This window comes from Chryseobacterium sp. WLY505, assembly GCF_030846215.1.
In the GTDB taxonomy this organism is placed as follows: Bacteria; Bacteroidota; Bacteroidia; order Flavobacteriales; family Weeksellaceae; genus Chryseobacterium.
Map to the genome: position 1 here is coordinate 403,063 of NZ_JAVCWI010000001.1, position 461,373 is coordinate 864,435.

The 461,373-nt window shown below is 36.1% G+C and carries 425 protein-coding genes, 3 tRNA genes, 1 other RNA gene, 1 pseudogene and 1 riboswitch (1 of these 431 only partly in view); of the genes and pseudogenes, 201 read left to right on the forward strand and 229 right to left on the reverse strand.

Annotated elements, in window-relative coordinates; translation table 11 throughout:
- Positions 1-124: 124 nt before the first annotated feature.
- Entirely contained in the window at positions 125-967 is an 843-nt protein-coding gene (locus tag RAH34_RS01790) for a methylated-DNA--[protein]-cysteine S-methyltransferase (protein WP_306595411.1), read from the reverse strand.
- 70 nt (positions 968-1,037) lie between these two features.
- Entirely contained in the window at positions 1,038-1,895 is an 858-nt protein-coding gene (speB, locus tag RAH34_RS01795) for an agmatinase (protein WP_114820281.1), read from the reverse strand.
- A gap of 211 nt (positions 1,896-2,106) precedes the next feature.
- Here speB and RAH34_RS01800 point away from each other — a divergent pair, with 211 nt between their 5' ends.
- Entirely contained in the window at positions 2,107-2,766 is a 660-nt protein-coding gene (locus RAH34_RS01800) for an HAD family phosphatase (RefSeq protein WP_306594965.1), read from the forward strand.
- Between the two features lie 193 nt (positions 2,767-2,959).
- Here RAH34_RS01800 and RAH34_RS01805 read toward each other — a convergent pair whose 3' ends face one another.
- From RAH34_RS01805 to RAH34_RS01830, 6 genes are all read right to left on the reverse strand, one after another.
- A complete protein-coding gene (locus RAH34_RS01805; protein WP_306594966.1) occupies positions 2,960-4,354 on the reverse strand; it encodes an arginine decarboxylase in 1,395 nt (464 codons plus the stop codon).
- A 122-nt stretch (positions 4,355-4,476) separates the two neighbouring features.
- Positions 4,477-5,352, reverse strand: coding sequence for a tyrosine-protein phosphatase (locus tag RAH34_RS01810; RefSeq protein WP_306594967.1), 876 nt, complete (start codon positions 5,350-5,352; stop codon positions 4,477-4,479).
- A gap of 207 nt (positions 5,353-5,559) precedes the next feature.
- Positions 5,560-6,207 carry a thiamine diphosphokinase gene (locus tag RAH34_RS01815; protein ID WP_306594968.1) on the reverse strand — a complete coding sequence of 216 codons (648 nt, stop codon included), beginning with the start codon at positions 6,205-6,207 and terminating at the stop codon, positions 5,560-5,562.
- Positions 6,197-6,766 carry a cob(I)yrinic acid a,c-diamide adenosyltransferase gene (locus RAH34_RS01820; RefSeq protein ID WP_306594969.1) on the reverse strand — a complete coding sequence of 190 codons (570 nt, stop codon included), beginning with the start codon at positions 6,764-6,766 and terminating at the stop codon, positions 6,197-6,199. Before RAH34_RS01820 ends, RAH34_RS01815 begins: the two co-directional genes overlap by 11 nt.
- A 190-nt stretch (positions 6,767-6,956) precedes the next feature.
- On the reverse strand, positions 6,957-9,377 hold the full coding sequence (locus RAH34_RS01825; protein ID WP_306594970.1) for a TonB-dependent siderophore receptor: 2,421 nt from the start codon (positions 9,375-9,377) through the stop codon (positions 6,957-6,959).
- A gap of 347 nt (positions 9,378-9,724) precedes the next feature.
- Complete coding sequence (locus RAH34_RS01830) at positions 9,725-10,309, reverse strand: hypothetical protein (protein ID WP_306594971.1); 585 nt, start codon at positions 10,307-10,309, stop codon at positions 9,725-9,727.
- A gap of 173 nt (positions 10,310-10,482) precedes the next feature.
- On the opposite strand from RAH34_RS01830, the gene RAH34_RS01835 reads away from it, so the two are divergent.
- Positions 10,483-10,974 (forward strand): DinB family protein, encoded by a 492-nt coding sequence (locus RAH34_RS01835; protein ID WP_306594972.1) that lies wholly within the window; start codon positions 10,483-10,485, stop codon positions 10,972-10,974.
- Positions 10,975-11,137: 163 nt separating this feature from the next.
- On the opposite strand, the gene RAH34_RS01840 is transcribed toward RAH34_RS01835, so the two are convergent.
- The 4 genes and pseudogenes from RAH34_RS01840 to lptB form a co-directional block, all read right to left on the reverse strand.
- A complete protein-coding gene (locus RAH34_RS01840; protein ID WP_306594973.1) occupies positions 11,138-12,091 on the reverse strand; it encodes a YafY family protein in 954 nt (317 codons plus the stop codon).
- A gap of 68 nt (positions 12,092-12,159) precedes the next feature.
- A complete protein-coding gene (locus RAH34_RS01845) occupies positions 12,160-13,881 on the reverse strand; it encodes an ABC transporter ATP-binding protein (protein ID WP_306595412.1) in 1,722 nt (573 codons plus the stop codon).
- 162 nt (positions 13,882-14,043) lie between these two features.
- On the reverse strand, positions 14,044-14,295 hold the full coding sequence (locus tag RAH34_RS01850) for a hypothetical protein (protein WP_114820290.1): 252 nt from the start codon (positions 14,293-14,295) through the stop codon (positions 14,044-14,046).
- Between the two features lie 336 nt (positions 14,296-14,631).
- Positions 14,632-15,357 (reverse strand): annotated as a pseudogene (gene lptB, locus RAH34_RS01855) (LPS export ABC transporter ATP-binding protein); the annotation flags it as partial.
- A 152-nt stretch (positions 15,358-15,509) separates the two neighbouring features.
- Here lptB and RAH34_RS01860 point away from each other — a divergent pair.
- The gene (locus RAH34_RS01860) at positions 15,510-15,803 is read left to right on the forward strand and encodes a TM2 domain-containing protein (RefSeq protein WP_114820292.1); all 294 of its coding nucleotides are present in this window, start codon (positions 15,510-15,512) and stop codon (positions 15,801-15,803) included.
- Between the two features lie 80 nt (positions 15,804-15,883).
- Here RAH34_RS01860 and hemB read toward each other — a convergent pair whose 3' ends face one another.
- A complete protein-coding gene (hemB, locus tag RAH34_RS01865; RefSeq protein ID WP_114820293.1) occupies positions 15,884-16,873 on the reverse strand; it encodes a porphobilinogen synthase in 990 nt (329 codons plus the stop codon).
- Positions 16,874-16,991: 118 nt separating this feature from the next.
- Between hemB and RAH34_RS01870 the strand changes: the two genes are divergently transcribed.
- The 3 genes from RAH34_RS01870 to RAH34_RS01880 all read left to right on the forward strand — a co-directional run bounded on the left by RAH34_RS01870 (position 16,992) and on the right by RAH34_RS01880 (position 19,678).
- Complete coding sequence (locus tag RAH34_RS01870) at positions 16,992-17,342, forward strand: T9SS type A sorting domain-containing protein (protein WP_034699180.1); 351 nt, start codon at positions 16,992-16,994, stop codon at positions 17,340-17,342.
- A gap of 109 nt (positions 17,343-17,451) precedes the next feature.
- Positions 17,452-18,363, forward strand: coding sequence for an ABC transporter ATP-binding protein (locus RAH34_RS01875; protein WP_034699178.1), 912 nt, complete (start codon positions 17,452-17,454; stop codon positions 18,361-18,363).
- Between the two features lie 4 nt (positions 18,364-18,367).
- Positions 18,368-19,678 carry an ABC transporter permease gene (locus tag RAH34_RS01880; protein ID WP_114820294.1) on the forward strand — a complete coding sequence of 437 codons (1,311 nt, stop codon included), beginning with the start codon at positions 18,368-18,370 and terminating at the stop codon, positions 19,676-19,678.
- A gap of 90 nt (positions 19,679-19,768) precedes the next feature.
- Here RAH34_RS01880 and RAH34_RS01885 read toward each other — a convergent pair whose 3' ends face one another.
- The 9 genes from RAH34_RS01885 to RAH34_RS01925 form a co-directional block, all read right to left on the reverse strand.
- A complete protein-coding gene (locus RAH34_RS01885; RefSeq protein WP_114820295.1) occupies positions 19,769-20,440 on the reverse strand; it encodes a porin family protein in 672 nt (223 codons plus the stop codon).
- Between the two features lie 15 nt (positions 20,441-20,455).
- Positions 20,456-21,328, reverse strand: a complete 873-nt coding sequence (gene sucD, locus RAH34_RS01890) for a succinate--CoA ligase subunit alpha (RefSeq protein WP_002977143.1) — start codon at positions 21,326-21,328, stop codon at positions 20,456-20,458.
- Positions 21,329-21,418: 90 nt separating this feature from the next.
- Positions 21,419-22,321, reverse strand: coding sequence for an LpxD N-terminal domain-containing protein (locus RAH34_RS01895; protein ID WP_306594974.1), 903 nt, complete (start codon positions 22,319-22,321; stop codon positions 21,419-21,421).
- A 67-nt stretch (positions 22,322-22,388) separates the two neighbouring features.
- Positions 22,389-22,955: an elongation factor P gene (gene efp, locus RAH34_RS01900; RefSeq protein WP_076596574.1), complete on the reverse strand. Its 567-nt coding sequence runs from the start codon at positions 22,953-22,955 to the stop codon at positions 22,389-22,391.
- 18 nt (positions 22,956-22,973) lie between these two features.
- The gene (locus RAH34_RS01905; RefSeq protein ID WP_114820296.1) at positions 22,974-23,645 is read right to left on the reverse strand and encodes a hypothetical protein; all 672 of its coding nucleotides are present in this window, start codon (positions 23,643-23,645) and stop codon (positions 22,974-22,976) included.
- Positions 23,645-24,439: an acyl-ACP--UDP-N-acetylglucosamine O-acyltransferase gene (gene lpxA, locus RAH34_RS01910; RefSeq protein WP_114820297.1), complete on the reverse strand. Its 795-nt coding sequence runs from the start codon at positions 24,437-24,439 to the stop codon at positions 23,645-23,647. The genes RAH34_RS01905 and lpxA overlap by 1 nt, the downstream gene beginning before the upstream one ends.
- A complete protein-coding gene (locus tag RAH34_RS01915; protein WP_114820298.1) occupies positions 24,440-25,837 on the reverse strand; it encodes a bifunctional UDP-3-O-[3-hydroxymyristoyl] N-acetylglucosamine deacetylase/3-hydroxyacyl-ACP dehydratase in 1,398 nt (465 codons plus the stop codon).
- Positions 25,830-26,861 carry a UDP-3-O-(3-hydroxymyristoyl)glucosamine N-acyltransferase gene (lpxD, locus tag RAH34_RS01920; protein WP_110010004.1) on the reverse strand — a complete coding sequence of 344 codons (1,032 nt, stop codon included), beginning with the start codon at positions 26,859-26,861 and terminating at the stop codon, positions 25,830-25,832. Before lpxD ends, RAH34_RS01915 begins: the two co-directional genes overlap by 8 nt.
- Positions 26,862-26,932: 71 nt before the next feature.
- Positions 26,933-28,159 carry an HD domain-containing protein gene (locus tag RAH34_RS01925; protein WP_114820299.1) on the reverse strand — a complete coding sequence of 409 codons (1,227 nt, stop codon included), beginning with the start codon at positions 28,157-28,159 and terminating at the stop codon, positions 26,933-26,935.
- Between the two features lie 238 nt (positions 28,160-28,397).
- Between RAH34_RS01925 and RAH34_RS01930 the strand changes: the two genes are divergently transcribed.
- The 4 genes from RAH34_RS01930 (at position 28,398) to RAH34_RS01945 (ending at position 33,067) form a co-directional block, all read left to right on the forward strand.
- A complete protein-coding gene (locus tag RAH34_RS01930) occupies positions 28,398-30,038 on the forward strand; it encodes a S41 family peptidase (protein WP_306594975.1) in 1,641 nt (546 codons plus the stop codon).
- Positions 30,039-30,170: 132 nt separating this feature from the next.
- Entirely contained in the window at positions 30,171-31,715 is a 1,545-nt protein-coding gene (locus RAH34_RS01935) for a bifunctional response regulator/alkaline phosphatase family protein (RefSeq protein WP_306594976.1), read from the forward strand.
- Positions 31,716-31,837: 122 nt separating this feature from the next.
- Positions 31,838-32,215, forward strand: coding sequence for an MliC family protein (locus RAH34_RS01940; protein WP_114820302.1), 378 nt, complete (start codon positions 31,838-31,840; stop codon positions 32,213-32,215).
- An 87-nt stretch (positions 32,216-32,302) separates the two neighbouring features.
- Entirely contained in the window at positions 32,303-33,067 is a 765-nt protein-coding gene (locus RAH34_RS01945) for an exodeoxyribonuclease III (RefSeq protein ID WP_306594977.1), read from the forward strand.
- Positions 33,068-33,136: 69 nt separating this feature from the next.
- On the opposite strand, the gene RAH34_RS01950 is transcribed toward RAH34_RS01945, so the two are convergent.
- The 49 genes from RAH34_RS01950 to RAH34_RS02190 form a co-directional block, all read right to left on the reverse strand.
- Positions 33,137-33,508 carry a septal ring lytic transglycosylase RlpA family protein gene (locus RAH34_RS01950; RefSeq protein ID WP_306594978.1) on the reverse strand — a complete coding sequence of 124 codons (372 nt, stop codon included), beginning with the start codon at positions 33,506-33,508 and terminating at the stop codon, positions 33,137-33,139.
- Positions 33,509-34,069: 561 nt separating this feature from the next.
- The gene (locus RAH34_RS01955; RefSeq protein ID WP_114820305.1) at positions 34,070-34,783 is read right to left on the reverse strand and encodes a hypothetical protein; all 714 of its coding nucleotides are present in this window, start codon (positions 34,781-34,783) and stop codon (positions 34,070-34,072) included.
- A 15-nt stretch (positions 34,784-34,798) separates the two neighbouring features.
- On the reverse strand, positions 34,799-35,356 hold the full coding sequence (locus RAH34_RS01960; protein ID WP_162800887.1) for a hypothetical protein: 558 nt from the start codon (positions 35,354-35,356) through the stop codon (positions 34,799-34,801).
- Positions 35,357-35,796: 440 nt separating this feature from the next.
- Positions 35,797-37,098: a 30S ribosomal protein S12 methylthiotransferase RimO gene (gene rimO, locus RAH34_RS01965; protein ID WP_114820307.1), complete on the reverse strand. Its 1,302-nt coding sequence runs from the start codon at positions 37,096-37,098 to the stop codon at positions 35,797-35,799.
- 95 nt (positions 37,099-37,193) lie between these two features.
- Positions 37,194-37,739, reverse strand: a complete 546-nt coding sequence (gene rfbC / locus RAH34_RS01970; RefSeq protein WP_114820308.1) for a dTDP-4-dehydrorhamnose 3,5-epimerase — start codon at positions 37,737-37,739, stop codon at positions 37,194-37,196.
- Positions 37,740-37,753: 14 nt separating this feature from the next.
- The gene (locus tag RAH34_RS01975; RefSeq protein ID WP_306594979.1) at positions 37,754-38,323 is read right to left on the reverse strand and encodes a sugar transferase; all 570 of its coding nucleotides are present in this window, start codon (positions 38,321-38,323) and stop codon (positions 37,754-37,756) included.
- A gap of 14 nt (positions 38,324-38,337) precedes the next feature.
- Positions 38,338-39,474, reverse strand: coding sequence for an aminotransferase class I/II-fold pyridoxal phosphate-dependent enzyme (locus RAH34_RS01980; protein ID WP_306594980.1), 1,137 nt, complete (start codon positions 39,472-39,474; stop codon positions 38,338-38,340).
- Between the two features lie 20 nt (positions 39,475-39,494).
- Entirely contained in the window at positions 39,495-40,088 is a 594-nt protein-coding gene (locus tag RAH34_RS01985; protein ID WP_306594981.1) for an acetyltransferase, read from the reverse strand.
- A gap of 9 nt (positions 40,089-40,097) precedes the next feature.
- Positions 40,098-40,700, reverse strand: coding sequence for a sugar transferase (locus RAH34_RS01990; protein WP_114820312.1), 603 nt, complete (start codon positions 40,698-40,700; stop codon positions 40,098-40,100).
- A gap of 18 nt (positions 40,701-40,718) precedes the next feature.
- Positions 40,719-41,924, reverse strand: coding sequence for a glycosyltransferase family 4 protein (locus tag RAH34_RS01995; RefSeq protein WP_306594982.1), 1,206 nt, complete (start codon positions 41,922-41,924; stop codon positions 40,719-40,721).
- On the reverse strand, positions 41,921-43,057 hold the full coding sequence (wecB, locus tag RAH34_RS02000; RefSeq protein WP_306595413.1) for a non-hydrolyzing UDP-N-acetylglucosamine 2-epimerase: 1,137 nt from the start codon (positions 43,055-43,057) through the stop codon (positions 41,921-41,923). Before wecB ends, RAH34_RS01995 begins: the two co-directional genes overlap by 4 nt.
- A complete protein-coding gene (locus RAH34_RS02005; protein ID WP_306594983.1) occupies positions 43,005-44,219 on the reverse strand; it encodes an O-antigen ligase in 1,215 nt (404 codons plus the stop codon). Before RAH34_RS02005 ends, wecB begins: the two co-directional genes overlap by 53 nt.
- Position 44,220: 1 nt before the next feature.
- Positions 44,221-45,339: an NAD-dependent epimerase/dehydratase family protein gene (locus RAH34_RS02010; RefSeq protein ID WP_306594984.1), complete on the reverse strand. Its 1,119-nt coding sequence runs from the start codon at positions 45,337-45,339 to the stop codon at positions 44,221-44,223.
- A gap of 2 nt (positions 45,340-45,341) precedes the next feature.
- Complete coding sequence (locus tag RAH34_RS02015; protein WP_114820316.1) at positions 45,342-45,764, reverse strand: WxcM-like domain-containing protein; 423 nt, start codon at positions 45,762-45,764, stop codon at positions 45,342-45,344.
- A gap of 4 nt (positions 45,765-45,768) precedes the next feature.
- The gene (locus tag RAH34_RS02020) at positions 45,769-46,803 is read right to left on the reverse strand and encodes a polysaccharide biosynthesis protein (RefSeq protein ID WP_114820317.1); all 1,035 of its coding nucleotides are present in this window, start codon (positions 46,801-46,803) and stop codon (positions 45,769-45,771) included.
- Positions 46,804-46,850: 47 nt separating this feature from the next.
- Complete coding sequence (locus RAH34_RS02025; RefSeq protein WP_114820318.1) at positions 46,851-47,612, reverse strand: AglZ/HisF2 family acetamidino modification protein; 762 nt, start codon at positions 47,610-47,612, stop codon at positions 46,851-46,853.
- A gap of 6 nt (positions 47,613-47,618) precedes the next feature.
- Positions 47,619-48,233 (reverse strand): imidazole glycerol phosphate synthase subunit HisH, encoded by a 615-nt coding sequence (gene hisH, locus RAH34_RS02030; RefSeq protein ID WP_306594986.1) that lies wholly within the window; start codon positions 48,231-48,233, stop codon positions 47,619-47,621.
- On the reverse strand, positions 48,230-49,375 hold the full coding sequence (locus RAH34_RS02035; protein ID WP_306594987.1) for an N-acetyl sugar amidotransferase: 1,146 nt from the start codon (positions 49,373-49,375) through the stop codon (positions 48,230-48,232). Before RAH34_RS02035 ends, hisH begins: the two co-directional genes overlap by 4 nt.
- A gap of 4 nt (positions 49,376-49,379) precedes the next feature.
- Positions 49,380-50,318 carry a hypothetical protein gene (locus tag RAH34_RS02040; protein WP_306594988.1) on the reverse strand — a complete coding sequence of 313 codons (939 nt, stop codon included), beginning with the start codon at positions 50,316-50,318 and terminating at the stop codon, positions 49,380-49,382.
- Positions 50,299-51,489 (reverse strand): glycosyltransferase family 4 protein, encoded by a 1,191-nt coding sequence (locus RAH34_RS02045; protein ID WP_306594989.1) that lies wholly within the window; start codon positions 51,487-51,489, stop codon positions 50,299-50,301. The genes RAH34_RS02040 and RAH34_RS02045 overlap by 20 nt, the downstream gene beginning before the upstream one ends.
- 118 nt (positions 51,490-51,607) lie before the next feature.
- Positions 51,608-52,528, reverse strand: a complete 921-nt coding sequence (locus tag RAH34_RS02050; RefSeq protein ID WP_162800889.1) for an O-antigen ligase — start codon at positions 52,526-52,528, stop codon at positions 51,608-51,610.
- 288 nt (positions 52,529-52,816) lie between these two features.
- Positions 52,817-54,136: a polysaccharide deacetylase family protein gene (locus RAH34_RS02055; protein ID WP_306594990.1), complete on the reverse strand. Its 1,320-nt coding sequence runs from the start codon at positions 54,134-54,136 to the stop codon at positions 52,817-52,819.
- Positions 54,126-54,752, reverse strand: coding sequence for an MBL fold metallo-hydrolase (locus RAH34_RS02060; protein WP_306594991.1), 627 nt, complete (start codon positions 54,750-54,752; stop codon positions 54,126-54,128). Before RAH34_RS02060 ends, RAH34_RS02055 begins: the two co-directional genes overlap by 11 nt.
- A gap of 2 nt (positions 54,753-54,754) precedes the next feature.
- A complete protein-coding gene (locus RAH34_RS02065) occupies positions 54,755-55,498 on the reverse strand; it encodes an SDR family NAD(P)-dependent oxidoreductase (protein ID WP_114820326.1) in 744 nt (247 codons plus the stop codon).
- Positions 55,499-55,501: 3 nt separating this feature from the next.
- Positions 55,502-56,269, reverse strand: coding sequence for an SDR family NAD(P)-dependent oxidoreductase (locus RAH34_RS02070; RefSeq protein WP_114820327.1), 768 nt, complete (start codon positions 56,267-56,269; stop codon positions 55,502-55,504).
- Complete coding sequence (locus RAH34_RS02075) at positions 56,262-56,462, reverse strand: acyl carrier protein (RefSeq protein WP_227944283.1); 201 nt, start codon at positions 56,460-56,462, stop codon at positions 56,262-56,264. Before RAH34_RS02075 ends, RAH34_RS02070 begins: the two co-directional genes overlap by 8 nt.
- Before the next feature lie 36 nt (positions 56,463-56,498).
- Complete coding sequence (locus RAH34_RS02080) at positions 56,499-57,566, reverse strand: 3-oxoacyl-ACP synthase III family protein (protein ID WP_114820328.1); 1,068 nt, start codon at positions 57,564-57,566, stop codon at positions 56,499-56,501.
- A gap of 2 nt (positions 57,567-57,568) precedes the next feature.
- The gene (locus RAH34_RS02085; RefSeq protein ID WP_306594992.1) at positions 57,569-57,799 is read right to left on the reverse strand and encodes an acyl carrier protein; all 231 of its coding nucleotides are present in this window, start codon (positions 57,797-57,799) and stop codon (positions 57,569-57,571) included.
- Complete coding sequence (locus RAH34_RS02090) at positions 57,789-58,616, reverse strand: GNAT family N-acetyltransferase (RefSeq protein ID WP_306594993.1); 828 nt, start codon at positions 58,614-58,616, stop codon at positions 57,789-57,791. Before RAH34_RS02090 ends, RAH34_RS02085 begins: the two co-directional genes overlap by 11 nt.
- Complete coding sequence (locus RAH34_RS02095; RefSeq protein WP_306594994.1) at positions 58,617-60,155, reverse strand: amino acid adenylation domain-containing protein; 1,539 nt, start codon at positions 60,153-60,155, stop codon at positions 58,617-58,619. It lies immediately after the preceding gene.
- A gap of 9 nt (positions 60,156-60,164) precedes the next feature.
- Positions 60,165-61,067, reverse strand: a complete 903-nt coding sequence (locus tag RAH34_RS02100; protein ID WP_114820331.1) for an AAC(3) family N-acetyltransferase — start codon at positions 61,065-61,067, stop codon at positions 60,165-60,167.
- Positions 61,068-61,073: 6 nt separating this feature from the next.
- Positions 61,074-62,366 carry a lipopolysaccharide biosynthesis protein gene (locus RAH34_RS02105; protein ID WP_306594995.1) on the reverse strand — a complete coding sequence of 431 codons (1,293 nt, stop codon included), beginning with the start codon at positions 62,364-62,366 and terminating at the stop codon, positions 61,074-61,076.
- The gene (locus tag RAH34_RS02110; RefSeq protein WP_114820471.1) at positions 62,353-63,363 is read right to left on the reverse strand and encodes a Gfo/Idh/MocA family protein; all 1,011 of its coding nucleotides are present in this window, start codon (positions 63,361-63,363) and stop codon (positions 62,353-62,355) included. Before RAH34_RS02110 ends, RAH34_RS02105 begins: the two co-directional genes overlap by 14 nt.
- A gap of 8 nt (positions 63,364-63,371) precedes the next feature.
- Positions 63,372-63,944: an acyltransferase gene (locus tag RAH34_RS02115; protein WP_306594996.1), complete on the reverse strand. Its 573-nt coding sequence runs from the start codon at positions 63,942-63,944 to the stop codon at positions 63,372-63,374.
- A gap of 12 nt (positions 63,945-63,956) precedes the next feature.
- Positions 63,957-65,081 (reverse strand): DegT/DnrJ/EryC1/StrS aminotransferase family protein, encoded by a 1,125-nt coding sequence (locus tag RAH34_RS02120; RefSeq protein ID WP_306594997.1) that lies wholly within the window; start codon positions 65,079-65,081, stop codon positions 63,957-63,959.
- 34 nt (positions 65,082-65,115) lie between these two features.
- Positions 65,116-66,306 (reverse strand): L-2-hydroxyglutarate oxidase, encoded by a 1,191-nt coding sequence (gene lhgO / locus RAH34_RS02125; RefSeq protein ID WP_306594998.1) that lies wholly within the window; start codon positions 66,304-66,306, stop codon positions 65,116-65,118.
- 6 nt (positions 66,307-66,312) lie between these two features.
- A complete protein-coding gene (locus RAH34_RS02130) occupies positions 66,313-67,608 on the reverse strand; it encodes a nucleotide sugar dehydrogenase (RefSeq protein WP_114820336.1) in 1,296 nt (431 codons plus the stop codon).
- Positions 67,608-69,998, reverse strand: coding sequence for a polysaccharide biosynthesis tyrosine autokinase (locus RAH34_RS02135; protein ID WP_306594999.1), 2,391 nt, complete (start codon positions 69,996-69,998; stop codon positions 67,608-67,610). Before RAH34_RS02135 ends, RAH34_RS02130 begins: the two co-directional genes overlap by 1 nt.
- 8 nt (positions 69,999-70,006) lie before the next feature.
- Entirely contained in the window at positions 70,007-70,828 is an 822-nt protein-coding gene (locus RAH34_RS02140) for a polysaccharide biosynthesis/export family protein (protein WP_306595000.1), read from the reverse strand.
- 39 nt (positions 70,829-70,867) lie between these two features.
- Positions 70,868-72,796, reverse strand: a complete 1,929-nt coding sequence (locus RAH34_RS02145; protein WP_114820339.1) for a nucleoside-diphosphate sugar epimerase/dehydratase — start codon at positions 72,794-72,796, stop codon at positions 70,868-70,870.
- A 356-nt stretch (positions 72,797-73,152) separates the two neighbouring features.
- Positions 73,153-73,611, reverse strand: a complete 459-nt coding sequence (locus RAH34_RS02150) for a regulatory protein RecX (RefSeq protein WP_114820340.1) — start codon at positions 73,609-73,611, stop codon at positions 73,153-73,155.
- 57 nt (positions 73,612-73,668) lie between these two features.
- A complete protein-coding gene (glyA, locus tag RAH34_RS02155) occupies positions 73,669-74,934 on the reverse strand; it encodes a serine hydroxymethyltransferase (RefSeq protein WP_034699074.1) in 1,266 nt (421 codons plus the stop codon).
- A 150-nt stretch (positions 74,935-75,084) separates the two neighbouring features.
- A complete protein-coding gene (locus RAH34_RS02160) occupies positions 75,085-75,990 on the reverse strand; it encodes an NAD(P)/FAD-dependent oxidoreductase (RefSeq protein ID WP_306595001.1) in 906 nt (301 codons plus the stop codon).
- A 179-nt stretch (positions 75,991-76,169) separates the two neighbouring features.
- Positions 76,170-77,696: a glycosyltransferase family 39 protein gene (locus tag RAH34_RS02165; RefSeq protein WP_306595002.1), complete on the reverse strand. Its 1,527-nt coding sequence runs from the start codon at positions 77,694-77,696 to the stop codon at positions 76,170-76,172.
- 57 nt (positions 77,697-77,753) lie between these two features.
- Positions 77,754-78,320: a hypothetical protein gene (locus RAH34_RS02170; protein WP_306595003.1), complete on the reverse strand. Its 567-nt coding sequence runs from the start codon at positions 78,318-78,320 to the stop codon at positions 77,754-77,756.
- A 123-nt stretch (positions 78,321-78,443) separates the two neighbouring features.
- Positions 78,444-79,655: an efflux RND transporter periplasmic adaptor subunit gene (locus tag RAH34_RS02175; protein ID WP_306595004.1), complete on the reverse strand. Its 1,212-nt coding sequence runs from the start codon at positions 79,653-79,655 to the stop codon at positions 78,444-78,446.
- A gap of 100 nt (positions 79,656-79,755) precedes the next feature.
- Complete coding sequence (locus RAH34_RS02180; protein WP_306595005.1) at positions 79,756-81,027, reverse strand: ABC transporter permease; 1,272 nt, start codon at positions 81,025-81,027, stop codon at positions 79,756-79,758.
- Between the two features lie 80 nt (positions 81,028-81,107).
- Positions 81,108-82,337, reverse strand: a complete 1,230-nt coding sequence (locus RAH34_RS02185) for an ABC transporter permease (protein ID WP_306595006.1) — start codon at positions 82,335-82,337, stop codon at positions 81,108-81,110.
- A 130-nt stretch (positions 82,338-82,467) separates the two neighbouring features.
- A complete protein-coding gene (locus RAH34_RS02190; RefSeq protein WP_034699055.1) occupies positions 82,468-83,157 on the reverse strand; it encodes an ABC transporter ATP-binding protein in 690 nt (229 codons plus the stop codon).
- Positions 83,158-83,581: 424 nt separating this feature from the next.
- On the opposite strand from RAH34_RS02190, the gene RAH34_RS02195 reads away from it, so the two are divergent.
- From RAH34_RS02195 to RAH34_RS02205, 3 genes are all read left to right on the forward strand, one after another.
- Positions 83,582-84,556: a ribonucleotide-diphosphate reductase subunit beta gene (locus tag RAH34_RS02195; protein ID WP_041461620.1), complete on the forward strand. Its 975-nt coding sequence runs from the start codon at positions 83,582-83,584 to the stop codon at positions 84,554-84,556.
- A 107-nt stretch (positions 84,557-84,663) separates the two neighbouring features.
- The gene (locus RAH34_RS02200) at positions 84,664-84,954 is read left to right on the forward strand and encodes a hypothetical protein (protein ID WP_306595007.1); all 291 of its coding nucleotides are present in this window, start codon (positions 84,664-84,666) and stop codon (positions 84,952-84,954) included.
- 55 nt (positions 84,955-85,009) lie between these two features.
- Positions 85,010-86,668 (forward strand): ribonucleoside-diphosphate reductase subunit alpha, encoded by a 1,659-nt coding sequence (locus RAH34_RS02205; RefSeq protein ID WP_079242943.1) that lies wholly within the window; start codon positions 85,010-85,012, stop codon positions 86,666-86,668.
- 391 nt (positions 86,669-87,059) lie between these two features.
- On the opposite strand, the gene RAH34_RS02210 is transcribed toward RAH34_RS02205, so the two are convergent.
- Entirely contained in the window at positions 87,060-90,245 is a 3,186-nt protein-coding gene (locus tag RAH34_RS02210; protein ID WP_306595008.1) for a TonB-dependent receptor, read from the reverse strand.
- A gap of 318 nt (positions 90,246-90,563) precedes the next feature.
- On the opposite strand from RAH34_RS02210, the gene RAH34_RS02215 reads away from it, so the two are divergent.
- Positions 90,564-91,454, forward strand: coding sequence for a DUF72 domain-containing protein (locus RAH34_RS02215; RefSeq protein ID WP_114820472.1), 891 nt, complete (start codon positions 90,564-90,566; stop codon positions 91,452-91,454).
- 142 nt (positions 91,455-91,596) lie between these two features.
- Positions 91,597-91,827, forward strand: coding sequence for a hypothetical protein (locus RAH34_RS02220; RefSeq protein WP_114820348.1), 231 nt, complete (start codon positions 91,597-91,599; stop codon positions 91,825-91,827).
- 44 nt (positions 91,828-91,871) lie between these two features.
- Here the strand turns inward: RAH34_RS02220 and RAH34_RS02225 are convergent, their stop codons facing one another.
- The 6 genes from RAH34_RS02225 to RAH34_RS02250 all read right to left on the reverse strand — a co-directional run bounded on the left by RAH34_RS02225 (position 91,872) and on the right by RAH34_RS02250 (position 98,550).
- A complete protein-coding gene (locus tag RAH34_RS02225; protein WP_306595009.1) occupies positions 91,872-92,465 on the reverse strand; it encodes a hypothetical protein in 594 nt (197 codons plus the stop codon).
- Between the two features lie 211 nt (positions 92,466-92,676).
- Positions 92,677-93,321: an HD domain-containing protein gene (locus RAH34_RS02230; RefSeq protein ID WP_114820350.1), complete on the reverse strand. Its 645-nt coding sequence runs from the start codon at positions 93,319-93,321 to the stop codon at positions 92,677-92,679.
- Positions 93,318-94,163 (reverse strand): alpha/beta fold hydrolase, encoded by an 846-nt coding sequence (locus tag RAH34_RS02235; protein WP_114820351.1) that lies wholly within the window; start codon positions 94,161-94,163, stop codon positions 93,318-93,320. Before RAH34_RS02235 ends, RAH34_RS02230 begins: the two co-directional genes overlap by 4 nt.
- Positions 94,164-94,254: 91 nt before the next feature.
- Positions 94,255-95,145, reverse strand: a complete 891-nt coding sequence (locus tag RAH34_RS02240; RefSeq protein WP_114820352.1) for a ribokinase — start codon at positions 95,143-95,145, stop codon at positions 94,255-94,257.
- Positions 95,146-95,212: 67 nt separating this feature from the next.
- Positions 95,213-95,848 (reverse strand): DUF4241 domain-containing protein, encoded by a 636-nt coding sequence (locus RAH34_RS02245; RefSeq protein WP_114820353.1) that lies wholly within the window; start codon positions 95,846-95,848, stop codon positions 95,213-95,215.
- Positions 95,849-95,934: 86 nt separating this feature from the next.
- Positions 95,935-98,550 (reverse strand): valine--tRNA ligase, encoded by a 2,616-nt coding sequence (locus RAH34_RS02250; RefSeq protein WP_306595010.1) that lies wholly within the window; start codon positions 98,548-98,550, stop codon positions 95,935-95,937.
- A 128-nt stretch (positions 98,551-98,678) separates the two neighbouring features.
- On the opposite strand from RAH34_RS02250, the gene RAH34_RS02255 reads away from it, so the two are divergent.
- Together RAH34_RS02255 and RAH34_RS02260 are read left to right on the forward strand one after the other, a co-directional pair.
- On the forward strand, positions 98,679-99,143 hold the full coding sequence (locus RAH34_RS02255; RefSeq protein ID WP_034699021.1) for a DUF1573 domain-containing protein: 465 nt from the start codon (positions 98,679-98,681) through the stop codon (positions 99,141-99,143).
- A 255-nt stretch (positions 99,144-99,398) separates the two neighbouring features.
- Positions 99,399-100,268 carry a polyphosphate kinase 2 family protein gene (locus RAH34_RS02260; RefSeq protein ID WP_114820355.1) on the forward strand — a complete coding sequence of 290 codons (870 nt, stop codon included), beginning with the start codon at positions 99,399-99,401 and terminating at the stop codon, positions 100,266-100,268.
- Between the two features lie 79 nt (positions 100,269-100,347).
- On the opposite strand, the gene rnpB is transcribed toward RAH34_RS02260, so the two are convergent.
- An RNA gene (rnpB, locus tag RAH34_RS02265) (RNase P RNA component class A) lies at positions 100,348-100,671 on the reverse strand.
- Between the two features lie 178 nt (positions 100,672-100,849).
- Between rnpB and RAH34_RS02270 the strand changes: the two genes are divergently transcribed.
- From RAH34_RS02270 to RAH34_RS02280, 3 genes are read left to right on the forward strand one after another with little or no spacing between them, the layout of a single operon-like run.
- Positions 100,850-101,341, forward strand: a complete 492-nt coding sequence (locus RAH34_RS02270) for an RNA polymerase sigma factor (RefSeq protein ID WP_062673949.1) — start codon at positions 100,850-100,852, stop codon at positions 101,339-101,341.
- The gene (locus tag RAH34_RS02275; RefSeq protein WP_114820357.1) at positions 101,334-102,008 is read left to right on the forward strand and encodes a beta-carotene 15,15'-monooxygenase; all 675 of its coding nucleotides are present in this window, start codon (positions 101,334-101,336) and stop codon (positions 102,006-102,008) included. Before RAH34_RS02270 ends, RAH34_RS02275 begins: the two co-directional genes overlap by 8 nt.
- A 58-nt stretch (positions 102,009-102,066) precedes the next feature.
- Positions 102,067-103,692 carry an AMP-binding protein gene (locus tag RAH34_RS02280; protein WP_114820358.1) on the forward strand — a complete coding sequence of 542 codons (1,626 nt, stop codon included), beginning with the start codon at positions 102,067-102,069 and terminating at the stop codon, positions 103,690-103,692.
- A 92-nt stretch (positions 103,693-103,784) separates the two neighbouring features.
- Here the strand turns inward: RAH34_RS02280 and rpoN are convergent, their stop codons facing one another.
- From rpoN to RAH34_RS02295, 3 genes are all read right to left on the reverse strand, one after another.
- Positions 103,785-105,248: an RNA polymerase factor sigma-54 gene (rpoN, locus tag RAH34_RS02285; protein ID WP_114820359.1), complete on the reverse strand. Its 1,464-nt coding sequence runs from the start codon at positions 105,246-105,248 to the stop codon at positions 103,785-103,787.
- 159 nt (positions 105,249-105,407) lie between these two features.
- Positions 105,408-106,856, reverse strand: coding sequence for an asparagine--tRNA ligase (gene asnS / locus RAH34_RS02290; RefSeq protein ID WP_114820360.1), 1,449 nt, complete (start codon positions 106,854-106,856; stop codon positions 105,408-105,410).
- A 724-nt stretch (positions 106,857-107,580) separates the two neighbouring features.
- Complete coding sequence (locus RAH34_RS02295; protein WP_306595011.1) at positions 107,581-109,323, reverse strand: helix-turn-helix domain-containing protein; 1,743 nt, start codon at positions 109,321-109,323, stop codon at positions 107,581-107,583.
- A 255-nt stretch (positions 109,324-109,578) separates the two neighbouring features.
- On the opposite strand from RAH34_RS02295, the gene RAH34_RS02300 reads away from it, so the two are divergent.
- The 3 genes from RAH34_RS02300 to RAH34_RS02310 all read left to right on the forward strand — a co-directional run bounded on the left by RAH34_RS02300 (position 109,579) and on the right by RAH34_RS02310 (position 111,877).
- Positions 109,579-109,761: a helix-turn-helix domain-containing protein gene (locus tag RAH34_RS02300; protein WP_306595414.1), complete on the forward strand. Its 183-nt coding sequence runs from the start codon at positions 109,579-109,581 to the stop codon at positions 109,759-109,761.
- Positions 109,762-109,955: 194 nt separating this feature from the next.
- A complete protein-coding gene (locus tag RAH34_RS02305; protein ID WP_306595012.1) occupies positions 109,956-110,795 on the forward strand; it encodes an SDR family NAD(P)-dependent oxidoreductase in 840 nt (279 codons plus the stop codon).
- 167 nt (positions 110,796-110,962) lie between these two features.
- On the forward strand, positions 110,963-111,877 hold the full coding sequence (locus RAH34_RS02310; RefSeq protein WP_306595013.1) for an AraC family transcriptional regulator: 915 nt from the start codon (positions 110,963-110,965) through the stop codon (positions 111,875-111,877).
- A gap of 95 nt (positions 111,878-111,972) precedes the next feature.
- Here RAH34_RS02310 and rimM read toward each other — a convergent pair whose 3' ends face one another.
- From rimM to RAH34_RS02340, 6 genes are all read right to left on the reverse strand, one after another.
- Positions 111,973-112,515: a ribosome maturation factor RimM gene (gene rimM, locus RAH34_RS02315; RefSeq protein ID WP_062673923.1), complete on the reverse strand. Its 543-nt coding sequence runs from the start codon at positions 112,513-112,515 to the stop codon at positions 111,973-111,975.
- Positions 112,516-112,529: 14 nt separating this feature from the next.
- Positions 112,530-113,096, reverse strand: coding sequence for a 30S ribosomal protein S16 (locus RAH34_RS02320; RefSeq protein WP_114820369.1), 567 nt, complete (start codon positions 113,094-113,096; stop codon positions 112,530-112,532).
- 117 nt (positions 113,097-113,213) lie between these two features.
- The gene (locus tag RAH34_RS02325) at positions 113,214-113,798 is read right to left on the reverse strand and encodes a hypothetical protein (RefSeq protein WP_306595014.1); all 585 of its coding nucleotides are present in this window, start codon (positions 113,796-113,798) and stop codon (positions 113,214-113,216) included.
- Positions 113,799-114,308, reverse strand: a complete 510-nt coding sequence (locus RAH34_RS02330) for a nitroreductase (protein WP_306595015.1) — start codon at positions 114,306-114,308, stop codon at positions 113,799-113,801.
- Positions 114,309-114,434: 126 nt separating this feature from the next.
- Complete coding sequence (locus RAH34_RS02335) at positions 114,435-114,884, reverse strand: hypothetical protein (protein ID WP_034698989.1); 450 nt, start codon at positions 114,882-114,884, stop codon at positions 114,435-114,437.
- Between the two features lie 149 nt (positions 114,885-115,033).
- The gene (locus tag RAH34_RS02340) at positions 115,034-115,564 is read right to left on the reverse strand and encodes an SRPBCC family protein (protein ID WP_114820372.1); all 531 of its coding nucleotides are present in this window, start codon (positions 115,562-115,564) and stop codon (positions 115,034-115,036) included.
- A 211-nt stretch (positions 115,565-115,775) separates the two neighbouring features.
- Between RAH34_RS02340 and RAH34_RS02345 the strand changes: the two genes are divergently transcribed.
- From RAH34_RS02345 to RAH34_RS02385, 9 genes are all read left to right on the forward strand, one after another.
- Positions 115,776-117,812 (forward strand): M3 family metallopeptidase, encoded by a 2,037-nt coding sequence (locus RAH34_RS02345; RefSeq protein WP_306595016.1) that lies wholly within the window; start codon positions 115,776-115,778, stop codon positions 117,810-117,812.
- Positions 117,805-118,242 (forward strand): hypothetical protein, encoded by a 438-nt coding sequence (locus RAH34_RS02350; RefSeq protein WP_306595017.1) that lies wholly within the window; start codon positions 117,805-117,807, stop codon positions 118,240-118,242. Before RAH34_RS02345 ends, RAH34_RS02350 begins: the two co-directional genes overlap by 8 nt.
- Positions 118,243-118,333: 91 nt before the next feature.
- Positions 118,334-118,753 (forward strand): DUF1801 domain-containing protein, encoded by a 420-nt coding sequence (locus tag RAH34_RS02355; RefSeq protein WP_306595018.1) that lies wholly within the window; start codon positions 118,334-118,336, stop codon positions 118,751-118,753.
- A 51-nt stretch (positions 118,754-118,804) separates the two neighbouring features.
- Positions 118,805-119,188: a tetratricopeptide repeat protein gene (locus RAH34_RS02360; protein ID WP_306595019.1), complete on the forward strand. Its 384-nt coding sequence runs from the start codon at positions 118,805-118,807 to the stop codon at positions 119,186-119,188.
- A 27-nt stretch (positions 119,189-119,215) separates the two neighbouring features.
- Positions 119,216-119,416 (forward strand): YqaE/Pmp3 family membrane protein, encoded by a 201-nt coding sequence (locus RAH34_RS02365; protein WP_306595020.1) that lies wholly within the window; start codon positions 119,216-119,218, stop codon positions 119,414-119,416.
- 162 nt (positions 119,417-119,578) lie between these two features.
- Positions 119,579-119,899, forward strand: coding sequence for a helix-turn-helix transcriptional regulator (locus tag RAH34_RS02370; RefSeq protein WP_114820376.1), 321 nt, complete (start codon positions 119,579-119,581; stop codon positions 119,897-119,899).
- A gap of 35 nt (positions 119,900-119,934) precedes the next feature.
- On the forward strand, positions 119,935-120,438 hold the full coding sequence (locus RAH34_RS02375; protein ID WP_306595021.1) for an SRPBCC domain-containing protein: 504 nt from the start codon (positions 119,935-119,937) through the stop codon (positions 120,436-120,438).
- A gap of 3 nt (positions 120,439-120,441) precedes the next feature.
- Positions 120,442-120,855 carry an SRPBCC family protein gene (locus RAH34_RS02380; protein ID WP_306595022.1) on the forward strand — a complete coding sequence of 138 codons (414 nt, stop codon included), beginning with the start codon at positions 120,442-120,444 and terminating at the stop codon, positions 120,853-120,855.
- Between the two features lie 218 nt (positions 120,856-121,073).
- A complete protein-coding gene (locus RAH34_RS02385; RefSeq protein WP_306595023.1) occupies positions 121,074-121,805 on the forward strand; it encodes a bifunctional 2-polyprenyl-6-hydroxyphenol methylase/3-demethylubiquinol 3-O-methyltransferase UbiG in 732 nt (243 codons plus the stop codon).
- A 67-nt stretch (positions 121,806-121,872) separates the two neighbouring features.
- Here the strand turns inward: RAH34_RS02385 and RAH34_RS02390 are convergent, their stop codons facing one another.
- Together RAH34_RS02390 and RAH34_RS02395 are read right to left on the reverse strand one after the other, a co-directional pair.
- A complete protein-coding gene (locus RAH34_RS02390; protein ID WP_306595024.1) occupies positions 121,873-123,279 on the reverse strand; it encodes an MFS transporter in 1,407 nt (468 codons plus the stop codon).
- Between the two features lie 39 nt (positions 123,280-123,318).
- A complete protein-coding gene (locus RAH34_RS02395; protein WP_306595025.1) occupies positions 123,319-123,882 on the reverse strand; it encodes a TetR/AcrR family transcriptional regulator in 564 nt (187 codons plus the stop codon).
- 115 nt (positions 123,883-123,997) lie between these two features.
- Between RAH34_RS02395 and RAH34_RS02400 the strand changes: the two genes are divergently transcribed.
- Positions 123,998-124,465, forward strand: a complete 468-nt coding sequence (locus RAH34_RS02400) for a VOC family protein (RefSeq protein ID WP_306595026.1) — start codon at positions 123,998-124,000, stop codon at positions 124,463-124,465.
- A gap of 94 nt (positions 124,466-124,559) precedes the next feature.
- Positions 124,560-125,183, forward strand: coding sequence for a hypothetical protein (locus RAH34_RS02405; protein WP_306595027.1), 624 nt, complete (start codon positions 124,560-124,562; stop codon positions 125,181-125,183).
- A 137-nt stretch (positions 125,184-125,320) separates the two neighbouring features.
- Here the strand turns inward: RAH34_RS02405 and RAH34_RS02410 are convergent, their stop codons facing one another.
- Positions 125,321-125,695, reverse strand: a complete 375-nt coding sequence (locus RAH34_RS02410; protein WP_306595028.1) for a hypothetical protein — start codon at positions 125,693-125,695, stop codon at positions 125,321-125,323.
- A complete protein-coding gene (locus RAH34_RS02415) occupies positions 125,695-125,829 on the reverse strand; it encodes a hypothetical protein (RefSeq protein ID WP_306595029.1) in 135 nt (44 codons plus the stop codon). The genes RAH34_RS02410 and RAH34_RS02415 overlap by 1 nt, the downstream gene beginning before the upstream one ends.
- A 99-nt stretch (positions 125,830-125,928) precedes the next feature.
- Here RAH34_RS02415 and RAH34_RS02420 point away from each other — a divergent pair, with 99 nt between their 5' ends.
- The 7 genes from RAH34_RS02420 to RAH34_RS02450 all read left to right on the forward strand — a co-directional run bounded on the left by RAH34_RS02420 (position 125,929) and on the right by RAH34_RS02450 (position 131,532).
- On the forward strand, positions 125,929-126,549 hold the full coding sequence (locus RAH34_RS02420) for a TetR/AcrR family transcriptional regulator (RefSeq protein WP_114820385.1): 621 nt from the start codon (positions 125,929-125,931) through the stop codon (positions 126,547-126,549).
- A complete protein-coding gene (locus tag RAH34_RS02425; protein ID WP_306595030.1) occupies positions 126,527-127,021 on the forward strand; it encodes a GNAT family N-acetyltransferase in 495 nt (164 codons plus the stop codon). The genes RAH34_RS02420 and RAH34_RS02425 overlap by 23 nt, the downstream gene beginning before the upstream one ends.
- Positions 127,022-127,032: 11 nt before the next feature.
- Positions 127,033-127,851: an AraC family transcriptional regulator gene (locus tag RAH34_RS02430; protein ID WP_306595031.1), complete on the forward strand. Its 819-nt coding sequence runs from the start codon at positions 127,033-127,035 to the stop codon at positions 127,849-127,851.
- A 75-nt stretch (positions 127,852-127,926) separates the two neighbouring features.
- Positions 127,927-128,514 carry an NAD(P)H-dependent oxidoreductase gene (locus RAH34_RS02435; protein WP_306595032.1) on the forward strand — a complete coding sequence of 196 codons (588 nt, stop codon included), beginning with the start codon at positions 127,927-127,929 and terminating at the stop codon, positions 128,512-128,514.
- A 632-nt stretch (positions 128,515-129,146) separates the two neighbouring features.
- Entirely contained in the window at positions 129,147-130,346 is a 1,200-nt protein-coding gene (gene tyrS / locus RAH34_RS02440; protein WP_306595033.1) for a tyrosine--tRNA ligase, read from the forward strand.
- 205 nt (positions 130,347-130,551) lie between these two features.
- A complete protein-coding gene (locus tag RAH34_RS02445) occupies positions 130,552-131,073 on the forward strand; it encodes a 3'-5' exoribonuclease domain-containing protein (RefSeq protein ID WP_306595034.1) in 522 nt (173 codons plus the stop codon).
- An 18-nt stretch (positions 131,074-131,091) separates the two neighbouring features.
- On the forward strand, positions 131,092-131,532 hold the full coding sequence (locus RAH34_RS02450) for an N-acetyltransferase (RefSeq protein WP_306595035.1): 441 nt from the start codon (positions 131,092-131,094) through the stop codon (positions 131,530-131,532).
- A 167-nt stretch (positions 131,533-131,699) separates the two neighbouring features.
- On the opposite strand, the gene RAH34_RS02455 is transcribed toward RAH34_RS02450, so the two are convergent.
- From RAH34_RS02455 to panD, 8 genes are all read right to left on the reverse strand, one after another.
- Positions 131,700-133,211 (reverse strand): helix-hairpin-helix domain-containing protein, encoded by a 1,512-nt coding sequence (locus RAH34_RS02455; RefSeq protein ID WP_306595036.1) that lies wholly within the window; start codon positions 133,209-133,211, stop codon positions 131,700-131,702.
- Positions 133,212-133,215: 4 nt separating this feature from the next.
- Positions 133,216-134,493 carry a PP2C family serine/threonine-protein phosphatase gene (locus RAH34_RS02460; protein WP_306595038.1) on the reverse strand — a complete coding sequence of 426 codons (1,278 nt, stop codon included), beginning with the start codon at positions 134,491-134,493 and terminating at the stop codon, positions 133,216-133,218.
- Complete coding sequence (locus RAH34_RS02465) at positions 134,493-135,536, reverse strand: TerY-C metal binding domain-containing protein (protein ID WP_306595039.1); 1,044 nt, start codon at positions 135,534-135,536, stop codon at positions 134,493-134,495. The genes RAH34_RS02460 and RAH34_RS02465 overlap by 1 nt, the downstream gene beginning before the upstream one ends.
- 17 nt (positions 135,537-135,553) lie before the next feature.
- Positions 135,554-136,192 (reverse strand): VWA domain-containing protein, encoded by a 639-nt coding sequence (locus RAH34_RS02470; protein ID WP_306595040.1) that lies wholly within the window; start codon positions 136,190-136,192, stop codon positions 135,554-135,556.
- A gap of 86 nt (positions 136,193-136,278) precedes the next feature.
- Complete coding sequence (locus RAH34_RS02475; RefSeq protein WP_306595041.1) at positions 136,279-136,956, reverse strand: TerD family protein; 678 nt, start codon at positions 136,954-136,956, stop codon at positions 136,279-136,281.
- A gap of 30 nt (positions 136,957-136,986) precedes the next feature.
- On the reverse strand, positions 136,987-137,562 hold the full coding sequence (locus RAH34_RS02480) for a TerD family protein (protein ID WP_034698933.1): 576 nt from the start codon (positions 137,560-137,562) through the stop codon (positions 136,987-136,989).
- A gap of 178 nt (positions 137,563-137,740) precedes the next feature.
- Positions 137,741-138,769, reverse strand: coding sequence for a lysylphosphatidylglycerol synthase transmembrane domain-containing protein (locus tag RAH34_RS02485; protein WP_306595042.1), 1,029 nt, complete (start codon positions 138,767-138,769; stop codon positions 137,741-137,743).
- A gap of 3 nt (positions 138,770-138,772) precedes the next feature.
- Positions 138,773-139,123 (reverse strand): aspartate 1-decarboxylase, encoded by a 351-nt coding sequence (gene panD / locus RAH34_RS02490; RefSeq protein WP_002976902.1) that lies wholly within the window; start codon positions 139,121-139,123, stop codon positions 138,773-138,775.
- 399 nt (positions 139,124-139,522) lie between these two features.
- Between panD and RAH34_RS02495 the strand changes: the two genes are divergently transcribed.
- Positions 139,523-139,813, forward strand: a complete 291-nt coding sequence (locus tag RAH34_RS02495) for an HU family DNA-binding protein (protein WP_002976900.1) — start codon at positions 139,523-139,525, stop codon at positions 139,811-139,813.
- A 469-nt stretch (positions 139,814-140,282) separates the two neighbouring features.
- On the opposite strand, the gene pdxH is transcribed toward RAH34_RS02495, so the two are convergent.
- On the reverse strand, positions 140,283-140,924 hold the full coding sequence (pdxH, locus tag RAH34_RS02500) for a pyridoxamine 5'-phosphate oxidase (protein WP_306595043.1): 642 nt from the start codon (positions 140,922-140,924) through the stop codon (positions 140,283-140,285).
- A 24-nt stretch (positions 140,925-140,948) separates the two neighbouring features.
- Here pdxH and RAH34_RS02505 point away from each other — a divergent pair, with 24 nt between their 5' ends.
- Positions 140,949-141,497 carry a YqgE/AlgH family protein gene (locus RAH34_RS02505; RefSeq protein WP_114820398.1) on the forward strand — a complete coding sequence of 183 codons (549 nt, stop codon included), beginning with the start codon at positions 140,949-140,951 and terminating at the stop codon, positions 141,495-141,497.
- A gap of 103 nt (positions 141,498-141,600) precedes the next feature.
- Entirely contained in the window at positions 141,601-142,182 is a 582-nt protein-coding gene (locus RAH34_RS02510) for an N-acetylmuramoyl-L-alanine amidase (protein WP_306595044.1), read from the forward strand.
- Positions 142,183-142,267: 85 nt separating this feature from the next.
- Here RAH34_RS02510 and RAH34_RS02515 read toward each other — a convergent pair whose 3' ends face one another.
- From RAH34_RS02515 to RAH34_RS02555, 9 genes are all read right to left on the reverse strand, one after another.
- A complete protein-coding gene (locus RAH34_RS02515; RefSeq protein ID WP_306595045.1) occupies positions 142,268-143,083 on the reverse strand; it encodes an aminotransferase class IV in 816 nt (271 codons plus the stop codon).
- 78 nt (positions 143,084-143,161) lie between these two features.
- Positions 143,162-143,548, reverse strand: coding sequence for an START-like domain-containing protein (locus RAH34_RS02520; RefSeq protein ID WP_034696870.1), 387 nt, complete (start codon positions 143,546-143,548; stop codon positions 143,162-143,164).
- 188 nt (positions 143,549-143,736) lie between these two features.
- Positions 143,737-144,912 carry an aspartate aminotransferase family protein gene (locus RAH34_RS02525; RefSeq protein ID WP_306595415.1) on the reverse strand — a complete coding sequence of 392 codons (1,176 nt, stop codon included), beginning with the start codon at positions 144,910-144,912 and terminating at the stop codon, positions 143,737-143,739.
- A gap of 97 nt (positions 144,913-145,009) precedes the next feature.
- Complete coding sequence (locus RAH34_RS02530; RefSeq protein WP_306595046.1) at positions 145,010-146,749, reverse strand: OstA-like protein; 1,740 nt, start codon at positions 146,747-146,749, stop codon at positions 145,010-145,012.
- 3 nt (positions 146,750-146,752) lie between these two features.
- A complete protein-coding gene (locus tag RAH34_RS02535; RefSeq protein ID WP_002976876.1) occupies positions 146,753-147,226 on the reverse strand; it encodes a Fur family transcriptional regulator in 474 nt (157 codons plus the stop codon).
- 65 nt (positions 147,227-147,291) lie between these two features.
- Complete coding sequence (locus RAH34_RS02540; RefSeq protein ID WP_114820402.1) at positions 147,292-149,286, reverse strand: KUP/HAK/KT family potassium transporter; 1,995 nt, start codon at positions 149,284-149,286, stop codon at positions 147,292-147,294.
- A gap of 114 nt (positions 149,287-149,400) precedes the next feature.
- Positions 149,401-150,381 carry a pyruvate dehydrogenase complex E1 component subunit beta gene (locus RAH34_RS02545; RefSeq protein ID WP_306595047.1) on the reverse strand — a complete coding sequence of 327 codons (981 nt, stop codon included), beginning with the start codon at positions 150,379-150,381 and terminating at the stop codon, positions 149,401-149,403.
- A gap of 240 nt (positions 150,382-150,621) precedes the next feature.
- The gene (locus RAH34_RS02550; RefSeq protein ID WP_114820405.1) at positions 150,622-151,041 is read right to left on the reverse strand and encodes a DUF2147 domain-containing protein; all 420 of its coding nucleotides are present in this window, start codon (positions 151,039-151,041) and stop codon (positions 150,622-150,624) included.
- A 152-nt stretch (positions 151,042-151,193) separates the two neighbouring features.
- The gene (locus RAH34_RS02555) at positions 151,194-153,122 is read right to left on the reverse strand and encodes an LTA synthase family protein (RefSeq protein WP_306595048.1); all 1,929 of its coding nucleotides are present in this window, start codon (positions 153,120-153,122) and stop codon (positions 151,194-151,196) included.
- A gap of 89 nt (positions 153,123-153,211) precedes the next feature.
- Between RAH34_RS02555 and RAH34_RS02560 the strand changes: the two genes are divergently transcribed.
- The 6 genes from RAH34_RS02560 to RAH34_RS02585 are packed head-to-tail and all read left to right on the forward strand — an operon-like array spanning position 153,212 to position 156,809.
- Positions 153,212-153,925 (forward strand): phosphatidylcholine/phosphatidylserine synthase, encoded by a 714-nt coding sequence (locus RAH34_RS02560; protein WP_306595049.1) that lies wholly within the window; start codon positions 153,212-153,214, stop codon positions 153,923-153,925.
- 42 nt (positions 153,926-153,967) lie between these two features.
- Complete coding sequence (locus tag RAH34_RS02565) at positions 153,968-154,732, forward strand: 3'-5' exonuclease (RefSeq protein WP_114820408.1); 765 nt, start codon at positions 153,968-153,970, stop codon at positions 154,730-154,732.
- Positions 154,733-154,734: 2 nt separating this feature from the next.
- Positions 154,735-155,133, forward strand: a complete 399-nt coding sequence (locus RAH34_RS02570; RefSeq protein WP_306595050.1) for a DUF2007 domain-containing protein — start codon at positions 154,735-154,737, stop codon at positions 155,131-155,133.
- Between the two features lie 5 nt (positions 155,134-155,138).
- On the forward strand, positions 155,139-155,699 hold the full coding sequence (locus RAH34_RS02575; RefSeq protein WP_306595051.1) for a hypothetical protein: 561 nt from the start codon (positions 155,139-155,141) through the stop codon (positions 155,697-155,699).
- Between the two features lie 7 nt (positions 155,700-155,706).
- A complete protein-coding gene (locus RAH34_RS02580) occupies positions 155,707-156,312 on the forward strand; it encodes a fumarylacetoacetate hydrolase family protein (protein WP_306595052.1) in 606 nt (201 codons plus the stop codon).
- A 59-nt stretch (positions 156,313-156,371) separates the two neighbouring features.
- Positions 156,372-156,809, forward strand: coding sequence for a universal stress protein (locus tag RAH34_RS02585; RefSeq protein ID WP_047434768.1), 438 nt, complete (start codon positions 156,372-156,374; stop codon positions 156,807-156,809).
- 83 nt (positions 156,810-156,892) lie between these two features.
- Here RAH34_RS02585 and RAH34_RS02590 read toward each other — a convergent pair whose 3' ends face one another.
- Complete coding sequence (locus tag RAH34_RS02590; protein WP_047434770.1) at positions 156,893-157,126, reverse strand: hypothetical protein; 234 nt, start codon at positions 157,124-157,126, stop codon at positions 156,893-156,895.
- Between the two features lie 42 nt (positions 157,127-157,168).
- Here RAH34_RS02590 and RAH34_RS02595 point away from each other — a divergent pair, with 42 nt between their 5' ends.
- Together RAH34_RS02595 and RAH34_RS02600 are read left to right on the forward strand one after the other, a co-directional pair.
- The gene (locus RAH34_RS02595) at positions 157,169-158,074 is read left to right on the forward strand and encodes a DUF6427 family protein (protein WP_306595053.1); all 906 of its coding nucleotides are present in this window, start codon (positions 157,169-157,171) and stop codon (positions 158,072-158,074) included.
- A 6-nt stretch (positions 158,075-158,080) separates the two neighbouring features.
- Positions 158,081-158,665: a DUF3109 family protein gene (locus RAH34_RS02600; protein ID WP_114820413.1), complete on the forward strand. Its 585-nt coding sequence runs from the start codon at positions 158,081-158,083 to the stop codon at positions 158,663-158,665.
- Positions 158,666-158,746: 81 nt separating this feature from the next.
- Here the strand turns inward: RAH34_RS02600 and RAH34_RS02605 are convergent, their stop codons facing one another.
- The 13 genes from RAH34_RS02605 to RAH34_RS02665 form a co-directional block, all read right to left on the reverse strand.
- Positions 158,747-161,590, reverse strand: coding sequence for a pitrilysin family protein (locus RAH34_RS02605; RefSeq protein ID WP_306595054.1), 2,844 nt, complete (start codon positions 161,588-161,590; stop codon positions 158,747-158,749).
- Positions 161,591-162,021: 431 nt separating this feature from the next.
- Positions 162,022-162,708 (reverse strand): hypothetical protein, encoded by a 687-nt coding sequence (locus RAH34_RS02610; protein ID WP_306595055.1) that lies wholly within the window; start codon positions 162,706-162,708, stop codon positions 162,022-162,024.
- Between the two features lie 300 nt (positions 162,709-163,008).
- Positions 163,009-164,343, reverse strand: coding sequence for a trigger factor (locus tag RAH34_RS02615; RefSeq protein WP_114820416.1), 1,335 nt, complete (start codon positions 164,341-164,343; stop codon positions 163,009-163,011).
- Between the two features lie 136 nt (positions 164,344-164,479).
- Positions 164,480-165,052 carry a hypothetical protein gene (locus RAH34_RS02620; protein WP_114820417.1) on the reverse strand — a complete coding sequence of 191 codons (573 nt, stop codon included), beginning with the start codon at positions 165,050-165,052 and terminating at the stop codon, positions 164,480-164,482.
- Positions 165,053-165,105: 53 nt separating this feature from the next.
- The gene (locus tag RAH34_RS02625; protein ID WP_306595056.1) at positions 165,106-167,490 is read right to left on the reverse strand and encodes a TonB-dependent receptor; all 2,385 of its coding nucleotides are present in this window, start codon (positions 167,488-167,490) and stop codon (positions 165,106-165,108) included.
- Between the two features lie 263 nt (positions 167,491-167,753).
- Positions 167,754-168,110 carry a hypothetical protein gene (locus RAH34_RS02630; RefSeq protein WP_228411947.1) on the reverse strand — a complete coding sequence of 119 codons (357 nt, stop codon included), beginning with the start codon at positions 168,108-168,110 and terminating at the stop codon, positions 167,754-167,756.
- Between the two features lie 149 nt (positions 168,111-168,259).
- Positions 168,260-170,188 carry an ABC-F family ATP-binding cassette domain-containing protein gene (locus RAH34_RS02635; protein WP_114820419.1) on the reverse strand — a complete coding sequence of 643 codons (1,929 nt, stop codon included), beginning with the start codon at positions 170,186-170,188 and terminating at the stop codon, positions 168,260-168,262.
- Positions 170,189-170,384: 196 nt separating this feature from the next.
- Positions 170,385-171,731: a DUF2235 domain-containing protein gene (locus RAH34_RS02640; RefSeq protein WP_306595057.1), complete on the reverse strand. Its 1,347-nt coding sequence runs from the start codon at positions 171,729-171,731 to the stop codon at positions 170,385-170,387.
- A gap of 150 nt (positions 171,732-171,881) precedes the next feature.
- Complete coding sequence (locus tag RAH34_RS02645) at positions 171,882-172,559, reverse strand: response regulator (protein WP_114820421.1); 678 nt, start codon at positions 172,557-172,559, stop codon at positions 171,882-171,884.
- A complete protein-coding gene (locus RAH34_RS02650) occupies positions 172,528-173,160 on the reverse strand; it encodes a sensor histidine kinase (RefSeq protein ID WP_306595058.1) in 633 nt (210 codons plus the stop codon). Before RAH34_RS02650 ends, RAH34_RS02645 begins: the two co-directional genes overlap by 32 nt.
- A gap of 149 nt (positions 173,161-173,309) precedes the next feature.
- Complete coding sequence (locus tag RAH34_RS02655) at positions 173,310-173,933, reverse strand: hypothetical protein (protein ID WP_306595059.1); 624 nt, start codon at positions 173,931-173,933, stop codon at positions 173,310-173,312.
- 17 nt (positions 173,934-173,950) lie between these two features.
- Entirely contained in the window at positions 173,951-174,730 is a 780-nt protein-coding gene (locus RAH34_RS02660; RefSeq protein WP_228411949.1) for a hypothetical protein, read from the reverse strand.
- A 62-nt stretch (positions 174,731-174,792) separates the two neighbouring features.
- Complete coding sequence (locus RAH34_RS02665) at positions 174,793-175,413, reverse strand: DUF5715 family protein (protein ID WP_162800892.1); 621 nt, start codon at positions 175,411-175,413, stop codon at positions 174,793-174,795.
- Between the two features lie 218 nt (positions 175,414-175,631).
- Here RAH34_RS02665 and aqpZ point away from each other — a divergent pair, with 218 nt between their 5' ends.
- The gene (gene aqpZ / locus RAH34_RS02670; protein WP_306595416.1) at positions 175,632-176,348 is read left to right on the forward strand and encodes an aquaporin Z; all 717 of its coding nucleotides are present in this window, start codon (positions 175,632-175,634) and stop codon (positions 176,346-176,348) included.
- A gap of 272 nt (positions 176,349-176,620) precedes the next feature.
- Here the strand turns inward: aqpZ and RAH34_RS02675 are convergent, their stop codons facing one another.
- The 11 genes from RAH34_RS02675 to aceB all read right to left on the reverse strand — a co-directional run bounded on the left by RAH34_RS02675 (position 176,621) and on the right by aceB (position 186,421).
- A complete protein-coding gene (locus RAH34_RS02675) occupies positions 176,621-177,166 on the reverse strand; it encodes a hypothetical protein (RefSeq protein WP_114820426.1) in 546 nt (181 codons plus the stop codon).
- Positions 177,167-177,334: 168 nt separating this feature from the next.
- Positions 177,335-178,327, reverse strand: a complete 993-nt coding sequence (locus tag RAH34_RS02680) for an acyl transferase (protein ID WP_306595060.1) — start codon at positions 178,325-178,327, stop codon at positions 177,335-177,337.
- A 195-nt stretch (positions 178,328-178,522) separates the two neighbouring features.
- The gene (locus tag RAH34_RS02685; RefSeq protein ID WP_114820427.1) at positions 178,523-179,293 is read right to left on the reverse strand and encodes a UDP-2,3-diacylglucosamine diphosphatase; all 771 of its coding nucleotides are present in this window, start codon (positions 179,291-179,293) and stop codon (positions 178,523-178,525) included.
- 20 nt (positions 179,294-179,313) lie between these two features.
- The gene (locus RAH34_RS02690; protein WP_034696824.1) at positions 179,314-179,760 is read right to left on the reverse strand and encodes a 6-carboxytetrahydropterin synthase; all 447 of its coding nucleotides are present in this window, start codon (positions 179,758-179,760) and stop codon (positions 179,314-179,316) included.
- A 189-nt stretch (positions 179,761-179,949) separates the two neighbouring features.
- A complete protein-coding gene (locus RAH34_RS02695; protein ID WP_306595061.1) occupies positions 179,950-180,342 on the reverse strand; it encodes a hypothetical protein in 393 nt (130 codons plus the stop codon).
- 20 nt (positions 180,343-180,362) lie between these two features.
- On the reverse strand, positions 180,363-181,529 hold the full coding sequence (locus RAH34_RS02700) for a hypothetical protein (RefSeq protein WP_306595062.1): 1,167 nt from the start codon (positions 181,527-181,529) through the stop codon (positions 180,363-180,365).
- An 88-nt stretch (positions 181,530-181,617) separates the two neighbouring features.
- Positions 181,618-182,139 (reverse strand): hypothetical protein, encoded by a 522-nt coding sequence (locus RAH34_RS02705; protein ID WP_306595063.1) that lies wholly within the window; start codon positions 182,137-182,139, stop codon positions 181,618-181,620.
- Between the two features lie 41 nt (positions 182,140-182,180).
- Complete coding sequence (locus RAH34_RS02710) at positions 182,181-182,567, reverse strand: thioesterase family protein (protein ID WP_306595064.1); 387 nt, start codon at positions 182,565-182,567, stop codon at positions 182,181-182,183.
- 130 nt (positions 182,568-182,697) lie between these two features.
- A complete protein-coding gene (locus tag RAH34_RS02715) occupies positions 182,698-183,270 on the reverse strand; it encodes an OmpH family outer membrane protein (protein WP_114820431.1) in 573 nt (190 codons plus the stop codon).
- 180 nt (positions 183,271-183,450) lie between these two features.
- Complete coding sequence (aceA, locus tag RAH34_RS02720) at positions 183,451-184,734, reverse strand: isocitrate lyase (protein ID WP_373427979.1); 1,284 nt, start codon at positions 184,732-184,734, stop codon at positions 183,451-183,453.
- Between the two features lie 112 nt (positions 184,735-184,846).
- Positions 184,847-186,421, reverse strand: a complete 1,575-nt coding sequence (aceB, locus tag RAH34_RS02725) for a malate synthase A (RefSeq protein WP_306595065.1) — start codon at positions 186,419-186,421, stop codon at positions 184,847-184,849.
- Between the two features lie 126 nt (positions 186,422-186,547).
- On the opposite strand from aceB, the gene RAH34_RS02730 reads away from it, so the two are divergent.
- The 3 genes from RAH34_RS02730 to RAH34_RS02740 all read left to right on the forward strand — a co-directional run bounded on the left by RAH34_RS02730 (position 186,548) and on the right by RAH34_RS02740 (position 189,946).
- Positions 186,548-188,029 (forward strand): helix-turn-helix domain-containing protein, encoded by a 1,482-nt coding sequence (locus tag RAH34_RS02730; RefSeq protein ID WP_306595066.1) that lies wholly within the window; start codon positions 186,548-186,550, stop codon positions 188,027-188,029.
- 348 nt (positions 188,030-188,377) lie between these two features.
- A complete protein-coding gene (locus RAH34_RS02735; RefSeq protein ID WP_306595067.1) occupies positions 188,378-189,031 on the forward strand; it encodes a ComF family protein in 654 nt (217 codons plus the stop codon).
- Positions 189,032-189,259: 228 nt separating this feature from the next.
- A complete protein-coding gene (locus RAH34_RS02740) occupies positions 189,260-189,946 on the forward strand; it encodes an alpha/beta fold hydrolase (protein ID WP_306595068.1) in 687 nt (228 codons plus the stop codon).
- Position 189,947: 1 nt separating this feature from the next.
- Here the strand turns inward: RAH34_RS02740 and upp are convergent, their stop codons facing one another.
- Together upp and der are read right to left on the reverse strand one after the other, a co-directional pair.
- Complete coding sequence (gene upp, locus RAH34_RS02745) at positions 189,948-190,598, reverse strand: uracil phosphoribosyltransferase (RefSeq protein WP_062676151.1); 651 nt, start codon at positions 190,596-190,598, stop codon at positions 189,948-189,950.
- 161 nt (positions 190,599-190,759) lie between these two features.
- Positions 190,760-192,070: a ribosome biogenesis GTPase Der gene (der, locus tag RAH34_RS02750; protein WP_306595069.1), complete on the reverse strand. Its 1,311-nt coding sequence runs from the start codon at positions 192,068-192,070 to the stop codon at positions 190,760-190,762.
- A gap of 363 nt (positions 192,071-192,433) precedes the next feature.
- Between der and RAH34_RS02755 the strand changes: the two genes are divergently transcribed.
- Positions 192,434-192,504: transfer RNA gene (locus tag RAH34_RS02755), tRNA-Gln, on the forward strand.
- A gap of 422 nt (positions 192,505-192,926) precedes the next feature.
- Here the strand turns inward: RAH34_RS02755 and RAH34_RS02760 are convergent.
- Together RAH34_RS02760 and katG are read right to left on the reverse strand one after the other, a co-directional pair.
- Positions 192,927-193,106: a hypothetical protein gene (locus RAH34_RS02760; protein WP_306595070.1), complete on the reverse strand. Its 180-nt coding sequence runs from the start codon at positions 193,104-193,106 to the stop codon at positions 192,927-192,929.
- Positions 193,107-193,352: 246 nt separating this feature from the next.
- Positions 193,353-195,632, reverse strand: coding sequence for a catalase/peroxidase HPI (gene katG, locus RAH34_RS02765; RefSeq protein WP_306595071.1), 2,280 nt, complete (start codon positions 195,630-195,632; stop codon positions 193,353-193,355).
- A 452-nt stretch (positions 195,633-196,084) separates the two neighbouring features.
- Between katG and RAH34_RS02770 the strand changes: the two genes are divergently transcribed.
- Both RAH34_RS02770 and RAH34_RS02775 read left to right on the forward strand, forming a co-directional pair.
- Positions 196,085-196,552, forward strand: coding sequence for a heme-binding domain-containing protein (locus tag RAH34_RS02770; RefSeq protein WP_306595072.1), 468 nt, complete (start codon positions 196,085-196,087; stop codon positions 196,550-196,552).
- Positions 196,553-196,556: 4 nt separating this feature from the next.
- Complete coding sequence (locus RAH34_RS02775; RefSeq protein WP_114820443.1) at positions 196,557-196,967, forward strand: thiol-disulfide oxidoreductase DCC family protein; 411 nt, start codon at positions 196,557-196,559, stop codon at positions 196,965-196,967.
- A gap of 218 nt (positions 196,968-197,185) precedes the next feature.
- On the opposite strand, the gene RAH34_RS02780 is transcribed toward RAH34_RS02775, so the two are convergent.
- The gene (locus RAH34_RS02780) at positions 197,186-198,625 is read right to left on the reverse strand and encodes an alpha-amylase (protein WP_306595073.1); all 1,440 of its coding nucleotides are present in this window, start codon (positions 198,623-198,625) and stop codon (positions 197,186-197,188) included.
- Between the two features lie 188 nt (positions 198,626-198,813).
- On the opposite strand from RAH34_RS02780, the gene RAH34_RS02785 reads away from it, so the two are divergent.
- The gene (locus RAH34_RS02785; protein WP_034695011.1) at positions 198,814-199,482 is read left to right on the forward strand and encodes a DUF4290 domain-containing protein; all 669 of its coding nucleotides are present in this window, start codon (positions 198,814-198,816) and stop codon (positions 199,480-199,482) included.
- On the forward strand, positions 199,482-200,789 hold the full coding sequence (gene murA, locus RAH34_RS02790) for a UDP-N-acetylglucosamine 1-carboxyvinyltransferase (RefSeq protein WP_034695010.1): 1,308 nt from the start codon (positions 199,482-199,484) through the stop codon (positions 200,787-200,789). Before RAH34_RS02785 ends, murA begins: the two co-directional genes overlap by 1 nt.
- A 247-nt stretch (positions 200,790-201,036) precedes the next feature.
- On the opposite strand, the gene RAH34_RS02795 is transcribed toward murA, so the two are convergent.
- Both RAH34_RS02795 and RAH34_RS02800 read right to left on the reverse strand, forming a co-directional pair.
- The gene (locus tag RAH34_RS02795; protein WP_034695009.1) at positions 201,037-201,348 is read right to left on the reverse strand and encodes an NIL domain-containing protein; all 312 of its coding nucleotides are present in this window, start codon (positions 201,346-201,348) and stop codon (positions 201,037-201,039) included.
- Positions 201,349-201,507: 159 nt separating this feature from the next.
- Complete coding sequence (locus RAH34_RS02800; RefSeq protein ID WP_306595074.1) at positions 201,508-202,182, reverse strand: YiiX/YebB-like N1pC/P60 family cysteine hydrolase; 675 nt, start codon at positions 202,180-202,182, stop codon at positions 201,508-201,510.
- A gap of 102 nt (positions 202,183-202,284) precedes the next feature.
- Here RAH34_RS02800 and RAH34_RS02805 point away from each other — a divergent pair, with 102 nt between their 5' ends.
- Together RAH34_RS02805 and RAH34_RS02810 are read left to right on the forward strand one after the other, a co-directional pair.
- Positions 202,285-202,989 carry a response regulator transcription factor gene (locus tag RAH34_RS02805; protein ID WP_306595075.1) on the forward strand — a complete coding sequence of 235 codons (705 nt, stop codon included), beginning with the start codon at positions 202,285-202,287 and terminating at the stop codon, positions 202,987-202,989.
- 27 nt (positions 202,990-203,016) lie between these two features.
- On the forward strand, positions 203,017-204,378 hold the full coding sequence (locus RAH34_RS02810; RefSeq protein ID WP_306595076.1) for an ATP-binding protein: 1,362 nt from the start codon (positions 203,017-203,019) through the stop codon (positions 204,376-204,378).
- Between the two features lie 80 nt (positions 204,379-204,458).
- Here the strand turns inward: RAH34_RS02810 and RAH34_RS02815 are convergent, their stop codons facing one another.
- Complete coding sequence (locus tag RAH34_RS02815) at positions 204,459-205,310, reverse strand: DMT family transporter (protein ID WP_114820449.1); 852 nt, start codon at positions 205,308-205,310, stop codon at positions 204,459-204,461.
- A gap of 404 nt (positions 205,311-205,714) precedes the next feature.
- On the opposite strand from RAH34_RS02815, the gene RAH34_RS02820 reads away from it, so the two are divergent.
- From RAH34_RS02820 to RAH34_RS02845, 6 genes are read left to right on the forward strand one after another with little or no spacing between them, the layout of a single operon-like run.
- On the forward strand, positions 205,715-206,413 hold the full coding sequence (locus RAH34_RS02820) for an MgtC/SapB family protein (protein WP_306595077.1): 699 nt from the start codon (positions 205,715-205,717) through the stop codon (positions 206,411-206,413).
- Between the two features lie 23 nt (positions 206,414-206,436).
- Entirely contained in the window at positions 206,437-208,278 is a 1,842-nt protein-coding gene (gene mgtA, locus RAH34_RS02825; protein ID WP_306595078.1) for a magnesium-translocating P-type ATPase, read from the forward strand.
- A gap of 12 nt (positions 208,279-208,290) precedes the next feature.
- On the forward strand, positions 208,291-209,109 hold the full coding sequence (locus tag RAH34_RS02830) for an HAD-IC family P-type ATPase (RefSeq protein ID WP_306595417.1): 819 nt from the start codon (positions 208,291-208,293) through the stop codon (positions 209,107-209,109).
- A 56-nt stretch (positions 209,110-209,165) separates the two neighbouring features.
- Positions 209,166-210,269: an efflux RND transporter periplasmic adaptor subunit gene (locus RAH34_RS02835; protein ID WP_306595079.1), complete on the forward strand. Its 1,104-nt coding sequence runs from the start codon at positions 209,166-209,168 to the stop codon at positions 210,267-210,269.
- Positions 210,270-210,284: 15 nt separating this feature from the next.
- Positions 210,285-213,380: an efflux RND transporter permease subunit gene (locus tag RAH34_RS02840; RefSeq protein WP_306595080.1), complete on the forward strand. Its 3,096-nt coding sequence runs from the start codon at positions 210,285-210,287 to the stop codon at positions 213,378-213,380.
- Complete coding sequence (locus RAH34_RS02845; RefSeq protein ID WP_306595081.1) at positions 213,370-214,635, forward strand: TolC family protein; 1,266 nt, start codon at positions 213,370-213,372, stop codon at positions 214,633-214,635. Before RAH34_RS02840 ends, RAH34_RS02845 begins: the two co-directional genes overlap by 11 nt.
- A gap of 345 nt (positions 214,636-214,980) precedes the next feature.
- Here the strand turns inward: RAH34_RS02845 and RAH34_RS02850 are convergent, their stop codons facing one another.
- From RAH34_RS02850 to RAH34_RS02860, 3 genes are all read right to left on the reverse strand, one after another.
- A complete protein-coding gene (locus RAH34_RS02850; RefSeq protein WP_306595082.1) occupies positions 214,981-215,436 on the reverse strand; it encodes a DUF1801 domain-containing protein in 456 nt (151 codons plus the stop codon).
- Positions 215,437-215,535: 99 nt separating this feature from the next.
- Positions 215,536-216,501: a T9SS type A sorting domain-containing protein gene (locus tag RAH34_RS02855; RefSeq protein ID WP_306595083.1), complete on the reverse strand. Its 966-nt coding sequence runs from the start codon at positions 216,499-216,501 to the stop codon at positions 215,536-215,538.
- A gap of 306 nt (positions 216,502-216,807) precedes the next feature.
- The gene (locus RAH34_RS02860) at positions 216,808-219,300 is read right to left on the reverse strand and encodes a GEVED domain-containing protein (protein ID WP_306595084.1); all 2,493 of its coding nucleotides are present in this window, start codon (positions 219,298-219,300) and stop codon (positions 216,808-216,810) included.
- Positions 219,301-219,527: 227 nt separating this feature from the next.
- Between RAH34_RS02860 and RAH34_RS02865 the strand changes: the two genes are divergently transcribed.
- The 4 genes from RAH34_RS02865 to proC all read left to right on the forward strand — a co-directional run bounded on the left by RAH34_RS02865 (position 219,528) and on the right by proC (position 223,569).
- Positions 219,528-220,733: a pyridoxal phosphate-dependent aminotransferase gene (locus tag RAH34_RS02865; RefSeq protein WP_306595085.1), complete on the forward strand. Its 1,206-nt coding sequence runs from the start codon at positions 219,528-219,530 to the stop codon at positions 220,731-220,733.
- Between the two features lie 10 nt (positions 220,734-220,743).
- The gene (locus RAH34_RS02870; RefSeq protein WP_306595086.1) at positions 220,744-221,229 is read left to right on the forward strand and encodes a hypothetical protein; all 486 of its coding nucleotides are present in this window, start codon (positions 220,744-220,746) and stop codon (positions 221,227-221,229) included.
- 3 nt (positions 221,230-221,232) lie between these two features.
- Positions 221,233-222,246, forward strand: coding sequence for a UDP-N-acetylmuramate dehydrogenase (murB, locus tag RAH34_RS02875; RefSeq protein ID WP_306595087.1), 1,014 nt, complete (start codon positions 221,233-221,235; stop codon positions 222,244-222,246).
- Positions 222,247-222,765: 519 nt separating this feature from the next.
- The gene (gene proC, locus RAH34_RS02880) at positions 222,766-223,569 is read left to right on the forward strand and encodes a pyrroline-5-carboxylate reductase (RefSeq protein ID WP_306595088.1); all 804 of its coding nucleotides are present in this window, start codon (positions 222,766-222,768) and stop codon (positions 223,567-223,569) included.
- Here the strand turns inward: proC and RAH34_RS02885 are convergent.
- A complete protein-coding gene (locus RAH34_RS02885) occupies positions 223,559-223,972 on the reverse strand; it encodes a VanZ family protein (RefSeq protein ID WP_306595089.1) in 414 nt (137 codons plus the stop codon). The two genes, proC and RAH34_RS02885, sit on opposite strands and share 11 nt — an antisense overlap.
- Positions 223,973-224,028: 56 nt before the next feature.
- On the opposite strand from RAH34_RS02885, the gene lnt reads away from it, so the two are divergent.
- A complete protein-coding gene (gene lnt / locus RAH34_RS02890) occupies positions 224,029-225,663 on the forward strand; it encodes an apolipoprotein N-acyltransferase (protein ID WP_306595090.1) in 1,635 nt (544 codons plus the stop codon).
- Between the two features lie 223 nt (positions 225,664-225,886).
- On the opposite strand, the gene RAH34_RS02895 is transcribed toward lnt, so the two are convergent.
- Positions 225,887-227,596: a T9SS type A sorting domain-containing protein gene (locus RAH34_RS02895; protein WP_306595091.1), complete on the reverse strand. Its 1,710-nt coding sequence runs from the start codon at positions 227,594-227,596 to the stop codon at positions 225,887-225,889.
- 243 nt (positions 227,597-227,839) lie between these two features.
- On the opposite strand from RAH34_RS02895, the gene rpmB reads away from it, so the two are divergent.
- The 7 genes from rpmB to RAH34_RS02930 all read left to right on the forward strand — a co-directional run bounded on the left by rpmB (position 227,840) and on the right by RAH34_RS02930 (position 231,412).
- Complete coding sequence (gene rpmB, locus RAH34_RS02900; RefSeq protein WP_002976757.1) at positions 227,840-228,082, forward strand: 50S ribosomal protein L28; 243 nt, start codon at positions 227,840-227,842, stop codon at positions 228,080-228,082.
- A gap of 6 nt (positions 228,083-228,088) precedes the next feature.
- Positions 228,089-228,271: a 50S ribosomal protein L33 gene (gene rpmG / locus RAH34_RS02905; protein WP_027373683.1), complete on the forward strand. Its 183-nt coding sequence runs from the start codon at positions 228,089-228,091 to the stop codon at positions 228,269-228,271.
- Positions 228,272-228,291: 20 nt separating this feature from the next.
- The gene (locus RAH34_RS02910; protein WP_002976755.1) at positions 228,292-228,444 is read left to right on the forward strand and encodes a DUF4295 domain-containing protein; all 153 of its coding nucleotides are present in this window, start codon (positions 228,292-228,294) and stop codon (positions 228,442-228,444) included.
- 84 nt (positions 228,445-228,528) lie between these two features.
- A complete protein-coding gene (locus RAH34_RS02915) occupies positions 228,529-229,485 on the forward strand; it encodes an MBL fold metallo-hydrolase (RefSeq protein WP_306595092.1) in 957 nt (318 codons plus the stop codon).
- Between the two features lie 157 nt (positions 229,486-229,642).
- Positions 229,643-230,110, forward strand: a complete 468-nt coding sequence (locus tag RAH34_RS02920; protein WP_114820464.1) for a RidA family protein — start codon at positions 229,643-229,645, stop codon at positions 230,108-230,110.
- Positions 230,111-230,125: 15 nt separating this feature from the next.
- Positions 230,126-231,079: a signal recognition particle-docking protein FtsY gene (gene ftsY, locus RAH34_RS02925; RefSeq protein ID WP_306595093.1), complete on the forward strand. Its 954-nt coding sequence runs from the start codon at positions 230,126-230,128 to the stop codon at positions 231,077-231,079.
- A 72-nt stretch (positions 231,080-231,151) separates the two neighbouring features.
- Positions 231,152-231,412, forward strand: a complete 261-nt coding sequence (locus RAH34_RS02930) for a GlsB/YeaQ/YmgE family stress response membrane protein (RefSeq protein ID WP_089689819.1) — start codon at positions 231,152-231,154, stop codon at positions 231,410-231,412.
- 78 nt (positions 231,413-231,490) lie between these two features.
- On the opposite strand, the gene sppA is transcribed toward RAH34_RS02930, so the two are convergent.
- Positions 231,491-233,248 (reverse strand): signal peptide peptidase SppA, encoded by a 1,758-nt coding sequence (gene sppA / locus RAH34_RS02935; RefSeq protein ID WP_306595094.1) that lies wholly within the window; start codon positions 233,246-233,248, stop codon positions 231,491-231,493.
- Positions 233,249-233,268: 20 nt separating this feature from the next.
- Here sppA and folK point away from each other — a divergent pair, with 20 nt between their 5' ends.
- The 6 genes from folK to fmt all read left to right on the forward strand — a co-directional run bounded on the left by folK (position 233,269) and on the right by fmt (position 241,183).
- Positions 233,269-233,685 carry a 2-amino-4-hydroxy-6-hydroxymethyldihydropteridine diphosphokinase gene (folK, locus tag RAH34_RS02940; protein ID WP_306595095.1) on the forward strand — a complete coding sequence of 139 codons (417 nt, stop codon included), beginning with the start codon at positions 233,269-233,271 and terminating at the stop codon, positions 233,683-233,685.
- A gap of 17 nt (positions 233,686-233,702) precedes the next feature.
- A complete protein-coding gene (locus RAH34_RS02945; protein WP_306595096.1) occupies positions 233,703-234,818 on the forward strand; it encodes an OmpA family protein in 1,116 nt (371 codons plus the stop codon).
- A gap of 52 nt (positions 234,819-234,870) precedes the next feature.
- The gene (locus RAH34_RS02950; protein WP_306595097.1) at positions 234,871-236,397 is read left to right on the forward strand and encodes an OmpA family protein; all 1,527 of its coding nucleotides are present in this window, start codon (positions 234,871-234,873) and stop codon (positions 236,395-236,397) included.
- A 211-nt stretch (positions 236,398-236,608) separates the two neighbouring features.
- A complete protein-coding gene (locus RAH34_RS02955) occupies positions 236,609-238,048 on the forward strand; it encodes an OmpA family protein (protein ID WP_114819255.1) in 1,440 nt (479 codons plus the stop codon).
- 78 nt (positions 238,049-238,126) lie between these two features.
- Complete coding sequence (locus tag RAH34_RS02960; RefSeq protein WP_114819256.1) at positions 238,127-240,034, forward strand: ATP-dependent DNA helicase RecQ; 1,908 nt, start codon at positions 238,127-238,129, stop codon at positions 240,032-240,034.
- Positions 240,035-240,235: 201 nt separating this feature from the next.
- Positions 240,236-241,183: a methionyl-tRNA formyltransferase gene (fmt, locus tag RAH34_RS02965; protein WP_306595098.1), complete on the forward strand. Its 948-nt coding sequence runs from the start codon at positions 240,236-240,238 to the stop codon at positions 241,181-241,183.
- A gap of 78 nt (positions 241,184-241,261) precedes the next feature.
- Here the strand turns inward: fmt and RAH34_RS02970 are convergent, their stop codons facing one another.
- The 3 genes from RAH34_RS02970 to RAH34_RS02980 all read right to left on the reverse strand — a co-directional run bounded on the left by RAH34_RS02970 (position 241,262) and on the right by RAH34_RS02980 (position 244,139).
- Positions 241,262-241,843 (reverse strand): Crp/Fnr family transcriptional regulator, encoded by a 582-nt coding sequence (locus RAH34_RS02970; protein WP_114819258.1) that lies wholly within the window; start codon positions 241,841-241,843, stop codon positions 241,262-241,264.
- A gap of 101 nt (positions 241,844-241,944) precedes the next feature.
- Entirely contained in the window at positions 241,945-243,066 is a 1,122-nt protein-coding gene (gene ribB, locus RAH34_RS02975) for a 3,4-dihydroxy-2-butanone-4-phosphate synthase (RefSeq protein WP_034694964.1), read from the reverse strand.
- Positions 243,067-243,134: 68 nt separating this feature from the next.
- Positions 243,135-244,139 carry an LLM class flavin-dependent oxidoreductase gene (locus RAH34_RS02980; RefSeq protein WP_114819259.1) on the reverse strand — a complete coding sequence of 335 codons (1,005 nt, stop codon included), beginning with the start codon at positions 244,137-244,139 and terminating at the stop codon, positions 243,135-243,137.
- Between the two features lie 262 nt (positions 244,140-244,401).
- On the opposite strand from RAH34_RS02980, the gene RAH34_RS02985 reads away from it, so the two are divergent.
- Entirely contained in the window at positions 244,402-245,250 is an 849-nt protein-coding gene (locus tag RAH34_RS02985) for a M12 family metallopeptidase (RefSeq protein ID WP_306595099.1), read from the forward strand.
- Between the two features lie 36 nt (positions 245,251-245,286).
- Here the strand turns inward: RAH34_RS02985 and RAH34_RS02990 are convergent, their stop codons facing one another.
- Positions 245,287-247,413 carry a helix-turn-helix domain-containing protein gene (locus tag RAH34_RS02990; RefSeq protein ID WP_306595100.1) on the reverse strand — a complete coding sequence of 709 codons (2,127 nt, stop codon included), beginning with the start codon at positions 247,411-247,413 and terminating at the stop codon, positions 245,287-245,289.
- Between the two features lie 82 nt (positions 247,414-247,495).
- Between RAH34_RS02990 and RAH34_RS02995 the strand changes: the two genes are divergently transcribed.
- Positions 247,496-247,948 (forward strand): hypothetical protein, encoded by a 453-nt coding sequence (locus RAH34_RS02995; protein WP_114819262.1) that lies wholly within the window; start codon positions 247,496-247,498, stop codon positions 247,946-247,948.
- 167 nt (positions 247,949-248,115) lie between these two features.
- Here the strand turns inward: RAH34_RS02995 and RAH34_RS03000 are convergent, their stop codons facing one another.
- Positions 248,116-248,652 (reverse strand): gamma carbonic anhydrase family protein, encoded by a 537-nt coding sequence (locus RAH34_RS03000; RefSeq protein ID WP_034694954.1) that lies wholly within the window; start codon positions 248,650-248,652, stop codon positions 248,116-248,118.
- Positions 248,653-248,814: 162 nt separating this feature from the next.
- Here RAH34_RS03000 and RAH34_RS03005 point away from each other — a divergent pair, with 162 nt between their 5' ends.
- From RAH34_RS03005 to hemH, 3 genes are read left to right on the forward strand one after another with little or no spacing between them, the layout of a single operon-like run.
- Positions 248,815-249,693 carry an iron-sulfur cluster biogenesis protein NfuA gene (locus RAH34_RS03005; protein ID WP_047434954.1) on the forward strand — a complete coding sequence of 293 codons (879 nt, stop codon included), beginning with the start codon at positions 248,815-248,817 and terminating at the stop codon, positions 249,691-249,693.
- A gap of 10 nt (positions 249,694-249,703) precedes the next feature.
- Positions 249,704-250,231, forward strand: a complete 528-nt coding sequence (locus RAH34_RS03010) for an NADPH-dependent FMN reductase (protein ID WP_114819264.1) — start codon at positions 249,704-249,706, stop codon at positions 250,229-250,231.
- A gap of 15 nt (positions 250,232-250,246) precedes the next feature.
- Positions 250,247-251,275, forward strand: coding sequence for a ferrochelatase (gene hemH, locus RAH34_RS03015; protein WP_114819265.1), 1,029 nt, complete (start codon positions 250,247-250,249; stop codon positions 251,273-251,275).
- Positions 251,276-251,356: 81 nt separating this feature from the next.
- On the opposite strand, the gene RAH34_RS03020 is transcribed toward hemH, so the two are convergent.
- Positions 251,357-253,309 carry a M4 family metallopeptidase gene (locus tag RAH34_RS03020; protein ID WP_306595101.1) on the reverse strand — a complete coding sequence of 651 codons (1,953 nt, stop codon included), beginning with the start codon at positions 253,307-253,309 and terminating at the stop codon, positions 251,357-251,359.
- A gap of 353 nt (positions 253,310-253,662) precedes the next feature.
- A complete protein-coding gene (locus tag RAH34_RS03025; protein ID WP_306595102.1) occupies positions 253,663-254,883 on the reverse strand; it encodes a DUF5103 domain-containing protein in 1,221 nt (406 codons plus the stop codon).
- Positions 254,884-254,953: 70 nt separating this feature from the next.
- On the opposite strand from RAH34_RS03025, the gene RAH34_RS03030 reads away from it, so the two are divergent.
- The gene (locus RAH34_RS03030) at positions 254,954-255,592 is read left to right on the forward strand and encodes an MBL fold metallo-hydrolase (protein WP_114819507.1); all 639 of its coding nucleotides are present in this window, start codon (positions 254,954-254,956) and stop codon (positions 255,590-255,592) included.
- A gap of 381 nt (positions 255,593-255,973) precedes the next feature.
- On the opposite strand, the gene RAH34_RS03035 is transcribed toward RAH34_RS03030, so the two are convergent.
- From RAH34_RS03035 to RAH34_RS03045, 3 genes are read right to left on the reverse strand one after another with little or no spacing between them, the layout of a single operon-like run.
- On the reverse strand, positions 255,974-258,403 hold the full coding sequence (locus tag RAH34_RS03035) for a TonB-dependent receptor (protein WP_306595103.1): 2,430 nt from the start codon (positions 258,401-258,403) through the stop codon (positions 255,974-255,976).
- A 23-nt stretch (positions 258,404-258,426) separates the two neighbouring features.
- Entirely contained in the window at positions 258,427-259,908 is a 1,482-nt protein-coding gene (locus tag RAH34_RS03040) for a trehalase family glycosidase (protein ID WP_306595104.1), read from the reverse strand.
- Between the two features lie 2 nt (positions 259,909-259,910).
- Positions 259,911-261,140 (reverse strand): sugar MFS transporter, encoded by a 1,230-nt coding sequence (locus RAH34_RS03045; RefSeq protein WP_306595105.1) that lies wholly within the window; start codon positions 261,138-261,140, stop codon positions 259,911-259,913.
- Between the two features lie 123 nt (positions 261,141-261,263).
- On the opposite strand from RAH34_RS03045, the gene RAH34_RS03050 reads away from it, so the two are divergent.
- Positions 261,264-262,169 (forward strand): AraC family transcriptional regulator, encoded by a 906-nt coding sequence (locus tag RAH34_RS03050; RefSeq protein ID WP_306595106.1) that lies wholly within the window; start codon positions 261,264-261,266, stop codon positions 262,167-262,169.
- 301 nt (positions 262,170-262,470) lie between these two features.
- On the opposite strand, the gene RAH34_RS03055 is transcribed toward RAH34_RS03050, so the two are convergent.
- Complete coding sequence (locus tag RAH34_RS03055) at positions 262,471-263,025, reverse strand: thioredoxin family protein (protein WP_002976725.1); 555 nt, start codon at positions 263,023-263,025, stop codon at positions 262,471-262,473.
- Positions 263,026-263,337: 312 nt separating this feature from the next.
- Here RAH34_RS03055 and RAH34_RS03060 point away from each other — a divergent pair, with 312 nt between their 5' ends.
- From RAH34_RS03060 to RAH34_RS03075, 4 genes are all read left to right on the forward strand, one after another.
- Positions 263,338-263,934 (forward strand): TetR/AcrR family transcriptional regulator, encoded by a 597-nt coding sequence (locus RAH34_RS03060; RefSeq protein WP_034694942.1) that lies wholly within the window; start codon positions 263,338-263,340, stop codon positions 263,932-263,934.
- A 364-nt stretch (positions 263,935-264,298) separates the two neighbouring features.
- Positions 264,299-265,459: an efflux RND transporter periplasmic adaptor subunit gene (locus RAH34_RS03065; protein WP_306595107.1), complete on the forward strand. Its 1,161-nt coding sequence runs from the start codon at positions 264,299-264,301 to the stop codon at positions 265,457-265,459.
- 40 nt (positions 265,460-265,499) lie between these two features.
- Positions 265,500-268,682, forward strand: a complete 3,183-nt coding sequence (locus RAH34_RS03070) for an efflux RND transporter permease subunit (RefSeq protein ID WP_306595108.1) — start codon at positions 265,500-265,502, stop codon at positions 268,680-268,682.
- A gap of 169 nt (positions 268,683-268,851) precedes the next feature.
- Positions 268,852-270,264, forward strand: a complete 1,413-nt coding sequence (locus RAH34_RS03075; RefSeq protein WP_306595109.1) for an efflux transporter outer membrane subunit — start codon at positions 268,852-268,854, stop codon at positions 270,262-270,264.
- Between the two features lie 349 nt (positions 270,265-270,613).
- Here RAH34_RS03075 and miaA read toward each other — a convergent pair whose 3' ends face one another.
- On the reverse strand, positions 270,614-271,534 hold the full coding sequence (gene miaA, locus RAH34_RS03080) for a tRNA (adenosine(37)-N6)-dimethylallyltransferase MiaA (RefSeq protein ID WP_306595110.1): 921 nt from the start codon (positions 271,532-271,534) through the stop codon (positions 270,614-270,616).
- 300 nt (positions 271,535-271,834) lie between these two features.
- Between miaA and RAH34_RS03085 the strand changes: the two genes are divergently transcribed.
- The 3 genes from RAH34_RS03085 to nadA all read left to right on the forward strand — a co-directional run bounded on the left by RAH34_RS03085 (position 271,835) and on the right by nadA (position 274,467).
- Entirely contained in the window at positions 271,835-272,692 is an 858-nt protein-coding gene (locus RAH34_RS03085; protein WP_114819275.1) for a YicC family protein, read from the forward strand.
- Between the two features lie 87 nt (positions 272,693-272,779).
- Positions 272,780-273,343, forward strand: coding sequence for a guanylate kinase (gene gmk / locus RAH34_RS03090; protein WP_306595111.1), 564 nt, complete (start codon positions 272,780-272,782; stop codon positions 273,341-273,343).
- A gap of 104 nt (positions 273,344-273,447) precedes the next feature.
- A complete protein-coding gene (nadA, locus tag RAH34_RS03095) occupies positions 273,448-274,467 on the forward strand; it encodes a quinolinate synthase NadA (RefSeq protein WP_114819277.1) in 1,020 nt (339 codons plus the stop codon).
- A gap of 55 nt (positions 274,468-274,522) precedes the next feature.
- Here nadA and RAH34_RS03100 read toward each other — a convergent pair whose 3' ends face one another.
- The 4 genes from RAH34_RS03100 to RAH34_RS03115 form a co-directional block, all read right to left on the reverse strand.
- Positions 274,523-274,726: a hypothetical protein gene (locus tag RAH34_RS03100; protein WP_114819278.1), complete on the reverse strand. Its 204-nt coding sequence runs from the start codon at positions 274,724-274,726 to the stop codon at positions 274,523-274,525.
- Positions 274,727-274,794: 68 nt separating this feature from the next.
- Positions 274,795-274,992: a hypothetical protein gene (locus tag RAH34_RS03105; RefSeq protein ID WP_306595112.1), complete on the reverse strand. Its 198-nt coding sequence runs from the start codon at positions 274,990-274,992 to the stop codon at positions 274,795-274,797.
- A 41-nt stretch (positions 274,993-275,033) separates the two neighbouring features.
- Positions 275,034-275,204 carry a hypothetical protein gene (locus RAH34_RS03110; RefSeq protein WP_156106417.1) on the reverse strand — a complete coding sequence of 57 codons (171 nt, stop codon included), beginning with the start codon at positions 275,202-275,204 and terminating at the stop codon, positions 275,034-275,036.
- Positions 275,205-275,253: 49 nt separating this feature from the next.
- Positions 275,254-275,448: a hypothetical protein gene (locus tag RAH34_RS03115; RefSeq protein WP_114819280.1), complete on the reverse strand. Its 195-nt coding sequence runs from the start codon at positions 275,446-275,448 to the stop codon at positions 275,254-275,256.
- Positions 275,449-275,781: 333 nt separating this feature from the next.
- Here RAH34_RS03115 and thrA point away from each other — a divergent pair, with 333 nt between their 5' ends.
- The 9 genes from thrA (at position 275,782) to RAH34_RS03160 (ending at position 285,271) form a co-directional block, all read left to right on the forward strand.
- Complete coding sequence (gene thrA, locus RAH34_RS03120; protein WP_306595113.1) at positions 275,782-278,229, forward strand: bifunctional aspartate kinase/homoserine dehydrogenase I; 2,448 nt, start codon at positions 275,782-275,784, stop codon at positions 278,227-278,229.
- Between the two features lie 10 nt (positions 278,230-278,239).
- Positions 278,240-279,166, forward strand: coding sequence for a homoserine kinase (locus RAH34_RS03125; protein WP_306595114.1), 927 nt, complete (start codon positions 278,240-278,242; stop codon positions 279,164-279,166).
- Positions 279,167-279,181: 15 nt separating this feature from the next.
- Positions 279,182-280,486: a threonine synthase gene (thrC, locus tag RAH34_RS03130; RefSeq protein WP_114819284.1), complete on the forward strand. Its 1,305-nt coding sequence runs from the start codon at positions 279,182-279,184 to the stop codon at positions 280,484-280,486.
- A gap of 4 nt (positions 280,487-280,490) precedes the next feature.
- The gene (gene folB / locus RAH34_RS03135; protein ID WP_114819285.1) at positions 280,491-280,859 is read left to right on the forward strand and encodes a dihydroneopterin aldolase; all 369 of its coding nucleotides are present in this window, start codon (positions 280,491-280,493) and stop codon (positions 280,857-280,859) included.
- Positions 280,860-280,895: 36 nt separating this feature from the next.
- On the forward strand, positions 280,896-282,260 hold the full coding sequence (locus tag RAH34_RS03140; protein ID WP_114819286.1) for a DUF4403 family protein: 1,365 nt from the start codon (positions 280,896-280,898) through the stop codon (positions 282,258-282,260).
- Positions 282,261-282,302: 42 nt separating this feature from the next.
- The gene (locus RAH34_RS03145; RefSeq protein ID WP_114819287.1) at positions 282,303-282,812 is read left to right on the forward strand and encodes an RDD family protein; all 510 of its coding nucleotides are present in this window, start codon (positions 282,303-282,305) and stop codon (positions 282,810-282,812) included.
- A gap of 58 nt (positions 282,813-282,870) precedes the next feature.
- Positions 282,871-282,941, forward strand: a tRNA-Cys gene (locus RAH34_RS03150).
- Between the two features lie 91 nt (positions 282,942-283,032).
- Positions 283,033-283,476, forward strand: coding sequence for a CPBP family intramembrane glutamic endopeptidase (locus RAH34_RS03155; protein WP_306595115.1), 444 nt, complete (start codon positions 283,033-283,035; stop codon positions 283,474-283,476).
- Positions 283,477-284,437: 961 nt separating this feature from the next.
- The gene (locus RAH34_RS03160) at positions 284,438-285,271 is read left to right on the forward strand and encodes a glycosyltransferase family 2 protein (protein WP_306595116.1); all 834 of its coding nucleotides are present in this window, start codon (positions 284,438-284,440) and stop codon (positions 285,269-285,271) included.
- Positions 285,272-285,688: 417 nt separating this feature from the next.
- On the opposite strand, the gene RAH34_RS03165 is transcribed toward RAH34_RS03160, so the two are convergent.
- Entirely contained in the window at positions 285,689-286,129 is a 441-nt protein-coding gene (locus RAH34_RS03165; RefSeq protein WP_114819290.1) for a hypothetical protein, read from the reverse strand.
- A 357-nt stretch (positions 286,130-286,486) separates the two neighbouring features.
- Between RAH34_RS03165 and RAH34_RS03170 the strand changes: the two genes are divergently transcribed.
- From RAH34_RS03170 to RAH34_RS03205, 8 genes are all read left to right on the forward strand, one after another.
- Positions 286,487-287,038: a YMGG-like glycine zipper-containing protein gene (locus RAH34_RS03170; protein ID WP_114819291.1), complete on the forward strand. Its 552-nt coding sequence runs from the start codon at positions 286,487-286,489 to the stop codon at positions 287,036-287,038.
- A 57-nt stretch (positions 287,039-287,095) separates the two neighbouring features.
- Positions 287,096-288,730 carry a hypothetical protein gene (locus RAH34_RS03175; protein ID WP_306595117.1) on the forward strand — a complete coding sequence of 545 codons (1,635 nt, stop codon included), beginning with the start codon at positions 287,096-287,098 and terminating at the stop codon, positions 288,728-288,730.
- Between the two features lie 50 nt (positions 288,731-288,780).
- Positions 288,781-289,851, forward strand: coding sequence for a chorismate synthase (gene aroC, locus RAH34_RS03180; RefSeq protein WP_089689769.1), 1,071 nt, complete (start codon positions 288,781-288,783; stop codon positions 289,849-289,851).
- A 17-nt stretch (positions 289,852-289,868) separates the two neighbouring features.
- Positions 289,869-290,432 carry a thioredoxin family protein gene (locus RAH34_RS03185; RefSeq protein ID WP_079243120.1) on the forward strand — a complete coding sequence of 188 codons (564 nt, stop codon included), beginning with the start codon at positions 289,869-289,871 and terminating at the stop codon, positions 290,430-290,432.
- Between the two features lie 8 nt (positions 290,433-290,440).
- Positions 290,441-290,980 (forward strand): TlpA disulfide reductase family protein, encoded by a 540-nt coding sequence (locus RAH34_RS03190; RefSeq protein ID WP_114819293.1) that lies wholly within the window; start codon positions 290,441-290,443, stop codon positions 290,978-290,980.
- A gap of 83 nt (positions 290,981-291,063) precedes the next feature.
- On the forward strand, positions 291,064-291,405 hold the full coding sequence (locus RAH34_RS03195) for a YkvA family protein (protein ID WP_114819294.1): 342 nt from the start codon (positions 291,064-291,066) through the stop codon (positions 291,403-291,405).
- 121 nt (positions 291,406-291,526) lie between these two features.
- On the forward strand, positions 291,527-292,906 hold the full coding sequence (gene pyrF, locus RAH34_RS03200; RefSeq protein WP_306595118.1) for an orotidine-5'-phosphate decarboxylase: 1,380 nt from the start codon (positions 291,527-291,529) through the stop codon (positions 292,904-292,906).
- A gap of 53 nt (positions 292,907-292,959) precedes the next feature.
- The gene (locus RAH34_RS03205; RefSeq protein WP_228411907.1) at positions 292,960-295,782 is read left to right on the forward strand and encodes an aminopeptidase; all 2,823 of its coding nucleotides are present in this window, start codon (positions 292,960-292,962) and stop codon (positions 295,780-295,782) included.
- A 59-nt stretch (positions 295,783-295,841) separates the two neighbouring features.
- Here RAH34_RS03205 and RAH34_RS03210 read toward each other — a convergent pair whose 3' ends face one another.
- Together RAH34_RS03210 and RAH34_RS03215 are read right to left on the reverse strand one after the other, a co-directional pair.
- Positions 295,842-296,651: a T9SS type A sorting domain-containing protein gene (locus RAH34_RS03210; protein WP_114819509.1), complete on the reverse strand. Its 810-nt coding sequence runs from the start codon at positions 296,649-296,651 to the stop codon at positions 295,842-295,844.
- A 154-nt stretch (positions 296,652-296,805) separates the two neighbouring features.
- Positions 296,806-297,675 carry a T9SS type A sorting domain-containing protein gene (locus tag RAH34_RS03215; RefSeq protein ID WP_306595119.1) on the reverse strand — a complete coding sequence of 290 codons (870 nt, stop codon included), beginning with the start codon at positions 297,673-297,675 and terminating at the stop codon, positions 296,806-296,808.
- Between the two features lie 155 nt (positions 297,676-297,830).
- On the opposite strand from RAH34_RS03215, the gene RAH34_RS03220 reads away from it, so the two are divergent.
- Positions 297,831-301,058, forward strand: a complete 3,228-nt coding sequence (locus RAH34_RS03220) for a hypothetical protein (protein WP_306595120.1) — start codon at positions 297,831-297,833, stop codon at positions 301,056-301,058.
- A 79-nt stretch (positions 301,059-301,137) separates the two neighbouring features.
- On the opposite strand, the gene RAH34_RS03225 is transcribed toward RAH34_RS03220, so the two are convergent.
- Positions 301,138-303,108, reverse strand: coding sequence for a T9SS type A sorting domain-containing protein (locus tag RAH34_RS03225; protein WP_306595121.1), 1,971 nt, complete (start codon positions 303,106-303,108; stop codon positions 301,138-301,140).
- Between the two features lie 197 nt (positions 303,109-303,305).
- Between RAH34_RS03225 and dusB the strand changes: the two genes are divergently transcribed.
- Complete coding sequence (gene dusB, locus RAH34_RS03230; RefSeq protein ID WP_114819300.1) at positions 303,306-304,301, forward strand: tRNA dihydrouridine synthase DusB; 996 nt, start codon at positions 303,306-303,308, stop codon at positions 304,299-304,301.
- A gap of 50 nt (positions 304,302-304,351) precedes the next feature.
- Here the strand turns inward: dusB and deoC are convergent, their stop codons facing one another.
- The 5 genes from deoC to RAH34_RS03255 form a co-directional block, all read right to left on the reverse strand.
- The gene (deoC, locus tag RAH34_RS03235) at positions 304,352-305,095 is read right to left on the reverse strand and encodes a deoxyribose-phosphate aldolase (RefSeq protein ID WP_306595122.1); all 744 of its coding nucleotides are present in this window, start codon (positions 305,093-305,095) and stop codon (positions 304,352-304,354) included.
- A 4-nt stretch (positions 305,096-305,099) separates the two neighbouring features.
- Complete coding sequence (locus RAH34_RS03240) at positions 305,100-305,570, reverse strand: Lrp/AsnC ligand binding domain-containing protein (protein ID WP_002976659.1); 471 nt, start codon at positions 305,568-305,570, stop codon at positions 305,100-305,102.
- A gap of 28 nt (positions 305,571-305,598) precedes the next feature.
- A complete protein-coding gene (locus RAH34_RS03245) occupies positions 305,599-306,534 on the reverse strand; it encodes an endonuclease/exonuclease/phosphatase family protein (RefSeq protein ID WP_306595123.1) in 936 nt (311 codons plus the stop codon).
- A gap of 382 nt (positions 306,535-306,916) precedes the next feature.
- The gene (trmD, locus tag RAH34_RS03250; protein ID WP_034694892.1) at positions 306,917-307,588 is read right to left on the reverse strand and encodes a tRNA (guanosine(37)-N1)-methyltransferase TrmD; all 672 of its coding nucleotides are present in this window, start codon (positions 307,586-307,588) and stop codon (positions 306,917-306,919) included.
- Positions 307,585-308,847 (reverse strand): NAD(P)/FAD-dependent oxidoreductase, encoded by a 1,263-nt coding sequence (locus RAH34_RS03255; RefSeq protein WP_114819303.1) that lies wholly within the window; start codon positions 308,845-308,847, stop codon positions 307,585-307,587. Before RAH34_RS03255 ends, trmD begins: the two co-directional genes overlap by 4 nt.
- Positions 308,848-308,913: 66 nt before the next feature.
- On the opposite strand from RAH34_RS03255, the gene RAH34_RS03260 reads away from it, so the two are divergent.
- Positions 308,914-309,777, forward strand: coding sequence for a glycoside hydrolase family 25 protein (locus RAH34_RS03260; protein WP_114819304.1), 864 nt, complete (start codon positions 308,914-308,916; stop codon positions 309,775-309,777).
- A 114-nt stretch (positions 309,778-309,891) separates the two neighbouring features.
- Here the strand turns inward: RAH34_RS03260 and RAH34_RS03265 are convergent, their stop codons facing one another.
- Together RAH34_RS03265 and RAH34_RS03270 are read right to left on the reverse strand one after the other, a co-directional pair.
- Complete coding sequence (locus RAH34_RS03265) at positions 309,892-311,547, reverse strand: alpha/beta fold hydrolase (RefSeq protein WP_306595124.1); 1,656 nt, start codon at positions 311,545-311,547, stop codon at positions 309,892-309,894.
- A 121-nt stretch (positions 311,548-311,668) separates the two neighbouring features.
- Complete coding sequence (locus tag RAH34_RS03270; RefSeq protein ID WP_306595125.1) at positions 311,669-312,181, reverse strand: 5'(3')-deoxyribonucleotidase; 513 nt, start codon at positions 312,179-312,181, stop codon at positions 311,669-311,671.
- Between the two features lie 214 nt (positions 312,182-312,395).
- Here RAH34_RS03270 and RAH34_RS03275 point away from each other — a divergent pair, with 214 nt between their 5' ends.
- Positions 312,396-314,288: an ABC-F family ATP-binding cassette domain-containing protein gene (locus RAH34_RS03275; protein WP_306595126.1), complete on the forward strand. Its 1,893-nt coding sequence runs from the start codon at positions 312,396-312,398 to the stop codon at positions 314,286-314,288.
- A 158-nt stretch (positions 314,289-314,446) separates the two neighbouring features.
- On the opposite strand, the gene RAH34_RS03280 is transcribed toward RAH34_RS03275, so the two are convergent.
- Positions 314,447-315,502 carry a Gfo/Idh/MocA family oxidoreductase gene (locus RAH34_RS03280; RefSeq protein WP_306595127.1) on the reverse strand — a complete coding sequence of 352 codons (1,056 nt, stop codon included), beginning with the start codon at positions 315,500-315,502 and terminating at the stop codon, positions 314,447-314,449.
- Positions 315,503-315,683: 181 nt separating this feature from the next.
- Between RAH34_RS03280 and RAH34_RS03285 the strand changes: the two genes are divergently transcribed.
- The 3 genes from RAH34_RS03285 (at position 315,684) to RAH34_RS03295 (ending at position 319,436) form a co-directional block, all read left to right on the forward strand.
- Positions 315,684-317,969: a TonB-dependent siderophore receptor gene (locus tag RAH34_RS03285; protein WP_306595128.1), complete on the forward strand. Its 2,286-nt coding sequence runs from the start codon at positions 315,684-315,686 to the stop codon at positions 317,967-317,969.
- Positions 317,970-318,062: 93 nt separating this feature from the next.
- Positions 318,063-318,578, forward strand: a complete 516-nt coding sequence (locus tag RAH34_RS03290; RefSeq protein ID WP_062676266.1) for a hypothetical protein — start codon at positions 318,063-318,065, stop codon at positions 318,576-318,578.
- Positions 318,579-318,845: 267 nt separating this feature from the next.
- Positions 318,846-319,436: a hypothetical protein gene (locus tag RAH34_RS03295; protein WP_034694879.1), complete on the forward strand. Its 591-nt coding sequence runs from the start codon at positions 318,846-318,848 to the stop codon at positions 319,434-319,436.
- Positions 319,437-319,532: 96 nt separating this feature from the next.
- Here RAH34_RS03295 and RAH34_RS03300 read toward each other — a convergent pair whose 3' ends face one another.
- Positions 319,533-320,168: a peroxiredoxin gene (locus RAH34_RS03300; protein ID WP_114819310.1), complete on the reverse strand. Its 636-nt coding sequence runs from the start codon at positions 320,166-320,168 to the stop codon at positions 319,533-319,535.
- A 94-nt stretch (positions 320,169-320,262) separates the two neighbouring features.
- Between RAH34_RS03300 and RAH34_RS03305 the strand changes: the two genes are divergently transcribed.
- Positions 320,263-321,150: a mechanosensitive ion channel family protein gene (locus tag RAH34_RS03305; RefSeq protein WP_114819311.1), complete on the forward strand. Its 888-nt coding sequence runs from the start codon at positions 320,263-320,265 to the stop codon at positions 321,148-321,150.
- Between the two features lie 232 nt (positions 321,151-321,382).
- Here RAH34_RS03305 and sucC read toward each other — a convergent pair whose 3' ends face one another.
- The 5 genes from sucC to RAH34_RS03330 form a co-directional block, all read right to left on the reverse strand.
- Positions 321,383-322,573, reverse strand: coding sequence for an ADP-forming succinate--CoA ligase subunit beta (gene sucC / locus RAH34_RS03310; protein ID WP_114819312.1), 1,191 nt, complete (start codon positions 322,571-322,573; stop codon positions 321,383-321,385).
- 131 nt (positions 322,574-322,704) lie between these two features.
- Entirely contained in the window at positions 322,705-323,982 is a 1,278-nt protein-coding gene (locus RAH34_RS03315; RefSeq protein ID WP_306595129.1) for a chloride channel protein, read from the reverse strand.
- Between the two features lie 2 nt (positions 323,983-323,984).
- A complete protein-coding gene (locus tag RAH34_RS03320) occupies positions 323,985-324,371 on the reverse strand; it encodes a DUF423 domain-containing protein (protein WP_114819314.1) in 387 nt (128 codons plus the stop codon).
- Between the two features lies 1 nt (position 324,372).
- Positions 324,373-325,443 carry a hypothetical protein gene (locus RAH34_RS03325; protein ID WP_306595130.1) on the reverse strand — a complete coding sequence of 357 codons (1,071 nt, stop codon included), beginning with the start codon at positions 325,441-325,443 and terminating at the stop codon, positions 324,373-324,375.
- Between the two features lie 166 nt (positions 325,444-325,609).
- Positions 325,610-326,938: a hydroxymethylglutaryl-CoA reductase, degradative gene (locus RAH34_RS03330; RefSeq protein WP_306595131.1), complete on the reverse strand. Its 1,329-nt coding sequence runs from the start codon at positions 326,936-326,938 to the stop codon at positions 325,610-325,612.
- A gap of 156 nt (positions 326,939-327,094) precedes the next feature.
- On the opposite strand from RAH34_RS03330, the gene RAH34_RS03335 reads away from it, so the two are divergent.
- Positions 327,095-328,354, forward strand: coding sequence for a putative DNA modification/repair radical SAM protein (locus RAH34_RS03335; protein WP_306595132.1), 1,260 nt, complete (start codon positions 327,095-327,097; stop codon positions 328,352-328,354).
- Between the two features lie 193 nt (positions 328,355-328,547).
- Positions 328,548-329,306 (forward strand): TIGR03915 family putative DNA repair protein, encoded by a 759-nt coding sequence (locus tag RAH34_RS03340; RefSeq protein ID WP_306595133.1) that lies wholly within the window; start codon positions 328,548-328,550, stop codon positions 329,304-329,306.
- Between the two features lie 424 nt (positions 329,307-329,730).
- Here the strand turns inward: RAH34_RS03340 and RAH34_RS03345 are convergent, their stop codons facing one another.
- Positions 329,731-330,531: a DNA alkylation repair protein gene (locus RAH34_RS03345; protein ID WP_306595134.1), complete on the reverse strand. Its 801-nt coding sequence runs from the start codon at positions 330,529-330,531 to the stop codon at positions 329,731-329,733.
- A 94-nt stretch (positions 330,532-330,625) separates the two neighbouring features.
- On the opposite strand from RAH34_RS03345, the gene RAH34_RS03350 reads away from it, so the two are divergent.
- From RAH34_RS03350 to recA, 7 genes are all read left to right on the forward strand, one after another.
- The gene (locus tag RAH34_RS03350; protein WP_114819320.1) at positions 330,626-330,976 is read left to right on the forward strand and encodes a helix-turn-helix domain-containing protein; all 351 of its coding nucleotides are present in this window, start codon (positions 330,626-330,628) and stop codon (positions 330,974-330,976) included.
- A 62-nt stretch (positions 330,977-331,038) separates the two neighbouring features.
- Positions 331,039-331,917 (forward strand): DUF4846 domain-containing protein, encoded by an 879-nt coding sequence (locus tag RAH34_RS03355; protein ID WP_306595135.1) that lies wholly within the window; start codon positions 331,039-331,041, stop codon positions 331,915-331,917.
- A gap of 83 nt (positions 331,918-332,000) precedes the next feature.
- Entirely contained in the window at positions 332,001-332,987 is a 987-nt protein-coding gene (pfkA, locus tag RAH34_RS03360; protein WP_062676282.1) for a 6-phosphofructokinase, read from the forward strand.
- A 32-nt stretch (positions 332,988-333,019) separates the two neighbouring features.
- Positions 333,020-334,024 carry a type I glyceraldehyde-3-phosphate dehydrogenase gene (gene gap / locus RAH34_RS03365; protein WP_047096698.1) on the forward strand — a complete coding sequence of 335 codons (1,005 nt, stop codon included), beginning with the start codon at positions 333,020-333,022 and terminating at the stop codon, positions 334,022-334,024.
- Between the two features lie 87 nt (positions 334,025-334,111).
- Positions 334,112-334,738: a hypothetical protein gene (locus RAH34_RS03370; RefSeq protein WP_306595136.1), complete on the forward strand. Its 627-nt coding sequence runs from the start codon at positions 334,112-334,114 to the stop codon at positions 334,736-334,738.
- A 103-nt stretch (positions 334,739-334,841) separates the two neighbouring features.
- Positions 334,842-336,032, forward strand: coding sequence for an oxygenase MpaB family protein (locus tag RAH34_RS03375; protein ID WP_306595137.1), 1,191 nt, complete (start codon positions 334,842-334,844; stop codon positions 336,030-336,032).
- A 442-nt stretch (positions 336,033-336,474) separates the two neighbouring features.
- Positions 336,475-337,476: a recombinase RecA gene (gene recA, locus RAH34_RS03380; protein WP_034694853.1), complete on the forward strand. Its 1,002-nt coding sequence runs from the start codon at positions 336,475-336,477 to the stop codon at positions 337,474-337,476.
- Positions 337,477-337,728: 252 nt separating this feature from the next.
- On the opposite strand, the gene RAH34_RS03385 is transcribed toward recA, so the two are convergent.
- Positions 337,729-339,162, reverse strand: coding sequence for a hypothetical protein (locus tag RAH34_RS03385; protein ID WP_306595138.1), 1,434 nt, complete (start codon positions 339,160-339,162; stop codon positions 337,729-337,731).
- Positions 339,163-339,303: 141 nt separating this feature from the next.
- Positions 339,304-342,198: a S9 family peptidase gene (locus tag RAH34_RS03390; RefSeq protein WP_306595139.1), complete on the reverse strand. Its 2,895-nt coding sequence runs from the start codon at positions 342,196-342,198 to the stop codon at positions 339,304-339,306.
- Between the two features lie 151 nt (positions 342,199-342,349).
- Here RAH34_RS03390 and htpG point away from each other — a divergent pair, with 151 nt between their 5' ends.
- Positions 342,350-344,242, forward strand: a complete 1,893-nt coding sequence (gene htpG, locus RAH34_RS03395; RefSeq protein WP_306595418.1) for a molecular chaperone HtpG — start codon at positions 342,350-342,352, stop codon at positions 344,240-344,242.
- A 514-nt stretch (positions 344,243-344,756) separates the two neighbouring features.
- A complete protein-coding gene (locus RAH34_RS03400) occupies positions 344,757-345,149 on the forward strand; it encodes a helix-turn-helix transcriptional regulator (RefSeq protein WP_306595140.1) in 393 nt (130 codons plus the stop codon).
- 298 nt (positions 345,150-345,447) lie between these two features.
- On the opposite strand, the gene RAH34_RS03405 is transcribed toward RAH34_RS03400, so the two are convergent.
- Positions 345,448-345,744, reverse strand: coding sequence for an MGMT family protein (locus RAH34_RS03405; protein WP_034697384.1), 297 nt, complete (start codon positions 345,742-345,744; stop codon positions 345,448-345,450).
- Positions 345,745-345,817: 73 nt separating this feature from the next.
- On the opposite strand from RAH34_RS03405, the gene RAH34_RS03410 reads away from it, so the two are divergent.
- Complete coding sequence (locus RAH34_RS03410; RefSeq protein WP_185144304.1) at positions 345,818-345,964, forward strand: hypothetical protein; 147 nt, start codon at positions 345,818-345,820, stop codon at positions 345,962-345,964.
- A 381-nt stretch (positions 345,965-346,345) separates the two neighbouring features.
- On the opposite strand, the gene RAH34_RS03415 is transcribed toward RAH34_RS03410, so the two are convergent.
- From RAH34_RS03415 to RAH34_RS03435, 5 genes are all read right to left on the reverse strand, one after another.
- Positions 346,346-347,317 (reverse strand): deoxyhypusine synthase family protein, encoded by a 972-nt coding sequence (locus RAH34_RS03415; protein ID WP_034673009.1) that lies wholly within the window; start codon positions 347,315-347,317, stop codon positions 346,346-346,348.
- Positions 347,318-347,744: 427 nt separating this feature from the next.
- Complete coding sequence (locus tag RAH34_RS03420; protein ID WP_306595141.1) at positions 347,745-348,125, reverse strand: GreA/GreB family elongation factor; 381 nt, start codon at positions 348,123-348,125, stop codon at positions 347,745-347,747.
- Between the two features lie 296 nt (positions 348,126-348,421).
- Positions 348,422-349,063, reverse strand: coding sequence for an outer membrane beta-barrel protein (locus RAH34_RS03425; RefSeq protein WP_162800850.1), 642 nt, complete (start codon positions 349,061-349,063; stop codon positions 348,422-348,424).
- 48 nt (positions 349,064-349,111) lie between these two features.
- Positions 349,112-349,504, reverse strand: coding sequence for an alternative ribosome rescue aminoacyl-tRNA hydrolase ArfB (gene arfB / locus RAH34_RS03430; RefSeq protein ID WP_306595142.1), 393 nt, complete (start codon positions 349,502-349,504; stop codon positions 349,112-349,114).
- Positions 349,505-349,542: 38 nt separating this feature from the next.
- A complete protein-coding gene (locus RAH34_RS03435; RefSeq protein WP_306595143.1) occupies positions 349,543-350,571 on the reverse strand; it encodes an AMP-binding protein in 1,029 nt (342 codons plus the stop codon).
- 98 nt (positions 350,572-350,669) lie between these two features.
- Between RAH34_RS03435 and RAH34_RS03440 the strand changes: the two genes are divergently transcribed.
- A tRNA-Gln gene (locus RAH34_RS03440) sits at positions 350,670-350,740 on the forward strand.
- 89 nt (positions 350,741-350,829) lie between these two features.
- A complete protein-coding gene (locus RAH34_RS03445) occupies positions 350,830-352,368 on the forward strand; it encodes a T9SS type A sorting domain-containing protein (RefSeq protein ID WP_306595144.1) in 1,539 nt (512 codons plus the stop codon).
- A 75-nt stretch (positions 352,369-352,443) separates the two neighbouring features.
- Here RAH34_RS03445 and RAH34_RS03450 read toward each other — a convergent pair whose 3' ends face one another.
- The 7 genes from RAH34_RS03450 to RAH34_RS03480 form a co-directional block, all read right to left on the reverse strand.
- Positions 352,444-353,076: an HdeD family acid-resistance protein gene (locus tag RAH34_RS03450; protein ID WP_306595145.1), complete on the reverse strand. Its 633-nt coding sequence runs from the start codon at positions 353,074-353,076 to the stop codon at positions 352,444-352,446.
- A 235-nt stretch (positions 353,077-353,311) separates the two neighbouring features.
- Positions 353,312-354,418 carry an agmatine/peptidylarginine deiminase gene (locus RAH34_RS03455; RefSeq protein WP_306595146.1) on the reverse strand — a complete coding sequence of 369 codons (1,107 nt, stop codon included), beginning with the start codon at positions 354,416-354,418 and terminating at the stop codon, positions 353,312-353,314.
- 469 nt (positions 354,419-354,887) lie between these two features.
- Positions 354,888-356,306: an amino acid permease gene (locus tag RAH34_RS03460; RefSeq protein ID WP_114819340.1), complete on the reverse strand. Its 1,419-nt coding sequence runs from the start codon at positions 356,304-356,306 to the stop codon at positions 354,888-354,890.
- 189 nt (positions 356,307-356,495) lie between these two features.
- Entirely contained in the window at positions 356,496-357,320 is an 825-nt protein-coding gene (locus RAH34_RS03465) for a hypothetical protein (protein WP_114819341.1), read from the reverse strand.
- Positions 357,321-357,513: 193 nt separating this feature from the next.
- Complete coding sequence (locus RAH34_RS03470; protein WP_306595147.1) at positions 357,514-358,128, reverse strand: response regulator transcription factor; 615 nt, start codon at positions 358,126-358,128, stop codon at positions 357,514-357,516.
- Positions 358,125-361,091, reverse strand: coding sequence for a HAMP domain-containing sensor histidine kinase (locus tag RAH34_RS03475; protein WP_306595148.1), 2,967 nt, complete (start codon positions 361,089-361,091; stop codon positions 358,125-358,127). Before RAH34_RS03475 ends, RAH34_RS03470 begins: the two co-directional genes overlap by 4 nt.
- Before the next feature lie 287 nt (positions 361,092-361,378).
- Entirely contained in the window at positions 361,379-361,672 is a 294-nt protein-coding gene (locus RAH34_RS03480; RefSeq protein WP_114819344.1) for a helix-turn-helix domain-containing protein, read from the reverse strand.
- A 184-nt stretch (positions 361,673-361,856) separates the two neighbouring features.
- Here RAH34_RS03480 and ccoN point away from each other — a divergent pair, with 184 nt between their 5' ends.
- The 5 genes from ccoN to RAH34_RS03505 all read left to right on the forward strand — a co-directional run bounded on the left by ccoN (position 361,857) and on the right by RAH34_RS03505 (position 373,631).
- A complete protein-coding gene (gene ccoN / locus RAH34_RS03485; RefSeq protein ID WP_306595149.1) occupies positions 361,857-364,136 on the forward strand; it encodes a cytochrome-c oxidase, cbb3-type subunit I in 2,280 nt (759 codons plus the stop codon).
- A 19-nt stretch (positions 364,137-364,155) separates the two neighbouring features.
- The gene (locus RAH34_RS03490) at positions 364,156-365,043 is read left to right on the forward strand and encodes a cbb3-type cytochrome c oxidase N-terminal domain-containing protein (RefSeq protein WP_062672552.1); all 888 of its coding nucleotides are present in this window, start codon (positions 364,156-364,158) and stop codon (positions 365,041-365,043) included.
- A gap of 290 nt (positions 365,044-365,333) precedes the next feature.
- Positions 365,334-370,361 (forward strand): translocation/assembly module TamB, encoded by a 5,028-nt coding sequence (locus RAH34_RS03495; protein ID WP_306595150.1) that lies wholly within the window; start codon positions 365,334-365,336, stop codon positions 370,359-370,361.
- Positions 370,361-372,688, forward strand: coding sequence for a BamA/TamA family outer membrane protein (locus tag RAH34_RS03500; RefSeq protein WP_114819347.1), 2,328 nt, complete (start codon positions 370,361-370,363; stop codon positions 372,686-372,688). Before RAH34_RS03495 ends, RAH34_RS03500 begins: the two co-directional genes overlap by 1 nt.
- 1 nt (position 372,689) lies before the next feature.
- The gene (locus RAH34_RS03505; RefSeq protein WP_114819348.1) at positions 372,690-373,631 is read left to right on the forward strand and encodes a YihY/virulence factor BrkB family protein; all 942 of its coding nucleotides are present in this window, start codon (positions 372,690-372,692) and stop codon (positions 373,629-373,631) included.
- A 115-nt stretch (positions 373,632-373,746) separates the two neighbouring features.
- On the opposite strand, the gene argS is transcribed toward RAH34_RS03505, so the two are convergent.
- The 7 genes from argS to RAH34_RS03540 form a co-directional block, all read right to left on the reverse strand.
- Entirely contained in the window at positions 373,747-375,507 is a 1,761-nt protein-coding gene (gene argS / locus RAH34_RS03510) for an arginine--tRNA ligase (RefSeq protein ID WP_306595151.1), read from the reverse strand.
- A 156-nt stretch (positions 375,508-375,663) separates the two neighbouring features.
- On the reverse strand, positions 375,664-375,813 hold the full coding sequence (locus RAH34_RS03515; RefSeq protein WP_306595152.1) for a hypothetical protein: 150 nt from the start codon (positions 375,811-375,813) through the stop codon (positions 375,664-375,666).
- Positions 375,814-375,994: 181 nt separating this feature from the next.
- Positions 375,995-376,447 carry a lipocalin family protein gene (locus RAH34_RS03520; protein ID WP_306595153.1) on the reverse strand — a complete coding sequence of 151 codons (453 nt, stop codon included), beginning with the start codon at positions 376,445-376,447 and terminating at the stop codon, positions 375,995-375,997.
- A 33-nt stretch (positions 376,448-376,480) separates the two neighbouring features.
- Complete coding sequence (locus RAH34_RS03525) at positions 376,481-377,908, reverse strand: SusD/RagB family nutrient-binding outer membrane lipoprotein (protein WP_114819514.1); 1,428 nt, start codon at positions 377,906-377,908, stop codon at positions 376,481-376,483.
- Between the two features lie 10 nt (positions 377,909-377,918).
- Positions 377,919-380,915: a SusC/RagA family TonB-linked outer membrane protein gene (locus RAH34_RS03530; RefSeq protein WP_114819351.1), complete on the reverse strand. Its 2,997-nt coding sequence runs from the start codon at positions 380,913-380,915 to the stop codon at positions 377,919-377,921.
- 405 nt (positions 380,916-381,320) lie between these two features.
- Positions 381,321-382,934: a SusD/RagB family nutrient-binding outer membrane lipoprotein gene (locus RAH34_RS03535; RefSeq protein ID WP_114819352.1), complete on the reverse strand. Its 1,614-nt coding sequence runs from the start codon at positions 382,932-382,934 to the stop codon at positions 381,321-381,323.
- A gap of 13 nt (positions 382,935-382,947) precedes the next feature.
- Complete coding sequence (locus tag RAH34_RS03540) at positions 382,948-385,929, reverse strand: SusC/RagA family TonB-linked outer membrane protein (protein ID WP_114819353.1); 2,982 nt, start codon at positions 385,927-385,929, stop codon at positions 382,948-382,950.
- Positions 385,930-386,225: 296 nt separating this feature from the next.
- Here RAH34_RS03540 and RAH34_RS03545 point away from each other — a divergent pair, with 296 nt between their 5' ends.
- On the forward strand, positions 386,226-386,810 hold the full coding sequence (locus tag RAH34_RS03545; protein WP_306595154.1) for a ribonuclease HII: 585 nt from the start codon (positions 386,226-386,228) through the stop codon (positions 386,808-386,810).
- Positions 386,811-386,942: 132 nt separating this feature from the next.
- Here RAH34_RS03545 and yidC read toward each other — a convergent pair whose 3' ends face one another.
- From yidC to RAH34_RS03560, 3 genes are all read right to left on the reverse strand, one after another.
- The gene (gene yidC / locus RAH34_RS03550) at positions 386,943-388,742 is read right to left on the reverse strand and encodes a membrane protein insertase YidC (RefSeq protein WP_114819355.1); all 1,800 of its coding nucleotides are present in this window, start codon (positions 388,740-388,742) and stop codon (positions 386,943-386,945) included.
- A gap of 178 nt (positions 388,743-388,920) precedes the next feature.
- A complete protein-coding gene (locus RAH34_RS03555) occupies positions 388,921-390,528 on the reverse strand; it encodes a CTP synthase (RefSeq protein ID WP_079243182.1) in 1,608 nt (535 codons plus the stop codon).
- 226 nt (positions 390,529-390,754) lie between these two features.
- Entirely contained in the window at positions 390,755-391,324 is a 570-nt protein-coding gene (locus tag RAH34_RS03560) for a YceI family protein (RefSeq protein ID WP_306595155.1), read from the reverse strand.
- A 140-nt stretch (positions 391,325-391,464) separates the two neighbouring features.
- Here RAH34_RS03560 and radA point away from each other — a divergent pair, with 140 nt between their 5' ends.
- Positions 391,465-392,814: a DNA repair protein RadA gene (gene radA / locus RAH34_RS03565; protein WP_047435193.1), complete on the forward strand. Its 1,350-nt coding sequence runs from the start codon at positions 391,465-391,467 to the stop codon at positions 392,812-392,814.
- Between the two features lie 132 nt (positions 392,815-392,946).
- Complete coding sequence (locus RAH34_RS03570) at positions 392,947-393,540, forward strand: ACP phosphodiesterase (protein WP_306595156.1); 594 nt, start codon at positions 392,947-392,949, stop codon at positions 393,538-393,540.
- Between the two features lie 136 nt (positions 393,541-393,676).
- Here RAH34_RS03570 and RAH34_RS03575 read toward each other — a convergent pair whose 3' ends face one another.
- The 3 genes from RAH34_RS03575 to RAH34_RS03585 form a co-directional block, all read right to left on the reverse strand.
- Positions 393,677-395,455 (reverse strand): hypothetical protein, encoded by a 1,779-nt coding sequence (locus RAH34_RS03575; protein WP_306595157.1) that lies wholly within the window; start codon positions 395,453-395,455, stop codon positions 393,677-393,679.
- Between the two features lie 515 nt (positions 395,456-395,970).
- On the reverse strand, positions 395,971-396,486 hold the full coding sequence (locus RAH34_RS03580) for a DUF6702 family protein (RefSeq protein WP_306595158.1): 516 nt from the start codon (positions 396,484-396,486) through the stop codon (positions 395,971-395,973).
- A 78-nt stretch (positions 396,487-396,564) separates the two neighbouring features.
- Positions 396,565-399,783, reverse strand: coding sequence for a S8/S53 family peptidase (locus tag RAH34_RS03585; protein ID WP_306595159.1), 3,219 nt, complete (start codon positions 399,781-399,783; stop codon positions 396,565-396,567).
- 151 nt (positions 399,784-399,934) lie between these two features.
- Here RAH34_RS03585 and RAH34_RS03590 point away from each other — a divergent pair, with 151 nt between their 5' ends.
- From RAH34_RS03590 to RAH34_RS03605, 4 genes are all read left to right on the forward strand, one after another.
- On the forward strand, positions 399,935-400,513 hold the full coding sequence (locus tag RAH34_RS03590; RefSeq protein ID WP_047435205.1) for a HupE/UreJ family protein: 579 nt from the start codon (positions 399,935-399,937) through the stop codon (positions 400,511-400,513).
- Positions 400,514-400,580: 67 nt separating this feature from the next.
- Positions 400,581-402,968: a M1 family metallopeptidase gene (locus RAH34_RS03595; protein ID WP_306595160.1), complete on the forward strand. Its 2,388-nt coding sequence runs from the start codon at positions 400,581-400,583 to the stop codon at positions 402,966-402,968.
- Between the two features lie 275 nt (positions 402,969-403,243).
- A complete protein-coding gene (locus tag RAH34_RS03600; protein ID WP_167348788.1) occupies positions 403,244-403,381 on the forward strand; it encodes a hypothetical protein in 138 nt (45 codons plus the stop codon).
- A 234-nt stretch (positions 403,382-403,615) separates the two neighbouring features.
- On the forward strand, positions 403,616-403,750 hold the full coding sequence (locus RAH34_RS03605) for a hypothetical protein (protein WP_262497574.1): 135 nt from the start codon (positions 403,616-403,618) through the stop codon (positions 403,748-403,750).
- Positions 403,751-403,907: 157 nt separating this feature from the next.
- Here the strand turns inward: RAH34_RS03605 and RAH34_RS03610 are convergent, their stop codons facing one another.
- Together RAH34_RS03610 and RAH34_RS03615 are read right to left on the reverse strand one after the other, a co-directional pair.
- On the reverse strand, positions 403,908-404,606 hold the full coding sequence (locus RAH34_RS03610; protein ID WP_306595161.1) for a LytTR family DNA-binding domain-containing protein: 699 nt from the start codon (positions 404,604-404,606) through the stop codon (positions 403,908-403,910).
- Positions 404,599-405,567: a sensor histidine kinase gene (locus tag RAH34_RS03615; protein ID WP_228411909.1), complete on the reverse strand. Its 969-nt coding sequence runs from the start codon at positions 405,565-405,567 to the stop codon at positions 404,599-404,601. Before RAH34_RS03615 ends, RAH34_RS03610 begins: the two co-directional genes overlap by 8 nt.
- Before the next feature lie 296 nt (positions 405,568-405,863).
- On the opposite strand from RAH34_RS03615, the gene RAH34_RS03620 reads away from it, so the two are divergent.
- The 33 genes from RAH34_RS03620 (at position 405,864) to RAH34_RS03780 (ending at position 433,046) form a co-directional block, all read left to right on the forward strand.
- Positions 405,864-406,559: a DUF2490 domain-containing protein gene (locus RAH34_RS03620; RefSeq protein ID WP_228411910.1), complete on the forward strand. Its 696-nt coding sequence runs from the start codon at positions 405,864-405,866 to the stop codon at positions 406,557-406,559.
- A 24-nt stretch (positions 406,560-406,583) separates the two neighbouring features.
- On the forward strand, positions 406,584-407,870 hold the full coding sequence (locus RAH34_RS03625) for a CitMHS family transporter (RefSeq protein ID WP_306595162.1): 1,287 nt from the start codon (positions 406,584-406,586) through the stop codon (positions 407,868-407,870).
- A gap of 45 nt (positions 407,871-407,915) precedes the next feature.
- Positions 407,916-409,127 (forward strand): cation:dicarboxylate symporter family transporter, encoded by a 1,212-nt coding sequence (locus RAH34_RS03630; RefSeq protein ID WP_306595163.1) that lies wholly within the window; start codon positions 407,916-407,918, stop codon positions 409,125-409,127.
- Positions 409,114-409,905 (forward strand): TerC family protein, encoded by a 792-nt coding sequence (locus RAH34_RS03635; RefSeq protein WP_306595164.1) that lies wholly within the window; start codon positions 409,114-409,116, stop codon positions 409,903-409,905. The genes RAH34_RS03630 and RAH34_RS03635 overlap by 14 nt, the downstream gene beginning before the upstream one ends.
- Positions 409,906-410,021: 116 nt before the next feature.
- Complete coding sequence (gene groES, locus RAH34_RS03640) at positions 410,022-410,300, forward strand: co-chaperone GroES (protein WP_034696138.1); 279 nt, start codon at positions 410,022-410,024, stop codon at positions 410,298-410,300.
- A gap of 52 nt (positions 410,301-410,352) precedes the next feature.
- On the forward strand, positions 410,353-410,709 hold the full coding sequence (locus RAH34_RS03645) for a four helix bundle protein (protein WP_114819368.1): 357 nt from the start codon (positions 410,353-410,355) through the stop codon (positions 410,707-410,709).
- A gap of 69 nt (positions 410,710-410,778) precedes the next feature.
- Positions 410,779-412,404 (forward strand): chaperonin GroEL, encoded by a 1,626-nt coding sequence (groL, locus tag RAH34_RS03650; protein WP_306595165.1) that lies wholly within the window; start codon positions 410,779-410,781, stop codon positions 412,402-412,404.
- A 388-nt stretch (positions 412,405-412,792) separates the two neighbouring features.
- Positions 412,793-413,701, forward strand: a complete 909-nt coding sequence (locus RAH34_RS03655) for a hypothetical protein (RefSeq protein WP_306595166.1) — start codon at positions 412,793-412,795, stop codon at positions 413,699-413,701.
- Positions 413,702-413,745: 44 nt separating this feature from the next.
- Complete coding sequence (locus RAH34_RS03660; RefSeq protein ID WP_306595167.1) at positions 413,746-414,390, forward strand: hypothetical protein; 645 nt, start codon at positions 413,746-413,748, stop codon at positions 414,388-414,390.
- A 262-nt stretch (positions 414,391-414,652) separates the two neighbouring features.
- A complete protein-coding gene (locus tag RAH34_RS03665; protein ID WP_306595168.1) occupies positions 414,653-415,537 on the forward strand; it encodes a restriction endonuclease in 885 nt (294 codons plus the stop codon).
- 169 nt (positions 415,538-415,706) lie between these two features.
- Entirely contained in the window at positions 415,707-416,114 is a 408-nt protein-coding gene (locus RAH34_RS03670; protein WP_306595169.1) for a helix-turn-helix transcriptional regulator, read from the forward strand.
- 27 nt (positions 416,115-416,141) lie between these two features.
- A complete protein-coding gene (locus RAH34_RS03675; RefSeq protein WP_306595170.1) occupies positions 416,142-416,591 on the forward strand; it encodes a hypothetical protein in 450 nt (149 codons plus the stop codon).
- A 71-nt stretch (positions 416,592-416,662) separates the two neighbouring features.
- A complete protein-coding gene (locus RAH34_RS03680) occupies positions 416,663-417,157 on the forward strand; it encodes a hypothetical protein (protein WP_114819376.1) in 495 nt (164 codons plus the stop codon).
- A gap of 38 nt (positions 417,158-417,195) precedes the next feature.
- The gene (locus RAH34_RS03685; RefSeq protein ID WP_306595171.1) at positions 417,196-417,837 is read left to right on the forward strand and encodes a hypothetical protein; all 642 of its coding nucleotides are present in this window, start codon (positions 417,196-417,198) and stop codon (positions 417,835-417,837) included.
- A 183-nt stretch (positions 417,838-418,020) separates the two neighbouring features.
- Positions 418,021-418,566 (forward strand): hypothetical protein, encoded by a 546-nt coding sequence (locus RAH34_RS03690; protein ID WP_306595172.1) that lies wholly within the window; start codon positions 418,021-418,023, stop codon positions 418,564-418,566.
- Positions 418,567-418,636: 70 nt separating this feature from the next.
- Positions 418,637-419,569, forward strand: coding sequence for a kelch repeat-containing protein (locus RAH34_RS03695; RefSeq protein ID WP_114819379.1), 933 nt, complete (start codon positions 418,637-418,639; stop codon positions 419,567-419,569).
- Positions 419,570-419,718: 149 nt separating this feature from the next.
- Positions 419,719-420,894, forward strand: a complete 1,176-nt coding sequence (locus RAH34_RS03700; RefSeq protein ID WP_306595173.1) for a T9SS C-terminal target domain-containing protein — start codon at positions 419,719-419,721, stop codon at positions 420,892-420,894.
- A 63-nt stretch (positions 420,895-420,957) separates the two neighbouring features.
- Complete coding sequence (locus RAH34_RS03705; protein WP_306595174.1) at positions 420,958-421,506, forward strand: hypothetical protein; 549 nt, start codon at positions 420,958-420,960, stop codon at positions 421,504-421,506.
- Between the two features lie 215 nt (positions 421,507-421,721).
- A complete protein-coding gene (locus tag RAH34_RS03710; RefSeq protein WP_306595175.1) occupies positions 421,722-422,318 on the forward strand; it encodes an SMI1/KNR4 family protein in 597 nt (198 codons plus the stop codon).
- A gap of 91 nt (positions 422,319-422,409) precedes the next feature.
- Positions 422,410-423,069 carry a DUF2461 domain-containing protein gene (locus RAH34_RS03715; protein ID WP_306595176.1) on the forward strand — a complete coding sequence of 220 codons (660 nt, stop codon included), beginning with the start codon at positions 422,410-422,412 and terminating at the stop codon, positions 423,067-423,069.
- Between the two features lie 84 nt (positions 423,070-423,153).
- Positions 423,154-423,630: a hypothetical protein gene (locus tag RAH34_RS03720; RefSeq protein ID WP_306595178.1), complete on the forward strand. Its 477-nt coding sequence runs from the start codon at positions 423,154-423,156 to the stop codon at positions 423,628-423,630.
- A gap of 103 nt (positions 423,631-423,733) precedes the next feature.
- Positions 423,734-424,375, forward strand: a complete 642-nt coding sequence (locus RAH34_RS03725; protein WP_306595179.1) for a hypothetical protein — start codon at positions 423,734-423,736, stop codon at positions 424,373-424,375.
- A complete protein-coding gene (locus RAH34_RS03730) occupies positions 424,347-425,063 on the forward strand; it encodes a hypothetical protein (RefSeq protein ID WP_306595180.1) in 717 nt (238 codons plus the stop codon). The genes RAH34_RS03725 and RAH34_RS03730 overlap by 29 nt, the downstream gene beginning before the upstream one ends.
- A 44-nt stretch (positions 425,064-425,107) precedes the next feature.
- Entirely contained in the window at positions 425,108-425,647 is a 540-nt protein-coding gene (locus tag RAH34_RS03735) for a dihydrofolate reductase family protein (RefSeq protein WP_306595181.1), read from the forward strand.
- A 46-nt stretch (positions 425,648-425,693) separates the two neighbouring features.
- On the forward strand, positions 425,694-426,203 hold the full coding sequence (locus RAH34_RS03740; RefSeq protein WP_306595182.1) for a hypothetical protein: 510 nt from the start codon (positions 425,694-425,696) through the stop codon (positions 426,201-426,203).
- Positions 426,204-426,442: 239 nt separating this feature from the next.
- Positions 426,443-426,826 carry a 5-carboxymethyl-2-hydroxymuconate Delta-isomerase gene (locus tag RAH34_RS03745; protein ID WP_306595183.1) on the forward strand — a complete coding sequence of 128 codons (384 nt, stop codon included), beginning with the start codon at positions 426,443-426,445 and terminating at the stop codon, positions 426,824-426,826.
- Positions 426,827-426,862: 36 nt separating this feature from the next.
- Positions 426,863-427,366, forward strand: coding sequence for a DinB family protein (locus tag RAH34_RS03750; protein WP_306595184.1), 504 nt, complete (start codon positions 426,863-426,865; stop codon positions 427,364-427,366).
- A gap of 58 nt (positions 427,367-427,424) precedes the next feature.
- A complete protein-coding gene (locus tag RAH34_RS03755; RefSeq protein ID WP_306595185.1) occupies positions 427,425-428,099 on the forward strand; it encodes a hypothetical protein in 675 nt (224 codons plus the stop codon).
- Positions 428,100-428,825: 726 nt separating this feature from the next.
- The gene (locus RAH34_RS03760; protein WP_306595186.1) at positions 428,826-429,656 is read left to right on the forward strand and encodes a hypothetical protein; all 831 of its coding nucleotides are present in this window, start codon (positions 428,826-428,828) and stop codon (positions 429,654-429,656) included.
- A 102-nt stretch (positions 429,657-429,758) separates the two neighbouring features.
- Positions 429,759-430,538, forward strand: coding sequence for an alpha/beta fold hydrolase (locus RAH34_RS03765; protein WP_306595187.1), 780 nt, complete (start codon positions 429,759-429,761; stop codon positions 430,536-430,538).
- A 6-nt stretch (positions 430,539-430,544) separates the two neighbouring features.
- Positions 430,545-430,898, forward strand: coding sequence for a DUF2200 domain-containing protein (locus tag RAH34_RS03770; RefSeq protein ID WP_114819393.1), 354 nt, complete (start codon positions 430,545-430,547; stop codon positions 430,896-430,898).
- A gap of 147 nt (positions 430,899-431,045) precedes the next feature.
- Positions 431,046-431,171: riboswitch (FMN riboswitch) on the forward strand.
- A gap of 92 nt (positions 431,172-431,263) precedes the next feature.
- Entirely contained in the window at positions 431,264-431,911 is a 648-nt protein-coding gene (ribB, locus tag RAH34_RS03775) for a 3,4-dihydroxy-2-butanone-4-phosphate synthase (RefSeq protein ID WP_114819394.1), read from the forward strand.
- A 136-nt stretch (positions 431,912-432,047) separates the two neighbouring features.
- Positions 432,048-433,046 carry a T9SS type A sorting domain-containing protein gene (locus RAH34_RS03780; RefSeq protein ID WP_114819395.1) on the forward strand — a complete coding sequence of 333 codons (999 nt, stop codon included), beginning with the start codon at positions 432,048-432,050 and terminating at the stop codon, positions 433,044-433,046.
- Between the two features lie 193 nt (positions 433,047-433,239).
- Here RAH34_RS03780 and RAH34_RS03785 read toward each other — a convergent pair whose 3' ends face one another.
- A complete protein-coding gene (locus RAH34_RS03785) occupies positions 433,240-435,324 on the reverse strand; it encodes a TonB-dependent receptor domain-containing protein (protein ID WP_306595188.1) in 2,085 nt (694 codons plus the stop codon).
- A gap of 166 nt (positions 435,325-435,490) precedes the next feature.
- On the opposite strand from RAH34_RS03785, the gene RAH34_RS03790 reads away from it, so the two are divergent.
- Together RAH34_RS03790 and RAH34_RS03795 are read left to right on the forward strand one after the other, a co-directional pair.
- Positions 435,491-436,243 (forward strand): DUF3575 domain-containing protein, encoded by a 753-nt coding sequence (locus RAH34_RS03790; RefSeq protein WP_306595189.1) that lies wholly within the window; start codon positions 435,491-435,493, stop codon positions 436,241-436,243.
- A gap of 113 nt (positions 436,244-436,356) precedes the next feature.
- Complete coding sequence (locus RAH34_RS03795; protein ID WP_306595190.1) at positions 436,357-437,649, forward strand: MFS transporter; 1,293 nt, start codon at positions 436,357-436,359, stop codon at positions 437,647-437,649.
- Positions 437,650-437,708: 59 nt separating this feature from the next.
- Here RAH34_RS03795 and RAH34_RS03800 read toward each other — a convergent pair whose 3' ends face one another.
- Positions 437,709-437,924, reverse strand: a complete 216-nt coding sequence (locus RAH34_RS03800; protein ID WP_034696179.1) for a hypothetical protein — start codon at positions 437,922-437,924, stop codon at positions 437,709-437,711.
- A 218-nt stretch (positions 437,925-438,142) separates the two neighbouring features.
- Between RAH34_RS03800 and RAH34_RS03805 the strand changes: the two genes are divergently transcribed.
- The 5 genes from RAH34_RS03805 (at position 438,143) to RAH34_RS03825 (ending at position 441,550) form a co-directional block, all read left to right on the forward strand.
- Entirely contained in the window at positions 438,143-438,817 is a 675-nt protein-coding gene (locus RAH34_RS03805) for a DUF4919 domain-containing protein (protein ID WP_306595191.1), read from the forward strand.
- A 217-nt stretch (positions 438,818-439,034) separates the two neighbouring features.
- The gene (locus tag RAH34_RS03810; RefSeq protein WP_306595192.1) at positions 439,035-439,886 is read left to right on the forward strand and encodes an alpha/beta fold hydrolase; all 852 of its coding nucleotides are present in this window, start codon (positions 439,035-439,037) and stop codon (positions 439,884-439,886) included.
- On the forward strand, positions 439,886-440,356 hold the full coding sequence (locus tag RAH34_RS03815) for an RNA polymerase sigma factor (protein WP_306595193.1): 471 nt from the start codon (positions 439,886-439,888) through the stop codon (positions 440,354-440,356). Before RAH34_RS03810 ends, RAH34_RS03815 begins: the two co-directional genes overlap by 1 nt.
- Positions 440,346-440,939, forward strand: a complete 594-nt coding sequence (locus tag RAH34_RS03820) for a hypothetical protein (protein WP_306595194.1) — start codon at positions 440,346-440,348, stop codon at positions 440,937-440,939. The genes RAH34_RS03815 and RAH34_RS03820 overlap by 11 nt, the downstream gene beginning before the upstream one ends.
- Positions 440,936-441,550: a class I SAM-dependent methyltransferase gene (locus RAH34_RS03825; protein ID WP_306595195.1), complete on the forward strand. Its 615-nt coding sequence runs from the start codon at positions 440,936-440,938 to the stop codon at positions 441,548-441,550. Before RAH34_RS03820 ends, RAH34_RS03825 begins: the two co-directional genes overlap by 4 nt.
- A gap of 94 nt (positions 441,551-441,644) precedes the next feature.
- Here RAH34_RS03825 and RAH34_RS03830 read toward each other — a convergent pair whose 3' ends face one another.
- From RAH34_RS03830 to truA, 3 genes are all read right to left on the reverse strand, one after another.
- Complete coding sequence (locus tag RAH34_RS03830; RefSeq protein WP_306595196.1) at positions 441,645-443,402, reverse strand: ABC transporter ATP-binding protein; 1,758 nt, start codon at positions 443,400-443,402, stop codon at positions 441,645-441,647.
- Between the two features lie 215 nt (positions 443,403-443,617).
- On the reverse strand, positions 443,618-443,959 hold the full coding sequence (locus RAH34_RS03835; protein WP_114819405.1) for a hypothetical protein: 342 nt from the start codon (positions 443,957-443,959) through the stop codon (positions 443,618-443,620).
- A 28-nt stretch (positions 443,960-443,987) separates the two neighbouring features.
- Entirely contained in the window at positions 443,988-444,719 is a 732-nt protein-coding gene (gene truA / locus RAH34_RS03840) for a tRNA pseudouridine(38-40) synthase TruA (protein WP_306595197.1), read from the reverse strand.
- Positions 444,720-444,827: 108 nt separating this feature from the next.
- Here truA and lpxK point away from each other — a divergent pair, with 108 nt between their 5' ends.
- The 6 genes from lpxK (at position 444,828) to RAH34_RS03870 (ending at position 450,712) form a co-directional block, all read left to right on the forward strand.
- Positions 444,828-445,853 (forward strand): tetraacyldisaccharide 4'-kinase, encoded by a 1,026-nt coding sequence (lpxK, locus tag RAH34_RS03845; RefSeq protein WP_114819407.1) that lies wholly within the window; start codon positions 444,828-444,830, stop codon positions 445,851-445,853.
- Entirely contained in the window at positions 445,837-446,652 is an 816-nt protein-coding gene (locus tag RAH34_RS03850; RefSeq protein ID WP_306595198.1) for a purine-nucleoside phosphorylase, read from the forward strand. Before lpxK ends, RAH34_RS03850 begins: the two co-directional genes overlap by 17 nt.
- Before the next feature lie 208 nt (positions 446,653-446,860).
- Positions 446,861-447,376 (forward strand): thioredoxin family protein, encoded by a 516-nt coding sequence (locus RAH34_RS03855; protein WP_306595199.1) that lies wholly within the window; start codon positions 446,861-446,863, stop codon positions 447,374-447,376.
- 89 nt (positions 447,377-447,465) lie between these two features.
- The gene (locus RAH34_RS03860; RefSeq protein WP_306595200.1) at positions 447,466-447,921 is read left to right on the forward strand and encodes a GNAT family N-acetyltransferase; all 456 of its coding nucleotides are present in this window, start codon (positions 447,466-447,468) and stop codon (positions 447,919-447,921) included.
- Positions 447,922-448,097: 176 nt separating this feature from the next.
- A complete protein-coding gene (dinB, locus tag RAH34_RS03865; RefSeq protein WP_306595202.1) occupies positions 448,098-449,195 on the forward strand; it encodes a DNA polymerase IV in 1,098 nt (365 codons plus the stop codon).
- Between the two features lie 44 nt (positions 449,196-449,239).
- The gene (locus tag RAH34_RS03870; RefSeq protein WP_306595203.1) at positions 449,240-450,712 is read left to right on the forward strand and encodes an alpha-amylase; all 1,473 of its coding nucleotides are present in this window, start codon (positions 449,240-449,242) and stop codon (positions 450,710-450,712) included.
- A gap of 54 nt (positions 450,713-450,766) precedes the next feature.
- On the opposite strand, the gene RAH34_RS03875 is transcribed toward RAH34_RS03870, so the two are convergent.
- From RAH34_RS03875 to RAH34_RS03885, 3 genes are all read right to left on the reverse strand, one after another.
- A complete protein-coding gene (locus RAH34_RS03875) occupies positions 450,767-450,934 on the reverse strand; it encodes a hypothetical protein (RefSeq protein WP_306595204.1) in 168 nt (55 codons plus the stop codon).
- Positions 450,935-451,180: 246 nt separating this feature from the next.
- Positions 451,181-452,521 (reverse strand): carboxylesterase family protein, encoded by a 1,341-nt coding sequence (locus RAH34_RS03880; protein ID WP_306595205.1) that lies wholly within the window; start codon positions 452,519-452,521, stop codon positions 451,181-451,183.
- Between the two features lie 226 nt (positions 452,522-452,747).
- On the reverse strand, positions 452,748-453,650 hold the full coding sequence (locus tag RAH34_RS03885; RefSeq protein WP_114819413.1) for an AraC family transcriptional regulator: 903 nt from the start codon (positions 453,648-453,650) through the stop codon (positions 452,748-452,750).
- Positions 453,651-453,781: 131 nt separating this feature from the next.
- Between RAH34_RS03885 and RAH34_RS03890 the strand changes: the two genes are divergently transcribed.
- The gene (locus RAH34_RS03890) at positions 453,782-454,186 is read left to right on the forward strand and encodes a cupin domain-containing protein (RefSeq protein ID WP_306595206.1); all 405 of its coding nucleotides are present in this window, start codon (positions 453,782-453,784) and stop codon (positions 454,184-454,186) included.
- 24 nt (positions 454,187-454,210) lie between these two features.
- Positions 454,211-455,263 carry an NAD(P)-dependent alcohol dehydrogenase gene (locus RAH34_RS03895; protein ID WP_306595207.1) on the forward strand — a complete coding sequence of 351 codons (1,053 nt, stop codon included), beginning with the start codon at positions 454,211-454,213 and terminating at the stop codon, positions 455,261-455,263.
- A 53-nt stretch (positions 455,264-455,316) separates the two neighbouring features.
- Here the strand turns inward: RAH34_RS03895 and RAH34_RS03900 are convergent, their stop codons facing one another.
- On the reverse strand, positions 455,317-455,745 hold the full coding sequence (locus RAH34_RS03900) for a helix-turn-helix domain-containing protein (RefSeq protein ID WP_114819416.1): 429 nt from the start codon (positions 455,743-455,745) through the stop codon (positions 455,317-455,319).
- Positions 455,746-455,827: 82 nt separating this feature from the next.
- On the opposite strand from RAH34_RS03900, the gene RAH34_RS03905 reads away from it, so the two are divergent.
- Complete coding sequence (locus tag RAH34_RS03905; protein WP_306595208.1) at positions 455,828-456,706, forward strand: NAD(P)H-binding protein; 879 nt, start codon at positions 455,828-455,830, stop codon at positions 456,704-456,706.
- 87 nt (positions 456,707-456,793) lie between these two features.
- Here the strand turns inward: RAH34_RS03905 and RAH34_RS03910 are convergent, their stop codons facing one another.
- The 6 genes from RAH34_RS03910 to RAH34_RS03935 all read right to left on the reverse strand — a co-directional run.
- On the reverse strand, positions 456,794-458,077 hold the full coding sequence (locus RAH34_RS03910; protein WP_306595209.1) for an ectonucleotide pyrophosphatase/phosphodiesterase: 1,284 nt from the start codon (positions 458,075-458,077) through the stop codon (positions 456,794-456,796).
- 109 nt (positions 458,078-458,186) lie between these two features.
- Positions 458,187-459,032, reverse strand: a complete 846-nt coding sequence (locus tag RAH34_RS03915; protein WP_306595210.1) for a GNAT family N-acetyltransferase — start codon at positions 459,030-459,032, stop codon at positions 458,187-458,189.
- Positions 459,033-459,208: 176 nt separating this feature from the next.
- On the reverse strand, positions 459,209-459,955 hold the full coding sequence (locus RAH34_RS03920) for a DOMON domain-containing protein (RefSeq protein WP_306595211.1): 747 nt from the start codon (positions 459,953-459,955) through the stop codon (positions 459,209-459,211).
- A 1-nt stretch (position 459,956) separates the two neighbouring features.
- Positions 459,957-460,481, reverse strand: coding sequence for an ankyrin repeat domain-containing protein (locus RAH34_RS03925; protein WP_306595212.1), 525 nt, complete (start codon positions 460,479-460,481; stop codon positions 459,957-459,959).
- Positions 460,478-461,023 (reverse strand): YceI family protein, encoded by a 546-nt coding sequence (locus RAH34_RS03930; RefSeq protein WP_034693276.1) that lies wholly within the window; start codon positions 461,021-461,023, stop codon positions 460,478-460,480. The genes RAH34_RS03925 and RAH34_RS03930 overlap by 4 nt, the downstream gene beginning before the upstream one ends.
- 10 nt (positions 461,024-461,033) lie before the next feature.
- On the reverse strand, positions 461,034-461,373 hold the 3' portion of the coding sequence (locus tag RAH34_RS03935) for a hypothetical protein (RefSeq protein WP_306595213.1). It continues 8 nt past the right edge of the window; the window shows 340 of its 348 coding nt (coding positions 9-348); its start codon lies beyond the right edge, outside the window; its stop codon occupies positions 461,034-461,036.

The following is a 461,373-nucleotide window of genomic DNA, read 5'->3' on the forward strand; positions in this document are numbered from 1 at the left end:
CATCAATAGAAACGGACAATAATCCTGAGCTTAGACGAAGGAAGCCCATTTAACAAAAAATAATCTAATCCATTGGCTTTAGCCAAAACTTAATAATTGTAGATTCCTTTTGTGCTAAAATATTTTACGAGTAAATATGTGAGCCTTCCCAACCTACAATCAACTGTTTCCTATCACTTCCCCATCTGTAGCCACCGAGATGCCCTGTAGACTGAATCACGCGGTGACATGGAATAAGAAAGGCAACCGGATTACTTCCAATAGCAGTTCCAACAGCTCTGGAAGCTTTAGGATTTCCAATTTTTTCTGCCAGGCTGCCATATGTAGACAGTTTTCCCATCGGAATGGTCAACAGACTTTCCCATACTTTCAACTGAAAATCGGTTCCTTTTAAGTGTAATTTTATTGTGTTGAGTTTTGTCCAGTCTTTATCAAATATGGACAATGCATTCTTTTGAAGAGCATCCTGTTTTTCAATAAAAGAAGCATTAGGGAACTTTTGTTTCAGCTCCCCAAATGCTTTTTGTTTATCGTCTTCAAAAGCCATATAGCAGATTCCTTTTTCTGTAGAAGCTACTAAGATATTTCCGAAAGGGCTTTCGGAAAAACTGTAGTGAATACTGAGGCTTTTTCCTCCGTTTTTATATTCTGCCGGAGACATTCCTTCAATCTTTACAAACAGATCATGAAGCCTGCTTGTACTGGAAAGGCCTGTCTCATAAGCGGTATCAAACAAACTTGCTTTTTCTTCCTTCAATAAATTTTTAGCATGTTCAAGACTGATGAACTGTAAAAATTTTTTCGGACTTGTTCCTGCCCAATCTGTAAAGATCTTCTGAAAATGAGCCGGACTCAAGTGAATATTCTCTGCCACTTCCTCCAAACTTGGCTGAAGCCTGAAATTGCTCTGGATATATTCTATCGCTTTGGCAATTCTGTTATAATCTATCTGACTTTGTGTGGACATCATATTATTGTTTTTACCTCACAAATTTCCAAAGAATATACGGCAGAAAAAATCCGATTCTTGCGAAATATTAGTTGTTGTTATAAATATCGTAGTAAGCAAGCATTTTGTAATATAACTTAGCAGAAAGGAAAGCCGTTGGCTTAGCCATTGGAGAATCCATTAATTCTACAATATCAAATGCTACTACATTACATTTTTCAAATACTTTTCTTAATAATTCCAGCGTTGGATACCATTGTAATCCACCTGGCTCAGGAGTTCCTGTAGAGGGTGCAATAGAAGGGTCAAAAGCATCTAAATCAATAGTGATATACACATTTCCTGATACTTTTTCCAATACATCATTGATCCAGTTTTCGTTGTTTGCGATTTCGTGAGCAAAAAATACTCTTCCTTCCGGTAAATATTCAACTTCTTCAACATCCATAGAACGGATTCCCACCTGTACTAAGTTATGCTTCTGATTCGCCTCAAAAACAGCACAAGCATGGTTGGAAGTAGAACCGTGGAACTCAGGACGTAAATCTGTGTGAGCATCCAACTGCAGAACAGTAAGGTTTTCAAACTTCTCTCCTACCGCACGGATAGAACCGATAGAAACAGAGTGCTCTCCACCGAAAAGAGTGAATAATTTACCCTCATTGTTCAAAAGTTCCTTTGTTTTCTGATAAACTGCTTCTGTCATTGCTTCCGGTGAAGAATTTTCAGAAACTTCTCCTGCTAAGTAAACTCCCTGTAGATAAGGTTCTGTTTGAGTTTCAATATCGTAAAGCTCCATGTTTTCAGAAGCGTTTAAGAATAATTCCGGACCTTTATCAGCTCCTTTACCCCATGTTGAAGTTCCATCGTAAGGAACAGTTACCAACATTACTTTCGAATTCTCTAACGTTGCGTTTTCCTCGGGAATTCCTGCGTATGTTCTCATGCTTTATTTAAAAATTTTAATGTTTTAAAATTGAAATATTGACCACAAAGATACGAAGAGTTTGTGAGTTGGAGCGTAAGAGTGTAGGAGAGTTTATAAGCATCAGACTTTCTCTTTACGACCTTTTATCTGCTACCTGTCACCTGCAACCTATCATCTATTCCCTTTCCACTCTCAACTCAAATAGCTATTTTTGTACAAAACTCATTATATGCCTTTAAAAGCTGTACTTTTCGATATGGATGGTGTCATTGTAGATACGGAACCATTGCATAGAAAAGCTTATTTCAAAACGTTTGATGAATTGGAAATCGCCGTTTCCGAAGAACTGTACACCTCTTTTACCGGAGCATCAACCAAAAGAGTCTCTGAAACTTTGATTAATGAATTTAATTTAAATCAAACTTATGAAGACATTGCAGGAATCAAAAGATCTCATTTCAAAGATTATTTTTATAATGATGATGAGTTTGACTTAATTCCGGGAGTGAGAAAACTGATCGAGCATTATCATGAAAATGGAGTCAAGCTGATTCTGGCTTCTTCTGCAACAATGGTAACCATCAATATGGTTTTTGAAAAATTCGGACTGGAGCAATATTTCAGCGGAAAGATCAGCGGTGCCGATTTAAAAGAATCAAAACCTCATCCTGAAGTTTTCTTACTGGCCGCAGAAATGGCAGGAGAACCTGTTGAAAACTGTATGGTGATTGAGGATTCTACCAACGGAATTCTGGCAGCCCACAGAGCAAAAATTTTCTGTGCCGCATACAGAAGTACTCACTCTAAAAATCAGGATTACACATTGGCAGACACTGTGGTTTCTGATTATGAAGATCTGGAACTGGATAAAATTTCAAAATATTTTTAAATAAAAAAGCTCTCAGATTCTGAGAGCTTTTGTTTTGTATGTACTTTGTCATCTGAACGAAGTGAAGATTCTTAACTTGGCTTAACTCTTAATCAAAAACTTAATGGTTAAATTTTAAAACATTAAGATTCATTCAGTGGTAAAGATGATTAAGATGAGATTGCTTTGTCACTTTCGTTCCTCGCAATGACTCTTATTTATAACCAAGAAGTTTCAATACATCTTCCGGTTCCTGTTTCTCACGGAAAATCTCATATTGCAATTCACCGTTTTCATCTTTCTGAATCAGGACGTGTCTTGGCTGAGGCATCAGACAGTGATGCACTCCACCATATCCTCCGATCGTTTCCTGATACGCTCCTGTATGGAAGAATCCGATGTACAGAGGTTTTGTATCACTGAAGACCGGCAAATAAATAGCGTTGGTATGCTGTTCTGAGTTATAATAATCATCCGAGTCACAAGTCAGTCCTCCAAGGAATACTCTCTCATATGTATCTTCCCAACGGTTAAGCGGAAGCATGATAAAGTGTCTTGAAATAGCCCAGGTATCAGGAAGAGTGGTCATGAAAGAAGAATCAATCATATTCCATTTTTCTCTGTCGTTCTGACGTTTCTGAGAAATGATCTTATAAAGGTTTGCTCCACTTTCCCCTACGGTAAAGCTTCCAAACTCAGTATAAATATTAGGTTCTTCTACACCTTCCTCTTCACAGAATTTCTTGATTTGAGAAACGATTTCTTCCACCATATACTGATAGTCATAATCAAAGTTCAAAGAAGTTTTGATTGGGAAACCACCTCCGATGTTCAATGAGTCCACTTCAGGAGCAATTTTCTTCAAACGTGCGTATACACGAAGACATTTGTACAACTCGTTCCAATAGTAAGAAGTATCTTTAATCCCGGTATTGATGAAGAAGTGAAGCATTTTCAATCTTGCATTCGGGTGTTCAGCAATCTTCTGACTATAGTAAGGAATGATATCTTTATATCCGATTCCTAGTCTTGAGGTATAGAATTCGAACTTCGGTTCTTCCTCTGATGCAATTCTGATTCCGATATTAAAGGTAGAATCGATGCTTTCCGTAAGTTTATCCAACTCTCTGTAGTTGTCAAGAATCGGAGTAATATTTTCAAAACCGCTGTTGATCATATCTGAAATTTTTGTCAGATAATCATCCGTTTTGAAACCATTACAGATTACTTCAATGTTTTTATCTACCTTCTCTTTTTCGTAAAGAGATTTTACAATATCCATGTCGTAAGCAGACGATGTTTCTATTGAAATATCATTCTTTAAAGCTTCTTCCAATACGAAATTGAAATGACTGGATTTTGTGCAATAGCAATAGGTATAATTCTTTTTATATTCGGTTTTCTCAAAAGCTTCTTTAAACCAGCCTTTCGCTTTCTGAATATTTTGAGAAATTCTCGGCAGGTAGCTAATCTTTAGCGGAGTGCCAAATTGTTCAACCACATCCATCAATGGAATATCGTGAAACAACAAATTGTTCTCAGAAACATTAAATTCCTCCGTAGGAAAATATAATGTCTGATCAATAAGTTCCGAGTACTTTATTTTCATTTCTAAACAAGTGAATTAAGAAATGCAAAATTGCTAAAAAAGTTTCATTTTTAGGTGTTAAAATTATTATAATTTTAAATAAACACCCAATATTAAATCTTATAGAAATTTATCCCTGATAATCAATACGTAAACTTTTGAATGTATTCATTTCTTTTGGCGTCTGAAATCCCCAATGCCTGCTGAATATAAGCATCTGTAGAACCATACTTTTTATTGATCTCCCCAAAAGCCGCATCAAGGTATCTTTTTTCTACCCAGCTCAATTTTTCCAGCACCTGTAAATCCATTTTAGGATAGAGAAAATGTAAGGTATTGGCAAGACGTAATCTTTTTTGAACAAGATTTTTTCTGTAATTATTGGATAAAAGATATTCGTTGTAAATAGTCTCTTTATCAAATTTCAGAATGGTAAGAATTAATGCGGTGGTAATTCCGGTTCTGTCTTTTCCTGCGGTACAGTGATAGAGAATCGGATCTTTGGATTCCAGAATTTCTGTAATAATTTTTTTTATCGTTTCCGGGTTTTCTGTCACATACTCACGATAGAAGTCGATCATCCTTTTATCGGCGTCGGAAGCATTCACTTTGCCTTTCAGGACCAGTTTTTTAGCCTGAGCCAACTGATCGCCTTCATCTTCAAACGCTGAATATTTTTTATATACTGTCTCTACAGGCATCTGATCAGGTTTTTCAGCAATTTCTTTTGAATTTCTAAGATCAATAATTTCTTTGATCCCCAGTTTTTCAAAATCGTCAAAAGATTTCTTTTTAAGCTTATGAAGATGGGCACTTCGGTAGAATTTTCCTTCTTTTAAAGTTCTTCCCTCTGCATTTTTGATATTTCCTACCGTACGGAAATTGGTTACTTTCTTGATATGAATTACTTTTTCAGCTTCATTTTTTCCATATTCCGGTGTTTCAAAATGCTGTGTTTTGCATGAGAAAATACAGCATAATGAAATGGTGAAAACTGATATTTTGATTAGTTTATTCAATATTTTTAATAAATTTTGGCTAAAGCCAATGGATTCGTATATTTTTATTAAACGGGCTTCCTTCGTCTAAGCTCAGGATTATTGTCCGTTCCTATTGATTTAAAAATTCGTGCCATTAGTGAAAAACATTAGTGCCATTTGTGTTTAATGACAGTCTTTTTTTTAAATCGGTAAGACCCGCTTCTATTGATATATAATGAGATCCTTTTAATAGATTGTAGGATATTCTATCTCCTTCATTCCTACAAAAAACAAAACATCTCCTGATTCATACTCTATAGAAACCTCATCTTCAACGGCAAAATTCCGGGTTCCGATTCTTGAAGTAATGCTTAGGTTTTCTTTTGTCAAAGGCCAGTTGAGCCCTTTTGTTGTAATATTATTCACTAATGGAAATGGATAAAGAGAGATCATTCTGTTTTTCACTCCTTTCAGTGTAAAATGATTAGCAATAAAATAATACTCTGAAAACTCATCGTAAAATTTAATATTCATTCGATCCTTGAAGCCATAAGTAACGGTAAGATTTCCCAGAAAATGATCCTGTTCGCCTCCACTTCCTCCAAAAACATCGACTTCTGAAAAGCCTCTTTGCATAATGATTTCCAATGCTTTATGAAAATCTGTTTTTTCCTGATCTAACGTAAGGATAAATTTTCCTTCATACAAATCTTCATCTGATCCGCAGTGAGAATCGAAATCACCGGATATAAAATCCAGTTTATTCAAAGGAAATCCCATTCTTTTCAAATAATGGAAAGCCCCGTCTGTACAGGCAATCAAACCATAATTTTCCGGATCGGGTAATGATTTTGGAGCATCACCGTTGATGAAAAGTAATGCTTTATCTCTCATTCGGGTTCCAGTATTCTTCCGGTTCGTTGTTCAGTTTTGAAATATATCTGGCCAATACAAAAAGATAATCTGAAAGCCTGTTTAAATATTTAATCAATTCGGGACGCACTTCTTCTGATTCATTCAGAAATACCAGTGAACGTTCTGCTCTTCTGCAGATGGTTCTTGCTGCGTGTAAAAAAGTTGCCGGTTTTCCTCCACCTGGCAGGATAAAATACTGAAGCGGTTCCAGCTTTTCATCAAAAGTATCCATCCATTGTTCCAGTTCTTCAATTTCTGTTTCTGAAATAATGATCGGAAGACGTGATTTTCCGTTGGCCAGCATCAGCTTATCCACAGGCGTTGCAGCCTCTGAACCTACAGTGAATAAATCAAACTGTATTTTCTTCAGCTGTCTCAGCACTTCTTCATCTTCGATATGACTTTTCGCAATCCCGATGAATGAATTCAACTCGTCTATATTTCCATAACTGTCTACTCTTGCACTGGCTTTGGAAACCCTTGTTCCACCGTATAATGCAGTCTGACCTTTATCTCCTGTCTTTGTATAAATTTTCATAGGACTAAAATACCTTTTTTTATACAATGTAAAAAGTAAAATGTGGTAATAAGTTCCTATTCTATCTGAAAAAAAATTGTCTGACATTAATTAATGCCAGACAATTTTACAAAGGTTGGTTGTCTATCTTTTGAAATTGCTTTCTCGTTGTTAAAGCATAACAGGCAAATTTCAATTCTTTATTGATGAGTTAAAAAGTGTAATTTACATTAAGTTGAAAAGTTGTTCCATTAAAACCAAACTGATTGACCTCCCAAGGGTATTTGAATCTTCCTCCAAGATCTGTTACCACGTCTCCCTTGCTGTCTATTACATCCGGATAAATATTAAATAAATTATTTACAACACCGGAAATTTTAAGGTCGTTCGTGATTTTATAGGTTAAAACAATGTCTGTAACTACTTTACCAGAGAATGTCTGATCTTTGGCAGGATCAGTGGCATGCTGCCATGTAACGGAACCAAAATACGTATTATTTAAGTTAAAATTAAACCTGGTAATGTCATACGAAAGACTCAGAATCGTTTTTGTTTTTGGTCTTGCAGAGATAATCCTGGATTGTTCTTTGCGATCAAAAAAGTTTTCGGAGTAACCATTTTGAGCCAAAATCGGTGGAACAGCAATATTATCTACTATTTTAGTTTCGTTATAATTGAAAGCAGCAATAATTCCCAGTTTTCCTTTCCCAATAGCAGAAGTATAATAATTAGCTACGAAATCTACCCCTTCCGTCACTGTATTTACAGCATTGGTGAAAAACTTCAGCGAGGTTATTTTGTTATTGTTTAATATTACTTCCACAGGATTTGTAAGATCCGGACTTCCCGGAGCACCTGTTTTGTACCCGATATCTCCTGAGAAAAGTACACGGTCTTTAATTTTTATTCTATAATAATCTGCGGTAATAGTAAGGTTTTTAAAAGGTTTCACGGCCAATCCCCCGGTAATATTAAAGGCTTTTTCAGCATTTAATTTAGGAACCCCAAGATCAGATCTTATAATTTGAGAGTCGTTATTAAAAGTACCCTGATTAGCTACCGTATTCCCTGTAATTTTGGTCTGAACATTAGAATAATAAATCTGGTGTAATGAAGGAGCACGGAATCCTGTAGAAACAGATCCACGGAAAACCAATTTATCATCCAGCAATTTATATCTTGCATTTCCTTTCCAGGAAACATTATTTCCGAAATCACTGAAATTTTCATACCGCACCGTTCCTCCCACTAATAAGTTTTTCGTAACATCCCATTCCGCATTGAAATAAGCTCCGATATTCTGGCGGTTTTTATTCACTTCATTTTGAGGCTGCAGTCCCGGAAAAGATTCTGCACCACTTCCTTTATAAGATGCTTCTTCTCCTGCCCTTGCCTGATAATTTTCATTACGCACTTCAGCTCCGGCTCCTAAAACAAGTGCACCAAAATCCCGGCTGATATCTATATTTCCTATAATATTACTGAACTGGTGGCCACCTGCTTTAAAATAAGTTGGTGAATTTACTCCTAAAGAGGTATTAATGGTATTTGCTACAGCATAGTCTACAGCATTAGAACCAAAGGTTGCACTTCCATCAAAACTCCATTTTCCAAACATCCCTTTCCATCCGGAGGTTAAATTATAATCATAAACATCTGTTTTAAATTCCGGTTGAAATCCGTTGTAAGGTTGTCCTTTTGGAGTTAATAAACCAAAATCTGAAGGTACCCAATAAGGTGTTCTGTACAAAGCAAAACTGGTCCCATTTCTGTAAGTTGTCCCCCAAAAAGCATAAAATTTTCCTGTTTCACCTGTTGGCAGCTCAAAATTCACAAACATATTGCCCACTTTGGTCTCCGGCTGCCCTATAATCATTCCTAAACCGGGATTGGCTTGTGTCCAGGCATTATCCACACCAAAAAGTTCATCTTTTGTAACAGAACCTGCGCGGTTCGTTTTATTTTGAGAAGAAAATCCGAAGGTAAGATTCAGACTTCCGGTTTTTGCTACTCTGATTCCCGTATTAAAATCTGCCCCGATATTAAAACCGTCTCCTTTTGAAGTAATACCTGAAAAAACATTGACAGTACTTTTCCCCACACTGTTCTTCAGAATAATATTAATAACTCCGGCAATAGCATCAGAACCGTACTGTGCAGATGCTCCATCCCTCAATACTTCTACGTTTTGCAAAGCTGCTGAAGGAATGCTTTTCAGATCTGTACCTACTTCACCTTTTCCCGGGGTATCATTTACATAAATTAAAGCACTTTGATTTTTTCTTTTACCATTCACCAGCACTAATGTTCTGGAAGGTCCTAACCCTCTTAAATCTGCAGGATCAAAGTGAGCTGTCGCATCAGAAACGGTTTGTTGTGATGAATTGAAAGAGGGAACGGCATACGTTAAAGCTTTATCAAAAGTAACCTGCCCTGTGGATTTTAATTGTACGGCGGAAATATTATCAATAGGAATTGCTGAGGTAATGATGGTTCTTGGCTTTGTTCTACCCGTAGTCACCACCACTTCATCTATTTTATTTTGTTTTATGCTATCCTGAGCATATGCCATTGCACCAGCTCCGCTTAATACTAATGCATAGATTTTTCCATTAAATAAATTATTTTTCATGTCAATTGTTAATTATTCAATAAATCTAATAAAAAAATCAACATTAAACACAAAAACAAAACATATAATAATAATTTGATTCCATATTTGCGAAAATTATACCATTTCATGAAAAATAAGAATTAATACACAAAACGTAAAGTAATTTATTAATAACATAAAAAAAAATAAATCAATAACATCACATTTGTATAAAAAAATCAATTAGTTAAAATCAGAAATAAATATGATTTTATTCGTTCTGAAAGGTAATTTTTAATGGGTTGAGATGGGTTCGCTTATGGTTTGCTATGACTGGAAAATGAATGGGAATAAAAAATGGCCGGGAGAAACCGGCCATATCCAAATTATTTATTTACCTCTACGTATTGTATGATGGTCTGATTTTTTGGGTTGTAGATAATAGTACTACTGGTAGGAAATCTTTTCAGCTTATAATACTGAATATTTTTATCGGATTTAATATCCTCCAGAATGCTGGCATCAAATGTATTGTCAGGAAGGAACTTCGATAGGAAACTTATTTTATCTATGATGTTTTGTCCATCAATCTTTCGGGCCGTTTTATCAGATTTACTTTCATCAGAAGCAGGCTGGCTTTCTAAAAACGGAAGCAATACTGCAATATCAGCTTTATATTTAAAAATATAGCCTTCAGGTCTTCCGGGAATATTGATTTTCTTTCCTTTTTCCTCAGAAACAATGGAAGCTCCGCCACCAGGAAAAACGGTATTGAACTTAACATCTTCGGAATTGGTGATAGAATTGATAGATTCATTCACAGTTTTCTTTACTGTTTCTTCAACAACCTGCTGTGTTTTTTGCTGTACTGTTTCGGTTGTTTTCTGAACAGTCTGATCAATTTTTTCCTCAATCTTATTGCATGATACTAATAAAAAACCGGCAATAACAGGCAAAACATACTTCTTCATAATTCTAATAATAGAGATTCTTTTACTAATATCCTCTTTTCTAACGTAAAAACAGGTCAGGATATTTTAGCAAAGAAAAAAATATTTTTTAAATATGAAAAATCCTGCTGACAAACTGTTGTCATAACCCTCTCTTACCTTTGTATCAACAACAAACAAAAAAACAAAACATTATGACAACTACAGCAACAGCCACTAAACAATTCATGACTTCTGAACAGCTATTAAACGACTGGCAGGGACACAGAAATCTGACAAGAAGAGTGATTGAATCTTTTCCTGAGAAAGAGTTATTCGAATTTTCTGTAGGCGGAATGAGACCATTTGCAAAACTGGCAGTAGAACTGATCAGCATTGGCGGGCCTGCTTTAAAAGGAATTGTGGAAGGAAATATGGAAGCGTACAGTGAAGAAGCCTTCAATCCGACAACTAAGGAAGAAATTCTGAAGAAATGGGATGAAGAAACAGAAGTAATCAACCATTATTTCAATCAGATTTCTGAGGAGCGTTTCCAGGAGACTTTCAATTTATTCGGACAATATGAATTTCCGGTATACCAGAACATTCTTTATTTTGTAGATAATGAAGTTCATCACCGTGGACAAGGATACGTTTATCTGAGAGTTTTAGGAATTGAACCTCCTTTCTTCTGGGAGAGATTTTAATACAACGAGAAGGTAAAATTGCAGAAAGGGTAACCAAAACTTATATCTTTTTTTGCGACACAACAAATTGACTTTTTTTGCAATTCTGCCTTTTCCTTAAACCATTTCATTTATTGCTTCAATTAAGTCTTTACACCTCAACAGCTGTCTTGTTGGGGTTTTATTATTGATGTCTTTCAACCATTTTTGCAAGCAGTTCATTCAAACGGACACGAAGACTTTCCGGTTCCAGAACTTTAGCATAATCTGCAAAAGTGATCAGCCAGCGGGGAAATCCGTCACTGATCCATTCTGTTTCAAAAGTAAGTTCCATCCCTTGTTCAGTTTCTACTTCCTCTATCAATCCGTAATATTTTTTAGAATTTACCAGGTGATTCATGATCTTTTTGTCAACCAGCAGTTTGGCTTTAACCTTATTTCCATTTGATTTTTTACGGTAATCATTCACTTGTCCATATTCCTGCAGGAAAGGATTCTGCGTTTTTGAGATCTCCAGAATCCTGTCAATACGAAACTGTCTGAAATCTTTCCTCAGGGTACAGTAGGCCATGATGTACCAGATATTAAATTCGAAAAACATCCCGACTGTTTCAATCGTTCTGTTATTCACTCTTTCATCTACGGTCTTATACCTGATGTTGAGCTGGGTTTTCTCCGCGATACTTTCCAGAATAATAGGAATTACATTTTTAAGAGAATCTCCTGAATCTGTATGAAAGCTGAAAACATCAATCTGTTTTTCAATATTTTTAATCAGGTTTTTATCAGAATATTTCAATACCGACCGAACCTTTTCCATGGCTGCCTGATAGTGATTTCCTAAACTTTGGTGAGAAAATTTCTGCATCAGTTTTTCAGCGGTAATGAAACTTAACACTTCTTCTTTGGTAAACATAATGGGAGGAAGTTTGTAACCATCCATTAAAGAATACCCATTTCCCGCTTCTCCAACAATAGGAATACCTGCATTTTCAAGGGTTTTCACATCACGGTAAATGGTTCTGATGCTTACATCGAATTTTTCAGCAAGATCCTGTGCCCGTACAACAGGTTTCGACTGTAACTGGGTAAGGATAGCCGTTACCCTATCGAGTTTTTTTAAATAGTGATCGTTCATGATGGAACAAAGCTAAAATTCTTTTTTGAGGTATGACTTATAAATGAGACGGCTTTTTGACTTTAATTTTATTTAAAAGTATTCACCAGTTTATCAAGATTAAGGCTGCGGGCTGAGGCATCAAAAATCTCGCGGTACGTTCCTTCTTTATTGTAAAGCTCATCATGAGTTCCATTTTCCACCACTCTACCTTTTTTCATGACATAAATGGTATCTGAATCTAAAATCTGTGACAGGGAATGGGAAATGATGATCACCGTTCTGCCTTCTTTGATCGCATCCAGAGAATTCTTGATCTGTTCGGTAGCAATAGCATCCAGACTGGCTGTAGGTTCATCCAGAAAAATGATTGGAGGATTTTTAAGAAATAGTCTTGCAATGGCAATCCTCTGTTGTTGTCCCCCTGAAAGTTGGGTAGCATCATGCTGATATTTTTCCGGAAGATCCATAATCTGTTCATGCAGATAAGCTTTTTTTGCAGCTTCCTCGATTTCTTCAAAACTGGCATTCATATCTCCATATCTGATATTATCTTCTATACTTCCCTGAAAGATATGATTTCTCTGAAGTACAAGTCCCAGATCACTTCTCAGAAACGTATTGTCATATTCATTAAGGTTTACTCCATCCAAAAGAATTTCTCCGGAATCCGGAAGGTAGAATTTACACAAAAGATTAATAACCGTTGACTTTCCCGCTCCACTCAATCCTACCAAAGCAGTCGTTTTTCCGTTTTCAATTTTCATGGAAACATTATGTAAAGCTTTTGTACCGTTAGGGTAAGTAAAATCAACATTTTTCAATTCAAAGTTTCCTTTGATTTCTTTTTCTACAAAAGTACCGTTGGCTTCAGTTTCATTATCTGCATTTAAAATATCGAAATACCCTTCTGCATAGATCATGGCGTCGTTCATATCATCATAAATCCGGTGAAGCTGACGAATAGGCGCCGAAACATTGTTAAAAAGCATAATATGAAGCATGATTGCCCCTATGGTCATTTGCTGATCCAGCACCAGATAAACGGTTAAAAGGATAATCAAAACAACCCCAAACTGTTCAATGAAAGTCTTTAAACCATCATAAATAAAATTGGTTCTTCTTGTAATCATCTGGCTTTCCATCAGCTCCATCTGAAGGTCATATTGTTTTTTCCCTTCAAACTTTTCACGGACAAAACTTTTAATCACCATAATAGAATTAATCAGGTTCAAAAGTCCTGACGTTTTTCTTTCTCTCTGATTTCTAAGCTGACGTCTTACCCCACCCAGTTTTTTAGCCTGCAGAGAGCTGATGTAAAAATAGATCGGAACAATAATCGTAGAAACCAATCCAACATACACATTCTGCATATACATAATGATAAGGGCAATAATGGCATTGGAAAAAAGAGGAAGGATATCAATAAAAAAGTTCTGAACCAATCTGGTAAGACTTTCTATTCCACGATCGATTCTGATCTGTAATTTTCCGGACTCATGATTTTCATCATTAAAATAAGCAACCCTATAGGTTAAAATTTTATCAATGGCTGATTGTGCCAATACAGAACTCACATTAATCCTGATTTTTTCGCCATAAAATTTCTGTCCGAAGTTGATAAAGATATTCAACAATTCTTTCCCCAGTAAAATAATGGAAATGATAATGAGAATATGAATTCCCTCCGACATCGGATGTGGAAGATGGGTAAGCTTGGTAACTTCATCCACCGTGTATTTCAGAACAATCGGGTTGACCTGTGCTGCCAGAGCACCCAGAAAAGTAAGAAACAGGGTGCCATAAATCATGGGACGATAAGGTCTGATGAATGGAACAAGTTGTTTATAGATTCCGAATAAGGTAACGGTTCTGTTAAAAGGTTTAGCCATAGAAATCATTTTAAATGAAAAACGTACCGCTTTCAAAAGAAAAAGGTACGAATTATTATTAACTGGTCATCTAGGATTTATTTAAAAATCTTTCAATGTACCATCGTCATTAATGTATTTGAATTGGTAGTTTGGATCAATTATCTTCCCTCCCATTTGTACAAAAGGCCCCCACATTCCTAACCAATCTTCAAAATCATTTTCAACAGGTGTATCCCAGCGAATTACGGTTGAACTTTCATGGAATTGGACATCCATTATAATACCATATTCATTATCCAAATAAACTTTGGTTCCTACTTGAAAATCTTCATATCTATAAAGATCATCCATTTATCCTTCAAATAAATAAGTAGTAAGATAATGCAGCTCTTTTCTGCTGGCTTCTTTAGATTCTGCTTCTGCCTGTTCTAAAGAATATTGGGAATTGATTTCCTTTTTCTGCAAAACAAATGAATTGTTGGCGTTCTTATCCACTACATCATTAAAAATATGTTCAATTTCAGAATTCGCTAAGGTGGCAAAGCTGACTTCTTCAAAGCCATGCAACAATCTAAGATCATCAAACTGACTAAAATTTTCATTGACAAATCCCTGCAGCTGTGATTTTGAATCAAAATTACCAGCCCAGATATTGTAAGCGTATTTCTTCTTTTTAGGTTTATCCAGAATACTCTGATAGACGAAGTTTTCACCCAGATAAGCTTCTCTTACCTGTGGATCATTGGCAAGATCTTCCGGAAGTCCTTCTTTCAGGATCTTTCCTTCAAACATGATATAGGTTTTATTGGTAATTGCTAAAGTCTGCTGTACGTTGTGGTCGGTAATCAGAATTCCGATATTTTTATCTACAAGACTTCTTACAATTTTCTGAATATCTTCCACGGCAATCGGGTCTACCCCAGCGAAAGGCTCATCCAGAAGAATAAAGTTGGGGCTTGTGGCAAGACAGCGTGCAATTTCGGTTCTACGCCTTTCCCCTCCGGAAAGAAGATCTCCTCTGTTTTTACGGACATGCTGCAAAGAGAACTCCTCAATCAGTTCATCACATTTGATCTGCTGTTCACGCTTAGAAAGCTTGGTCAGCTGCAATACTCCCATAATGTTTTCTTCCACAGACAACTTTCTGAAAACCGAAGCTTCCTGAGCCAGATACCCGATTCCCTTTTGGGCTCTTCGGTACATGGCATCTGTAGTAATCTCCTGCTTGTCTAAGAAAATTTTTCCTGAAGTGGGCTTAACCAACCCTACAATCATATAAAACGATGTGGTTTTTCCTGCTCCGTTCGGACCCAGCAAACCAACAATTTCTCCCTGTTGAACCTGTACAGAAACGCCTTTTACAACTTTTTTAGGACCGTATTCCTTGATTAAGTTTTCTCCTCGTAAAATCATAGGGCAAATATATCAAAAATATAAACTTCACTTATAGGTTAATATCAACTTGTTTACTTTAAACGCAAACTTATTCATTTACAATCTATTGTAACTTTTCACTACTTTAATCTACTTATCGTAAAACATCAATCAATTATAAATAGTAAGAAATGGAAAATTACGGGTATACAAAAACAGAAAATGTACACAACCAGCAAAGCAATGTTCCTTACCGTTCGGAAAAGAAAATCCCTGCCGCTATATTGGGCATTCTTGTGGGATGGCTGGCTTTAAATAAATTTTATCTGGGCTATACGAAGGAGGGAATTATTCAGCTGGTTCTGAATGTCGTTACTTTTGGTGCGGCTTCAATTATTCCTTTTATTGAGGGAATTCTCTATCTTTTTATGAGCGATAAACAATTCGATGATACGTATGTCTATGGAAAAAAAGGATGGTTGTAAAAAAATTATCATCACCTCATTAGAAATAAAAAGAGACTACCGATTGAGTAGTCTCTTTTTTATCTGAATGAATTTAATCATTATTTATTTAAAAGAATAGCTGCTTCTTTTGCAAAATAAGTAAAGATCATATCTGCACCCGCTCTCTTGAAACAGGTCAAGCTTTCAATGATCGTTTTGTCATTATCCAGCCATCCGTTTTGGGCAGCTGCTTTTACCATGGCATATTCTCCACTTACATTGTATACCGCAATCGGAAGATCGATCGCTTCACGTACTTTGGAAACGATATCCAGGTAAGGAAGTCCTGGTTTAATCATAATCACATCTGCACCTTCATCTATATCTTTAAATACTTCATTCAGGGCTTCGCGTGAGTTGTGGAAATCCATCTGATAAGTTTTTTTATCCTTTGGAATTTCCATATCATCTTTCGGAGCACTGTCTAAAGCACTTCTGAAAGGGCCGTAGAAAGAACTTGCATATTTGGCAGCATAACTTACAATTCCTACATCTGTAAATCCGCTTTCTTCCAAAGCTTCACGAATGACCATTACTCTGCCATCCATCATATCACTTGGTGCTACAAGATCGGCTCCTGCTTCTGCATGAGATACCGACATTCTTGCCAGTGCATCATTGGTAGCATCATTTAAAACTTTTCCGTTTTCAATAATTCCGTCGTGACCGTAGATTGAATAAGGATCTAAGGCTACATCGGGCATCACAATCATTCCGGGAACGGCATCTTTGATGGCTTTGATGGTGTTCTGCATCAATCCGTCTTTATTCCAGGCTTCTTTTCCTGTGTTGTCTTTCAGATGTTCTGACACTTTCATGTACAAATTGACAGCTTTTACTCCCAAAGAAAATAATTCCTTACATTCCTTCACTGTTAAATCTATACTGCGCCTAAAAATTCCCGGCATAGACGGGATTGCCTCCTGCTTGTTTTCGCCCTCCATTACGAAGATCGGCATTACAAAATCATCAGTTGTAAGCACATTTTCTCTTACCAAACCTCTGATAGATTCATTAACTCTAAGTCTTCTATTTCTTGAATGTATCATTTTGGAATACTTTTTGAATAAGTTTCTACAAATTTAATATAAGTTCTGCAAAAAACTATTGTACGAAATTGCAGAATGTATTACATTTGTTATATATATTCGAGAAATTATAAATTTGATGAAAAAACTTTTACTTTTATTTCTATTTGTAGGCACTTTTGTTGGATTTTCCAACAATTTCAAAGCTCAGCTTAGAGAGCCGGGTTCCATCACTCAAAAAGCAGATGATGGTGTATTGCTTGCCTATCCAAATCCTGCAAAGGATTTCCTTATTATTAAGGCAAAAGATTCTTCTTTAAGAATCAAAAGTGTGACTTTTTATTCAATTTTGGGTATGCAGGTCGCTAGTTATACGGTAAATATGAATTCCGGAGAGATTAATATTGAAAAATTGAAGCCCGGAAAATATATGATCCGATATATTTTAAGTGACAACACACAGAAAGTTACTCAAATCGTGAAACAATAAATTAAAATCCTGATAATCATCAGGATTTTTTCTTTTTACATTAATTCTGTTTTAATATTTCCGTAACTTTCGGGACTTTTTCATACTAATAGTAAAAAGAAACCATTTAATGCTAAAAGCTGAACATATTAAAAAGACCTATAATGCCGGAAAAAAGGTCGCTCTGGATGATTTCAGCATCCATGTCCCAAAAGGCAGTATTTATGGCCTTTTAGGTCCTAACGGAGCCGGAAAAACTTCTTTTATCCGCATCATTAACCAAATTACTCAGGCAGATTCTGGTGAAATCCATATCAATGGCCAAAAGCTTAATCCAAGTCATATTAAAGATATTGGCTATATGCCTGAAGAAAGAGGGCTGTACAAAAACATGACTGTTGGTGACCAGATTCTCTATTTCGGGGAACTGAAAGGCATGAAAAAAAGTGATGCCTTGAATGAAGCCAAAAAATGGTTTGAAAAGCTGAACATCGATCAGTGGTGGAAGAAAAAGCTTTCTGAACTTTCTAAAGGTATGGCACAAAAAATCCAGTTTGTGGTAACTGTTCTTCACAGACCTCATCTTTTAATTCTTGATGAGCCATTTTCAGGTTTTGATCCGGTGAATGCCAACTTGATTAAAGATCAGATCATTGATCTTAAAAATAACGGAACGACCATTATTCTTTCTACCCACAGAATGGAAAGTGTGGAGGAAATGTGTGATTATGTTGCGTTGATCAACAATTCAAAAAAAATTATTGACGGGAGGGTTTTTGATGTAAGAGAAAAATTTAAGAAAAATATTTTTGGAATTACACTTTCTGAAGTAAGCAATGATCAGTTTGAAAATTTCAAAAACAAATATGAGATCTTTAACCTTTCCAATGAAAATAATCTTGTTTCTTTTGACCTGAAAAATGAGGAGAGCCAGAATAATGTTCTTCTTGATCTTGTACAGGTAGGTAAAGTGAGATCGTTCGACGAAAGAATTCCCAGTATGAATGAAGTGTTTATTAATGCTGTAAGTAACCATTCTTAATTTTATGAATAATATTTTTTTAATTACCAAGAGAGAGTTTCTTACGCAGGTGAAGAAAAAATCTTTCATCATATTGACTCTGCTTGCCCCTGTCCTGATTATAGCTTTCGGAGCAGTTGTAGGATTAATGTTTAAGGCGAATGAGTCACACAGTATTATAGAAGTGGTTGATAAGAGTGGATTGTTTACCAATCAGCTTCAATCGAATGATAAATTAAACTACGTTTTTGTTTCTGCGGCTGATGAGAAGTCCAAGATTAATAATTTAAAAGGCAATGAATCTCTGGATGGTATCCTGATTCTTCCTCCGCTGAAAAATGAAAATTTTGATGCTCTTGAAAAAGAAGCCAGGCTAATTATCAACAGCAAAATAGGATTTGATACCAAACAACAAATTGTATCTGATATCAGTAATGTTGTCCGAAAAGAAAAGATCAAGCAGCTGGGTATTAAGGAAACTCAATTAAATGATCTTGATAAAAACTTTACCTTAAAAACCATCAACGTTACGGATAATAATAAAGAGGATTCAGATCTTGTTTTCGGAGTGAAATCCGGATTGAGTATGGTACTGATGTATGTTACGTTTATGTTCATTATTATTTATGGAGTAAGGGTAATGAGAAGTGTGCTTGAAGAGAAAAATAACCGTGTTGTAGAGATCATTATTTCTTCTGTAAAACCTTTTGAACTGATGATGGGTAAAATTCTGGGAGTAACCATGGTTGCACTGACCCAGTTTCTGATCTGGATTACCATGTCTGTTATTGGTGCATTGGTACTCAATACAGGCTTTTCTCCTCTTCAGAAGAATATTCCGGGGGGAAATGAAGAGATGGCAAGTAAACTGGACATGGGACAGCTTGCGACTCAGATTTCACATAGTCTGCTGGAGCTGAATTTTCCGTTAATCATCTTTGTATTCATCGTATTTTTCCTTTTAGGATATATCTTCTATAGTTCTATTTATGCAGCCATTGGGTCTGCAGTGGATAACGAAACAGAAACACAGCAGTTTACTTTATTTGCTATTCTGCCATTAACATTAGGAATGTATGGGAGTTTTACATTGATGAATAATCCTGAAGGTCCTTTAGGCTTCTGGCTATCCATCATCCCGTTTACTTCGCCGGTTGCTATGATTGCCCGAATTCCGTTTGGAGTTCCTGCATGGCAGATTGCATTGTCTATAGGATTGTTGCTGGTAACTACTATTTTTATGATCTTCCTTGCCGGAAAAATCTATCGTGTAGGTATTTTGATGTACGGGAATAAAGCTACATTAAAAGAGCTTTGGAAATGGATTAAAGGGTAGGAAATTAAAAGCGAAAATTATTGATACAACATACCAAAAAAAAATCCCGGAAACTAGAGTTTCCGGGATTTTTTATATTCTGAAAATATTCTATTTGAATATATAGCTTAAAGTAAGTGCGATTACCTGTTCTGATTTTTTCTTATCTGTACCCTTAGTTTCTTTAGCGAGACCAGGATAGGTATCACTTAGACCTAAGTCGTATTTTAATGCTACTTCAAGTTGTCTTTTGTAGCTGTATCCTACTCCCAGTCCAAGTCCCCAGTTAAAGCTCTTCGCCTTACCATTTACGCCTGCCGGCTGGTTAGGATCGGTAACATCCGGGTCATAATACGGTCTGCTTACAGGAGCGTCTTTCACGTTCTGATTCAGCAAGAAATTAAATCTAGGTCCTATTAATCCAAAGAATTCTGATTCTGCTTCAGAAAAATATCCTTTGAAATAAAGAGGCACACTCAGGTAGTTATTAGCATATAATGCATCATAACCGTTTACACCTTTAGCATCTTTATCTTTTCCTGTTTCTCCTGCACCATAATACTCTACTTCAGGTTGAATAAAGAATTGGTTTGCCTTTCCTACGGGGATCAATGCCAAAGCTCCAGCCTGGAAAGTGTATCTTGGGCCTGAAGGATTGTGGGCGTTAGATACTCTGGAGTAGTTTAAACCTCCTGTTACTCCAAATCTTGTACTTTTCCATTGCACCTGTGCAAATGATAAAGCAGAAAGCATTAAAGCTGAGGCTAATAAAAGTTTTTTCATATGTTGGGTTTTATATTATCCTAGAATCTTAGCTACAGTAGCACCAATATCAGCAGGAGAATCAACAACGTTGATACCGTTCTCTCTCATGATTTCCATTTTAGCCTGAGCTGTATCTTCAGCACCACCTACGATAGCACCTGCGTGCCCCATTGTTCTTCCTTTTGGAGCAGTCTGTCCGGCGATGAAACCTACAACTGGTTTAGTAGATCCGCTAGCTTTGTACCATCTTGCAGCTTCAGCCTCAAGACCTCCACCGATTTCACCGATCATTACAACAGCTTCAGTTTCAGGGTCATTAATGAATAGCTCTAACGCTTCTCTTGTAGTTGTTCCGATGATTGGGTCACCACCGATACCGATTGCAGTAGAAATACCGTAACCTGCTCTTACTACCTGGTCAGCAGCTTCGTAAGTAAGAGTTCCTGATTTTGAAACGATACCTACTTTTCCTTTTTTGAAAACGAAACCTGGCATAATACCAATTTTAGCTTCTTCAGAAGTAATGATTCCAGGGCAGTTTGGTCCGATTAATCTGCAGTCTCTGTCAGCGATATAAGATTTTACTTTTACCATATCAGCTACAGGAATACCTTCAGTAATACATACAATTACTTTGATTCCTGCTTCAGCAGCTTCCATGATAGCGTCTGCTGCGAATGCCGGTGGTACGAAAATGATACTTACATTTGCTCCTGCTTTTTCAACAGCGTCAGCTACAGTGTTAAATACCGGTTTTCCTAAGTGCTCGCTACCTCCTTTTCCTGGGGTAACACCACCTACTACGTTTGTTCCGTATTCAATCATCTGACCAGCGTGGAAAGTTCCTTCGTTCCCTGTAAATCCTTGTACAATTACTTTAGAATCTTTGTTTACTAAAATTGACATTTTATTGTTGTTTTAATTTATTTATTATTTTATTAATGCTCACAAATTTACTCAAATTTCTTTGATTTTAGATAAAACCTTTGGAATTGTTTATTTGAGATTTCTCAGTTTTACTTCTTTTTTCAGATAAGTTTTAAAATCTTCTGCAAACATCCCGATATAGGTTCCTTTTTCAAGATCTCTGTTTACTCCGGTTTTTCCCAAAAGTACAGATCCCGACTCAATTTTGTTTCCGGAAGCGATTCCTACCTGTCCCCATAATGTCACCTCATCTCCGATGATACAGCATCCTGCAATTCCTACCTGAGAGGCAATCAGACATTTTTTCCCGATAACGGTATCATGCCCGATCTGAATCTGGTTATCCAAAACGGAACCTTCTCCAATGATGGTAGAGTCTGTAACTCCTCTGTCAATGGTACAGCCGTTTCCGATCTCCACATTGTTTTCAATAACAACATTTCCAACAGAAATCAGACGGTCAAAATTTCCATTTAATTTTCTGTAATAAAATGCATCACCTCCTAAAACGGTGTTGGACTGGATGATGACGTTATCTCCGATTTCCGTACGGTCACCAATGACTACATTAGGAAAGATTAAGGTATTTTTACCTATTTTCACATTGTTTCCGATCACTGCAGAAGAATGGATTTTGGTTCCCTCTCCTATTTCAATATCGTGCAGTTCTTCTGTGAAATTATAGATTCTGGTAAAATGGGTATTGATTTTATTAAAGTCTCTGAAAGGATCATCAGAAACTAAAAGTGCTTTACCTTCCGGGCAATCTACTTCTTTATCAATTAAAATAATAGTGGCTGCAGAGTTTAATGCTTTGTCATAATATTTAGGGTGATTCACAAAAACAATATCACCTGGTTTTACCATGTGAATTTCATTGGTTCCCAATACTTCAAAATCTTCCGGCCCTACAAATGCTGAGCCTATTAAATCTGCAATCGTTTTAAGCTTTTGCGGAGAATGGAATCTCATAACAATAGATTTTCTTATAAAACAAAATTCGGAATGCTGATGCAAACCGAATTTATGTACATTTTATTTATTCTTTTACTCTTTCTAAGTAGCTGCCGTCTTCAGTGCTTACTTTAATTCTGTCTCCCGGTTCGATGAATAAAGGAACCATTACTCTTGCTCCTGTTTCAACGATTGCATTTTTAAGGGCATTGGTTGCAGTGTTTCCTTTTACACCCGGATCAGCTTCGATAACATCAAGATATACTGACTGTGGAAGTTCAGCAGAAAGTGGCGTTTCATCAGCTTCTTTCAAAATGATGGTTACTTCTTCACCAGCTTTCATAAACTGAGAGTTCTCAATCATTTCTTTGTTGATGTATAACTGAGAGAAATCATCATTGTTCATGAAGTGGAATCCGTTCTCATCATCGTACAGATACTGGAATTTTCTCGTGATTACTTTTACTTCATCAATTTTGTGTCCTGCAGAGAAAGTATTATCAATTACTTTACCGTTAGTCACAGACTTTAATTTTGTTCTTACGAAAGCAGGTCCTTTTCCTGGTTTTACGTGAAGGAACTCGATTACTTTAAAAATATCGTTGCTATACTCGATGCAAAGACCTTTTCGGATATCGTTACTTGTTGCCATTAATATATTATATGCTTTTTATTTATTATTTTCTTTATTTACCAGATCAATTATATCCTCTAAGTAATACTGATTTGTTTTTAATTTTGAAATGACTTCAGGATCATTATCTGTAAGTTTAACAATAAGTTTTGTATCTACTACCAATCCGAAGCTGACATCTCTTTTATCAGAGGTATTGTTTGATTTTTCAATATCAATCAAAAGAACCTTGTAAGAGTTTCCTTTTTTATCCTTCCACGCAAACTTAGGTGTTAAACCAGCATTTAAAGCTCCTCCCAACAAACCTCCTCCGTAAGGATTATTGTAAGAAATTGCTTTTTTATCTTTTACTTCATCCAGATAGATCAAAAAATATTTCTTCCCAATTAGATTGACTCTTGCAAATGTATCAAAAGAATAGATATATGCTGCATAGGTCATACTGAAATACAGGTTATCCTGATACTTCATCAGCCATGCTCTATTCTCCTTCTTTGCCTTTTTATCAGTATCTGTATATCTGAATGGCGACATTTTGATATAATCTTCATTCTGACTTTTCACTTCTGCATACACATTGGGTTTAGCAATGCTGTCTTTTTTATAGTCTGAGAAACCGTAATAGAACTCCATGCCTGTTATTCTCTGGTTCTGTGACAGGTAAAAATTGGAAATTGCCAATACAAAAAGGAAAGATAGTTTTTTCATTAGTTACTATCTTTACCGGTTCCGTATCCTTTTACGATACCTCTTGGTGAGTTTTGAATAAATTGTAAGATCTCATCTCTTTCAGCCGTTGGAAGCATTTCTTTCTCAATATGGGAAATAGCCTGGGAAACGTTCATCTTCATTTGGAAAATTGCCCTGTAGATTTTCTGGATTTCAAAGATCTTTTCATTGGTAAATCCTCTTCTTCTTAAACCAACAGAATTGATACCAGCATAAGACATAGGCTCTCTTGCTACTTTTACATAAGGCGGGATATCTTTTCTTACCAGAGTACCTCCGGAAATCATTACATGTTTTCCGATTTTACCGAATTGGTGAACTGCTGACAAACCTCCCATTACTGTATAATCTCCAATCTCTACATGTCCTGCAATCCCACAACCGTTTACAATGATAACGTGATCTCCAATAACGCAATCATGAGCAATATGCGAAGTAGCCATAATAAGACAGTTCGCTCCTATTTTAGTATATCCTAAAGCCTTTGTACCTCTGTTTACGGTAACACACTCTCTGATTGTTGTTTCGTCACCGATAATTACCTGCGTATCTTCACCATCAAATTTCAGATCCTGGGGAATTGCAGAGATTACAGTCCCGGGGAAAATCCTACAGTTCTTCCCTATTCTTGCCCCATCCATAATGGTTACATTAGGACCAATCCATGTTCCTTCTCCGATTTCTACGTCCCCTGCAATGGTAGTAAAAGGTTCTACGATTACATTTTTGCTGATTTTCGCACGTTTATCTACGGCTGCTAATTGATGAATCATTTAATCAACTTTATTTTTTGCAACTTGAGCCATAAGCTCTGCTTCTACTGCTACAGTGTCTCCTACGTATCCATATCCCTGCATATGAACAATTCCTCTTCTGATAGGCTCTATCAATTCAATTTTGAAGATAAGCGTATCTCCCGGAATTACTTTTCTTTTGAATTTCACCTTATCAATTTTGATGAAATACGTAGAATAGTTCTCAGGATCCGGAACACTGGCCAATACAAGAATTCCTCCTGTCTGCGCTAATGCTTCTACCTGAAGAACTCCAGGCATTACGGGTTCTTTAGGGAAGTGTCCCACGAAGAAAGGCTCGTTCATGGTCACATTTTTCAACCCTACAACATGAGAGTCTGAAAGCTCAAGCACTTTATCAATTAATAAGAACGGAGGTCTGTGAGGCATAAGCTTCATAATTCCGTTGATATCGAATACCGGTTCTTTTGTCAGGTCAAAATCCGGAACGTTTTTCTTTTTCTGCAATTTCCACTGGCGGTTTAGTTTTTTCGCAAACTGAGTATTCACAAAGTGTCCCGGTTTGTTAGCAATAACTTTACCTTTTATTTTTACACCTGCCAAAGCAAGGTCACCGATTACATCCAGTAATTTGTGTCTTGCTGCTTCGTTAGGATAATTTAAATTAAGATTGTCTAGAATACCGTTTGGTCTTATCGATACATTATCTTTCCCAAAGGCTTTCTTTAATTTTTCTGTAGTTTCAGGAGTAAGATCTTTATCTACATATACAATAGCATTGGAAATATCTCCACCTTTGATCAAACCATGATCTAAAAGCATTTCCAATTCATGCAGGAAGCTGAATGTTCTTGCTGATGAGATTTCGTCTTTAAATTCTGAAATATTTTTAAGAGTAGCATTCTGAGTTCCTAATACTTTAGTCCCAAAATCTACCATAGTAGTTACTTCGTAAGTATCTGAAGGAATGATGGTGATTTCCGAACCAGTAGCCGGATCACTGTAGGTAAGAACTTCTTTTACTACAAGATATTCTCTTGCAACCGTTTGTTCTGTTACTCCCACACTTTCGATAGCTTCTACAAAATATTTTGAAGATCCATCCAAAATAGGAGGTTCAGAGGCATCCATTTCTAAAATTGCGTTATCAATATCACAACCAACAAGGGCTGCTAAAAGGTGTTCGCAAGTGGTAATTTTAACCCCTAATTTTTCTAATGTAGTTCCTCTTTCAGTTGCTACAACATAATTTACATCAGCTTCTACCTGAGGATGTCCCTCCAGGTCTGTTCTTACAAATACAAAACCTGTATTTTCTTTAGCAGGTTTAATGGTAAGTTTTACTTCTTTACCAGTATGAAGGCCAATTCCAGAAAGAGTTACCTCTTGCTGAAGTGTTTTTTGCATATCACTCATTAGTATTATCTTTTGAGTTATTCTCAAGATTATTTATTCTATTTACGATTCCAGGTAAGTTCCTGAAATGAACATAACTCCTTAAATAGTCATTGTAACTGATTGCTGGTGAACCGTACAATGTTTCTCTGTCATTAACACTGGAATTCACGCCACTCTGAGCCTGAATTTTCACCTGATTCCCTATTTTGATATGTCCTACGACACCTACCTGGCCACCAATCTGGTTCCAGTCGCCGATAGTTGTAGATCCGGCAATTCCTGCCTGGGCAGCAATGACGTTGTTCTGACCGATTTTTACGTTGTGGGCAATCTGAATCAGGTTATCAATCTTAGTTCCTTTCCCTATTATTGTAGAACCTATCGTGGCTCTGTCAATACTACAGTTTGAACCGATTTCTACATCGTCTTCAATGATTACATTTCCAAGCTGTGGTATTTTTTTGAAGCCTTCAGCGGTAGGCTGGAAACCAAAACCGTCCCCTCCGATTACCGTATTGGAATGAATCACACAGTTATCTCCAATAATACAGTAGTCATAAATTCTGGCACCACTGTCGATCTTACAGTTTTTACCGATTTTCACTCCTTTTCCTATATATACATGTGGATAGATCTGTGATCCTTCCCCGATCTTGGCTTTCTCAGAAACATAGGTAAATGCTCCGATATAGGCTTTATCACCTATGACAGCTGTGTCGTGAATAGATGAACCGTTTTCAATACCTTCTTTTCTTCCCTGCATTTCCTGATATAAATTCATCAGGATCTGAAAAGAAAGATAGGCATCCTTTACAACGATTAAGGTAGGGTTATAATGATTTTTCTCCAGAAGTTTTTCCGAAACGATGATAACAGAGCATTTTGAGCTATCCAAAAAATGAGAAAACCGATCTTGTGCTATAAAAGAAAGATGTCCTGATTCCCCATTTTCAATTGGTGAAACTCCCGTAATAAGTGCATTCTCGTCACCTATTATTTTTCCGTCAATAAAACTTGCAATTTGCGAAGCTGTAAATTCCATATTCTGCAAAGATAAGAAATTCTATAATTTGCAAACATGTTTTAGTTTCAGATCGTAAATTTTAATATTCTTTAAGAGTCCAGTCTGGAGATATCTCTTGGAAACATAAGGATATAGCGGGTCGTCTTATTTACGATTAATCCTGATAAAAGCTGATCTTCCGACTCATGCAGCCTTGTTCTTTTTCCATTTTTATGCAGCAAATAAATGGGCTGTTTCTCTGCATGATAAGGCAATAATTTTCTTTTAATTTCATGAACCAATTCATCACCATTATCGATTCCGAAAAGTTCGTTACTCTTTTTTATTTTTTCCTCAATTATTTCCTGGTCAAATGGATGTGATGAAATAATTGTTTTAGGCAAATTTCTCTGAATTACACATTTACACCAATACGACAAAACAAAGTCATCAGAATTCTGCCATTCTTTCATAGCCTGAATCACATCATTATCATCAAGCTGGGTAAATCTTTCTATATCTTCGTCTGTTGCACCGCTCTTTTCACGGTATAAGAAATATTTCAGATTATCCGTTGCGGGAAGTTCTGTTCCCTTCGAAATCAGATACTTAGCTCTTTCAAGGATTTTAACCAAAAGAAACTCTGCCAAAGCTGAAGTTTTATGATAGTACACCTGCCAGTACATAAACATTCTGGCTGTGAGGAAATTTTCAATGGAATAGATTCCCTTGGCATCAATCACCAGCTCGCCTTCTTCACAGACATTCATCATGGAAATAATTCTCTGGGTATTAATATTTCCTTCGGACACTCCTGTAAAAAAACTGTCTCTCTTCAAATAGTCCAAACGGTCAACATCCAGTTGGGAAGAGATCAACTGATTGAAAAACTTTCTGTGATATTTCCCCTGAAACATTTCAATAGCTATGGTTAACTGACCTTCAAATTCCTCATTAAGCTTATTCATCAGCAATAAGGAAAGATTTTCATGATGCCAGTCATCCATCAGCATACTTTCCAGCGCATGAGAAAACGGACCATGACCAATATCATGCATCAGAATGGCCAGCATCGCTCCTTTCTCTTCTTCCTCAGAAATTTTCACTCCTTTCTGCTTCAGGGTTTCCAGAGCGGTGAACATCAGATGCATTGCTCCAAGAGCATGGTGAAACCTGGTATGGGTAGCTCCGGGAAATATCAGATTCAAAAGTCCGGTCTGCCCTATTCTTCTTAATCTCTGAAAGTAGGGATGCTCAATGATATCAAATAAAATCTCGTGTGGTATTTTGATAAATCCGTGAACAGGATCGTTGATGATTTTTAGCTTATTCTGCATTGAAACGTCAGTATTAGTAAACAAAGTTAGGCATTTTAAAATTTAGCTTTTTATTAAATTACTATTAAGATATTGTGATAGTGCGATGATCTACCGAATATTTTTCATCAAAAATCTCATCGTATCAGCTTCAGAAATGGTTTCACATCTATATTATTATCAATTCAAGATTTTTTGAAAACCTTTTGCGCCTGTTATATTAAAGGATTATCTTTGAGAGAAAACACGGTAACCTTTAATGAGACGCTTCCCGCTTTTCCTCTTTTTACTTTTAAGTTTAAACTTTTCCGCACAAATCATCACCGAGACCCAGAAGCTGGAATCTCTGTGCAGGGTTTGGGGATTTTTAAAATATTACCATCCCCGTGTAGCAAAGGGAAACCTTAACTGGGATAAACAGCTTTTTCAAAAGATCAATGAACTTGAGGATATTACCGATAAGAAATCTCTCAATAATTTTTATTCTGAATGGATTGAGAGCCTGGGAGAAGTTCTACCATGCAAAGAATGTGTAGTACAAGATCAGAAAGTTTATTTCCTTAAGAATTTTGACCTGCGCTGGATCGATAATTCGCAGATATTCTCCGATGATGTATCTCAAAAGCTCCGTTATATTGAAAACAACAGGAATCTTGGCGACAATCACTATATTGGAAAAGGAGGAAGAAAAATATATTTCAGGAATGAAAAATCCTATGGTTCTCAATTTACATCCAAAAGAAATGGTTTACTGGAGTTATTCAGATACTGGAATTATGTAGAATATTTCTTTCCTTATAAATATGAAACCGATCAGAACTGGAATGATGTCCTTACGGAAATGATTCCCAAATTTCTAACGATTGATAATGACGAGAATTTTCACCTGGCATTAGCAGAATTGGTGGCTAAAACAGATGACTCACACGCTTATATTTCATCTAAAGAAATTCAACGTAGTTTGTATGGTCAACGAAAAGTTCCCGTGGAATACACGTATGCTGAAGGGAAACTGGTGATTACGAAAGTTAACGACATACGATCCAGACATAAAAGCCCTCTGCATCACGGAGATGTCATTTATGATATAGAAGGAAAAACCATCCCTCAAGTGATCAATAGTTTAGCGAAATACGTCCCCGCTTCCAACTCATGGGGAAAGGTCATCAAAATAAAAGACAAACTTCTCTACAGCAAGAATGATTCTATTTCCGTAAAGATCGAAAGGGATGGGCAAAATCTTGAAATAAAAACCAGGACATACCTTATTAAAGATATTATTCATGAAAAAATTCCGGCTCCTAAAAAATGGAAATTGATGGATGATGAAAAGAAAATCGGGTTTGTGAATATGGGAATTTTAGAAAAGGAAGATCTTGATGAGATGTACCGCAGTTTAAAATCCACAAAAGCTATTATTTTTGATCTCAGGAATTATCCAAGACAAACAATCATTCCCTTAAGTTATCTTCTTCTTCCCAACCCCTCAATCTATTATCAGTTTACTTTTCCTGACACCAGCTATCCCGGAAAATTTTACAGCAGAAAAAACGTCACAGGCAGAAAGAATCCTGAATACTATAAAGGAAAGGTAATCGTTTTAGTAGATGAGAATACACAAAGCCAGGCAGAAACTACAACCATGATGTTCAAACAGCATCCGAACGCGAAAATTATAGGAAGTCATACTTCGGGAGCCAACGGAGATGTCATTATGTTTACAATTGCTGACCTTGATACAAGGTTTACAGGCCTTGGTGCTTATTATCCAGATGGCAGGGAAACCCAAAGAATAGGAATCATTCCCGATATTCTTGTAAAACCAAGTATTGAAGGGATAAAAAACGGCAAAGACGAAGTTCTGGAAAAGGCTTTGGAATACATAGAAACCACTGATTAAATGAGACAAAAATGTGAATTATTTCACAAGATTTTCATTTAACTAATATTTAACTTTTAATCTTTCGATTTTGTGAGATTTTAAAAGGATTTGGTCAACATTTTGATACAATAACCATGTAAAAAATAAATTATGTCAGAAAAGATATTATGGATCGATGATGAAATAGATTTACTTAAACCTCATATCGTATTTTTAGAAAAAAAAGGTTACCAGGTAACCCCGGTTAATAACGTGAATGAGGCTTTGGAACTTATGGATTCAGAGAAATTCGCTTTAACACTCATTGATGAAAATATGCCAGGCATTTCCGGATTGGAAGCTATTCCAATGATCAAGGAAAAAGATAATGCCCTAAAAATCGTCATGGTGACAAAAAGTGAAGAGGAACACATTATGGAAGAGGCTATCGGTTCCCAGATTGCCGACTATATATTAAAGCCTGTAAACCCTAATCAGATATTACTTTCCCTAAAGAAAAACCTTCAGCAGGATAATCTTGTAGAACAAAAAACAATTTTACAATACCAGCAGGAATTCAGAAACCTTTCCATGGAACTTTCTTACCTGAGAACCTATCAGGAATGGGCTGAATATTATAAAAAGATCCTTAGCTGGGAAATTAAATTTGATAAGGTAGCAGACAATGAATTTGCCGATCTTCTTCAATCTCAGAAAGAGGAAGCCAATATTCAGTTTGCAAAGTTTATTGAGAAAAATTATGAAAACTGGCTTACAGATTCAGATAAACCAATGATGAGCCACACACTTTTCAAGGAAAAAGTAAAACCTGAAGTGGAAAAAGAAAAAGTTCTTTTACTGATGGTGGACAACCTTCGTTATGATCAGTGGAAAGTGATTGAACCTTTATTCACAAAATATTACAATAAAATATCAGAAGATTATTATTACAGCATTCTTCCTACGGCAACACAATATGCAAGGAACTCTTTCTTTGCAGGATTAATGCCATCGGAGATTGAGAAACGTTTCCCGGATAAATGGTTCAATGATAATGAAGAAGGAAATAAAAATGAATTTGAGCGTGATTTCCTGGAAGACCAGATGAAAAGAATCGGTCTTGGTTCAAAATCTATGAAATACCTTAAAGTACTGAACGCTGATTTTGAAAGAAAAATCTATGATGACTTCAATCAGCATAAAAATAATGACCTGCTGGTGATTGTGTATAACTTTATTGATATCCTGTCACACGCGAAAACAGACAACCATATTGTAGATCAGTTGATCCGCGATGATAAGACATTCCGTTCTCTTACCTTCAACTGGTTTGAAAATTCTTCTTTATTGAAGATTATTAAGACAGCGGCAGAAAATGGTTATAAACTTGTTATCACTACAGATCACGGAACGGTATACGTGAAAAAGCCAAGTAAAGTGGTAGGAGACAGAGAAACGTCTACGAATATCAGATACAAAACGGGTAAAAGTTTAACGTATGATGACAGTGACGTATGGGCCATTACCAACCCTGAAAAGCTTTTCCTTCCAAAAGGAAATCTAAGTTCTAAATATATTTTTGCTAAAAACAATATATTCCTGGCTTATCCTAAAAATTACAATCATTTTGTTAATTACTATAAAGAAACTTACCAGCATGGAGGAATTTCACTTGAAGAGTGTATTATTCCTATCAGCGTATTAGAACCCAAGTAGTTTTTTTCATAGTTTATTTAATTTTGGGTTAAAGGCGGAAAAAATCAATAGATTTTTTCCGCCTCTTTTTTTAAGGCATTCATTTTGCATACTTGAAGGCAACCTTAAATAAATATAATCTTATGAAAAAGCACATTTTTATTGCAGCAGCATTCGCAGCTTTATTTTTAACTTCATGTAATAAAGAAAAGAAAGCAACAGATTCCGCACCGGCTACTATAGACAGTGTTGCTTCTACGCCGTCTGATTCAGCAGCGGTGTCAGGAACTCAGGATGAAATTGTAAAAAGTACTTCGAAAGACAGCAGCGGAAAAACGTTGGACATGACTTTCAACAACACTAAAAATACGGCTACAGTAGTTTTCAACAATGAAACAATTGAACTACAGGGGCAAAAGCCTGCATCAGGAATATGGTATAAGAATGATCATTATGAACTGAGAGGAAAAGGCGAAGAAATAGAACTGACGAAGGATGGTAAAACAGTTTTTAAAAAATAAATCCCTTCCTAAAAATATAAAAAGTCGGCTTTGAAATTAAAGACCGGCTTTTTTATTTCCCTACATTTGAAAAAATTTATTTTGTTTATGAGATTAATCACTTACAATGTCAACGGAATCAGAGCTGCTTTCACAAAAGATTTCCTGGGCTGGCTGAAGATTGCCGATCCGGATATCATCTGTATTCAGGAAAGCAAAGCCGGAAACGATCAGATAGACATCGAAAGTCTTGAAAAATTAGGATATCACAGTTATTGGCATTCTGCAGTAAGAAAAGGTTACAGCGGGGTCGGAATTGCTTCAAAAATAAAGCCTAATCATGTAGAGTATGGTTGCGGCATCGAAAGCTATGATAATGAAGGAAGAATCATTCGTGCAGATTTTGACGGATTTTCCGCCATTTCCGTATATGTTCCTTCTGCATCCAATATTGAGAGGCTGGATTTTAAAATGCAGTTCTGCCATGATTTTCTTGAGTATATCAAGAATTTAAAAAAAGAAATTCCTAACCTGATTATATCGGGAGACTTTAATATCTGCCATGAGGCTATCGATATTCACAATCCTGTAGGTCTAAAGAATGTTTCCGGATTTCTTCCTATGGAAAGAGAATGGATGACCAGTTTCATCAATGAATGTGAACTTATAGACAGTTTCAGGTTCTTTAACAATGAACCGGACAATTATACCTGGTGGAGCTACAGACAAAATTCAAGGGAAAGGAATAAAGGCTGGAGACTGGATTATAACTTCACTTCCTATAGTTTAAAAGATAAGCTCACAAGGGCTGTTATTTTAAAGGAAGCGGTGCATTCTGACCATTGTCCTGCTTTATTGGAATTGGATGTATAATCAACAGGTATTCATCCATACAAAAAGCCAGCTGAATCAGCTGGCTTTTTTTTAATTTAAATCATAAAATTAATCGACAATTTCATATTCGACCGGAATGGTACCATGACTGATATCTCCGATCTCATCGAACGCAGCTTTAGACATGTCTAAAGATCTTGATGAATGGTAAGGCCCTCTGTCATTAATTCTCACTATTACCTCTTTACCATTTTTAAGGTTAGTTACCTTAACGTTTGTTCCAAATGGAAGCGTTCTGTTTGCTGCAGTGAACTTTGAGTTATCAAAGATTTCTCCGCTGGCGGTTTTTCTACCGTTAAATCTATCGTGGTAGTACGATGCATAACTTGTTTTTTTCGCATCTAAGGCATTACCTGTAAAAGAGTAAACACCTAGGGTTGAAATCATCATTATGATTACGAGAATGAATCTTTTCATCATTTTGAACTTTTATTGGTTTTGACGGGAGCAAATGTATCAGGAATCTTTATAAAACCCTATTCGATATGTTAAAAATAGTTAACGAAATCATAATAAAACACTAAAAACCACTGTAACCTCCTATGGATAGGGCTTTTACACCATGCTGTTAAAAAGTGTTAAAAAAACACTTAAAAAGTTAATATAATTAACTAATTCATACATAATTTAAAATTCCAAGAAACAAAAATAGCTGATAACCAGCATATTACAAAATACGCATTGTTAAGATTTCAATCAGAAAGAATAATTTTAAAATTAAAAATCTTAAATCCGGTATATAACAAAAATGACCACCAGAAGATGCTCAGCCTTATAATATCAGATTTTTGAATCCTATTTTAACATGTATGTACTGTGTTAAAATTTCAAGATTGATATGACAGCAAAAATAACATGATAGAAATTTTAAAAATTAGTGTACTATTTTTATCTCCGTCGAAAAAATAAAAGAACGTCTCATCTCAAAAGCAAAAAACCAATGATTTCTCATTGGTTTTTTTATTGTATAATAAATAAATATTATTTTAAATATTCCAAAACATAGTCATATGTTCCACTCGGATATACTACAGACATGGTAGGAGATCCTGTAACAGCAGATCCATTAGTGATATCGTATGAGTACAATTCTCTTGAATATACTGTGTTAGTACCCGCTTTATAAATAGTAATTCCATACAAAGCAGTAATTCCACCAGGTGCAGGGATTGTTACTGCAGTAGTCGTTCCATTTGCAGTAAAAGTTCCTTTGATACCATAAATCTGTGCATTATTTACAAGTCTGTTTGTAACAGTTTCAGTAGTAAGAATATTTTCTTTAGCAGAAGAACTCAATGGTAACCATTGTCCTGAAGCTGAAGAGAATGCTGGTGTTGGAGTAGGGTTGCTGAAATAGTAAAAACCTACACCTACCGTTTGGTTTCCGATACCTGATCCTGTAGCTGGAGTAGTACCAGCAGTAGAGTTATAAACAATCATCCCATCATATGCTGTAGGGAAATTAAGCGCACTAGTTACTGGTGTTACAAAAGTGAACGTTGTTAAATTTGTTCTAGGAAATGCTAATCCTTTACCATTACTAGTAGATGTTGTAAAGCCGTTTGCAGAAGCATCTAAGAATACGGACTGTGTAGCTACTGTAGCACTGACAGTACCATTAGATCTCAATTGAGCAAAAAAAGTGCTTGATGCCGCAACAATGGCAAACAATGCTGATGTTAAATATACTTTCATAATTGTGTTTTATTATTAGAATGAACTATAGCTATACCAATTTGTCCCATCACAAATATAAGACAAAGATCCACCTGATTGAAGAGGTGTTGTTGAAGCACTAGTATGAACTCCCGTTACACTAAAGAAATTACCTCCTGTAGCATCAATAAATGTAATGGTTTTACCATTGGTTTTTGTTAATGTAGCCAGGTTAAATGTAACATTCGACGTAACAAGGATTGCATTGTTCAGGTCTGCATCTGAGATCGTAGCAGCTGTTTGCGCTCTTACTGTCATTCCTGCAGGAGCGACAGAACCGCCACCAAAAGGTTTCCATTCTGGAACAGTATTATCAAAATAATAGAAACCAGGGCCAGTAATTTTAGCTTTTCTAGCTCCTGTACCGGTTCCCGCAGTAATGTAAACAATGGCTCCGTTTTGAGGCGCAGCGTACGTTCCACTTGTATCATCCTTAGCGGATAATTCTGCTGCTGTCATACGAGGGACTAATAAGGCATCAGGTCTAGCATTATCTGTAGTGTTGGCTACTACATCTAAAGTTGCGGCAGGTGTGGTTGTGTTAATCCCCACTCGCCCCTGTTGAGCCTTAGAAACGGCCGAAAGGCCAACAAGCATAATTGCTGTTAATAAAAATTTTTTCATAAGTTTTTAAAGATTTTAAATTACATTTTTTTCATCAATATTTCCAAAAAGGAACATACATCTCAACTTGTGAACATCAAACTAAAAAAAATATCCAACTAATTATTTAAATTGATTTTTAGCTTTATTTCAATGACTAACTTGCTGAAAGCACATGATTTAAAAATATTGCTTCTTGCGCAAATTTAATACATAATTTTCGATTTTAAATACATTATAAAAGAAAATTAAAAATTCTTAATTAAACAAAATATTAACAAATTGATTATCAATAAAATAAAAACAGTCTACCGAGAAAATTCTATGTTAATTTTTGTTAATAAGTCTACTTTACAATGCATTTTTTTTACTGATTAATAAGCGTTTAGCTACACTAATTCTCCATATAAATCAAATTCTTCGGCAGAGGTAATTCTGACGTCTGCAAATTCACCAATTGAAATATAAGTATCTTCTGCTGAAACCAAAACCGTATTATCTACATCCGGCGAGTCATACTCTGTTCTTCCGATGAAATAATTCCCTTCTTTACGGTCAAAAATACATCTGAATACTTTCCCTATTTTTTCCTGGTTTTTTTCCCATGATATCTGAGACTGCAGTTCCATTATTTCCTCTACTCTAGCCTCTTTTACTTCCTGGGGAATGTTATCTTCTAAAACATGGGCTGTAGTATTCTCTTCATGAGAATAGGTAAAACAGCCTAGTCTGTCAAATTTTTGTTCTCTTACCCAGTCTTTAAGCTCCTGAAATATCTCTTCTGTTTCACCAGGATACCCAACGATAAGCGTTGTTCTGATGGCCATATCAGGAACTTTTTCTCTGAATTTTCCTAAAAGGGCATCTGTTTTCTCATGGGTAGTTCCTCTCTTCATAGATTTCAGCAGATCTGAATTGATGTGTTGAAGAGGAATATCAATATAATTACATACTTTAGGTTCTTCACGGATAATATCAAGAACATCTTCAGGGAAACCGCTTGGGAAAGCATAGTGAAGACGAATCCATTCCACTCCTTCTACTTTTACCAATTCTTTTAAAAGATCACCCAATGCTCTCTTTTTATAAAGATCGAGACCATAGTAAGTAAGATCCTGAGCAATAAGAATCAATTCTTTCGTTCCTTTTTTAGCCAGTTTCTGAGCTTCTAACACCAGTTTTTCGATTGGCGTTGAAACGTGGCCTCCTCTCATCAATGGGATCGCACAGAAAGAACATGGCCTGTCACAGCCTTCAGAAATTTTAAGGTATGCGTAATGTTTGGGAGTTGTTGTTAGTCTTTCTCCTACCAGTTCATGTTTATAATCTGCTCCCAGATGCTTCAAAAGTACCGGAAGATCTCTTGTTCCGAAATATTGATCTACATCCGGAATTTCTTTGATCAAATCCGGTTTATATCTTTCAGATAAACATCCTGTAACAAATACTTTCTCAACCTCACCTCTGTTTTTAGCATCAACATAATCCAGGATGGTATTGATAGACTCTTCTTTCGCATTGTCAATAAATCCGCAGGTATTGATGACCACAATATCCCCACGGTCTTCGTGAACCACTTCTTTGCCATTGGCTTTCAGCTGGCTCATTAATACTTCAGAATCATATACATTCTTGGAACATCCAAGAGTGACTACATTGATTTTCTTCTTCCCTACAGATTTTGTACGCATCGTTTTGATTTTGAGTCTGCAAAGATACAAAATATTGGAGAGTTAGGATTAAAAAATAAAAACCACTTTATAAAAGTGGTTTTCAGGAATATACTTTAAAAGTTTTTTTCTTTAAATCCAGGGGCATTCTGGTCTTTATCTGAAAGTATAGCATCTTTTTCATCTACCTTCCAGTCAATATTAAGATCGGGATCATTAAATTTCACACTGCCTTCCGATTCTTTGTTATAAAAGTTATCACATTTATAAGAGAAAACAGCATGGGTACTCAATACAGAAAAACCATGTCCGAAGCCTCTCGGCACATACAACTGTAATTTATTTTCAGCAGTAAGTTCTATTCCGAACCATTTTCCGAATGTAGGAGAATCTTCTCTAAGGTCTACAGCCACATCCCAAACGCTGCCTTCAAGACAGGAAACCAGTTTTGCTTGGGCATGTTCTCCTTTCTGAAGATGCAGACCTCTCAATACTCCATAGGAAGATTTGGAAATATTATCCTGCACAAAGTGCCCGTTCATTCCTGTAAGTTCCTCGAATTTTTTTTCATTGAACTTTTCAAAGAAGTAGCCTCTTTCGTCTTCAAAAATAGTAGGCTCTATGATGTAGCAGTCTTTAAGCGGGGTTTCTTTAATTTTCATAATAGTTAAAAACTCTATTTCAATGTGGTTATTAATGTTTTAAACAAAATCTTTATATCGTTTCTGAAGGACATATTTTCAAAATAATCCAGATTCATTTTTACTTTGTTTGGAAATAATACTTCATCATTGTAAGCTAAAGGATCTTCCTGATTTTTCAGGAGATACTCTTCATCTCTGTATTTAATACTTGCTTCACAGGTAAGCCCGGGTTTGAGTTCCAAAACTTTTCTGTCTGTTCCGGTAAGCTTATCATAATAGCCCTCGATATCAGGTCTGGGGCCTACAAAGCTCATATCACCTTTTATAATATTAAACAATTGCGGAAATTCATCCAGCTTAAATTTTCTGAGAGCCTGCCCTACTTTTGAACATGTTCTCTTCTGTTCATGAATTGTTTTAATTTTAAAAATGGTAAATGGTTTTCCATACTGCCCTATCCGTGTCTGCAAAAAAATTCCGTTGGAAGATGTATCCAGGCTTGCAATCACAAATAAAATGATCAGTACCGGCATAAGAAAGAGGATTAATATTGCCGCTAAGACAAAATCAAAAACCGCTTTCCAATATCTATACTGATTCATTAAGTGCAATGATATTAAATTCCAAAGTACGAATGTACTACTTTTGTTATTCTTTCCCTGTCACCGTCTGACAGGTTAGAACCAGAAGGTAGACATAGTCCGTTATCAAAGAGTTTTTCAGAAACATTTCCACCGTAATAAGGAGAAGTTTCAAAAACCGGCTGTACGTGCATCGGCTTCCAAAGTGGTCTTGATTCAATATTGTCTTCTAAAAATGCGTGTCTTAAACCTTCTCTGTCTTTACCTGTAATTTCCGGATCAATGATTACTGCAGACAGCCAATGATTTGAATAAAAATCATCATTCGGCTCTGAAAATACATTTACCCCTTCAATATTGCTGAAAAGGTCAACATAGAAATCGTGCATTGCTCTGCGTGCAGCCACTCTGTCCTTAAGAACTTCCATCTGTCCTCTTCCTATACCTGCTACAATATTACTCATTCTGTAGTTGAAGCCGATCTGCGAATGCTGATAGTGCGGTGCATTGTCTCTGGCTTGTGTAGAAAGAAAAACCGTTTTATCTTTATCTTCCTGAGTATGACAAACCAAGGCTCCTCCTCCTGAAGTGGTGATAATTTTATTTCCGTTAAAACTTAAAATCCCAAAACGTCCGAATGTTCCACATGCCTGTCCTTTATAGGTAGAACCAAGTGCTTCAGCCGCATCTTCTATCACAGGGATCTGGAATTCCTGAGCAATGGCTGTTATTTCGTCCATTTTCGCAGGCATACCATAGAGATGAACTACAATAATCGCTTTAGGTTTTGTTCCTTTCTGGATTCTGTCTTCGATGGCTTCTCTTAATGCTTTCGGACACATATTCCATGTAGCGGGTTCGCTATCCACAAAAACAGGAATTGCGCCACAATACGCAATTGGATTGGCTGAAGCAGAGAAAGTCATTGATTGGCAGATCACCTCATCACCATGTACAACTCCGCATTCGATAAGAGCAAGGTGTAATGCCGCAGTACCTGCAGAAAGTGCAGCCACTTTTGCATTTTCTCCTAAAAACTGCTCCAGATCATTTTCAAATCCGTTAACATTAGGTCCCAATGGGGCTACCCAGTTTTCTTCAAATGCTTCGTTGATGTATTTTTGTTCATTCCCTCCCATATGCGGCGAGGACAGCCAGATTTTAGTATTCATATTTCTGATTAGTAACTTATTTATATAATATTTTTCTTAATAATTCGACCCGGATTTCCTACAACAATTGAGTAATCGGGGACATCGGCAATGATGACCGCTCCGGCACCAATTACACACCACTTTCCTATTTTGATCCCCTGGATTACCGAAGCTCCTATTCCAATCTGAGAGCCTTCTCCTACTTCCACTCCTCCGGCAAGTGCTGAATTGGGTGAAATATGAACAAAGTCTTCAACCACGCAATCATGATCTACAGATGCATTGGTATTGATAATACAATGTTTTCCAATGACAGTATCAGCATTAATGACCACTCCTCCCATGATTACTGTTCCCATTTCTATTTTCACAGATCCAGAAATTATTGATTTTGGATGTATTAAAATGCCAATCTCGTGCTTAATCTGTTCTGCAATCTTTTTACGGGTAAGATTATTCCCAATTGCAATAATAAGTTTTTCCTTATCCTCTGGTAAATTATTCAAGACTGGAAATCCATAGCATTCCTTTTTAGTGACATCCTGATCTATGAATGCCTTAATTTTTATGTCATTAGCAGCAGCAATATCTGCAATTACCTTTCCATGTCCGCTTGCTCCAAATAAATACATAGCTATCAATTAATTTCCTTTAAAGGGTTCTATGGTAACGTGTCCATCAGCTGAAATTCCTTCTCTTATAAAAACTTTCTTTATCGTAAGAAATATTATTTTCAGATCCAGCATAAAGGATAGATGCTCCACATACCAGACATCTAAATTAAACTTTTCTTCCCAGGAAATAGCATTTCTTCCGTTAATCTGTGCCCAGCCGGTAATTCCCGGTCTTACTTCATGCCTTCTGGCCTGATGTTCATCATATAAACCGAGATATTGTACCAGTAAAGGTCTTGGACCTATTAATGACATATCTCCTATCAAAACATTAATCAGCTGTGGAATTTCGTCTATAGATGTTTTACGGACAAATGCTCCTACTGCCGTAAGTCTCTCTGCATCTGATAACAGTTTACCTTCGGAATCAGTTTTGTCATTCATCGTTTTGAATTTTATAATGGTAAAAATTTTACCGTTTTTACCTGGTCTTCTCTGAAAGAAAAAAGGTTTCCCTTCATTTGCGATGGCCAAAGCAATAAAAAAAACAATAAAGACCGGACTTACGATAAGCAGACCGATTAAGGCTAATGTAAAATCAAGAACTCTTTTTAAAAAAACACGATACATCTTTCTTTTCCCTTTATTTTAAGCGTTAATAATTTTATCATAAGATTGTTGTACCTGAAATTCTCTTTCCAGGAATTTTCTACTGTTCTCCCTCATTTCTTCAAAGTTATTTGCATCCATTTCTACGAATGTATTTATTGCTTTTATCATCTTCTGAAGATTTCCTGAATGCACAGCGATGCCACAATTATTCTTAACTACATCTGTTCCAATATCTGTACAGGAATCCGTAGCAGTAAGGACCGGCAACTTAAACTCAAGATATGATAGTAAACGGGACGGATAATTTGGGATCGTAAAATCTTTATGCAGAAAGATCAACCCAACGTGGCAGGACTGTACCAGCAGGTCATAATCAGTTTTCGGAATGACAGATAAAAGTAATGCGTTTTTGGGGCGGAAAGTATCAAACCATTTCCTCATTTTGCCAAATTCTGTTCCAGAGCCTACTATCACAAAAAATAATCTGTCGTCTTCAGCTTTGGCTTTTAAGGTTTCTATCAGAAAATCAATTCCCTGAGGTTTTCCTAAATTTCCACCATAGATAAAGATTTTCCTATTTTCCGGGATGCCATACCTCGCGTGAATTTCTTTATATTGGCAAATAATTTCTTTATTTAAGGGCAGGAGCTCAATAGCATTTGGATTTACCTCCAGTTTTTCTTTAGGAATAAAAGAATTATGTTCCATCACAAATTTTAGATTGGCATCCGACATACACCCAATTTTATCTGAAATCAAATATAATTCTTTTTCTTTATTTCTAAAGTAGTTGTAAAGTAATCCTTTTTTAGACATCAGCTGCATATCAACCGCATTTTGGGGGAAGATATCCTTTAGAAGAAGATATGTTTTAGCCTGATCTCTTTTTTTGATATATTTAATAAGGTTTGTAAAAGTAATAGGAGGTGTGGCGTAAATAATCAGATCAAATTTCACTCCTGACAAGTGTTTATTGATGGCTCTTAGAAAGAGTTTATCAATTGTCAGGGTAGAAAATCCCTTTTCAATAAAATTCGTTTTCTGAATATTAAGTGTTTTTACATTTAGAAAAACAGTATTCCCTTCTTTTTTCACATTAGTCTTTTGATTTTCGCATCTTTCAACAGGGGAAACTATATACAGGAAATGCCCATGCTGGGAAAACTCCCGCATTAAATCTTGATAAATACCACGTTCTTTTAGGGTATTGATCTTCACTAAGGTAAGAAACAATATATTCATAATTTATTCCAGACTACTCTGTTAATGTAATCGGTATAGCTTACAATAATTCTAACCGTTTTTTCTGACACATTGGGCATGGAATAATCCGCCACAAGTCTGTAGTTTCTATTGTCTCCTGTTTGCTGCTGCCTAAGCTGTACCAATCCCTGCAAAATTCTCTCAGGAGATAATCCCACCATCATAACAGAAGCTTCCTCCATAGCTTCAGGTCTTTCATGTGCTTCTCTGATATTGAGTGCCCTGAAATTAAGGATTGAAGATTCTTCTGAAATAGTACCTGAATCTGACAGTACCGCATAGCTTCTCATTTGAAGAGCATTATAATCGTGGAAACCAAGTGGTTTCAGAAACTGAATTTCAGATCTAACCTGAAACTGCATTTTATCAATCATATTTCTTGTTCGCGGATGGGTAGAAAAAATGATGGGATACTGATATTCTTCTGCAATGGCATTTAGGCTGCTGATAAGCCCTCTGAAATTTTTTTCTGAATTAATATTTTCTTCTCTATGTGACGATACTACAAAATACTTTCCTTCTTCAAGATTTAATCTTGTAAGAATATCGGAGTTTTTAATTTGGGGAAGGTAATGATTCAAAACCTCATACATTGGGGAACCGGTTTTGATAATTCTGTCCGCAGGAAGTCCTTCTCTTAAAAGATATTCTCTGGCAATATCCGAATATGTTAAATTGATATCTGAAATATGATCTACAATTTTCCGGTTGGTTTCTTCGGGAACTCTTTGATCAAAGCATCTGTTTCCAGCTTCCATGTGGAAGATCGGAATCTGTCTTTTTTTGGCGGGAATAGCACATAAACATGAGTTTGTATCTCCCAGTACTAAAAACGCATCCGGTTTCACTTCCTCGAGAAGCGGATCAATTTTCACCAAAATGTTTCCAATTGTTTCTGCAGCTGTTTTTCCTGCTGCTTCCAGGAAATGGTCAGGTTTTCTTAAGCCTAAATCTTCGAAAAAGATCTGGTTAAGTTCATAGTCATAATTTTGTCCTGTATGGACTACAATATGTTCTACAGCGTCAGAAGTATCTAAAGCTGATAACACTCTTGATAATCTAATGATTTCCGGCCGTGTGCCTACGACTGTCATTACTTTTAATTTCTTCATCATAACAAAATAAAATTATAGATATCATTATTGCTGAAAAACTCCAAAACTCCATATTTCCAAAAATACTAACTGAAGTAAGAACCAACACGCAATATTGAATAAAAAACAAAAAGAAAGGTAAATAATACATATGCTCTCTGACATATCTTACTTTAAACTTTCTTATATCCTTAAAATACAAAAGGAATAAAACGCCTCCCACAATTCCCATGCTCATCAATACTTCAATAAAAATATTATGTGGGTACATTCCGTCCTCAAATAAGATACGTCCCCCAAAAATAACATTATCTTTAAAAATATTCCAGCCCCTTAATAAATAATAAGAGCGTCCGCTTCCATTCCCTTCAAAAATAGCATTATACATTCTATTTATAAATTCAAAATCCAATGCTAACGTTTGTTTTAAAAAATAAATACTTATAACAAAAAACACTACAAAAGATAATAGAAAAATCCAATACTTTAATTTATTGAGATAAATTAATACAATCAATAGAATGATAAAAACTGCTAATACAGGACTTCTTGCCGAAGAACTAAATATGGTAAAAACTCCCACCAATGTACCTAAAACAGGTTTCAATAATTTTTCAGGGGCTTGAAAATAATAGTAGACAGACATTATTAGTAATGATAACCCATAATGCCCCACATTAATATAATAGCTTACAAATATGCCACTTGATTTTTCAAAATTCTTAAATATGAATATTGTCCATAAACAGCTTATCCCCAGTATTATTAATAAAAAATTAAAAACAATACTATTTAGCCTAGTCATAATTTCTTTCGTAAAACTTATTCCCAATATCGCTATATAAGGAATAAGATTTAAAAAAATAATCCTAATATAAATCTCATTTTTTTCTTGTGATATGTGAGGTAAATAGAGATCATTTTCAAAACTATAAATTGCTTTACATAAATAAAAGATCCAGAAAAGAACAGTAAAAATAACTGTCACCTTTCTTTTCTTAATATTATCAAAATTTATATAAATAACAAAAAAACTCAATAATAATACAATGATTCGAAATGGAACAACAAAATAATTATTTGATGTAACTTCTAACAAAACAGCAAATGAGTATGAAAATATATACCCAAAAGTCAGAAGAAAGGTAAACCAGATATCACTTTTTTTTGTCAGTTCCATATTAGACATTTAGAAAATAAGTATCTGCATCCTCAGGGTTAAAGGGTTCATTGATCCAAAAAATTGTATATAATTCTTCTTCTCCTATATTTTTTATATTGTGCGTAAACCAAATCGGCATATCTACATAAGCAGGTTCAGCACCATCAAGATAGAAGTCGTAAATTTCTTCAGTATCTATTTTTCTGAGTTGAATTAAAGCTTTCCCCTTTATTACAGCAAATCTTTCTATTTTTCTTGTATGAAAATGATTTCCTCTCGTGATACCAGAAACGGTAGTAGAAAATGAACATTGTCCACCTATTCCCAATCTGATTACTTCAACAAAGGCACCTCTTTGATCAGTATGTTGTGTAAATTTGACAGGATAATGATCTTTAATATCAAAATAACAACGGAAAGTATTGAACAGATTAAGTTCAAAAGCTGATGTAAGCAATGGAATCTCTCCATTATCAAAATATAATTTCTTATAGTCTTCAAGCTTTGCCAATACTTCAGAGACTTTATTTACTGAAGTATGCCCTACTTCGTAAAGCTCTTTGGTATCTGCCGCTTCTATCTGGCCGATAATTTCCTGTACGAGTTCCCCTACGTAGATCAGTTTCACTTCGCTGTCATTATCAATAAGAGGAGTTTCGCCATGTGTAAGTTTGTAGCAGAAGGTAGCAACAAATGAATTGTAATTTGGTTTTCCAAAAGGTCCGAAAACATTAGGAATAATCATTCCTGTAAATTTTCCGCCAGCTTTTTTTGCCCAGTCTGCCAAAAGCACTCTTCCTTCTTTTTTCGATTTCCCATACAGGTTATCTCTTTCTTCCTGAGAAGATGATGAAAATAAAACGTGCGCCTTTGATCCTGTTCGTTCCAAAGAATCTGTTAATTTCTTTACGAGTTCAATATTGTTATTGAAAATCACTTCAGGATCCGGATGGCGGTTCATTGCTGCTAGGTGTATAATGACATCACATTGTTTTACAAAAGCATCCAGCTGATCCGGATGGTCAAAAAAAGATCTGTCAAAGTCAATTCTTTCATACTGCTCAGGCTTCAACCCCAGTGTATTGTACAGATGTGAGCCTACAAAACCGTTTTGTCCGGTTATTCCTATTTTTTTCATCATTATATATTTTCAAAATAATCCAAAGGGAAACGATGATTATCTTCAATTTCACCTAAAGAATAGTTTACCATTACTAAGAGTTTCGATCCTTTTTCTTTTGCTTGAATTGCGGAAGCATATCCCGCCGGCATGTGAAGTACATCTAATTTTCCGGCATTCAGCTCAAAAGTAAGAATTCTAAGATCTTTTGAAGGTTTTTCCCAATGATCAACTTTAACCAATTTAATAATAAAAGCTCCCTGCATGGCTGTAAACCAACGTTGTTCTGTCTTATGTCCAGTCCATCCTCTTATATAATCGATGCTATTATTTTCAATGCAATATATTCTTTTTATTGCAGAAGCATCATATTGATTATTGAAAAACAAATTTCCTCTTTCATCCGCGTATTTTCCGCCTTCAATAATTTTTGGACTATCCATTCTTCTAGTCCGGATATTGCGTTACATCTTCTCCCAATACTTCTTTTCTGATCAACGGAAGTTTCAAAAGAAGTTTTTTCATTCCTTCTACATCCTGTCGCTTCGTATTATGAGAGTGATAATCTTCTATTTTTGAAATGTCTTTCATACCTTCTGAGAAATACTTATCATAATTAAGATCTCTGTTATCTGCCGGAATTCTGTAGAAATCTCCCATATCTTCTGCCTTCAGCATTTCTTCACGTGTGCAAAGGGTTTCATAAAGCTTTTCTCCATGTCTTGTTCCAATCACTTTTATCGGATTATCTGCTTTAAATAATTCCTTCAGAGCCTGAGCCAGATCACCGATAGTTCCTGCCGGTGCTTTATTTACAAACAGGTCTCCTGTATTCCCATTTTCGAAAGCAAATAATACAAGTTCTACAGCTTCCTCCAATGACATTAAAAACCGGGTCATCTTTGGATCTGTAATGGTAATTGGTTCATTATTTTTGATCTGTTTAACAAATAATGGAATCACAGAACCTCTGGATGCCATAACGTTTCCGTATCTAGTAAGACATACTGTAGTATTTTTCAGATTTCTGGAGGCTGCTACTACAACTTTTTCCATCATTGCTTTGGAAATCCCCATAGCATTGATGGGATAAGCAGCTTTATCTGTACTTAAACAAATTACTTTTTTAACTTTATTATGAGCTGCAGCATCAATTACATTTTGCGTGCCCTCAACATTTGTTTTTACTGCTTGCATTGGAAAAAACTCACAAGAAGGAACTTGCTTTAAAGCTGCGGCATGAAATACATAATCAACTCCTATCATTGCAGATTCAACACTTTTATAATCCCTTACGTCACCGATATAAAACTTCAGCTTATCACTTTTAAACTGATTTCTCATGTCATCCTGCTTCTTTTCATCCCGGGAAAAGATTCTAATTTCTTTAAAATACTCTGTATTTATAAATTTTCTGAGAACAGCGGTTCCAAATGAACCTGTACCTCCAGTAATAAGAAGTACTTTATTTTTTATTTCCATATGTGTTTATTGTATGATTTTTACCTTCAAAATGGGTAATATATCCATTATTTTATTAGTTTTTCTTTTTCTTCAAAAGTAGGATAATTTATTAAGACTGCTTTATAAACTCCCTTGAATACAAACAAGCTTCCTGCAGCAACACCAATTATTCCATGTTTATCAATAACCTGCTTGATGTCACTTAATGAACCTGCACCTCCTAAAACAGTAAGGGGAAGAGAAATCTGTTCTCTAACTTTATCAATAAGCCCCATATCATATCCCTTCATTACCCCATCCTGGTCTATCGAATTGATCACAATCTCGCCTGCTCCCAGTCTCTGGCATTCTTCTGCAAACTTAAATGGGTTTATCCCTGTAGATTTTTTTCCATTATGGGTATACACCTCATACCCTCCGAAAAGTTTTTTCTTTACGTCCAGCACAACAATTACACTTTGTGAGCCTACCCTTTCTGCAATTTCAGTAATTAATTGAGGGTTCTGAAGCACTGCAGAAGATAATGCAATCTTTTCAATTCCCAATCCGAAAATTTTTTGAGCCTGCTCTACTGTTTTCACTCCTCCACCATAGCATAAAGGCATTCGTGATTGATTTGCAATTCTTTCTATTAAGCTATAATTTGGTTCTAAACCTTTTGTAGTAGCATCAATATCAAAAATGGCAAGTTCATCAACTTCTTTTTCGTTAAAAATTCTTACCGCGTTGATAGGATCTCCTACATATTTAGGATTTTTGAAATTAACAGTTTTTACAAGTCCGTTATCCTGGATCAGAAGACTCGGTATAATTCTTGGCCTAAGCATGTGTATTTAAAGTTTTGCAAAGTTGTGTAGTAAAATTTCACCATAATGATGGCTTTTCTCCGGATGAAACTGTATTCCATATTTGTTCTCGTGGTGAGCTGCTGAAGCAAATTCACCTGCATAGTCTGTAACAGCCATAATATCCTCCTGATTGTTACAGTGGAAATAATAAGTATGAAGAAAATAAAAAATGGAGTTGTCTTCCAGTCCTTTAAATAATTCGATATCTTTTACCGGTTTAACATCATTCCAACCCATGTGTGGAAGTCGTGTCACCTGGTGAATTTTTGTTTCATCAAATTTTTTAACAGTAGCATCAATCCACTTTAAACCATCAAGTTTCCCTTCGTCGCTGTTATTAGCCATCATCTGCATTCCTACACAAATACCAATTACAGGAATCTTATGTCCCAAAACAAGATCATCCAGTTTATCTCTCATTCCTGAATTGTTCAATTGGGTCATGGCGTGATCAAAATGCCCTACTCCGGGAAGAATGAGTTTTTCCGCTCCTTCAAGATCTTCTTTTGTTTTCGCTATCTTCACCGGAACGTCTACCCTTTTGTATACATTAACGAAGGCATTGATATTTCCAACACCGTAATCAATAATTGTTATCATCTGAATAATCTTTTTTCAAGCCCAAGTTTTCTCATTGCCTGTGCCCCAATTCCTATGAGTGACCTTTTATTCTTATAATCGTTATAAGTCTTATTTTCACCTTCGAATAATTTCTGCAGCTCATCTGTAGTAAGGTCTAATTTATGGGCTACATATTCGAATTCTTTCTGCAAGAACTCTTCAGATAATTCTGGTCTTGAAACTCTATCCAGAGCTTCATCTCTAGTCATTTGTCCCGTAAGGATCAAGCTTGAGAAGTGTGCTCTCCTTTTTTGGTATCCAAATTTCCTAGGTAACCAATAGTCTTCAAAAAACCTTGTAAATCTTGATTCATGATGTTTATGCTGAAAGCTTTCCCATCCATATTTATCAGATAACATTTTTTCTACATCATTTTTGATATACGGAATACAATTAAGAGGCTTATATACTTGCATTCCCAAAACGTATTTATAATAAAGCTTATAGCTCATAATATCTACAATGGGAAATGTTTTAAGCTCCCTCTTACCAAATTTTTTATGAATATCCAGAATCAAGGTCTTGTCTATTCCTGGATAAGCTCCCCATTCTTCAGGTTCTCTACAACATTCCGTAGAATAGTTTCCTCCTGTAAGAACGTATTTGATTTTATTTTTTTTCGCAAATTTATATAGACCTGAGAAAAAAGCAATGTCCTGAGGCAAATCTTGATCTGCTATCTGAGATTTTAGAAATGCAACCTGAAGATCTTTCATTTCCTCCCAGTTGATTACCTCTGTGTATAGGTCCAAATTAAGCGAGTTGACTAATTTCTCAATATTACTTACGGCTCTATCTGTATTCCAGCCTGCATCTACGTGAAAGATAAGAGGTTTAAGGCCCATTATTTCTTTTGCTACATAGGCGGCATAAGAACTATCTAACCCTCCACTAAGCCCGATAATACAGTCAAAATCCCGGTTTTTACCATCTTTTTTTATTTTTTCTGCTTCCTGCTCAAGTTCTTTAAGTCCTCTTTCATCAGTATGCCAAGTTGGTAAAATACTTTCTTTATAGTTAATATAATAATCACTTTCACCTTTCTCATTAAAAACAATATTAGGATCAGAAGTATCCATAATTGTTTTCGTACATATTTGATAGGTTCTATCTTTTTCCATAATTTTATTTTTCTTTTATCATTATATCTAACATTTCTGTGATATAGTTGTCATAAAATGTGTTAAAATCCATTCTGCTTTTTGCAAATTCCTTGGTTATTTTCGGCTCATTAGTTCTATATGAGTAGTCATCAAAGTTCCATAAAATAAGTCCATCAATACTAAACCCGTTATAGCGCGTTTTCATAATTGTATTAACATAAGTTCTAAAATCACTCTCATCAATTCTTTCATTTCCTGGGCTACTATTTGATGGATGATACCGTGACATAATCAAAGGAAATACTTTTTTATTGTATGATCTCGCGATTTTAATCATCTCTCTAGTATTATCTTCTAAATAATTAACATTTTCCACATTAAAATTCAAATTATTATAAAATATATAGATTGATGGAAATAAAACATCACTTTTTATAATAATCTTCTCAATGCTTTTGTTTTTTTCATAAAATTTATCAGATCTGTCCCAATAATTTGTAAAAGGAATATAATAATATCCTATTTGAGCTTGCGGTCTTTCATTTTTTACAAATGTGAGTACATCTAAAAATAATTGTAAACTTTTTTTGAAATTTTCACTTGTAGGGGGCTCATTAATAAGATACTCGAGGTATGGAGCCTCAATATCAATGTAAGCCATTCCTGTATCATTTTTGTTAGGAAAAGAACGAGTAACCTCTTCGCGGAGCAGTTTTTCATTAAACGTAAATGGTTTGTTAGGATCCAGAAATTGAGCATCATTAATGAATTTGACCGATTCAATATGATTATCCTTCAGAAAATTTTTAAAACCACTCCCATTATTTCCTGAGCAAATAAGTACCCTAGGAGTATTTTGTGTATTCTTTTGCTGTTTATCCTGACTTTTCTTTTGCCCGGTATATTTACAAGAAGTAAGGGTTAAACTAATAAAAATTACATTAATTAGAAATTTTAACATGAGAGAGCGTTTTATTGATTAGGTGATTCCAATCCAAGTACTTGGATGAAGTTTTTAATGCCATTTCTTTTCTTAAACTTAGTTCATCTTCACCATATATGATATCTTCTATACTCTTTTTAATCTGTTCTTTATTAATATCTTCTTTCTTAAGCTCTGTAATTGCGCCAAATTCATTCAGATACTGTACCGACTGTTCCCCTACATCTCCAACAATAAGTGGTAGTCCAGAGGCTATTGCCTGTTGCCAAACAATAGACTGACTTGCAGGAAACACAGCAATATCGGAAGCTGATAGATGTTCATACACTCCCCTATTATTCAACCAGCCAATATAATGAATATTCGGGTTATTATTTGATAATGCCAGTAATTCTTTTTTATATTCCTGATTATGTTGATCTGCATCACCTACAATCAGCAAATGAAGGGTTGTGTCGTTAATTTCATTAAATGCTTTTACTAATAAATCAGTTTTCTTTGCCGGTGTAAATTTTCCACCGGTAAAAATTATAACATCTTCATCATTGATACCCAATTTGTTCCTGATTTCATCTCTAACTCCGCTCTTCTTTATTTCTGCAACCAGATCAGTATCAGCTCCTAATGGTAACAGATCCATTTCATTATGAGGAATGTTATATACTTCATTTAAGAATTTTGTACTTCCCGGAACTATTGGATAAAACTTCGAAATATGTTTACGAATAGGATCCATGTAAAAGTACTTTCTGATTACTTTATGTAGTATATTTAAAGACAACCAACCATTTGCTGAATTACTATAGTCTGCATGATAATCCATAATCATTTTAACATGTGGATTCTTTTTTTTATAATCCAACATCTCAAACATATTAGGCATAATATCATGGATATAGAGCAGATCAGGTTGTATTTCTTCCACTATTTTTTTAATGGAAGTATATTTTTTTATTTTTCCTAAAAAATTAAACTTAAAAGGTAATTTTATAATTTTTGCACCATGATCATAGATCACTTTCGCCGGCAGTGAATTATCATGCTTGTTGTTATAATAATCAAAAACATTCTCATATGTGGAAGTAATTACTGTAACTTCATGTCCATGTTTTCTGTAATATTTAACCAATAAATTTTCTTGATACTCCAAACTTTCTATATAAAGTTCACAAAGCATTAATATTTTCATTTTTTATTTGAGTTTTTAAACTTTAAAATTTTATTTCCAAATACTAAGTCATTGATGCTACCTTAACTTGGTGGTACTAATTATTATCATTTTTTTAATACAATTTTATCTATAAGCCTTATACAGAATGAATCACCTTCTTTGATGTGGAATCCATCCGGAAATTGTATTGTACAAGATATATCGAAATCCAGAATAGATTTATCCTCCAAGCGTCAAAGGACCCACTTTTCATATCTTCAAGAAAAAAAAGAAGACATATAACATATAGTACCAAAAGCTTTTTATCTTTTCTCACAATTTCCAAATTATATATAAAGAAATAGAGATAGATCGATAGATAGGCCAATCCTCCAATAAGTCCTAGTTCTATCATACTTTCAAGCAGCAAATTATGTGGATATTCAACCTGATCAATTCCTGTAAGTGCAATTCCGGAACTTCCTATTCCTGTTCCTATAAACGGATGACTGTAAAAGCTTTCCAAACCTTTGTTAATAACCATTACCCTATAAATAACACTTTCATCTTCCTGGGATGCTTTTAAAAGATTAAATCGATCAATATTTACATTTTCTATAATGAAGTCTATAATATCATGAAGATAGAATAAGATAACAAAAAAAGCTGTTGCAGCAGAAAGTACTACTTTATAATTTAGTTTAATATTTTTCAGGTTAAGAAAATAATAAACTCCTATGCAAAGAATCAAATTAAAAAAAGGTCCTCTTCCACCAAGTTGAGTCAGTAAAAATAATAAGATGATTCTGTAAATAATCAGAGGAGCGGTAACCCGCTGACTTGACATAGAAAAAATGAAACATGCTGAAAGCATGATTCCTACGGCAAGATAAGTTGGAATGCTTTCTGAATATTGTGTGACATCAAAAAATATGATAAAGGTGTACGTGAAATAGACATATAATAATACGAGTATAGCAAACCCTCCAATCACATACATAAGGTTTTTAAGTTCTTCAAAAACAATATTCTTAAATACTATAAATGGATACAAAACGGTCAAAAAATTAAGTATCATCGCAATATTCTTTTTTTCAGAATAGATGTAAGATACTGTATATAAATTTGAAACCATGAAAAGAAACATCAACAGTAAAATTAAAAGTACCTGAATATACACTTCTCTTCTAAAAATAGTAATTGATTTTATCTCAAAAACTAAAACCATTACACATAAGAAAGCTCCTAATAGAGTAATATCAATTGGAAAAGGAATCCATTTAAGGGATCCAGAAAATACGAAAATAAAATATATAAATACTTTAAAAAAGTTATAGGAAAAAACTGTTTTAAGAAAGTTTCTCATCTATTTTCTGTTTTTATTTAAAAATTCCAAATAAACATTCTTGTAAAACCCCATCTCCCTATATACATACGCGTTATGCCATAATATGATAAAATCTCCCCCTGTTCTTCGTATTCTTTGTGAAAGAAGATCTAAAGACTGTTTTGCTTCTGCAACCGAATAGTTTTTGTATGAGCTTAGAGTAACATCCATAGCAATGAGTGGTTTTTCTTTTAATTTATATGGCATATCATTCGTAAAATCATAGGGATGGAACTCATGGGATGTTCCACATTTAAAACCTTCTTCCTCAGCAAATCCCATAGTATAATCTACTTCTACTCCTTCAGCCTGCAGATTATCAAAGGTCTGTTGTCTATCAAATCTTAAATAGTGTTGCCTGGAGTGCAAGATAGGATGTCCTATTGCTTCTTTTACTCTTTCAATCTCCATTTTTAGAGTATTCCTATCTTTATAAGTATAAAATCCAGGGTGAACCCCGGCAATCATATGAGCATCTTTTATTTGATTTAAAATTGCTTTTAAATTTTTATCGCGAATATTTTGTCCAGCGTCAAATGCAGATGGATTTGCCCCCATAAAGAAAAAAATGGACTTTAGCCCATTAGCTTCCGAATCTTTAAGAAGGGTTTCTATGCCTTTAAAATAAGGATCTCTACGTTGATCTGACAGGCTCTGAAAAAAAAACTTTACTGCAATTATAACTTCTTTTATATTTTTTGATCTGAGCAGCTGTGATAGAATTGATTTTATTGATTTTACAGTTCCTGTAAATCGGTAAATATCATCAATATCATGTGTTGGAGTTATTGAAAATTGTCTGGGTTTAATTTCTAGATCAGGATATTCTTTTTTTAGAATTATCCTAATCAACATGGCATATTCATCTACTAAAGGTATTTTAATAGTATTGTACTTCTTGGCAATACTATTTTTATATAGAAATCTATCATGTTCATCTCTTTCTGCAGAGACTAGCTCATCCAAACCCGATAATAGGATAAATGATAAAGAAAGAATATCAAAATTGAAAATGATTTTTTCATTTTCTGTATGGTAAAGTATATTTTCTTTACCAATTTTAAGAATCGGGATCTTATAATAATCATCAAATGCAGAAATATCTGAAAGTTTAAGATCGCCACTAAGAAGTTTATTAAAATCTTCAGTTCCGCAAATACTGAAATTGATATTTTTACCTCTTACTTTAATTTCAATATTTGTTTCTGAAATTTCAACAATAGAAAATTCAATTTTATATCCCAGAGCAATCTCCAAGATAGTATCAATTGTATATTTTAATGCATTTTCAGTTCTCATTGAAAAAAAAATTCTCTGCTTGAATTTTTGTCATGGATTCTCCATGTCCTCCAAAAATAATTTCCACCTCATCAAGATTCAGTACTTCATGAATAGACTTTTCTGCCATTTTTTTATTACCTGAAGGTAATTTTGTTACTGTTTTTTCGCCATTTATCATCAGATCACCTACAAATATATCTTTATTGATTTTAATACTTATACAAGAATCTGAATGTCCCTGTGTAGGATAAAACTCTATTTTCGGACCATGCCAGTTAATGATACACTTTTCAGTAACAGCTATATATTTTTCAATTTTATAAGAAAACTGTTTTCCATAAAATACTGAAAGATTTTTTTTACTGTTTTGTATATATAAAAGGGACTCACTGCTTAAAATGCATATAGGATTATATCGGGATATTATATCTTCTACCCCGTATACATGATCAAAATGTCCATGAGTAATTATGCAGTATTCGATAGCAATATTTTCCTTATCAATAAAGTCATATAGTTCTTGATGATTTTGGGTACCGGGATCTATGATTATTCCATATTTCTGTTCATTAAAAATTAAGAAACAGTTTGAGTCTACAGGCCTATTTTCAAATTTTCTGATGGATATCTGCATTTTTAGGAAGATATATTTATAGAACGCCCACCGTCTACAGTCATCTGTTGTCCTGTAATCCATCTCGCATCAGCAGATAATAAATAGTTTACTGCGTCAGCAATATCTTTTGCATACCCAATTCCTAAAGGATACTGAGCTTGCATTCTGTCCATTACAGCCTCATTATCAAATATGTTTTGAGTCATTTTTGTCAGTACTGCACCTGGTAATACGGAGTTAATTCTAACCCTTGGAGCTAGCTCTACTGCCAAATTACGCATCAATCCATCCAAAGCAGACTTGGAAGCACCATAAGTACTCATAGCTTTTGCTCCGCGGTTGCTAATATTACTTGAAATAAACACTACAGAATTCAATAATGAATTATTGATTTTTTTATTAACAAGCAGTTTAATAAGTAAGTTTGCTGAGAAAACGTTTGTCGTAAAACACTCCATCATAAAATCATTATTAACCAGTTTCAATGGAATCATTTTCATAAATCCGGCACAGTGTACCAGCTTATGAACATTAATACTATTCTCATTGAGAAATTGTACAAATGTTTTTTCTGTATTTTCCAAATTACTTAGATCTAGAGCCAGAATATGCGATGTACAGCCGTCTGAAAGCTTATTTTTAAGTTCATTTAGCTTCTCTACATTTCTACCTGTAAGAACCAAATCATAGGCTTCTGATAATTTTACAGCTATCTCTTCTCCGATTCCTGCTGTAGCTCCTGTTAATAAAACTGTTTCTCTCATTTTTTATATTGCTGTGAATCCTCCGTCCACTGATAAAATTGTTCCGGTTATCCATTTGCTCATGTCTGAAGCTAAAAAAACGGCTGCATTTGCAATATCCTGTGCTTCTCCAAGCCCCATAGGATGAAGAGCATTTAATCTCTGACTATATTCATCATCAAAGATACTTGAAACGCCATCCAGCATTTCAGTTTTTATAAATCCGGGAGCAATACAGTTTACTCTTATTTTCTTTCCGGCCATTTCAATTGCTAGAGACTTGGTAATTCCATGTAATGCAGATTTGGACATTGAATATGCCACATTTGCAGATGATCCTACAATTCCGTAGACAGATGAAATAAACGTGATAGATGGATGTTCTCCTCTATGGTTTTTGACACTGCAGAATATTTTTGAAAGCTCAAGAGCCGCTAATGTATTAATTTTGAAAACTTTTTCAGCAGTTTCAGCCTTAAGTGTCTTTAATGGCTGTACACAAGGGATTCCCGCAACATTCACCAAACCGTCAAGCTTTCCTATTTCTGAAATTTTACTTTCTACGGCCTGCTTTAATCCGGTGATATCTGAAAGGTCATGTACCAACAGTAAAGAATTATTCTTACAAAGTTTCTGTGTTTCTTTAAGTCCATCTTCATTGATATCAAGTAACAACAGATTTGCCCCTAATAAAGATAGGCTAACTGCTGTTACTCTACCAATACCTGACCCGGCACCGGTGATCATTATATTTTTAGAAGAAAAATCCAGAAAACCAGTTTCTTTAAGCATTCTGTTTAGATAAAATTAAATTATATAGTCCTTCAACAGTTTTAGAATCTGTAATTTCCTGATTGACTAATGATACTCCATATTCTTCATCTGCCATAGCAATAATTGAAAGAGTAGCCAGAGAATCCCAAGCTTCAAAGCTTGTAAGGTTATCCGCAAGATTTACCTGATCTACTTCTAAAATTTCTGACATTTGTTCCAAAAAATTTTCCATATTTATATTTTAAGTTTAAACTTCTATTTGTCTACAAAAATTCATATTTCCTATATTCATAACGATAGTCCCCCAAGTAAGTCCTACTCCAAAACCTGAAAAACAAACATCCATAGTTTCTTTTTCAAGTCTTTCTCCAATATTAAATGTAGTAGTAACAGGTATTGTAACTCCACTGGAGTTGCCGTGATTTTCCACCACATTGCTTGGAAGTTTGTCTCTGCTTACGCCAATTTTATCGGCTAGTTTCTGAAGCATAAACTTATTCGGCTGATGGAATAGAAAATATTCGATTTCATCCACTTTTTTTCCTGCTTCTTCCAAAATGCGTTCTACTTGTTTAGGTACGTTTGTCTGTACAAAGTTGAAAACATTGTCTCCCTGCATAACCAGATGATTTTTACTTCTTTTGTTTCCAAAAGAGTCTTCATAAAGCTCTCCAGTTTCTGCGGTGATTGGACATCGTGCTCCACCAGCAGGGATATTAAGTGCCATTGCACCTTTTCCGTCCATTAATATTTCACCATAGATAAGGTTGTTATTTTCATCTTTTTCTACGATGGTAATAGCTGCAGCATCTCCTATAAGAGGATTACTGTTTCTATCCTGTTTTGAAACTTTTGGACTTAAAACATCGGCATTACAAAGTAAAACTTTATTAATTGAAGGATTATCCAGTAACATAAATGCTTGTTGAAGTCCAATAATAAATCCCGCGCAGCCCTGATTAATATCCATACATAAAACATGGTCTGATAAATCCAGATACTGATGCAGTAAGTTGCTCGTAGGAGGCATTATATATTCTGGAGACTGAGAAACAAATAGAATGGCATCTATCTCTTCTTTATTCAATAATCTTTTATCCAGAAGATAATCAAATCCTTTTATCACCAAATCGTAGCTGGTAATATTCTCAGATTCCACAATACGTTTTGTATTAAATCCCATCGCCATTTTCAGCTTAAGAGATTTTGCTTCTGAGAAAGAATAATTATGCATTTCATCTTCAAATTTCACAACATTTGCAGGAAGAATGCTAAGTATCCCTGATATTTTTTTATTTGATGTTTTAATTTTCATAATTATACAGCGCCATTTCTCTTTAAAACATTTTCGATAGATTCTAATGTTTCAAAGTTTTCAGGCAAAATATCTATTCCATCTATCGAGATTGAAAATTGCTCATCCAAAGTTGTCACCAAAGAAACCATATCAAAGGAATCCAATAATCCTCGGCTGATAAAATCTGTTTCCTGAGAGAAATCAAATTCTGGTCTTACACTGTTTAATATCTCAATTATTTTATTCTTCATATTTAAGTCTTTTATTTAATAGTACTATATTATACATTTCTTCTTCTACAAATCCAAAATGTTTATATCTTTTAATAGCATTTTCATTAGTATCAATTACCCAAAAGATTTCTCTCTTTACATCTTCAAATTTAGTAAAAAACACGTCCATAAGCTTGGATCCTATTTTTTTACTCCTATGATCAGGTGACACAAACCAATATCTGAGATGGGAAGTAATTCCATTCTTTTCAAAAATAATAAATCCCTGAATTTCATAATCATCTGAATAATAATAAACATCCTTTTGTTCTATCATTTTCTGAAGTTCCCTCCGGGTAGGAATCTGTTCTGCAAATTTATTAAAATATTTGTGATAAATATTTTGCAGTTCCTCTAACCTATCTTCTCCAAGCTGATAAATATTGTCTGGAAGATTGAATTGAGCCATTTCCTTTCGCATCTTATTCATCCTCATAAGTCTTGTATATTTACAAAAACCTGTGTTTGTGAACTCAGAAAGTATGCCTTTAAGATAGTCTTGGTTGCCAACAATTTCAGAAACAATCATTACATTTTCAAATTGTTTATTAATTATCTCAAGATTTTTTTTAAGATCATTAAGATCATTTGTGATAAAAAAAAATTTATAGAAGTTATCTTGTTCAATCAGGAAATATAATCCATTTTCAGAACGGTATGCAATTGTTTTTTTTCCATCAGTCAGGAAACCAAACTTTTCTTCAGACAAAAAGAAATTTGTACGAAATGTTTTACTTCTAAGTCTTATTTGATCTTCCTTAATAAGATTAAAATCAAGTGCTCCTGTTTCTTCCATTTAAGAATTGATTTGTTGATTTAAAAGTGCTCTGTCTATTTTACCGTTAGGATTTCTAGGCATTTCTGCTAGAAACTTATAAGAAGTTGGGATCATATATTTAGGAAGTACATTTAAGATTTCTTTTCTGAAGACATTAGGCTCTACTTCTGTATCATTTTCATACACCAGAACAATCTCTTTTCTCTCTCTGTTATAAACGCAACAAGCGTTTTTAACAAGCTTGAGACTGTTTACAACAATATGTTCAATTTCTCCTAATTCAATTCTGTACCCTTGGTGTTTTACAAGGGTATCTTTTCTTCCTTTAAATATTATTTCTCCTCTTTCATTTACAGAGACAATATCTCCCGTTCTGTAAATTGTTTCAGGATAATGCTTATTCAATGGATTGTTAACGAATGCTGCTGCTGTTTTTTCAGGAGCATTGTAGTATCCTAAAGCTAAGGAAGAACCTCTCACACATAATTCTCCCTCTTCGCCTTTCTCTGCTAGTTTATTTTCATCAGTAATGATTAATACATCTGTATTTCTATAAGGAAATCCTATTGGCAATGGCTCATTATCACTAAACTCTCTGTTTATGATATAATAAGTACAATCAAGTGTGATTTCTATAGGCCCATAAAGGTTAGCAAATTTCGTATGGGGCAAGGACTTGTACCAATAGTTAAATTGTTTTGTAGGGAATACTTCACCTGCAAACCAAACTAGCTTTAAAGAGGATAGGTCTATTGATTTCAAAAGATCCATATTGGCAATATTCACCATAATAGTAGGTACCCAGAATATAAAACTTATTTTCTCCTTTTCCAGTACTTCAAGGATTTTTATAGGGAATGCCGCCATATGTTCCGGAAGTACTACTATTGTACTGGAATGGGCCATCAACATACATAATTCATAACTATAAATATCAAAAATAACCGGAGAAAGAGATCCTATAATTTCATTATCTGAAAACTTAAATATTTCATTGGATATTTCAATGAAATCTATAAAGCTTCTGTGATTCAGGGCTACGCTTTTAGGTACACCTGTAGATCCTGATGTATTGATAATACAAGACATATCCGTATCAATAGATCTGTCCTCAAGTCTTAAATAAAGGTCTTGAGACTCTTTATCATGATCAAAAACCTGGTTAAAATCAATATCATCAATGATGATCAGTTTCTCTTCGGGATAAATACTTTCAATATTCTTCTTAAAAGCATTTGTTGTAATTAAATATTCAGGTTCAACAAGATTTAAAATTGCGGAAACTCTTTGCAAAGGACTTTTAACATCCAGATTTAAATAGGCATTTCCAGAAAACATAATCCCAAGATCTGCTGTTACGCAGTGGATGGATTTGGGTAAATAAACTGCCACCGGCTTGTTTAAAATATCTTTTTTTGCCAGCAATAGCATTGCCAGAATAGTAGTTCTTTTATAAAGATTTTCAAAGCTGATTTTATCTTCATTTTCTACGACAGCTGTTTTATCAGGGAATCGTTTTGATGTGTTGATAAAATATTCAATCAGATTTTTTTTCATACGTAATATTTATTTGCTAAATGTATATTTTTTTGGATCCGGATCTGTATAAACCACAATTCCTTTTTTGCCTAATTCAATAACACGATGAACAACATATTCAGCATCAAACATTGTGATATTGAGATTTGAAAGCTTTTCTATTTTATATTTACCCGGGTCAAAATATTTTTTTACAACTCCCCAATGTGATTTTTCGGTAAAACTATAATAAAAGTCATCTTCTTTAGTCAGATAATTTTTAGTGATGATTTCTCCATTCTCTTTTTTAATATTGATCTTTGCATTTTTTTTAAAAAACAGATCAAAATATTCATACTTTCTCCTTAAAATACTGTCTGCACAATGCATTATAGTTCCCACATGATGTTTTCCTAATCCTAATGAAAACACTTTTGCCTTTACATCAGCAAGTTTATAATAAGGAGAATTTTCATCCCAAGAAGATTCAGAATACACATGAGATTCTGTCAAATATTTGGCTAATTTTCCAAATGCAGCTACAGAGTGGTAATCAAGGCTTCTTTCTATTTTTTTATAATTTCTGAAAACTTCTGGCAATAAACCGGCTAACGTGGGGGTTGTTTTAATACTAAACGTTCCTCCTTTCTTTCTTATTAATGGATATGACGGCATTAAAAGAGTTCCCTCTTCACCAATTAAATCCAGCACCATATCAATAAAGGTTTCGGGAGTACCTTCATAATTATAAAATTCATCCCAAGAACTATGAATAAAAATTACATTTCCTTTTTGTACACCCATTTTCCGGAATTTCTCAGCTAATTCTTCAGAGGTAATTTTTTTTCGATAAACTTGTTTATCGAACTTCCTTTTATATTTATTTCTTAGATGAGTTAATGATCTTACTTTCAGTCTATTCCTCAGAAGATCGAAAATTTTTCTTTTCATTGTTGTCTAAACTTTTCCAATTGCAAGTCTATACGTCATTATCATTTGAATTAAATACGTAATACTTCTTCCAACAGACAATAGTAATAGTGTATAAACGACATCACCTTTAAATAAGATATACCCTAACCCTAATGATGCTACAGTAAAAATAAGAAATAACATCTGCCATAAAAAATCAAATTTTTGTTTTTCTGCAATTACAAATAGCCATCCTGTAGGCATTGTTATAAAACTCAGCAGATACATTACACATAATATCTGCGCAAATATCCCGGAATCTTTCCATTGGCTGCCAAAGAAAAACGCAAAAAGATCCGGAGCAAAAATAAAAAGAATGATGAATGGTGGTAAAGCACAGGCTATTAACAATAATGTTGTTTTTTTATATATTCCGGAACACTCACCATTATTTCTATAATCCTCAGCGGCTTTCTGTTTAAATACATCTTTTACAGCATTTCCAATAAATGATAGCGGAACGCCCAAAAACCGGTCAGTAAGTGCATAAAATCCCACTACTTTAAACCCAAATTGAGATGTTAGATAAAAAATAACAATTTGGACAGATAATGTATTAATCAACTGGCCTGGTATATTAAATTTAGCAAAATTAATATACTTGAAAAAGAGTTTCTTCATCACTCTTTTGTCAATATTTCTGAAACTCGCTTTGTCTTTTTTTAAAACAATATAAAATCCCGAAACAACTGACAATACCTGTCCAAAAATCTGTCCTTTAATAAGTCCAAGACTTAAAATATTTATTTGAGGAAGTAATGCTGAAATTCCCGCAATAGAGGAGTTATTAATAATTTTATTCTTAATAAGATTCTGAAAATATTTCTTCCTTACAAACCATTCATTTAACAGGTTAAATGCTGAAAATAACAATCCTGCCAAAGGAATGTATACCAAAAAATTATTATGGCTTTCAAAATTGAAAGCCTTATAAATAAATGTATCAAACAAATAAATAATTACAGAACTCAACGCAAAAAAGAAAACGCCTATTCCTAAACACAGCACTATTAAATTAGCTGCAACTGAGTCTTTTTTCGGAAGAATAACAGCCATTTCATATTTAAGCATCATAAATACCAATAAAAATGAAAGTACCGCTGAAAAATTAGAAAATACCCCAAAGTCTTCTGGAGTATAGATTCTGGTTAGGAGAAACGAAAAAAGAATAGGTATTAATTGTGCAAAGAAAGAACCTCCGATCATCACCAAGAGGTTTTTCCTGAAATCACTGCTAAGCATTTCTTTAAGCCGAAGAATAATATTATTTATTGGCATAAATTCTTTCGATAATATCTACTACTTTCAACCCTTCCAAAGCATTGGTTGTAATGGTATTTCTTCCTTTTAATACGTCTACTACATTTTCAATAATATAGTGATGATTAGCTGCAGAACCTTTATATGCGCCATAGTCATTTCCTGGATTGGTAGGAGGAAGTTCCGGCATCACATAATCTTTCACATTGCACACCTCAACTTTATCCATATATTGCCCTCCAATTTTTATTGCACCGTTCTCTGCAATAATTGTCATTGAACTTTCAAGGTTTTGATTCCATACTGAAGTAGAATAGTTTAATGCTCCCATCCCACCGTTTACGAAATCGAAACTAATAAATCCTGAGTCTTCAAAATCTGTAAGAGTCTGGTGATTAAAATCAGCAAATTTTGCCTGTATATTGGTAATATCACCGAACAGCCAGTACATAATATCTATAAAATGAGAAAACTGTGTAAATAATGTTCCACCATCCAGATCTTTCTTTCCGTGCCATGATTCCGGCTTATAGTATCTGTCATCACGATTCCAGTAGCAATTAAGCTGAACCATGTATACTTCACCCAATTTTCCGCTTTCTACCATTTCTTTAACCCAGGCAGAGGGTGGAGAATAACGGTTTTGCATTACCGCAAAAACCTGTTTGTGTTTGTGCAGAGCTTGAAAAATAAGTTTTTCTGCATCTTGCTTATTCAAAGTCAATGGTTTTTCCACAACAATATGCTTTCCGGCATCAATGGCTTTATAAGATTGTTCAAAGTGGAATCCGTTGGGAGTAGCAATATTGATAACATCTGCTTCTATTCCTGCTTTCAAAAATTCATCTAATGATGTAAAGAAAGGAACATCATAACTTTCAATTCCTAAAGAAGATTTATCTTTTATATCTATAAGAGCTACAAGCTCACATTCAGAATTTCTTGTGATCATCTCAGCATGTCTCTTGCCGATATGCCCGCAGCCCACTACTGCAAATTTTATCTTTTCACTCATTTGCATATTTAAATTTTTGAAACTTTATTATTTTCTAATCTGTATTTTTCTCCACTTTCTTCACAAACTGCAATATTGTCTGCGTCAAACTGAAGTTTATGTCCGAATTCGCTCATCCAGCCCATTTGTCTGGCAGGGTTTCCCACTACCAATGCATAATCCGGAACTTCTTTTGTAACCACAGCTCCTGCACCGATAAAAGCGTACTGACCTATATTATGCCCGCAAACAATCGTTGCATTAGCTCCGATGGAGGCCCCTTTTCCAACGTGTGTTTTCAGATATTCATTCTTTCTGTTTACTGCACTTCTTGGGTTTATTACATTGGTAAAAACCATTGAAGGTCCTAAAAAGACATCATCATCACATGTTACTCCTTCATAGATAGAAACATTATTCTGAACTTTCACATTTTTTCCTAAAATTACTTTAGGGGAAATAACAACATTCTGTCCAATATTGCATTTTTCACCCAAAATGCAACCTGTCATGAGATGCGAAAAATGCCAAATTCGGGTTCCGTTTCCTATTTGACATCCTTCGTCAATAACGGCTGTTTCATGTGCAAAAAAATCCGACATATCTGGTTTATATTATTTAAAATAATTCTTAATTTCTTTAATTATAATATCCTGTACTTCCTGGTCAAATTCAGTATGTATTGGAAGAGAGATAACTTCTTGGCAAAGCTGCTCCGTAACCGGAAGACTAAAATCATCTTCTACATATTGAAGAAAAGCTTCCTGTTTATACAGGGGCAAAGGATAATAGATCATGCTTGGGATATTCTTATCTGCCAAATATTTTTGTAATTCATCTCTTTTTCCATTTTTCACTCTCAGGGTGTACTGATGAAATACATGCGTAGAATTCCCGGCTCTCTCAGGAGTCTGAATTTCAGCAATACCCGCAAGATTTTTATCATAATAATCTGCCATTCTGTTTCGTGCGGCTGAATATGTATCCAAGTGCTTAAGCTTAACTTTTAATACAGCTGCCTGAATGGTATCCAATCTTGAATTACAACCTAAAACTTTATGATAGTACTTTTTTTCCTGGCCATGGTTGGCAATCATTCTGATTTTAAACGCTAATTCATCATCATTGGTCATCAAAGCACCTCCATCACCATAGCATCCCAGATTTTTTGACGGAAAAAAAGAAGTACATCCAATATGCCCAATAGTTCCTGTTTTTTTAACGGTTCCATCTGAAAACGTATAATCAGAGCCAATTGCCTGAGCATTATCTTCTATAACAAAAAGGTTGTGTTTTTCTGCAAATTTAAGAATTTGTTCCATATCAGCACTTTGGCCATATAAATGAACAGGAACAACCGCTTTGGTATTAGGGGTAAGGTATTTCTCAAGACCATCAAGCTGTATATCAAAAGTATCCTCGTTTACATCTACCATTACAGGTTTTAACCCCAAAAGACCAATAACTTCTGCAGTCGCTACATAAGTGAAAGCAGGGCATATTATTTCGTCACCTGGCTGCAGATTAAGGGCCATCATGGCAATTTGAAGAGCATCTGTTCCGTTGGCACATGGAATAACATGCTTTACTCCCAGATATTCTTCAAAATCGTGTTGAAATTCTTTTACAGCAGGGCCATTAATAAATGCTGTATTGTCTATGCATTCCTGAATACCAGCATCTATGTCTTCTTTTATTTTCAGGTATTGACCTTTAAGATCAACCATTTGAATTTTCATATTTTTAGTTTTTTGAGTGCATATAGTAGTGCATTTAATTCATGATAAGTTCACTTATCTTCTTTCCGATAGAAAGACATGAAGTGGCTGCAGGAGAGGGAGCATTTCTAACATGAATAATGTTTCCGTTTTTCACGATGTCAAAATCATCAATCAACCCTCCATTTCTGTCGCAAGCCTGGGCTCTTACTCCTGAACCACCTGCCACAAGATCACTCTCCTGTATTTCCGGTAAAAGTTTTTGAAGCGCCTTAGTAAAAGCAGATTTGGAAAGTGAACGGTGCATTTCTCCCATTCCGGTTTTTCCATATTTTGCTACAATTTTTCTAAATCCAGGCCATAGCATGGTTTGCATGGTTTCGTTGAAATTGAAATCGAAAAAGTGGTATCCTTCCTTTTTGAAAGCCAGAACTGCGTTGGGACCAGCCTCTATATTACCGTCAATCATTCTGGTAAAGTGAACTCCAAGAAAAGGAAAATTAGGGTCAGGTACCGGATAAATAAGATGTTTTACCAGGTATTTTTTTTCATCCTTTATTTTATAGTATTCTCCTCTGAACGGAATAATGACCACATCATTTTGTTCGTTGGTCATTTTTGTTATTTTGTCGGAGTATAATCCGGCACAGGAGATTAATTTGTTGGTTTTAAATTCGGAAATATTGGTAGTGACAATAATTTCAGATCCTTTATTAATGATGTTTTTTACTTCATTATTAAATCTTACTTCACCTCCTGATTCTTCAAAAAGTTCTTTTATTTTTTGGGCTATTCCCGGATAATCAATGATTCCTGTCTGTGGAACTTTAATTGCTTTTACGCCTTCACAATGAGGTTCAATTTCACGGAATTCTTCTCTGGAAAGATATTTTAAATCCTGAAGTCCGTTTTCAACTCCTCTTTTATAGATATTATCCAAAAGGGGTAATTCTTCCTGCGAAGTAGCTACAATGATCTTCCCGCAAAGGTCATATCGTATGCCATGTTTCTCAGCAAAGTTGATAACGGAATTATAGCCTTCGATACAGTTTTTAGCTTTAAGGCTTCCAGGCTTGTAGTAAATCCCGCTATGAATTACTCCACTGTTATGCCCAGATTGATGCAATGCTACATCATTTTCTTTTTCCAAAATCAGAATCTTAGAATCAGGATTTTTCAGTAGAGTCTGATAGGCTGTAGCCAATCCTACCAAACCTGCACCAATGATGATGATATCATAGTTCATGATCAGTTATAATCTTGCATCTACCAGACTTCTGTCTAAACATGCTTTGGTATCGAAAACCACAGCATTCTCTTTTTTAAGCTGATCCAGATCTATTTCCAGAAACTCATTATGAGAGACCGCAATGACTAAAGAATCATACTTTTTGCCTTCCTGAAGGGCATCCAGAATATCAATTCCATATTCGTGCTTTACTTCTTCTTTGCTTGCCCATGGATCATAAATATCAACATTTACTCCGAAATCAGCAAGTTCTTTATAGATATCTACAACTTTAGTATTTCTGACATCCGGACAGTTTTCTTTGAACGTAACTCCTAAAATCAGGGCATTAGAATTTTTAATAACCCCGCCTTTTGCGATAAGAAGCTTCACTACTTTAGCAGCCACAAACTTTGCAATAGAATCGTTTACACGTCTTCCTGATAAGATAACATCGGGATGATATCCCAGTTGTTCTGCTTTGTGTGCAAGGTAATAAGGATCTACAGAGATACAATGTCCTCCTACTAATCCTGGTTTATATTTAAGGAAATTATACTTTGTTCCAGCTGCTTCCAATACATCATTAGTATCGATACCTACTCTATCAAAAATTAATGCCAATTCGTTCACAAAAGAAATGTTAACATCTCTTTGTGCATTTTCAATAGCTTTTGAGGCTTCTGCAACTTTAATACTGGGTGCTTTGTGAGTTCCAGCAGTAATAATTTTTTTATATAATTGATCTACTTGTTCAGCAATCTCTTCTGTAGACCCAGAAGTTACTTTTTTAACACTTGTAAGTGTATTTACTTTATCTCCCGGATTAATTCTTTCCGGAGAATATCCTACAAAAAAGTCTTCGTTAAACGTAAGTCCTGAATATTTTTCAAGAACTGGTACGCACTCTTCTTCTGTACATCCTGGAAAAACTGTAGATTCATAAATGATAATATCTCCTTTTTTAATAATTTCTCCCAGCATTTTTGAAGCAGAAATCAATGGATTCAAATCCGGAGCATTATATTTATCAATGGGAGTAGGAACTGTTACAATGAAAACATTAGCTTCTGCAATATCAGATAACAGGCTTGTTGCTTTATAGCCTAAAGAACCATTGGATTCGTTATATTTTTTCAGTCCGTTATTTAATTTATCAACATCAGCTTCAAGCGTTATATCTTTTCCGTTATTAAGCTGATCAACACGCTGTGTATTGATATCAAATCCAAAAACGGGATAATGATCTGCAAATTCAAGAGAGAGAGGAAGCCCTACATAACCCTGGCCTATAACCGCTATTTTATATGTTGTTGTCATTAACTAAGTTTATTTTTTATTTTTTGAAACCAAGATTGTTCTGTATGCTGGTTATAGCCATAACCATATTTATTACTGTATCCTAAATTTTCCCTGCTTACATCATTAAGCACAAATCCGACATTTCTGATTTTTTTCTGGTCAATATTACGGTTGGCAAATTCCAGCAACGCCTTTTCTGTGTACTTGGATCTGGAAACGTAAATGGTTACATCAGAAAGTTCAGCAATAAGGAAAGTATCAGTTACAAGAAGCAATGGTGCTGTGTCCAGAATAATATATTCGTATTTTTCCTTCAATTCTGTTAAAAGAATCTCATAACGCCCGTTAGACAGCAATTCTGTTGGGTTTGGCGGAATCATTCCTGAATAAATTACATCAAGATAGGGGTTAAAAGATGATACATGAATAATATCTTCAAGTTTAGTCTCGTCATTGTAAAGATACTCCGTAAGCCCGGCAAGTCCTTTTCTGGCAGGATTATACCTTTGAAGCTGGGGATTTCTGATATCAGATCCGATAATAATTGCTTTTTTCTTGGGATTGGCCAATGTCAAAGCCAAGTTGACAGATGTGAATGTTTTTCCTTCTCCTTTTACTGTTGAAGTAACAAATACTACTTTTCCCTTTTTCTCTTTTGAAAGCATGAAATTCATATTGGTAATAAGAATTCTGAATGCTTCTGCCATGGGAGTAATATCATTCATTTTAACAATTTCAGAATCTCCTTTTTCAAGACTTGGCAGTTCTCCAATAATAGGTGCATGCACTAGCTTTTCTAAATCATGTTTCGTAACAACCTTATTATTGAAAAGCATTCTTAAGTAAATGATAACAAAAGGAACTAGTAATCCCACCACCAAATAAACAATCAGAATGATATTCTTTTTGGGTGCAATAGGGTTTGCGGATGCATATGCCGTATCTATTATTCTCGCTTTGGGAGCAGTAATAGATTCAGCAATTGCTGTTTCTTCTCTTTTTTGAAGCAACAGCAAGTATAAATTTTCCTTGATCTGTTGTTGTCTTTCAATACTTCTGAACATTTTCTCAATAGAAGGCAGCTTAGATATCTTATCTGAAACTTTATTCTGCTCACCAAGATATTCATTTCTTGCCAGCTCAAGACCTATTCTGTTTCTCTGCAAACTCTGCTCAATAGACTGGCGCATTGTGTTGATCTGTTTGGTGATATCCACCACTGTTGGATTTTCTACAGTTGCAGACTCTAAAAACCTGTTTCTCTGAAGAATAAGCTGATTATATGTAGAAATTCCTGCAATGGCTTCAGGATTCTTTAGTCCTACATTGGAAGGTAAAGCCTGATACTGTCCCTGTCTGTTTACAAAACTGATCAAAGCATTAGTAAGTTCCAGCTGTGCGTCTACATCAAGCTGTTTTGCTCTTGCAGCTGCAGAACTTTCCAGACTTATTTTTGCCTCTGTTTCAAGATCAGTAAGGTTATTTTTGGATTTAAATATTTCTTTTTGACTTTCTACATCTCCCAGCTCTCCTGTAAGTCTTTTAATTCTGTCTTCAATAAAGTCCAGTGTTTTCTTAGATTCCGAATTTTTATCTAAAATGGCATCATTGTTATATGCTAAAACCAAAGCATTAAGTATGTCTTGCGCTTTTGTGATCTGTGGATAGTTCATATCCAGTTTCAATACGGTAGCATCTTTATTAATTAAGCTTACCGCCAGCGTATTCTGCAGCATGTTTACTTTAGCATCTACTGTTGAAATGTAAAGTTCAAGATCGTTCAGATTTATCTCTTTTAAAGCAGCCGGATTATACTTATTATTTTTAGTAATAATAATATTGGCAAAAGGAAGTCCTATGGTCTTACCAAAACCGGTAACAATTTCTTTTTGTGGCTTATCTGTACTTACAATAAGTTTCTCCCCTTTTATTTTTAGCAGAACAGGAGTAGAAATTTCATCTGGTTTTTCATTAATTACCCTTACTTCAATTGGCGAGGTATCTTTATAAAGTTCAATTTTTCTAAGTTTGGACTTTGCGAAAATATCGGTCTGAAGGTTTTTATTAATGACAACTTCTTTCATTAATCTTTTTGACTTCAGCATCTCAATTTCATTAGCAATACTGTTTGTTTTCAGCCCACCTAAATTTGAAAAGTCTGGTAAAACACCCAAGTCATTATTTATGGGAGACGAGGAGTTTTTAGCATCTTTTACAAGTACTGTTGTCTGTACATTGTAAACAGGAGTCATAAACTTCAATGCAATATAGCCGATTACCAAAGCAATAAAGGCACTCAGAGCAAACCACGGCCATTTTCTTAAATAGGGCTTTACTATTTCATTAATATCAATATTCCTTGAACTATTTTCTACTTCTAAAGGTGCTGAAGACTGTTGGGTGTTCATTAATTTTTTTATTTCTTAAATAAACTTATTACTACTGCTATTGCTGTGATAGCTATAGAAGCTGCCGTAAGGTAAAGAGTTGTATTGGGATTCTGTTTTGCTAAAACATCTTTGGTATTGCTTGAGGAAACAATAATGGCATCTCCTTGTTTCAGATTGTAATAAGGAGAATTAATAAGATTGGCATCCCGAATATTAATACGGCCATGAGAAACAACACCATTTTCTGTTCTGATTACCAATATGTCTTCTCTTTTCCCATATTGCGTCAGGTCACCAGCCATACCTAATGCATTTAAAATAGTTGCCTGCCCGCTTGCTATAGTATAGTCTCCCTGTCTGCTGACTTCTCCAAGTACTGTAACTTTAAAATTCGAGAGCCTGATATTAATTGTTGGGTTAATAACATATCTCGTCATTTTTTCTCTAAGTTCATCTTTAAAAGCAGTCAAACTTTTCTCTGAAGTATTGAGTTTTCCTAATATCGGAAAGTCAATATCTCCATTTGCATCTACGATATAAGTTGGTCCTGAAAGTACTGTTGATCCCTGATTAGGAGTATTTCCGCCGGCCAATGCATTTGTCTGGATAAGTTCTGAGGAAGAATAATTCTGATTAAAAGGTTTTACAACATCCATATCCTTGGCAGTGATCAGAATCACCAACTGATCCCCCACCTGGATTGTATTTGCTGAATTTTTAGCAGAGGCATTGATTGCAACCTGTTCTATATTCTGCATATAATTTAAATCATTCTTAGCATTAGGATTAACTTTACAGGAAATCACTAATGAAGATGCCAAAACTACTGCTAATATTTTTCCTTTCATTATCTTGTTAAATTATGCAAATATACATTTATATTTATTCTATTTATCCAGGGCCTCATAAATTGAATTATTACTTCGGAATTCAGGCACTATTGTTTTAAGAATCCTTACAACTTCCACCTTATCTCTTCTCAGCGAAGCTTTAGTAATTTGCTTGGTAAGTGTATCTATTTCTTCAAATCCCATAGAAGGGTCTTTAGAAATCATAATTTTGTCATTATGAGTAGGAAGTGTTTTTGCGTCATCACTTAAGAGTTCTTCATATAACTTTTCCCCAGGTCTCAGTCCTGTATAAATAATCTTAATATCAATGTTAGGTTCGAATCCTGATAATTTTATCATTCTTTTGGCAAGATCAATAATTTTAACGGGTTCCCCCATATCAAAAACAAAAATTTCACCTCCTTCGCCCATTGTTCCTGCCTGAAGTACCAGTTCGCAAGCCTCAGGAATTGTCATGAAATATCGTACAATTTCCGGATGGGTTATGGTGACCGGTCCTCCGGCTTCAATCTGCTTTTTAAAATGAGGTATTACAGAACCGTTAGATCCCAGTACATTTCCAAATCTTGTTGTAATAAATTTGGTAACGTTACCTTCCACATTCTGAAGCGATTGTACAAAAAGCTCAGCAGCACGTTTTGAAGCTCCCATTACATTGGTTGGATTTACAGCTTTATCTGTAGATACCATTACGAACCTGTTTACTTTATACTTGCTGGATAGTTTTGCAACAATCTTAGAACCTAATATATTAACAAAGATAGCTTCATGAGGGTTTTCCTCTACTAAAGGTACATGCTTATAAGCCGCAGCATGATACACCATTGAGAAGTTATAGGTCTGGAACAGAGATTCCATCCTATGATGATTGGAAACGTCTCCTAAAACAAATTTGAAAGCGATATGAGGGAACTTCTCTCTCATTTCAAGTTCAATTTCATAAAGCGGAGTTTCTGCCTGGTCTAAAACTACAATTAATGAAGGATTGAAAAGAGCCACCTGTCTTACAATTTCGCTACCTATGGATCCTGCCCCACCGGTTACTAATACTGTTTTATCAAAGTGTCTGCTTTTAACTTTTTCGTTCTGAATTTTGATAGGCTTTCTGTTTAACAGGTCTTCAATTTGAAGGTTTCTGATAGATCCACCCAGATCACTGTCTCTAAGCTTTTGCACAGATGGCGCTTTAAAGACGTTAAGATCTTTCTCTAAAAATAGATTCACCCATGAATTCATTTCATCTCTGGCCATCATTTCTTTAACAACAAGAACGCCATCAATAATAAGATCTTCTTTGGTATTTTGTTCTATTTTTTCTTTTTCATAAATGGGTTTTCCCAGCAGCGAAGCTCTTTTGGAATCTGTTCTTTGTGTCAAAAATCCTACTACCTGATAGGGAAGACTTGGATTATCAAGAATAGCACGGGCAATGGCAATAGACTGTTCATCAATTCCCAATACCAGAATTCTTTTTTTAAGTGCACTTCTTCGGTATTCTCTTACAATATGAAAAAACTCTTTCACATAAAGTCTGAAAAGAAATAATCCCATAAATGAAATTACAAAATAAAGCATCAGATACGGAGTAAGAATAAACTTACTTCCTGTAATCCAGAAATAGCAGATATTGATGGTTCCGATCGCCAGCATTGTGCAAAAACAGGAAATCAGAAGCTTAAATAAGTCTATAAATGTAGAATGGCGGATAATCCCGGCATAAGTCTTGAAGGCATACATAAAAGCAGCGTTCACCAGAATAATAAAAGCGAAAATAAGGCTTTTATCATCGTGATAAATAAATTCCTGCTTGGTAATTTTTGCGATAATGTAAGTAGAAAGAAATAAAGATATTACAAGAATAATAATGTCTATTACAAGAATTATCCATCTAGGAAGATATCTTACGTCTGAGAGATTGACAACATTATCCCCTCCAAATATTGTTTTTCTAAGAGAATTGTACATTGTCTGTATTGGTGTTCATATTTAATTAAGTATAATATCTAATTATCCAATCAAAGATAATTTTGATACAATCATGCAAAAATAAATAAATTTATTTCAATATGCTGAAATCAAAAATAAATTTGATGTTATATTTATAAAATCTAACAATTTTATTGTGGTACAGCTAAACCGAGAGACAAAAATCATACCATACAATCTGTTGATGAAGGTGATATTTATCTTCAAAAATTCTTTATTTCAGCTGTTTTTTCTTCAAAAGAAGTATTAAATCTTTATGTATCAATCTTTTTCAATGAACCGGTTGTTTTTTTACTAAAAGTCATACGTCAAGTTTTTTTTTAATTTATTAATATTTAGCCAAAAATATCAATTATTTTCTCATACTCAAAACCTTTGCTCATCAAATGTTTTATAGTTTTGGTTTTTTTTTGATATTCTTTCAAGCCCGTTTGTTTGGTATAATAATCATCAAAAATTTTTCTGATGGTTTTCTCATAATCAGAATCATCAATCTCATCAAAACAAGAGTTTATCAACCTCTCTGAGATCTGTTTCTGCTTAAGATTGATTTTAATTTTGGTTTTCCCCCAGTGTTTGATGTAAAATTTTCCCCGGATATAGCTCCTGGTAAATCGTTCTTCGTTCAGGTAATTTTCTTTCAGGAGAAATAAAATGATTTCCTCTTTTGCTTCATCAATAAGCAGAAATTCCCTCATCTTCTGTTCCACCTCAGCATGGCAGCGATCCTGGTAAACACAATAGTTAACCAGTTTCTGCTTAATTTCATCGAAGGTATAAGATTTTTTTTCCATTGTAATAAAAAAAGAATGAGCAGTTTGCCCATTCTTTATATGATATTGGAATGTCTGTTAGTAATTGAACAGAGCTTTACCTTCCATTAATTCGTTCACTTTCTTTCTTACAGAACCAAGAACTTCTTCATTTTTGATATTGTCCACTACTTCAGAAATTAATCCGGCAATAGTATCCATATCATTTTCTTTTAATCCTCTTGTTGTAATCGCTGCAGTTCCCAATCTGATACCAGATGTTGTAAATGGTGATTTATCATCGAAAGGAACCATGTTTTTATTACAAGTAATATCAGCAAGTACTAATGCTTTTTCAGTTTCTTTACCGTTTACTCCTTTGTTTCTAAGGTCTACCAGCATCAGGTGGTTATCTGTACCACCGCTTACGATATCAAAACCTCTGTCGATCATCGCTTTTGATAATGCCTGAGCGTTAGATTTAACCTGTTTTGCATAGGTTTCAAACTGTACGTCCAATGCTTCACCGAAAGCTACCGCTTTACCAGCAATCACATGCTCAAGAGGTCCTCCCTGAATACCTGGGAATACAGCTCCGTCCAGTACCTGGCTCATCATTTTGATTTCTCCTTTTGGAGTTTTGTGACCGTAAGTATTTTCAAAGTCTTTCCCCATCATGATCATCCCTCCTCTTGGCCCTCTCAGGGTTTTGTGAGTAGTAGTCGTTACGACATGACAGTGTTCGAATGGAGAGTTCAACAATCCTTTCGCCACTAAACCAGCCGGGTGAGCAATGTCTGCCCAAAGCGTTGCTCCAACTTCGTCTGCCACTTCTCTGAATTTAGCATAGTCTAAATCTCTTGAGTACGCAGAGAAACCTGCAATAAGCATTTTTGGTTTTTCTCTCAATGCCACTTCTCTCATTTGGTCATAGTCGATAAGACCTGTTTCCTGCTGAACTCCGTAAGAAACTACGTTATATTGAATCCCTGAGAAATTCACTGCAGAACCGTGAGTAAGGTGTCCTCCCATTGAAAGATCCATTCCCATGATTTTGTCACCTGGTTTCAAAACTGCAAGATAAATGGCTGCATTCGCCTGAGAACCGGAATGTGGCTGAACATTCACGTAGTCTACTCCGAAAAGTTCTTTAGCTCTGTTGATCGCTAAAGTTTCAACCTCATCTACTACTTCGCATCCTCCGTAATATCTTTTTCCGGGATACCCTTCAGCATATTTATTTGTCAGTACACTTCCCATTGCTTTCATCACGTTTTCAGAAACAAAGTTTTCTGATGCAATAAGTTCTAAACCATGGGTTTGTCTTTGTCTTTCCTTTTCAATCAGGTCGAAAATAATATCCATTTTACTTTTAGTTTTTGAAATTTTCACCCCAAATGTACGGAATTTTCGTCGAGATTTATCTATTGAAAAAATGATTTTTAAACACTAAAAAATGAAAATATGTATCCATAAATCCTACATTATGGTTCTTTTAAATGTGTCAAAAAGCCTTTAAAATTCCTCATCAGAAAGTTCTTTATTCACCATAGCTCCGGCAAAACTCCCTTGTGCAACTGCATTGGCTACGGAACGCATCATGGTTACATTATCTCCACAGGCAAAAAGTCCGGAAACGGTTGTTTTCTGCATCATATCTACTTTAATAAATCCCTGTTCTGTCAGTTCACATCCCAGATCATCAGATACATTGATATTCTGCTCAAAAGGAATTTTAGCATACAAAGCCTGTAAAGGAATTTCTTTTCCGTTTTTAAAAATTATTTTTTGAATGAAACCATTTTCATGTTTTACTTCTTTGATTTCATCTTCGTTAAGAATGATTTTATTCTGCTTCAGTTTTTCAAGTTGTTCGTCACTAAGAACAGCTTTTCCATTGGTAAATAAAGTGAGGTTTTTAGTCAGATTAAAAATCAGTTTTGAAAACTCGTAGGCCATATCTCCGTTGGAAAGAATTCCGGTGATTTCATTTTTCACTTCATAACCATGACAGTATGGGCAATGGATAACAGAAATTCCCCAACATTCTGCAAATCCGGGAATATCCGGCATAATATCCTTCACTCCTGAAGCAAGGATGAGCTTTTTGGTATTAAATTTTTCTCCGGATGAAGTTTGAATTTCAAAACCTTCGGTTGTTTTTGCTGTTTTTACGACTGTTCCATTATAAAACTTTACAGTGTCATATTTTTCTACATCTTCTTTTGCCAGCTTTGCAATTTCCGCGGGTGTTTTTCCGTCATGAGTAACAAAGTTATGGGAATGCGGAGTCTGTCTGTTGCAGGGTTTTCCGTTATCAATAATCAGGACATTTCTTAAAGATCTTCCTAAAGACATTCCTGCTGATAATCCAGAATAGCTTCCTCCTATTATAATAACATCAAGGTTTTTGTTTTTCATAGCTCAGTTGATAATTGATAGTTGATAGTTGATAGTTGATGATTGATGATTGATGATTGATGATTGATGATTGATGATGCAAAGATAGCTTAAAATCAATTAATGCAATAAAGTTGCAATAAAATTTATCTATTAGCTTTATCCTGTCTGCAAATCATCTTTTCCAACTCTATTAAAAACTATTTCCATTCATTTTTAACTTCGATAATTTCATCCTGAATTCTTTTATTGACATCTATTTTTGCTCCCTGTAAACTAAAAATAGCAGTCCCTCTTTCTCTTGCATACGGATTGGTAATAGAATCTTCCAATTTTGCAACTTCAAAAAAAGAGCCGGATTCTTCAAGTTCTTTCCCTGCTTCAGAGGCATCTTTGACTCTGATAACATTTTTATATTTCTTACTTAAGTCAATCCAATTAATATAGTCTGCGTGAAATGACATCGCTGTTACTCCAGCTTTGGTATAATAATTAATCGCTCCTGTCTGTCCATAATTGTCACACAACACCATTGTATTTCCGGTTTTTGATAGCCTGGAATATTCTTTATCTACCTTTTGAGCCAGTTCTTTCCAACCCTGCATATCTGCAAAATCCTGTGGCAGCGGATGATCTTTTCCATCTTCCCAGCGAAGCAGTCCTAATTTTTTGTACTGGCTTTGGTGGGACACGATGTATTCAGGACTTTTATTTGGAAAAGCCACATTATACAAAGGCAGGAATAAAAGTACAGGAATGAGAAGACATACGGGTTTCAAAAATCTTTTCCAGCTTTTTTCAAATACATTTCCGAGAAAAACAGCACCAAAAGCAATATACACAGGATAGAGTCCTATCGCGTAGTAGTCTTTTGCTTTAAAAAATAAAAACAGAGTGATCGTGATGATATAGCTCCAAAAGAAAAACCTGTATTTTTCAAAAGGTTTGTATAACAGCAATGCTCCCCAGCCTGCAATAATCACAAAAATAACTCCGACAAAAAATAAAATCTGAGATTTCATAAAACCCATCCGGTCTACATGCACCAATTGTTTTTCAGAAAGTTCTTTCATATGATGAATAACAGGAAACTGGTTCTGGTACTGCCAGAAAAGATTGGGAAAAATAATTATTAAAGCTAAAAGAGCTGCCCAATACACATGAGGCTGCATAAAAATCTTCCTCTGCTCTGTCAGCAATAATGCGGGAATAAGCCCCAATAATGAAAAAGCAATATTGTATTTGTTTAATATTCCTATTCCGACAATGATGGCGCTTATATACAACCATTTTACTTTTTGAGAATTGAAATATTTAATCAGACTGTAGTAAAAGAACAGCCAAAGGAAAATCTCCAGAGAGGTGGGCTGGAATAACATATTTACCCGAAGCAGTACTGAAAATAATATACCTGAAGAAGCCAGCACTTTAGCAAACAGGCTTCCCTTGAGTTCTTCCACAACTTTCCATGTCAGTATTATCGTTAAAGCTCCGAACAGAGCGGGAAAGAATTTAACCCAAAAGATGGAATTGCCCAACATTTTAATCATCCATGCCAGCCAGGAATTAACAGGAGGAACGGAAAGATATCCCCATGCCAGATGATTGGCCTGGTCAAGATGGAGGTATTCGTCTCTGTGCAATTCATACTCAGGACTTATCAAGGAATATTGAAGGGCAAACTTTGCAATGATAAAAAGTAACAGAATCCAATAGTCTTTTTTCATGGAATATAGTTTGAAATTTAAAAATAAGACATTTTGAATGCTCAATTTGTTACAATCTTATGCCTTTTCGAAGTTATTATTAATCATTTCGTTTTTTATTTTTTGAATCTTGTCTGACCAATAATTAATTTCCTCGTTTTTATCCGCGAATTCTCCTGTAGATTTATTTTGACATAAAATCAATGAATCCTGATAAGACTGCAAGATGGCTTTTAAATATATTTCATAGTCATTAGGATTTTTGGGAATATATCCAATCCCATCACAGCCGCATGTATGAAAGCATTTTCCTGTTTTTAAAAGACTTTCTATGATTTTCCATTCTTTGACTGCTGTTTTTTTAGGAGCTTTGAAATCTTTCCCCAGATCAGCCATTATATTGTTGCACTCAGGACATTTTATAGTTCTGTTTTCAATCTCTGAAACAATTTTTTGTAATTCTTCTGTTTCTCCTTTTGTGAAAACATATCCTACTTTACGAATTACCCTTCCATTAGATTCATGGTATGTTTTTTCTTTTTCAATCCTTCTTATAATATCATACGAATCCTGCTGTTTAAATGATTTTCTACATTTAAAACAGACATAATGTGATTTATAAGTTTTCCCGGCGTATCTGCACATTTTTCATAGATTATCCAATTCAAATATAGGAATTTACACTTGTATAAATTTTGATAAAAAAAAGAATCCCGGAGAAAAAAATTCCTCCGGGATTCACAGTTTAAAAGTGTATAGTGTAGTTTATTATTTTTTGTTCGCTTTTTCCTTAAGCTCTTCCTTATCTTTATCGGATGGGTTCCACACTTTAATTTCAGTGTCTTTTGTAATATTGGATCCCGGAAGAATCTGAACGTTGATCCCGTCACTTGCTCCCAGTTTCAAATATACTTTTTTGAATTTTCCATCATTTTGCTTCGCTTCTACGAAAGGAACATCTTTACCTTGTTTCTTTTCATACTGAACCAAAGACTCATCCAATAACAATGCATTTTTCTGGGAACTCAAAACAATTTCACCATTCGCAGAAAAACCTGCTCTAATATACTCATTATTAGGATTAGTTACGTTACCTTCTACCGGAAATTTAATAGTTCCTGCATTATCTTTACCTTTTGGTGCAATCATCGTTAGTTTTCCTGGGAAAGTTTTATTTTGCAGTGCACCGATCACGATATTCATATCCATCCCTTCCCTTAGCTTTCCGGCCTGGGCTTCGTCAATTTCGCCTTTAAAGATCAGAACATTTAAATCTGCCACTGAACAGATTGTAGTTCCTGCATTAAAGTTATTGGCTTCAATCACCTGGCTTCCTGCTTTTACGGGAACTTCCAATACGGTACCTGAAGCTTTTGAACGGATCTCGGTAGTTGCCAACCCTTGTCCTTTAAGTTCAGGAGTTGCTCCGGTTTTCGCAATTTGCAATCTTTTTTGAGCGGTATTCAATTGCTGCTGGGCATTTTTCAAAGTCTGCTGCTGAGAGTATAACTGCTGCTGAGCGTTCAGATATTCCTGTTTTGAAGCCACTCCTTGCTTATATAGTTTATCCTGCATTTCAAACTGCTTTTGCATATTTCCTACATTCATCTGAGCATTACTGATCTGGATCTGCGCATTCTGAACTTCCTGCTGTGCAGCGTTTACTTCGGAGATGCTTGGAACAATTTTTACGGTAGCAATCAGCTGTCCTACTTCTACTTTATCTCCTTCCTTTACTAAGATTTTATCTATAATCCCTGCAATATTGGGTTTGATTTCAATTTCTTCTTTGGGAACAATTTTCCCTGTAGCCATTACTTTATCATCCATATTCTGGATAGTAGGTTTGCGGGTAAGGAAAGCCTCATTCTCTTTGGAGTTTGATTTGATAAAATAGCCAAGACCTGAGAACAATGCCACTGCAAACAAAAGCCCCAACACTATATAAATGGCTTTTTTCCAGGTGAATTTCTTTTTCATATGTATAGTTTATTTTTTATTCAATAGATTGAAAGATTTAAAAAGACTGATTCTCTGTATTCTTTTATTTAAATCTTAAAATTGTTTATTTTCAAATTAATTACTCTGTTCTTAATGCTTCAATAGGTCTGATCTTTACCGCTCTTTGTGCCGGAATCATCCCGATTATCAATCCTAAAATTACCATGACAGCCATCGCTGCAAATACATTTCCATAGTTAACGGTCGGATTATAAAAAGGAAATGAATCCTGCCCCTGGGTAATGGCATTAAGGATCATAAGGACAAAAATTCCAGACATAAAACCTATTAATCCGGAGGAGAGTGTAATCACGACACTTTCCAGCAAAATCTGATTTCTTACTTCAGCTGGTTTTGCTCCCAACGCTCTTCTGATTCCGATTTCTTTGGTTCTTTCTTTTACTGTAATCAAAAGAATATTGGAGATAGCGATTACTCCTGCAAGAATAGTCAGGGTACCAACAATAATGGTCAGCAGCTGCATTCCTGTAAGGAAACCGGTCAGTTTTTTAAATTCTTTTCCAAGATTGAAGCTTCCGAAAGCATTGGTATCTTCAGGTGAAACTTTATTTTTGGTTTTTAAAACCTGTTTCACATCTTCTTCTACGGAATTAACATTAGCATTAGGCTTGCTTACGATCGCAAACAGGTCTATCTGGTCTCCTGCATTATACATTTTCGTGTAAGTGGAAAGTGGAATAAAAGCGGTCTGATCATTTTCAAAACCACCTCCTTTTTTCACACGGAAAACTCCGATGACATTAAAGAACAATCCCTTAATATTGATTGATTTTCCTATTGGATTTTCTTTTTTCTTGGAATCAAAGAAGTTTTTATAAATTTCTTCTCCAATAACGACTACATTTTTATTCCCTGAAACATCGGCATCATTGATGTAGCGTCCGTAGATCAGTTTCTTTTCCGAAATTTTATTTCCTACAGAGTAATCTCCGGTAAGCGAATAGGTTCCGTTTTTCCCGTTTCTTGACATGGCTTCTCCCGGTGTTCCGGTAAAGCTTCCTCTGGCATTTTGGGGAGATATATAATCTATGGCTGTTACTTTTCTTTTCAGCATTTCCATATCATTTAAGTTCAGATGAACTTCTCTTCCTTTAGGAAATCCTTCGTATGGAATTGATGTTTTCTGTGCCCAGAGGAAGATTGAGTTGGTGGCAAAACCGGAAAATAATTTATCAAAACCATTCTCCATTCCTTTTGCTGCTCCAAGAAGGCTTACATACAAAAACATTCCCCATCCTACACCGATCATGGTAAGGAATGTCCGGAGTTTATTATTCCTCAATGAATAATAAATTTCCTGCCAAGTATCTTTTTTAAATATGATATTCACCTTTTTGAATTATAAGTTATAAATTATGAGTTATGAATTCCGCCAAACTGGATTTATTTGCCTTTAAGCTTATTTATCTGTTATTCTGTTCTCAATGCTTCAATAGGTTTGATTCTTGAAGCTCTGTAGGCAGGTACAAATCCAGCAATCAATCCTGAAAAAATCAGTGCAATAAATGCCATAATAATAGATCCCCAACCTACACTTGGGCTTTTAATGAAGAATTCTTCAAGACTGTCACCAATAAGACTTAATGTCAAAACACCTATTCCTACTCCTACAAGTCCGGATACTACTGTAATCACAACGCTTTCCTGAACAATCAATCCTACAATTCCGCCTGGCTTTGCGCCAATAGCTTTTCGCACTCCGATTTCTTTGGTTCTTTCTTTCACGATGTACACCATGATATTACTGATCCCGATAATTCCCGCCAGCAATGTCCCCAGACCAATGAATCCAACAATTGCGGTAAGAACTGCCATAAACATAAATGTATCATTCATGTTTTTGGCGTTATTCCATACACGAACTCCATTTTCATCATCAGGAGAAACATTTTTTCTGGCTTTTAATTTATCCTGTAACTCATCACCATATTTTATGGCCTGATCCGGAGTCAGCTTATCATTATAAGTGATATAGGCTATATTTACGGTATCAGAACCCTTTTTCATCTGCTGCAAAGTCGTAATGGGAACAGTAATATGTCTCTCATCTCTATCTCCGCCATCATCTGAAAAAACTCCGATAACTTTATACATTGTTCCGTTAATATCAAGTTCTTTTCCTATCGGGCTTCCATTTTTGATCAAGTCACGCTGAACCATTCTTCCAATGACAGCAACATTTAATTTTCTTTCCAAATCCATCGCTGTCAGATACCTGCCATCAATAACTTTTCTGTTTTCAATGACCTGCTCACCAGGTTCAGCTCCGTTAATCTGATAAAGGCCGCTTTCTTTTCCATATTTAACCATTAAGCTGGCAGTGTATCTCGGACTGGAAGGTCCCGCTTTTTCCTTATCTGTATTAATCAAAAAATCATAGTCTGCGTTATTCAACGAAATATTTCTATCAGACTGCAACCCCTTATAAGCTAAAGTGGCTTTCCCTGTTGAAATAATAATAAGGTTCTTAGCATCTCCGGCAAATCCTTCTGAAAAAGCATTCTGAAGTCCTTTTCCAATTCCAAAAAGTACAATAAAAATAAACAGTCCCAGGGCTACTGTAAACCCTGAAAGTACCGTCCTGAGCACATTGCTCCGGATAGAACTGAATATTTCCTGCCAACGATCTAGGTCAAACATAGTTTTTATTTTTTTACTTTGTAAAAAAGTCAATTAGCTGCGCTCTCAATTTTCTTCGAAGTCAATTAACCTATTTTTCCTCTTCATTATCCATTCACTTGCGAAGCAAAATTGACCATTCACGATTCACTTATAATACAATCTGCTTAATAAACTCATCACTTTCAATAATCCCGTCCTTCAGTACTACATTTCTTTTGGTTTGTGCAGCAACGTCCGGTTCGTGGGTTACAACGATGATTGTTTTCCCTTCATTATTGATGTCCTGAAGCAGTTTCATAATATCATGAGTCGTTTTGGAATCCAGTGCTCCCGTAGGCTCATCTGCCAGTACTACTTTTGGGTCTGTAATCAAAGCTCTTGCAATAGCTACTCTTTGTTTCTGTCCTCCTGAAAGTTCACTTGGAAGGTGGTTGGCCCATTGTGCCAATCCTACTTTTTCCAGATATTCCATCGCTTTCTGATTTCGCTCTTTTCTCGGTACATTCTGATAGTACAGAGGAAGTGCTACATTTTCTAAAGCCGTTTTATAATTGATAAGATTAAAAGACTGGAAAATAAATCCTAGAAATCTACTTCTGTATTCCGCAGCTTTTACTTCAGATAAATGTTCGATAGGAACTCCATCCAATTCATAGGTTCCTGAATCTTTTTCATCCAGAATCCCAATAATATTAAGAAGCGTAGATTTTCCGGAACCGGAACTTCCCATAATAGAAACAAACTCCCCTTCAGAAATATTCAGATTAATTCCTTTGAGAACATGAAGCTTGCTTTTCCCTGTATCGTATGACTTATTTAAATCCTGAATTACTAACATTAAGTGATGTATGTTTTATACCCAATAAGTAGATGATATTTTCAAATTGTTACAAGAATAAAAATTTATTCAAATATTTTTTTGTTTAATACATTAATCCTTTATTAATAATACTTTATAAAATATTGTTTAACTGTAACTCTCTATTTGTATCTATTTATCCTCAAGATTGCTGTCCAGCCTATTATTCGAGCCTGTTTCATGTAAATGTGGAAAACTTTTCAGGCTAAAAGTCAGCCTATTAGTATTTACCTCTTTCAAAATCAGTTCTTTTTTTCGAACTTTGCTATTAGTTCTTTACAAGAAATATGAATTTGGGGAAGTGAATAACTTTAATTCACAACTCGCAGATAAACAAAAACTTAAGTATTTCCGGAACGTTATCCACAAGGATCTAAATTATTTAATTATAAAGATATTTAATATGGGAATTTTTGATAAAAGAGTAAGTTATAAGCCATTTGAATACCCGGAGGTTCTTCAATTTGTAGAAGCCATCAACAAATCGTTCTGGGTACATTCGGAAGTGGACTTTACTGCAGATGTTCAGGATTTTCATTCGCAGTTGGAACCACATGAAAAGCATGCTGTGAAAAATGCGCTGTTAGCCATTGCACAGATCGAGGTGTCTGTAAAGACATTCTGGGGGAATTTATACAACCACCTACCCAAGCCGGAATTCAATGGATTAGGATCTACTTTTGCAGAATGCGAGTTCCGTCATTCTGAAGCATATTCCCGTTTATTAGAGGTTTTAGGATACAATGACGAATTCCTTAACGTGATCGAAATTCCTGCCGTAAAAGGAAGAATAGAGTTCCTTGGAAATGCTTTAAAACATGCTAATTCTGCGACACCTAAAGAGTATGTTTCCGCTTTACTATTATTCAGTATTTTAGTAGAGAATGTTTCTCTTTTCTCGCAGTTTGCCATCATCCTTTCTTTCACAAGATTCAAAGGTTTCATGAAAAACGTTTCCAATATCATCGCATGGACTTCCGTAGACGAGCAGATTCACGCTAATGCAGGAATCTACCTGATCAATAAAATCCGTGAGGAGCAACCTGACTTATTAACAGACAGTGATATCGAAGACATCTACACGTTAGTAGACGAATCTATCGCAAGAGAGGGAGATATCCTTAGCTGGATCTTTGAACTGGGAGAAATTGACAACGTTTCCAAAGAAGATCTTCTTAACTTCATGAAATACCGTGTAGATGACAGCCTGAAGAAAATCAACATGAAAACAAGATACAACATCACGCCTGAACAATACAGACCAATGGTATGGTTCGAGGAAGAGGTTTTCGCCAATTCATTAGATGATTTCTTTGCAAAAAGACCTGTAGACTACACGAAGCACGATAAGAGTATTACAGCAAACGATTTGTTTTAATATTGGGCGCGAGCGAAGCGAGCGTCAAAGCAGTCAGTATCAGGATTACCCTTTTCTGATTCATAAGTGGAATTGCTGTTCATGAATAAAGCACAAATACAAAAGAAATGATCAATGTAATAGTAACCTATACGGTAAAACCCGAATTTGTTCCCAACAATAAAACGAATATCCAAAAGTTTCTGGAAGATTTCAAAAATTTAGATTCTTCCACCTTTGAATATAAAATTTTTGTAAAGGAAGATGGTGTTACTTTTGTACATTATTCAAACTACATCAATGAAGAAGTTCAGCATGAAGTTTTGAATGTTCCGTCTTTTAAAGAATTTCAGAGATTAAGAGACGAAAGCGGGCTGAACGGTTCCCACAAAGTAGAAATTTTACAATCAATACTATAAAAAAACAAAATTCCGGAGTGATTCTCTCATTCCGGAATTCGAAAATATAACATCTATGGAAGAGCAAAATTCAAATATATGGTGGCTCAATGAAGAGTCTGAGCAAATGTTGAACAGAGGATATCTGTTGAAAGGTGAAACGGTAGACGGAGCTATCGACAGAATTACCACTGCTGCTGCAAAAAGGTTATACAAACCTGAACTTCAACCGGCATTCAAAGAAATGATCACGAAGGGATGGATCAGTTTCTCTTCTCCTGTATGGGCTAATATGGGAACAGAAAGAGGTCTTCCTATCTCATGTTTCAATGTTCATATTCCGGACAGCATTGAAGGAATTACTCACAAAATGGGTGAAGTCATCATGCAGACTAAAATCGGAGGTGGTACTTCAGGATATTTTGGAGAATTGAGAAACAGAGGAACAGCTGTAACAGATAACGGAAAATCTTCAGGAGCCGTTTCATTCATGAAGCTTTTCGATACAGCAATGGATGTTGTTTCTCAGGGAGGAGTAAGAAGAGGTGCTTTTGCTGCTTACCTGGATATTGACCACGGAGATATTGAAGAATTTTTATCCATTAAAGATATTGGTAGCCCGATTCAGAACCTGTTTACCGGAGTATGTGTACCGGATTACTGGATGCAGGATATGATTGACGGTGATATGGAAAAACGTAAAGTTTGGGCAAGAGTATTGGAAAGCCGCCAGCAAAAAGGTCTTCCGTATATTTTCTTCACAGACAACGTCAACAGAAACAAACCTCAGGTTTATAAAGACTTAGGAATGACGGTAAATGCAAGTAACCTTTGTTCTGAGATCATGCTTCCTTCTACAATGGAAGAGTCTTTCATTTGCTGTCTGTCTTCTATGAACCTTGAACTATATGATGAGTGGAAAGATACAGATGCTGTTAAATTAGCAGTATATTTCCTTGATGCAGTATTGTCCGAGTTTATTGACAAAACTGAAGGTAACTATTATCTGCAGGGAGCAAGAAACTTCGCGATGCGTCACAGAGCTCTTGGATTAGGCGTTTTAGGATACCATTCTTATCTACAGAAAAATATGATTCCGTTTGAAAGCTTTGAGGCGACTCAGTTCAACGCAAGAGCATTCAGACATATCAAGGATCAGGCTGAGCAGGCTTCAAGAGAGCTTGCCAACATCTATGGAGAACCGGAAGTATTGAAAGGGTATGGATTAAGAAATACCACTACAATGGCTATCGCTCCTACCACTTCAAGTTCTGCCATCTTAGGACAGACTTCTCCTGGAATTGAGCCTTTCTCTTCCAACTATTATAAAGCAGGTCTTGCAAAAGGAAACTTTATGCGTAAGAATAAATACCTTGCACAATTATTGAAAGAAAAAGGGCTGGATAATGAAGAAACATGGAGAACAATCATGCTCAACCATGGATCGGTACAGCACCTGAACGAGCTTACTCCTGAAGAAAAGGCAGTATTCAAAACGTTCAAAGAAATTTCTCCAATGGAGATTATTTCTCAGGCAGCACAAAGACAGCAGTACATTGACCAGGCACAGTCACTGAATCTTCAGATTCCTTCTACAATGCCTGTAAAAGATGTTAACTACCTTTATATTGAAGCTTGGAAAAAAGGAGTAAAAACCCTTTACTACCAAAGAAGTTCATCGGTTTCAAAAGAAATGATGGTTAACTTCGTATCATGTTCAAGCTGTGAGGCATAGGACCAAGTAATAAACACGCTATATTTACAAAAGCATACCGAGAGGTGTGCTTTTGTCGTTTTCAATGTTAATAAGTTTTGGCTAAAGCCAACGGAGGGTTTGTTTTATGAAAACGGGCTGAAGCCCGTTCCTATTGAATAATTACAGCTTGTATATAATTATTTTGAGTATTTCCCACAGATTGCGCAGATCTTCGCAGATGATTGCATGTATTCAAAATGATTTAGTAAGAATAAAAATGTATTTCTTTTGCCGGCAAAAATCATCATTCATCATTCATCATTCATCATTCATTATTTATTATTTATCATTTATAATTCATAAAAAAGGTCCGGAAAGAAAATCCGAACCTTTGAAAAAGAATAGTATGAAGTAAAATGTAAAAGCGTTATTAAAAATTGTATCGAACACCCAGTTGAGCCTGGAATCTTGATGCAAACTGGTCAATAGTATAAGGCAGTCCAGGTGTTTTGAAATTGTACGTAGGATCTCCCGCAGAAGGCTGCCCTGTCGCTACATTGCCTACCTTTGTTAATCCTACACTTGCTGTTGAGTTGAAAGTATTAGGTACAAAATATACTTTACCCCAATCTTTGTTCAACAGATTGGTAAAATTGATGATACTTAATGAAATCTGTATATTGTTCTTGGACTTTTTGCTAAGTCTGATTTCATCCATGATTCTGATATCTGCCTGAATATTCCAAGGCGTAACGTCCCCGTTTCTTTCTGTGAATTTGCCTCGTCTGGATTTCAGATAGTCATTACTGTTGACAAAATTTTCATAGTCTGCAATCTGCTGCTGAGCAGTTACCAATACATTTCCTGCAGCATCTTTGATAGGAACGATATATTTGGAAGCTTCTGCAGCATCTTTAAAGATATAGGCAAGTCCTGCGGCCTGTCCTGTATTGGCAATTGTACTGTTGACAAATCCCCAGGAAAAAGGATTTCCGGACTGAGCATTGAAATATACGTTGGTGGATAACCTGTTCATATCAGAAATATTAAAGGCATATCCAAGATTGGCTACCACTCTGTTTTTGATGGCGAAATTGGAGGTGGTAAGTTTCGGGTCATTAGGCGTAAGAGACTGGTTCATCTGCCAATTACTTTCCATAGAATTTCTGATACCATTGGTGATATCTTTAGCATCTCCGTAAGTATAGGCCACAAAGAAATTAAATCCGAAATCATATGACTTTGAAAGCTGTGCTGTCAGGTTATAACGATATCCTTCTTTGGTATTGGATAAAAGATAAGCGTTAGAAAAGTTACTGTTGATATTGGTGCTATAGATCGGCATTTCATGGTTCGTATCATAGCTGTAATACGTCACATTATCCGTCTTGTTTACCTGCTGGAATTTCAGATCATAAAGTACTTTTGTATAGATTCCTTCTAAGGTTAATTTATATCCTGCCAAAGTATAATCGAAAGCTAATGAACTTCTCCACACTCTTGGCATTTTAAAATTATTATCAATAAGATCTACCTGTACTTTGGATGAGTTCTGCCATTTTGGGAAATTGGCACTGTTCAATGGATCTCCGTTGGCAGCAAGCTGTGCTGGTGTTGGTGCATTATAATCATAACTTCCAAAACCTACTCCATCATTATAATAAGCATATCCTAACCACGCGAAAGGAATTCTTCCTACAAAAATCCCTGATCCTCCTCGTAGTACCATAGATCTGTTTTCTGTAAGATCAATCGTAAATCCAAGTCTTGGAGAAAATGTAGGCTTATTCAGGTAGTTATTGGTAAGCTGACTTAGTGGAGTGTAATTGTAGGTATTTCCAGCGTTCGGATCCTGAGGAGAATTGTTTACCAATGGGCTTAGTTGTGGTTTATTTGGTAAATCTGTATAATCTACTCTTACTCCCGGTGAAAGTCTCACTCTTCCCCAGTTGATTTCATCCTGAAGATACATGGAAAGCAGATTTACTTTATATTGTGCATAAGGATTATCAAAAAGGGTATCTCTGCTATCTCCGTTGAAAGGGTAAGTACCTCTTATCCTTGCAGGTGTTCCATTATAAAAATCAGTTAAGTTTTTATAGGAAATTCTTCCGTTCAAAGCATTTACAAAACCATAATTAATATTGTATAATTCGTTGTGAGTCCCCAGTAAGAAAGTATGATTTCCTTTTTTATAAGTAAGGTTATCCGTGATCTCAAAAGTTTTCTGCTTCATATTGAAAACAGTAGCCTCTCTGTCATTTCCCAGCAAGATTGTTCCTCCGTTGTAAGCAATTTCAACCTGTGGAAACATGGCATTACCGGAAGTAGGATCTCTGTAATCATGAATAGAAGAATATCCTACCACTAAATTGTTGCTCCACTTATCATTAAAACGGCTTTTCAGCTCAAGTGTAGTGGTAGACGCTGTATTTTTCTGAATGAAATCCATACTGGAAAATCTGAAATTGGCTCCATCTCTTTCCAGGTTGGAGGCCTGTGAAAATACCGTATTATTTTTAATGGATAAAGTATGTTTATCATTAATTTTCCAATCCAGTTTATTGAAAAGTTTAGAACTTTCAGAGAAGTTGTTGTACTGATTAAAGCTTCCTACATTGAATCCGTATTTATTTCGTACAAAATCTGAAATCTGCTGAGCAGTCTGTTCGTTCACCAGTGCTCCCGGATCGTTGGCATTATAGAAAACAGGATCTGTTCTTTTGGTATATTCAAGGTTGGTAAACAGAAACACCTTATCTCTAACTACCGGCAATCCGACTCTTCCTCCATAGATAAAGTCTTCAAAATCGCTCGGCATTTTAGAATTATCTCCTACTCTGTTTCTTCCTGTGATAGCTGCATTTCTTCCGTATACATACATTGAGCCTGTAACATCATTACTTCCACTTCGGGTTACTGCATTAATACTTCCTCCAAGAAAATTCCCCAATTTCACATCGTAAGGTGCAATATACACCTGCACATCCTGAATAGCATCCAGACTTATTGAATTGGAACGTGTACTGCTTCCCGGCATTCCCGAAGTACCCGTTTGTCCGCCCAGTGACGGGCTGAAACCAATAGCATCGTTATTGATAGAACCGTCAATTGTTACGTTATTATAACGAAAATTGGTACCATTGAAAGAGTTGTTGGCACTCTGAGGAACCAATTTGGTAACATCCTGAATTCCACGGTTGATATTCGGAAGACCGGAAATTTGTGCCTGGCTGATTCCCACTCCATATTTTGCGGTCGTCTTTTTTGATGTAATTTTTACCTCATCAATTGTTTTTTCTTTGTTTCCTACTTCTACTACTGGTAAGTCGTTATTTCCTAAAGAAAGCTGCAGATTCGGGTTTTCATAGATAACCTGTGATCCGTCAGATATTTCAATTTTATAAGGTCCTCCCGGCTGAAGATTATCTAAACTGAACTGCCCTTTGCTGTTACTTTTCGTTTCAAAGGTACTGTTGGTAGGAATGTGTACTACCTTTACTGTGACTTCGGAAGAGATTCCCTTTAATCTTCCAAAAATTTTAGAGCTGGTTTCCTGTGAAAATGCAAATCCAAACGATAAGAGAGCAAAAGCACAGATAATTTTTTTCTTCATATTTTATTCGCTATAAACTTGGTGTAAAATTAGATCTCGTAAAAATGAAGTATGGTAACATAGAATTAACATTACGTAACAGAATGTTTAATATTTCCTTAAAAAAAACTTAATAGAGACAGGGAGGAAATCTTAAAAAATTTTCTACACAAAAACTATAAAAGGCTCTGTTTTGCAAGTATTCCAAAAGGTTTTTAATTTCTTAAACCTTGTCATATGCAATCATTTTCTGTTGAAGTAGTTTCCGTAGAAATCATGAAATGCTCTGAGATTTTTGGTTTATATTTGTGTTTATTGTTTAATACCAAAACTACAGATATGAAATTCGGACAAGTAGAAGATCCTTCAAAAATAGATTTCACATTACCTAAAGACCATCCTAAAACGAAAGAAATACTGGCCCTCAATAAAAAAGGGCTGGAAAACATTTCTATCGGATGTGCCAAATGGAATAAAACAGACCTTAAGGGATTCTATCCTAAAGGAACTAAAGATGAACTGACTTATTACGCTACTCAGTTTAATTCTATTGAACTGAATGCTACTTTCTATGGAATGCCCACTCCAGATCAGGTAAAAACCTGGAAAGAAAAAACTCCGGAAAATTTTAAATTCTTCCCAAAGATCACCAATACTGTTTCCCATTTCAGAAGGCTTATTGATGTGACTGATCCCGTAACTCATTTTGCTTCTGCTATTATCAATTTTGATGAGAAATTGGGAATGGCCTTCCTTCAGCTTCACGATAATTTTAAACCTAAAGATTATGACAGGCTGGAAAAATTCGTAAAAGAATGGCCTAAAGAAGTTCCGTTAGCCATCGAGCTCCGAAATACGGAATGGTTTACCGATGAGGAAATTCTTAATACAACCTGTGATCTTTTTGAAGCCCATAATATCACCAATATCATAGTAGATACTGCCGGAAGAAGAGATATGCTTCATATGCGTCTTACTACTCCTAATGCATTTATCCGTTATGTAGGAGCCAACGCAGAAAGTGACTACGAAAGACTGGATGATTGGTTGAAACACCTTACCCAATGGAAGAAAGAAGGTCTTCAGAATCTTTACTTCTTCGTACACCAGAATATTGAAAAAGCCTCTCCTTTACTATCTGCTTATTTTATCAGGAAGATGAATGAAGAATGGAAAACAGATATTCATATTCCGCAAATGGCCACAGAAAATACAGGAACACTCTTTTAGTATAAAGGAATACTGAGATAAAATTAAACAAGCTCATTTCAGCAGATCTCTTATCCCCTGATGAATACCTTTCTGTAAAGAAAAAATTCGTATCTTAGAGTATAATGTATTTCACTCAACATTATGCTTTAAAACATAAATCATGGAAAAGGAAATTTGTACAATCAGCATTGCTACCAACTGGCGTGGTGATGACTATATTTTTTATGAAAATCGTACCATAAAAAGAGTATATGATAACCACAGTTTGAATTCCAATAAGAGCGAATGGCTTGAACCCAAAGAAATAAGCAAACAAAATAAGGATAAACTTATTAAAGCCTGTCCTGAAGAATTTAAGGAACAGATTATGCAGATTCTGGATTATCCTTAACAGAAACTAAAAAGGTAATGAGTTTCCAATACTCATTACCTTTTTTATTTATTCCTTCTAAGCAGCAATACAAGATTGAGAAACAGAAGCAGAAAGTCCAGCGTAATCCAGATTCCCAGTTTGGTATTCTCATAATTATAAGCGTCTACCTGCTTTTTGGCCGCATCAGACAGCTTCATACTTTGATTGATGTAGTTCTGTACTTCTACAATCTGATCGATATTTTTATTAGGTACAGAATGTTGAGAAAAATAGACCAGGTTTTTCTTTCCAAGATAGCCTGCAATCCAGTATTCATCAGACTTATCCATTTTCAGGTATTCTATTCTGTAATATTCCGGACGTATTTTGCCGATATGTTTAGGCTCAAGGGTAGTATTCTGATCTGTTTTATCTACTTTGATTAAGTAAAAATCCAATGCCTGCGGAAGTTTATTAATCACCTGAAGCCCCACAGAATTATCCACAAATGCTACAGCACTTTTCTTGATAAACCAGTACGTAAAAACAGAAATTGAAAAAACAACTGTTACAATACGAAACAGCTTTGTCCACTTGGCCATACTTCCTGATTTAACCTTAAACAGGACCAACGAAAGGACACAAGCCAGAAATATGATAAAAATAATGAGTGTCATATTTTACAAAGATACTTCTTATCTCTATTTTATCCATGTTCGAGGCCAATTTTTAATTTTAACCAGCCTTAAAAAATGGTTTTCTATATTTATTTCCCTTTGAACTGATCGGGTAAAAAATATCCTAACAAATAATGTTATATACAATATTCGTTAGGATAGTTAATTTTTGACAAGCAGTATCAGATTTAATTCATTCCAATTGTTGGCTCTAATCTACATTCCATTCTTTATAAAACTGGTCGAGGAAATTCAGCATATAATTATGTCTTTCTTCGGCCATTTTTTTTCCTTTTTCAGTATTCATCATATCTTTCAGAAGCAGTAACTTTTCATAGAAATGATTGATCGTTGTCCCATTAGATTTTTTATACTCTTCTTTTGACATTCCCAGTTTGGGTTGTATATCCGGATGATGCATCAGATTATTTTTAAAACCTCCAAAATTGAATGTTCTGGCAATTCCTATAGCTCCTATGGCATCAATACGGTCCGCATCCTGAACAATCTGAAGTTCAATAGGTGGATTCTGCGGTGCCTGATCTCTGTTTTTGAACGAAATATTTTCGATTACAAATAAAACCTTCTGAATGATTTCTTCGGAAACATTCTGTTCTTCAAGAAATGTTCTGGATATTTTAGGAGCAATGGTTTCATCTCCGTTATGAAATTTAGGATCTGCAATGTCATGAAGAAGTGCAGACAATTCTACTACCTCTTTGTCACAATCTTCTGTTTCGGCTATCTGAGCGGCCAGTTTCCAGACTCTTTCAATATGGAACCAGTCATGCCCGGCTTCTGCTCCTTCTAATTTTTCTTTTACAAATGCTACTGTGTTGTCAATCGTACTTTTCATTTATCTATCAGTTCATTTAAAATAATATCCCATAGTTTGCTGTTGTAACTTCTAAAAAAATTGATATGCCCGATTTCATTTTTATCTGATTCTGAAGCAGCGACCAACCTGTAAGTCGGTTTAAGATTTGAATAGGTATTATTTAATAAGCTCAATACTCCTTTTTCTGTAAGCCATATATCATCTTCAGCCCGGATTACAAATACTTTCTGTGTCAAATTTTTAGAAAAGTCGTCAATTTTTTCCAACAGCCTGTTGGTTGATTTCTTGTTTAAAATTAAGGTTCTCCAGTCATATGCGCAATTTTTTGGAAGACTTTCTCCCAATCCAAACCAATGGGCAGGGAAATATCCTAGCAATGAGGTTGTTAATGGCTGAGCGATTCCAAAGCCTAAATACGCTTCAACTTTTGTTCTTCCTTTAAGGTTTCCTACAAAGGCATTTTGTGTTCCTACAAAAACAAATTCTTCAAAGATATTGGAATCTTCATTCATTCCGAGAATGAGTGCACCTACAGAATGCCCCAAACAGTACTTTTTATGGTCTTTAAATTCTGATTTGATATATTGAGTTATCGCTTTATAATCTTTCGAACCCCAAAGCCTCATAGAGCCCTGAAATCCTCTCATATTTTTCGGTTTGGAGAGTCCTATTCCTCTGTAATCATAGGTAATAACTGTAAATCCCTGTTCACAAAAGTAGCTGGCAAAAGAAAAGTATACCTGCTGCTTTACCCCTGTTGCTGAATTGATCAGTAATAGTTTTCCATTATCTCTTTCCGGCGTAAATAAATGGGCAACGAGAGTGATATGGTCTTCGGTGGTGAATATTAGTTTTTCCATACTATAAAAAAGAAAAAATCCACTATAAAAGTGGACATTTTACTTATATGTTTATGTTAAGTTTTAAACTTTTGATATGTTGCAAATAGCTTTAAGAAAAGAAATCCGAAATTCTCGGCAGTCCTGTCTGAGATCCTTTACCTCCGGAAACTCTTGATGAAACTTCATTTCCGAATTTCACACATTCTTCAATAGAATTCCCATGGCATAATGCAATGGCAAACCCTGATGTAAAGGCATCACCCATCCCCATTTTATATACTTTTTCGTCCTTATCGTTTCGGTAATATTTCATTTCTGTTCCATCAAAATAAATGGTAGAATTGGTATCATCTCGTACAAATACTTTATTGAAATATTTTTTAAGAACTTCTTCCCTTTTCTCTTCTCCAAAAATAACGTACAGTTCATTACTTTTAGCCACAATAAAATCAACCATTTCCAAAATCTCTTCGTTGACTCTCATTGCAGGAGACGCGTATAATCCTACTTTCTTTCCGTATTTCTTAGCTTTCCTAACGGTATGTTCCACAACATCCATAGAAACTTCAAGCTGTACCAGCACAAGATCGGTGGTATTGAAATATTTCTCTGCTTCGTCTATATGCGATTTGCTAAGATATTTATTGGCAGCGGGTACTACCACAATCGCAGCATTTCCATGAGAAGTTGTTACATAAGCAGTTCCTGTAGCTTCTTTATCTGTTTCATGAACAAATCCTACATTTACATTTTCGCTTACCAGATTCCTCATGATCTGTTGCCCAAGAGGATCCATCCCAACGCATCCGATAAAGTATACACTTGCTCCCAACCTGGCCGTACCTACTGACTGATTAGCCCCTTTACCTCCAAAGTAACTATCTGATTTGATAGCTAAGACGGTTTCATTAGGCAAAGGAAGTTTTTCGGTTTCAAGAACCAAATCTATCGATGAGCTGCCCACAACAATAATACGAGGTTGTTCTGATGAGAAATTCATTGTGTTTTGTATTAGCTTTAAAATTTATAACTGACAAAATTGTGTCTCAAAAATAACTAATTTAAAATTAACTTATCTCAATAAATTCAGTAATTATTTTCACGGGTTGTTGATCTTTATCATAAGCGATATAGCTGGCATAAAATCCTTCTCCATATCCGGTTTCAAAAGCAAATATAGTTCCGGGATGTTCTTTTGCCGGTTTAAGAAAGGCGTATTGGTCTATTGCTCCGTTTTCATCGAAGAAATAATCATGGAAAAATTCTTCATAGATTCCCATAAAATCACCTCCTTTATTTTCGTATAATCTTTGTTCCAGCTCATTAAGGCTGTTTTGGGTATCAACATCCATCAGACATCCCATCCCACTTTCCACAGGATAGCCAAAAACCTCTCCTTCTTCAAGGTCTTTTATGTTCTGTCCCGCTGTGGTAGCCATTTTCCATTCTTTAATTTCAGAATGGTTGAATATAATTTCAGCATAGGCTACACAGTTACTATCTCTTTCTTTGTGAAGCATTACTGAGAAATCTCCTTTCGGAAATTCTGTAGTAAAAGGAAGCATATCATTCGTAATCAAAGGATCACAGGCAACCAGTTTCCCGCTTGAAAGATAGATCTTTCCTACTTCAAAACTTTCAAGCAACGGACTTTCTACAAAGTCTTTCGAGAATAGTTTTTGTATGTTTTCTATATGTGTCATTGTATTTATTCTTTAAACCATCAGGCTGGATACAATTGTTCATGTGTATCCAGCCTGAGATTTTGACAAAATTTATTGTCTATATTTTATAAACTTTTCAGTTTCTCTTCAAGGATTGCAATCTTATCCTGAGCGTCTTTTTGCTTCTTACGTTCACCTTCTACAACTTCCGGCTTAGCATTGGCAACAAACTTCTCATTGGAAAGCTTCTTTTCTACTGAAACTAAGAATCCTTTTAAATATTTTACTTCTTCTTCAGTTTTAGCTTTTTCTTCTCCTAAATCTAAGTTTTCACTTAGAGGGATAGAAACTTCAGTAGCTCCTACCAGGAAGGTAAAGCTTGGTTTATCTGTTTTCTGTCCAAAATGAATTTCAGAAATATTAGCCAGTTTTCTTACTACAGCTTCATTGGCAAATTCAGCAGCATTGGTATATACCTCAGCGGCTTCTCTTGGTGAAATTCCTTTGGTCTGACGGTAATTTCTAACTCCTGAAATCAGCTCTGCTGCCGTTTCAAAGTTTTTAATAATTGCCTCGTCAAATGCTCCTGCTTCTTTTTGCTGAGCGATTACTAAAGCCTCATCAATACTTCTTTCTGAGATCGTCTGCCATAGTTCTTCTGTCAGGAAAGGCATGAACGGATGAAGTAACTTCATCAGCTCCTCAAAGAAGTAGATCGTTTTATTATAAACTTCTTTAGAAATTCCTTCTCCATAGTTAGGTTTAATCGCTTCAAGATACCAACCACAAAAATCATCCCAAATTAATTTATAGATCAAATGCAATGCGTCAGAAATTCTGAATTTCTCGAATTGATCATTAATTTCAGCAATTGTTTTATTAAGCTTGTTTTCAAACCATTCAATTGCCTGGTTATCGGTTGCAATAGCTGGCTTATCTTCATGATTCCACATATTGATCAGACGGAATGCATTCCAGATCTTCGTCATGAAGTTTCTTCCCTGAAGCATTAAATCTTCATCAAAAAGAAGGTCATTACCTGCAGCAGAACTCAATAGAATTCCTACACGTACTCCATCTGCTCCATATTTATCCATTAATTCAAGAGGGTCTGGAGAGTTTCCAAGAGATTTTGACATCTTTCTTCTCTGCTTATCTCTTACAATTCCTGTAAAATAAACATTCTTAAACGGAACTTCTTTTCTGTACTCCAATCCAGCCATAATCATTCTGGCAACCCAGAAGAAAATAATATCCGGACCTGTAACCAGATCAGAAGTTGGATAGTAATAGTTGATATCTTTATTTTCAGGATCAATTAATCCGTCAAATACAGACATTGGCCATAACCATGATGAGAACCATGTATCCAATGCATCGTCGTCTTGTCTAAGGTTTTCTACAGTCAGATCTGAATTTCCTGTTTTTTGTTTTGCCAATTCTAAAGCTTCATCTTTAGTTTCAGCTACTACAAAATCATTTTCTCCATCTCCATAGTAATACGCTGGAATCTGCTGTCCCCACCAAAGCTGACGGGAAATATTCCAGTCGCGGATGTTCTCCATCCAGTGCTTGTAGGTATTTTTAAATTTTTCAGGATAAAACTTAACCTCATCATCCATTACTACATCCAAAGCTGGCTTAGCAATTTCAGACATTTTAAGGAACCATTGTACTGAAACTTTAGGTTCAATAACAGCGCCTGTTCTCTCGGAAGTTCCTACTTTATTTACGTAATCTTCTGCTTTCAACAAAAGATCTTTTTCTTCAAGTTCTTTAGCAATCTGCTTTCTTACGTCAAATCTGTTTTTCCCTGCGTAATGTAAACCATGCTCATTAAGATTTCCGTCATCATCCAAAGCATCAATCATCTTTAACTGATGTTTTTGTCCGATTTCGTAGTCATTGATATCGTGAGCAGGAGTAATTTTCAAAGCTCCGGTTCCGAATTCAATATCCACATACTCATCTTCAATGATCGGGATTACTCTGTCAACGATCGGTACAATTACATTTTTACCTTTCAGGTGCGCATATCTTTCGTCATTCGGATTGATACATACCGCTGTATCCCCAAAAATAGTTTCGGGACGCGTAGTAGCTACTGAAAGGAACTCTTCTGAACCTTCAATCTTATATTTAAGGAAATATAATTTTCCGTTTTGCTCTTTAAAGATTACCTCTTCGTCAGAGATATTGGTTTTCGCTTCCGGATCCCAGTTCACCATTCTATAGCCTCTGTAGATGAGTCCTTTATTATAAAGGTCTACAAAACTTTTGATAACCTGCTGAGAAAGTTTATCTTCCATGGTGAAACGGGTTCTGTCCCAATCACATGAACATCCCAGCTTTTTCAGCTGTTCCAGGATAGTTCCTCCATATTTATTGGTCCAATCCCATGCGTGGGTTAAAAATTCCTCACGGGTAATATCTGACTTGTTGACTCCTTCAGACTTCAGTTTAGCAACAACTTTAGCTTCAGTAGCAATTGAAGCGTGATCTGTTCCCGGAATCCAACAAGCATTAAATCCGCGCATTCTTGCACGACGGACCAGAACATCTTGAAGGGTATTGTTCAACATATGCCCCATGTGTAGTATCCCCGTCACGTTAGGCGGAGGAATGACTATCGTATATGGCGGTTTGTCATTAGGTTCTGAGTGGAAAAATTTGTTTTCCAACCAGTAACTGTACCATTTTTGTTCTGTTTCCTGTGGATTGTACTTTTCTGAAATCTGCATAAATTCTATTTCTTTGGCTTGCAATTTGCAAAAATAGTCTAAAGAAAAAAATTTTTAAGCATGAATTAAAATAATTTTTAACTTTGTTTCACAAAATTTATCTAACAAACGTATTAACATTCAAGAATATGAAAAAATTAATTGCAGGAATTGCACTATTCGGGACATTTGCTCTGGCATCTGCACAAACAATTACATTTGATAAAACTACTTTCGATTATGGTACTATTAAGCCTAGCGCTGATGGTACAAGATTTTTTACAGTAACGAATTCTGGTGATAAGCCTTTGATTCTTTCAAATGTAAAACCTTCTTGCGGATGTACAACTCCTGAATTCAGCCAAGATCCTATCATGCCTGGAAAGTCTGCTAAGATCAAAGTTGGATACAATACAGCGATCCCTGGACCTTTCAACAAAATGATTGAGGTTTTCTCTAACGATCCTGCAAACAGCAGAAGCGTAATCTACATCAAAGGTAACGTAGATGCTAATGCTCCTGAGCCAAAAGTATTGACTCCTGCTGAACAGAAAGAAGCTGCTAAAGCTGAGAAAAAAGCTGCAAAACTTGCAAAAAAGGCTGCTGCGAAGTAATCTCTACTCAAAAAAATAAAAGAACCGTCTCCAGTGAGGCGGTTTTTTTATTACATTTATGTTTGATTAGGTGGCAGATGATAGGTAATAGGTGGCAGTAAATGTATGGACGCTGATCATACATATGATTTAGGTTTTAGCTGAAGCCTTCGGATTTATTGATCTTTAAAATGGCTGGGCTAAAGCCCACCCCTATTGAATTTTAATAACATCTTCACTTTTATCTTTTTACTTTTATCTTTAAATAAAAAAAATATGGACACCGATTTCTCAGATAACTTTAAGGTAAGTGGAAAATTTTCAATAAAAAAAACTTCAACTGCTTATAAAGGCAAGCTCACGAAAGAAGAAGGAGAGCAAATGCTGATTCAGGAGAAAGAAAAACTTCGTGAGTTGCAGGAAAAATTATACGCGGACGGAAGCCAGTCTTTGCTGGTTGTATTACAGGCTATGGATGCGGCAGGAAAAGACAGTATGATAGAACATGTTTTCGGGGGAGTGAATCCTCAGGGCTGCAATGTAACCAGTTTTAAAACCCCAAGTTCCAAAGAATATTCTCATGATTTTTTATGGAGGCATTATCTTGCCTTACCACAGAAAGGTATGATCGGAATTTTCAACCGTTCTCATTATGAAAGTGTTCTGGTTTGCAAAGTACATCCTGAATATAATTTAAGCGAAAAAACATGGTCTTCCGTTAAAGATTTTGATGCTAAATTCTGGGAAAACAGGTATGAAAGTATTCGTAATTTCGAAAAACATCTTTCCCAAAACGGAACCACTGTTGTGAAGATTTTTTTACATGTCTCTAAGGATGAGCAGAAAAAAAGACTACTGGACAGAATTGACGAACAGGAAAAAAACTGGAAATTCTCTGCGGGAGATCTCCCGGAAAGAGCATTATTCGATCAATATATGGAGGCGTATGAAACTGCTATCAATGAAACCTCAAAAGATTACGCACCATGGTATGTGCTTCCTGCAGACAGTAAGTGGTTTGCAAGAGTAGCAGCTATTCAGATCATTATTGATACTCTGGAGAAAATGAATCTCAAATATCCTACTCTTTCCGACAAGGACAGACAGGAATTACAGGAATCTAAAAAACAGCTGGAAAGCGAATAAATAAAGTTGGAAGGTGGAGGTTTGAAGATGGAGATATAAAAACTTCCCTCTTCCAGCCTTTAACTTCCAGCATTAAAAAATCACGAGAAAATCTATAAGCCGGATTTTGTACTTCCAAAGAAGCGCCTGTTATTTATCTACGTATTACATTGCTGCAATACTTGAGCTGATTACCCCTCGGCTTTCAGGACGAGCCGCCCCTATTTTCATTGCTGAAAAGAACCGATATACTTATCATTGCACCGCAAAGAGTTTACCTGGTTTCACTACAGCCGAACTGTACCTGCTTTCTGTTGCACTTGTCCTACCCTCACGGGTGACGGATGTTATCCGCTTTGCTGCTCTGTGGTGTCCGGACTTTCCTACCCTTGCCGAAACAAGAATCAACAAGCCGATTTTCTCGCGGTGGCAAAGGTACACAAATTTTGTGGTAAAAAGGTAAAACACCCCAATAGCTAATGAGTACATTTAACCGTTACTCATCTTACAATGTACAGAAGACATATTCAATATTTTGTAATTTTTAATTATAATTTTCACCAATTACCACTTTATTATTATCTTCGTGTCATTATATATCTATGGATTCCAGAGAAAAAGAATTTGCGCAGCTTATCAAAGATAATCAGGGATTGATTATTAAAGTATCGCGCTTGTACACCAATTCTCTGGAAGATGAAGAGGATCTTTTCCAGGAAATCGTGTTACAGCTCTGGAGAAGTTATGATTCTTTCAAAGGAAACTCCAAAATTTCCACATGGATGTACCGTGTAGCGCTCAATACAGCCATTACCCTCTTTAGAAAAAAAAGCAAAAGCCTTCCTACGAATGAGCTGGACATCAACCACAAGGATTTTGTGGAAGATGACGATGAAAAACAGCAGCAGGTATCACTTTTGTATACGGTAATCAAGACTCTTCCTAATGTAGAAAGAGCCATAGTCATGATGTATCTTGACGATCTGCCTTACAAAGACATCGCAGAAAACCTCGGAATCACTGAAGTTAATGCACGTGTAAAAATGAACAGATTAAAGAAAACCCTTAAAGAACAGATGGAAAAATATGCCTGAATTTGATTTAGATAGCTTTAAGAAAACATGGCAGGAACAGCCTGTTCAGCCAAAATATGACAACAAGGAGATTCTTCAGATGTTGAATAGAAAATCGCGTAACTATGTGAAGTATATTTTCTGGATCAGCGTTATTGAGTTCCTTTTCTTTTCTGTATTTGGGTTGTTCTACTTTTTTCAGGAGGAAGAGTCGGAAAGTTTTCGTAAAATGCTGACAAGATTAGGGGCACAGGAAGCTCCTGAAATAGAAAACAACTTCGGTCATGTCTATCTGGCGATCAAAATTTTAAGTTTACTGATTACAGCTTATTTTGTCTTGAAATTTTATCAGAATTACCGGAAAATAAAGATTGAGGAAAATCTGAAAGGGCTTATCACACGGATCATCAAATTCAAAAGAACGGTGAATGCCTTTATTCTGATCAGCATTGTATTGCTTTTGCTTTTCACTTTTGTCCTGATCGCTTTTATATTATATATATTAGATTCTCAGAATATACAGCCCAGCAGTTCGAGTCTCACTATTATTATTGTTGGAATTACCGTAAGCACGCTGCTTGCAATCTCTATGATCTGGTTTTATTACAGGCTGGTATATGGTACTATTATCAGAAAGCTTGATAAAAACCTGAAGCAGCTTAAAGAAATAGATTCTCACGAAAATTAATATACATAGGCATAATTCGGGATATAATTGTTAATTTTATTCCACCAAATCTTAAACTATGCCCTTATCTTATGTGTATGGAACTTCTGAGGTTCCATTATTAGGCCAGACCATCGGAGCCAATCTTAAAAGTACTGTCGAAAAATATCCCCATCAGGAAGCATTAGTCTGCGTTCATCAGGATTACAGAGCTACTTATCAGGAATTTTACAATCAAACAACAGCTGTTGCAAAAGCTTTATTATTTTTAGGAGCAAAAGCAGGCGACAGAATCGGAATCTGGTCTTCCAACCGCTATGAATGGGTACTTTTGCAGTATGCCACTGCAAGGATAGGAACTATTTTAGTGAATATCAATCCGGCCTATAGAACTCACGAACTGACCTATGTACTCAATCAGTCGGAAGTTCGCTTTATTTTTTCCTCTTTAAGTTTTAAAACCAGTAATTATAAAGAAATGGTTGAATATGCAAAAGAAGTATGTCCAACCCTTGATCATGAAATATTCTTTGATGAAAACTGGGAAGAGTTTGTGAATAACGGACAGGAAATTTCAGATGAAGTGCTTCACAGTTTTGAAGAGCATGTACAGTTTGACGATCCGGTTAATATTCAATATACTTCCGGAACCACCGGCTTTCCGAAAGGAGTTACCCTTTCCCATCATAATATTCTCAATAATGGTTATTTTATTGGTATCAGATTAAAATATACTGAGAAAGACCGCGTCTGCATTCCTGTACCCTTTTACCACTGCTTTGGGATGGTCATCGGAAATATGTGCTGCACAGCTCACGGAGCCTGTATGGTAATTCCGAATGACAGTTTTGATCCGGAGATTACTTTAAAAGCTGTTTCAGATGAAAAATGTACTTCTTTATATGGAGTACCTACTATGTTTATTGCTGAACTGGCCGTAAAAGATTTTGACACCTATGATTTTTCAAGCTTAAGAACCGGTGTTATGGCGGGCTCTGTATGTCCTCCCGAAATCATGAAGAAAGTAGAAAGCCTGATGAATATTAAAGAAATGAGTATCTGCTATGGAATGACAGAAACTTCACCTGTATCTACTCAGACCTTAATAGGAACACCGCTGGAAAAGCAGGTCAGCACAGTAGGAACTGTTCAGGATCATCTTGAGATAAAAATCATTGATGAAAGTGGCAGAATTTTAAAACGTGGGGAGCATGGCGAACTTTGCACCAGAGGATATTCCGTTATGCTGAAATACTGGAATGATCCTGAAAATACCAGGAAAGTACTGGATGATGCCCGCTGGATGCATACCGGAGATATGGCCGTGATGGATAAAGACGGCTATATTACCATTTCTGGAAGGATAAAAGACCTCATCATTCGTGGCGGAGAAAATATTTCCCCTAAGGAAATTGAAGATTTTTTATATACATATACCAACATCCTTGATGTTCAGATCATTGGTGTTCCCAGCGAAAAATTCGGGGAAGAAGTAATGGCATGGGTAAAAGTGAGAAAAGGATTTACCATCACTGCTGAAGAGCTGCAGGAATACTGTAAAGGAAGAATTGCCCATTATAAAGTTCCGAAATACTGGAAATTTGTAGATGAATTTCCAATGACCATTTCAGGAAAAATAAGAAAGGTTGAAATGCGGGAAATTTCTATGAAGGAGCTGGGGCTGGAAAATGTAAAACTGAGCTAATAACTTACAAAAAGTAAAATGATAAATAGCTATCCCATTTTTACTTATGATAAAACAAAAAGCATTTCAAATTGAAATGCTTTTTTATATTGTTAAAGTTCTTTTCTTAACCTCGCGACAGGAATATTGAGCTGTTCACGATATTTTGCAATCGTTCTTCTGGCAATATTATAACCCTGCTCTTTCAGAATGACTACTAATGCATCATCTGTAAGTGGTTTTCTCTTATTTTCTTTACTGATCACTTCCTGAAGATGGGTTTTGATCTCTTTGGTAGAAACTTCTTCTCCATCGTCATTTGTTAAACTGTCTGAGAACAGATCTTTAAGATATACGATTCCATTAGGTGTATCTGCATATTTACTTTTTACCACCCTTGAAATGGTAGAGATATCAAAACCTGTAATATCTGCAACATCCTTCAGAATCATTGGTTTCAGAGACTTTTCGTCACCGGTGATGAAATAATCCTTCTGAAATTTTACGATGGCTGTAATCGTCTGTAATAAGGTATTCTGACGTTGATTAATGGCATCAATATACCATTTTGCAGCGTCCAGTTTTTGTTTGATAAATAAAGCAGCCTGCTTGTGTTCTGATGAATTTTTATCATGAGAATACGTTGTCAGAATATCTTTATATTCTTCAGAAACTCTTAGCGTAGGCGCATTCTTGCTGTTCAGCATAGGAATTACCTGGCCGTCTTTCACCTGAATAACAAAGTCCGGAATAATCTCCTGATTAATGGTAATTGTCTGCGTATCAAAGTTTCCTCCCACTTTAGGAGATAATTTTGATATTTCATCCAGGGCATCTTTCAGATCATCTTCTTCAATATCATACTTCTGAATGATTTTGTTGTAATGCTTATTGGTTAAAGCTTCAAACTGATGTCTTAAAATATTGGCAGCCAGAGAAACCGCTTTATCTGAGCTTACTTTCTTTTCAATCTGTAATAAAAGACATTCCTGCAGACCTCTTGCTCCTACTCCTGGCGGGTCCAGTTTCTGAACATAATTTTCAAGGATATCCTCCACTCTTTCTTTAGTGGTGTAGATTCCTTGTGAGAAAGCAAGATCATCAACAATAGATTTGATTTCCCTTCTCAGATATCCGTCTGTATCTAAGTTCCCGATAAGATATTCTGCAATCTTCAGATCTTCATCACTGATATTCACCAGATGGATCTGTTCTGTAAGATAATCATATAAGGACTGGCCTTCCGTTAAAAGACTCTCGTTATCAAATTCTTCATCATCCGGAGAGTAGTTGCTGGATGCGGTTTTATAGCTTGGTTCATCGTCATAGATATATTCATTGACGTCGAAATCTGTTTCAATGCTTTCTGTACCCTCATCCTGATAAGCGTCTTCAAGGGAAGAATAGTCATCTTCCTTAGAATCTTCTTTCGCAATTTCCAAAGCTGGGTTTTCTTCTAACTCTCTTTCCAACTCCTCTTCAAATTCAAGAGTATGAAGCTGAATAAGCTTCATCAACTGGATCTGCTGAGGGGCCAGCTTCTGTCCTAATTTGAGTTGTAAGTGTTGTTTAAGCATATTCCTATTTACGTTTTAACATAACATATTCTACGAATTTAATAAATTTATTTGATAAAAAACACATTTAGCATGATTTTTGCATTACTTATCCTAATATAATAAACTATTAAATAATAAAAAAAGCCTTAACTTGTGATTAAGGCTTTTTTTATTGTTCTAGAATTCAGCGCTTTTCGGTGTTCTAGGGAAAGGAATTACATCTCTGATATTCGTCATTCCTGTTACGAAAAGAACTAATCTTTCCAATCCTAAACCAAAGCCTGCATGCGGTACAGAACCGAATTTTCTGGTATCAAGGTACCACCAAAGTTCGTGCTCATCTACATGCATATCTGCCATTTTCTGTTTTAAAACATCTAATCTTGCTTCTCTCTCTGATCCACCGATGATCTCACCGATACCAGGGAAAAGAACATCCATAGCTGCTACGGTTTTGTTGTCATCGTTCAGTTTCATATAGAAAGCTTTGATTTCTTTCGGATAGTCAAATAATACCACCGGGCTTTCAAAATGTTTTTCAACAAGGTATCTCTCGTGCTCAGACTGAAGGTCAGTTCCCCATTTTTCAACCGGGTAAGCAAATTTTCCTTTTTTATTTTCTTTAGAGTTCAATAAGATTTCGATAGCTTCTGTATAGCTTACACGTTTGAAACGTTTTGCTACCACATTCTGAAGTTTTTCGATAAGACCTTCTTTTGCTCTTTCTTTCTCAGGTTTTGTTTTTTGTTCTTCTGCAAAACGGTTGTCTAAGAACTCCAGGTCATCTTTGCAGTTATCCAATACGTACTGGATCACATATTTTAAGAAATCTTCCGCAAGGTCGATGTTATCTTCAAGATTGTTGAATGCCACTTCAGGCTCAATCATCCAGAACTCGGCAAGGTGTCTTGTCGTGTTTGAATTTTCAGCACGGAAAGTAGGTCCGAATGTATAAATTCTTCCCAATCCCATCGCGGCAGTTTCTCCTTCCAACTGTCCTGAAACGGTAAGGTTGGTTTTCTTACCGAAGAAATCCTGTGCAAAATCAATTTCACCTTCTTCAGTTTTTGGCATATTGTTCAGATCAAAGTTGGTTACTCCAAACATTTCACCTGCACCTTCCGCATCTGCTCCTGTAATGACCGGTGTGTTGATATAGAAAAACTGATTCTGGTTGAAGAATGAATGAACGGCAAAACTTACTGCGTGACGCACTCTGAACACTGCACCAAAAAGGTTTGTTCTGAATCTTAAGTGAGCCTGCTCACGGAGTTTCTCAAGACTGTGTTTCTTAGGCTGAAGAATTGTACTCTGAAGTTCTTCTGTAAAGTTATCTCCTAAAATGATGATCTTTTTGGCAATAATTTCCACAGATTGTCCTGCTCCCTGGCTTTCTACCACTTCTCCTACTACTTTCAGGGAAGAAGCTGTACTGATATTCTTAAGAATAGCTTCATCAAAATTTTCGAAATCAACAACTATCTGCAAATTATTAATCGTAGAACCATCATTAAGCGCAATAAAGCGATTAGCACGGAAGGATCTTACCCATCCGTAAACTGTAATGTCATGATGTAATACTTTCTTGTAATCCTTTAGGATTTCTTTGATCGTTTGCTTTTTCATTTGTTGATGATAAATTTTTTATATAAAAATTAATGTCTGCAAAGTTACAAAAAAACAGCGCAACTTAATGATTGCGCTGTGTTTAAAAATCATTTAACAGGTATTTAAACTTTCAGTTCAGGAAATTTACCTTTTTTCTTCTGCCAACTCTTCTGCATTTTCAGGTTACATTTCCACTCAATATTATCCTGAACTTCAATAATATCCGGGATACCCCCGGAAATAAACTCACTTACACTATCACTTTTAAAAAGAATAAAATATTATTTTACTCTGAGTTTTCATGGAATTAGTTATTGAAATGGTTATTAGTTTTTATGTGATAAGTTCGTGGTAAATTACCAGGTTATACATCCATTTTTAGACTATACTATACCTTTAAACTGTGTGGCGGATTAACCGGATTTACTGTTAATGATTTTTAAATGATCACTACACTTTACTTCTCTAAATTCTGAACAATTACTACATGATTTACGTTTTAGTTTTCTTGGTTATTAGTTTTTATGATACAATTCCTGACTTGATTTTTTAAATGATCAACATTTTGGAAATGATATCTTGTATTGTGCACATACAAAATAAAATGGTTGTGTTTTTACCTGAAGCAAAGATGCAGGAAGCGGAAGAATGACACAAGAGAATGGTTTATAGATTCATAAATTTATATACCTAAAATCATGAATCTATAAATAATAACAATATGATAACCAATAAATTAAACCTAATCCAAAGACATGTTTTCAATTTCTTTCAGGTAGATAGAAAGTGGTGTTCCGGTTCGTTTTTTGAAGGCTAAAGTGAAGGCCTGTTCATTATTATATCCTAATTCTTCAGCGATAAATGGAATTTTATAAGATCTGAATTTTTTGTCATTGGCCAATCTGCTGATAGCATAATCAATGCGGAGATCATTAAGATACGTTGCAAAGTTTTTCCCTTTGTAGGTATTGATAATTTCTGACAGATATTTTGAGTTTGTTTTTATTTTTTTGGCAAGACTTCCCAATGTAATTCCTTTATTCAAAAACTGATCTTTGGTTTCAAATATTTCAAGTTCATGTAAAATATTCCGGGCAATATCTTCAGAAATCGTTCTGGATGTTTTGTCTTCGGAATTTTCTGTATTTTCCATTTGAAGAGGTTCTGATAAAATGTCATTTCGAACTTCCTGATCTCTGTTTTTTTCTATCGCTTTTTCATTTACAGACTGAATAAGATCCTGGGCGATCTTTTTATAGTTCTTTTCAGATTTTTTATATTTAAAATAAACGTTGATAAATAATAAATGTGAAATCAACAAAAGACTTAATACTATATAAAAAAGGCTCTTTCTTTTGGTAAGCTCATTGGTAATGCTTTCTTTTTCCTGCTGAAGTTCCGGAGTATCATACCTTCTGGGAAGTTCTCTGGAAATATATCTGAACTGCATGTCCAGCACCTGATCTACTTTTAAAAAACGCTCTACATAATACAGCTGTTTTTCCTTATCCCCGTTTTCTTTATAATAATCAATAAGATAGGTATATACATCTCTCAGCTCCGGATAGATATAGTCTGTTTTCAGAACCAGAGAATCTATCTTCTTGAAAAAGTCTACAGCTTTGTCTTTTTCCTGAAGTCCGGCATAGGATTTTCCTAAATACAAGAGTGTATAATTCTGGTTTCTCTTACTTCCATTGTGATTTGTAAAGAAATATTTTTCGCATTCCGATAAGCCGTCGATCGCTTTTTGATAATTTCCGGAATGCAGATGATAATACCCAAGCAGTCCAAGATTCTGATGATAGCGGTAAACATCATTATTCTTTTTAGAATCCATCAGCCCGTCTTTTATCAATACATAAGCAGAATCCATTTTATTGATCTCTATATAAGCATCTGCCAGATTCAGTTTGAGAGAATTTTTCTCATCCTCATTCATATCATCTGTATCATAAGCATAGTGTCTCAGTACTTTTGCTGTCTCTGCATGTTTTCCTATATAATTGTTCAGGTAGGCAATACTGATATGAGCCATAGCAATCTGCCTCTTATTTCCTTTTTCTTTTGCATATTTCAGTCCAAGGATATAATTATTGAATGCAGATTGAAGATTGTCATTCTTGGAGTATAGATTTCCTCTTAGCAAATAAATTCTCGCCGGATAGGTATTTTCTTTGGAATTTTTTGTGATGTACTGTAAGCTGTCTAAGTATTTTAATGCGTTGGGTAAGTCTTCTGCAAAATGAAGCATTACATATCCTTCAGCAATCTGAGTGGTGTTTTTTTCAGCTTTTGCCTTTTTAAGATAATAATCTGCAATACTTTTACTGTTTCCTTCTCCCGCAGAACTGTTGTAGAATTCTTTTTCCAATTCCTCATAAGTCTGTTCTTCCAGAGATTTTTTTGTAGTATTAAGGGTTTGTGCATGATAAAACACAACCCCTATAATCAAAAACAGTAGTAAAGATTTTATTTTCATCATTCATCCTAGCTATATTACAAAAATATTATTTTTCTTCAGTAGATACACCACTCCTTTTGCTTTTTTCCATGTATTCATCCATATTTTCATTAAAACAAGCTATAATAATTCAACAAAATGTGAATACATACTGAAAATTATATGAATTCTGCATGAAAGCTTTACGGAAAGCCTTAATCTTACGGAACTTTCCAAAACCCTGAACATCCATCCTATTCATCTCAGCAGGGGGGGCACAAATATTTCCATTGTAATCTGGGTGAATATCTCAGAAAATTAAAACTCAATAAATCTCTTGAACTTCTTTCTTCATCCCATTCTTTAACGGATATTGCCATGGAATGTGGTTTTTCAGATCAGAGCCATTTTATCAGATGTTTTAAAGAAAATATAGGAATTACAACGCTGAAATACAGGAATCTTCTGAAAAATCATTGAGACTTGTTTGAAATTAAAGAGGGATTTGTTCATCAATTGTTTGAGATTCTTCATTACATTGCATTTCATTCAGAATGACACAGGTTAAATAGTACCATTCACGATTTGGATACATCATTCCCCGATTTGGATACATTTCCCTTTTCGTAAGTTTCCATCTTTGTACCATCATTTAAACAAAAAAATATTTAAAAATGGAAACAAAAAAAGTATGGTTCGTGACAGGAGCTTCAAAAGGCTTAGGATTCGAATTGGTAAAAAAATTACTATCCGAAGGATTTCAGGTTGCTGCGACAAGCCGTACCGTTGAATCCCTGATCTCCACCATCGGAGAAACTTCAGAAAACTTTCTTCCGCTCAGCGTCAACATCACAGATAATAACGATATCAAATCTGCCATTGAAAAAACAGTTCATCATTTCGGACAAATTGATGTAGTGGTCAACAATGCAGGTTATGGACAAATCGGAACGTTGGAAGAACTTACCGATGAAGAGGCAAGAGAAAATTATGCAGTGAATGTTTTCGGAACCTTAAATGTCATCAGAAACGCGATGCCTTATCTTCGTGAGCAAAGATCTGGAAATATCTTCAATATTTCTTCTGTTGGCGGCTATTCTGCTAATTTTCCAGGCTGGGGAATCTATTGTTCTACAAAATTTGCTGTGGCCGGATTTACGGAAGCATTGGCTGAAGAAGTAAAAGACTTCGGAGTGCATGCTACGGTTGTTTATCCCGGATATTTCCGTACCGATTTCTTAACCAAAGATTCTGTGAAAACACCTGCCAATCCTATTCAGGCTTATGAAGCAGCAAGAAATTCGGAACAGGCCCACCTTAACGAAATCAATGGAAACCAACCTAACGATCCTGAAAAGGCAGCGGATGTGCTGATCCAGATCAGTAAAGAAAAAAATCCTCCGGTACATTTATTATTAGGTGTCGGAACGATTGAATTTCTGAATAACAAAATTGATATTTTAAAGAAAGATGCTGAGAAATGGGAAAGCCTTACTGTTTCTACAGCAATTTAATCTGCTAATAGCCTTCGGTTCCGCTCAGGACGACATCTCTAATACCAAATGTTTTAATTTATATTCGTGAATTCAATGTAAAATTTTAGAGAAGCCGGTCTTAGCGGAGTCGAAGACTTTTTGAATCAATATGTTATACTTTTTACAAAAACAACTAACTTCGCTCTATGAAACAGCCCGTTCGTTTTAATTCTATTTCAGATTTTCATGCTTTCTGTGGTCTTCCCAATCCTGAGCATCCGCTGATCAGCGTGATCGATTACAGCAAAGTCCGTTATATCGTGGACAATGAGGAACTGAAGTGGATTCAGAATTTTTATTCCATTGGTCTGAAAAAGAATGTAAGCCCAAAGTTCAATTATGGACAGCAGCAATACGATTTCGATTCTGGAGTACTGTGTTTTGTTTCACCGCAGCAATATTTAAGTCTTGAAATCAACCCGGATGTAGAAGTGGAACCTACCGGATTTTTATTACTGATTCACCCCGATTTTCTGTGGAATACTTCATTAACCAAAAAAATAAAATCGTATGATTTCTTCAGCTATCAGGTGAAAGAAGCTCTTTTCCTTTCTGATAAAGAAGAAAAAATCCTTGTTGACATTTTTAAAAACATTGAACGGGAATATCAGGCCAATACCGATAGATTCACACAGGAACTGATTATTGCCCAGATTGAATTATTACTGGTGTACTCCGACCGTTTTTATGAAAGGCAGTTTTTCACCAGAAAAAAATCAAGTCACGAGTTATTGTACAAATTCGAAGACATCCTTTCCCAATATTTCGAAAGCGGAAATCTCCTTGAAAACGGGATTCCATCAGTGAAGTGTATTGCCGAACAGATGAATATTTCTCCCAATTATCTGGGAACACTTTTACGTCTTCACACCCAGCAAAATACACAACAGCATATTCAGAATAAATTAATTGAATCTGCTAAAGAACGATTAAGCACCACAAGTTTATCCGTAAGTGAAATTGCTTATGAATTAGGGTTTGAACATCCACAGTCTTTCAGCAAACTTTTTAAACAAAAAACCAGTCAGTCTCCGGGAGAATTCAGAAAAATGTTTAATTAGGAACTAAATCCCCTCAATTCTTTGAAAAGAGAATGGGTTAATAAAGTAGTTTAAGGATAATAATAAAGTAAGTGACGAAGTTGCTTATTGCAAAACTATTCGTCTTTTTTCGAAGGAACCAGAAATACATCAATAAGACCTTCAGGAAGTTCCATTTTGATGGTTCTTTCTTCTCTGTCAACTGCAAGAATCCAGTCTTTGATCATAGGGATAACCACTTCTTTTCCATCCAGATTGGTAATGAAATACACCTGGGCAGTCTGATCGTTTACCGATCTGATCACGCCACAGTTGTTATCATTCTGGTCAAAAATTTCAAATCCGATGATTTCGTGGTAATAGAATTGTTTTCCTGAAAGTTTAGGCAGTGAAGCAAGCGGAAGGTAAACACTTTTACCCAACACCTGATCTACCATTGCTTCAGAAGAATTTTTGAATGCAAGATTCAGAGCATCAAGTTTGCTCCATGATGATTTTTCAATAAAAAATGGAACCAATAATCCGTTGATTTCAACGAATATTGATTCCAATTTATTGTAAAGCTCGGGTTGATCGGTATCCAATTTAAGGATCACGTTACCCGCAAGTCCGTGTCTGCGTGTGATTTTTCCTAAAAAATAGCAATCTTCTTTACGCATAACAGGGTTTGTTCTTAAGCTTCAGTGTTTTCTTCAGTTTCAGCAGCAGGAGCTTCTCCTTCTGTAGCTTCAGCAACAACTTCTTCAGCAGGTGCGTTGGCAGCTTCTTCAGCAGCTTTAGCATCAGCTTCAGCTTGTGCAGCAGCAGCAACTCTAGCTTCGTTTACTTTTACTTCAGCTTCGAAAGCAGCTTTCTTAGCATCAGCTTTAGCGGTAGCTAAACCGTCTACTTTACCTTGTACTTTAGCATCTTTAGCTTCTACCCAAGCATTGAATCTTTTTTCAGCTTCAGCTTCGTCAAAAGCACCTTTAGCTACACCACCTTGTAAGTGTTTTTTGTAAAGAGCACCTTTGTAAGATAAAATAGCTCTAGCAGTATCAGTTGGCTGAGCACCGTTGTTTAACCACTGTACAGCAGAATCAACGTTCAATTCGATAGTTGCCGGGTTAGTAATTGGGTTGTAAGTACCTAGTTTCTCGATGAATCTACCATCTCTTCTAGCTCTAGAATCTGCAACCACGATGTGGAAAAAAGGTTTTCCTTTTTTACCGTGTCTTTGTAATCTGATTTTTACTGACATAATGTTTGAATTTTACGGGAACTCGTCCCAGTTAAATATTTAAGAGTGCAAAGATAGTAAAAAAGTTTGAAGTAAAGAGCTCCAAGTAAAAAGTTTTATAAAATTCAATTTATTTTTTTAACCAAGCAGGGCAAAAGAAAATATTGTTGAAATAATTACGGAAATTAAAACAGCCATAAAAACTACAAAATTACCCCGCGTTTTTCCTGTAATCCCGTAAATCACCAGATAGTTGATGATATAAACTGGTACCAGCAGAAAAAATGAGAACTCTCCTGTAGATTTCATCACAGCCTTTAAAAAAAGAATCCCGGTAACAGAAGCTGCTACAAGTCCTAAAAGGCTTTTAAAAATTATTCTTTCATCTATTTTATCATTTTCTTTTACTTTTGAAAACTGATCAAATTTATCCAGAATAAAAACTTTCAAATCACTGCTTCCGATCATTTCCGAAGAGATCGTTTCAAGAATAGTATCTATCTTTTCTCCCTTTTGTACCATTTTATGTACTTCAAATGAGATTCTTCCTTTTTCTTTGACTAAAACTTTCCTGTATTCTGCTGCTTTTACAAATTCATCATAATTGAATTGCTGACTGATGGCTTCCCGCAATTCATCATTGACTTTACCAGTATGATCAGTCATATGAAGATAGGCAGCATGCAGATCTTCTTCATTATAATTTCTATAAATATTCTTCATCTATACCGTTCCCATATAAAATAACCCCAGACATTTCTGGTTTTCTTCAATGGTCAGAGACTCTTTCAGCTCATCTACAATTTTAGGAGAACTCCAGTAACATCCGATATTATTTGCGGTACAGGTAAGATACATATTCTGAACCGCCATTGAAGTAGCGGCAATCTCTTCCCATTCAGGAACCATTCCGCTGAAATTGACTATAATGGAAACCACAACATTGGCTTTATTGATTTTAAAACCGATATCTGCGTATTTTTTTTCCAGGAAAAGCTGTTCTGGAGTAACGGTCTTATAGATCGCCTGCATTTCTGAGGCCAGCTGTGCTTTTTCTTCTCCTTTGAATATTTTGAAACGCCAAGGCTTAGTACGTTTATGGTTGGGAGCAAACGTGGCAGAGTTTACAATCTCCTCCAAAACTTCCTGAGATATTTCTGTGTCTGTATAATCTTTTGGGAAAATACTTCTTCTTTGCTCTATAATTTCTTTTAAAATGGATGCATTATTCATGTAACAAAATTACGAAAAAGATAGAAGCAGGAATCAGAATGAAGGAAGTTTAATGTTTGGCGGGTGATCAAGATCCCGGAAGCTTATCAAAAATACTTTTTACTTTTTACTTTTTACTTTTTACTTTTACAAAACCTCTATCACCTTCTGATGGATTTTGTTTAAGGTAAATTCATCGCCGGATTTCATGCCCATCATCTTTTTGGCCATGGGACTTTCCGGAGAGATAGCGTAGAACCTGTCTCCCTCAAAAAAGAACTCTCCAAGTGACACAGAAATATAAAACCTTGCCTTATTGGTAATAACCAGTGAACCAAGCTGTACTCTTTCTGTAGCGGTATTCAGGACTTTTGCCATATTTCTTTTAAGATCATTCAAAGCTCCCAGCTGCCGCTGCATCTGATAAATTTCCTCCTGCATTTCTTCTCTCATACTGTCATATTTCGGAGTTTTTTTGATGTCACGGCTGGCTTCAAGGGTAAATTCGATAAAGTTTTTCAATTTTTCAATTTTCTCTGTGATGGTAGTCTTCACAAAGTCTCTGATATCACTTTTTTCAAATACAATCTTCTCCATACAATCTATTCTTTATATAAAGATAATATTTTAGAATAATATTTCTTTGACTTTATGCAAAAACGTTAACAAAATGAAGAGAAATATGATTTATTCGAATAATGGAGTTCTCATAAAAAAAGCCCTGTAAGATGTACAAGGCTCTCCTATTATTTTTCAGCAAGCTTTTTCAGATCGCCCAGCCCCTGGCTGAACATTTTATCCATATTGCTATTCATCATCGGCTTCATAATCTTCATCATCGGAGTAAGCTCATTATCAATCATCCATGTCACTTTCGTTCCGCCTCCTTCAGGAGTCATAATAAAATTAGCTTTCATATCTCCCTCAAAAGGTTCTATAAAATGAAGTCTTGTGCTCATTTTTTGATTCGGAACCAGCTCAGTAATGGCTTGTTCACCTTCTCCTACATTTTTATCTCCCTTCCAGTGATAGGAATCTCCTACTTTATCTCCGTTCCCTGAATACGTAATGACAATGTTTTTATCAGCTTTGGAAAAAGGATCCCATTGGTTATAGCCTTTTAAATTCCCTGTATAGGCCCATACTTTTTCCTGTGGTGCATTGATAACGATTGATTTTTCATAGTGATAGTCTTTACTGAAAGCCAGTATGGCAATGACAGCATAGATAAGGATCAGTACAATGATGATACCGATAATTTTTAAGAGTGTTTTCATAGTCTATATATTTAAGGTTGTTGATTTTAATAATGATTTCAGATCTGTTCTCAAAATTAAATGTTCCCACATCACTTCTCCTTTCCATATGACAAGATTAATTAAAGATAAGGTATTTTTGTCATAACTTGACAGTAAGGCATTATTTTTGAGCGTTTCAGCTGTGATTCCCGATGAATCATTACATTTACCTTATATAAAAAGATCAAAAATGAATATTTTAACAGAAAAATTTAACACACCATATCATTCGGCTCCGTTCAACAGCATTAAAAATGAAGATTATCTTCCTGCATTTAAAGAATTGATTCAAAAATCTGAAGCAGAAATTGATGCCATTGTCAACAATCCTGAAGCGCCTACTTTCGAAAATGTAATTGAAGCATTAGCGTATTCCGGAGAGCAGCTGGATGTGGTTTCCAATATTTTTTTCAACTTAAATTCTGCAGAAACCAGCGACGAAATCCAGCAGATTGCACAGGAAGTTTCTCCGATCCTGACAGAATATTCTTCAAAAATTTCTCAAAACGAAGCCCTTTTCAACAAAATCAAAAAAGTATATGATGAAAAGGAAAAATATAATCTCAACGAAGAGCAGGAAATGCTTTTGAATGAAACCTACAAGGGTTTTGTAAGAAGCGGAGCTTTACTGAATGAGGAAGACAAAGAAAAATTAAAGAAAATCAGCATGGATCTTTCTTTAAAATCTTTACAGTTCGGGCAGAATGTATTGGCTTCCACCAATGCTTATTTTAAACATATCACCAATAAAGAAGATCTTGCAGGAATTCCGGAAGCAATCATTGATCAATATGCTGAAGAAGCCAAAGAAAGAAACCTTGAAGGATGGGTAGTCACTTTACAGTATCCAAGCTATATTCCTTTCATGACCTATGCTGAAAACCGTGAACTGAGAAAAGAACTGGCTTTAGCCAATGGTAAAAAATCTTTCGATGGTGGAGAATTTGACAATCAGAATCTGATTAAGGAGCTATTGAATTTAAAGCAGCAGAAAGCTGAGCTTCTTGGATATAAAAACTATGCAGATTTTGTATTGGAAGAAAGAATGGCTAAGTCTCCGGTAAAAGTTTTAGATTTTTTAAATGAACTTCTGACTAAAGCAAAACCATACGCAGATCAGGAAATTGAAGAATTAAAAGCGTTAGCAAAAGCTGATGGAATTGAGGAAATGCAAGGCTACGACCACGGATTCTATGCTGAAAAACTTCGTAAGGCAAAATTCGATCTTAATGATGAAGAATTGAAACCTTATTTCCCATTAAGCCAGGTACAGGATGCTGTATTCGGGCTGGCTGGAAAACTTTTCGGGCTGACTTTTGAGGAAAGAAATGATATTCCGAAGTACCACGACGATGTAAAAGTATATGAAGTAAAAGAAGCCTTCGACTCCGCTCAGGCTGACAGATACAAGGCACTATTATACGTTGATTATTTCCCAAGAAAAGGGAAAAGAGCCGGTGCATGGATGACCAGCTACAAAAATCAGTACAAACAAAACGGTGAAAATTCACGTCCGCATATTTCAATTGTCTGCAACTTCAGCAAACCGACAAAAGATACACCTAGCTTACTGACTTTCCAGGAGGTAACTACTCTATTCCACGAATTTGGCCATGCGCTTCACGGCATAATGGCAGATACTCAATATCCTAATCTTTCCGGAACTTCTGTGAAATGGGATTTTGTAGAACTTCCGTCACAGTTTCTGGAAAACTTCTGCTATGAACCGGAATTCTTAAAAACGTTTGCAAAACATTATAAAACCGGAGAAGTACTTCCCGACGAGAAAATTGAAAAAATAGAACAGTCTAAAAACTTCATGGAAGGATATCAGACTTTAAGACAACTTGGTTTCGGACTTCTGGATATGAACTATCATACAAAAGTGGCAGAACTGGAGAACGAAAGTGTAAAAGAGTTTGAAGATAAATATACGAAAGCAACCACTCTTTACCCTTCCAACACTGAAACGGCAATGAGCCCAAGTTTCTCCCACATTTTCCAGGGAGGATATTCTGCAGGATATTATTCTTATAAATGGGCGGAAGTTCTGGATGCCGATGCATTCCAGTATTTCAAAGAAAACGGAATCTTTAATCCTGAGATTGCAGCTAAGTATAAAGTACTGCTTTCTTCAGGGGGAACGAAAGATCCGATGGAGCTTTACAAAAATTTCAGAGGCAGTGAACCGAAAGTGGAAAGCTTATTGAAAAGAGCATTTGGATAGAATACTAGCTGAGATGACGACAGAAAAAATTAACCTGCTGGAAGTTGTTTTTAATCAATCTTTAAAAACAGCTCTTGACAATATTACTTCTGAAAAGATTGATGAAATTCTTGACAACAGAGATTCTGCAGAGTTTTCTGATGAATGGATGAAAGCGTATCAGATGATTGAAGAAATGCCTTTTGATGAGGAAACAGAAGACAAAATAAGTGATATCCGAAAGGAGATTTTTGTTTCCACGTTCAGAAGTACCGGTTCTTCAGATCTTCCGGCTTATATTTCAGATGATTTTGGTTTGATCTGCTCTTACTACATTCATCAGATTGAAAACAGCTGGGTCACCCATTTGCTTTTCACTTATCTTCATCATCAGATTCCACAAGGTGAACTGATGAAAACAGAGAAAACAATGAAAGAACTGATTCAGTAAATCAGGAAAAATACAATAAAAAGAACAGTAATCGCTGTTCTTTTTTGTTTTAAATTAGTTGCCCGATAATCTCAAAATCAATTTCTGATCCATGACCACCCAAGAACAAATCCAGGACTACATCAACAGCCAGGCGGAACTGAAGCGTAATGATATGCAGGAACTCCATAACATTATTCTCGAACTCATGCCGGAATGCCAGCTGTGGTTTCTGGATGGTAAAAACAGTGAGAATAAAACCGTTTCCAATCCCAATATCGGATATGGATCGTATATCATGCAGTATGCAGGTGGAAAAACAAGAGATTTTTATCAGATTGGAATGAGCGCTAATACCACTGGCATCTCAGTTTATATCATGAATATCGGTGATAAAGCGTATTTATCTAAAACCTATGGAGAAAAAATAGGGAAAGCCAGCGTCACGGGATATTGTATTAAATTCAAAGCATTGAAAGATATCAATATTGAAATCCTGAAAGCTGCCATACTGGATGGACTTAAAGAGTAAAAAGCTAAATTTGCACCTTATAAGTAAACATCCATTCTGTAATTCCAAATAATGAGTACGATAACAACAAGATTAGAAAACGTAAAAAAACTTCAGGCTAAAAGATGGGAAAATGAAGACCATTGGGATACTTTAAATGATCTGTTGGTTAAAGAATTAGATGAAATTTTATTGATTGAGCCTGAAAATACATCAGCTTTAATCAATATTGGTGCTATTTACTCGGATATGGGAGAAAATGAAACAGCACTGAAGTATTTAAAAACGGCATTAAATTTGGGTTCAAAAGACAAAAATCTCTTTGTAAACCTCGCTATTGTGCTTGTTTATATGGAGAAACATCAGGAAGAATATTTGGAATATCTTGAAGAAGCGGAGGATAAAATGGAAGATCCTCTCACTTTTAAAGCGTATTTCGATCCTCAGTCGCGTTAAAATTAATTCAAATAAAAACTTAAAATCATGTTATTAGCCATCTTACTTCCGTTCTTATCTTTCATAGTCCGTGGAAAATTTTTCACCGGAATTATCTGCCTTATTTTACAGATCACTCTGATTGGATGGCTTCCTGCTGCTATTTGGGCCGTACTTTCTTTAAATAATGAAAGAGCTGACAAAAGAAATGACCGTTTGATTAAAGCCATGCGGGAGAACAAAAGATAAACTTACCCAAGCCTACCACAAACACCTGATTTAAAAACAATTAATAAACATTATCTATTGTTTTTCAGTTTCTGATTTATAAATTTCATCAAAAAAAATTGCGAAACCGAAAAGTTGCGCATATATTTGCAACCATATGGTTTCATTTAAAAATCATCATTTATGAGAAGAGATATTTTTCAGGCTATTGCAGATCCTACTCGAAGAGCAATTATTGCACTGATCGCAGTTCAGGCAATGACACCCAATGCCATAGCAGAGCATTTTGATACGACCAGACAGGCCGTTTCAAAACATCTGAAAATTCTGACAGAGTGTGAATTGGTGACTCAAAATCATCAGGGAAGAGAAATTTACTACTTTTTAGAAATTGATAAAATGAAAGAAATAGATCATTGGCTGGAACAGTTCAGAAAAATCTGGGAAAACCGTTTTGAACAGCTTGATACGTTACTGGCAACCCTGAAAAGCCAGCAGAAATAAAGTTTAATACAACAACCAACTATAAAAATATTACTATGAAACATCTTCTTCAGTTCGATTTCCTTGCAGATAAGGAAAAGAACACTTTAACCATCAGACGTGAATTTATGGCCCATCGACAATTGGTCTGGGATTGCTACACGAAAAGTGAACTTCTTGATCGTTGGTTTGCTCCCAAACCATTCACTACCAAAACACAATCTATGGAATTCCGTGAAGGCGGACACTGGCATTATGCAATGGTAGAACCTGGCGGTAAAGAATACTGGAGCTGGGTGGGTTATCACAAGATCAAACCTATTGATTCTTATACTTCCAGCGATGCATTCTGCAATGAAAAGGGAGAAATCAACACAGATCTTCCCCAGGCAGAATGGGTAGTATCTTTCACGGATAAAAATGAAAATACCCTTGTAGAAACTATTGTGACCTATCAATCCCTAGCAGATCTGGAAACCATTATCGAAATGGGAATGGAACAGGGAATGATGGCAACACTTGAAAAACTTGACGAATTACTATTAACATTAAAACCATAAAAAATGAGCCACAAAATCACAGTTTCTGCCACCATCAATGCAGAGGCAAAAAAAGTATGGAATTATTACACCCATCCTGAACACATTACTCAATGGAACTTTGCTGATCCTTCATGGCAATGCCCATCTGCTTCCAATGATATGAAAGTAGGCGGAAAATATGCAGCAAGAATGGAAGCTAAAGACGGAAGTTTCGGTTTCGACTTTGAAGCCGTTTACAATGAAATAAAAGATGGGGAAAACTTTACGTATACCATGCCGGACGGAAGACAGGTACGTGTTGACTTTAAAGAAAATAATGGCTACACCAATGTTGATGTTGCTTTCGATCCGGAAAGCGAAAACCCAGAAGACATGCAGAGAGGTGGCTGGCAGGCTATCCTTGATAATTTCAAAAAGTATGCGGAAGCTAATTAAAATATTTCAATCGAGAATTGATATAAAGCTGGATGTTTTGCATTCAGCTTTTATTTTTCAGGAACCAGAAACCTCTGAACTCTGATATTGTTGTAAATTTACATTTCAAGAACTGAAATATCTGAGTTTACTACCAGAAGGAACAGCAATCTTTGACCCTTGTCAAGGTTTAAAACCTTGACAAGGATAGATCATTAAGAACCACAATTTTTGAAGCTATGAAAGAAAATAAATACGACCATCCTTCATTTTTTGACCAGTACGAAAAAATGCTCCGTTCTCAGATCGGCTTGGAAGGTGCCGGAGAATGGCATACTTTGAAAAATATGCTGCCGGACTTTCAAGGAAAAAATATCCTTGATCTCGGTTGTGGTTTCGGCTGGCATTGCCGCTATGCTATAGAAAATGGAGCAAAATCTGTGATCGGAATTGACCTTTCAGAAAGAATGCTGGCAAAAGCTATGGAAATCAATAATCTGCCAGGAATTCAATATGAAAGAAAAGCGCTGGAAGAAGTGGATTATCCTGCTGAAAAATTTGACATCATACTAAGCTCTCTCACCTTACATTATGTAGAATCATTTGATAGCATTGCTCAAAATATTTATAAATGGCTTACACCCGGCGGATCTTTTGTATTTTCAGTAGAGCATCCTGTTTTCACTGCAGAAGGTAGTCAGGATTGGGTATATGATAAAAATGGTGAAAAAATCTGCTGGCCGGTAGACCGTTATTTTGTGGAAGGAAAAAGGAATACAACTTTTCTGGGGGAAAATGTCATTAAATACCACCGCACTTTAACTTCTTATTTAAATACATTATTACAACACGGCTTCACCCTCAAAGAAGTTGTTGAACCTCAACCAGGCGAAGAGATGTTGAAAGAAATTCCGGAGATGAAAGAGGAACTCCGCAGACCAATGATGTTACTCATTTCAGCTGAAAAATAATTTTCAACCAGAAATTTGAATTTATTTCTCTTACAATCTGATGATCTATCAACATTAAAATCCAGTATCATTTTCTGTTTCTCAGTTCCGGAAGAACATGATCCGGAAAATTAAGAATACAGATCATTACCAAAATCAGACAGAGAATATTAACCAACAAAGCTACAGAGAAAGCATTGTGATAATGTTGTGCATCAGGATTTTCTCCAAGAAAATAATAGAAAACACTTCCTACAGCAACAATTCCGATAATGGCAGCAATCTGCTGAAAGGTATTATAAACACCTGAGGCATTGCCAATCAGCTTTTCAGACATTCCGGACAGGGCTATATTGGCCAGGGAAGGGATGATAGATCCTATTCCCAAGCCATGTAAAAACAACAGCAGACAAAAAACCGGAAAACCTATCTGTGTCCTGAACAAAAACAATTGGAGCATAAGGATAAGAATAATAAAGCCAAGTCCTGCCATCAGGGCTTTTTTTCCATATCTTAAAATCAGTTTTACAGAAACGAACGATGCCAGGATAAAACCTAACCCTTGAAAAACAATAATCTCCCCTGCTTCCATCGGGCTGATCTTTAATCCATTCTGAAAGAAAAGGGACAGAATATAAAAATAAGAATCCAGCATAATAAAAAAGAAAGAAACCGCTATGATTCCAAGATTAAAATTTTTAAATCTGAATAATTCAAAATCAATGAGATAAGAACGTTTATTGTGAATTCTTTTCTTCTGATTTTTTATAAAAGCGAATAAAATCCCACCACAAATAATCATTAAAGAAACATTTTTGAAATGCAGCCCTTCATGCTCAGATGTCGTTAAAGCATACGTAGCACAGAACAATCCTGCAGAAAGAATCAGAACACCACCCACATCAAAGGACTGTTTAACAGGAATTTTAGATTCTTCCAATAATTTCAAGGTAAGAAAAACTGCCGGCAGGCCAATTGGAATATTGATCAGAAAAATGAGTCTCCAGGGTTCATCCATCATGCTCAGAGATGAAAAATAGCCACCGAGAAACTGCCCCAAAACAGTTCCTATTCCAATGGTAATTCCGTACCAACCCATCGCTTGGGTACGTTCCTGATGACCAGGAAACAGAATTTGTATCATCGAAAGTACCTGAGGAGCCATTATCGCAGCACTTATTCCCTGTACAAATCTTGCCATAACCAACTGATATGCTCCTGCAGAAAATCCACATGCAACAGAGCTTATCATAAAAGCTAATAACCCAATCACATACATCTTTTTTCTTCCGTACAAATCACCCAATCGTCCTCCTGTAATCAATAAAGAAGCAAAACCGATAAGATAGGCAGCAATCATAAACTGCATTTCTCCATGAGAGGCATGAAGATCACGCTGTATGGAAGGTATGGACACATTGATGATAAAAATATCCATAATCGTCAACAACTGACCAAACAATATCACTAATAATTTCAAATACTTATACTTCATTTTTATATAGATATATCTATTTTTTAAATACTAAAAAAATTAGGGTAATAAACCCTGTACCATTTTTTTCACCTGATCAAAAGAATCATTTTCTCTGTTGATGGTAGAGGTAACAACTGCTCCTTCTATTAAAAGGAAAATATTTTCTGCTATTAAATCAGGATCGGCTATTTGACCTTTTGCAGCACATTCATTGACAAGAGTCTTGATTAAATCTTTTTGCTTTTCTTTATGCTGTTTGGCAAAACCGGAAACGGAAGGATTGCCCTCTCCTGTTTCGGAAACAATTTTAATGAAATGACATCCTGCAAACTTTGAAGTCTGCTGCAGCTTTTTTCTGTAATCAATAAGCGCCAGAATCTTTTCTTTCGGGTCAGAAATCTTAGTGATACTTTTTTCAAAACCTTCAAACCACTCAATTTCTTCTTTGACAAGATAAGCCTGCAGAAGATCATTTTTAGATGAAAAATGATTGTACAAAGAGCCAATCGCAATGTCAGCCTCCGCAATAATCTGATTGATTCCCGTTGAATTGTAGCCTTGTTTATAAAACAAATCCGAAGCAACCCTGATAATTCTTTCGCGTACTTTTTCTTTTTTCATCGTGAAAATTTTTACAAATGTAGATAAAAAATAGAGAAGTCTATCTATTTTTAAATTAAGATAAAAACTATATTTTAGATTCAGGAAATCATTCTCTCGTTTAAACTCTGAAATCATGAAACTGTTATCCTGTTTTTTGACCTTTCTATTTCTAATAGACGTATCTTGCAGTCAGCCGCAGAAAACCAATCCTGTAAAAAATATGAAATCTACCAATCCTGTTGTCTACTTTGAAATTCCCGTGAATGACCTTGAACGTGCCGAAAAGTTTTATTCTGCAGTTTTCAACTTTAGTTTTGATAAAGAGATTATAGACAGCTATGAAATGGCTTTATTTCCTTTTGAAGAAAAAAACAGTGGTATTACGGGAGCTTTGGCTAAAGGAGATGTCTACAAGCCTTCTAAAAACGGAGTTATCATTTATTTTAAAACAGAAAATATTGACAGAACATTGGAAAAAGCCGTTCAACATGGAGGTTCTGTTCTTTATCCTAAAAGAATAGATGAAAAATATGGATTTGCTGTAGCAGAGTTTGAAGACTCAGAAGGAAACAGAATTGCCCTTCATGAAACAGTAAAATAGCTATACCATTCATTGCATATTATTTTTTTTAACAGAATTACTGCATATTTTGTATATTTAAACAACCATTTGAAATCTAATTGGGTAAAGAACTATGGCGGAAGAACTTTATTTCATCAAGACCAATCCCACTGTTGCCAAAATTAATTTGTACAATAAGCTGAGCCGTGAAGAAGAAAATATTCTGAGATTTCTTCAGCCTGAAGCGAAAAATACCCTTGAAACGATTAAAGAAAAAATCAAGGATTCTGTAGAAGAACTCACTCAGGAAGAACTTCTGCTTATTTTTCAATGGTTTCATAAAGCCTATTCTTCAGATCATGAGGAAACCAAGACACAGCTTTTCATCAATGGTATTGATCTTTTTTATGAAATTCCGACAAATGTTCATGCCGAGCATTTTCTTCAGATTCTTTCAGATTATGAAAAACTGCTGAAACAGGACATGAATTATATTGTGGATTCTAAAAATTTCAATCAGTTTCTGATCTACGGAATTTTTCTGACAGAAATGATCAACAAAAAACAGCATCCTGAAAATATCCTTTGTGAATATCTGAAACCGGATAACCAGTCTTTGTATCTCCTGGCAGAAGACCAATGTGGTTTGAAAGATTTTGATCCCAACATCATTCCGGATCTTCAACATTACTTTACCGATCTCTATGATCTTACCAAGTTTTACAAAGGTTCTATCATCAAGCTTGAACAGGAATAAAAAAATGTACGTTCCATGTAACATCTTGCATTCAATAATTGTCTTTTATACATAACCGAAAGAAAACAGCTGCTCAAAATGCAGTAAAATAATTATTGAACCAGGATAAAAACTATAACACAGCCGGCAGTCTCCTTTTACCATGCAGAACTGCTAGCTTTTTTATGTATCTGCTTTACTGCAAAAAGATAATACCCCACTCCTCCTGCAACATAAGCCACCACATCAAAAAAATCTCCGGTAAAATGAGTTGATAGTTTTGGGCAGAGCACTTCAAATAAAAAAGATAGATACAGCACTGAGGTCAATACAAACTTCAAATCAGGTTTCCATTGATAGCCGAGAATCCCATTCATGATATATTCTATCAGATAACCATACATGGGAATTGTAATACAATCTGTAAAATGGTCATTGATAACGGGAATAATAATTCCGTTTCTTCTCAGCAGAATAATAAGTGCCCATGCTGCAAGTCCCAGCAGGAACCAAAAGGAAATTCTTTTTTTCATCACATATGCAAAACAGCCATTATTACTCCGAGAATGACCTGCAGTATTCTTGATATAACTTCCTGAGGATCTGTTTTACTTTCTTTGTCAGTACTCTCCGCCAATTCATAATTGAATTTCTGTTTACCTTCCATTGTCATAAGATTTGATAGTACAAAGATATTAAATTAGAACAATTGTTCTAATTTTAAAAATATGATTTATATCCACTCTGATATTCTTATCTTTGGGTTATGAAGACCAAGGATAAAATTCTGTCTAAAGCACTGGAATTATTTAATGATAAAGGGTACAACAATATTACCACAAGGCATATTGCGGCCGAACTTCACATCAGTGCGGGAAACCTGCACTATCATTTCAAGCACTCTGAAGACATTATTACAATCCTTTTCTCAGAGCTTACCCTGGAAATGGATGAACTGCTGAACCAGATGAAAAAAAAGGAAAATAAAAGCCTGGACGACCTTTATCAGTTTACCTATTCTACCTGTGAAATTTTTTATTCTTACCGTTTTATATTTATTAATTTTATAGATATTCTGAACCGGAATCCGGACATCAAAGCCAATTATGAAGGGATTAATTTCAGCAGAAAAGAGGAATTTCAAATGATCTTTTCAGATCTTCAGAAGAACAATATATTTGTGAAAGATGTACCTCATTTTATTATAGATGGTCTTGTTGAGCAGATTTTCATCATTGCCGACAACTGGCTTACCCATAACAGGCTTATTTTGAAACTCAGTCCGAAAGAAGCCATTCAGCATTATACCCTTCTGCAGATGAATCTTTTCTACCCACTTCTCAATAAAGAACAGCAAAAACTTTATGAACAGCAATACATCAGATAATCATATCATCCTCAGAAAAGGAATTTACGATGATCTTCCGGAAATGCTGCAGCTGTTTACGGCAACAATAGATGAGGTATGCAAAAAAGATTATGATCTTCAACAACTTGAAGCCTGGAAATCCGGTTCCGAAAATAGGGAAAGATGGGTGAAAGTCATTAAAGAGCAATATGTTTTGGTTGCTGTCACAGAGAATAAGATCGCAGGTTTCTGTACACTCGATCAGGGAAATTATATTGATCTGCTTTTTGTACACAAAGATTTTCAGCACAAAGGAATCGCAACTATGCTTTACCATCATATTGAGAAAAAAGCTTTGCTGAATAATGAGAAAGAACTTACCGCTGATGTCAGTAAAACGGCCAGACCTTTTTTTGAAAAAAGAGGTTTTCATGTGGTTCAGGAACAGACTGTTCATGTAAAAGGAATTGCTATGACCAACTATAAAATGGTAAAAAATCTCATCTCTTAACTTTCAGGATTATGGAATTCCGTTCAGAATATAACGAGTATAGAATTTCAGTTCCACAGGAATTTGAAAGTGTATTTACTCATTTCTATTTTGCTGAAAATACTTCTGAAACCTCCATTACCAAAACGCTTTTACCTACTTATCAGATGATTCTGTTATTTTGTTTTGGAGAAAACGCGACGATGTCCACCCGTGAAAAGACAATGATACATGTTGATAAATGTATGATCTTCGGACCTGTAAGACAAGCCTTTGAATATACACTTCCTGTTGGCTGCTCTATTCTGGTTGCTAATTTCAAAGATGATGCATTTTTCAGATTTTTTGGAAAAATATCCATTGAACAATTGGTAAGACATCCGGATGAATTGCTGAAAGACAATTGTTTTACAGACCTTTGGCATCGGCTTAGAAGATTAGATTCAGTCACAAAACAGGTAGATCATATTCTTGAATTCTGTAAACCTTATCTCCAGGATCGGGATATCACCAGCCAGCTTTTGAGCAGTTTTGAAAACGATCTTTTAAATCCAGTAAAAGTCATTGCAGAGCAAACCCATCAGACGGAAAGAAATATCCAGCGGAAACAAAAAGAACAGTTTGGATATTCCTTAAAAGAACTTGCCCGCTACAACCGTTTTTTAAAAGCAATACTACTCATCGAAAAAGAGACTGAAAAACAAAATCAGGTCAAATGGTTTACCATCATTGATGAATGCGGTTATTATGATCAAAGCCAGCTCATCCATGATTTCAAGCATTTTATCAACATTTCTCCCGCTCAGTATTTAAAATTCCAACAGGAGATCTGTAATCCAAAATCGAAATAGTCCGTTTCGTTTTCTTACAATTTTTGAAAAGCAGGTCACACTACATTTGTCTCATTAATCTTAACAATCAAAACAATGAGACATTTAATCATTTACGCGCATCCTAATGAAAACAGCTTAAATCATCATCTTTTAAACACTGTTGTTGAAACCCTTCAATCCCGTAACGAAGAGATTATTGTGAGAGATCTTTACAACATCGGTTTCGATCCTGTCTTGTCTTTGGAGGATATGCAGGGACAATTTCAAGGAAGATTATCTGATGATGTAAAAACTGAGCAAGAGCATATTTCCTGGTCAGAACAGATTACTTTTATTTATCCAATTTGGTGGACCGGGCTTCCCGCTATCATGAAAGGATATATAGACCGTGTGTTCAGTTATGGTTTTGCTTACCGTTATGACCACGGTATACAGAAAGGGCTTCTGAAAGGTAAAAAGACTGTGATTATCAATACCCATGGAAAGTCTCATGAAGAATATGAAAAAACAGGGATGGATAAAGCCCTTACCCTAACTTCGGATCATGGTATTTTCATCTACTCCGGACTGGAAATTATCAGACATTTATTTTTTGATAAAGCAGATAAAGCTTCTCCCGAAGATCTGGAAATATGGAAAGATCAGATTAAAAATCTATACTCTGATTATGTATTAAATTAGGTGGCTATATACAATTTTATACTGTTGTCATTCTGACGAAGGAAGAATCTCATGTAAAGCTTAGATTCTTCATTACATTAAGAATGACAGAGTCATCATAATTTAATATCATGATTAGGGGAAAATTGTATATAATTACCTTAAATTATTAATTTTTTTCCATGAAACCGCAAACTGAAAACCGGAAGATTCTCCCTGTTTTTCGGACTTCTTATGAAATAGCCAAGAAAATAATAAAATACAGTTTTTACATCTTTATCCTGTATTTTATTTTTAAGGGATTTATGGCATGAAATTAGCTTCAAAAACCGCAAGTAAAATTGTTTTGAACCATTATTTTAAGCCATTAAGATTGATGGATGGTTAAGTTTTTCTTTTAAAACAAATCTTGTTATAACCCTACAATGCGTCTTAATGGTTTAAATATTGGATCTTCAGGAAATTCCTGTATATTTACCTCACAATGAAACATCTGAACAGTATATTACGTCTTCCATTCTTCAGTGAATATTATACACCGGGCTATCGTTCGGGAAGACTTTCTATATCTGTAATCTAATAAAATAATCTAACGTATATATAGAGCCCGGACAGTACCTGTCCGGGCTTTTTTCATTTTAAAACTATTCAACATGATTCATTCATTACAAGAAAATGTAGCGATCATCCTGCCTGAAAACGGTTTGGAAGAAAAACTGGCGCAAGCCGAAAAGGAAAACAGAAAACTTTCCATCAAACTGGGATTTGATCCCACCGCTCCGGATCTCCATCTGGGCCATGCAGTGGTCTTAAAAAAACTGAAACAGTTTCAGGATCTGGGCCATCAGATCATTATTGTTGTAGGAAGCTTTACGGCAAGGATTGGCGATCCTACCGGAAAAAATAAAGCCAGAAAGCCATTGAGTGCTGAGGATGTTCAGCATAATGCCCAGACTTATATCAATCAGCTTTCCAAGGTCATTGATGTAAAGAAGACAAAGATTGTTTTCAATTCTGACTGGCTGGATGCTCTGGATTTTTCTGAGGTCATCCAACTGCTTTCAAAAGTGACCGTGGCTCAATTGATGCACCGGAATGATTTTAATAAAAGATTCACAGAAAATACGCCTATTGCCATGCATGAACTGGTTTACCCGATTCTTCAGGGTTTTGATTCTGTAAAAATAGCATGTGATATTGAAATGGGTGGTACGGACCAGCTCTTCAACTGTACCATGGGAAGGCAGCTTCAGGAAGTACATCAAATGCCTGCTCAGATTGTCATGTGTATGCCATTGCTGAAAGGTCTTGACGGAAAAGAAAAAATGAGTAAATCCCTGAACAATATTATCGGACTTACAGATGAGCCTAATGAAATGTTTGGAAAAACCATGTCTATCCCCGATGCTTTGATTGAAGAATTTATCAACCTGACTACAGATTTTTCTATGGAAGAAAAAACAGCTCTTTTGTCCAGAATACAAGACGGGGAAAATCCTATGAATATTAAGAAACTGATTGCCAAGAATATTATCAGCCAATACCACGATCCTGCTTCGGCTGAAAGTGCGGAACAGTTTTTTATCAACCAGTTTCAGAATAAAAATTTTGAAGAGAAAGTGTATGAACCTGTGGCTATCGGTTCATTGAAAAGTATGGAGAACAGAATTTCCCTCGTTGAACTGTGTCATCAGCTTAAAAATGACCTCAGCAAATCGGCCATCCGGAGATTAATTGAGAATGGAGGTGTTCAGATCAATACCCTCAAAATAACGGACGCAAATGAAGAAATGGAACTGATCCCTCAAACGAAAATAAAAATCGGGAGAAGGGGCTTTTTTGAGTTAGTATAAGGATGGAAGATGGGAGATGGAGTTTATTTAAGACAATGAACTTATGGAGGTTGTTGATTGAGATATTTTTTGAAAATATTCATTCATTTAAAAACACAGAAGTTATTTATGAAACAAAAAGTAACTTCCAGCTTCCTTCCTCCCGCTTCCATCTTCCATCTCTCAGCATATTTCAATATCTTCGTCCTGTTAAAAACTATTTCCAATGAGCTACATCATGGTTGACATAGAGTCGGACGGCCCGATTCCCGGGGATTTTTCTATGGTCTGTTTCGGAGCAGTCATCGTGAATGAGGAACTGGACACTACTTTTTATGGAAAATTAAAGCCTGTTTCTGAGAAGTTCAATCCTGATGCATTAGCTGTTTCAGGCTTCAGTAGAGAAGAAACAATGAGTTTTGACGATCCTGAAACAGTAATGCTTGCTTTTGAAGACTGGATTAAAACCCATTCCAAAGGCAGACCCATATTTATCAGTGATAATAACGGTTTCGACTGGATGTTTATCTGCTGGTATTTTCATCATTTTATCGGAAGGAATCCTTTTGGCTTTTCTTCCCGAAGACTTTCTGATCTGTACTGCGGACTGGAAAAAGATACTTTTGCCCAATGGAAGCATCTCCGCAAAACGGAACACACGCACAATCCGGTAGACGATGCCAGAGGAAATGCCGAAGTTTTATTGCACATGAAAGAAGAAATGGGACTAAAAATTGCATTAAAGTAAGAACTCTAATTTTTGAATATGAATCCTGATCTGCATTACAAACAAGCTGATGAAACTGACATTGATTTTCTTCTCAATCTCAGAATGAAAACCATGAATCCTCATTATGAAAGTTCCGGGCTTTCTACAGACAGAGAAACAACTCTTCAAAGAGTTTTGTATCAGTTTGAAAAAGCCAATATTATTTTTTTAAACGATCAGCCCATCGGACTGTTAAAAGTAGATAGAACGTTTACGAATATTGAGGTACTGCAGCTTCAGATTGACCCCAGTCAACAGGGCAAAGGGCTTGGAAAAAATATCTTGTCTGATATTTTAGAAGAAGCTTCATTAGCTGGAAAAACGGTTTCATTAAGTGTTTTAAAGACCAATAAAGCACAACATCTTTATCAAAGTCTTGGATTCAGAATTGTGGATGAAGATCAGTATTCTTATTTTATGGAAACGGAAAGGCAATAGATGTCTTTTTAAGTTTTGGCTAAAGCCGTTGAATGTTTCCTTTGATCAAATAATTTGACTTTTGTCATTCTGACGAAGGAAGAATCTCAGCCATATGAGATTCTTCATTACATTTCATTCCATTCAGAATGACACTACGCAAACAAGCCTTGATTATCCGTTAATCTTTACTGATTCGTCATAGTTACGTAGATTAGTCTTCCGCCTTCTTCTGAGGAAAGCAGGATTTTTTTACCATCCGTGAGTTCTACCATAGAACCTGGTGGAATTTCTTTTTGTTCTGTGACATCCTTCATACCGGATAATCCCTGATTCACCAATACCCATTTCCCCTGATGGAAGGTAAAATATCCCACAGGCATTTTATCCTGCATCGTCAGATTTTCGTTGCGTATTACTTTTCGTGAAACATGCCATTTGAACAGATACTGATTATGGTACACCATTAATCTATGGTTTTCCGGCTTCCATACCTCATCATCAAACCTGAAATACAGATCTAATACCGGCAGTGTTCCCTGATGAGGTGTTCCGCAGAACGGGCATTTTGGATTGCTGGAATTATCAAAAACATACCATTTTTCGGTACAATTGGAATTCTGGCAAGGTTGTATCAGATCTACGGTTTTCAACAAGGCAGCTTCCCATTCGTTAGCAGTGGGACGTCTGATAGGATCATGCAATCCGTCAATGAATGTCTTTCGGAACAAATCTGAAATATATGGACCTGTAACGGTATACGGAATCTTTTGAGGGTCTCCCCAGAATGCATCCCATTTTCTGAGATGATCTGATTTTACATGGTTGGAATTATTTTCGGGATGTTCTACAAACATCGCTTTTTCTCCCATGGATAAAATTTCATCCTTTTCGGAATCCAGATCCCAGATTTTTCCTCCACGCAGCGGATGTCTTCTCAACAGATACATATAAATCAGAACAGCAAGAGCATGCAGATCTGTCTTTTGATTGGGTAAATGTCTGTCCGGATCCTGAAGTTTCAAATGTTGGGTTTTCAACACTTCGGGCGCAATGAAGTCGGCAGTTCCTATCACTTCCGGTGGAAAAAGTTTGGGAACCACAAGACCATCAATATCGATGATACAGGCAGATTTTGTAACCGGGTCTACCAGAATATTGTTATAAGACAGATCGGAATGAGCCAGCCCCATCTGATGCAGCTTTTTCACTCCTCTGCTGATATTGACTGCAATCTGGAAATAGCTTAGCCAATCCCCCAATTCTGACTGATCCAGTCTCAACGGATACTGCTGATTCCTGAACATGGGAGCGGTAAACCACTTCCCCACTTTATCCTGTCCCTGGATATTATCTGAACCGATATATCCCTTGGCAAAATAAAATTTTTGATGATAAACAGGAACTACAATTCCTGTGAGCTTGTTTCTTTCAACAATATCATAAGGCCATCTGAATATTTCGTTCAGAAAGTAGTCTGAAGTATTTCCATTCTGTATACTTTGCAGATAAGTGGAAACAATCCTCATAATTCTTTCTTTCTGTCCTTCATCCAGCGGATTCCGGTAGAAAGCGACTACATAGTCTTTATCAGGCGAAAAATAAACATCTTTCACTCCGCCCCGGATAGGATTTTCATCTACATATTCATAGGATTTGGCTGTGTCCAGAACAGAAACAACCTTAATGGTCTTTTTCATGGTATTAATAGATTATGGCCAATGTACGGTCATCATGATTTCCTCTGCTCCAGAAATCGCTCCAGATGAGAAGTTCTTCATCAATTTTTTCATCGTTGATAAAATCTGCTTTCGTCCGGTCATCATTATTTCCGGCAAGGTCTTCAAAAAGTGCTTTCCAGCTTTCTGTATCTTCAAGTTTATTTTCTGTGGTAAACTTAGGATCATAAATACCGTCAGTCATCAGCACGAGATAAGAAAAATCTTCTACACAGGTAATTTGAAAACGGGAAACCATTCTATCATTAAAAATTTCTTTCATGGTGATAAAACGAGTGCCACCACCAAACTCTCCCACATCCATCCGGTTTAACAATTTTACTTCAGAAAAGTCTATATTAATGAGATTGATCGGACAATCCCCCACTCCAAAGCTCAGAATAATATATCCGAAACTGAACTTTTTAAGCAAAGTAAAAATAAGTGTTGTATGCAGATCATTGATAGAAAGGGCATTTTCTGCCGCTGTTTTTTCTAATGTGTGATAAACATGTAAGACACTTTCCGATAAGATATTGATGATATCCTGCTTGGCTTTCAATTGTTCTTCATCAGAAAACTGATTGATATATAAAACATTGATGTTATTTTCAATCTGGTCTAAAATCTCCTGTGAGTTAAAAAACTGGTTGATCGTTGTGGTTGCCAGTCTTGAGCCTTCTCTGGCAACTGAGGCCGAACCCGCTCCATCCGAAACAGAAATAATATTCCAGCCATCGGGAAGTGTATTTACGACAAAATCATCTTCACGAAATTTGCCTTCATGCGCATGAGAACGTCCTCTTTTGGAAGCTACAACAATTTTTTTGTCTGAAAAAGAACCTTTGTATGAGTCTTCTTCCGATTTATAAAAAGCAGCGTTTGTATCACTTGGAATATTCTTCCATAAGTCTTTGGGATCTGCGTTGACGAAGAGCTGTATTTTCTTGGTTTCCGTCTGATTCTGATCGTGAATGTGATAAAACTGAACATCCAGATGATACATATTATTCGTTACCGGAATTCCTGAAATGGTATCATTTTCAAAAGTGAGTCCTGTTTCTTCCAGGTTTCCGATTTTCTGAATCTTAATATTGGGAAACTCTTCCATATCGAAACTGAACTCATAGAACTGTTTGGCACTGGCATTTTTCAATACCCAATGAACGTCTTTGAATTCTTCTTTTTCTTTAAAGATAAGAGCCTGTTCCATAGTTTTCGGTTTGGATTCATCCCTTGATTTCCTGAAAAATTTCCCCATCATTAGCCCAAAGTTCTGTTAATATCAAATCCTCCCCCGGAGAATCCATAATAATCCGAAGTTCCACACCAAGGACATTTGCTGTATCCTTCTCCTCTCAGGCAGTGAATTCCTCCACATGAGCAGGTAGCTAATGCAATGGGATTGGCACAGTGCGGGCATGAAGTTCCTCCGTCCAGTTCTTCGATATTGATTTTAAGGTGCGTTTTCTGATTGGAGGAAAGTCTATAGTAGGCTTTTTCATCAATTTTATACGCTCCGTCCAATCTGTAATATCTTGTAGCCATTCCCGGTATACTGGATTCGACAAATGTTTTTTTGAATTTCATCAGATAAAGCTTTTCCGTTTCCTGACATTTTCCATTCAGTACGACAAAGTTATTATCAGGAAATCTCTGTTCCATTTCAGGATCTACTTTCTCAAGAATCATGGAATCAATTTTAGACAAATTAATTCCTTCTTTTTTTGCTTCTGTGACACTCTGGCTGGTAGTTTTAATAGAATCCGTTACCCATTTGAAAAACTCTTTGTAAGAATTTTCATCAGAATTATTGAACAGTAAAACATGGTCTGCCAGAGATCCGAGAAGTTTATAATTGGTATTTTCTCCAATAGAAACGGCAATCGTATTGGATTTCCCGTTGTATTTGGTATTCCATCTTTCAATGGCTTTGGTGGCATCATCAGTGGGAACTCCGTCTGTAAAAAGGAAGACGATAGGTTTCCAGTCACCTTTTCTTTCATACGTTGTTTTCACAATATCCCTGTCGATACAATCCATTACTTTGATTAATCCCTGGGACAGTGACGTTCCGCTTCCGATCGGGATTTTTGGCGGATAAAAACTGATAATATCCTGCATCGGAGTAATCACCTCTGCTTCTCCTGCAAAACCTATTACAGAAATGTAAACCGTTTCCAGTGAATACGGATCTTTTTTTAATTCCCTGATGATATTGGCGATACCTTCCTGTACCTGCTCAATAGGCTCTCCTACCATAGATTCGGAGATATCTACTAAAAAATAAATAGGTAGTCTTCTCATGGTGTAAAGACAATTTTTTAAATAATAATATTTAGCTCCGATGGTGGCGGAGGTAATGTGATATTTTCTCCTGTATTCTGAGATTGTCCTCCTTGTGTAATGGAGGAGCTCACCCATTTGAAAAAGGAAGAAAGGGTAATGGCATCTGTAGTATCCAGTTTTACCACATGATCGGTCAGTTCTTTCAAAAACTGCTCATCTGCTTTCGGTCCTGCTGCACATCCTACGATAGCCCCAAATTCCAGTCCTCTGATCACAGGGATCATCTGCCTGTACTTCTGAATATCCGAAGGTTTTCCATCAGTAAATATAAACAGTAACGGCTGCCAGTCTCCTTTTGCATCGGCCGATTCTTTTACAATTTCCCTCTGAACCAGTTCCGAAACCATTTCCAACGCAGCTCCTGTATGCGTAGGGCCACTGTCCGGACAAGTAATCTCCATGGGATAAAAGCTTGCAAGATCTGTTAAGGGTATAATATTCTTAACTTCTCTATCAAAGGTAATAACACTTAAATGCAAGCTGTCCATCGCCTGCGGATCCGCACGAAGCATACTGATAAGGCCATTGAAACCATTGTTCAGAGCCTGAATAGGTTCTCCGTTCATAGACCCCGAAGTATCTAATAAAAAATAAGCTAATAATCTCCTGCTCATTATAGACAAGTATTAATTCTGAAGCCGGCGGAGGGAGTCGAAGACTTCCAAGCCGGCTTATATTTGAGTTGAAAAAAATTTAAATTTTAGTTGGAATAAGCGTACTGCTGTCTCAGAATATCGATAAAGTTATCTGTATTATGCGGCTCACCTACAGCACGGAATTTCCAGTCGCCATTGTGACGGTATGCTTCTGCAAAAACCATTGCACACTTACCATTCATACTTGAATCACCGGAAAGGCTGTATTTTGTAATTTCTTTTCCTGAAGCATCTACCGCACGGATAAATGCATTTTCGATCATTCCGAAGTGCTGATTATTGGTTCTTCCCTGATAAATGGTAACAATGAACACAATTTTCTGGTAGCTCTGATCCAGTTGATCCAGTCTTACAATGATCTGCTCATCATCACCATCACCTGCTCCGGTTCTGTTATCTCCGGTAAGCCATACATTTCCACTTGGATGCTGCATGGAGTTGAAGAAAACCACATCTCCCTGGTAAAGCCCCATCTGTCTTCCATCATTGGTCTGTACCGTTCTTCCCAAATTGGCCACTTTTCCGTTGCCATCTAAAAGAAATGCTACTGCGTCAAGATCATATTGTGCTTCCTTGCTGAACAGTTTCCCAAAGAATCCACTGCTTTGTTTTCTTACATCCCATCCTAAACCGATGGTGACTTTTGAAAGATCATAAACGCTTTCTCCGCGGTCATTCTTTCTTAAATCTATCGTTTGTCCTTTCTGTAAATTAATTGCCATAGTTATAGTTTTTTTGTGTATTTGATGATTTTATTTGATGATTTGCCCTTTGTAGTATTTTTCAAGGAAGAAGCCTAAATCTGCTCTGTATCCTATTCCTGAAGCTTCAAATTTCCAGCTTCCGTTTCTTTTGTACAGTCTTCCGAACTCCACTCCTGTTTCAATAGAGAAATCTTCATCCAGTTCATATTTTGCAATTTCCTGGTTGGAATGATTATCCACAACCCTGATATAAGAGTTTCTTACCTGTCCGAAATTCTGTCTCCTTCTTTCAAAGTCCTCAATGGTGACCACGAAAAGAATCTCTTCCACTCTTGAGTCTACTTTATCAAGATCTATAATAATAGCTTCATCATCGTCACCATCACTGTTTTTACCACTCGGGTCATCTCCTGTATGGGTAAGCGCTCCATCCGGAGAATTCAGGTTATTGTAAAAAACGAAGTATTCTTCGCTTACTAATTTTCTGTCAGAATCAATCATGATTGCAGAAGCATCCAGGTCAAAATCATAGCCGGTTCCTTCATTCGGATCCCAGCCTAATCCAATCGTCATTTTCGTTAATCCTATCTCGATCTTTTGTCCTTTCTGTAGATTAATTGCCATAGTGTTTTATATTATGATTATTTTTTGCATTAAGATAGAAGTGATTTGCGAATTGACCAAATTTATTGATAAAAAAATGTCCTATACCGCTTAATTTAAACTCTTTAAGTCACAAAATGGGCATAAAAAAAGGTCCAATTAAAAAATTGAACCTTGTATAGTATAAGTATATGTTGAATTAATTTTCAAATTCTTTATCCGAAACAGCACTGTTTCTTGCTTTTGCGAGCATAGGAATGGAAATTAATCCCATCACCAGCATAATCACAATCTGCAGCGGTAAAGAAATAAAGGAATAGGTAAGCCCCATTTCACCTCCGAAATCTGCACTTTTTCCTACTGATATAAATAGCGCCATAAAACCATACTTCATGGCAAGGTTATACGCTCCGATTCCACCACTGGCAGGAATAATCATTCCTAATGTTCCTACTACAATAATGAAGAAACCATCTGCAAAGGTAAATGCTGAAGTTTCAGGAAGTGCAAAACATACCAGATAAGCGGCTAAATAATAGCAAATCCAGATTCCTAACGTATAAAGGATGAATTTCCCTTTTTCTTTTAATTTAAAGATGGAAGTGATCCCTTGAAAAATACCATCAATAAAATTGACTATTTTTCCTAAAAACGGAACTTCTGCCAGTTTCTTTCTAAATACAAAAAATAAGACTGTTCCTATTATCAGAATGGAAAGGATCAATATTATTTTAGTAGGGTTGATATTGACTCCAGAATTTTTATAGAATGACAGAATTGCATCATATTTAAACAATAATGTTAGCCCTAAAAATCCCATCATACAAATAAGATCCACCACCCTTTCTAAAATGATTGTCCCGAAGGATTTGTCCACCGGTACTTTTTCTACGCCATATAAAGCAGTAGCTCTTGCTACTTCTCCACTTCTCGGGATGGTAAGATTCATCAGATATCCGAATGATATGGACCAAAGTGCATTGGAATTTGAAATTCTATGTCCCATTGGTTCCAGCATAAGATTCCAGCGGATCGCCCTGAACCAGTAAGCCAGAAGACCAAATACAGAAGCAAACAATACCCAGATATAATTCGCTTTTGCCAGTGACTTCTGAATGACTTTAAAATCTAACCCCCTTAAAGCAAGCCATAAAAAAAAGCCTGCAAAAGCAAGCGATATTACTATTGTAAGTATTGATTTTACGGGACTTTTTGATGTTTTCTCCATGTACTACGTAAGAAGGTTTGTTTTTTCATCCGGGAAAACGATCTTCGGCTGGAAGTCTTTTGCTTCCTCCGGAGTCATCTGAGCATAAGCAATAATGATGATGATATCATCTTTCTGTACTTTTCTTGCTGCAGGACCATTCAGACATACTTCCCCTGATTTTCTTTTCCCTTTGATCACGTAGGTATCAAAACGTTCTCCGTTGTTCACATTCACGATATAGACCCTTTCTCCCACTACCAGACCGGCAGCTTCTATAAGATCTTCATCGATCGTTATACTCCCTATATAATTAAGGTCAGAGGCAGTTACTCTCACCCTATGAATCTTAGACTTGAAAACTTCTATTAACATGCTGCAAATTTATTAATAAAAATTAATAAAACAGGTCTTTATTAACATTTTAAAACTCCCACAAACACAGGGGTTTAATTTCACAAAACATAAGAAATTTAAAAATTACTTAGAGATTTAACAATCATATGGTCAAAAAAATTAATTGTTTGTACACAATTTAGGATTTAATAAATACGAAAAATAATATTAACTTTTTGCTAAAGTCAATACACATAAGCATTTGGCATGATTTTAGTAACCTGTAACGTAGATTTTCTGTGAAAAGTGGAATTATCATATTTTAACTGATTTCAGTGAAAAGTAAAAAATTTTTACAAGTTTTAATAAAAAAATTGCACAATTAGAAAATAGTACTATATTTGCTATAATTACGAACTAACTTTAATATTAAAAATTATGAACAAGTCTGAATTAATCGACGCAATCGCAAAAGATGCAGGTATCACTAAAGTTGCAGCAAAAGCTGCTTTAGAATCTTTCATTGGTAACGTTACAACTACTTTAAAGAAAAAAGATGGAAAAGTTTCTTTAGTAGGTTTCGGTACTTTCTCAGTAGCTGAGAGAGCGGCTAGACAAGGTATTAACCCTGCAACTAAAAAACCAATCAAAATTGCTGCTAAAAAAGTTGCTAAATTCAAAGCTGGAGCTGATTTATCAAATGCAGTTTCAGGTGCTAAGAAAAAATAATCATTCAGATTACAAAAATTCAAGGCTGTTTCTAAGAAACAGTCTTTTTTTTATTTTAAAGATGATAGAGAATTAAACTATTAAGAAGTTTTAAGCGGGTAAGAATTATTAAGTTTTGGCTGAAGCCTCCATCATGCATCATAAAAATAAGTGGGCTAAAGCCCACTCCTATTGATAGTGGAAACCTATGATGTATTTGAAAAAAGACATTATTCAATAGGAACGGGCTTTAGCCCGTTTAAAAATAAATATCAATTCCCACGGCTTCAGCCAAAACTTAAAAGTTAATACAATACAGCATATGTTGTCATTATTCTGCTTAAACTGAATAAGTTTTGGCTGAAGCCTCTATCATTATGCATCATAAAAATAAGCGGGCTAAAGCCCGCTTCTATTGATATTACAAATTTATATTTTCAAGTGGTTTGTCTCATATTAAAACCGCCACTTCTAACTTCTCATTTTCCCATTACGGAGCCAGTCTTGAAATTTTCCAGTCAAGGTCTTCCAACTGATAAATAATCCTGTCATGAAGACGGTTGGGTCTTCCCTGCCAGAATTCAATTTCATAAGGTTTTGCCAGGTATCCGCCCCAATTGGCGGGTCTTGGGACTTCCGTATTTTCATACTCCTTTTCCAGTTCTTTCAATTTTTCTTCCAAAAACTCTTTGTTGGGGATCACCTGGCTTTGCGGAGAAACTACGGCACCCAGCTGGCTACCTTTCGGTCTTGAATGAAAATAGCCGTCACTAAGGTTTTCTGCTACCTTTTCAAGATCTGCTTTGATAATGATCTGCCTTTCAAGATTAGGCCAGAAAAAATGCAGACAGGCTTTATGATTGCTTTCTATTGCTTTTCCTTTTCTGCTGTTATAATTGGTATAAAAAATAAATCCTTCATGGGTATATGCTTTAAGAAGCACCATTCTTGTTCTTGGACACCCATCTTCTTCTACTGTAGAAACCGCCATAGCATTAGCTTCTGAGATCATCGGGCTTTCACTTGCCTCCAAAAACCAGTCTCTGAATTGCTCAATTGGATTTTGTTTTATCTCACTTTCAATAAGTTGGGATTTCTCGTACACTTTTCTTTTGTCGTGCAGGTTTTCCATAAATATTTTTTATTAAATTTGAGTATGAATCACTCATACAAAGGTAAAATATTAATCTCGACACCTGACATTTCCGGCGATATTTTTTCCAGATCGGTAGTATTGGTTATTGAACATAATGAAAGTGGTGCATTTGGTTTGATATTGAATAAAAAGAACAGCCAGATGAGTAGCAAATTCAAAGATTTTTTTGACTTTAAAATTGAGGTATATGATGGAGGGCCTGTAGAAAACGACAAGGTATTTTTCATTGTAAAGGGCAAAAGAGTTACAGAGATCTATACAGATATCACTGATGAATACTATCTTACAGAAGACATAGAACGTATTATTAATGCGGTTTTAAGCAGTGAACTGGACATTAACCATATCAAAATATTTTCAGGATATTCCGGATGGTCTTCCAATCAGCTGGATACCGAGGTTCAGAGAAAAATGTGGACGGTAGTGGATGTTTATAATCTTGACTATACGCTTCCCAATGATCAGACCCTTTGGAAGTCTATCATGCAGAATCTTGGTGGAGAATTTCTTCTCTGGGCCAATTCTCCTGAAGATATTTCACTGAACTAAAAGTATATTTCTCGTATCATCCTGATAATTAACAAACTTTAAGATTCTCTTAACCAATTTTAAAGAAAGTTTTTCCGTTCTTTGGAAAACTAAAATCACTGATATGAAAGGTATTACATTACTTGCTTTATCAATATTTTCTACAGCTTTTTTATCATTTACTCCTGTCAACAAAAAATATATTGTCATCGATGCCGGACATGGCGGAAATGATTTTGGGGCCACTTATGGTGAAATTCTGGAAAAAAATATTGCATTGAGTATTGCTAAGGAAATCCGGAAGATCAATGAAAGCCAGGACAAATATGAAGTTATTTTAACGAGGGACTCCGACAGCTATCCTACTCTTGCCGAAAGAACAGATCTGATCAACAAGCTGAACCCTGAAATGGTGATTTCCCTTCACGTGAACAGTTCTCCTGAAAAAGAAAGATCTGATAACGGATTTGAAGTATACGTTCAGAATTCTGACGTTTCAAAGGAACTGGCCGGAAAAATTTATAAGAAATTCCATGCCCGTAAAATATCAGAGAGCAATCTTCACATGCTAAGAGAAACCAAAGCACCTGCTGTATTGGTAGAACTTGGCTTCATTAATAATTCTGACAACAGGAATTATATTACCAGTGAAAAGGGGCAGAAAGAAATCGCACAGAAATTTGTTGAGATTATCAACGAATACTAAATAAAAAAAACAATTTCTGATTTACTCAGAATAAAACCCGGTAAAGGACTTCTGGAACTTTGTTGTTTACCGGGTTTGTCAATTTTTATGAATTAAAACTTTTCTTCCAGCTTTCTACCAGTTCGGAGAAACGGGAAGTTTCAAAAGTCTTGTTTCTTATCTTACCTACAGAAAACATACCTTTCTCGTCAGAAATCATTAAAATTTCTTCAGCTTTCTGGGATTCAAATGCGATAATCTCGTGTTCCTGGATATCAGCAAGGTTATTTTTATGTAAAAAAGTAACAAAGTTTTCCATCAAAGGGGAAATGTAAGCTCCTTCTGTCTGTTTGGGTACTTTGATCACGTCACCTTCTAAAAAGAGAAGATTTCCGGCAGTGGTGCGCGCTATTCTTTTGTTGGGATTCAGAAGAATCACGTCATCAAGGTCATTTTCCTGGGCATAGATCACTCCATAAATATTTTCCGGACAGTGAACCCTGATATTGCTCAAAAGGTTGTTATTAACGTTAATTTCTTTAATCAAATCCAATTCCAAAGGTCTTTGATGAACTGCAAGCACATCCGCCATTTCCGTTACTTCGTAAAAATAGGAAACGGAAGATTTTGCCAATGTCACGCCATCATTATTTCTGAACACCTGGAAATTGATAATTCCGTTCTTTACTCCTTTACCTTCAATGATTTCTTTTTGAAAAAGGGTCTGGAAAAACTCCAGGGTGTAAGTCAAAGGAATATTCAGTCTCATCTTTCTCATGGAAGCCATCAGGAAAAAATAGCATTCTTCGTCCATGATCAATCCACCATTTCTTACAAAGAAAGATACTTTTACTGAGTCTCCCCAAAGAAAAGCTCTGTTCTTTACATTTAACTCGTCTGATGTAAAATATTGATTTTCCAATTTTTGATGTGATTTATTTACAAAAAAATAATGAACGATAAATCGTTCATCAGTTTTATCATTTCATATAGCCCGGTATTATGCCGCACCTAGTTTTATTCTCAGGTTTTCGATAAGATTTTCCCAATACATTGCATTTTCCTCTTCATCACCTTCTTCACAGAAATCTGTAATATTTAAAGCAAGATCTTCTGTAATATCATCAATTGTGATTGTCATTTCAAAGAAATTTTTTGTTCCTTCATCTTCTTCCCATCTGAAACGCACGAAACCTTCAGGCTTATATCTGATCAAAGTGGCCTTCTCAGCAGGTCCTCCACCCCAGCTAAAAAAGAAATCATCGCCTTTCTCTGTTACCTCATCCGCAAACCATTCAGACAATCCCTCTGCAGTCGCCAGATATTCATATAAAATCTCTGATAAACAGTGCATTGGAAATTCGTAATGGACTTTATGTTTCGCCATATAATCTTTGTTTTATCGTCCCGCAATATATAAATTAATTTTTTTATTACGCAAAAAAACAATTACTTTTTTATAGAATCTGCATGATATTTATCACTGGATTTAAATCTCCGTGATGTTATATTTTAAAGCTAAAAACTACCATGCAAAACATAAAAAAATCTCTCCTTTCGGGAGAGATTTTATCTTTAATTTTCATTTAATATATCAAGAATAATCTGACATCCTTCTCTGATTTCTTCCAGAGATAATGTAAGCGGCGGAGAGATTCTCAGGTATTCATTTCTGTACAACTGCCAGAAAACAATCAGCCCTCTTTCCATACATTTTTTGGCAACTTCCAGCGTATATCCGGGCGTTCCTAAGTTCACGGCAAGCATCAACCCTTTACCGTTAATATTTTTGATATTAGGATGAACCAAAAGTTCTCTGAATAACTTCTCTTTTTCCTCTACTTCATTCATCAAGCCGCTTTCCAGCACTTCTTTTAATGTGGCATAACTTGCCGCTGCAATGAGTGGATTTCCTCCAAAAGTAGTAATATGCCCCAATTTAGGAGAATGTGAAAGCGTTTCCATAATTTCTCTGGAACTCATAAAAGCTCCTACAGGAACTCCGCCTCCCATTCCTTTACCCATCACAAGAATATCCGGAACAATCCCAAAGTGTTCGAAAGAGAATAACTTTCCTGTTCTTCCAAATCCGGGCTGTATTTCGTCCAGAATTAAAAGTGCTCCTACTTCTTCGCATCTTCTTTTTAATTTGATCAGATAGTTGTTATCCGGAACCAGAAAGCCTGCTGCTCCCTGAATAGTTTCAAGGATAACACAAGCCGTCTTCTCTGTTATTTTATCGAAGTCTTCTTCATTGTTAAATTCAATAAAAGAAACCATCGGTAATAAGGGACGGAATTCTCTCTTGTGAGTTTCATTTCCTGAAACACTCAAAGCCCCATGAGTATTTCCATGGTAAGAGTTTTTAAAGGAAACTATTTCTTCTCTTCCGGTAAATCTTTTAGCCAGTTTTAAACTTCCATCAATAGCTTCTGCACCACTATTCACAAGGTAAGTAACTTCCAGTGGATCCGGAGTAGCTTCTGCAAGCAATCTGCATAATGCGACAGGTTTTTCCTGTGCATATTCTCCGTAAACCATTACGTGAAGATACTTATCAGTCTGTTCTTTTATCGCATTCACAATTTTAGGATGTGAATGTCCCAAAGTATTGGCAGAAACTCCTGCTACAAAGTCAAGATATCTTTTCCCGTCGGTACCATAAATATAGCTTCCTACTGCTTTCTCCACTTCAAAACCAGCAGCAAACTTGGTGGTTTGAGCCTGATATATAAAAAAATCTTTATGCATTTCCATTGTCTCCAAAAATTTCAGCAAAGCTATAAAAGATTCATTAAACGTTAAAATTAATCCACAAAAAAGACCAGCGCTTACTGGTCTTTTTATCTTATTTTCTGGTACGTTTAGGTTTTTTAGCTTCCTCTTTAGCTTTTTCGTCATCAATTGCTTTCTGCGCTTTATCGAAGAGTTCACTATCAGCCGTATATTGTATTTCTTCGTTATTTGGGGTATCTACAAGAATATCCTGCCATTTTCGGATCCTGTCTTTGGTATTCCAGTTGAAATCCGGGAATTTCCTTTTCGAAGGTTCTATCATGCTCATCGGATAAGTATCTGAAGCAGCACCGATACTGCATGAAATAATCTGTAAAGCTCTTTCTTCGAACAATGCTCCGATAATTCCACAGGTAGAAAGTGTAATTCCTATTCTTTCCGGTTTTTTGGTTTCCTGATCAGTATCATCAACATACACAATAGACTGAGCGTTTCCAACGACTCTTGCTTCTTTAATCGCATTTTTCTCGTAGTACACCGTCATGAATTTTCCTTTCACCTGGTTGAACTCATCTTTCAGGGTAAGTGAATCTACTTTACTGATCGCAAAAGCATTTCCTATTACTTTTAAGGAGTCAATATCTTCTGTCTTGGTATTGAAGTAAGCTTCCACTTTATCTCCGGTAACCTGCTTTTCACCACTCCAAAGAATCGGGTTGGTATACATATGCATGATTCCGTCTGTTTCATTGAAGGCAATGGAATCTGCTCTACCCTGTGCATTGGATTTATAGATACGGGCTTTTTTGAAAGCTCTCAGATAGCTTTTCTTCACTTTGATATCTAATGTATCCGGTCTTTGATAAGAGATAATTTTTTCTGCGGCAAAATAAATGGAGTCTTTTTCCATTACTTTTACAGCATAAGGATTTTTCGTCATCATGGCAGAATCTTTTTTCTCAAAGATTTCTCCATAACCTCCTTTTATATATCTTTTTTCTATAGGATCATCAAGGGTTACATTTCCTGTTGCTTTACCGAATCCTGAGATCTGATTATAATACATATCATCACCGGTAAGAATTTTCTCATTGTAAAAGATTCTGGAGTTTTTGGTTAGAAAAGCCTCCTTGGAATCCATTTTATAGGTTCCTTTTTCGGTATAGATTCTGTTTCTTGGATTGGTTTTGCTGGTAATGGTTGTAGGACCTAGAAAATCAGCAATTTTTGTATTCTGATTCTGCTTGATATTGGGTCCTTCTATGGTATACTGAGGGGTTTCAATTTTTACATTTCCAGTAAGATCCACCACTCTTGTATTGAGAAAATAGGTTCCTACTTTGGCGTAGGTTACATTCTGGCCGTCCGAAATTGTTCCACCTGTATTAAAATAAGCCTGATTAGCCAGCCTGTCATAATACAGAATATCTGTTTTTATGGTTTGCTTTGGATCTGTTAAAACCACATTTTTTCTGGCAACACCTTTCTGGGTATTGGCATCATATTCCATTTCTCCTGCTGTGATTACAGAGCCGTCTGTATTTTGAAGTCTTGTATTGCCTATTGCTTTTACAAAGTTCTCTTCATTATACAGCACTACTTCATCCGCAGTAAGAATAGATCCCTGATGTTCTATCTGAACATGGCCGGTAAAATATTGATTTCCGTCGTATTTTTCAGGATCTTTCTTGATTTCGTCCGCGTGGATGATCTTTACTTTATCTTCAGGTCTTACCTGTTTAGGCTGAGCCGGTGAAGGAGCCTGCAAATAAGGATCTCTCTTCACAGGAGTTTTATCCTGCGCAAAGTTGAGCGTAGAAATAAAGAGTAACAGAAAAAGGGCTATTCTCATTAATTAGTCATTCTTAGTGCCATAGAAATATAGCGAATGAGAATCAATTTTTACGCCAAATGCTTCTTCAATGGCTTCTTTGATTCCTTGGATTCTTGGGTCACAGAATTCAATAATTTCTTCAATCTCTTTATCAGAGTCTTTTTTGTAGATCACCAGGTGGTCATGCTGTTTGTCAAAATAAGACTTTTCATAAGACGAAGAAGTCAATGTCTTTTCTCCGAACTGATGCTTACGGATTAAGCCTGCATCAAGGAAAATTTCAATCGTGTTGTAAATAGTTGCTTTGGAAACATGATATTTTTTCTGCATCATCAGAAGATACAGATCATCAACATTAAAGTGATGATCCATATTATAAATCTCTTCCAATATCGTATATCTCTCAGGTGTGTTTCTGAAACCTTTTTCTAATAAGTAGTTTCTCAAAACATCCTTGATCAAAGCTATATTTTTTTCTTTTTGTATTGTATCCATTAAAAAAATTATCTACAAATTTATTGAATTTTATTTAAATAGATAGTATGGTTAAATACGAGTGGCTACGAGTTGTGACGGAAATACCCGGACTGCTCGATCTTATTATCATAAACTGTTAATTCTGTGATCGGTGCAGATTCTACCTCTACGTTGTGTGAAGATACTCCCCAAGCCTTAAAGTCGTCACTTCCGATATACTTCACAAAGTTGTAAATGTTAAGAGTAATCTTCTGTTTAACAGTTAAAAGAATATCGTTGATATAGGTGTTATCTATGATGACATACTTAAGATCCGGCGGTATATCATGAGCTCTTAAAGATGGATGGCTGCTTCTTGAAGGAATGGTTCCGTCCGCCATTAAATCTTTAAGGACCATATTAAAATAGTCGTTGATTCTTCGGTCTACTTTAAATCCTAAAAGGAAGTTGATTTTATAGACAGTTCCCGGAAGAATCTCGTCTACAGTATATCTGAAAGTATATGGATCTTCCTGGTTTACGATGCTCAGGATAAAATAATGATCTGCTCTCTTCGGCTGTTTTTTGATGATGGAATAGATAATTTTGGATTCCACTTCATCATTTCTTTTTGCCCTGCTCAGATAAGCCAGATTGGTAGCATATTTCGGAATGGTTTCGTCCAGTTTCATGTCTTTAAGAATAGAAACATATTTTTCTATTTTCACAAACTGGATAAATCTTGTTTTGATCAGTCTTCCGTTATACCATGCATACATAGAAACTCCGATAGAACCTGCTAATACAACAGTGATCCATCCACCTTCCATGAATTTGATGATGTTGGCACTGAAGAAACCTAATTCGATAGCCATATAAACCATTGCGAACACCAGAATCAAGACCTTGCTTACTCTGTGTTTCAATAGCCAGAATACCAATAAAACTGTGGTCATTAACATCGTTACGGTAATGGAAAGTCCGTAAGCGGCTTCCATTTTTCCGGATTCTCTGAAGTGAAGAACAACAATGATACACAGGATAAGAAGTCCCCAGTTGATTCTTGGAATATACATCTGTCCTTTCACCCCTGAAGGATAATCAATTTTCTGATTCGGCCAAAGGTTAAGAGACATTGCTTCTGAAAATATGGTGAAAGAACCGGTAATTAGCGCCTGGCTGGCAATAATGGCTGCTGCTGTTGCTAAAATTACTCCCGGGATGATCATCCATTCTTCCATGATTCCAAAGAAAGGATTCACTACAGAAAACCCAGGTTTGTTATAATTGGTTAAAAGCCATGCTCCCTGACCAAGATAGTTCAGAATAAGCATAATTTTAACGAATGCCCAGCTTACTCTGATGTTTTTGGCTCCACAGTGTCCCAAATCGGAATACAAGGCTTCTGCTCCGGTTGTACAAAGGAAAACAGCTCCTAAGATCACAATAGCACTCGGAGAGTTGACAATAAGTTTATAAGCGTAATAAGGATTGAAAGATCTTAAAATCTCAAAGTTTTCGCTTAAATGCATTACACCCAAACCTCCCAATACTAAGAACCAAACTACCATTACCGGACCAAAAAACTTTCCGATAAAGCTGGTTCCGAATTGCTGCACTACAAAAATGGCAATCAGAATTCCAATGGTGATAGGTACCACAGGAGTGTGCGGGTTATAAATTTCAAGACCTTCAATGGCTGACATAACCGTCAGTGACGGGGTAATAACTCCATCCGCAATAAGGGCCGCGGCACCGATGATTGCAATGAGGTACAACCATCCTTTCTTAAGGTTTCTTACCAGTGAAAACAAAGCAAGAATACCTCCTTCACCTTTGTTATCTGCTCTCAAAGCAATGATCACATATTTGATTGTGGTCTGCAAAGTAAGGGTCCAGATAATACAGGAAAGAGCTCCTTCTATGTATTCATTGAAAGGCATATTGCTCCCCTGGGATCTTGCATTCACAATTGCTTTCATTACGTAAAGCGGAGAGGTACCAATATCTCCAAAAACAATTCCTAGAGACACTAAAACTCCTATGAAGGAAAGTTTCTTTATGTCGAAGTGGTAGCCATCTTCTGTAACTTCTGCCATATCAGCTTAATTTATTTTAAAGGCGCAAATTTATACTAATTTTATGACGTCAAGAATTTTTCTTCATGAATATAATAAATGAAAAAACTTCCTTTCGGAAGTTTTTTTCTATAACTATTTTACGTACATCGCTTTTTTGATTTCCTCTTTTACTTTTTCAAGTTTTGGGAACCATTCTGCAAATAATGCTGCAGAGTAAGGTGCAGGTGCATCAGGAGTAGTAATTCTCTTGATAGGAGCATCTAAATAATCGAATGCTTTTTGCTGTACCATATAAGTAATTTCTGAAGAGATTGAACCAAATGGCCAGGCTTCTTCTAAAATAACCAGTCTGTTTGTTTTCTTTACAGATTCCAAAATGGTATCGAAATCAAGAGGACGAACAGTTCTAAGGTCGATAACTTCTACAGAGATTCCTTCTTTAGCCATATCTTCAGCAGCCTGCAGAGCCAGTTTCATGATCTTTCCGAAAGAAACCAAAGTAACGTCTGTACCTTGTCTCTTGATATCTGCTTTTCCTATTGGTAAGTAGTATTCTTCTTCAGGAATTTCCATTTTATCACCGTACATCTGTTCAGATTCCATGAAAATTACAGGGTCATTATCCTGGATTGCAGTTTTCAATAATCCTTTTGCATCGTATGGGTTAGATGGTACTACCACTTTAAGTCCCGGACAGTTGGCAAACCAACCTTCGAAAGCCTGAGAGTGAGTAGCTCCTAATTGTCCTGCAGAAGCAGTAGGACCACGGAAAACAATTGGGCAATTCCACTGTCCTCCACTCATCTGACGGATTTTCGCAGCGTTATTGATAATCTGATCAATTCCTACCAACGAGAAATTGAATGTCATAAATTCTACGATGGGTCTGTTACCATTCATTGCTGCTCCTACAGAGATTCCAGTAAATCCAAGTTCTGCAATCGGTGTATCGATTACTCTTTTCGGACCAAATTCATCCAGCATTCCTTTTGAAGCTTTATATGCACCATTATATTCTGCAACTTCCTCACCCATCAGATAGATGGATTCGTCTTTACGCATTTCCTCGCTCATTGCCTGTGCAATTACCTCACGAAAAGTATATTCTGCCATATTTTCTTGAAAAATTTAGACTACAAAAGTAGTGTTTTTTTATTATACACATCATAAAAAGCCATCTCATTTGAATGGAAAATTTTAATATTAATTTTATTTAAAACGGCTTTTCTTCGTGATAGCTCTGTTATTTACAGTTTTCCTAAAGTCACGAAGAAATTCCTCATAATCCTTTTATCCACAAAAAAATGACATCTCATTTCTGAAATGTCATTTAAAATTCTATTTAAACTTATACTAATTAGCTTTCTCCCAAACCTGGGTTCTTCCTAATAAAGATAATCCTAAGTACCCTCTTACGTTCAGTTTATCACCGCTTCTTGTAATGGTACATTTGTATGTTTTTCCTGTTTTAGGGTCTGTAATAGTTCCTCCGGTAAATTCATCACCGTCTTTTTTCAATCCTCTGATGATCTCCAATCCTAAAATTGGTTTTCCTTTTCTGTCATCTTTACAAGCTGTACAGTTTGGATCAGCCGGTTTTATCAACAACTGAGAAACTTTTCCATAGTATTTCCCGTCTGATTTTTTGTAGACCTCCACAATAGATTTTGCCTGTTTTGTCTCATCATCTATCGTTTTCCACTTACCTTCTATCTGAGCAAATGTAAGTACACCACATAAAGAAAGTGCAAACGTTAACAATATTTTTTTCATATTTTTTATAGTTTTAATTTTAATACAATATTCTTATCTACGTATTGATAAAAATATAAATTAATTTTCAACGAACAAAAACTTTTATTATACAAAGCATAAAGAGACAAAGAAAAGTAAAAAAATCAATCCAAAATGGTTTCTTTGTCTTATTAGTAAAGCTTCCTGTTAATCACCCTATCCATATAATCCTGATACCAGGCCTTTGCAGTTTTCTTTCCTTGTTCGATTTCTGGGTTTCTAACTTCGTTCATGATATTTTTTTCGAGGCTCAGATCAGATTTATCATAGACTCCGATGATTTCTTTTCCATCAAAGCGGTAAATATAATTTCCAATCATAAACTGATCTGTACTTCCATCTGAGTTGACGACAATGAAAGGATATTTTTTATCACTCACCAAACTTCTTCCCCAGCTTCGGATAGGTTTGTTATACCCGATAAGATCTGCCAGTGTAGGATAGATATCCGCCTGTTGTGCGATTTCCTCACTAACACCTTTTAACTGATACGCAGGATTCGGAGAATAGAAAACCAACGGAACAGCATAACGGTTCATAGCTCTTTCATATTCGGGATAATAGACCTGGTTGGTATGATCTCCTGTGAAAACAAAGATGGTATTATTGTACCACGGCTGTTTTTTAGCTGTTTCAAAATATTTTTTTATCGCATAATCCGTATACTGCATCGGCTCATGGATTTCTATTTTTCCTTTTTTAAATTTCCCGTTATATTTTTCAGGGATTTTAAAAGGATGATGGGATGATGCCGTAAATACAGTCGTCATAAAAGGTTGTTTCTTTCCTACATTCTTTGCGAAATACTGAAGGAAAGGCTCGTCCCAGATCGCCCACATTCCGTCAAAATCTTCATCATGATTGTATTCTGTTTTTCCGAAATAATGTTTAAATCCTAAAATATTTCCGAATCCAAGGAATCCCATGGAACCATTAGGCGCTCCATGATAGAAAGATGTATCATAGCCAAGATCATTACACACGGAAACAATAGACTGAATTTTCTGATTGGAATACGGAGATCCTGTAAATGCATCGGTAAGACTCGGAATTCCGGCCAACACACTGCTCATCCCGTGAATAGACTGTCTTCCGTTGGCAAAAGTATTCGGAAAAATGAGACTTTGCCCAGCCAGACTATCCATAAACGGAGTGTAAGAAACGTAATCCTTGATATTTTTATCTTTATTGAAAGCTCCCGAATATTCTCTCCCGAATGACTCTACAATGAAAATAACAATATTGGGACGGTTCTCCACTTTTCTGTCGTATACTTTATAAGGCTGTACATAATCTTCAATATATTTTTTATCTACAAAATGAACTTCCTTAAAATTATTGGTATTTAAAGTCCTGAAAAAGGAGAATGTACTATTGAGCACCATATTACCCTGCAGAGGATTGGTTACAAAACGGGTAGCATCCACCATATTAATAGGTCTCGTGCTATGTTTAAAATCACCTCGGATTCCTCCCACAACCAGCACCGCTGTAATACAAAGCGTAAGAACGGAAGTGATAAAGTAAGGAAGCAGTTTCACTGGTTTCACCTCTTCTACTTTCACCCTTTTGTAAAGGAAAACCCATAAAATCATCAACACAATGAACCAAATCAGTACAAAAGGATGCTCCCCCACAGAGATCATCAATGTTTTGGAAACATTAGACTCATGTTCTGCCACCTGAAATACGGCTGAAGTAAGTCTTGCCTGCGAAAATTTATAGTAAATAAAATCTCCGAAATTCATGGCATAGGCAATCCCGTTGGTAATGAAATACACCCAGAATAGAACTTTCTGAAAGATTTTCTTGGTATTAATAACCAGCGGCAATAAACTCAGGAGTATAAATAATGCGTTGACATATAAAATAGCTGTGGTATCGAAAGCTGTACCATGGAAAGCCAGCTTTATATATTCTGAAACGGAGTCAACTTTAATCAGATCTTTATTAAAATACCAGAATAAAAGTCTGGCTATCTGATAAAAAACATAGGCTAAAAAAATCCTGTAAACCAATGCCAGAACTTCCTGTTTTCTAAATCCTTTTAAAAATTTCATGGAGCAAATTTACATCAAAATCACTGTAATGCATTTTTTAGTTCATATTATTTTGAGTTAGAATTTTTAAAAACTGTAATTTTGTGTTTATGGATTTTATAAAGAATAATCTGGCCAATGCCTTAACCCTGGCTAATTTATTTGCAGGCTGTGTAGGTGCAATACATTTAATTTTAGGAGATTATCAGACAACAGCAATCTGTCTTATCCTCTCTTCGATTTTCGATTTTTTCGATGGCTTTGTAGCCAGAGCTTTAAAATCAAACTCTAATCTTGGGCTTCAGCTGGATTCTCTTGCAGATATGGTAAGTTTTGGCGTAATCCCGGGACTTACGATGTACAAAGCCCTTGAACCTTTTGGAACTGAGCTTCTTGGAATTCATTTTCCGTTTGAGATCAAATATCTGGGTCTCATTGTCACGGTATTTTCATGTCTGAGACTTGCTATCTTTAACCTTGATGAAGAACAGCGTTATTATTTCAAAGGATTGAATACGCCTACCAACACCGTTTTACTTTTCGGTCTTTATTATGCGTTTAAGGAAACCGGAACGTTTAGTTTTCTGTTTGATAATGAATTGTTATTGATCCTGTTGACTCTTCTTACGTCATGGCTTCTGATCAGCCCGATCAAGATGATGGCGATGAAATTCAAATCAAAACAATTAAAAGATAACTATCCTAAAGTTGTTTTACTGGTAGGAGGAATTGCTATTCTTGCGATATTCCAGGTTATTGGAATTCCAATGCTTGTTATTTATTATATATTGGTGTCTCTTATTTTTCAGGCACAATTAAAATAAACTCATTTAAATAAAACACGTTTCAAATTATTAATTATCAACATGAATTTAAAACTCCATAAACCACTTTGTATTTTTGACCTGGAAACCACAGGAACCAACATAGGAAAAGACAGAATTGTTGAAATCTGTATCTTAAAAGTAAATCCGGATGCTTCCAGAGAAAGCAAAACATGGCGTGTAAACCCGGAAATGCTTATTCCTAAAGAAAGCAGCGAGATCCACGGGATTTATGATGAAGATGTAAAAGATGCTCCTACTTTCAGAGACATTGCTTCTAAAGTAATGGAAATGATTACCGGCAGTGATTTGGGAGGATTTAATTCCAACCGATTTGATGTTCCGCTTTTGGCTGAAGAACTTTTAAGAGTAGGAATGGATTTTGATCTGAGTAAATTCAGACTGGTAGATGCACAGACTATTTTCCATAAAAAAGAACCCAGAAACTTAGGTGCCGCTTACCAGTTCTACTGTGGAAAAACATTGGAAAATGCACACTCTGCAGAAGCTGATGTATGGGCTACCTTTGAAGTTCTGGATGCTCAGGTTGGAAAATATGATGATATTCCGAATGAAATAGCACCGCTAAGTGAATTTACATTCCATAACAAGAATGCAGATCTTGCCGGATTTATCGGATATAACGAGAAAATGGAAGAGGTTTTCAACTTTGGAAAATATAAAGGTCAGGGCGTGAAAGCAGTATTCCAAAAAGATTTAGGATATTTCGGATGGCTTCAGAATGCTGATTTTCCATTATATACTAAGAAGGTTTTTACAAAGATTCAATTATCAAGTAGATTTTAAATATGTCCGACCTGGTTCGTTTTAAATTTTATGAAACTGCCCTTGAAGCTAACAGGGACAAGCAAATATTGGCTGAAAACGGCATAAACAGTTTCATTGCGAATGAGCAGCTTATCCAGTCGGATTGGCTTCTGTCACAGGCTGTAGGAGGCATACAGCTTCAGGTATTTGAAGAAGATGTGGAAAAAGCTAAGCAAATCCTGCAGGACTATAAAGACAACGAGCAGTATTCGCTGGAAGTAGAACATACCATTGAAGATCCTGAGTTTGATTTTGTATGTCCGAAATGTGGTTCCAATCATATTTACAGGGATGACAGTGCAACCAGCTTCTTTGGAATTTCATTTCTGACGAGTCACAAATTCAAATGTTACTATTGCAGAAATGAGTTTACGCATTAAAAACTATGATCAAAAAGACTGGAAAAATTGCACTCATCATTATTCTTGGCTTTCTTGTTTTCATAACGGGAAAGTTCTTCTTAGAATGGAAAAGTGTTGAAGTGGATCACAGTTTGAGTCAAAAACCTCTTTTTAAAGCATTTAATAAACAAAAACAGGCCACTATCTGGAGCCAGGAAGGTGAAGATGCTAAAACCAATGATTTCAAAATAACATCAGATAGCACAAGTTTTGAGTATTATAGTTGTTATATTAACAGAAATCCAGCACTGAATATTACATTTTCTGTTGGAGATGGTTTTAGCGGCGGCGGCTATCAAATTGATATTTTGCAGAACCGATATAAAGTTTCACCCTATTCTTATACGGATAATATCAAGCCTCTTGATTTTCTGAATACGGGAGAATATTATAAAGTTCTGGACAGTAAACTTATTCTGAATCAAGAATCTTATCAAAAAGGAGACCGTATCTTCGGCTATACCGAACTTAAAATTCAAGAAGGATACGGTCCTGGAAAATACATAGTAGAAGGAAAAGGATATTTTAAAGGTAAAGTAAATTAATTAAGTTATGAAAATAATCTGCATAGGAAGAAACTACAGTGAGCATGCAAAAGAATTAGGAAATGAAATTCCTGAGAATCCGGTTATCTTTATGAAACCGGATACTGCTGTTTTAAAAGGAAATGATTTTTACATCCCTGAATTTTCCAATGATATTCACTACGAACTTGAAGTGGTATTAAAAATTTCAAAAGGAGGAAAATATATTCAGAAAGAAACAGCGCATAAGCATTATGAAGAAATTGGTCTTGGAATCGATTTTACAGCCAGAGATCTTCAGAGCGAACTGAAATCAAAAGGGCTTCCATGGGAGCTTGCCAAAGGTTTCGATGGTTCGGCTGTGGTAAGCAGCTTCTTTAAAAAAGAGAACTTCAGTCTTGAGAACCTTCAGTTTTCATTATTAAAAAACAAAGAGAAGGTGCAGGATGGCAATACGAAAGATATGATGTTCAACTTTGATGATATTGTAGCATTTGCGTCTCAGTATTTTACATTAAGAGTAGGTGATCTTATTTTCACAGGAACTCCAAAAGGGGTTGGAAAGGTAGAAGAAAATGATATTCTGGAAGCTTACCTTGAAGAGGAAAAAATCCTTGATATCCGAATATTATAAGTATTTAATATCAAAGTCTGACAAATTTTTCCTATCTTTAGGTAACAAAACTAGAGGTTATGATAAATATTGTATTGCCCGTAGATTTTGGGGACAAGACAGACCAATTGGTGGAGGGTGCCATAAAATTTGCAAAACAGCTTAACGGCAGAATTTACCTGATCCACGTAGCGCCATCAGATATCGGCTTTGCCATTGGCGATATGGGATTTCAATATTTTCCGGAAGTGGAAGCCAATGAAATCAGAGAAGAGCTGGTGCAGCTTAATAAAATTGAGCAAAGAATCATCAGTCATGATATCGATTGCGAGCACCTTTTAAAACAAGGACTTGCCAAAGATATTATTCTGGAACATGCAAAGGCAAAAAATGCAGACTATATTGTGATGGGATCACATGGCAGAAGCGGAATTTATGATGTATTCGTGGGAAGCTTAACAAAAGGAATTACGAAAAGTTCAAGTATTCCTGTGCTGGTACTTCCGATTCACGACTAAGAAAAAGAAATTTTAATCGTTAGTAATAAAAAAACCGATCAAAGCATAATGTTTGATCGGTTTTTTACTATATAACCAATTAATTAACCTTCTTTTTTGTAGATATTCGGATCGTAGTAAGGGTGCTTACCTTCCGTTGGAGAATAATAGTCTTTATCTTTGTCACCTCCCAGTGTAACCACCAGTACGTAGCACCAATAAGTAAATAGTACACAGCAAACTATAAATAGAATCCAGTTTAAAACATTTCCAAACGCATCAAAGAAACCGAAAGTCCATTTGAAAACTTTGCTTAAGAATAGAAAGAAAGACGTCATTATTTTCCTTTTTTAAATTAACTTTGTACAAATTTATAAAAAATGTTTAAATTACTTTCAAAAGAAAGCAATATTTTTTCAATTCCTGTCTATATTGGTTTTCTTCTTTTAGTAGTCGTAATATTTAACATACTGAATTTCAACACTTACGAAGCTATAGTTGCCGGAATAACTTTTCTGGGAATTGCTTTGGCTTATTTTTGTTTTCACAGTATTGCCCTTAATTATCAGACCCATCTGCCGTTATTTTTATATACCTTTTTTATTTTCGGGCTGTATCCCGGAAATCTGGATATAGGAATTGCGGTTTCGCTGCTTACCAACTCTTTTCTTATGCTGCTTCTGACCAGTGCGGATGAAAACATCAGGAAAAAGTCCTATGTATTGGTGGGATCTATTGTGGCCCTGAACTTTATTTTTCTTCCAACGACATGGCCGATGGCTGTTTTTGTCATCATCCACGTGATCGCAACTTCTGCCAAAATTACCCTGAACCTCTTCAGGTTTCTTTTGGGAATTGTTTTGATTACATTCAGTTATTTTTCTGTCATGTATTTCATTCAGTTCACGTCATGGAATATTGATTATTTTCCGTTTGGAAGAATGAAACCGGTAACGGATTACACAGAACTTGTGCCTTTGGTTCCTGTGGTTCTGATGCTTATTTATGCAGTATATGACCATTTTAAAAACTATAACAAGAAAAGCCCGATAAGCAGGTATAAATACACTTTCTTATTGGTTTTTTCTGTGGCACAGCTTGTTTCCATCATTTTATATATGAATAAAAGCTATGAATATCTGCTTCTTCTGGCATTTCCTTCTAGTATTATTCTGAGCAGAATGATGAGATTTTTACCGAAATACTGGATGCGTGAAGCCAGTGTATGGGTTATTATTATTAGTTTACTGACCTTTAAAGCAGGTACAGTTTTTGATTTATTTTAGAAAATTATGATTCAGATAGACGATAAATTGATTTCAGAGGAAATTTTTTCCGAAGAATTTGTTTGCAACCTTACAAAATGTAAAGGTGCATGTTGTGTGGAAGGAGATGTGGGAGCTCCGTTGGATAAAAACGAGCTTGAGATATTGGACAGTATTTTTGATCAGATAAAACCTTACCTTACTCAGGAAGGAATAAAAGCCCTTGAAGAACAAGGGACATGGACTACTGATCCACACGACGGAATGTATGTTACTCCAATGGTGGAGAACCGCGAATGTGCTTATGTAACCTTTGATGAAAAAGGAATTACGAAATGTGGTATTGAAAAAGCGTATGAAGATGGTGCCGTGGACTGGCAGAAACCTATCTCCTGCCACCTTTACCCGATCCGTGTTACGGAATATTCGGCATTTACGGCATTGAATTATCACGAGTGGAATGTATGCAGTGATGCCTGTACCCTTGGAAAAGAGCTTCAGGTGCCTGTTTATAAGTTTTTAAAAACTCCACTGACGAGAAAGTACGGTGAAGAATTTTACACTGTTCTGAGCGAAGCTGCTGAAGAATGGAAAAAAGAATATGGTTCTTAACTGATACTTATTTGAATGAAATAATAAAAACCGCAGATCTCTCTGCGGTTTTCTTATTTATTAAAGCTTCCCCAAAGTAGTTTAATTGGATGTTCCTGCTTTTTTAGCTTCCTCTTTTTTAGCCGTTTCCCAACCGTCTTCCGGCATTAACGTTGCTATATTTTTCTCTTTTGTAAGATATTTTTTGGCAACACCCTGAAGATCTTTAACCGTAAGTGCTTTTACTTTATCCGGGTAATTCAGAATATCGTATTGATCACTTCCATCCAATTGATTCTGGGCAATACCCTGCAGCCAGAATCCATTGTCCTTAAGACTTGTATTATATTCGTTGTATTCTCCTTCTTTGTATTTATCAAGATCCTTTTGCTCAGGTCCCTTGTCTATCAATTTTTGTAATTCTGCCATGGCACTTTTGGTAAGCTTATCTGCATTTTCAGGACCACAAGGGAAATTAACACTAAAATCATAAGCACTGTATGGGATTTTACTGAAGCTTCCACTTGCACCACCTCCATAAATGCCGCTTTCATCTTCTCTTAGCTTTTCCAGAACTTTAATGGTAGCGACTTCTCCAAGTGCAGATAATGCCATAGCTTCCTTCTCATTATAAGGAACTTCTCCGCTGTAAGAGATCGTTACCAGACTCTTCGGTTCTTTTCCTTTTTTATAAACCTTAGTATACCCTCCTTTCACCGGTCTGTACCCTGTATCTTTAAATGTAGAGGATTTTCCTGTTGCGGGAAGTGAAGCGATATATTGCAGAACTTCTTTTTTAAGCTGCGCTTCATCTATATTCCCCACAAAATAGAAATGAAAATTACCTGCATTGGCAAATTTCTCTTTATAAATATCGTATGCTTTTCTATAATCTGTATTCGCCCAATCTTTTTCTGTAGGCTCAAGGCCGGTGAACCTTGGGTTTTTCTGATTGATAAATTTGGCGTATTCATTAGAAAAATAATATCCCGGATCCGAATCTACATTCGTCAGCATTGCAGACTTTTTTGTTTTATAAGCGTTGAATGCTTCGGGGTCATAGTTTAAGTCTGTAAAACAGGCATAGATCAACTCCATCGCGGTCTTCAGGTCTTTCTTTGAACTTGTTCCGGAAACACCTTCTGTAAGTCCACCCACATAAGCGCTTGCACTCATCTGTTTTCCTGCAAGATAATGTGCAAGATCTGTCTTGGAAAGCCCGGCTAGTCCAGCTTCCAGCAAAGCATCGAATGCATATTTTGTTTTATTATAATCAGCATCGGGAATGACAGACACTCCTCCCAGGCTTATTGCCGCAAAAACAATTTCATCATCTTTAAAATCTGTTTTTTTGAAAGTAACTTTAGCTCCGTTGCTCAAAGACCATGTAGTGGTTCCTAATTTGGCATCTGCTTCAGTTTTAGTGATTTTTCCTTCGGATTTAAAAGGTTTTATTAAACTCTCGGTTTTCTTTTTTTCCTCATAAGGTTTAAGATCAGCCATTTTTACGGCATCGAATGTCTTCAGAACCATGGTTTCCGTCGGCATGATTATATTATCCTTTTTTGGACCTGTAATAACAATGACTCTGCTGTCATCTTTTACCCGCTTTTTGATAATTCCATTGGTCTGTTCCAGTGCTATGGCTGGAAGGATTTCTTTAATATGTTCATATCCCCAGGTAATTCCAGGTATGGGCTCCTTTCTCAGGAAATTATTCACATAACCATCGATGAGCTCACCGCTTTGGTTTTTATCCCTGTTGTTGTAAGCCCATTCATAAGAAGAAAGCATCTGATCTTTTGCTCTGTCCAATTCAGATTGGGTAAATCCGAATCTTTTGGCTCTTTCCACTTCTTCCAAAAGAACTTTCAGCGCATTGAGCTGGTCTCCGTCTTTTGTCGCTGCTGATCCCTGAAATGCCTCTTTGCTTCTTGCAAAAGTTCCTCCATGATAAACTGAACCATAGGTAAAAGGAGGATTGGTAGAGTTAATCAGCTCTGCCAATCTGCTGTTCAGCATTATATTTACAAGACCTTCTGCAACAGTTTGATCATACTGCTGAACCGTGACATCCGGTTGGTAAGCTTCAGAATCTTTGATGACGAATTGTACTCCGGAACCTGTTGCATCGGGATCAGTCTCAATGGCTACCAGTGCTTCTTTATGATTCGGAAGATCAAAAGATTTTCTTTCTCTGGGTTTTGAAGGATTTTTATATCGACTGAAGTTATTCTTAATCTTTTTTTCTATTTCATCTACATTGATATCTCCTACCACAACAATTGCCATCAGATCCGGTCTGTACCAATCCTGGTGGAATTTTCGGATAAGATCGGGTTTGAAGTTCTCCAGTACTTCTTTTTTGCCAATTGGAAGTCTTTCTGCATATTGAGATTGGTATAAAAGTTTCGGAAGGTATTTATCCATCATTCTCTTATCGGGTCCAAGGCCTAATCTCAGCTCTTCCAGTACCACCCCTCTTTCTTTATTGATTTGTTCATCGGAAAGCGTTGCATTAAATGCCCAGTCTTCCATTACTTTCAGTCCGGCATCCAGATTTCCCGGTTTATCTAATGGGACAGGAAGCATATAAACCGTTTCGTCAAAACCGGTATACGCATTCAGGTGCTGTCCGAATTTCACTCCGATAGATTGCAAAAAGTCTACTAATTTATTATCAGGAAAGTTTTTGGTTCCGTTGAAGTTCATGTGCTCCATAAAGTGAGCCAGTCCTCTTTGATTTTCGTCTTCAAGGATAGATCCGGCATTGATCGCTAAACGAAATTCTACTTTTTTCTCAGGTAAAACATTTTTTTTGATATAATACTTCATTCCGTTGGAAAGAGTACCGATTCTTAAGGACGGATCCACAGGGATGTTCTGTCCACAGACATTTAGAGACATCAGGAAGATGGCTGAAAACGAGGATAACATTTTTTTCATCTACATTATTTTTTGACCCCTCAAAAATATCAATTCTCTTTTCAATTGGCATTTTAGTAAAGGGTTAAATTGAAGTTAAAAAATTTAAATATTATAAAATGAAAGCAAATTGTTTGTTTTATATTATTTAAAATGATTTTTAATTAAAAACATTCATTATTTAATTAAAATAGACTAATTAAAAATAAGCACATTTTCCTAATTGAGCCTAAAATCATTGTTTAAGCCGTTAGTATATCATGCTTTTTAAAAAAAAAACCGTTGTGAAACACAGCGGTCTTATTATTTTGATTAAAAAATTTCAGTTACAAACCCTAGCCCTGATTTCTGAACGCGGCAATATCACATGAAGAAATTTTATTTGATTTCGGGCATATTTTCTATAAAAAAAACCGGGAATTCCCGGTTTTGATTACTTAAAAAGTATTTTCTTATTTAAAATCAGCATCCGAAACTCCGGAGTTGATAACTACTTTTGTGGTCTTAATGGTCATTTTCTGACCTCCACCTTCAGCATCTACTTCAGCCGGGAACTGTATTCCCTCCACTGTCATATAGCTTTTAATGGTTGCTTTACCTTCTCCTGCATCCGTCTTGTACAAAAGACCCGTTGCAGCATCGAAATAGAACTTTCCTTTGTCTGAAGACAATACATTATAGTCTTTTCCGTCAAGCTTTTCTGCAGATACGGTCTTGAAATTAGAAGCATCAAATGCTAAGGCATCCATTGGTTTTCCTTTTTTCAGGTCGGCAATTTTGTCAGCAGGAATATCTGTTTTGGTTCCCATCTGATCAAAATATCCTTTCTCACCGTCAAAAAGCTGCACCATTTCTTTCCCCATGAAAGATTGTACAGATTTGAATTTATTTCCTAATTTCTTGGTTGTCATTTGGATTTCCATTCCCTGCACAGACACTGTGTTATCAGTAATGGTAGATTTTACAGCGTCCAGTTTATCTTTTCCACCTAGCGCTTTGAAATAATTATCAAGAACTTCTTTAGGGGTAAGTTTTGATTGTACGGCTTCTGTTTTAGCAGATGCAGCCCCTTTTTTCTGAGCTGCTGCAGGCACTGAGAAAAGTACAGCGCAGAAAAACGGAATGATGATCTTTTTCATATTTATAAATAATGTTTAAAGAGTAAATATAGGAATATTGGCGGACATACGAATAAATAATGAGTAATGAGCAATTAGTAATTAGTAATGATTGATAATTGATGATTGATAATTGATGATTGATAATTGATGATTGATAATTGATAGTTGATAGTTGATGAATGCTCTATATGAACTTTGAAAACAAAAACCCGGCCAATTGGTCTACCGAATACATGTGACGTAATTCTTAGAAAAGATTTACAACAAAAAAAACCGCCAAAGAATTGACGGTTTTCAAATATTTATATCTGAGTATAATTATTTCTTAAGTTCTTCTAAAAATTCGTCGTGAGAAATTTTAGTTTCTTTTTTAGTCGCTTTTTCAAGAATTACATCTTTCAATTTAGCCATTGCTACTTCAGAAGAAATTTGTCTTACCTGCTCCTGGTCTTTCAACATTTCAACAGCATATTTCTGGATTTCTTCATCCCCTAAGTGGTGGATTCCGTAGATCGCCAATTGATTTTTCACCAACTGCTCAGCCTGAGCCAATACATCAGCATAATCCAGGTTGATTTCGTTCTCAGTCATCAATTTACCTTCGATGATCTGATACTTCAATTGGTTTTTCTCAGCTTCAAGAATTTCTTTAGCCTGATCTTCAGACTGGATATTCTGGTTAGAGAATAATAACCACTTCACAAGGAAAGATTCAGGAAGTTTTACTTCTTCCTTCTCTGTTACCTGCTCTAATACTTTATTCACGAAGTGAACATCAGCATTCTGTTGGAAATACTCATCTAATTCAGTTTTCACTTTATCTTTAAGCTCATCTTCAGACTTAATGTTTCCTTCTCCGTATACTTTGTCGAAAAGATCCTGGTTAAGCTCAGCTAAATTTAATGAATAGAAATCTTTTACTTTAACTTCTAATTCATTGTGGTGTAGGTGCTCAACTTCTTCTTTGCTGAATCCTAATTCTTTAGCTAATTCTTCGTCACCTGCAAGAGTTTCTTTTGTTACTTTTACAGAACCTTCCATTTTCAAACCTTTTACCAATTTGAAAGCTTCTTTGTTTTCAGCAGTAATCGTAAGGTTTTTTGGGTGGTGGTGGTGCTCTCCTTCAGCATCTTCTTCCACAACCTGAGAAACTTCTAAAGCAATGTAAGAATCTTTAGTGATTTTATCTTGAGGAACCTGCTCAGCGAAACGCTTCTGCATGTTTTCAATGCTCTTACCGATTTCTTTATCAGAAGCTTCTACTTTGTAATGAGGAGCTTCATATTTAGCTAAATCTATAGTGAATTCAGGCTCAAATCCTACTTCGAAAGCAACTTCTAATTGATCAGCATTGTAATCGAATTCGTTTACTGGCTGAGGAACAGGCTGACCAACTAATCTTAGTTTGTTGTCATTAACATAGTTGTTTAAAGCATCAGAAACTTGTCTGTTGATTTCTTCAAATGCAATACCTGCTTCATATTGTTTTTTAACCATACTCAAAGGCACTTTCCCTTTTCTGAATCCAGGAACTTGCGCATTTTTAGCATAATTAATCAACTGCTTCTCTACTTTTTCTTTGTAGTCAGATTTTTCCAATGTTACTGTAAGCAATGCACTTACATCATCATGGTTTTGTGCGGTAACCTTCATTATTGATTAAAATTTTAGGTTGCAAAAATAGGAATTTTTTATGAAAAATACCCATTTAAAATCAACTTATAAAGCCAAATATTGTTAAATAAAAAACCACCGGAGAATTCCGGTGGTCCAAACAAGATTAATTGTCCTAATTACTTAGGTTGTATTTTGCCTCAGCATCTGTTTCTCCTCCTACTACGCTTCCCCAGGCAGTTCCTGATTTGGCATCATTTACGCTTTGTGGAGAGTGAATTAGAGTTAATTTTAAAAATGGGTCTGTTCCATCAACAGCTTTTACAACAGTCCATTTTGTTCTCAGTCCGACTCTTTTCCCATCGCTTCTAAGATCACTGCCATCCACTCTTTCCACGGTAATATCAGACTTTGGAAAATCAAAAATTAAAAAATGTTCATTTTTAGCATCAATAATTTCCTGAGTAGCATCTTCATTTCCGTTTTTGAATTTTGCCTGAACAGTATAGGTTTTTCCATTTGTAAGCGGTATTGTAGGTGTTCCCCCCGCCCCTATACTGTAATCATAGGTCTGAGTAGTTCCGGCCGCATCATCTGTCACCAACAAAAGGATGTTGGTAAGTTCTTCCTGAGGAAGATCGTCTTCTTCCGCAGAACCGTTTCTCTGACAAGAAGTAACGGCAGTAACAGTGATGAATAAAACAGCTAATAATTTGATAATATTTTTAGTATTGAATAGATTTTTCATTTTTTAAGAATTTTAAAATTGTAAAATTTTGATTGAATTTTTTTTTGAAATCTTTAGAATCGGTATCTAAAGTTTAAAATAAAGTTTCGTCCCGCCTCATCTGCAAAGAACCTTAAACGGTTCAGATACTCTCTGTATGAAGTATTGAAAAGATTGTTTACAATAAGTCCCGCAGAAAGATTTTTGCTGATGTTGATTCCAGTTTGGATATTCCAAAGTGAATATCCGTTTGGCGGAGTACTGAAATCTATTTCCTTATCCACCAATTCACCATTCACATAAAGCTCCAATGGTGCATTTCGGATAGGGAATCTGGTTTGTTTTAAAAACGTCTGATTTTCAACAGTGAAATAGAAATTATTCCATTTTGATTTTTTGAACTGCAATGCATTGGAAAAATTTGGTGGCATCATTAAGATCAGTGGTTCGTTGTGGGTATCATCCTGCCCATATACATAACTTCCTTTTCCTACATAGGTAAGATCTTCTGTAAGTTTCCAGTTGATATCCAGATCCACTCCGTACATTTTCGCATCAATCTGCTGATACACCCATTCCGGGAATACCCCTCTGATTGTTCCCTTAATTCCTACCGGAATTTCGTTAATGAAATTTTTAGTGATGAAAAAATATGGATTTACTGAAACATTTAACCCTTTCAGAACATTAAACTTCGAGTCAACATTCAAATTAAACTGATGTCCCTGTTCATTTTTCAACCCCATGTATCCGGTTTCAATGATACCTGCAGAATGGTGCAGCCCGTCTGAAAATAATTCTGCAACATTAGGAGACCTTCCTACTTTTGCATAATTAAATTTCAAATCAAAATTAGCATTGGGACGGTATTCCAGACCAGCATTGAAAGAAACGTTATTATAATTAAGCTGAGGGCGCGTTAAAACTCTGTTCTGATCTGTTTTCACATAAAATTGTGGATAAGCATCTGCATATAATTTTTCCCAGTCACTTTTATCATACCATTTGGTTACATCATAACGGGTGAAATCATATCTCGCTCCTGCTTCAAAATTGAATTCAGGAGAAATTTTATATTTGAAAACAGAATAAGCACCTGCAGAATATTTATCATAATTTGGAATCAGACGTCTTGCTTTGGTTGCCGGATCTGAGTAGTTGTTTTGAAAGGCAGCATCAATTCCTGTTTCTAAAGACCATTTTTCCCTCTCTAATAAATCATTAAGATTAAACTGATGCGTCATCAGTTCCAAATCCAGTGAAGGCGTATCACTCAACTCACCTCTTCTGATATCATATTCCTGCCTGTGGTTGTATTGATAGCTATATGTTGCAGATACTTTTCCTATATTTTCAAACCTTTTGAAAGCTGAAACTTTTGCAATATGATGTTCAATCACCTGTCTTGGATTATCAATATCATAACTGAATTTACCTGAATATATTGGAGGGTTGGCATTCATTGCCCTGTCGTAATCTTCAGAAGTTGAAACGTGTGAGTCTCTTAATATCCCAATATTCTGATTTGTCAGGTAATAATCAAAAGAGATTCCTCTTTCATAAGTATTATTCTGAACTGTAAAATTGAAGGAAGAAAAATCCATTCCTGTATTTTTCAAATTATAGTTGGGAGCACTCTGATCACCAAGTTTTTTGATGCTTCCACCAGATTTCACCGCCCATCCGTTCTTCCAGACTTTAGCTACATCAGCATCTAATCCAAGACCTCTTCCGTTGGAAATTCCGGTAAGCCCGACTGAACCTTTGATGGTATCCTTTTTAGGGAAAATTTCCGGTTCCATTACAACAACTCCACCAATGGCATCACTTCCATATTTCAAAGCAGACGCTCCTTTGATGACATCGATATGTTGAAAATTATTAATATCAACATTAGGAGCATGCTCTACTCCCCATTCCTGCTCAGCAAGACGTACTCCATTATTCAGAATACTGATACGGCTTCCATAAAGCCCGTGAATAACAGGTTTTGAAATATTATTTCCGGTCTTCAAAGCAGTTACCCCTGAAATTTTAGATAATAAGTTTCCAAGATTATCTGTAGAATTTTTCTCAATTTCAGATTTATTAAGGGTTTTTACTACCAATGAACCATTGTTCTTATGACTACCATGAATAGTCACAGTTTCAATATCTTTAACGTGGTGTTCCAGCGTGATAACGAGCTGAACATCCTGATCAACTCCTATATTTTCAGTATAATCATTGCAATCAGGATGTTGAGCAATGAGTGTATACTTTCCTGCAGGAATTTTATCAAAAGAAAATTTACCTTTCTTATTGGTTTTGGCTGTAAAGTTCCCGATTTTAATCACTGCATTTTCCAGCAATGTTTTATCATGGAAATCCTGAACGGTTCCCTCTACAGTATAAGTTTTTTGTGCACTTGTAAATACTGATCCGCAAAAGATCAGCAGCAGGCAATATATCAATTTCATTGTAAATAGATTGATTGCGTACCCTTTTCAACAGGGTACATTTTCGTTAAAATTTGTGGGAAGGGTTAGTTTTGATGGTACAATGTATTCCTGGTAAGAAGTTAGGAGCTAGAAAACAGCAACTGAATATTATTTAAATATCAATTACATATTATCAGGTGTTTTTCCCAACAACTTTAAACCTTAAACTTCAAACATTGAATTTGAAGCAGTAAACATTGAACTTTAAAGTACAAAACTTTAAACCCTATAGAATCTATGAATTATGCAAGTGCGGGCGGTCCCCGAAGCTGGAAGGTGAATTTGGTCTGTGACCAGATTTTCTCCTGGATGGCGATGATTTGTTTTACTTCATGGCTGTAATGCTCACAAGTAAAACTGAATTCTTCAGGAGCTAATGTATGTCCGGTAACCAAAAAGTGGCAGGCCAGACAGTCGCCAGCTTTCTCTTTAGTAACAGCTTTCGTCATCGTATTCTCAACTTTTTTAAAATGAAAAGCCTTAAAATAATCTACCGAATCGTGATGGTGAAAGCTTTGAGAAAGCAGCGCGAGGAAATATACTCCAAACAACAGCTTGGAGATAAAACTCTTTAGGTTTCTGCTTTCTTTAAAAATCATGGTTCAAAATTATGAAAATAATTTAATTGTTTCCTTAAACTTTTATTAAATTACTTAATGATTGTTGACAATAGGTAGAAATGAGTACCATTTTGTTACAAAAAAAATGCTCCATCTTATTGAGTTGATGAAGCATTTATATTTTAAGTTTAATCCAGTTGTGTTCCAAGATATTCCCACTCCTGTAAAGCTGTATCCAGCTCTTCCTTAGCTTTATTGTATTGTTCTAAGGTTTCTTCTGAAGGATTTTCTTTGGCAAAAGAAGCTTCCATTTGCTCTACTTTTGTTTCAAGCTCGGAAATTTTCTCTTCTACTTTTTTGATTTTATTCTGAATATTTTTCTGTTCTTTACTTACAATATTTGAAGATTGACTGCTGGTTACTACAGGTTTTTCTTCTACTTTCTTAGGTTCTACCTTTACTTCGCTGTGAAGTTTAGCTTTTTCTGCAGAAATCTCTCTGATGGTTTCCTTTTGCCTGTACTCAAGGTATTCATTGATATCACCAAGGAATTCTTTCATTTTCCCGTCACGGAATTCGTAGATCTTATCACAAAGTCCCTGAAGGAATTCCCTGTCGTGCGAGATGACAATTAAAGTTCCTTCAAAATTCTGCAGTGCCAGCTTGATAATTTCCTTAGACTGGATATCAAGGTGGTTGGTAGGTTCGTCCATAATCAGCGTGTTGAAAGGACGAAGCAGCAGTTTACAAAGTGCCAGACGGTTTCTTTCTCCTCCGGAAAGTACTTTTGTCTTTTTAGTAACCGCATCTCCCTGGAAAAGGAAAGATCCTAATAAGTCTCTTACTCTTGGTCTTGTTTCTTCTGTAGCTGCATCTTCAGCTTCTTCCAGAACGGTTTTATTTGGTGTTAAAACCTCTTCCTGATTCTGAGCAAAATATCCGATGTTAACATTATGTCCAAGATTCCAGACTCCAGAATAATCTTTAATATCTCCGGCTAAAATTTTAGCCAATGTTGTTTTTCCTTGTCCGTTCTGTCCCAGAAGGGCAATTCTGTCTCCTCTCTGAACGATAAAGTCAACATCATCAAAAATCTGCTTCTGTCCATAAGCTTTTCCAAGATTGATGGCTTCAAAGATCACTTTCCCCGGAACCATAGACTGTACGAAACGGATATTGAATTTCGAAACGTCCTCGTTATCCACTTCGATACGTTCGATTTTATCTAATTTTTTAATAAGGGACTGCGCGAAAGATGCTTTGGTAGCACTTGCACGGAACTTATTAATATTATCCTCCATTTGTTTGATCTCCGCATCCTGATTCTTTTTAGCCTGAATCAGTTTCTCACGGCGATCTTCTCTCATGACAAGATATTTCGAGTAATTCGCTTTATAATCATCAACTTTTTTATTGTTGATATCAAAAGTACGGTTACACACCGCTGTCATAAACTGTTTATCGTGACTTACCAGAACAATAGCTCCCGGATAGTCTTTCAGGAAGTTCTCCAGCCAGATGATAGATTCCATATCCAGGTGGTTGGTAGGCTCATCGAGAAGCATAATGTCGTTCTTCTGAAGAAGTAATTTTGCCAATTCGATTCTCATTCTCCATCCTCCGGAAAACTCATCGGTGATCTTTTGGAAATCATCTGCTTTAAACCCTAGACCAAATAATACTTTTTCCATGTCGCCTTCAAGATTGTAGGCATCATGGTTCATCAAAAGGTCATTCAGTTCGGTCATTTTATTAATCAGATCTGTATAGGAATCACTTTCGTAGTCTGTTCTGACCGTCATTTGGTGATTCACTTCTTCAAGCTCATTTTTCCAGGCATTGATCTGTTCGAAAGCCTGCATGGTTTCTGCCCACACCGTTCTTCCTTTTACAAAATCAAGATCCTGTTTAAGGAAACCAATGGTAACACTTCCTTCAGTCACTACTTCTCCTTCGTAGAAATTAATTTCTCCGGAAAGCATTTTTAATAAAGTGGATTTTCCTGCTCCATTTTTACCAACGAGACCTACTTTATCATCCTTTTTAATGGTGAAATTGACATTTTGAAATAAATAATTTCCTGAATGGTGTAATCCTAAACTTTGAACCGAAAGCATCTTAATTAATAATTAGTAATGAATAATGAATTTTCGGGTGCAAAAATACGGAAAAAGAAATGAATAGCCGAGAAATAAAAAAAGTGGTCAGGATTCAACAGTTTTTCCTTGTATGTAATACATTAAACCGAGAAAAAGGAGACACCATGAGATGTCCCCTAACCTAAATTTAAAACTGAGAAGTTTTTTCACTGATTCATTCATTTAATATCGTAGCTGCCGGTGCTTTTATAATAGAACGAACCCATAAATCATTATTGGGAACGTTGGTTCCATAAAGAAAATCTGCAACAAAGCTGTCTTCCGGAAGATGAAGTTCTACGGAAAGCCTTTTTGTCCGGCTTGTTTCATCAACGGAGGTACGGCTTGATACATTTAATCCATTATTAATCAACTCAATATTAATTTCACGCTGAGTTCTGTACTGAAAACTTTCATGGTACAATCCGAAATTTGAAGAAATATGAGTATAATCTGCAAATCTTTGGAAATCGTATATAGGTTTTTTGTTTACAGAAAGATCCTTTATATATTCTTTCATTTTGATATAAAACCGATGAAGAAAAGCATGTTGATTATAGTCTGTTCCAAAATACGCCTCATTCTCGGTACTAAATACTGATAATATGGTATTGGTTTCATCCATCATCAGTTTTCCATATACTTTTGACAGATCATTGTATACTTTATCCCTGCAGACATAAGCCTGTGAAAGGCCATCTACCGTTTCCACTTTATATTCTGAGAGTAAAGCATCCCATATTGTATTTCCATCCGCATTGGTTTTTGCATTTCTGATATCTGAAACATAGTTGTGCAGATCATCAACAGTATTGAAATCTGTAGAAATATAAACAGATTGTGGACCTTCCAGATATCCGCCTCCAATATCAGCATGATCTCCAGGGACAAATACTTCTTTCCAGACTGAAGACTGATTTTCTGATTTCTGATCCTTCATTGTTTTCGAATTCTCGAAAATACCTGTCAGTGGAAAGAAAAACCTGCCTTCATTAACCGCACAGAAATGCAAAGCATTCTCTACCTGTGCAGAGATTTTCATATTATAAGTATTAAAAGGCTTAGACTCTACCGTATCAAAAAGTCCTAAAAATTTTATCCTGCAATTTCCTACTGCATAAAAAGTCAGAAGCTGATTACAGAAAGTTCTTGCCAGCATACCTCCTCTCCCGAATCCGTAGATATAAAAATGGTATTCCTTGGTCTCATCATGGGTTATTTTATGTACAAAATCTCCGGCTTTCTGAAGTTTATCATCAGAGGAATATCCGCTTCCATAAGGTGGATTTGCACAGGTTGCCATGGCAAAATTATTATCTTCACTGCCTGTTACAGTACCAATTCCTTCAATATATATTTTTTCATCTCCAACGAATAAACTGTATAATTTATAGATATTGCTGAAGGTACCATAATAACTTTCATTATTATTCAGCGGTTTATCCGGTGAAAGAATATTTACCCCATTATTTCCTGTTCCGTCAAAGAAAATCCCGACGGAAATCACTCTGCTGCCATTCATGTTTTTACTTTAATTTTTTATTACAGATCCTGTTTGTGTTTTTTTCAACTGACATCCCTAAAAGAGACATTCCAAAATAACAGAAGAAAAATAAGGTTCACTAGAGTGGAAAGTACCAAATAAAAAAATCCGTATTTCTACGGAATCCATTTACATTTTTTCAAGGGAGTAAATATTATTGACAATGGCATAGATCACTATCCCCACAGTATTCTTTGCTCCTATTTTCTCCAGGATACGTTGTCTGTGACTTTCTACAGTTCTCGGGCTGATAAAGAGTTTTTCTCCGATCTCATTGTTGGTCATTTCCTGACAGATCAGTTTTACCACATCTTTTTCCCTTTCTGATAGCTCATCTTCTGTTTCAAAAAGAGAATTCTTCTTGGCAGAGCTGTTCATATAAGTAAACAGCATCTGATGATCTTCGGCCGTAAAAAAGACACCGTTTTTATCTACCATGGTGATGGCATCAATAAAGGTTTTTTTATTCGAGTTTTTGGGAAGAAATGCTGATACTCCCAGCTTCACCATATATCCGAGAATAGAGGTTTTATAATGGGATGACAGGATAATAATTTTAAGATCAGGATATTTTTCTTTCAGGATTTCTACCAGTTCAAAACCGTTCATAGGTTTCATCTGAACATCTACGAGAGCAATATCAGGAAATTCATCTTTTGAAAGTTTTCCGAGGTCTTCTATAAAATCGGGGCCATTATCTGCGGTAAGGCAAACCGATATATTTTTTTCATTGGACAGCAACATTTTTACCCCTTCGAGGATCAGCTGTTCATCATCAATCAGTGCTAGTTTGATTTGGGAACTCATGATATTTTGGAATTTTTATGATTAAACGACTTCCTTTTTTTGAAAATGTTTTTTTCCATTTGTGTGTGGCATTCATTGATTTGATACGGGATTCAATATTTTTGATTCCCATTCCTTTTTTCACTTCTTCATATTCAAATCCCTGTCCGTTATCAGAAATCACAACGGTCATATTTTCAGGATAATCTTTAATGTAAATCCAAATATCCGCTGCATCCGAATGCTTGATCACATTGGTGGTAAACTCCTGAATAATCCTGTACAGCTGTACTTCCACGAAAAGATCTTTCTTTTCATATCCCGACATTACCTGCAGGGAAATATTGATTTTATGGGAAAGGTTGGCTATTAATTCTTCAACATATAAAACCAGCCCCACAGATTCCAGATTTACAGGGTATAATGAATGGGAAATACTTCTGGCAGCATCAATCAGGGAAGACATCTGGCCGTAGATATTTTTTTTGATCAGTTCGTCACCCTGAGTATCGAGGTTATTCAACCATAAAGAAAGAATATTGAGGCGGTTTCCGATATCATCATGAATCATCACTGCAATTCTTTTTCTTTCTTCTTCCTGGGCCTTGATGTTTTCCAGCACTAATTTTTTCTGATGAAGAACTTCTGCTTCATGCTGGACATTTTTTTCCTTAATAATTCTGGTAATAAAAGCTCTGTAAGCTAGCAGAATAAAGGATACGATAACTGTTATGGTAACAATTATCAGGATCAGCAGATTGATATTTAGTGTTACTTCTTTAATCTGAAAAAAGTATATAAAAATGAACAGTACAAAATACTCGAAAGAATATTATTGGCACTGAGAATCGTATAATAATCGTTTTCGGACAGATTGGCGATCTGGTGCTGGATGATAAAAATAAATACTGAGACCGAGTAATAGAAAAAAATACTGGCATCTACCAAAAGAAAGCGGTTCTGAGCAGAGGTATTCTTAATCTCCCGGATCAGGGTAAATCCGGAAAGGCATATGATGATGATATTGGAAACCACTTTCGCTATATCAGCATTGGCAGGATAATCAAATCCGTATTTCGAGATCATAAAACCTGCTGCCAATACACCTACAATCCACAAAGCATATCTTGGCCAGTCCAGCTTTCTGATGAACAAACCTGTAAGCAGGAAAAACTCTCCTGCAATGTATAATGGATAAAGGAATGAGGTGTCATTCAGTCTGAAAATATAAGGCAGCGCCAGGTTCAGCAATTCAATAAAAAAAAGAAAAGCAATACAATGAAAATATTGCTTTTCTTTATGATTTAATATGCGGTATTTCGCTGCTCCCAACAGTATAACAGACAGGAGCAGTGCATAATTCAGGAATAAAATTGCCTTATAAAGTTCAGCCATTCCTCAGTATATCGTTTTTAAAATTCACTTCCTACATCTACATCCGGAATACGGCAGATAGGAGGACATGGTTTTGCCCAGTCGTAAGTGTTGGAAATTGATTCTGCTCCCAGTTCTGCATTCCTAAGGTTTTCACGGAAAGAGATAAAGATAAGCGTTACCAACATTTTCCCGTAAATATCATTGTATCTGATTCCAAAAGAACAGGTAATGCCTGCCAATCCTTCATCTGAAAGGCAAAGGTCTGCTGTAGGAACATAGAATTTTCTGAAAATTCCACTTCCCTGATTTTCTCTGGTCTCTTTATAAAACCAATCCATACCCTGATTTCTCCAACGTTCAATAGCATCTACAGCTTTGTCCTGTTCAAGAATGGGTGTATTGGAAACAGGTAATCCCATATTGGCATTTTTTTCCATGCTTTCAAGATCTTTGGAAAGAACAGCGTTTCTGATAAGTGTATACTCCTGAATTTCCTGCAATCTCAGATCTTTTTCAAGTTCGGTAAGGAAACTGTATGGATATTCCTTTACATCTATTTTTACCCCATCATTGTTCATAGGATAAAAGATAAGAATCAATCGGTCTCTGTAAATTCCCACTGCAGCACAGAAGTCTTTATAATCCTTAAACCCCTTCATCCATTCAAGGTGTTCTCTGGAAATATTAAAAACATAGTTGGTAGGGATAAGCTTTTGAATTTTGGAAAAGTCAGAAAGACATGCTTTCCACTGGTTTGATGCTGCTCTACATTCTTCTACAGGCAGCATATAGTCTACAATGTTTAATGTTGACATAAGCATAGTTTTTAGTCGTATAAAAATATACAAACTAAACATGCTATGCAAGAGGATTTTAATTAATAATTTTTCACAGTAATATGATAACAGCTCTGCTGCTTCTCTTTGATGTAATATATTCTACCGGCTCGCTCATAATACTTTAAAACTTTCTCCAGAGCCACTTCCATTTTCGGATTGTATTTCAGAACATTGTTGAATCTTATATAGGAAATATCAAAAGAATTACCATAATTGTGAGAGCTAATCCCCAGAGAAGCATTAGAATTCACTCTTCTCAACCTGCATTGGTCTTCAAGGGTTCTGGTAATGGATGAAACCGTAAATGTACCTCCTTTTGTATCCTTACTGAACTTTGACCCTATTTTTTCCAGAGTGGTTTTTGCCTTGGATACCATATAAGCTCTGCTGTAATCAAGTCTCTGGACCTGATATCCTTTACCTGATTTTTTTATTTTGTGGAATTTTCCGTTGCTGATATATTTCTGTATGGTTTTGGAATCTTTCAATAACTGTACTCCAAAACCTTTGGAAGCATCAAGATGAGATTTATAAAGCGGTGTAGGTTCAACCTTCAATACAGTGGCAAGATCATAGCAGGGAAAAGCTTTTTTGGCTGCCTGCGAATAATGTAAACTATAAATAAAAGGTACAAAGACCACACAAAAAAACTTTCTCATTCACCTTCCTTTTAAATTACAAATGAAAGATAAAACATTTATGTTAGATCTTTCAAGACTGACGATAATACTCTCTCAATAAATCCCAAACAAACATTACACCAAATTACAGATTTTGCAATTTTTGTTCCCTCTTTTTTGATATATTTTTTCAGTTTTAACTTTTTACTTTAAGATTTAAATTTTACATTTGAGATACATAAACATTAAACAACATGATAAAAAAACTTTTCGCTGAATTTTTCGGCACATTTTGGCTTGTTTTCGGAGGGTGTGGAAGCGCTGTTTTCGCAGCGGGTGTTCCAGACATCGGCATCGGACTTTTAGGCGTTGCTTTAGCCTTCGGTCTTACTGTTCTTACGATGGCTTACGCTGTAGGCCATATCTCAGGAGGGCACTTTAACCCGGCAGTTTCTTTCGGACTTTTAGCGGGAGGAAGATTTCCTGCAAAAGACCTTATTCCTTACATTGTAGCTCAATGTTTGGGGGCGATTCTAGCAGCGGGATGCCTGTATACAATCCTTAACGGTGCGGGAGCGGTAGAATTCTCAAAACCCGGAGATTTTGCCACGAACTTTTACGGTGAAGCCGTTTACAATGGAAAAGCGTTCAGTATGGGAGCCGCATTTCTTGCAGAGTTTCTCTTAACTGCATTTTTCCTTATTGTCATCATGGGAGCTACAGATAAGTGGGCTAACGGTAAGTTTGCCGGTCTAGCCATCGGTCTTGCGCTTACTTTGATCCACCTGATCTCTATTCCGATTACCAATACGTCTGTAAACCCTGCGAGGTCCCTTTCTCAGGCAGTCTTCATGGGAGGAATTGCGATGTCACAGCTTTGGTTGTTCTGGGTAGCCCCTATTTTGGGAGGAGTTGTAGGCGGATTGATCTACAAGTTCTTACTTCAGAGAGATACTGCTGAAATTGCAGATTAATTTTAAACAATATTTAATGATAAAATCCTGTCAGGCGGCAGGATTTTTTTATTTTCTGATTTCGAATAAACTGTTTTAGAATTCTTTGAAGACGCAAAGTTTTTATGAAGATGAATTTTTATTGAAGGGAGCAAAGTGGTCGCGGCTACGTTGCTGATGAAAGTAATTGTAATGTTTGCTTAGTCAGAATCAATGAAATTGATTCCTTCTTTGCATCCTTAAGACATATCAATAAGAAATTAAACTTTGCGTTAAAAAAGAATTTTTTGATCTTATTTCAGTTTTTTGATTTCAAAAGGATTTTTAAAGATGAGCTCTTCATGTTTTCCTTTGATTTCCATTTTACGCTGAAGAAGATTAAGCGCCATTTTTCTGATAAAAAGATCCTTGTCATTTAATTTCCAGTAAGAATCTTCATGAAGTTTTTTAGGTTGGCGGATCAGATAAAATTCAGTTTTCCAGGTATCTGCATTATGATAGAATTCTATAATTCCACAATGTTCAGGGATAAGAGCTGCGTCTACCATTCCCATCGGAAGTAAAAAACTAAAAGAATTGCAGACATAATCTCCACAGGAAATTTTATCATGTTTCAGAAATTTTTCCCCGGTATCTTTGTTCAGATAAGATTTTTTGAAATCATTTTTAAAATCACTTTTTGAAAACTTGATCTCGATTTCATGACTTCCACCTTCCGAATCTATGATTAAGATGTCCGCTTCCCAGTCGGCCTGAAAATAATTCGTCAGCACGATTTCTTTTTCAAAATCGCAGTGTGAATGGATATAGGCATGTATAAGTTCTTCTATTTTGATCATGGGTAATATTGTAAACGCAAAGTTCACAAAGTTTTTATTTACTTCCTGTTTACTGTTCGCAAAGGCGTTTCACTAAGCTAAAGTCGCAAACTATTTTATTTATTGTGATTATACAAAAATTGACAAGCGAATTGACCATTCACAATTGTCCTCTTATGTCCAAAATCATCAACTCACCAACAGGCTGCATCCTCTGATATCGGAATGATCTATTCTTCCCAGTACCTGAAATTTATCACCGATTATTTTTCCTAAATCCTGTGTGGCAATAAATGAGCACGAGTGGGTATTGGCAAGGTCAATAATATTAATAGCTCCTGTGCGGCCTTCTTTTTCGTAAGCCAACGGATCTTCTGCATTCCGAACCATGATTCTCATCCAGTTTGGACATTCGTATTCATTATTTCCAAGTGAATAAGCCTGTGAAAGCAGTTCTGTCATGGAATATTCTGAATATATTTTGTTTGTTTTAAGACCTTCCTGCAAGATTTTCAACAATTCATCCTTGGTCATTTCTTCCTTTCGTCCTTTCATTCCTCCGGTTTCAATTACGATTAAGTTTTCAGGGAAATTCAGGGATTCTTCGCTTTGCTCAGAATGACAGTAATCCAGAAAATCAAGAAGAGCAAAGGAAACTCCAAAAAGGATAACTTTTTTATTCTGTAGTGTATTTAATAACTCAAAAAGCTCAGCATGATTATAAAGAAAATATCCGTTTTCCGGTTTGGCAGACTTCTTCATAAGATAATCTACCATGTAGATCAATGATGAGTTTTGTCTCTCAAGATAGCTTGGAAGCAGGCCCAGAAATATAAAGTCTTCCGGTTTTCCGATAAATTGTTCAAAACTTTTATAAATACTTTCTTCATAAAGTTCCGGATCTGCGATGAAATGTTTGGAAAGATTCATCTGGGTTGTCCCTGAACTTTGAAAGAAAAGATCGGCAGCCACACTTTTATCCAGAATCTGATGATTTTTAAACATTTCAATAGGAAGAAACGGAATTTTCACCAGGCTATCGACCTCATCGGGATTCACCTTCAGAAAATCAACGAACTTCCGGTATATTTCAACATTTTCATATTGATAACGAAATGTTTTCAATGATGCATTCAGAAAATCCTGTTCGGTCTGTATCTTGAATATATTTTTCAATTCCATAATTTTTGAATTTCTTAATCCCTTATTACAAGGCAATTACAGAGATAAAATATTGTTATTTAATAATTTTTTAATGTATAAAATCTATTTTGGTAGACTTATTGCAATGTGTTACCTGGAATATGGATTAAAAACAAGAGTGGGTTTTTCCACCCGTTCGAAAGTTACCTCTTTTTAGGGGTAATTTTTTTTGCTTTATTTCTCAAAAGTTCTGAGTTCAAAATCCTTTTCAAAAACCCCGTAAGTGAAATAGGAAATCCAGTCTCCAAGGTTGATATATTTTGCATTTTGTTCCAGATCCAGTACCATTGGCAGGTGCCTGTGACCATAGATGAAATAATCGATTTTCTGAGTTTTCAGCTTTTCTTTGGAATAAATAATCAGAAACTCTTTATCTTCTCCCAGAAAAGCTTTGTCTTCTTCTCCGGAGATCATTTTATTTTTTTGGGAAAGGTATAATGCAATTTTCATCGCGATATCAGGATGAAGCCATTTGAAAAACCATTGTGCTACCGGATTGGTGAATAGTTTTTTCATTCTTTTGTATCCTTTGTCTCCAGGTCCCAGGCCATCTCCATGAGCCAACAGAAACTGCTTCCCTCCCATTTCAAAATATTGTTTCTGATAGAATACGGTACATCCGATTTCTTCTTCCAGATAATCTTTCATCCAGAGATCATGATTTCCGACAAAGAAATAAATGTGAATTCCTCTGTCTTTCAATTCTGCAATTTTCCCAAGTACACGAACGTATCCTTTAGGAATAACATGCTTCCATTCATGCCAGAAGTCAAAAAGATCTCCCATTAAAAACAAAACCTGAGCATCTTCCTTGATCTCATCCATCCACCGTATAAATCTCTCTTCACGCACCTTGCTTTCCTTGGGTGTAGGAGCCCCAAAATGCTGATCTGAAGCGAAGTATACTTTTTTTCCAGGTTCTAAATTAATTGTTGTTTTTAACACCTTCTGAGTTTTGTGAAAAATTATTGATTATCTTCTGCAAACCATTCTCCATAAGAGTTTTCTGTCTCATGAAGTTTAAGATAAGCTAAAGAAATTCCTTCGGGAAGTCTTGATTTTACTTTAGCTGCAATAGCATACAACATGTTTTCGCAAGTCGGCTGGAAACTGCAATAGATTACCTTATGTCCTTTCTGCTCAAGGTCATCTCCCAATTCTTTATGTGGAGACAGCGCATTGACAAGAACCGCATGGTCCCATACGTCCACGATCTCAGATTTTACGATACTTTTGATATCTCCGAAATCTACCACCATTCCATTTTTAGGATTTTCAATATCATTAATCGGTTTTCCCTTCACTGTTACAAACAGCTTATAGGAATGTCCATGCATATTTTTACACTTCCCATCGTAGTTGTAAAGCACGTGAGCCGTTTCGAATGTAAAAATTTTTGTAATACGTATCATAGTACAAAGATAGGATAAAACAGCTTAATACAGAAAAGACTGTTTCTATTACAGCGATTTTAAAATATTCTTTTTAGAAAAAAACCTGAAAATAATATTGTTGAAATAGAAAGTTTCGTGGAGATGTTTGTTTGATGTTTCCTTAGTAAAAATAGCTGTGGCTCTTATTGAATTACATTAAGGAAAAAATTATCTGTCATTTTCTGGTTTTAATTGGTCCGTTTCAAAGCCCAATTCATTCAAATAATTAATTCCGTTTTGTATTGCTATTAAGTTAGTTCCTGACCATCCATCTTTTAATCCAAGAATAATAAGTTCTTTAATATATTTAGGTTCATTAAGATTAACTTCCTCTTCAGTATTCTTTATTTTATTAAATAACTTTACCCCCGACTTTAAAGGCTGCCCAATAATATAATTATCAACTGTTGAAAATTTGATGACTAAAGGAGTTTGTTTTTGTCCGTTTAAAAACACTTTTACAGTCAGAGTATTAGTTTTAGTTTCGGAATGATATTGATCAGAAACTGAATACAAGTATTCTATAGCATTAACAGTTATTTTTCTTAACTTACTTTTCATTACCTTGTTTTTCTATCAAGTTATTTTATCATTTTTTCAAATCTGTTAATGACTTTGTACTCTTTGTCTTTGATAACAATTTCATAATGTCCTTTATTCAGGATTAAAAAACGGCTGTCTTTAGAAGTTTTGAGTTCAATGATATCAGCAGGAATTCCCTGTTTTTCAAACTCTCCTTTTCTGTATGCTAAAACCAAGGCCGGATATATTGAAACTTTAGAAGCTGAAATCTTATAGAGCTTTCTGTTTTTGTTCAACATCCAATTTGGTCTGCCTTTAATGTATTTTGTAACGGGATAAATAATTTTAATATCGGTATATAACTCCTTGTCTTCACCATTGTATATTACCTGATTGTCATCTTTTAAAACAACGGGCACAGTATTTTTCACAAGTCTTAAAAGCGGTTCATTATACTTCAGGTTACTTTTTTCTGAAAATTGAGTCTGATCAATGGTAAACGGATTCACACCTGTTAAGTCTGAAAGTCTTCCCGCCATTGTTTTCTCCCAGGATTTATGAACACCTTCATAAGCGTGCTGGTAACCGCAGTAGATGAGATATTTGCCTCCTTTATTTTTCTGCATAAAATCGAAGATATTTTTTGCTTCTCCAATTTCTCTTTCTTTGTTATTTCCTTCTGCTTCGTAGGGGAAAAGTGTAAATCCAATTTTCAAAGCATGGTAGATAAAATTTCCGAATTCCGGTTCTTTGGAGTAATATCCGCTACTGAGAGTAGCAAATTTTGTGGTATTTAAAGAATCACTTGCTAAAGTTTCGAGTCCCAAATATCTGTAGCCTTTGTCATATAATCCCTGAAGTAAGGAAGATGCAAATGCTCTGTGGCTGGCATTATGATGAGCTTCATTAATGATGACAATCTGTTCACTGGCAGCTCTTTCCAAGATATAATCTTTTGCATTGACAGGGATTAATTTTGTATATCTCAGGCTATCTGCAGTACTCAACTTTTTTACACGTCCAAAAGTCTCATCCCAACTTTCCAATGCCGGTTTATATTGTCCGCTTATTGAGTAGTATGTTGCTGCCATCTGGCTTCTCCAGGATTGATCTTGGGTGGAATCTGCCATCTTTTTTTTGATATCATCTGTAAACCAGTAAGGGTTTTCCTGGCCATAGCCTATTATGCTTAACAAGAGTAAAGCCAGTGAATAATAGAATTTCATGTATATTTAGTTTTTGATTGATAATTGTCATCCGATAAGCTACAAATTCAGAGCCAGCAATACAAGAGGCCTGGCTAAAATCATTTCTTTATAAGTTATTTGCAAATTTTGATTTATTTACAGTTACTTTATTCTTAAAAGCTTTATAAATATAGTATTGGTTGATATTATTCTGAGTAATCAAAATAGGTTCAGCATTATCCTCAATTACAATTTTAGAATATCCCAGATCTGATGAAAAGGCATTTGAGTTCCATGAATAATACAATTCAACGGCTTTAATTTTATCAAAATCTATTTTTCTCTCTTTTTGGCTCTGTTTATCCAATACGATAATTTGCTTTTCTAAAGGATCAATTTTAGCTTCTTCCCTTAAATTTCGCAAATAATATTTTTTTCTGATTAATGCTGTTCCCAAAAAGAGATAAGTAAGAAAAGAAAACAGTAAAACCGGAACAGCAAATGAAAATATCTTTGATAATGAAAGTTCATTCCAGTTCAGAATCATTTTACGTACAATGGCACCAGAAATAAAAACGGTAAAACACAGATAAAAATACCCTAATATCAAATTGCCTACAATTTTATTCTTTCTATATTCAAATTCCATTTTAACAAATTAAAATTGTTTTGCTCTACACCTTATTCTAATTAAAAAAACTTCTCCAGCCAGTCGTTTTCCAGGCGTTTTATTTTTTTGGTTTCAGGATCAAACAGAATCCAAAGCGTACTTGAGTCTACCACAAGTTCGTCATTGCAATAGAATTCAACTTTTCTTGGCTGCTTGGCTCCTTCGGGAGTCAGAGGATAGGTTCTTACCGTAATGATATCACCCAGATAAACCTGTTTTTTATATCGGATATGATGATCCAGAAGCATCCAGGCATCGTTTACATATTCTGTTTGTTGTTTCAGAAGATCCCAATGCTCTGCAGCTGCTTCTTCCACCCAATGCACATATTGTACATTGTTTACGTGGTTGTTCTGATCAATATGATCTTCTGTTACTTTGATCTGTTTTTCGTACATTAAATTCATTCTGCTGAAAGTTTACTCAAATGTATCATTTTAAAACAAAACTTTCTTCACTCAACCCCACACTTTTATGCATAAAAAAAACGGAATCATAAGTTCTGATTCCGTTACAATATTCAGTATATTGAATTTCTTATTTAGATTTTCCGGCAGATTTTGCAGGCGTTGCTGTAGCTCCTAATTTAGTTTTTACAAGTGCTGTGATATCTTCACTTCCATCGTTGTACACAAGATTATTAGCTTCCTGGGATGCAATATCAAAAACATAATTGATACTTCTTTCTTTAGCAGCCGCAGAAATAGCAGCTTTTACTTTTTGCTGAAGCGGAGTAAACAATTCATTTTGTTTTGCAGAAATATCTTTAGCAGCCTGTGTTCTCGATTCTTCAATTTTTTTACCCAGAGTCTGTAATTCTGTTTGTGCTGCAATAAGTTCTTTAGTTACTGCTTCTTTGTTAGCTTCACTAAGAGTTTTTTCTTTATCCTGTGCTGCTTTCAGTTTGGTCTGATAATCACCGATTAACTTTTCAATTTCAGTCTGTTTGGTTTTTGTCAGGTTATCCACAGTTGCACTTATTGTTTTTACTTCAGGTAAACTTGCAAAAATATCATCAGTATTCACACTTCCAATCTTCTGTTGGGCTTTTGCAGCATTTGCAGTAAGGGTTAATCCTAATGTAATAAAAAGTACTTTAATTAAATTCATTTGTAATAATATTTTTTCAGCCCCAAATATAATTCAAATTTCAATTACTTATCATGTTGTATTTATTTCTTTAGTATTTTGAAATATTTACAGCACAAAAAGAGGCCAAAACAGCTTTAAACAAAAGAAAAACCTCCCCACAGACGAGAAGGTTTCACATCAAAAAAATATGGAAAATAACTAATGGAATTGTGCCGTTTCTGTAGAATCTTTCATTGCCACTGTAGCTGAAGAGCCGTTGGTAACAATATTCTGTACCTCATCAAAATAACCAGTTCCTACAAAAGACTGATGTTTTACCGCTCTGAATCCTTTCTGCTGCAGTGCAAACTCACGCTCCTGAAGTTCAGAATATCCGGCCATTCCTCTTTCTTTATAAGCTAATGCCAGTTCAAACATAGCCGTATTTAATGCATGGAATCCTGCAAGGGTAATAAACTGGAATTTGTATCCCATTTTAGCCAGCTCCTCGCGGAAAGTCGACATTTCTTCCACACTCAGCTTTGCTGCCCAATTGAACGAAGGCGAACAATTATAAGCCAGCATTTTTCCCGGGAATTTCGCATGAATTCCTTCTGCAAATCTTCTGGCCTGCTCCAGATCAGGATTCGAGGTTTCCATCCAGATCAGATCTGCATAGGGGGCATAAGACAGACCTCTGTCGATGCCTTGTTCTACTCCATTTCTTACCACGTAAAATCCTTCGGAAGTTCTTTCTCCTGTCACGAATTTCTTGTCTCTGTCATCAATATCAGAAGTCAGCAAATCTGCTGCATCCGCATCTGTTCTTGCAATAATAAGGCTTGGAACACCTAATACATCGGCAGCCAGACGTGCTGCAATCAGTTTATTTACTGCTTCCTGAGTAGGCACCAATACTTTTCCCCCTAGGTGTCCACATTTTTTGGCAGAAGAAAGCTGATCTTCAAAATGGACACCAGCTGCTCCTGCTTCAATCATCTGTTTCATCAGTTCAAAAGCATTCAGGTTACCTCCAAAGCCCGCTTCAGCGTCTGCAATGATAGGCACAAGATATTCTTTATTTCCTGTGCCGCTTACAGACTGCACCTGATCCGCTCTCAATAAGGCATTATTAATTTTCTTTACCACAGCAGGCACTGAATTGGCCGGATACAATGACTGATCAGGATACATCTCCCCAGATAGATTGGCATCTGCAGCCACCTGCCATCCTGAAAGATATATGGCTTCCAGCCCGGCATCCACTTCCTGTACCGCCTGATTACCCGTTAATGCACCAAGTCCTGCCACATAATCCTGAGTATTCAGTTTATCCCAGAATTTTTTTGACATTTCTGTCGCAATAGTGTAGTCAATGGTATAAGAACCTCGAAGTTTTAAAACTTCTTCTGCTGTATAAGGTCTTTTTACACCGTTCCAACGTGGATTCGTCAGCCAATCTTGTTCAATAGCCTGGATCTGTTCTTGTCTTGTTTTCATAATATTTGGATTTTGTTTGATTAGATTTTGGGGTTCGGGTTACGAGGTTCGGAGGTTCGGAGGTACGAGATATGATTCTCAAACTTTCGGACACTTCTACTCTCTCACTCTCCAACTAGATAAAAGGGTATGCTTTAAGGGTTAGAAATTCTTCAAAATTTTCACAGAAAATCAATTCATTGAAAAGTTCTTTGGCAAGATTGAATTTTCCATTCTGGAAACGGGTTTCTCCTACATACTTTTCAATATTGTCCATTTCTTCTTTTTCCCACTGCAACACCATACTTCGGGTTAATGTTCTATCATCACTCAATACAGCTTCGTTCTTCAGCCATTGCCAGATTTGTGTTCTTGAAATTTCTGCAGTAGCTGCATCTTCCATCAGATTATAAATGGCGGCTGCGCCAGTTCCCATCAGCCAGCTTTCCAGGTAAAGAATTCCTACATTGATATTTTTTCGGACTCCTTTTTCGGTAATATCTCCTTTGGGGATTTCCAGCAGCTGGCTTTCTGTTATATGGTATTCAAATTTTTTATCGACCTGATTTTTAGAAGTCATATACTGGTCAAAAATTTCTTTTGCTACAGGTACCAATGCCGGATGTGCTACCCAGGTTCCATCATGACCGTTTTTCACTTCCCTTTCTTTGTCATTTCTTACTTTTTCAAAAGCCTTTCTATTGGCTTCGTCATCGTCTTTTACAGGAATCTGAGCTGCCATTCCACCGATCGCATGTACATTTCTTTTATGACAGATTTCGATCACTCTTTTTGAATAAGCACTCATAAAAGGAGAGGTCATGGTCACCTGATCTCTGTCCGGAACAATAAATTCGGGAAGGTTTCTGAATTTTTTAATGTAGGAGAAAATATAATCCCATCTTCCGCAATTCAATCCTGCGCTGTGTTCTTTTAATTCAAATAAAATTTCATCAATCTGAAATGAAGCAGTAATGGTTTCTATTAAAACAGTGGCTTTAATAGTTCCCTCCGGAATTCCAAGATAGTTTTGGGCAAAAACAAAAACCTCATTCCACCAGCGGGCTTCTTTATAGTGTTCTAATTTCGGAAGGTAGAAATAAGGGCCACTCCCGTTTTCCAAAAGCTGTTTTGCATTTCTGAAAAAATAGATTCCAAAATCAGTCAGTGATCCGGAAGCTTTTTCTCCGTTGATTTCAATATGTTTTTCCGGAAGATGAAGCCCTCTTGGACGAACCTGTAAAACAGCCGTTTTTTCATTAAGAGTGTACGCTTTTCCTTTTTCGTTAACAAAATCTATCTTTCGGTTAATAGCATCAGAAAGATTAATCTGTCCCTGGATACAGTTTTCCCAAACCGGCGAACTGCTGTCTTCAAAATCGGCCATAAACGTGGAAGCACCGGAATTCAAGGCATTGATAATCATTTTGCGGTCAACAGGGCCGGTAATTTCTACTCTTCTATCCAACATATCTTCAGGAAGTGGAGCACATACCCAATTTCCTTTTCGGATCTCTGATGTTTCTTTCAAGAACTCAGGAAGATTTCCTCTATCAAAATTTTGCTGTGTCTTTTTTCTTTCTTCTAAAAGTTCAAGTCTTTTATGATTAAAGTTCTGATGAAGCGAAATCAGAAAATCTGTCAAATCGGGAGTAAATATTTCCTCAAACTGCTTCTGCGACTTTATTTCTAACTGAGTCTTGGTTTCCATAACGTATTGATTTTGTGATTTGATATTACAAACATAAATAAAAATTTTCACAAATAGCGAACGTTCGCTAAATTTATTTAAAAATTATTATGCGAATAATCGCATCTAATTATTTATATTTGAGTAATGAATTCAGAAAGCGACTTTATCAAAACAGTTTTCGGGCTGAAACTGAAGCAGCAGAGACAAAAGAAAAACTGGTCTCTGCAGGACCTTGCTGTAAAGACAGGATTATCAAAATCTTACCTCAACGAAATTGAGAACGGAAAAAAATATCCCAAGCACGATAAAATTATTCAACTTTCTGAAGCACTCAGCTGTACTTTCGATGATCTGGTTTCTACCAAGCTGGATAAAAGCCTGGCTCCCTTCAACGAAATTCTTCAGTCTGATTTTTTCAAAGAAGTTCCTTTGGAGTTGTTTGGGATCAATAAGAATAACCTTATCAGCATTATCAGCGATGCTCCAAAAAAAGTAACGGCTTTCATCAATGCTCTGATTGAAATTTCTCAGAATTATAACCTTGGAAAAGAGAGATTTTATTTTGCCGTATTGAGGTCTTTTCAGGAATTGTATGATAATTATTTTCCGGAAATTGAGGAAAAAGTAAGTCTGTTTACCAAGGAAAATCACTTAAAAATCGGGAAAAGCCTGAAGTCTGACATTCTGGAGAAAATTCTTGCAGAAAAATTCAGTTACATCATTCAGTCTGAAGATTTTGAAAAATATGGAACCCTGGATAACCTGCGTTCTCTTTTTATTCCGGAGAAAAAACTTTTACTTCTGAATCAAAAACTGGAAAAGGATCAGAAAACTTTTATCCTTGCGAAAGAAATAGGGTTTAATGTTTTGGAATTAAAAAATCGTCCCAATACGTATTCATGGCTGGATTTTGGAAGTTTTGAGGAAATCCTGAATAATTTTTATGCCTCTTATTTTGCAGGAGCTTTGCTTATTTCAAAAGAACCTGTTATTGAAAAGACTTCGGAATTCTTCCAGCAAAATAAATGGGATCCTAAAAATTTCGAAAGTCTGATTAATAGCTTCACCCATTCACCTGAAACCTTCTATTACCGCCTTACAAACATCCTTTCGGCAGAGATGGGAATCAAGGATCTTTTTTACTTATGCCTGGTAAAAAAGAAAAATTCAGATAAAATTCAGATTTTAAAAGAGCTGCATCTTAACCATCAACAGGCTCCTCACGCCAATGCAATGAACGAGCATTACTGCAGAAGATGGATTGCGGTAAAAAATCTTGGTGATTTAAAAGAAAATGAAACCCTGACAGATGCTCAGATTTCTCACTATAAAGATCAGGGAATAAGCTATCTGGTAATTTCTACCTCACAAAAAAATCCTTTCTCAGATGGAAGCAACAGAAGTTACTGCCTGGGCATTTTACTGAATTCTCAAACCATTAAAAAAATTGGGTTTATCAAATCTCCTTCTTTAAAAACCATTAATGTAGGGGTTACCTGCGAATCCTGCAGTATTGCGGATTGTGAAGTGAGACAGGCACCACCCGTGAGATTGGAAAAGGAACATTTTAATCTGAGTATGAAAAATTCTGTAGAGAAGATTAGAAAGACGTTTGAAGATGTTTAAACAGGAATGGTGAATTGTCAATACGCTTCGCTTGTGAATTTCTATGTGAGGTTCGGGGTGCGGGATCCGGGTTTGTGAATAATCGATTTGCTGCTGATATTTACGGGTAGCTTATTTTTCTAAACGCGGAGTTTGCAAAATTTTTCTATACTATTTATAACTTTTTTTGATCGCTATTGCATTTCACTCAGCAACGAAAAAATCCTTTCTCTGCTCAATGAAATGTCCTTGTAAATGATATAAGATAAACTGACAAACCTTTGCGAACGTCATCATTAATAATAATTCACTATTGACTTTGCGAAGCAAAAATTGACAATTATTTTCATATCTTAGTAAAAACACACTATGATATTAGAGGTCTTGTTTCCGAACCGTTGCATTCACTGCAACAGAATCATCGATCCTGAACTTTTGGTATGCGATCTTTGCTTCAGCCAGATTCATTTTACCCATTACAATTATTTTGAAAATAACCCTATTAAGGAAAAATGCAGTTTATTATTTCCGGTTGAAAACGCGTTTGCTTTAATACAATTTGAAAAGGAAGGTTTAAGCAGAAAGATTATTCACGATCTTAAATACAGGAACCGGGAAAAAACAGGCAAAATTCTGGCAGACTGGACTACAGATCGCCTTGATTTCAGAGATGAGAATCCTGATCTTTTAGTAAGTGTTCCGCTTCATCCAAGGAAACTCCGCGAGCGAGGATATAATCAACTTCATTTATTCACAGAAACATTATCAGAATTTTATGATATCCCGTTTGATCATGAATTAGTCAAAAGAAATCATTATTCCAAAGCTCAGGCATTAAAAGATAAGAAGCATAGATTGGAATCTACTCATATGTTCTCCATTACCCAATCTATTACCGGGAAGCATATTCTACTGATTGACGATGTTTTCACCACAGGAAATACGGTTTCATCAATTGCCTGGAAGATTTTAAATGCTGGTGATAATAGAGTGAGTGTTTTGGTGATGGCTGAAGATGTTTGATGTGGGATTCGGGGATCGAAGTACGAGTTTCGGGATGGTGAGATACGGGATACAAGGTCCGAGGTCCGAGTTCCGGGATGGTGAGATGCAGGATGCGAGGTGTGGAGATCATCTTCAAAAATATTCTCAAAATCTACAACTCTCCCACTCTAAAACACTCTCACTCTCTTACTCAATCCATTTTCATGATTCAATTCTTTTTCCTAATTTTCCGGAAACTACACAACTATGCCAAATCTGCTTTTACTGCACGGAGCTTTAGGTCACAGCGACATTTTCAAACCTTATCTGAGTGCATTGTCCCAATATTTCACCTTACACACCCCTTTATTTTCAGGACATGGAAATCAGGAACTTCCCGCAGACGGTATTACTATTGAAAAATATACTCAGGAATTATCCGATTATTGTAAAGTGAATAACTTAACTGATGTATCAATTTTCGGGCACAGCATGGGTGGTTATGTTGCACTTTGCTACGCCATGGAAAATCCTGACAATGTAAATTCTGTGATAACACTGGGCACAAAGTTCGACTGGACTGAAGAACAGGCTTTAAAAGAAAGCAAAATGCTTAATCCGGATGTTATTCTTGAAAAAATTCCGCAGTATGCCCAGCTTTTAGAATCACAACACGGAGCAAAGTGGAAACAACTTCTTCCGGCTATTGCTGATTTAATGGTTGATTTAGGTAAAAATCCTCCTCTGGAACATAATTTTGCTACAATTAGCACTCCGGTTCAAATCATGGTGGGTGATAAAGATCATATGGTAACGCTGGAAGAAAGTATGAGAGTTTACAGAAGCCTTTCCAACGCAAAACTGGCCGTACTCCCGGATACAAAGCATCCTATGGATAAAGTACGACCTGATTTATTATTGAATTTACTAAAAGATTTCTTTAATCTTTCTTAAATTATCTTTGAAGTTTTTCTCCGTAGCTCAAATCTCCGGCATCACCTAATCCAGGAGTGATATATCCTTTTGAAGTCAGATGTTCATCAATGGCTCCTACCCAGATGTGTGCTTCAGGATAAGCATTCTGAACTGTTTCAACGCCTTGTTTTGAAGCAATGGCTGCTACGATATGAAGCTGGGTTGGATTTCCGTTGGTTAGCAAGTCTTTGATCGCTTCAATCAGAGAAGCTCCGGTTGCCAACATGGGATCTGCTACGATCAAAGGTCTACCTTCAATGCTTGGACAGGTAAGATAATCCTGTTTGATTGAGAAATAATCGTTGGCATCGTGTTTTCTGTATGCCGCTACAAAACCACAGTCTGCTCTGTCCAAATAGTTAAGAATTCCTTCGAATAACGGAACTCCTGCTCTTAAAATGGTTGTAATAACCGGTTGCACAGCAATTTCCCTGCTTTTTATTGTATCTAAAGGAGTTTGAATTTCAACTTCTCTATACTCCAGTCCTTTACTGATTTCAAAAGCGGCAATCTCCCCGATTCTTTCCATATTCCTTCTGAATCTCATTCGGTCATGTTGGATCGTAACGTTTCTAAGTTCGTTAATCCATTCGTTGACCAGAGAAAAGTGTTGCGATAAAATAGTAAGCATGAAAAATTTATTTTTAATTTCAGTTAATTGATATTAATTGCTGCAAAATTACAACTAAAAAACGAATTGAAAGATCGGGCAGAAAGAGAAAGTCTGCTCTGATGATATAAAAAACTCCGGCAAGCTTCGCTTGCCGGAGTTTTTGTGAACAGTAGTTCTTATTATTTTTGTCTGAAATACACTTCAATCGGAACTCCGGTAAACCCGAATTCTTTTCTCAGCTGATTTTCAGTAAATCTTTTATATGGTTCCTTCACATACTGCGGAAGGTTGCAGAAGAATACAAACTGTGGTGACGGCGTAGGAAGCTGAACACAATATTTGATTTTGATATATTTTCCTTTCAATGCCGGCGGCGGTGTATTTTCGAAGATCGGAAGCATTACTTCATTCAGTTTTGAAGTCTTAATTTTCTTCTTACGGTCTTCATAAACCTCCATGGCCACTTCTACAGCTTTTAAAATTCTCTGCTTCGTTAAAGCTGAAACAAATAGGATTGGAATATCCTGGAACTGACCAATTTTATCTTTGATTGATTTTTCGAAATCACGCATTGTATTGGTTTGCTTGTCTTCGATCAAATCCCACTTATTCACAAGGATTACAATTCCTTTTCTGTTTTTCTGAGCTAAACCAAAGATGTTCATATCCTGAGATTCCCATCCCTGTGTAGCATCTACCATGATGATCACGACGTCAGAATATTCGATAGAACGGATCGATCTCATTACAGAGTAGAATTCAAGGTCTTCGTTTACCTTAGACTTTCTTCTCATCCCTGCCGTATCTACTAATACAAACTCGTGTCCGAATTTGTTGTATAAAGTCTGGATACTGTCTCTGGTAGTTCCTGCAATATCGGTTACGATATTTCTTTCAACATCCAATAAAGCATTGGTCATGGTAGACTTTCCTACGTTTGGACGACCTGCAATGGTAATTTTAGGAAGACCTTCGAAAGGATCTTTATATTCTGTAGTAGGGAAATCTTTCACGACATCATCTAACAAGTCTCCTGTTCCGGAACCTGTTGCAGAAGAAAGCGTGTAATATTTATCAATTCCTAACTGATAGAATTCTGTTGCAGGAAGCTCTTCCTTCGCAGAGTCTACTTTATTGATAACGATATAAATTGGTTTGTTGGATCTTCTAAGAAGTCTGTAGATTTCGTGATCTGTGTCGGTAAGCCCTTCTTCTACGTTCATCATAAAGATAATAGAAGTGGCTTCATCCACCGCTAATTGTACCTGCTTACGGATTTCTTCTTCAAAGATATCATCTGTACCTACATCATAACCTCCGGTATCAATTACCGTAAAATCTACTCCGTTCCAGTCTGATTTTCCGTAGTGACGGTCTCTGGTAACACCAGCTGTAGAATCTACAATAGCTTCTCTTCTTTCTAATAAACGATTAAAAAGCGTGGATTTTCCAACGTTGGGACGTCCAACGATTGCGACAATATTTGACATAAAAAATGTTTAATAATCCTTTTGCTTTGCTCAGGATATGTTATTAATGGGTTACTCCAACTTTTGGAGCCCAATTTTTTGCAAAGATAGGGTTTTATTATTTAACAGATGGAAGCTGGGAGAAGGAGGCTTGATGTTATTATCCATCGGATAAATTAATGTAAACCCTGCTTTTTCAATCTAACAAATATATCCACAAATCTACTGTTTATGGGTAGAAGAAGATTTTTTTAAAAAATTTTATTGAAAAATAATTATTTGGATATCAATACATAAAGCGATCCGCCCACCTATTATGTTAATTAATCTTTAATTTAGATTTTCATATTTAAAATAAATTCTATAATTTCGCGGCATAGAAACAGACCCATGGTGTAGCGGTAACACTACTGATTTTGGTTCAGTCATCTGGGGTTCGAATCCCTGTGGGTCTACAAACCATCCTTTTTTAAGGATGGTTTTTTGTTTTTCTTTTACATATTCTACTAAAGTGTTAGCCTTATTCTCGGCTTGTCGGCATTATTTGAACTGTTTATAAAAACAATAACCACTTGGGGGTATTTATTATTTGTGGACACGAGCGAGACGCTCGCGCCAGCAGAGGAAATGGGAGGTAACACCAGTTGTAAAGAATTAACATAGTCGTTATTAAAATAAATAGCCCGTATTTCTTTATACAGAAAAGATTCTATTAACAACCAGTTTGCTTTTGGACTTAATAATCTCGCTTTAAATGAATGTTCTTTAACAAGATCAATTTTACCAATATAACATGTATGAGGATATTTCAGTTCAATTTGAATACGTTCAATTTTAGACTGTAGATCCAATAACAAATTTATATTATCAACAATATTTAGCTCAACACTTTTTCAGCGATCGCTCCTTTTAATCTCAGTATATTTTCTTTAAAGTCATACTTATCTGATCTTTGAATGTTTTTAATATGCCTTCGGCTTATCAGTACAAAACCATCCACCACATAATCAACAGGAATATATTTTATATAACACCAATCATCTGATATATCTACCAATATACCCTCAAATTATTTTTTATTTTTTTAGAGTAATTGAAACAACATTATTGATAAGTTCTTTTGTTTTCATCTCTTTTAGTCTCTTTCATTAATGGCACTCAAATTTACAAACTCTATAAAGAACAACTCATTCGTAGATATAATGATTAAGACATTTATAGTAGAATCTTTGTATTATCGATATTGAGATCAATAAAAAAGACAGCCATAAATGCTGCCTTTGCTTATTTTCATTTTTACTTATTAGACCAGATCAAACCTATCCAGATTCATCACCTTCGTCCATGCTGCCACAAAGTCTTTCACAAACTTACCTTGTGCATCAGCACTTCCGTATACTTCAGCGATAGCTCTCAATTCAGAATTGGATCCGAAAACAAGATCTGCACGCGTTGCTGTCCATTTTGGCTGACCGGTTTTCCGATCAGTTCCGATATACAATTCTCTGTCATCTGACATTGCTTTCCACTGAGTTCCCATATCCAGAAGATTCACAAAGAAATCATTGGTAAGAACGCCCGGACGGCTGGTGAATACGCCATGTTTTGAACCGTCAAAGTTCGCATCCAAAGCACGCATACCTCCTATCAATACCGTCAATTCAGGGGCAGTAAGGGTTAATAGCTGTGCTTTATCAATCAGTAAAGATTCCGTAGAGACCGTATATTTTCTTTTCAGATAATTTCGGAATCCATCCGCTGCAGGCTCAAGGTATCCCATAGATTCTACATCGGTCTGTTCCTGAGAAGCATCCATTCTTCCCGGAGCAAAAGGAACTTTTACGTCCTGACCAGCATTTCTGGCAGCCACTTCTACTGCCGCATTACCTGCCAAAACAATCAGATCGGCTAATGATATTTTTTTACCTCCGTTTTGAGAATCGTTGAATTCTTTCTGGATTCCTTCCAGAACATTTAATACTTTATTCAATTGAGAAGGATTGTTGACTTCCCAGTTTCTTTGAGGCTCTAGTCTGATTCTGGCTCCGTTGGCCCCGCCACGCTTATCACTTCCTCTGAATGTAGAAGCGGAAGCCCAGGCTGTAGAAATCAATTCGGCATTGCTTAATCCTGAATTTAAAACTTTTGATTTCAATGCTTCCACATCATTTCCGTCAACCAGTTCATGATTTACTTCCGGAATAGGATCCTGCCAGATCAGTTCTTCCTGTGGTACATCCGGACCTAAATAACGGGCACGTGGTCCCATATCTCTGTGCGTCAGTTTAAACCACGCTCTTGAAAAAGCATCAGCAAACGCATCCGGGTTTTCATAAAAATGTCTTGAAATTTTTTCGTAAACAGGATCCAGTCTCAAGGAAAGATCCGTGGTAAGCATGGTTGGTTTATGCTTTTTGTCAGCATCAAATGCGTCAGGAATAATATCAGCTCCATCCTTAGCTACCCATTGGTGAGCTCCGGCAGGACTTTTTGTCAATTCCCATTCATTTTCAAAAAGATTTTTAAAGAAATAATTACTCCATTGAGTCGGGGTTTCTGTCCAGGTTACTTCCAGCCCGCTGGAAATAGCGTCTCTTCCGCTTCCTGATTTATAAGTACTCGCCCATCCAAGTCCCTGCTGTTCAATTCCAGCTCCTTCAGGTTCTTTTCCTACGTGATCTGCAGGACCTGCTCCATGGGTTTTACCAAAAGTATGTCCGCCGGCAATCAAAGCAACGGTTTCTTCATCATTCATCGCCATACGTCCGAAAGTATCACGGATATCTTTAGCGGCTGCAATAGGATCTGGATTTCCGTCCGGACCTTCAGGGTTTACATAAATAAGTCCCATCTGTACCGCAGCCAATGGATTTTCAAGATTTCTGGAATGAATATCTCCATCTGCGTTATCATCGGTAGGAAGAACTGCTGATTTTCCTTCTACAACTCCTTCCGAGCCGTGCGCATAACGTAAATCTCCTCCCAGCCATGTTTTTTCTGATCCCCAATATACATCAGAATCCGGTTCCCAGACATCTGCACGTCCTCCCGCAAATCCGAATGTTTTGAAGCCCATGGATTCAAGAGCAATATTTCCGGTAAGGATCAAAAGGTCTGCCCATGAAATGTTTCTTCCATATTTTTGTTTGATGGGCCACAATAATCTTCTTGCTTTATCAAGACTTACGTTATCCGGCCAGCTGTTTAAGGGTGCAAAACGCTGTTGTCCAGCTCCGGCTCCACCTCTTCCATCGCCTACACGGTAGGTTCCGGCACTATGCCATGCCATACGGATAAACAGAGGTCCATAATGACCAAAATCTGCCGGCCACCAATCCTGAGAATCTGTCATCAATGCATGAAGGTCTTTTTTTACAGCCTCCAGATCAAGGCTTTCAAATGCTTTGGCATAATCAAAATCCTTGTCCATAGGATCTGAAAGGGAAGAATGCTGACGCAGAAGATCTACTCTGAGCTGATCCGGCCACCAATCAGAATTCTGGGTTCCACCGCCTGCTACACTCTTCTTCATTGTTCCGTTATGAAACGGGCATTTACTGATGTCATTCAAATCTTTTTCCATTGTCGTTTATTTTATTTTTTATGTTGATTAATACAGTTTCAATTTTCTGTTGTAAGAACATGACAAACCTACAACGTTTGATCGATAAATACAATCTATTAATTTTTATTTCAATGATAGTCAAAAACTATATATTGATATTTTCAACGGCACAGTAGCAAGACATAATTGTGGTATTAAGTTAGTCATTTTTCAAATTAACTTAAATAAAAACAGCAGTATATAGCCCAATTTAGAATTACTCAACGTAAGAATTTTAAAGGGGAAAGAAAGTTGGAGACTGGAAGAAGGAAGTTTAATCGCCTCATGAAAAACAATTTGATCATTTCTGAAAAACCACGCTATTCCAGCAATTTCTAAAAGCACTTCCCTCTTCCCTCTCTCAGCTTCCATCTTTCTCCCACTAAAAATAAATTAACTACCTTTATATGGACCAAATATGAACATCTGCTATGAAAAAAATAATTGTTGTGATTCTTGTTGCCTTTATCATCATCCAGTTTTTCCCTATTGATAAAACAAATCCACCGCTTACTCCGGGAATGGACTTTATAAAAATTAAAAATACTCCGGAAAAAATTGCCCGTACCCTCAGAACGTCTTGCTATGACTGCCATTCCAATGAAACCACGTATCCATGGTATAGCAGTATTTCCCCAACTTCGTGGTGGGTAAAAAATCATATTGATGAAGGCAGGAAACATCTTAATTTTTCTACCTTTGCAGTATATGAACCTAAAAGACAGCTTCATAAACTGGAGGAATGTATAGAAATGGTTGAGAAAAAAGAAATGCCGCTGGAATCTTATTATTTAGGTCATCAGGATGCCAAACTGTCGGATGAGCAGCGTGCAGATCTTGTACAATATTTCAAAAAAGTGAAAGAAGATACAGAAAGAGGGATCATGTTTAATAAATAATGTCATGGAAAATTGGAAAAATAAGCATATTGTTTTTTTTGACGGAGATTGCGGAGTTTGTAATTTCTGGGTGCAATGGATTTTGGAGAGAGACAAAAAAGACCAATTCATGTTTGCTTCTCTTCAATCTGATTTCGGACAGCAGTTTTTATCCGAAAGAGGGCTGGAAACCAATGTCTTCAATACGATGTATCTTTGGAAACCCGGACGGTATTATCAGATCAAATCAAGAGCAGTGCTGGAAATTGCCAATTTACTGGGAGGAGTTTATAAACTTTCGTTTATTGGGAAAATAATGCCTGCATTTTTAAGGGATAAGATGTATGACGTCATTTCCAGAAACAGGATGAAACTGGCCAATCAGAAATGTTATTTACCGGATCAGCATCAGAAGAAAAAGTTTATTCAGGTGTAGTTTTCTTTCAACTTTATATAAAAATATCATTCCGTAAAAATTTCCAACGAGCAGTATTAAAAATAATACATTGTAGAGATTCCTACGGAATGACAAATAAGACGTATAATTTTTCTTGTTTAATGTTTAATAAAAAAACAATCTGAATAAAAGTCGCTTATCAGCTTCATCATTCATCATTCATCATTTACCATTACTCATTACCGATTGCTCATTACTCATAAATTCAGCGACCACACAGAATATGAATTTGGCGGACATTGGATTTTCACCCATTTATCTCCCTGAGTTGTTGGGTACCAGCTTGAGTTTCCTGTGAAATCTTTGATCTGCTGACTGCTCCAGTTTGTTTCTATCCATCTTTCCTGCCAGTTTGAAGAGGTGTTGATATAGACAACAAGTCCGGGATTACCGTTATAGCCGTTACGTCTTGCAATATATTCATCGTTATCAGTATATAGAATGGAAGTGGTTCCGGTAGCTTTATTATTGTGAATCCAGATCAGATTATTCAGTCTTTCTTTGTTTAACCATTCTTCATAATCTCTGTAAAAAATGGTGGGATAACCTTCATGGGTTAGGATATAAGCGTAGGCCGGCATTTTATTGTAAATAATATCGGTATCATGATTGGCTACAAAAGTAACTGCTTTGTATGGATTTCTTTTCCACATCATATCATCATTCAGAGCGTTTAAGTTTCCGTTATCAAAGGCTTCATCCATTTTATAATAAGCAGCAAAATCAAACACAGAACTGTTCGCATTATTTGCCCACCACTCTAATGTATTGACGTTGGAATCCCATAATTCTCCCACTGAAAATCCTCCTACTTTTGAATTCCAGGTATTGACTACCCATGGCCCGAACCCTTTAACATAATCAAATCTCCAGCCATCAAATTTCATCACGTTTTTATAATATTTTGCCACGGAATCATCTCTTCCCCAAAGCCAGTCCTGCACATGAGGATTAGCATGACATAAATCCGGAAAACCGCCAAATGCCCCTTCATCATTATTTCCGTAAGCATTTTTATAAAAGTCATTATAATTTCTCTGAAATTTTCCGGATGCCACACCTGAAAAATTAGTCCAGGTATTCGTTCCCGTAAAAGGATTGGCTTCAGACTGCCCGCCACTGTTGTGATTGATTACAATGTCTGCATACACCTGCATATTTTCAGCATGCGCTTTGGTAATCAATGCTTCCAGTTCGGCTCTGGATCCGAAACGGGTTTCTGTGCTTCCATTCTGATTAAAATCTCCAAAATCATAATAATCGGTAGGATCATATCCCATAGAATAAGCCCCGTTCTGAGCTTTTGATGCTGGAGGTAACCATACAGCTCCAATTCCGGCGGTAGACCATGCGGTTAATTTGTCTTTAACGGTATTCCACCAGTTACCCCCTTCCGGAACATCCCAGTAAAAACCTTGCATCAGAACTCCGCCACCCGGTCCGGCTGTGAATTTACTTTGTGCAGAACCGGAACCGTTTCCTGTACTGAAAGGGCGTCCATCATGATGGGTAACATTCACTGTTTTGTTGTGAACCTCTTCTTGTCTGGTAGGTTCAGTTGTCAATTCATCACTGGTTCTACATGAGCTTACTAATGCTAAAGCCAGCAGGGAAAGGAAAAAGTTTGTTTTTTTCATCGCTTTAATTAATTATCAATCTATTAAACAAGATACGATTTTATTAAAAACAAATTCAAATGAAAGGGAAATATTTTCATTTTCCACAATAAATCAATAAGAAAGGTATTCAAATTTTTTCATTAAAAAATCATAAATTTTTAAGAATCCCGAGACAATTTTTCTTTTAATCCATATATTTGCATACTATGGAATACAATACCCAAAAAACTCAGCTTCATATGCCGGAATATGGCAGAATTATACAACAGTTGGTTGAGCGCTGCAAAGAACTTCCTACCAAAGAGGAAAGGAACGAAATGGCTATGGCAATCATCGATTTTATGGGTCAGAGAAACCCACAACTTCGCGACGAGGAAAATTATAAACATAAACTTTGGGACCATCTTTATATTCTTGCCAATCATGATCTGGATGTAGATTCTCCTTACCCCTTCCCTACAATGGAAGAACTGGCAGAAAAACCTAAAAGAATGGAATATCCGAAACTTCAAGGTGACTTTAAGTTCTACGGAAAAAGTATTCTTCAATTGATAGAAAAAGCAATCGAACTGGAAACGGGCGATGAAAAAGAAGCCCTTATCGAAGTGATTGCCAACAATATGAAGAAGTCTTATAATGTCTATAATAAAGAACATGTGACGGATGATGTGATTTTCCGCCACCTGAAAGAACTGTCTGAAAACAGGTTGGATCTTACCGGAATAGATTCTCTTGAAAAGAGTAAAATCTATTACACAAGCAATAACAACAACCGAAATAATAACAATAACAACAGGAATAACAACAATAATAAAAACAATAATAACCAGCCTAACAAGAGAAGGCATAACAACAATCATAAAAACAGAAAATAATGAGTGGAACATTTCAAATAAGAGGAGGAAAAAGACTGCAGGGTGAAATAACTCCACAAGGAGCCAAGAATGAGGCTCTACAAATTTTATGTGCGGTTCTTCTGACGGACGAGGAAGTAAGAATCAAAAATATTCCGGATATTCATGATGTGAACAGACTGATTGAAATTCTCGGAGATTTTGGGGTAAAAATTACTAAAAACGGACAGGGAGATTATACTTTCAAGGCTGATCAGGTTAATTTTGATTATATTAAATCTAACGAGTTCAAAAAGGACGGAGCAAAATTACGTGGATCCATTATGCTGATGGGACCAATGCTTGCCCGTTATGGAGAAGCGTATATGCCGACTCCGGGTGGTGATAAAATCGGAAGAAGAAGATTGGACACTCACTTTCAGGGACTTGTTGAATTAGGTGCTGAATTCAATTATGATGAAGAGGAATATTTCTATTCTTTAAAAGCTAAAGAATTAAGAGGAAAATTCATCCTGCTGGAGGAAGCTTCTGTTACCGGAACTGCTAATATTGTAATGGCAGCAGCTCTGGCAAAAGGAAAAACAAGAATCTACAACGCTGCCTGCGAACCTTATCTTCAGCAATTATGCAAAATGCTGAACAGAATGGGGGCCAATATCTCAGGAATCGGCTCCAACCTTCTTACGATTGAAGGGGTTGACTACCTTAGAGGAACAGAGCACACAATGCTTCCGGATATGGTGGAAATCGGATCATGGATTGGTCTTGCGGCCATGACAAAATCTGAAATCACCATCAAAAATGTAAACTGGAACCAGCTTGGTGTGATCCCGAATACCTTCAGAAAATTAGGAATTGAGCTTGAGCAAAGCGGTGATGATATCTACATTCCTGCTCAGGAACATTATAAAATTCAGAAATTTATTGACGGTTCTATCCTTACCATTTCGGATGCGCCTTGGCCAGGATTTACACCGGATTTATTATCTATTATTTTAGTAGTAGCTACTCAAGCGAAAGGAAGTATCCTTGTTCACCAAAAAATGTTTGAGTCCAGATTATTCTTTGTGGATAAATTAATCGATATGGGCGCTCAGATTATTTTATGTGATCCGCACAGAGCAACGGTAATCGGATTAAACCAGGAAGCTCCGTTAAGAGGAACAACAATGGTTTCCCCGGATATCAGAGCCGGAAATGCCCTTCTTATTGCAGCACTTTCTGCTGAAGGAAAATCTATTATCCACAATATCGAGCAAATCGACAGAGGATATGAAAATATTGATGGAAGACTGAGAGCTATTGGTGCTGACATCGAAAGAATTTAAAATTATTTTATTTAATAATAGGAAAGCGTTCAGAAGGTTCTGAACGCTTTTTTTGTTTACCACCCGCCTTTTTTTAACCACCCCGTCAAAAATTCTTTGAATTTTCGCCACCCCTCCAGAGGAGGGGAATTTTGTCCCCGTTAACAATTGATCTTTTTAATGTATTTATCATCTTCTTTTGTAAAAAATAAAAAGTGCCCGGTAAAAGAACCGGACACTTTGGTAATTAAAACTATATGAATCTCACTTAAAAATAGGTTCTGCAGGTATATTCTACCGTCGTATTGATAAGTTTATTTTTATTCAGATAGACTTCAAGCTGCTGAAAATCATCTGAATTAACATTAATATATAACTGTACCGAACCGAAACTGTATCCGTTCACGTACTCTACATTAGCAGATAACACTCTATGGCAAATTCCAAACTGATTATAGATGGTATTCATTAAATGTTCAAATTTCATTTTGCCATTCAACTCTATTTCCAGTAATAATTCTTTTTTAGGCAGGCTTATTTTATTTTGCAAAACCTGCAGGCCGGGATTAGGTGTAATCATTGCTAAACATTTTTGGGTTAAACATTGTCAGATCATATTGCGTTCTGCATTTAAATCTGTGACAAAAATATAAAAAAATATTAGTCCACCAAATTAGTAGACTAATATTTTTAAAAATTTAACATAAAAAAAAGAAGCCTGTTCAGCTTCTTCTTATATTTAAAAATTTCCTATTCTTTCCAATTTGTCAGAACCGGCCAGTCCGTTTGGGTTGCAACCCGGCTCTCCTTCAGGGACTTTGAGATTTTTCTTGGTGTAAAATTCTTCCCAGAATGCATTCGTTTTTCCTGTTTTCGGATCAATAAACGTCATCGGTTCCAGTTTGAAAATATTTTCCGCCCGAAAAGATCTTTCTACAAAATCTGAACAGTAATAGGATTGTTCATCCAGAATATAATTGAAATTGTATGGTTTGCCCAACATGGAATTAGCCTTTTTAACGGCTTCAGGAATTGCTTTCTGATATTCCGGTTTTAAACGGTAAACAATCACCTGCTGCCCTTCTTCTTTCTGCTCTTTAATAAAATCCTTCAAATCCTGTTTCTGAGAACCGCCTTTGGGAGCAGCGTGCAGAACAAACATCCGGTTGCCCTCTTTTTCCAGAATTCCTATGTGATCAAATGAAGCTGTCTTTTGTTTTTGAGTAACATTATTGATTGCTCCGGAAAGTCCCGATTCCTTGGCTGTCACAAAAAGCAGATCACCATTTTTAAGTTGTACATTGCTTGGATAAGAGTGATTACACTGGATCAACAAAACCATTAAACAGGACAAGAGTCCAGTTACCATCATTTCTTTGATTCTTTTGCTAAAAAATGTTTTACATTCAGACATTCTATTATACTTTTCGATACCAAAATTACAAAATAGAATTCATTACATTTGTGGGAATATTGATCTATTCTTCACACCAACCCAAACCTATTCAAGATTCTTATGCCACATATTTTATTAGTTGAAGACGATGACAGACTTTCCAAACTGATTGCAAAAGGATTTCAGGAAGCTGAATTTGAGGTGACCGTGGCTTATGACGGAAACATAGGTTTGAAACTGGCTCTACAGACGAATTTTGATCTGGTAGTCACAGATATTGTTCTGCCTAAAAAAAATGGTCTTGAATTTTGTAATGAAATAAAAACTCTGAAACCTGATCTTCCGGTCATTATGCTGACTGCATTGGGAACTACAGATGACAAGCTGGAAGGCTTTGATGCCGGAGCGGATGATTATCTGACCAAACCTTTTGAAATGCGTGAACTGGTCGCAAGGATCAAAGTACTTCTAAAACGCTTCTCACAACAGAGACAGCAAAAAGTTTCCGTTCTAAAATATGAGGGAATTGAAATGAATCTGGAACAGAAAACGGTGCGCAGAGATCATACAGCAATAAAACTCACTCCGAAAGAATTTAATCTTTTAAAATTCATGATGGAGAATTCCGAAAGGGTTCTTTCCCGAAGTGAAATTGCAGAAAAAGTATGGGAGACCCATTTTGACACGGGCACCAATTTTATTGATGTGTATATCAATTACCTTAGAAAAAAAATAGATAAAGATTTTGAAACGAAACTGATCCACACCAAAGCCGGCATGGGATTTATTCTGAAAAAAGACTACGAATCAGGCCTTGTACAGTAAGCATTAAGATCAACTAAAAATATCCGGATGAAAATAAGAACCCGACTTACGCTGCTTTTTACCTTAATCACTGCAATGCTTTTGGGGGTTTACAGCGTTTCGATCTATTATTCATCCAAAGAAGCCAGAGAGAAATCTTTTTATAGCGAACTTCAGAACGAAGCGATTGCTAAGGCTGATTTATTTTTCCGAAGCTCACTTCCCGAGCAGGAAATGCATAAGCTTTATAAAAATAACACCAGAACTCTTAATGAAGTACAGGTTGCCATTTATAATGTCCATAAACAACTGATTTATCATGATGATGCCAAGGTAGATTATGTAAAGGAAACTCCGGAAATGCTTGCTCAGATATTCCAAAAAAAGAAAATCAATTTCTTTTTAAATGATTTGCAGGTGATCGGGATGACCTACCATTATAAGGGAAAAACTTATGCAGTAACTGCAGCAGCTTATGATCAATACGGATATGATTATCTCACACACCTTCTTACCATCAGTATTATTTCATTTTTCATTATTTTAATATTAATTTATCTGGCTGGAATATTTCTTTCCAAAAAAGCATTGAGTCCGTTGAGTGAAATGGTCATTCAGATTAAAAAAATTACAGCCGGAAAACTGGAATTACGTCTGAAAACAACAAAGGAAAAAGATGAGTTGAATGAACTTGCTCAAAATTTCAATGGAATGCTGGAACGGCTTGAAAATTCTTTTGATTCGCAAAAACATTTTGTTTCCAATATATCCCACGAGCTGAGAACTCCTTTATCCGCTATCATTACCGAGTTGGAGCTGGCTTCAGAAAAAGATAAAACCAAAGAAGAATACAAGGAAACCATCCAATATGCATTGGAAGATGCCCGAAATATGGTAAAATTGTCGAATAGTTTAATGGATCTTGCCAAAGCAAGCTATGATCCCAATGAGATCAGTTTTTCGGAAGTACGTCTTGATGAAGTTCTTCTGGAATCTTACACTAAAATCACCAAAGAAAATTCAAGGTACAAAGTTTCTCTGAACATAGAAGATTCCTTAGAAGAGCATCAGCTTATCATTCAGGGAAATGAATATCTTCTTCAGGTGGCCTTCAACAATCTTATTGATAATGCCTGCAAATATTCACCGGAACATACTTGCCTGATTGATGTCAATACCAATTCAAAAATTCTTACAATCAATTTTACCAATACCGGAAATACTATTGATAAAGAAGATTTACAGCATATTTTCGAACCTTTTTACAGAAGCGAAACGTCCAGACAGGAAAAGGGCCACGGAATAGGATTATTTCTCACTGAGAAAATTATTCACCTTCACCATGCAAAAATCTCTGTGATATCAGAACAGAATAAAACTACTTTTACGGTAGAGTTTATTACCCAATAATGGATCAAAAGCTTCATTCAAATTTATTTGAATCTTAATGCTTCTTAAAACCTTAATTAACTTATGGTTTAAAATTTTCATCAATCATGAGAAAGAGATTTCTTATTGAAAACAGTCGTCCCTATACTCGCTGTAATCACGCAAGCGATAGAAATCCATTGCAAAAAAGATAATTCTTCAGCAAGAAAAACCAATCCGGAAAGTGCTGCAAATGCAGGTTCCAGGCTCATCAGAATACTGAAAGTCTTTGCAGGAAGTTTTTTCAAGGCCATCATTTCCAATGAAAAGGGTAAAGCACTCGAAAGAATAGCTACACCAAGTCCTTTCATGAAAATCGTCGGGGTAATATTAAAAACAGCTCCATCCCATATTGTAAAAGGAATAATCACAAGACTTGCAAAAATCATCCCTGTGGTAACCGCATCTTTTCCATCCATTATTTTGGAAACTTTTCCACCCATGATAATGTAAAGTGCCCAGAAAATCCCCGCCAGAAAGGCAAGTCCTAGTCCTAATAGATCTACATGATCACTTTTCCATGGAACAATCAACAGAATTCCAACACAAGCCAGCAATGCCCATATTACATCTAACAACTTTCGGGACAATGCCAAAGCGAGAAATAAAGGTCCGGCAAATTCCACCGTAACCGCCAATCCCAGCGGAATCCTTTGAATCGCCATATAGAAAATAAGATTCATTGCAGCCAATCCAACTCCATAGATCGCACAATATTTCCATTTCTGACGGTCGAATTGTAAAAATTTCGGGCGGTTAATCAACGTAAGCAAAACCGCAGAAAGTACAATTCTTAAAGTAACCGTACCAATAGCTCCGATAGCGGGAAAAAGCTGCTTTGCAATGGAAGCACCTCCCTGCACACAGATAATCGCTAAAAGCGTAGCTGGTATTGCTAAGTTTGATTTTTTCATTTCTAAAATATATAATTCAAAAGATATTGGAAAGAAGTCTCCGGGATTAAACAAGCTTTTATTTCATATGACAAATTGTAAAATTCATCATATAAAAATCAGCCCCCAAATGTATTGAAATTTTATCTCTTATCATGGGTACAGTTTACACATATTAATAGGATATAATACATACCTATTTCTTGCAGAATCTTCAAAAAAACAGAAAGGAATTTTCTCTAATGATTTTCTAATAACATTCTAAAGCTTTTCTAACGGTAAAAAAAACTAGTCAGTTTTACTTTTGCACAGTAAAAAATAAAGCATATGGACTCAGATCCCTACAGTAATTATCAATCTTAAAAGCTTTAGTTGTACTCACTTTTCCCGTACAGCTGAAAAGCTTTATAACAAAAGGAAAAGTTATGACTACATTAGAATTTACTCTTCGTCTCCTTACCGCATTTGCCCTTGGTGCCAGCATTGGTTTTGAAAGACAATGGCGCCAGAAAAGTGCTGGTCTCCGTACCAACACTTTGGTATGTCTTGGCTCTGCAGCATTCGTACTTCTTTCCATCAGAATCGGAGGGGATGCTACAGGGAGAATAGCCTCTTATATTGTAAGCGGAATTGGCTTTTTAGGAGGAGGCGTGATCATGAAAGACGGCCTCACCGTGAGAGGACTCAATACCGCAGCTACAATCTGGTGTTCTGCATCTGTAGGAGCTCTCAGTGCTATGGGATTTCCCGTGGAAGCAGCCATTACCAGCGGATTTATTATCCTCACCCATATCATCCTCCGACCTTTAGGCGTCAAGCTGGGGAACAATATCAACAGCAGAAACCATTATACAGAATATCTTCTCAGCATCAAATGCAAAAGTGAAGTGGAAAATCACGTCCGTGTACAACTTATGCAGTCTCTGGGCGGAAATGATAAAGTATTGCTAAAATCTCTTACCAGTGATGACAATGGTCTGCCTGAAAACGCCATCATTACAGCGGAAGTACATGCTTCTACTCCACAGGACAGTTTCATGGAAAAAACAGCCAGCAGACTGACAATTGAAGATAAAGTCATCAAAGTAAGCTGGGAAATTATAGGTACCGAAAACGATTTGTAACATTAAAAACAACCTTTGAAGCGATGTTAAAAAAATCTTCAAACAAAAATCTCAATTCTGCAGCTCTTGTAAAATTGAAAGAAGCTGCAGCCGAGAATGAAAAAATGGTGTATGCCCTGCTGGAAACCTCAGAAGAAGGACTCAGCGAAAACACTGTAAAAGACCGTCTGAAAATTTATGGCAAGAATGAAATTGCTACGCAAAAAGCACCCTCATGGGTAAAACAGTTTGCGCATTCATTCTTCAATCCATTTAATTATATCCTGGCCTGCATTGCCATCATTTCATTATTCATTGATGCTATTCTTGTCCCTGTGGGTGAAAAAGATTTCACTACCAGTATTATTATTTCGGTGATGCTGCTTTTCAGTACAGTTTTAAGATTCATTCAGGAATTCCGAAGCAACAAAGCGGCAGAAGCCTTAAAAAAGATGGTAAAAACAAGCTGTCTCACCAAAAGGAAATTCAATGAAAGCGAAGAAATAGAAATCACTGAAATTGTTCCCGGAGATATTATTATTCTGTCCGCAGGAGACATGGTTCCGGCTGATTGCAGAATTCTTAAAAGCAAAGATCTTTTCATCAGCGAATCCATTCTTACGGGAGAAGCCCTTCCGGTTGAGAAAAATGCATTTCCCATCAAAGATGCCCAATACCGTAATCCTTTCGGTCTTCAGAATATCTGTTTTATGGGTACGAATGTCGTGAGCGGATCAGCAACGGTTGTTGTAGCCAATACCGGTATTTTCACTTGTTTCGGAAGCATCAGCAGAAGTCTGGCTTCTAAAAGACCGGAGACTGCATTTGATATCGGAGTCAATAAAGTGAGCTATCTGCTGATCAGATTTATGCTGATCATGACTCCTATTATTTTCCTGATTAATGGACTGGTAAAAGGAGACTGGATGCAGGCTTTATTGTTCGCCATTGCTGTAGCTGTGGGATTGACTCCTGAAATGCTTCCTATGATTGTTACGGCTAATCTTGCCAAAGGAGCAGTCAATATGAGTAAAAAGAAAGTGATCGTTAAAAGACTCAATGCCATCCAGAATATCGGAGCTATGGATATCCTGTGTACGGATAAAACAGGAACCCTTACGTTGGACAAAATTCTACTGGAAACCCACCTCAACGTTCGAGGTATTGAAGACGATGAAGTATTGAAATGGGGCTACCTCAACAGTTTTCATCAAACCGGTCTCAAAAATCTCTTAGATCAGGCTGTTCTGGATCATGCCGAAGTTCACAATCTGATGAGGGCTGATGAATTGTATCAAAAAGTGGATGAGATTCCTTTTGACTTTGAAAGAAGAAGAATGTCCGTCATTCTGAACACCTCTAAAGGAAAACATCTCATGATCTGCAAAGGTGCCGTGGAAGAAATGCTTCCTTTATGTCAATATGCCTTAGATCCCGGAGAAGATCGTAGTCTGCATATTGAGAATGACAATAGTGTTCCGTTGGATGATCTTATGAAGCAGCAGATTATCAGAATGTCTGAAAAGCTCAATGCTGAAGGACTTCGTGTATTGCTAATTGCCATTCGTGAATTTGATGGTGATCACCCACTGAATTATTCTGTGGCCGATGAAACTCACCTTACGCTTACAGGATTCATGGGATTTCTCGACCCTGCCAAACCATCTGCAGAACCTAGCATCAAGGCCTTACACAAACTAGGAGTAGAAGTAAAAGTAGTGACCGGAGATAATGATATTGTCGCTAAAAAAATATGTCATGATGTAGGAATTCCTATCAACACCATTATGCTGGGGGATGAACTGGAGCACATGAGTGATGATGAGCTTCGTAAGGATATGGATCTCTACTCTGTTTTTGCAAAGGTAAGTCCATTACAAAAGTAGCGTATTGTAAAAATATTAAGATCAAAAGGTCACACCGTTGGTTTTATGGGAGACGGCATTAATGATGCTGCAGCTATAAAAGAAGCAGATGTGGGAATTTCCGTTGATACCGGAGCAGACATTGCCAAAGAAAGTGCGGATATCATCCTGTTGGAAAAAGATCTGATGGTCCTTCGAAGCGGAGTAATTTATGGAAGAAGAACTTTCGGGAATATCGTCAAGTATATAAAAATGACGGCCAGCAGCAACTTCGGAAATATGTTCAGCATGATTGGAGCCAGTGCATTACTTCCGTTTTTGCCTATGCTTCCGCTACAGATTTTAACCCAGAATTTGCTGTATGATGTATCACAGTCCTCCATTCCATGGGATACAATGGATAAAGAATTTCTGGAAAAACCAAAAAAATGGGATGCCGGAAGCATTAAAAAGTTCATGTTGTACATAGGTCCTTTGAGCTCCATCTTCGATTATGTGACTTTTGCAATTCTGTTTTTTATCTTCAAAGCCAATACACCGGAACAACAAGGTTTGTTTCAGACAGGATGGTTTGTGGAAGGATTATTATCCCAAACATTGATTGTTCACATTATCAGAACAAAAAAAATTCCATTTATCCAAAGCTGGGCAGCCACACCGGTAGTTGCATTAACAAGTTTAATCATGCTGATCGGAATTCTGATTCCTTTCACCCCAATGGCTATGTATCTCAAAATGCAGCCTTTACCTCTGAGTTATTTCCCTTATTTAATAGGAATTCTTACAGGATATTGTGTTTTAACCCAGTTTGTGAAACAATGGTTTATCAGAAAATTCGGGCAGTGGCTTTAATAAAAAAGTCATAGTTGACAGATCTATCAATAAAATAATGGTTATAAATAACTTATATGAAAAAAACAGTCTTAACAATGGTACTTTTGTCAATTGTTACCTCTTGTAAAAACCAAAAAAATGAAACTCCGCAGGATCAGGATCTTCTCTTAAAAAATGATCAGGTTACCGTTCCGGAAACCCATCCTGTTTTCAAAAAAATTAAAACACAGGTCGTTACTGAAGAGGAACACAGTGATGGTGTCGTTTCAGCAGGAACAATCCAGGCCATTCCCAATCATTATGCAGAAATTGCCAGTCCTTTTTCCGGAAGAATTACAAAATCTTTTATTCAGCTTGGACAAAATGTTTCGGCCGGAAGTCCCCTTTTTGAAATCCTTTCCTCAGATTATTTTTCGGTTCAAAAGGATTATACCGATGCACTGAACGATGTACAGCTTGCCGAAAAAAATTACAGACGCCAGCAGGATCTCGTAAAACACGGAGTGGGTATTCAGAAAGAACTGGACGAAGCAGAGACTGATTTTAAAAATAAAAAAACATCCCTCTCTAATGCTTCTTCTGCCTTGAAGGTTTATAACAGTAAGGGAGGAGGAATAGGAAGTCCTCTTGTGGTAAGAGCACCCATTAACGGAGAAATTATTTCCAACAAAATTGTCAACGGCCAATATCTGAAAGGAGATGCAGATCCGGTAATGATCATCGCAGAATTATCAAAAGTCTGGATTTCCGGTGATGTAAAAGAAAAAGATATCCGTTTTGTCAAAAAAGGAGATCAGGTTTCTGTAAAAGTAAGTGCCTATCCCGACAGGAATATTACCGGAAAAGTATACCACATCAATGAAATTGTAGACGAAGATACCCGAAGTATCAAAGTTCTTATTGAATGTGACAACCCGGACAGAAAGCTAAAGCCGGGCATGTACGCTACAGTCAACTTTTCAACAACTCCGGAAAAGACAGTGATGATTCCTGTAACCGCTTTGATGCAGCAGGATGATTCCCAGTATGTATGGGTAAAAACAGGTAAGAATCAATATGCAAAACGTCCCGTGACAACAGGAGAAACTGATCAGAAAACAGTAAGGATTATATCAGGATTAAAAACCGGAGAAACCATCATGACCGAAGGAGGAATTTATATGCTGGATGCGAAATAATGTAAATGAAAAACTATGAAGAAATTACTAACAATCTCTATACAGAAGAGATGGCTGATGCTTGCTCTCTTCCTTTTGCTGGGGTTCTTCGGATATTATTCCTGGACCAGACTATCCATTGAAGCCTATCCCGATATTGCCGATGTTACTTCCCAGGTGGTAACACAAGTTCCGGGTTTGGCTGCCGAAGAAGTAGAACAGCAAATTACCATTCCGTTGGAAAGATCTCTGAACGGACTTCCGGGAATGCATGTGATGCGAAGCAAAAGTACTTTCGGCCTTTCCATTATTACCATTGTTTTTGATGATGGCATAGACGATTACTGGGCACGACAGCGTATTCAGGAAAGGCTGACAGATGTGGAGCTTCCTTATGGTGCACAACCCGGATTAGATCCTCTCACCTCTCCTATCGGCGAAGTGTACCGTTATATTATCGAAAGTAATAACCATAGTCTGCGGGAACTTACGGATTTACAAAAATTTGTGATTATTCCCCGTATCAAACAGGTTTCAGGAATTGCTGATGTCACCAATTTCGGAGGAATTACCACTCAGTTTCAGATTGAGCTTGATCCGCATAAGCTTGAACAATACGGACTGTCTTTGTCAGAAGTTACAGAAACAATCTCCAAAAATAATGTGAGTGCCGGAGGAAGTATGCTTCCCCGTGGAAATCTTGCGTATGTAATCCGCGGAATAGGTTTGGTAAAAGACCTGGATGATCTTGGAAAAATTGTAGTCAAAACCCAGAATGGAGTTCCTGTTTTCCTGAATGATGTAGGAATATTGAAATACGGAAATCTGGAAAGGAAAGGAATTCTTGGCTATACCGACAGAAACCGCAATTATTCTGAAAGTGTAGAAGGAATCGTACTTTTATTAAGAGGCCAAAATCCTTCACAAGTATTAGAAGGGGTTCATGAAGCTATTGAAGAACTGAATAATGAAACACTTCCTCCCGGAGTAAAGATCCATCCTTTTCTGGACAGAACAGACCTTGTCAAAACAACGCTTACTACCGTTTCCCATACGCTTACCGAAGGAATTGTATTGGTTATTATTGTACTGATTGTATTTCTTGGAAGCTGGCGCGGAGCATTACTGGTGGCTATTACCATTCCGCTTTCTTTATTAATTGCTTTTATATTAATGCAGTTCACAGATATTCCCGCCAATCTGCTTTCATTGGGAGCTATTGATTTTGGAATTATTGTAGACGGAGCCATCGTCATGCTGGAAACCATTCTGAAGAAACGAGAAGAAAATTCTGAAGAGACATTGGAAGAAAAAACAATTACCCAAAGAGTGATTGAAGTGGCCAAGCCTATTTTCTTTTCCACTATTATTATCATTACGGCTTATCTGCCTCTGTTCGCATTTGAAAGAGTAGAGAAAAAATTATTCACTCCCATGGCTTTTACTGTAGGATATGCATTATTAGGAGCACTTGCTGTAGCATTGCTTCTGATCCCCGGGTTCGCTTATGTGATCTATCGTAAACCACAGAAAATCTATCACAATAAATGGCTGGAAAAGCTAAGCACAGCCTATGGAAAAAGTATTGAAAAAATAATGCAGACTCCTAAAAAAGTGATCATTCCTATTATGATTGTATTAGTTTCCGCCGGAATTCTCTCCTATCACGTAGGAAAAGATTTTCTTCCCGAACTGGATGAAGGTTCTATATGGCTTCAGGTACAGCTGCCTCCCGGAATTTCTTTAGCCAAATCAAAAGAAATGAGTGATACTTTACGTGCCCGTACCTTAAAACATCCTGAAATTACTTATATGATGGTTCAGGCAGGACGTAACGATGACGGTACCGACCCTTGGACGGCTTCCCACTTTGAAGTTTCTGTCGGAATAAAACCTTATAGCGAATGGCCTGCAGGAAAAACAAAAGCAGACCTCATCAAAGAACTCGCCGCTGATTATAAAGATATGCCGGGATTCACTGTAGGTTTTTCACAGCCTATGATTGATGGAGTGATGGATAAAATCTCCGGAGCCCACAGCGAACTGGTCGTAAAAGTATATGGTGAAGACTTTAAAGAAACAAGACGAATTGCAGATAATGTATTGTCTACTTTAAATAAAATTCCGGGTTCGGCAGACCTTGCCATTGATCAGGAACCGCCATTGCCTCAATTACAGATTATTGCCAACAGAGATAAAATCGCTCAGTATGGTTTGAATGTAGCTGATGTAGCCGACCTTATTGAAGTCGCATTAGGAGGAAAAGCCATTTCCCAGATCTTTATCGGCAATAAGGTCTATGATATTTCATGCCGTTATACAGAAGACAGCCGAGACACACCTGACAAAATCGGAAACCTGATGCTGACCTCAGCTTCAGGAGCAAAAATCCCTTTATCACAGGTCGCAGAAGTGAAATTAAGTACCGGAGAAAGCACCATTACCCGAGAAATGAATAAACGACATCTTACGGTAAAGCTGAATCTTAGAGGTACTGATCTTTCTTCCTTCCTGAAAAATGCACAGGATAAAATTGAAAAAGATATCAAATATGATCACGAGAAATACCAGATCAAATGGGGTGGACAGTTTGAAAATCAAAACAGAGCCTATTCCAGACTGGCATTTATCGTTCCATTGGCATTAGCCATTATGTTCCTGTTATTGTATGGTGCATTTGGAGATTTCAGACAGGCTTTGGTTCTGATGTCTATTGTTCCACTGGCATTATTTGGCGGAATGCTGGCACTCAACATAAGGGGTATGTCTCTGAATGTTTCTTCTGCAGTAGGATTCATCGCACTCTTCGGAGTTGCCATCCAGAACGGAGTCATTATGATTTCTCATATCAATGATCTGCGTAAAAAAGGATATGAACTGAAACAGGCAGCCATCAAAGGGGCAAAAGACCGTTTCAGACCCGTACTGATGACCGCAACGGTTGCTGTAATCGGGCTTTTCCCGGCATCATTGGCCACAGGAATCGGTTCTGATGTACAACGTCCACTGGCAACTGTAATCGTCTATGGATTGATGTTCTCTACTATTTTAACCCTATTCGTGCTGCCGGCTATTTATTTTATGGCTGAACGCCGAAGCGAAAAACAAAATTTGGAATCAGATGAAAATTAAAGTTCAACTTATCATATTATCTGTAGTATTATTGAGTATTACAGGAATAAAGGCACAGGAAAAAGAGCTCTTACCATTTGAAGAATACCTGAGTCTTGTGGGAAATAAGAATCTTGGCTACGCTTCGCAGAAATATAACGTAAGTATGGCCGAAGCGGCTATCCAAACTGCTAATATGTTTCCTGACCCTCAACTGGAAATGGAAACCACCAATAACGGAGTGAATCAGAATATGGGGTATGTCTATGGAGCCTCCATCGGCTGGACACTTGAACTGGGTGGAAAAAGAAAAGCTCGTGTTAATCTGGCCAAAAACCAATCTGAACTAAGCAAAATACAGTTGCAGGATTTTTTCAGGAATCTCCGTGCAGATGCCAGTTTAGGATATATTGATGCTTTAAAATCCAAAGCTTTGCTTGAAGTACAGCAGGATTCTTATCAAAATATGCAGCAACTCGCAAAATCCGACAGTATCCGTTACAAATTAGGAACGATAACGTTAGTCACTTCCAAACAGAGTAAACTGGAAGCCGCTTCTTTGCTTAATGAGGTATATCAGGCAGAAAGTGCAGCACAACAGGCGATCACCGGTTTGTCAATATTCCTGGGAGACGGCAAAATAACGGGAAGAGCTGTTGCCGGAGATTTTAATACCTTCAACAGAGATTTCAGCATTGATGATCTGATTCTTCAGGCATTGAATGAAAGAGCAGATCTATTGGCAGCCAAACAAAATACGGAAGTTGCCAAAAGCCAGATCAATCTTGAAAAAGCCAACCGGGTCATAGATCTTGGCATCAGCGCCGGAGCAGAACGTCATACCGAGGCTACTAACGAAATTGCTCCTTCCCCCACTGTAAATGCTGTAAAAATGGGTATTAGTATTCCTTTAAAATTTTCTAACAGGAGAAATGCCGGGTTGAAAATAGCAGAAATGGCTCATTCGCAGGCTGAAGTTGAATACAAACAGATTGAGCAAGGTATAAAAGCTGAAGTAATGCAGGCCTATCAACAATATACAGCCACTCAGAAACAGCTCAAACAATTCCATAACGGAATGCTTTCAGAAGCACAAAATATCTTAGAAGGGATTACCTACAGCTACAAAAGAGGAGAAAGCTCTATCCTTGAAGTTTTGAATGCCCAGAGAACCTATAATAATGTTCGAAAAGATTACTATCAGGCTCTTGCAGACAATGCAGCTGCTTTGATTGAGCTTGAACGGAAAGCCGGGATCTGGGATATTCGTTTTTAACTGGAAGATGAAAAGCTGGAGGACGGAGGTTTCTGGAGATCGATGGATAGATGAAAATCATTTTATTAGTCTGGTGACTATATACAATTTTACACCATTGTCATTCTGACGAAGGATAAATCCCATGTAAATCTTAGATTCTTCATTTCACTACGTTACATTCAGAATGACAGAGGGTAGCAGTATTAATGTAAAATTGTATATAAATATCAATAATTTTTAAAACTCAAAAAATTATCAAATCTCAATCAGTAATTCTAAAAACACAAATATTACTTCTAGCTTCATTATTCAAGCCTCCAGCATAAAAAAAGCCCTGAAATCAAATAGATTTCAGGGCTTTTTTTATCTCTTATACTGTGATTCATAAATTTTAATCCAATCGTCTGCAGTCATTTTTTTACTGAGTTCTGCAATCAGCTCAAAAGGAATATCTTCTGCTTTTTTGAAACGTACACAGGATTTTCCCATATCCAGTTTCTTTTTGGAGTGCTTAGGATATTCTGCCACAAACCAGTCGAGAAGTTCCGGTGTTGAATACAGTCCCATATGATACAGTGCTATAAAATTCTTCTGGGAAGCGAGATTGATGAATGGCAGCGGTGTCCCGGGCGCGCAGTGGTATCCTGCAGGAAATGTTGCCAAAGGAACTACCCAACCAATCATCCCGTAATTGGTGGCTTCTTCAAAACCTTTCGGGAGATTATTGTTCACGGTATCAAAAAGCTTTTTAAAAGGTTCCTGTCTTTCTTCAGGAATTTTTGAGATATAATCTTCTATAGAAACTGATTGAATCTGCATTTTTTATTTTTTTCTAAAATACAATTATTTTAGAAAATTATCACAAAAAAGCAGCCACACGAATGCGACTGCCTACAGAAATTATTAACTCAAAAAATATTATTTCTTAATGGCTTTTACTGTTGATTTTGAACCATCTTTAAAGTTCATCGTTACTAAGTATAAACCGTTATTTAATTCACCTAACTGAAGTTCATTAGTTGGATTGTCAATAGTTTTCACTACTCTTCCTGCCACATCTGTAACCGTTATAGTTTTAACACCTTTTATATCACTAATATGAAAAACATCTTTAAAAGGATTCGGGTAAATATCTCTTGTTTTAAGACCATTTGCTTCAGCGGTACTAAGCTGCGTATTTTCGTTTACTGAAAAAGCAAAAATATTAGGATAGCCGGAGCCACTTGCTTTGGTTATCATCACACTTTGTATTGGTTTTGCCTGGTTGGCTGCATCTATTGCCAATGCATTTTGATACAATCTTGGATCCGAAGTACTGGATTCTAAACCATCTGAAGTTCTTTTAATCCTTCCAATTCCCTTGATGGCAAAATTGGATCCTCCATACCAGTCAGAAAGACTTATATTGGAAAATACCTGGCTACTTCCATCCGTAAAATTAACTGTTACATTCACTTTAGATGTTCCACTACCGCTGGTAGAAAGCATATACAATGTAAAAGCAGCTTTAGGAGTTGTAAACGTAAGAGTTCCGCTATCATTGGCAGCAGCCAGTCTTAATGAATTATTCGCATTTAAGTTTCCTAAAACATAACTAAGTCCCGGAGTTGTTGTAACTACAGAGTTGATAATGCCATCAACAGGAATACCGTACGTAATAGCTGGGCTTGTGGGTGTCAACTGAAAATCTTTAGCTACAAAAGCGTAAGAAACTCCATCTACATCATTGCTTGTACTCATCATGGAAGAACCCATCCCGTTAGCGATGACATCGGTTGTAAAGCCTGAAGAAACCGGCATGGTTTGATAATTCTGAGCCTGCATTACAGCGGTAGAGAATACAGCAAGACATGAAAGCTTTTCTAAAAATAGTTTTTTTTTCATAGTGAGAGGTTTTTGTGTTTATATAGTCCAAAAGTAAAAAACCACTAATAAAAAAACTATTTCACAAAACAATAAATAACATATCGACTTAAATTGTAAAAAATAGCTGAAAAAAAACTAAAATTATTAACATTCAAAAAACATGTAATGAATATTATTTACTTATTCTCAATAATAAATCTCTAAAGAAAGAAATAATTTACCTCTTAAAAATCGGAATATTAAAAAAAAAGTAAGTTAAACTAATCACAAAAAAGGCAGCTACACGAATGCAACTGCCTACAGAAATTATTAACTCAAAAAATTTTATTTTTTAATGGCTTTTACTGTTGATTTTGAACCATCTTTAAAGTTCATCGTTACTAAGTATAAACCGGTATTTAATTCACCTAACTGAAGTTCATTAGTTGGATTGTCAATAGTTTTCACTACTCTTCCTGCTACATCCGTAACTATTACAGATTTAACATCTTTGATGTCTGCAATATGAAGCACATCTTTGAAAGGATTAGGATATACACTCACTTCTTTTTTCTTCAAATTCGTTTCAGCAGTTGATAAAGAAGTAGCTACTTCAAATGTAAAATCAATAAATTCTCCTCTTGAAATAGCAGTACAAGGGTTTGAAGGTGCTGTACTGTTATAATCAGTCACCACTCTCATTCTATAAGTTCCCAGAGGTGTTCCTGCAGGTACAGTGATAGATCCCGAAGTACTTGTAATATAAGTGTTGGTAACAAACATTCTCTCTGAAGCTTCAAAAGTCAAATTATTATTCCAGTCTACCCAAACCCCGATTCCGCATGTAGGACCGCCGGCAGTAAAAGATACTGAAGTACTGGATCCCGGAGCATTGATTATTTTGTTATTGCTTGTAGTTAAGTTTTGATACCCGCCTGCAACACTTGAACCTGACGAATAAGCCATGTCGACAAGTCCTCCTGTAGAACTGAAATCAGAAAGCCATGAATTCTGAGAAGTGGATGAAGGCAGACAATACCCTGTTCTGAATGCAATAACTTCACTCCAGATACTTTTGTCGCTGGCACTGCATACAGATCTTACCCATGCATAATAGTTCGTATCAGCAGATAATGAACTCAATGGCGCAGAAATAGTAGTAGAAGTTACAGAATTGGTAGCATTCAATACCGTTGTAGCATCAGGAGCTGTATTGGTTGTGCTGTAATATACTTCGTATCCGTTTGCAGGAACTGAAGCTGGTGCTGTCCAACCGATTGTTGCTGAGTTCATTGTTACGTTTGATGACGTAAGTGCCGTTGGTTCAAGGCAGGAAGGAATTTCCTGAACGGTAATATTATCAATATAAATAGAACGTGAAGAACCTCCTAAACCATGTTTAAATGCTAACTGCAAATCGGTACCTGCAGGAATATTAACCGTATATTGGCTGTGCGTGGTTGTTAAAGCAATAGGAGCTCCAATTTGTGTAAAAGAATTGGGATCAGCAGGATTTGATAGGGTTCCCACTAACAATGTATAATTGCTTCCCCCCGCTTTTGCATAAAATCTTACACGCTTCGTACCATCTGAAAGGTTGATCGTAGGAGGTGCAACCAACATTTGACTGCCTGTAGTTCCACTTGAGTTATTCATATAGTAAGAATTAGGTGCTGAATAACTATTGGAGGCTGCTACATAGCCGTAACCTGCAAATGATGCACTTTCCAGATATGCCCAGCAGCTTGGAGCATTGGTATTGGATGAGGAACCTGTACTTGTTGTATCAAAATTCTCTGTATATGGAACCGTGAAAGTGGAACAAGCCGTTTTAAATGTTCCTGCAAAAGACCATACACTTTGGCTCGTTGCAGTATTACAGTTGGATTTTACCCAATAATAATAGGTAGTATTTGAATTAAGACCGCCTATCGTTGTGCTTGTTCCTGCTACTCCGGGATAAGTAGGAGTTACGGAATTTGATGGTATTGTATTTGAGGTACTGTGGTATACATCATAACTGGCAGCACTACCTGTCCATGAAACTAAAGCAGAATTAGCTGTAATTCCTGAAACTGCCTGCAATACCGGCGGAGCACAGTCTGAATATACATCTGCTGAAAAAGCAAAAATATTAGGTAAACCTGAACCACTAGCTTTGGTAACGGTTACACTTTGAATTGGTTTTGCCTGATTGGCAGCATCTATTGCCAGCTCAATCTGATATAACCTTGGGTTCGTTCCCCCCTCAGGAGAAGGAACATCATCACCAGCACCTGGAGTAGCCCCGGGTTTTTTAATTCTTCCTATTCCCTGAATAGCAAAGTTAGATCCTCCATACCAATCCGCAAGACTGATATTTGAAAACGTCTGCGAACTCCCATCTGTAAAATTTACCACTGCACTTACCGTAGAAGTACCACTTCCACTCACAGCAAGCATATACAGTTTAGTAACAGGTTTGGGTGTTGTAAATGCCAGAGTCCCGACATCATTTATAGCAGCTAATCGTAAAGAATTATTTGCATTTAAACTTGCCAGCTGAAAACTTAATCCCGGAGTGGCTCCCACTACAGAATTGATAACCCCGTCAACAGGAATACCATACGTAATGGCGGCACTTGTGGAAGTTAGCTGGAAATCTTTAGCTACAAAAGCGTAAGAAACACCATCTACATCATTGTTTGTTGAAACTGTTGAGGAACCTATTCCATTAGCAATTACGTCTGCCGTATACCCTGAAGAAACCGGCATTGTCTGAAAATTTTGAGCCATCATTACACTGGCCGAGAATAGAGCAGCGGCAGGCACCACTCTAGAAAATAAATTTATTACCATTTTAATCACATTTGTGGCGAAATTTAGGAAAAATAACAATACAAAATTATTATTTTTAATAAAAAATCAACATTTATTTAAAATAGATAGAATATCAACATCAAAAACCATTAAAATAAGCAGATTCTAAAGAGAATATAAAAAAGGAGTGAACTTCTTCTTAATTGGCTCTTAATTTTATTATTGAGAAATTAAATCCTATTTTTGTCATACAAATTTTTTGAACAATGCCGAATATTTCAAACAGAGCACTGCATATGCCGCCATCGCCGGTAAGAAAACTGGTTCCCTTTGCGTTACAAGCAAAACAAAAAGGAATAAAAGTATATCACCTTAATATCGGACAGCCTGATATTGAAACTCCGGAAACAGCTTTAAATGCTTTAAAAAACATCGATTTAAAAGTATTGGAATATGCGCTTTCTGAAGGGAATATTGAATACAGAAAAGCCCTTACAGAGTACTACCATTCTTTAGGCTTCTCCGATCTTACTCCTGATAACTTTATTGTTACCAACGGAGGTTCTGAAGCCCTGAACTTTGCCATTTCTACTTTATGCGACGAAGGGGATGAAGTGATTATTCCTGAACCTTATTATGCCAATTACAACGGGTTCACCAGCACATTTGATGTGAATGTAGTAGCGGTTCCTTCTACAATTGATACAGGTTTTGCTTTGCCACCTGTTGAAGAATTCGAGAAAAAAATTACAGAAAAAACAAGAGCAATTATTATCTGTAACCCTGGAAACCCTACCGGATATCTTTATACCCGTGAGGAACTTCAGAAACTGGCAGAAATTGCGTTGAAATATGATATCGTAATCATTTCTGATGAAGTATACAGAGAGTACGTTTATGATGGAAAGCAACAGATCTCAATGCTTGATTTCCCTGAATTGTCTGAAAACTGTATTATCATTGACTCAGAATCCAAGCGTTACTCTATGTGCGGCGTAAGAATCGGATGTATGGTGACACGTTCCAACAAGATCCGTAATGCGGCGATGCTTTTTGCACAGGCAAGATTAAGCCCGGTTCTTTTAGGACAGATTGCAGCAACAGCAGCACACCAGAATGACGGTCCTTACATCAGAGCCGTAAGAGAAGAATATACCCACAGAAGAAATGTATTGGTAGATCTTTTAAACGCTATTCCTGGAGTAATCTGCCCTAAGCCGAGAGGAGCTTTCTACTGTGTTGCAGAACTTCCGGTAGACGATACTGAAAAATTTGCTCAGTGGCTGCTTGAGAAATATTCTCTGAATAACGAAACCATCATGGTGGCGCCTGCAGGAGGATTCTACAGCGATCCTGAATTAGGTAAAAAGCAGGTAAGAATTGCTTACGTTCTGAAAGAAGAAGATTTAAAAAGAAGTGCTGAAATTCTTAAAGAAGCTTTAAAGAAGTACAGAGAAGAATTCAGTCTGTAAAATACATCTTATGCCGACAACAAAAAAACTCCATCTGAAAATCCTGTTTTCGATTCTTTTGCTGTCGGCATTTTTTTCCTGTGACTCCAAAAAGAAAGAACAGTCGGCTTCCCCTAAAAATCCACACGAAATAACCTTCATCAGTGTATCTGATGTTGAAGGAAATCTCGGAAACTACAGGATTATTAAAGCTACGAAAGATTCTGTTTTTGCAGAAAAAGGAATGACAGCCAATAAAACCCATAAGGCATGGGCATCTGCCATCAATCCGGAAATATGGAAAAAGCTGGTATCATCCGTCAATATTACAGATCTTGACCATATCAAAAGCTCTCCCAGCCAACAGTCTGTAGACGGAATAGATGAAACCTTCCAGATCAGGACTCCCAAAAAATCACATATCTATGTGAATGCTTATGCAGATACCATACATTACAAACAGCTCCAACAACTTAAAGAACAACTAGACAAGATTCTTCCCAAAGAATATAAATAAAACATGCAGGAAAATTTTTCATTACAACCTTATAACACATTCGGTGTTGAAGCCAAAGCCAAATATTTTACTGAAGTCAATACCATTGATGAGTTAAAAGAGGCACTTACTTTCGCGGAAAAACAATCTCTTCAGCTTCTTTTTTTAGGAGGCGGAAGTAACATTCTTCTTACCAAAAATTTTGAAGGACTTGCAATTAAACTCAATTTAAAAGGAATTTCTGAAGAGAGCATTAATGATAATGAAGTATGGGTAACTGCAAAAGCTGGGGAAAACTGGCATGAATTTGTGATGTTCTGCCTGCAAAAAAATTATGGTGGCCTTGAAAATCTTTCTTTAATTCCCGGAAATGTAGGAACTTCTCCTATGCAGAATATAGGAGCTTATGGAACAGAGATCAAAGATATTTTTGTAAGCTGTAAGGTTTTGGATTTAGAAAATCTTGAATTGAAAACTTTCAATCTTGAACAATGCAGATTCGGATACAGGGATTCTATTTTCAAACAGGAAGGAAAAGGCAGATATGTTATTCTGGAAGTTACTTTTAAGCTTACTCAAAAAAATCACCATATCAAGACAGAATATGGAGCTATCAAATCTGAACTGGAAAATCTTGGCATTAAAAATCCTACCATTCAGGATGTATCCAAAGCTGTAATCAATATAAGACAAAGCAAATTACCAAATCCTAAAGAAATCGGAAATGCCGGAAGTTTTTTCAAGAACCCTACTATTCCTTTGGCTCAGTTTGAAGCATTAAAACAACAGTTTGAAAATATTCAGGGTTATCCGAATGGAGAGATGGTAAAAGTCCCTGCCGGATGGCTGATTGAGCAATGTGGATGGAAAGGAAAGCAGATCGGAAATGTAGCTTCACACAAACTGCAGTCTCTGGTAATTATCAATGCTACAGGAAACGCTACAGGGAAAGAAATTTTTGATTTTTCTACAGAGATCATCAATTCCGTGAAAGAAAAGTTTGGGATAGAGCTTGAACGGGAAGTGAATATTATTTAATTTTAAAATATAGAAAGGCTGATTCATATGAATTCAGTCTTTTTTATTTCTTATTATTTGTAAGTGTTAGATAAACGCAAAGTCGCAAGGATTTTATCTGTGATAAAATTTAATGCTGTTCGATCTTTGTGCTACAAAAGGATTAACCTTATCTTATTTAATTCTCACCCTTGCTGAAAATCTCCGATTTTCTCGCGTCTTAAAACGGCATATTATTTAAAACCTTGCGTCTTTGCGTTTTCCAACAATAATATGGTTTTTATTTTATCTGTGATAAAATTAAGTAATGTATATTTTTTAATAATATAATTTCTCACAGATTTCGCAGATGACGCAGATGTTTAGGAAAATAACTTTATTCAAATTTTGCTTAAAATCTCCGATTTTATCGCGACTTAAAAACGGCATAGTATTCAAAACCTTTGCGCCTTTGCGCTTACCCAACAAAAATTAATTCAGAATCAATTCATATCTAGTCTCCGGAAAATCATTATTTTAGCTTAAAAATTACAATTTGTGATGAAAATAGCTATTCTTGGTGCCGGAAATATGGGGCTTTCTTTTTCAAAATCATTTCTGAAGTACGAACTGATCAAACCTGAACATCTCCATCTTATTATAAGAAGTCAGGAAAAAATCACCAAAATAGCTGAAGAATTTCCCAAATCTAAAATTTCCACTTTTGAAGAAGTAAAAGATATTGATGCTGATCTGATTATTATCGCTGTAAAACCTCAGGATTTTCAAACCGTTGCCCAAAACATTCAATTTACTTTCAAAGAAAACCAGATGATTTTATCCATCATGGCGGGGATTAATATTGAAAAAATCCAGAAATTACTGAATCATCCGCTTGTGGTAAGAGCAATGCCTAACTCTCCTACCCTTCTGGGAATGGGAATCACAGGATATACTGCGGCCAAAGGAATTTCTTTCAGTCAGTTAATCAATATTGAAAGATTATTGAACAGCACAGGAAGATCGGTTTATCTGGAGAACGAAGAACTCCTGGATGGTGTCACCGCCCTTTCAGGAAGTGGGCCAGCTTATTTCTATTATATCATCGATGCTATGATTAAAGCAGGTATTGAAATGGGAATTGAAGAAAATCTTTCCAAACTTTTTGTAAAACAGACCATGCTGGGCGCTTATCATCTGATCAATAATTCAGAAAAGAATCTTGAAGAACTGATTAAAGACGTTGCATCCAAAGGCGGAACTACTGAAGCTGCTTTAAAAACATTTGAAGAAAACAGTTTTAAAGAAATTCTGAAACAGGGAATTCTGAACGCCGAAAAGCGTGCAAAGGAACTTAATCGTTAAATCTTTTTTCAATCAATCCGCAAATCTTCCATCCCAGATACACCCCAAAAGTATTCAGGATGATATCGTCTACCTCAAATATTCCCATCCTGGTAAAATATTGAAGTGCTTCTACAATAACGATACATGAGATAAAGCCAAATAATAACGGTTTCAGCTTTCTCAGTTCGGGAATGACCCAACCCAAAAATCCAAAAGGAATAAACATCATGATATTCCCTAAAACAATCCTCACAATATCTATCGTCTTAGTAGGCCCCTGAATAAATTTTATGGTAGAAAAGACAGGCTCTACCGTGATGAGATTTTCGTCATATTGAAATCTGCCCATTCCTAAGAACATCAGATAGAGCAAAAACAGAGTATACGGAACAATAATGATTTTATAAATTTTCTTTAACATCGAACTGCTAATATATTCATTTCAAAAACATTAAATTTGTGTATTAAAATAATTTAATGAAATACGTTCTACTTACACTTATTTCAGCAATGCTGCTGTCGGTTTCATGGCCAACTTATGGAGTTCCGTTTTTTATATTTTTCGCTCTTGTTCCTCTTTTGATGATGGAGCATGGAATTTCAAAATTTTCAGATTATAAAAGGAAAAGCTGGGTGGTCTTCGGATTATCCTACTTATGTTTTGTGATCTGGAACGTAGTCACTACAGGATGGCTGTATGGTTCCAAAAACCCTGACGGAAGCCACTCTCTGATGGCTGTTTTATTTCCGGTACTGGTTAATTCTTTTTTATATTCTCTGGTATTCCAATGTTATCACTGGTACAAAAATGCTCAGGGAACGTATTGGGGATTAGGATTTTTGATTGCCATCTGGATGAGTTTTGAAAAATTTCATTTAGGATGGGAGCTTACCTGGCCGTGGCTGAACCTTGGGAATGTATTTTCAGATTACCCAAAACTGATCCAATGGTATGACACTTTAGGAGCAACCGGAGGAAGCTTTTGGATTCTACTGATTAACGTACTTATTTTTTACACAGTAAGAACATGGGAAGCCGGAAGAAAGAGAAAAGATTTGATCAAAAATTCGGCTATTATTGGAGTCTTAATTGCTTTGCCAATGATTATTTCAGTAATCAAATACAATAATTTTGATGAAAAACCAATCGGACAGGTTAATGTTCTGATGCTGCAACCGGATCTTGATCCTTATGCTGAAAAGTATTCAAAAGACAGTCTGACCATAGAACAGGATTTACTAGCTCTTGCTGAAAAAAACTCAACAGGTAAAATAGATTACTATATTGCCCCGGAAACTGCTTTACCGGGAAGAGGATCTATTTCTGAAACAGCTTTTGAAAAGAGTTTACTTCTCAATAATATCAAAGGATTTTTGTCCAGTCACCCAGGATCTGTTTTTGCAACAGGAATTTCTTCACACCGATTCTTTTATAATCCTTCCGACTTACCTAAAGAAGCGTATCAGATTAATAGCGGTGTTTGGGTGAGCAGCTACAACACCGCCATTCAATTGGTACCTCATCAGAAAGTACAGGCTTACCACAAAGGAAAATTGGTGCCAGGTGTTGAAATATTCCCTTATATGAATGTTTTAAAACCATTGCTTGGAGATGCTATGCTGAATCTGGGAGGAACAGTAGCTTCTTTGGGAACGGATAAAGAAAGAGTTGCCTTTTCAAATCCTTACAATAAAGGAAAACTGGCCCCTATCATTTGCTATGAAAGTATCTATGGTGAATTTGTAACAGACTATGTAAAAAAAGGAGCTAACTTCTTAGGTATTATGACCAATGACTCCTGGTGGGGCGTTACAGAAGGGCACAAACAACTTTTATCTTATGCTAAACTGAGAGCTATTGAAACCAGAAGAGAAATTGCACGTGCTGCCAACAGCGGAATTTCTGCACATATCAATGCTAAAGGAGAGATAACGGCCGACACTTTCTATGGTGACCAGACGGCTTTATTTGCAAAAGTAAACCTCTATGACACTATGACATTTTATACCAGAGCAGGTGACCTTCTTTCAAGGTTTTCCATATTTGCGCTAGGGTTTTTATTATTTTATTATCTGATTGAATGGTTTAAAAAGAAAACAAAGAAAGCTTAGTTTTTAAACACTAATTGCACAAATTTACGCATGAATTACACAAGATCTGCGTAATCTGCAAGATTTGCGAGCCTTATATTTTCTCGCAGATTTACAGATTACGCAGATTTTTATTTTATGAAGTTTTACTTTGCTTTAAATACGTAAAATATTCAGACTAAAAAAGAGAAAAGCCAGCTGGACGCCTGGCTTTTCTCATTAATAGAAGATAGAATTGATTCAATTACTTAATCGTAAGTTTTCTGGTGGTTATTTCGTTTTTTATCTTCAGTTTTAATAAATAGACTCCTTTAGGCAAATGAGAAACATCAATAGACTGATCCTCATTCACACTGATATTCAGTTTCCTCCCCTCCATCGAATACATTTCAGCTTCCGAAATTTTTTCTCCTTTGATATATACTTTATCTGATGTTGGATTTGGATAGATAACAAGTTGCTTTTCAGATTTGATCTCAGCCGTTCCCAACGCACCCTGTGTGGAAGCATCAGAATATACTTTTGAAGCATCAATAGATTTCACACTCCAGTATACATTTTGAATGGAAGGATCAAGTTCAAGAAACCATGATGGTGTTGTTACTACATATTTTGCAATATCATGGGCTCCCTGTGTAGATCCTACGGTAATTTCATAACGCAAAGCATTCACCGGAGTTTTATCATCCGATGCCCCACTCCAGGTAAAATTAAAACGGTTTCCGTTTTTAGTCAGATTCAATTGAGTGGGTGCTGTAGGTTTTGCATTCGCTGCTGTAGAATTATTCTTAAATACTTTAGTCAGGGAAGGAAGATCAGAAGCAGCCCAATCAAATCCACCCAATAAAATATCCGGATGATGATCATTATTAAAATCAAAAAGCTGTACCAGCCCCGGACCTCCAAGGGCAGTAACCCCCGTTACCGTTCCTTCACTGAATGTATGATTGGAAACATTATAGATATAGGTTTTCACAACAGCGTTGTAATTTTCATTCCCTGAAATAATAAAATCGTAATAGCCGTCATTATTCAAATCTCCAACACTCAGTGCCACATCTGAAATATCGTTTACAGCAATTGTCTGAGGAGTTAATGTCCCGGTACCATCGTTCATTAAAACAGCAAAATAAGGTTCATCATTTGGATCGCTTCCAATCACTACAATATCCTGAAAACCATCTGCATTAAAGTCTGCAAAATCTATTTTTCCCACTGCTACAGGCGCAAGATCCTGTGTAGGAGTCAAAACCCCGGCCTGGTTCATGTACACTTTGGATACTGCATCTCCATTGATATCTGATCCGACAATCACAAGATCCAGCAGGTTGTCATTATTAAGGTCTACTACTTTAAAACTTCCGCTCTGAGTTCCATCTACCCAATTTTCTGTAAGGTCAAAACCGGCACCCGTATTTTTGTAATAATCCAGACTATTTCCAAAACCTCCTCCGTGAGCGTATTGAGTTCCATTAATGGCATAATCCGGTTTCCCGTCATGGTTAAAATCAAAAACTTCAAGAGATCCGTAAATTTTACCCGGCAATTCTGCTTCTTTTACAAATCCGGAACCTGTATTTTTGAATCGGTATTGTTTATAATTAACAACATCCATATAGCTGAGTCCTGTAGAAATAATATCCATCAGACCGTCGTTATTATAATCTATGAACTTAATATCTCCAAGATGGGTCACATCTGCTCCCAACCCTGCAAACGGCAATAAAGTTGTCCCATTATTCTGATACACTTCATTATACGTACTGTCTACATTTCCGTCCCCGTCAGAGTCTATCGCTCCGTTGAACACAATATCCAGTGTACCATTGTTGTCTATATCTGCGATATCAGCTGCAGAATAATAAAAATTATTCATACTGGTCTGCACCTCAGTAAAGTTCTGAGCCATTAGACTAACTGGTACCATAGATAATAAAATATAGATCCTCTTCATAGTTGTTTTTATTTAGATTAATTAAAAACAAAGATAAGTTATTAAATTCTCCGGGTAAAAAAAAGGCTGTATGAAATATATCAGCACCGATTATCTGCTGTATCCCAAGGGTTCTGCTATTTTAAAAATTCAATATTATTAATCAGCCACTTATTTACAAATATTTTCCAAAAGATTTGTCTATCTAAAAAATTCTTCGTTATTTTGCACTCTCAAATATTATACAAATAAGAACATCGAGATATGTCAAGAATTTGCCAAATAACAGGAAAGCGTGCAATGGTTGGTAACAACGTTTCTCACGCTAATAACAAAACGAAGCGTCGTTTTGAAATTAACTTATTAGAGAAGAAGTTTTACCTTCCGGAGCAAGATAAGCACGTTACACTGAAAGTATCAGCTCATGGATTGAGAGTGATTAACAAGATTGGAATCGAGGAAGCTATTGAAAGAGCTACTAGAAACGGATTGATTAAAAAGAATTAATAAATCATGGCAAAAAAAGGAAATAGAGTTCAAGTAATCCTTGAATGTACAGAGCACAAAGAAAGTGGTATGCCAGGAATGTCTAGATACATTTCTACAAAAAATAAAAAGAACACTACAGAGAGATTGGAATTGAAAAAATACAATCCTGTTCTTAAGAGATCTACCCTTCACAAAGAAATTAAGTAATTTATAAATAATAACTTACCATGGCAAAGAAAGTAGTAGCAACCCTACAAAGCGGTCAGTCTAAGAAGATGACTAAAGTGGTGAAAATGGTTAAGTCTTCTAAATCAGGAGCTTACGTTTTCGAAGAAAAAGTAATGAATGCTGACGAAGTAGACGGTTATTTAAAAAAATAATCAGTACTTTGTTTACAATATAAAAAAACTACTCATTTTTTTGAGTAGTTTTTTTATTATATTCGTTTCATAAAAAAACACATTATGAAGCAATTCTTTATTTTATTTTCCGCGATATTATTTATCGGATCTCCCTGTCATTCCCAAACAATTCACGGGAAAAGCAGTTCTCAGGCGAATGTAAAAATTATTATTCTGGGAAATGTACAGGATGCCGGCTCCCCACAGATCGGATGCCGTAAAGAATGTTGTATGGATCTCTGGAAACATCCCCGGCAGGACAGGAAAGTATCTTCTTTGGGAGTCATCGACAACGAACTGCAGAAAAATTATATCTTCGATGCCACCCCGGATTTCACTCAGCAACTGCAATTATTGATGGAGCATTCAGCAGATCCAAAGAAAGCCGTACCTGATGGTATCTTTATCACCCATGCACATATCGGACATTATACAGGTCTTATGTTCTTGGGAAAAGAAGGTATGAATTCCAAAGCTGTTCCTGTATATACCATGCCACGGCTTAAAAAGTTCTTTGAAACCAGTGGGCCATGGTCTCAGCTGGTCCGTTTGCAGAATATTATTCCCTATGAGATACAGAATGAAACACCAATAGAGGTGAACTCTCATTTAGAAGTTACTCCTATACAGGTTCCCCACCGTGATGAATATTCGGAAACAGTGGGTTTCATTATTAAAGGACCTCATAAAAAAGCGTTATTCATTCCGGATATAGATAAATGGAATAAGTGGAAATACAGTATTACAGATCTGATAAAAACAGTAGATTATGCATTTCTGGATGGTACATTCTATGATTCGGAAGAAATAGGATACAGAAATATTGACGATATTCCACACCCGTTTGTAGTGGAGAGTATGGAATTGTTTAAAAACCTGTCACCTGAATATAAAAAAAGAATTTTCTTTATCCATTTTAATCATACCAATAAAATTTTAAATCCGGATAGCAGACAGAGTAAACAGGTTATTGAAAAAGGATTTAATATCGCACGTCTGGGAGACGAATTTGAATTATAATGGCAATCAGTTTATCTATCAGGCCGTAATAAAAACTCCTCATGCTGAATATCAGTAAATAAAAATAATAAGACTTTGTTTACATATAAAAAAACAACTCCTGTTTTTGGGTAGTTTTTTTGCTATCTTTGCTCACCAGATTATTAATCAGTAAAGTATGAAAAAGATACTTGTTCTGGCCTGCACAGCAACTTTTCTATTTTCATTCAGTCAAAAAACAATGAATACTGTAGAATATAAAAGTTCGCCAAAAGTTTTCAACATTAAAGGATTATCACAATCAGTAAGTATTGACTGTGGAAATTCTAAAATGATTTTATTATCCGGACAGGTTCCTCTGGACTCTGAGGGTCATCTTGTAGGAAATACAATTGAAGAGCAAACGCAGCAGGTTTTCAAGAATATTGATAATATCCTGAAGGAATATGGAGGCACAGGAAAAGACATTATCAAGCTGGTAATTTATACCACAGACATCAAAAAAACACCTGATTTCAGAAAAGTAAGGGATTTGCATGTCAACCTTCAAAATTCTCCCGTAAGCAGCCTTGTAGAAGTGAGCAGGCTTTTCAGAGATGATGTGCTTATAGAAGTAGAAGCCACAGCAGTGATTAAAAATAAATAAGAATAAACTAAAACTATGAGTTGGTTTAAAAATATTTTCAAAAAGGAAGAAAAAGAAACCTTAGATAAAGGATTGGAAAAATCCAGCCAGGGATTCTTTGAAAAAATGACAAAAGCCGTAGTCGGCAAAAGCAAAGTAGATGATGAAGTTCTGGATGATCTGGAAGAAGTACTGATTGCTTCCGATGTAGGAGCCTCTACCACTATCAAAATCATTGAAAGAATTGAAGAACGTGTTGCCAGAGATAAATATGTAGGGGTAAATGAACTTGACAAAATTCTTCGTGATGAGATTTCAGGATTATTGCTCGAAAATCCACATGCCGGTACAGGAAATATCGATACTTCCAAAAAACCATACGTCATCATGGTAGTAGGGGTAAACGGAGTTGGAAAAACAACAACCATCGGAAAACTGGCTCACCAGTTCAAATCGGAAGGTAAAAAAGTAGTTCTTGGAGCTGCAGATACCTTTAGAGCTGCTGCGGTTGACCAGCTTGTTATCTGGAGCGAAAGAGTGGGTGTTCCTATTATAAAACAGGAAATGGGATCAGATCCCGCTTCAGTAGCCTTTGATACAGTACAAAGTGCTGTTGCACAAAATGCTGATGTTGTCATCATTGATACCGCAGGAAGACTTCACAACAAGATCAACCTGATGAATGAGCTTTCGAAAATCAAAAGAGTAATGCAGAAAGTGATTCCTGATGCGCCTCATGAAATTCTGCTGGTACTTGACGGTTCTACAGGACAGAATGCTTTCGAACAGGCAAAACAGTTTACAGCCGCAACAGAAGTAAATGCCTTAGCAGTAACAAAGCTGGACGGAACAGCCAAAGGAGGTGTTGTTATCGGGATCTCCGATCAGTTCCAAATTCCGGTGAAGTATATTGGTGTAGGCGAAAAAATGCAGGATTTACAACTTTTTAATGGTACGGAATTTGTAGACTCATTCTTCAAGAAAAGATGATTTATATCATGTTTTCCCTTATATTAGCAAACAAATCATTTTTAAATATTAACAATAAAAAAATTTGCAACTATGGGAATTATAACATGGATCCTATTTGGTCTTATCGCAGGTGCTATCGCTAAAATGATCATGCCGGGAACTCAGGGAGGAGGATGGCTTATCACTATTATCCTTGGAATTCTGGGAGCATTTGTAGGAGGAGCTATAGGAGTTTACGTTTTACACTGGGGAGATGTCACTTCATTCTGGAATCCCAGAAGCTGGATTCTCTCCATCGGAGGTGCTTTAATCATTCTCTGGATTTACGGAATGGCAACAAGGAAAAGCTGATATTAGGGCTTATAAAAAAATAAAATCCCGGATCTGAAATTTCAGGTCCGGGATTTTTGTGTACAATATAAAATTTAGTTAGTCGTTGATTCTGATCTGATAAGGCATTTCCATTTTCACCTCAGACTGTAGTTTTTTATCTGTGATCTGCTGTAAAATCTCATAGTTGGACTTCCCTATCTTATTCTTGATAATTCTGGCAGAAACATCCTCTTCATTCAGGTCTTTGAAAATTTGTTCAAACGGAGTCATTCTCTTAGGGAAAGCTTCTACGTGGTATGATTTTAATCCTGCTTTCTGTGCTGCAAACTTCACAGCATCTGTTAAAGTACCTAATTCATCTACCAATCCAATTTGCTTGGCACGAACACCACTCCATACTCTACCGCCTCCTACATTATCAATCTGCTCAAAAGTTTTCTTTCTGTTCTGAGTCACAAAATGGACAAATCTCTTATAAGTACCTTCTACACTTCTTGTCATCATATTGACTCCGTAAGGGGTCACTCCGTTTAATCCGGAATAATACATAGAGTTGGCATTGGTAGAAACAATATCTGCACGAATTCCGTTTTTAGCAGCAATATCTTTATAGTAAGGCATTACCCCGAACACTCCGATAGAACCAGTGAGTGTATTCGGTTCTGAATAAATTTTATCTGCAGCCATTGCTACATAATATCCGCCTGATGCCGCATAGTCCCCAAAAGAAACAATCAGTGGTTTTTCCTTTTTCAGCTGCTGCAATTCAAATAAGATCTCATCTGAAGCATTGGCACTTCCTCCCGGAGAGTTGATTCTGAACACAACCGCTTTCACTTTATCATCCTCCTGAAGTTTTTTAATGTATTTTACATATTTCTCAGAATGGATATCATTGTAATCATCTCCATTATTAATAGATCCCGAAGCATAAAGTACTGCAATCTTTTCACCCGATCTATCTTCATCCGCATAAGAATTGATATAACTTGTTAAAGAAATCTTGTTCAGTTTTTCTTTATCCTTCACACTTAACTTCGCCTTAAGAAGATCTTCGTATTCTGATTTCTGGATCAGCTTATCTGCCAGTTTATATTTTAAGCTTTGTTCAGGAATCATTCCATATAAGCTATCTGTAATCATTCTGAACTGAGCAGTATCAATTTTTCTTGAAGCCGCCATTTTATTGGAAGTATTTTTCCAAAGGTCATTCAGAAGAGTACTTAACTGTTCTTTATTTTCAGGAGAAATATCATTTCTTAAAAAAGGTTCTACCGCAGACTTGAATTTACCGTGACGGATTACTTCAATTCCAATCCCGTATTTATCTGCAAAATCCTTGAAGAAAGTAACTTCTGTAGAAAGACCTTTTAATTCTACCATTCCTGCAGGATGCAGATAATATTGATCAGCAACAGATCCTAAATAATAAGCAGACTGTGATACTCCATTTCCATAGGCATACACAAACTTTCCACTTTTCTTGAAATCTTCAATGGCATTTCTAAGATCATCAATCTGAGTAAGTCCTGCAGATAAATAATCAGTTTCTATACTGATTCCTTTAATATTATCATCAGTTTTTGCTTTATTGATAGCTTCCAATGCATCATATATAAGGATACTTTTATTTTGGGCACCTAAACCGAATAATCCCATCTCTTCTTCAGTAGGGCTATCGATGATATTGGTCTTTAAATTAATCGTAAGAACGGAGTTCTTTTTTACCGCCACCGACTTATCATTCCCCATCGCACTGAACACAAGCATCATAATGAAAAAGATGAAAAACAGAGCGCAAAGTATGATAATTGCTACTATATTTGCCAAAACATTTTTAAAGAAACTTCTCATAAATCAATCAATTTTCTAATATGTCGCAGCATAAGGTCGTTTTGTTACTGGGAAGTAACTTAGGAGAGCAAAAAAAAAATGTAGAGCTTGCATTAAAGAAGATCAATGAAGCCGGAAATCACATTTCACAAACCAGCGAATTTTTAATGTCTGACCCTGTAGAGTTTGCCAGTTCCAATATTTTTTGTAATATTGCAGCAATAATATTCACACATCTTTCACCAATTCAACTGCTTGATTGTATTAAGAATATAGAAGTTGAGATGGGAAGAATTAATGATTCAAAAGTATCCGGAGGTTATACGGACAGGGTAATAGATATTGATATCATTAAGTATAATGAGTTAAATTTTAAATCAGAAAGGTTAGAAATCCCTCATAAAAAACATCTTTTTGAAAGGGATTTTTCCAGAATATTATTAAAAGATTTTATTTAAAACATAAAACATATTGTATGAAATTAGGTTTATTATTATTGGCTACGTCATTGCCAATTGCTGCATTTGCACAGAACAGCGGCACTACAGTAAACTCTTCCACAGAGTATCCTAATACATTCTCTTCAGGTTCCGCTAATGTACAACCCTTTGACAATAAAGCCAGACGCTTCAGAGACTGGTCTATTTCTGTTGGAGGTGGTCCTGCATTTATGGTACACTCCGATTTAAAATCTATCCGCAAGGATAAGACCAATTGGGGCTACAATGCTTACATCAGTGTAGACAAACAAATCACACATACATTTGCACTAAGCGTTATGTATATGAGAGGAGAAACGAAACAGACAGCCCAGCTTCCCGGTGCTGCAGGTGTGAAATCAGGAATAGCTACTGCTACAACACAATTTGACAACATCTCTTTATTAGGGGATATCAACTTCTCGAACTTATTCAGAAGAGTAGACAACCACTCTCCATACAGATGGGCTTTCCATGGGTATATGGGTATTGGGGTTCAGGGATTCAGAACATCACTCCATGATAACGACGAATTCAGATGGAGCACTACTCCAAGAAGAACACCTTTGTTTATTAAGCAAGACATTGATATCAACTCTATCTTCTATCAGGGAGGTTTGGGAATAAAATACAATGTTTCAAAACTTATTGACGTTGAGGCAAGAACCATGTACATCATCAGTGGTGATGATGAATTCGATGGTGGCGGATGGGCAGATCCTAATGATTATGATCCTTCCACTCCAGGTTCAAAATATAATATGCTGAATTCAAGAAGATCAGATAATGCATGGACGGTAAGTTTAGGTGTATCCTTCAAATTAGGTAAACACGAATCTCACCTTGCATGGCATGACCCGCTTCAGGAAGCTTACTACAGAACCAGCGTTCTTGAAAACGCAAGTACTGACCTTGTTGTTTGTGAAAAAGGAGATGCAGACAATGATGGAGTATGTGATGACTGGGACAGACAGCTTGATACTCCTGCAGGAGCAAGAGTAGATGGTGCCGGAGTTGCTTTGGATATGGATCTGGATGGCGTTATTGACCTTTACGACAAGTGTGTAACTGTACCAGGACCTGTTGGAAACAACGGATGTCCAGTTAAATAATTAAACAAACTTAAACTTCTTTTTTCAAAAAGAAATCAAATAATAATACACGATGAAATTAAGTTTAGCAATTGTTGCATTAGCTTTGGCAATTCCTTCTGCCACTTATGCACAAGACTCAACTGCAGATTCAAGTGGAAAATACCCTAATACATTTTCTTCAGGATCTGCCAATGTTACCCCATTTACCAACCAGTCTAAAAGATTTAATGATTGGTCAATTTCCGTAGGAGCAGGTGTTCCGCTACTCCAGTCGGCAGATTTGACCTCCATTAAGAATGGTAACGGTAAAAACCTTTTTGGATATTCAGCGTATGTAAGTATTGATAAAGCGATTACCCATGCTTTTGGAATCAATTTACAATATGACAGAGGTGAAACCAGACAAGGATGGTTCAATACTAAAAATGCAGCACCAGATGCATCAGCAGTAGGAGCAAGAACTCAGTATGACGCAATCTCTATCTTAGGAGATATTAACTTCTCAAACCTGTTAAGAAGAGTGGACAACCACTCCCCTTACAGATGGGCACTTCACGGATATGCAGGTATTGGTACCATTGCGTATAGAGCTTATCAAAAAGATGGAAGTAACAAGCAGACATTAATGACTGAAATCAAGCCTTTCCAATTAGGTTCTATGTTCTTCCAGGCTGGTACAGGTCTTAAATTCAAGGTCAACAGAAGAATCGATATTGAAGGTAGATTAATGTATGTAGTAACCGGTGATGATGAATTTGACGGAGGCGGTGATGCTTACAGTGCGATCAACAAGCGTTCTGAGCAGGTTTCTGACAACTTCTTCAATGCTACTTTAGGTCTTTCTTTCAAATTAGGAAAGCATGAGTCTCACGTTATGTGGCATGACCCACTTCAGGAAATCTATTACAAACTGGATGTACTGGCTAATAAAAACCAGGATATCGAAGTATGTAAAAAAGGAGATGCTGATAACGACGGGGTATGTGACGATTGGGACAGACAGCTTGATACTCCTGCAGGTGCAAGAGTGGATGGTGCCGGAGTTGCACTTGATACGGACTTAGATGGTGTCATTGACCTTTACGATAAGTGTGTAACTGTTCCAGGACCTGTTGAAAACAACGGATGTCCTGTCGTTAAAGATCATAAGGAAACTGCAGTAGAAGTAGAAAAAACCCTTAAGGATATTTATTTCAACTTTAATAAAGCTACCATCAGACCTGAATCTAACGAAAAACTGGATCTGGCAGCTTCAATTATTAAAGAAAACGGAGGTAATTACCTTTTAACAGGGCACACAGATATTAAAGGAAATGCAGCATACAACCTTAGATTGTCTAAAGAAAGAGCAGCTGCTGTAGTAGGAGCTCTGGAAAACAGAGGCATCAATGAAAATGTACTGAAATCAAGAGGAGTAGGTTCTGCTGAAGCTACTATTCCGGCATCAGCTTCAGATGCTGAGAGAATGGCAGACAGAAAAGTTACTGTAAGATTTATAGAAAGTTCGGAATGGGATTCTATCAAAAAGAAAGACTATGAAGATGCTCCTGTAAAAAAAGCAGTGAAAAAAGTTCCTGCCAAGAAAAAGAAGAAATAACTTCCAAATACTTCATAAACCGAAAAGAATTGTTCTTTTCGGTTTATTTTTTTTCTACTACGAATTTTTTTACATACCTTTATCATTATTTTTAGGACAACTATGTGAAACATATTAGTAATCAATAAGTTTGTTTTGAAAAAAATTAACCCAAAATCACTTTTTAGCGTAAAAAATCATTTAAAATAACTTAACTTAAAAAAATAACACTATGAAATTAAGTTTAGCAATTGTTGCATTAGCTTTGGCAATTCCTTCTGCCACTTATGCACAAGACTCAACGGCAGTTTCAAAAGGAGAGTATCCTAATACATTTTCTTCGGGATCTGCTAATGTTTCCCCATTCACCAATCAATCTAAAAGATTTAACGATTGGTCTATTTCCGTAGGAGCAGGTGTTCCACTTCTTCAGTCAGCAGATTTAACCTCGATCAAAAATGGTAATGGTAAAAACCTTTTTGGATATTCAGCGTATGTAAGTATTGATAAAGCTATTACTCATGCTTTTGGGATCAATTTACAGTATGACAGAGGTGAAACCAGACAAGGATGGTTCAATACTAAAAATGCAGCACCAGATGCATCAGCAGTAGGAGCAAGAACTCAGTATGACGCAATCTCTATCTTAGGAGATATTAACTTCTCAAACCTTTTAAGAAGAGTTGACAACCACTCTCCTTACAGATGGGCACTTCACGGATATGCAGGTATCGGTACCATTGCGTACAGAGCTTATCAAAAAGATGGAAGTAACAAGCAGACATTAATGACTGAAATCAAACCTTTCCAATTAGGTTCTATGTTCTTCCAGGCTGGTACAGGTCTTAAATTCAAAGTGAACAGAAGAATCGATATTGAAGGTAGATTAATGTATGTGGTAACCGGTGATGATGAATTTGACGGTGGAGGAGATAAATACAGCGCTATCAATAAGCGTTCTGAGCAGGTTTCCGACAACTTCTTCAATGCTACTTTAGGTCTTTCTGTTAAACTTGGAAAACATGAATCTCATTTAATGTGGCATGACCCGCTTCAGGAAATCTATTACAAACTGGATGTATTGGCTAATAAAAACCAGGATATCGAAGTATGTAAAAAAGGAGATGCTGATAACGATGGCGTATGTGACGATTGGGACAGACAGCTTGATACTCCTGCAGGTGCAAGAGTGGATGGTGCCGGAGTTGCGCTTGATACAGACTTAGATGGTGTAATTGACCTTTACGATAAGTGTGTAACCGTTCCAGGACCTGTTGAAAACAACGGATGTCCTGTAGCTACAACAGGACCTGTAGTAGAAACAGAAACTAAGTTGGAGGGAATTGAGTTTGATTTAAATTCTGACAGAATTTTACCATCCAATACTCCGATCTTAAATAATGCTGTAAACTACATCAATTCTTCAACTGGTTCTTATAATGTAATCGGAGCTACGGATACAAGAGGTACGGATGCTTACAACCAAAAACTATCAGAAAGAAGAGCAAACAACGTTAAGAACTATCTGATCAAAAACGGAGTTCAGACAGGTAAACTACAGGCAATAGGAAAAGGTGAAAAAGACCTTAAATACCCTGAATGTGAACCAGCAACGAAGTGCCCTGAATGGAAAAACAGAGCCAATAGAAGAGTATACTTCGAAGCTAAATAATAAATATATTGATACATCATATAAAAGTCACGCCCTGCGTGACTTTTTTTGTCCTAATTCTTTCCTTATTTTTACAACATGATTTCTCCGCAGGATTTTCAAAAGCTAAAATATGATACTCTTAAGTATTTCTGGGGTTATACCGACTTCAGAGATTCTCAGGAAGAAATTATCAATGCTGTCATCAACGAAAAAGATACCCTGGTTCTGCTACCCACAGGAGCAGGAAAATCTTTATGCTATCAACTCCCCGCCTTATTGAAAGAAGGAACCTGCCTTGTGGTGTCTCCTTTGCTGGCACTGATGAAAGATCAGGTTAATCAGCTTAAATCGCGTGGGATAGAAGCAGAATATCTGTCCTCTGAACTGGATGAATATGATGCAGAAGCAGTTTATGACCGTTGTAAAGAAGGGATTACCAAACTACTCTATGTTTCTCCTGAAAGACTTACCAATAGTCAGTTTATTCAAAATATGGAGGAAATTCAATTATCCTTCATTGCTGTGGATGAAGCTCACTGTATTTCGGAATGGGGGCAGGATTTCAGACCCAGTTACCAGAATATAAAAGGATTCAGAAGCAATAATCCTGAAATTCCTTGTCTTGCTTTGACTGCAACAGCGACCCCAAAAGTGCTTGAAGAAATCAAAAATAAACTGGAGCTGAAAAATCCTTTTGTTTTTCAAAAGAGTTTCAAAAGAGAAAATATTAAAATTTTTACCGATGAAGTTTCTGACAAATTCCAACGTGTTTTTGATATTTTAAAATACAGCAATGATTCGGGAATTGTCTATGTAAGAACAAGAAAAGAAGCTGAACTGCTGGCAGAATTTCTGAAGAAAAATCAAGTGAAAAATGTAGATTATTTTCATGCAGGCCTTACCACCAGGGAAAAAAATGAAAGACAAAATCTTTGGAATAACAGTGATAATCATGTTCTTATTTCTACCAATGCATTTGGAATGGGTATCGACAAAGACAATGTACGATTTGTCATCCACTACTCTCCTGCTGCCTCTCTGGAAAACTATTATCAGGAAATCGGAAGAGCCGGAAGAGATGGAAAAGACAGTTTTGCCTTCATGCTTTGGAACAAACAGGAATTATTGAATTTTGATCAGGTTTTAAAAAACCAGACTCCCAACAAGGCTGAGTTTTTGAAGATCGTTAGTTACCTGTACTCTATTTTTCAGGTTGCAGAATTTGAACTTCCGGAAAAAACATTTCAGCTGAATAATCTCAGTATACAGAATTTCACAAAGCTGTCGAAAGCAAAGATCAACAATGTACTCAATTTTCTGCACAACCAGGAAATTATTTACTACAACGATTATAAAAGCCTTTCCTCACTCGAGCTTTTTATCAAAGCTGATGAGATAGACCAGCTTCCACAAAAAGATGCTCATTTCATAGAACTTCTTTTCCGCAGCATATCAGGAATTACAACCCACAAAGTAATGTTCAGTGAACAACAGGTAAGCAACAAAATCAATATCAGTGCTCCTTTGATCAAAGAACGGTTGAAAGAACTTCAGCAAAAGAATTATCTTGAATATATCGATGGGGCATTAGCCAGTATTAAATTCCTGAAACCCCGTGATGAAAGAGCTGTAAATAGTGCTTACTGGAAATTATTTGAACATATTCAGAGAAATAAAATTCAGAAATGGGAAGAGATGAAGTTTTACGCAGAAAATAATGACTACTGTAAAATGAAACTAATTCTTGCTTACTTTGGTGAAAAAAATTCAAAAAATTGTGGTCAGTGTTCTGTCTGTGAAAAAAATAAGCAGTCTATTTTTGGAAAAAATATTTCTCAGCAAATCATTAATTTATTAGCTAAAAAATCCGCCACCATTGAAGAACTGTCTATCCAGCTCAGCTATCATTCAAAAGAAAATATCCTGGAAAATCTGATCTTCCTTCTGGATTCAGGAAAAGTAAGAATGCTTAACTTCAGGACGTATGCGCTTAATCATGAGTAATGAGTAATGAGTAATGAGTAATAGATAATAGGTAATGGATAATTAGTAATGGTAAACATTGTGTAGAAAGAGACTATGATGTCATCATTATGACCTCAACCTGCCTAAATCCACTACTCTCAAACTCACACCCCCTAAAACACTCCTACTCTCCCACGCTAATACCTTCCGACTCTCGTGTCAAAAACTTATCTTTGCAGTATGAAATCATTGAAAGTCGTTTTTTTAGGGACTCCTGAGTTTGCAAAAACTTCTTTGGAGGCCATCCATCAATCTCACCATCAGGTGGTAGGTGTTGTAACCGTTGCTGACAAAGCAAGTGGACGTGGACAGAAGATTCACCAATCACCGGTAAAAATCTATGCAGAAGAAAACAATATTCCTGTTTTTCAGCCGGAAAAATTGAGAAACCCTGAGTTTCTTGAAGAACTTAGAAAACTGGATGCTGATGTTTTTGTAGTGGTAGCATTCAGAATGATGCCTAAAGTGCTTTTTGAAATGCCTAAAATGGGAACTTTCAATCTTCATGCTTCATTACTTCCAGATTACAGAGGTGCTGCCCCTATCAATTACGCCGTGATCAACGGAGAAGAAAAATCCGGAGCAACTACGTTCTTTATCAATGAAAAAATAGATGAAGGTAATATTCTTCTGCAGCAGGAAATGGAAATTTTACCTGATGAAAATGCAGGAAGTCTTCACGACAGACTGATGGAAATGGGTTCAGAACTTGTTGTTAAAACATTAGACGGTCTTGCTGAAAATGCTATTGAAGAAAAACCTCAGCCACACGTTGAGCATCCTAAAAATGCTTATAAAATTTTCAAGGAAGATACGAGGATCAATTGGGAACAGCCTTCAAAAACCGTTCATCAGTTTATTCTGGGAATGTCTCCTTATCCTGCAGCTTTCACCACTTTAAAGATTGACAGCGAAGAAAAAGGATTAAAAATATTCGGGGGTAAATTTGAACTTTCTGATCACGGAAAACCAGCAGGAAGCCTTGATATTTCTAAGAATGAATTTAAAATCTATACCCAGGACGGAATTTACTATCCTTTGGAACTTCAATTGGAAGGTAAAAAAAGAATGATGGTAAAAGATTTTCTGAATGGCTTCCGAAATTTTGACGGAATTGCATTAGCCTAACAATAGATCTTTATCTCCTATAGAAAAGTCCCGAAAGTATTTATAGACAAACTTTCGGGACTTTTTATTTTACTACTATCAGCTTTTACTGACAATTTTCTTTCGGATTCTGCTTATAAACTCAGGCGTTACTCCCAGATAGGCAGCAATCTGAATATTGGTAAGACGGTTTGCTGTCTGCGGATAATCTTTTAAAAATTCCACATAACGTTCATCTGAAGGTTTGCTTAAATTATCAATAATTCTACGCTGCAACGCTATAATAGACTGTTGAAACTTCAGTCTCATTAATCTTTCAATCTCCGGCATCTCAGCATACAATTTTTCTTTTTCCTTTTTGGGAATAAGAAGAATCTCACTATCCTCCAGCGCCTGAATATTGAGCTTTGAAGGAATACGGTTGACAAAGCTATCAATATCGGAGATCCACCAGTTTTCAATTCCGAAATACAATATCTGTTCGGCGGCATTATGATGGGTATGAAAAACTTTAAAGCAGCCACTGACCACAAATCCTTCGAATTCACAAATCTCTCCTTCTTTTAAGAGGAATTCTTTTTTCTTTATTTTCTGAAGACTAAAGGCACTGCAGTATTTCTCCAGCTTTTCGTCTGAAATATCAATATATCCCCGGATGTGTTTTTTTAAAGACTCAGTCATGGTTTAAAAATAAAAAAGGTTTAGAAAAATCCTAAACCTTATAATTTGTATTGCAAACAGTCATTTATTGTGAAAACAATTCACTATTGACCGTTCAATTTCTATAGCTGTACCATCTCAGTCACCTCTACATCATATCCTCCAACCTGAGGTTTGATATTAGGGTTTTGAGTGATTACTTTAAACTTGTTGATTCCTAAATTCTTTAAGATCTGCGTTCCAATTCCATAATCTCTGTAATTGTACGCTAAGGTAGGATGCTGCTCCTGCCCATCCTGATAGTTCAGGAACTGCTGAAGTTTTCTCAATGTATTTTCAGAGTTGGAAACGTTGTTGATAAAAATAATAGCTCCTTTTCCAGCTTCATTCACCATCCCTGTTACTTTTTCCAGCAATGGCTTTTCACCGTTGTTCAGTCTTGTCAATACGTCAAAATAAGAATCTGAAGACTGTACTCTTACCAAAACAGGCTCATCTACTGTCCAAGCTCCTTTTGTCAATGCAAAGTGGATCTGGTCGTTAGAAGTTTCTCTGAAAGCATAAAAATCAAAATCACCGTAGTGCGTTTTCACTTTTTTCTCTTCAAGTCTTTCTACCAGATTTCCTTTTTTAAGCTGATAGTGAATAAGATCTTCAATAGAAACTATCTTCATATCGTGCTTTTGAGCAAAAGCGTGAAGTTCAGGCAGACGAGACATTGTTCCGTCTTCATTCATGATCTCACAGATTACTCCTCCTTCTTTCAAACCTGCTAAATGTGTAAGATCAATTGCAGCTTCAGTATGTCCGGCTCTTTTCAATACTCCACCTTTTCTTGCACGAAGCGGGAAAATGTGGCCAGGTCTCATAAAATCTGTAGGCTTGGATTTCTCATCCATCAATGCTAAAATAGTTTTTGCTCTGTCACCTGCAGAAATCCCGGTAGATGTTCCGTTGCCCAAAAGGTCAACCGATACGGTGAAAGCAGTTTCTTTAGGATCACTGCTTCTGCTTACCATTACTTCAAGGCCAAGCTCATCACATCTTTTTTCAGGAAGCGGCATACAGATCAGACCTCTTCCGTGAAGCGCCATAAAATTGATAATTTCCGGCGTTGTCAGTTCTGCTGCACATAGAAAATCACCTTCATTCTCTCTGTCTTCATCATCTACTACTATGATTATTTTACCATTTTTAAGGTCTTCAATAGCCTCTGGAATAGTATTTAATTTAATATCGGACATGTTTACTTTTTATTTGTGCAAAGATACTCATAAAAATAAGCATCTGCCAATTAATTATGTATGGTTTATTACGCTTTGGATAAAGAGTTTGCCGCCTCTCTGAAAATCTCGTAAGATCTCAATCTTTTCTGATGGTCGTAAATATGTGAATTGATCATCAGTTCATCTACCTGGAATCTTTCCTGAAAATCTTTAAGCTTTTCCTGAACTTCGGCCTGATCTCCGATAAAAGTATATCTCAGTTTCTGCAAAACCATAGATTTTTCCATGGGCGACCAGATTTCATCCATATCATCCACGGGTGGAGCAAAAGGTTTTCTGTCGTTTCTTACAATATTGATGAATGCCTGGAATAAAGTGGTAGAAATTTTATGAGCTTCCTCAGAAGTTTCAGCCGCTACCCCATTGACACAGGCAATGATATAAGGCTTGTCCGAATATTTTGACGGCTCGAAATGTTCTCTGTAGATTTTAAAAGCCATTTCCATTTGTTCAGGAGCAAAATGTCCTGCAAATGCGTAGGGCAATCCTAGTTCAGCAGCCAGCCATGCACTATCTGTACTTGATCCCAGAATATAAAGGGGAATATCCAGCCCTTCTCCCGGAATGGCACGAACCATCGCATCTGAATTTTCTTTTGAGAAATATCTTTGAAGTTCGAGGATTTGTCTTGGAAACTGTTCGTTGATGATCGCAGGATTTCTTCCTAAAGCCTGAGCTGTGAGCCCATCTGTTCCCGGAGCTCTTCCTAATCCAAGGTCAATTCTTCCCGGAAATAAAGACTCTAAAGTTCCGAATTGTTCTGCAATGATAAGAGAGCTATGGTTGGGAAGCATAATTCCTCCTGAGCCTACTCTTATAGTTTTTGTTCCATTGGCGATGAAACCTATTAAAACAGAAGTTGCAGAGCTTGCAATACTTTCCATATTGTGGTGTTCTGCCAGCCAGAATCTTTTATAATTTAAATTTTCAGCGTGATTGGCTAGTGATAAGCTGTCCTGAAAAGTATCATGAATGCTTTTATCTTGCTTTACCGGTGCAAGATCTAAAACAGAAATTTCAAAATTTTTCATGTTATGATGTTAATTTTTCTTTAATCTGAAAAACAAGGCAAATTTAAAACTTAAAAACTGCATTAGTTACTTTTTGTAATTAATAAAAACAATTGATCAGTTCAGGGAAAAACTATTGGAATAAAATTTTTTTTTACTTGATTTTGTCTATGCGACATTTAAATTAAATAATACTAGTAAAAAATAATATTTTAACAAAAATAATTCAATAAAAAGAGACATATTCATTATATTCGTATACCAAATTTTTAAAAACTTTAATATGAACAAAAAAACAAACAGCCTGTTTTATAAGCAGATGCTGACAGGAAAAACTGTCTTTATGAGTTTTCTTATTGCTGCTACATTTTCCTCTTGCAGTAAGAACAATGAAGAAATTACTTCTGAAGCTCAAACCAATGCATTCAACGCAGACAATGTAAAAAAAGGACAATTGAACGGCCAGGAAATTATCTATGAAAGAAAAAACGGAATGAATTTTTTCCAGGGAGATATTGTTCTTACTGACAAACAACTGTCAGAAGGGAATGAAGTTAATAAAGGCGGTGCCAGCTATTCAAGATGGCCCAATGGTAAAATTTATTATACTATTGCCAGCAATATGGGTTCCATCAATGTCAATAAAATCAATTCTGCCATCAGCGAGTATAATAATAAAACCAATACTCAGTGGATCTACCGCACCAATCAGTCTAATTATGTGGAATTTATTTTCGGAAGTTCATCAGGATCTGATGGCTGGGCGCATATCGGATATCAGGGTGGAAAACAGACTGTTTCTTTGGATCAATATATTTCTGTAGGATCAGTCATTCATGAAATGGGACATACTGTGGGACTTTACCATGAACATACCCGTAAAGACCGAGATCAATATGTAAAAATCCTGTGGAACAATATTCAAAACGGACAGTCTTATAATTTCAATATTTATAATTCCGGAACAGACATCGGGCCTTTCAATATTAATTCGGTGATGATGTATTGGCCGACCTCTTATTCTAAAAATGGCTTACCAACGATTACCAGAGCTGATAACAGTAATTTTACTTATAACAGAACCGGATTTACCACCGGAGATATCAATACCATCAATGCGATGTATCCTTAAATTTTTAAGAATCTCCTATCCATAAAAAAAGAACTCTTATGAGTTCTTTTCTTTTTTATAATTATAATGATTAATTAAAATCCTGATTTCGTTAAATTCAAAATGGCTTGGCAGTGCATTCTTCCACTCGGTTAAAGTTTCGTGTGGATTTTTATAGAATTCATCTTCAAAAGCTTTGATTTTATCCGAAGTAATGACTCTGGCGATGTCCAGCAATCCCTGTTCGGCAAATTTGGCAAGATGCCCAATAACAGTTTCTTTCACCAGCCCTCTTTCCAAGGCAATTTCACCGATCGTTTTTCCCTGTTCAAACAGCTGGAAAGTTAAAACCTGTGACGGAACTTTAGCAATTTTCAGATTGATTTCCTTATCATTTTTTTCATCTAAAAGTTTCGTTTCAAGAAGGTGTATCTCTCTCAGACTGTTCAGATACTCTTCAATATCTTCCAGCCAGCTTTTAAATTCTTCGTTATATTGTTTTAAGCCTTTTGCACCTTTTATTTCGGCATAAAATTCTTTTAAAGGATCAAAAATTTTATTTCTGGTTTCTGTAAAGAAGAAATTAACAGCGCCTTTTGATTTGCTCTCAATTTCGGACCATTCTTCTTTCTGCTCAATAAAATTATTAACCTTCTGAAAAATGATTCGTTCCAGTTTTTCAAATATTTTTCCAAGATTTACCGCTTCATGCTTCAACTGAAGATAAAGCTGCTTGGTTTTAACATGGTCAATATTCTTGGTAACAATGGAAAGGTTATTCCACTCTTCCACTTCTTTCAAAAACCATGTACAGTCTAACGTACGCAGTACTTTTCTAATGCTGTAATCATATTTTTCCTGATTAAGGATCGCTTCAACATGATCATTGGCAATCGTATCTGTGTGGAAATGCAAAATCCTGTTATCTTTAAAAATAACTTCAGGAGTAATTTTTGATTTTAAAACAATCCCCTCCAATGTTCTGCAACGGGATAAAGCTACATAGACCTGACCGGCAGTAAAACTCTTTCCGGCATCAATAATCACTTTATCAAACGTTAATCCCTGACTTTTATGAATCGTAACCGCCCATGCTAATTTGATGGGAAACTGCTCGAAACTTCCCAACACTTCCTCTTTGATATTTTTATCCGTGTCAAGGAAATATTTTTTCTGTTCCCAGGTTTCTCTTTTGACAACAATTTCTCTTTCACTTTCATCCAGTACAACACGGATTTCATTTTCATCCAATCCAATGATTTCACCCAGTTTTCCGTTAAAATATTTCTTTTCACCAGAAATATCATTTCGGATAAACATGATCTGCGCTCCAATTTTCAGTTCTAAAAATTGTTCATTCGGAAATTGGTTTTCTTTGAAATCACCGACCAATTTAGCTTCATACACCTGAGGATCAACTTTTATTTCTGTCAGTTTCTCCTGATTGATCTCGTCTGCCATTTTGTTGTGAGAACAGAGATATACATAAGACTCTTTTCCCATATCAAAGTCAGGATCATACCTTTCATTAAGATGATCAAAGTCTATATTATCCACATCGCCGTCACGGATCGCATTCAGAATTTCCAGAAACTCTTCGTCAGATTGCCTGTACACTTTTGTCAGTTCAATGGTGACGATAGGAATTTCTTTAATGGCATGGCTGTCAAAAAAGAAGGGCGAGTTGTAATACATTTTCAAAATGTGCTCATCCCTCACTACCGGAGGAAGCTGATACAAATCCCCGATAAAAAACATTTGTACCCCTCCAAATCTCTGGTTATTCCTTCTGATGAATCTCAAAGAAAAATCCATCATATCCAGAACATCAGCCCTCAGCATTGAAACCTCATCAATGATAATGATTTCAACTTCTCGCAGAAGTTTCAGTTTGTCTTTACGGTATTTGAAATGAGGCATCAGATCGGCAATATTATTAGCCAAACTGGTATCTATCCTTTCTGTAGTAGGAAGAAAGGTTCTTAGCGGCAGTCCAAACATGGAATGGATGGTTACTCCTCCTGCATTAATGGCAGCAATCCCCGTGGGAGCCACTACAATATGCTTTTTCTTGGTACGCCTTACAAAATCATTAAGAAATGTCGTCTTTCCTGTTCCGGCTTTCCCGGTTAAAAAAACGCTTCTGTTTGTATATTCTATTAAGTCAAAAAAATGATTATTCATCTTCGTCAAAAATACGGAAATGAATTTGAATTTCTTACCTTGGCATAAGTTTTGAAAATTCTTAAAAAGAAAAAAGTTTATTGTGAAAAAATTATTCTTTCATATCCCGGCAATAGTATTGTGTACTACATTAACTTTAGTTTCGTGTAATACATCAAAGAATGCCAATACCAATCTTCCTATTGATATTGCTGACAGGCCTGCTGACGAAGACAGTCAGAAATATGAACAGGCACAGCTGGATAGATTAAAAGCTTCTATTGAATCTGAAGTATCAGGAGAAAAATGTACGGATGCCAGCGACTGGGCGTTTGCTCCTATGGGATCAAAAGCCTGCGGCGGACCTCAGCAATACATTGCCTATCCCAAGAAAATAGAAGCGACTTTCTTACCAAGGGTGAATGAGTATACGGATAAAGTGAAAGCTTTTAATGAAAAGTATAATATTACGTCTGACTGTATGATGATCGAGCCGCCTACATCACTCAAATGTGTTAATGGTAAGATCAGACTTATCACGCCGGATAATAATTAACAATAAAGCAAAGGTTCTATATCAAATCGAAAAAGCTCTGTTTCAGAACAGAGCTTTTATATTTATTTTAACTAGATCAATAAGTGAATTTTGCTTCGCAAGTGAATAGTGAATTCTGATCGCAAAATAATTGACAAGCGCAGCGAATTGACTATTCACTTGACCTCCTAAAATTGATGATCCTTCACATTCTCCTTATACCATGATGAATATTTCACATAGTTATCTGCAATTCTGTTCACTTCTCCTTCCAGTAACTGGGCATTGATATCTTTGATTTTTCTTGCAGGAACTCCTCCCCAGACTTCTCCGGATTTAATGTGAGTTCCCTGAGTCACTACAGAACCTGCTCCTACAATGGAGTTTTCTTCTACCAGACAGTCGTCCATCACAATAGCTCCCATCCCGATCAGTACATTGTCTTTAATGGTACATCCATGAACAATGGCATTATGTCCTATAGAAACATTGTTCCCTATATTCAAAGGATATTTCTGATACGTACAGTGCAGCATTGCATTATCCTGAACATTCACCTTGTCACCCATCTTGATATAGTGAACATCACCTCTGATCACTGCATTATACCAGACACTGCAGTCTTTTCCCATTGTAACATCGCCAATAATAGTTGCCGTTTCTGCTAAAAAAGTATTCTCTCCGATCTGTGGTGCTTTTCCTAAAAGCTGTTTTATTAGTGCCATAATATTAATTTGAAAATGTGAAAATGTGCCCAATTGAAAATTAAAATATACTATCTTTTCTGATATCTAACTTCTAAATTACAGTGATAGCAAAAATCTAACTCTCAATTTTCAGCTTCTAACTTCTAATGCGTATTTTTGTATCTCAAATTTAACGAAAAAATGCGTACCGTACTTATAGAACCAACTGAAAACCCAAAAGTGATGAAATTTGTAGCAGATTACAACCTCATCCCAGGGTCTTTGGAACTTGACAGAAATTCAGATATTTCAGAAATTCCTTTGGCACAGGAACTTTTCAATTATCCTTTTGTGGAAAGAGTTTTCATTACTGCTAATTTTGTAGCTGTGGCAAAACAGGATACCATAGAATGGGAACATGTTGCTGAAAGTCTGAAAAATGTAATTGAGGATGAATTACTGGCTAACCCGAGAATTTATCTTCAGAAGAAAAAAGAAATGTATCAGATTTATGCTGAAATGACTCCGAATCCGAATGTAATGAAGTTTGTATCAAGCAAACTGCTGATGGATGGTTTTGTGGAAGTAAAATCGAAAGAAGCTGCTGAAGAAGTTCCTTTGGCACTGGCTATTTTTAAAGAGTTTGATTTTGCTACGGAAGTTTTCATTTCAGACAATTTTGTAGCGGTTACAAGAGATAATTCTGTAGAATGGCACCAGGTGATGATGACTGTTCGTGCACTTATTGCCGAATATCTTCAGAACGGAGGTGAAATTTCAAAAATCGAACCTCAGAAACACGAAAACCCAGTTGAAAAAATCATCAACAGAGATTATACTGAAGATGAGCAGAAAATTTCTGACATCTTAAATGAATATGTAGCTCCTGCCGTAGAAAATGATGGTGGGAAAATTTCTCTGATGGAATATGATCAGGAAAGCAAAACAGCAAAAATGCTTCTACAGGGTGCATGCTCTGGCTGCCCAAGCTCTACTGCTACTTTGAAAAACGGAATTGAAAATATCTTAAAACAATTCGTTCCGGACTTAGTAGAAAGAGTGGAAGCCGTAAACGGATAAAACAGTTAAAATGCCTCCCGGAAAGAAAATTTTGGTGATCATTGGAAGTGCTTCGGCAAATTCCAGCAATCAGAAACTGATGGAACAGGTGCTGGAAAATATGGACAATACAGACTGTCAGATGTATACTGATCTAGCTTTCCTTCCCCATTTTGATACAGCATTAACGGATAATCATACTCCAGAAGAAGTTCTGAAAATCAGAGAAGATATTAAAAATGCTTCAGGGGTAATATTTTCCACACCGGAATATATTTTCAGTATCCCGGGAAGAGTAAAAAATCTGTTGGAGTGGTGTGTTTCCACAACAGTATTTTCTGAAAAACCAGTTGCTGTGATTACCGCTTCTGCCAGTGGAGAAAGAGGTCACGAAGAGTTATTATTAATTTTAAAAACTCTTGGAGCTGTAACAGATGATAAACATCAGGCATTAATAAAAGGGATAAAAGGCAAATTTGACGGCAATGGCTTACTGGAAAGTAATACCTTTGCCAAAGTATTAAAATTAGTAACAGATTTTACAAGTTCTGTTTCATAATTAAAATTTAGAATATTGAATAAGAAAGGAATTTTACTAGTCAACCTCGGATCACCGAGATCAACAGCTGTAAACGACGTAAAGGAATATCTTGATGAATTTCTGATGGATGAAAGGGTGATTGATTACCGTTGGATCTTTCGTGCCCTTCTTGTACAGGGAATTATCCTGAAAACAAGACCTGCAAAATCTGCTGAAGCCTATAAAACGGTTTGGACGGATGAAGGTTCTCCGCTGATCGTTATTACTGAACAAATCCAGAAAAAGCTTCAGAAAGTAGTAGATGTTCCTGTGGAAATCGGGATGAGATATGCACAACCAAGCATTGAAGCTGGTATCCAGAAACTTGTTGATCAGGGAGTCACTGAAATTGTTCTTTTTCCACTATATCCTCAATATGCGATGAGTACCACGGAAACCGTGATTGAAAAGGCGGAAGAAGTGAGAAAAAAGAAGTTTCCCGGTATAAAAATTAATTATATTCAGCCTTTCTACAACAGGGATATTTATATTAACTGTCTTGCGGAAAGTATTAAAGAGAAGCTTCCTGAAAATTTCGATGCATTGCAGTTCTCTTACCATGGTGTTCCGGAAAGACATATTTATAAGACAGATCCTACGAAGACCTGTAATCTTAATGACTGTTGTTCCAGAGAGGATAATCCAAGTCATCAGTTCTGCTATCGTCATCAATGTTATAAAACGACACAGCTTGTCATTGATAAATTGAATTTACCTAAAGAGAAAACGATTGTTTCTTTCCAGTCAAGATTAGGAAAAGACAAGTGGATTGAGCCTTATACCGACGAAACTCTGGAGACCATTGGCAAAAAGGGAATAAAAAACCTGGCTGTTGTATGTCCGGCATTCGTTTCCGACTGTCTTGAGACTCTGGAAGAAATTTCTGTAGAAGGAAAAGAGCAGTTCATGCATGGTGGTGGTGAAAATTTCCATTATATTCCATGTCTGAATGATGAAGACCGATGGATTGAAGTGGTAAAAACGCTTTGTGAAGAAAAACTGAATGATTTTTATTTAGTATAATGTACTTTACTCAAAATATACAAAAGGCCGCAAGAATTCACTTGCGGCCTTTTCGTTAAATATATTAAAGATTTGATTTGGTTATTTTTTAATCAGGTTTCCTGCTTTTTCTCCGTTTACCAATACAATATATACTCCCGGAAGAATATTGGAAGGCAGTTGGATGTTCAGTTTATTGGCTCCGTCAGTTATTTCTACTTTCTCAGAAATTTCTTTTTTACCAGTAAGACTTACCAGTTCTACAATTCCTTTTCCTGACTTCCCTTCAAAGTTGATGGTAAATCTGTCTGTTGCTGGATTTGGGCTTATCGTATAAAGCGGTGTTTCTGCTATTGCTGTTTTTCCTGCTGCTGAAGTTCCTCCTCCTACACCTACAGCATTCCATGCATTGGTAACCTGAGTTACTTCATTACTGCCTGCTCCATACAAATCTGCTGCTGCCTGAAGAGAATAAGTTCTTGCATTCGCATACGTAGAAGAAGACGTCAGATAAGTTGTCAAAGTTCTGTAGGCAATAGCCCCTGCCTTATCAAGTCCGATTCCGGAAACATTATAAGCAAATCCTTTATCGTTGGTGCCTGAACCTCCTGTTACTAACAGATAATACCAGAAGTTAAGGACACCTGAATTGGTATGAACCCCGCAATAATCATTAGATTGACTTGGAGTAACACAACCTGAAGTGGTGGTAGTTTTCCAGTAAGTTCCCATATAGGTATCCGGCTGGCTGTATGCATTAGGATTCGCCATATTTCTGATCACGTAGTTGAAATCTTCTCCCAATGTCCAGCTTGCCTGTGTAGGTCTTGCCCAACGCTCAATGGTATTTCCGAAGATATCTGAGAATCCTTCATTTAAAGCTCCGGATTCTCTCTGATAAGCAAGATTCGCTGTTTTAGAAGTCAATCCGTGTGTAATTTCGTGGCCGCATACATCTATGGCTGTTAAAGGTTTTCCACCGTTTGTGGTAGAACTTCCATCCCCATAAGTCATTCTTGAACCATCCCAAAATGCATTAAAATAATTGGTAGAATAATGAACATACGATTTAATAGCGAAGTTATTGTTATCAATACTCTTACGTCCGTATTTTGTGTAGAAATAATCCACTGTCATTTCTGCTCCCCAATGCGCATCGGTAGCGTATTGGTCTTTATTGGTATTGACATTATTCCAGTTATTGTCTGTATCGGTAAAATCTACCGCAGAAGCATAGCTGGTTCCTTTTTTCAGGTTGTAAGTTTCTACTGCTGTTCCTCCATTTCTTCCTGTTTCTCTTAAACGGTAACTTCCGTTATAAGAATCTGCAGTGATGCTGCGGGTTCCGCTATATCCTGTAACGGCTGTACCTGGTGTGTTCACTTCGTGAATGATAGCATCTACTCCTAATACTTTTCCATTTTTAGCATCTACAAAAACATATTGTCTGCTTAATGGTTTTTCGGCATAGATATCAAATTTATAGGCCAGCCTTAAATCATTCAGTTTATCATCATCAGGATTTGAATAATACACCAGTTCACCTTTTGGAGCATAGCTTGCATTGGGATCGCCGGTTTCTTTTTTAAGAAAATCTTCTTCTTCTTTATTTTTCCATTTATAGGATTCTGCGCCTACAAATGACAAAGCACTCTGTAAAGCAACATTTTCAGCAAGACTGGCAGTTTTGTCAAGGCCTTTCGGAATTTTAACAACCCATTTTCCTGATTGTCCTACAATTTTACCGCCTTTTGTCTGTACCGCCATCATTCCGTATTCTACGGGAATATCATTAACGGTCTGTTGAAATCTTTGAGTTTCAAAACCTAATGCATCTTTTTCCAGGCCTAGTTTGCGGGCTTGCCCCGGAGAAAGTCTCTGAGACGTTTCGTCAAATAAAACAGGGCTGCCCTGGTAAGCAGGTGCATTTTTTTCAAATCTCATAAATTCAGCATGTAATCCGCTTTTTCCCGGAATTAATTTTGATGGTGTGTTTTGTCCAAAGACAAAGGAGCATGCAGCAACGCTTGCTACTAAGATAAATTTCGTTTTCATATTAATATTGGTTGATTGTGGTGACGAATTTATAAACTTTTCACAATAAAACAAGAGAAACAATGAATAAAATTCAATTGATATTATAAATCAATAAATAAAACACAATAATGATTTTAAAAAAAAGAAAATTATTTAAATATAATTTTTCAATAATGTAAATTTTATGTTAAAATATTTAATTAAAATCAAAATTTTGTGAATTATTTTTTTTCACTATGCAGTGCATTATATTGTAGAAAATTAATAGTAATCTAAGATTTGAATGATTAATTCTTTCCAATACGAGCAAAAAAATAGGACCATCTTAAGAGACAGCCCTATTTTATATGTATATTTTAAATTATAATTACTTACCTTTTATTGGCAATCGGTGTTCTGAATTCTCCATATCCCATCAACCCATCATAATTTCTTCCAAATGGTGCATAATAAAGAAATGCCTGATAAAGATTTTCTGTCTGCCAGAAATTACCATTTACTTCCCCAAAGTTCAGGGAACCATTTCCTTCTTTTGTTGCTAAAACATAGTTATAAAACCCTTGTTTCAGGAATATTTTCGCTACATATTGTTTGGCAGATGCATCATACTGCATCTGATTTTCTTTGCTGGGTTTAAAATTATTAAATCCTCCCAGTACATAAATTTCTTTATCCACAGGATCGGAATCCAGGTAGAAATGTACCCATGAATAGTCAGCTTCTCTTTCAGCATCTCTTTCTCTACCCAAATCATTTCTTCTGTAATACCATGCTCCATTCACATCGGGCTGATACTGATAGTTTAAAGGAAACGCCCATACCGGATGAAGATACGTCTGGTTCACATCATCTTTTATTTCGGTAGCACGCACCATATCTGCGGCCATATTCATATTTTTATTATCGAAATAATAAAACTCATTATCTCCCGGAAAAACAAGATTCATCTGCTGGAACAATACCTGATTTCCTAAAACACTGCTCGGTTTAAGATTGGAAATCACCATATTCGGGTTGTTATTCTGCATCACATTCATCGTGATTGAATTAACATTGGAAGAAATATCTCCTCCTTTTGGAGAAACATTCACTTCCACCCTCTGATTAACGCTGGGATTTTTTGCATCAGCAAATCTTGAAATATTTAACCCCACAGACGTTACATCTTCTACCAGATAAAATCTCTTTTTGAACAAAGGCTGGTCTGCCGAATCTTTGTAGACAATCAGCTCATAATTCCCTGAAACTTTCAGCTGGATTTTATCATTCGGAAAAACCAGTTTATAGTGAGTGTAGGCTTGTAGTGTATTGAAAGAATATTGAAACTGATCCAGAAGAGCATTCATACTTCCGGTAGCAAATTCAGTAAAAAACAGATTATCTTCATTCCAGTTTCTGTCATAATGTTTGAAGGTATACCTATAGATCTGGCTGCCGTTGGTAAGATCATCAAAGCCCAGAACCAGCTGTTCACCTATCTTAATTACAGGGGTTTCATCATTGGTCTGAGGATTGAACAGCTGAACACTTTGGATATTTTGTCCAAAAACCAGTCCGCTCAAAGAAAGTAAGAGTATTCGCAAAGTTTTCATTATGACGAAGATAACGAAAAATAGCCATTTTCTTAATAATATCGTATTTTTGAATAAAAAATATTCAGATATGCTTCAGATTCAAGGTTTCGTATTCAACTTTGCGAGCGAAAATACTTATATCCTTTATAACGAAAATAAAAATGCCTGGTTAATTGATCCGGGAAATATGAATGCTCAGGAAACTCAGGCTATTGAAAACTTCATTGCTGAAAAAGGGCTGAAAATTCAGAAAATTCTATTGACCCACGCTCATATTGATCATGTATTGGGACTTCAGTGGGCTTTTGACAAATTCAATGTTCCTGTGAATATGCATCAGGAAGACCAGGAAGTTCTGGATATGCTTCAGGCAAGCGGGATGAGATTCGGAATGCAGATCAATCCAGTAAAAGTGAATGTAGAGTATGTGAAAGAAGGCGATGAACTTGATCTGGATGGAGAAAAGTTCAAAATATATCATGTTCCGGGACATTCTCCGGGAAGTGTTGTTTATCATAATGACAATCAGAAATTCATGATTTCCGGTGACGTTCTTTTTGAAGGAAGTATCGGAAGAACAGATCTGTATAAAGGAAATTATGATCAGCTGATTGAGGGTATTAAATCCAAACTTTTCATTCTGGATAATGATACTCAGGTTTTCTCAGGGCATGGAAATCCTACATCGATTGGTTTTGAGAAACAGTATAATCCGTTTTTGAAGTAAAAAAGTCGGAGGGTTTGAGGGTTTGAGAGTCATATAAATATCTTGAATCAACCTCAGATCTGATACTTTATATAAAAATTATTCTTGTTCGATAAAATTTAAACATAATTAACAGGTCGCTCCTCCGGAGCTATAATTTTAAAACCAATACGTTCTATTAACAGTTAGCTCCTATTGGAGCTAAATTTGATCCCATCGGGATCTACTGTTAGTAGAAAAAATAAAATCGCCGTAAAATAAAGCTCCGGAGGAGCGACCTGTTAATTCACCCCGCAAATATTGACATTCTCAATGTATTTATACTTTTTATCGAAACGTAATAATAAAAAATACAAAACCGCCAGAAATTCTGACGGTTTTGCTGTTATAAAGAAATAGAATTTAGAAATCCAGGGTGATTGAGGCTCTGGCAGCAGCTCCCATAATAGGTCTGGCCATGATGATTCCGTCTCCATTAGGTGATCCTGCTCTTGGATCGCCTTCTGTAATTCCAATGGTGTTAAAGATATTGGTACCGTCAACGGCAAAACGTATTCTCCCTAACTGGTAAGACATTCCCGCTCCAAATTCTGTGAAAGATGGCAGCGTCTGTACATTCTTCTCATCCTGGAAACGCTTTCCATAGTAGTTCATACTGACATAGGCTCTCCATGATCTGGTAATATTCACCGCTGGTGAAATATTAAAATAAAACTTCGGCATTCTTCTTACTACATTTCCTTCAAGAACACTTCCGGCTTCAAGGTTTTTATATTTCGGACTCTGAATGGTTCCATTAAAGGTAACTTCCAGTATATTATTGAATAGGCGGGCGAAACCTTCCACCTCAACTCCATAATTTTCTGTATTGGCAAAAGTATTTTCAGACTTTCCATCCGAGAAGATATCTGTAAATGACAGGTTCTTTAATGTAGAATAGAATGGAATTACTGCTACATCAAAAGTACGCGAATAATACTTATACCCTACTTCCAGCTGATTGGTTGTTACAGATTTTAACGGTTTATCAGGAGTCGGGTTGGAGAAATAATTGTAATAAGCTTCTTCATTAGGAGATCTGAAACCATTGGAGAAACGGGCATACACCGCATTTTCTCTATTGATTTTATAATTCGCAGCTAATGTAAAAGAAACTTTATCCACATTAAAGTTCCAATAGGTGTATTTGTTTCCTAATACGCTCATATTATCATCAGCAGTAGTCGTGTTGAAACCATAAGTTCCATCAGTGGTTAAGCCTGAATTATTTAAATTGGCAGTTGTTGTATTGACAAAATTTCCTTTGTAATAATCATGGCTGTAACGAAGCCCTCCATTTACGCTTAAAGCATCGGTAATGTTATAATCTAAGTTCACATACAGATCATTCAAACTTCCCTGAGTCTGGGTATCTCTCTGTAAGAACGTCATATTGGTTACTCCGTTATATGTTTTGGAATATCCAATATCTGAAGGACTTAAAGAAGTATCTACCAGATTCAGTAGTTCGGGTCTGTCTGTTGCTGTAGTCAGAATATTACTCCAGTTCCAGTATTGGTGTGATTTCCAGTTGGATTTATAGAAACCTGCGGTAACATTTCCTTTATCAAATTTATAGTTGAATTGTAAATCGTTCACAAAATTATTCATCTGCTTGTCGATTGCCCAGAAGCCAAGCTTTTGTACATATTGAGGATCAACAACACCTCCACTGCCTACCAATGAGTACTGATAGTTATTTCCGGTAATTCCGTTACTCTTAGCAAAATCGGCTGCCGTCTGTGGTCCACCTGCCGGGAAAATGCCCGTATAATTCATATTGATATTGGTGTATCTGGTTTTGTTTAAAACCGTGAAATTATTTCCAAGATCATATTTAAACTCAGCCCCTAATACATCTACTTTCGGGTGGATACCATCTTCAAGATTTCTGTTGAAAAATCCACCTCCCGCCTGAGGAATATTCAGTTGACTGATGGCTCTGTAGCTGTATGTTCCATAATTAGGATCAAATCCCTGGAATCCTTTCAGTTTATTTCCGTTCTGGATTAAAGGAATCGGAAGGAAGAATGTATTTCTGTCATCCAGTTTTTTGTAATATACTTTTACATAGCCTTTATCAAAGACGTATTTCAGATTCATTCTGATCTGCCCGCCGTTATTGGCTTTAAAACCCGTCTTTCTGATCCCGTCATCTGTTCTGTAAAAACCACCGACATTGAAAAACAATTTATCCTGAACCAATGCGCCTCCTACATTAACATCAGTACGCATCAATCCATAAGTACTTGTTTCCAGCTTTGCTGTACCTCTGAAATCATTGGTTCCTTCTCTGGTAATAAAGTTGATCAACCCTCCGGGAGAATTGGTTGCAAAAATAGAACCTGAACCTCCTCTCAACGCTTCCATACGGTTGACAGAATTGTCTACACGGAAAAAGTTGTCAGCGTTAGCAAACTGAAGCGCTCCGTCTTCAAAAACCGGAAGACCGTCTTCCTGTACCTGTACAAATTCATAAGCTCCTGCAGAAGGAATCCCTCTTGCAAAAAGGTTGTTTCCTACTTCACCTCCTGAAGTTTCTACCGCAAATCCAGGAACTCTCTGCAATAAAGCAGCTGCACTGATCGGGTTCTGTTTCTGAATTTCTTTGGAACTAAATGTGGAAATCGCTGTACTGGATTCTATTTTTTTCTTTGGATTTGAGTTTCCTGTTATGACAATCTGATCGATGGAAGAAACTTTTGCAGAATCCTGCGGTGTTTCCTGGGCATAAGCATTATTAAAATATAACGTAGCTGTTGCGGCGATTAAAAAGATTGATTTTTTTTTCATAGCCATATTTTTTATTGTTAGTTTCAGTTTTGTTGTAATTGTAAATACACTCCATTGGTCCAACCGAATCCGTCCTGATTAGGGTATTCCCCGCCGCCTGCTATTGTTTCTGTGTCTAATGCATTGTATTTTTCCATCAGTTTCCCGGTGTTTTTGTAGACCCTTTCTACATTGGAACACCAGTTGTTTTTAATTTTTTCTGCCAGCTCGTCAAAGCCGTAATTTTTCATTGCTTTAAATCCTAACCATTGATAAGGAGCCCATGCATTGGGAAGATCCCACTGCTGGCCTGAGTTTTTGGTTGTCGTAACAAGCCCTCCCTGGTAAAGAAACTTTTCAGCAACAGCTTTAGCAACTGCCTCAGCCTGCTTCTGATCTGCTATTCCAAGGAATAAAGGGTAAAGAGCAGCAATATGTTCAGACGGTGTTTTTGTGTTTTTTTTTGTGTGATAATCTTTATAATTGTTAGTATTTCCATCCCAGAAATAGTTATTGATCATCTGTCTTCGGCTTGCTGCTCTTTCTGAAAAATAATTTTCTTTTTCACTCAGATTTTGAAGTGCTGAAGATTTCGCTAAAGTCTTTTCCAAATGCCACAAAAGGCAGTTCAGATCAACCTGTGCCAGGTTCAGCGTTTCTATCGTCTGTATATTTTCTCCGTCTGCAAACCATCTGCTGGAAAAATCCCAGCCGGATTCGCAGGCGCTTCTTATATTTCTGTAAAATTCATCGCCTGAAGCGGTCTCATGATCTTCAATATCGATCAGATAACTTTCGGGGCGTGGTGCATTTTCTGCATCGTAATAACGGTTCAGGATATCTCCGTTTATTGTTTTCACTATTCTTTTTATGCTGGAATTGTTTTCAAGCCCTTCTTCGCCATCCATCCAGAAAGCATATTCTTTCTCCAGTGTTTCGTGGTATTTCGTATAAATCGCCTTGTCTTCTGTCGTTTCAAAAAGAAGGTCCAGCATCAGTGAAAAATAAGGAGGCTGCGATCTGCTCAGGAAGTGAGTTCTGCTGGCATTCGGAACAAATCCTACATTCTGGATCAGATAAGAACAGTTTTCAATAATATTCTCCATCATTTCTACTCTTCCGGAAACCTGCAATCCAAGCATAATAAAATAGCTGTCCCAATAGAAAAATTCATTGAAACGACCTCCGGGAACGATGTAGGGTTTGGGTAATTTTAAAAGGGTACCTTTTTCTTCATACGCTGTACGGGTCAATTCATCCCATAATTTTTCAATATGCTCTCCAATGGGGAGCTGATCTTCTCTCTGAATAGAAACTCTTGCTCCTAAAAAGTCAAAATGAGTCATCACAAAATCTTTCAGATCAAAACCTTCCGTATTTTTGGATTGTTCATAATCCTCATTGATCTTTGCAATGGGAAACAGAGGAACTGCATCCGTCATCATTTTCTGATCTTCAAAAATTTCAGATCTCTGTGCCTCATCAAACAGACTTTGAATTTCGTTTATGTAAAGCTGATTACTCATTGTTATTTTTTAGGATTAATTTTTAATTTATTCATGAAAACCGCAGAAGTGATCAATAATGAAAGCGGAATCAGGGAAAGATAAAATGCCTGCTGACCGCTGAATTCCTGAAACACAAAACCGGTAATAATAGAACCTATCGTTCCTCCGATTGCTGAGAAAACAACGATCAATCCTGACATCGCACTGTGCAGATATTTAGGGATTGATGCCAGAATCACAGAATTGATACTTGGATAAATCGGTGCCAGCAAACCTCCCATCAACGGAAATAAATACACGACCAAAGGAGCATTCATCCAGTTTGTATTTGTATCAATATGAATATTATGAGTCAATGGTAAAACCAACAATAAACTGATAGCAAAACCGACTACACAAAAAGAAACTACATAGATCCAACTGAATTTTTTGGAGAAGAATCCCGATAAAAATCTTCCCAACGCAAAAGCTCCTGCCAAAACCGCTCCTGCCTGGATACTCATAGAAGTAGGCACTTTTAAAATTTCTTTATAAAACGTAGGCGTCCAGGTTTGAAAGCTCTGCTCTACCAATACAAAAAGGAATGCACACAATAAGAAGCACAACACTTTTTTATAACTGAACAAACTTGCACTGTTTCTTAAATCTCCCAATAAATCTGTTTTATCACTTTTAGCTTCCTGTTCATTCAGTTTTGAAAAGAATAAGAATAAAAAAGATAGCGTTGAAAGTCCTCCCAGCACCCAATACACATTCAGCCACTCTGTAGATTTCGGATTATGATCATCAATATATAAACTGAATAAAACATTTCCCGCCAATACTCCGATCATGAAAAACCCTTCCAGAAATCCCATAAAGCTGGAGTGTTCTTTATCTGTTTCCGTTACCAGGCCGATAGAAGTAAAAACCGATATTTTGATTAACGCAAATGAAACTCCTACGGTAGCAAATAATAATTTGAATACCCAGAAGGTATTGGTAAACGGCATTACAAAGCACATGCAGCTTACCAGTAATAAAGCAATCAGCATTGATTTTTTGATTCCTATCTTCGGAATAAATGAAGCCAGAATGAAAGAACATATGGCAATCGGAAGATCTTTGAAGCCTTCCAAAACACTGGCCGACGATTTTGAAATCCCAAAATTCTGCTGTACCTGTAGAATGACTGTTCCTACAGAATTCAGAAGAATGGCGAAGACAAAATAGTTCAAAAATAAAACGGCCTTGATGTTAAGATTTTTCATTCAGATGATTTCTTGTCGGCTAAGATAGAAGCATTTCTGTTAACGATAATTTAACACAGTAAATCAATATTTGAACTATATTAATATATTTAGTATTTTTAATGAATAAATATGATTAACTAGATGAAAGTTACTTTTGAAAGGGTGATCCCTAATGAAAAGAGTTCATTCCGTACCATACACAATAATTCTCCCATTTCAGAATTCAAATGGGAATACCATTATCATCCCGAAATTGAGCTGGTATGTGTGATTTCCGGGAGCGGAACCCGCCACGTAGGATACCATAAAAGTAATTATACGAATGGTGATCTGGTGTTAATCGGATCTAATATTCCCCACTCCGGATTTGGACTGAATTCTATTGATCCGCATGAAGAAATTGTACTTCAGTTCAAAGAAGAAATCCTTCAGTTTCCCGAGCAGGAAGTAGAATCGAGATCCATCAAAAATCTCTTGGAACTTTCAAAATATGGGATTCACTTTCATCAAAAAGTAAAAAAAATAATGCTTCCCAAACTAAAGCTGATCCTGGAATCAGAAGGCTATAAAAGATACTTGTTGCTATTGGAAATTCTTTTTGAGCTTTCGAAATGTGAGGATTATGATCTTTTAAATAAGGAAATCATGCCTTATACCATTATTTCTAAAAATAAAACCCGTCTTGAGAATATCTTCACCTATGTAGAGCATAATTACGACAAGGAAATTGATATTGAAGAAGTAGCAAAACTAGCTAATCTCACTCTACCCGCTTTCTGTAATTTCTTTAAAAAAGCAACTCAGATTACGTTTACAGAATTTGTGAACCGTTACAGAATCAATAAAGCATGTCTGCTGATGGCTCAGGACAGGTCTATTTCAGAATGCAGTTATCAATGTGGTTTTAATAATGTGACGTATTTTAACAGGATGTTTAAAAAATATACGGGGAAAACTCCTTCGGAATTTATCAGAAATTATTCTCATAATAAAGTGAATGTAGATTTAAAGGTTGAAAAAGAGGTTAAAGCCAAAGTAAGTTTTTAATAATTCGGCTCTTTTTTCAATTTCCACGGTTATAGAAAACGTTGTGTTGTCCATTCCGTAGGAATCCAGATTTAGCTATATAAACTCTGTATGAAGGTTACAACACAAAAGCAAACCATGCTGAGACTCCTACGGAGTGACAAAGTGAGTGAAGAAATTTACTAAGAATTAAAAATCTGCGTCATCTGCAAAATCTGCGAGAGAAAGCCCCAATCTATGAATCAACAAAAAACAAAAAAGCCACTCTAAAAGAGCAGCTTTGTATTATTGAGTAAAAACCAGTCACTAAATAAACCAGTAATTATTTCCATTTAATATTGCATCCCATGCTAGGTCTCTGAATTTCTTCCTGAGGTTCTCCAGCCAAAAGATTTTCAAAAGCAATAATCAGGTCTTCACCAGTTACATCTTTATTATTTCCCGGTCTTGAATCATCCATCTGACCTCTGTATACAAGATCAAGCTTATCATCAAAGAAATAAAAATCCGGTGTGCAGGCTGCATCATAAGCTTTTGCTACCGCCTGGCTTTCATCAAACAGATAAGGGAAGTCGAATCTTCTTTCAATCTGGAATTCGATCATTTTTTCCGGAGAATCTGCCGGATATTTTTCGATATCATTAGCATTGATGGCGATGAATTCAATTCCGCGCTCGTTATAATCTTCGTATAGTTCATTGATCTTGTCAATTACATGAAGAACAAACGGACAGTGGTTGCACATAAAGATTACCAAAGTACCTTTTTCTCCTTTCAGTTCTTCCAAAGACTGAAGTTCATTCGTTTTTGACGGGTTAGGAAGTTCAAAAAACGGAGCTTTTGTTCCTAATGCCAACATATTTGAGGGAGTATTCATATCCTTATTTCTTTACCGGCAAAGATAATTATTTCTTTTGTTAATTAGGAAGAAGACATTTTCATTTTTAATAAAGTAAGGAAGCTGGAAGCTGGAGGTGGGAAGATTTTCAGCCCTCAAAAATAGTTATAGCCAAATTCTATTATTGCATTATTCAGCCTTAAAAATAACTTCCAGCTTCCATTCTTTCAGCATCCAGCCTTTAGTTTATTTTTCTTTAAATAGTCGACAGATTTATAAAACTTATAATATCCTTTGGAAGTTATAGTAAAAAGTTTGTAGTTTTGCTAACGCTGTTAGTAAATAAATATCATGGGTCTACATGAACGCCGTCAACGAGAAAAAGAATCCATCCGTGCAAATATTTTGCAGGCTGCTTTTACGTTGGCGAAAACTGAAGGCTGGGGTTCGCTTTCTATGCGTAAGATAGCAGATGCTATTGAGTATAGTGCTCCCGTTGTATATGATTATTTTGAAAATAAAGAAGCTATTCTATTTGAAATTTCTTTAGATGGCTTCCACAAGTTACATATAGAATTACTAAAAGCTCAGCAGAAACACGATACTCCAGAAGAGCAACTTGTTGCTATTGTGGATGCGTACTGGAACTTTGCTTTTAAAAACAAGGAATATTACCAGCTGATGTTTGGTCTTGGAATGCAGTGTTGCGGAAAAGGTCAGATGAAAAAGGAATTCTCATCATTTCAGGAGCTTATCTATGAATGTACTTATGAGATAATAAAGAAAAACGGATCCAATCCGGACAATGCCTGTCATATGTCTCACGCTCTGTTTTCTGCCGTACACGGTATGATCTCTATTATGATGATGCGTACAGCTGATATCCCTTCAACAATGAATAAGACTACATTGGACGAAACTGTTTCGGCTTTTATTAAGTCTTTGTAATTTTTTTTTGAATTAAAAATTAACACCGTTAGGAAACTTAACACTGAATTAATATAAATAATTCTGTTATTCCTGATTAAAAACTCAAGCTTTTATGAAACCATTCATCGTTTTCAGTTGTTAAAATTAGTCATTTTTTGCTTATAAATTAACACTGTTAGTAAAATTAACACACCTTACACCAACATTATACACTTCAATACATTAACAACAATTTTCAATTATGGAAACAATCGACTTTATCTGACATTAAAAATTCTGTAATTTTTTTTGAACTAATTATTAACACTGTTAGGAAAAAATACAGCATTTATCAAAACACTTTACTTACCTCTAACACTTCATTAAAAAAATTAAACCAACAATGAAATTACCTGGAAAAACAAGGTTTATTGTACTTATTGCAAGTATAATTCTTTTACAGAGCTGCACAAAAGCCGCAGAAGGAACCAATGCCGCACCTCCAGCTCCAGAACTTCCGGTTTATACCGTTATCACTTCACCCGCTACTACATATCAGGAATTCCCAACTGCTTTAGAAGGGAAAAACAACGTAGAAATCAGATCTCAGGTAGATGGTTACCTGGATAGAATCTATGTAGAAGAAGGAGCTTATGTAAGAGCAGGACAACCGTTATTTAAAATAGATTCAAGAAGTTATGGCGAACAGATGAATATGGCTCAGGCTAATCTTCAGGCTGCCAATGCCAATATCCAAAAAGCAAGAGTGGAAGTAGACAGACTTCAGCCACTGGTTGCTGCCAAAGTTGTTTCTGATGTACAGCTTAAAACTGCAAAAGCCAATTATGAAGCGGCTGTAGCAGCAGCTGCACAAGCGAGAGCCTCTGTAGGAAGCGCAAGAATCAACGTAGGATTTACAACCATTACAGCTCCTGTAAGCGGCTATATCGGAAGAATTCCTTATAAAAAAGGAAGTCTGATTTCAAGAACAGATGTAAATCCATTGACTTTATTATCTGATATCAGCGAAATCTACGCCTATTTCTCTTTAAGCGAACTTGACTTCATTGCTTTCCAGAACAAATATCCTGGAGCAAGTCTTGAAGAAAAACTGAAAAATATGCCGATGGTAGATCTTGTGATTGCCGACAACAGTACTTACCCTGAAAAAGGAAGATTGAGTATTGTAGACGGACAGTTTGATAAAACTACCGGAGCCATCAGTGTACGTGCCGTTTTCCCTAATGCCAACGGAACTTTAAGAACCGGAAATACAGGAAGAGTGCGTATGCCTCAGCTGATTTCTAATGCAGTGGTTATTCCACAGGAATCAACCTTCGAAATTCAGGATAAAACCTATGTTTATGTAATGGGTAAAGACCAGAAGGTAACCGGAAGACCGATCAAAATATCAGGAAAAACGGATAGCTATTATTTTATTTCTGAAGGGCTTGCACCTGGAGAAAAAATTGTATTCACAGGAATTGGAAACCTGAAAGACGGTGCTTCTGTTAAGCCGAAAAACATTTCTTCTGACAGCTTATTAAAAGCGAAACCATTATAGTCCTTTCCGAATACAGAAGACTTAAAAAAATAAACTTCTTATGTTAAAACAATTTATAGAAAGACCGGTCCTTTCAACGGTCATCTCCATAATACTTTTATTATTGGGAGCTTTGTCTCTCTTTAATTTACCGATTGCCCTCTTCCCGGATATCGCTCCACCGAGCGTTCAGGTAACGGCATTCTATCCTGGAGCTAATGCTGAGGTGGTAGCACGTTCGGTTGCCACTCCTATTGAGGAAGCCGTGAACGGGGTTGAGAATATGACCTATATGACTTCCAACTCCAGTAACGACGGTACTATGACCCTGAGTGTTTTCTTCAAACAAGGAGCAGATGCTGATAATGCAGCAGTAAACGTACAGAACCGTGTATCGAAAGCGATGAGCCAGCTTCCTCAGGAAGTAGTACAGGCCGGGATTTCAACCCAGAAGGTTCAGAATAGTATGATCATGTTCATGGGATTAACCAGTGAAGATGAAAAACAATATGATGAATTATTCCTTCAAAACTATCTGAAAATTAATGTTATTCCACAGATACAGCGTATTCCGGGTGTAGCACAGGCTCAGGTATTCGGAACAAGGGATTATTCCATGAGAATCTGGCTGAAACCGGATCGTCTGGCAGCTAATAATCTTTCTCCGCAGGAAGTGTTAGGAGCCATTAAAGATCACAACCTTGAAGCTGCTCCGGGTCGTCTTGGACAGGGAAGTAAGGAAACTTACGAGTATATCCTTAAATATAAAGGAAAACTGAACAAGGATGAAGATTATGAAAATATCGCTATCAAAGCAAACAGTGATGGATCTTTCTTAAGATTAAAAGATGTTGCAAGAGTAGAATTTGGTTCTTATACTTATACTGCGACCAACAGAGTAGACGGAAAACCGGTTGCCGGATTTGCTATCCTGCAGACAGCAGGTTCCAATGCCAACGAAATCCTTACCGAGATTGAAAAGCAGGTAAAAGTAATGGAAACCACTCTTCCAAAAGGAGTGAAACCGATTATCATGTATAATTCCAAAGACTTCCTTGATGCTTCTATCCATCAGGTTGTGGAAACACTTGTTATCGCCTTCATCTTGGTATTTATTGTAGTATTTATTTTCCTTCAGGATTTCAGATCTACCTTAATTCCGGCTATTGCCGTACCGGTAGCAATTATCGGAACATTCTTCTTCCTGCAGTTATTTGGTTTCAGTATCAACATGCTTACCTTATTTGCATTGGTACTTGCCATTGGTATCGTAGTGGATGATGCCATTGTGGTGGTAGAAGCCGTCCATTCTAAAATGGAACAAACGGGAATGCCTGTAGAACATGCTACGATGCACTCGATGAGCGAAATTTCAGGAGCTATTATTTCCATTACATTGGTAATGTGTGCCGTGTTTATCCCGGTTGGATTTATGCAGGGACCTGCGGGAGTTTTCTACAGACAATTTGCCTTCACATTAGCAATTGCCATTTTGATTTCAGCAGTGAATGCATTGACATTGAGTCCTGCATTATGTGCAATGTTCTTGAATGATCCTCAGGGAGAACATGGGGAGCACGGTCATAAAAAAGGGTTTGGAGCAAGATTCTTCAATGCTTTCAACGCCAGCTTCAACAGCATGACCAGAAAATATATCTATAGCCTTAAGTTTTTAATTAAAAATAAATGGGTGGCGATAGGAGGTCTTGTTGTCATCACAGCAGCAAGTGTATTTTTGATCAAAAAAGCACCGTCAGGATTTATTCCTACGGAAGACCAAGGATTCGTATTGTATGCGGTGAATACTCCTCCGGGAAGTTCACTGGAAAGAACACACAGAGCTACGGCTCAAATTGATAAAATTATCAACGGTGAAAAAGCAACTAATCACCTTTGGGTAGCAGACGGGATGAACTTCATCAGTAACGCCAACGCTTCTCCATATTCTGCAGGTTTCATCAAACTTAAAGATTACGACAAACGTGGTGAGATGAAAGACCCGGATCAGATCGCTGCAACATTAACAGGTAAGGTAAGCCAGGTGAAAGATGCCAACGCATTCTTCTTCAACTTCCCCACTGTACAAGGTTTCGGTAACGTTTCCGGATTTGAATTCATGCTTCAGGATAAAACAAACGGTTCTTTTGAACAATTGGGAACAACCACTCAACAGTTCATTGGAGAATTGATGAAAAGACCTGAAATTGCTTTCGCATTTACAACATATGCGGCAGGAAACCCACAGTATACCATTGATGTAGATACTGATAAAGCCAACCAGCTGGGCGTTTCTGTAACAGAACTGATGCAGACCATGCAGATTTATTTCGGAAGTAGCTTTGTATCGGATTTCAACAGATTCGGGAAATATTACAGAGTAATGGCTCAGGCCGATATTCCTTACCGTACGGATGTTAATTCATTAGAAGGAATTTATGTAAAAAATAAATCAGGAGAAATGGTTCCTGCCAAAACTCTGGTAACGTTAAAAAGATCTTTCGGTCCTGAAACGGTAACAAGAAATAACCTTTTCAACGCCGTTACAATTAACGGAACTCCGAAACCTGGTTACAGTACCGGAGATGCCATCAAAGCGGTAGAAGAAGTTGCTCAACAGTCACTTCCGAGAGGATATGGATATGAGTGGACAGGGATTACCCGTGAAGAGATTAAAACAAGCGGACAGACTGCCTTTATTTTCTTCTTAAGTATTCTATTCGTTTACTTCTTACTGGCAGCCCAATATGAAAGTTATATCCTTCCGTTTGCTATTATTCTTACCATTCCAACAGGGATTTTCGGAGTATTTGCTTTCACAGGATTAGCTGGAATTGATAACAATATTTACGTTCAGGTAGGATTGATCATGCTTGTGGGACTATTGGCGAAAAATGCCATCCTGATTGTAGAATTTGCTGTACAGAGAAGAAAAGCAGGTAAGACATTAATTGAATCTGCACTTCAGGCATCAAGATTACGTCTAAGACCGATCTTAATGACCTCTTTCGCCTTCATCGTGGGAATGCTTCCGCTGGTATGGACACAAGGTGCTTCTTCAAAAGGAAACCACTCTATCGGTTACAGTACCGTAGGAGGAATGCTTACAGGAGTAATATTCGGAATTTTCATCATTCCGGTAATGTATGTAGTATTCCAGTACCTGCATGAAAAAATGCCAAGCAGAAAAAAGAAAAGACTTCTGAAAAAACAAATGGAGGAAGAGCTTTTAGCTGCTAGTCACTAATAAAAAATGAATGACAAAAACTTAGAGAAAATTTTAAGATCATAGGTTTACCTATTTACCTGCCTGTTCTTAATGGTTTACAAAAGCTAACTATTTTCTCCTACTAAAGACAATTTTGCCTCAACAGAAACCTCTCTAAGTTTTGTTTTCAATTAAAAGTTTAAAAACTATGAAAAGAGTTAAAAATATTATTCTAACATTTGTGCTGGCCATCGGCTCTGTTTCGTGTGTGTCTAAACTGGCATACACGGAGCCTGAGCTTCCGCTTCCGGAAAAGTTTCAGTACACCGCAACTGCAGACACAGCCAGTATAGCCAATCTGGAGTGGAAACAGTTTTTCAGTGATCCTATTTTACAGGGACTGATTGAAAAAGGAATTAAAAATAATTATGACCTTCAGATTGCCCTGAAACAGGTAGCTGCTTCACAGGAAAAACTGAAACAGGCAAAATATATGCAATATCCGGACGTTGGTTTCGGAGTAAGCGGACAGATTTCAAGACCTTCCAAAAACAGTATGAACGGGCAAAGCTTAAATTTATTTTTAGGCTCGAGCCATGTTGAGGATTATAACGCAGCCTTCAACCTTTCATGGGAAGCTGACATCTGGGGAAAAATCAAAAACCAGCAGGAAGTTTCAAGAATGCAGTATCTTCAGACGTATGAAGGTTCAAAGGCTGTTCAGACTCAGGTGGTAGCAGCTATTGCACAAGGGTATTATAATTTATTAATGCTTGACAGACAATTAGCAATTGCAAAATCCAATCTGGAACTGACAAGCAATACCCTTTTAATGACGCAAAAAATGTGGGAAAGCGGTGATAACACTTCTTTAGGAGTACAGCAGGCAGCCGCACAGAAACAGGCAACAGAACTTCTGATTGCCCAGCTGGAGCAGAATATCGCTATTCAGGAAAATGCATTAAGTATTCTGACAGGTGAACTGCCTAATAAAGTAAACAGAACCATTGAAATGTCTGATACCTCTCTACCTCAAAACATTACAGCCGGACTTCCGGCAGCGATGGTAAGCAGAAGACCAGACGTTCGTCAGCAGGAACTGGTTTTATTAGAATCCAATGCGATGGTAGGAATTGCTCAGGCGAATATGTATCCGGCATTGAAGATTACCGCTAACGGAGGAGTCAATTCATTCAAATTTGACAACTGGTTCCAGATTCCGGCTTCGTTATTCGGATCGGTTTTAGGAGGAATTACCCAGCCTATTTTCCAGAAAAGACAATTGAAGACAGATCTGGAGGTAGCGAAAATTCAAAGAGAGAAAAATGTTCTGGCATTCCGTCAGTCAGTATTGAATGCTGTAGGAGAAATTTCTGATGCTTTGGTTTCCAATGAAAACTTAAAAGTTCAGGAACAGAAAGCCACAGAGCAATCTACCACGTTGAAAGACGGAATTAAAAGTGCACAACTTCTTTACAAAGGAGGTTCAGCCAATTACCTGGAAGTGATTACAGCACAAGGGAACTCCCTACAGGCAGAGTTGAATCTGGCTTCCATTAAAAGACAGAGATTAAGCAGCATTGTAGATTTATACAGAGCTTTAGGCGGCGGTTGGAAGTAGTAAATTAAATTATATTTGTTTTAAGATGCGGTTCTTTTCAGAGCCGCATTTTTTATGATTTTAGTGATGAAATGAATGATCATCGAACCATTAAGAACATTTAAGTTGCTAAGTTTAATTAAGAAAAATCAAATAGATTTTTAAGACAATACTTGATAGAACCAAGTTTAAAAATTCTGTTTGTCATTCTGACGAAGGAAGAATCTCTTTAATTGTTAATGAGATTCTTCACTCCACTTTGCTCCGTTCAGAATGACAAACTAAGCGCTTAGTTTCTCCGCACACTATGTCATCTCGTAGGAATCTATATTTTCAAAACTTCCAGAGCCACTTAATAATGTAAAAGTATTTACTTTTCAAACTCCTCCGCAATCCATTTCAGCAAATCTTCGTAGTCTTTTTCAGAATACCCCAATTGTAAATAACGAATATCATCCGCCTTTCTGTACCACGTCAGCTGACGTTTTGCATATCTGCGGCTGTTCTTTTTAATTTCTGAAACCGCAAAATCCAGATCCCACTCTCCATCAAAATATTTGAAAAGTTCCGCATATCCTACCGTATTCAAAGCCGTAAGTTCTTTGAATTTCTCAAGACCTTTTACCTCATCCAGCAAGCCGTTCTCCATCATAATGTCTACCCTGCGGTTGATTCTGTCATACAGTTCTTCTCTTGGAGCTTCAATTCCGATTCTGATTACATTAAAATCCCTTCCATTTTGAGAAACCGAAATATGTTCAGAATATTTTTTTTCCGTTTGCCAGATAATATCAATAGCTCTCAACAGCCTGCGGTGATTGTGAATATCCACTACATTGAAATATTCAGGATCCAGTTCTTTTAAAATCTCCTGAAGTTTTTCAATTCCCTCCTGCTCCATGATATTTTGAAGCTTCTCCTGATTTTCAGCATTGGCTTCCGGAAGATCATGCAGACCTTCTATCACCGCTTTTTCATACATCATGCTTCCGCCAACAAGAATGACAGTGTCATGAGTAGTAAAAAGCTCATTAAGCTTTTGAAGGGCATCTTCTTCGTACTGCCCGATAGAATAATAGTCTTCCACTGAAAGATTTCCGATGAAATGGTGAGGTGCTCCGGCCAGTTCTTCTTCCGAAGGTGCTGCAGTTCCTATTTTCATTTCTTTAAAAAACTGGCGGGAATCACAGGAAATAATTTCCGTATTGAAATGCTGAGCCAAATCAATTGCCAATCTCGTTTTTCCAATTCCGGTGGGTCCTACTACAGAAATTAAATTTTTCTTTTTCACCGCGCTAATTTACGAAAATGCACTCATTTGATTTTTTATTTTTAAATACAAATAAAGCTACTGTTTATTTTGAACCATTAAGTTTTTAATGAAGAAGTTGAGAATATTAAGATGAGCTTTGCTCTTAGCATGACACTTATAAAAATCTACCTGATTTTTTTCCTTAATTAACTTAACAGCTTATATGTTCTTAATGTTTCAAATAAATTTAAAAATTGAATGATCATATATTTTATGTCGAAGTTTCATGGTATTATAGTATAGACTTAAATGTTTATCTTTGTAGAACAATAAAAAACTATGATTTTATCAATGACCGGATTCGGTAGAGCCGAAGATGTTTTTGAAGGAAAAAAAATTACTATAGATATTAAATCTCTGAACAGCAAGAGCTTTGATTTAAATATTAAAATTCCTTTACGTTATAAAGAAAAAGAATTTGAAATCAGAAAAATTCTTAACGATAGAATTATCCGTGGAAAAGTAGACTGCTACGTTAATATTGAGAATCTTGAAGAGTCCAATGATGTAAAAATCAATAAAAACTTAATTGACTCTTATATCAACGAACTTAAAAACATAGCTTCTGACGGTCCCAATTTCGAATACCTTAAAATGGCAGTAAGACTTCCTGATGCCATCACATCCAGACCTGACGAATTGACAGAAGGTGAATGGGAGGCTTTGGCTAAGATTGTCAACAATGCCGTAGACAGATTCGAAGAATTCAGAAGAACTGAAGGCGGTATTTTACACGAGGAACTCAACAGAAATATCCAGAATATTGACAAGTACCTTGGAGAAGTGATTCCTTTTGAAGAAGAAAGAATTGTCAGCGTGAAAGAGCGTTATCAGAAGTCTTTGAAAGAATTTGAAAACGTTGATGAAACCCGTTTCTATCAGGAAATGGCCTATTTTACAGAAAAACTTGATATTTCTGAAGAAAAGGTAAGACTTGCCCAGCACCTGAAATATTACAAAGAAGTAATGGACAATGAATCTTTCAATGGAAAAAAACTGGGCTTTATTTCTCAGGAAATCGGAAGAGAGATCAATACCCTGGGTTCTAAAGCCAATCACGCAGAAATCCAGAAACTGGTGGTGATGATGAAAGACGACCTTGAAAAAATTAAAGAACAAACGTTAAACGTATTGTAATGACAGATACGAGGTACGAGATGCATGGTTGCCATTTCTAAAAAAAGAACCCCGCAACTCGAACCCCGTAACCCGAAACCAAAAAAAATGGATAAAGTAATTATATTTTCAGCACCATCAGGGAGCGGAAAAACTACATTGGTAAAGCATTCACTGGAAACATTTCCTGAGCTGGAATTTTCAATCTCATGTACAACGAGACAGCCCAGAGGAAGTGAAGTTCATGCGGTAGATTATCATTTTCTGACACCGGATGAGTTCAGACAGAAAATTTCTGAAGATGCTTTTGTAGAATATGAAGAAGTATATACTGACAAATATTACGGTACTTTAAAGTCTGAAGTAGAGAAAATCTGGAATCAGGGAAAAGTAGTTATTTTTGATGTAGATGTAAAAGGAGGAATTTCGTTAAAAAAATATTTCGGTGATAAAGCGTTGTCTATTTTTATAGAACCGCCTTCCATTGAAGAATTGGAACGAAGATTGATCTCCAGAAACACAGATGATGCAGAAACCATAAAAACCCGTGTAGCAAAGGCAGAAGAAGAAATGACCTACGCCAGCGGGTTTGACAAGATCGTGATTAATGAAGATCTTGATGCAGCTAAAATAGAAATAGAAAGTTTAATAAAAAGTTTTATCAGTAATTAATGGCTGGAAGATGGAAGCAGGAAGATGGGAGTAACTCAATATTCTCAAAATCTAACTTCTAATTTCTAACCTCTAGCTTCTGATCATAAAAAATTGAGGTGGATATGAGTACCGAAACATTAGAAAAAGCTAAATCTGCAATTCCTGTCAGAGGATTTCTGGATATAAAAGATATTGCTATTCCTCAGGGAGAAGAGCTTGTGAAAGCCATTCTTCAACTGAAAGAAGAAAAAAATGCGGTGATCCTTGCCCATTACTACCAGCCCGGAGAAATTCAGGATATCGCAGATTTCCTTGGAGATTCTTTACAGCTGGCTAGACAGGCTAAAGATACCAATGCTGACATGATTGTATTCTGTGGAGTACATTTCATGGCAGAAGCCGCTAAAATTCTGAATCCAACTAAAAAAGTAGTTCTTCCTGATACCATGGCCGGATGCTCACTGGCAGACGGTTGTTCCGGAGAAGGATTGAGAAAAATGCGCGAACAGCACCCGAATGCTTTAATTGCCACTTACATCAATTGTAATGCAGAAACCAAAGCAGAAAGTGACATCATCGTAACAAGTTCCAATGCTGAAACAGTAATTGAAGCCCTTCCGAAAGACAGACCAATTATTTTCGCACCGGATAAAAACCTGGGAAGATATCTGTCTAAGAAAACAGGTCGTGATATGATCCTTTGGGACGGAAGCTGTGTAGTACACGAAGCATTTTCAATGGAAAGAATTGCCCAGCAATTGGCAGATAATCCGGATGCAAAACTGATTGCACACCCTGAAAGTGAAGAAGCAGTATTAAAACTGGCTCACTTCATCGGTTCCACTTCTGCCCTGTTGAACTATGTAGAAAAAGATGACTGTCAGAAATTCATCATCGCTACAGAAGAAGGAATTCTTCACGAAATGAGAAAACGTGCTCCTCACAAGGAACTGATTCCTGCACTGGTTTTTGATGAAAGCTGCAACTGTTCAGAATGTTTCTATATGAAACGTAATACCATGGAAAAGCTGTATTTATGTATGAAATATGAGCTTCCTGAAATTCTTATCGACGAAGAATTAAGATTAAAAGCATTGAAACCTATTGAAGCCATGCTGGACCTTTCGAAAAGTATAAAATAAATCAAAGCACTGTTTTCACAGTGCTTTTTTATTGTTCTAAGGACAGATATTATGTTTAAGATACTCCTCCGCTCATACATGACATATCCACAATAACACACATTTTACAACGGTCAGGAAGCATTTGAAAAGCTTCACATGGAGCATCGCCTGGATTATTTCCGTAAGTAGTATTCTTAGGACATCCTGTACACGTGGCTGAACCTGCCCCTTGCAGTGCTTGAAGTTCTTTTCTGTTTAATTTCTTTAGATTTTTCATAGTAGTTTTAAATTAATTTTTGATTGTCTGTTTTTATAATAAATTGATCGTTTTTAAACAATATTTTTCTAGCCTTCCAGAACCATACAGCTGCCTGGAATGGATGGATCATAAGGGAATAGGTAAAGACAAACTTTACGTCCTTTAAAATCTGTACATACCGCACATCCTTTCGGTCCGCAGTCAAGATTTACAGCACAGCTGTCTCCAATACCTCCGATAATAGCTCTTAAGCTTTCTCTGTTTAATTTTTTTGAATTTTTCATAGTATTTTATTTTTCAAATAGGGTCTAGTCTTTATCCAATGCTATAGCATCGGTGCATAACAGGTTCCTCCCGGTTTTAGCCAGCAGCCCCACTTTCCACCTCCGCGGAAACAGACAAATTGCTCTCCTCCGCATGCTTCAATCTGAATATCAGTGAAACCACCTTTGATATTTTTTTGATCTTCTCTTGATAATTTCTTGATTGTTTTCATATTGCAATAATTTTAGTATTCTGTAATAACAATAAATTCATGATGTAAATCAGTAAGGACCAAAGCATTCAAAGCTTACTAATACTCTTCCTTTACAGCACTCCGGTAGTGCATAATAATCGGCACATGATCTTGGTTCACCAGGTCCGTAGGGTCCGGCAGGACAATTCTCAAAACAGGTATTCACATCTCCTCCACCGATTGATTTCAGAGTTTCTCTGTTTAATTTCTTTAAATTTTTCATGATTATTTTATTATTAGTTAATATCATAAATGTAACATTTTTAATCAATTACACCAAATATATCTCCTAAAATGGAAATATATTTTATTATGTTAAAAACTTGGTCATTTCAAAATAATTTGTACATTTGTTCTGTTACAATGAATTTTTTAAGAAACATATCTGATATTTCTGCCCTGAAAGCTACTATTTCAGGCGTATCTTCTGTTTCTACATTCACAACTACAACAACTACCCCATAACGGGGTAAATTTTCACATATTATTTCCGGTACCCGTACTCTTTTTTTTCAAAGAGTATCCATTTCTTTATTCAACTTCAAAAAAATAATTGATGAAAGTTTTAAAATTCGGCGGAACATCAGTCGCCCATTCTCAGAATATATTACTGGTGGAAAAAATCATAAAAAGTGAATCTTTAAAAAGTAAAGTTGTTGTTATTGTATCCGCTCTTCACGGAGTAACGGATCAACTGATCAAAGCAGCAGAATATGCTTCTGTAAAGGATGAAAGTTATATCCAGACTCTTCAGAATCTTGAAGAAAAACATATCAGTCTGGTGAAAGAACTTTTCCCAATCGCAGAGCAAAGCTCATGGTTAAGTTTTGTAAAAAAGCATTTTAATGATATCGAAGACCTCTGCAATGGAATTGCCGTACTTGGTGAACTCACAGATAGAATTAGAGATAAAATCGCCTCATACGGAGAGTTTCTGTCGTCAAAAATTATAGCAGCGAGATTACAGCATGAAGGACTAGACTGCGTATGGATGAATTCTGCAGAGCTTATCAGAACAGACAGTAATTTTACCAACGCAAAAGTAGATTTCGATTCTACTGAAAAAAATATCGCCTGTTTTCTGAATGAAAATCAGAACAGTATTATCATAGGACCAGGCTTTATTGCGAGGGACAAAAAAAATAATGCCACTACACTAGGAAGAGGTGGATCAGATTATACGGCTTCTATTGTTGCGGCTTCTATTGATGCGGAAGAACTTCAGATCTGGACCGATGTAAGCGGAATGATGACTGCTGATCCCCGTCTGGTTTCCAATGCCAAACCTATTTCAGAAATATCGTATCATGAAGCGATGGAACTGTCTCATTTTGGAGCCAAAGTCCTTTATCCGCCCTCCATTCAACCTGTGATGGTAAAAAATATAAATCTGCTCATCAAAAACACCTTTGACCCGGAGGCACGGGGAACTTTAATCTCCCATCAACTGAGATGTTCTGAAGATGAAAAACAGATTGCAGTAGGAATTTCAAACATGAACAATATTGCCCTGCTTACCCTTGAAGGCAGTGGAATGGTAGGAATACCCGGAATTTCAGCAAAACTATTTCAATGCTTAAGTCATGAAAAAATAAATGTCATTCTTATTACACAGGGATCTTCAGAACATTCAATCACCATTGCTATTGAGAAAAAAGAAGCTCTACGTGCTGAAAACGCCATCAATTCTTCTTTTGCTGATGATATCAATCTGGAAAGAGTATGTGCTGTAAAAATTGAAACAGAGCTTTCTATTGTCGCTTTAGTAGGAGAAAGTATGAAAAGCAGAAGCGGTGTGAGTGCAAAAATGTTTGGATGCCTCGGAAATAACGGGATCAATATAAGAGCAATTGCACAGGGATCTTCGGAAAGAAATATAAGTATCGTTATTTCAGAAAAAGATAGTAAAAAAGCCGTCAATGTACTTCATGAAGAATTTTTTGAGTCTGAAATAAAGCAAATCCATCTGTATATCTGTGGAACAGGAAATGTAGGTTCAAAACTCATCCAGCAGATTTATACCCAAAATGATTATCTAAAAGAAAACTTTTTGATCAACCTTAGAATTGCAGGAATTTCCAACAGCCGTTGTATGCTATTTTCAGACCAGGGAATTTCACAGGAAGATTACCTTAACTGGAATCAGCAGAATGAAAAAGTCTCTGCCAGAGAATTTGCTGATGAAATTATCCGCAGAAATCTTAGAAATTCTGTCTTCATTGATGTAACGGCAAGCGCTGATATTCCCGAAGTGTATGAAAGCTTATTAAAAAGAAGTGTAAACATCGTGGCCTGTAATAAAATTGCAGCTTCTTCAGATTTCAAAAAGTATAAAACATTAAAAAATACAGCACGAAACCACAGCTGTAATTTCTATTTTGAAACCAACGTTGGAGCAGGGCTTCCGGTAATAGGAACTATTAATGACCTCATTAAAAGCGGAGACCAGATTCAATCTATTCAGGCCGTATTGAGTGGAACATTGAATTTTGTATTTAATGAGTATGACGGAAGCAGAACTTTTTCTGAAGTAGTGGCCCAGGCTCAGAAGGAAGGATATACAGAGCCGGATCCAAGACTTGATCTGTCCGGAACAGATGTAGCCAGAAAAATTTTAATTCTGGCAAGAGAGGCAGGATATCCGCTTCAGTTTGAGGAAATTGAAAACATAAGTTTTCTGCCTGAAGAATGCATGCAGGGAAGCGTTGAAAGTTTTTACGAAAAGCTTACAGTATATGAAGATCACTTTAAAAACTTATTAAATAAAGCTAAAACTGAAGGCAAAATATTAAAATATGTCGCAGAATTTGAAAACGGAAAAGCCAAAGTAGGTTTACAGCATATTGCTCCGGATAGTGATCTGTTTCACTTATATGGAAAAGACAATATTGTTATTTTTAAAACGCTGAGATATTCTGAGCAGCCTTTGGTTGTAAAAGGAGCCGGTGCCGGAGCTGATGTAACGGCAAGCGGAGTTTTTGCAGATATTATCCGTTCTATTTAAAAACACAGTTATGAAAAAAGTAAAATTAAAAGTCCCGGCCACTGTGGCCAATCTGGTTTGCGGATTCGATATTTTAGGAATGGCAGTCCATGATCCTTATGATGAGATGGAATTCAGATTATTGGAAACCCCGGAAATTATTATAAAACATACAGATTCTTTTGGACTTCCTGAAGAACCGTCCAAAAATGTTGCAGGAATTGTCTTATTGAAAATTCAGGAACACTTTAATCTGAAAAACGGCTTTGAAGTCATTATTCATAAAAATATAAAGCCCGGAAGCGGGCTCGGCTCCAGTGCGGCAAGTGCCGCCGGAGCCGCCTTCGGAGCCAGTGTATTATTAGGAAACAAACTTTCCAAAGAAGAAATGGTTTATTTTGCCATGTTTGGGGAAGAACTTGCTTCGGGAGTACGACATGCAGACAATATCGCACCATGCATCTATGGTGGAATCACCTTGGTAAAATCTACCAGCCCGATTGATATTATTCCTCTAAACAGTCCTGATTTATTTGTAACGGCTGTACATCCGCAGGTAGAAGTCAAAACTTCAGATGCCAGACAGATTTTAAAGAAAAATATCACTTTAAAAAGCGCTGTGGAACAATGGGGAAATATAGCCGGACTTGTAGCCGGGATTCAGAAGAATGACTTTGCTTTGATTGGCAGAAGTCTAACCGATGTCATTATAGAACCTGTCCGCAGTATTCTGATTCCAAAATTTAACGAAATCAAAGAAAAAAGTCTGCAATCAGGAGCTTTAGGAGGAGGAATTTCCGGTTCCGGACCTTCTATTTTTATGCTGTCTGAGCAAAAAGAAACTGCAGATAAAATCGCTCAGATGATGGAATCAGTATATGATGAAATTGAAATAGAAAGTTTTGTATACGTTTCAAAAATAAATCCGGCTGGTATTCAAATCATTAAAGAAGCTTAATCATAAAAAACAGAAATGAAATATTATAATTTAAAAGACCATCTGGAAAAAATCAATTTCAGAGAGGCAACAATAAAAGGTCAGGGAAAAGAAAAAGGGTTATTCTTTCCTGAAAACATTCCCCAGCTTAATAAAGAATTTATTCAAAATCTCCATCAGTATTCCAATGAAGACATTGCTTACCAATGTATGAAAGATTTTGTGGGAGATGAAATTCCTTCGGAAATACTCAAAGAAATTGTAGCAGAAACTGTGAGTTTTGAGATTCCTTTAGTAAAAATTAATGAGCAGATATCCATATTAGAACTGTTTCATGGTCCTACTCTAGCTTTTAAAGATATTGGTGCGAGATTTATGAGCCGCTGCCTGTCTTATTTTCTAAAAGATGAGGAAAAAAAAGTAACTGTTCTTGTTGCCACTTCCGGAGATACCGGAGGAGCTGTTGCCCATGGATTTTATAAAATTCCGCAAATTAATGTAGTCATTCTGTATCCTAAAAACAGAGTCAGTCCGGTGCAGGAGAAACAGTTAACGGCATTAGGTGAAAATATTTCTGCACTAGAAGTAGATGGCAGTTTTGATGATTGTCAGAATCTTGTCAAACAGACTTTTTCAGATGAAGAAATCAACAGTCAGTTATTTCTGACATCCGCCAATTCTATCAATGTGGCAAGATGGCTTCCCCAGCAGATTTATTATTTAATAGCTTTGAAACAATGGATTCAACAATATAAGGAGCATCCTGCCATCTGTGTACCCAGTGGTAATTTCGGAAATATCTGTGCGGGACTTCTGGCTCATTTCAGAGGGTTGCCAGCCAGCCATTTTATTGCAGCCTGTAATGCCAATCATGTAATTCCGGATTATTTTACAACTCAGAACTACCAGCCGCAAAAAGCGATTGCAACTCTATCCAATGCGATGGATGTAGGAGATCCGAGTAATTTTGTACGAGTTCTGGAGCTTTTCGGGCATCAGTTTGAAACTGTAAAAGATAAAATATCGGCTTATTCCATTGATGATGACCAAACCATGAGCACCATCACAGAAGTTTATGAAAAATACGGATATATTCTGGAACCTCACAGTGCCGTAGCCTTTGCTTCAATGGAAAAATATCTGAAAGAAAATCCCCATCAAAAAGGATTTATCCTGGGAACTGCTCATCCGGTAAAATTCCCTGATGCTGTAGAAAAAGCGATTCAGACCCATATTGAAATTCCGGGGTCGTTGAATGAGCTTATGAAAAAGGAGAAAAAAACTGTAGAAATAAATTCAGATTTTGAAGAATTAAGACGATTTTTGCTTCATAAAATCTGAAGCAATGAGCAAAATATATCTTGAAGATGTAAGAATATACGCGTACCATGGTGTACTTCCTGAAGAAAATATCATCGGTACCTATTATATTCTGAATGCAGAACTTCATACCGATCTGTGGAAAGCAGCCACATCCGACGATTTGCATGACACGATAAGTTATGCAGACATCAATGATATCCTTCACCGTGAAATGAAAATAAATTCCAAATTACTGGAACATGTAGCAGGAAGAATCATCACAAAAATTCATGACAGCTTTCCACAGATCGACTATATTAAATTAAAAATCACCAAAACAGCTCCACCTATGCAGGGAGAAATGAAAGGTGCAAGTATTGAGTTGGAAAAGAGCTTTAAACCGGAAAATTAAAATCCTTATTTTCGTTTCATTAAAAAAACATACAAATTGAAATTCGTTAAAATATTATTTTTAGTAGCAGGAATCAACGTTTTTGGCCAGGCCGGCGTTGATAATCAGTTGGCAGCTTATAACTTTCCGAAGATCAGATCCAGTATTACAATGCCTGTGACCATTCCCCTTTCGGAGCTGAGCAATATGATCAATGCTTCCGTGAAAGATCTGGTGTACCAGGATGATTCTTATACAGACAATAACAATGATCAGTTTAAGGTAAAAGTATGGAAAACAAGACCCATCCGCCTTGTAGGTGGAACCAGCCAGAATCTACTGATTGAAGTTCCCTTAAAAATATGGGCAGAAAAAGGAATCGGTACTTTGGGAGTTTATACCTATCAGAATACCACCTTTGAGACAGTAATGTCTTTCAATACCACCGTTACTTTTAAAAATAACTGGACCATTACTACAAACACCCGGCCCAATGGCTTCAGATGGGTAACAAAACCTGTTCTGGACTATGGAAGAATACAGATTCCTATTACCTCCATTGTTGAAAAAAGTTTAAAAGAACAACAGGAAAAATTCTGTAAAACCATTGATCAGCAGATGGCTACACAGTTGAATTTCCAGCAATATGCCTTAATGGCCTGGAATACTTTCCTGCAGCCCTTCAATATTTCGGAGGAATATAATACATGGCTGAAAGTAAGTCCTGTGGGAGTTAATATCACTCCTTTGAAATTCTATGGAAACCAGATCAATGCAACCCTTGGTGTGGATATCTTTTCTGAAACTTTTACTGGGAATAAACCTGCAGCTTCTTCACCAGTAACCAGTGTTGCTAATTTTAATACAACACCTACCGTTGCTGACAAGTTTATTCTTCAGACTACAGCCAATATTCCTTTTACAGAAGCAAGTAATATGGCGAGAAAAACTTTCCTGAATAAGGAATTTGATATTCGCGACTCCAAAGTAAAAGTAACAGATATCAGAGTATACGGTGTTGATGACAGAGTCGTTATTGAGGCTCAGACTGACGGCTATATAAAAGGTACTTCTATTATTTCAGGAATTCCGGTGTATGACGAAACAAAAAGAAAAATTGTATTGTCAGAAACCAAATTCAAGCTGAAAACTACCAATATTCTGCAGAAAACAGCTTCTCTCCTGTTTCAGGGGAAAATCGTAAAAATGATTGAAGAAGAATATGGTATTCCTACTCAGGAACTGGAAGAAACTTCAAGAAAAAGTATTGAAGAAGCCTTTAATAAAGAATATTATAAAGGTTTAAAAATGAACGGGAAAGTTTTCAATCTTAAACCCAGTAAAATTCTACTCAGCAATACAGGAATTACGGCTGTTATTGATACGAACGCTTCATTAAAACTGCTTGTCAATGGGTTCTAAAATTTTAAACTAAAAAACTAAACCAAAAACTAATAACCGACCATGAGAAAATATTTAATAATTGTAGATCGAAACAGAGCTGAAAAGCTGACCAGATTTGCTAATTTTATTATTGACAGAGTTGTAATCTCAGTTTTTTTTCTTGCTTTGGGCTTTACAGCCTCCTTACTGTACAACCTTGCCAATATTGACTTTCTGATCAAGATTGTTTATAAAATGTCAGAAATGAATAGGTTTCTTGATATACTGATAACCTCTCTTATCTACTTCTTGTACACTTTTCTGATAGAATATTTTACCAAAGGAAGGTCGATCGGCAAGTATATAACAGGAACTAAAGTCATTTGTACAGATGGCACCGAGCCTACTTTCAATGATTATTTGATCCGCAATATTTCCAGAATTGTTCCTTTTGATACGCTTTCCTTTTTCGGAGAAAACGGCTGGCATGACAAATGGAGCGAAACAAGGGTAATTAACATCAAAAATTATCAGGCTGAAATTCAAGCAAAAAGAGAAATTGAAGATCTTGGAAGGAAAGAAATTGCTTAAAAACTTTTGTTCATAAAGAAATTTTACTATATTTGCACACCTCAAAAATGGTAAAAATGGTACTTTGGCCGAGCGGCTAGGCAGTGGTCTGCAACACCATCTACAGCGGTTCGAATCCGCTAGGTACCTCAAAAAAAACCTCTAAATTATTTAGAGGTTTTTTTGTATTTATACTTACAGCTTTTAATATTCCATTCTTTTTTATTATTAATATTTACGCATGAAAAAATTACTACTCTTCTTCATCATTTCATTTTCTCTTGCTCTTTTGAATGGATATATTTTTAATTTCATTAATGATACCTATTTTCATTTTGATATCAATCAAAATAAACACAACAATATTTCGAAAGAAGAATTAAACTTCATCGCGATATTTATCGCTCCTGTTCTGGAGACTTTTCTATTTCAATATATCCCTTACCTCGTTTTAAGCAAATGGATAAGAGTCAAGAATAGAATACTCTGCATCATCATTATGAGCATTACTTTTGCCTCCATGCATTATTATAACGGGCTATACATTGTTATGACATTTTTTGGAGGCATCATTTTAAATAATCTTTACATCTATTACAATAAGCACGCCCATCAATACAGTTTTATTCTAACAACACTTTTCCACGGGCTATTCAATCTGTATGGTTTTTTATTTATAATGTAATATACTATTCACAAAAAAAGCTCCTCCAGATCAAAGAAGAGCTTGATAAATAATGTAAAAAGTAATGATGGATAGAAAATTATCTTGATCAAAAATAAAGGATTGATCCCACATACTTTTATGAGTAGCGTCATATCGGGGTAAAAAAAATCCCCGGAAATTCCGAGGATAAAAACTAATAACCATGAAAACTCAAATTAAACATGAGTTACATTTCTATATTGAAAAATCGTGCCAAGAATAACTATTTTGAGAAAAAAAGTTAATTTCTTCATTCGGCACCATTTTCACCAATTCAGCATTTTAAACCTATTTTACTGATACTTTAAAAAGCGCTTCATAATTATCTTTAATAAATTCAGATAAATCTAATGCTCCGGCAAAAGTATTAAAAAAAATACAATTTACATTTTAATAAAATAAAATTTACATTCATGACATAAAAAAAATTAAAAAGAGCAGTTTTGCCATAAAAGCAATTTTCAATAAACAAAATGGCACACTCTTTATCATCAGTCACCGGAAAACATCAATGATTAATGGCATATGAAATTTTAAAGAATTTCATGAAGACCAACATAAAATATCATAGACGTATTTTACATAAAAAGCCCCCAGAAATGGAGGCCTCAAAAAACACAAATGATGAAAAAAAATTTTATATCAGAGATAAAAATTATTTTATCTATTAATTCTAAGCCAAAGATATACCAGTCTTTTTTTTTATTTTATGAGTATAATCATAAAATTTTTATTTCTTTTAAATACGGAATTTTCTGGTAATCTATTTTATTTCTCAAAAAAAGACAATAATAAAAAATCTGGTAAAATAATATATGATTAAAAAGTATAGCACACCCCTAATTTGCAAAATATAAGAAAAAAATACTAGAAATGTAATGATTGAAATTATGTTTCACCCATATATTATTTGATAATTTTACTTCATAAATTAAAAAACGTGACAAATTTTTCTATACTTATAGCAAACTATAATAATGGAAAGTATTTCAGGGATTGCTATCATTCATTAATTAACCAAACCTACGAAAACTGGGAAGTGATTATTATTGATGATGCCTCTACAGACGACTCGGTAGAAATCATAGAATCTCTGATCAGAAATGATTCCCGTTTTAAACTTTATCATAATCCCAATAACGAAGGTTGTGGATCTACCAAAGCCAAATGCATGAAATATGCTCAGGGCGATTTATGTGCCTATCTTGATCCTGATGATGCTCTTCATCCCGAAGCACTGGAAAAAGTAGCACTGGAATTTATGAACAGAGAAGGTCTTGCCGCTGTATATTCTCAAATGAAACTTTGTAATGAAAATCTTGTTCAGGAAAAAATTTATACCGGTACCAAACAAATTTATAACAATCGCTATTTCTTCAACTATCCTATTCAGCTGGCCCACTTTTTCACTTTTAAAAGAGAGGCTTATTTAAGAACTACCGGAATAAATCCCAATCTTAAAAATGCGGTCGATCAGGACCTTTATCTGAAAATACTGGAACAAGGCCAAGTAAAATATCTCAAAGAGCCCCTGTATCTTTATAGACTTCATCCCAATGGAATTTCTCAGGATAAAGCCAAACAAAGTGCAAAAGAATCTTTTGCGAGAGTAATCCACGACAGTATGAAAAGACGGGGAATAAAAACAATTAATCGCAAAATTGTTCCTGAGGTCTTCACCAGCTCAAATGAAATTTTTGATCTCCTGAATTACCAGACCCAAAGAATGCACCGCCTTATTAGCAAAATAAAAGTTACTTTACACAATATATAAAAATAATAATGCTGCTCAGGTTGAGCAGCATTTGTTATAAAAATATGGAGTGAAAATGTTTATCATAAAAGTACCTGTTTGGAGTACAATTATTATAGGTACAAAAACTTCAAAAAGAAACGGCCTCCGTCAGGAGGCCTAAAAAACACAAATGATGAAAAAAATCTATTTAGAAAAATCCAAACAGAATATTGCAGAATCATTCAGCGTTATCCATATAGTTTACATTTTCTAAGCAGAAAATATAATACAGTATCGGAACAGAAGAATGAATACTTTCTATAAGAATTGCACTGCATCCTGAAGATAGATCGAAAGGTTCATATTTAAAAACACAATACCACTATGTCATGATTGAAAACCATCTTCATCTCTGGAATGGGTAAATGTAGCTAAATATTTGTTTGCCCACAAGGCTTACTCTTCCCAAATAATGGGAATATATACAGTGATAAATCCATCGGAATCTACCTGTGCATCAGAAACTGTAGCAACTACTGTTCCATAACCTACCCAGCCTCCCTGTCCCTGCATTGCAGAGAAAGTATAGGTGCCCGCAGGAAGACCTTCATAATATTGTGGAACAGACTGAAATCCTCCCCCATAATAAGTATCATATACTTCTCCGGTCGTCATATTTTCAGCAAGAAAACTTCCTACATCATAATTTCCTGAAAGAATTTTTGTTCCGTTTTTTGAAAGAAGACCATAACGAATCCTATAGGTCTGAGTTTGGGGTGTTTTATCCGCTATTTCTGAACTTCCTTTATGAGGTTCTGCTATTTCCCTGGTGGAAAACGAGGTTACTACAGTCAGCAATCCTATCAATGCTGCTCCTGTAAAAATTGATTTTTTCATATTAAAAAGTAATTTGGTATTCAAAAATACTCAACTTATATGAATTTAATAAAAACTATCAATGAAATAAAATTTACATCTACTCTCAAAAGCAAAAAAAGAAAATTGGAAGCATAATGATAATATTAAGTTTATATTTTTATTTTTTCCTGCGAAAAACATACAATAAAAAAAATCAATCTTTATTCCTTAGATCTCGGGAATCTACCATTAACAGTATAAAACTGGTCTTTATATACAATTAATTCACTTTTTAATTATCACTTTTAACACTTATTAACTAAAATTTGGCTTCATAATTGAAAATAGAATTAAAATCAAAGTCATTTTTGGCTTTATCGTATTAAAATTTGAATTATGAGAAAGATAGTATTAGCAGGTTTTTTATCCGTCTTTTTAATGACGGCCTGCAAGAAAGATGACAGCGTCGCTGAAAAGTCATTGGAAGCACAGAAACTTGAATTTCAGGCCAGACAACTTGAAATAGAAAAACAAAAGCTGGCTATTGAAAAGGAAAAAATGGTATATGAAGCTCAAAAAAAAGCAGACAGTGTATCAGAAAGCAAAAAAGCGAGAGCTGCTGCTGAAAATAATTCAAAACCACAGGTGATCAGAGAAACCAGAACAGTATATAGAGACAGAAGCTCGAATTCCGGATCAGGAAGCAGCAACGGAAGTTATGCTAATAACGGAAGTGGTACTTCACAGGGAACTACTCAGAAAAAAGGATGGAGTAAAGCTGCCAAAGGAACCGTCATTGGTACTGTAGGTGGAGCTGCTGCCGGAGCACTTATTGCTAAGAAAAACAGAGGCCTTGGAGCAGTAATTGGTGGTGTTGTAGGTGGTGCCACCGGATATACCATTGGTAGATCACAGGATAGAAAAGACGGAAGGGTACAACCCCGTTAATAAATATTTTTAATGATAACATATAAAGATTGCTTACTTTTAAGCAATCTTTTTTTTATGGTATTGATTCTATTTTCCTGCATTTTCATCATCCCTGTCCTGATGGGCTGGGGAAAAATCATGGAAAATATAGGAGGATTTTTATTTCAGGGAATCTCCGGAAAAATTTTATCAGGTATTCTTGGGATAAGCCTGATATGGACCGTTATTTCTTTTTTCATTCCCTTAAATATAAATGTGGAAATACCTTCAATACTATTGGGACTGCTTTTTTTCTTTAAAAATAAACTTTACCAGGAATTCTATCAATTTTCAAAAAAAGATTTTATATTATTAAGTGTAAGTTCTCTGACTGTCCTATTTGCAGGCTCTTTTTATCCTTATATATTGGATCATTTCGGATATTATATTCCTACGTTGAAATGGCTTACAGAATATGGACTTATAAAAGGCATATCAAATGTAGACCTCACGTTAGGGCAAATGTCTGTCTGGCACATTTTCCAGGCAGGATTTTCCAATTTCTCAGACCCGTTTTTAAGAATCAATTCTATACTGCTTATCATCTACGGTATATACAGTATTGAAAGAAAAAACTGGATCCATCTTTGTTTTCTGCCCATATTACTCCTGTTTTCCCAGTCTCCAAGCCCGGACCTTCCTGTTATTATCTTTTCATTGATTATTTTAAATGAAATTATAGCCGGAAACAGAAATGCCACGCTCCTCTTTGCATTTTCAGTTTTTGTCTTTACGATAAAACCTACGATGATATGGCTCCCTATATTGGTTTTCTTAAACTTTGTTTTTATTTTTAAAAGTACCTTTAAGCAATTTCTTCTAGGGAGTTCAATACTATTTTTATTTTTCATTAAAAATATCTGGACATTCGGATATCCCGTTTTCCCGGTAGCAATAGGTGACCTGGGATTATCCTGGAAACCGAATCCCGAAGTTTTAAAAACTTCTTCACAGTTTGCCATCATGAAAACCTATGATATGCAGTATACCTATGAGGAAATTCAAAAATTTTCGACTGCAGATTATATCAAGAACTGGTTTTCTCTGGAAGGGATCAAATCCAAAATCAATATCCTTTTTATTCTTAGCCTGATCATTTTTTCCTTATTTACCTGGATAAAAAAGAAAAAAATTATCACCATGATCTTCATTTCATTGTTGATAAAAAGTATAGTAGTGCTTGCTTTTTCAGCTCAGTACAGATTTTTCACAGATGTATTTTTTGTGATAGTCTTTGTACTGTTTCATGAATATTTAAGTAAAAAAAGATCAATAGCAATTTTCTCAGTGCTCAGCTTATTTTTTATTTCCATATTATCTTTTCCGGGAATTATTCAAAAATACATTCCAAGTTTCCGGGTGGGAAGTTTTATGACCGGATTTGAGAAAGAACAGATATATCAACCTTCAACCTATGAATATCAGCGGTTTGATACCTTTAAGGTAGGGAATTTAAAGTTTAATGTTTCTCATCATTATCCCTATAGTTTTGATACTCCACTTCCGGCAATTACTCCGGCTTATCTTTTTGATGATGTGAAGGCAGGTATTTTCCCTCAGCTTGCAGACAAAAATGATATTCAAAAAGGGTTTATCCCGAAAAAAATGACTTCAGAAGAAAAAGAGGAAGCCCAAAAGGTTATCAATAATATCAAAAACACTGATAAATAGAACAAATCCAGAAACTTTATTATCTGAAGAAAAAAAGGTAATTTTGTATTATGTTCAACACATTAGGTAATCTTCTTAGTCTTACAACATTTGGAGAAAGTCACGGAGTGGCTTATGGCGGTATCATCAATAATTTTCCGGCAGGTTTAGCGGTAGATCTCGATAAAGTTCAGTACGAACTGAACCGAAGAAAACCCGGCCAGTCAGCAATCGTTACACAAAGAAAAGAAAGCGACACTGTAAAGTTTCTTTCAGGAATCTTTGATGGCAAAACAACAGGTACGCCTATTGGCTTTATTATTGAAAACGAAAATCAGAAATCAAAAGATTATGATCACATAGCAGGAGCTTATCGCCCAAGTCATGCTGATTTTACTTATGACCAGAAATTTGGTTTCAGAGACCACCGTGGTGGCGGAAAATCTTCTGCAAGAGAAACCATGAACTGGGTAGTTGCCGGAGCACTTGCCAAGCAGCTTTTACCCAATATTGAGATCAATGCTTACGTATCTTCCGTAGGCGATATTTTCTGTGAAAAACCTTACCAGGCTTTAGATTTCTCTCAAACTGAAAGTAATGATGTGCGTTGTCCGGATGCTGAAACAGCAGAAAAGATGATTGCGAGAATCAAAGAAATCAAAAAAGAAGGAAATACCATCGGAGGAACCATCACCTGTGTGATTAAAAATGTTCCTGTGGGAATTGGCGAACCTATCTTTTCAAAACTTCAGGCTGAACTGGCAAAAGCAATGCTGAATATCAATGCCTGCAAAGGTTTTGAATATGGAAGCGGTTTCTGCGGAGCTAAAATGACAGGAAAAGAGCACAATGATGCCTTCAATACAGATTTCACGACAAAATCTAACCTTTCCGGAGGAATCCAGGGTGGAATTTCGAACGGAATGGATATTTATTTCCGTGTGGCTTTTAAACCTGTAGCTACTATTCTGAGACCTCAGGATAGTATTGATAAAGACGGAAATCCTGTCATCGTAGAAGGAAAAGGGCGTCACGACCCTTGTGTAGTTCCAAGAGCAGTTCCTGTAGTGGAAAGTCTGGCTGCATTTGTACTGGCAGACCTGTTTTTGATCAACAAAACAAGAAATATCAATAATTTTTAACATAAATATTTTTAGTAATGAAAAATTACTGGGATAAAGGAATTTCGTTTGAAGAATATCTTCAGATTGCAAAAGAAAGATTAGAGAATCCTGCCAACCAACAGGAACTTGATTATAAACAATATTACGAGCTGGGGCTTCAAAGAATGGACAGAACGGTAAAAAAATACGTTCCTGATGAAGATCAGCTGAAAGAACTTGCTGCCAAAAATTTTGACGGAAAGATTTTAATTATTTCCGAAGCTTGGTGCGGAGATGCAAGTGCAACAGTACCTGCTCTTTTCAGATTTTTTGAAGGACATAATGAAGTAAGAGTTTTCCTGAGAGATAGTGATAAAAGCTTAATCAATCAGTTTCTGACCAATGGTACGGAATCTATTCCTAAAGTAATTATTCTTGACAAAGACCTGAATGTAAAAAATTCCTGGGGACCACGGCCCAAATATGGATATGAATTGCTGATGAAGTATAAAGCTGATCCTGAAGCCTACCCAAAAGATACTTTTTATAATGATCTGCAGATATATTATGCCAAAAACAGAGGCAAAGATGCTGTTCAGGAAATTTTGGATCTCCTATAAAAAAAGATATGAAAAAAAATATCATTTATATTGTAATCATAGCAATCATTGGCGTTGTTGCTTTTGTACCCGGAATAAGAAATTTCCTGAAGGATACATTTTTTCCGGTAGCCACCATTGAAAATGCCGTTCACATCAGTGAAGAGGATTATGATATAGAACTTAAAGGAATTAATGCACCGAGCACCAACCTTAAGAATTTTAAGGACAAAGGTGTTTTCCTGAACTTCTGGGGAACATGGTGCCCACCCTGCAGAAAAGAATGGCCTTCTATTCAGAAACTGTATGATACCAGAAAAGATCATGTAGATTTTGTGCTGATTGCTATGAATGATAAAGAAGAGGATGTAAGAAAGTTTTTGAAAGAAAATAACTATACCGTTCCTGTATATATTGCTCAAAGTCCAATTTCTGAGAAAATTCTTCCAAAGGTATTTCCTACGACTTTCCTTCTGGATAAGCACGGAAGAATCCTTATTAAAGAGGATGCTACAAAAGACTGGAACACAGAGACTGTGCATCAGTTCATTGACAATATTATCAAATAAGATTTTAACTAAATTTTATAATTTGTTGGTACAGGATTTGCGAAATTTATAGCATTGAAAAATTTATTAAATCCAAACACAAAATGAAATATTCAAAATTAAATCTTGCAAAAGAAGCCATCAATCATAAGGGCTTTATCAAAAAGATTCCTGATATTTTCAGAATGGTCAAAATGTGGAGAAAAGGAATTTATCCAATGAAATCCATAGACATTATTCTTCCTTTACTGGGAATTTTATATGTACTCTCTCCTATTGATCTCCTTCCTGAATTTGCCATACCGGTTCTGGGAGTCATGGATGACCTGGCAGTATTGTCACTTACCATCCCTAAGCTCATCAAAGAGGTTGACAAATTTTTATTGTGGGAAGCCCAGCAAAAATATAGCGGTGCTCAAGTCATTGATGCTGAAATCGTAAAATAATAGTTTATTATATTTTTCACACCATCCTGGTTCATCCGGGATGGTTTTTTGTTTACAAATGAGCGATAAATTTTTAAGCCTTATTTCAATTCCTTAAATTTGCAATATCTAATAAAAAATAATGGAAAGTAAAAAAGAATTCTTCTTAGAGTGCTACAAACTAGGAATCATTAAATTCGGAAGGTTTACCCTGAAAAGTGGTATTGAAAGTCCTTTTTATGTAGACCTGAGACCTTTGGCTTCAGATCCTAAAATTTTAAAAAATCTTGCTAATTATCTTTTGGAAATGCTTCCGTTAGATAATTTCGATTTAATCTGTGGAGTTCCTTATGCTGCTCTTCCTATGGCGACTGCAATGTCTCTGGAAAGCTATATTCCATTAATTATTAAAAGAAAAGAAGCGAAAAGCTATGGTACAAAGAAGCTGATTGAAGGAATTTATCAGAAAGGACAGAACTGTCTTTTGGTAGAAGATGTGATCACTTCAGGGAAATCTTTGCTGGAAACCATTCCTGAAATAGAACAGGAAGATCTTAAAGTTTCTGATATTGTGGTGGTACTAGACAGAGAACAGGGAGGAAAACAATTACTGGAAGGTAAGGGATATAGAGTACACACTCTTTTCAATATTTCGGAAGTATGCAATATTCTTCAGGAAACAGGTGAATTGTCAGATGAAGAAGTAAAAAGAATCCAGGATTTCCTTCAAGGGAACCATATTCAGTTTGAAGAAGAAACCAGATCTTCTTATGAGCAGAAACTTCAGTCAACCCAGCATTCCGTTTCGAAAAAATTACTGGAAACCGCTTTAGCAAAAAAATCAAACCTTATTGCTTCTGCTGATGTTACAACCACACAGGAGCTATTGGAACTTGCTGAAAAAGTAGGGCCACACGTTATTGCTTTAAAAACACATATCGATATCATTTCTGATTTTGATTATGAAAAAACAATCACTCCTTTAAAAGCTATTGCGGCAAAACACCAGTTCTTACTCATGGAAGACAGAAAATTTGCTGATATCGGAAATACACAGGAACTTCAGTTCACAAGCGGAGTTTTCAAAATTACAGATTGGGCAGATTTCGTAACTTCTCAGGTGATCGGAGGTTTTGAATCATTAGACTGTTTCAAAAATGTAGGAGTGGTAGCCATCGTTGGAATGTCTTCAAAAGGAGCTTTAACAACAGCCAGCTATCGTGAAGAAGCTTTAAAAGTAGCTTTATCTCATCCTAATGTAATTGGTGGTGTGTCTCAGAATAAAATTCCTGAGGATCTTTTATTATTCACTCCGGGAGTAAATCTTGCAGATTCAGGAGATGGTAAAGGACAGCAGTACAACACCCCTGAGCATGTTTTCAAAACACTGCACACAGATTTCATTATCGTAGGAAGAGGAATCTACAAATCCAATGATCCTGAAGCATCGGCAATCACTTATAAAACAGAGGGATGGAATGCTTATATTAATTCTTTGGAAAAAAAAGCAATTCAGGGTTAAAATCCTATAAAGTATATACAAAATAAGTTATATTTGGGCTTTATCACGAATATTTGAAAAAGATCAGCCTTTGCCTTATTTTGTTATGTGGAGTTGTACAGGTTTCTGCACAGACAGACAGTATATACATTGAAACAAAACTGTCACCAGACAAGAAGAACCTTGAGGTCCGCCAGGAAATTGTTTATTACAATCACTCCGGAAAAGACCTTCAAACTGTAAAACTCCTGAATTGGGTTTCCGCGTACAATAAACGGGGAACTTCTTTAGTCTACAGAAAACTGGAAGACCGAAATAATGATTTGCATTTTGCAAAAAATGATCAACTGGGAAAACTTCTTGAACTGAATATTAAAAATTCTTACAATGAAGTCCTTCCTGTCAATACACTCTCAGATGAAAATCTTTTTATTCCTCTGAAAAATGTATTGAAACCTGGCGAAAGCGTCACTTTACAGTTGCAATACAGGATGCAGCTACCCGATAAAAACTTTACGGGATACGGAACATCCGCTCAGAATACTGTATTAAAATATTTCTTTATTGTTCCGGATCATTTTGATCCGGACAATATTTCCAAAAGAAACTACCACGATATTGAGGAACAGGTAAGCTTTAATACTTTCTGGACCATCAATTTTGATCTTCCTGTAAATAGTTTTGTTGAAGGTAATCTCCCACAGGTTCAGATGAACTCATTTAAGGGATACCTTGACTCAGACCCTGAATTTTTGATTTCTCCAACAGAATTTCAATCCATCAAAACCAATGTTGACGGAGATGAAATCGAAATCAAATTTGGATACAACCTTAAACCGGATGAAAAACAAAATCTGGAGTTTTATCTTCCTTTACAATTAAAATTCATTAAAGAACGCATCGGATATCTTCCGAAAAGTATTTTTATCTCAGATAAATTCAGAGCTAAAGAAGACTTTTTCGGGAATAATGACATTACTTTCTGGAAATTCAGATTCCGCCTGTTTACCGATACGGAAAAAACAGATATGGATTACTTTGGAATCATTGCCAAAAAAATTCTTGACGAAGGTATTATTGCAGATAAAGAAAAAGATCACTGGTTTAAAAATGGTTTAAAATCTTATCTGGAAATTCAGTACCTCAAAAAATTCTATGCCGACACAAAACTTTTAGGTACACTTCCCGAGACCAGAATCTTCGGGCTAAAACCTTTAAAGTTATTCCACGCCTCCAAAGTAAAACTTCTGGACCGCTATGGACTTTCTTATCAATATATCATGCTGCAAAACCTTGATCAGAAGATCGATGAGCATTTCCCTGTTTTGAGTAATTTCAATGACATGGCTATCAGCAGCTTTGAAACAGGAAGTCTTTTCAACTATTCGGCCGACAAAATGGGATATGAACAATTCGATGGGATTCTAAAAAATTATATTGCTCAGAATTCCGGAAAAAAGATTAATCCTGATGAATTCCTTTCATCTCTTGCTGAAAACAATAAGTCAACAGCCTATCTCTCCAACTTCTTCAAACAGAAGAACAGGGTTGATTTTAAATTGAAAAATATTAGAAAAGACAATGACTCTCTGCAAATAAAAATTGTAAGAAATACAGACATTTCTATTCCTGTAAAACTGGAAACAGAAACCAGAGAAGGAGAAAAGAAAACGTACTGGATAGATACGGAGGAAAATGAACGTACCACCAGCCTGTCACTTCCTGCATCAGAGAATATTTATAAAACCACCCTAAATAGTGGCTATATCTTCCCTGAATCCAATTACAGAGACAACTTCCTGTATGCGAAAGGACTATTTTCCAATGCAAAAAAAATTAAACTTAAACTAATAAAAGACATTCCGAACCCGGAATACAACGAAATTTACTTCAGCCCAAGGGTACGTTTCAACAATACGTATGATAAATTTCTTTTGGGAGCCAATTTTAAAAATCAGTCTTTCTTTGATCAGAAATTTTTGTATTCGGTAACGCCGACCTATAGTACAGGAACAGGCAAACTGACCGGTTCAGGAGCAGTCTCCTACTCTATTCTGCCTGCAGAAAGCATTATCCGAAGTCTGACGTTCGGACTTTCAGGCTCTTATTTCCATTATGATTATGATCTGGCCTACAGAAAAACCTCAATATCATCTTCGATTAACTTCAGAAAAAACCCAAGAAGTACAGTAAGCAGAAGTCTTGGAGTTTCCTATAATTATTTTGAAAGGGATCTGAGCCCTGCAATGATCGCCAATAATGATTACAGCAAATATAACCTCTGGAGTATCGGATATGGTTATAGCGACAGCCAGATGATTCATGAGAAAAGCTTCAGCCTAAGTACCCAGGGAATGGAAGATTTCAATAAAATAACAGCTGAAGGTTTCTACAGATGGGAATTTGCTCCTAAACAAAAGCTGAGCTTACGTTTATTTGCCGGATACTTCTTAAGAAACAACACCCGAAATAACCTTTTCGATTATGGAATTTCCAGGGTTTCAAACTATTCATTCTCTTATACGCTTTTAGGAGAAAGTGCCAGCAGCGGTCTTCTTTCTCAGCAGTTTATATTAGCTGATGGTGGTTTTAAATCCTTTCTTCCGGGAACAGTCAACCAATGGATCACTTCTGCCAACGTAGATTCAAGTGTGTGGAAAATATTCCATGTATATGCGGATGCCGGAGTTTATAAAAATAAAGATCTTCCTGCCAAATTCATATGGGACACAGGAGTTAAAGTAAGAATCATCCCCGATTTTCTGGAAGTTTATTTCCCGATACAATCTTCTTTAGGTTTTGAACCTTCATTCAAAGATTATGGAAAACGTATCAGATATACTTTGATCCTTAATCTCGGATCCATCATTAATGCAGCGAGAAGAGGCTGGTATTAAGATTCTGAAAAATAAAAAATAAGGACAGCCTGTTATCGGTTGTCCTTTCTTATTTAAAATTAATCTTTTATAATTTTCTGCGAGATCGGAATATTGTTAATCGTTCCTGTGACAATGTAAGTTCCTTTTGGAAGCTCTGCAATATCAAGTGTGGAGGCCAGTTTAGTCGGTGATTTTTTAACAACCTGTCTGAAAGTATCGTATACTTTCACATCTTTAACCTCAGTTCCGAACACTACTTTACTGTCTTTTATAAAAGGATTCTGCACAAAACCCGATTTCACACTTCCTTCAAGAGAAAAGTCTGCCATGTTATCATTACTGCCAACCAAAGTTCTTTTGATAGCTGTGGTGGTCGTGGGAGAAGGAGCTGGTCCATCACCTTTAAACTGATCAGCGTTGGATCCGTACCCTACAAAATCCAGTACATTGGATGCAGAAGGTCCTGTCACCTGCACGATATTTCCAGCTAAGGCCACTTTGCCAGATACACTGGAGATTTTCAGCCCTGAAGATTTATTGGGTGTTCCGTCGAAATTAATTATGGAAGTGGCAATAAAATCCGGTGCTGGCAGATTTTCAATACCTCCTTCAATTGCTGATTCCTGAATTAAATAGGTTTCTTCCGGTCCTAAAGTAAGGTCCGGCAGCGTATGATATTCCGTGAAAGCACCTATTGCCGGAGCATATTGAATACTTGCTCCCGTTAAAGAGACCAAAGTAGTTCCGATATTTTTAAGGACGATATAATTATTCTTCAATACAGCCCCTGAGTTGGCATTACCACCATAGATCTCATTAATCACAATCTGGGCATTGGAAAAGGAAGTTAATAATGTAAGTCCAACAAGAGTAAAGATTTTTTTCATCGTAATAATTTTAGAAATGGAATAAAAATAAAACATCAAAAACAATACCACCAAATTAAGAAATATATGGGATACAAAAACTTAAAAATCAGGAAACAATCGCAAAAACAGCCGCTTCGTTGAAGCGGCTGTTTATATTGTTATAAAAAAAAGATTAGTCTTTAAGAACCTTCTGAGAAACCGGCTGGTTGTTTATGGTACCTGTCACGATGTAGTTTCCTTTTACCAGTTCAGCAACACTTACAGATTCGTTTTGTTTTACTGAAGCTTCTTTTACAAGCTGCCCGAACATATTGAAAACTTTTACGTCTTTTACATCAGCTCCAAAAATGATCTGATTATTTTTAACGAAAGAATTCTTTACGAAGTTTCCTGACTTTAGGTTTTTAGAATCAATAACAGCTAAAGTGGCACTGGACGAAGTGACCGTTAAAGAAATATCGTCTATTCTCCAGTTGGCAGTACCCAAAGATGGAGTTCCTGTACCAGGGCTGTCACTTCCATAGATTCTCAAAGTAACCGGCGCTGATTCTGCCCCTACTAAATTAGAACCTGAAAAAGTGATGCTATTCAATGTCCATGTACTGTTATTGTTAACATTTACAGTACCTATTGCTGTAGCATAGTTATCAATGCTGGAATATACAGTAATTTTTCCCGGACCGGTAGATGTCCCTCTCGAACCGAAATTCAAAGAATTTAAAGTTACTTTATTACCCGCAAGAGGAGTAACAGTAACACTAAAATAAGTACTTGTGGTAGTTGAAAGAGCCTCTTTAAAAGCTGCTGCTCCAAAATTACTGGACCCACTTGCCCCCGTATACCCTGAAGATACTGATGAAGTAGTTATTAAATTGGTTGTACCATTATTATTTCCCTGAGTTGCCGCAAATGCTACACTTGAAATATTAGCATTGGTACCGGAAATCGGATTTACAGAACTTCCATCCCAAAGGTAAGTTGTTTGTGCAAAAGCAACTGCGCTCATCACAACTGTTGCAAAAAGAGAATAAAGTTTTTTCATGATTTAATTTTTTTACTGTTAATAATTTTCTTTGCATAACAAAACTACATTCTAATTTTTTTTTGGGGACAATAAAGAGGTTAAGTTTTTGTTAATTATAGTTGACCTCTTAATGTTAACATTTTTTAATTATTTTTACGAATTATTTTTAAAAGTTGCGGAATTTTGTCATTCTATTCGTTTTATTCTTCTTAGGCATATTTTCAGGAAATGCTCAGGTCTTTTCGTGGAAGAATCCCAACGTTCCTGAAGACAGTATTAAAAGGGATAGTATTCTGGCCGCAAAGCTGGAACAGGATATCTTTGCAAAGGATACTCTTGATTTCATAAGAACGCACAATAAGATCATTATTGATGAAGCCGTATTGGCCAAGAATGATAAAAAGAGATTTTTAGGAGAGCTTAATTCAAAAGGTTCTATTATCCGGGGGATTACTTTTGGTAATAATCAGGGACAATCTGTACAAAGCTCTATGGATCTTCAGATTTCAGGACGTTTGTCAAAAGATGTGACGATTTTAGCGAGTATTTCAGATCATAACCTGCCGATTCAGGCTGATGGTTATACCCAAACTTTGGAGGAGTTTGATAAAATCTATATGCAGCTTAATATTAAAGATAAATCTATCCTCAGAGCGGGACATCTTGATCTTGTAGAAGCCAAGAATTATTTTGCCAAATACCAGAGAAGAAGTATGGGACTTCAGTTTCAGACAGAATTTGGGAAGGAAAACAAGACATTCTTAGATATCTCTGCAGGGGTTGCACGAAGTGAATTCCACAGAATCCGTTTTCAGGGAGTGGAAGGAAATCAGGGGCCTTACCGGCTGACGGGTAAGAACGGTGAACAGTTTATCACACTAATCTCCGGTTCTGAACAGGTTTTTATTGATGGAATTTTAATGAAGCGTGGTGAAAACCAGGATTATACCATCAATTATAATACCGGTGAAGTTACTTTTACCAGTTTCCGTCCCATTTTCCAACAGAATTTCATTACCATTTCTTATAACTACGCCAACAGAAATTATTCAAGATATCTGTTTACAGGAAAGCTTGAGCATCAGAGAGAGAAATTCAAAGTAGGATTCAACTGGTTTATGGAAAATGATAACAAGAATGCACCTCTTTCTTTAAACCTTTCTAAGGAGGATGAGCAGATTCTTGCAGAAGCCGGAAATAATCCTGACCTGATGTATGCTCCTTCAGGAGTGATAACGGAATATGATGTCAATAAAATTTTATACAAACTAAGTCCCGCAGGTAATTTCTATGAATATTCTACGGATTCGAGCTTAACACTTTATCAGGTTTCTTTTACTTACTTCGGAGCTAATCAGGGAGACTATAAAATAGCACAAACCACCAACAACGGACGTGTTTTTGAATATGTAGGTCCTAATGGCGGAGATTACAGAGCCGTAAGAAAACTTCCTTCTCCTCAGAAATCACAGGTATACTCTCTGAACTCTGAATACCTTTTAAATGAAGGAAAAATAGGCGCTGATATCTCTCTGAGTAACTATGACGTCAATTTATTTTCATCAAAAGATTCTGATCAGAATATGGGGTATGCATGGCGTATTTTTGGAAATAAAAGTTTCACAAAGAACACGTGGAGAGGAACTCCAAGTTTTGAATATCAATATATAGACAGACAGTTTCATATCCTTGACCGTATCAATGATGTGGAATTCTCCAGAGACTTCAACCTTACCCAGGAATTCAATAAAAAGACCCAAAACAGATTTATCTTCAGCTTTTTAAACAAATGGAATAATAAATCTACGCTTAATTACCGTATTAATTATCTGAATGAACAGGATTCTTACAAAGGGATTAAAAATGATCTTGACTTCGGCTGGCTGACAGGAAAATTCTTTACGAAAGGGAATCTGTCTTATCTGAGTACCAATGCAACCCTTCAGGATACAAAGTTCATCCGTGGTGGAGTTTCAACAGAATTTACCGGTAAAAAAGGAAGCTGGGCCATCGGTGGAAGCATGGAACATAATGAGAAGAAGTACAACGATACTCAGCTTATGGATGTCACTAGTTTCAGCTGGAAAGAAATCTTTTTGCAAAAGAAAATCGGTGACAGTACAAGAACCAAATTATTAGCGAAAGTATATATGAGAGATAATGACTCAGTACGTGATAACAGGCTTCAGAATATGAACAATATTTTGGGGATCATGGCTGAAAGTCAGATTATCAAGACCGAAAGAACCAGTTTAAATGCCCTGATTCACTACCGAAAATTCTTCTACGCAGGTGCAGAAGTTGAAGTAACCCGTAATAATGATTTTGTTGTTGGAAACATCTTATACAACCAACAGCTGTTCAGAAACGGGATGCGTCTTCAAGCTTTCTATGAACTGGGCAACGGGCAGGAAGCGCAGAGGGAATTTCAGTACATTAAAGTAACAGACGGACAAGGTGTTTATAAATGGACCGATTATAACGGAGACGGCGTTCAGCAGCTGGACGAATTTGAAATTGCCGAGTATTCTGATCTTGCCCAATACATCCGTGTCTATACAAATTCTGTACGATATATTCCTTCCAATAAAAATAAACTACAGTTGGCCTTATTTGTCAATCCGGCCATTGTTTTCAACTCTGAAAATGGATTTCTAAAACGTTGGAATTTCAATATTTCATTAAATTCTCAAAACTCATTCTACAAAAAGGAAAAAGTACTCGTTCTGAATCCTTTTGAAAAGAACAGTGATCAGATTCTTAAAAATCAGAACATTCTTGCTTCCGTACAGTTTAATCCAACGGACAAATCAGGGTGGAACGGAAATTACAGATTCATCACCAATGATAATCTCATCAATGCGAATTTCAGCAATGAAGAACGTGAACAGACTTCCCATTTCCTGAATATAGGATATTGGTTCAATAAAGAATTCAGAGTGGATTGGGAAAACTCTGTGCATGATATACAGAACTCTTCACAATTATTTAAAACCAGAGATTATCGTCTCAATAATTTTGAAACCAAGCCTAAAGCAACATATAAATTTACAGATGCCATTCAGGCCGAATTATCTTCTGCTTTCCGTCAGAAACAAAGACTGGATGGTGAAGAACTTCTTAAAGCTTTTGATATTACGGGAACGATCCAGTGGGAGCGAAGAAAAACGTCTATCCGTGGAAACTTCTCATTCATCAATAACAATTTTACAGGAAACAATTTCAGTATTGTAGGAAACCAGATGCTGGACGGGCTTAAACCGGGAAAAAACCAGGTATGGAGTGTGTTTATCCAGCAAGCTATCAACTCGTTTATCCAGCTGAATCTTAATTACGAAGGAAGAAATTCCGGCGACCGTACCATTCATATCGGAAGTATGCAGGTAAAAGCAAGTTTCTAATAGTGACTATTATTTTTTTTACAATAAAGAAATCCCCAATATCGTTATCGGGGATTTCCTTTGGTTATTAGTTTAACAGTTATTTTTTAATGATTTTCACGGACTGTGATCCTTTTTCGGTATTTACTTTTACAAGATAAACTCCTGCTGTAGCACGTCTCATGTCTACAGAACCTTTTTCAGCATTAATTGTTTCGCTGAGAATTCTCTGGCCTGAAACATTATACACTTCAACATCTTTGATTTTATTATCATTATCGATATAAAGGTAGTCCACAACCGGGTTTGGATAAACGCTTACCGTATTCTTTTTCATGGCTTCATTTACCGCCAATACTGCTGCTGTAAATTCAAAACTGCCAAGATCCGGTGTCACAGCATTTCTTGTATTACCATCTGCATCTAATGTTACTTCGGCTACCGGAGTTCCTTTGTTGTCAAGAGCAGCATTTCCTGTAGCAGACAGGTGGAAATCGGTTGCTGACATAAACACTGGCAGAACATTCAACGAATTCACATTTCCTCCGAATCCCGCCTGGATATCAGCAAGAGTAGCTTTTGCCACACCTCCGATATAGCCCAGATTTGTTCCTGCAGAATAAAAATTATTATAGTTAATCGTAGAGAAAACACTGCTGGCTGCTCCTGCATAAACAGCATATTTTTCACCCGCTTGTGTTTGGGTATTGACAAAAAGATTGTTTCTCACATCAATACCTCCTGCACCGGTTACCCCACTTGTAATATTTAATGCGGATGGCCTTCCAGCAACAGTTTGGCTTACATCCATCACAACTGTATTGTAATACAGTTTATATCCTCCTCCTGAAGTAATGATAATTCCGTTTCCATTGTCGTTAACACCTCCGGTGGTTGCATATCCATAACCGGCAACTCCGCTTACGGTATTATTGGCAACCAGGGTATTGGAAGTAAGGCTTGATGTGGCTAAATAAATTCCCTGCGCCCCATATCCGGATGTATTGGTATTTTTGATCCCTGTTATTTTATTATTGATAATAGTCATTGCACTTGTCATTGTTCCTCCTGCATAGATACCCGCAAACAGAGAACCAGTTCCGCTGGAATTAAAATTGGAAATTGTATTTCCTCTTACTATAATATTGGCGGCTGCAGAGGCTCCAGTACTACCAGAGGTAATTGTTATTCCCGAAGCACCTCCCGCACCTGTTCCTGTATACCCAATATTGGTAATGGTATTTGAAATAATTGAGGAATTAACTGTAGCAGTTGCAAACCAGACTCCTCTCTTGATCTCAGCAATGGTAGTCTCGAAATTACCAATCGTGTTATTGCTTACCGTTACTCCATCTGCACCCTGAACATAAATTCCTCCAAGGCGGTTGGCATCTGCTCCCGTAGCACTTATATCATTACCTGTAACCAATGTATTAGCTCCATTACCCGCAGCTGTAGCAGCAAATAAATAAATTCCCATGTATGCTTTCTTCACTGCATTATTCTGGATCGTAACATTATTAAAGAAGCCTCCTGTAGGCGTTGTGGCTCCGTCATACATCACTAAAGCTGAAGAATTATTCATACCATTTACAATATTCAGGTTTTTAACCATAATATTAGTATTGGCAGCAGCGGCAGAAGCCGCAATAAAGGTAAGTACCTGCGGTGCTGTAGTAGAAGTATTGGTAAGGGTAAGATCTCTTGTTGTTCCTGAAGCTGCATTGCTTCCATCCAGGGTAATATTACTACCCTGTATTCTTACTAAGGGTGCACTGGCAATATCACCGGAAATAGAAGCTGTAACTCCTGTTGCAGGTTTTATGGCAACAGAAGTATAGCTTGTTGCTCCGCCACTGGCATTCAGACTCGCGGTTGCTGTTTCTGTTGTGTTTGCTGTGATACTGATTGTAATTGCTCCCTGGTGTGTTCCCGCATTAATAGCATCGAATGCTCCCTTTAATGTGGTATAGGTTCCTGTAGCTGTTCCTGCCGTCGCAGAAATATTCACTTGTGAATAAAAATTTGATGAAACCAAAATTGCCATCAAACAAAATAGAATTTTTCTCATGACATTAATTTTATTATACTAAATATAAAAAATAATTAGCAATAAAATTCAATAAATACTGATAATCAATTAAATATATTAAATAAAAATTAAACATAATATCATAAAATCCTTTAAACAACATCACTCCAATAAAACACAGTACCACATTTTAATTTATAAAAATTTGTTTTTTCAGAATTTCGTAAATTTGCACCATGATAAAAATAGGCAACATAGAACTGCCGGAATTTCCACTTTTGCTGGCTCCGATGGAAGACGTAAGTGATCCTCCGTTCAGACGTTTGTGTAAAATGCATGGTGCAGATTTAATGTATTCGGAATTTATTTCTTCCGAAGGGTTAATTCGTGACGCTATCAAGAGTCGTAAAAAGCTGGATATTTTCGATTATGAAAGACCCGTTGGGATACAGATTTTTGGTGGTGACGAAGAAGCTATGGCTATGTCTGCAAGAATTGTTGAAACGGTAAATCCGGATCTGGTAGATATTAATTTCGGATGTCCTGTAAAAAAAGTTGTCTGCAAAGGAGCAGGAGCTGGTGTTTTGAAAGATATCGACCTTATGGTACGTCTTACAAAAGCTGTTGTAAGCTCTACTCATCTTCCTGTTACGGTAAAAACCCGTCTAGGTTGGGACAGCACCAGTATTAATATTGATGAAGTGGCAGAACGCCTGCAGGAAACAGGAATTAAAGCGCTTACGATACATGCGAGAACCCGTGCTCAAATGTACAAGGGTGAAGCAGACTGGGAACATATTTCAAGAATTAAACAAAATCCTAATATCGAGATTCCGATTTTTGGAAACGGTGATATAGATTCAGCTGAAAAAGCATTAGCATATAAACAAAAGTATGCATGTGACGGTATTATGATCGGACGTGCTGCTATTGGATATCCATGGATTTTTAATGAAATCAAACATTTCTTTGCAACAGGAGAGCATTTACCTGAACCGACAATTTCAGACCGGTTACTGGCGGTACGTCAGCATGCAGAATGGAGTGCAGAGTGGAAAGGAGAAAGATTAGGACTGGTTGAAATGAGACAGCATTACAGCAACTATTTCCGGGGAATTCCTCATTTCAAGGAGTTCAGAAAAAAGTTCCTGGAAGTATTCACAATGGAAGAAATGAATAGCTTGATCAAAGAAACCCAACAGTTTTACGAAGAATATCAGGCACAGCTATAAAAATAAAACCATCAGCAAAACTGATGGTTTTTTTATAGTAAGAATCTCATTTAATATCCTTCTGATGAAGATTCGTTTTTAAGTAATCCCAGAGCTGAAGAGGTTCCAATTCTTTTAACTCCCATTTTGATCATTTTTTCAGCATCTTCGGGAGTTCTTACTCCGCCTGCTGCTTTTACAGGAAGTTTCCCAGCGTTGCTGAGCATAATTGTTATTCCTTCAAAGGTTGCTCCGTTAGGCTTTCCTTCGGCAGTCTGATAAAATCCTGTGGATGACTTGACAAAAATTTTCGACAACTCATTTTCAGAAAAATTCTCTTCTGCCCAGGTAGAAATCTTTTTAGTAAGATCGGCAATCTGTTCATCAGTTAATGCTGCAATTTCAATAATCCATTTTGCAATTTTATGATGCTCAAGAGATAATTGGGTACATTTTACAAATTCCTCTCTTACCAGTTCTGTATTTCCCTGCAGATAAGCCATATAATTAATGACAAAATCTAATTCATCTGCTCCGTCTTCTATTGCTTTTGAAGCTTCTGTAAGTTTTTCATCAATAGAATACGTTCCTTCGTGGAAACCTATTACGGTTCCAACTACAACATTTGAATGTCTTTCCTGAATAAATTTTTTGATCTCAGATACATACTCCGGTCGAATCATCACGGCAAAAATACCATTGTCTATTGCTTCCTGAGCAAGTTCTTTATCTTTTTGAAGTGTTTCTTCGTGGGAAATACCTGACTGTTCTGGTGTTTTCAGGTAAGTTGAATCCAAATATTGGGCTATGTTCATATTATTATACTTTCAATTGTCTGTAAATACCTTGTTCTAAAGATATAAAAGTTTCTGTTCTTGTTACTCCTTTCAGTTTTTGAAGCTTACTAAGAATCTGCATTAAGTGATCATTGTCTTTACAAAGCACTTTAAGGAAAATGGTATAATTTCCTGTCGTATAGTGGGCTTCCACTACTTCGTTGATATCATGCAAAGACTTTACCACTTCCGGATAATGACTTGGCTGATCCAAAAATACACCGATGTAGGAGATTACTTTATATCCAATTTTCTTAGGGTTAAGAAATGATATTGAATTTTCAATAACTCCTGCATGTTCGAGTTTTTTGATTCTTTGATGCACTGCCGTGGTGGAAATTCCAACATTTTTTGAAATGTGGGCTAAAGAAGTTTTAGCATTATCCATCAACATGTAGATGATTTCTTTGTCAATAGAATCTAAATGGTAGCTTGTGTTGCTCGAATTTTTCATTTTCTACTTTTTTTATTATTTATGTTTTTTACTGTAAATTTTTAAATTTTACAAAAACCGGAAAGTGATCGCTATATCCGCCTAAATACCGTGTACCGGCATACGTTCGGAAGGGCCGTCCTTCAAAATTTCTGGTTCTGCTGCGGATTTTTTCAGAATTAAATACATGGGCATCCTGAAAAACCAGCGTCTTATTATCAAGCAAAGATCTTGACATAATGATCTGATCATACAGCAATCCAGATTTATAATGAAAAGTAGAATAATTTCTTGTAGAAAACAATTGTTGAAAAGGGTTCACTAACACCTTCTCATGGTCATTGTCATAGAGAATCTGTACTAAATTTTCATCATCCGGGTTTTCGTTAAAATCACCACACAATATAACATGCTCTTTTTCAGCATTTACAATTTTCATAATCCGTTGTCGTACTTCATTCAATATAAAGGTTCTTTTAGGTTTATTAATATCTTTTTCTCGCTTAGAGGGAAGATGGGCGATAAAGACATTAATAATTTCCCCTTTATATTTAATTTTTGAAAAAAGTACGTCTCTGGTTGTGTCGTAATTTTCTGTGTTTTTATTTATTATTTCAAAAAAGAAAGTAATGGTTTCAGAATCGATTACCTCTACTTTATTTTTATCATATAACATGGCTACATCCACTTTTCTTTCATCCATAGAATTGTAATGTACAATTCCATATTCAGAATTAAAGGGTTCCATCTCTACAAGATCTTCTAAAACTTTCCTTCCGGAAACTTCAGATAATCCTATTAAAAATGGTAGTACATCATTTTCCTCCTTCATCAGCTGAAATACGTGCGAGATTTTGAAAAGCTTATTTCTATATCTCTTTTCATCCCAATTCCTTAATCCTGACCGGGTAGGATCTAATTTGTGGACAGGTTTCGGATCGGGTAAAAATAAATTTTCAACATTATAAAAAGAGAACAGCTCCATCTACACTAATTTCTATACTTTTAATTTAATATGTTCTTTTTACTTTAAGGTGTAAATTTATTATTTTTTTTCAAATTTTTGTGATTTACTCTCAAAACAGTAAATCAATTTCCAATAAAAAACAATTCAAATATAGTAAAAAATACTAACGAAATAAATCATTATAAATTAATTTTTCAATTATTCGACAGTTTCAATATATTAATCAAAATTGAGACAATATAAAAAAACCGGAAAAATCGAAATAAACCTTAGATTTAAAAACGTTACTGTTAATATTTTTCGCGCTTTTTTAAATTACAACAAATATTATTCCATTTGTCTATAACAAATGGAATTAAAATATTGAAGTAAAAATCAGATAAGTTCTGACAATTTTCGCTTATAGTAAATCGGGGCGTTTTTCTTTTGTGATTCTTACCGCTTCATCGTGACGCCATTCTTCAATTTTGCCGAAGTTCCCACTCAACAGGATTTTAGGAACATCCAGACCTTTATAGCTTTCAGGTCTTGTATAGATCGGCGGTGAAAGAAGATCATCCTGAAAACTGTCTGTTAAGGCGCTCTGCTCATCGTTCAGAACTCCGGGAAGCAATCTGATAATTGAGTCTGCCAAAACACATGCAGCCAGTTCTCCCCCTGTAAGAACGTAATCTCCAATTGAAATTTCTTTGGTGATATGAAGGTCTCTTACCCTTTGGTCTATTCCTTTGTAATGGCCGCAAAGAAAAATTAAATTCTCTTTGATCGATAATGAATTGGCAATTTTTTGATTCAAAGTCACCCCATCCGGAGTCAGATAGATCACTTCGTCATAATTTCTTTGAGATTTAAGCTCTGAAATGCATTTATCCAATGGTTCTACCATCATGACCATTCCTGCTCCGCCTCCGTAAGGCTCATCATCAATTTGTCTGTGCTTATTGATTGCCCAGTCTCTCAAATGATGAAAATGTACTTCTACCAGCCCTTTATCCATCGCTCTTTTCAAAATAGAAGTCTGGAACGGACTTTCCATCAATTCCGGAAGTACGCTTATTATGTCAATTCTCATTGTAATGTTCCGTTTTTCTTAGTAGGTATAATAATTAATCTTAAAGAAGAATCTTTGTTGATATAACTCCACATCCAGTTGAAGAATATGGCCAGTTTATTTCGAACGCTCAAAATTAGCATTAAATGGAGAAACATCCAGAAATACCAGGCCAGAAATCCCTGAAATTTTATAAACGGCAGATCAACAACGGCTCTGTGCTTCCCAATGGTCGCTAATGAGCCTTTATCATCATACTCGTATTCCTTCCATTCTTCCCGGCTTTTCTTTAAAAGATTTTTACCTAAATTTTTTGCCTGATTAATGGCTACATTGGCTACCTGAGGATGTCCATGCGGATATTTTGGTGTTTCCATATAGGCAATATCTCCGATCGCATAAATATTATCGTAACCTTGTATTTTATTATATCGATCTACTATATATCTGTTTCTTACTAATTTTTCTTCCGGAAAACCTCCTACTACATTTCCTGTAACTCCGGCTGCCCAGATCACATTATTGGATGGAATTTCTTTTCCACTTTTCAAATGAACTTTATCTCCGTCATAATCCGTTACCACTTCTCCACTCATAAAAGTTACCCCAAGATCTTTAAGGTATTTTTCGGACTTCTCCTGAGCCTCACTGCTCATTACTGCAAGCGGTTTTTCGGTAGAACTCACCAGAATAATCTTCAGATGATCAAAGTTCATATAAGGATAATCTCTCGGAAGGATGTCTTTTTTCATTTCAGCAAAAGCACCGGCCAGTTCTACTCCTGTAGGACCGCTTCCTACGATGACAATATTCCAGTTTCCGTCATCGCTTCGGCTTTTTTCAATAATCAGTTTTTCAAAGGTCATCAAAACATGATTTCTGATACTGATGGCTTCCTGGGTATTTTTCATCCCGAAAGCTTTCCCTTCCAATTCTTTATTCCCGAAAAAATTAGTTTTACAGCCCGTTGCAATGATGAGTTTATCGTAAGTAAATTCTGCCTCGTCGGTAATAACTTTATTGCTGGCAGGATCTATTTCTTTAACTTCCGTCATACGGAACTGTGTGTTTCTGGACTGCTGAAAAATCTTTCTGAAGGGAAAAGAAATGTTGGAAGGTTCTATCCTTCCTGAGGCTACCTGATAAAAAAGCGGCTGAAACATATGGTGGTTCATCCGATCGAGAACAATGACCTTTTTGTTCTTATTATTCAATGTTTTTGCAAGCTGCAGCCCCGCAAATCCTCCTCCAATAATGATGATTTTTTCGCGTGTTTCCATAATACACAAATTTACTGATTTTATTTTAGCATTTAGCAGTGAAAAAAGTTAGTTTTGCAAAACTTTATGACACCTAAAAAGTACACCAAAAAAACTGCCAAACAAGTCCATAAAACGAGACGGAAGAAGTATTTTTTCCGAAGATGGGTGATATTGGCAATATTAACTGCAGCATTGATAGGAACGGGTTTTTATTTAAAGCAGTCCGTCAGCTATTATTATGCATTGTACTTTAATAAATTTAAGCATAAAAAGCTTCATAACAGTGAAAAGGAAGCATCAAGAATCCAAAGAATATTAGCCAGCAACCTTGATAAGACCTATGGTTTTGATGTTTCTCATTATCAGAACCGGGAAGACATCAAATGGGACAGTCTCAGCATCGGAAATAAAACGATTCCTTTGGAATTTGTTGTCATGCGCGCCACGATGGGAAACCGAAGTGCCGATAAACATTTTGACGAATTCTGGGAAAGTGCTAAAAAGCATGATCTGATCCGTGGTGCCTATCATTTTTACAGAGCCGATGAAGATCCTGTGATCCAGGCTAATAATTTTTTAGAAAATGTAAAACTTGAAAGCGGAGATCTTCCTCCTATTCTCGATATTGAAAAAATTCCGAAGCGTAAAACCAACAAAAAACTGATTGAAGATCTGAAAGTATGGTGTAAAATTGTAGAAGATGCCTATGGAGAAAAGCCGATTATCTATACTTACTACCATTATTATAAAGATTTTCTGAAAGGCGAGTTTGAAGGTTACCCTTTATGGCTTGCCAATTACAATGATGTTCCGTCTCCTTCACCTGACGATGAGTGGGACTTCTGGCAGTTTACAGAAAACGGAATTGTTCATGGTATCAACGCTAAAGTGGATCTTGATATTTACAATGGTAATTCGTGGTCGTTAAAAAGGTTGACACTGGATTAAAAGAAAGGAAACGAAAGCAGAAAAATAGGAATTGATACAATTTTAAGGAGTCAATTTTTAAAATAAGCTGACGGATATCACTTCCATCCTCCATCTCCCTGCTTCCAACCTTTACTAATTACTTTTTCCTAAAAAATTCAGAATATCTGTATTGAGCTGATCTGCATTTTCAAAAGGAATCATATGGGTGGCCTTGTTGTAGATTTTAATTTCAGCATGGGGTATTTCTTGAGCAATAAGTTCGGTATGATCACGTTTGATCACATCATTCTCACCGGCAATAACCAATACTCTACTTTCAATTTTATTTAAATCTTTCTTTGCAATGCGCGGCTGTGTCAGCATAATTTTTAAAAGCCTTTGCTCATTAAACTTTTCAGGATTTTTCAGCTCCTTCATCACCAGCATTTTATTTTCAAAATGATCAGTAAGCCTGTCATCTACTCCATCAGGAAATGCATTGGCTCCAATTACAATCAGCTTATTCAGTTTTTCAGGATATTTCAGGGCAAATTCCAGTCCGGTATTTCCACCATCACTCCAGCCAGCGATATTTACCTTATTAAGCTTTAATTGATCTGCGACTGCTTTTACATCATCAGCAAACATTTTGTAGGTAAAATCCTTTTTAGAGGAATCTACACTTTTCCCTTGTCCTCTTGTATCTATAGCAATTACTTTATACTGCTTTGATAAAACAGGAATCTGCTGATAGAAATCTTTAATGCTTCCGGCATTGCCATGAAGCATCAGCAATGGTTCTCCTTCACCATAGATCTCATAATAAAGGTTGGTATCCTGAAGTTTCAGATAGTTTCCCACGGCTTTATTTTGCCCATACACAGTTTGCTCCGATTCCTGAATATATTTTGATACATCAGGCATCAGTGCTTCTGCGCTATCATCTGCAAAACCGTTTTCATCATCCGTATTTTGGTCTCCGTTTTTATCCATTTTCACATCGATATTAATGGCAGGTGCGGCGAGAGTCATTTTTGTCCACTCCCCGTAAAATTTTCTTATAAATCCTGTTTTGAATAACGCTGCACTTATATTGACTCTCCCTTCAAACTCTTTTAAAAACTGAATTCCTATAAAAAACCTTCCCTGTACCCAGATATTATGGTCATTAACATCCAAGGTATAAGTTCCGTCTTTAATCATATCGCTGGTAAGTTCAACGGTAATTTCTTCATCAAGAATATTTTTATCCGGAAAACCATCTTTTTCACTATAAATAGTATAACGCATGATGACAGGCTTATCAGAAGTATAGCTGGCAATATTCAGGTTAATATTCTTAATCTTTGCTTTCTTTTTAGCATTAAAAGCCAATGCGGTTTCACCAAGAAAATCTTCTTTTCTGAGTTGTGGATTTACAGAATACATAACGCTTTTTGTGCTGGTATTGACTCCCCAGTTCTTATCAACAAGCTTCTTAGGCTTTATAGTAATCTCTTTAATATTTTTAGTTTTCTCTGTTAAAAATATTTTTTGCTGATCATATTTTTTAAAATTCTGTATTGTTTCCTGGTAAGTGTCAAATCCCGGTACTTCTATTTTTATTTTTTGCCGGGGATCTGTATTGGAAAGATCAATTGAAAAATTTCCTTTTTCATCAGAGATTGTTCCTATTGATTGTTTTTCAATTCCAATTTTCACATAGGGAATCGGATGGTTCTCATTTTTTGAAATAATGGTTCCGGAAATAACCTGGGCATGGAAAGCAGAAGCTGTGAAAAGGAAGAATAAAGTATGATCTATTTTCATGTTAAAAGTTTAAAGCAAACTTATTTATTTTCAACAGCCCAATATCCCAATACTTTATTAAAATTATTCTCCCTTTAGTTAAAGTTGTTTTAAATATTTCCTGATTTTAAATATATCCTACTTAAAGGATACTCATAATTTCTTCCCACGAATGCACTCTTTTGTAAGTATCATTTTCTATCAGCTCATTATGAGGCTGGGTAAATATCAGTCTCTGCCCTGAAAAATGATCTAAATTTTTAGGATAATCATCAATCATGATATCTCCGGACACTACTTTTTTGCTTCCACAAAGCACAATCTGTTCCCAGGTAATGAATGGAAAATGCTCTGCCAGCCAATCGTATTTTTCTCTTAAACTGTTCGGAAATTCCATTCCGGCAGAAACAATATAGAGTTCATATTTATTATTCAGATATTCCATTACCTCACGGCTTCCTTTCATGACAGGTAAGGTTCTGAAAAAACCGACTTCATTCACGTGTTTTTTTCCATTGGGAAAAGACTCTATCTCAGGCTTACCAGCCAGATCACTGATTTCAATTTCTCTTCCTGTATCTCTTTTTTCAAATTGCGCCAGCTGATGATACACATCCGCCATTACCCCGTCCATGTCGACAATAATTTTTTTCATTACTTCAATCAGATTTTCTATTATATATTCCTATTTACAATGTACATTTCATTGTGTTGATCAAATTTACTGATTAGTTTTTTCAGATAAGGGGCACAGTTTATTAAAAAATTATAAATATTCATTTTTATAAAAGAGCTTCCGGGAAGTTTTAGGCTACATTTTCGTATTTTTGCGTTTCAATTGAAATTTAAAATCAAACTATTAATTCCCAATGAATTACGTTTCTGCAGAAAATCTTACCAAATCTTACGGCATCAAAGTTTTGTTTAAAAATATTGCTTTCCACATCAATGAAGGAGATAAAATAGCGATTGTTGCCAAAAACGGAAGTGGAAAATCTACGCTTCTGAAAATATTAATGGGTAAAGAAATTGCAGACAGCGGAACTGTGGTCATCAATAAAGATATTCAGGTGGTATTATTTGATCAGGAAATTGATTATGATCCTAAGCTGAGCATTGAAGAATTTATGATGACCCTTGATTCCGAGCCTATCCTCGCACTTAAAAACTATCACAAATCGCTCCATTCTACAGATAATGATTTTATTGAGAAAGCATTGGCTGATATGGAAGTTCATAAAGCCTGGGATCTGGAGAATGAAATGAAACAGATTCTTTCCCAGCTTAAAATCACTGATCTGGATGCTAAAATGGGCACTCTTTCCGGAGGACAGATCAAACGTGTAGCGTTAGCTAAACTTTTAACAGAAACAAGAGCCGAGCACAGACATACCCTTCTTATCATGGACGAACCTACCAACCACCTGGATGTGGATATGGTAGAATGGCTTGAAAACTATCTGAACAAAGCAAAAATCACTTTATTGCTTGTCACCCACGACCGATATTTCCTCGACAGTGTTTGTGACAGTATCTGGGAAATGGAGGATCAGAATCTGTATGTTCACAACGGTTCTTATGCAACTTACCTTGAGAACAAGATGATTCGCGAGGAAAATCTTAATGCCACAATTGACAAGGCCAATAACCTTTACAGAAAGGAACTGGAATGGATGCGAAGACAGCCAAAAGCCAGAACCACAAAATCAAAAAGCAGAATTGATGCTTTCTACGAGACTGAAAAAGTAGCCAAAACCGATACCAGAAAGGACGGACTGGAACTGGATTTTGAAATGAAACGTTTGGGAAATAAAATTCTTGAACTTAAACATATTGATAAAAGTTTTGGACCTAAAGTTTTACTGAAAGATTTCAGCTACCAGTTTCAACGTGGAGAAAAAGTGGGAATCATTGGAAAAAATGGTGCTGGAAAATCTACCCTGCTTAATATTATTCAAGGTTTTGAAAAAGCCGACAAGGGAGAAATTGAAACGGGAGAAACTATTTCTTTCGGTTATTTCTCACAAAAAGGCCTTACCTATAAAGAGGATGAACGTGTGATTGATTTCATCAAAGAAATTGCAGAATTTTATCCTTTAGCTAATGGCAAAAGTTTATCAGCATCACAGTTCTTAAGATTATTTTTATTTGACGATCAGACACAATATTCTCCTATTTCCAAACTTTCCGGAGGTGAAAAGAGAAGACTTCATCTGATGTATATTTTGTATCAGAATCCTAACTTCCTGATTTTTGATGAACCTACAAATGACCTGGATCTTCCTACATTAACCGTTCTGGAAAATTTCCTTCAGCAATTTCAGGGATCTTTAATTATTGTTTCCCACGACAGATATTTCATGGATAGAATTGTAGACCATGTTCTGGCTTTTGAAGGAAACGGAAAAATCAGAGATTTCGTAGGAAACTTCTCAGAATACAGAGAAGCTAGAAGCCGTGAAGAAGCTTTAGAAAAAAATGCAGTGGTAAAACCTGAGCCTGTAAAAGAAATTGTTTCTTCAACAGAAAGTACTCAGTCTTCCAGTTCTAAAAGAAAACTCACTTTTAAAGAACAAAGGGAACTGGAAACCATTGAAAAAGAAATGCCTGAACTGGAAGAACAGCGCACTAAAATTCTGGATAAGCTCAACAACGAGGCTGATTACGAAAAGATAGCCACACTTTCTTCAGAACTGGAAAGCGTTTCAGAAAAACTGGAGAACCATGAAATGAGATGGCTGGAACTTCAGGAAATCCTTTAATAATGATGAATTAAAATTATGAATTATGAATGAATTCAAGGTTCAAAGTTTAAAGTTCAAGGTTGATAGCAGTCGTGATTAGAGGTTCCCAACTCGTTTACACTCAAACCCTAAAACTCTCAAACGCTCTGACTCATTCATAATTCATAACTCATCATTTATAATTTTACTATTCTTTCTTCTTTTGCACTTTCCAGCGAAGCATCTATAATTTTCATATTCTGAATAACTTCTTTTCCGGGAGAGGGTAAAGCATATCCAAAAACGATGTGTTCATAGATCTGCTGATAATAATTCATATAATTTCCGGCTTCACTTGAAGTAAGAATTCTTTCTGTTTCGGAATGATCGTTCAGGAAGTTTAAAATTCCGTCCGGTCCTTTCAGAGGCTGCGTCCATTCTTTACCATATTCAGGAATAGCACCTGCTACCAGTTCATTTTCCTGATTATCGGTTCTTTCCTGCAGGAAAGTACCTCGGTCTCCATGAATTGTGTAAGCATAATGCCCTTCTTTGCTGAAAACAGACGATTTCAGTCTTACTCTCAGATTATCTTTATAGAATAAGAGAATTTCAAAATAATCGTTAGCAAACTCAGCTCCTTTCATAGAAAACACGTCTGCAAACAATTTTTCAGGATATCCAAAGTACTGCACTGCCTGATCTACAAGATGTGCCCCCAGATCGTGAAGTGATCCTGATCCCACTTGATCCGGGCTTTCTTTATGCTGTTTTCCACTGGCAGTGGTACGGAATCTGTCAAAACGGATTTCAGCTTCTTTAATATTCCCTGTTTTCTTAGCATCAAGAATCTTTTGAACCTGTAAAAAATCGCGGTCGAATCTTCTGTTTTGATAGACACTCAAAAACAATCCCTTTTCTTCTGCCAATTGTACCAGCTCCTCTGCTTCAGCAACATTTACTGTAAAAGGCTTTTCCACAATAATGTTTTTTCCTGCTTCCAGTGCTTTTTTGGCGTACTCATAATGGGTCTGAACCGGAGTATTGATAATCACCAGTTCTACATCTGCCTGCTGAAGCATTTCTTCCACAGAGCGGTAGATGGTTGCATCCGGATACTTTTCCTTCGATTCTTCCTTGCTTCTTTCCACCACAGCAGACATAAAGAATCCCGGATGTTCCTTTAAAAAAGGCGCGTGGAATACTTTTCCGCTCATTCCAAAGGCACAAAGCCCTGCTTTTACCAATTGCATATTATAATTTTTAACAAATATATTCATAAAAACTACTCTGTCCCCTGGTCTAAAGAAGGTATAGAAATAATCCATCTCATGAACTGTAAAAATATGATTTAAATCATAAAATTATTTTTATCTATTCTAAACAAATACTTACATTTGCGCCTTATTTAAAACTGTTCTACATAAAAATAAAATGAAAAGACAACTACTTTCTTTAGGTCTTCTACTGATCGCTGTTTCAGCGAGTTCACAGATGAAAAATGCGGAAGCAGACACCATCAGAACTCAGACTATTGAAGATATTAATCTTCACAAAACAGGAAATCCTAACCAGGCAAGACCATTATCGACAAAATCAAATCTGACGATAATGGAAAACCCTCAGCCCATTGCTATCGTTACGCACGAAATTATTGAGCAGCAGCAGGCAAAACAGCTGAGTGATGTTCTTCAGAATGTAAACGGTTTGTATATCACTTCATCCAGGGGAAACTCCCAGGATAGTTTTGGTGGACGTGGTTTCATTTTAGGAAATGATAACATTTTTAAGAATGGTTCAAGAATAAACAGCGGTGTTTTCCCTGAAGTAAGTGGTCTGGAAAGAGTAGAGGTTTTAAAGGGGGCAAATGCGATGCTTTTTGGAAATACTGCAGCTGGTGGTGTTATCAACATGATTACAAAAAAGCCTAAATTCAACTTTGGGGGAAGCGTAGGACTCAATGGCGGAAGCTGGAATTCCTATAAACCAACAGTTGATATTTACGGACCTTTATCCAAGAATATTGCTTTCAGAATCAATGGAGCCTACGAGCATGCTGAAAGCTTCAGAGATGTTGTAGAATCAGAGAAGTATTATTTCAATCCTTCATTTCTATTTAATTTAAGTGATAAATCTCAGTTAATTGTTGAGGGTGATTATCTTAAAACAAATTTTACTCCGGATTTCGGTCTTGGGTCTATTACGGAAAAAGACCAAAGCTACAGATTGAATGATGCCGTTTCCAGAAATACTTTCTACGGAACAGACTGGCAATATCAAAATGTACAGCAAGCGTCTACGAATGTAACTTTTAACCACCAATTCAACGAAAGATGGTCTTTGAACGCGACTGCTTCGTACCAAAACTATACGAAAGATTATTTTTCGTCTGAAAGAGTACAATGGATATACGATACTAAAGATGCCTCTGTAGATCCTAACAGATTGTCGTGGAAAAGACCTTTTGGAAAAACTTATAACGAACAAAATTATACTTCAGCACAGGTAAACATCAATGGTGAATTCAATACAGGAAAAATCAACCACAAAGTTTTAATTGGTTCAGATGCTGATTATAGCCAGGCAGATGCTTATGCTTATAATGTTACAGCTCCAAAAAATCTTCTGTATTTAGATGATCCTTCAACATGGGGAAGTATCGATATGCCCAATTCTACTCTTAGTACAAGAAACAGAATCAATACAAGAAGAGTTGGGATCTATGCACAGGATTTTATAAGTGTAACAAAGCAATTAAAAGTAATTGCAGGTTTAAGATGGTCTTATATAGAAAATATGCCTACGCTGACAACCCGCTTCACCTTAAATGATAAAATTGAAGTAGCTAATTCATCGACTTCTGACAATGCATTTTCCCCAAAAGTAGGTTTGGTGTATGCTCCAAATGAAAACCTTTCTGTATTTGCAACCTATACAAATTCGTTTGCTTCCAATGCAGGATATACTTCAGATCAATTTGGTACGGTAAATACCAACCAATCTGCTTCAGATGTTCAAGCTCAGTTAAATGCTCTATCAAAACAAAGCATCAAGCCATCAACGGTTGATCAATATGAAATTGGTATTAAAAAGAATTTCTGGAATAATGCTTTAGCTGTAAACTTAACGGCGTACCAGATTATGTACAATAATTATTATCAAACCTACTGGTTTGCTTCTGCTCCGAACGGAGTACCGGTAAATTCCACTGATACCAATCTTAAAGAATTTGCAGGAAATATGAGAAGCCGAGGTGTGGAATTAGACATTACAGGAAATCCAACAGAAAACCTGTCTATAATCGGAGGTTTTTCTTATAATAATTCCGTTTATATTGATACACCTGAAAAAGGATATGTTGAAAACCAAAGACTGGTAAGAACACCAGCTACAACAGCCAATGCTTCTGTTTTCTATAAATTTACAAACTATTTAAAAGGTCTAAAAATCGGGGCCGGAGTATACTACATCGGAGACAGAATCGCGGGATGGAATGATTCAAAATCTACGAACGCAAGCAGAAACAATGTAAGCAGAATGTTTGATCTGAAAGACTATACAACAGTTTCTCTTTCAGTAGGCTACGAATGGAAAAAATTCTCTATCCAGGGGAAAGTGGGCAACCTGTTTGATGTTGTAAACTACAATGTTCACGAGAATTATTCAGTGAATCCTATTACGCCTAGAAACTACTATTTCACATTGACATACAGACTATAGAATTCTTTATATAATAATTCTTTCATTAAAAGTGGAGATTGCATTTTTGCAGTTTCCACTTTTGAAATTTTTAACAAAAACAAACAAAAAGATATGGATAAGATTAAAGACACAAGAAGTTTCATGAGAATTACACACCGTTATCTGGGCTATTTCCTTGCCGGAATTATGGCTGTATATTCGTTAAGTGGAATTCTTTTGGTGTACAGAGACACAGATTTTCTGAAAAGCGAAAAGAAATATGAAAAAAATATCGCTGCCAATCTTTCAGAGAAAGAACTGAAAAAAGAACTGAAGATGAAAGGCCTGGAAGTAGAAAAAACAGAAGGAAGTGTTCTTTATTTTAAACAGGGAACTTATGACAGTGCTACCGGAAAAGCCAAGTACACTAAAAAAGAACTCCCTTTTGTATTGGATAAAATGGTTTCTCTTCACAAATCACAATCTAAAGATGCTATATCTCCTCTGAGCGTATTCTTCGGAGTTTCCCTGTTCTTTTTCGTTATATCAAGTTTCTGGATGTTTAATCCTAAGACAAAAGCATTCAAACGTGGAATCAAGTTTACAATTGCCGGATTGATCATTTCCATCATTCTTTTATTTATTTAATATAATACAAGGGCAATTTGAAAAAAAACAGCAATTTGGAACATTAATAATATAACATCTGTTTTTATCATTTTCATTTCAAAACGCTTGTTTCATTTTATTTATCATTACGATATCCGCAGTTAATATGTTAAAAAAGTAAATTATATCTTCCTGACAATCTTAACGTTTATTTAGAAAAATTACGTAAAATTAAGAGTCTGGCACATTTATTGTTTTTTCTATAATTCGTGAATAATAAACATTTAATTATTAAAATAATAAATTATGAAAAAACTTATTTTAACAGGAATATTAGCCGTAGCAGGCTTAACAGCAACTGCCAACGCTCAGATTCAGAAAGGTAATTGGATGGTAGGAAGTAGCATCGTTGCAAGTAATTTTGGCTTAAATACAGGTGGAGGATATAATATTTCACTACAGCCAAAAGCAGCTTATTTTATTCAAGATAATGTAGCAGTTGGGGGATATGTAGATCTAGGATTTAATAAAGTAACAAATGGATCACCTACCAATTTTGTATATAAAGTGGGTGCACTAGGTAGATACTATGTTTCTCCAGGAGAAAAAGGTGTTGACAACTTATTACACCACGGAAGATGGTTCTTCGAAGGTAATGTAGGTGTTGGAGGTACTTCTACTGAAGGATCTAACTCTACAACTGGTTTAGATTTTGGAGCAGGACCTGGTTATTCATACTTCATTACTCCAAACATTGGTGTTGAAGGTTTAGTAAAATATAATGGTGTTGCAGGATTTGGTAGCGAAGGATTAACTTCTACTTTAACTTTCAACGTAGGATTCAGTATTTATTTACCAACTTCAAAAGGTAAACAAATCATCAACGACGTTAAGTAATCACTGAAATACTTATAAAAAATGAAAGCGCCCCGAAATTTATTTTCGGGGCGCTTTTCGTACAAATTAAAACTAAACTATAAAAAATCAAATAAATCATGTATTGGGTTGAGGCGTGTACCTTAAATATGGTTTTATTTCCGTCACCCCTTTTGGGAATATCTTTCGTGCATCTTCTGTAGAAATGGTTGGAGGTACAATAACATCTTCTCCGGTTTCCCAGTTTACAGGAGTCGCTACACGATAATTATCCACCAGCTGTAAAGAATCCAGCACTCTAAGGATCTCTTTAAAATTCCTTCCCGTAGAGGCCGGATAGGTAATAATCAGTCTTACTTTTTTGGAAGGATCAATAATCAGAAGAGAACGCACTGTAGCTGTAGCTGAAGCATTGGGATGAATAAAATCATACAGCTCAGAAACTTTTCTGTCTTTATCAGCAATAATGGGAAACTTCACAGTGGTATTCTGAGTTTCATTAATATCTTTCACCCAGTTTTGATGATCTTCTACTCCATCTACACTCAGAGCAATCACCTTTGTATCTCTGGCCTCAAACTCAGACTGCAGTTTTGCAGTATACCCCAGTTCTGTAGTGCATACCGGCGTATAATCTGCAGGATGAGAAAATAAAATTCCCCAGGAATCTCCCAGATAATTATAAAAATTGATGTCACCTACCGATGACTCTGCCTGAAAGTTGGGTGCTGTATCTCCTAGTTTGATTGACATAATGTTCCTTCTTTATAGTCTACAAATTTAGTAGACTTTTTGGAACTGGCAAATTTTTTGATGAAAATTTATATATTTAACTAAAATTTTATCCATGGAGAAAACCGGATTAAGGTATCTAGATGTTGTTTATAAGGTATTGGAAAGTTGGTATGTAACCTTTGCCGCGCTCACCCCAAAGCTGATTGTCGGGATTTTAGTATTTACATTCTTCCTTATCAGCAGTAAATATTTAAGCAAAGGGGCAGTAAAGTTATTTCACAAATTTTTCCCGAAAAGTCAAAAAGAGAGTTCATTGGTCACTTTAATCAGTATATTCAGGTTCCTGATTATGCTGATGGGAACCTTTATTGCACTTGAAATAATGGGTTTCAGTGGTTTTCTCTGGAAGTTTATCGGAAGTTTAGGAGTTGCAGGGGTTATTGCAGGGGTAGCTCTAAAAGATCTTGTTTCAAGTATTTTCTCAGGAATGCTGATTGGAATTGATAAAGCCTACAAAGTAGGAGATTATATTACCATCGGAACCCATTCAGGAACGGTACAGGAAATTGGTTTTTTAACGACAAAACTTCTTACTGATGATGGCAAGAAGGCATATATTCCGAATCAGGTTGTTTTCAATGCACCTTTCTACAATATTACGGCTTCCCCACAGCGCAGAATTATTTTAAATTTTGAAATTCCGGCTGATGAAGATATTACCAAAGCACAAAAGGGAATTCTTGATGTGATTAAAAATCTTGATAATGTGGATAAGTTAGACACTGTAGAGGTAATCTTCACAGACCTTAAACAGGGAGCTTTTAATCTCCAGGTGAAGTTCTGGATAAAGGTTGGGGCTAATCTTGCACAGGTAAGAAGTAAAGCCTATTTAGGGATTAAAGAACGCTTTGATACGGATAAAGTTCAGTTGGTAACGCCTACAAGTATAAGTATTACGAGTGGAGAGACTAACTTGCCGGAAAGCCATCAGGATAAGTAAAAAAATATAAAATATAAAGGCCATTTCAAATGTTGATGTGGTCTTTTTTATGATGATTGATTAAATAAAATATGTTTAAACCTAACAGGTTTTAAAAACCTGTTAGGTTTACAGTATGCTAGATTTACAGTAGTACATTTCCGATGAAGTTATTACAAAACTTTACCTTCACATGCTAACAAAAAAACCGCTCCAAAAGGAACGGTTTTCTGATTTATCTGAAAATTTTAGATTATGCTAAAACTTCTTTTACTTTGTTTGCAGCTTCTTCTAAAGTAATTGCAGAGTGTACCGGAAGACCAGACTCGTCAATTAATTTTTTAGCTTCTACAGCGTTAGTTCCCTGTAATCTTACGATCAACGGAACCGGAAGGCTACCCATAGCTTTGTAAGCATCTACAACACCCTGAGCAACTCTGTCACATCTTACGATACCTCCGAAGATGTTGATCAAAATAGCTTTTACGTTTGGATCTCTTAAGATGATTCCGAAAGCTGTCTGTACTCTCTGAGCATCAGCAGTACCCCCTACGTCAAGGAAGTTAGCAGGGTTACCACCTGATAATTTGATGATATCCATAGTTGCCATTGCAAGACCAGCTCCGTTTACCATACAAGCAACGTTACCGTCTAATTTTACGAAGTTAAGACCCGCTTCACCAGCTTCAACATCCATTGGATCTTCTTCTCTTGTATCTCTAAGCTCTGCTAAGTCTTTGTGACGGAACAATGAGTTGTCATCTAAAGTTACTTTAGCATCTACAGCGATAATTTTGTTATCAGAAGTTTTTAATACAGGGTTGATTTCGAAAAGAGAAGCATCAATTCCTGTGTAAGCATTGTAAAGAGATGAAATAAATTTCACAAATTCTTTGAATGCATTTCCTTCAAGACCTAGGTTGAAAGCAATTTTTCTAGCCTGGAATCCTTGAAGACCGATAGCAGGATCAATCAATTCGTTGTGGATCAAATGAGGAGTTACTTCAGCAACGTGCTCAATATCCATACCTCCTTCAGTAGAATATACGATCGTATTTTTTCCTTCAGCTCTATCTAAAAGAATAGAAACATAAAATTCTTTAGTTTCAGATTCTCCAGGATAATAAACATCTTCTGCAATCAAAACAGAGTTTACTTTTTTACCTTCAGCAGAAGTTTGCGGAGTTACCAACTGCATTCCGATGATATTCTGAGCGTTCTCTTTAAGTTTATCCATGTTTGGAGAAAACTTAACACCCCCACCTTTACCACGACCGCCTGCGTGAATCTGTGCTTTTACAACCCAAGCCTGTGCTCCGGTTTCAGCAGTCAATTTTTCAGCAGCTGCTACAGCTTCATCTACGTTGTTTGCAACGAAACCACGTTGGATAGCTACTCCATACTTTGATAAAATCTCTTTTGATTGATACTCGTGAAGATTCATATTATTTTTATTATTTTATTTTAATATTTAAAGGTTGACAAATTTACTAAAAAGACACGGAAGTTCAAGTTTATTGACTTAAAAATTAAAGTCTGATGGACTTGATTTTTAACATATCTATCTATTTTCCCCTATTCTTCCGCTAATTTCTCAGACTGAGATCCGATAAACGGAATTTTCGGAGCAAGGAAATATCCCGTAAGACTCGCAAATAATATCGGTACAAAATACGTAAATCCGGTAAGCGTCCCCAAAATAATCGTTGTACTCATCGGAGTTCTTGTCACACAGGCATTGATGGCTGCCATACAGCTTACAATAGCCAGCGTGGTATCAACCGTTGGAAATATATTGTGAATAATCAGTCCCAACGTTGTTCCGACAAAAAACAAAGGAATGATAAATCCTCCTCTCCATCCTGAAGTTACTGTAATGGCAATCGCAAGTATTTTAAAAACCAGAATCAGAATTAAAAAATTCAGTCCGAAATTACCTCCGATCAACTGATTGATCTCGTTGTGCCCGAAGTATCTTGTAATTGGGAAATTGTAGGCGATAACTCCTAAAATAATCCCACCTGCTAAGGTTTTAATATAAATCGGCAATCTTCTGTACTCAAAAATCTTTTTAAAAAATTTGACTACAAAAATGAAAATCCAGCCAAATAAAGTTCCTACAATTCCAAATGCCGTCGCATAAGCAAAATCATAGACTCCTGTATAATGGTAAGCTTTCAAATCCCATGTTGCCCCAATTCCCAAATGGATAATCAAAGCAAACATCAGATAGCTGAAACAACTTGCTACCAATGCAGGAATAATGGCTTTATAATATTCTACCGCATGTTTATGATGTAAAATTTCCAAAGAAAAAAGACTCCCTCCAAGCGGAGCCCCGAATAATGCTGTAAAACCGGAAGCCATACCCGCAATGCTCAGAGACCTCAGCTCTTCGCCTTTCAGTCTGAAAATCTTCCCAAGCCAGGTTCCTGTAGATCCGGTGACCTGTACCAATGGTGCTTCAGGACCTAAACTTCCCCCCGATGCTACACAGAAAAGAGAAGAAAGAATCATCGAAGGATTATTCTTTGGTTCCAGTTTCCCTTTATTGAATCTGATATTATTAACAATCAGATGAATTTCTCCCGGATCACCAATAAAATGAATTACCAGTCCTGCCAGCAAACCACAGATCGCCATCGTGGGAATCACCTGCCAGCCCTGAAATTCTGCTAAAAATTCTGTAAAATGCTCCAGCACAATCCAATATCCTCCGGCAATACTACCGCCCACCAGACCTGTAACCGCCCAAATAAAAAAAGTACGGCTGAACACAAACGGATTAAATCTGATAGGTTGATCCAAGAGATTGAATGTTCGTATTAACCGTCTTCTTCTGTTAATTTTCATTCTTATATTCTGTTTTTAGCAAAATATAAGATCAGCATTCCCCAGCTTAAGATCATCATCAGACCTCCAAGCGGAGTGATGGGGCCCAAGAATTTAAGATTCATTCCCCAATAATCCTGCATGCTCAGAAAATAGATACTTACTGAGAATAAAAGAGTTCCTGCAATCATTAAAATGGAAGTCCATTTTTCAGCAGAGGTTTCGAATTTTAAGATATACCCGATGATCAGCAGGAAAAAAGCGGCATACATCTGGTATCTTACGCCTGTTTCAAAACTTTCCAGTCTTTCCACAGCTAATATTTTCTTTAAAGCGTGTGCTCCGAATGCACCCAGGATTACAGAAACCATTCCGTAAACTGCTCCAAAAACTAAAGTAATTGTTTTCATTTTATAACTCTTCTAATTCTAGGGTTAAATATTTTTTTGTTTTATGATCCTGCCAGGTTCCTATAATTTTCCTGCCTTGCAGATCCGCTTCCACCAAGGCTTTGAAAATCCACTGGTTGGTTTCTTCACTATAATAATCGTTTTCTATAATGGAGATATGGTTACCTTTTATCTTTCCGTTCCACTCAATCAGCTTTTTATTTTTATCATACCAGTATTTTGCAGAAAAAGAACCATCGTCATATACTTCACCGATCAAAACAGTAATGGAATACTTTCCATCGATCTTTCCTTTATACAATTTATGAGTAAGACTGGTTATCTCTGTTTTTTCAGAACCGGAAATTAAATTTTTCGCGTAAGGACTCCAGTATTTTTCCAGCTCTTTGTAGGAAAATTCTATTTCATGACTGCCCAGGTCATCCAAAGCTCTCATGGCATGGTTGGAACATCTTCCGGCAACAAAAGTCAGTTTATCTTTCCCAAAGAAATATCTGATCCCTTCTAAAGTATGTTCCGTAAAACAGTCTTCATACATAGCGATCTGATCCTGAGTTTCCTCTGCAGGATTTTTCTCAGCTTTCAGTGTAATAAGAAAATCAGAAATTCTTTTCTTTACTCTTTTCTGAATAATTCCCTCAACAGTCTTCACTGAGCTGGGTTGAAATAAATCTTTGGCATTGATAAAGTTTCCTGTTCTCAGATCAAAATTCTTCCAGATCAGAAATCCTTCCGGATAAGCGCCTGAAGCTTCACCATCTATGGCAATGCTCAGAATATTCTTAGGCGTTTCAATCTTATCCCAACTATAAAAATAAAGATAGTTTGAATAGGAATTGGTGGCTGTAGAAGCCAGTTTAAACGGATTTCCGCCAGATCCGGGAACATATTCCAGCTGATCTACCTGCAGAAATGTATTGATTTTATTTTCTACCCGAGGATTTTCCGAATACGAAACAACCGGAAAAACGGTATCTTCAGTTTTCGGCTGCAGATTACTTATTTTCACTTTTTGCTGTTGTGAAAAACTTAACCCCGAAATCAGTAAGAAAAATACAATACTCCTTTTCACTATTTTGATTTTAAGTACATTAAAATGAACTTGGCCACCAATGTAGAAATCCCCAGTATGATAAACATATTGGCAAATTTCTTGGAACTTTTGAAACCTTCATTGTTGGTTTTCTTCAGAAAAAATCCAAAAAGAAGGAATACTATAGGCAAAATGATCTGTAACATCAGTTTCCTCTCATTCTGTTAAACTCGTTGATCACCTCATGGTGGCTCACCGTCTTATCTTTAAAATACGTCACAAAGTGCTGCTTTTCTTCTTCAGTAGCTCCCAACTGGTTCAGAATATTCAATAAGTGCATTTTCATATGTCCTTTCTGAATTCCTGTGGTTACCAGAGAACGTAACGCTCCAAAATTCTGAGCAAGACCAGAAACAGCAAGAATACTCATCAATTCCTGTGCAGAAGGTTTTCCAAGAAGAGCCAGAGAGAATTTTACCAAAGGGTGAAGATTGGTAAGCCCTCCTACTACTCCTACAGAAATAGGAAGATCAATCCAGAATCTGAAAATACCGTTATCTGTTGTACAGTGAGTTAAAGACCTGTATTGTCCGTCTCTTGCAGCATACGCATGTGCACAGGCTTCCGTAGCTCGGAAATCATTTCCGGTAGCGATTACAACAGCATCTACTCCGTTCATTACTCCTTTATTATGAGTAGTGGCGCGGTAAGGTTCAATTTCTGCAATCGTAACTGCCTGTTTGAATTTAGCAGCAAATTCTTCAGGGGAAATTCCGCTGTCATCTTTCAAATCTTCCATTTTACATGAAACCTCAGCTCTTACGATACAGTCAGGGGTAAAGTTGGAAAGAATATTCATTACAATCTGTAGTGAATTCTTTTCTTCCTGAGTAAAATCTTCGCTGGTAGCAACTTCCTGTCTCAATGTTTTTCCAAACTGTTCAAGACATGAATTGATAAAGTTCGCTCCCATCGAATCTACGGTATCGAAGCTTGCTTTCAACTGGTAATAATTCGGCATCTCTGCTGTCTTATCCACCAGACTGATATTTAAAATACCACCACCACGTTTTCTCATGTTGGAGGTAATATCCTCAGTAGTTTCAAATAGTTTTTTCTTTAAACTGAAATTAAAGAAATGTAATAATTTATGAGGTTCTACATTAAAAATAAAGTGGGTATGTCCCAGCTTTTCTGTATTGATAATGGTTGTTTTAAAACCTCCTTTGTCGATCCAGAATTTCGCAGCTTTGGAAGCAGCAGCAACTACAGAACTTTCTTCAACGGCCATTGGAAGGGCCAACAGCTTTCCGTCGATTAAAAAATTCGGAGCAATTCCGTAAGGCATATAGAAATTAGAGATGGTGTTTTCAGAAAATTCTTCGTGGAGTTTCTGAAGATCCGCATCATCGTTCCAATATTGTTTTAATATATTTTGATATTCCTGGTTTCCTTCAAGATATTCGTTTACGAGCCATTCGATTTTCCCCTGCTTTGGCAGCTTGGAAAAACCTTCGATTGGTTTATGATTCATGATATAAACTTTAATGAGCCGTAAATATAATGATTTTGAGACTCTTTTTTGTTGATAACTTCTATGAAAAAAGATTGACTTTTATCAATTTTGGAACTAAATTTGAACAAAATTAAAATACATTATTGATACAAAACAGATCAATCATTTTACAATATGAATTTTGACCGCCTTAAAGAAAAGCTTGAAATCCTTGCTGATGCAGCGAAATATGATGTTTCCTGTTCATCAAGCGGAGGCACGAGGAAGAATAAAAAAGGAGCTTTAGGAGACAGTTCTGCAAGCGGGATTTGTCATACCTATACGGAAGACGGAAGATGTGTTTCTCTGCTTAAAATTTTATTGACCAATCATTGTATTTATGATTGTGCTTACTGTGTTTCCAGAAGTTCCAACGATATTAAGAGAGCAGCATTTACGGTAGAAGAAGTGGTAGATCTTACCATCAATTTTTATCGAAGGAATTATATTGAAGGGTTATTTCTGAGCTCGGGAATATTCAAAAATGCAGACACTACGATGGAAAGGCTTGTAAGAGTTGCGAAAAAGCTGCGATTGGAGGAGAACTTTAACGGATATATTCATTTAAAATCTATTCCCGGGGCAAGTGATGATCTGATGCAGGAAGCTGCATTGTATGCAGACCGGTTATCGGTAAATATTGAAATTCCTACAGAAAGCGGATTAAAATTGCTGGCCCCTGAAAAAAACAGGCAGGATATGATCAGTCCGATGCAGTATATTCAAAAAGGAATTATTCAATATAAGGATGAAAAGAAAGTTCTGAAAAAAGTTCCCAAGTTTGCGCCTGCCGGACAATCTACACAGATGATCGTAGGGGCAACCAATGAAAACGATTTACAAATTATCAAAGTTGCCGATCATTTTTACAAAAACTTTAATTTGAAAAGAGTCTACTACTCCGGATATGTGCCGGTGTTGGAAGATCAGAGACTACCTTCTTTAACGACGGAAGTTCCTATGCTTCGGGAAAACCGTTTGTATCAGTCGGATTGGCTGATGAGATTTTATGGTTTTAAAGCGGAAGAAATTTTAGATCCCAATATGCCTTTCCTTGATCTGGAAGTAGATCCGAAATTAAGCTGGGCATTGCGAAACCTTCATCAATTTCCGATTAACCTTCAGACCGCGGAATATCAGTTGATTTTAAGAATTCCGGGAATTGGAGTAAAAACAGCTCAGAAAATTATAAGTGCAAGACGTTTTCAGATTTTAACAATAGATCATTTGAAAAAACTGGGTGCAGCCGTCAATCGGGCAAAATACTTTATCGATTTTAATGCGGGAAATGCTTACCTGAAATATTTAACGGATAAAAACTTCAGAAAATTGCTGATAGGCGGAAGTTCATCCAAATTCCATAACCAGTTTTCGCAACAACTGACTTTGTTTTGATTTTAAACACAAATGACACCAATATTTTCACGAATGATTACAAATTTATAATGCAACATTGCTGTCATTCTGACGAAGGAAGAATCTCTCCTTTAAAACAGATTCTTCACTTCATTTATGAACTTCGTTCGCAGACTTTCAGTCTGTGTTCAGAATGACACCCCAACTGAACTTAAATTATTAAACTCAACCCATGACAACCCTACTCTACGATGGAAGTTTTGATGGTCTTTTCACTGCAGTATTTGAAGTTTTCGAATACCGTTATCAAGAGGTGGAAATTACCAGCAGAGAAAGATTTCATCAGGAAAATATTTTTGCAGAGATTCATGAAGTCATTACTCAACCGGATAAATCTGAAAGGGTTTTGAATAAACTGGAGCTTAGTATAGGAAAACAGGGCGTTTACAAACTTTTAAAAGTTTTTTTATCTGAAGATCCGGAGCTGGAAAACCTCATCTTATCTGCAGTAAGGCAATCCGTGAAAAATTCTGAAAAAAATATTCTTGAAAATTTTGCTGATGCTGATGTTTTAAAAATTTCAAAAATCTGTAAATCAGTAGATCGGGAAAGGCACAGAATGACTGCTTTTGTTCGTTTTGAAAAAATGCAGGATGGTGTTTTTTTCTCCAAAATAGATCCTGACTTCAATGTTCTTCCTTTAATCAGAAAACATTTTAAAGACCGATATCAGGATCAGAAATGGATGATCTACGACCTGCGTAGGAATTACGGACTTCTGTATGATCTGGACACCTGCGAATTCTTCTATCCTGACGAAAAGATCAATCTAAATAATTACCAGCAAAAATTCCATGATGAGGAAAAGAGTTATCAGGTACTTTGGCAGCGTTATTTCACGAAAACCAATATCGTGGAAAGAAAAAACATGAAACTGCATATTCAGCATGTTCCGAAAAGATACTGGAAATATCTGACTGAGAAATGGTAGCTGCACTCTCAATATTATTTCTCGCTGATTGAGCAGATAACGCAGATTTTTATCAATAAAACGATTCTGAGATTCTCATGGTACATACGCCCAAAATTGAATCAATAATTCATATTGTGGATAACTTTTTATTTCGGCGAAAAAATATGTTATTTCAAGTTCTTTTTTCAAGAGCATTATTTAATCCGTTCATTTTATGAAAGATATAATCCACATTCATCGAAAACTCATATTGTGGATAACTTTTTCCAGTTAACATTCCGTTAATATTGAAATTTCTTCAATGTTATTTTTTTAAGAAAATCAATTAGAAAATTACCTACCCTATGAAAATAAAGGGTTTGATAATACCACTTAAAAACATGAAAATCTGTGATATACGGAGTAAATACTCACAACAATATTTTTATTTTGTGGATAACTCTTACTTTTTAAGGGTTCGCAAAGCTTTCTTTACGATATACTGTGTTTCTTTTGTCGGATTTTCCCGAAGCCATTCATCGCAGATTTCCACTACAAATTCGGGTTGAGATTTGCTGGCATCATTCAGCCAGTTGCCTACGCTGTCCTGTACATATCTGGAGGAATCCGATCGTAAAGGTTCCAGAATTTCCAGTCCAAGCCCCGGATTTTGTTTTAAGGCATCAATATGTTCACACCATACCCCTCTCGGTCTTGTGGATTCGCTGGCAAAACGTCTTACGTTCTCATTGTCATGCGTTGTCCACTTTGATAATATGGATAAACTTTCTTCCAGGTTTTTGGAGATATCCGGACGCACCGCCATCCAGCAGATTTCTCTCACTCCAAAATGAGAGTCAGAAGCGAATGACTGGATTCTGTCTAATTTTTCTTTAAATTGTAAATCATTATCTCTTCCAATCGTATAAGCTGCCCAGCAACGTACCAAATCTGCCGGATGAACTGACAATTTCAAAAGAAATTCGTCATCTTTATTTTTCACAGCCAGATTAAGAAGCCCAACACCAATTGTTTCATTAATCGAATTGACGGTTTGTTTTTTCAGCTGATTTACAATTTCTAAAACAGGCATCAGATATTCTTTACGATCATTTTGCAAAAGCAGATTTTCCAGCAGCAACCTTTGATCTACAGCCAGCCATTCTGTAAGATTGGCGGTTTCAATTTCTCCCCTGTTCAGCTTTTCCAGAATATCAGTTGGAATATCTTTAATGGAGCGGGCTCCTTTTCGCTTTTCTGTCATACTATTTAATGATTACCTTTACAAAAGTCTGAAAGTGGGCGGAGAAAAACAATACCGCATATTTTTCACCCATAGGGATAAAAAAATCAATTTTATGGAAACAAAGGAAAGAGCTGAAGAAAATAAAATTTGTCCGTTGGAAGTTGCTGTCAATACCATTAGTGGGAAATGGAAAATTCCTATCGTGTGGCAGATCAATGAAGGGAAAAAACGTCCCAGTGAGTTTTTACGTGGGATTGCAAAAGTGGACCGCAGAGTTTTGAATCAGCAGCTGAGTGAAATGGTGGAAGACGGTATTTTAACAAAACAATCTTTTAATGAACTTCCTCCAAGGGTTGAATACACATTGACAGAGCTTGGGGAACAACTTGTGAAGATCCTCTGGCAGCTGAATGACTGGGGAAAACTATTGATTCCTGAAAAAGATGAGCTATTGAACCCATAAGTTTTCATATAATATATTGGCAGATAGGTGAAAAAAAATGATATTTGTGTTCACTAAAACACATGAAAAGAGTTATCACAGGAATCACAGCTGCTCTCATTTTCGTTGGCTGTACAAAAGAAAAAATATCAGACCGTTTATTACCTGAACCAGATAAAAATGAGCATTTAATTTCAGAAAATGCTTTGAAAATCAATAAAGAAAAAAATACCATCCGGGAAAGATTTTCACCTCCGGAAGGCTATGAGTGGATGGAAGAAAAACCTGGTTCTTTCGGACATTTTATCGAAAATTTTAAGCTGAAACCTTACGGCAGCCGGATTGTAAAATATGACGGAACACCTATTTCTACCCAACATCTTCATGAAGCTGTTTTTGATATTGATACCGGAAATAAAGACCTGCAGCAATGTGCTGATGCCGCTATCCGTATGAGAGCGGAATATCTTTACAAATCGAAAAAGTTTGATGAAATTAAATTTCATTTTACCAGTGGCGACCTCCTCAGCTGGAATGATTATAAAAATGGAACGAGAGCTTTTGTGAATGGAAATTCAGTCAGCTTCAGAAAAACAGCTGGGTATGATGATTCTTACCAGAGTTTCAGAAATTATCTGGATCTGATTTTCAATTATGCAGGAACAATTTCATTGAACAGAGAAACAAAGCCGGTCACAAGAAATTCTGATCTTAAAACAGGAGATATTCTGATCACACCGGGAAGCCCGGGACATATTGTTTTTATTTCCGGGGTCTGTAAAAATGAGAAAGGGGAAAGATTATTTTTACTGAGCGAGGGATTTACGCCGGCACAGTCTGTTCATGTGCTTTCCAACCCGTTTAATCCCTATTTTACACCTTGGTACGATCTCGATATCCATTCTGAGGAAACGAAAACTGCACGATATTTTTTTAAACCTACAAACTTCAGAAGCTTTTAATCATTTATATTCAAAACTATTGGAAACTTACTACGATAATCTGAACTTGTTTTTGTAAATTTGTGTTCGAAATTTTTTACTTGATGAAAGAGAGTGCTGTAAAAAAAATTGCAGTTCTTACTTCAGGAGGTGACTCTCCGGGTATGAATGCGGCGTTAAGAGCGGTAGTAAGAACCGCCAATTACTATAATATCGAATGCTACGGAGTAAGAGAAGGCTACAACGGTCTTATCAACAATGATTTCCTGAAAATGGGGGCTCGTTCCGTAAAAAATATAATCAACCAGGGTGGAACTATTCTAAAGTCTGCCAGATCCACTGAGTTCAGAACAAAAGAAGGCCGTCAGAAAGCTTACGATAATTGCGTAAAACTTGGAATAGACGGATTGGTATGTATTGGAGGAGATGGAACTTTTACCGGTGCCAAAATCTTTAATGAAGAATTCGGAATCAGAGTAATCGGTATCCCGGGAACTATTGACAACGATATTTTCGGTACTGATAATACCATTGGTTACGACACTGCCTTGAATACTGCTATGGATGCTATTGACAAGATCCGTGACACGGCTACTTCCCACAACAGAGTTTTCTTTGTAGAGGTGATGGGACGTGATGCTGGTTTTATTGCTTTAAACAGTGGATTGGCAACAGGAGCTCTGGATATTTTAATTCCTGAGAAAAAAGACAGTATTGATGAGCTTTTCACAAAATTCAGGGATGCGGAAAAAACCGGAAAGGCATCAAGTATTGTGGTGGTTGCAGAAGGTGAAAAACTAGCCAACGTTTATGAGCTTGCAGAAAAAACCAAACAAACCTTCCCTGATTATGATATTCGTGTAGCCATTTTGGGACATATGCAGAGAGGAGGTTCTCCAAGCTGTGCAGACAGAGTTTTGGCCAGCAGACTGGGATACGGTGCTGTAACAGGGCTTATGGAAGGACAAACCAACGTAATGGCAGGAATGCGTTCCAATGATTTGACGTATACACCAATAGAAGAAGCCATTAAAAAACATAACGAAATCAATAAAGATCTTTTACTGATTTCAGAAATTTTAGCAATCTAATTATTTTTATAATCTAATAAAAACAAACTATTATGTCAACAATTAAAGTAGGTATCAACGGTTTTGGTAGAATTGGACGTCTTGTTTTCAGAGCAATGACTGAAAGAGACAACATTGAAGTTGTAGGAATCAATGACCTAATCAATGCAGAATACATGGCTTACATGTTAAAATATGACTCTGTACACGGTATTTTCCCAGGTGAAGTTTCTGTAGAAGGAAATGATCTTGTAGTAAACGGGAAAAAGATCAGAGTAACTGCTGAAAAAGATCCAAGCAACCTAAAGTGGAATGAAATCGGTGCAGACTACGTAGTAGAATCTACTGGTTTATTCTTAGATAAAGAAAGCGCTGCAAAACATATTACTGCAGGTGCTAAGAAAGTAATCCTTTCTGCTCCTTCTAAAGATGATACTCCAATGTTCGTAATGGGGGTAAACCACAAGGAACTTACTGATGATATCAAAATTTTATCAAACGCTTCTTGTACTACAAACTGTTTAGCTCCTTTAGCTAAAGTAATCCACGATAACTTTGGAATCGTAGAAGGTTTGATGACCACTGTACACGCTACAACAGCTACTCAGAAAACTGTTGACGGTCCTTCAATGAAAGACTGGAGAGGTGGTAGAGCTGCTCTGAACAACATCATCCCTTCTTCTACAGGTGCTGCTAAAGCAGTAGGAAAAGTAATTCCTTCACTAAACGGAAAATTAACAGGTATGTCTTTCAGAGTACCAACTGTTGACGTTTCTGTAGTAGACTTAACAGTGAGAATTGAAAAAGCTGCTTCTTATGAAGAAATCTGTTCAGTAATCAAAGCTGCGTCTGAAGGTGAATTGAAAGGAATTTTAGGATATACTGAAGAGGCTGTAGTATCTCAGGACTTCGTAGGAGATAAGAGAACTTCTATCTTCGATAAAGATGCTGGTATCATGCTTTCTCCTAACTTCGTGAAACTTGTTTCTTGGTATGACAACGAAATGGGTTACTCAAACAAGTTAGTTGATATGCTTGTACACGCTGCTTCTTTATAATCAATAATGAGCGATAAGCTATAAGTAATATAAAACCTTCCCATCGGGAAGGTTTTTTTGTTTAAATTAACTCCCAAAATTTATACCATGCTCAATGAACTTATTGAAAGATATTCTCAATATTCTGATGTGGAATTAATGGAAGTATATTCAAATAAAAGCAGATATACAAATGATGCCAAACAAGCTTTAGATATCGTCATAGAAAATAAAGGCGGAATACAATCTCTGACCGTCCGGTATGATACAACTGTAGCGAAGGAATTGGAAAAATCAAGAATAAAGAATGATGCTACGGAATTGTATTTAAACGGGATGACAAAAAATGACATCAATCATGCTTTGAATTCAGAAATACTAGCCTCAGATGAAATACAACAGATCATAGAAACTACTTCTACAGAAATAGAAGCAACAAAAAGGGATTTAGAAATTAAACCCAGCACCATCATCGGGAGTATCTTAGGAGGAATTATCGGTGGAACTATTGGTGGGATATTATGGGGATTACAAATCATATATTCCGGTCGCATCTTTTATATTTTTGCTATAGGTCTGGGAATAATTTCTTACGGTTTTATAAAATTTTTCACTAAACAGAGCAGAAATAATATTGCGGTATTCATCATTACCATACTATCGGTGGTTTATGCTTTGATTTTAGGTTTTTACATATATGAATTATTTGGTTATCGTGGACCTGACAGATATTGATAAAACGTAAAAATGAGCTCCAATCATCATTAAATTTAATTCAACCCTGATAAATCTCACCAGAATATTTCAGCATAAAACTTGTACTTTTATAGGTAAAGGAATGAACATGATACAACCCCGTTTTAAAAACGCCCCCCATTTCAGAGATTTTTGGGAACATGGTAACGGAAAGCAGCTTATTGAATTTTCCGGAGCAGAGGTAAGTTTTAAAAACTTTGAAAAATTTGCTCCCTATTTTCATCATGTGGATAAAATTGGTGATGAGGTGGTACAAGATGTTTATTTCACTAAAAAATTTCATGAGGCTTCAAGAGAGATTGAACACTATATCAGAAATGGAGTTTCGGAAACTGATGATGTTCCTGAAAGTGTAAAAAAGCTTTTCAGTCAGACTCAAAAAGTTCCGGACTGGCTGGATTATAATCTGCTTAAAAGCGGTGCTGAACTATGCATGAGAAGCAATCTTGATTCATTAATTTCATTAAGGGATTACTGTCTGATCGGCGGCTATGATTATGCTTACCTCAACAAACCGCTTATTGTCACAGAGGCATTGAAAAAAGGAGCGGTAAAACGTCTTTCTGAAACATTGGATTTTTGGGTAAATGCTACCCGATACAACGCATTGGAAATTCATGCAAAAGGATATGAATTTGCCATAAAAACCCGTTTGATCCACTCCTATGCAAGACTTTCCATTAAAAAACATTATAAAGACTGGGATACCGAAAACTGGGGAGAACCCATCAATTCGTGGGATATGATGGCAACGTATATTGGGTTCAGTCTGGTATTCCTTCATAGTCTTCAGAAATTGGGAAATCGTTTTTCTGTTGAAGAGGAACAGGGAATTTTTCATCTCTGGAAATATGTAGGGTATCTTCTGGGAATTCCGGAACAGCTTCTTCCTGATGATAAAAAACATGCAACGGAATATTTTTATTTATGGACTTCTGTTCAGCCCCCTTCGGATAAAGATTCTGTTCTGCTGGCTCACTCTCTTCTGGATGAATCACTGGAAAATCCTATTTTAAAATATGGATTTCAAAGAAAGAATTTAAAATATCTGCACGTCTGCTGTACCTGGTTTTTGTTGGATGACGAAGTATGTAAAAGATTACAAATTCCGGAAGTTCCTTTCAGAAATCTGTTTCCAAAATCGAAAATACTTTTCAATAAAATTTATGATCAACTGGTCAGTCGTGAAAAGAGAATACAAAGAGGAAATAAGGATCAGATGAAAGTACTGGAAGATTATCTTGCCATCACTAAAAACTCAAATTTTCATTAAAAGTAATTGTTGGAGATCGCCAAGGCGCAAGAACATTTCGACTCGCTCAATATTAGATTTTCAGGAAGAATGGAGCTTCATTTTTATTAAAATATTCCCACAGATCACACGAATTGCACAGATTTTTATGATCTGCGTTATCTGCAAAATCAGCGTGAGGTAAAAAACATATACACTACTCAATTTTATTGGAGATAAAATCTTTGCGCCTTAAAGCAAAAGAATTGCGCCTTTGCGATTTCACACAAAAAAACAACTCATCTTACTAAAGTAAAAAACATTTAAAAACACTTTAGATACCACATTCCGCATGTGCTTCGTAATGAATGAGATCAGCTGTAAAATTTTATCATTTTTTAACTTTAAAAATAGCTTTCAGAGACAAATAATATTAGCTTTTGATCTATAAATTATGTATTTTTGAGAAATTATTTTAATAGAGATGAGTAACATTGATGATAAGAAAAAAGCACTCGCTTTAGTGCTTGACAAGCTAGATAAAACATATGGAAAGGGAACGGTAATGACTTTAGGTGACGAATCTATAGACAATACTATTGAGGTAATTCCTTCCGGTTCTTTAGGTTTAGATATTGCTTTAGGAATAGGCGGATATCCAAAAGGAAGAATCATTGAAATATATGGTCCTGAATCTTCAGGTAAAACAACATTAACCCTTCACGCTATTGCGGAGGCTCAAAAAGCAGGTGGTATTGCAGCATTCATTGATGCAGAGCACGCTTTCGACAGAACGTATGCTGCGAAATTAGGAATTGATCTTGAAAACCTGATCATTTCTCAGCCGGACAATGGTGAGCAGGCCTTAGAAATTGCAGATAATTTGATCCGTTCAGGAGCTATTGATATCGTTGTTATTGACTCTGTAGCCGCTCTTACACCAAAAGCAGAAATCGAAGGTGAAATGGGAGATTCCAAAATGGGTCTTCATGCAAGATTAATGTCTCAGGCATTAAGAAAGCTTACCGCTACTATTTCAAGAACAAAATGTACCGTGATTTTCATCAACCAGTTGAGAGAAAAGATCGGTGTTATGTTCGGGAACCCTGAAACCACTACCGGAGGTAACGCCCTGAAGTTTTACGCTTCTGTAAGAATTGATATCAGAAAAGCAAGTGCACCAATCAAACAAGGTGACGAAGCTATCGGTAGCCGTGTGAAAGTGAAAATTGTGAAAAACAAAGTAGCACCTCCTTTCAAACAGGCAGAATTCGATATCATGTATGGAGAAGGTGTTTCTAAAGTAGGAGAAATTCTTGATACTGCTGTAGATATGGGAATCGTGAAGAAAAGTGGTTCTTGGTTCAGCTACGAAGAGACTAAATTGGGTCAGGGACGTGATGCTGTAAAAGATGTTTTAAGAGATAACCCGGATCTTGCCGAAGAATTGGAAGGTAAGATCAAGGAAGAAATGAAAAACAAATAATTTTTCAGAAAATATAGAAAAGGCAGTCTTCGGATTGCCTTTTTTGTTGTCATTTTTTTTAACGCAAAGTTTTATTTATAGGCGGTACAATTTTGAGGAGGCAAAGGATTGAATCAATAAATTGATTCTTACTAAGCAAATGCATCATTTATCACAAAGCTTCATTAACGATGCGTTTAAATAAAGGATCAGAAAATAAAAAAGAGGTCATTCCGTAGAACAACCTCTTTGAGATTTTATATTTTAAAAAAATTATTCAGCAATTTTACCTTGCAATTGAAGTGCTCCGGTCACTTTCATTCCTTTTGTTGGAGTTTCAAATCTCATATTCTCTTTGTTCACAAAAGCATCAATGGTAAAGAAATCTTCACGCTCTTCATTCGTGATCAATTTCAGTTTCAGAATATACCCTTTAACACTTCCGTCTTCAAGCAATTCTGTTTCTTTAAAGTCTACTACCTGACCAATAAAATCGAAACATGCATAATTAGGCAGGTCCTGACTTGGTGCATACGTTGTGAAATCCTCACTCATTTTATTCCCATCTGGCAAATCAGTATTGGTGTGAATATCAAGAATGAACAAAATTCCACTGACATTTACTTTCAGATGAGGCTGAGTCATGTACGTGTTTCTGTTTTCAGCATAATCTGTCGCAAAGAACCAAACCCCAAAAGTTTCTCTGGCAGGTCCTGCTACAATTGCCTGCAAATTCAATGCATTTTCCCATTCTCTGATTGATCTTGTTTCAAAATCCAATGTATAATCCGTTGTTACTTCCGGAACGATCATACTTAATTCCGGTGTTACAATAGTTTTAAACCTTACCCCATCAAATTCTGTTTTGCTCTTAATATCCATTGATGGATCAGAAGACTCTGTCTGTGTAAGAATAGCATTCAGATACTGACCGTAATCTTTAGTCTGGAAATTCTGATGACCAAAAATCCCACTCCATGTATTCATAAGATTATGAACATTGGACTTTCTGATGATAATTCCTGCTTCATTGGTTGTTTCAGGCGCTGCAATTCCCTCCGTATTCTGGAAATAATTTTGTCCCTCAATCAACTGATGATTCATAATCGCATTATTTTCTTCATGAGAAAACTCTGCAAAACCTTTATAAGTAATATTTTGGTTTTCGAAAACATAAGGCAATCCTGTTTTCTTCTTTTCATCACCGGCAAAGTGATAAGCAAGTGAAATTCCCTTGAATTCTCCTTCCTGAATAGCCGGAGTATGATTACCGTTATGATCAAACTGAGAATGATACAGGATCACATAAGATTTAATCTTTCCTTCCTGAAGTTCACTTTCGAACTTTTCTTCCATCTGTGCAATCGCCTGTTGTGGAGAAAGTGCATAAGCATCTTCAGTTACCATATAGGCAAAGCCTTCTACCTCGCCATTTTCTTTTTCAAAAGCAGAAAGAGGGGTATACTCTCCTCTTAGCTGAAGGGCTATAGAATACACGATATAATCATTATAAATCCTGATTTTTTCATATTCTTCATTTACTTTCGGCTCTTCTACCGGCTGCGAAGGAATTTCCGGTATTGTTTCCACAACTTCTTCCACCACTTCCTCTACTATTTTTTCCTCTGGCATTTCCATTTCCTGAACCGGAGTACTCACATTTTCCTGACTGTTATTTTTCTTCTTAAAAAAATCAAAGATTCCCATACTGTTATTTATAATTGGCGGTAAATATAATAAAAGTGCTCAACAGACCCAACATAAAAAAAATGCCATTGTGTCAGTGTGCTCTTTATTGCTTTTATAATGAAAAATTCCGGCGGAGCCTTTGGCTCCGCCGGAATTTTATTAATTAGGTTTATCATCTGTCAGCTCAAATCCCCAATCTTTTCCTTTTTGGGTTGCCGGGATTCCTTTTGTCATCCAGACCGGAGCTTTAGCACCTTTAAGATAGTAATCAAAAAACTGCTGTTCGCGGATTTGAATATCTTTTCTGTTCTGGCGTTTCACAAGGTTATGATCATCACCATTATAATTCAGAAGCCATACTGGTTTTCCGAGACGGCGTAATGCAGTAAACATTTCAATTCCCTGATACCAGGGCACTGCTCCATCTTTATCATTACTCATAATAACTACCGGAGTTTGTACTTTATCAATGGTAAAAAGCGGTGAGTTCTTAATATAAAGCTCCGGAGCTTCCCATAAATTCTTTCCTAGTCTGCTCTGCGATTTTTCATACTGGAATTGCCTGTTCATTCCTGAAGTCCATCGGATTCCTCCATAGGCAGAAGTCATGTTGACAACAGGAGCACCACTCCATGCAGCCGCATACATATTGGTATGAGCAATAAGATAGGCTACCTGATAACCTCCCCAGCTTTGTCCCTGAATTCCTATTTTAGTACCATCTACCCAGGAATTTTGCTTTAACTTTTCAACTCCTGAATTAATGTATTCCATGGCAGATTCTCCCGGGAAACCATCTGTGTAAGAAATATCAGGTGTGAAAACCAGATATCCGTTGCTCACAAAATAAGAAATATTTAATCTTGAAGGCGTAGGAGCCGGCGCAACATAACGATTTAAATTATCCGAAAGCTTTTCGTAGAAATAAACAATCATCGGATATTTTTTATTTGGATTAAAATCTTCCGGTTTGTATAAAACTCCTGTGGAAGTATTTCCTTTGGGTGTTGTCCAGTTTACCAATTCATCTGTTCCCCAGTTATATTGATTTTGCTGAGGATTGGTATTGCTCAGTTTTTGTTGTTCTGAGAAATCTGATGTTGCAAAAATATTGGGAGAATCTGTATACGATTCTTTTACCAAAATATATTCCTCAGCATTTTTTGCTTTTTGAAGAGTTCTGTATCCCCAGACATTTTCCATCTGAATTTTTACAGGATCAGAATTCTTCTGAATGGATGTTTTAAAAATACCATTCGCCTTGGTTGTATTATCAAACGCTGATAAATAAATAGTCGATTTTCGGCTTAAGCTTTTAATATCTTTATCCAAATCGTAAGTATCGAATGTTATTTTATGCTTACGGCCAAATCCATTGGTAATATTTCTCGGCTTTTTTGAACCGTCCATGAAAAACTCCCAAAGATCATAACGGTCTCTGATAATCACAGATTCATCATTATCTGTCCACGATGCTATCCCGTAAGAATTTGGGAAATCCGGCATATCAAATTCCTCATCAACGAAGGAAACAGGTAAGCCTGTATTTAATGGAAGGGTTTGTTTTGTTTTCACATTATAACACAGCCACTGCCCCTTTTCTCTGTCAAAGATGACAACAAATTTTCCTTGCGGGGATATAGCTGCTGCTCCATTCAGATTTTTAATAATTGCTGTTCTGTCTCCCGTTTTATTGTCGATCAGAAAATAGGTTTTCTTTGTCGCGCCTTCCCATTGTGAAGAAATACGGTTGTTGATACTGGTAATTCCCAATGCAAATTCTGCATTTCCTTCATTCACTAATCGTAAAGTATCTAAGTCCTCTCCATCAATATTTCTAAAGAAATCCGGTTTTTCTGTTTGCATTACTGCAGCGTAAGATTTCTTCAGGTCATTTTTCAGTTCTTTTAATTGTACGGTCTGCAAATAGTCATCTTTATAATTCCAGACATCTACTACCGCGTGGTCATTCGCAATCATTGCTGTATCTTTTGCCACAGGCTTTGGAGCAACACCAAAATACAGCTGTTTTCCATTTTTACTGAACAGAGGTAATCTATTTTCAGAAATCACCCAATTCTTTTTCATCTGAGCATTCTCATTGGTGACAATTTCTTTTTTATTTCCTTTAAAATTAAAGTAATACAACTGATATAATTTCACCAGATCATTCTGTGCAGAAAAAGTACCTACATAGGCCAATTGGTTTCCATTTTCATCAAAAGATAACTGGGAAAAATCACCTTCCATTTCAGAAATTTTATTCACAGTTCCTTTTGGCAGATCAACTACCTGCACAGTTTGCAATGCATATTTCTTAGGCTTTGATTTGTCAGTATCTTTTTTATCTGCAGATTTTTCATCTGTTGATTCTTTTCCTTCCTTTTTATCCTTTTTTTCGTCTGGCTTCTTAGTTACAAAAACAAGCTGTTTTCCATTTTTACTGAACTCGTAGCGTATCACATTATCATAGGTTGTACTTTTTCCGTCCAATAGATTTCGCACTACCAGTTGTAATGGTTTTACATTTTTGTCTTCCTCTTTATTTTCATCTCCATCTTCTTTATCAGAAGCATCATCCGAAGATTTATCTTTTGTATTTTCCAGAAGATAAGCAACATATGAACCTGCCTTTTCAGGAATTTTAAACGATTTTACATTAGGAATTTTCTCTGTTTTATCATTGACGAAATCAACAATAGCAAGGCTGTCTTTTGTTAATTTATTTTTTTTCAGTTTTTTATCTTTTACCGCCTTAATATCTTTATACTGAGGACGGATTTGAAAAACAGCAAATCTTGAATCATTCGTAAAATCCACTTTGGCAGCTCTTTCAAACTTCTTTGTTGTTTTATTTTTAACAGAAAATAAAGAAAGGTTAGAATTTCCTTCCTGAGCATCCACAGAGTAGGCAACCCATTTTCCATCATTGGAGATTTTTCTCGAGCCGATATTTTGCCAACTGTCATAAACAGAGTGGTCTAAAGGCTTCTTCTGTGCATACACGAAACAGGTCATGATGAGCAGAATAAAAACTGTACATTTCAACTTCATTTTTAAAATATTTTAAGAATTAAAAGTAAGGTATTTCTTTGACAAATCCACATAACAGAATTGCTTTCGGCTTGAAAAAATGCCATTCTGTCACTTTCTGCTGCATGGTATTTTTTTTGAGAAAGATTTTAAAATTAAAAATCTAAATATGATGACTAAAGGAAATATTAATGTATCTGTGGAAAACATTTTCCCGCTTATCAAAAAATTTCTTTACAGTGACCACGAAATATTTTTAAGAGAGCTAATCTCTAATGCCACTGATGCTACTTTAAAATTAAAACATTTAACAAGCATTGGTGAAGCAAAAGTGGAATACGGAAATCCGAAACTTGAAGTTAAAATTGACAAAGACCAGAAAACTTTACGCATCATCGACCAAGGTATTGGCATGACAGGTGAAGAAGTTGAAAAATACATCAACCAGGTTGCTTTCTCAGGGGCTGAAGAATTCCTTGAAAAATATAAAGATTCGGCTAAAGATTCAGGAATTATCGGACATTTTGGTCTTGGATTCTACTCTGCATTTATGGTGGCAGAAAAGGTAGAAATTCTTACAAAATCTTACAAAGATGAGCCGGCAGTACGTTGGATCTGCGATGGAAGCCCGGAATTTACCCTTGAAGAAACTACTGATAAAACAGACAGAGGAACTGAAATCATCCTTCATATTGCTGAAGATTCTGTAGAATTTTTAGAAGAAGCAAAAATCCGTGAACTGCTATTAAAGTATAACAAATTTATGCCTGTTCCGATCAAATTCGGAACGAAAACCCATACACTTCCTTTACCGGAAGACGCTCCTGAAGATGCTGTGGCTGAAACGGAAGAGGTAGACAATATCATCAACAATCCGGTTCCGGCATGGACGATTGCTCCAAACGAACTGACCAATGAGGATTATATGAAGTTCTACCACGAACTGTATCCAATGCAGTTTGAAGAACCATTATTCAATATCCACCTGAATGTTGATTACCCTTTCAACCTTACCGGAATTTTGTTCTTCCCGAAACTGAGCAACAATTTGAATATCGACAAGGATAAAATTCAATTATATCAAAATCAGGTATTCGTTACAGATGAAGTAAAAGGGATTGTTCCTGACTTCCTGATGTTGCTGAGAGGGGTAATTGATTCTCCGGACATTCCGTTGAACGTTTCCCGTTCTTATCTTCAGGCAGACGGTGCTGTAAAGAAAATTTCATCTTACATCACGAAAAAAGTAGCCGACAAAATGGCTTCTCTGATCAATGAAAACCGTGAAGATTATGAACAAAAATGGAATGACATCAAGGTTGTAATCGAATACGGAATCGTTACTGAAGAAAAATTTGCGGAAAAGGCAGACAAATTTACATTATATCCTACCACAGACGGTAAGTACTTCCTTTGGGATGAATTGGTAGAGAAAATCAAGCCAATTCAAACCGATAAGGATAACAAACTGGTTGTACTGTACGCTACCAATGCGGATGAACAGCATAGCTACATTCAGTCTGCAAGAGATAAAGGATATGAAGTTCTGCTATTAGACTCTCCTATCATTTCACACGTGATTCAGAAACTGGAAACTTCAAAAGAAAATATTTCGTTTGCAAGAGTAGATGCTGATCATGTTAATAATTTGATCAAAAAAGATGAGCCGGTAATTTCAAAACTGAATGAAACGGAAAAAGAATCTTTGAAGAAGAATGTAGAGGAAGCGATTCAGGATACTAAGTTTACGGTTCAGCTTGAAGATCTTGACAGCAGTGATGCTCCGTTCACGATTACCCAACCAGAATTTATGAGAAGAATGAAGGAAATGCAGGCGACAGGCGGAGGCGGTATGTTCGGAATGGGAGGTTTCCCGGAGATGTATAATCTTGTGGTGAACTCAAACAGTGAGCTTTCCAATCAGATCTTAAAAACTGAGAATGCTGAAGAGAAGGAAAGTTTAATCAAATATGCTCTGGATCTTGCCAAGCTTTCACAAAACTTACTGAAAGGAAAAGACCTTACAGATTTTATACAGAGAAGCTATAAGCAACTTGAAAAATAAATTACACGAGACTGTTTCAATTTGAAGCAGTCTTTTTTTATCTGAAGAAAGGTTGGAGAAATGCAAAGACACTATTTTTTTGAATACTATGTTTTGTAAGACGCAAGGATTTATTTCCGATAAAATTTTAGACTGTGTTTTTATTTTTTATCTCCCGCTGATTTTGCTGATGACGCAGATCATAAAAATCTGCGTAATCAGTTTGATCTGTGGGAATATTTAATAAGTTGAAATGTTATTGCGCTTTAAATTTTCATAATGAATAAAAACCTGATAGGTTTTAGAAACCTATCAGGTTTAAATAACTGCTCTTACCATCATCTTTGATCAATCAGAAATTATCATTAAGTGAATGACTAGCAAGAAGAAAATTTTCAACAATTACATCAGATAGTATTTGTGTTTTTAAGCCTGGTTTCATTTTATCTTTAATCTTATTCTTTACCGCATACTTTTTTCTACTTTTTATTGTATAGCTTCTGCTTTTTTGCCATTTTTGTATAAAATGTCGGTCATGCAAAAAGAAAAATTACGCGTCATCAGAAAGCAAAAAGGCTATACTCAACAACAGGTAGCTGACTTTATCGCAACGGATGTATCCAATTACAGCAGAAAAGAAAGCGGTGATGTAAGAATTGTAAAAGATGAATGGGATAAACTTGCCCGTTTTCTGGATGTACCGTTTGAGGATATTTATGAAGAGGATGAACCTGCAGTAATTATCAATAATGATCATCCTGTATTTAATGACAGATCATCTTCTGCAGGAGTAATTACTAACCAGAATAATTATGATAATATTCCGGGAGCTATCATTGAAAATCTACAAAACTATATAGCTCTGTTAAAAGAGGAAAATGAAAGGCTGAAAGAAGAACTGAAAAGTATCTCAGGAGCAAGAAAATAAGATGGCTTGAAACTGTATAAAATATTGATGTCACTTCATATTAATGTATGGAGTGACATTTTTTTTGTGATAGACTCTAATTAGTACTATTTTTTTGACGCAAAGAATTAATGATTCGAATGTTTTTATTTCAGGAGGCAAAGAATTGCAACTTTGTCACTGATGAAGCTTTGTGGTAAATGATGCGTTTGCTTAATAAGAATCAATGAAATTGATTATGCCTTTGCTCCCTTAAAAATATTACGTTTTATAAATAGAAACTTTGCGTTAAAAACCTATTGTTTCCAAAACTTAAAATTTACAATTCTTCCAACGGATCCCAGAACAGTTTTTTGAAATTTTTTATTCTAAGATTTTCCACAGTGATTCCTTCAGCTTCCAGCTTAGGCTGAAATTCCGGAACAGACAGAACTCCTGAACTGGAAATTACCCGGTGAGCAGGAACATCCTTTGGACACCCTCCCATAGCTTTTCCTACATGCCTGGAATGATTAGGATAACCAACCGCCTTGGCTATAGCACCATAAGTGGATACTCTTCCTTTGGGAATAAGTCTTGCCACTTCGTAAACCTGCTGTTTGAAAATCTCGTCCATATCTGTTTTCTATATTTTTGCATCATTTTTGAATTCTATTAAACTCAATGATGTTTCATTAAAAAATAAAGATATGAAAAAATCATTTTTCAGGCTGTTGAATGCCGTTAATAAAAAAGTTCTTCCGAAACTGAGTAGTAAAGATCCTAATCATCTCACTAAGATGGAAAAGGGAATTCTGGCGTATCGTTATTTTGTGCTGGTGAATTCTTTGGATTGATTTTTATTTTCCCGCAGATCGCGGAGATTTCACAGATTTTTATGTATATCTTTTGGAAAACGCAAAGGCGCTAGTTCTTTTACATGACTCCTGCTTTAAAGCGCGAGGATTTTATCTCCGATAAAATTGTAGGCTGTGTTTTTATTCCTTATCTCCCGCTGATTTTGCTGATGACGCAGATCATAAAAATCTGTGCAATTCGTGTGATCTATGGGAATACTATATTCCACTTTTTCAACCATTAAGAAAAAACTTAAATACTCTTAATGGTTCAAATTGTTTTTAGTTTTCAGAACAAATCTATTTTTCAATCCTAAAATAAAAAAGCGCTCCAAATGAATTGAAGCGCTGATATGGTAATCTCTGACGAGAATTTTGTTCTTAGTTTTCTAAGATATAAGAGAACATCAATGGTGCACAGATCGTAGCATCACTTTCAACGATAAATTTCGGTGTAGTGATATCAAGCTTACCCCAAGTGATCTTTTCATTTGGAACAGCTCCAGAATATGAACCGTAAGATGTTGTAGAATCAGAAATCTGGCAGAAATAAGACCAGAAAGGAATGTCATGCATTTCCATATCCTGATATAACATCGGAACCACACAGATAGGGAAATCTCCTGCGATACCTCCACCAATCTGGAAGAACCCAACTCCTTTTCCTCCTGAGTTTTTAGTATACCAGTCAGCAAGGTAAGTCATATATTCGATTCCTGATTTCATTGTAGTCGCTTTAAGCTCTCCTTTGATACAGTAAGAAGCGAAGATGTTACCCATTGTAGAATCTTCCCATCCCGGAACTACGATTGGTAAGTTGGCTTCTGCAGCAGCAATCATCCAAGAGTTTTCTCTAGGAATTTCATAATACTGCTCCAATACTCCTGAAAGGATCATTTTGTACATGAATTCGTGAGGGAAATATCTTTCTCCTTTAGCTTCTGCATCTTTCCAGATCTCTACGATATGTTTTTGTAATCTTCTGAAAGCTTCTTCTTCAGGGATACAAGTATCTGTAACTCTGTTCAGACCTCTTTCCAAAAGATCCCACTCATCCTGAGCTGTTAAATCTCTATAATGAGGAACTCTTTCATAGTGAGAGTGTGCTACAAGATTCATTAAATCTTCTTCAAGGTTAGCACCTGTACAAGAGATAAAATCTACTTTTCCCTGACGGATCATTTCAGCAAGAATCTTCCCTAATTCAGCAGTAGACATTGCTCCTGCCAAAGTAATCATCATTTTTCCGCCATCTTTAAGATGTGCAACATATCCTTTAGAAGCATCCACCAATGCAGCTGCGTTGAAGTGCAGGTAATACTTTTCTATGAATTCAGTTATCGGTTTGCTCATTTTTTAAATTTTTGCAAAGATAAAACTTAAAAACGGAATGTAATCAAAGCACTTGAAGAAAGTGTGATAGAGGAGTATTTTTTATCATTTGTTAAATTGGGAAGGTATAAGTTGGAAAACGCAACGGCGCAAAGGGTTTTAAAACTTTGTGAATATTTAAGGCGCAAAAAAATCCAAGATTTTTAGCAAGGATGGAGCTTCATTTTTATTGAAATATTCCCACAGATCAAATTGATTACGCAGATTTTTATGATCTGCGTCATCAGCAAAATCTGCGAGAGATAAAATCTTTGCGTCTTAAAGCAAGAGCCATGTCAAAAAAAATAGTGCCTTTAGGTTTTCCAATATTGACCTCCTATAAAAAAAGCGCAGCCCGAAATGAGCCGCACTTTCATTGTAATTCAACCTTATAGTATTCAACAAAGATTTATCCTTCCCAGCTTTCCACTTTCAGGATCTCGATTTTTCTTTCTCCGTCTTTGAAAGGCCAGTTGATAATATCTCCTACTTTATACCCTACTACTGCAAGAGCAATATCTGACAGGATGGAATGTTTATTTTTTTTAAGCTTTTCTTTGCTAGATGCCACAAAAATATATTCGTGTTCAAAATCTAATGTATGGTCTTTTAATGTTACTTTTCTTTCAACCGTTACAATATCGGCAGGAAGATCTCTTCTCAGTACCTGTTTTGCTTTTCTAAGCTCTTCAGCTAATCTTTTTTCCTCTGCGATACTCACTTTTTTTCTTCTGAGTGTATCTTTTATAGCATCATAAATTCCAGTAGTTACAATAATATGATTGGACATTTTTTCATTATTTTTTTAATTAAAATGCAGTTATTCTCTGACGATCCAATGTAGAATACAGACGTATGACAGCCTTCTTCTCTAGAAAACTGCAAAAAAGTGATAGATAAAATCCGGATTGATTCCCTGTCTTGGATCCTGACAGGGCTTAGATAATGAAGTCCTTAGAACTTTTCAGAAAAGAATCTGTATGAAGATAAAGTAAAGACAGCAGCAATCCTGACCGGCGGTGTTCTGCAGATAAAAAGATTGTTGCTGTCATTATCAATTATTATTAATTCTAACAAATATACGGCTTAAAAACGGAATGTAGCAGCTGCACTTAAAGAAACTCTATGTAAACCTTCTTTTTGATCATCATCAAATTTATAGGTTACACCGTTAAACTTCATTTTATTCAGAGTACCACCGCTTAAACCAACTTTTGGCCCAATAAGGAAGTTTTTACTGATCTGATATCGGTAACCAAAATCGATTTCTGCCCCGAAAGTACTTCCTGTACCTTTTACATCTCCTGTTTTGGTAGTATAAGAGAGTACTCCCAATGCAATATCTGCAAATACTTTATGTCTGGTCGGCGAATTATCATTTGAAATCAGTCCGGAAACTCCAAAAAAAGTAATATTATCCTTTGTGGTCACAGGAACAGATACAGGCATTCCATTTACATAGCCAAGCAAAAACCCGTCACTGGATGCACTGTAATGAGAATATTTTACCCCAAGTCCAAACCCGTTATTTACCTCATAATGGGCAGCGATATCAAAGTTCAGTCCGTTTTTAAGGTCTTTTACATAGTCTTTTTCTTCCTTGCTAAGTCCGGAAATTGTTTTTGCTGTTCTCCATGCGTATCCTACGGAAGGTCTGATAGAAAATTTCTGAGCGAAAGACATGGTGGAGATTGAGAATACTCCAGCCAAGATTAATTTTTTTATCATGGTTTTAAAGTTTCCGGCAAAAATAAAATTTTCTGCTGGAGAAACCAATTAAAACCTGAAACGTCTGTTTTCTTTTTTGTCTGAAAGCTTTTTCTTATTATCCAGTCTTTTTTGTTTCTGCCCTTTTGAGGGCTTCGTTGCGGTTCTCTTTTTGGGAACAATGAGGGCTTTATTTACAATTTCGATTATTTTTTCAATCGCCTTATTTTTATTCATCAGCTGGGTTCTGCTTTCAGAAACTGAGAGAAATAAAAAGCCATCTGCATTGATTCTGTTTTTCAGTTTATGCTGAATCAAGATTTTTTCATCTTCATTAAAAAATTCTGAAGCATCTACTTTCCAAAGTACGGTAACAGCTGTCTCCACTTTATTAACATTCTGTCCTCCTGCCCCACTGCTGCGGGAAGTTTTAAAGCTGAGTTCTTTTGAAAAGTCTTTCATTTTTTTAAATTTTGAGATAATAAAATCAAAAGTCAAGATTATAAATGTACGTTTATACTTTTATATAATTCTGACCGATTTACTTTTCCGTTGGGAGTTCTTGGAATTTCATTGATGAAAATAATTTCTTTTGGCCTGTGAAAATTTTTCTCAAAAGGTATTTCCAAAACTTTTTTCATTACCTCATCAGATTCACTTCCTTCTATAACCAATATCAATTTCTGCCCCAAACTCTCATCTGGCAATCCAATAAAGACCGCTTCGTTAGAAATCTCTTTTTTCACAAGTGCTTCAAGCGTTTCCGGGAAAATTTTTGCCCCTCCGGAATTGATCACGTTGTCTATTCTTCCCAGAAATTTAAACTGTTTCCCGTTCTTAATATCAACTAAATCATTAGTTTGCAGTTCTTCAGCATTTACATTCGGAGCAAAGATCTTCAGGCAACCTCTGTCATCCAAAGAAATGGATACATTTTCAAAAACGGTGAAATAATCTTCCTGCTCAGGCATCAATTGTTTCAAACCAATATGGGAAAGGGTTTCAGACATTCCATAGGTTTCAAAAATACGATTTGAAGGGCTAAGGTTCATCTGTAGAATTTTATTTTTCAGGCTTTCTGAAACGGCGGCTCCACCAATGATCAGGTTTTTAATCAGATGGAGCTTTTCCAGTGAGTTTTCTACCTGAAGAGGGGTCATAGCACAAAAGTCTATTTCTTCTTCCAGATCTTCAACAGGTTTTAAAGAGGGATCAGCAATTTTTAATTGTAATTTCCTTTCTATTGATCGCACAATCATCATTTTCCCAGAAATATATTCCACAGGCAGGCAAAGCAATGCCGTATCACCTTCTTTTAATCCCAGAAAATTACAGGTCATTATAGCAGAATTGACCATTTTCTTTTTTTCAATTTCAAAAATTTTCGGTACTCCGGTAGAACCTGAAGTCTGGACATTTACTCCTGTTTTTTCTGAAAACCATTCTTCCAGAAAAATTTTCACTTTCTTTTCAAATCCGGTATCGAATGATAATTGATTAATATTGAGATTATTGAAGTCTATCAGCATGTTTTCTGTAAATAAATTCTACAGTAAATTTAAAAAAAATTTCAAAAAGTTCTTGTATATAAAGAAAAAAGCTGTAAATTTGCACCACTAAAACAAACAGACTCATGGTGTAGCGGTAACACTACTGATTTTGGTTCAGTCATCTGGGGTTCGAATCCCTGTGAGTCTACAAACCACTCTTTTTAAGGGTGGTTTTTGTTTTTATTCCTATCCTATGTTTCTGAGTGAAATCAGAATAAACAATTTAAAACTATAACTATGAAAAAACACTATTTCTTATTCTTTTCAATCATCAGTATTATTCTGAATGCCCAAAGCTTTAGCCTGGATCCTACCTTCGGAAATGGCGGTTATTGTATGTATGATAATTTCAGAGAAACATCGGATGCTGTGATACTTCCGGATGGCCAATTCATTACAGCAACGTCCACGGGCTCTATCACTATAAGAAAGGTAAATCAAAGCGGAATTCTTGATAGCTCTTTCGGAGAGAAGGATTATGATATGGGCAGCAATTCATTGGATAAAAGCGAATCTATCAAAAAAGTTATTTTAAATAATAATAAAATATTGATCTATGGAAGGGTAAATGCTACTCCAACCCACAGTTTATATGATTGGTTTCTAACCAGAATTAATCTTGACGGTTCTTTAGACACGAGTTTTGGAACTAATGGTTTTACCACTCAATCTGTAAGTCAAAACGGTACAGCAGATGATTTTGCAGTAGATCAGAATGGAAACAGCTACCTTCTTATTTCCAACATGGGTTCTTATATGGTAAAAGTAGATTCCAACGGAGTCATTGATAACAATTTCGGAACCAATGGAAAGTTATCGCTTAATACGTTTTATCCCAAAAAGTTTTATATTCAGAATGATGGGAAACTGGTAATGGCGGGAACCAAAACCAATACATTAACCTACACAGAAGATTCTTATATCGAAAGAAGACTGCCTGACGGCACATACGATTCTACATTTGGTACTAATGGTTCTGTTTTTATTCCTAATACGCAAGGTTCTGTTGCCAGAAATTTTGAATATAATTATACTGATAATTCTATTTTATTACTGCACAGTAAAAATGGCATATACGGAGATACTTTCTTTTTGTCTAAAATTCAAATTTCAGATGGCGCTTCTGTTTCCGGATTTTCTAATAACGGACGAACACCTGATTATCACTTTACCACTGCACAGCAATTGTCATTGGGACAAATTACCGTATTGCCCAATTCAAAAATAATAGTAACAGGAGGTATAACGAATATGTATAATGGTACCCCGAATCTTATTGCACAATTATTTGTAACCAGACTGAATGCAAATGGAAGTATTGATTATACTACATCAAGTGCCGGTTTTCAGTATTTTATGGCTGCACCACCCACTACATCGCTAAGAGCTGACTATATTAAAAAATTATTTAACCTGAATGACGGCTCACTGGTTCTTGTATATTCCGGCGGCAGTGTAACACATGGCTCCAAATCTTTTCTGACAAAGTTTAACAGTGGTTTCCTAGGACTGGATGAGGTTTCTGCAAAAGATCATAATTATGCTTTTATTCTTTACCCTAATCCGGCCGGGGATCATATTAGCATACAAAGTAAAAAACAGGGTCATGAAAGTTTTGAGTACAGTATTTTTGATATGTCCGGGAAAATAGTTCAAAATGGTTCATCGATATTCAATGAACAAATTGATATTCAAAGATTAGAAAAAGGGAATTATATGATTCGGTTTGAAACTAAAAAAGGAGACAAGCAATCTTTAAAATTAATTAAGAAATAAATAACAGATATTTGCCTTACTTAAAATAAAAACCATCCTTTTTAGGATGGTTTTTGCTTATTGAGGTAATATTCTTTATTTTTTAAGATCATCAATTTCTTCCTGTATTGATTTGATTCTATCCCTTAATTCCTGACTTACTTTTCCCGGAATTTTTTTGACTTTTCTTAAGTCTAAAGCCAGCATAATGGAAGCAATTCCCATGAAGATAAAAGCAACCCCGGTAAGGGTAACCAATGAGAATCCTGTAAACACCGGATTAAATATCAGCAGTAAAGAAAAGATAATTCCTCCCACACTGGCAATGGCTACATTTCCCCAGCTCATTATTCTCATGCTTTTCAGGTCGAATGCAAATCCTAATAATTGAAAGGAACGGAACAACAAAGTAAACCCGATCACAAATGGAAGTACTGTCATGGAAATCTGAGGATTCGCAATAAGGTAAATTCCTATTGCCGTTGTTAGTAATCCGCTTACCAGAAACCAGCCCCAGCCCTGCAGGGATTTACTGTTTTGTAAGGAAAAGAATATTTCGGTAATTCCTGAAAATAAAAAGGAAACACTGAAAAAAATAGAAAGAGTGACATACGTTGCCAGAGGCACACTGAATACATAAAAACCACAGATAAGGAAAAGAATTCCGAAGATTAAAGGAATGTACCAATGTTTTACGGTATTGGTAAGGGTCTGAAATAAATTGGCCATAGGTGTCTTTTTTTGGTCCTGCCTACTTTTTGTAACGGTTTTCGGCTTCTCCGCAGGTATTTCAAACAGATTATAATATTCACCTGAATTTGAAATATAACCTCTTACCAATATACGAAAAATAACCGAAAAACCTTTCGTATTCAGTGATTGTTATGGTAAAAAAATCAGATGGAATTAATTTATTCAATTGATTCTAACTGACTGATGTAAAAAAATACTTTGTTATTTTAATTTATCGTGCTGCATTTCCGGCAGGCTGCTGCTGGGTTACACAGTGAATCATTCCTCCGTTTTCATACAGGTTTCTTACATCTATTCCTACTACTTTTCGATCCGGATACTGATCCTGAATAATCTTGTTGGCAATGGCATCATTAGGATCTCCATAGTTGGGAACCAACACCACTGTATTTGCTACGTAATAATTTACATAAGAACCTTTTTCGTCCAGTTGTTTTCCGTAGGCTGTTTTCACTTTGTTTTTGGTTGCCGGAACGTAAACTTTTTTATATTCTTTCCCGTTTATATTGGTGGCTGTATAAAGCGTGTTGACATCTTTCTCTGAAAGCCCAAGATCAAGAAGTTCATCTCCTTTCATGGTAATCATGGTTTGATGATTGATAAATTTCATAAAACCATCGATGTGCATATCGGTAACATCCAATCCGGTTACTCCATCCAGCCAGATCACTTTTGAAACTCCGTAGTAGGTTTCAAACATTTCTTCGGCCTCTTTCTGCGTGATGTCTTTGTTTCTGGTAGCTACTTTTTGCTGACTGATGACTGAACTTTTACAAGCCATTAAAACTCCGTTTCCATCCGTTTCCACAGATCCTCCTTCATTCACCATTTCATCATTCAGATTGATGACTTTGATCCCAAGGTCTGAGCCTATCTTTCGTGGAATTTCATCACAGTTTTCAAAATCAAATTTTTCGCCCCAGCCATTGAATCCCCAATCTTCAATAAGAACATTTCCTTTCTTATCTTTTACGAAAACAGGACCGTTATCTCTGATCCATACGTCATCGGTAGGATACACTCTGAAATCAACATTTTTCATAGGAACTTTGTTTTCTTCCAAAAGACGGATAATTCTGTTTTTCTCTTCATTATTATAGGCAATAATGTGAACTTTCTCGCCAGACTGAAGGGCTTTTGTCATGTCCACCCATGTCTGCTCTACCCTTTTACGGTAAGTCATTCCGTGTTGATAATGATGCGGCCATTGAAGCCACGTTCCTTCATGTTTTGAAGATTCTTCGGGAAAATGATAGTCTGTCTGTGCCATATAGAATATAGAGCTCAATACTAAAGTGAGTGTGAATAATTTTTTCATATCATTAAAATTTCTTTCCTATAAAAACACCGAAATTGGTTAAAATTCAGGATTAATTTTCTTTGGTTCATATACGTGGCTAATGGTTCCAGAGGTGAAATAATTCCATTTTCTGCTAAAATATTTACTATAAATTCCCTGAAGTTCGATCTCTTTATTTCCAACATACACCTGCACAGAAATTTGTGAATGGCACAAAAAGGAAATAATAAGATGAGGAGAAATACATTTTTCATTCTATTTGTCTTTTTAAGTTGCACATTGCAAGTTCATCATTGTGATGATTGACGGGTACAAAATTAGGTCTCTCAAAAAAACAAATCTTGTCCTAAATTGACATTCTTTTCATGCAGTGAAATCAATACAGATCGTCCTATTTCCTATTCTAATGTACTGAAAATAAAAACAAAAAAGGTGAAAATCATTTGATTTCCACCTCTTAAAACATGTTTAGATCTGTTTTATATTTTTATTTTGGCTTGTATAACTTGTACATCACGAACAAAAATCCAATCCATACAGGAATCAAAATTACCTGGATTTCCATTCCTGTAATGCTCATCAATCCTAAGATCAGGATTAAGAATGCGATACAGATATAGTTGGATATCGGGTAAAATATAGACGGAAATTTGGATTGAATTCCTTCTGCATTGATTGATTTTTTAAACTTTAAATGGGTGTAGCATATCATCAGCCAGTTGATGATCAAAGTAGACACCACTAAAGCCATCAGATATTCAAAAGCTTTTTCCGGAACTAATTTATTGATGATAATACAGATCCCTGCAAAGCATGATGAAATAATGATTGCGTTGGTAGGTACTGAGTTTTTATTCAGTTTTTTCAGAAATTTCGGTGCATTTCCCTGCTGAGCCAATCCGAAAAGCATTCTGCTGTTACTGTAAACACTACTGTTGTATACAGACAAAGCAGCTGTTAAAACAATCAGGTTAAGCACATTTGCAATTAATGTATTGAACTGAATGACTTTACCAAAAAGGCTGAATTCAAGACCATTTAAATTCTGAAATACCATTACGAACGGGCTTGATCCTTCTGTAATATCTCTCCACGGACTTAATGAAAATAAGATAACCAAAGCTCCTACATAGAAAATAAGGATTCTATAAATCACCTGGTTGGTTGCCTGTGGAATGGTTTTCTCCGGATTTTTTGCTTCTGCAGCAGTAATTCCAATAAGCTCAAGACCTCCGAATGAGAACATGATCATCGCCATGGCTGCAAATAATCCAGAATATCCGTTCTCTGTTTTATTAAATAATCCCTTTGGAAAAAATCCACCGTCATTCCAAAGATTGGTAATGGTAGCTTTTTCTCCTCCTGTACCGCTTATTAAAAGGTATACTCCGAAAACAATCATGGCAATAATTGCGACTACCTTGATGATGGAAAACCAGAATTCTGTTTCTCCATACACCTTTACAGAAGCCAGGTTAAGTGCATTAATAACTATAAAGAAGAATAAACTGGAAACCCAGAGTGGTATTTCCGGCCACCAAAAATGAATATAATGTCCGATAGCGGTAAGTTCCGCCATACTTACCAGAATATAGAGAATCCAGTAATTCCATCCTGAAGCAAATCCAGGGAAATTTCCCCAATATTTGTAGGCAAAGTAGCTAAAACTTCCCGAAACAGGTTCCTGAACTACCATCTCACCCAGCTGACGCATAATAAAAAAGGCAATAATTCCTGCCAATGCATAGCCTAAGATTACAGAGGGTCCAGCCAGTACTGCAGCGGGTCCAATTCCCAGAAATAACCCTGTTCCTATGGCACCTCCAAGGGCAATTAATTGTATGTGTCGGTTTGTTAATCCTCTAACTAAAGTCTCGTTTTGTCCTGTTTTATTTTCGTTGCTCATTGAATGAATTATTCGGTCGCTAAATATATAAAAACTTTTGAGAGAAATTCACATTCCATGGGGTAAATTGAGAATTTGCAGTCAGGCAGACAAGAAAAAACCTTAACAGTTTGCTAAGGCTTTTTCTGCGCATAAATAATAAAATCATTGATCTTCTTCTGGAAGAGCTTTTAAATCAGTATCGATCGTTTAGTTTGTTGGTACAGCATAAATAATATTTTCTGAATAGTTACCTCCAAAACCCTGAAAAAAAGTACCAGCTGACACAGCACCTCCAATCACGTTATTTCCGGCAATGTATTTATATCTTTTGACTGCACCAGATGAGTTATTCACAATCAGACTTCCCTGAATAATGGAAAATCTTGTAAGTGAAGGTGCTGTAGGCCCCTGAATAAGCCCGCTTACTAACACAGGTGCTTCAAAAATATCTCCTGAAATATTAGCAGTATCTCCCGGATTAATAGTAGGCTGATCTGAAAAGCTTGTCCTTATCCACATCCATTGATCACTGGTTAATGCCGTCCCTGTAGGGATAATAAGCTGTTGTACTGTAACCAGCCATTTTCCCTGAGGCAGATCAATATAAGAGCCGGTATACTGAAATGTTCCGGTGGAAGTGAAAGGAATATCAATCCCGGTTCCGTTTGTTCCTCTTACCACTGTAAGCCTTACAGGTTTCCACAAGCCGTTTCCGTTGGCGTCAGAAGTCAGGACATAATTTTCGTTTTGCGCTCCATCTGTAATTTTTATTCCTGATACCGGAGCGGCTAATGTTCCTTGAGTTTTAATATCTAAACTCGATGCCGGGTTATTATTCCCAATTCCAACGTGACCATCGGCAGTCATCACGACATCATCTGCCTGATTGGCAATACTTACAGGGCCTGAGGTTTCATTATTTTTCTTTCCATCCAGATGAAACATTCCCCGGGGATTGGGAGTGTTCAATCCAACCTGTGCAAAGGTGAAGGTTGCAAAGGCTCCTAACATCATAACATAAATCTTTTTCATTAAAATTGGTTTTTAAAGTTATTTTTTGCGAAAAAAGTACCTTAGTTTGTAACATACTTTTCCATTAGCTTCATCTATTTAACAGAAGTTAATGAGGTGCTAACCTACCGCTAAAAACAACTATTTAACGAACATATTCTGTACGAATTTTTCCACAAGATTGTAATGATATTATGACTTTAAAGAGACGGTATTAATGAATTTCGCTGTAGATCTCCAGCAGTTCAACCAAATTGGTAATTTTTAATTTCTGATAAACCCTTCTTTTATAAGTTCCTACGGTGGACTCCTCAATGTCAAGAGCATTGGCAATCTCAAGGTTTCCATTTCCTTTTGCCAGAAGATTAAAAACCTGCAGTTCTCTCTCGGATAGGTTTTCAATTGCTTTTCGCTTTGTATTTCCCTTCAGCAATTCATTCATGAGCTCCGGTGTATAATAATGTCCGTCTTTAAAAAGAGATTCAATTGCTTTGACAAAATTTTCGGGATCACTCTGTTTATTCAGGAACCCGTTGGCCCCTTCTTCAATGTATTGCAATGCAATATTTTCTTTGTAAGAAGTGAATATGAGGATAATAGTATTTTCAGAGATTTCTTTAATCTCTTTGACCATTGATTTGAAAAGACTTCCCGGAAGTTCAATATCAAGAATGACCAGATCATATTTTTCGGATTCAATTTTCTTTTTTGTTTCGCCATAAGTTTCTGCAAAATCAACTTCAAAATGATTAAAATTTTTCTCAAGAATCATGGCTGTACCGATTCTCACCACATGATGGTCGTCTGCAATAAGTATTTTTTTTGTCATATTTTAATAAGGATTTTAATGAGTGTTCCTTTCGGAGTATTTTGATGGAAAGTCATTTCGGAATTCATCTTTATGAGCAGCTGAACAACCATATGAAGGCCTAAACCATAATTTTTAAAAATCATATGCTCATTCTCTTTTTTCTTGAACAACCCGGAATAATACATTCTCTGTTCATCGGACATTCCGGTACCGGTATCAGCAATATTGATTTCTATATGTGTTCCTGTAAAAGCTGATGTGATGGTAATTTCTCCGTCTGAAGTATTTTTCACCGCATTATCTATGATATTGTGGAAAACTGCGAGGAGAACATTCTTATTGAGTTTAATCTTAAGTTGATGGTCACAAAAATTATAAATAAATGTATTTTTCTGAGCTGCAATTTCTTCGAATAATAATCTTTTGGTTTCAATAAGATCATAGATGGAATACTCTTCTTCCGCACTATTTTGTTGTTTGTATAGTTCTGTATATTCTTTAAGACTTAACGTAAATTTATAGAGCTGTTCTGAGGTTTTATAAATGCTGTCAAAATATTTTTTCTGTGTTTTCGGATCTTCCGACTGGTTGAGTTCCTGTGAAAGAAGAGCAATAAACTTTACAGGAGTAGTTATATCGTGGCTGATGCTTTCGACCAGTTTTTTTTGATAATCGGATTCATTTTTCAGTTTATTATTGGTTTCAAGCAGTTCTTTATCTTTATGATCAAGGGTATTTTTTAATACTTTATTTTTCAGTCTCAGAAAATTCGTTCGCGTCTGAACAATCACCAGAATAATAAAAATAATACTCCCTGCAATCAGGATTTTAAAGAATAAGGTTTGATAAAAATAGGCTTCCACTTCTACAGGGAATGTTTTATAAACGAATTGCCCGGTTTCGGAAGATAAAAACCTGACGAGAAGATTATAAGTACCAGGTTCAATAGCAGCAATCCGGAAAGTTTTATCATTTTTGATATTTGTCCATGAACTGTCTTCAGTATCAAGTTTAGCCTGCAAATAAATATTTTCCAGATCTGAATAGTAAGGAACATCTATGTAAACTTCTGCATTTTTATAACCGCATTCCAGAAAAAGTTTGTTTTTCAACTGAACCATTTTTCCCCTCACTCTTGCCCTTTCAAGATAAACATCCCCACTTCCGGGGTAATAGGTTTTAATATTTTCGGGATTAAAAAACACAAAACCTTCCATAGAAGGAAACACAAGCTGCCCATCTTCCAGTTCATGAGCACATGGATTGGCACTTCCGTTGAACTCATTATTCGACAGTCCCTGCTTTTTGGTGTAACGGTAATAAGTAATGTCTCCTTTCGGAGCTTTCATGTATTGTATAAGAATATTTTTATTGACTCTAAATAACCCATTATTGGAAGAAATCCATACGTTGGAATTTTTATCCTCCATCAAAGAATGGGCATTCGCCAGGAAATCATTTTTATCGGATGGAACTCTGACCGCTTTTTGATCTTTTATCAAATAAAGTCCTCTGTTGTATGTTGTAAACCAGATATTCCCATCTTTGGTCCGGATGATTTGTTTTACAGGAAGACCTTTTCCGATCAGCTTCTCCGTTTTATTTCCGGTAAGAGAGTAAACGTAGATTCCGCCGCTGCTTCCCAGATAAAGCAGATCTTTGTTATATCTTAAAACAGCATCTATATTATCTTTACAGGGAATAATTCTTTCAATTTCTTTAAAACGATCTTGCTTAAACAGATAGAGATAAGATTCTTTTCCACTGACAAGTGATGCCATATACAATCCTCCACTTTTATACAGACCATCAATTTCCTTATTTTGAAAAGAAATAGAATCATATTTTGTAAATCCTGTATTCTTGTACCTTATATGGATAGCATTATTCTCCCGATAAACCAGATTTCCGGTGTTATCCTGCAAAATATATCGTTTATCATAAGATTGAGAAGCCGGAAATATTCTTTCTGAAGTATTCGGATAGTATCTTATTCCTTCCTGAGTCAGAATGGAATTACCGCTATAAGAAATCCCGGCATAACACACCTCATCCTGATAAGGTAATTTTTTTCTGGACACCGAGAAATCGGACAGGCTTAAAATTTTAAGCCCATTAATAGAACTCCCGATGTATAATTTCTTCGCTGCTTCATCATAAAACATCGCTCCGGAAATTTCTTTATCAATATCCTTATAATCCAACAGGTAATTCAGCCTCAGCTTTCCATCCGAAAAATCACTTCTGTATATCTTACCATGCCTGATGATGAACACCTGTCCGGTGATTTGCTGCCAATAGATTTTAGTATCAGCATCAGTATACATTGACGGAGCATTGATATAGGAATATTTCCCCTGATACAACTGAAGTATCTTTTTATTATCAGCGTCAGGGATAAAAACATAATCTCCATGAATAAATAATCTTCTCAACTTGCGATGTGGAAATTTCAGATCAATGTTTGTGGTTTTCTTACTTATCTTATCAACATAAGTAATTCCATTATTTTCAAAATAGTAAGAACCAGTATCCATCCGGATAAAATAAGAATCGATATAAGAAATAAATCGTACGGTAATATTATTTTTAACAAGTCGCTTATAGATTTTCTGTTGTACTGTACCTTCCAAACCAGAAACCATGTCAGGTAAAATAATATCAGGCCTTCGCTGAGAGATCAGTAAAAAATCTTTTTCTCCTGCATTACTGATCGTAATACTGTCTTTTCTGATGTTGCCAAAAAAATCACCGAAGCTTAAATTTTTAAGTTTGAAATTATTATACTGAACAAAATTGCTTCCGTCATACCGTACAATTCTGCCTTCCATAGACAGCCAGATAAAACCATATCTATCTTTTACAATATCTTTAATACTGTTTTGAGGAAGTCCATTATCCGTGTTATACCATTGGGTAGTATAACCTTGCCCTTTGATACATAGAAAAAAAATAAGTGAAATAAAGTAAAGAAGCTTCATTCAGTAGGGCAGCGTTATATTTAAGACAAATATATTATAGAAAATTAAATTTATTGTAAATATTTATCCACAATTATGTGAATTTTTTTCTACATAATTAAATATGAATAATGGATTCATTACAATACATTTGAAAAACCAAACATTTGTTCCCTCATCAATGTCATGGTCATCAGGCATACTGAAAACACAGTCTTTTTTGTTCGCAAAAAAAATGATCTCCTTCTGTGCGGGGAGATCATTATTTTATGTTAATTCAATGTAATTAAAAGTGAAATTTTTATAGGCTATAAAAGTTCCTTCGGAATCGAAATATTATTTTTTTTCATGTATTCCACAAGGTTTTGATATTTATCTTCATATTCATCATTTCCACACTTATGCGAAATACTACAGATGTCTGATGGCTTGATTTCTAAAATATCAGATATTTTAGTCAGTATCTCCAGGTTAATCTTCACCTTGGAATTCTCAATATCGGAATATGCCTTTTGGGAAATGCCCATTTCAAAGGCCATATATTCCTGTGTAAGATCTCTGCTCCTACGTATTTTCCTGATATTTTGTCCACATACTTTCATCGTTTTTGTTTTAGTAGTTTTCGGTATATTTTAGAAGATTAGCTATTAGCCTCCAACAAAGTTAATAAATACCTTTGGCAAAACATTATACACGTTACATGATATTTATTTTCGACATAAAAAAGACTTAAAAATACGCCTTTTTTCAGAGAAAATATCACTTCGGTAAACACTATTGGAATTTATGGAGACGCAAAAATTTAATTATGACAATAATATTGTCAGAGCATTCCTCTATGCGACTATCGCATTCGGACTTGTAGGATTTCTGCTGGGGCTTACAGCTGCACTGATGCTTTTTTATCCTGAATTGCCTGAATTTTTATTCGGTACGGATGATACAACGATTAAAAGCTTAGCTTCGGGTAATATTCAGGGGCTGATCAATACTCAGGGAGCGATGGGCTTCGGAAGAATCAGAATGCTTCATACCAGTGCGGTAATTTTTGCTTTCGTTTGTAATTCCTTTTTCTGCGGTGCTTACTACAGTATGCAGAGACTTCTTAAAACCAGAATGTACAGTGATACCCTTTCATGGATTCACTTCTGGTCATGGCAGTTGATGATTGTAAGTGTGGTTATTACTTTCCTTATGGGAATCAATACTTCTAAAGAATATGCCGAACATGAATGGCCTATAGACATTTTAATTGCATTCTCATGGATCATTTTCGGAATCAATATGTTCGGAACTATTGCTAAGAGAAGAGTAAGACATTTATATGTAGCGATCTGGTTCTATCTGGCAACCTGGATTGCAGTAGCAATGCTTCACATCTTCAATAATCTTGAAGTTCCGTTATCTTTCACAAGCTGGAAATCTTATTCTGTATATGCAGGTGTAAAAGATGCATTAGTACAATGGTGGTATGGGCACAATGCGGTAGCATTCGTATTAACCACCCCTGTATTAGGTCTGATGTATTACTTTATGCCAAAAGCAGCTCAACGACCGGTCTTCTCATACAAATTATCCATCATTCACTTCTGGTCGCTGATCTTCGTATACCTTTGGGCCGGGCCTCACCACCTGCAATATACAGCTTTACCGGCATGGGCTCAGGCGGTAGGAACAGGATTCTCTATTATGCTGATTGCCCCATCATGGGGAGGAATGCTGAATGGTCTTCTTACCTTAAGAGGAGCCTGGGATAAAGTAAGAGAAAATCCGATTCTAAAATTCTTTGTAGTAGCAGTTACATGTTACGGGATGGCTACTTTCGAAGGTCCTTTATTGGCAACAAAATCATTAAATAAAATTGGTCACTATACCGACTGGGTTATCGGCCACGTACACTTAGGCGCTCTTGGATGGAATGGTTTCATGGCATTCGGAGTGGTATATTATCTGGTTCCGATCATGTGGAGAACATCCCTCTGGTCTAAAAAATTAGCCAACTGGCACTTCTGGTTGGGAACTTTAGGGATCATCTTCTACGCGGTACCTATGTATATTTCAGGATTTACACAGGGATTAATGTGGAAGCAATTCAATCCGGACGGAACTTTATTGTGGAAAAACTGGCTGGACACAGTAACTGCAATTATTCCCTACTTTAAAATGAGATTCCTTGGAGGTGTTCTTTATTTGTCTGGGGCAATTTTAATGGTAGTTAATGTTATCAAAACCATTAAAGCTGGTTCATTCCAGAAAAACGTTCCTGCAGAAGCACCTGCATTAGCCAACATTGGAAGCACAAGAAAAGAAGGCGAAGGTGTACACCTTTGGTTGGAAAGAACGCCTACTCTCCTTTCTATACTAGCTTTCATCACTATAGCAATTGGTGGATTGGTGGAAATTGTTCCTACGCTGTCACTGAAGCAAAGTGTTCCGACAATTACCGCAGTAAAGCCTTATACGCCACTGGAACTGGAAGGAAGAGATTTATATATCCGTGAGGGATGTAACTCATGCCACTCACAAATGATCAGACCATTCCGTGATGAGGTTGTAAGATTTGAAGGAAAAAACGGACAGTACTCCAAAGCGGGGGAATTCGTATACGACAGACCATTCTTATGGGGTTCTAAAAGAACAGGACCGGATCTTCACAGAGAAGGAGGAAGAAACCCGGATTCATGGCACTTCAAACATATGTACAACCCAAGAATTACTTCTGCCGGTTCTATCATGCCACGTTTTCCATGGTTAATTACCAATAAACTGGACAAAACCCAAATGGTGGACAAAATGAAACTGATGAAAAATGCCTTCGATGTTCCTTATACAAAAGCTCAGATAGATTCTGCCAACCAATGGGCGGACAACCAGTCAAAAGCTATTGTACAGAGAATTTACGCTGAAGCAACAGATGTAAAAGATCAGATGGTAAAAGAAAAAACAGCAAAAGGATCTGCCTATGTACCGCTTGAACAAAGAGAAATTGTAGCAATGATTGCTTACCTGCAAAGATTAGGTACAGACATTAAAACAACACAGGTACAAACCGCAAGCGTAGAGTAACATTTAAAATTAAACTGCAATGAAAACGAGAACCCCCATTTCAATATATATCGCAACTACGATAGGTTTAACGATCATGGCCTTTGAAATGTTCGCCGGAGATTCAGGATATTTTTCTTCTCCTTTTTTCTGGGCGCTGATCTTAATCGCCACTATCCTATTGCTGATTATGAACTCTATTGGAGATCTGGTGGAAAATGAAAGTTTCAACAGATTATCCGAGGAAGAGAAAAAACAATATCTGGAAGAAAAGAAAGTTCCGTACTACCAGAAATTATGGAACTCTGCCTTCAAAAAACAAACCGCTACGGAAGAAAAAGATATACTTATCGACCATGGTTTTGACGGAATTACAGAGCTTGACAACTCTCTTCCGAAATGGTGGATTGGTCTGTTCTGGTTCGGATGTATTTTCTGTGCCGTGTACCTGTTTGCTTTTTCTTTCACAGATTATGCTCATCCGGAAGCAGAGTACACCAAAGAAACAAAAACGATGCTAGCTTCCATTGCGGAGTATGAGAAAACTGCTCCTCAAATTAATCTGGAATCTGCAAAATACAGTGCTGATAATATTGCGGAAGGACAGGAATTGTTTAAAACAAATTGCGTTACCTGCCACGGAGACGGAGGAAAAGGTGGTATAGGTCCCAACCTTACCGATACCCATTGGATCAATATTAAAGAAAAAAGCTTATTTAAAAATGTATTCTGGATGCTTGAAAACGGTTCTCCGAATAATCCTACCATGAGACCTTTCATCAAGGAAGGAACCATTACCGGAAGAGATGCTGAAAAGATTGCCGCTTATATTTATCACATCAACCAGGAAACTGCTCCTATCACTACAGCACAAGGCGGTGCTGCTCCTCAGGGAGAAGAAGTGAAATGGGAAAACGGAAACAACTAAATTATTATTATCTATCATAAAACCATGCCACGCCCCCTTCAACACTACTAACATTTGAATTTCATTTTTGCTAACTAACCTTTTCAACATTAAAAAAATGATAAAAGGGGGCGTTTTTTACAAATAACAATCCTTACTTTGGCTGTCTTACTCAACTATTCACTTGACAACTACAAACTAGAAATTCCATAAAAAGACAGCCAAGGCAGGATTTTTGCATTCGCAAAAGGGTACCACAACAAAGACCAAATAAAATAGTATTATTATCTTTGTTAGAAACCTCATCGCATTTGAAACTGAAAATCAACACCACCAAACTTTTAAGGCGTATTGCAATAACCTTTATTTCAATATTGGTTCTTCTTACCCTGTTGATCCTAAGCTTAAGGCTTCCTGCCGTCCAAAATTTCATCAAAGACAAGCTCATTGTTTATCTGGAGAAAAAAATCAAAACTCCTGTAAGCCTTGAAAGGGTTTATATAGGATTTCCCAACAGTCTTGTTATGGAAAACCTCTACCTCAAAGGACAGGATGTAGATACCCTTCTGGCAGTGAAAAAGCTGGATGTAGGTTTACATATGCTGAAGCTTCTTAATTCTACGGCAGATATTACTTCGGTCAACATGGAAGGAGCACGTGCCAATGTGGTAAGGAAACCAGATGGCAAATTCAATTTTGATTATATCATTGATGCTTTTGCGTCCAGTGATAAGGAAGAAAGCCCATCCAAGCCGTTCATTATTTCTCTTGATAAAATTAATTTAAAAGATGTTGGGGTAACTTTCAATGACCAGCAATCTAAGAATGATATTCAACTCTACTTTAAATCGTTTGATACCAGAGTAAAAACTTTTGATCTCAGCAAAAACAATTATGCCGTTAATGATATCAACCTTGACGGCTTAAAATTAAAGTTAAAGCAGGGACTGGTAGAAGAAGTCGCTAAAAAAGTGGAGAAAAAAGTAGATTCTCTCAATGAAAAAAAACCGATGAATATTGGGTTGAGAGGAATCAAGCTTACTCATTTTGATATTGATTACGGTGATGAAAACACCAAAACATTTGCAAAAGTTATCTTCAAAGAACTGAGCACAAAGGTTAACAAACTTGATCTTGAAAACAATGCTTACAATGTAGCCAATGTATTTCTTTCCGGGGCAGATATTAATGCCAACCTTTATCTTCCTGCTCAGAATGCCAATCCGAAAACAACAAAAGAACCTGAAGTTTCCAAAGTTTCTGATCAGGATAAAGCCATGAAACTTCTCTTAGGGAAACTTGTTCTGAACGATGTAAAGGTCAATTATAACAATACTGCCATTGCTCCAACGAAACAGGGAATGGACTTCAATCACCTTAATTTCTCAAAAATGAATGTGGAGGTAAGAAGCTTCAAAATGGAGAACAATACCTTTGCAGGAACCGTAAATTCTGCAGAAATTAAAGAAGGCAGAGGGCTGGATATCCAGAAATTCAATACGGATTTTGTTTACGCAGAAAAAGAAGCATATCTGAAAGATCTTTATCTTCAAACTCCTAAAACCCTATTGCGTGATGAGGTTATTTTAAATTATAACTCCATTGATCAACTTAGCAAAAACTTAGGTGCAGTAAAGATTTCGGCCAATATCAAAGATTCAAAAATAGGGTTTTCTGACATTCTGAATCTGGTTCCGACTTTAAAAAATACAGTTCCGTTCAACAAATATCCGAACGCTATTTTAAACGTAAATGCGAATGTAAAAGGAAGCGTAAATGATCTTTTAATTCAGGATCTCAAAGTTTCAGGGCTGGATCAGCTAAGGGTAATGGCTTCCGGAAAGATCAAAAATGCAATGAACCCAGATCAGTTGTATTATGATCTGAGAATTGGAGAACTTTCATCCAATGCCAAAACAATATTCAATCTTGTCCCTAAAAATACAATTCCTTCCAATATTTCGCTTCCTTCCCATTTCAGCATCAAAGGAAATGCAAAAGGAACGACAAAAGTGGTGAATACAGACTTAAACCTGTACTCTACTTTAGGAAATGCTGCCATCATCGCACAGGTAGACATGCGAAGAAAAAATCATGAATTGTATGATGTGAAAGCCAATCTTCAGGGTATACAGGTAGGAAAAATTATTCAGAATAAAGATATTGGTCCTATCACTGCACAAATTGCAGCCAAAGGGGAAAGTTTTGATTTTAAAAATGCCAATGCAGATTTAAAAGGTCACGTTGCTTCCGCAGTCTACAAAGGATATCGCTATCAAAATATGAATCTTACCGGAAAGATCAATAAAGGAGCTTATCATGTGATTTTGGATTCAAAAGACCCGAATGCCAGTTTACAATTGACCGCTTCGGGTGTTTATGATGAAAAAAATCCTACGGTAAAAGTAAATGGAGAAGTCATCAAACTGGATATCAACAAACTTGGCTTCTATGAAAAACCGATGATTATTGCCGGAAAAATTGATGGAGATTTCACCAGCTTAGATCCCAATAATCTGAATGGATATTTAAACCTTCAAGATTTTGCTTTCTCAGATACCAAAGAGGTTTATCCTGTACAGGAAGTCAATCTGAAAGCTTCCTCTACAACAGATTCTACTCAGATCATTTTCAATTCTCAGATTGCAGATGTGGAATTGAAAGGTAAATATAAATTGACTCAAATTTTTGGTGGTTTAACGAAAACTGTGAATCAGTATTATCAGTTCCAGAAGCCGGATAACAAACAGAAAATTGATCCGGGACAACATTTTACTTTTACGGCTAAAATCAAAAATGATGATCTGATCAGAAAGTTTGTGCCGGATCTGAAAGATTTTGAAACCATCAATCTTGTTGGAAATTATGATGCAGATTCTCAGAAAATTGAAATTGACGGCCAAATACCAAGATTATTATATGGTGAAAATACCATTGAAAAAGGTGCTTTAAAAGTCACCAATGAAAATCAGGCATTGCAGTACAGTCTGAATGTAGCGGCTTTAAAAAGCTCAAGCTTTTCTTTAAATAAAATCAATATTGATGGAGATGTTGCGGACAATACCATCCGATACAATGTTACCACAAAAGATGAGAAAGACGCCACTCAGTTCCTGATTGCAGGAAATGCAAAATCGTTGAATGATATTACCGAAATATCTCTGAACCCGAACGGGTTGAAACTGAATTATACAGACTGGAATGTTGCTGAAAACAATAAAATTCAGATCAGTAATAAAGGAATTCTGGCAGATAACTTCATCTTGTCTAATGGCAGCAGTGAAATTGCTGTACAGTCTGAAAGCAACAATCCAAGCAGCCCTTTGAATATTTCGTTGAAAGATTTTAAAATTGAAACCATTACGGAACTTATTAAAAAAGATACGGTTCTGGCAAGAGGAACGATCAATGGTACGGCGCAGCTTCGTGATGTGACTAAAAATATGACATTCACTTCCGACCTGAATATTTCAGACTTAATTGTCTATGGAAGTCCTGTCGGAAATCTTGCTGTAAAAGTGAATAATGCCTCACCGAAGGTTTTAAATGCTGATATTGCCCTTTCGGGAAATAACAATGACGTAAAAATCCTTGGGGATTATAATACCTCTTCCAGTACTTTTGATCTGAATATGGCGATCAACCAGCTTCAGATGAAGAGTATTCAGGGATTCTCTATGAATGCCATTACCAATACGGAAGGTTATCTATCAGGAAACTTAAAGATCACCGGAACTACAGATAAACCGAATATTTTAGGAAAAGTGAAATTCAATGATGCCGGATTGGAAATTGCCAAAACGGGAAGTGATTTCAGACACCTTAGTGATGAAATAGATTTTACCAGCCGCGGAATTGAGTTTGATCAGTTCAAAATCAAAGACAAGGACGGAAATGCTCTTGTGGTGGACGGGCAGGTTCTTACCCAAACCTACAGAGATTTTGCCTTTAATCTGGATGTGAATGCAAAAGACTTCAAAGTTGTCAATTCAGAGAAATCAAATGATGCGATGATGTATGGTATTCTGGCCATTGATGCCGGACTTCATATCCGTGGAAACCTTGATCTTCCAAAAGTAGACGGAAGACTGAGTGTGGCAGACAACACTGATTTCACTTTTGTTCTTCCTCAGTCCAGCCCTACTTTACAGGAGAGAGATGGTATTGTAGAATTTGTGGATCAGGATCAGGTGGTTTTAAACAAAACAATCAAAGCAGATTCTCTTAATGCGCAGAGCCGCATCAAAGGAATGGATGTAAGTGTCAATATTGAAGTCAGCAAAGAGGCAAAACTGTCTCTGATCATTGATAAAGCCAATGGTGATTTTGTACAGCTTCAGGGTGAAGCTGAATTAACCGGAGGAATAGATCCGTCAGGAAAAACTACGCTGGTAGGAGTATATGAAGTGGAAAAAGGAAGTTATGATCTTTCGGTGAGTTTCCTGAAACGTAAATTTGACATTCAGAAAGGCAGTACCATTACCTGGACAGGTGAACCTACTATGGCTCAAATGGATATTACTGCCGTATATAAAACAGAAGCACCACCTATTGACCTTGTGGAGCAGCAGATCAGTGGAGAGAGTGCCTCAACGATGAATCAGTTTAAGCAGAGGGTTCCTTTCAATGCTTTATTGAAAATGAAAGGAGAATTATTGAAACCTCAGCTTACTTTCGATATTACTACAGATGAGAAAAATAATTCTGTATCTACGAATGTAAAAGATGTTGTAGATCAGAAGCTCGCCCAGATCAGAACCCAGGAGTCTGAGCTGAACAAACAGGTATTTGCCTTATTGCTTCTGAACCGTTTTATAGGAGAAAATCCATTTGAAAGCGGTGCCGGAATGTCTGCAGAAACCATGGCAAGACAGAGTGTGAGTAAAATCCTTTCTCAGCAGCTGAATAATCTTGCAGCAGGCCTGATTAAAGGAGTAGATCTTAATTTTGGACTTGATTCTTCAGAAGATTATTCCACCGGAGAGAAAAATACCCGCACCGACCTGAATGTAGATATCAGTAAAAAATTATTGAATGACCGACTGAAAGTAACGGTAGGAAGTAACTTCGGACTGGAAGGCCAGGCACGCCAGAATGAAAACATGACCAATATTGCGGGTAATGTATCCGTAGATTACAGCCTTTCCAAAGATGGAAGGTATATGCTTCGTGCTTATCGTAAGGATGAATATCAGGTAGCTCTTCAGGGACAGATCATAGAAACCGGCGTCGGATTTATTATTACATTGGATTATGACAAATTCCGGGAGATTTTCCAGAAATCTAAAGAGAAAAAGCAGAAAAAAAATCAAAATAACCAAGTGGTAGAATTTAAATAATGAATAATAAGTTCCATATATATTGTAAGTATCTGTTGGTTTCCGGGATGGCATCCACGGTAATCTCGTGCAGCAACACCAGGTTTCTGAAAGAGGGCCAGATGCTCTATACGGGAGCCAAAGTAAAGATTGAAAATGATACGATTTCCAAAAAAGAAAAAAAAGATCTTGAGTCTGCACTGGAAGCGAACCTCACTCCAAAGCCTAATTCCACATTTTTAGGGCTGCGTCCCAAGCTGTATTTTTATAATATTGCCAAGGAGCCTAAAAAAGACAAAGGTTTTAATTACTGGCTTAAATATAAAGTGGGTGAAAAACCAGTATTATTGGGAGATGTAGATCGTGAGTTCAATAAAGATATCATTGAAAATTATTCTGAAAACAAAGGATATTTCAATGCCAGAGCTACTTATGACACTGTTTCAAAGAACAAAAAAGCTCAGGTTATTTATACAGTAAGGCCTGGTTCAAGATATCTGATAGACGGTGTAAAATTCCAGAAAGATTCTACACTGGTCAATCATGAAATTCAAAACCTTACGGATAAAACTCTTCTTAAAAACGGAAGACCATTTGACCTGGACGTCATCAAAGCAGAAAGAGAAAGAATTGACAACAGGCTAAAGGAACGAGGTTTTTATTATTTCCATCCTGATAATATTATCGTGCAGGCCGACAGTACGGTGAGTAAAAATCATAAAGTTGAACTTAACGTAAAACTAAAAGATAACACTCCTGATTTGGCAACGCAGCAGTTCGGTATTGATAATGTTATTGTATTTCCCAATTACAATATTCAGGATGTAAAAGATGGTAAATACAGTATCCCGATGGATAAAGATTCTCTTTCCAAATATCGTTTTGATGACATTTACGTCATTGATCCGCAGCATAAATTTAAACCGAAAATTTTTGACAGAGCTTTATATTTCAAAAAAGGAGATCTTTACAACCGTTCGAACCACAATTTAACTCTGAACCGATTGATCAGTCTGGGTGTTTTCAAATTTGTAAAGAACGAGTTTATTGTATCTGATTCTTTGAGCCATAAATTTGATGCCTATTATTTATTGACTCCAAGACAGGTACAATCGCTTCGTCTGGAAGCTTTGGGAAGGACCAATTCCGCCAACTATGCGGGTAGTGAGCTGAACCTGAACTGGACCCACAGAAATTTCTTCAGAGGTGCAGAACAATTTAAAGCAGCCATCTATGGAGCTTTTGATTTCCAGATGGGAGGGGCTCAAAATGCCAATAATATTTTCCGTGCAGGAACAAACGTGCAGCTTTCAATCCCAAGAATTGTAGCACCATTCCGTTTTCATTCTTCCAGTGAATTTGTTCCCAGAACGAATATCACATTGGGATATGAATTCCAGAACAGAACACAATATTATACCCTAAATAATTTCACCGGATCATTCGGATATGTGTGGAAAGAAAACGCAAGAAAGGAACATGATCTGAAAGTGATTGATATTACTTTGGTGTCCCCGGCAAAGGTTACCGCAGAATATGATTCAATATCAAAGAAGAATCCAGCAATGGCAAGAGTTGTGGCAAAGCAGCTTATTTTCGGTCCTACCTATTCTTACACCTATACCAATACCATGCTTCCAAAGACCAACACCGTTTATTATAAAGGTACGCTTGATCTTGCTGGAAATATTACAGGGTTGGTAACAGGAGCCGATGTAAAGAAAGATAAGGAAAAGAAAATATTTGGTATTCCTTTCAGCCAATATGTAAAGATTGAAAACGATTTCAGATTCTATCATAAGTTCAGTGAAAAGTCTTCACTGGCTACGAGATTTATTGGAGGAATTGCCTATCCATACGGAAACTCAGAGTATATTCCTTTCTCTAAACAGTTTTTCTCAGGAGGAAGTAACAGTATCAGGGCATTCCGTGCAAGAACATTAGGACCGGGAAGTTTTGACCCGAGAACGATAGATCCTGGGACTTACTTTGACCAGTCCGGAGATATCAAACTGGAATTAAATGCGGAGTACCGTGCCAATCTTTATAAGTTCTTAAATGCTGCCGTTTTTGTAGATGCCGGAAACATCTGGCTTCTTCACGACGATGAAAACAGACCCGGGGCTAAGTTTTCAAAAGATTTTTTAAATGAAATTGCGGTGGGAGCCGGAGTAGGTCTGAGACTGGATTTTTCTATCCTGATTTTAAGACTGGATCTTGCCATGCCACTGAGAGTTCCTTACTATCAGAAAGGGGACAGATGGGCCTTCGATAAAATTAATTTCGGAGACTCAAGCTGGAGAAAAGACAATCTTGTTTTAAATATTGCCATCGGATATCCTTTTTAATATGATCAAAACCGCTAAATTTTTCTGGGAAGTTTTAAAAGATACATTCACTGAATGGAACAATTCTACTGCATCAAAAGATTCAGCAAGTCTTGCGTATTATGCCATCTTTTCTATCCCGGGATTATTAATTATTATTATCTGGGTACTTGGAAATTTCTTTGGGGAAGAAGCCATTCGCGGGCAGATCAGCACACAGATCAGTGGTATTATGGGACCGGATGTGGCAAAAAGTATCGAAGGTATGCTCGCCGGTGCTCTTATTGACAAAAAGAATATTTTTATGAAGGCAGTTGGAGTTGGATCATTGGTTTTCGGTTCTACTACGCTTTTCTTTCAGCTGCAACATTCATTAAATACACTTTGGGAAGTAGAAGCTGCTCCCAAAAAGGCATTAGTCAAATTTTTACTGGACAGAGCGAATTCTTTGGGAATGATTCTTATTCTGGGATTTCTTCTGATGATCACCATGATTTTATCTTCTCTGATCAGCCTTTTTAATACAATTATCACCCAATATTTTGGTTTTGAAACGTATATGTTGGTAGAGGTTGTCAATTTCGCCGTCGGTTTTGGCCTTGTGATGCTGTTATTTGCTTTGATGTTTAAAGTACTGCCCGATGTTTTAGTCAGCTGGAAACCGGTATGGAAAGGAGCATTCCTGACTACGGTTTTATTTACCCTTGGAAAATTTTTATTAAGTCTTTATTTTAATCAGGTAAAACCTACCTCAGCCTTTGGTGCTGCCGGAACAGTCATTCTGATTATGATGTGGATCAATTATTCCTGTATGCTGATATTCTTTGGCGCAGAATTTACTAAAGTATATACTTACAAAAAGGGATATAAAGTAGTTCTTTCCAAACATGCACGATGGACTCCTGCTAAGTTGTATGCGGATAGTCTGAAACAGATGCAGGGTGAAAGTAGTGATAAAACGTAGGTTCGGGTTACAGGGTTCGGGTTGCGAGATTTTGAGATCCGGGATATTCCTGATACGAGATTATTGATATATAAAAAAGCCTCCTGAAAAATTTCAGGAGGCTTTCTTTCTATTTTTACATTCTGTTTACGGTTCCGATTCCCAGCAGTTCTAACGATTTTTTGATTGTTTTTGCTGTGAGATCTGAAATATTCAAACGGAATTGTTTTACATTTTCATCTTCCTGGTTCAGAATAGGGTTATTCTGATAGAAAGAGTTGTATGCTTTTACAAGGTCATAAACATAGTTGGCAACCAAAGCCGGACTTAAGGTTTCCGCTGACTTGGCTACAACAGTTTTAAAGTTGGTCAACTGCATAATCAATTCTTTTTCAGATTGATTTAATTCAATATCAGCAGTTTCGGACTGTAAAGCACCTGCTTTAGACAATAATGACTGAATACGTGCATAGGTATACTGAATAAACGGCCCTGTATTTCCGTTGAAATCAATACTTTCCGCAGGGTTGAAAAGCATTTTTTTCTTAGGATCTACTTTAAGCATGAAATATTTCAATGCTCCTAATCCTACTGTTTCATAAGATGCTTCTTTATCTTCTTCTGAAAGGCTTTCTAGTTTTCCTAATTCCTGAGCTTTAGATTTTGCTGTTTCATACATTTCCTGCATCAGGTCGTCTGCATCTACAACAGTTCCTTCACGGGATTTCATTTTACCTTCAGGAAGCTCTACCATCCCGTAAGAAAGGTGGAACAACTGATCTGCCCACTCATATCCTAATTTTTTCAGGATTTTAAATAAAACCTGGAAGTGATAATCCTGTTCGTTTCCTACTGTATATATTAATTTTTGGATATTATTTTGCTTAAAACGTTCCACTGCCGTTCCAAGATCCTGAGTCATATACACTGAGGTACCGTCTGAACGTAATAACAGTTTCTGATCAAGTCCTTCATCGGTAAGATCGCACCAAACAGAACCATCTTCTTTTTGATACAAAACGCCTTTATCCAACCCTGCCTGAATAAGATCTTTTCCTAAAATATAAGTATTGCTTTCATATTGAACCTGGTCAAAATCAACTCCCAATCTTTTATAGGTCTCATTGAATCCTTTGTAAACCCATGAGTTCATTTCTTCCCAAAGCGCTCTTACTGTTTTGTCTCCATTTTCCCAATCCAACAGCATTTTCTGAGCTTCTTTCATTACCGGAGCATCTTTTTTCGCCTGCTCCTCTCCTACACCTTGTTCTACCAGCTCTGCGATTTCTTTTTTATAGTTTTTGTCAAACTCTACATAGTAGTTTCCAACAAATTTGTCTCCTTTGGTATTGGTTGTTTCAGGAGTTTCTCCCTTCCCGAATTTCTCCCAGGCCAGCATAGATTTACAGATATGAATACCTCTGTCGTTGATGATCTGAGTTTTAATTACATCATATCCAGCTTCTTTTAAAATCTGAGCGACCGAGAATCCTAACAAATTATTTCTGATATGCCCTAAATGCAATGGCTTATTGGTATTCGGTGAAGAATATTCTACCATTACCGTGGCATTTTTCTTTTCTATAGTGGAAAAATTCTTGCTTACAGATCTGAAATTATCCACAAACAGCTGGTTTTTCACTTTAACATTCAGGAAACCTTTTACTACATTAAAGCTTTCAAAAAGTTCCGTCTGTTCTGTTAACGCTTCACCTAATTCAACCCCGATACTTTCAGGATTTTTCTTCAATTGTTTTACCAACGGAAAAGTGACAATGGTGAAATCACCTTCAAATTCCGTTTTATTCTCCTGAACTTCCAGCTTGATGTCTTTTAACTGATATACATTTAAAATGACCTCCGAAAGTTTTTCTTCTATAATATCTTTAATATTCATGTGTTCATACTTATTTTTTCAAAGGCCACATGTAATAGCCCGCATTTCATTTCAAAATTTTGAAGTACAAATATACGGAAAGAGTTCGGTAACAATTACCGAACTCTTTTATTAATTCATAAACGTTATTCCTTTAGCTTTTAAGCTATAGAGCTATTAATAACATTTGTCCGGATTGTAAATTCTACAAGGTCCATTCTCAGTATACTGACAAGTTCCTTCCGGACAATTTTGTCCTGGCTGGGGAACCCATCCACCTGCAATTTTCTTTAATGCTGATTTCGATAATTTTTTTAGATTTTTCATAATAATACTTTTTAATTTAGTTGTAAAGACTGTAAAAGTCTCTTTAGAACAAGGTAATAATTAAATATGAAATAAAAAATCAATTTAAAAATATTCTTATATATCTATTCAACTGAAATCATTGACCTTTACCTTATAATTTACAAACAAAAAAACCGCCCGAAGGCGGTTTATATAAGAATTATTGTTTAACAAAAACTAAAATTGCATTATCATTTCCAGGTGTATCATCTAAATCTTTAGAATTATCTGAAATTCTTAACTCAAAATCATCAAATGACTGAAGAGTTCTCTTTAATGTTTTTACAGTTCCTGCCTCACTATAAGTTAGTGTTAAGCTACTATTATCAAAGCTCCACTTACCATTGTAAGATTCAGTAAGATTACAAGTACCAGAATTAACAAGATTGTACCTTTCGTAAACACCCGAAAAATCTGTATTAATTGATATTTGGCCCTTTTTCTCACACTCATTTAACAAAATTGTCTTTCCTCTAAATTCATATTTATACGGTTTCCAATTTCCAATAATATTGACACTCTCTTCTATAATACTATTATTATCATTGCTAGAAGAACATGAGGTAACAGCCATAAAGAGTAAAACTCCTATAAAAAATTTTATATAATGCATTAGATTCAAATTCACAAATTTATTTTAGATAAATTAAAATTTATCCCAGAATAGTTTTGTAGTCGCCTTGTCACCACCGATTTTGCTAGCAGCAGCATTAACATTTGCACCATTTAACACATATTCCTGATCAGAATAAGGCATTCTATATGGCACTGAAGACAAGTTAGATTTTGGCGGATTTACAAGAGCCGGATAATCTAAACGTCTCGTAAAATTCCATGCAGCAAATCCTTTATTGAACATAGCAATCCATGCCTGAACTCCGATTGACTGTTTCCAGTTAGCTGCATTATAAGGGTTAGCACTAAGATATGATGCAATGCTAGCATCTGAAACACCATTTTCTTTCATTGATGCTGTTACTGCTGTAGCATAAAGATCTGCTGCTGTGCCACCTGCTGAATATCCTCTAGCTGCTGCTTCAGCCTTAAGAAAAGCTACTTCTGCATAACTTAATAAATTTGAAGCTGTTGTAGATGATCTGAAATAATCGTTTAGATGAGAAAAATCACTATATGGGTCATTTAATTCACCAAAAACACCTCCTTTATAAACTCCACCAACTTTTGTAAACCATTGATCCATTCTTGGATCCGAAAGGCTACTCATAGTATTGATAACTAATTCACTAGGAACAAAATCATCTCTGTTAGAAGCTACAAGATTATCGAAAACAGGATTTGAAAACGTATTCCCGTCATAGGCAAATTTATAAGCTTCCTCTTCAGAAGAAATTACGCCTCCTACAATTGCTGATTCAACAGTTGCTTTTGACAATGTTGGGTCAACATCTGCTAAGTTTATTCCCAGTCTTAATTTCACAGAATTGGCAAATTTCACCCATTTATTCATATTTCCCGAGTAAACTAAATCACCAGATCCATATCCTTTTGCTGCAGGTTTTACTGTTGCAATTACAGCATCAATTCTTTTAATTAAATCTGTATAAATACTTTTAGCATCATCATATTTTGGTGTAAGAATCTCATTAGGCTTAAAAGCTTCGGAATAAGGCACATCACCAAAAGTATTCACCAAGTTCTCCCAAATGAAAATCTCTTCAATTTCTAATGTTGCTAATTTGTTTGTACGAATATCATTAGTTTCCACTTCTGCTTTCAGATTTTCTTTTGCCTGTCTAATATTATTGATGCTGTATACATACATCCTGTTAAAATGATTTCTAGGCTGATTTCTGGTTACCAAATCATATTGTGTTTCCTGAGGATATTGTCCTTCTGCCCATTGCTGAGTAAAAAAACGATAATTATTAAAATTCACACTAGGATTGTCCATATAATAAGAAGACTGGAATAATGCCGTAGCTAGTAAATTTTCTGAAGGTAAAATCGATGGGTGCTTAGGATCTTCATTCAGCGAGGTCAGATCACTTTGACATGATACCAAACTTGCAGATATAAATATGCCAAATAAGGCAGTTTTTAATATATTTTTCATTGTTGATTTTTTAAAATTTAAATGTAACATTTACTCCAATATCTCTTGTTGTTGGCATAGATCCAATTGACCATCCATAAGAATTAATTCCTCCACCAATCATAGCTTCCGGATCAGCATATGGAAGATTTTTGTGAATGATCCATAAATTTCGCCCTACAATAGATATTTTCGCATCATAAATTTTAGTTCCAGCCAATAAAGATTTAGGAAGCATATAGCCAATGCTAGCCTCTCTTAGCTTAATAAAAGATCCATCATAGACAAATTCTTTTGCCGGCTGGGTTTCATATCCATAGTTACTTCCAGTTGAAAACTGTGACAATGCTATATTATTAGGAGTTCCATCTGGCAAGACTCCAGGAAGTATAACATCCTTATCTCTGTAATCGCCAATAGCAGTTTCTTTATAAAGCCCTGTATCCATACCATAATACATATCAGTTGAGAAAATATCTCCACCTTTACGCATATCAATTAAGAAACTTAAAGAGAAGCCTTTATAGCTAAAGGTATTTCTGATACCTCCAATCCAATCAGGAGTAGTATTACCTATAATTTGATTTGAATTAGTTTGATAAATTCCTGTGTCAGGATCAATAACTCTCTGTCCATTCAGATAGACATAATCACTTCCGATTAGAGTTCCCCAAGCTTCCCCTACTCTGGCATTAAGAGAAACTCCTCCTTGGAAGCTGTTCAGAAGAAGATTAGTAATTCCCGGATATAGGCTCACAACCTCGTTTTTATTTTTAGACCAGTTGGCATCGATATTCCATGTAAAATCTTTTGTTTTTATTGGCACCAGTCCTAACTGCACTTCAAAACCTGTATTATCAATTCTTCCTGCATTAATAACTTTACCAGTATACCCTGTTCCTGAAGAAACAGGAAGTGTTATAATCTGATCAATCGTTTTCGTTTTATAATAAGCAAAATCAACTGTTATTCTATCCTTTAGGAAATGTGCTTCTGTACCTACTTCAAATTCTTTAGACCTTTGAGGTTTTAGATCTGGATTGGCTTGATTCAAAATTGAACTATATATTCCTACACCTGATAAAATCCCTGCAGATCTATAATTATTTGTCAGCATATAAGGATCTGCAGTACCTCCTACTTCTGCGTAGTTTGCTCTTAATTTCCAGAAATTCATCCAACTCTTAGTATTCAAAATTTCCGACATGATTAGAGATCCAGTCACTGAAGGATAGTTATATACATTATTACCAGCCGGTAGCGTTGAACTTTGGTCAACTCTCCATGTACCATCTATGTAAAACTTTTTGAAAAAATCAAATGATGCTGTGATATATCCTGAATTAGTTTGTGTTGTATACTCACTTTCATCTGATGCTAATGGAGCTTTTTTAGAATTCGAAAGTGCATAAATTCCAGGAACAACTAATCCTCCTTCAGTTGAACCGTATACAGAATTAAAATAGTTCCTTCTTATATTTCCACCTAAAACTCCTGAAACATTAATATCATCAGTAATATCAAATTTATAATTCACCATTAAATCATAATTTGTTTCAGTTCTCAGTACATCACGTCTTGCATAACCAGAAGATACGTCATTTCCTGATTGTCCAAAAGGCTGAGCTACAGATCCAACAGCTACTCTATTCTCTGCAAAAAGATTTGATCTGTCATAAGAGACCTTACCTGTTACAGAAATATTATCTAATAAATCATAAGTTAATTGAGCATAGGTAAAATTTCTATGTCTTCTATCGCTTGTATAATTTTGATATGCTTGGAAATATGGGTTATTCCAATATGCAGGAGCCCCATTAGAAGCAGATTTTCTGTTCCATGTAACATTCCCATAATTATTCAATGCACTAGCAATACTAGGATTAACATTAGCAAAATAAGCCCTTTCAAGATCCTTTACATCTACGTTAGTTTGCCACCATTGTCTGAAACCGGTAACTGTATTATCGCTATATCCGGTTATACTACGTCCTTTCGTATCCTGTAATGTCATTGTAGAATAGAAAGAAGAATGTAATTTAGAAGTCAGATCATAATTTACTTTTAGGGAAAAAGTATTTTTATTAATATGGGAGTTAGGTATAAGACCATCTGACATCATATTGTCATATGTAAAACTGATATTTTTCCCTTTTTCACCCTTTTCTAATGTTACAGTATTCGTGTATGTAGCAGGATTATTAAAGAATTCAATCGGTCCATTTTTAGCTGCCACCCAAGGAGTTGCTTTGCCATAATTAGGAGATGTTGGATCAAAAGAATCCCATTGATATACCAATAAATTAGGGTCAAATTTTGGTCCCCACGAAGCATCTGCTCCAAAATTGGCATTATTTAAGCCTCCAGGACCTTGAGATCCAAATTTTTGAGAATATCCAGCTCCATATCTAGTCTGATATTCCGGAAATGTTGATTTATCAATAAAACCAACATTGACTGAAGATGATAAAGTAACCCCCCATGAACCATCATCTTTTCCTTTACCATTTTTAGTCGTGATAACAATAACACCATTTAAACCTCTTTCTCCATATAAAGCCGATGCTGCGGCACCCTTTAATACGTTAATTGATTCTATGTCTTCCTGATTAATATCAGATAAGGCATTACCGTAATCAATTGATTTCTCTTGTGTATAGGTATTATTAACAGGTGATCCATCAATTACAATCAATGGGTTTCCTCCTCCTAATGTTTTAACCCCTCTTATAAGCAAATTTGCTGATCCACCAAAGTTATTGTTGGTAGTAACATTAAGACCGGCGACCTTACCAGATAATTGAGCTCCAATGTTACCTGTGTTTGTGGTTCCATCAGAAAGAGCACTTGCTTTAATCTCCTGTGAGGCATATCCCAAAGATTTCTTTTCTCTCTTAATACCAAGGGCTGTTACGACAACGCCCTCGATCTCTTTTGTTTTAATAGTATCATTCTTTTGCTGGGCATTTGCAACAGCTATAGAAGAAGATAGTACTAAAACAAGAAGACTTGCTGTTAGTTTCTTCATATCAAATTAATTTTGTACCCTACAAATTTGTAAAACTTTCTTAATACAACAAAGCAAAAATTAAAAAAAATACATTTGTTTCACTTTTTTCAAATAAAAACAATAAAAAAAGTATTAAAATTAGTTAAAAATTAAATATTTAACAAAAAGCAAGTAATTAAATGTTAATTTCATTTAAGAAATAATAACAATCACTTAAATTGATATTATCTATATTAAATCATCACTCCCCAGAGCTAAAACAATTTGAATATCAGCAACTTGAAATAAAAACAAACAAAAAACACCACTTTAAACCGTATAGATACTATGCTTTACATACTGATATAACTAAAGAAACAACTGGTCTTAAAAACAAAAAAACCGCCCGAAGGCGGTAAAAATATATTAAAATTGTATTGCAAATTAGTTTTGATTCCAGAATGGAGTGAACTGATTTCTTACGAATGCATCCGCACTTGAAATATTGGGCACATTTGATGAGTTTGCGACATACTCAGATACAGGATATATCAATCGATATGGTTTATTTGGTTTATTAGTCGTTGTTGCTAATGGAGTGTATGGGTAACCTGTTCTATTATAGTTGATAAATGACTGAACAGGATTTATACTTGTATTTGCAATCCAAGACTGTGTCATAATTGCTTCGATTTTTTGATCCATCGATCCTGTCCAACCTAACCCTGGTCTTAGGTTTGCAGAAGTAATATAAGTACCAACTGTTGCTCCTAGATAATCAAATGAAGCTTGTATTCCATCTTCAAAATGAGTTTGAGCATTCCCTAAGTTTACTGAAGGATACCTTAAAGATGCTTCTGCAAGAAGAAATTTAATTTCGGATTTAGACATGATTACTCCTGATTTAGTAGAACCAAGACTAATATTTGTAGCATTGTTTGCAGTAGATAGTTCACTTGTAATTCCTAGACCTATTCTTGAAACAGAATTATTCCCAGTTGGAGCACCAGGTTCACCAGCTAAAGCACCTTGTCGAATACCTTTCAAAGCACCGGAAACTAATGTAAATGCTCTTCCCCTTCTAGGATCAGCAAGCCCCGTATATTTATCATAAATATTTGATGGATTATTAGGTAATACTAAATTATTTGGATTACCATTTAATGCATTAGCGAAATGCTCTGAAACAGTAACAACTTGTCCTACTCTAGTTCCAGCCGTTGTTCTGATATATGTTCCATAAAAAGGGTTTTGTTGATCATCTGTAGCGGCTGAATAACCAGGATTTATCAAAACATCTTCACTAATAAAAGCAGCACCATTTAATGATGCTAGTTTTTGATCTCTGTAAGTAGCCTCAGAACCTGTAAGTCGACTCATTCTTACAAGGTATCTCAATTTGATCGTATTAGCAAATTGAATCCATTTAGTTGTTGATCCTCCAAAAATATTATCTGTTGAAGGATTCAAAGCTATTACATTTGATCCTGCATGCTGAATTAACGAAATAGCTTTTTCCAAATCTTCAATTTCAGCATGATAAATATTCTTATCATCATCATATTTGGGAGTCAAATTTGATTGATAATTAAATGCTTCAGAAAAAGGAGCATCTCCATACAAATCAACTATTGTCTGCATATAAAATGCTCGCATAATTTTAGCTGCCGCCACATAATAGTCCTGAGCTCCATCACTATTAGGATAGTTCTCTATTAGTTTATAGTTTGCCATGTTGCGGTATAATCCATCCCAAATGCCATTATAAAAACTATTATCTACAGTATTAAGGTTAAATTCTCTTACATAAGGAGAACCATAAACATATGAATTACCAGCCCATGAGTTCATCATTAAATTACCGAAAACATTCATGGTAGTTGCCTGAGTTCTAAATATCTGGGTATTTGTTCCTGGTAACAATAAATCCGGAGTTACCTCCTCAATATGAATGGCATTTGGATTTTCATTAATATCCAGGTATCTATTGCATGAATGAAAAGAGGCTAAAGCCAACGCTCCAATGATTAAAGAAGTACTTATCTTAATATTTTTCATAATTCTCGTCCAATTAAAAAGTTACATTTAAGTTAAATCCAAATGTTCTATAATTCGGATATTGTGTATCTAATGCTATTCCATTAGCATTACCATTACCGGAAGCTGTTTCCGGATCATTATAATTCAAATTATTATCTGCATATTTTATAAATGGATTTCTTGCAAAAACCCCTAAAGTAGCAGAATTAACAAAAGTGGATGCTAAAAGTGATTTTGGTAAACTATAGCTTAAAGCTATTTCTCTTACTTTTAATGCCGTTCCATCAACAACAAGATTTTCACCAATATTTCTTCCTGCACCTGTAAAATAAGACACCGCACCTCCATATTCCGGAGTATTTCCTACAGGAGTATTGTTAGTAACGTAATTTCCATTAACAAGCTGCACAGAATTAGGTATAACATAACCTTTACTTCTATCATAATCAGCAGTCATAGGATCTGCACCAGTAAACATCAACAGCCTTTTAGACATTGAAATAAAGCTTGCACCTTTTCTGTAATCCATAGTACCAGAAAGAGTAAAGCCTTTAATTCTGAAATTAAGGTTCATTCCTAAAATATAGTCTGGATTTGCTTTTCCTAAAATTTCAAAAGTAGATGTTGTTAAAGGGTTTCCATTTGAGTCAACAATAATATTTCCATTGGGATCTCTCTGGTATTTCGTTCCTTTTATCATTGGCATTTTTTCACCTTTAATTGCAAAAATACCAACACCAGGAGTTGAATAACTTAATAAATTCACCTCATCCACTCCTTCTGGCAACTCTTTAATTCTAGCTATTGAAGAGGAATAAAATCCACGAATGTTTAATTCTATATCTTTACTTTTAATTGGCGTAATTCCTAACTCAAGCTCATATGTATTATTAACCATTCTTCCAAAATTATTCTGAAGACTTGCTAAACCTGTAGTTGAACTAGATGTTACACGAGTAATCAACCTTTTTGTATCTGACTGAGAATAAGAACCTGTTAAAGTCAATCGATCTTTAAAGAAGCCCAAATACAAGTTTGCTTCTTTTGTATAAACATTTTCAGGTCGTATAAGTTCTGAGGTAGGGTTTTGATTAGCAATATAAGCAGTATTGGTTCCAAATGGATAGCCTGTAGGGAATGATCCAATCTGGTCTACAGCATAAGCTGCTATTGGTGCGTTTCCTACACTTGTGTAGGATAGAGATATTTTTGCATAATTCAATATATCTCCTTTTAGGCTTTCGAAAGCATTAGTAGGTATAAAACTTAGACCGGCAGAAAAATACCCATAGCTTCGTAAATCCTGCTCATAAGTACCTGTTGGACGAACGGAAAAAACAGAGTTCCACTCTTGTCTATAAGTACCATTCAAATATAAATAATTTTTATATGACAAATCTAAGTTCCCTAATACTGCAAATACACGGCTTCTTAGTTGGTAATTATTTAACTGGTAAGCCAAATATGGATTCAAAACATTTGCATAATTATACCATTTGGCTATTTTAAGGTTTTCACCTCCAACCTCGTTAATTCTATAATTATTATCCTGAGTATTAATACCCGTATTAAGCTTTAATACGATATTATCCGTTAAATTATAATCGAAGTTTACTAATAAGTCCCCATAATAATTTGAAGTTTTAGAAAGACTCTGTCTAAACAGAGAGGTAACATCACCTGTTCCATAGTCAGAAAAATAGGTTCCGTCTATTCCTGTTCCTGTACCATTATACTGACGAGTAAATTTGAAACCATTATTATAATTATCAAAATCTCCCATCGTATTCTGCAAACCTCCTTTATATGTCACATTAATATGATCATTAAATTCATATTGAAGACCTATAATTGTTGAAATAAAATTAGTCTTGGCATTATATCTTTCATTTTGAATTGTCCAGTATGGGTTCAATGCATAAACACTATAGTTACCTTCTAATCCAGAATTTCTATAATTTCTAATATCAATATTGCTAGGCATTTGTAACATTTCTCCATATAGATCATGACTCGTCTCAGTAGTAGACCTGTAAATATAGTTAATATCACCATCTATTCTAAATTTGCCAAACTTCTTACCTGCCTTAAATAGAAATGAATTCTTAAGCATTTGATCTCCTTCGACCATGAAATCACTGCTCATTCTGTTTAAATTAAGATAAGCATAGGCATCAGATCCACCAACATTCATAGATATTCCATTCTGAAAAGTAACCCCCGTTTTAAAGAATTTTGCAAAATGGTCTTTAACTGGCGAATATTTTGCAAAAAGAAACTTTCCGTCTGCTTGTGGCAAACCAGTTTCTACATATTGCCCTCCAATATTCGGATCATCAAAAGCAGGTCCCCAAGAGGTATTCTCCCAAGGCACATGGTTGGTTCCATTATAATCTACACTGCTAAAAGTTTCGTCCTGAACACCTTGCCCATACTTAGTCTGGATTTTTGGCAATTTATAAACAGAAGAAAGTTCAACCGATGAAGTAAGATTGAACTGAATTTTTTGATTATTACTTCCTTTTTTTGTTGTAACAACAATAACCCCATTTACCCCTTGAGAACCATATAAAGCAGCTCCCTGAAGTCCTTTAATAACATTCACATTTTCAATGGCATCAGGAGGTAGTTGTTGAAATACAGCTGAGGAAGAAATCACATTATCTATAACAATAAGAGCTTGATTGTCACTTGTTATAGAACGAGTACCTCTTAATACAATTCTATTACTCGAGTTTACTCCCACATTCGTTGTTGTAATTTGCAAACCTGCAACTTTACCTGTCAATGACTGAACAGCATTTGGATTTGATGCTGCATTAAGTTCCTTAGTTCCTACAACCTGACTGGCTGCCGTAACAGCGTCTTGTTTCTTTTTAATCCCTAAGGCTCCAGTGACAACGATCTCCTCAATATTTTTGGTTTTTAGAGTATCTTTTGTGTTTTGGGCTGACATCATCACAAATGATGACGATAGTACAACCGCGAAAACACTCGCAGTTAATTTCTTCATATCAAATTCAATTATTTTTACAGATTACAAATATGTGAAACTTTCTTAAAATAACCAAAAAAAATGTTAAAGTTTTATAATTAACAAAAGTAACCACTTTAAAAACAGTCAAAAACTAACAACTTATCAAAGAAACTTCTTTTATTCCATCAATATGAAAAATACAATCAATTAACAAATTCAACAAAAAAAAATAAAAACAATGAATTATACTCTTTACAACAGTGAAAATAATAAGAAACATAGAAAATCATTTCCTGTAAAATTTTATATTTTTGCATTGACAGAAACAATTTATGGAGCTAATAAAAAACTGGTCGAACCTTTACATCGAAGCTGGATGTGATGAAGTAGGAAGAGGATGTTTAAGTGGTCCGGTGGTAGCGGCAGCGGTAATTTTGGATGATGACTTCAAACAAAATCTGGTTAATGATTCAAAAAAACTAACGTTCAAAACTCGTATGGAATTGGATAGCTACATCAAAGATAATGTGAAAAACTATGCTATCGCAGAACTGCCGCCTTCCTTTATTGATGAATATAATATCCTCAACGCTAGTATTCACGCCATGCACCGTGCGCTGGACAAACTCACAATAACTCCGGAACTTATTTTGGTGGATGGCAATAAATTCCATCCTTATAACTACATCCCGCATCAATGTATTATTAAGGGAGATTCTAAAGTTTTATCCATTGCTGCAGCCTCTATTCTTGCTAAAAACTACAGGGATCAGCTTATGATTCAACTTCATGAAGAATATCCTGAATATGGCTGGGACACCAATTTTGGCTATGCTACAAAAAAACACCAGGAAGCCCTTATAAAATACGGTCCAACACCTCATCACAGACAATCTTTCAGGCTTAAATATGATTGAAAAGCACTCATTTTCAATTATTAAATTCGTAGACATCCATTAGAAATTTAAAATCTTTCTAAATAAAATACCCCATAAAAAAAGAGAAGCAATTGAATAATTGCTTCTCTTTTTAACTTATCATTAAGAAATTTATTTCTTCTTATTTCTCTGTTGTTCCTGAGTTTTTTGCTGCTCCTGAGCCTTCTCCATCATCTCTCTCATTCTCTTCTGGAATTTACCTTCTGCTTTCGGTTTTTCCTTATTAGACTGAATCTGAGCATGGATTTTTTTCTCATCCAGAATCACGTACTTAATAACAAGGATGATTAAGATGTTAATTGCATTCGATACAAAATAGTACCATGAAAGACCAGAAGCCGAAGTATTAAGGAAAAATAGGAATGTAATCGGGAAGATATACATTAACACCTTCATATTTGGCATTCCTTCCTGTTGAGGCTGCTGCATGTTTCCTGAAGTCATAACAGTATAAATCAAAATAACAACTGTACAGGCTAAAGCGAAAATACTTAAGTGGTCTCCAAGGAAAGGAACCTTAAACGGAAGTTTGATCAAATCATCATACGCCGTCAAGTCTTTTGCAAACCAGAACCCTTGTCCTCTAAGATCAATAAAGTTCGGGAAGAAACGGAATAAAGCATAGAAGATTGGAATCTGAACTAATGCCGGTAAACATCCCGCCATCTGATTTACTCCTGCTTTTCTGTAAACCTCCATCGTTGCCTGCTGTTTCTTCATCGGGTCTGCATCCTTGAATTTAGCATTTACCTCATCAATTTCAGGACGGATCACCTTCATCATTGCACTTAGCTTGTGCTGCTTATACATAATTGGTGAAAGGATCAGTTTCACAATGATTGTCATTACAAAAATTACCCAACCTGCTGATAATCCCCACGCAGCAATAATACTGTATAGCCACATGAAGAAATAACGGTTCATTGCTCCGATGAATGACCAACCTAACGGAAGGATTTCGTCAAAATTCTTATCGTAAGATTTAAGCAATGGTAAATCCAATGGCATAAAATACCATGTGAAATCCTGGTTCAGCTCACTTCCAGTCATCTGGACGAAACCTTCATAGTTGAATTTCTTCAGATATTCTCCTTCTTCAACATTTTCCTGGTTTCCTTTATTTTGAGTAAATCCGTTTTTAGCTTCAATTACTGAAGAGAAAAACTGCTGCTTTACACCAATCCAGTTAAGGGTTTCTTTTTCCTCTTCCATTGTGGTTCTTCCATCATAATCATAGTCTTTATAATTATTGAAAGCATAAGAAAACTCGGAGTGAGACTGCTCCTGAGCTCTACCCTTTTCCAGGTTTCTTACATTATAATCCCAAATGAAATCTGCTTTGTTATCAGAAGTAATTTTAGAAAGACCCTGAGTTCTTACTTTAAAATCAAGAGTATATTTTGGAAGCAGTGTGTAAATGAATTGAATAACAGCACCATTATAATCTGCAGTTAAGGTTACCGCATTTCCATTAACAGTAGGTAAGAAAACTAAATCTTTAGTATTAACAATCTTCCCTGTTTTATCTTTAAACTGAAAACCGTAGTTTGAGTTATTTTTAGTGATCAGATAAAGTGGCTGATCTGCATTGTCTGTTTTGTGATTGTAGGCTTTATATTTTAAAAGCTCTACTTTGGAAACCTGTCCTCCTAAGCTTGAAAATTCAAGTTTCAATTCATTATTTCCAAGGCTTGCCGTTTGGATTGCATTAGGAGTTACATTTGGATTGATATTATTTGCCTGAGTTTGCTTTACGGCATTTTTAGCCTGTTCCGTTTTTTGCTCCTGAGCTTTCAACTCCGCTTCTTTCGTTTGTTTGTTCTGGAAGTAGAACATAAAACCGAAGAGAACAAGGCATAAAACCGCGAAACTAATCATTTGCTTCTTATCGATTCCGTTGTTTTGTTGCATTTTATTTTATATTAAAATTTTAAATTTAAAATATACGTACGGGTGTACGTAATTTGAGCTGACAAAAATACTGTTTTTTTATCAAAACTCTATGCTTTACGTTGTTACTATATAATAAACTCAGGCTGATTATTCTCAGCCTGAGTTTATATGTAGACGTTTATGATAAAATTTTACCTTATTTCTTTTCGCAAGCTTTAATAAACGCTCTGAATAAAGGATGCGGTGTTGCTACCGTACTCTTATATTCCGGGTGATACTGAACTCCCACATAGAATGGATGATCAGGAAGTTCCAGCGCTTCTACCAAACCTGTTTCAGGGTTGGTACCTGTAGCAAGGAAACCATTCTTTTCAAATTCCTGAAGATAATCACTGTTGAATTCATAACGGTGACGGTGTCTTTCAGAAATATTTTTGGTTCCGTAGATATCGTTTAATTTAGATCCGTTTTTCAACGTACACTTCCATGCACCAAGACGCATTGTTCCTCCTTTATCTACTACATTTTTCTGTTCTTCCATCAAAGAAATTACAGGATCAGGAGTAGCGGTATCAAATTCCATAGAGTTTGCTTTGGTATGTCCTAAAACATTTCTTGCAAATTCAATCGTCATAATCTGCATTCCTAAACAGATTCCCAACATTGGAATTTTATTTTCTCTTGCATATTTTGCAGTTAGAACTTTTCCTTCAATTCCTCTGTCTCCGAAACCTGGAGCTACAAGAATACCATTCACACCTTTCAGTGTATCTTTGATATTTTCTTCCGTAATATCTCCACTGTATACCCATCTTACTTTTACTTCAGTTTCAAGGTCAGCTCCTGCATGTTTGAATGCTTCAGCAATAGAAATATAAGAATCCTGAAGGGAAACATATTTTCCAACCAATGCAATTTCAACAGTTTTCTTAGGGTTCTGGAATTTTTTAAGGAAACTCTTCCAGTCTTTAAGATCAGCATCTTTATCACTTTTCAAATCCAGCTCTTTCAAAACTACATCATCAAAATTTTGCTTCTGAAGATACATTGGAACTTCATAAATGGTTTCAAGATCTTTACATTCGATAACGTTATCTAAAGGAACATTACAGAACTGAGCTAATTTTGCTCTCTGATCTTTAGGAATTTTATGTTCTGTTCTACAAACTAAAACATCCGCCATAATTCCGCTTTCCATCAACTGACGAACGGAGTGCTGGGATGGTTTTGTTTTCAATTCTCCACTTGAAGCCAGATAAGGCAATAAAGTAAGGTGAATCACCATAGAATTACTCTCTCCCAATTCCCATTTCAACTGGCGAACAGTTTCAATGTAGGGTAAAGATTCTATATCCCCTACCGTTCCACCGATCTCAGTAATGATGATATCGTAGTTCTGTTTTGAAAGGATTTTAATTCTACGTTTGATTTCGTTAGTAATATGAGGAATTACCTGAACTGTTTTTCCAAGGAAATCTCCTTTTCTTTCTTTTTCAATTACAGTCTGGTAGATTTTTCCTGTAGTAACGTTGTTGTTTTGGGATGTAGGAGCATCAAGGTAACGCTCGTAGTGGCCTAAATCCAGATCCGTCTCTGCACCATCTTCAGTCACATAACACTCTCCGTGCTCATAAGGATTCAAAGTTCCTGGGTCGATATTGATATAAGGATCTAATTTTTGGATCGTTACATTAAAGCCGCGTGATTTTAGTAGAAGTCCCAGAGAAGCAGAAACGATTCCCTTTCCCAAAGATGAAGTTACACCTCCTGTCACAAAGATGTACTTTGTATTCTTTTTACTCATTAGATTAGGTTTGTGCAAAGTTAGGGGAAAAAGAAATACAAAGCAATCTTTTAGATTTTGAAAATAGTAAAACACCCTTCAAACAACTATAAAACCAGATAAAAATTTTTATTAATATTGATATAAACAAATGAAACAAAGCTATAACCAAAAGGATTTTCGTCTATCAGCAAAAAAGGTTTTCCACTCACATGGAAAACCTTTTTATAGTTCATATTCTATAATATTATAGCTTAGTCAATTCAAAGTAAGCTGTTACTTCAACATCTTTCGCGATTCCGGTTCCTGACGGATCATATTTGATTCCATAATCCAGGCGATTCACGGTAAATTTTGTCTGGATCCCCATTATCTCTTTTCCATCCTTATTTTTTGTAATTCCTCCAAACGTAAGCGGAGCAGTAATTTCTTTTTCCACGCCCTTCATCGTCAGTTTCCCTTTTACAATATAATTGTTGTTCTTATCTTTTGTAACGGAAGAGCTCTTAAATTCAATCGTAGGATATTTGGTAACATCAAAAAATTCTTCACTGATAAGATGTCTGTCTCTCATATCTACTCCTGTATTAATAGAAGGAACACTGATAGAAAAGCTCAAATCGGCATTATCCAGGTTAGCACTACCAGTGGCTGCTTTCCCGTCAAATTTATCAAATCTTCCCTGCACAAAACTGATTCCCATGTGCTTGATATTAAAGTTGATTGATGAATGCATCTGGTCCACCTGCCAGCTTCCCTGTGCAAAAGCAACAATACTTAAAAGCGTAAATACGAAAGATAAAAATACTTTTTTCATTGTAATTATATTTTACATTAATATATTTTAATTGAATAAAGCTAAGATATGAAAGATATTCCTACCATTCATAGATTAGTTTTTAATATTAAATCCATTTACATTCTGAAAGAAAAATGCTTTTTTTATAACTTCGCAGTATGGCAAAACTGAAAACAGCATATTTCTGTCAAAACTGCGGAACCCAGTATCCTCAATGGCTGGGGCAATGTAAAAATTGTGGAGAATGGAACACTTTAGTAGAAGAGGTGGTAGAAAAACCTTCTCACAAAACTCCTCCTTTTTCAAAAACGAAACAACATGTTATCAATATTGTTGAAGTGGAAACCAGTGAAGAGCCGAGAATAAAAACCCCTTCCGAAGAACTGAACCGTGTTTTAGGAGGAGGAATTGTTTTGGGTTCTGTGACTCTGATTGGTGGTGAACCGGGCATCGGGAAATCTACTCTGCTCCTTCAGCTGGCTTTGAAAATGAAGAAGAAAATCTTCTACGTTTCTGGTGAAGAAAGTGCTTCTCAGATTAAAATGAGAGCAGACAGGCTTACCGATATTCAAAACCCGAACTGTTTCCTTTTCACGGAAACATCATTGGAAAAAATTCTTCATGAGGCCAAAAAACTGGAGCCGGATTTCATGATCATCGACTCTATCCAGACCCTGCAGTCTCAGCTGATAGAAAGCTCTCCGGGGACCGTATCCCAAATCCGGGAATGCTCCAATGAAATCATCAAATATGCCAAAGAAAATAATACTCCGGTATTTCTTGTAGGGCATATTACCAAAGACGGACAGATTGCCGGACCAAAGGTTCTGGAGCATATGGTAGATGTTGTTCTGAATTTTGACGGAGACCGAAATCACCTTTTCAGATTATTAAGAGCTAATAAAAACCGTTTTGGTTCTACTTCAGAGATTGGAATTTATGAAATGATCTCACAAGGATTGAAAGAGATTAAAAACCCTTCTGAAATTCTGATCACCAAGAAATTTGAAGAACTTTCCGGAAACTCTGTGGCGGTAACCCTTGAAGGAAACCGACCTATGCTTCTGGAGATTCAGGCGCTGGTAAGTACAGCTGTTTATGGTACTCCTCAAAGAAGCTGCACTGGTTTTGATTCCAAAAGACTGAATATGCTTTTGGCCGTACTGGAAAAAAGAGCAGGTTTTCAATTGGGAGCCAAAGACGTCTTCCTGAATATTACCGGAGGAATAAAAACAGATGATCCGGCACTGGATCTTGCAGTGATTGCTTCTGTTCTTTCATCCAACGAAGACATTGCCATTTCTGAACATTACTGTTTTGCCGGAGAAATTGGTCTGAGTGGTGAAATCCGTCCGGTAGCCCAGATTGAACAGAGAATTACTGAAGCGGAAAAATTGGGTTATGAAAAAATATTTGTTTCCAACCTTAATAAAATCCCGAAAAGAAAATTCGGAATCAAGATTGAAGAAGTTAGTAAAATTGAAGATTTTCACGAGAGGCTTTTCTAATGTGAATGGTCAATTTTGTTGCGCAAGTCAATCGTCAATCAGAATGGGGATAAAAAATTCACAAGCGAAGCGGATTGACTATTCACAATTCACTATTATCAAACATTCACATTTAATTCATACCTTTAAATTATGAATTATCTGGCGCATTCTTTTCTTTCTTTTACCGACGGTCAGATCGTGGGGCAGTTTCTTGAAGACTTTATCCGTAACAGAGATCGTTTTACTTTCCCGAAAGATATTCAGGACGGAATTACCCTTCATAGAGCAATTGATACTTTTACAGACTCCCATCCTGCTATTCATGAAGCCAAAAAGGTATTCGCTCCTTTGGTAAGACTTTATGCCGGAGCATTTGTAGATGTCTCGATGGATCATTTTGTAGCGAAAGACCTTTCTCTGCATTCTCTGGTAGAATGGAAAGCGCATTCCCTTAAGGTTTATCGTGTTTTAAATGCCCATGAACAGTGGCTACCTGAAAATTTTAAAAAGATGCTGGTAAAAATGGAACACGACGACTGGCTTTACAACTACCGTGAAGACTGGGGAATAAAATTCAGCATTCAGAATGTTTTGAATAAAGCGAAGTACCTTGATAAGGATATTCCTGTTTTTGAAGCTTTTTTGAAGAACAAAGACCATCTTCAGCAGTGTTATGACGATTTTTTTCCTGATCTTTTAACCCATGTAAAGGGAATTAATGCTCTTTTACAACTGGACAATTAGTTTAAAATAAAAACACTTACCTTATAATAAAAGATAAGTGTTCTATAAATTTGTGTTATTAGAATTTTTTATGCCTGAATACTTTATAGAAAAGCTTTTGGGAACACTTTTCTATTAAAGTTCTTTCATAATAATATTAGTCTCCAATTCTGAATACTAAGAGCTGAGTGGAAGCTGCCGCAAGAGTCATCCCGGTACCTGAACAGTTTCCGGACTGCCCTCTTCCCAGACGAATAGGCCAGGTTCTTCCGGCTGGAACCGTAGTAGAATAAGTGATAGCACCTCCGTGATTGGATAAAATACCTGAATTATGGTAGGCTGTACTATGAATCCTTTGAGTACCGGAAACTCCTGTAGGAAAATCAACAATGTATGAGCTGTTTCTACATTTATCAGCCTCTACTGTAGTTCCGTTATCATTGTTATGAAGCGCTTCATATACAAAAGTGATCTGATAAGTTCCTGCCGGAAATGTAATAGTGCTGGTAGCTGCATTATAGCTCATCCCTGAGATTGAATTCTTTATAGCGGTCATGGGAACAACGGATAAACTTCCTGCTGCAAAACCATTAAGGAAATCGGCCTGAGCTGTTTCCAATCTGAAAAGAGCTGGATTTGGAATAGATAATGCTCCAAGTGTACCAATGGTTTTCACAACACCGGTAGCATCCAACACCATAAGTGGGTCCGTGGTTGTATTTCCAGTTGTGGTTCCCTGTAAACGTAAAGGATCTGTGCCATTAATATGTAGTTTGTTGGTAGGAGCCGCAGTTCCCACTCCTACTCTATCATTCGCAGCATCTACTGATAAAGTAGTACCGTCTACAGAAAAAGCATTTACAGCTGTTCCCGTAAAAGCAAGCGTATTACTTCCTTGTGTTACGGCACGGTTTCCGGTTAAAGTTCCATCTGTATTATAGATATTAACGGAACTTGTTGCAGGAATAGCTTTCCAGGTTCCTACCCCTGCAGCATCAGAAGTAAGGACATATCCGTTAGATTGATTTCCGTCTACAATTTTTATAGCTGCTACCGGAACGGCAGGTGTTCCTGCAGACTGAACATCTAACTTTGTATCGGGAACAGCTGTTCCAATTCCCACATTTCCTGAAGACTTTATCGTCATTCTTGCAGCATAATCTGTAGCATTTCTTGTGAAAACCTGTAATCCTGCATAATTATTTGCGGCATCCCTGTCTATTCCTATAATCGATGCTCCTGTAATACCAGAAGGGCTTGTTGAAGGAATAAATTCAATTCCTCCAAATAAGGTATTAGTGACATTATTGTTGTATAGGGTAATATTTCTTGGAGTTGCCTGACCACAGGGAGCCCCACAATTATCAATCCCTGCAGACAAAATATCTGTTACATTTCCAGCGACCGGATTTAGTACGGATAAAAAACTGGAGGGGGCAGCCGTCCCTATTCCTACTCTTCTGTTAAGTGCATCTACTGAAAAGTTATTACCGTTCACAGAAAAAGCATTTGTGGCATTTGCAGTAAAAGCCAATGTGTTACTTCCCTGGGTTACCGTTCTATTTCCGGTTAACGTTCCATTGGTATTATAAATATTAGTATCAATGGCATTTCCTGGATTATGAAGCTTAACCCATGCTGAACCGTTATAATAATAATAGCCTACAGCATCAATATTTACTGCATTTCCAGCTTGTGAGCCATTTCCCACACTATTCACATAGATCATTGTAGAAGTTGGAATTGCTGTCATGCTTTGGGCTCTCAATCTGTCTACGCGGGTTACTAAAAGGCCATCTACAGCATTAGAAGTTCCTGTTGGATTTTTTGCTGTAATATCCAATGTTGCAGTTGGATTAGCTGTATTAATCCCTACTTGTGCAAAAACAAAACTACTTATTGATAGTAGTGTTAGTGTAATGTTCTTTCTTTTCATTTTCATATTAAGTTGTTTAATAATTTGGATAATTTTTGATTTGCTTTGATGAAACATGAACATTTAAAGGGTTTCATCCGAAAAAATCAAAAAATTAGAGTAAAGTTTGGGTGGACTATTGTCTGATTAGTTTTGACTATAGAAAATTGTAATTGGTAAAAAGCAATAGATAATAAATTTATTTCACTTCATATTAAAATTGATTTAATTATTATAACTCAAAAAAAATAGTAATAAACTACTAAAATAATATTAAAAAACACACAATCATATATAAATTAAATCTCAAAAATTAATCAATAATCGAAAATATCCCATGAAAATAGTTAAAATATTAAAAATATAACGAAATAAAATGTTAATAATTAAATTTTAACATTTTATCAATTTAATAACGAAAAAAAATTAGTCGATATGAAGTGATTTATTTAATCCTATTTCTGTTAGAAAATAGTGAATAAAAAATAAAGCAGTAATCTGAATTACTGCTTTGCTAGTTATCCTAATATAAAAAATTAAAATGTTTTAAACATATACCGATTGGGGTACGACAACTTTTCACTGTTCCTGTGTCCGTTCACAATAATATGCACAATGTTGATCTGATCATCAAAGAGATTATACAGAAAACTTATGGCAGTTTCTACTTTTTTCGGGACAGCTACAGGTTCCGATTCCATAAACACATTTACAGATTCCTGGTCTTCTTCATAACCGATATAGTTTACCTTCAAAAATTTGCTATCAGCTTTTAGTTTAAAATATTCTGAACAATATTTTTGCAGCGCATCATTCAATTTAGCTTTGTATTTTTCGTCATTAAAATGAAAAGCGCCTCCATATTTTTTTCCCAGACCATTTTCCATATCATCAAGAAAAAACCGTCCTGTCACTTCAAATGTTCTGGATTTTGAATTATAATTTATTTCTACAGAGCCTACGTGATAGGGGTGAAAAGCTTCACGCTCCGTAAAACTCTGAAAAGCCACTGTTAATAGTAAAAGAAAACTCCAAAAAAATTTACCTGACATGAATCTTATTTTACAGCAAATATAAAAAAAGCAGCAATTATAAAAACTGCTGCTTTTTATGATCATAGATTAATAAGATTATTGCTTCATTACTTTTTTAGTAACTTTTGTGTTATCATCCAGTGCAATAGTAAACAGATAGGTACCTCTTACCAGCTCTGACACATCAATTTTACCTGAATTGACATTCACATTGACCGTTTTAATCAATTTTCCTGAAACATCATAAATGGTTACCGTTCCTTTAGAATATCTGCCCAGCGTCACATTAACAAAGTCCTTAGCAGGATTCGGAGTGATATTCACTTCTGAATTCATTTTTACATCGGCTGTCCCTAATGTTGCTCCTGTTTTAACAAAATAACCACCGAAACCTGTTGTCTGAAAGCTCACTTCCCAATATTGATAGGTGTCATTCCAGATAATATCTGCAATATCAGGTGTAATAACTGTGGCGGTTCCTCCAAAAGAAGCAATTGTTCCCGTAGTACTTGTTCCCGTGTATTTTTCAATAAGAAGATTCGCTTTATTCGCAACATCAGAAGGAGAAGTAGGTAATTTCACTCCATTGGTCAGATTATAGGCATCGAAATCACTCTGTTTGAAATATAAGGTTACTTTACCGGTTGCTGTGGTAGTGTTTGCATCCGGATTGATTTCATATCTTCTTACCACATAGTTGGGCTGTGCATTATCAACCCACACTTTGGATGTTACATTTCCTGATACGGTACTGGCTGTTTCTTTTTCTAATCTTGAGATAAGCTGGCAGGAATTTGTAAAATAATTGTAACCATTCGTCACCGTACTGGCTTTCGTCTGGTTGGAAGTTGCTAAATTCTTTACTTCAGCTACATTTTCGTAGACCACGGCTCTCATTTTAAGATCAAATGTTCTTGAAGTCCAGGTAGTACCGTCTGTAGAAGTCTTAGACCTGTTATTCAGTACTGCATTCTCAGCTTTCATGGCAATCCTTCCTCCTAATCCGTTTACGACAATATAAAATTCTTTTCCGGTTACCATTTGTACATTCAGATCTGAAAGATTCACATAATTCCAGGTAAATCTCTGAACGTTATTAAGCCATGAAGTAATGGTTTTAGTCGCTATAATATCTCCGGGGTTTCCATTGGCATCGACTTTTCTGATTTGAATATCAACCGGAATATCTGAAGGCAGTGAAGTCCCTGTTAAAAATGAAAAACCTCCCAACTTCCCTGTTAATGTGGGCGTATACCTTACTGCCAGCGCAATATTATCAAAGTAATAATTAGATTCTGTATTAGCAATAATGTATGGTTCATCATACCCTACAGTCTCAAAATTAGATTTCACACATCCTAATTCATCAGTAACTGCTTTATAAATATCTAGTTTACCATACCCCCATCTCATATTTGGAACGGTTCCTGTTGCCCCATCCACTCTTGCATTAGCTGTAAGACGGGCTTTAACCTGTGCTGCCGTCAATGTAGGATTAGCCTGAAGCAATAACCCGACAGCTCCTGCTACCCCCGGTGAAGACATGCTTGTTCCCTGGTTTTTCACATAATAATTGGTTCCTGCAATAATATCCGTTGCGCCAGGAGCAGAATCAGCCGATCTGGAAGAAATGACATTCTGCCCTGAAGCTGCAATATCTGGTTTCTGGACACCATCTACTCTTGGCCCCTGCGAACTAAACGATGAGATGGATTCCTGTGGAGTAAGGGTAAAATAACCACTTGTTCCGCTATACCAACTGGCTCTTCCCATGTATGAAGCTACTGTAATGGCATTAGAAGCATTCCCGGGGCTTCCTACAATATATTCGTTATCCCCATTCTGCAGTGTGGTTTGTACTCCCTGACTATACAGCCAGCCATGCGCTGAAATTTGCTGTGTTCCGTTATTGGTAATTTCCAATGAATAATTCCCCTGAACATTGGTGGTTCCTGAAGTTCGGGTAATCACCAGCTGAACATACCTTTTGTTGTTATCATTGCTCCAATAATTATACATTGTAGCGGTAAGCCCTCCTCCCAGAATACTGTGAGCTGTAGTGGTACTTATGTTCTGAGTATACTGCTGCCCATCAGGAGTAGTGAGCTTTGCTGTAACAGGTGTATTATCGTTGGCATACATTATAAATGAAAATACTGTAGCTGACGAGGTATTACTGGCTACCGTAAAATTATAAGTCTGAGAAGCATTAGCGGCAATATCAACTTTTCTGTGAAGATTAGCTCCGTAATCATTACCTGCCGAAATAACAACAACTCTTCCCGCTCCTGAAGTGGTAAAGCTATTAACCGCTACTTCATGGCTGGAGGTTCCGTCGTGAGCACTGCTCTGGCCACCGATACTCATATTGACAACAATAGGTTTATTGAGTGCCGTTGCCACATTTTTAAAATAGGTTAAAGCATTAATGGTATTTGTTGTAGGAAAAGATCCGTTTCCTCCTTTCACAAAAACAATATCTGCATCAGATGAAAATCCTTTATGTCTTTTATCGGTAAAAGCGGAACCATTTCCGGCTGCAGTACCTGAAACATGGGTACCATGGCCGTTGGTATCATTTTCACGAACAAAACCTGCGGGTGTACCATCCAGTTCATCTTCGATCTGTGCTTTTGTGTATTCCACTCCAGTAGCAAACCCTACCGGGGCGGTTTCTCCCGCCTGAGCAGTCAATGTCTGATCCCAGATGGAAACAATTCTGCTTTTGGTCTGATCATCAGCTTTTCTGAAATCGGGGTGTTTCCAGTCTATTCCACTGTCATAAATTCCTACTAACACTCCTGTTCCATTATAAACTGTGTTATTGAAAACACCATCCTGCAAAAGACTTGCTCCGGACTGAGCACGACTCACGTCATTATGAAGTTCGTCAAACTCAGGTCCCATTACAGAGGTTACATACGGAAGCTGGGTCAGTCTTTCAATATCTTCAATAGAAACTAAAGCTGTGGAAAAAGCAGGAAACTGGCTTTGTATAAGAAATCCGTCTGCTTTTAATTTTTCAGGCTCTTTAGTATAAACAATACATGAATACATGGTCTGCGCTCCTTTTGAAGTCACTACCAGGTGCTGGTCAAGTTTCATATCAGGACGTTCCAGTTCTTTCACAGCTCTTCCATTAGCAATACTTTCTTTATTTTTCAGTAAAATATCAAACCGGGAATCCAGTTTCTGTACCTGCCCGTAAAAAGCGTAGGAATACAATCCCAAAAAGGCTGCTGTAGCATTTCTAAGAAGCTTCGCTCCTCCATGTGAAATGTTTACATTTGTAAAAAATAATTTTTTAATATCCATATTTCATTTTTAATCAGTACAATTATACAATTTTTATTTAAAAAAGAAATAATATAAAATATTAACAAACATTAAGCGTAAAAATTAAATTAAACAATAAAATCAACAACAATTTAACAATATATTCAAAATATAAAATTTTTTAATCAAAATGCAGGATTTTCTTTTTTATTTAAACCTTGGATGGGAACATATTATTTCTCTGGATGCCCTTGATCATCAGCTTTTTGTTTTAGCTTTGATTGCAGTTTACTCTTACAGTGACTGGAAAAAAATCCTGATTCTTGTGACTGCGTTCACCATTGGGCATTCTATTACATTAGCTTTAAGTATTCTGGATGTTTTCAGAGTTCCTTCTGATTGGGTAGAGTTTTTAATTCCTTTAACCATTGTTCTGACTTCACTGGATAATATTATCATGAAAAATCAGAAACAGACTTTGATGCGGGCCAACTATTATCTTGCACTGATCTTCGGTCTTGTTCATGGAATGGGATTCGCCAACACGGCAAGAGTAATGATTGCTAAAAGCCAAAGTATTGCTTTACCTCTCCTAGGGTTTAATATTGGTTTGGAACTTGGCCAGATTGTCATTGTTGCTGCCATTTTAATCATCCTGTTTATTTCACTCAACCTTTTCAAAGTGAATAAAAAAGACTGGATACTCTTTGTTTCTTCCGGGGTATTTGCTTTATCCTTAAAAATGACTTTGGAAAGAATTCCTTTTTAAAAGTTAAATATTCTCATTAATTCAACAGGTAATTACTATCTTTGATCATTAAAAAATCATTTCGGTTATGAAACTAAAAGTTGTTATACTTTCACTTTCTGTATTTGCATATACAGGTTTCACCGCACAAAATATTCAGAATAACCCAGGCAGCAATCATGGTAACAGGTTTGAGCAGCTGGGAACTATTCTACCAACACCCAACATCTACAGAACGGCTTCTGGAGCTCCCGGTCACGGATACTGGCAGAACAGAGCCGATTATAACATCACCGCTTATCTGGATGAGGATAAGAGAAATCTGAAAGGTTCCGAAACGGTGACTTATTACAACAATTCTCCAGATGATCTGGATTATATCTGGTTGCAGCTTGATGAAAACGAGCATTCCAGCATTAGAAATGCAGGATATGATACTTCATCTGTACTTCATTCTTCAACAACAGACCAGCAGCTTAAAGTTTCTGAGCTTCCTGTTAAGGATAACGGGTATGGAGTAAGTCTTGAGAAAGTAACCGATGTTTCAGGAACTCCCCTGAAATATACCGTTAACAAGACCATGATGCGTATTGATCTTCCAAAAGTTTTGAAAAAGGGTGAAAAATTCATTTTCAAAGTAGACTGGAACTACAATATTCCCAACAGAATCAAAATGGGAGGCCGCGGTGGTTATGAAAACTTCCCTGAAGACGGCAATGATCTGTATACAATAACCCAATGGTATCCAAGAATGTGCGTATACAGTGACTTTCAGGGCTGGCAGAATCATCAGTTTACCGGAAGAGGTGAGTTTGCATTGGTTTTCGGAGACTTTAAGGTTTCTGTGAATGTACCTTCAGATCATATTGTTGGTGGAACAGGAGAATGTAAAAATTACGATCAGGTGTTGACAACTGATCAGCTGTCAAGATACAGAAAAGCTGAAAACGCAGCTGAGCCTATCGAAATTGTAACGTTGGATGAAGCTAAAAAAGCGGAGAAAAATCATTCAAAACAAAGAAAGACATGGGTTTTCGAAGCGAAAGATGTTCGTGATTTTGCATGGACTTCTTCCAGAAAGTTTGTCTGGGACGGAATGCGTGTAACGATTCCTGAAAACAACAATAAAGTAATGGCAATGAGTTTCTATCCAAAAGAATCTTACGGTCTTTACAGAAAGTTTTCTACAAAAGCGGTAGCCCATACCATCAAAACCTATTCGGAATTTACCATTCCGTATCCATATCCTGTGGCACAGTCTGTAGAAGCAGCGAATGGAATGGAATATCCAATGATCTGTTTCAACTTCGGAAGAACCGAGAAAGACGGAACCTATTCTGAAGGAACCAAAAACGGAATGATCGGAGTTATCATCCACGAAGTTGGGCACAACTTCTTCCCTATGATCATCAATTCTGATGAAAGACAATGGGCATGGATGGACGAAGGTCTGAATACTTTTACAGAATATCTTACAGAAGAAAAGTGGGATAATAAATTCCCATCCAAAAGAGGACCGGCATGGACGATCGTAGATTATATGAAACTCCCGAAAGATCAGCTGGAACCTATCATGAGTAACTCTGAAAATATTGTTCAGTATGGGCCGAATGCCTATTCAAAACCTGCTACAGGACTGAATATTCTTCGCGAAACGATCATGGGAAGAGAGCTTTTCGACAAAGCTTTTAAAACCTATGCTAAAAGATGGGCATTCAAGCATCCTGAACCTGCGGATTTATTCCGTACCATGGAAGATGCCAGCGGTGAAGACCTTGACTGGTTCTGGAGAGGCTGGTTCTACGGTACAGATCCTGTAGATATTGCGATTGATAAAGTAACGGTTGCTGTTCCTGATCTTGAGAGTGATCCTAAAGCTGCTGCAGAAGTAAAATATCAGGTTGAAAAACCATTGGTAAATAGTTTTGAAGATCTTTCAAAAATCAGAAACAGAGAAGATAAGAATATCAAATTCTACGTAGATGGTGATAAAGATCTTCAGGATTTCTATTACAGATATGACAGAGGTCAGGAAAAGATTGATAATAATAAGCAATACACCATCAAAACAGAATCAGGTCTTCCTTTAGATGCAAAGGATAAAGAGAAATTCAAAAATATTACAGGATATCAGATCGATTTTGTGAATAAAGGCGGTCTGGTAATGCCAATCATTCTTGAATTCACGTTTGAAGACGGATCAAAATTGTATGATAAATCTGCTGCACAAATCTGGAGGCTGAACGAACAAAAAGTTTCCAAGACGTATTATTTTGATAAGAAATTGAAATCTATTCAGCTGGATCCAATGAGGGAGACTGCTGATATTGATACAAGCAACAATTTCTGGAGCAATGCCGGAGCTGCAAGTGAAACTTCAAAATTCCAGCTTTTCAAACAAAAACAGGGAGGAGGTTCTGTAAGAGGAGGCTCAACCGGAAAGGTTAACCCAATGCAGGCCGCAGGAAAGAGTTAAAATCAAAAGGTTGTAACTTTTAACAAATACACCACTACTTCGTATTAAAAGATCATAAGGATTACTTTTTACTACGAAGTAGTGTTTTTTTTTTGCTTATAATCTGTGTATCCAAAAATTCAGGAATCCATTAAGAAAACAACACCTGTTTTTCACCTAAAAAAAATATAACAACCTGACTTAAAAATATTTATATTTGAATCACATAAACACCAAATGTCAAAAACCTGATTGACTTTAAATGTTCAGGACGTACCTATCAAAATATTTTAACTATGAAAAATGCTAAACTACTAAGCAGAGATGCTCAGAAAACCATCAATGGCGGACTTGCTGCCAGACTCGTTTGCTGCGAACGCGACGATAACGGAAAATGTACTTTATGGATCGGACCAGGACAAAATTGTCCTTAGTTCTGTCATCTGATAACAATCTTGAAAAAGCCGGAAATTTCCGGTTTTTTCTGTTTATATCCACAACTCATTGTCATTATTATCTGATTATCATAATTTTATTAAAAAAATACAATAAAATTATATCACTAAATAAGGAAAAACAGTATCTTTGATTCACTTCTTTTACACCAAATGTCAAAATCCTGATTGACTTTAAATGCTCAGGAACATACAAACAAAATATTATTAACTATGAAAAACGCTAAATTATTAAGCAGAGATGCTCAGAAATCTATCAATGGCGGAGCAGCAGGACGTGTTTGCTGTGAGTACAATTACAAAGGACAATGTATCCTGTGGATCGGACCTGGACAATATTGCCCATAGTTCAATCCTTAGATAACAACTAAAAAAAGAGGCTGTCTCAAAGGTTAAATAATTTGACTTTTGTCATTCTGACGAAGGAAGAATCTTACTTCTAACCATATAAGATTCTTCACTTCATTTTATTTCGTTCAGAATGACACTTTGGAACAACCTCTTTTTAACTTAAATGTTCTTTTACATTCTTTTTATAGGTTCTTCCCAAAGGAAGCTCATCACCATTTTTCAAAAAAACATGGCTGGAATTATACGAATTGATATGTTCTGATAATACAATATAAGACTTATGAATTCTGATAAATCCGAAATGTTGAAACTTCTCTTCAAAATTGGACATTCTCTCCAGAATCATATACTTTTTCAACGGGGTCATCAACACAATGTACTCCCCGAATCCCTGTATCCAAAGAATATCTTTAAGAAAGACTTTATTCATCACATAATTGGATTTGAACATAATAAAGTCTTCTTGCTGCCGGATGCTGGCTGAGCTTTTAAACTGAACAAAATCCCTTGCTTTATGGACTGCTTTTTTAAATGTATCAAAATCCACAGGTTTGATAAGATAATGAACAACATCCAGTTCAAAGGCTTTCACTGCATATTTTGTTTCAAGTGTAAGAAAAATACACAGCGGCGGATCGGGAAGCTGCTGCAAGAGTTCTACTCCGTTGATCCCAGGCATATTGATATCGAAAACAACAAGATCTACTTTATTGACTTTCAGAAATGCCAGTGCTTCTTCCGGTTTCTGAAATGAAGCCAGCAATTCAACCTCTTCAAGCTGATCGCAATATTGTTTTACAAGCTGCAATGCAGGATATTCATCATCCACATTAACGATAGTCAGATTAGCCATTGATAGTAATTGTTAAAGCAATTTTATATTGATCATTTTCTTTCGGTCCGGAATAAAATTCATACTGATCAGGATAAAATTTTTCCAATATATGAATAATTGCTTCATTACCCAATCCGTGATAATCAGATTCAGCGACAAGAGTTCTATCTTTCCCGACAGAATTTATAATTTCAAAATACAGTTCAGAGCGCTCAATATGACAGAATAATTTTATAAAAGCGTGAGCATCTTCTCCAATCGCTGAATGTTTTAAAGCATTTTCAAATAAAGTAAGAAGTATAGCAGACGGAATTTCAGCAATGTCAAATTCTTCCTGATCTTCAATATCCATCACAATATCAAGCTGGTTATTATATTTAAGCTGATACAATGCAGCAAGCGCTTTCAGGGAAGAAAACTCCTGAGAAACCGTTACTTTTTCTTTTCCACTGTCATAAATAATATATTTCAGAAGTTTGCTCAACTGCAAAATAGAATCTGATGTTTTCTCCGAATGGGTAAAACTATTGGCATATATATTATTAAGCGTATTCAACAAAAAATGAGGATTCAGTTTAGACTTGAGCAAATCAAGATAAAGCTGATCTTTCTCTTCTCCAAGACTAATCACATCCTGTTCTATTAAAAATTTGTCTTTGGTAATTCCCAAAAAAGAACCCACAAGAATGATGATTCCTTGTGAGATATACACATTATACAGAAACCCGACATGATAACCTTCTCCACTGAAATCCATTTGAAAAACGGCAGGTTCCCACAAAATTCTGAAAAGACTGGACCCTAAAAAAAGGATTAAAGCATAGAGGATAAACTCCGGATACTTATTCGATAAATAAAATCTGGGAACAAGGTAATAGTACACCAGATAATAAATCCCCACATTGAAAATTGTATTCAAAATAATACTTATCACCAACTGATTTGAATCCAGGAAGTAGTTTTCGGTGAAATAAGTCATCAAAATGAAGATAAAAAGGAAAAAAATATGCTGAAACCTCAACAAAAATTTCCAGCGGTACTTCATAAGGCTATCCAGAATCTTACCACTAAATAAAATTCTGATAATCAATAATATAATAATAAAATTAATGATTAAAAACATAGTCCATACCTTATTTTGAAACGCATCAAATATAAATATCTTTTTGTCTCAAAATGCAGTTCGTTGAGAAAAACTGTCATTGATTGAAAAAATCCGGGCCCGCTCTTCTGAATAAATATATTTGAGAAACCGCAATATTAATCAAATATTACATGAAACTTAATATAAAATCAACGCTTATTTTATCATTTTGCCTGCTTAATGGCCTTTTATATAGTCAGAGCAAAGACAATTACAATATGTGGTTTCAGTACCTGATGTCAGCAAAACTGACTGATAAGAGTACTTTAACGGCTCTTACTCAATACCGTTCTTTTGACCTGGCTTATGACACCCGACTTTTCCTTGTGAATGCTTACGTAGATTATGAAGTGGCAGAAAATATAAGACCTGCCGCTGGAGCCATGTTTCTGATCCTCGAATCTTATAATGCCGACGATTCTAAAAAGATAAGATATGAAAAAAGACCTTTCCAACAGGTAACTGCCGAGTATTTCATCGGAAGAACCTCCATCTCCAACCGTCTAAGGGTGGAAGAACGTTTCCTCAGCAATCCTGATGAATTTGAGGTAAGAATCCGGTATCTGATTTCTGTGAGAATTCCTTTCAACAAAAAAGGCGAAAAAGAAAAACTCTATGGTATTCTTAAAAATGAAATAAGAATGAATGTGGATAAAACAGAGCCTTTCGACAGCAATCGTATTACCGCAGGTCTTGGAATAAAAGTAGGAAAAAACTCTGCACTGGAGCTGGCCTTTATCAATCAAATGGAAACCGGAAAAACAAGCAATTACGGCTTTATAGGCTTCAGAAACAGTTTTGACTGGAGAAAAAAGAAACAACAATAATCTCATTAATATTTATAGATAACTATGCTTACATTTCTTGGTTTTTTAATGATTTTCATCTTCATGATTCTCATCATGAACAAAAAGATGACTCCACTTACCGCTCTGGTCATCGTCCCCGTAATCATAGCCCTTTTTGCCGGTTTTGGTCCTCAACTGGGAGACATGATGAAAAACGGTGTTAAGGAAATAGCGCTAACCGGCGTTATGCTGATCTTTGCCATCCTTTATTTCAGTTTAATGATAGACACGGGACTTTTTGAACCGTTAGTGAATATAATTTTAAAAGCCGTTGGCGACAATCCCATTAAAACAACAATAGGGACTGCTGTTCTTACGGCATTGGTTTCATTGGATGGCGATGGCTCATCTACCTATTTAATTGTAGTAGCCGCTATGCTTCCATTGTATAAAAAGCAGGGAATGAATCCACTTATTCTTACCTGTATTATTATGCTTGCCGGACAGATTATGAATATCCTTCCCTGGGGAGGGCCTACTGCAAGGGTAATGAGTTCCCTGAAACTAGGGCACACCGAAATTTTCGTCCCTATGATTCCAATTATGGCAATAGGGATTCTGTGGGTTATATTTGTTGCCTATATTTTGGGCAGAAGGGAAAAAATACGAATTGCAAAACATGGTAAGTTTACACGCTACAACAGCAATGATATTATTGGAGAAGCAGATCCTGCACTCCGCCGCCCGAAACTGATCCTGATCAATCTTGCCCTTACGATCACCCTTTTGGTAGTCATGATTCTTGATATTGTTCCTTTAGGAATTGCCTTTATGATTGCTTTCTGTATCGCTTCAATCATCAATTATCCAAAATTAAAAGATCAGCAGAAAATCATTTCCAAACATGCCGGAAATGCCCTATCAGTGGCGGGAATGATCTTTGGAGCAGGAATTTTCACGGGAATTCTTAATGGTTCAGGGATTATGCAGGCGATGGGAAACAGTATGATAGAAATAGTTCCTAAAAGCTGGGGTGGTTATATGAATATCGTGACCGCTTTATTCAGTATCCCGTTTACTTTTTTCCTGTCTAATGATGCCTACTACTTTGGGATATTGCCTATTATCGTTGCTACCGGTCATCAATTGGGAATTTCACCGGAAATATTGGGAAGAGCAAGTCTTATCGGGCAGGGTTCTCACCTTCTGAGTCCATTGGTTCCGTCTACTTATCTGTTGGTATCGCTGGCCGGTGTAGAGTTTTCAGATCATTTAAAGTATACATTAAAGTGGGCCTTGGGATCATCAGTCATCATGTTGTTGAGTGCTTTGATTCTTGGTATTATATAAGATTATATCTTTGAATATTGTAATCTTACCATCTATAAAAAGCGAATGATGAAAACTGCCAAGCAAAAAACATTTACCGATTCTTATCTGAGGAACCTTACGCTTTATGTATTCACAGCGATTATCTGTGGAGCATTAACAGGTTACTATTTTCCGGAAGTAGGTAAACCCCTGGAAAAGGTAAGCAGTTACTTTTTTATGCTTCTTGAGGTTTTGATTGTTCCTGTTATTTTCATTGCAGTAACCTACGGGGTAAGCTATATTTTCAGCACTAAAAATGCTTTCAAAATTGTGAGCCAGATGGTTCTGTATTTTTTACTCATTACTTCCATCAGTATTTTATTGGGAATCGGGTCTGGTCTTCTTTTAAAACCGGGTGCCAATACAGGAATTATTATTTCTTCCCATAAAGAACTTCCGGAAAGATTTTTAACAACAACCAGCAACCCGTTACACATCAGCAACTATGTCCTTTTTCTTGTAATCTCTATTTCTGCGGGAGTCGTGATTGGTCTTTCAAAGAAGAGGAATAACATCTTTAAAGCTTTAGATGCGGGAAGAAATCTGTTTTTCAAACTTATCAAATATGTTTATTTATTTCTTCCGATCGTTATTTTCTCTAATATCGCTTACGGAATTTCAGTATATGGAATTAATACTTTACTGCCGTTAAGTAAAATTGTTGCCACCGTATATCTTACCAGTGTATTTTTTATTTTCGGGATATTGGGTGTTATAACGGCTTACTTTAAAATTAATCTTTGGGACTTTCTGATCAGCATCAAAGAAGAAATCATTCTTGTAGTGGCCACTTCTTCTTCAAAAACGGCCTTCCCAATGATCTTTGACAAAATGGAATCCCAAGGCTATGACCGAAAAATTCTTCGTCTTATTATTCCTCTCGGATACAATTTTAATCTGGCAGGAGCTTGTATTTATCTTTCTATTTCATGTATTTTCCTGGTTCAGCTTTACAATATTTCCCTTACGCCAATGGATTATTTCTGGCTTTTTATCACGATTTCCATTGCTTCCAAAACAGCTTCCGGAGTTCCCGGATCAGGCTTCCTTGCCCTGATGTTTACCCTAAGCAGGTTTGGAAAAATTCCTACCACGGATCTTGCTCTTTTATACAGCATAGACCGCTTTATGAATGAAGCGAGATCGGTTACCAATTTCATCGGCATTTCAGTTTCTGCTGCCATTATTTCAAAACTTAATCAAAATTCTATTCCCTTAAAAAATGATATTTCCTGATTTTACACACCTTTTCAATGACATCGTAGAAAACCCGGCAAAATCCATTGCTATTATCGGCAATCTTATTCTGATCGAAAGCCTTCTTTCTGTAGACAATGCAGCAGTACTGGCTACCATCGTCATGGATCTGCCCGAAAACCAAAGAAAAAAAGCCCTGAAATACGGAATCCTTGGAGCTTATGTATTTCGGGGACTCGCTCTTATTTTCGCTTCCATACTGATTTCCGTATGGTGGCTGAAACCCCTGGGAGGATTCTATCTGATTTATATTTCCTTTGACTGGTTCATCAAAAAAATTAAAAACACAAATGATGAAGAAAATACTGAGGAAAACCCGGACAAGGAATCCAGCTGGCTGTATAAAAATTCCATCGGATTGCTGGGTCAATTCTGGGCAACGGTTGCTATTGTGGAAGTGATGGATCTTGCTTTTTCTATCGATAATGTTTTTGCAGCAGTGGCTTTTTCAGACAATTTACTTCTGATTACGCTGGGTGTATTTATAGGAATTTTAGCGATGAGGTTTATTGCACAATGGTTTGTTCGTCTCATGCAGGTATTTCCTTTTCTGGAAACTGCGGCTTTTATTGTCATTGCTATTTTAGGAGTTAAACTAAGTTTGTCATTATTTGAGCACTTCTACCCTGCTACGGTATTCGCTCAGTTTTTAGCCAGCCATACGATGGAAATATTAGTTTCCGCCATTACGGTTCTTTTGTTTGTTGTTCCCGTAGCTACAAGTTATCTTTTCGGATTCCCGGCCCGCAAAAAATAATTTTTCTGCCAAATTTTCACATTCGGAAATAAAAGTCTGCCATTTCAGCCACCAGTGTCTCATGGCATACATTTAGAGAATTACAACACAGAAATAATTAAAAAATTAAATATATTATGTCAGTAAACTTTAAACCATTGGCAGACAGAGTTCTGGTAGAGCCAATCGCAGCAGAAACTAAAACAGCTTCAGGAATCATTATCCCGGACACTGCAAAGGAAAAGCCGCAAGAAGGTACTGTAGTAGCAGTAGGTCCTGGTAAAAAAGATGAGCCTACAACAGTTCAGGTAGGTGACAAAGTTCTTTATGGAAAATATTCAGGTGCTGAATTGAAGTTGGAAGGTAAAGATTATTTAATCGTAAGAGAAGCTGATTTATTGGGAATTATTGGGTAAGCTTCTGGCTATTGGCTTCTGGCAAATGGCTTTTCTGAGTTGAAATTAATTCATGAGAGATTTTAAAAAGTTTGAAGTGTGGCAATTAAGTCATCAGTTGACATTGAAAATTTATACTTCAACCAGAAGTTTTCCAAAAGAAGAAATTTTTGGACTCACCTCTCAAATCAGAAGATCATTTGCATCTATTGGATATAATATCTCAGAAGGAAGCGGCAGAAATTCGGATAAAGAATTTGCCAATTTCATTAATATTGCTCTGGGATCATCCAATGAAGCCGAAAACCAATTAATTCTTGCTAAAGATTTAGGATACATTCATGAAAATGATTTCAAAAATCTTTTGGAAGAATTGACAACACTAAAAAAGAAGCTTGTCACTTTGTGGAACAGGCTCAATGGAAATTAAAAATTAAAGTTAAACACGCGAATTGCAAAAGCTAAAAGCAAAAAGCAAGTCGCCAAAAGCTAAACAAACATGGCAAAAGAAATAAAATTCGATATTGAATCAAGAGACGCTCTAAAGAGAGGTGTAGATGCATTGGCTAATGCAGTAAAAGTAACTTTAGGTCCTAAAGGGAGAAACGTAGTGATCGAAAAATCTTTCGGTGCTCCACACGTAACTAAGGATGGGGTGTCTGTTGCAAAAGAAATCGAACTTGAAGACAGAGTAGAAAATATGGGAGCACAAATGGTAAAAGAAGTGGCTTCCAAAACTAATGATATCGCAGGAGACGGTACTACTACCGCTACTGTATTGGCACAGGCTATCGTAAGAGAAGGTCTTAAGAACGTAGCTGCAGGTGCTAACCCAATGGATCTTAAAAGAGGAATCGACAAAGCGGTAACTGCCGTTGTTGAAAACCTTAAAACACAGTCTCAGGCTGTAGGAGATTCTACAGATAAAGTAAAGCAAGTAGCTTCTGTATCTGCTAACAATGATGAAACTATCGGTGCTTTAATCGCTGAAGCTTTCGGAAAAGTTGGAAAAGAAGGTGTAATTACTGTAGAAGAAGCTAAAGGTATCGATACAACGGTAGATGTTGTAGAAGGTATGCAGTTCGACAGAGGGTACCAGTCACCATACTTCGTGACTAACCCTGAGAAAATGTTAGCTGAACTTGAAAACCCATATATCCTTTTAGTAGAGAAGAAAATTTCTTCAATGAAAGAATTATTACCGGTTCTTGAGCCAATTGCACAAGGTGGTAAGTCTCTATTAATCATCTCTGAAGAAGTTGAAGGTGAAGCTTTAGCTACTTTGGTAGTCAACAAACTAAGAGGTTCTCTTAAAATTGCTGCTGTAAAAGCTCCAGGATTCGGAGACAGAAGAAAAGCAATGTTAGAAGATATCGCTATCCTTACAGGTGGACAAGTGATCTCTGAAGAGCAAGGTTTCACTATGGAAAACATCTCTTTAGATATGCTTGGAACTGCTGAGAAAGTAACGATCGACAAAGACAACACTACAGTTGTAAACGGTGGTGGTGACGAAGCGAAAATCAAGGGAAGAGTTGCTCAGATCAAAGCTCAGATGGAAACTACAACTTCTGACTACGACAGAGAAAAACTTCAGGAAAGATTAGCTAAGTTAGCTGGTGGTGTTGCTGTACTTTACGTAGGTGCTGCTTCTGAAGTAGAAATGAAAGAGAAAAAAGACAGAGTAGATGATGCCCTACACGCTACAAGAGCAGCTGTTGAAGAAGGTATCGTTGCAGGTGGTGGTGTTGCTTTAGTAAGAGCAATTAAATCTCTAGACAACCTTTCTGGTGCTAACGCTGACGAAAACACTGGTATCAAAATCGTGAAAAGAGCGATCGAAGAGCCATTAAGACAAATCGTTGCCAACGCAGGTGGTGAAGGTTCTGTAATCGTTGCTAAAGTAGCAGAAGGATCAGGAGACTTCGGATACAACGCGAAAACTGACGAGTATGTTCAAATGCTTGAAGCAGGAATCATTGACCCAACTAAAGTAACAAGAGTTGCCCTTGAAAACGCAGCTTCTGTATCTGGAATGCTTTTAACAACTGAATGTGTTATCACTGAAGTGAAGAGCGCTGAACCAGCTATGCCAATGGGTGGTGGAATGCCAGGAATGATGTAACAGCGTGTCGCTGAGACAATTTAATATACTAACCGTTCTGATTTTCAGAGCGGTTTTTTGTTTGTAAGATTTAATTTTTTGGGCTAAGGTAGCTGGATTGATATCCTTGTCAAGGTTTAAAACCTTGACAAGGATCTGCTGAAATATATTTGAAAATGCAGCTTCTTTATCTGGAATGCTTCTTACAACAGAATGTGTAATCACTGAAGTAAAGAGCGCTGAACCAGCTATGCCAATGGGTTGTGGAATGCCAGGAATGATGTAACAGCGTGTCGCTGAGACAAATTTAAAATACTAACCGTTCTACTTTTGTAGAGCGGTTTTTTGTTTTATGGTTTTCCGTAAGGAAATACCATCATAATCTTATAAATTAGTAAAAATATTAATTATGACGTTATGTTTAGCTTGGAAGCAAGAACAAGAAATTTATTTTGCATCTGATTCACGACTTACCAACCCTGATAAATCAAAAATAACCGATGATGCTACAAAAATTTTTAAAATAGGGGTTGAAATTTATGATGCAATATCATCCGAAACACCAAATGCACAAGAAGAACTTTTACATCGAACAAATTTTGGGCTCTGCTTTACTGGGAGCTACTTAAATGGTAGCCTACTTGCAGATACAATTGAGGAAGTATTATCAAATTTACAAGGATCACCTCAAATTTCGGATTTTTCCATTGACAATTTATCAGATATAGCATTTGCCATCTACAAGCAGGTGTCAAGACAACTTACAACAATTAACCGGGAAAAAGGGGTATCAGAAGTCTTATTAGGGGGATATTGTCCAATCAATAAAAACTTTAAACTATATAAATTTTCTCCAGATATTCAAGAAGGATTACTTGATTTTACAAAAGAAACTGTGGATATAGATAAATCTCCTTATTTCATAGGTGACATCACAGCTAAAAGCAGAGCAGAAGAATTGGTTTTAAAGATAGATGAAAAATATTCACAGTTTCATTTATTACGTGAAATAATTACAGATAATAATATTCCAACAGTTGGGGGAAATATACAAATCGGAGCTTTTAGATCTAATAATTTTAAGACTCATGGAATTATAGAATATTCCAGTTTCAAAAACGAACATGGTTTATTGGAAGTAAAAGATAATTTCAAATTTAGAGGTTTATCACTTGACTTTAACGATAATGAATTAAGAAAAGGGAACATAAACATAAAGAAAGCATTTCTCAATCCATTTAAAAATGAAAGAGACTTGCTTTTTAAACAGGTTCTTGAAAGTATCAATAAAAACACCAATAATTTTAAAACAGTATAGAACTATTAAGTAGTATAAAATGTTACGAACTTGAATTAATTATTATGAAAAAACTTGATAAAACATTAACTGAAAGATTGAAACAATTATTCCTACAAGCAAAAGATGAATTTTCTGAAGAATATATTGTAGTTGCCATTCCAAACTTTTTTGCTAAAAAGTTTATAGCCTACTGTGCAATGAAAGAAGATTTAGAACTCTGTATAGAATACATAAAACTTCTAAGAACTGAAACCAGCAAAGTGATAAAATCAGGTTTAACATATTCCTTAATCTCATTATACGGAAAATGTTTTACAGACGCATCTAAAAATAGTTATCCTAAGTTAGAGCCAAATTCAATTTTCAAGGACAATCCTGAGGTTGGACAAAATCACAATACTTTAATGGAATTGCGCCATCAGTTTATTGCACACCGAGGAGAAACCAATAGTGAAATAGCAATTTCTTTTCTACTAATTCCAAAAGCTGATGATTTAGAACAAACTCAAGTAAGATTTAGTCAATTAAAACAAATGGGATTTTCTCAGGAAGACTTGGATAAATTTGAAAGTTTAATACAATATATCTTAGACGAACTTCAAAAGAAAATTGAAAAAACAGGACAGAAAATACATGATGGCTTTCTTGAAAATTTTAGTCATGATTTAGCATCTTCTTTAATACTCAATAATATAAAAAATGAATAATAAGGTTTTAATTAACAATAGAATTTAGATTAAATGTATAATTGGAATCAATTTACTCTCACTAATAAATCTTCACAAAACCTAACCTATTGACTTTGTACCATAGCCTTTAGCTAGTTTCTGTATTGTTGAAATTCGAAAATCATCTGCTGTGCACAGTCACCCGACTTTGCGCAATTAAAATAAATCTCTTAAGCTACACAACATATTGGTGGTTTATTTTTAATAATCCGTAAATTTATACTTACAGATATTTATAATTATGTCAATCTTTGAATATGATCATTTTGATAGCCCATTAAAAGTTGGTGATAATAATCCTCATAGGCAAAAATGTGTTTTTTGTCAAAATGAATTAGAAGTATTTTTAATAGATGACTATTGGGACGTAAATTTAAAAGAAATTTATAGTTTTCATCAATTAGGAAAGAGCTGGTGTTATGAAGAAGGAATGGATGAAGAAATGTGGGAGCTTGATCTTTCTAAGTATTCGTGTGAAGCATACTTTCATCACTGTAATAAATGTGGCTGGTGGAGAATAATAAAAGATGTGACTGTCAGTGCTAAAGTATGGCAGCTATGGCAATTTTTCTATGGCACAGCTGGTCTATTGAAAAAATTAGATTTGCACAATATTGATGTTCCGATCAATGAAATTTCAAAATATCTTCTAGCTAAATATGAAGCAAGATTTAGTTTACATCCAAAATTATTTGAAGAAGTAACGGGGCAGGTTTTTAAAAACCTCGGATACGATACCATTGTAACAGGTTATTCAAATGATGGTGGAATTGATGTCATTCTAGAAAAGGAAGGAAAGCAAATTGGTGTCCAAGTTAAGAGATACAAGAATAAAATAAAAGTTGATCAAATAAGAGAGTTAACAGGTGCTCTTTTTCTTTCTGGTATACCAAAAGGTATTTTTGTTACTACATCAGATTTTCAAAGTGGAGCAAGTAAAACAGTTAAAAAATCACATGATAGAGGTATGCCTATTGAACTTATAAACTCTAAAAGATTTTATGATATTTTAAAGTTAACTACTGAATCTAAAATTGACAAAGAAAATATTCGAAATAAACTTGAAGCAGTTTTAAATAATCAATTATATAGTTACAATTGGGAAAATCCTATGAATAGTATTTAAAGACCATACTACCCGCTCCGCAAAGTCTGGAGACCTTGCACCATCATAAAAAACAAAATCCGAAGTCTCCCACTTCGGATTCTTTATATCCACCACCTAAAATACCCCCACTCCCCCATTTCCTATCCCCCAACTTTTACTTATATTTGTTTCTATAACGTACACAAATATGCAAAACAAAAAAATACATCAGGGGAGAAATATCAAGCGTTTTCGTGAGATGTTGGGCATCAAGCAGGAGGCTTTGGCTTTTGATCTTGGTGAAGACTGGAACCAGAAGAAGATTTCGCTTTTGGAGCAGAAAGAAACCATTGAAGATCCTTTATTGAAAAGAATTTCTGAGGTATTGAAAATCCCTGTGGAAGCGTTTCAAAATTTTGATGAAGAACAGGCTATCAATATTATTTCTAATACTTTCGATAATTGTCAGCAACCAGCTTCTATTTTCTATAATTCTACACTTAATCCTATAGATCAATTAATCAAAGTACACGAAGAAAAAATTGCGCTGTACGAAAGAATGCTGAAAGAAAAAGATGAAATGATGGCCAGGCTGGAGCAATTGATTCAGAAATAAAAACACAAAACTAATAACCAACCCTTCATGAGACTCTATACTTTCATAGCAGTATTATTCTTGCTGTCCTTCAGCTGTGCAAAAAAAGACCAATACCGTGTCGGCCAGCAATGGAACTACAAAACCCGTCCTACGGAAAAAAACTCAACACTTACCATATTAAAGATTGAAGAATACCCTGAAACCGGAAAAGTGATTCATATTTCTGTCAGCGGTTTGAAGATGAAAAACCCTGCCAGTCCTACTGGGTATGCAGAAAACCTCAGCCATCTTCCTCTATCAGAAGAAGCTTTGAACAAAAGTGTCATCAGCCTGAAAAAAGAGGCCTACAAAAAACCGGACTCCCTTGAAATGGATGGTTATTCTTACTGGAAAAAAGAGTTTGATAAAGGAAATGCCGGGATATTTACGATTCCTGTTTCTGAGATCGTAAGTACAATGGAGAAATCTATTATTGCAGGAGATTATACTAAATAAAATACCTACATCACAAAGTCTCTGGACTTCAGAAACAAACTATATAATTTAGAATTATCCTTGATACTGGTATGAAAAACTTTAGTCTGATTTTAGCTTTATTACTTTTTTTATCTTGCAACCCACAGAAAAAATTGCAGGGAACCTATAAATCCAACAAAGCTGAATTTGGTTTCTTCGTCACCAAGATAGATTTTAAGAATAACAATGAATTTAATTACGTGTTTTCCGGAGATCTTCAACATCAGGAACTTTCCGGGCTTTATACGGTAAGCGGCCATAATTTGTATTTAAAATTCAATAAAAATAAAGAAGAGATCGAATCTGTACATGATTCATTAATAATAGCTGACATGTTATCCGGCAACTATAATAATTATGATTTAAAAAACGAAAACGGGATCAACTACCATTTAAAATATAAAATCAAAGGAAATAAGCTCTTTGTTTATGACATCAAAAGTGGGCAACTGAAAAGAAAATCAAAAGTATATACTAACCAAAGGAAGTATGTATTTTGGGGCACCCGGTGGAAATACCAAACAGTTTATCTTAAAAAAATATAGTCCTGGAATATTAATTTAATATCTAAATTAAAATCAGAATGAAAACGAATTGCAACAAATGTAAAAATGAAGTTATTACTCTAAAATTTTCTGAAGAACAAAAGCTTGATCTTTATATTTTGATGCAAAACGATTTAAAATTATTTGCTGAAAAAAAAATAATTGACGAATTCAATGTAGACAAAAATGAAGCAAAAATTATTATTCAACATGTAAACAATAGAAATGGCAGATGTGCAGCATGTGAGTTTGAAAAATTGAATGGAGAATATATTGAATGTCCCAATTGTGGTGCTTTTAATTATAATCTCAATGAACCAGTGTTTAATTTAGAATTTTGCAGTCATTTAGAATGGTCTCTGGATTTTAAAAACATTGAAAATGAAAATATAAAATATTATGCTAAGTCTTTTTGGTGTGATGGTATAAGTCATTTACCAGAAGACTCAAAATCTTTACTTTATCATAATATTGAAAAAAAAAGGCAAATAATAACAAAAGCCTGGATTGGATATAATGGCAATGAGATTTATGAAATGAAAATCAAGTTCGGAAAAAAAGCTATAGAAAATTATAAAAATAATAAAAGTTTAATCGAATGCATTCCAGGAAATAATGAAAATCCGAATTGGATACAATTATTTATGGAAGATAAAAAGATTGAAATTCAATTAAAATAATAACTGTGGCCAGCATGAGTTTGCGTCACTGTAGATGGCAGTAACCTCTTTCTACAAAGTCTTCCAACTTGCGTCAATAAAAACAAAATCCACCAACACTCTAATTTTTATCCCCAAACTTTCTCTTATCTTTGTTTCAATAACGATCTGAACAGTGTTGACGACGTAACACCAAAACAAAATATGGCAACAAAAGAAGAATTCTGGGACAGGAAAAAGAAATTAAATGATGATTTCTTCGTGATGGGCTCTGTGGCCAAACCTGCGACCGAAGAACAAATTAAAAAATATGAAGAAAGCACAGGGTTTAGCTTCAGTGAAGATGTTAAGGATTTTCTGACCTCATTCGGATCCTTACTTTTTGAAGTCAAAGAAGAGATCTGGAAACGTCCCCAGGAGTTTGACGTCCTTCCAGGCTGGAAATTCGGGTATGGCTTTTTTGTGTACGGACTTTCGCAGGATGAAGAAATGCCTTCATGGATGGGATTTGAAGAAAAACATCAGGAAGCCCTTGAATATAAAGAAAAGCCACTGGGACAACTATTTTTTAAACGCAGTGGAAATCTCTACAGAGCCTATACCGACAACGGAATCATAAAAATTGAGTATGACAAATACGACGAGGAAGATTATGAAGTATTTGAAGGAAATATCTACGACTTCTTAATTGAAGAAATTAATAATTTAGAACAGGATTATCTGGAATATATCAACGAAGGAAAACCCTGATGGAGCTTTACATAACTTTATACCTCCTGACTTTAAGCTTATAAAACAAAAACACTAAAACTTACTACCATTGAAAACAAAATTATTATTCCTGTCATTTTTGGGTTCCTTGCTGGCCCATGCACAAACGCTTCATTTCCAGAAGCTCGCCGGTATGTCAGCAGGCAGAGGGGCGATAGCAAGTGTAATCGTGAATGATAATATTTATGTATCCAATGGTTATAAAGCGGATGAAGAAGCCAATTATATTGAGAAATATAATATTACCGATAACAGTTGGAGTATTCTCAATACTACTCTAATTCCCAAAAGATTTGCTAATTCGGAAGCTTACCATAATAAGATCTATATTTTTAACGGTTTGGGGAACTGTCATCTTGAAATTTTAGATCTAGCAACCAATACCGTAACCGAAGGAGCAATGAATCCCTATTTTGCCAGCGGTTCCGGTTCTGTTATCTATAATGGCAAAATATATGTGTTTGGAGGCAGCGGGTTGAACGGGGCACCTATATATTCTGATAAATTTCAGTATTACGATATTGCTTCAGATACCTGGCACCCATTGCCGGATATGCCTGTAGCCAAAGAAACAAAAGGTAAAATTGTTAATAATAAACTGTATGTCATCGGTGGTTTTAACGAAGCTTCTTCTAATCTGATCGATGTTTACGACCTTAGTACGAATCGTTGGACCAATCAGTATAAAATGCCTGTTGGGATATCCGGGCACTCCTTGGCAGTAGCCGATAATAAAATTTTCATTGTGGGTGATTATAGTCATCAGGATTTTCTGGCCTATTTTGATACTGCTACCCATAAATTCTACCAGTTATCCTCCGATATGATTCCCCGAAGACACGCGGCAGCAGAAGTATATAATAATAGATTATACATCATTGGCGGAAATACAACCACTCTTCCATCTTCCTCTATTAAAAGTACACAAGTTGCAGAGATCAATGAAATAATGTTCAATTTGGATATCCCGTTATCTCCATAGACGAGAAAATCATCGATATCCATTTACTCAAAGTCAGGAAACTTTACCCCCATTAAAAAAATAAAATCCGAAGTCCTCTATTTCAGATTCAGCTTTTACATATATTTGTTTCTATTAATATGTAAAACAAACACGAAATCTTACTACCATTGAAAACAAAATTATTATTCCTGTCATTTTTAGGCTCATTGCTCGCCCATGCACAAACACTTCAATTTAAAACGCTCGCCAATATGTCTGCAGGCAGAGGAGCCATATCCAGTGTCATCGTAGACGACAATATCTATGTGAGCAACGGATATCAGGAAAGCGGAGGTAACGCCAATTTTATTGAAAAATACAATATTACAGACAACAAATGGAGTGTTCTCAATGCTACTATTAGTCCTAAAAAATTTGCTAATTCGGAGACTTACGATCATAAAATTTATATTTTTAACGGCTGGGGAAACAGCCATCTTGAAATTGTAGACCCTGAAACCCAGCAAGTAACAAAGGGAGCTGTGAACCGTTCCTATACCGGAAATGCTGGTTCTGCCATCCATAATGGCAAAATATATGTGTTCGGTGGCAGCGGGCTCAATGGTGCTGCAACCACTTCATTTTCCAACAGATTCCAATATTATGATATTGCTTCAGACACATGGCATCCATTACCGGATATGCCCAACGCCAGAGAAGCAAAAGGTAAAATTGTGAATGATAAACTTTATGTCATTGGTGGCTTTAATGGTACCTCATCCCGTTTGATCAATATCTACGATATCAATACCAATCGCTGGACCGATCAAATTACGATGCCAGCCGGGATATCAGGACATTCATTAGCGGTGTCCGGTGATAAGATTTTTATGGCAGGAGGTTATAATAATCAGACTTTTCTGGCCTACTTTGATACCGCAACCAATAAATTCCACCAGCTGTCATCCAATATGATTCCCAGAAGACATGCTGCTGCAGAAGTATACAACAATAAATTATACATCATCGGCGGAAGTACAACGTCTGTAACCAAATCGGCTATTAAAAGTACACAGGCAGCTGATATTACCGAGATTGCCCTCTCTTCAAATACAGCCAAAAAAGATCATGAAACCAAAACAAGAGTATATACCAACGCATCGAAAGACGGTTTTTTCATCAGCAATAAAAATAACAGCAATCAATTTGAATTTACCGTCTACTCTTTAGATGGAAAGGAAATACACAAAGGTTTTGCTTACTATAATAAAACGATAGATTTATCCAAAGTAAAGCCCGGAAACTATATTTTCAGTTTTAAAAATGAGAAAGGAGTTTTACAGCAGGTTAAAATTTTCAGGTAATAGTATATTCACAGGATATAAATGAAAAATTAAGCACACAGCGTTCTCAAAACAAAACAATTGATGATAGACGAAATTTTAGTACAAAAAATGATTGAAGATGAAATTCATCCTGATTATACCATCTTCAAATATTATGAAACAGAGCTTTATATTTTTATTTTCTGGAAGCATAAAAAATATGATAAAGATGATGAAAGAGGAAAGTTAATTGGAGTCGGACCTATTGTTTTTGATAAAGCACAGAAGAATTATACCATTTTGGGTTCAGGATCAAACAATAGGCATTATTACAAACATTTGCCAGACAATCTCTTTGATGAATACAGAATCATCAATACTTTTGAAAGCATTAAAGCCGGAATTGTAAGGAGAAAGTATGTAAATACTGATGATGTTGACAGATTATGTCAAATTATAACTAATGGCTGGGCCAGTGTTGATTTTGACATGCATTATCCTGAAGATTATGATGTAGAAACTCATATTATTGCTGTTTTGAAAAACAAAGAACAACAAGATACCATCATCAACTTCTGGAATGAAATAGATTACCATTATAAAGTATTGAATGATAAGGAAATACTACTTTGGAAAACAAAAGACGAATAAAAAATTAAAAATCAGAAAAGACGGAATTCCTTATGATAAACAAAAACAAAAAAAGATTATTTAAAAAAATGCCGATATTTCCTGAAAATGATGACCAGCCACTTACTAGAAAACAATTTGTTATCAGAAAGTTTAAAACAAAGATTGATTGATAATAAGAATGATAACCCGCTTCTCTAAATCCCGGACCTTGTATCAATATTAGAAGAAATGTTATGAAAAAAAGACAATTTAAAAAACTGGACAATTCCATTTCAAGCTTTCAATGGATAAAAAAGAAAAGTGAAAGATATTGGCAGAAAGTAGATCTGATGGAATGCTGGGGATTCCAGATTCAGGAAGGAAGCAAATGGAAAAAAGGATTGTCAGAATCTGAATTAGAAGATTTCCAGAGACAGTTGAACATCACCTTTCCGGAGTCATTAAAAAACTATTACAGAACGATGAATGGTCTTGACAAATTGGGAATAGATAACAATGGCGGCGAAGGAGAAATTGATTTTGGTCCTAAATTTTATTCATACCCTGATGACATTCCCATCATAAAAGCAAGAATTGAATGGATCATGGAAGCCAACCGCGTGACGGAAGATATTATGAAGAACCAAAATGTACCTCCAATTATCCCCTATTTAGGACATCGGTTTTTAATACTGGATCATGAAGAAAATGTTCTTTCAATGTTTGGCAGTGACATTATATTTTGGGGCGGCAATTTATCAAAAGGAATTGCACAAGATATTTTCCCAATTCGTCATGCTGAAAAAAAGAAAATTGATACAAGCTCATTCTGGAACAAAAAAATTGGGTAGTTAAAAAGCAGTTTTCTGCTCTGGTAATAAAATATCAGAAGTTAAAACATTTTCAAAATCCTCTATTTAGAGGTGAAAACATTTATAATACATGAAAAAAGCATTTGAATTTCTCACCCATTTAAAAGAAAATAACAACCGGGAATGGTTTGCCAGACATAAATCTGAATACGATGTCATTGTAAAAGAAAACAAAGTTTTTTTTAATCAGATTTATACCGAACTTCAGGAATATGATAACCTGAAAGGAATGCATATTTTCAGAATTTACAATGATGTACGTTTTTCCAAAAACAAAACACCTTATAAAACCAATTTCGGAGTAGGATATTCCCGCTCGAAACCTATGTTGAGAGGTGGAAATTATATTCAGCTGGAACCGGGCAACAGTTTTGTAGGCGGCGGATTCTGGGGGCCTGAAGCCAAAGATTTACTTCGCATCCGTAAAGAATTTGAAATCAGCAACTCAGAAATTGAAAAAATTACCTCAGATACAACTTTTATACAATATTTTGGAGAACTTAAAGGAGACGCTGTAAAAACAGCTCCTCGTGGGTTTGATAAAAATCATCCGGCTATTGATCTGATCAGAAAAAAGCAATTCCTTGTGATGCGGAAATTTACAGATAAGGAGGTTTTATCGGACAATTTTCAAAAAGAAGTCCTCCTGACTTTACTTGCTATGAGACCTTTTTTTGATTATATGAGTGAAATTCTGACCACGGATATGAACGGGGAACCTTTATTTTAAAAAGCCATGAAAAAAATGTCCTTATTCATTTTTACATCTTTTATAATATTGAGTTGTTCTGATCATTCTCAGAAGACAAAATCCATGGATTTTCGCAGTTTTAAACTTCAGGCTCCTAAAGACTGGAGCAAACTGAAAATGGATGCTTATGATAGTAATGCCGGAATTATCATCACAAAAAATAATGATTCGATTTTCTACGATTATGGACCTTATTCCTATTCATTAGAAGAAAATGTCACGATTATTAGCAGAAAAGATTTCAACGAACTTCTAGCAGTGAATCCAAAAGCTGATACAACACAATTTATTGTCATTGATAAAAATACAAATAGAGAAGATTTTGTCAAAAGTAAAATAACCTATAAAAAAATTGATGGGTACAAGGCAAAAATAGTAGAGCCCAAACAAGTAGGCAATGGAATGACAGGAGTTTATATCGACAGCCTTAAAACTGGATCTATAGGAAAAATCAGATTCAATCTATATGGTAAAAATCTGAAGAAAGAAAGTCAGGCAGAACTTTTAAAGGCAATTCAGACATTACAGTTTAGAAAATAATATAACTAAGAATTATGTTCTATGATATTGAATAAAATCTATCTAATAAGGATTTCCCATTAACTTTTTTATATTTTTGCTCTGCTGAAAAATTAATAAAACCATGAAACTTTGTATTTTAGCCTTCCTGCTTTGCATTTTCAATCTTACATATGCACAAGAAAAAACACACCCATCCATCAAAAAAGGAGATTTTCCGGAAGGTATTTATATGACTCTGGAGGATGTTTTAAATAAACAACCATCTTCAACCGAAGAGGTCTATTTCAAAGCCTGTGAAAAGTGTGATTCTCTTGACATGCCGGAAAAAGCATTCTTTTATTTCAAACAAAAAAATAAAAGGGTAAAAGTTCCATTAGCGGTTTCGCATAAAGGAGAAATGTATTTTCAGACCTATAGAAAATATACCAATAAGAAAGACAATGGATACGATCCTGACCAGTATTCAAGATTTTGCAAAGTTCTGAACTATGGAAGATTCATTTATTTCGAAGAAAACATGAAAGGCTTATGGTCGAAGGCACTGTTAGGAGCATTAACTCCTCTAGCCTACTCTATCAATGGAAAAACCAAAGGAATTGTTTTAGATCTGGACAATAAAGAATTTAATATTCTGCAAGATTGTGATGATTTAAATGATTTCCTATCTAAACACGACATTCCTGAATTTCAATGTAATTCAGAAACCTTCACCATTGGAGATTTGAGAACAAAAATTGAAGAAATTAATCTGCCTTACCGCTAAGCTGATGAACAAGCTTACGTTTATAACTCCGATGAAATCCAGGCTTTTTTTACTTTTTCTAATAATATTTTCTGTGAAAATAGCTGCCTGCAAATGCAATGGCACTCCTACGTTAAAATCTTCATTTGACAGTGCTGATTTTGTTTTTATTGGTGAAATATATGATATTACAGAAGTTCCTTCTGGATTTAAAACGGTCCAGAATATTCTAAGTAAAGTAAAAATCAATAAGACCTACAAATCGGATTCCTATGATGGATTTTATACACACAATGCTACCCTTTTCGGATCTCCGCTGCATTCCTGCGATGTTCTTTTTACCCAAAAAGGGAAATATCTGATTTTCGCATATGATGAAAAAGATACCGGATTTCTCTACTCTGACCAATGTTTTATTCAAAAAAAACTGGATGAGCTTTCTCCGGAAGAATTAAAAGAACTGGAGTCTTTAAGTTCTCAGTATAAAAAATTATCTGAAAACTCTGATATCTTCAATGCTCCTGAACTCACAGATTTGATTGTGGACAGCTCCAATCAATCCGATAGAAAAATTAAAGAACAAAAAAGAGAAATATCAATACTCCATCAACAGAATAACAGGTATAAAATCATCATTTATATTTCTATTTTTGTGATCGTTATGTTTCTTATAGCACTAAGCTTTATGCGCAGAAAAACACAGCGTTGAAATGAATTTTAAGAGACTCAAAACCTAAATCAATCTTATTAAACATGAAAAAAATAATACTAGACCTTGCCACAACATTGGACGGATTTATTGAAGGACCCAACGGAGAAACCGACTGGTGTATCATGGATGATGATATGGATTTTGATGGGTTTCTTTCCGGCATAGACACTATTTTCTATGGAAGAGTAAGCTATGACGCCTGGGGAAATTATCAACCGGAAGAAAATGCAATGGTGGAAGAACAAAAACTTTGGGAAGCAGTTCATTCAAAGAATAAATTTGTCTTTTCCAGTCAGAACCGAGAAGATGAAAATGCCATTTTTATCAGTTCTGATATTATGGAAAAAGTTTCGGAAATAAAAAACCAGGGAGGAAAAGACATCTGGTTGTATGGAGGAGCAAGTCTTATTAAAACATTTATTCAGGAGAATCTTATCGATACCTACAGAATATCTGTTCATCCAATAGCTCTGGGAAAAGGAAAACCTCTTTTTGAAGATTTAAAAGAAAGACTGAGTCTGAAATTGGTCAAAACCAATGTTTTCAAATCCGGTGTAGTACAGCTTATTTATGAGGTTTAAATAAAAATAATCAAACAAATCATAAAAAAACTTGCTCTAAAGATAGATGATTAAGCCGGCTACCATTGAAATAAAAAACAGAACCAATTGGGCGGTAGCCATTATATTGGGGTTAGGTTTGTTCATACTTTCTCTTATTATTCTGATTATTATTCCTCTTTTCAGCATCCAGGCAGAAGGTTTCTTTTTTATTATAAACTACATTTCATTTGCTACTCCTTTTGCCGCATTTTTTATACTATTTCTATATATCTGGTTATGGAATACTTTTGGAAAAACAATCTTCAGCATTGAACCCGAAAAAATCACAGTCCGATATAAAAACAAATTGTTTACCAGTCCCAGAATCTATTTAAAAAAAGAAATTGATCAGATTTTGGTAAAAGATTTTCAGGTAGAAAAATATAAATTCGGAGTTCGGTATCATCTTTCTCTGAGTGGTTCAACCTATTCTGTTGTTTTTATACAAAATGGCAACGAAATAAGAGTTATCAACTGGATCACCGAAACCAAAGCCAGTGAAATAACAGATGAAATAAAAAACATGTGGTATTAACCGATCAATCAAAGCACCGCATTTGTATCTCAAAAGTAAAAAGAACTACTATTAAACCTTACTGTTTTAATGCTGCGGTACATCCTCTTCATTCACAGAAATCCATAAAGCCTGCATTCACAAATTAAAAAATACACATTTTCAAGCCGTTTTGTTTTCAAAGCGGTTTTTATTTTGAATATCCATTACGATTTTTTATTATTTTTATTTCACACAAAATCAAACACAAAATAGAATCTATGCCTCATTTTATAATAGATTGTTCACAGGATATTCTTCAGCAGAGAACACCGGAAGAATTAATGGATGCCGTTTATGAAGCGGCAGACGGAACAGGACTTTTTGCTCCCAATGATATCAAGGTAAGACTTCACCCCTATCAGTATCACAAATTAGGCACAGGTAAGAAAAATTTTCTACATGTGTTTGGGTATATCATGCAGGGACGCAATACAGAACAAAAATCAAATCTTTCCAAGCAGATCTGTACCCGGCTTTCAGCATTGCTGCCTGATATTTCTTTTCTTTCTGCCAATATCAATGATTTCGAAGCAGCAACATACAGCAACAAAGCACTCATCAATCCTGAAAATTCAGGCCAGGACAGGCATTTTGGTTTATAACACTCACCTTTACACACACAACTAAACATTAATAATATGAGCTTAAAAACATTAGTCAGCAAAAGTGCACAGTACAACAATTGGGTAGTCAATAAATATATCGACTGGTTATCTACAAAGTCTGATGAACAGCTTAACCAGGAAACTATTTCCAGTTTTCCGACAATTTTAAAAACGTTACACCACATCTGGCAAACTCAGGAATATTGGTGGAGTCATATTTCTGAAAAAGATGATTTTGATTTTGTAAAAACAGCAGAAACTACCAGCAGAGAAGATGTTTTCAATGCCATAAAAAACAATTCACAGAAACTGGTAGATTATGTGGAAAGTTTATCTGAAGAAGATCTTTCAAAAAATGTAAAGATAGAATCCCAATGGTTTCAGTGTGATTTTTCAAAATATGAATATATCCAGCATGCTATTCTTCACGGAACCTACCACAGAGGACAGATCGTAACAATGGGAAGAAATATAGGAATCACGGATGCTCCTATGACGGATTTTAATTTCTGGAATATTTATAAAGACAGAGAATAAAAGGTATATCTTTTCTATCACTTAAAAAGATAGTAATTTATAGTTTGACCCCATCATTATGACCAATACAACCATAGAACTCGATTTATTTCAGGAGAACATCAAACATCTTTCAACAAATGAGTTCGGAAATTTTATTGCCATTACCTCCGGGAACAGAGTTATAATCTCTGGTACAGAAACACCATTAGAGTTAGGAGTGGATATCTTAATGGCTAGAATCATTAATGAAGAAAAAATTTTAATTATACTTGATCGTCCAAACACCATAGAAAATGCTTTAATCACTGATTATACAGGAAAACCTTATGTTAAATTTAATATTGGAACTTCAATTAATGACATTAAGATCAATGGAAAAAAAATAATAGTCTCTTATTTTGATGAAGGTGTTTTACAAGGTGATAAACCTGACTGTGATGCATTGGCTGTATTCAATCTTAAAGGGGAACAAGTTTTTGGTTTTAATTCAGGTAATTTACAAGACCAGCTTATCGATTGCTATTGTGTTGCCAATTTGGGGAATGGAAAAATTATTTTTAATGGTTATGGAAATTTTTCTTTGCAGGAATTGGACGTAAACACTTTCAATCTTGTCAGTTATGAAATTCCATCTGTTTGCATAGGTGCTCAATCTGTATCTACAAAAGCGGACAATATTGTATTTCATTCAACCTATAAAGACAAAACGAGTTTTCTTGTCTGGAATCTACATTCGGGGGAGCTCAGTTAAATAAATTCTGATTTTAAAAATGTTCTGTCTACCGAAAATGGCTGTTTTTACCAGGTCTACAAAAAATCATTTACGATCATTAATCCATTGGAATTTTAAATTTTGTGGATAAGTATAGTACGGTCTTTCGGAATAGCAAGAAAAAAAATTATATATCTCTGATTTTAAAATAATTGAATCAAAAAAATCCGTTATCCACATCTTTAAATAGTTGTGGATAACTTTTCCATGTTCAATGTATGTCTGTGGATAAACTATGGATAAGTTTTTGACTTGCTCAAAATAATCCAATAATTAATTGCTTTTCAATATTTTACAAAACATATTATTTTTTGTCATATTTCCACAATAGAAAATCAGGTGGATAACTTTTGTGGATAAGTTATCCACATTTTTTTTACCATAACCCTACTCCTGCAATTGTTTTAAATTCTATAGAATGAACATTTATTCATAATCTATTATGAATATTTTTTTATAAATTGCATTAAAAACAAATCACCAATAAAAGAAATAATACACATAAGTGAATAACATCCAGTAAATTAAAAACATATTTGCAAAAAAATAATATCAATATAATAAAAATATAATTTACCATTTCTGAATGTTCACTTAAAAATCAACAAACACAAAACAGCACAAACCAGAAAATAGTATTACACACCATGATGAAAAAGTTATCCACAATGAAAACAAATACAATAACCCAATACCCTCATTCAAATGACAACAACAGACATCATGGAAAACATCATCCCTTACCTTGGGGAAGCAGCACCGTACATTTCAATTCCTGAAAACTGTATTTTCAGAGATCATAAGATCGAGACCGAAATAAGTGAATGGAATTTTGAGAATGAAAATTATGCCCAACTGATCAAATTATTATTTTCATTAGGAAGTCTCAGCCTGTATAAAGCTCTTAATGATGAGAGTAAAGAAAAAATTTATTTCCTTGGCGAAAAAATCAGGATCAGAAAATTATCATATGATGAATCAAAATCAGTAATTATTGCCAGCGAAAGCATTCTTGAATCTGATAGAAAAGGGAAATCTCATATTCATATAAGAGACAACTATTCCAAAGAGCTGCTTTATTCTGCAGAGCTGGATTACTATGTTATTACCCGTGAAGCATTCGAACTTTTTTATAAAGATTTGCTGAGTACGGTTCCGGTAGAATATCATGACAAAAATCTTCCCGGGAGTAAAATAATCAATACAGAAAAACCTCATCATTTTACGATTTCAACAGAACCTTTTACTCCTAATCAATGCAAGGGGCATTTTGACAATCATCCTATTGTACCGTTTGTGTTTATAACTCAATGTATTTTAAAGGAAATATTCAATTTTCTCGGTAATGAAATGTCATACGAAATAGAAAGCTTTGAGGGATACGCCTCTAATGCACTGCCAACAGGAATCATTTTCCTTACCGAAGTCTTTCATCAACGGTATTTAAAAAATCTTTTTTATTTCAAATGTGAGGTCAGCGACACTTCCGGAAATCCGTATGGAGTGGTTATTTTTACGATCAAATCGAAAAAATAAACTATCAGGTAAAACTGCATTATCGTAGTGTTTAATTATTCATCGTTTAACATTTCGTACATTAGATTTTACAATAAAACAGACCAATACACTCAATTTCATATGGAAAAATACACAATATCATCAGACGGCCAGAAAATTCATTACCAAGAATCCGGAAACGGAAGTACCACATTGATTTTCATCCACGGATGGCTCGGAAATACGGAATGGTGGGCAGATCAGCAAAAATATTTCAGCAGCCAATATCATATTGTACAAATAGATCTTGCCGGACATGGAAAATCCAGTGTTACCAGAAAGGAATGGACGAGTGCAAAATATGGAGAAGACATCAAAGCTGTGGCTGATGCTATCGATTCTAATGAAATCATTCTTATAGGGCACTCCATGTCCGGAGCTTATGTTCTGGAAGCTTCATTGAAAATACCAAAAGTAAAAGCCATAATTCTGATCGATACATTGAAAAACCTGGATGAGTCCTTTACCAAAGAACAGGCTGAAGAAGCACTTTCTCAATATGGAAAAGATTTCAAATACACTGTAGAAAACATTTTGCCTCAATTTTTATTCGCCGAAGGAACACCTCCTGCAGTAAGAGAAAGAGTACAGCATGAATTTCTTCAACATAAACCAGAACTGGCAATCGATGCGCTATGGCCTTTATATAGAACAGATTTCAACAAGTTTGCAAAACAAATTCAAGTACCTGTTATAGCTGTTAATTCCGATGCCTCTCCTACTGATATTGAAGCTAACCGCAAATATTTAAAAGACTATGATTATGTTACCATTGAAGGCGTTGGACATTATCCTATGCTGGAAAAACCTACTGAATTCAATGCTATTCTTGATGAAGTGATCAAAAAACTAATCCAATAATTAAAGATGCAGAATACCAGAATCTTTGCAACAGCATTCTCAAGTGTTTATCCACATTACATTCAAAAAGCAGAAAAAAAGGGACGTACCAGGGAAGAGGTACATGAAATCATATTCTGGCTGACCGGATATCATGAAAAGGAATTACAGGAAATATTAAACAATAAAACTGATTTCAAAACTTTCTTTGAACAGGCTCCACGGATCAATCCCAATGTTGCTTTGATCAAAGGAGCCATTTGTGGATATCGGGTGGAAGAAATTGGAGATGAACTGATGAGAAATATCCGTTATCTGGATAAGCTGATTGATGAATTGGCAAAGGGAAAGAAAATGGAAAAAATACTAAGAACAAACTAAAGATATCAATTCAAAAAGAATCATTCTTTAAATATGATTAAAAACGCTTCTTCAATTCAAAAAACTTCCCGAAATTAGCGGACTGTGCGTTAAATACTATTCAATGAAATAAAAATTTAAATTACAACATACAGCAAACTTAGTATAAGTTTTCTTCGGGGCAGGGTGAAATTCCCTACCGGCGGTTACAGTCCGCGACTCCTTTCTTATGAAGGGACTGATCTGGTGAAATTCCGGAACCGACAGTTAAAGTCTGGATGGGAGAAGAAAATGAGATGACCAATAAGATTCCTTATGGACTCTTGTTGCGTTGTATTTCATTTCCATGTACCGAAGAGTATTTTAACTTTTAAAAGTAAAATAACATGGAAAAATTATTAGAACAATTCGGAGCTACCTCCAGAGAACGTGTAGAAAAAGCACTTCAGACATTACAACAGGGAAAAGGAATTCTTTTAGTAGATGACGAAAATCGCGAAAACGAAGGCGATATCATCTTTCCCGCTTCCACTATTACAGAACAGGACATGGCACTTCTGATCCGCGAATGCAGCGGTATCGTATGCTTATGTATTTCTGAGGAAAAAAGCCGCCACCTCAACCTTCGTCCGATGGTGGAAAACAACAATTCAAAAAATCAAACCGCATTCACCATTTCTATTGAAGCCAGAGAAGGAGTGGAATCAGGTGTTTCAGCAAAAGACCGTGTAACAACAATCAGAACAGCCGTCGCATCAAATGCACAGGCAGAGCATATTGCAAGCCCCGGTCATGTATTTCCCTTAATTGCAAGAGAAGGTGGAGTATTTGACAGACGTGGCCATACTGAAGGCAGCGTAGACCTTGTAAAAATGGCTAACCTGGGTAACGATGCTGTACTTTGTGAACTAACGAATGAAGACGGTTCTATGGCAAGGCTTCCTGAAATTGTGGACTTTGCCCTCAAAAAAGGAATGAGCGTCGTGACCATCGAGGATATTTATGCTTATCGTAAAATGATAATAAGCAACTAAACATACACATTTTTAACGCACAGACCGCCTGTTGATCCGATCAACAGGCGTTTTTATTAAAAATTCAACTAAATTCTCATTAATTTAATAATTGAATACTATTTTTTATTTATTTTTAACAAAAAAATTCTTGACTATGAAAAAATCTTTACTCCTTTTACTAGGAGCATCTGCCATGTTTTCTGCGCAGATCACGCTTACAAAAGCAGCCAATGACCCTATTTCAGGAAACGTTATCAATTACAATAACACAGCTGGCACCGTAAACAACTCTGCAACAGGACCAAACGCAACATTTTCAAATGGAGGTCTTACGATGGGAGCAGCATCGCAAACAAGCTATTCAACTCCTACTGCCACTGAAATAGCAACTTTCCCGGGTTCCAATATTAAAATGGCAGACGGCGCAACAATAGTTTACTATAAAGCGTCTTCGACTAAACTGGAAATCACAGGAATGGTAAATCCACAGGCAACTTTAAACTTTAGCGTGGACAACGGTACTCATATTAATTATCCAACAACTTACGGACCGGCTCAAAACGATACTGCCAAAGGTACTTTCTCCTCATCTTCTGCCAGCGGACTGTTTAGTGGTACAATGACTGCCATTGCTGATGCATATGGAACTTTAATTATAGGTAATCAAACATACAGTAATGTTCTTAGAGTAAAATTCACACAGAATCTTAATCTATATTCATCACTAGATGTTACTTATTCTAACCCTATTGGAGCAATAGTCAATACAGCTTATTCTTATTACGATGCTTCTCACAGATATGCACTGCTTAATTCGACAAGCGGAAACATCAGCATTCCACTGTTGAGCATCAACCAGAATGTAAAAACTACATTTGCATTAAGTGAAACATTTCTGGCCGTAAACAATGCTGCAAAAAAAGAAAACCTAGTGGTATATCCAAACCCTGCTCAGGATTTTATCGGTTTCAAAGGAAATACGGATAATTATTCTAAAGCAAATATTTACAGTCTGGATGGTAAGCTGGTTAAAACTTCAGAGGTAAAATCCGGAAACATTCAGATCTCAGATCTTCCACCAGCATCTTATTTCATTGAGGTCAGTGGAAAAAATGCTGCAGAAACAAAGAATACAAAATTCATCAAGAAATAATAAAAATGCCCGCTCCAATGAGCGGGATTTTTTTTTGTAAGGAAGCAGGAGGAAGGAGGTTGGAAGCTATTTTAGTCTAAGAATAAATAGAGTTTAATTTATTCTATTTTTTAATAAATAAAATCTTCAATGATCATCCGGAGGATATAAACTCCCATCCTCCAGCTTCCCTCTTCCCACCTAGAACCAACGCTTAAAAAGTTGCTGCAGGAGCAGTTTCGTTATTAAGTTTCCGCTGAATTTCTGTCTTTTTCCCTTTCGAGAAATCATAACTCAGCCCTAATACAAACATGGACTTATTGTTCATAATCTGTGTATGAACTTTATAATCTACCAGGCTTTCCGGTAAACTTTTCGTTTTATATTCTGAAGGCATTCCTATCCAGTACATTCCTGTGGAAAATGTCCAGTTTTTATGTTTATAGCTTACAAAAATATTATTCTGATTTTCATTCGTATTAAGGAATGCGCCATTGAGACTATATACAGGAATATTGAACTGATACTGAACGGAAAAAGATTTGTATTCTGAAGAAAGCGAGAAATAATTTCCTAAATAATCATTCTTAATCAAAGCACCTGTACTTGTTTTTACTGTTTCGGAAGTAGGAGTGATCACAGCTTTTATGACCAATAAACTGCTGCCAAAAGGTTTATAGGAACCGGTAAGCTGTACTCCATATCGCTGTCCGTTTTTTCCATTTTCATAAGTCAGTGCATATCCATTCAATACCTCATCCTGAACATAATACTGGTTGATCACCCTGTTGGTATACCGGTAAAATAATCCTGCATTAAAATCAAAATACTTATTATTAAAAGAATAGGTCAGGTTATTAGAAAAGACCTGTTGGGATTTTAAAAAAGGATTTCCCCGTTGAACAATATTAGGAGCCAATTGCACCACATTACTACTTAAAGCGTTACTCCAGGGACTTACCGGATTATAACTTGCTGTGAAGCGAAGGTTCTGATTTCCTTTGATCTGATAAGCTAAAATAACCTTTGGAGTAAAAGTCCATTCATCAAAAGTAGTTTCTGCACTTTTGTTATGAATATTGGTAAGACCAGCTCCAATACGATAACTGAATTTAGCCATTTTCCCAGCAAATTCAGTGTAAAAATACTGTTCCAGATAATTGACACTGTATTGGGAATATCCGGCAAGATTATTCAGATCATTGGAAATAGAAGACCTTGAAATACGGTATCCGGATGAAAGCTTTCCTGCTGTAAAATCATGGGTGTGTGCCAACTCTCCCACCAGACTCGTCTGTTTTGCTTTCAACACCATATCATTATCATATACCGATAGTCCTGAACCTACAATCCATTCTTTGGCCGTTTCTGTAGTATTGGTAGTATAATGAGAGCCTACAACATTAATGCTCAACTCATCTTTTTCTCCAATCTTTTTAGAATAATAAAGATCCAGCTTAGGGATCACATAATCTGAACCATTATTTTTGAACATATTGTGCTCTTCCTTCAGATTATCCTCAGTAAAAACACTCTGCCCCACTCCTTTTGAAAACCTGCTGAAAATATCCATATTCAGTTTAGCCTGAAAAGCATAGTCATCAGGAACAAGTCTGGTAAAACGCAGAGCAATATTCTGAAAAGTATATCCGAAATGATCTTTACGATTTTCATCAGACCGGTAATGTTTTCCATTAAGTCCATAGTCATAGATACTATTGACCCTTCTGTCATTATAATCTCTAAGATTCAGGGAATATTCAAGTCCGAAATTATTCTTTCCTTTTGTATAATCTGCGTAGGCAGAACCATTCACAAATCCAGTATTCAAAGCTGCGGAAACATCAGCTCCGAACACATACCCTGTTTCTGTAGACCTTGTCAGAATATTCACTACCGTATCTGCCCTCGTTGCCCATCTTGCTGGTGGAATATCATAGTATTCTACTTTCACAACTTCACCAGGAGCCACACTTCGGATCTGCATATCGGTAGCTTCAATGCCGTTGATAAGAAATAGCGTGGTTCCTCCTTTCGTACTGGTAATGGTATTGGCTACCGGATCCAGTTGTAATTCCGGAAGAGTACGAAGCAGATCTTTTGCATATCTTGCTTTCTCCAGAGCCTCTTTATCAAAAGTATAAACTGCTTTGTCTGCAAACTGTTTTTTACGCTGGGATTTCAGAATAACTTCCTGAATCTCTTTAGTGGCTGCTGCATCAACTGTATCATTTTTCTTCTCCTGCGAAAACATACAGACACCGCAAAGAAAGAAGAGGGTATATATAGTTTTTTTCATGGCTTAAGATGAATTATACTATTAGGACAGTCGATTACCGGCGAATATTACATTTATCATTGCAAACAATTAAATAATGAACGTTATCTTTCTTTATATTTTACTTATTATGTTAAGTTCAGCCCGTTTTTTGCTCGTATTTTTTTACATCACAAAATATTGAGTCATGAAAAAAGCAGTCCTATTAACTCCGTGCTTCCTGTTTTGTGTTCTGGGAGCTCAGGAAATTCAAAACAGCCCGGCAGAGAAGATGAATATTGTCAAGACCAATGTCACGGCTTATGCATTCAGAAATATTAATCTGTCCTATGAAAGAGCCATCAACCAATGGTTTTCTGTGAATATTGGCTTTGGGACAATGACAGAAGGAAAAGTACCTTTTATCAATGCTTTTCTGAAAGATGAAGATGAAAAAAGATTCCAGAATCTGAGAGTAAAAGCTACTAATTTCACTATAGAGCCAAGATTTTATATTGGGCATGGCTATGGAAAAGGTTTCTATTTTGCACCTTATTACCGCTACTCAAGTGTCACTTCCAATACTTTTGATTTTTATTATGATTATAATGGTCCTGACGGAAATACTTATCAAATTCCGCTTAGAGGCCAGGGAGATACCAATGGAAACAGTGGCGGTCTGATGGTTGGAGTACAGTTCTTTCTGACCAGAAGCCAGAATCTTGTACTGGATTTCTGGATCGCAGGAGCCCACTATGGAAGTGGAAAAGGAGATTTTACGATGTCCTCAGATTATGTACTCACACCGGATATGCAGGCACAGCTTAAAAAGGAAATTGAAAACCTGGATATTCCTTTTGTAAAGTATACGGTAGAAACCAATGCCAATGGAGCGAGAATAAAAGTAGATGGTCCATGGGCAGGTTTCAGAAGCGGGCTTTCGCTTGGATATAGATTTTAAAGAATCACCTTTATACGCTACTCAACCGCTCTTTTCCGGAGCGGTTTGCTTTTTTCTGAAATTTGTATCTTGGATGCCATTATTAAAAAAACTTTTCAGGAAAATAACATTGTATGAACTCAACGGCTATCACCACAGGTCAAAGAATCAAAGCCATTATAGGCGGATCTATCGGAAATCTTGTTGAATGGTATGACTGGTATGCATATGCAGCCTTTGCCATTTATTTCTCCCATTCATTTTTCCCGGATTCTGATCTGAATGCACAACTGATGAATACCGCAGGAATATTTGCTGTAGGTTTTCTTATGCGTCCTATCGGTGGATGGCTGTTCGGAAGTATTGCAGACAAAATCGGACGAAAAAAAGCAATGACGCTTTCTGTTTTGTTGATGTCTTTCGGATCTTTACTGATTGCCCTTACTCCTACCTATCAGTCTATAGGAATTTTAGCACCGTTATTACTTTTGCTGGCAAGATTGCTTCAGGGATTAAGTGTGGGAGGCGAATATGGAGTTTCCGCAACTTACCTCAGCGAAATGGCAACTCAGGACAGAAGAGGATTTTATTCAAGTTTTCAATATGTCACTTTGATTGGCGGGCAGCTTATAGCGTTGGGAATTCAGCTCATTTTACAAAAACTATTGCTCACTGAAGCTCAGCTGGAGGAATGGGGCTGGAGAATCCCTTTTGTAATTGGAGCACTCCTTTCTATTATTGCATTATATCTTCGGGCTAATCTTCACGAAACAGAAGCTTTTGAAAATAAAAAAGAAGTCAGTGAAAAGAAAAAAGGAACAGTGAAAGAGCTTCTGAAACACCCAAAAGCTCTGCTTACCGTTGTGGGATTGACTTTAGGAGGAACACTTGCATTTTATACCTACACAACGTACATGCAGAAATTCTTGGTGAATACGGTACATCTTACCAAGGAAGAATCTACTTTAGTTTCTTTCATTTCGTTATTTATTTTTGCCTGCCTTCAACCTGTATTTGGTGGATTATCTGACAAGATCGGAAGAAGACCGCTTCTTTTAGGTTTTGGTATTCTGGGAACTTTGTGTACCGTTCCGCTTCTTACAGCACTGAGTACAACTACGTCCATTTGGACTGCATTTTTCCTGATTATGGCAGCTTTAATAATTGTTAGCGGATACACTTCTATTAATGCTGTGGTAAAAGCAGAACTTTTCCCTTCCGAAATCAGAGCGCTTGGTGTAGGTTTACCTTACGCTATTACTGTAGCTGTATTTGGAGGAACTGCAGAATATATTGCGCTTTGGTTTAAAAAGATTGGATCTGAAGAATATTTTTATTGGTACATTACCGGTTGTATTCTTTTTTCTCTGATTGTTTATGCTGGAATGAAAGACACCAGGAAAACTTCTACACTGGACAAAGACTAATATCAGAAGTAATATAAAAAACGAGCGCCGCAGAAAATCTGCGGCGCTCGTTCTATTTTTTAATGATAGGCCTGTTTAAATTTTTCAATCATACTATCCAGATTATGACGCTGGACGTATATACTTTTTACCTCTTCATACCTCGGTGATTTGTAGAAAACCTCATGGAAATCCATACTACCGTTTCCTACTTTTACAACTTTCTGTACTTCGATATTCAACTTTCTTAATTCGTCTTTGAAGACTTTAAATTCATCTTGGATACTACTGCTCATTAATATTTATAGTTTTTTAGTTAAAAATTCCATTCACCCCTTCAAATGTCAGGGGTAACCTCTTAAATTCCGAATAAAGTTAGTAAATTTATTGACACAAAGTAATACTTTGATAATATTTTATTATTTTTTTTACAAATAGTAAGTCGATAATATCCGATTGATGCATATTTCGTATTTTTAACCTCGCAAAAAATTGTAACAACCTTACACAAACCATGAATATTAAAGCATTTTTCTCTTTATTTTTCTTAGCCCTGATTACTTTCCTGCATGGTCAGAAAATGGAATTCAAAGCACCGGATTATGTGGAAATTCAAAAAAATATTGAGAATAAAAATTCAGAATTCTATTATCCGAAACTTTTAAAGAGGTTAAAACAGAACGATACGCTTCTTACCAGCAATCAATACCGTCATCTTTATTTCGGATATACCTTCCAGAAAGACTATCAGCCTTATAAAATGGGAAAGAAGTCTGAAGAAGTTGCCAAATATTATCGTGGAGAAGGTATTTCACAAAAAGATCTTTCCAAGGGAATCCAGTTATTTCTTGGCGCATTGGATGAAAATCCGCTGGATTTGCGTGCTATGAATTATCTTGCCTATCTGTATCATTTAAACAATGATGACGCTACTGCTGAAAAAATTGCAGGAAATTTCCACGGATTATTAAATGCCATTCTTACCTCGGGTGATGGATTAACCTGTGAAACAGGCTTTCACGTGATTGCTGTAACAGATGAGTATGTCCTTTTGAACAGGTTTCAAATGGAAACAAAATCACAAAGTCTGAAAGGAAAATGTGATTACCAGGAATTTGAAAAGGATAAATACAAAGTTCCGGGATTTTATTTTGACATCAGCAGATTCTATGGAAGGATATTAGATTAATAATTTTCTGATATTGTATTCATTATTTCATCCCGTTTTTACTTTTCAAAAATAACCGTTATCAATTTTTCTAAAAATAAATTTCATATGAATATACGCTAAACAAAAGGGTTTGAAAGGAGGAGAAATATTTTTTTCAAAAAAAGATTAAATCTTGTGTAACATTTTTTTAAGGTTCGTCTCTAAAAGACAAATAAACTTTAAAACTTTAGAAATCATGAAAAAATTCACATTCCTTTTGATCATCATGTTATTCTTTTTAGCGGTATGCAATATATTCGGGCAACAAACAACTTATCCGTTTGAAGTAAAGAAAACGGGAAAAGGAAATCAATCCTTACTATTCATTCCGGGGTTTGCTTCTTCAGGAGATGTATGGAACGAAACCACAGCAAAGTTTGAAAAAGATTTCACCTGCTATACTTTAACAATGGCTGGATTTGCAGGAACAAAACCACAGGCAGATGCCAGTTTTAAAGACTGGGAAAAAGAAATAGCGGCTTACATCAAAAATAATAATATTGAAAAACCTATTCTTATCGGACATAGTATGGGAGGCGGTCTTGCCCTGGCTATTGCAGCCGACTATCCTGAACTTGTCGGTAAAATTATCATTGTAGATACCCTGCCCTGCCTGGCAGCCTTATCCGATCCTAATTTTACTTCTAAAGAAAACAATGACTGTTCGGCTACTATTACTCAGTTAACAGCAATGAATGATGAACAGTTCCGGAAAATGCAGGCTCAGGCTATGCCACGTCTCTTAGCAGATCCTTCGATGCAGGAAACCGTAATCAATTGGAGCATGAAATCTGACCGAAAAACATTTGCTAAAATGTACTGTGATTTTTATAATACCGATCTCCGAGAAAAAATAAAAAACATTCAATGCCCTTCCCTCATCCTTCTGGAATCCTTTTTTGTTAACCTTAGACCCACTATTGAAGGGCAGTACAAAAATTTAAAGAATGCCAATATGCAGTATGCTTCAAAAGGACTACACTTCATTATGTACGATGATAAGGATTGGTATTTTAACCAACTTAATAACTTTTTATCTGCGAAATAATGGCTTTTGAAGAGATATACGAACTCTACTGGCAAAGGATATTCCGTTTATGTATGGGATATGTGAATGATACTGATATTGCTCAGGATCTTGCTCAGGAAACATTTATCATTGTCTGGCAGCAGCTCCCGAAATTCAGGAATGAATCCAGTGTAGGAACATGGATTTTAAGAATAGCTTCTAATAACTGCCTCCGACAGATTGAAAAGGAAAAGAAATTTGCCAAAACAGATTTACCCATCAATCTGGAAGAAAAAAAACAGGAATCTATGGAACCTCAGATTCAAATGCTCTATCAATTTATTTCAGAATTGCCTGAAACAGACAGAATCATTATTTCGTTGGAACTGGAAGAGATAAAACAGGCTGAAATAGCTCATATCGTAGGACTTTCAGAGTCTAATATCAGGGTAAAGATTCACAGGATAAAAGAAAAACTAACGCAAAAGTTTAAAGACAATGGATACTAATATCGATTTCAAAAATATATGGAAGCAGCAAACTTCCAACAAACCCCATCTGGAAGAACTGCTCGGAAAACTGAAAAAATTCAGAAACCAGAATCTTCGCAAACTGATTCTCGCGAATGTGGCTTTAATCACCACCTCCATATTAATTGCTTTTATCTGGTACATTTACCAGCCTCAGATGATCACTACAAAAATTGGAATTGTACTTGTTATTCTGGCTATGGTCATCTTTCTTCTGGCCTATAACAAAATGTTTATGGTATTTTATAAGATTGATCAAACCCAGTCGAACAGTGAATATCTTCAAAGCTTATACGTGGTCAAAAGCAAACAGAAATGGATGGAGACAACGATACTCAATCTGTATTTTATGATGCTCTTTTTGGGAATTTGTTTGTATATGTATGAATACACTTCCAGAATGACTCTTGGTGCAGGAATTCTGACCTATGCTATAACATGTGCATGGATCGCTTTCAACTGGTTTTATCTGAGACCACGAACCATAAAGAAACAGCAGGAAAAACTTAACGAATTAATTAATAAATTTGAGGAAATCAATAATCAATTAAAAGAATCATGATTTCTTCTGACAACAAAAACCACTGGGAAAATGTATATGAAACCAAAAATCCAGATCAGGTAAGCTGGACCCAGAAAAAACCTCAGACTTCCCTTGATTTTATACATTCTTCCGGATTGGGAAAAGAGGCCAGCATCATAGATATTGGTGGTGGAGACAGCAACCTTGTTGATTTTCTTCTTGAAGAAGGTTATGAAAATATTACAGTTCTTGATATTTCTGCCAAAGCCCTGGAAAAAGCACAGGAAAGACTCGGAGATGCTGCCGGTAAAGTAAAATGGATTGCGACAGACATTACAGCCTTCGAACCTGCAGAAACCTATGATATCTGGCATGACAGAGCTGCCTTTCATTTCCTGACAACCCCGGAACAGGTTTCAAAATATATTGATATCGCAGAAAAGAAGGTCAACCATTTTATGATTGTCGGAACTTTTTCGAAAAACGGTCCTACGAAATGCAGTGGATTGGATATTCAGCAGTATGATGAAGAATCATTATCCGAAAAATTTGAAAAAAGTTTTAAAAAAGTAAACTGTATTACTGAAGACCACACCACTCCTTTTGACACGGTTCAAAATTTTGTATTCTGCAGTTTTAAAAAGCAGTAATGAATTGTATGTAGTTAATTAAATATAAAAAAAGAGAGTCATTTCTGGCTCTCTTTTTTGTTTATCTCATTTCAAAGAAATGGTTTCTCTCTGATTATGACTCTTTTTCTTCCTCCAATTCTACTTCATGGCGAAGCTGGGCTTTGTAAAGAGTGGCATAATATCCGTTCTTATCCAGAAGTTCAAGATGCTTCCCTTCTTCTACAATTTTACCATGCTCCATCACAATAATCTTATCTGCTTTTTCAATGGTAGAAAGTCTGTGGGCAATAATAATAGAAGTTCTGTTTTTTGTAATTTTCTCTGTAGCTCTCTGAATCAGCTTTTCACTTTCATGATCAATGGAAGACGTAGCTTCATCCAGAATTAAAATTTTCGGATCTGATAAATAGGCTCTCAGGAAAGACAACAGCTGTCTCTGTCCTAAAGAAATAGATGAACCTCTTTCGCTCACTATATAATCGTATCCGCCAGGAAGCTGCTGAATGAAATCATCCACTTCAATTTCTCTGGCTCCTGCTTTTATCTTCTCCAGGGTAATACTGTCATCTCCAAAAGCAAGATTTTCAAAAATACTTCCGTGGAAAAGGAATACATCCTGCAATACCACTCCGATATGACTTCTGAGATTATAAAGCTCATAATCTTTTAAATCCACATCATCAATCAGTATATTTCCGGAGTTGATATCATATAATCTTGTAATCAAACTGATAATGGTAGATTTTCCGGCACCTGTTGCTCCTACAATCGCTACGGTTTCTCCCGGGTTTACTTTGAAATCAATGCCTTTCAGCACTTCCTGCTTTTCATCATATGCAAAGTGCACTTTCTGAAATTCAATTTTTCCGGCAAAATGATCTTTCTTCACGGTTCCGTTATTCGGCATTGAGTTTTCTTCATCCATCAATCCCAATACTCTTTCTGCTCCTACAATTCCTCGCTGGATATTGTTGAAACGGTCTGCAATCTGTCTCAAAGGACGGATCAGCATTGAAATATACTGGATAAAGGCAATTACCACTCCGGCACTGATCGTAATATATCCTCCATAGAAAAGGATAAAACCGATGAATAGTGAAGAAATAAGTTCTACTACAGGAAAGAACAGTGAGAAAATAAATACAGTTCTCAGCAATGCTCCCTTCAGCGTAATATTAATATCATCAAATTTCCTGAACTCAGATTCCTGTCTGTTGAAGACCTGAATGATCGACATCCCTGCCAGTCTTTCCTGAACAAAAGAGTTTTGATTGGCCGTCCAGTTTCTTTCATCTCCGAAAGCTTTTTTCAGTCTTTTCTGGAAAAATCTTGTAATAACTACCATTAAAGGTAAAATAGCCAGCGTAATATAACTCAGGTGAACATTGGTACTGAACATCATCACCAGGACAAACAGAATTCTAAGGATATCCCCGAATACCATCAGGAAACCGTCTGTATATACTGTTGCAATTGTTTCCACATCTCCTACGGCACGCGTCACCAGCTGCCCGATAGGCGTTTTGTCAAAAAATGAAGTTTTGAAATAAATCAGTTTAGCATATAAACGCTCTCTGATATCCCTGATCACATTCTGGGAGATGAAATTTGAAAAATAAACCAGGAAAAAGTTTAATATCGTTTCAGCAAACACCAATCCCACAAGGATGTAGATGTGTTTCATCATCAAAGCTTTATCATGCAGCTTTGTAATGTCATTATCCACCACCTGCATCGTAAGATAAGGCCTGTAAGTAGAAACGATGGAAAGGAATATGGAAATGATAAGGGTAAGGATGAACCAAGAACGAAATTTCATTCCGATAAAGAACAGCCTTTTTATAATTCCCCAGGTATCTTGTTTTTTCATTGTACGAATCGAAAGAAAGAATTAAAATAAAATTCTATGCAAAAATAAGACATTATAATCGGACTGCCTTTACAACTTTTGCAAATCGTCATAGAAAATATCAGATACCTACCATTTACAATATGAATATATTAAGCAACATTTTGTATCCAATCCGCTACATATTCTGCTTTGTTTCCTGGTTTCTGACTGCTGGAATAGAAACGATATAACACTTACTGATCAATAGTCTTCCCAATCTCCTCGATTTCGATGGTTTTTGCCGGTCTTTCTTTTATAAACTTATTTTCAAGGAGTTTATAAACGCCCCAAACGGCAACAATAGAGATGAGCCAGCCTACGATATTCACTCCGGAAAATCCTGTGTAATTTACATGATCTACGGATTCAGGGTCTGTTACGCTCAAATACACCCCGTAACCCATACCCAGCACAATCTGGGTTCCCAGATAAATTCCGATGGCCAAAACACCGTATTGCCATTTTGTTTTTCCAAATCTTTCTGCCAGTTGCGCATAATATCGGTAGGCACCGATAAGAATAAAAATTGATAACATGATTATTATTTTGTTTTTAGTTTTTTATTTAAAATTCATACCCTACATCTACCAGATACAGCCCGTGTCCCGGCGCTGAGGTACCTGCTGCATTACGGTTTTTGTCTTCAATTACTTTCCGAAGATCTTCCGGTTTCAGTTTTCCTGTTCCTATTTCTACCATTGTTCCAACAATAGCACGAACCATATTCCTGAGAAAACGGTTGGCAGAAACAGTAAATTTCAATTCCGCTCCGTTCTGCTCCCATTCTGCTTTATAAATTTTGCAGATATTGGTTTTGTTGTCTGTTTTTAACTTGGCAAAACTGGTGAAATCTTCATATTCAAAAAGAATCTTACAGGCTTCATTCATGGCATTGATATCCAGACCTCTTTTCCAGTGCTGCCATGCAGATTCCTGAGTAAAAGGATTTTTTTCCAGTGAGATAAAATATTCGTAGGTTCTGTACGTGGCATCAAAACGGGCATGAAAATCATCTTTTACCGGAAAAATTTTTTTAATGGAAATATCGGGAGGAAGAAAACTGTTCAGTCTTCGTACAAGCTGATCATCCAATTGTTTTTCCGTATCAAAATGGGCAAATATTTTTTTAGCATGAACCCCTGTATCTGTTCTTCCTGCACCTGTAGTTTTAATCTCTTCGCGCAAAATGGTAGACAGCGCTTTTTCCAGTTCTTCCTGTACAGAAATAGCATCCGGCTGTATCTGATAGCCGAAATAATTCTTTCCGTTGTAAGAAAATTCAATAAAGTATCTCAATGTATTGTAATAACTCCACAAAAATACTTTAATTTAACGAAATATTTGTTGAAAAGTCTTTGAGAATATTACATCAATGCTTATTAAAATTCCTATTTTTGCAATCGTATGAAAAGATGGTACCTTTATCCTTTTTCCCTCGGTTATCATTTGGTAACGGGTATCCGGAACACAATGTATGATCTGGGAGTTTTTAAGTCGACAAAATTCAAGACACCGATAATCAATGTCGGAAACCTTTCTGTGGGCGGAAGCGGGAAGTCACCCATGGTGATGTATCTTGCTCAATTCTTATCCAAACATTACAGAACCGGAGTCCTTTCACGGGGTTACGGAAGGCTTACCAAAGGCTATGAAGTAACAAATTACGAAAGCAACTACAAAATGGTGGGTGACGAAGCGATGCAGCTTTTTGAACGTTTTAAAAACCGTTTCGTAATTGCCGTTTCCGAAGAACGTGTTCCCGGAGCCAAAAAAGTAATTGACGATATGGATCTTGAAGTTCTGGTACTGGATGACGCCATGCAGCACAGAGCCATCAAAGCAGGATTCAATATTATGATGACTGATTTTAATGATCCATTTTTCAAGGATTACCTTCTTCCTGCCGGAGATCTGAGAGAATCTAGAGCAGGATATAAAAGAGCCAATATCATCATGGTCAGCAAATGTCCTGATGAATTGACGGAGGAAACCAAAAGGTATTATATTTCAAGAATAAGACCTTCTTACGGACAGAAAGTATTCTTTTCATCCATCGGCTATGACGAAAATGTATACGGAAAAGATAAAATGCTTCCGGATAATAACCTGAATTATTATGATATTTTGCTGATCACCGGAATTGCCAATCCTAAACCGCTTCTGGAACATCTGGCCAAATTCTCAAAAAGGGTGAAGCATTTAAAATTCAGAGATCATCATAATTTCACGGATGATGATATTAAAAAAATCCTTGCCGAATACAAAAAATTAGGAGAATATAAACTGATATTAACCACAGAGAAAGACTATGTACGTCTGAAAACTTTTGACTATCTTAGAGAAATTGTTTACTACTGGCCTATCAATGTACTTATTGATAAGAAAGAAGAATTCAATCAAATCATCTTAGATTATGTTAGAAAAAATTAAAGAGACTGCAGATTTTATTAAAAATATTATTCAGGAAACCCCTGATTTTGCAGTTGTTTTAGGATCCGGACTTGGTAAATTACAAAATGAAGTAGAACCGATCCATGTGTTAGAGTACAAAGACATTCCTCATTTTCCACAAACTACAGTAGCCGGACATACCGGAAAACTGATTTACGGAATCCTGGAAGGGAAAAAAGTACTGATGATGAGCGGACGTTTCCATTATTATGAAGGACATTCTATGGAAACGGTTACATTCCCGATAAGAGTTTTTCATTTGCTGGGAATTCAAAACCTTATTCTTTCCAATGCCTGTGGTGGTGTAAACCCTGCTTACAGCGTTGCAGATATTGTTATTCTGAAAGATCATATCAACATGATGCCTGAGCATCCTTTACGCGGAAAAAATATTGATGAGCTTGGACCACGTTTTGTGGATATGAGCGAGCCTTACAACAAAAAAATGATTGCCACTGCGGAACAGGCAGCTGCAGATCACCAGATTAAAATCCATCAGGGAGTTTACGTAGCATTACAAGGACCAACTTTTGAAACTCCGGCCGAATATGGCATGATTAAAGCCATTGGTGGTGATATGGTAGGAATGAGTACTGTTCCGGAAGTCATTGTTGCCAGACATATGGGAATGGATGTTTTCTGTATTTCTGTCATCACAGACCTTGGCGGACCGGACATCGCTTTTGCCGTTTCTCACGAAGAAGTTCTAAATGCAGCCAACAAAGCAATGCCTAATGTAATTGCCGTTGTCAAAGGCTTGATTAAAAACTATCAGTAAAAATAACCTAATAGTACAGCTGAAGACGTATGATTCCCCTCCACAGGAGGCGTGGCAAAAATTCAAAGAATTTTTGACGGGTGGTTTACCCGTTCCCACTCTCCTCACCCATAGAATCCATCAATATTATAAATTTTTACTAATTCCCAAGAAATCAATCCCAGATTGCCATTCATTGTTTAGATTTGTACCCATGAAATTGTACGAGATGAAAAAGTTGATATTATTATTGATGATGGGTATTTTTGGGATAAGTTATTCACAAAAAGTCCCTGCGGTCCTGAAAACAGGATTTTCAAAAGAAGCTTTGCAGCAGAAACTGGAAGATGAAAATGGAAAAACCGTTACCATCCAGCAGATTCTGAATCAGCATAAAGGAAAAGTTTTAGTGATTGATTTCTGGGCCGGATGGTGCAGAGACTGTTTAAATGCTCTTCCAAAAGCTAAAGAATTAGAAGAAAATAACAAGAATATTGATTTTGTATTTCTATCATTAGACCGTTCAAAAGAAGGGTTTGAAAAAAGTCTTGAAAGATTTGATATGAAAGACAAAGAAAATTATTGGTTTTCCACAGGCTGGAAGAATGATTTTAATAATTATGTAGACCTTAACTGGATCCCAAGATATATGGTAATTGATCAGAAATCTTCTATTTCAAAATATTATGCAATATCTCCCGAAGATCCTGAACTTCAGCAAACCATAGACAAGCTTTTAAAATAACTGTCAGTTATTTTAATCCGAAAAACCAACAAAACTCATTGGAAACATTAAATTTTCAGTGAGTTTTAAAATTTTATACAAAGACCACCATGATCACAAGAGAAGCCACAGAGCAGGATTTAGCAATCCTTTTAGAATTTGAACAGGGAGTTGTTACTGCCGAAAGACCGTTCAACAGTACATTGATTGAAGGAGAGATTCATTATTATGATTTAAAATATCTGATACAATCTCCGGAAGCAACCGTAATTGTCGCCGAAGAAAATAACGAAATCATTGCTTCAGGATACGCTCTGATTAAAAAAGCAGCAAAAGATTATTATCAGTTTAAAGAATATGCCTATCTGGGTTTTATGTATGTAAAGCCAGAGCACAGAGGAAAAGGAATTAATAAAATGATTACTGATGAATTGATTTCCTGGTCAAAATCAAGGGGAATGACTGAGGTAAGACTGGACGTATATGCTCAGAATGAATCTGCCATAAAAGCTTATGAAAAAGCAGGTTTTGAACCTCATCTTCTCACCATGAGACTGAAGGCTTAAAAGGCTGGAAGATGGAAGTAATCTTCGTACGTTGAATAATCTGCTATTTTTTTTTTTTGATTTTCAATAAGCAGGTCATCAATTTCCCTATTGTCCTTATTAACTTCCAACCTTCAGCTTCAAACTTCCATCATATAAAAAATTTACCGTCAATAAAGGAATCCATATCTTTGTATATGGATTTTTCTTTGCCTCTTCGTAAAATTATTCATGTGGACATGGATGCATTCTATGCTTCTGTGGAGCAGCATGATAATCCTACGTTGAAAGGCAAGCCCATAGCCGTAGGCGGACAGCATCGTGGTGTAGTGGCAGCCGCAAGCTATGAAGCCAGAAAATTTGGTGTTCGTTCTGCAATGCCCAGTAAAACAGCTAAAGAAAAGTGTCCACAGCTTATTTTTGTTCCTCCCCGATTTACCCGATATAAAGAGATCTCGAAAAAGATCCGGGAAATTTTCTATGAATATACGGACCTGGTAGAACCTCTGTCTCTGGATGAAGCCTATCTGGATGTCACCGAAAATAAAAAAGGAATGGAATCTGCCAACCTCATCGCCAAAGAAATCCGTCAGAAAATCTTTGAACAAACCGGATTAACGGCTTCAGCAGGAATTTCCGTCAACAAATTTTTAGCTAAAGTAGCTTCCGATATTAATAAACCGAATGGTCAGAAAACCATTCATCCTGATAAAATGGAGCATTTTCTGGAAGAACTGCCTGTGGAAAAATTTTACGGTGTTGGAAAGGTTACGGCTAACAAAATGTTTAGTTTGGGAATTTATAAAGGAAAAGATTTAAAAAAGAGATCACTTGAAGATCTGATGAGACTTTTTGGAAAATCCGGCCAGCACTATTACAATGTGGTACGTGGAATTCATACTTCTGAAGTAAAACCGCACCGTATTCAGAAAAGTGTGGCCGTGGAAAGAACTTTTTTTGAAGACCTTTTGGATGAACAGCAGATCAATGAAAAACTGGAAAGCCTTGCTGAGGAAATTCATCAGAGATTACAGAAAAATAATATTCTCGGAAGGACTTTAACATTAAAAATAAAATATAAAGATTTTTCTCTGTTCACAAGAAGCATTACGAAAGAGGATTATTTTTCATCGCCGGAACAGTATTATACTACCGGAAAAAAACTTTGGGAACTCCGACCTTTTGATAAAGCTGTCCGCCTGCTCGGATTATCTCTCTCCCACCTGAATACGGAAGAAAAAAAACAGGTTTCGGTTCAACTAAAAATCCCGTTTGAGGAATTCGGAAATGAATAAATCATATTTTTTTGCTACCTTGTATCTACCAAATCAGCAAATTTATGAACCCAACTATGATCCAGTTTTTCCACTGGTATTCTGAAGGAGATGGAAAATTGTGGAAAGAAGCCGAAAAACAGGCAAGAAACTTAGCAAAACTTGGAATTACTTCTGTATGGTTTCCTCCTGCCTATAAAGGGACAAACGGTGGTTATTCTATCGGCTATGACGCCTACGACCTGTACGATCTCGGAGAATTTGATCAAAAAGGAACTACTCCTACCAAATACGGTACTAAAAACGATTATACAAAAGCCATCAAAGCCTTAAAAAAACAAAATATACAGGTTATTGTAGATATTGTTCTCGGACATAAAGCCGGAGGTGACGAGCTGGAAAAATTCAACGTCGTAAAAGTAGATGAGGAAAACAGAGAAAAAGTAATTTCCGATGTGATCGAAATAGAATCTTATACAAAATTTACCTTTCCGGGAAGAGGAAAAAAATATTCTGATTTTGAATGGAACTTCACTTGTTTCAGTGGGGTAGATTATGCTGAAGGAATGGATTCCCATATCTTTAAAATACAGTCAGAATACGGAAACGACTGGGAAGAAATGATTGATGATGAAAAAGGAAACTATGATTACCTGATGTATAATGATATTGAGCACCGGAATCCTTTTGTACGGGAAGAGCTCAACACCTGGGCAAAATGGTATTTTGATCAGACCGATTTTGATGGAGTAAGACTGGATGCGTTAAAACATATTTCTTTTGATTTCTACAAAGAATGGCTTACGCTCCTCCGTTCCAATTCAGGAAAAGATATTTTCGCCGTTGGAGAATACTGGGCCCCGGGATACCTCCATCTTCTTCAAAAATATATTGAGGTCACAGAAGGCTGCATGAGTCTTTTCGACAGTTCTTTGCAGAATAACTTTCATACTGCTTCCAGGGAAGGAGGCTCTTATGATCTCCGAAGAATTTTTGATGAAACTCTTACTCAGGCAGATCCTATGCATTCTGTCAGTTTGGTTGCTAATCATGACACTCAGCCATTACAGGATCTTGAAGCTCCCGTGGAACCTTGGTTCAAGCCTATTGCCTATGCCCTTATTTTATTGAGAAAAGACGGTTATCCCTGTGTATTTTACCCGGATCTTTATGGCGCTCATTATGTGGATAAAGATAGAGAAGGCAATGATCAGGAAATATTTATGCCCAAAGTAGACGGTATTGAAGAACTGTTAAAAGCGAGAAAAGAACATGCATATGGTGATCAGCATGATTATTTTGAAGATGCCAACTGTCTCGGCTGGGTACGTACGGGAGATGATGAGCATTCAGGATGTGTAGTAGTTTTAAGTAATAAAGATGCTTACAATAAACCTATGGAAGTGGGAACACTATATGCCGGAAAAAAATTCAAAGACCTCCTGAAACGGTTTAAAGAGAAAGTAATGATTGATGAAAACGGCTGGGGAGATTTTCCTGCTCCGGCGGGAAATGTGAGTGTCTGGATTCCTGAATAAGATTAATTTATCAGAAACCCTTGTCAAGGTTTGAAACCTTGACAAGGGTATATTTTAGCAGTAAATATATCGGCAATTCCAAACATCTACAGCCCATTCACAACATTGTCCATCTTCATTGGAAGTGCAGCATACTTTACCCCAATTTAAATCTCCTGCTTTTAAACTTTTTAATTCCTGACGGTTCAATTTTTTTACTTTGATTTCTTTGTTTGTTTTCATAATTATTATTTTTTAGGATTAGTTATTAAATATACATTAAAAATTACAATTATGAATAAACATTTAATACTAACTACTTGATTTAGTATATACAATTTTCATTATTAAAGATAAATATTGAGAATATGATGAACCACCCCGTCAAAAATTCTTTGAATTTTTGACACCCCTCCGAAGGATGGGAATGTTTACGTCTTCAGTTGGATTTCGGTTAAAATTAGAGATTTCCTAAAGTTGGATTTATTATTACATCTTTCGCAGTTCCAAAATTTCCGGTCTTTCGGAGGTGTCGGATATTTTTCCGGTACGGGAAAATTCAGCCCAGAGCGCTCTCAGTTTTTTGCCATTCTCATGAATACGGCTCCAGGGAATATCTTTCAGTAATTCGGAAGATTTCCAGGCTGATTCATTCCCGAAAATTAAAGGAAGATCTATACAATGCGGTGCTCCGATATGATTGTCTTTTAATTTTGAATGAATTCTGAAGAGATAGACATTTCCACCGGCATCCGCCAGATTCCGGGCAAATTGTCTTGCCGGATTTCCGTAGATCAATGCTGTAGTTTTTTCCACCGTTTTATCCATAATTCTTAAACCGAATCCCTTTCCGAAATATTTATTTAAAGCCTCGGAAGTTTTGAGATAAAAAGCCGTTTCATCATTATTTAAACCAATCAGGACATCGTACTTCTGAGCACTTTTTTTCCACATTTCCACAGAATCTTCTTCTTTACACAAAGGAAAATATCCGTATTGAGTTCCGAAAGGCATCGCAGCTTTCAAACCATATTTTATTACAGAAGGCACAAATGCTTTGTACTCATCCATCATTTTTAAAACGTCGGTTTCATCTTTTAAAAATTCTGTTTTTTTCAGGAATTCTGCCGACATCTTCTGTCTTTTATGACGTAATCCCAAAGGAGCACTCTGGATAATCAAGCGCTGGAACAAACCCTCCTCTCCTTCTGATATCATTAAATGGGCAATAGCATCACCTCCTGAAGACTGCCCGAGAAGGGTAATATTATTCTCATCACCTCCCAGATCTGCAATATTGTTTTTGATCCACTTTAAGGCTTCGATAATATCTAACAGGCCTAAATTGGCAGGCCTTTTTTCATCACCACCTAAAAAACCAAATAATCCTAAACGATATGAAACACTCACAACGATAATATGCTGTTCCTTCACCCATTCAGCAGGATCGGCAGTGGTAAGATCGCCACAGCCTATTTCATGGGAACCTCCGTGAATCCAGACTACAACGGGGAGTTTTTCATTTTCAGATATCATTTCCGGTCGGGTTATGGAAAGGTATTGGGTAGATTCATCAGGCTCGAAGCTTTCAACAACTGTTGCTCCAATCATTTTTTCAACAAGCGGACTTAGAGCCTGCGGACAGACCGGAGTTTTTTCCGGAGAAATAAGTATGGAAGATAAAGAAGTTTCTACCGCAACAGGTTTTTTAAATCTTTCAGAATGGGCATAGCGGATACTTCTGGCTCTGATAATTCCTTCTTCTTTTAATGCTAAGATTTTTCCGAAACGGGTCTCGAAAACAATGGTATTTTGCTGATTGGGTGTCATCTTTACAATGGTGAAAACTTTTCTCTTTAAATTTAATTATTTAAACACAAATTTCACAAATACATGCACAAATATTTACAAAGCATCATTGTGCTATTCGTGAAAAAAATTAGTGCTATTCGTGTTGAAAAAAATCTAAACACTAATTTCACAAATATGAGCACTAATATCCACGAATCATAATAGTGTTATTCGTGAAAAAATTAGTGTTATTCGTGTTAAAAAACTAGTTCAGAATTTTATATTCACTCGGAGAAATACCCACCTTCGTTTTGAACAATCTTGTAAAATGCTGTGGATATTTAAAGCCCAGATCATAGGAGATTTCGCTGATTGTTTTTGCCTGATCCAGAATCTGCTCTTTGGCAATATCAATTAGCTTATTGTGGATAAATTCCTGTGCGGAAATTCCCAGTTCTTTTTTGATAAGATCTCCAAAATAATTGGCAGATAAATTCAGTTTTTCTGCAAAATAATTGACCATTGGGAAACCTATATTCTTTGGATTTTCAGATTTTAAATAGTCATCTACCAGATTTTCAAATTTCCCGATGACTCCCTGGTTGATATGATCTCTTGTAATAAACTGGCGGTCATAAAAACGCATACAGTAGTTTAGAAAAAGCTCAATATTATTAACAATTAAAGATTTGCTGTGTTTATCAATAGCCTGCTCCAGTTCCAGTTTAATATTTTTAAAACAATCCAGCACTACTTCCCTTTCTTTTTCTGATAGATGGAGCGCTTCATGTACGTCATAAGAGAAGAAGGAATAATCTTTCATATTCTTCCCTAAGTTGGTTCCCTTGATTAAATCCGGATGGAAAATTAAAGCAAAACCTGCAGGCTGAACAAATCTGTCTTTATTATAAATTCCATAGGTCTGCCCGGGAGCAATAAAAACCAGTGTTCCTTCCTGATAATCGTAGCTGTGTTTTCCATATTGCATGTCTCCACACATGACGTCTTTCAGAAAAACGGTATAAAATCCAAATTTTCTTCTGTACTGACAGATAGGATCAGACTTGGAAAAATCAATGATACTTACCAGCGGATGCAGGGTTTCATGATTCGCCATTTTATTATATTCTGAGACCGTGTTATAGATTTCAACCTCCTGATTTTCCATGAAGTATATTTTTATTGCTATTCAAAATTACCACTTTCATTTGTAATGGAAATGATGTCTGTAAAATTGGTAAGTAATTCGGTAATCTGTATAAGTTGGGTTTAAATGAAAGTTTCGACTTTTGTACCGTTATGGAAACTTTTAATACCAACATTTTTCCGAAAGGAGAAAAAGCTCCTTCAGATTACTTCTCCGGAGGAACAGCTTGGGTTCATATTCTGAAACCCAATGAAGACAACCTGAACTGCCAGATCGGAAATGTGATTTTCGAACCCGGATGTAGAAATAACTGGCACTCTCATGGAGGCGGACAGATTTTAATCGTAACTTCAGGAAAAGGATATTATCAGGAAAAAGGAAAACCTGTCCAGATTTTAAATTCTGGAGACGTTGTCAATATTCCTCCTGATGTCATCCATTGGCATGGAGCTGCTCCGGACAGTGAGTTTACCCATATCGCCATTAATCCTAATACACAAAATGGAATTGTAGAATGGCTGCAACCCGTAACGGATGAAGAATATAATAATGTATAACCCTAAATAAACTAAATATAAAAAATGAGTACGATCACAGTAAAAGCTTATGGTGCTGAGTCTACCACGGCAGATCTGAAAGAAATGAAGATTGAAAGAAGAGAAGTAACCGCAAAAGATGTAGAGATTGAAATTCTATATTGTGGAGTATGCCACTCTGACCTTCATACCGCAAGAAATGACTGGGGCGGATCTTTGTATCCTGTAGTTCCGGGGCATGAAATTGTAGGAAGAATTACAAAAGTGGGAAGTGAAGTTTCCAAATTTAAAGTGGGAGATCTTGCAGGGGTAGGATGTATTGTAGATTCTTGTGGACACTGCGACAGCTGTCAGCATGATCTTGAACAATATTGCCTGAATGGCTTCACCGGAACATACAATGGAAAGGATAAACATCTGGGAGGTCATACTTTTGGAGGATATTCTCAAAAAGTAGTGGTGGATTCTCACCACGTTTTAAAAGTGCCTGAAAATCTTGATCTGGCAGCAGTAGCTCCACTTCTTTGTGCAGGCATTACCACATGGTCACCTTTAAAACACTGGAATGTAGGTCCTGGGTCTAAAGTGGCGGTTGTAGGCTTGGGAGGTCTTGGTCACATGGCCATTAAACTGGCAAAAGGACTGGGAGCTGAAGTTACCTTATTCTCCAGAACTCCGGGAAAAACTGAGGATGCTCAACAATTGGGAGCTGATCATGTAGTGATTTCTACGGATGATAAACAAATGGATGCTGTAAAAGGGAAATTCGATGTGATTATTGATACGGTTCCTTATGTACATGATGTCAATCCGTATGTGGCTACTTTAAATATCAATGGAACTCATGTTCTGGTAGGATATCTTGGAGGTTTAGAACCTATTCTGAATACAGTTCCTATGATTATGGGAAGAAAATCGGTGGCTGGTTCGGTAATCGGTGGTATTGCGGAAACTCAGGAATTGCTGGATTTCTGTGGAGAGCACAATATCGTTTCGGAAATTGAAATGATCAAAATGCAGGACATCAACGAAGCATATGAAAGAATGCTGAAAAGCGATGTAAGATACCGTTTCGTTATCGATATGCAGTCTTTATAATTCTTTGATAGAATAGTAACAGAAACAGACTCTTCAATCCGAAGAGCCTGTTTTTATTTTTTCAGGTTTTGGCTGAAAGCATTCTGATCCTGATTCGTTATATATCTGTTTCCTTCTGCACATTTATTATCATTTCTTTCCATATCCTGAAAAGCCCATGCTGCCATAGCATCAATCACGGGGGCCAGTTCATTCCCTGCGTCACTCAGTTTATAGGTCACATGAGGCGGTACTACAGGTTTTGCTGTTCTGATAATGAGTCCGTCGGTTTCAAGCTGTTTCAAATGCTGAATGAGCATTTTTTCCGTTACAGCAGGAATTGCTTTTTTCAATTCACTGTATCTTTTTTCTCCTGTAGAAAGATTGAACAGAATAATCGGTTTCCAGAATCCGCCAATTCTTTCCATGACATACATTACAGGACAATCCTGCACTGTTTTCTTATTCTCCTGAATGGTTGAACTTTCTTTGATGGCTGTCATATCTACATACTTTAGGGTAAGTACTTGTATAAAAGTAAGTACAAATATAACTTTGTTCCCAGAAATAAAAAAATATTTACATATGAAAATTATAATCACAGGATCACTAGGAAATGTGGCTAAACCATTAGCACAACAATTAATTGCCGACGGGCACAATATTACCATCGTAAGCAGCAGCGATGCCAGAAAACAGGAAATTGAATCTCTGGGAGCAGCTCCGGCCATTGGGTCTATCACGGACGTTAATTTTTTAACGCGAACATTTGATGGAGCGGATGCGGTTTTTGTAATGACTCCTCCGGCTATCAGTCCGGATAAAATTGTAGAAAATACTACCAATGCAGGGAAAAATTATGCGGAAGCTTTAAAAAATGCCAATGTAAAAAGAGCTGTAATGTTAAGCAGCGTAGGTGCAGAATCTCCGGTAGAAAACGGTCCTATTGCAGGACTTCACAATATTGAAAAAATATATAATGAAGTAGAGAACACTTCTTTTACTTTTTTAAGAGCCGGATATTTTTATAACAATTTTTTCAATGATATTCCTTTAATTCAAAATGCAGGAATCATTGGAGGAAATTATCCTGCAAGTGTTGAAGTACCTATTGTACATCCCAATGATATCGCCAAAGCTGCCGCTGAAGAACTGGTAAAAGACGGAAATACCAACAACATCAGATATATTGTAAGTGACGTAAGAAAAGCGTCTGACTTTGCAAAGGTTCTGGGAACGTCTGTTAATAAACCTGAGCTTCCATGGGTAGAATTCTCTGATGAAGATTCTTTAAAAGGAATGCTTCAGGCAGGATTACCTGAAGATATGGCTAAGCTATATGTTGAAATGGGAAGAGGAATAAGAACAGGTGTTGTGCAGAAGGATTTTATTGATCACGGTTCTCCGGTTACAGGAAGTGTTAAATTAGAAGATTTTGCAAAGGAGTTTGCTTCTCAATTTTAATTTCTAAGTCAATTAAAAAAACAAGTTTCGGCGCACCAAAGGTGCGCCGAAACTTGTTTTTTACTATTATATTTTAATCCTTAAGAATTATTTCTTCTCTTTCAGGGCTTCTTTTAAAACTTTCAGTTTTCCATCAATAGGCTGATCTATTTTCAATCCTAAAACCTCAGCCACCAAAGGATAAACATTGATGTTCGCAAATTCGCTGATCACCAGATTATTTTTAAACTCAGGCCCCCAGGCAAAGAAAGTGGCTTTCATTTCCGGAACCACTTTAGGGTTATAACCATGTTTTCCAACAGATGTTTTCTTACCTTTTTCCAGGAAAATCTTTGGTGCTTTCGGGATCAGAAGAATCTGTCCTATTCTGTTGTACTGGTCATCTCTTGTAGCGAAATGCAGGTACTTGGGAAGCTTTTTATCAAGATATACTTCGTAGTCGTCTGTTTTATTGGCTTTCAGTTGTTTATAAACTGTTTTTACCTCATCAGGGTTTTTAACGTACACTCTTAGTAAAGTCTGGGAATTGTAAAAATCAAATCTGTTTTTATCAAAAAGAAGAGCCGGAATTTCCAGCGGTGTACCTCCATCTACTTTAATCATTCCGTGATCGGAAACAAAAATAAAGTTGACATTTTTTAATCCTAAATCATTTACTTTCTGAACAAGACTCCCAATGGCCTGGTCTATTAAATGAACAGCTGTTTCTGTTTCTTTGGTATCCGGACCATAATGATGCCCGCTTCCGTCTACTTCCGGGAAATATAATGAAATAAAGTGCGGTCTGTTATCTTCCGGTAATTTCAGCCAGTTGACTACTTTTTCTACTTTTTCAGAAGGCGTGAATTTTTCGTGATAAGGATAATAATAAGTAGGTCGCATTCCTCCGGCATCACTGGCAGATCCTACCCACATTAAAGAGGCAGATACCATTCCCTGTTTTTCAGCAAGTCCCCAAAGCGGTGTTCCTCCATACCAGCTTCCATCCTCAGCATTTTTTTTGTTACTCATGGCATACCCTTCTTTTCTCTTGTAATCGTAAAAAAAGTTATCAATCAAACCATGATGGGAAGGATAAAGGCCGGTAATTAAACTCCAGTGGTTCGGGAAAGTAATGCTTGGATAGCTTGGAATCATTGCTTCAGCCTTTACACCGCCATTAGCCAGTTTCAAAAGGTTTTCAGCATTGTATTTCTGGGCATAATCATAACGGAAACCATCCGTTGATATCATAATTACATAAGGTTTTGATTGTGCTTCTGTGCTGTTTTGTCTTCCCGGAATAACCACCTGGGCAGTGTCAATATTGGCTTGTTGTGCAAAAGCCGTAAAGGAAATGAGCAGCAGTAAAAAATGGATTCCTCGCTTCATTATTTTAAAATTTTCCGCAAAGTTACATCCTATACTTCTGCCTGAAAAGTTTAGGAGATTAAAAGTATATTAAAACCTGTTATTTTGTTTGAGTCAAAATTACTCCCTGTTAAATAGGTCTTTTCATTTCAAACTGTGACAACCAGTTGTTCAGTCCTACTCTTTCGCTAAGAAACACAGCGGTATTTTCTGAAGAATCATCCACATTGTTCAAGGCTATAGCCTGTCCGCTATTTTTTTCTCTAATCGCATTAAACAACTTTGTACCTATTCCTTGATTTCTGTAATTCTTATCTACAGCAAACTGATATATTTTTCTTGAGGCAGGACCATAAACAATATATCCGACGAGCTTTTCTCCTTCATAAGCCCCTAAAGTCACATAGTTTTCCGGCATTGGATCCAATACGAAAACAGATCCCTGCCAAGAAGGTTCAATATCCCAGAATGAGCATAATACATCCCATTTAAAGTCTTTCAAATCTCGTATGGATACTTCAGTATTTTCTTTTTCCTGTTTAATATTTCCATTAAAGCAAAGCAGTCTTCTGACAATCGCAAAACCTAAATTTTCATAAGCCCTGATAGCAGGCTGATTCCCTTCGATAACTTCAAGCAGTAGTGTATTTGCATTTCTTTCTTTTAAAACAGGAATAATAAAATCATACATTTTTCTCACCAGGCCTTTCCCCCTACTTTCGGGAACTACTCCTGTTCCGCCATTATAAATAATTTTCTCACCATTTTCAATTTTTTCAGCCTGAAGAATAAAGCCTACCAGTTTTCCATCTTCAAATGCTCCGGCAGATAAACTCATATCTAATTTTTCTGCATCAATTTTTGAAACAAGTACTTCTTTCGTTAAGTGAAAAGGAACAACATAGTCAGAAAATGAATGATTGAACACGGATAAAAGTTCATCTGTTGTGATATCGGCTAAAGTTTTAAATTCCATGGGTTGTCAAAATTGTAAGGTCAGGAAATTTCTTTTTGTTAAGAATCAGGATCTACACAAATATATGAATTTTAAAGCAAACTCCCTGAAAATGGGGCTTAAAGAAAAAATGATACCCCTGAAAGATCAGAGGTATCTGTTTAAAAAAAATATTTAGGTGTGTTTTTTCTGAAAAATTATTCTTTGATCAGTTTTTCATAAGATGTACTTCCGTCTTTAAGCTGAATTTCAAGATAATAACTTCCTGATTTCAGATTTTCAACAGTGATACTTTTTCCATCCGGTTTTACTGACAATACTTTTCTGCCTGTTGCTTCGTAGATATCAACGGATTTTATTTTGTCAGAATTTTTGAAATTAACAGTTGATTTTGCCGGATTAGGATATAGATTTACCTTTTTGCTATCAGCTGTAATCTCATTGGTAGATAAAGTGGCAGCCGTCATCGTCAATGTTGCATATCCTCTTCCTGCATCATGATATCCTAAAGAAGTTCCACCACTTTTACGGGAATAGAAAATATTGATGGTTCCGGCAGCATTGGCAATGGCAAAATCTCCTGCTCCACCTGTAAGTGACCTTGTTGCCACTACAGTTCTTGTAGATCCGGACACGGTATTGGACGTTTCTGTCCAATCCTGGGCAGCATCAGCATTAGGCGTTGTCATTCCTATAAATGTATAGTCTCTGTTAGCTGATGAATTATAAATAAAGCCATCTGATCCCGGAGCCATTCCTACAGTTCCAAAACCAATTCCCATCATGGAGTTGCTGTCACCAGTCACGGTCATTGTTACTCCGGTGGGAGTGGTATCTAATTTCACCGTCATAGAAGTTGCCGGTAAATTTACCGTTCCAGACGAAAACTGCGCCAAAACAAAGTTGGCAAGAAGTACGCTAAGCGCTAGTAAAGTTTTTTTCATATCAATTTTTTAAAAGATTAATAATTTCCTTGTTATTGGTTTGTAATGCATATTCAAAAGGGGTCATTCCCATTGAATCTTTCTTTGTTTTATCTGCTTTATATTTCAGCAGTTGCTCTACCAGATCTTTATTTCCGAATTTTACAGCCCAGAATAAAGGTGTGTATCCTGTTTCATCTGCAATATTGGGGTCTGCTTTTTTCTTGAGCAGATGCTCTACCAGATCTTTATTATATTTTATTGCGAGACCTGCCAGCGCTGTTCCTTCACGACTTTTATAGTTTACATCTTTTACGTTGTCAATCAGAAAATCAGCCACGGCTGTATTTCCTCTGTAACATGCTAAAATAAGGGGTGAAAATCCGTTCTCGTTGATCTGATTAATCACATCCGGATTTTGTTTCATCAACTCCTGTACTTCAGCCACTGTCCCACTTCTTGCCATATCAAATATTGATTTCCCTTTTTCCTGAGCGGATAATAATGAGCTCAGGAACAGTCCTAATATTAAGATGAAATGTCTCATTGTTTTACCATTACATAGTTGTATTCAATATTGACATTCTCAGCCACTTTCTTGGTAACCATTTTAGGAATAGTTACTTTATAATCCACAGGTCTTGCCACAAAACCTCCCTGCATATAGATTTTCCCGTCTTTTGCATATAAAGTGGCAGCAGAGGTAACGGCTTTGTCTACGCCATGAAAGTTTAATGTTCCCTGCACCGTATATTTCTGAGGGCTTGCAGTAAGCTTTGTCTTATCAAAGTTGACAATCTTCCCTTTGAAAGTGGTTTTTGGATATTTTGCAGATTCAGCATAGCTTTCATTGAAATGTTCTTCCATTAATTTTGTTTTAAAATGAAAGTTTTTGACAGTTGAGACTGATGCCATTTCACCATTGTCTGCATTGAGAATAACAACATTGTTGTCATCCTGGGCAAAGATATCATCAAACAAAGGTACCGAAGCTTCAAAAGTTACTTTCCCTGTTTTGGAGCTATATTTTTGTGCTGAAGCGTATCCCGCAGAAAGAAGTAATACGCTTAATAATGCTAATTTTTTCATATCAATTTTTTTAATTTTCATGTAATCCGTCAGCTTTCCATTTGATGAATATATTGATCTGGGCTGCAGACAAAGATCCTCCCTGAGGCATTTTCCCGGGATCGCCATTAGGTCTTTGGATACGGTCTAAAATTCCGTCAATATTATTTTTCACCTGATCATAGGTAACGAGCGGTTTAAAACTTCCCGCAGAATGGCAGCCTATGCAGCTGTTATCCACAATGGGTTTTACATCTGAAGTATATTTTACGGGCGCCGTGATGGGTGTGTTATCAGAAATCTCTTCATACGTTCTGCTGTCGCAAGCCGTCAGTATGATTGCTGACGACAATATCAATAAGGATGTTAGC

Coding starts and splice junctions, on each gene's coding strand:
- RAH34_RS01790 (WP_306595411.1), bottom strand. CDS start 967: ATGTCCACACAAAGTCAGATAGATTATAACAGAATTGCCAAAGCGATA.
- speB (WP_114820281.1), bottom strand. CDS start 1,895: ATGAGAACATACGCAGGAATTCCCGAGGAAAACGCAACGTTAGAGAAT.
- RAH34_RS01800 (WP_306594965.1), top strand. CDS start 2,107: ATGCCTTTAAAAGCTGTACTTTTCGATATGGATGGTGTCATTGTAGAT.
- RAH34_RS01805 (WP_306594966.1), bottom strand. CDS start 4,354: ATGAAAATAAAGTACTCGGAACTTATTGATCAGACATTATATTTTCCT.
- RAH34_RS01815 (WP_306594968.1), bottom strand. CDS start 6,207: ATGAGAGATAAAGCATTACTTTTCATCAACGGTGATGCTCCAAAATCA.
- RAH34_RS01820 (WP_306594969.1), bottom strand. CDS start 6,766: ATGAAAATTTATACAAAGACAGGAGATAAAGGTCAGACTGCATTATAC.
- RAH34_RS01825 (WP_306594970.1), bottom strand. CDS start 9,377: ATGAAAAATAATTTATTTAATGGAAAAATCTATGCATTAGTATTAAGC.
- RAH34_RS01830 (WP_306594971.1), bottom strand. CDS start 10,309: ATGAAGAAGTATGTTTTGCCTGTTATTGCCGGTTTTTTATTAGTATCA.
- RAH34_RS01835 (WP_306594972.1), top strand. CDS start 10,483: ATGACAACTACAGCAACAGCCACTAAACAATTCATGACTTCTGAACAG.
- RAH34_RS01840 (WP_306594973.1), bottom strand. CDS start 12,091: ATGAACGATCACTATTTAAAAAAACTCGATAGGGTAACGGCTATCCTT.
- RAH34_RS01845 (WP_306595412.1), bottom strand. CDS start 13,881: ATGATTTATGGCACCCTGTTTCTTACTTTTCTGGGTGCTCTGGCAGCA.
- RAH34_RS01850 (WP_114820290.1), bottom strand. CDS start 14,295: ATGGATGATCTTTATAGATATGAAGATTTTCAAGTAGGAACCAAAGTT.
- RAH34_RS01860 (WP_114820292.1), top strand. CDS start 15,510: ATGGAAAATTACGGGTATACAAAAACAGAAAATGTACACAACCAGCAA.
- hemB (WP_114820293.1), bottom strand. CDS start 16,873: ATGATACATTCAAGAAATAGAAGACTTAGAGTTAATGAATCTATCAGA.
- RAH34_RS01870 (WP_034699180.1), top strand. CDS start 16,992: ATGAAAAAACTTTTACTTTTATTTCTATTTGTAGGCACTTTTGTTGGA.
- RAH34_RS01875 (WP_034699178.1), top strand. CDS start 17,452: ATGCTAAAAGCTGAACATATTAAAAAGACCTATAATGCCGGAAAAAAG.
- RAH34_RS01880 (WP_114820294.1), top strand. CDS start 18,368: ATGAATAATATTTTTTTAATTACCAAGAGAGAGTTTCTTACGCAGGTG.
- RAH34_RS01885 (WP_114820295.1), bottom strand. CDS start 20,440: ATGAAAAAACTTTTATTAGCCTCAGCTTTAATGCTTTCTGCTTTATCA.
- sucD (WP_002977143.1), bottom strand. CDS start 21,328: ATGTCAATTTTAGTAAACAAAGATTCTAAAGTAATTGTACAAGGATTT.
- RAH34_RS01895 (WP_306594974.1), bottom strand. CDS start 22,321: ATGAGATTCCATTCTCCGCAAAAGCTTAAAACGATTGCAGATTTAATA.
- efp (WP_076596574.1), bottom strand. CDS start 22,955: ATGGCAACAAGTAACGATATCCGAAAAGGTCTTTGCATCGAGTATAGC.
- RAH34_RS01905 (WP_114820296.1), bottom strand. CDS start 23,645: ATGAAAAAACTATCTTTCCTTTTTGTATTGGCAATTTCCAATTTTTAC.
- lpxA (WP_114820297.1), bottom strand. CDS start 24,439: ATGATTCATCAATTAGCAGCCGTAGATAAACGTGCGAAAATCAGCAAA.
- RAH34_RS01915 (WP_114820298.1), bottom strand. CDS start 25,837: ATGAGTGATATGCAAAAAACACTTCAGCAAGAGGTAACTCTTTCTGGA.
- lpxD (WP_110010004.1), bottom strand. CDS start 26,861: ATGGAATTTACAGCTTCGCAAATTGCAAGTTTTATTGACGGAAAAATA.
- RAH34_RS01925 (WP_114820299.1), bottom strand. CDS start 28,159: ATGCAGAATAAGCTAAAAATCATCAACGATCCTGTTCACGGATTTATC.
- RAH34_RS01930 (WP_306594975.1), top strand. CDS start 28,398: ATGAGACGCTTCCCGCTTTTCCTCTTTTTACTTTTAAGTTTAAACTTT.
- RAH34_RS01935 (WP_306594976.1), top strand. CDS start 30,171: ATGTCAGAAAAGATATTATGGATCGATGATGAAATAGATTTACTTAAA.
- RAH34_RS01940 (WP_114820302.1), top strand. CDS start 31,838: ATGAAAAAGCACATTTTTATTGCAGCAGCATTCGCAGCTTTATTTTTA.
- RAH34_RS01945 (WP_306594977.1), top strand. CDS start 32,303: ATGAGATTAATCACTTACAATGTCAACGGAATCAGAGCTGCTTTCACA.
- RAH34_RS01950 (WP_306594978.1), bottom strand. CDS start 33,508: ATGATGAAAAGATTCATTCTCGTAATCATAATGATGATTTCAACCCTA.
- RAH34_RS01955 (WP_114820305.1), bottom strand. CDS start 34,783: ATGAAAGTATATTTAACATCAGCATTGTTTGCCATTGTTGCGGCATCA.
- rimO (WP_114820307.1), bottom strand. CDS start 37,098: ATGCGTACAAAATCTGTAGGGAAGAAGAAAATCAATGTAGTCACTCTT.
- rfbC (WP_114820308.1), bottom strand. CDS start 37,739: ATGAAAATTAAAGAAACCCCGCTTAAAGACTGCTACATCATAGAGCCT.
- RAH34_RS01975 (WP_306594979.1), bottom strand. CDS start 38,323: ATGAATCAGTATAGATATTGGAAAGCGGTTTTTGATTTTGTCTTAGCG.
- RAH34_RS01980 (WP_306594980.1), bottom strand. CDS start 39,474: ATGAATACTAAAATCTGGCTGTCCTCGCCGCATATGGGAGGGAATGAA.
- RAH34_RS01985 (WP_306594981.1), bottom strand. CDS start 40,088: ATGTATTTATTTGGAGCAAGCGGACATGGAAAGGTAATTGCAGATATT.
- RAH34_RS01990 (WP_114820312.1), bottom strand. CDS start 40,700: ATGTATCGTGTTTTTTTAAAAAGAGTTCTTGATTTTACATTAGCCTTA.
- RAH34_RS01995 (WP_306594982.1), bottom strand. CDS start 41,924: ATGAATATATTGTTTCTTACCTTAGTGAAGATCAATACCCTAAAAGAA.
- wecB (WP_306595413.1), bottom strand. CDS start 43,057: ATGAAGAAATTAAAAGTAATGACAGTCGTAGGCACACGGCCGGAAATC.
- RAH34_RS02005 (WP_306594983.1), bottom strand. CDS start 44,219: ATGGAACTGACAAAAAAAAGTGATATCTGGTTTACCTTTCTTCTGACT.
- RAH34_RS02010 (WP_306594984.1), bottom strand. CDS start 45,339: ATGAAAAAAATAGGAATAACCGGACAAAACGGTTTTGTAGGCTCACAT.
- RAH34_RS02015 (WP_114820316.1), bottom strand. CDS start 45,764: ATGGATAGTCCAAAAATTATTGAAGGCGGAAAATACGCGGATGAAAGA.
- RAH34_RS02020 (WP_114820317.1), bottom strand. CDS start 46,803: ATGGAAATAAAAAATAAAGTACTTCTTATTACTGGAGGTACAGGTTCA.
- RAH34_RS02025 (WP_114820318.1), bottom strand. CDS start 47,612: ATGCTTAGGCCAAGAATTATACCGAGTCTTCTGATCCAGGATAACGGA.
- hisH (WP_306594986.1), bottom strand. CDS start 48,233: ATGATAACAATTATTGATTACGGTGTTGGAAATATCAATGCCTTCGTT.
- RAH34_RS02035 (WP_306594987.1), bottom strand. CDS start 49,375: ATGGAAAAAGATAGAACCTATCAAATATGTACGAAAACAATTATGGAT.
- RAH34_RS02040 (WP_306594988.1), bottom strand. CDS start 50,318: ATGTTAAAATTTCTAATTAATGTAATTTTTATTAGTTTAACCCTTACT.
- RAH34_RS02045 (WP_306594989.1), bottom strand. CDS start 51,489: ATGAAAATATTAATGCTTTGTGAACTTTATATAGAAAGTTTGGAGTAT.
- RAH34_RS02050 (WP_162800889.1), bottom strand. CDS start 52,528: ATGATACTTAATTTTTTGACCGTTTTGTATCCATTTATAGTATTTAAG.
- RAH34_RS02055 (WP_306594990.1), bottom strand. CDS start 54,136: ATGAGAACTGAAAATGCATTAAAATATACAATTGATACTATCTTGGAG.
- RAH34_RS02060 (WP_306594991.1), bottom strand. CDS start 54,752: ATGCAGATATCCATCAGAAAATTTGAAAATAGGCCTGTAGACTCAAAC.
- RAH34_RS02065 (WP_114820326.1), bottom strand. CDS start 55,498: ATGAGAGAAACAGTTTTATTAACAGGAGCTACAGCAGGAATCGGAGAA.
- RAH34_RS02070 (WP_114820327.1), bottom strand. CDS start 56,269: ATGCTTAAAGAAACTGGTTTTCTGGATTTTTCTTCTAAAAATATAATG.
- RAH34_RS02075 (WP_227944283.1), bottom strand. CDS start 56,462: ATGTCAGAAATTTTAGAAGTAGATCAGGTAAATCTTGCGGATAACCTT.
- RAH34_RS02080 (WP_114820328.1), bottom strand. CDS start 57,566: ATGAAAATTAAAACATCAAATAAAAAAATATCAGGGATACTTAGCATT.
- RAH34_RS02085 (WP_306594992.1), bottom strand. CDS start 57,799: ATGAAGAATAAAATAATTGAGATATTAAACAGTGTAAGACCAGAATTT.
- RAH34_RS02090 (WP_306594993.1), bottom strand. CDS start 58,616: ATGGAAGAAACAGGAGCACTTGATTTTAATCTTATTAAGGAAGATCAA.
- RAH34_RS02095 (WP_306594994.1), bottom strand. CDS start 60,155: ATGAAAAAAAATCTGATTGAATATTTTATCAACACATCAAAACGATTC.
- RAH34_RS02100 (WP_114820331.1), bottom strand. CDS start 61,067: ATGAAAAGAAAAATTTTCGATCTTCTGAGGAATAGACTGAAAGTAAGA.
- RAH34_RS02105 (WP_306594995.1), bottom strand. CDS start 62,366: ATGCCAATAAATAATATTATTCTTCGGCTTAAAGAAATGCTTAGCAGT.
- RAH34_RS02110 (WP_114820471.1), bottom strand. CDS start 63,363: ATGAGTGAAAAGATAAAATTTGCAGTAGTGGGCTGCGGGCATATCGGC.
- RAH34_RS02115 (WP_306594996.1), bottom strand. CDS start 63,944: ATGTCGGATTTTTTTGCACATGAAACAGCCGTTATTGACGAAGGATGT.
- RAH34_RS02120 (WP_306594997.1), bottom strand. CDS start 65,081: ATGAAAATTCAAATGGTTGATCTTAAAGGTCAATACCTGAAAATAAAA.
- lhgO (WP_306594998.1), bottom strand. CDS start 66,306: ATGAACTATGATATCATCATCATTGGTGCAGGTTTGGTAGGATTGGCT.
- RAH34_RS02130 (WP_114820336.1), bottom strand. CDS start 67,608: ATGACAACAACATATAAAATAGCGGTTATAGGCCAGGGTTATGTAGGG.
- RAH34_RS02135 (WP_306594999.1), bottom strand. CDS start 69,998: ATGAACACCCAACAGTCTTCAGCACCTTTAGAAGTAGAAAATAGTTCA.
- RAH34_RS02140 (WP_306595000.1), bottom strand. CDS start 70,828: ATGAAAGGAAAAATATTAGCAGTAGTTTTGGCATCTTCATTAGTGATT.
- RAH34_RS02145 (WP_114820339.1), bottom strand. CDS start 72,796: ATGTACAATTCTCTTAGAAAAACAATATTTGGAGGGGATAATGTTGTC.
- RAH34_RS02150 (WP_114820340.1), bottom strand. CDS start 73,611: ATGGAAAAAAAATCTTATACCTTCGATGAAATTAAGCAGAAACTGGTT.
- glyA (WP_034699074.1), bottom strand. CDS start 74,934: ATGGATATTATTTTCGACCTGATTGAAAAGGAAAGACAAAGACAAACC.
- RAH34_RS02160 (WP_306595001.1), bottom strand. CDS start 75,990: ATGAAAAACAAAAACCTTGATGTTATTATAATAGGAGGAAGCTATTCT.
- RAH34_RS02165 (WP_306595002.1), bottom strand. CDS start 77,696: ATGAAAAAAGACTATTGGATTCTGTTACTTTTTATCATTGCAAAGTTT.
- RAH34_RS02170 (WP_306595003.1), bottom strand. CDS start 78,320: ATGTGCAGATACGCCGGGAAAACTTATAAATCACATTATGTCTGTTTT.
- RAH34_RS02175 (WP_306595004.1), bottom strand. CDS start 79,655: ATGAAAAAGAAATTCACCTGGAAAAAAGCCATTTATATAGTGTTGGGG.
- RAH34_RS02185 (WP_306595006.1), bottom strand. CDS start 82,337: ATGTTTGACCTAGATCGTTGGCAGGAAATATTCAGTTCTATCCGGAGC.
- RAH34_RS02190 (WP_034699055.1), bottom strand. CDS start 83,157: ATGTTAGTAATTCAGGATTTAAATAAGTCATACGATACAGGGAAAAGC.
- RAH34_RS02195 (WP_041461620.1), top strand. CDS start 83,582: ATGGGAATTTTTGATAAAAGAGTAAGTTATAAGCCATTTGAATACCCG.
- RAH34_RS02200 (WP_306595007.1), top strand. CDS start 84,664: ATGATCAATGTAATAGTAACCTATACGGTAAAACCCGAATTTGTTCCC.
- RAH34_RS02205 (WP_079242943.1), top strand. CDS start 85,010: ATGGAAGAGCAAAATTCAAATATATGGTGGCTCAATGAAGAGTCTGAG.
- RAH34_RS02210 (WP_306595008.1), bottom strand. CDS start 90,245: ATGAAGAAAAAAATTATCTGTGCTTTTGCTCTCTTATCGTTTGGATTT.
- RAH34_RS02215 (WP_114820472.1), top strand. CDS start 90,564: ATGAAATTCGGACAAGTAGAAGATCCTTCAAAAATAGATTTCACATTA.
- RAH34_RS02220 (WP_114820348.1), top strand. CDS start 91,597: ATGGAAAAGGAAATTTGTACAATCAGCATTGCTACCAACTGGCGTGGT.
- RAH34_RS02225 (WP_306595009.1), bottom strand. CDS start 92,465: ATGACACTCATTATTTTTATCATATTTCTGGCTTGTGTCCTTTCGTTG.
- RAH34_RS02230 (WP_114820350.1), bottom strand. CDS start 93,321: ATGAAAAGTACGATTGACAACACAGTAGCATTTGTAAAAGAAAAATTA.
- RAH34_RS02235 (WP_114820351.1), bottom strand. CDS start 94,163: ATGGAAAAACTAATATTCACCACCGAAGACCATATCACTCTCGTTGCC.
- RAH34_RS02240 (WP_114820352.1), bottom strand. CDS start 95,145: ATGAATTTCTCATCAGAACAACCTCGTATTATTGTTGTGGGCAGCTCA.
- RAH34_RS02245 (WP_114820353.1), bottom strand. CDS start 95,848: ATGACACATATAGAAAACATACAAAAACTATTCTCGAAAGACTTTGTA.
- RAH34_RS02250 (WP_306595010.1), bottom strand. CDS start 98,550: ATGCAGATTTCAGAAAAGTACAATCCACAGGAAACAGAACAAAAATGG.
- RAH34_RS02255 (WP_034699021.1), top strand. CDS start 98,679: ATGAAAAAATTAATTGCAGGAATTGCACTATTCGGGACATTTGCTCTG.
- RAH34_RS02260 (WP_114820355.1), top strand. CDS start 99,399: ATGGACACCGATTTCTCAGATAACTTTAAGGTAAGTGGAAAATTTTCA.
- RAH34_RS02270 (WP_062673949.1), top strand. CDS start 100,850: ATGGATTCCAGAGAAAAAGAATTTGCGCAGCTTATCAAAGATAATCAG.
- RAH34_RS02275 (WP_114820357.1), top strand. CDS start 101,334: ATGCCTGAATTTGATTTAGATAGCTTTAAGAAAACATGGCAGGAACAG.
- RAH34_RS02280 (WP_114820358.1), top strand. CDS start 102,067: ATGCCCTTATCTTATGTGTATGGAACTTCTGAGGTTCCATTATTAGGC.
- rpoN (WP_114820359.1), bottom strand. CDS start 105,248: ATGCTTAAACAACACTTACAACTCAAATTAGGACAGAAGCTGGCCCCT.
- asnS (WP_114820360.1), bottom strand. CDS start 106,856: ATGAAAAAGCAAACGATCAAAGAAATCCTAAAGGATTACAAGAAAGTA.
- RAH34_RS02295 (WP_306595011.1), bottom strand. CDS start 109,323: ATGATGAAAATAAAATCTTTACTACTGTTTTTGATTATAGGGGTTGTG.
- RAH34_RS02305 (WP_306595012.1), top strand. CDS start 109,956: ATGGAAACAAAAAAAGTATGGTTCGTGACAGGAGCTTCAAAAGGCTTA.
- RAH34_RS02310 (WP_306595013.1), top strand. CDS start 110,963: ATGAAACAGCCCGTTCGTTTTAATTCTATTTCAGATTTTCATGCTTTC.
- rimM (WP_062673923.1), bottom strand. CDS start 112,515: ATGCGTAAAGAAGATTGCTATTTTTTAGGAAAAATCACACGCAGACAC.
- RAH34_RS02320 (WP_114820369.1), bottom strand. CDS start 113,096: ATGTCAGTAAAAATCAGATTACAAAGACACGGTAAAAAAGGAAAACCT.
- RAH34_RS02325 (WP_306595014.1), bottom strand. CDS start 113,798: ATGAAGAATATTTATAGAAATTATAATGAAGAAGATCTGCATGCTGCC.
- RAH34_RS02330 (WP_306595015.1), bottom strand. CDS start 114,308: ATGAATAATGCATCCATTTTAAAAGAAATTATAGAGCAAAGAAGAAGT.
- RAH34_RS02335 (WP_034698989.1), bottom strand. CDS start 114,884: ATGGAGAAGATTGTATTTGAAAAAAGTGATATCAGAGACTTTGTGAAG.
- RAH34_RS02340 (WP_114820372.1), bottom strand. CDS start 115,564: ATGAAAACACTCTTAAAAATTATCGGTATCATCATTGTACTGATCCTT.
- RAH34_RS02345 (WP_306595016.1), top strand. CDS start 115,776: ATGAATATTTTAACAGAAAAATTTAACACACCATATCATTCGGCTCCG.
- RAH34_RS02355 (WP_306595018.1), top strand. CDS start 118,334: ATGACCACCCAAGAACAAATCCAGGACTACATCAACAGCCAGGCGGAA.
- RAH34_RS02360 (WP_306595019.1), top strand. CDS start 118,805: ATGAGTACGATAACAACAAGATTAGAAAACGTAAAAAAACTTCAGGCT.
- RAH34_RS02365 (WP_306595020.1), top strand. CDS start 119,216: ATGTTATTAGCCATCTTACTTCCGTTCTTATCTTTCATAGTCCGTGGA.
- RAH34_RS02370 (WP_114820376.1), top strand. CDS start 119,579: ATGAGAAGAGATATTTTTCAGGCTATTGCAGATCCTACTCGAAGAGCA.
- RAH34_RS02375 (WP_306595021.1), top strand. CDS start 119,935: ATGAAACATCTTCTTCAGTTCGATTTCCTTGCAGATAAGGAAAAGAAC.
- RAH34_RS02380 (WP_306595022.1), top strand. CDS start 120,442: ATGAGCCACAAAATCACAGTTTCTGCCACCATCAATGCAGAGGCAAAA.
- RAH34_RS02385 (WP_306595023.1), top strand. CDS start 121,074: ATGAAAGAAAATAAATACGACCATCCTTCATTTTTTGACCAGTACGAA.
- RAH34_RS02390 (WP_306595024.1), bottom strand. CDS start 123,279: ATGAAGTATAAGTATTTGAAATTATTAGTGATATTGTTTGGTCAGTTG.
- RAH34_RS02395 (WP_306595025.1), bottom strand. CDS start 123,882: ATGAAAAAAGAAAAAGTACGCGAAAGAATTATCAGGGTTGCTTCGGAT.
- RAH34_RS02400 (WP_306595026.1), top strand. CDS start 123,998: ATGAAACTGTTATCCTGTTTTTTGACCTTTCTATTTCTAATAGACGTA.
- RAH34_RS02405 (WP_306595027.1), top strand. CDS start 124,560: ATGGCGGAAGAACTTTATTTCATCAAGACCAATCCCACTGTTGCCAAA.
- RAH34_RS02410 (WP_306595028.1), bottom strand. CDS start 125,695: ATGAAAAAAAGAATTTCCTTTTGGTTCCTGCTGGGACTTGCAGCATGG.
- RAH34_RS02415 (WP_306595029.1), bottom strand. CDS start 125,829: ATGGAAGGTAAACAGAAATTCAATTATGAATTGGCGGAGAGTACTGAC.
- RAH34_RS02420 (WP_114820385.1), top strand. CDS start 125,929: ATGAAGACCAAGGATAAAATTCTGTCTAAAGCACTGGAATTATTTAAT.
- RAH34_RS02425 (WP_306595030.1), top strand. CDS start 126,527: ATGAACAGCAATACATCAGATAATCATATCATCCTCAGAAAAGGAATT.
- RAH34_RS02430 (WP_306595031.1), top strand. CDS start 127,033: ATGGAATTCCGTTCAGAATATAACGAGTATAGAATTTCAGTTCCACAG.
- RAH34_RS02435 (WP_306595032.1), top strand. CDS start 127,927: ATGAGACATTTAATCATTTACGCGCATCCTAATGAAAACAGCTTAAAT.
- tyrS (WP_306595033.1), top strand. CDS start 129,147: ATGATTCATTCATTACAAGAAAATGTAGCGATCATCCTGCCTGAAAAC.
- RAH34_RS02445 (WP_306595034.1), top strand. CDS start 130,552: ATGAGCTACATCATGGTTGACATAGAGTCGGACGGCCCGATTCCCGGG.
- RAH34_RS02450 (WP_306595035.1), top strand. CDS start 131,092: ATGAATCCTGATCTGCATTACAAACAAGCTGATGAAACTGACATTGAT.
- RAH34_RS02455 (WP_306595036.1), bottom strand. CDS start 133,211: ATGAAAAAGACCATTAAGGTTGTTTCTGTTCTGGACACAGCCAAATCC.
- RAH34_RS02460 (WP_306595038.1), bottom strand. CDS start 134,493: ATGATGGGGAAATTTTTCAGGAAATCAAGGGATGAATCCAAACCGAAA.
- RAH34_RS02465 (WP_306595039.1), bottom strand. CDS start 135,536: ATGAGAAGACTACCTATTTATTTTTTAGTAGATATCTCCGAATCTATG.
- RAH34_RS02470 (WP_306595040.1), bottom strand. CDS start 136,192: ATGAGCAGGAGATTATTAGCTTATTTTTTATTAGATACTTCGGGGTCT.
- RAH34_RS02475 (WP_306595041.1), bottom strand. CDS start 136,956: ATGGCAATTAATTTACAGAAAGGACAAACGATAGATTTAAGAAAGAAT.
- RAH34_RS02480 (WP_034698933.1), bottom strand. CDS start 137,562: ATGGCAATTAATCTACAGAAAGGACAAAAGATCGAGATAGGATTAACG.
- RAH34_RS02485 (WP_306595042.1), bottom strand. CDS start 138,769: ATGGAGAAAACATCAAAAAGTCCCGTAAAATCAATACTTACAATAGTA.
- panD (WP_002976902.1), bottom strand. CDS start 139,123: ATGTTAATAGAAGTTTTCAAGTCTAAGATTCATAGGGTGAGAGTAACT.
- RAH34_RS02495 (WP_002976900.1), top strand. CDS start 139,523: ATGAACAAGTCTGAATTAATCGACGCAATCGCAAAAGATGCAGGTATC.
- pdxH (WP_306595043.1), bottom strand. CDS start 140,924: ATGGAAAACCTGCACGACAAAAGAAAAGTGTACGAGAAATCCCAACTT.
- RAH34_RS02505 (WP_114820398.1), top strand. CDS start 140,949: ATGAATCACTCATACAAAGGTAAAATATTAATCTCGACACCTGACATT.
- RAH34_RS02510 (WP_306595044.1), top strand. CDS start 141,601: ATGAAAGGTATTACATTACTTGCTTTATCAATATTTTCTACAGCTTTT.
- RAH34_RS02520 (WP_034696870.1), bottom strand. CDS start 143,548: ATGGCGAAACATAAAGTCCATTACGAATTTCCAATGCACTGTTTATCA.
- RAH34_RS02525 (WP_306595415.1), bottom strand. CDS start 144,912: ATGCATAAAGATTTTTTTATATATCAGGCTCAAACCACCAAGTTTGCT.
- RAH34_RS02530 (WP_306595046.1), bottom strand. CDS start 146,749: ATGAGAATAGCCCTTTTTCTGTTACTCTTTATTTCTACGCTCAACTTT.
- RAH34_RS02535 (WP_002976876.1), bottom strand. CDS start 147,226: ATGGATACAATACAAAAAGAAAAAAATATAGCTTTGATCAAGGATGTT.
- RAH34_RS02540 (WP_114820402.1), bottom strand. CDS start 149,286: ATGGCAGAAGTTACAGAAGATGGCTACCACTTCGACATAAAGAAACTT.
- RAH34_RS02545 (WP_306595047.1), bottom strand. CDS start 150,381: ATGGCAGAATATACTTTTCGTGAGGTAATTGCACAGGCAATGAGCGAG.
- RAH34_RS02550 (WP_114820405.1), bottom strand. CDS start 151,041: ATGAAAAAAATATTGTTAACGTTTGCACTTTCTTTATGTGGTGTACTT.
- RAH34_RS02555 (WP_306595048.1), bottom strand. CDS start 153,122: ATGAAATTTTTAAAAGGATTTAGAAAACAGGAAGTTCTGGCATTGGTT.
- RAH34_RS02560 (WP_306595049.1), top strand. CDS start 153,212: ATGGATTTTATAAAGAATAATCTGGCCAATGCCTTAACCCTGGCTAAT.
- RAH34_RS02565 (WP_114820408.1), top strand. CDS start 153,968: ATGAATTTAAAACTCCATAAACCACTTTGTATTTTTGACCTGGAAACC.
- RAH34_RS02570 (WP_306595050.1), top strand. CDS start 154,735: ATGTCCGACCTGGTTCGTTTTAAATTTTATGAAACTGCCCTTGAAGCT.
- RAH34_RS02575 (WP_306595051.1), top strand. CDS start 155,139: ATGATCAAAAAGACTGGAAAAATTGCACTCATCATTATTCTTGGCTTT.
- RAH34_RS02580 (WP_306595052.1), top strand. CDS start 155,707: ATGAAAATAATCTGCATAGGAAGAAACTACAGTGAGCATGCAAAAGAA.
- RAH34_RS02585 (WP_047434768.1), top strand. CDS start 156,372: ATGATAAATATTGTATTGCCCGTAGATTTTGGGGACAAGACAGACCAA.
- RAH34_RS02590 (WP_047434770.1), bottom strand. CDS start 157,126: ATGACGTCTTTCTTTCTATTCTTAAGCAAAGTTTTCAAATGGACTTTC.
- RAH34_RS02595 (WP_306595053.1), top strand. CDS start 157,169: ATGTTTAAATTACTTTCAAAAGAAAGCAATATTTTTTCAATTCCTGTC.
- RAH34_RS02600 (WP_114820413.1), top strand. CDS start 158,081: ATGATTCAGATAGACGATAAATTGATTTCAGAGGAAATTTTTTCCGAA.
- RAH34_RS02605 (WP_306595054.1), bottom strand. CDS start 161,590: ATGAAAAAAATGTTATCCTCGTTTTCAGCCATCTTCCTGATGTCTCTA.
- RAH34_RS02610 (WP_306595055.1), bottom strand. CDS start 162,708: ATGAAAAAGATCATCATTCCGTTTTTCTGCGCTGTACTTTTCTCAGTG.
- RAH34_RS02615 (WP_114820416.1), bottom strand. CDS start 164,343: ATGAAGGTTACCGCACAAAACCATGATGATGTAAGTGCATTGCTTACA.
- RAH34_RS02620 (WP_114820417.1), bottom strand. CDS start 165,052: ATGAAAAATCTATTCAATACTAAAAATATTATCAAATTATTAGCTGTT.
- RAH34_RS02625 (WP_306595056.1), bottom strand. CDS start 167,490: ATGAAATTGATATATTGCCTGCTGCTGATCTTTTGCGGATCAGTATTT.
- RAH34_RS02630 (WP_228411947.1), bottom strand. CDS start 168,110: ATGATTTTTAAAGAAAGCAGAAACCTAAAGAGTTTTATCTCCAAGCTG.
- RAH34_RS02635 (WP_114820419.1), bottom strand. CDS start 170,188: ATGCTTTCGGTTCAAAGTTTAGGATTACACCATTCAGGAAATTATTTA.
- RAH34_RS02640 (WP_306595057.1), bottom strand. CDS start 171,731: ATGAATGGCAGCAGAGTGATTTCCGTCGGGATTTTCTTTGACGGAACA.
- RAH34_RS02645 (WP_114820421.1), bottom strand. CDS start 172,559: ATGAGTTCCCAAATCAAACTAGCACTGATTGATGATGAACAGCTGATC.
- RAH34_RS02655 (WP_306595059.1), bottom strand. CDS start 173,933: ATGGCTGAACTTTATAAGGCAATTTTATTCCTGAATTATGCACTGCTC.
- RAH34_RS02660 (WP_228411949.1), bottom strand. CDS start 174,730: ATGTCAACATTAAACATTGTAGACTATATGCTGCCTGTAGAAGAATGT.
- RAH34_RS02665 (WP_162800892.1), bottom strand. CDS start 175,413: ATGAGAAAGTTTTTTTGTGTGGTCTTTGTACCTTTTATTTATAGTTTA.
- RAH34_RS02675 (WP_114820426.1), bottom strand. CDS start 177,166: ATGATCAAAATAGAAGAACTTATACATGCCTATATCCATTCACACTGC.
- RAH34_RS02680 (WP_306595060.1), bottom strand. CDS start 178,327: ATGGAATTGAAAAATATATTCAAGATACAGACCGAACAGGATTTTCTG.
- RAH34_RS02690 (WP_034696824.1), bottom strand. CDS start 179,760: ATGATACGTATTACAAAAATTTTTACATTCGAAACGGCTCACGTGCTT.
- RAH34_RS02695 (WP_306595061.1), bottom strand. CDS start 180,342: ATGAAAAGTAAGTTAAGAAAAATAACTGTTAATGCTATAGAATACTTG.
- RAH34_RS02700 (WP_306595062.1), bottom strand. CDS start 181,529: ATGAAATTCTATTATTCACTGGCTTTACTCTTGTTAAGCATAATAGGC.
- RAH34_RS02705 (WP_306595063.1), bottom strand. CDS start 182,139: ATGGAATTTGAATATAGAAAGAATAAAATTGTAGGCAATTTGATATTA.
- RAH34_RS02710 (WP_306595064.1), bottom strand. CDS start 182,567: ATGAATTTAATGTACGAAAAACAGATCAAAGTAACAGAAGATCATATT.
- RAH34_RS02715 (WP_114820431.1), bottom strand. CDS start 183,270: ATGAATTTAATTAAAGTACTTTTTATTACATTAGGATTAACCCTTACT.
- aceB (WP_306595065.1), bottom strand. CDS start 186,421: ATGGAAACCAAGACTCAGTTAGAAATAAAGTCGCAGAAGCAGTTTGAG.
- RAH34_RS02730 (WP_306595066.1), top strand. CDS start 186,548: ATGAATTCAGAAAGCGACTTTATCAAAACAGTTTTCGGGCTGAAACTG.
- RAH34_RS02735 (WP_306595067.1), top strand. CDS start 188,378: ATGATATTAGAGGTCTTGTTTCCGAACCGTTGCATTCACTGCAACAGA.
- RAH34_RS02740 (WP_306595068.1), top strand. CDS start 189,260: ATGCCAAATCTGCTTTTACTGCACGGAGCTTTAGGTCACAGCGACATT.
- upp (WP_062676151.1), bottom strand. CDS start 190,598: ATGCTTACTATTTTATCGCAACACTTTTCTCTGGTCAACGAATGGATT.
- der (WP_306595069.1), bottom strand. CDS start 192,070: ATGTCAAATATTGTCGCAATCGTTGGACGTCCCAACGTTGGAAAATCC.
- katG (WP_306595071.1), bottom strand. CDS start 195,632: ATGGAAAAAGATTTGAATGACATCAGTAAATGCCCGTTTCATAACGGA.
- RAH34_RS02770 (WP_306595072.1), top strand. CDS start 196,085: ATGAAAAAAATAATTGTTGTGATTCTTGTTGCCTTTATCATCATCCAG.
- RAH34_RS02775 (WP_114820443.1), top strand. CDS start 196,557: ATGGAAAATTGGAAAAATAAGCATATTGTTTTTTTTGACGGAGATTGC.
- RAH34_RS02780 (WP_306595073.1), bottom strand. CDS start 198,625: ATGAAAAAAACAAACTTTTTCCTTTCCCTGCTGGCTTTAGCATTAGTA.
- RAH34_RS02785 (WP_034695011.1), top strand. CDS start 198,814: ATGGAATACAATACCCAAAAAACTCAGCTTCATATGCCGGAATATGGC.
- murA (WP_034695010.1), top strand. CDS start 199,482: ATGAGTGGAACATTTCAAATAAGAGGAGGAAAAAGACTGCAGGGTGAA.
- RAH34_RS02795 (WP_034695009.1), bottom strand. CDS start 201,348: ATGATTACACCTAATCCCGGCCTGCAGGTTTTGCAAAATAAAATAAGC.
- RAH34_RS02800 (WP_306595074.1), bottom strand. CDS start 202,182: ATGTCTGAATGTAAAACATTTTTTAGCAAAAGAATCAAAGAAATGATG.
- RAH34_RS02805 (WP_306595075.1), top strand. CDS start 202,285: ATGCCACATATTTTATTAGTTGAAGACGATGACAGACTTTCCAAACTG.
- RAH34_RS02810 (WP_306595076.1), top strand. CDS start 203,017: ATGAAAATAAGAACCCGACTTACGCTGCTTTTTACCTTAATCACTGCA.
- RAH34_RS02815 (WP_114820449.1), bottom strand. CDS start 205,310: ATGAAAAAATCAAACTTAGCAATACCAGCTACGCTTTTAGCGATTATC.
- RAH34_RS02820 (WP_306595077.1), top strand. CDS start 205,715: ATGACTACATTAGAATTTACTCTTCGTCTCCTTACCGCATTTGCCCTT.
- mgtA (WP_306595078.1), top strand. CDS start 206,437: ATGTTAAAAAAATCTTCAAACAAAAATCTCAATTCTGCAGCTCTTGTA.
- RAH34_RS02835 (WP_306595079.1), top strand. CDS start 209,166: ATGAAAAAAACAGTCTTAACAATGGTACTTTTGTCAATTGTTACCTCT.
- RAH34_RS02840 (WP_306595080.1), top strand. CDS start 210,285: ATGAAGAAATTACTAACAATCTCTATACAGAAGAGATGGCTGATGCTT.
- RAH34_RS02845 (WP_306595081.1), top strand. CDS start 213,370: ATGAAAATTAAAGTTCAACTTATCATATTATCTGTAGTATTATTGAGT.
- RAH34_RS02850 (WP_306595082.1), bottom strand. CDS start 215,436: ATGCAGATTCAATCAGTTTCTATAGAAGATTATATCTCAAAAATTCCT.
- RAH34_RS02855 (WP_306595083.1), bottom strand. CDS start 216,501: ATGAAAAAAAAACTATTTTTAGAAAAGCTTTCATGTCTTGCTGTATTC.
- RAH34_RS02860 (WP_306595084.1), bottom strand. CDS start 219,300: ATGGTAATAAATTTATTTTCTAGAGTGGTGCCTGCCGCTGCTCTATTC.
- RAH34_RS02865 (WP_306595085.1), top strand. CDS start 219,528: ATGCCGAATATTTCAAACAGAGCACTGCATATGCCGCCATCGCCGGTA.
- RAH34_RS02870 (WP_306595086.1), top strand. CDS start 220,744: ATGCCGACAACAAAAAAACTCCATCTGAAAATCCTGTTTTCGATTCTT.
- murB (WP_306595087.1), top strand. CDS start 221,233: ATGCAGGAAAATTTTTCATTACAACCTTATAACACATTCGGTGTTGAA.
- proC (WP_306595088.1), top strand. CDS start 222,766: ATGAAAATAGCTATTCTTGGTGCCGGAAATATGGGGCTTTCTTTTTCA.
- RAH34_RS02885 (WP_306595089.1), bottom strand. CDS start 223,972: ATGTTAAAGAAAATTTATAAAATCATTATTGTTCCGTATACTCTGTTT.
- lnt (WP_306595090.1), top strand. CDS start 224,029: ATGAAATACGTTCTACTTACACTTATTTCAGCAATGCTGCTGTCGGTT.
- RAH34_RS02895 (WP_306595091.1), bottom strand. CDS start 227,596: ATGAAGAGGATCTATATTTTATTATCTATGGTACCAGTTAGTCTAATG.
- rpmB (WP_002976757.1), top strand. CDS start 227,840: ATGTCAAGAATTTGCCAAATAACAGGAAAGCGTGCAATGGTTGGTAAC.
- rpmG (WP_027373683.1), top strand. CDS start 228,089: ATGGCAAAAAAAGGAAATAGAGTTCAAGTAATCCTTGAATGTACAGAG.
- RAH34_RS02910 (WP_002976755.1), top strand. CDS start 228,292: ATGGCAAAGAAAGTAGTAGCAACCCTACAAAGCGGTCAGTCTAAGAAG.
- RAH34_RS02915 (WP_306595092.1), top strand. CDS start 228,529: ATGAAGCAATTCTTTATTTTATTTTCCGCGATATTATTTATCGGATCT.
- RAH34_RS02920 (WP_114820464.1), top strand. CDS start 229,643: ATGAAAAAGATACTTGTTCTGGCCTGCACAGCAACTTTTCTATTTTCA.
- ftsY (WP_306595093.1), top strand. CDS start 230,126: ATGAGTTGGTTTAAAAATATTTTCAAAAAGGAAGAAAAAGAAACCTTA.
- RAH34_RS02930 (WP_089689819.1), top strand. CDS start 231,152: ATGGGAATTATAACATGGATCCTATTTGGTCTTATCGCAGGTGCTATC.
- sppA (WP_306595094.1), bottom strand. CDS start 233,248: ATGAGAAGTTTCTTTAAAAATGTTTTGGCAAATATAGTAGCAATTATC.
- folK (WP_306595095.1), top strand. CDS start 233,269: ATGTCGCAGCATAAGGTCGTTTTGTTACTGGGAAGTAACTTAGGAGAG.
- RAH34_RS02945 (WP_306595096.1), top strand. CDS start 233,703: ATGAAATTAGGTTTATTATTATTGGCTACGTCATTGCCAATTGCTGCA.
- RAH34_RS02950 (WP_306595097.1), top strand. CDS start 234,871: ATGAAATTAAGTTTAGCAATTGTTGCATTAGCTTTGGCAATTCCTTCT.
- RAH34_RS02955 (WP_114819255.1), top strand. CDS start 236,609: ATGAAATTAAGTTTAGCAATTGTTGCATTAGCTTTGGCAATTCCTTCT.
- RAH34_RS02960 (WP_114819256.1), top strand. CDS start 238,127: ATGATTTCTCCGCAGGATTTTCAAAAGCTAAAATATGATACTCTTAAG.
- fmt (WP_306595098.1), top strand. CDS start 240,236: ATGAAATCATTGAAAGTCGTTTTTTTAGGGACTCCTGAGTTTGCAAAA.
- RAH34_RS02970 (WP_114819258.1), bottom strand. CDS start 241,843: ATGACTGAGTCTTTAAAAAAACACATCCGGGGATATATTGATATTTCA.
- ribB (WP_034694964.1), bottom strand. CDS start 243,066: ATGTCCGATATTAAATTAAATACTATTCCAGAGGCTATTGAAGACCTT.
- RAH34_RS02980 (WP_114819259.1), bottom strand. CDS start 244,139: ATGAAAAATTTTGAAATTTCTGTTTTAGATCTTGCACCGGTAAAGCAA.
- RAH34_RS02985 (WP_306595099.1), top strand. CDS start 244,402: ATGAACAAAAAAACAAACAGCCTGTTTTATAAGCAGATGCTGACAGGA.
- RAH34_RS02990 (WP_306595100.1), bottom strand. CDS start 247,413: ATGAATAATCATTTTTTTGACTTAATAGAATATACAAACAGAAGCGTT.
- RAH34_RS03000 (WP_034694954.1), bottom strand. CDS start 248,652: ATGGCACTAATAAAACAGCTTTTAGGAAAAGCACCACAGATCGGAGAG.
- RAH34_RS03005 (WP_047434954.1), top strand. CDS start 248,815: ATGCGTACCGTACTTATAGAACCAACTGAAAACCCAAAAGTGATGAAA.
- RAH34_RS03010 (WP_114819264.1), top strand. CDS start 249,704: ATGCCTCCCGGAAAGAAAATTTTGGTGATCATTGGAAGTGCTTCGGCA.
- RAH34_RS03020 (WP_306595101.1), bottom strand. CDS start 253,309: ATGAAAACGAAATTTATCTTAGTAGCAAGCGTTGCTGCATGCTCCTTT.
- RAH34_RS03025 (WP_306595102.1), bottom strand. CDS start 254,883: ATGAAAACTTTGCGAATACTCTTACTTTCTTTGAGCGGACTGGTTTTT.
- RAH34_RS03030 (WP_114819507.1), top strand. CDS start 254,954: ATGCTTCAGATTCAAGGTTTCGTATTCAACTTTGCGAGCGAAAATACT.
- RAH34_RS03035 (WP_306595103.1), bottom strand. CDS start 258,403: ATGAAAAAAAAATCAATCTTTTTAATCGCCGCAACAGCTACGTTATAT.
- RAH34_RS03040 (WP_306595104.1), bottom strand. CDS start 259,908: ATGAGTAATCAGCTTTACATAAACGAAATTCAAAGTCTGTTTGATGAG.
- RAH34_RS03045 (WP_306595105.1), bottom strand. CDS start 261,140: ATGAAAAATCTTAACATCAAGGCCGTTTTATTTTTGAACTATTTTGTC.
- RAH34_RS03050 (WP_306595106.1), top strand. CDS start 261,264: ATGAAAGTTACTTTTGAAAGGGTGATCCCTAATGAAAAGAGTTCATTC.
- RAH34_RS03055 (WP_002976725.1), bottom strand. CDS start 263,025: ATGAATACTCCCTCAAATATGTTGGCATTAGGAACAAAAGCTCCGTTT.
- RAH34_RS03060 (WP_034694942.1), top strand. CDS start 263,338: ATGGGTCTACATGAACGCCGTCAACGAGAAAAAGAATCCATCCGTGCA.
- RAH34_RS03065 (WP_306595107.1), top strand. CDS start 264,299: ATGAAATTACCTGGAAAAACAAGGTTTATTGTACTTATTGCAAGTATA.
- RAH34_RS03070 (WP_306595108.1), top strand. CDS start 265,500: ATGTTAAAACAATTTATAGAAAGACCGGTCCTTTCAACGGTCATCTCC.
- RAH34_RS03075 (WP_306595109.1), top strand. CDS start 268,852: ATGAAAAGAGTTAAAAATATTATTCTAACATTTGTGCTGGCCATCGGC.
- RAH34_RS03085 (WP_114819275.1), top strand. CDS start 271,835: ATGATTTTATCAATGACCGGATTCGGTAGAGCCGAAGATGTTTTTGAA.
- gmk (WP_306595111.1), top strand. CDS start 272,780: ATGGATAAAGTAATTATATTTTCAGCACCATCAGGGAGCGGAAAAACT.
- nadA (WP_114819277.1), top strand. CDS start 273,448: ATGAGTACCGAAACATTAGAAAAAGCTAAATCTGCAATTCCTGTCAGA.
- RAH34_RS03100 (WP_114819278.1), bottom strand. CDS start 274,726: ATGAAAAATCTAAAGAAATTAAACAGAAAAGAACTTCAAGCACTGCAA.
- RAH34_RS03105 (WP_306595112.1), bottom strand. CDS start 274,992: ATGAAAAATTCAAAAAAATTAAACAGAGAAAGCTTAAGAGCTATTATC.
- RAH34_RS03110 (WP_156106417.1), bottom strand. CDS start 275,204: ATGAAAACAATCAAGAAATTATCAAGAGAAGATCAAAAAAATATCAAA.
- RAH34_RS03115 (WP_114819280.1), bottom strand. CDS start 275,448: ATGAAAAATTTAAAGAAATTAAACAGAGAAACTCTGAAATCAATCGGT.
- thrA (WP_306595113.1), top strand. CDS start 275,782: ATGAAAGTTTTAAAATTCGGCGGAACATCAGTCGCCCATTCTCAGAAT.
- RAH34_RS03125 (WP_306595114.1), top strand. CDS start 278,240: ATGAAAAAAGTAAAATTAAAAGTCCCGGCCACTGTGGCCAATCTGGTT.
- thrC (WP_114819284.1), top strand. CDS start 279,182: ATGAAATATTATAATTTAAAAGACCATCTGGAAAAAATCAATTTCAGA.
- folB (WP_114819285.1), top strand. CDS start 280,491: ATGAGCAAAATATATCTTGAAGATGTAAGAATATACGCGTACCATGGT.
- RAH34_RS03145 (WP_114819287.1), top strand. CDS start 282,303: ATGAGAAAATATTTAATAATTGTAGATCGAAACAGAGCTGAAAAGCTG.
- RAH34_RS03155 (WP_306595115.1), top strand. CDS start 283,033: ATGAAAAAATTACTACTCTTCTTCATCATTTCATTTTCTCTTGCTCTT.
- RAH34_RS03165 (WP_114819290.1), bottom strand. CDS start 286,129: ATGAAAAAATCAATTTTTACAGGAGCAGCATTGATAGGATTGCTGACT.
- RAH34_RS03170 (WP_114819291.1), top strand. CDS start 286,487: ATGAGAAAGATAGTATTAGCAGGTTTTTTATCCGTCTTTTTAATGACG.
- RAH34_RS03175 (WP_306595117.1), top strand. CDS start 287,096: ATGGTATTGATTCTATTTTCCTGCATTTTCATCATCCCTGTCCTGATG.
- aroC (WP_089689769.1), top strand. CDS start 288,781: ATGTTCAACACATTAGGTAATCTTCTTAGTCTTACAACATTTGGAGAA.
- RAH34_RS03185 (WP_079243120.1), top strand. CDS start 289,869: ATGAAAAATTACTGGGATAAAGGAATTTCGTTTGAAGAATATCTTCAG.
- RAH34_RS03190 (WP_114819293.1), top strand. CDS start 290,441: ATGAAAAAAAATATCATTTATATTGTAATCATAGCAATCATTGGCGTT.
- RAH34_RS03195 (WP_114819294.1), top strand. CDS start 291,064: ATGAAATATTCAAAATTAAATCTTGCAAAAGAAGCCATCAATCATAAG.
- pyrF (WP_306595118.1), top strand. CDS start 291,527: ATGGAAAGTAAAAAAGAATTCTTCTTAGAGTGCTACAAACTAGGAATC.
- RAH34_RS03210 (WP_114819509.1), bottom strand. CDS start 296,651: ATGAAAAAAATCTTTACTCTTGTTGGACTTACATTATTAACTTCCTTT.
- RAH34_RS03215 (WP_306595119.1), bottom strand. CDS start 297,675: ATGAAAAAACTTTATTCTCTTTTTGCAACAGTTGTGATGAGCGCAGTT.
- RAH34_RS03225 (WP_306595121.1), bottom strand. CDS start 303,108: ATGAGAAAAATTCTATTTTGTTTGATGGCAATTTTGGTTTCATCAAAT.
- dusB (WP_114819300.1), top strand. CDS start 303,306: ATGATAAAAATAGGCAACATAGAACTGCCGGAATTTCCACTTTTGCTG.
- deoC (WP_306595122.1), bottom strand. CDS start 305,095: ATGAACATAGCCCAATATTTGGATTCAACTTACCTGAAAACACCAGAA.
- RAH34_RS03240 (WP_002976659.1), bottom strand. CDS start 305,570: ATGAAAAATTCGAGCAACACAAGCTACCATTTAGATTCTATTGACAAA.
- RAH34_RS03245 (WP_306595123.1), bottom strand. CDS start 306,534: ATGGAGCTGTTCTCTTTTTATAATGTTGAAAATTTATTTTTACCCGAT.
- trmD (WP_034694892.1), bottom strand. CDS start 307,588: ATGAGAATTGACATAATAAGCGTACTTCCGGAATTGATGGAAAGTCCG.
- RAH34_RS03255 (WP_114819303.1), bottom strand. CDS start 308,847: ATGGAAACACGCGAAAAAATCATCATTATTGGAGGAGGATTTGCGGGG.
- RAH34_RS03260 (WP_114819304.1), top strand. CDS start 308,914: ATGACACCTAAAAAGTACACCAAAAAAACTGCCAAACAAGTCCATAAA.
- RAH34_RS03265 (WP_306595124.1), bottom strand. CDS start 311,547: ATGAAAATAGATCATACTTTATTCTTCCTTTTCACAGCTTCTGCTTTC.
- RAH34_RS03270 (WP_306595125.1), bottom strand. CDS start 312,181: ATGAAAAAAATTATTGTCGACATGGACGGGGTAATGGCGGATGTGTAT.
- RAH34_RS03275 (WP_306595126.1), top strand. CDS start 312,396: ATGAATTACGTTTCTGCAGAAAATCTTACCAAATCTTACGGCATCAAA.
- RAH34_RS03280 (WP_306595127.1), bottom strand. CDS start 315,502: ATGCAATTGGTAAAAGCAGGGCTTTGTGCCTTTGGAATGAGCGGAAAA.
- RAH34_RS03285 (WP_306595128.1), top strand. CDS start 315,684: ATGAAAAGACAACTACTTTCTTTAGGTCTTCTACTGATCGCTGTTTCA.
- RAH34_RS03290 (WP_062676266.1), top strand. CDS start 318,063: ATGGATAAGATTAAAGACACAAGAAGTTTCATGAGAATTACACACCGT.
- RAH34_RS03295 (WP_034694879.1), top strand. CDS start 318,846: ATGAAAAAACTTATTTTAACAGGAATATTAGCCGTAGCAGGCTTAACA.
- RAH34_RS03300 (WP_114819310.1), bottom strand. CDS start 320,168: ATGTCAATCAAACTAGGAGATACAGCACCCAACTTTCAGGCAGAGTCA.
- RAH34_RS03305 (WP_114819311.1), top strand. CDS start 320,263: ATGGAGAAAACCGGATTAAGGTATCTAGATGTTGTTTATAAGGTATTG.
- sucC (WP_114819312.1), bottom strand. CDS start 322,573: ATGAATCTTCACGAGTATCAATCAAAAGAGATTTTATCAAAGTATGGA.
- RAH34_RS03315 (WP_306595129.1), bottom strand. CDS start 323,982: ATGAAAATTAACAGAAGAAGACGGTTAATACGAACATTCAATCTCTTG.
- RAH34_RS03320 (WP_114819314.1), bottom strand. CDS start 324,371: ATGAAAACAATTACTTTAGTTTTTGGAGCAGTTTACGGAATGGTTTCT.
- RAH34_RS03330 (WP_306595131.1), bottom strand. CDS start 326,938: ATGAATCATAAACCAATCGAAGGTTTTTCCAAGCTGCCAAAGCAGGGG.
- RAH34_RS03335 (WP_306595132.1), top strand. CDS start 327,095: ATGAATTTTGACCGCCTTAAAGAAAAGCTTGAAATCCTTGCTGATGCA.
- RAH34_RS03340 (WP_306595133.1), top strand. CDS start 328,548: ATGACAACCCTACTCTACGATGGAAGTTTTGATGGTCTTTTCACTGCA.
- RAH34_RS03345 (WP_306595134.1), bottom strand. CDS start 330,531: ATGACAGAAAAGCGAAAAGGAGCCCGCTCCATTAAAGATATTCCAACT.
- RAH34_RS03350 (WP_114819320.1), top strand. CDS start 330,626: ATGGAAACAAAGGAAAGAGCTGAAGAAAATAAAATTTGTCCGTTGGAA.
- RAH34_RS03355 (WP_306595135.1), top strand. CDS start 331,039: ATGAAAAGAGTTATCACAGGAATCACAGCTGCTCTCATTTTCGTTGGC.
- pfkA (WP_062676282.1), top strand. CDS start 332,001: ATGAAAGAGAGTGCTGTAAAAAAAATTGCAGTTCTTACTTCAGGAGGT.
- gap (WP_047096698.1), top strand. CDS start 333,020: ATGTCAACAATTAAAGTAGGTATCAACGGTTTTGGTAGAATTGGACGT.
- RAH34_RS03370 (WP_306595136.1), top strand. CDS start 334,112: ATGCTCAATGAACTTATTGAAAGATATTCTCAATATTCTGATGTGGAA.
- RAH34_RS03375 (WP_306595137.1), top strand. CDS start 334,842: ATGAACATGATACAACCCCGTTTTAAAAACGCCCCCCATTTCAGAGAT.
- recA (WP_034694853.1), top strand. CDS start 336,475: ATGAGTAACATTGATGATAAGAAAAAAGCACTCGCTTTAGTGCTTGAC.
- RAH34_RS03385 (WP_306595138.1), bottom strand. CDS start 339,162: ATGGGAATCTTTGATTTTTTTAAGAAGAAAAATAACAGTCAGGAAAAT.
- RAH34_RS03390 (WP_306595139.1), bottom strand. CDS start 342,198: ATGAAGTTGAAATGTACAGTTTTTATTCTGCTCATCATGACCTGTTTC.
- htpG (WP_306595418.1), top strand. CDS start 342,350: ATGACTAAAGGAAATATTAATGTATCTGTGGAAAACATTTTCCCGCTT.
- RAH34_RS03400 (WP_306595140.1), top strand. CDS start 344,757: ATGCAAAAAGAAAAATTACGCGTCATCAGAAAGCAAAAAGGCTATACT.
- RAH34_RS03405 (WP_034697384.1), bottom strand. CDS start 345,744: ATGGACGAGATTTTCAAACAGCAGGTTTACGAAGTGGCAAGACTTATT.
- RAH34_RS03410 (WP_185144304.1), top strand. CDS start 345,818: ATGAAAAAATCATTTTTCAGGCTGTTGAATGCCGTTAATAAAAAAGTT.
- RAH34_RS03415 (WP_034673009.1), bottom strand. CDS start 347,317: ATGAGCAAACCGATAACTGAATTCATAGAAAAGTATTACCTGCACTTC.
- RAH34_RS03420 (WP_306595141.1), bottom strand. CDS start 348,125: ATGTCCAATCATATTATTGTAACTACTGGAATTTATGATGCTATAAAA.
- RAH34_RS03425 (WP_162800850.1), bottom strand. CDS start 349,063: ATGATAAAAAAATTAATCTTGGCTGGAGTATTCTCAATCTCCACCATG.
- arfB (WP_306595142.1), bottom strand. CDS start 349,504: ATGAAAGACTTTTCAAAAGAACTCAGCTTTAAAACTTCCCGCAGCAGT.
- RAH34_RS03435 (WP_306595143.1), bottom strand. CDS start 350,571: ATGCTGATAGACTTCAATAATCTCAATATTAATCAATTATCATTCGAT.
- RAH34_RS03445 (WP_306595144.1), top strand. CDS start 350,830: ATGAAAAAACACTATTTCTTATTCTTTTCAATCATCAGTATTATTCTG.
- RAH34_RS03450 (WP_306595145.1), bottom strand. CDS start 353,076: ATGGCCAATTTATTTCAGACCCTTACCAATACCGTAAAACATTGGTAC.
- RAH34_RS03455 (WP_306595146.1), bottom strand. CDS start 354,418: ATGAAAAAATTATTCACACTCACTTTAGTATTGAGCTCTATATTCTAT.
- RAH34_RS03460 (WP_114819340.1), bottom strand. CDS start 356,306: ATGAGCAACGAAAATAAAACAGGACAAAACGAGACTTTAGTTAGAGGA.
- RAH34_RS03465 (WP_114819341.1), bottom strand. CDS start 357,320: ATGAAAAAGATTTATGTTATGATGTTAGGAGCCTTTGCAACCTTCACC.
- RAH34_RS03470 (WP_306595147.1), bottom strand. CDS start 358,128: ATGACAAAAAAAATACTTATTGCAGACGACCATCATGTGGTGAGAATC.
- RAH34_RS03475 (WP_306595148.1), bottom strand. CDS start 361,091: ATGAAGCTTCTTTACTTTATTTCACTTATTTTTTTTCTATGTATCAAA.
- RAH34_RS03480 (WP_114819344.1), bottom strand. CDS start 361,672: ATGAAAGTATGTGGACAAAATATCAGGAAAATACGTAGGAGCAGAGAT.
- ccoN (WP_306595149.1), top strand. CDS start 361,857: ATGGAGACGCAAAAATTTAATTATGACAATAATATTGTCAGAGCATTC.
- RAH34_RS03490 (WP_062672552.1), top strand. CDS start 364,156: ATGAAAACGAGAACCCCCATTTCAATATATATCGCAACTACGATAGGT.
- RAH34_RS03500 (WP_114819347.1), top strand. CDS start 370,361: ATGAATAATAAGTTCCATATATATTGTAAGTATCTGTTGGTTTCCGGG.
- RAH34_RS03505 (WP_114819348.1), top strand. CDS start 372,690: ATGATCAAAACCGCTAAATTTTTCTGGGAAGTTTTAAAAGATACATTC.
- argS (WP_306595151.1), bottom strand. CDS start 375,507: ATGAATATTAAAGATATTATAGAAGAAAAACTTTCGGAGGTCATTTTA.
- RAH34_RS03515 (WP_306595152.1), bottom strand. CDS start 375,813: ATGAAAAATCTAAAAAAATTATCGAAATCAGCATTAAAGAAAATTGCA.
- RAH34_RS03520 (WP_306595153.1), bottom strand. CDS start 376,447: ATGCATTATATAAAATTTTTTATAGGAGTTTTACTCTTTATGGCTGTT.
- RAH34_RS03525 (WP_114819514.1), bottom strand. CDS start 377,908: ATGAAAAATATATTAAAAACTGCCTTATTTGGCATATTTATATCTGCA.
- RAH34_RS03530 (WP_114819351.1), bottom strand. CDS start 380,915: ATGAAGAAACTAACAGCAAGTCTTCTTGTTTTAGTACTATCTTCTTCT.
- RAH34_RS03535 (WP_114819352.1), bottom strand. CDS start 382,934: ATGAAAAATATTAAGATAAGTACTTCTTTAATCATTGGAGCGTTGGCT.
- RAH34_RS03540 (WP_114819353.1), bottom strand. CDS start 385,929: ATGAAGAAATTAACTGCGAGTGTTTTCGCGGTTGTACTATCGTCATCA.
- RAH34_RS03545 (WP_306595154.1), top strand. CDS start 386,226: ATGGAGCTAATAAAAAACTGGTCGAACCTTTACATCGAAGCTGGATGT.
- yidC (WP_114819355.1), bottom strand. CDS start 388,742: ATGCAACAAAACAACGGAATCGATAAGAAGCAAATGATTAGTTTCGCG.
- RAH34_RS03555 (WP_079243182.1), bottom strand. CDS start 390,528: ATGAGTAAAAAGAATACAAAGTACATCTTTGTGACAGGAGGTGTAACT.
- RAH34_RS03560 (WP_306595155.1), bottom strand. CDS start 391,324: ATGAAAAAAGTATTTTTATCTTTCGTATTTACGCTTTTAAGTATTGTT.
- radA (WP_047435193.1), top strand. CDS start 391,465: ATGGCAAAACTGAAAACAGCATATTTCTGTCAAAACTGCGGAACCCAG.
- RAH34_RS03570 (WP_306595156.1), top strand. CDS start 392,947: ATGAATTATCTGGCGCATTCTTTTCTTTCTTTTACCGACGGTCAGATC.
- RAH34_RS03575 (WP_306595157.1), bottom strand. CDS start 395,455: ATGAAAAGAAAGAACATTACACTAACACTACTATCAATAAGTAGTTTT.
- RAH34_RS03580 (WP_306595158.1), bottom strand. CDS start 396,486: ATGTCAGGTAAATTTTTTTGGAGTTTTCTTTTACTATTAACAGTGGCT.
- RAH34_RS03585 (WP_306595159.1), bottom strand. CDS start 399,783: ATGGATATTAAAAAATTATTTTTTACAAATGTAAACATTTCACATGGA.
- RAH34_RS03590 (WP_047435205.1), top strand. CDS start 399,935: ATGCAGGATTTTCTTTTTTATTTAAACCTTGGATGGGAACATATTATT.
- RAH34_RS03595 (WP_306595160.1), top strand. CDS start 400,581: ATGAAACTAAAAGTTGTTATACTTTCACTTTCTGTATTTGCATATACA.
- RAH34_RS03600 (WP_167348788.1), top strand. CDS start 403,244: ATGAAAAATGCTAAACTACTAAGCAGAGATGCTCAGAAAACCATCAAT.
- RAH34_RS03605 (WP_262497574.1), top strand. CDS start 403,616: ATGAAAAACGCTAAATTATTAAGCAGAGATGCTCAGAAATCTATCAAT.
- RAH34_RS03610 (WP_306595161.1), bottom strand. CDS start 404,606: ATGGCTAATCTGACTATCGTTAATGTGGATGATGAATATCCTGCATTG.
- RAH34_RS03615 (WP_228411909.1), bottom strand. CDS start 405,567: ATGACTTATTTCACCGAAAACTACTTCCTGGATTCAAATCAGTTGGTG.
- RAH34_RS03620 (WP_228411910.1), top strand. CDS start 405,864: ATGAAACTTAATATAAAATCAACGCTTATTTTATCATTTTGCCTGCTT.
- RAH34_RS03625 (WP_306595162.1), top strand. CDS start 406,584: ATGCTTACATTTCTTGGTTTTTTAATGATTTTCATCTTCATGATTCTC.
- RAH34_RS03630 (WP_306595163.1), top strand. CDS start 407,916: ATGATGAAAACTGCCAAGCAAAAAACATTTACCGATTCTTATCTGAGG.
- RAH34_RS03635 (WP_306595164.1), top strand. CDS start 409,114: ATGATATTTCCTGATTTTACACACCTTTTCAATGACATCGTAGAAAAC.
- groES (WP_034696138.1), top strand. CDS start 410,022: ATGTCAGTAAACTTTAAACCATTGGCAGACAGAGTTCTGGTAGAGCCA.
- RAH34_RS03645 (WP_114819368.1), top strand. CDS start 410,353: ATGAGAGATTTTAAAAAGTTTGAAGTGTGGCAATTAAGTCATCAGTTG.
- groL (WP_306595165.1), top strand. CDS start 410,779: ATGGCAAAAGAAATAAAATTCGATATTGAATCAAGAGACGCTCTAAAG.
- RAH34_RS03655 (WP_306595166.1), top strand. CDS start 412,793: ATGACGTTATGTTTAGCTTGGAAGCAAGAACAAGAAATTTATTTTGCA.
- RAH34_RS03660 (WP_306595167.1), top strand. CDS start 413,746: ATGAAAAAACTTGATAAAACATTAACTGAAAGATTGAAACAATTATTC.
- RAH34_RS03665 (WP_306595168.1), top strand. CDS start 414,653: ATGTCAATCTTTGAATATGATCATTTTGATAGCCCATTAAAAGTTGGT.
- RAH34_RS03670 (WP_306595169.1), top strand. CDS start 415,707: ATGCAAAACAAAAAAATACATCAGGGGAGAAATATCAAGCGTTTTCGT.
- RAH34_RS03675 (WP_306595170.1), top strand. CDS start 416,142: ATGAGACTCTATACTTTCATAGCAGTATTATTCTTGCTGTCCTTCAGC.
- RAH34_RS03680 (WP_114819376.1), top strand. CDS start 416,663: ATGAAAAACTTTAGTCTGATTTTAGCTTTATTACTTTTTTTATCTTGC.
- RAH34_RS03685 (WP_306595171.1), top strand. CDS start 417,196: ATGAAAACGAATTGCAACAAATGTAAAAATGAAGTTATTACTCTAAAA.
- RAH34_RS03690 (WP_306595172.1), top strand. CDS start 418,021: ATGGCAACAAAAGAAGAATTCTGGGACAGGAAAAAGAAATTAAATGAT.
- RAH34_RS03705 (WP_306595174.1), top strand. CDS start 420,958: ATGATAGACGAAATTTTAGTACAAAAAATGATTGAAGATGAAATTCAT.
- RAH34_RS03710 (WP_306595175.1), top strand. CDS start 421,722: ATGAAAAAAAGACAATTTAAAAAACTGGACAATTCCATTTCAAGCTTT.
- RAH34_RS03715 (WP_306595176.1), top strand. CDS start 422,410: ATGAAAAAAGCATTTGAATTTCTCACCCATTTAAAAGAAAATAACAAC.
- RAH34_RS03720 (WP_306595178.1), top strand. CDS start 423,154: ATGGATTTTCGCAGTTTTAAACTTCAGGCTCCTAAAGACTGGAGCAAA.
- RAH34_RS03725 (WP_306595179.1), top strand. CDS start 423,734: ATGAAACTTTGTATTTTAGCCTTCCTGCTTTGCATTTTCAATCTTACA.
- RAH34_RS03735 (WP_306595181.1), top strand. CDS start 425,108: ATGAAAAAAATAATACTAGACCTTGCCACAACATTGGACGGATTTATT.
- RAH34_RS03740 (WP_306595182.1), top strand. CDS start 425,694: ATGATTAAGCCGGCTACCATTGAAATAAAAAACAGAACCAATTGGGCG.
- RAH34_RS03745 (WP_306595183.1), top strand. CDS start 426,443: ATGCCTCATTTTATAATAGATTGTTCACAGGATATTCTTCAGCAGAGA.
- RAH34_RS03750 (WP_306595184.1), top strand. CDS start 426,863: ATGAGCTTAAAAACATTAGTCAGCAAAAGTGCACAGTACAACAATTGG.
- RAH34_RS03755 (WP_306595185.1), top strand. CDS start 427,425: ATGACCAATACAACCATAGAACTCGATTTATTTCAGGAGAACATCAAA.
- RAH34_RS03760 (WP_306595186.1), top strand. CDS start 428,826: ATGACAACAACAGACATCATGGAAAACATCATCCCTTACCTTGGGGAA.
- RAH34_RS03765 (WP_306595187.1), top strand. CDS start 429,759: ATGGAAAAATACACAATATCATCAGACGGCCAGAAAATTCATTACCAA.
- RAH34_RS03770 (WP_114819393.1), top strand. CDS start 430,545: ATGCAGAATACCAGAATCTTTGCAACAGCATTCTCAAGTGTTTATCCA.
- ribB (WP_114819394.1), top strand. CDS start 431,264: ATGGAAAAATTATTAGAACAATTCGGAGCTACCTCCAGAGAACGTGTA.
- RAH34_RS03780 (WP_114819395.1), top strand. CDS start 432,048: ATGAAAAAATCTTTACTCCTTTTACTAGGAGCATCTGCCATGTTTTCT.
- RAH34_RS03785 (WP_306595188.1), bottom strand. CDS start 435,324: ATGAAAAAAACTATATATACCCTCTTCTTTCTTTGCGGTGTCTGTATG.
- RAH34_RS03790 (WP_306595189.1), top strand. CDS start 435,491: ATGAAAAAAGCAGTCCTATTAACTCCGTGCTTCCTGTTTTGTGTTCTG.
- RAH34_RS03795 (WP_306595190.1), top strand. CDS start 436,357: ATGAACTCAACGGCTATCACCACAGGTCAAAGAATCAAAGCCATTATA.
- RAH34_RS03800 (WP_034696179.1), bottom strand. CDS start 437,924: ATGAGCAGTAGTATCCAAGATGAATTTAAAGTCTTCAAAGACGAATTA.
- RAH34_RS03805 (WP_306595191.1), top strand. CDS start 438,143: ATGAATATTAAAGCATTTTTCTCTTTATTTTTCTTAGCCCTGATTACT.
- RAH34_RS03810 (WP_306595192.1), top strand. CDS start 439,035: ATGAAAAAATTCACATTCCTTTTGATCATCATGTTATTCTTTTTAGCG.
- RAH34_RS03815 (WP_306595193.1), top strand. CDS start 439,886: ATGGCTTTTGAAGAGATATACGAACTCTACTGGCAAAGGATATTCCGT.
- RAH34_RS03820 (WP_306595194.1), top strand. CDS start 440,346: ATGGATACTAATATCGATTTCAAAAATATATGGAAGCAGCAAACTTCC.
- RAH34_RS03825 (WP_306595195.1), top strand. CDS start 440,936: ATGATTTCTTCTGACAACAAAAACCACTGGGAAAATGTATATGAAACC.
- RAH34_RS03830 (WP_306595196.1), bottom strand. CDS start 443,402: ATGAAAAAACAAGATACCTGGGGAATTATAAAAAGGCTGTTCTTTATC.
- RAH34_RS03835 (WP_114819405.1), bottom strand. CDS start 443,959: ATGTTATCAATTTTTATTCTTATCGGTGCCTACCGATATTATGCGCAA.
- lpxK (WP_114819407.1), top strand. CDS start 444,828: ATGAAAAGATGGTACCTTTATCCTTTTTCCCTCGGTTATCATTTGGTA.
- RAH34_RS03850 (WP_306595198.1), top strand. CDS start 445,837: ATGTTAGAAAAAATTAAAGAGACTGCAGATTTTATTAAAAATATTATT.
- RAH34_RS03855 (WP_306595199.1), top strand. CDS start 446,861: ATGAAAAAGTTGATATTATTATTGATGATGGGTATTTTTGGGATAAGT.
- RAH34_RS03860 (WP_306595200.1), top strand. CDS start 447,466: ATGATCACAAGAGAAGCCACAGAGCAGGATTTAGCAATCCTTTTAGAA.
- dinB (WP_306595202.1), top strand. CDS start 448,098: ATGGATTTTTCTTTGCCTCTTCGTAAAATTATTCATGTGGACATGGAT.
- RAH34_RS03870 (WP_306595203.1), top strand. CDS start 449,240: ATGAACCCAACTATGATCCAGTTTTTCCACTGGTATTCTGAAGGAGAT.
- RAH34_RS03875 (WP_306595204.1), bottom strand. CDS start 450,934: ATGAAAACAAACAAAGAAATCAAAGTAAAAAAATTGAACCGTCAGGAA.
- RAH34_RS03880 (WP_306595205.1), bottom strand. CDS start 452,521: ATGACACCCAATCAGCAAAATACCATTGTTTTCGAGACCCGTTTCGGA.
- RAH34_RS03885 (WP_114819413.1), bottom strand. CDS start 453,650: ATGGAAAATCAGGAGGTTGAAATCTATAACACGGTCTCAGAATATAAT.
- RAH34_RS03890 (WP_306595206.1), top strand. CDS start 453,782: ATGGAAACTTTTAATACCAACATTTTTCCGAAAGGAGAAAAAGCTCCT.
- RAH34_RS03895 (WP_306595207.1), top strand. CDS start 454,211: ATGAGTACGATCACAGTAAAAGCTTATGGTGCTGAGTCTACCACGGCA.
- RAH34_RS03900 (WP_114819416.1), bottom strand. CDS start 455,745: ATGACAGCCATCAAAGAAAGTTCAACCATTCAGGAGAATAAGAAAACA.
- RAH34_RS03905 (WP_306595208.1), top strand. CDS start 455,828: ATGAAAATTATAATCACAGGATCACTAGGAAATGTGGCTAAACCATTA.
- RAH34_RS03910 (WP_306595209.1), bottom strand. CDS start 458,077: ATGAAGCGAGGAATCCATTTTTTACTGCTGCTCATTTCCTTTACGGCT.
- RAH34_RS03915 (WP_306595210.1), bottom strand. CDS start 459,032: ATGGAATTTAAAACTTTAGCCGATATCACAACAGATGAACTTTTATCC.
- RAH34_RS03920 (WP_306595211.1), bottom strand. CDS start 459,955: ATGAAAAAAACTTTACTAGCGCTTAGCGTACTTCTTGCCAACTTTGTT.
- RAH34_RS03925 (WP_306595212.1), bottom strand. CDS start 460,481: ATGAGACATTTCATCTTAATATTAGGACTGTTCCTGAGCTCATTATTA.
- RAH34_RS03930 (WP_034693276.1), bottom strand. CDS start 461,023: ATGAAAAAATTAGCATTATTAAGCGTATTACTTCTTTCTGCGGGATAC.